General features: G+C 59.3%; 395 protein-coding genes, 6 pseudogenes and 2 riboswitches (2 of these 403 only partly in view). Of the genes and pseudogenes, 243 read left to right on the forward strand and 158 right to left on the reverse strand.

The window, feature by feature from the left end; all coding sequences use genetic code 11:
* The 10 genes from HQN82_RS20550 to HQN82_RS20595 form a co-directional block, all read left to right on the forward strand.
* Positions 1-543, forward strand: the end of a protein-coding gene (locus HQN82_RS20550) for an ABC transporter permease (protein ID WP_173615759.1). Its footprint begins 1,689 nt before the window's first position; the window shows 543 of its 2,232 coding nt (coding positions 1,690-2,232); its start codon lies off the left edge, out of view; its stop codon occupies positions 541-543.
* Positions 540-1,601 (forward strand): ABC transporter ATP-binding protein, encoded by a 1,062-nt coding sequence (locus HQN82_RS20555; protein ID WP_173615760.1) that lies wholly within the window; start codon positions 540-542, stop codon positions 1,599-1,601. Before HQN82_RS20550 ends, HQN82_RS20555 begins: the two co-directional genes overlap by 4 nt.
* A gap of 306 nt (positions 1,602-1,907) precedes the next feature.
* Positions 1,908-2,945: an NAD(P)-dependent alcohol dehydrogenase gene (locus tag HQN82_RS20560; RefSeq protein WP_173615761.1), complete on the forward strand. Its 1,038-nt coding sequence runs from the start codon at positions 1,908-1,910 to the stop codon at positions 2,943-2,945.
* A gap of 374 nt (positions 2,946-3,319) precedes the next feature.
* Positions 3,320-4,204: an AraC family transcriptional regulator gene (locus HQN82_RS20565; protein ID WP_144576926.1), complete on the forward strand. Its 885-nt coding sequence runs from the start codon at positions 3,320-3,322 to the stop codon at positions 4,202-4,204.
* Positions 4,205-4,301: 97 nt separating this feature from the next.
* A complete protein-coding gene (locus HQN82_RS20570; protein WP_004438208.1) occupies positions 4,302-5,213 on the forward strand; it encodes an ABC transporter substrate-binding protein in 912 nt (303 codons plus the stop codon).
* A 71-nt stretch (positions 5,214-5,284) separates the two neighbouring features.
* A complete protein-coding gene (locus HQN82_RS20575; protein ID WP_173615762.1) occupies positions 5,285-6,787 on the forward strand; it encodes a sugar ABC transporter ATP-binding protein in 1,503 nt (500 codons plus the stop codon).
* A complete protein-coding gene (locus HQN82_RS20580) occupies positions 6,777-7,754 on the forward strand; it encodes an ABC transporter permease (RefSeq protein ID WP_065654941.1) in 978 nt (325 codons plus the stop codon). The genes HQN82_RS20575 and HQN82_RS20580 overlap by 11 nt, the downstream gene beginning before the upstream one ends.
* Positions 7,755-7,793: 39 nt before the next feature.
* On the forward strand, positions 7,794-8,525 hold the full coding sequence (locus HQN82_RS20585; protein ID WP_004438213.1) for an SDR family oxidoreductase: 732 nt from the start codon (positions 7,794-7,796) through the stop codon (positions 8,523-8,525).
* An 89-nt stretch (positions 8,526-8,614) separates the two neighbouring features.
* Entirely contained in the window at positions 8,615-10,225 is a 1,611-nt protein-coding gene (locus HQN82_RS20590) for an FGGY-family carbohydrate kinase (protein ID WP_173615763.1), read from the forward strand.
* Between the two features lie 54 nt (positions 10,226-10,279).
* The gene (locus tag HQN82_RS20595) at positions 10,280-11,005 is read left to right on the forward strand and encodes an SDR family oxidoreductase (protein WP_037091203.1); all 726 of its coding nucleotides are present in this window, start codon (positions 10,280-10,282) and stop codon (positions 11,003-11,005) included.
* 104 nt (positions 11,006-11,109) lie between these two features.
* Here HQN82_RS20595 and proP read toward each other — a convergent pair whose 3' ends face one another.
* On the reverse strand, positions 11,110-12,630 hold the full coding sequence (proP, locus tag HQN82_RS20600) for a glycine betaine/L-proline transporter ProP (RefSeq protein WP_037091004.1): 1,521 nt from the start codon (positions 12,628-12,630) through the stop codon (positions 11,110-11,112).
* A 164-nt stretch (positions 12,631-12,794) separates the two neighbouring features.
* On the reverse strand, positions 12,795-13,091 hold the full coding sequence (locus tag HQN82_RS20605) for a PRC-barrel domain-containing protein (RefSeq protein WP_004438228.1): 297 nt from the start codon (positions 13,089-13,091) through the stop codon (positions 12,795-12,797).
* 231 nt (positions 13,092-13,322) lie between these two features.
* On the opposite strand from HQN82_RS20605, the gene HQN82_RS20610 reads away from it, so the two are divergent.
* The 4 genes from HQN82_RS20610 (at position 13,323) to HQN82_RS20625 (ending at position 18,226) form a co-directional block, all read left to right on the forward strand.
* A complete protein-coding gene (locus HQN82_RS20610) occupies positions 13,323-14,162 on the forward strand; it encodes an inositol monophosphatase family protein (RefSeq protein WP_173615764.1) in 840 nt (279 codons plus the stop codon).
* Between the two features lie 48 nt (positions 14,163-14,210).
* Positions 14,211-14,819, forward strand: a complete 609-nt coding sequence (locus tag HQN82_RS20615) for a dual specificity protein phosphatase family protein (protein WP_173615765.1) — start codon at positions 14,211-14,213, stop codon at positions 14,817-14,819.
* Positions 14,813-16,498 (forward strand): metallophosphoesterase family protein, encoded by a 1,686-nt coding sequence (locus HQN82_RS20620; protein WP_173615766.1) that lies wholly within the window; start codon positions 14,813-14,815, stop codon positions 16,496-16,498. Before HQN82_RS20615 ends, HQN82_RS20620 begins: the two co-directional genes overlap by 7 nt.
* Before the next feature lie 81 nt (positions 16,499-16,579).
* Positions 16,580-18,226 (forward strand): Na/Pi cotransporter family protein, encoded by a 1,647-nt coding sequence (locus HQN82_RS20625; protein ID WP_173615767.1) that lies wholly within the window; start codon positions 16,580-16,582, stop codon positions 18,224-18,226.
* Here the strand turns inward: HQN82_RS20625 and HQN82_RS20630 are convergent.
* Positions 18,223-19,209: a LacI family DNA-binding transcriptional regulator gene (locus tag HQN82_RS20630; protein ID WP_173615768.1), complete on the reverse strand. Its 987-nt coding sequence runs from the start codon at positions 19,207-19,209 to the stop codon at positions 18,223-18,225. The genes HQN82_RS20625 and HQN82_RS20630 overlap by 4 nt on opposite strands.
* A gap of 504 nt (positions 19,210-19,713) precedes the next feature.
* On the opposite strand from HQN82_RS20630, the gene HQN82_RS20635 reads away from it, so the two are divergent.
* From HQN82_RS20635 to HQN82_RS20665, 7 genes are all read left to right on the forward strand, one after another.
* Entirely contained in the window at positions 19,714-21,567 is a 1,854-nt protein-coding gene (locus HQN82_RS20635; protein ID WP_004438246.1) for an ABC transporter permease, read from the forward strand.
* A complete protein-coding gene (locus HQN82_RS20640; RefSeq protein ID WP_173615769.1) occupies positions 21,567-22,700 on the forward strand; it encodes an ABC transporter ATP-binding protein in 1,134 nt (377 codons plus the stop codon). The genes HQN82_RS20635 and HQN82_RS20640 overlap by 1 nt, the downstream gene beginning before the upstream one ends.
* 33 nt (positions 22,701-22,733) lie before the next feature.
* Positions 22,734-23,858 (forward strand): ABC transporter substrate-binding protein, encoded by a 1,125-nt coding sequence (locus tag HQN82_RS20645; RefSeq protein WP_173615770.1) that lies wholly within the window; start codon positions 22,734-22,736, stop codon positions 23,856-23,858.
* Positions 23,859-23,881: 23 nt separating this feature from the next.
* Positions 23,882-25,021, forward strand: a complete 1,140-nt coding sequence (locus tag HQN82_RS20650; protein ID WP_173615771.1) for an ABC transporter substrate-binding protein — start codon at positions 23,882-23,884, stop codon at positions 25,019-25,021.
* Positions 25,022-25,107: 86 nt separating this feature from the next.
* Positions 25,108-26,196 carry an ABC transporter substrate-binding protein gene (locus HQN82_RS20655; RefSeq protein WP_173616032.1) on the forward strand — a complete coding sequence of 363 codons (1,089 nt, stop codon included), beginning with the start codon at positions 25,108-25,110 and terminating at the stop codon, positions 26,194-26,196.
* A gap of 62 nt (positions 26,197-26,258) precedes the next feature.
* The gene (locus tag HQN82_RS20660; RefSeq protein WP_173615772.1) at positions 26,259-27,173 is read left to right on the forward strand and encodes an inositol monophosphatase family protein; all 915 of its coding nucleotides are present in this window, start codon (positions 26,259-26,261) and stop codon (positions 27,171-27,173) included.
* A gap of 48 nt (positions 27,174-27,221) precedes the next feature.
* A complete protein-coding gene (locus HQN82_RS20665; protein WP_173615773.1) occupies positions 27,222-27,848 on the forward strand; it encodes a dual specificity protein phosphatase family protein in 627 nt (208 codons plus the stop codon).
* A 116-nt stretch (positions 27,849-27,964) separates the two neighbouring features.
* Here the strand turns inward: HQN82_RS20665 and HQN82_RS20670 are convergent, their stop codons facing one another.
* From HQN82_RS20670 to argE, 6 genes are all read right to left on the reverse strand, one after another.
* The gene (locus HQN82_RS20670) at positions 27,965-29,422 is read right to left on the reverse strand and encodes an NAD-dependent succinate-semialdehyde dehydrogenase (RefSeq protein WP_173615774.1); all 1,458 of its coding nucleotides are present in this window, start codon (positions 29,420-29,422) and stop codon (positions 27,965-27,967) included.
* A 15-nt stretch (positions 29,423-29,437) separates the two neighbouring features.
* On the reverse strand, positions 29,438-30,481 hold the full coding sequence (locus HQN82_RS20675) for a tartrate dehydrogenase (protein ID WP_173615775.1): 1,044 nt from the start codon (positions 30,479-30,481) through the stop codon (positions 29,438-29,440).
* Between the two features lie 13 nt (positions 30,482-30,494).
* Positions 30,495-31,958: an aldehyde dehydrogenase family protein gene (locus HQN82_RS20680; RefSeq protein ID WP_173615776.1), complete on the reverse strand. Its 1,464-nt coding sequence runs from the start codon at positions 31,956-31,958 to the stop codon at positions 30,495-30,497.
* A gap of 192 nt (positions 31,959-32,150) precedes the next feature.
* Positions 32,151-32,507, reverse strand: coding sequence for a cupin domain-containing protein (locus tag HQN82_RS20685; RefSeq protein ID WP_173615777.1), 357 nt, complete (start codon positions 32,505-32,507; stop codon positions 32,151-32,153).
* Positions 32,508-32,537: 30 nt separating this feature from the next.
* Positions 32,538-33,461, reverse strand: a complete 924-nt coding sequence (locus tag HQN82_RS20690; protein ID WP_173615778.1) for a 2-hydroxyacid dehydrogenase — start codon at positions 33,459-33,461, stop codon at positions 32,538-32,540.
* Between the two features lie 21 nt (positions 33,462-33,482).
* Complete coding sequence (gene argE, locus HQN82_RS20695) at positions 33,483-34,607, reverse strand: acetylornithine deacetylase (RefSeq protein WP_173615779.1); 1,125 nt, start codon at positions 34,605-34,607, stop codon at positions 33,483-33,485.
* A gap of 224 nt (positions 34,608-34,831) precedes the next feature.
* Between argE and HQN82_RS20700 the strand changes: the two genes are divergently transcribed.
* The 5 genes from HQN82_RS20700 (at position 34,832) to HQN82_RS20720 (ending at position 39,526) form a co-directional block, all read left to right on the forward strand.
* Entirely contained in the window at positions 34,832-35,710 is an 879-nt protein-coding gene (locus HQN82_RS20700) for a GNAT family N-acetyltransferase (RefSeq protein WP_173615780.1), read from the forward strand.
* A gap of 124 nt (positions 35,711-35,834) precedes the next feature.
* Positions 35,835-36,068: riboswitch (cobalamin riboswitch) on the forward strand.
* 158 nt (positions 36,069-36,226) lie between these two features.
* Positions 36,227-37,258: an ABC transporter substrate-binding protein gene (locus tag HQN82_RS20705; protein WP_173615781.1), complete on the forward strand. Its 1,032-nt coding sequence runs from the start codon at positions 36,227-36,229 to the stop codon at positions 37,256-37,258.
* Entirely contained in the window at positions 37,255-38,283 is a 1,029-nt protein-coding gene (locus HQN82_RS20710) for a FecCD family ABC transporter permease (protein WP_173615782.1), read from the forward strand. Before HQN82_RS20705 ends, HQN82_RS20710 begins: the two co-directional genes overlap by 4 nt.
* On the forward strand, positions 38,280-39,077 hold the full coding sequence (locus HQN82_RS20715; protein WP_173615783.1) for an ABC transporter ATP-binding protein: 798 nt from the start codon (positions 38,280-38,282) through the stop codon (positions 39,075-39,077). The genes HQN82_RS20710 and HQN82_RS20715 overlap by 4 nt, the downstream gene beginning before the upstream one ends.
* Positions 39,074-39,526: a pseudoazurin gene (locus HQN82_RS20720; RefSeq protein WP_173615784.1), complete on the forward strand. Its 453-nt coding sequence runs from the start codon at positions 39,074-39,076 to the stop codon at positions 39,524-39,526. Before HQN82_RS20715 ends, HQN82_RS20720 begins: the two co-directional genes overlap by 4 nt.
* A gap of 143 nt (positions 39,527-39,669) precedes the next feature.
* Here the strand turns inward: HQN82_RS20720 and HQN82_RS20725 are convergent, their stop codons facing one another.
* A complete protein-coding gene (locus tag HQN82_RS20725) occupies positions 39,670-40,494 on the reverse strand; it encodes a class I SAM-dependent methyltransferase (RefSeq protein ID WP_173615785.1) in 825 nt (274 codons plus the stop codon).
* A gap of 113 nt (positions 40,495-40,607) precedes the next feature.
* Here HQN82_RS20725 and HQN82_RS20730 point away from each other — a divergent pair, with 113 nt between their 5' ends.
* The 7 genes and pseudogenes from HQN82_RS20730 to HQN82_RS20760 all read left to right on the forward strand — a co-directional run bounded on the left by HQN82_RS20730 (position 40,608) and on the right by HQN82_RS20760 (position 48,237).
* Positions 40,608-41,741, forward strand: a complete 1,134-nt coding sequence (locus HQN82_RS20730; RefSeq protein ID WP_004438321.1) for an ABC transporter substrate-binding protein — start codon at positions 40,608-40,610, stop codon at positions 41,739-41,741.
* A gap of 98 nt (positions 41,742-41,839) precedes the next feature.
* Positions 41,840-42,979 carry an ABC transporter substrate-binding protein gene (locus tag HQN82_RS20735; RefSeq protein WP_173615786.1) on the forward strand — a complete coding sequence of 380 codons (1,140 nt, stop codon included), beginning with the start codon at positions 41,840-41,842 and terminating at the stop codon, positions 42,977-42,979.
* Positions 42,976-44,043: a FecCD family ABC transporter permease gene (locus tag HQN82_RS20740; protein ID WP_173615787.1), complete on the forward strand. Its 1,068-nt coding sequence runs from the start codon at positions 42,976-42,978 to the stop codon at positions 44,041-44,043. The genes HQN82_RS20735 and HQN82_RS20740 overlap by 4 nt, the downstream gene beginning before the upstream one ends.
* Entirely contained in the window at positions 44,037-44,789 is a 753-nt protein-coding gene (locus HQN82_RS20745; protein WP_173615788.1) for an ABC transporter ATP-binding protein, read from the forward strand. Before HQN82_RS20740 ends, HQN82_RS20745 begins: the two co-directional genes overlap by 7 nt.
* Positions 44,790-44,892: 103 nt before the next feature.
* A pseudogene (locus HQN82_RS20750) lies at positions 44,893-45,075 on the forward strand (hypothetical protein); the annotation flags it as partial.
* Positions 45,076-45,089: 14 nt separating this feature from the next.
* A complete protein-coding gene (locus tag HQN82_RS20755; protein ID WP_173615789.1) occupies positions 45,090-46,937 on the forward strand; it encodes a type I secretion system permease/ATPase in 1,848 nt (615 codons plus the stop codon).
* Positions 46,924-48,237 carry an HlyD family type I secretion periplasmic adaptor subunit gene (locus HQN82_RS20760; RefSeq protein ID WP_173615790.1) on the forward strand — a complete coding sequence of 438 codons (1,314 nt, stop codon included), beginning with the start codon at positions 46,924-46,926 and terminating at the stop codon, positions 48,235-48,237. The genes HQN82_RS20755 and HQN82_RS20760 overlap by 14 nt, the downstream gene beginning before the upstream one ends.
* A gap of 24 nt (positions 48,238-48,261) precedes the next feature.
* Here HQN82_RS20760 and HQN82_RS20765 read toward each other — a convergent pair whose 3' ends face one another.
* Both HQN82_RS20765 and HQN82_RS20770 read right to left on the reverse strand, forming a co-directional pair.
* Positions 48,262-49,182, reverse strand: a complete 921-nt coding sequence (locus HQN82_RS20765) for an SMP-30/gluconolactonase/LRE family protein (protein WP_173615791.1) — start codon at positions 49,180-49,182, stop codon at positions 48,262-48,264.
* Between the two features lie 33 nt (positions 49,183-49,215).
* Positions 49,216-49,929, reverse strand: a complete 714-nt coding sequence (locus HQN82_RS20770; protein ID WP_173615792.1) for a GntR family transcriptional regulator — start codon at positions 49,927-49,929, stop codon at positions 49,216-49,218.
* Positions 49,930-50,032: 103 nt separating this feature from the next.
* On the opposite strand from HQN82_RS20770, the gene HQN82_RS20775 reads away from it, so the two are divergent.
* The 10 genes from HQN82_RS20775 to HQN82_RS20820 are packed head-to-tail and all read left to right on the forward strand — an operon-like array spanning position 50,033 to position 60,938.
* Positions 50,033-51,085: a Gfo/Idh/MocA family protein gene (locus tag HQN82_RS20775; RefSeq protein ID WP_173615793.1), complete on the forward strand. Its 1,053-nt coding sequence runs from the start codon at positions 50,033-50,035 to the stop codon at positions 51,083-51,085.
* Positions 51,078-52,094, forward strand: coding sequence for a Gfo/Idh/MocA family protein (locus HQN82_RS20780; RefSeq protein WP_173615794.1), 1,017 nt, complete (start codon positions 51,078-51,080; stop codon positions 52,092-52,094). The genes HQN82_RS20775 and HQN82_RS20780 overlap by 8 nt, the downstream gene beginning before the upstream one ends.
* Complete coding sequence (locus HQN82_RS20785) at positions 52,091-53,164, forward strand: Gfo/Idh/MocA family protein (protein ID WP_173615795.1); 1,074 nt, start codon at positions 52,091-52,093, stop codon at positions 53,162-53,164. Before HQN82_RS20780 ends, HQN82_RS20785 begins: the two co-directional genes overlap by 4 nt.
* Positions 53,165-53,186: 22 nt before the next feature.
* Positions 53,187-54,458, forward strand: coding sequence for an ABC transporter substrate-binding protein (locus HQN82_RS20790; RefSeq protein WP_173615796.1), 1,272 nt, complete (start codon positions 53,187-53,189; stop codon positions 54,456-54,458).
* Between the two features lie 57 nt (positions 54,459-54,515).
* Positions 54,516-55,484 (forward strand): carbohydrate ABC transporter permease, encoded by a 969-nt coding sequence (locus HQN82_RS20795; protein ID WP_004438359.1) that lies wholly within the window; start codon positions 54,516-54,518, stop codon positions 55,482-55,484.
* Positions 55,477-56,520, forward strand: coding sequence for a carbohydrate ABC transporter permease (locus HQN82_RS20800; protein WP_173615797.1), 1,044 nt, complete (start codon positions 55,477-55,479; stop codon positions 56,518-56,520). The genes HQN82_RS20795 and HQN82_RS20800 overlap by 8 nt, the downstream gene beginning before the upstream one ends.
* 22 nt (positions 56,521-56,542) lie before the next feature.
* On the forward strand, positions 56,543-57,622 hold the full coding sequence (locus HQN82_RS20805; protein ID WP_173615798.1) for an ABC transporter ATP-binding protein: 1,080 nt from the start codon (positions 56,543-56,545) through the stop codon (positions 57,620-57,622).
* Between the two features lie 37 nt (positions 57,623-57,659).
* A complete protein-coding gene (araD, locus tag HQN82_RS20810; protein WP_173615799.1) occupies positions 57,660-59,384 on the forward strand; it encodes an L-arabinonate dehydratase in 1,725 nt (574 codons plus the stop codon).
* An 11-nt stretch (positions 59,385-59,395) separates the two neighbouring features.
* Positions 59,396-60,193: an NAD-dependent epimerase/dehydratase family protein gene (locus tag HQN82_RS20815; RefSeq protein ID WP_173615800.1), complete on the forward strand. Its 798-nt coding sequence runs from the start codon at positions 59,396-59,398 to the stop codon at positions 60,191-60,193.
* 34 nt (positions 60,194-60,227) lie between these two features.
* On the forward strand, positions 60,228-60,938 hold the full coding sequence (locus HQN82_RS20820; RefSeq protein ID WP_003506768.1) for a ribonuclease activity regulator RraA: 711 nt from the start codon (positions 60,228-60,230) through the stop codon (positions 60,936-60,938).
* A 3-nt stretch (positions 60,939-60,941) separates the two neighbouring features.
* On the opposite strand, the gene HQN82_RS20825 is transcribed toward HQN82_RS20820, so the two are convergent.
* Entirely contained in the window at positions 60,942-63,293 is a 2,352-nt protein-coding gene (locus tag HQN82_RS20825) for a helix-turn-helix transcriptional regulator (protein ID WP_173616033.1), read from the reverse strand.
* 135 nt (positions 63,294-63,428) lie between these two features.
* On the opposite strand from HQN82_RS20825, the gene HQN82_RS20830 reads away from it, so the two are divergent.
* From HQN82_RS20830 to HQN82_RS20920, 19 genes are all read left to right on the forward strand, one after another.
* A complete protein-coding gene (locus tag HQN82_RS20830; protein ID WP_173615801.1) occupies positions 63,429-64,457 on the forward strand; it encodes an ABC transporter permease in 1,029 nt (342 codons plus the stop codon).
* Positions 64,457-65,338 (forward strand): ABC transporter permease, encoded by an 882-nt coding sequence (locus tag HQN82_RS20835; protein ID WP_006698626.1) that lies wholly within the window; start codon positions 64,457-64,459, stop codon positions 65,336-65,338. The genes HQN82_RS20830 and HQN82_RS20835 overlap by 1 nt, the downstream gene beginning before the upstream one ends.
* 4 nt (positions 65,339-65,342) lie before the next feature.
* Positions 65,343-66,989: a nickel ABC transporter ATP-binding protein NikE gene (nikE, locus tag HQN82_RS20840; RefSeq protein WP_173615802.1), complete on the forward strand. Its 1,647-nt coding sequence runs from the start codon at positions 65,343-65,345 to the stop codon at positions 66,987-66,989.
* 17 nt (positions 66,990-67,006) lie between these two features.
* Entirely contained in the window at positions 67,007-68,563 is a 1,557-nt protein-coding gene (locus HQN82_RS20845; protein ID WP_173615803.1) for a hydantoinase/oxoprolinase N-terminal domain-containing protein, read from the forward strand.
* Entirely contained in the window at positions 68,556-69,689 is a 1,134-nt protein-coding gene (locus HQN82_RS20850; RefSeq protein WP_173615804.1) for an S-methyl thiohydantoin desulfurase family protein, read from the forward strand. The genes HQN82_RS20845 and HQN82_RS20850 overlap by 8 nt, the downstream gene beginning before the upstream one ends.
* A 42-nt stretch (positions 69,690-69,731) precedes the next feature.
* Positions 69,732-71,327: an ABC transporter substrate-binding protein gene (locus HQN82_RS20855; RefSeq protein ID WP_173615805.1), complete on the forward strand. Its 1,596-nt coding sequence runs from the start codon at positions 69,732-69,734 to the stop codon at positions 71,325-71,327.
* A gap of 116 nt (positions 71,328-71,443) precedes the next feature.
* On the forward strand, positions 71,444-72,520 hold the full coding sequence (locus tag HQN82_RS20860) for an S-methyl thiohydantoin desulfurase family protein (RefSeq protein ID WP_006698622.1): 1,077 nt from the start codon (positions 71,444-71,446) through the stop codon (positions 72,518-72,520).
* The gene (locus HQN82_RS20865) at positions 72,517-74,055 is read left to right on the forward strand and encodes a hydantoinase/oxoprolinase N-terminal domain-containing protein (RefSeq protein WP_173615806.1); all 1,539 of its coding nucleotides are present in this window, start codon (positions 72,517-72,519) and stop codon (positions 74,053-74,055) included. Before HQN82_RS20860 ends, HQN82_RS20865 begins: the two co-directional genes overlap by 4 nt.
* A gap of 44 nt (positions 74,056-74,099) precedes the next feature.
* Positions 74,100-75,044: an isoaspartyl peptidase/L-asparaginase family protein gene (locus HQN82_RS20870; RefSeq protein WP_173615807.1), complete on the forward strand. Its 945-nt coding sequence runs from the start codon at positions 74,100-74,102 to the stop codon at positions 75,042-75,044.
* 104 nt (positions 75,045-75,148) lie between these two features.
* On the forward strand, positions 75,149-76,054 hold the full coding sequence (locus HQN82_RS20875; protein WP_004438405.1) for a LysR family transcriptional regulator: 906 nt from the start codon (positions 75,149-75,151) through the stop codon (positions 76,052-76,054).
* Between the two features lie 179 nt (positions 76,055-76,233).
* Positions 76,234-77,178: an ABC transporter permease gene (locus HQN82_RS20880; RefSeq protein ID WP_173615808.1), complete on the forward strand. Its 945-nt coding sequence runs from the start codon at positions 76,234-76,236 to the stop codon at positions 77,176-77,178.
* Positions 77,175-77,993, forward strand: a complete 819-nt coding sequence (locus tag HQN82_RS20885) for an ABC transporter permease (RefSeq protein WP_173615809.1) — start codon at positions 77,175-77,177, stop codon at positions 77,991-77,993. Before HQN82_RS20880 ends, HQN82_RS20885 begins: the two co-directional genes overlap by 4 nt.
* On the forward strand, positions 77,990-79,624 hold the full coding sequence (locus tag HQN82_RS20890) for an ABC transporter ATP-binding protein (protein WP_173615810.1): 1,635 nt from the start codon (positions 77,990-77,992) through the stop codon (positions 79,622-79,624). Before HQN82_RS20885 ends, HQN82_RS20890 begins: the two co-directional genes overlap by 4 nt.
* Positions 79,625-79,637: 13 nt before the next feature.
* The gene (locus HQN82_RS20895) at positions 79,638-80,480 is read left to right on the forward strand and encodes a serine hydrolase (protein ID WP_173615811.1); all 843 of its coding nucleotides are present in this window, start codon (positions 79,638-79,640) and stop codon (positions 80,478-80,480) included.
* A 29-nt stretch (positions 80,481-80,509) separates the two neighbouring features.
* Positions 80,510-82,054 carry an ABC transporter substrate-binding protein gene (locus HQN82_RS20900; RefSeq protein WP_173615812.1) on the forward strand — a complete coding sequence of 515 codons (1,545 nt, stop codon included), beginning with the start codon at positions 80,510-80,512 and terminating at the stop codon, positions 82,052-82,054.
* 126 nt (positions 82,055-82,180) lie between these two features.
* A complete protein-coding gene (locus HQN82_RS20905; RefSeq protein WP_173615813.1) occupies positions 82,181-83,623 on the forward strand; it encodes a M20 family metallopeptidase in 1,443 nt (480 codons plus the stop codon).
* 504 nt (positions 83,624-84,127) lie between these two features.
* The gene (locus tag HQN82_RS20910; RefSeq protein ID WP_173615814.1) at positions 84,128-85,057 is read left to right on the forward strand and encodes a sugar ABC transporter substrate-binding protein; all 930 of its coding nucleotides are present in this window, start codon (positions 84,128-84,130) and stop codon (positions 85,055-85,057) included.
* A gap of 237 nt (positions 85,058-85,294) precedes the next feature.
* A complete protein-coding gene (locus tag HQN82_RS20915; RefSeq protein WP_173615815.1) occupies positions 85,295-86,836 on the forward strand; it encodes a sugar ABC transporter ATP-binding protein in 1,542 nt (513 codons plus the stop codon).
* A 32-nt stretch (positions 86,837-86,868) separates the two neighbouring features.
* Complete coding sequence (locus tag HQN82_RS20920) at positions 86,869-87,900, forward strand: ABC transporter permease (protein WP_153775231.1); 1,032 nt, start codon at positions 86,869-86,871, stop codon at positions 87,898-87,900.
* 81 nt (positions 87,901-87,981) lie between these two features.
* Here the strand turns inward: HQN82_RS20920 and HQN82_RS20925 are convergent, their stop codons facing one another.
* Positions 87,982-88,737 carry a gamma-glutamyl-gamma-aminobutyrate hydrolase family protein gene (locus HQN82_RS20925; protein WP_173615816.1) on the reverse strand — a complete coding sequence of 252 codons (756 nt, stop codon included), beginning with the start codon at positions 88,735-88,737 and terminating at the stop codon, positions 87,982-87,984.
* 293 nt (positions 88,738-89,030) lie between these two features.
* On the opposite strand from HQN82_RS20925, the gene HQN82_RS20930 reads away from it, so the two are divergent.
* Positions 89,031-90,128 carry a TRAP transporter substrate-binding protein gene (locus HQN82_RS20930; protein ID WP_003510333.1) on the forward strand — a complete coding sequence of 366 codons (1,098 nt, stop codon included), beginning with the start codon at positions 89,031-89,033 and terminating at the stop codon, positions 90,126-90,128.
* A 369-nt stretch (positions 90,129-90,497) separates the two neighbouring features.
* On the opposite strand, the gene HQN82_RS20935 is transcribed toward HQN82_RS20930, so the two are convergent.
* Together HQN82_RS20935 and HQN82_RS20940 are read right to left on the reverse strand one after the other, a co-directional pair.
* Complete coding sequence (locus HQN82_RS20935; RefSeq protein ID WP_173615817.1) at positions 90,498-91,979, reverse strand: TRAP transporter large permease; 1,482 nt, start codon at positions 91,977-91,979, stop codon at positions 90,498-90,500.
* A 31-nt stretch (positions 91,980-92,010) separates the two neighbouring features.
* A complete protein-coding gene (locus HQN82_RS20940) occupies positions 92,011-92,550 on the reverse strand; it encodes a TRAP transporter small permease subunit (RefSeq protein ID WP_004438438.1) in 540 nt (179 codons plus the stop codon).
* Positions 92,551-92,963: 413 nt separating this feature from the next.
* Here HQN82_RS20940 and HQN82_RS20945 point away from each other — a divergent pair, with 413 nt between their 5' ends.
* Positions 92,964-93,188, forward strand: coding sequence for an aa3-type cytochrome c oxidase subunit IV (locus HQN82_RS20945; protein ID WP_004438441.1), 225 nt, complete (start codon positions 92,964-92,966; stop codon positions 93,186-93,188).
* A 66-nt stretch (positions 93,189-93,254) separates the two neighbouring features.
* Positions 93,255-93,788 carry a hypothetical protein gene (locus tag HQN82_RS20950; RefSeq protein WP_173615818.1) on the forward strand — a complete coding sequence of 178 codons (534 nt, stop codon included), beginning with the start codon at positions 93,255-93,257 and terminating at the stop codon, positions 93,786-93,788.
* Between the two features lie 49 nt (positions 93,789-93,837).
* Here the strand turns inward: HQN82_RS20950 and HQN82_RS20955 are convergent, their stop codons facing one another.
* On the reverse strand, positions 93,838-95,091 hold the full coding sequence (locus HQN82_RS20955) for an NAD(P)/FAD-dependent oxidoreductase (protein WP_173615819.1): 1,254 nt from the start codon (positions 95,089-95,091) through the stop codon (positions 93,838-93,840).
* 318 nt (positions 95,092-95,409) lie between these two features.
* On the opposite strand from HQN82_RS20955, the gene HQN82_RS20960 reads away from it, so the two are divergent.
* Positions 95,410-97,146: a methyl-accepting chemotaxis protein gene (locus HQN82_RS20960; protein ID WP_173615820.1), complete on the forward strand. Its 1,737-nt coding sequence runs from the start codon at positions 95,410-95,412 to the stop codon at positions 97,144-97,146.
* Positions 97,147-97,226: 80 nt separating this feature from the next.
* On the opposite strand, the gene HQN82_RS20965 is transcribed toward HQN82_RS20960, so the two are convergent.
* The 8 genes from HQN82_RS20965 to HQN82_RS21000 all read right to left on the reverse strand — a co-directional run bounded on the left by HQN82_RS20965 (position 97,227) and on the right by HQN82_RS21000 (position 106,848).
* On the reverse strand, positions 97,227-98,546 hold the full coding sequence (locus HQN82_RS20965) for an LLM class flavin-dependent oxidoreductase (protein WP_173615821.1): 1,320 nt from the start codon (positions 98,544-98,546) through the stop codon (positions 97,227-97,229).
* Between the two features lie 18 nt (positions 98,547-98,564).
* Positions 98,565-99,911: an MmgE/PrpD family protein gene (locus tag HQN82_RS20970; RefSeq protein ID WP_173616034.1), complete on the reverse strand. Its 1,347-nt coding sequence runs from the start codon at positions 99,909-99,911 to the stop codon at positions 98,565-98,567.
* A 4-nt stretch (positions 99,912-99,915) separates the two neighbouring features.
* On the reverse strand, positions 99,916-100,713 hold the full coding sequence (locus tag HQN82_RS20975) for an amino acid ABC transporter ATP-binding protein (protein WP_004438459.1): 798 nt from the start codon (positions 100,711-100,713) through the stop codon (positions 99,916-99,918).
* A gap of 12 nt (positions 100,714-100,725) precedes the next feature.
* Positions 100,726-101,508, reverse strand: coding sequence for an amino acid ABC transporter permease (locus HQN82_RS20980; protein ID WP_006698607.1), 783 nt, complete (start codon positions 101,506-101,508; stop codon positions 100,726-100,728).
* Positions 101,505-102,248 (reverse strand): amino acid ABC transporter permease, encoded by a 744-nt coding sequence (locus HQN82_RS20985; protein ID WP_173615822.1) that lies wholly within the window; start codon positions 102,246-102,248, stop codon positions 101,505-101,507. Before HQN82_RS20985 ends, HQN82_RS20980 begins: the two co-directional genes overlap by 4 nt.
* Before the next feature lie 187 nt (positions 102,249-102,435).
* Positions 102,436-103,275: a transporter substrate-binding domain-containing protein gene (locus HQN82_RS20990; RefSeq protein ID WP_173615823.1), complete on the reverse strand. Its 840-nt coding sequence runs from the start codon at positions 103,273-103,275 to the stop codon at positions 102,436-102,438.
* Positions 103,276-103,499: 224 nt separating this feature from the next.
* Positions 103,500-105,788, reverse strand: coding sequence for an NADP-dependent malic enzyme (locus HQN82_RS20995; protein WP_034498268.1), 2,289 nt, complete (start codon positions 105,786-105,788; stop codon positions 103,500-103,502).
* A gap of 160 nt (positions 105,789-105,948) precedes the next feature.
* Positions 105,949-106,848, reverse strand: a complete 900-nt coding sequence (locus HQN82_RS21000) for a LysR family transcriptional regulator (RefSeq protein ID WP_173615824.1) — start codon at positions 106,846-106,848, stop codon at positions 105,949-105,951.
* 399 nt (positions 106,849-107,247) lie between these two features.
* On the opposite strand from HQN82_RS21000, the gene HQN82_RS21005 reads away from it, so the two are divergent.
* From HQN82_RS21005 to HQN82_RS21015, 3 genes are read left to right on the forward strand one after another with little or no spacing between them, the layout of a single operon-like run.
* Entirely contained in the window at positions 107,248-109,677 is a 2,430-nt protein-coding gene (locus tag HQN82_RS21005; protein WP_173615825.1) for a glucose/quinate/shikimate family membrane-bound PQQ-dependent dehydrogenase, read from the forward strand.
* Between the two features lie 56 nt (positions 109,678-109,733).
* Complete coding sequence (locus HQN82_RS21010) at positions 109,734-109,958, forward strand: hypothetical protein (RefSeq protein WP_173615826.1); 225 nt, start codon at positions 109,734-109,736, stop codon at positions 109,956-109,958.
* Entirely contained in the window at positions 109,955-111,385 is a 1,431-nt protein-coding gene (locus tag HQN82_RS21015) for a mannose-1-phosphate guanylyltransferase/mannose-6-phosphate isomerase (protein ID WP_173615827.1), read from the forward strand. The genes HQN82_RS21010 and HQN82_RS21015 overlap by 4 nt, the downstream gene beginning before the upstream one ends.
* 58 nt (positions 111,386-111,443) lie before the next feature.
* On the opposite strand, the gene HQN82_RS21020 is transcribed toward HQN82_RS21015, so the two are convergent.
* A complete protein-coding gene (locus HQN82_RS21020) occupies positions 111,444-112,166 on the reverse strand; it encodes a CPBP family intramembrane glutamic endopeptidase (protein WP_173615828.1) in 723 nt (240 codons plus the stop codon).
* Positions 112,167-112,389: 223 nt separating this feature from the next.
* Between HQN82_RS21020 and HQN82_RS21025 the strand changes: the two genes are divergently transcribed.
* The 9 genes from HQN82_RS21025 (at position 112,390) to queE (ending at position 120,640) form a co-directional block, all read left to right on the forward strand.
* Positions 112,390-113,622, forward strand: a complete 1,233-nt coding sequence (locus HQN82_RS21025; protein ID WP_173615829.1) for an ABC transporter substrate-binding protein — start codon at positions 112,390-112,392, stop codon at positions 113,620-113,622.
* Positions 113,623-113,763: 141 nt separating this feature from the next.
* A complete protein-coding gene (locus HQN82_RS21030) occupies positions 113,764-114,666 on the forward strand; it encodes a carbohydrate ABC transporter permease (RefSeq protein WP_004438488.1) in 903 nt (300 codons plus the stop codon).
* A complete protein-coding gene (locus tag HQN82_RS21035) occupies positions 114,659-115,600 on the forward strand; it encodes a carbohydrate ABC transporter permease (protein ID WP_004438490.1) in 942 nt (313 codons plus the stop codon). The genes HQN82_RS21030 and HQN82_RS21035 overlap by 8 nt, the downstream gene beginning before the upstream one ends.
* Positions 115,601-115,605: 5 nt before the next feature.
* Positions 115,606-116,694, forward strand: coding sequence for an ABC transporter ATP-binding protein (locus tag HQN82_RS21040; protein ID WP_044459817.1), 1,089 nt, complete (start codon positions 115,606-115,608; stop codon positions 116,692-116,694).
* A 55-nt stretch (positions 116,695-116,749) separates the two neighbouring features.
* Entirely contained in the window at positions 116,750-117,514 is a 765-nt protein-coding gene (locus tag HQN82_RS21045) for a sugar phosphate isomerase/epimerase family protein (protein ID WP_034498258.1), read from the forward strand.
* A gap of 23 nt (positions 117,515-117,537) precedes the next feature.
* Positions 117,538-118,671 (forward strand): Gfo/Idh/MocA family protein, encoded by a 1,134-nt coding sequence (locus HQN82_RS21050; RefSeq protein WP_173615830.1) that lies wholly within the window; start codon positions 117,538-117,540, stop codon positions 118,669-118,671.
* A gap of 150 nt (positions 118,672-118,821) precedes the next feature.
* Positions 118,822-119,532 (forward strand): 7-cyano-7-deazaguanine synthase QueC, encoded by a 711-nt coding sequence (queC, locus tag HQN82_RS21055; RefSeq protein ID WP_173615831.1) that lies wholly within the window; start codon positions 118,822-118,824, stop codon positions 119,530-119,532.
* On the forward strand, positions 119,532-119,888 hold the full coding sequence (gene queD / locus HQN82_RS21060) for a 6-carboxytetrahydropterin synthase QueD (protein WP_004438504.1): 357 nt from the start codon (positions 119,532-119,534) through the stop codon (positions 119,886-119,888). The genes queC and queD overlap by 1 nt, the downstream gene beginning before the upstream one ends.
* On the forward strand, positions 119,885-120,640 hold the full coding sequence (gene queE / locus HQN82_RS21065) for a 7-carboxy-7-deazaguanine synthase QueE (RefSeq protein WP_173615832.1): 756 nt from the start codon (positions 119,885-119,887) through the stop codon (positions 120,638-120,640). The genes queD and queE overlap by 4 nt, the downstream gene beginning before the upstream one ends.
* Before the next feature lie 194 nt (positions 120,641-120,834).
* Here queE and HQN82_RS21070 read toward each other — a convergent pair whose 3' ends face one another.
* The 6 genes from HQN82_RS21070 to HQN82_RS21095 form a co-directional block, all read right to left on the reverse strand.
* Complete coding sequence (locus HQN82_RS21070; protein ID WP_022563630.1) at positions 120,835-121,884, reverse strand: Gfo/Idh/MocA family protein; 1,050 nt, start codon at positions 121,882-121,884, stop codon at positions 120,835-120,837.
* 18 nt (positions 121,885-121,902) lie between these two features.
* Positions 121,903-122,688, reverse strand: coding sequence for a ThuA domain-containing protein (locus HQN82_RS21075; RefSeq protein WP_004438513.1), 786 nt, complete (start codon positions 122,686-122,688; stop codon positions 121,903-121,905).
* A 55-nt stretch (positions 122,689-122,743) separates the two neighbouring features.
* Positions 122,744-123,772 carry an ABC transporter ATP-binding protein gene (locus HQN82_RS21080; RefSeq protein ID WP_173615833.1) on the reverse strand — a complete coding sequence of 343 codons (1,029 nt, stop codon included), beginning with the start codon at positions 123,770-123,772 and terminating at the stop codon, positions 122,744-122,746.
* Positions 123,773-123,782: 10 nt separating this feature from the next.
* Entirely contained in the window at positions 123,783-124,616 is an 834-nt protein-coding gene (locus HQN82_RS21085; RefSeq protein WP_004438518.1) for a carbohydrate ABC transporter permease, read from the reverse strand.
* Entirely contained in the window at positions 124,613-125,587 is a 975-nt protein-coding gene (locus tag HQN82_RS21090; protein ID WP_004438520.1) for a carbohydrate ABC transporter permease, read from the reverse strand. Before HQN82_RS21090 ends, HQN82_RS21085 begins: the two co-directional genes overlap by 4 nt.
* Before the next feature lie 63 nt (positions 125,588-125,650).
* Entirely contained in the window at positions 125,651-126,916 is a 1,266-nt protein-coding gene (locus tag HQN82_RS21095) for an ABC transporter substrate-binding protein (protein ID WP_004438522.1), read from the reverse strand.
* Between the two features lie 270 nt (positions 126,917-127,186).
* Between HQN82_RS21095 and HQN82_RS21100 the strand changes: the two genes are divergently transcribed.
* From HQN82_RS21100 to HQN82_RS21110, 3 genes are all read left to right on the forward strand, one after another.
* Positions 127,187-128,200 (forward strand): substrate-binding domain-containing protein, encoded by a 1,014-nt coding sequence (locus tag HQN82_RS21100; RefSeq protein ID WP_022563634.1) that lies wholly within the window; start codon positions 127,187-127,189, stop codon positions 128,198-128,200.
* 173 nt (positions 128,201-128,373) lie between these two features.
* A complete protein-coding gene (locus HQN82_RS21105; RefSeq protein ID WP_006698591.1) occupies positions 128,374-128,571 on the forward strand; it encodes a hypothetical protein in 198 nt (65 codons plus the stop codon).
* Between the two features lie 230 nt (positions 128,572-128,801).
* Complete coding sequence (locus HQN82_RS21110; RefSeq protein ID WP_173615834.1) at positions 128,802-128,960, forward strand: hypothetical protein; 159 nt, start codon at positions 128,802-128,804, stop codon at positions 128,958-128,960.
* On the opposite strand, the gene HQN82_RS21115 is transcribed toward HQN82_RS21110, so the two are convergent.
* A complete protein-coding gene (locus HQN82_RS21115; RefSeq protein WP_173615835.1) occupies positions 128,957-129,541 on the reverse strand; it encodes a DNA-3-methyladenine glycosylase in 585 nt (194 codons plus the stop codon). The genes HQN82_RS21110 and HQN82_RS21115 overlap by 4 nt on opposite strands.
* A 90-nt stretch (positions 129,542-129,631) precedes the next feature.
* On the opposite strand from HQN82_RS21115, the gene HQN82_RS21120 reads away from it, so the two are divergent.
* The 4 genes from HQN82_RS21120 to HQN82_RS21135 all read left to right on the forward strand — a co-directional run bounded on the left by HQN82_RS21120 (position 129,632) and on the right by HQN82_RS21135 (position 132,863).
* On the forward strand, positions 129,632-130,030 hold the full coding sequence (locus HQN82_RS21120) for a hypothetical protein (protein WP_173615836.1): 399 nt from the start codon (positions 129,632-129,634) through the stop codon (positions 130,028-130,030).
* Positions 130,027-130,812, forward strand: a complete 786-nt coding sequence (locus HQN82_RS21125) for an SDR family oxidoreductase (RefSeq protein WP_173615837.1) — start codon at positions 130,027-130,029, stop codon at positions 130,810-130,812. Before HQN82_RS21120 ends, HQN82_RS21125 begins: the two co-directional genes overlap by 4 nt.
* A gap of 190 nt (positions 130,813-131,002) precedes the next feature.
* Complete coding sequence (locus tag HQN82_RS21130) at positions 131,003-132,058, forward strand: L,D-transpeptidase family protein (protein WP_035211054.1); 1,056 nt, start codon at positions 131,003-131,005, stop codon at positions 132,056-132,058.
* A 19-nt stretch (positions 132,059-132,077) separates the two neighbouring features.
* The gene (locus HQN82_RS21135; RefSeq protein ID WP_173615838.1) at positions 132,078-132,863 is read left to right on the forward strand and encodes a L,D-transpeptidase; all 786 of its coding nucleotides are present in this window, start codon (positions 132,078-132,080) and stop codon (positions 132,861-132,863) included.
* A gap of 163 nt (positions 132,864-133,026) precedes the next feature.
* Here HQN82_RS21135 and HQN82_RS21140 read toward each other — a convergent pair whose 3' ends face one another.
* The 3 genes from HQN82_RS21140 to HQN82_RS21150 form a co-directional block, all read right to left on the reverse strand.
* Positions 133,027-133,329: a DUF982 domain-containing protein gene (locus HQN82_RS21140; protein ID WP_022563640.1), complete on the reverse strand. Its 303-nt coding sequence runs from the start codon at positions 133,327-133,329 to the stop codon at positions 133,027-133,029.
* 114 nt (positions 133,330-133,443) lie between these two features.
* Positions 133,444-133,611: a hypothetical protein gene (locus tag HQN82_RS21145; RefSeq protein WP_173615839.1), complete on the reverse strand. Its 168-nt coding sequence runs from the start codon at positions 133,609-133,611 to the stop codon at positions 133,444-133,446.
* 176 nt (positions 133,612-133,787) lie between these two features.
* On the reverse strand, positions 133,788-134,315 hold the full coding sequence (locus HQN82_RS21150) for a DUF4142 domain-containing protein (protein WP_173615840.1): 528 nt from the start codon (positions 134,313-134,315) through the stop codon (positions 133,788-133,790).
* 369 nt (positions 134,316-134,684) lie between these two features.
* Here HQN82_RS21150 and HQN82_RS21155 point away from each other — a divergent pair, with 369 nt between their 5' ends.
* The 6 genes from HQN82_RS21155 to HQN82_RS21180 all read left to right on the forward strand — a co-directional run bounded on the left by HQN82_RS21155 (position 134,685) and on the right by HQN82_RS21180 (position 139,060).
* Positions 134,685-134,885 (forward strand): hypothetical protein, encoded by a 201-nt coding sequence (locus HQN82_RS21155; protein WP_173615841.1) that lies wholly within the window; start codon positions 134,685-134,687, stop codon positions 134,883-134,885.
* A gap of 210 nt (positions 134,886-135,095) precedes the next feature.
* Positions 135,096-135,875: an ABC transporter ATP-binding protein gene (locus HQN82_RS21160; protein WP_142186488.1), complete on the forward strand. Its 780-nt coding sequence runs from the start codon at positions 135,096-135,098 to the stop codon at positions 135,873-135,875.
* 23 nt (positions 135,876-135,898) lie between these two features.
* Complete coding sequence (locus HQN82_RS21165) at positions 135,899-136,672, forward strand: transporter substrate-binding domain-containing protein (protein ID WP_173615842.1); 774 nt, start codon at positions 135,899-135,901, stop codon at positions 136,670-136,672.
* A 19-nt stretch (positions 136,673-136,691) separates the two neighbouring features.
* Entirely contained in the window at positions 136,692-137,414 is a 723-nt protein-coding gene (locus HQN82_RS21170) for an ABC transporter permease (protein ID WP_173615843.1), read from the forward strand.
* Positions 137,415-137,426: 12 nt separating this feature from the next.
* Entirely contained in the window at positions 137,427-138,116 is a 690-nt protein-coding gene (locus HQN82_RS21175; protein ID WP_037091118.1) for an ABC transporter permease, read from the forward strand.
* Between the two features lie 17 nt (positions 138,117-138,133).
* Positions 138,134-139,060: a homocysteine S-methyltransferase family protein gene (locus HQN82_RS21180; RefSeq protein ID WP_107340100.1), complete on the forward strand. Its 927-nt coding sequence runs from the start codon at positions 138,134-138,136 to the stop codon at positions 139,058-139,060.
* Positions 139,061-139,271: 211 nt separating this feature from the next.
* Here the strand turns inward: HQN82_RS21180 and aptA are convergent, their stop codons facing one another.
* Positions 139,272-140,606, reverse strand: a complete 1,335-nt coding sequence (gene aptA, locus HQN82_RS21185) for an omega-aminotransferase AptA (RefSeq protein ID WP_173615844.1) — start codon at positions 140,604-140,606, stop codon at positions 139,272-139,274.
* A gap of 146 nt (positions 140,607-140,752) precedes the next feature.
* On the opposite strand from aptA, the gene HQN82_RS21190 reads away from it, so the two are divergent.
* The 5 genes from HQN82_RS21190 to HQN82_RS21205 all read left to right on the forward strand — a co-directional run bounded on the left by HQN82_RS21190 (position 140,753) and on the right by HQN82_RS21205 (position 145,316).
* Positions 140,753-141,301: a cupin domain-containing protein gene (locus tag HQN82_RS21190; protein WP_004438580.1), complete on the forward strand. Its 549-nt coding sequence runs from the start codon at positions 140,753-140,755 to the stop codon at positions 141,299-141,301.
* Between the two features lie 89 nt (positions 141,302-141,390).
* Entirely contained in the window at positions 141,391-141,567 is a 177-nt protein-coding gene (locus HQN82_RS25485) for a hypothetical protein (protein ID WP_210259561.1), read from the forward strand.
* Positions 141,568-141,918: 351 nt separating this feature from the next.
* Positions 141,919-142,599, forward strand: coding sequence for a sugar transferase (locus HQN82_RS21195; RefSeq protein WP_173615845.1), 681 nt, complete (start codon positions 141,919-141,921; stop codon positions 142,597-142,599).
* Between the two features lie 184 nt (positions 142,600-142,783).
* Positions 142,784-144,040 carry a polysaccharide biosynthesis/export family protein gene (locus tag HQN82_RS21200; RefSeq protein WP_173615846.1) on the forward strand — a complete coding sequence of 419 codons (1,257 nt, stop codon included), beginning with the start codon at positions 142,784-142,786 and terminating at the stop codon, positions 144,038-144,040.
* A 7-nt stretch (positions 144,041-144,047) separates the two neighbouring features.
* Entirely contained in the window at positions 144,048-145,316 is a 1,269-nt protein-coding gene (locus HQN82_RS21205) for an O-antigen ligase family protein (RefSeq protein WP_173615847.1), read from the forward strand.
* Here HQN82_RS21205 and HQN82_RS21210 read toward each other — a convergent pair.
* From HQN82_RS21210 to HQN82_RS21230, 5 genes are all read right to left on the reverse strand, one after another.
* Entirely contained in the window at positions 145,313-145,807 is a 495-nt protein-coding gene (locus HQN82_RS21210; RefSeq protein ID WP_004438593.1) for a hypothetical protein, read from the reverse strand. The two genes, HQN82_RS21205 and HQN82_RS21210, sit on opposite strands and share 4 nt — an antisense overlap.
* Positions 145,808-145,892: 85 nt before the next feature.
* Complete coding sequence (locus HQN82_RS21215; RefSeq protein WP_173615848.1) at positions 145,893-147,251, reverse strand: HlyD family type I secretion periplasmic adaptor subunit; 1,359 nt, start codon at positions 147,249-147,251, stop codon at positions 145,893-145,895.
* An 8-nt stretch (positions 147,252-147,259) separates the two neighbouring features.
* Positions 147,260-149,467, reverse strand: coding sequence for a type I secretion system permease/ATPase (locus HQN82_RS21220; protein WP_173615849.1), 2,208 nt, complete (start codon positions 149,465-149,467; stop codon positions 147,260-147,262).
* A gap of 68 nt (positions 149,468-149,535) precedes the next feature.
* Entirely contained in the window at positions 149,536-151,557 is a 2,022-nt protein-coding gene (locus HQN82_RS21225) for a hypothetical protein (RefSeq protein ID WP_173615850.1), read from the reverse strand.
* A 149-nt stretch (positions 151,558-151,706) separates the two neighbouring features.
* A complete protein-coding gene (locus HQN82_RS21230; protein ID WP_006698576.1) occupies positions 151,707-152,672 on the reverse strand; it encodes a hypothetical protein in 966 nt (321 codons plus the stop codon).
* A gap of 912 nt (positions 152,673-153,584) precedes the next feature.
* Between HQN82_RS21230 and HQN82_RS21235 the strand changes: the two genes are divergently transcribed.
* Complete coding sequence (locus HQN82_RS21235) at positions 153,585-154,355, forward strand: response regulator transcription factor (protein ID WP_173616035.1); 771 nt, start codon at positions 153,585-153,587, stop codon at positions 154,353-154,355.
* A 42-nt stretch (positions 154,356-154,397) separates the two neighbouring features.
* Here the strand turns inward: HQN82_RS21235 and HQN82_RS21240 are convergent, their stop codons facing one another.
* A complete protein-coding gene (locus HQN82_RS21240) occupies positions 154,398-154,745 on the reverse strand; it encodes a hypothetical protein (RefSeq protein WP_006698574.1) in 348 nt (115 codons plus the stop codon).
* A 392-nt stretch (positions 154,746-155,137) separates the two neighbouring features.
* On the opposite strand from HQN82_RS21240, the gene HQN82_RS21245 reads away from it, so the two are divergent.
* The 5 genes from HQN82_RS21245 to HQN82_RS21265 are packed head-to-tail and all read left to right on the forward strand — an operon-like array spanning position 155,138 to position 160,567.
* On the forward strand, positions 155,138-156,160 hold the full coding sequence (locus tag HQN82_RS21245; RefSeq protein ID WP_173616036.1) for a UDP-glucuronic acid decarboxylase family protein: 1,023 nt from the start codon (positions 155,138-155,140) through the stop codon (positions 156,158-156,160).
* Position 156,161: 1 nt separating this feature from the next.
* Complete coding sequence (gene galE, locus HQN82_RS21250) at positions 156,162-157,145, forward strand: UDP-glucose 4-epimerase GalE (RefSeq protein ID WP_006698572.1); 984 nt, start codon at positions 156,162-156,164, stop codon at positions 157,143-157,145.
* The gene (locus tag HQN82_RS21255) at positions 157,142-159,073 is read left to right on the forward strand and encodes a glycosyltransferase family 2 protein (RefSeq protein WP_173615851.1); all 1,932 of its coding nucleotides are present in this window, start codon (positions 157,142-157,144) and stop codon (positions 159,071-159,073) included. The genes galE and HQN82_RS21255 overlap by 4 nt, the downstream gene beginning before the upstream one ends.
* 14 nt (positions 159,074-159,087) lie before the next feature.
* Positions 159,088-159,591 (forward strand): DUF995 domain-containing protein, encoded by a 504-nt coding sequence (locus tag HQN82_RS21260; RefSeq protein ID WP_006698570.1) that lies wholly within the window; start codon positions 159,088-159,090, stop codon positions 159,589-159,591.
* Positions 159,592-159,604: 13 nt separating this feature from the next.
* The gene (locus tag HQN82_RS21265; RefSeq protein WP_022563661.1) at positions 159,605-160,567 is read left to right on the forward strand and encodes a glycoside hydrolase family 26 protein; all 963 of its coding nucleotides are present in this window, start codon (positions 159,605-159,607) and stop codon (positions 160,565-160,567) included.
* Between the two features lie 54 nt (positions 160,568-160,621).
* On the opposite strand, the gene HQN82_RS21270 is transcribed toward HQN82_RS21265, so the two are convergent.
* Positions 160,622-161,803: an AGE family epimerase/isomerase gene (locus HQN82_RS21270; protein ID WP_427832746.1), complete on the reverse strand. Its 1,182-nt coding sequence runs from the start codon at positions 161,801-161,803 to the stop codon at positions 160,622-160,624.
* A gap of 337 nt (positions 161,804-162,140) precedes the next feature.
* Between HQN82_RS21270 and bcsN the strand changes: the two genes are divergently transcribed.
* From bcsN to HQN82_RS21295, 5 genes are all read left to right on the forward strand, one after another.
* Complete coding sequence (gene bcsN / locus HQN82_RS21275) at positions 162,141-163,130, forward strand: cellulose biosynthesis protein BcsN (RefSeq protein WP_006698567.1); 990 nt, start codon at positions 162,141-162,143, stop codon at positions 163,128-163,130.
* Between the two features lie 67 nt (positions 163,131-163,197).
* Positions 163,198-165,387 (forward strand): UDP-forming cellulose synthase catalytic subunit, encoded by a 2,190-nt coding sequence (gene bcsA, locus HQN82_RS21280; protein ID WP_004438642.1) that lies wholly within the window; start codon positions 163,198-163,200, stop codon positions 165,385-165,387.
* On the forward strand, positions 165,384-167,873 hold the full coding sequence (locus HQN82_RS21285; RefSeq protein ID WP_173615852.1) for a cellulose biosynthesis cyclic di-GMP-binding regulatory protein BcsB: 2,490 nt from the start codon (positions 165,384-165,386) through the stop codon (positions 167,871-167,873). Before bcsA ends, HQN82_RS21285 begins: the two co-directional genes overlap by 4 nt.
* Positions 167,870-168,925 (forward strand): family 8 glycosyl hydrolase, encoded by a 1,056-nt coding sequence (locus tag HQN82_RS21290; protein ID WP_173615853.1) that lies wholly within the window; start codon positions 167,870-167,872, stop codon positions 168,923-168,925. Before HQN82_RS21285 ends, HQN82_RS21290 begins: the two co-directional genes overlap by 4 nt.
* A complete protein-coding gene (locus HQN82_RS21295; protein WP_173615854.1) occupies positions 168,916-171,243 on the forward strand; it encodes a cellulose synthase in 2,328 nt (775 codons plus the stop codon). Before HQN82_RS21290 ends, HQN82_RS21295 begins: the two co-directional genes overlap by 10 nt.
* Positions 171,244-171,271: 28 nt before the next feature.
* Here HQN82_RS21295 and HQN82_RS21300 read toward each other — a convergent pair whose 3' ends face one another.
* Positions 171,272-172,426 carry an amidohydrolase gene (locus HQN82_RS21300; RefSeq protein WP_107340085.1) on the reverse strand — a complete coding sequence of 385 codons (1,155 nt, stop codon included), beginning with the start codon at positions 172,424-172,426 and terminating at the stop codon, positions 171,272-171,274.
* A gap of 57 nt (positions 172,427-172,483) precedes the next feature.
* The gene (locus tag HQN82_RS21305; RefSeq protein WP_173615855.1) at positions 172,484-174,130 is read right to left on the reverse strand and encodes a GNAT family N-acetyltransferase; all 1,647 of its coding nucleotides are present in this window, start codon (positions 174,128-174,130) and stop codon (positions 172,484-172,486) included.
* A 231-nt stretch (positions 174,131-174,361) separates the two neighbouring features.
* On the opposite strand from HQN82_RS21305, the gene HQN82_RS21310 reads away from it, so the two are divergent.
* Together HQN82_RS21310 and HQN82_RS21315 are read left to right on the forward strand one after the other, a co-directional pair.
* On the forward strand, positions 174,362-175,096 hold the full coding sequence (locus tag HQN82_RS21310; protein ID WP_004438662.1) for an SDR family NAD(P)-dependent oxidoreductase: 735 nt from the start codon (positions 174,362-174,364) through the stop codon (positions 175,094-175,096).
* Positions 175,097-175,132: 36 nt separating this feature from the next.
* A complete protein-coding gene (locus HQN82_RS21315) occupies positions 175,133-176,485 on the forward strand; it encodes an aspartate aminotransferase family protein (RefSeq protein ID WP_173615856.1) in 1,353 nt (450 codons plus the stop codon).
* A gap of 39 nt (positions 176,486-176,524) precedes the next feature.
* Here HQN82_RS21315 and HQN82_RS21320 read toward each other — a convergent pair whose 3' ends face one another.
* Positions 176,525-176,962, reverse strand: a complete 438-nt coding sequence (locus tag HQN82_RS21320; protein WP_173615857.1) for an EamA family transporter — start codon at positions 176,960-176,962, stop codon at positions 176,525-176,527.
* 183 nt (positions 176,963-177,145) lie between these two features.
* On the reverse strand, positions 177,146-178,492 hold the full coding sequence (locus HQN82_RS21325; RefSeq protein WP_173615858.1) for a dicarboxylate/amino acid:cation symporter: 1,347 nt from the start codon (positions 178,490-178,492) through the stop codon (positions 177,146-177,148).
* A 236-nt stretch (positions 178,493-178,728) separates the two neighbouring features.
* On the opposite strand from HQN82_RS21325, the gene HQN82_RS21330 reads away from it, so the two are divergent.
* Both HQN82_RS21330 and HQN82_RS21335 read left to right on the forward strand, forming a co-directional pair.
* Positions 178,729-180,570, forward strand: a complete 1,842-nt coding sequence (locus HQN82_RS21330; protein WP_173615859.1) for a sensor histidine kinase — start codon at positions 178,729-178,731, stop codon at positions 180,568-180,570.
* 1 nt (position 180,571) lies between these two features.
* A complete protein-coding gene (locus tag HQN82_RS21335) occupies positions 180,572-181,936 on the forward strand; it encodes a sigma-54-dependent transcriptional regulator (protein WP_173615860.1) in 1,365 nt (454 codons plus the stop codon).
* A 127-nt stretch (positions 181,937-182,063) separates the two neighbouring features.
* On the opposite strand, the gene HQN82_RS21340 is transcribed toward HQN82_RS21335, so the two are convergent.
* Positions 182,064-182,567 carry a BA14K family protein gene (locus tag HQN82_RS21340; protein WP_006698554.1) on the reverse strand — a complete coding sequence of 168 codons (504 nt, stop codon included), beginning with the start codon at positions 182,565-182,567 and terminating at the stop codon, positions 182,064-182,066.
* 179 nt (positions 182,568-182,746) lie between these two features.
* Here HQN82_RS21340 and HQN82_RS21345 point away from each other — a divergent pair, with 179 nt between their 5' ends.
* A complete protein-coding gene (locus HQN82_RS21345) occupies positions 182,747-183,457 on the forward strand; it encodes a GntR family transcriptional regulator (RefSeq protein WP_173615861.1) in 711 nt (236 codons plus the stop codon).
* A 66-nt stretch (positions 183,458-183,523) separates the two neighbouring features.
* Here the strand turns inward: HQN82_RS21345 and HQN82_RS21350 are convergent, their stop codons facing one another.
* Together HQN82_RS21350 and alr are read right to left on the reverse strand one after the other, a co-directional pair.
* Positions 183,524-184,780 carry a D-amino acid dehydrogenase gene (locus tag HQN82_RS21350; protein ID WP_006698552.1) on the reverse strand — a complete coding sequence of 419 codons (1,257 nt, stop codon included), beginning with the start codon at positions 184,778-184,780 and terminating at the stop codon, positions 183,524-183,526.
* 7 nt (positions 184,781-184,787) lie between these two features.
* On the reverse strand, positions 184,788-185,954 hold the full coding sequence (alr, locus tag HQN82_RS21355; RefSeq protein ID WP_173615862.1) for an alanine racemase: 1,167 nt from the start codon (positions 185,952-185,954) through the stop codon (positions 184,788-184,790).
* Positions 185,955-186,080: 126 nt separating this feature from the next.
* On the opposite strand from alr, the gene HQN82_RS21360 reads away from it, so the two are divergent.
* Positions 186,081-186,539 (forward strand): Lrp/AsnC family transcriptional regulator, encoded by a 459-nt coding sequence (locus HQN82_RS21360; protein WP_004438693.1) that lies wholly within the window; start codon positions 186,081-186,083, stop codon positions 186,537-186,539.
* A 16-nt stretch (positions 186,540-186,555) separates the two neighbouring features.
* Here the strand turns inward: HQN82_RS21360 and thiD are convergent, their stop codons facing one another.
* The 11 genes from thiD to HQN82_RS21415 all read right to left on the reverse strand — a co-directional run bounded on the left by thiD (position 186,556) and on the right by HQN82_RS21415 (position 198,098).
* Complete coding sequence (gene thiD, locus HQN82_RS21365) at positions 186,556-187,353, reverse strand: bifunctional hydroxymethylpyrimidine kinase/phosphomethylpyrimidine kinase (protein ID WP_173615863.1); 798 nt, start codon at positions 187,351-187,353, stop codon at positions 186,556-186,558.
* Positions 187,350-188,012, reverse strand: coding sequence for a thiamine phosphate synthase (gene thiE, locus HQN82_RS21370; RefSeq protein WP_173615864.1), 663 nt, complete (start codon positions 188,010-188,012; stop codon positions 187,350-187,352). The genes thiD and thiE overlap by 4 nt, the downstream gene beginning before the upstream one ends.
* The gene (locus HQN82_RS21375) at positions 187,999-188,739 is read right to left on the reverse strand and encodes a hydroxyethylthiazole kinase (RefSeq protein WP_173615865.1); all 741 of its coding nucleotides are present in this window, start codon (positions 188,737-188,739) and stop codon (positions 187,999-188,001) included. Before HQN82_RS21375 ends, thiE begins: the two co-directional genes overlap by 14 nt.
* Positions 188,736-189,686 (reverse strand): ABC transporter substrate-binding protein, encoded by a 951-nt coding sequence (locus HQN82_RS21380; RefSeq protein WP_064263047.1) that lies wholly within the window; start codon positions 189,684-189,686, stop codon positions 188,736-188,738. Before HQN82_RS21380 ends, HQN82_RS21375 begins: the two co-directional genes overlap by 4 nt.
* A complete protein-coding gene (locus HQN82_RS21385) occupies positions 189,683-190,468 on the reverse strand; it encodes an ABC transporter permease (protein ID WP_173615866.1) in 786 nt (261 codons plus the stop codon). Before HQN82_RS21385 ends, HQN82_RS21380 begins: the two co-directional genes overlap by 4 nt.
* Before the next feature lie 128 nt (positions 190,469-190,596).
* A riboswitch (TPP riboswitch) is annotated at positions 190,597-190,699 on the reverse strand.
* Positions 190,700-190,735: 36 nt separating this feature from the next.
* A complete protein-coding gene (locus HQN82_RS21390; RefSeq protein ID WP_173615867.1) occupies positions 190,736-192,727 on the reverse strand; it encodes an alpha-glucosidase in 1,992 nt (663 codons plus the stop codon).
* 11 nt (positions 192,728-192,738) lie between these two features.
* Positions 192,739-193,596: a carbohydrate ABC transporter permease gene (locus HQN82_RS21395; RefSeq protein WP_173615868.1), complete on the reverse strand. Its 858-nt coding sequence runs from the start codon at positions 193,594-193,596 to the stop codon at positions 192,739-192,741.
* Positions 193,597-193,600: 4 nt separating this feature from the next.
* Positions 193,601-194,512 (reverse strand): carbohydrate ABC transporter permease, encoded by a 912-nt coding sequence (locus HQN82_RS21400; protein WP_173616039.1) that lies wholly within the window; start codon positions 194,510-194,512, stop codon positions 193,601-193,603.
* A 172-nt stretch (positions 194,513-194,684) separates the two neighbouring features.
* Positions 194,685-195,935 carry an ABC transporter substrate-binding protein gene (locus HQN82_RS21405; protein ID WP_173615869.1) on the reverse strand — a complete coding sequence of 417 codons (1,251 nt, stop codon included), beginning with the start codon at positions 195,933-195,935 and terminating at the stop codon, positions 194,685-194,687.
* A gap of 47 nt (positions 195,936-195,982) precedes the next feature.
* Positions 195,983-197,059 carry an ABC transporter ATP-binding protein gene (locus HQN82_RS21410; RefSeq protein ID WP_173615870.1) on the reverse strand — a complete coding sequence of 359 codons (1,077 nt, stop codon included), beginning with the start codon at positions 197,057-197,059 and terminating at the stop codon, positions 195,983-195,985.
* Positions 197,060-197,393: 334 nt separating this feature from the next.
* Positions 197,394-198,098: a GntR family transcriptional regulator gene (locus tag HQN82_RS21415; RefSeq protein ID WP_173615871.1), complete on the reverse strand. Its 705-nt coding sequence runs from the start codon at positions 198,096-198,098 to the stop codon at positions 197,394-197,396.
* Positions 198,099-198,199: 101 nt separating this feature from the next.
* Here HQN82_RS21415 and HQN82_RS21420 point away from each other — a divergent pair, with 101 nt between their 5' ends.
* The 3 genes from HQN82_RS21420 to smoA are packed head-to-tail and all read left to right on the forward strand — an operon-like array spanning position 198,200 to position 200,774.
* A complete protein-coding gene (locus HQN82_RS21420) occupies positions 198,200-199,357 on the forward strand; it encodes an LLM class flavin-dependent oxidoreductase (protein ID WP_173615872.1) in 1,158 nt (385 codons plus the stop codon).
* Positions 199,357-200,250: an aldo/keto reductase gene (locus HQN82_RS21425; RefSeq protein WP_173615873.1), complete on the forward strand. Its 894-nt coding sequence runs from the start codon at positions 199,357-199,359 to the stop codon at positions 200,248-200,250. Before HQN82_RS21420 ends, HQN82_RS21425 begins: the two co-directional genes overlap by 1 nt.
* A complete protein-coding gene (gene smoA / locus HQN82_RS21430) occupies positions 200,250-200,774 on the forward strand; it encodes an NADH-dependent FMN reductase SmoA (RefSeq protein WP_004438731.1) in 525 nt (174 codons plus the stop codon). Before HQN82_RS21425 ends, smoA begins: the two co-directional genes overlap by 1 nt.
* A gap of 69 nt (positions 200,775-200,843) precedes the next feature.
* Here the strand turns inward: smoA and HQN82_RS21435 are convergent, their stop codons facing one another.
* The 5 genes from HQN82_RS21435 to HQN82_RS21455 form a co-directional block, all read right to left on the reverse strand.
* Positions 200,844-203,984 (reverse strand): efflux RND transporter permease subunit, encoded by a 3,141-nt coding sequence (locus HQN82_RS21435; protein ID WP_173615874.1) that lies wholly within the window; start codon positions 203,982-203,984, stop codon positions 200,844-200,846.
* A complete protein-coding gene (locus HQN82_RS21440; RefSeq protein ID WP_173615875.1) occupies positions 203,981-205,279 on the reverse strand; it encodes an efflux RND transporter periplasmic adaptor subunit in 1,299 nt (432 codons plus the stop codon). The genes HQN82_RS21435 and HQN82_RS21440 overlap by 4 nt, the downstream gene beginning before the upstream one ends.
* 283 nt (positions 205,280-205,562) lie before the next feature.
* Complete coding sequence (locus HQN82_RS21445) at positions 205,563-206,759, reverse strand: polysaccharide biosynthesis/export family protein (protein WP_173615876.1); 1,197 nt, start codon at positions 206,757-206,759, stop codon at positions 205,563-205,565.
* Positions 206,760-207,136: 377 nt separating this feature from the next.
* Positions 207,137-208,165: an acyltransferase family protein gene (locus HQN82_RS21450; protein WP_173615877.1), complete on the reverse strand. Its 1,029-nt coding sequence runs from the start codon at positions 208,163-208,165 to the stop codon at positions 207,137-207,139.
* Positions 208,166-208,220: 55 nt separating this feature from the next.
* Positions 208,221-209,345 carry a glycosyltransferase family 4 protein gene (locus HQN82_RS21455; protein ID WP_173615878.1) on the reverse strand — a complete coding sequence of 375 codons (1,125 nt, stop codon included), beginning with the start codon at positions 209,343-209,345 and terminating at the stop codon, positions 208,221-208,223.
* 425 nt (positions 209,346-209,770) lie between these two features.
* Here HQN82_RS21455 and HQN82_RS21460 point away from each other — a divergent pair, with 425 nt between their 5' ends.
* The 5 genes from HQN82_RS21460 to HQN82_RS21480 all read left to right on the forward strand — a co-directional run bounded on the left by HQN82_RS21460 (position 209,771) and on the right by HQN82_RS21480 (position 215,022).
* Positions 209,771-211,297 carry an ABC transporter substrate-binding protein gene (locus tag HQN82_RS21460; RefSeq protein ID WP_173615879.1) on the forward strand — a complete coding sequence of 509 codons (1,527 nt, stop codon included), beginning with the start codon at positions 209,771-209,773 and terminating at the stop codon, positions 211,295-211,297.
* A gap of 106 nt (positions 211,298-211,403) precedes the next feature.
* A complete protein-coding gene (locus HQN82_RS21465; RefSeq protein ID WP_006698531.1) occupies positions 211,404-212,345 on the forward strand; it encodes an ABC transporter permease in 942 nt (313 codons plus the stop codon).
* Complete coding sequence (locus HQN82_RS21470) at positions 212,345-213,220, forward strand: ABC transporter permease (protein ID WP_004438752.1); 876 nt, start codon at positions 212,345-212,347, stop codon at positions 213,218-213,220. The genes HQN82_RS21465 and HQN82_RS21470 overlap by 1 nt, the downstream gene beginning before the upstream one ends.
* A gap of 1 nt (position 213,221) precedes the next feature.
* Positions 213,222-214,445 (forward strand): amidohydrolase/deacetylase family metallohydrolase, encoded by a 1,224-nt coding sequence (locus tag HQN82_RS21475; RefSeq protein ID WP_173615880.1) that lies wholly within the window; start codon positions 213,222-213,224, stop codon positions 214,443-214,445.
* An 82-nt stretch (positions 214,446-214,527) separates the two neighbouring features.
* Positions 214,528-215,022, forward strand: coding sequence for a RidA family protein (locus tag HQN82_RS21480; protein ID WP_173615881.1), 495 nt, complete (start codon positions 214,528-214,530; stop codon positions 215,020-215,022).
* 6 nt (positions 215,023-215,028) lie between these two features.
* On the opposite strand, the gene HQN82_RS21485 is transcribed toward HQN82_RS21480, so the two are convergent.
* Entirely contained in the window at positions 215,029-215,865 is an 837-nt protein-coding gene (locus tag HQN82_RS21485) for an IclR family transcriptional regulator (protein WP_173615882.1), read from the reverse strand.
* Positions 215,866-215,953: 88 nt separating this feature from the next.
* Here HQN82_RS21485 and HQN82_RS21490 point away from each other — a divergent pair, with 88 nt between their 5' ends.
* Positions 215,954-217,150: an aminotransferase class V-fold PLP-dependent enzyme gene (locus HQN82_RS21490; RefSeq protein ID WP_173615883.1), complete on the forward strand. Its 1,197-nt coding sequence runs from the start codon at positions 215,954-215,956 to the stop codon at positions 217,148-217,150.
* A gap of 213 nt (positions 217,151-217,363) precedes the next feature.
* Positions 217,364-219,199: an ABC transporter ATP-binding protein gene (locus HQN82_RS21495; RefSeq protein ID WP_173615884.1), complete on the forward strand. Its 1,836-nt coding sequence runs from the start codon at positions 217,364-217,366 to the stop codon at positions 219,197-219,199.
* A 4-nt stretch (positions 219,200-219,203) separates the two neighbouring features.
* Here the strand turns inward: HQN82_RS21495 and HQN82_RS21500 are convergent, their stop codons facing one another.
* A complete protein-coding gene (locus HQN82_RS21500; RefSeq protein WP_173615885.1) occupies positions 219,204-219,833 on the reverse strand; it encodes a glutathione S-transferase family protein in 630 nt (209 codons plus the stop codon).
* Position 219,834: 1 nt separating this feature from the next.
* Complete coding sequence (locus HQN82_RS21505; protein ID WP_037093306.1) at positions 219,835-220,200, reverse strand: ArsR/SmtB family transcription factor; 366 nt, start codon at positions 220,198-220,200, stop codon at positions 219,835-219,837.
* A gap of 213 nt (positions 220,201-220,413) precedes the next feature.
* Between HQN82_RS21505 and HQN82_RS21510 the strand changes: the two genes are divergently transcribed.
* Genes HQN82_RS21510 through HQN82_RS21525 form a run of 4 tightly spaced genes read left to right on the forward strand, consistent with a single transcriptional unit; the run spans position 220,414 to position 225,280 of the window.
* The gene (locus tag HQN82_RS21510; protein WP_173615886.1) at positions 220,414-221,280 is read left to right on the forward strand and encodes an ABC transporter substrate-binding protein; all 867 of its coding nucleotides are present in this window, start codon (positions 220,414-220,416) and stop codon (positions 221,278-221,280) included.
* Positions 221,277-222,404, forward strand: a complete 1,128-nt coding sequence (locus tag HQN82_RS21515) for an LLM class flavin-dependent oxidoreductase (protein WP_022563695.1) — start codon at positions 221,277-221,279, stop codon at positions 222,402-222,404. The genes HQN82_RS21510 and HQN82_RS21515 overlap by 4 nt, the downstream gene beginning before the upstream one ends.
* A gap of 29 nt (positions 222,405-222,433) precedes the next feature.
* The gene (locus HQN82_RS21520) at positions 222,434-224,266 is read left to right on the forward strand and encodes a TRAP transporter large permease (protein ID WP_173615887.1); all 1,833 of its coding nucleotides are present in this window, start codon (positions 222,434-222,436) and stop codon (positions 224,264-224,266) included.
* 15 nt (positions 224,267-224,281) lie between these two features.
* A complete protein-coding gene (locus HQN82_RS21525) occupies positions 224,282-225,280 on the forward strand; it encodes a TRAP transporter substrate-binding protein (RefSeq protein WP_173615888.1) in 999 nt (332 codons plus the stop codon).
* Positions 225,281-225,334: 54 nt separating this feature from the next.
* Here HQN82_RS21525 and HQN82_RS21530 read toward each other — a convergent pair whose 3' ends face one another.
* Positions 225,335-226,846 carry an aldehyde dehydrogenase (NADP(+)) gene (locus tag HQN82_RS21530; RefSeq protein ID WP_173615889.1) on the reverse strand — a complete coding sequence of 504 codons (1,512 nt, stop codon included), beginning with the start codon at positions 226,844-226,846 and terminating at the stop codon, positions 225,335-225,337.
* 246 nt (positions 226,847-227,092) lie between these two features.
* Between HQN82_RS21530 and HQN82_RS21535 the strand changes: the two genes are divergently transcribed.
* Positions 227,093-227,443 (forward strand): antibiotic resistance protein VanZ, encoded by a 351-nt coding sequence (locus HQN82_RS21535; RefSeq protein WP_234904886.1) that lies wholly within the window; start codon positions 227,093-227,095, stop codon positions 227,441-227,443.
* A 26-nt stretch (positions 227,444-227,469) separates the two neighbouring features.
* Here HQN82_RS21535 and uxuA read toward each other — a convergent pair whose 3' ends face one another.
* The 7 genes from uxuA to HQN82_RS21570 form a co-directional block, all read right to left on the reverse strand.
* Entirely contained in the window at positions 227,470-228,678 is a 1,209-nt protein-coding gene (uxuA, locus tag HQN82_RS21540; protein WP_173615890.1) for a mannonate dehydratase, read from the reverse strand.
* Positions 228,675-229,742 carry an L-idonate 5-dehydrogenase gene (locus HQN82_RS21545; RefSeq protein WP_173616040.1) on the reverse strand — a complete coding sequence of 356 codons (1,068 nt, stop codon included), beginning with the start codon at positions 229,740-229,742 and terminating at the stop codon, positions 228,675-228,677. The genes uxuA and HQN82_RS21545 overlap by 4 nt, the downstream gene beginning before the upstream one ends.
* A gap of 69 nt (positions 229,743-229,811) precedes the next feature.
* Positions 229,812-231,218, reverse strand: a complete 1,407-nt coding sequence (locus HQN82_RS21550; protein WP_112636098.1) for a TRAP transporter large permease — start codon at positions 231,216-231,218, stop codon at positions 229,812-229,814.
* Between the two features lie 4 nt (positions 231,219-231,222).
* On the reverse strand, positions 231,223-231,795 hold the full coding sequence (locus tag HQN82_RS21555) for a TRAP transporter small permease (protein ID WP_035208172.1): 573 nt from the start codon (positions 231,793-231,795) through the stop codon (positions 231,223-231,225).
* Between the two features lie 60 nt (positions 231,796-231,855).
* Positions 231,856-232,830 (reverse strand): sialic acid TRAP transporter substrate-binding protein SiaP, encoded by a 975-nt coding sequence (locus HQN82_RS21560; RefSeq protein ID WP_173615891.1) that lies wholly within the window; start codon positions 232,828-232,830, stop codon positions 231,856-231,858.
* A 62-nt stretch (positions 232,831-232,892) separates the two neighbouring features.
* Positions 232,893-233,609 carry a FadR/GntR family transcriptional regulator gene (locus HQN82_RS21565; RefSeq protein ID WP_004438798.1) on the reverse strand — a complete coding sequence of 239 codons (717 nt, stop codon included), beginning with the start codon at positions 233,607-233,609 and terminating at the stop codon, positions 232,893-232,895.
* Between the two features lie 363 nt (positions 233,610-233,972).
* Positions 233,973-234,659, reverse strand: coding sequence for an HAD family hydrolase (locus tag HQN82_RS21570; RefSeq protein ID WP_173615892.1), 687 nt, complete (start codon positions 234,657-234,659; stop codon positions 233,973-233,975).
* Positions 234,660-235,065: 406 nt separating this feature from the next.
* Here HQN82_RS21570 and minC point away from each other — a divergent pair, with 406 nt between their 5' ends.
* The 3 genes from minC to minE are packed head-to-tail and all read left to right on the forward strand — an operon-like array spanning position 235,066 to position 236,902.
* Positions 235,066-235,794, forward strand: coding sequence for a septum site-determining protein MinC (minC, locus tag HQN82_RS21575; RefSeq protein ID WP_173615893.1), 729 nt, complete (start codon positions 235,066-235,068; stop codon positions 235,792-235,794).
* A gap of 35 nt (positions 235,795-235,829) precedes the next feature.
* A complete protein-coding gene (minD, locus tag HQN82_RS21580; RefSeq protein ID WP_004438810.1) occupies positions 235,830-236,645 on the forward strand; it encodes a septum site-determining protein MinD in 816 nt (271 codons plus the stop codon).
* Positions 236,642-236,902, forward strand: coding sequence for a cell division topological specificity factor MinE (gene minE, locus HQN82_RS21585; protein WP_004438814.1), 261 nt, complete (start codon positions 236,642-236,644; stop codon positions 236,900-236,902). The genes minD and minE overlap by 4 nt, the downstream gene beginning before the upstream one ends.
* A gap of 39 nt (positions 236,903-236,941) precedes the next feature.
* Here the strand turns inward: minE and HQN82_RS21590 are convergent, their stop codons facing one another.
* From HQN82_RS21590 to HQN82_RS21600, 3 genes are all read right to left on the reverse strand, one after another.
* Entirely contained in the window at positions 236,942-237,844 is a 903-nt protein-coding gene (locus tag HQN82_RS21590; protein WP_173615894.1) for an amino acid ABC transporter substrate-binding protein, read from the reverse strand.
* 71 nt (positions 237,845-237,915) lie between these two features.
* On the reverse strand, positions 237,916-238,809 hold the full coding sequence (locus tag HQN82_RS21595; protein WP_006697233.1) for an amino acid ABC transporter substrate-binding protein: 894 nt from the start codon (positions 238,807-238,809) through the stop codon (positions 237,916-237,918).
* Positions 238,810-238,838: 29 nt separating this feature from the next.
* Complete coding sequence (locus tag HQN82_RS21600) at positions 238,839-241,181, reverse strand: sensor domain-containing phosphodiesterase (protein WP_173615895.1); 2,343 nt, start codon at positions 241,179-241,181, stop codon at positions 238,839-238,841.
* Positions 241,182-241,482: 301 nt separating this feature from the next.
* On the opposite strand from HQN82_RS21600, the gene HQN82_RS21605 reads away from it, so the two are divergent.
* On the forward strand, positions 241,483-242,841 hold the full coding sequence (locus HQN82_RS21605) for an amidase (RefSeq protein ID WP_173615896.1): 1,359 nt from the start codon (positions 241,483-241,485) through the stop codon (positions 242,839-242,841).
* A 243-nt stretch (positions 242,842-243,084) separates the two neighbouring features.
* Here HQN82_RS21605 and HQN82_RS21610 read toward each other — a convergent pair whose 3' ends face one another.
* Positions 243,085-244,035, reverse strand: a complete 951-nt coding sequence (locus HQN82_RS21610) for a HEPN domain-containing protein (RefSeq protein ID WP_234904887.1) — start codon at positions 244,033-244,035, stop codon at positions 243,085-243,087.
* The gene (locus HQN82_RS21615) at positions 244,032-244,685 is read right to left on the reverse strand and encodes a hypothetical protein (RefSeq protein ID WP_173615898.1); all 654 of its coding nucleotides are present in this window, start codon (positions 244,683-244,685) and stop codon (positions 244,032-244,034) included. Before HQN82_RS21615 ends, HQN82_RS21610 begins: the two co-directional genes overlap by 4 nt.
* A 117-nt stretch (positions 244,686-244,802) precedes the next feature.
* On the opposite strand from HQN82_RS21615, the gene HQN82_RS21620 reads away from it, so the two are divergent.
* Positions 244,803-245,075: a helix-turn-helix domain-containing protein gene (locus HQN82_RS21620; RefSeq protein ID WP_272955774.1), complete on the forward strand. Its 273-nt coding sequence runs from the start codon at positions 244,803-244,805 to the stop codon at positions 245,073-245,075.
* Between the two features lie 958 nt (positions 245,076-246,033).
* On the opposite strand, the gene HQN82_RS21630 is transcribed toward HQN82_RS21620, so the two are convergent.
* Genes HQN82_RS21630 through HQN82_RS21640 form a run of 3 tightly spaced genes read right to left on the reverse strand, consistent with a single transcriptional unit; the run spans position 246,034 to position 249,044 of the window.
* A complete protein-coding gene (locus tag HQN82_RS21630; protein WP_003506506.1) occupies positions 246,034-246,675 on the reverse strand; it encodes a ThuA domain-containing protein in 642 nt (213 codons plus the stop codon).
* Between the two features lie 17 nt (positions 246,676-246,692).
* Positions 246,693-247,793, reverse strand: a complete 1,101-nt coding sequence (locus tag HQN82_RS21635) for a Gfo/Idh/MocA family protein (protein WP_173615900.1) — start codon at positions 247,791-247,793, stop codon at positions 246,693-246,695.
* A gap of 51 nt (positions 247,794-247,844) precedes the next feature.
* The gene (locus HQN82_RS21640; RefSeq protein ID WP_004438840.1) at positions 247,845-249,044 is read right to left on the reverse strand and encodes an ROK family transcriptional regulator; all 1,200 of its coding nucleotides are present in this window, start codon (positions 249,042-249,044) and stop codon (positions 247,845-247,847) included.
* 196 nt (positions 249,045-249,240) lie between these two features.
* Here HQN82_RS21640 and HQN82_RS21645 point away from each other — a divergent pair, with 196 nt between their 5' ends.
* The 6 genes from HQN82_RS21645 to HQN82_RS21670 all read left to right on the forward strand — a co-directional run bounded on the left by HQN82_RS21645 (position 249,241) and on the right by HQN82_RS21670 (position 255,886).
* Entirely contained in the window at positions 249,241-250,542 is a 1,302-nt protein-coding gene (locus HQN82_RS21645; protein ID WP_173615901.1) for an extracellular solute-binding protein, read from the forward strand.
* Between the two features lie 67 nt (positions 250,543-250,609).
* The gene (locus HQN82_RS21650) at positions 250,610-251,548 is read left to right on the forward strand and encodes a carbohydrate ABC transporter permease (protein ID WP_004438845.1); all 939 of its coding nucleotides are present in this window, start codon (positions 250,610-250,612) and stop codon (positions 251,546-251,548) included.
* Complete coding sequence (locus tag HQN82_RS21655; protein ID WP_022563716.1) at positions 251,541-252,389, forward strand: carbohydrate ABC transporter permease; 849 nt, start codon at positions 251,541-251,543, stop codon at positions 252,387-252,389. The genes HQN82_RS21650 and HQN82_RS21655 overlap by 8 nt, the downstream gene beginning before the upstream one ends.
* A gap of 17 nt (positions 252,390-252,406) precedes the next feature.
* Positions 252,407-253,480 carry an ABC transporter ATP-binding protein gene (locus HQN82_RS21660; RefSeq protein ID WP_173615902.1) on the forward strand — a complete coding sequence of 358 codons (1,074 nt, stop codon included), beginning with the start codon at positions 252,407-252,409 and terminating at the stop codon, positions 253,478-253,480.
* 144 nt (positions 253,481-253,624) lie between these two features.
* Positions 253,625-254,677: a sugar phosphate isomerase/epimerase family protein gene (locus tag HQN82_RS21665; RefSeq protein WP_173615903.1), complete on the forward strand. Its 1,053-nt coding sequence runs from the start codon at positions 253,625-253,627 to the stop codon at positions 254,675-254,677.
* 21 nt (positions 254,678-254,698) lie between these two features.
* Positions 254,699-255,886, forward strand: coding sequence for a Gfo/Idh/MocA family protein (locus HQN82_RS21670; RefSeq protein WP_173615904.1), 1,188 nt, complete (start codon positions 254,699-254,701; stop codon positions 255,884-255,886).
* 88 nt (positions 255,887-255,974) lie between these two features.
* Here the strand turns inward: HQN82_RS21670 and HQN82_RS25555 are convergent, their stop codons facing one another.
* The 4 genes from HQN82_RS25555 to HQN82_RS21685 all read right to left on the reverse strand — a co-directional run bounded on the left by HQN82_RS25555 (position 255,975) and on the right by HQN82_RS21685 (position 259,144).
* Positions 255,975-256,226, reverse strand: a complete 252-nt coding sequence (locus HQN82_RS25555; RefSeq protein ID WP_234904888.1) for a hypothetical protein — start codon at positions 256,224-256,226, stop codon at positions 255,975-255,977.
* 115 nt (positions 256,227-256,341) lie between these two features.
* Complete coding sequence (locus HQN82_RS21675) at positions 256,342-257,613, reverse strand: glycerate kinase type-2 family protein (RefSeq protein ID WP_173615905.1); 1,272 nt, start codon at positions 257,611-257,613, stop codon at positions 256,342-256,344.
* A 4-nt stretch (positions 257,614-257,617) separates the two neighbouring features.
* Positions 257,618-257,971 carry a DUF1304 domain-containing protein gene (locus HQN82_RS21680; protein WP_173616041.1) on the reverse strand — a complete coding sequence of 118 codons (354 nt, stop codon included), beginning with the start codon at positions 257,969-257,971 and terminating at the stop codon, positions 257,618-257,620.
* 234 nt (positions 257,972-258,205) lie between these two features.
* Complete coding sequence (locus HQN82_RS21685) at positions 258,206-259,144, reverse strand: AraC family transcriptional regulator (protein ID WP_173615906.1); 939 nt, start codon at positions 259,142-259,144, stop codon at positions 258,206-258,208.
* Between the two features lie 185 nt (positions 259,145-259,329).
* Between HQN82_RS21685 and HQN82_RS21690 the strand changes: the two are divergent.
* Positions 259,330-260,549, forward strand: a pseudogene (locus HQN82_RS21690) (MFS transporter).
* 66 nt (positions 260,550-260,615) lie between these two features.
* Here HQN82_RS21690 and HQN82_RS21695 read toward each other — a convergent pair.
* The 5 genes from HQN82_RS21695 to ytfQ form a co-directional block, all read right to left on the reverse strand.
* The gene (locus HQN82_RS21695) at positions 260,616-261,350 is read right to left on the reverse strand and encodes a FadR/GntR family transcriptional regulator (RefSeq protein ID WP_173615907.1); all 735 of its coding nucleotides are present in this window, start codon (positions 261,348-261,350) and stop codon (positions 260,616-260,618) included.
* 17 nt (positions 261,351-261,367) lie between these two features.
* Positions 261,368-262,348 carry a galactofuranose ABC transporter, permease protein YjfF gene (gene yjfF / locus HQN82_RS21700; protein ID WP_173615908.1) on the reverse strand — a complete coding sequence of 327 codons (981 nt, stop codon included), beginning with the start codon at positions 262,346-262,348 and terminating at the stop codon, positions 261,368-261,370.
* Positions 262,345-263,385, reverse strand: a complete 1,041-nt coding sequence (locus HQN82_RS21705; RefSeq protein ID WP_173616042.1) for an ABC transporter permease — start codon at positions 263,383-263,385, stop codon at positions 262,345-262,347. Before HQN82_RS21705 ends, yjfF begins: the two co-directional genes overlap by 4 nt.
* Entirely contained in the window at positions 263,385-264,908 is a 1,524-nt protein-coding gene (locus HQN82_RS21710; RefSeq protein ID WP_037093510.1) for a sugar ABC transporter ATP-binding protein, read from the reverse strand. The genes HQN82_RS21705 and HQN82_RS21710 overlap by 1 nt, the downstream gene beginning before the upstream one ends.
* 296 nt (positions 264,909-265,204) lie before the next feature.
* On the reverse strand, positions 265,205-266,164 hold the full coding sequence (gene ytfQ, locus HQN82_RS21715) for a galactofuranose ABC transporter, galactofuranose-binding protein YtfQ (protein WP_004438884.1): 960 nt from the start codon (positions 266,162-266,164) through the stop codon (positions 265,205-265,207).
* Between the two features lie 525 nt (positions 266,165-266,689).
* Between ytfQ and HQN82_RS21720 the strand changes: the two genes are divergently transcribed.
* Positions 266,690-268,501: an IlvD/Edd family dehydratase gene (locus tag HQN82_RS21720; protein ID WP_004438887.1), complete on the forward strand. Its 1,812-nt coding sequence runs from the start codon at positions 266,690-266,692 to the stop codon at positions 268,499-268,501.
* A gap of 179 nt (positions 268,502-268,680) precedes the next feature.
* On the opposite strand, the gene HQN82_RS21725 is transcribed toward HQN82_RS21720, so the two are convergent.
* The 7 genes from HQN82_RS21725 to HQN82_RS21755 form a co-directional block, all read right to left on the reverse strand.
* Complete coding sequence (locus HQN82_RS21725) at positions 268,681-268,869, reverse strand: hypothetical protein (protein WP_003506556.1); 189 nt, start codon at positions 268,867-268,869, stop codon at positions 268,681-268,683.
* Between the two features lie 164 nt (positions 268,870-269,033).
* Positions 269,034-270,152 carry a pyridoxal-phosphate-dependent aminotransferase family protein gene (locus tag HQN82_RS21730; RefSeq protein WP_173615909.1) on the reverse strand — a complete coding sequence of 373 codons (1,119 nt, stop codon included), beginning with the start codon at positions 270,150-270,152 and terminating at the stop codon, positions 269,034-269,036.
* Between the two features lie 9 nt (positions 270,153-270,161).
* On the reverse strand, positions 270,162-270,941 hold the full coding sequence (locus HQN82_RS21735; protein WP_173615910.1) for an ABC transporter ATP-binding protein: 780 nt from the start codon (positions 270,939-270,941) through the stop codon (positions 270,162-270,164).
* Positions 270,938-271,738: an ABC transporter ATP-binding protein gene (locus HQN82_RS21740; protein ID WP_022563725.1), complete on the reverse strand. Its 801-nt coding sequence runs from the start codon at positions 271,736-271,738 to the stop codon at positions 270,938-270,940. Before HQN82_RS21740 ends, HQN82_RS21735 begins: the two co-directional genes overlap by 4 nt.
* The gene (locus tag HQN82_RS21745) at positions 271,735-272,565 is read right to left on the reverse strand and encodes an ABC transporter permease (protein ID WP_173615911.1); all 831 of its coding nucleotides are present in this window, start codon (positions 272,563-272,565) and stop codon (positions 271,735-271,737) included. Before HQN82_RS21745 ends, HQN82_RS21740 begins: the two co-directional genes overlap by 4 nt.
* Positions 272,562-273,551 carry an ABC transporter permease gene (locus HQN82_RS21750; RefSeq protein ID WP_077986375.1) on the reverse strand — a complete coding sequence of 330 codons (990 nt, stop codon included), beginning with the start codon at positions 273,549-273,551 and terminating at the stop codon, positions 272,562-272,564. The genes HQN82_RS21745 and HQN82_RS21750 overlap by 4 nt, the downstream gene beginning before the upstream one ends.
* A 9-nt stretch (positions 273,552-273,560) precedes the next feature.
* Positions 273,561-275,168, reverse strand: coding sequence for an ABC transporter substrate-binding protein (locus HQN82_RS21755; RefSeq protein ID WP_034498136.1), 1,608 nt, complete (start codon positions 275,166-275,168; stop codon positions 273,561-273,563).
* A 375-nt stretch (positions 275,169-275,543) separates the two neighbouring features.
* Here HQN82_RS21755 and HQN82_RS21760 point away from each other — a divergent pair, with 375 nt between their 5' ends.
* Complete coding sequence (locus tag HQN82_RS21760) at positions 275,544-278,243, forward strand: DNA translocase FtsK (RefSeq protein ID WP_173615912.1); 2,700 nt, start codon at positions 275,544-275,546, stop codon at positions 278,241-278,243.
* 92 nt (positions 278,244-278,335) lie between these two features.
* Here the strand turns inward: HQN82_RS21760 and HQN82_RS21765 are convergent, their stop codons facing one another.
* Genes HQN82_RS21765 through HQN82_RS21790 form a run of 6 tightly spaced genes read right to left on the reverse strand, consistent with a single transcriptional unit; the run spans position 278,336 to position 286,476 of the window.
* Entirely contained in the window at positions 278,336-279,385 is a 1,050-nt protein-coding gene (locus tag HQN82_RS21765) for a carbohydrate ABC transporter permease (protein WP_022563731.1), read from the reverse strand.
* A gap of 2 nt (positions 279,386-279,387) precedes the next feature.
* On the reverse strand, positions 279,388-280,383 hold the full coding sequence (locus tag HQN82_RS21770; protein WP_034498130.1) for a carbohydrate ABC transporter permease: 996 nt from the start codon (positions 280,381-280,383) through the stop codon (positions 279,388-279,390).
* Between the two features lies 1 nt (position 280,384).
* Positions 280,385-281,488 carry an ABC transporter ATP-binding protein gene (locus HQN82_RS21775; RefSeq protein ID WP_022563733.1) on the reverse strand — a complete coding sequence of 368 codons (1,104 nt, stop codon included), beginning with the start codon at positions 281,486-281,488 and terminating at the stop codon, positions 280,385-280,387.
* Positions 281,488-282,840 (reverse strand): polygalacturonase PglB, encoded by a 1,353-nt coding sequence (pglB, locus tag HQN82_RS21780; protein WP_048902986.1) that lies wholly within the window; start codon positions 282,838-282,840, stop codon positions 281,488-281,490. The genes HQN82_RS21775 and pglB overlap by 1 nt, the downstream gene beginning before the upstream one ends.
* A 5-nt stretch (positions 282,841-282,845) precedes the next feature.
* Positions 282,846-283,940 carry a beta-galactosidase BglB gene (bglB, locus tag HQN82_RS21785; RefSeq protein WP_173615913.1) on the reverse strand — a complete coding sequence of 365 codons (1,095 nt, stop codon included), beginning with the start codon at positions 283,938-283,940 and terminating at the stop codon, positions 282,846-282,848.
* A gap of 13 nt (positions 283,941-283,953) precedes the next feature.
* Positions 283,954-286,476 (reverse strand): hypothetical protein, encoded by a 2,523-nt coding sequence (locus HQN82_RS21790; protein ID WP_173615914.1) that lies wholly within the window; start codon positions 286,474-286,476, stop codon positions 283,954-283,956.
* 195 nt (positions 286,477-286,671) lie between these two features.
* Between HQN82_RS21790 and HQN82_RS21795 the strand changes: the two genes are divergently transcribed.
* Positions 286,672-287,952, forward strand: coding sequence for an ABC transporter substrate-binding protein (locus tag HQN82_RS21795; protein ID WP_173615915.1), 1,281 nt, complete (start codon positions 286,672-286,674; stop codon positions 287,950-287,952).
* 205 nt (positions 287,953-288,157) lie between these two features.
* A complete protein-coding gene (locus HQN82_RS21800; RefSeq protein ID WP_173615916.1) occupies positions 288,158-290,140 on the forward strand; it encodes a phosphatase PAP2 family protein in 1,983 nt (660 codons plus the stop codon).
* Between the two features lie 56 nt (positions 290,141-290,196).
* On the opposite strand, the gene HQN82_RS21805 is transcribed toward HQN82_RS21800, so the two are convergent.
* The 5 genes from HQN82_RS21805 to HQN82_RS21825 form a co-directional block, all read right to left on the reverse strand.
* A complete protein-coding gene (locus HQN82_RS21805; protein WP_173615917.1) occupies positions 290,197-291,420 on the reverse strand; it encodes an MFS transporter in 1,224 nt (407 codons plus the stop codon).
* The gene (locus HQN82_RS21810; RefSeq protein WP_173615918.1) at positions 291,420-293,849 is read right to left on the reverse strand and encodes a TonB-dependent siderophore receptor; all 2,430 of its coding nucleotides are present in this window, start codon (positions 293,847-293,849) and stop codon (positions 291,420-291,422) included. Before HQN82_RS21810 ends, HQN82_RS21805 begins: the two co-directional genes overlap by 1 nt.
* Before the next feature lie 109 nt (positions 293,850-293,958).
* Positions 293,959-294,927: a FecR family protein gene (locus HQN82_RS21815; protein ID WP_173615919.1), complete on the reverse strand. Its 969-nt coding sequence runs from the start codon at positions 294,925-294,927 to the stop codon at positions 293,959-293,961.
* An 84-nt stretch (positions 294,928-295,011) separates the two neighbouring features.
* On the reverse strand, positions 295,012-295,518 hold the full coding sequence (locus HQN82_RS21820) for a sigma-70 family RNA polymerase sigma factor (protein ID WP_006697272.1): 507 nt from the start codon (positions 295,516-295,518) through the stop codon (positions 295,012-295,014).
* A gap of 194 nt (positions 295,519-295,712) precedes the next feature.
* On the reverse strand, positions 295,713-296,861 hold the full coding sequence (locus HQN82_RS21825; RefSeq protein WP_173616043.1) for an ROK family transcriptional regulator: 1,149 nt from the start codon (positions 296,859-296,861) through the stop codon (positions 295,713-295,715).
* Positions 296,862-297,069: 208 nt separating this feature from the next.
* Here HQN82_RS21825 and HQN82_RS21830 point away from each other — a divergent pair, with 208 nt between their 5' ends.
* A complete protein-coding gene (locus HQN82_RS21830) occupies positions 297,070-297,966 on the forward strand; it encodes a glycerophosphodiester phosphodiesterase family protein (RefSeq protein ID WP_173615920.1) in 897 nt (298 codons plus the stop codon).
* A gap of 131 nt (positions 297,967-298,097) precedes the next feature.
* Here the strand turns inward: HQN82_RS21830 and HQN82_RS21835 are convergent, their stop codons facing one another.
* The gene (locus HQN82_RS21835; RefSeq protein WP_173615921.1) at positions 298,098-298,847 is read right to left on the reverse strand and encodes an SDR family oxidoreductase; all 750 of its coding nucleotides are present in this window, start codon (positions 298,845-298,847) and stop codon (positions 298,098-298,100) included.
* A gap of 95 nt (positions 298,848-298,942) precedes the next feature.
* On the opposite strand from HQN82_RS21835, the gene HQN82_RS21840 reads away from it, so the two are divergent.
* Positions 298,943-299,851, forward strand: coding sequence for an AraC family transcriptional regulator (locus HQN82_RS21840; RefSeq protein WP_173615922.1), 909 nt, complete (start codon positions 298,943-298,945; stop codon positions 299,849-299,851).
* Positions 299,852-299,910: 59 nt separating this feature from the next.
* Here HQN82_RS21840 and HQN82_RS21845 read toward each other — a convergent pair whose 3' ends face one another.
* From HQN82_RS21845 to HQN82_RS21865, 5 genes are all read right to left on the reverse strand, one after another.
* Positions 299,911-300,480 carry a flavin reductase family protein gene (locus HQN82_RS21845; RefSeq protein ID WP_173615923.1) on the reverse strand — a complete coding sequence of 190 codons (570 nt, stop codon included), beginning with the start codon at positions 300,478-300,480 and terminating at the stop codon, positions 299,911-299,913.
* 11 nt (positions 300,481-300,491) lie between these two features.
* On the reverse strand, positions 300,492-300,827 hold the full coding sequence (gene fdxA / locus HQN82_RS21850; RefSeq protein WP_173615924.1) for a ferredoxin FdxA: 336 nt from the start codon (positions 300,825-300,827) through the stop codon (positions 300,492-300,494).
* 103 nt (positions 300,828-300,930) lie between these two features.
* On the reverse strand, positions 300,931-301,530 hold the full coding sequence (locus HQN82_RS21855; RefSeq protein ID WP_173615925.1) for a superoxide dismutase: 600 nt from the start codon (positions 301,528-301,530) through the stop codon (positions 300,931-300,933).
* Between the two features lie 190 nt (positions 301,531-301,720).
* Positions 301,721-306,211, reverse strand: coding sequence for a putative Ig domain-containing protein (locus tag HQN82_RS21860; protein WP_173615926.1), 4,491 nt, complete (start codon positions 306,209-306,211; stop codon positions 301,721-301,723).
* 172 nt (positions 306,212-306,383) lie between these two features.
* Complete coding sequence (locus HQN82_RS21865; protein ID WP_173615927.1) at positions 306,384-306,953, reverse strand: TetR/AcrR family transcriptional regulator; 570 nt, start codon at positions 306,951-306,953, stop codon at positions 306,384-306,386.
* A gap of 47 nt (positions 306,954-307,000) precedes the next feature.
* Between HQN82_RS21865 and HQN82_RS21870 the strand changes: the two genes are divergently transcribed.
* Positions 307,001-307,528, forward strand: a complete 528-nt coding sequence (locus HQN82_RS21870) for a dihydrofolate reductase family protein (protein ID WP_173615928.1) — start codon at positions 307,001-307,003, stop codon at positions 307,526-307,528.
* A 40-nt stretch (positions 307,529-307,568) separates the two neighbouring features.
* On the opposite strand, the gene HQN82_RS21875 is transcribed toward HQN82_RS21870, so the two are convergent.
* Positions 307,569-308,636, reverse strand: coding sequence for a linear amide C-N hydrolase (locus tag HQN82_RS21875; RefSeq protein ID WP_173615929.1), 1,068 nt, complete (start codon positions 308,634-308,636; stop codon positions 307,569-307,571).
* A gap of 140 nt (positions 308,637-308,776) precedes the next feature.
* Between HQN82_RS21875 and HQN82_RS21880 the strand changes: the two genes are divergently transcribed.
* Together HQN82_RS21880 and HQN82_RS21885 are read left to right on the forward strand one after the other, a co-directional pair.
* Positions 308,777-309,577, forward strand: a complete 801-nt coding sequence (locus HQN82_RS21880; protein ID WP_173616044.1) for a hypothetical protein — start codon at positions 308,777-308,779, stop codon at positions 309,575-309,577.
* 193 nt (positions 309,578-309,770) lie between these two features.
* Positions 309,771-310,721 carry a bile acid:sodium symporter family protein gene (locus tag HQN82_RS21885; RefSeq protein ID WP_173615930.1) on the forward strand — a complete coding sequence of 317 codons (951 nt, stop codon included), beginning with the start codon at positions 309,771-309,773 and terminating at the stop codon, positions 310,719-310,721.
* A 49-nt stretch (positions 310,722-310,770) separates the two neighbouring features.
* Here HQN82_RS21885 and HQN82_RS21890 read toward each other — a convergent pair whose 3' ends face one another.
* A complete protein-coding gene (locus tag HQN82_RS21890; RefSeq protein ID WP_173615931.1) occupies positions 310,771-311,826 on the reverse strand; it encodes an aldo/keto reductase in 1,056 nt (351 codons plus the stop codon).
* A gap of 184 nt (positions 311,827-312,010) precedes the next feature.
* On the opposite strand from HQN82_RS21890, the gene HQN82_RS21895 reads away from it, so the two are divergent.
* Complete coding sequence (locus HQN82_RS21895; RefSeq protein WP_173615932.1) at positions 312,011-312,916, forward strand: LysR family transcriptional regulator; 906 nt, start codon at positions 312,011-312,013, stop codon at positions 312,914-312,916.
* An 80-nt stretch (positions 312,917-312,996) separates the two neighbouring features.
* Here HQN82_RS21895 and HQN82_RS21900 read toward each other — a convergent pair whose 3' ends face one another.
* Positions 312,997-313,782 carry a 2-keto-4-pentenoate hydratase gene (locus HQN82_RS21900; protein ID WP_173616045.1) on the reverse strand — a complete coding sequence of 262 codons (786 nt, stop codon included), beginning with the start codon at positions 313,780-313,782 and terminating at the stop codon, positions 312,997-312,999.
* Positions 313,783-313,974: 192 nt separating this feature from the next.
* Between HQN82_RS21900 and HQN82_RS21905 the strand changes: the two genes are divergently transcribed.
* The 3 genes from HQN82_RS21905 to HQN82_RS21915 all read left to right on the forward strand — a co-directional run bounded on the left by HQN82_RS21905 (position 313,975) and on the right by HQN82_RS21915 (position 318,714).
* Positions 313,975-315,168, forward strand: coding sequence for an AGE family epimerase/isomerase (locus HQN82_RS21905; RefSeq protein WP_173615933.1), 1,194 nt, complete (start codon positions 313,975-313,977; stop codon positions 315,166-315,168).
* Between the two features lie 370 nt (positions 315,169-315,538).
* On the forward strand, positions 315,539-317,302 hold the full coding sequence (locus HQN82_RS21910; protein WP_173615934.1) for an ABC transporter ATP-binding protein: 1,764 nt from the start codon (positions 315,539-315,541) through the stop codon (positions 317,300-317,302).
* A gap of 143 nt (positions 317,303-317,445) precedes the next feature.
* Positions 317,446-318,714 (forward strand): glycosyltransferase family 4 protein, encoded by a 1,269-nt coding sequence (locus HQN82_RS21915; protein ID WP_173615935.1) that lies wholly within the window; start codon positions 317,446-317,448, stop codon positions 318,712-318,714.
* Between the two features lie 252 nt (positions 318,715-318,966).
* On the opposite strand, the gene HQN82_RS21920 is transcribed toward HQN82_RS21915, so the two are convergent.
* Positions 318,967-319,926: a polysaccharide pyruvyl transferase family protein gene (locus tag HQN82_RS21920; protein WP_173615936.1), complete on the reverse strand. Its 960-nt coding sequence runs from the start codon at positions 319,924-319,926 to the stop codon at positions 318,967-318,969.
* A gap of 208 nt (positions 319,927-320,134) precedes the next feature.
* Between HQN82_RS21920 and HQN82_RS21925 the strand changes: the two genes are divergently transcribed.
* The 9 genes and pseudogenes from HQN82_RS21925 (at position 320,135) to HQN82_RS21965 (ending at position 329,839) form a co-directional block, all read left to right on the forward strand.
* Positions 320,135-320,647, forward strand: coding sequence for a hypothetical protein (locus HQN82_RS21925; RefSeq protein ID WP_234904889.1), 513 nt, complete (start codon positions 320,135-320,137; stop codon positions 320,645-320,647).
* Between the two features lie 34 nt (positions 320,648-320,681).
* Positions 320,682-320,942: pseudogene (locus HQN82_RS21930) on the forward strand (transposase); the annotation flags it as partial.
* 72 nt (positions 320,943-321,014) lie between these two features.
* Positions 321,015-322,234 (forward strand): IS3 family transposase gene (locus HQN82_RS21935; protein WP_173615937.1). Its coding sequence is split into 2 segments (ribosomal slippage): positions 321,015-321,354 and positions 321,354-322,234, totalling 1,221 coding nucleotides; the frame shifts between segments, so codons are not numbered across the junction.
* Between the two features lie 33 nt (positions 322,235-322,267).
* A pseudogene (locus HQN82_RS21940) lies at positions 322,268-322,785 on the forward strand (IS5 family transposase); the annotation flags it as partial.
* 246 nt (positions 322,786-323,031) lie between these two features.
* Positions 323,032-324,462: a mannose-1-phosphate guanylyltransferase/mannose-6-phosphate isomerase gene (locus HQN82_RS21945; protein ID WP_173615938.1), complete on the forward strand. Its 1,431-nt coding sequence runs from the start codon at positions 323,032-323,034 to the stop codon at positions 324,460-324,462.
* A gap of 368 nt (positions 324,463-324,830) precedes the next feature.
* A complete protein-coding gene (locus tag HQN82_RS21950; RefSeq protein ID WP_173615939.1) occupies positions 324,831-326,102 on the forward strand; it encodes a glycosyltransferase in 1,272 nt (423 codons plus the stop codon).
* A complete protein-coding gene (locus HQN82_RS21955) occupies positions 326,099-327,307 on the forward strand; it encodes a glycosyltransferase (protein ID WP_173615940.1) in 1,209 nt (402 codons plus the stop codon). The genes HQN82_RS21950 and HQN82_RS21955 overlap by 4 nt, the downstream gene beginning before the upstream one ends.
* Before the next feature lie 93 nt (positions 327,308-327,400).
* Positions 327,401-328,381, forward strand: coding sequence for an NAD-dependent epimerase/dehydratase family protein (locus HQN82_RS21960; protein ID WP_234904890.1), 981 nt, complete (start codon positions 327,401-327,403; stop codon positions 328,379-328,381).
* A gap of 153 nt (positions 328,382-328,534) precedes the next feature.
* On the forward strand, positions 328,535-329,839 hold the full coding sequence (locus HQN82_RS21965) for a hypothetical protein (protein WP_173615941.1): 1,305 nt from the start codon (positions 328,535-328,537) through the stop codon (positions 329,837-329,839).
* Between the two features lie 7 nt (positions 329,840-329,846).
* Here the strand turns inward: HQN82_RS21965 and HQN82_RS21970 are convergent, their stop codons facing one another.
* The 5 genes and pseudogenes from HQN82_RS21970 to HQN82_RS21990 all read right to left on the reverse strand — a co-directional run bounded on the left by HQN82_RS21970 (position 329,847) and on the right by HQN82_RS21990 (position 333,112).
* Positions 329,847-330,335 carry a MurR/RpiR family transcriptional regulator gene (locus tag HQN82_RS21970; RefSeq protein ID WP_234904891.1) on the reverse strand — a complete coding sequence of 163 codons (489 nt, stop codon included), beginning with the start codon at positions 330,333-330,335 and terminating at the stop codon, positions 329,847-329,849.
* 129 nt (positions 330,336-330,464) lie between these two features.
* Positions 330,465-330,683 (reverse strand): annotated as a pseudogene (locus tag HQN82_RS21975) (ATP-dependent helicase); the annotation flags it as partial.
* Between the two features lie 76 nt (positions 330,684-330,759).
* A complete protein-coding gene (gene tnpC, locus HQN82_RS21980; protein WP_173615942.1) occupies positions 330,760-332,349 on the reverse strand; it encodes an IS66 family transposase in 1,590 nt (529 codons plus the stop codon).
* A gap of 74 nt (positions 332,350-332,423) precedes the next feature.
* Positions 332,424-332,768: an IS66 family insertion sequence element accessory protein TnpB gene (tnpB, locus tag HQN82_RS21985; RefSeq protein WP_115064650.1), complete on the reverse strand. Its 345-nt coding sequence runs from the start codon at positions 332,766-332,768 to the stop codon at positions 332,424-332,426.
* On the reverse strand, positions 332,765-333,112 hold the full coding sequence (locus HQN82_RS21990; RefSeq protein WP_173615943.1) for a transposase: 348 nt from the start codon (positions 333,110-333,112) through the stop codon (positions 332,765-332,767). The genes tnpB and HQN82_RS21990 overlap by 4 nt, the downstream gene beginning before the upstream one ends.
* Positions 333,113-333,802: 690 nt before the next feature.
* On the opposite strand from HQN82_RS21990, the gene HQN82_RS21995 reads away from it, so the two are divergent.
* Positions 333,803-334,450 (forward strand): hypothetical protein, encoded by a 648-nt coding sequence (locus tag HQN82_RS21995; RefSeq protein ID WP_173615944.1) that lies wholly within the window; start codon positions 333,803-333,805, stop codon positions 334,448-334,450.
* 281 nt (positions 334,451-334,731) lie between these two features.
* On the opposite strand, the gene HQN82_RS22000 is transcribed toward HQN82_RS21995, so the two are convergent.
* On the reverse strand, positions 334,732-336,798 hold the full coding sequence (locus HQN82_RS22000) for an ATP-dependent helicase (protein WP_173615945.1): 2,067 nt from the start codon (positions 336,796-336,798) through the stop codon (positions 334,732-334,734).
* Positions 336,799-337,210: 412 nt separating this feature from the next.
* Between HQN82_RS22000 and HQN82_RS22005 the strand changes: the two genes are divergently transcribed.
* The 7 genes from HQN82_RS22005 to HQN82_RS22035 all read left to right on the forward strand — a co-directional run bounded on the left by HQN82_RS22005 (position 337,211) and on the right by HQN82_RS22035 (position 344,990).
* On the forward strand, positions 337,211-337,948 hold the full coding sequence (locus tag HQN82_RS22005; RefSeq protein WP_173615946.1) for a carboxylesterase family protein: 738 nt from the start codon (positions 337,211-337,213) through the stop codon (positions 337,946-337,948).
* Between the two features lie 198 nt (positions 337,949-338,146).
* Entirely contained in the window at positions 338,147-339,217 is a 1,071-nt protein-coding gene (locus tag HQN82_RS22010) for a LacI family DNA-binding transcriptional regulator (RefSeq protein ID WP_100911468.1), read from the forward strand.
* 5 nt (positions 339,218-339,222) lie between these two features.
* Complete coding sequence (locus HQN82_RS22015) at positions 339,223-340,824, forward strand: FAD-dependent oxidoreductase (RefSeq protein ID WP_173616048.1); 1,602 nt, start codon at positions 339,223-339,225, stop codon at positions 340,822-340,824.
* Positions 340,825-340,873: 49 nt separating this feature from the next.
* On the forward strand, positions 340,874-342,145 hold the full coding sequence (locus tag HQN82_RS22020; RefSeq protein ID WP_173615947.1) for an ABC transporter substrate-binding protein: 1,272 nt from the start codon (positions 340,874-340,876) through the stop codon (positions 342,143-342,145).
* 10 nt (positions 342,146-342,155) lie between these two features.
* A complete protein-coding gene (locus HQN82_RS22025) occupies positions 342,156-343,088 on the forward strand; it encodes a carbohydrate ABC transporter permease (RefSeq protein ID WP_173615948.1) in 933 nt (310 codons plus the stop codon).
* Entirely contained in the window at positions 343,078-343,920 is an 843-nt protein-coding gene (locus HQN82_RS22030) for a carbohydrate ABC transporter permease (RefSeq protein WP_022563790.1), read from the forward strand. The genes HQN82_RS22025 and HQN82_RS22030 overlap by 11 nt, the downstream gene beginning before the upstream one ends.
* Positions 343,921-343,937: 17 nt before the next feature.
* Entirely contained in the window at positions 343,938-344,990 is a 1,053-nt protein-coding gene (locus HQN82_RS22035; RefSeq protein ID WP_022563791.1) for an ABC transporter ATP-binding protein, read from the forward strand.
* Positions 344,991-345,050: 60 nt separating this feature from the next.
* On the opposite strand, the gene HQN82_RS22040 is transcribed toward HQN82_RS22035, so the two are convergent.
* Genes HQN82_RS22040 through HQN82_RS22055 form a run of 4 tightly spaced genes read right to left on the reverse strand, consistent with a single transcriptional unit; the run spans position 345,051 to position 348,541 of the window.
* Positions 345,051-345,788, reverse strand: a complete 738-nt coding sequence (locus HQN82_RS22040; RefSeq protein ID WP_144579166.1) for an ABC transporter ATP-binding protein — start codon at positions 345,786-345,788, stop codon at positions 345,051-345,053.
* Complete coding sequence (locus HQN82_RS22045; protein ID WP_107341516.1) at positions 345,785-346,630, reverse strand: ABC transporter ATP-binding protein; 846 nt, start codon at positions 346,628-346,630, stop codon at positions 345,785-345,787. The genes HQN82_RS22040 and HQN82_RS22045 overlap by 4 nt, the downstream gene beginning before the upstream one ends.
* Positions 346,617-347,516 (reverse strand): ABC transporter permease, encoded by a 900-nt coding sequence (locus tag HQN82_RS22050; RefSeq protein ID WP_022563794.1) that lies wholly within the window; start codon positions 347,514-347,516, stop codon positions 346,617-346,619. Before HQN82_RS22050 ends, HQN82_RS22045 begins: the two co-directional genes overlap by 14 nt.
* Positions 347,513-348,541 carry an ABC transporter permease gene (locus HQN82_RS22055; RefSeq protein WP_022563795.1) on the reverse strand — a complete coding sequence of 343 codons (1,029 nt, stop codon included), beginning with the start codon at positions 348,539-348,541 and terminating at the stop codon, positions 347,513-347,515. The genes HQN82_RS22050 and HQN82_RS22055 overlap by 4 nt, the downstream gene beginning before the upstream one ends.
* A gap of 206 nt (positions 348,542-348,747) precedes the next feature.
* Between HQN82_RS22055 and HQN82_RS22060 the strand changes: the two genes are divergently transcribed.
* The 9 genes and pseudogenes from HQN82_RS22060 to ligD all read left to right on the forward strand — a co-directional run.
* Positions 348,748-349,461 carry a FadR/GntR family transcriptional regulator gene (locus tag HQN82_RS22060; protein WP_004444769.1) on the forward strand — a complete coding sequence of 238 codons (714 nt, stop codon included), beginning with the start codon at positions 348,748-348,750 and terminating at the stop codon, positions 349,459-349,461.
* A gap of 67 nt (positions 349,462-349,528) precedes the next feature.
* The gene (locus HQN82_RS22065; protein ID WP_022563796.1) at positions 349,529-350,509 is read left to right on the forward strand and encodes a mannonate dehydratase; all 981 of its coding nucleotides are present in this window, start codon (positions 349,529-349,531) and stop codon (positions 350,507-350,509) included.
* A 124-nt stretch (positions 350,510-350,633) separates the two neighbouring features.
* Positions 350,634-352,172 carry an ABC transporter substrate-binding protein gene (locus HQN82_RS22070; protein ID WP_234704094.1) on the forward strand — a complete coding sequence of 513 codons (1,539 nt, stop codon included), beginning with the start codon at positions 350,634-350,636 and terminating at the stop codon, positions 352,170-352,172.
* 258 nt (positions 352,173-352,430) lie between these two features.
* Positions 352,431-353,534, forward strand: coding sequence for a hypothetical protein (locus HQN82_RS22075; RefSeq protein WP_048902936.1), 1,104 nt, complete (start codon positions 352,431-352,433; stop codon positions 353,532-353,534).
* Positions 353,535-353,719: 185 nt separating this feature from the next.
* The gene (locus HQN82_RS22080) at positions 353,720-356,059 is read left to right on the forward strand and encodes a bifunctional diguanylate cyclase/phosphodiesterase (protein WP_022563799.1); all 2,340 of its coding nucleotides are present in this window, start codon (positions 353,720-353,722) and stop codon (positions 356,057-356,059) included.
* A gap of 245 nt (positions 356,060-356,304) precedes the next feature.
* Entirely contained in the window at positions 356,305-357,198 is an 894-nt protein-coding gene (locus HQN82_RS22085) for an SDR family oxidoreductase (RefSeq protein ID WP_022563800.1), read from the forward strand.
* Positions 357,199-357,239: 41 nt separating this feature from the next.
* Positions 357,240-357,527, forward strand: coding sequence for a hypothetical protein (locus HQN82_RS22090; protein ID WP_004444758.1), 288 nt, complete (start codon positions 357,240-357,242; stop codon positions 357,525-357,527).
* On the forward strand, positions 357,524-358,351 hold the full coding sequence (gene ku, locus HQN82_RS22095) for a non-homologous end joining protein Ku (protein ID WP_022563801.1): 828 nt from the start codon (positions 357,524-357,526) through the stop codon (positions 358,349-358,351). The genes HQN82_RS22090 and ku (HQN82_RS22095) overlap by 4 nt, the downstream gene beginning before the upstream one ends.
* Before the next feature lie 64 nt (positions 358,352-358,415).
* Positions 358,416-359,345: pseudogene (ligD, locus tag HQN82_RS22100) on the forward strand (non-homologous end-joining DNA ligase); the annotation flags it as partial.
* A 9-nt stretch (positions 359,346-359,354) separates the two neighbouring features.
* On the opposite strand, the gene ku (HQN82_RS22105) reads toward ligD, so the two are convergent.
* From ku (HQN82_RS22105) to HQN82_RS22115, 3 genes are all read right to left on the reverse strand, one after another.
* On the reverse strand, positions 359,355-360,146 hold the full coding sequence (ku, locus tag HQN82_RS22105; protein WP_022563803.1) for a non-homologous end joining protein Ku: 792 nt from the start codon (positions 360,144-360,146) through the stop codon (positions 359,355-359,357).
* A gap of 87 nt (positions 360,147-360,233) precedes the next feature.
* Positions 360,234-361,238, reverse strand: coding sequence for an inorganic phosphate transporter (locus HQN82_RS22110; protein WP_004444749.1), 1,005 nt, complete (start codon positions 361,236-361,238; stop codon positions 360,234-360,236).
* A complete protein-coding gene (locus HQN82_RS22115) occupies positions 361,238-361,882 on the reverse strand; it encodes a DUF47 domain-containing protein (RefSeq protein WP_022563805.1) in 645 nt (214 codons plus the stop codon). The genes HQN82_RS22110 and HQN82_RS22115 overlap by 1 nt, the downstream gene beginning before the upstream one ends.
* Before the next feature lie 113 nt (positions 361,883-361,995).
* On the opposite strand from HQN82_RS22115, the gene HQN82_RS22120 reads away from it, so the two are divergent.
* Entirely contained in the window at positions 361,996-362,538 is a 543-nt protein-coding gene (locus HQN82_RS22120) for an NUDIX hydrolase (protein WP_173615949.1), read from the forward strand.
* A gap of 19 nt (positions 362,539-362,557) precedes the next feature.
* Here HQN82_RS22120 and HQN82_RS22125 read toward each other — a convergent pair whose 3' ends face one another.
* Positions 362,558-363,466, reverse strand: coding sequence for a hydrogen peroxide-inducible genes activator (locus tag HQN82_RS22125; protein ID WP_173615950.1), 909 nt, complete (start codon positions 363,464-363,466; stop codon positions 362,558-362,560).
* 205 nt (positions 363,467-363,671) lie between these two features.
* Between HQN82_RS22125 and katG the strand changes: the two genes are divergently transcribed.
* Positions 363,672-365,843 (forward strand): catalase/peroxidase HPI, encoded by a 2,172-nt coding sequence (gene katG, locus HQN82_RS22130; protein ID WP_022563808.1) that lies wholly within the window; start codon positions 363,672-363,674, stop codon positions 365,841-365,843.
* A gap of 126 nt (positions 365,844-365,969) precedes the next feature.
* On the opposite strand, the gene HQN82_RS22135 is transcribed toward katG, so the two are convergent.
* Positions 365,970-366,146 carry a hypothetical protein gene (locus HQN82_RS22135; protein WP_004444725.1) on the reverse strand — a complete coding sequence of 59 codons (177 nt, stop codon included), beginning with the start codon at positions 366,144-366,146 and terminating at the stop codon, positions 365,970-365,972.
* A gap of 222 nt (positions 366,147-366,368) precedes the next feature.
* On the opposite strand from HQN82_RS22135, the gene HQN82_RS22140 reads away from it, so the two are divergent.
* Positions 366,369-367,262: a helix-turn-helix domain-containing protein gene (locus HQN82_RS22140; RefSeq protein WP_210259562.1), complete on the forward strand. Its 894-nt coding sequence runs from the start codon at positions 366,369-366,371 to the stop codon at positions 367,260-367,262.
* A 132-nt stretch (positions 367,263-367,394) separates the two neighbouring features.
* Here HQN82_RS22140 and HQN82_RS22145 read toward each other — a convergent pair whose 3' ends face one another.
* The gene (locus HQN82_RS22145; RefSeq protein WP_173615952.1) at positions 367,395-369,515 is read right to left on the reverse strand and encodes a TonB-dependent siderophore receptor; all 2,121 of its coding nucleotides are present in this window, start codon (positions 369,513-369,515) and stop codon (positions 367,395-367,397) included.
* 221 nt (positions 369,516-369,736) lie between these two features.
* Here HQN82_RS22145 and HQN82_RS22150 point away from each other — a divergent pair, with 221 nt between their 5' ends.
* From HQN82_RS22150 to HQN82_RS22175, 6 genes are all read left to right on the forward strand, one after another.
* On the forward strand, positions 369,737-370,744 hold the full coding sequence (locus tag HQN82_RS22150; protein ID WP_022563812.1) for an iron-siderophore ABC transporter substrate-binding protein: 1,008 nt from the start codon (positions 369,737-369,739) through the stop codon (positions 370,742-370,744).
* A gap of 2 nt (positions 370,745-370,746) precedes the next feature.
* Complete coding sequence (locus tag HQN82_RS22155; protein ID WP_427832681.1) at positions 370,747-371,784, forward strand: FecCD family ABC transporter permease; 1,038 nt, start codon at positions 370,747-370,749, stop codon at positions 371,782-371,784.
* Positions 371,785-371,786: 2 nt separating this feature from the next.
* Positions 371,787-372,821, forward strand: a complete 1,035-nt coding sequence (locus tag HQN82_RS22160) for a FecCD family ABC transporter permease (RefSeq protein ID WP_022563814.1) — start codon at positions 371,787-371,789, stop codon at positions 372,819-372,821.
* Complete coding sequence (locus HQN82_RS22165; RefSeq protein WP_108081299.1) at positions 372,818-373,642, forward strand: ABC transporter ATP-binding protein; 825 nt, start codon at positions 372,818-372,820, stop codon at positions 373,640-373,642. Before HQN82_RS22160 ends, HQN82_RS22165 begins: the two co-directional genes overlap by 4 nt.
* 61 nt (positions 373,643-373,703) lie before the next feature.
* Positions 373,704-373,985: a type II toxin-antitoxin system RelE/ParE family toxin gene (locus tag HQN82_RS22170; RefSeq protein WP_022563816.1), complete on the forward strand. Its 282-nt coding sequence runs from the start codon at positions 373,704-373,706 to the stop codon at positions 373,983-373,985.
* Positions 373,986-374,040: 55 nt separating this feature from the next.
* Positions 374,041-374,340 (forward strand): HigA family addiction module antitoxin, encoded by a 300-nt coding sequence (locus HQN82_RS22175; protein WP_020009806.1) that lies wholly within the window; start codon positions 374,041-374,043, stop codon positions 374,338-374,340.
* Between the two features lie 25 nt (positions 374,341-374,365).
* Here the strand turns inward: HQN82_RS22175 and HQN82_RS22180 are convergent, their stop codons facing one another.
* Positions 374,366-375,232: a helix-turn-helix transcriptional regulator gene (locus tag HQN82_RS22180; protein WP_173615953.1), complete on the reverse strand. Its 867-nt coding sequence runs from the start codon at positions 375,230-375,232 to the stop codon at positions 374,366-374,368.
* A gap of 133 nt (positions 375,233-375,365) precedes the next feature.
* Here HQN82_RS22180 and HQN82_RS22185 point away from each other — a divergent pair, with 133 nt between their 5' ends.
* The 6 genes from HQN82_RS22185 to HQN82_RS22210 all read left to right on the forward strand — a co-directional run bounded on the left by HQN82_RS22185 (position 375,366) and on the right by HQN82_RS22210 (position 381,336).
* The gene (locus HQN82_RS22185) at positions 375,366-376,580 is read left to right on the forward strand and encodes an amino acid ABC transporter substrate-binding protein (RefSeq protein WP_022563818.1); all 1,215 of its coding nucleotides are present in this window, start codon (positions 375,366-375,368) and stop codon (positions 376,578-376,580) included.
* 70 nt (positions 376,581-376,650) lie between these two features.
* Positions 376,651-377,523: a branched-chain amino acid ABC transporter permease gene (locus tag HQN82_RS22190; RefSeq protein ID WP_045533916.1), complete on the forward strand. Its 873-nt coding sequence runs from the start codon at positions 376,651-376,653 to the stop codon at positions 377,521-377,523.
* On the forward strand, positions 377,520-378,428 hold the full coding sequence (locus HQN82_RS22195) for a branched-chain amino acid ABC transporter permease (RefSeq protein WP_022563820.1): 909 nt from the start codon (positions 377,520-377,522) through the stop codon (positions 378,426-378,428). The genes HQN82_RS22190 and HQN82_RS22195 overlap by 4 nt, the downstream gene beginning before the upstream one ends.
* Positions 378,425-379,153 (forward strand): ABC transporter ATP-binding protein, encoded by a 729-nt coding sequence (locus HQN82_RS22200; RefSeq protein WP_022563821.1) that lies wholly within the window; start codon positions 378,425-378,427, stop codon positions 379,151-379,153. Before HQN82_RS22195 ends, HQN82_RS22200 begins: the two co-directional genes overlap by 4 nt.
* Positions 379,146-379,868 (forward strand): ABC transporter ATP-binding protein, encoded by a 723-nt coding sequence (locus tag HQN82_RS22205; RefSeq protein WP_022563822.1) that lies wholly within the window; start codon positions 379,146-379,148, stop codon positions 379,866-379,868. The genes HQN82_RS22200 and HQN82_RS22205 overlap by 8 nt, the downstream gene beginning before the upstream one ends.
* Positions 379,869-379,884: 16 nt before the next feature.
* Complete coding sequence (locus tag HQN82_RS22210; protein WP_022563823.1) at positions 379,885-381,336, forward strand: aldehyde dehydrogenase; 1,452 nt, start codon at positions 379,885-379,887, stop codon at positions 381,334-381,336.
* A 29-nt stretch (positions 381,337-381,365) separates the two neighbouring features.
* Here HQN82_RS22210 and HQN82_RS22215 read toward each other — a convergent pair whose 3' ends face one another.
* Complete coding sequence (locus HQN82_RS22215) at positions 381,366-382,262, reverse strand: choline sulfate utilization transcriptional regulator (RefSeq protein ID WP_022563824.1); 897 nt, start codon at positions 382,260-382,262, stop codon at positions 381,366-381,368.
* Between the two features lie 94 nt (positions 382,263-382,356).
* On the opposite strand from HQN82_RS22215, the gene choX reads away from it, so the two are divergent.
* Both choX and betC read left to right on the forward strand, forming a co-directional pair.
* On the forward strand, positions 382,357-383,310 hold the full coding sequence (gene choX, locus HQN82_RS22220; RefSeq protein WP_077987551.1) for a choline ABC transporter substrate-binding protein: 954 nt from the start codon (positions 382,357-382,359) through the stop codon (positions 383,308-383,310).
* Positions 383,311-383,324: 14 nt separating this feature from the next.
* Positions 383,325-384,839 (forward strand): choline-sulfatase, encoded by a 1,515-nt coding sequence (gene betC / locus HQN82_RS22225; protein ID WP_173615954.1) that lies wholly within the window; start codon positions 383,325-383,327, stop codon positions 384,837-384,839.
* A gap of 15 nt (positions 384,840-384,854) precedes the next feature.
* Here the strand turns inward: betC and HQN82_RS22230 are convergent, their stop codons facing one another.
* The 6 genes from HQN82_RS22230 to HQN82_RS22255 are packed head-to-tail and all read right to left on the reverse strand — an operon-like array spanning position 384,855 to position 391,355.
* The gene (locus tag HQN82_RS22230) at positions 384,855-385,748 is read right to left on the reverse strand and encodes a carbohydrate kinase family protein (protein WP_173615955.1); all 894 of its coding nucleotides are present in this window, start codon (positions 385,746-385,748) and stop codon (positions 384,855-384,857) included.
* Positions 385,745-386,785, reverse strand: coding sequence for an ABC transporter ATP-binding protein (locus tag HQN82_RS22235; protein ID WP_006697291.1), 1,041 nt, complete (start codon positions 386,783-386,785; stop codon positions 385,745-385,747). The genes HQN82_RS22230 and HQN82_RS22235 overlap by 4 nt, the downstream gene beginning before the upstream one ends.
* Entirely contained in the window at positions 386,785-388,299 is a 1,515-nt protein-coding gene (gene argH, locus HQN82_RS22240) for an argininosuccinate lyase (RefSeq protein WP_022563829.1), read from the reverse strand. Before argH ends, HQN82_RS22235 begins: the two co-directional genes overlap by 1 nt.
* A 4-nt stretch (positions 388,300-388,303) precedes the next feature.
* On the reverse strand, positions 388,304-389,146 hold the full coding sequence (locus HQN82_RS22245; protein WP_006697289.1) for a carbohydrate ABC transporter permease: 843 nt from the start codon (positions 389,144-389,146) through the stop codon (positions 388,304-388,306).
* On the reverse strand, positions 389,143-390,084 hold the full coding sequence (locus HQN82_RS22250) for a carbohydrate ABC transporter permease (RefSeq protein WP_112635942.1): 942 nt from the start codon (positions 390,082-390,084) through the stop codon (positions 389,143-389,145). Before HQN82_RS22250 ends, HQN82_RS22245 begins: the two co-directional genes overlap by 4 nt.
* A gap of 17 nt (positions 390,085-390,101) precedes the next feature.
* The gene (locus tag HQN82_RS22255; protein WP_048902990.1) at positions 390,102-391,355 is read right to left on the reverse strand and encodes a sugar ABC transporter substrate-binding protein; all 1,254 of its coding nucleotides are present in this window, start codon (positions 391,353-391,355) and stop codon (positions 390,102-390,104) included.
* 251 nt (positions 391,356-391,606) lie between these two features.
* On the opposite strand from HQN82_RS22255, the gene HQN82_RS22260 reads away from it, so the two are divergent.
* Genes HQN82_RS22260 through HQN82_RS22270 form a run of 3 tightly spaced genes read left to right on the forward strand, consistent with a single transcriptional unit; the run spans position 391,607 to position 396,163 of the window.
* Positions 391,607-392,833, forward strand: a complete 1,227-nt coding sequence (locus HQN82_RS22260) for an ROK family transcriptional regulator (RefSeq protein WP_173615956.1) — start codon at positions 391,607-391,609, stop codon at positions 392,831-392,833.
* A gap of 19 nt (positions 392,834-392,852) precedes the next feature.
* Positions 392,853-395,255 (forward strand): PIG-L family deacetylase, encoded by a 2,403-nt coding sequence (locus HQN82_RS22265; RefSeq protein WP_173615957.1) that lies wholly within the window; start codon positions 392,853-392,855, stop codon positions 395,253-395,255.
* Complete coding sequence (locus HQN82_RS22270; RefSeq protein ID WP_022563834.1) at positions 395,252-396,163, forward strand: DMT family transporter; 912 nt, start codon at positions 395,252-395,254, stop codon at positions 396,161-396,163. The genes HQN82_RS22265 and HQN82_RS22270 overlap by 4 nt, the downstream gene beginning before the upstream one ends.
* A gap of 10 nt (positions 396,164-396,173) precedes the next feature.
* On the opposite strand, the gene HQN82_RS22275 is transcribed toward HQN82_RS22270, so the two are convergent.
* Both HQN82_RS22275 and HQN82_RS22280 read right to left on the reverse strand, forming a co-directional pair.
* Positions 396,174-396,641 carry a hypothetical protein gene (locus tag HQN82_RS22275; RefSeq protein ID WP_022563835.1) on the reverse strand — a complete coding sequence of 156 codons (468 nt, stop codon included), beginning with the start codon at positions 396,639-396,641 and terminating at the stop codon, positions 396,174-396,176.
* Between the two features lie 77 nt (positions 396,642-396,718).
* On the reverse strand, positions 396,719-397,606 hold the full coding sequence (locus HQN82_RS22280; protein WP_022563836.1) for an AraC family transcriptional regulator: 888 nt from the start codon (positions 397,604-397,606) through the stop codon (positions 396,719-396,721).
* A 198-nt stretch (positions 397,607-397,804) separates the two neighbouring features.
* Here HQN82_RS22280 and melA (HQN82_RS22285) point away from each other — a divergent pair, with 198 nt between their 5' ends.
* From melA (HQN82_RS22285) to HQN82_RS22335, 11 genes are all read left to right on the forward strand, one after another.
* Positions 397,805-399,271 carry an alpha-glucosidase/alpha-galactosidase gene (gene melA, locus HQN82_RS22285; protein ID WP_034497937.1) on the forward strand — a complete coding sequence of 489 codons (1,467 nt, stop codon included), beginning with the start codon at positions 397,805-397,807 and terminating at the stop codon, positions 399,269-399,271.
* A 106-nt stretch (positions 399,272-399,377) separates the two neighbouring features.
* Positions 399,378-401,465, forward strand: a complete 2,088-nt coding sequence (locus tag HQN82_RS22290) for an ABC transporter substrate-binding protein (protein ID WP_022563838.1) — start codon at positions 399,378-399,380, stop codon at positions 401,463-401,465.
* A gap of 141 nt (positions 401,466-401,606) precedes the next feature.
* Positions 401,607-402,614 (forward strand): ABC transporter permease, encoded by a 1,008-nt coding sequence (locus HQN82_RS22295; protein ID WP_108081316.1) that lies wholly within the window; start codon positions 401,607-401,609, stop codon positions 402,612-402,614.
* A gap of 1 nt (position 402,615) precedes the next feature.
* Positions 402,616-403,752: an ABC transporter permease gene (locus HQN82_RS22300; RefSeq protein ID WP_022563840.1), complete on the forward strand. Its 1,137-nt coding sequence runs from the start codon at positions 402,616-402,618 to the stop codon at positions 403,750-403,752.
* A 13-nt stretch (positions 403,753-403,765) separates the two neighbouring features.
* A complete protein-coding gene (locus HQN82_RS22305) occupies positions 403,766-405,430 on the forward strand; it encodes an ABC transporter ATP-binding protein (protein ID WP_022563841.1) in 1,665 nt (554 codons plus the stop codon).
* A gap of 23 nt (positions 405,431-405,453) precedes the next feature.
* Positions 405,454-406,827 (forward strand): alpha-glucosidase/alpha-galactosidase, encoded by a 1,374-nt coding sequence (melA, locus tag HQN82_RS22310; RefSeq protein ID WP_022563842.1) that lies wholly within the window; start codon positions 405,454-405,456, stop codon positions 406,825-406,827.
* Positions 406,828-407,243: 416 nt separating this feature from the next.
* Positions 407,244-408,308, forward strand: coding sequence for an HlyD family secretion protein (locus HQN82_RS22315; RefSeq protein ID WP_022563844.1), 1,065 nt, complete (start codon positions 407,244-407,246; stop codon positions 408,306-408,308).
* 11 nt (positions 408,309-408,319) lie between these two features.
* Positions 408,320-411,088: a ribosome-associated ATPase/putative transporter RbbA gene (rbbA, locus tag HQN82_RS22320; protein WP_173615958.1), complete on the forward strand. Its 2,769-nt coding sequence runs from the start codon at positions 408,320-408,322 to the stop codon at positions 411,086-411,088.
* The gene (locus HQN82_RS22325; RefSeq protein ID WP_022563846.1) at positions 411,085-412,203 is read left to right on the forward strand and encodes an ABC transporter permease; all 1,119 of its coding nucleotides are present in this window, start codon (positions 411,085-411,087) and stop codon (positions 412,201-412,203) included. The genes rbbA and HQN82_RS22325 overlap by 4 nt, the downstream gene beginning before the upstream one ends.
* A 138-nt stretch (positions 412,204-412,341) precedes the next feature.
* On the forward strand, positions 412,342-412,944 hold the full coding sequence (locus HQN82_RS22330) for a hypothetical protein (protein ID WP_022563847.1): 603 nt from the start codon (positions 412,342-412,344) through the stop codon (positions 412,942-412,944).
* 217 nt (positions 412,945-413,161) lie between these two features.
* On the forward strand, positions 413,162-413,308 hold the full coding sequence (locus tag HQN82_RS22335) for a DUF1127 domain-containing protein (protein WP_004444643.1): 147 nt from the start codon (positions 413,162-413,164) through the stop codon (positions 413,306-413,308).
* Positions 413,309-413,805: 497 nt separating this feature from the next.
* Here HQN82_RS22335 and HQN82_RS22340 read toward each other — a convergent pair whose 3' ends face one another.
* Entirely contained in the window at positions 413,806-414,249 is a 444-nt protein-coding gene (locus HQN82_RS22340) for a response regulator (RefSeq protein WP_006700295.1), read from the reverse strand.
* A 479-nt stretch (positions 414,250-414,728) separates the two neighbouring features.
* Here HQN82_RS22340 and ftsZ point away from each other — a divergent pair, with 479 nt between their 5' ends.
* The 3 genes from ftsZ to HQN82_RS22355 all read left to right on the forward strand — a co-directional run bounded on the left by ftsZ (position 414,729) and on the right by HQN82_RS22355 (position 417,706).
* Complete coding sequence (gene ftsZ / locus HQN82_RS22345) at positions 414,729-415,691, forward strand: cell division protein FtsZ (protein ID WP_004444641.1); 963 nt, start codon at positions 414,729-414,731, stop codon at positions 415,689-415,691.
* A 241-nt stretch (positions 415,692-415,932) separates the two neighbouring features.
* Positions 415,933-416,631, forward strand: a complete 699-nt coding sequence (locus HQN82_RS22350; RefSeq protein WP_004444640.1) for a GntR family transcriptional regulator — start codon at positions 415,933-415,935, stop codon at positions 416,629-416,631.
* A 109-nt stretch (positions 416,632-416,740) separates the two neighbouring features.
* Positions 416,741-417,706: a dihydrodipicolinate synthase family protein gene (locus HQN82_RS22355; protein WP_006700297.1), complete on the forward strand. Its 966-nt coding sequence runs from the start codon at positions 416,741-416,743 to the stop codon at positions 417,704-417,706.
* Between the two features lie 286 nt (positions 417,707-417,992).
* Here HQN82_RS22355 and HQN82_RS22360 read toward each other — a convergent pair whose 3' ends face one another.
* A complete protein-coding gene (locus HQN82_RS22360) occupies positions 417,993-419,030 on the reverse strand; it encodes an Ldh family oxidoreductase (protein WP_022563849.1) in 1,038 nt (345 codons plus the stop codon).
* A gap of 444 nt (positions 419,031-419,474) precedes the next feature.
* Here HQN82_RS22360 and HQN82_RS22365 point away from each other — a divergent pair, with 444 nt between their 5' ends.
* The 7 genes from HQN82_RS22365 (at position 419,475) to HQN82_RS22395 (ending at position 426,482) form a co-directional block, all read left to right on the forward strand.
* Complete coding sequence (locus HQN82_RS22365) at positions 419,475-420,281, forward strand: ABC transporter substrate-binding protein (RefSeq protein ID WP_004444630.1); 807 nt, start codon at positions 419,475-419,477, stop codon at positions 420,279-420,281.
* Positions 420,282-420,350: 69 nt separating this feature from the next.
* Positions 420,351-421,016 (forward strand): amino acid ABC transporter permease, encoded by a 666-nt coding sequence (locus tag HQN82_RS22370; protein WP_004444628.1) that lies wholly within the window; start codon positions 420,351-420,353, stop codon positions 421,014-421,016.
* A 12-nt stretch (positions 421,017-421,028) separates the two neighbouring features.
* Positions 421,029-421,682, forward strand: coding sequence for an amino acid ABC transporter permease (locus HQN82_RS22375; protein ID WP_006700301.1), 654 nt, complete (start codon positions 421,029-421,031; stop codon positions 421,680-421,682).
* Entirely contained in the window at positions 421,675-422,397 is a 723-nt protein-coding gene (locus tag HQN82_RS22380; RefSeq protein ID WP_004444624.1) for an amino acid ABC transporter ATP-binding protein, read from the forward strand. The genes HQN82_RS22375 and HQN82_RS22380 overlap by 8 nt, the downstream gene beginning before the upstream one ends.
* The gene (locus tag HQN82_RS22385) at positions 422,397-423,638 is read left to right on the forward strand and encodes an NAD(P)/FAD-dependent oxidoreductase (RefSeq protein ID WP_022563850.1); all 1,242 of its coding nucleotides are present in this window, start codon (positions 422,397-422,399) and stop codon (positions 423,636-423,638) included. The genes HQN82_RS22380 and HQN82_RS22385 overlap by 1 nt, the downstream gene beginning before the upstream one ends.
* A 110-nt stretch (positions 423,639-423,748) precedes the next feature.
* Positions 423,749-425,443, forward strand: a complete 1,695-nt coding sequence (gene lhpI, locus HQN82_RS22390; RefSeq protein ID WP_022563851.1) for a cis-3-hydroxy-L-proline dehydratase — start codon at positions 423,749-423,751, stop codon at positions 425,441-425,443.
* 10 nt (positions 425,444-425,453) lie between these two features.
* Entirely contained in the window at positions 425,454-426,482 is a 1,029-nt protein-coding gene (locus HQN82_RS22395; RefSeq protein WP_006700304.1) for a trans-3-hydroxy-L-proline dehydratase, read from the forward strand.
* A gap of 218 nt (positions 426,483-426,700) precedes the next feature.
* Here HQN82_RS22395 and HQN82_RS22400 read toward each other — a convergent pair whose 3' ends face one another.
* Positions 426,701-427,723 carry a LacI family DNA-binding transcriptional regulator gene (locus tag HQN82_RS22400; RefSeq protein ID WP_045533949.1) on the reverse strand — a complete coding sequence of 341 codons (1,023 nt, stop codon included), beginning with the start codon at positions 427,721-427,723 and terminating at the stop codon, positions 426,701-426,703.
* Between the two features lie 172 nt (positions 427,724-427,895).
* Positions 427,896-428,216, reverse strand: a complete 321-nt coding sequence (locus HQN82_RS22405) for a hypothetical protein (protein WP_022563853.1) — start codon at positions 428,214-428,216, stop codon at positions 427,896-427,898.
* Between the two features lie 295 nt (positions 428,217-428,511).
* Here HQN82_RS22405 and HQN82_RS22410 point away from each other — a divergent pair, with 295 nt between their 5' ends.
* The 7 genes from HQN82_RS22410 (at position 428,512) to HQN82_RS22440 (ending at position 436,336) form a co-directional block, all read left to right on the forward strand.
* Positions 428,512-429,315 carry a transporter substrate-binding domain-containing protein gene (locus HQN82_RS22410; RefSeq protein WP_004444612.1) on the forward strand — a complete coding sequence of 268 codons (804 nt, stop codon included), beginning with the start codon at positions 428,512-428,514 and terminating at the stop codon, positions 429,313-429,315.
* Between the two features lie 66 nt (positions 429,316-429,381).
* Positions 429,382-430,086: an amino acid ABC transporter permease gene (locus HQN82_RS22415; protein ID WP_022563855.1), complete on the forward strand. Its 705-nt coding sequence runs from the start codon at positions 429,382-429,384 to the stop codon at positions 430,084-430,086.
* Complete coding sequence (locus HQN82_RS22420; protein ID WP_003521700.1) at positions 430,083-430,742, forward strand: amino acid ABC transporter permease; 660 nt, start codon at positions 430,083-430,085, stop codon at positions 430,740-430,742. The genes HQN82_RS22415 and HQN82_RS22420 overlap by 4 nt, the downstream gene beginning before the upstream one ends.
* Complete coding sequence (locus tag HQN82_RS22425; RefSeq protein WP_004444596.1) at positions 430,723-431,454, forward strand: amino acid ABC transporter ATP-binding protein; 732 nt, start codon at positions 430,723-430,725, stop codon at positions 431,452-431,454. The genes HQN82_RS22420 and HQN82_RS22425 overlap by 20 nt, the downstream gene beginning before the upstream one ends.
* Before the next feature lie 23 nt (positions 431,455-431,477).
* A complete protein-coding gene (locus HQN82_RS22430) occupies positions 431,478-432,413 on the forward strand; it encodes a 2-hydroxyacid dehydrogenase (protein WP_022563857.1) in 936 nt (311 codons plus the stop codon).
* Between the two features lie 231 nt (positions 432,414-432,644).
* The gene (locus tag HQN82_RS22435) at positions 432,645-434,819 is read left to right on the forward strand and encodes a putative bifunctional diguanylate cyclase/phosphodiesterase (RefSeq protein WP_048902991.1); all 2,175 of its coding nucleotides are present in this window, start codon (positions 432,645-432,647) and stop codon (positions 434,817-434,819) included.
* A gap of 452 nt (positions 434,820-435,271) precedes the next feature.
* Complete coding sequence (locus HQN82_RS22440; RefSeq protein WP_173615959.1) at positions 435,272-436,336, forward strand: porin; 1,065 nt, start codon at positions 435,272-435,274, stop codon at positions 436,334-436,336.
* A gap of 189 nt (positions 436,337-436,525) precedes the next feature.
* Here HQN82_RS22440 and HQN82_RS22445 read toward each other — a convergent pair whose 3' ends face one another.
* Positions 436,526-438,061, reverse strand: a complete 1,536-nt coding sequence (locus tag HQN82_RS22445; RefSeq protein WP_173615960.1) for an amidohydrolase family protein — start codon at positions 438,059-438,061, stop codon at positions 436,526-436,528.
* Between the two features lie 160 nt (positions 438,062-438,221).
* Between HQN82_RS22445 and HQN82_RS22450 the strand changes: the two genes are divergently transcribed.
* The 7 genes from HQN82_RS22450 to HQN82_RS22480 all read left to right on the forward strand — a co-directional run bounded on the left by HQN82_RS22450 (position 438,222) and on the right by HQN82_RS22480 (position 446,631).
* Complete coding sequence (locus HQN82_RS22450) at positions 438,222-439,787, forward strand: ABC transporter substrate-binding protein (protein ID WP_006700310.1); 1,566 nt, start codon at positions 438,222-438,224, stop codon at positions 439,785-439,787.
* A 222-nt stretch (positions 439,788-440,009) separates the two neighbouring features.
* Positions 440,010-440,978 (forward strand): ABC transporter permease, encoded by a 969-nt coding sequence (locus tag HQN82_RS22455; RefSeq protein WP_004444583.1) that lies wholly within the window; start codon positions 440,010-440,012, stop codon positions 440,976-440,978.
* 18 nt (positions 440,979-440,996) lie between these two features.
* Positions 440,997-441,944, forward strand: a complete 948-nt coding sequence (locus HQN82_RS22460) for an ABC transporter permease (RefSeq protein WP_006700311.1) — start codon at positions 440,997-440,999, stop codon at positions 441,942-441,944.
* A 5-nt stretch (positions 441,945-441,949) separates the two neighbouring features.
* Complete coding sequence (locus HQN82_RS22465) at positions 441,950-443,143, forward strand: amidohydrolase family protein (protein ID WP_048902938.1); 1,194 nt, start codon at positions 441,950-441,952, stop codon at positions 443,141-443,143.
* Complete coding sequence (locus tag HQN82_RS22470) at positions 443,143-444,636, forward strand: amidohydrolase family protein (protein ID WP_173615961.1); 1,494 nt, start codon at positions 443,143-443,145, stop codon at positions 444,634-444,636. Before HQN82_RS22465 ends, HQN82_RS22470 begins: the two co-directional genes overlap by 1 nt.
* A complete protein-coding gene (locus HQN82_RS22475) occupies positions 444,629-445,612 on the forward strand; it encodes an ABC transporter ATP-binding protein (RefSeq protein ID WP_004444579.1) in 984 nt (327 codons plus the stop codon). Before HQN82_RS22470 ends, HQN82_RS22475 begins: the two co-directional genes overlap by 8 nt.
* A complete protein-coding gene (locus HQN82_RS22480; RefSeq protein ID WP_077987573.1) occupies positions 445,609-446,631 on the forward strand; it encodes an ABC transporter ATP-binding protein in 1,023 nt (340 codons plus the stop codon). The genes HQN82_RS22475 and HQN82_RS22480 overlap by 4 nt, the downstream gene beginning before the upstream one ends.
* 9 nt (positions 446,632-446,640) lie before the next feature.
* Here the strand turns inward: HQN82_RS22480 and HQN82_RS22485 are convergent, their stop codons facing one another.
* Positions 446,641-447,318, reverse strand: a complete 678-nt coding sequence (locus HQN82_RS22485) for a GntR family transcriptional regulator (protein WP_006700316.1) — start codon at positions 447,316-447,318, stop codon at positions 446,641-446,643.
* Positions 447,319-447,447: 129 nt separating this feature from the next.
* On the opposite strand from HQN82_RS22485, the gene HQN82_RS22490 reads away from it, so the two are divergent.
* The 8 genes from HQN82_RS22490 (at position 447,448) to HQN82_RS22525 (ending at position 457,053) form a co-directional block, all read left to right on the forward strand.
* A complete protein-coding gene (locus tag HQN82_RS22490; RefSeq protein ID WP_077987599.1) occupies positions 447,448-448,077 on the forward strand; it encodes a flavin reductase family protein in 630 nt (209 codons plus the stop codon).
* A gap of 21 nt (positions 448,078-448,098) precedes the next feature.
* Entirely contained in the window at positions 448,099-448,821 is a 723-nt protein-coding gene (locus tag HQN82_RS22495) for an aspartate/glutamate racemase family protein (protein WP_072493768.1), read from the forward strand.
* 99 nt (positions 448,822-448,920) lie between these two features.
* Complete coding sequence (locus HQN82_RS22500; RefSeq protein WP_006700319.1) at positions 448,921-449,844, forward strand: LysR family transcriptional regulator; 924 nt, start codon at positions 448,921-448,923, stop codon at positions 449,842-449,844.
* A 114-nt stretch (positions 449,845-449,958) separates the two neighbouring features.
* Positions 449,959-450,438, forward strand: a complete 480-nt coding sequence (locus HQN82_RS22505; protein WP_077987574.1) for a formate dehydrogenase subunit gamma — start codon at positions 449,959-449,961, stop codon at positions 450,436-450,438.
* The gene (locus HQN82_RS22510) at positions 450,435-451,991 is read left to right on the forward strand and encodes a formate dehydrogenase beta subunit (protein WP_077987575.1); all 1,557 of its coding nucleotides are present in this window, start codon (positions 450,435-450,437) and stop codon (positions 451,989-451,991) included. Before HQN82_RS22505 ends, HQN82_RS22510 begins: the two co-directional genes overlap by 4 nt.
* A gap of 4 nt (positions 451,992-451,995) precedes the next feature.
* Entirely contained in the window at positions 451,996-454,878 is a 2,883-nt protein-coding gene (gene fdhF, locus HQN82_RS22515; RefSeq protein ID WP_077987576.1) for a formate dehydrogenase subunit alpha, read from the forward strand.
* A 62-nt stretch (positions 454,879-454,940) separates the two neighbouring features.
* Complete coding sequence (locus tag HQN82_RS22520; protein ID WP_077987577.1) at positions 454,941-455,285, forward strand: formate dehydrogenase subunit delta; 345 nt, start codon at positions 454,941-454,943, stop codon at positions 455,283-455,285.
* Between the two features lie 115 nt (positions 455,286-455,400).
* Positions 455,401-457,053, forward strand: a complete 1,653-nt coding sequence (locus HQN82_RS22525) for an OFA family MFS transporter (RefSeq protein WP_173615962.1) — start codon at positions 455,401-455,403, stop codon at positions 457,051-457,053.
* A 135-nt stretch (positions 457,054-457,188) separates the two neighbouring features.
* Here the strand turns inward: HQN82_RS22525 and HQN82_RS22530 are convergent, their stop codons facing one another.
* Genes HQN82_RS22530 through HQN82_RS22540 form a run of 3 tightly spaced genes read right to left on the reverse strand, consistent with a single transcriptional unit; the run spans position 457,189 to position 459,776 of the window.
* The gene (locus HQN82_RS22530; protein WP_077987579.1) at positions 457,189-458,085 is read right to left on the reverse strand and encodes a dihydrodipicolinate synthase family protein; all 897 of its coding nucleotides are present in this window, start codon (positions 458,083-458,085) and stop codon (positions 457,189-457,191) included.
* Between the two features lie 31 nt (positions 458,086-458,116).
* Positions 458,117-458,998, reverse strand: a complete 882-nt coding sequence (locus tag HQN82_RS22535) for an SMP-30/gluconolactonase/LRE family protein (RefSeq protein WP_072493745.1) — start codon at positions 458,996-458,998, stop codon at positions 458,117-458,119.
* A gap of 58 nt (positions 458,999-459,056) precedes the next feature.
* The gene (locus HQN82_RS22540; RefSeq protein WP_003521683.1) at positions 459,057-459,776 is read right to left on the reverse strand and encodes a FadR/GntR family transcriptional regulator; all 720 of its coding nucleotides are present in this window, start codon (positions 459,774-459,776) and stop codon (positions 459,057-459,059) included.
* A 301-nt stretch (positions 459,777-460,077) separates the two neighbouring features.
* On the opposite strand from HQN82_RS22540, the gene HQN82_RS22545 reads away from it, so the two are divergent.
* Positions 460,078-461,373, forward strand: partial view of an ABC transporter substrate-binding protein gene (locus HQN82_RS22545; protein WP_077987600.1) — the 5' portion only. Its footprint extends 654 nt past the window's final position; the window shows 1,296 of its 1,950 coding nt (coding positions 1-1,296); its start codon is at positions 460,078-460,080; its stop codon lies off the right edge, out of view.

The raw sequence follows: 461,373 nt of genomic DNA on the forward strand, positions 1-461,373 counted from the left end.
AGCTTTGCCATTCCCGGCACAGTCATCGGCGTCAGCTACATCATGGCCTTCAACCTGCCGCCGGTGGAAATGACCGGCTCGGCGCTGATCCTGATCGCCTGCTTTGTGTTTCGCAACATGCCGGTCGGTGTGCGCGGCGGAATCGCGGCGATGAGCCAACTCGACAAGAGCCTCGACGAAGCCTCGCTGACGCTGCGGGCCAACAGTTTCCGCACCATTCGCAAGGTCATCCTGCCGCTCCTGAGGCCCGCGATCACGGCGGCACTGGTCTATTCCTTCGTGCGCGCCATCACCTCCATCAGCGCCGTCATCTTCCTCGTCAGCGCCGAATACAACATGGCGACGTCCTACATCGTCGGCCTCGTCGAAAACGGCGAATATGGGGTTGCGATTGCCTATTCCTCCATGCTGATCGTGGTGATGATCACCGTCATTGCCGGCTTCCAGTTCCTCGTTGGCGAGCGTCGGCTGCGGCGCGAAAACCGCGTCGCTGGCCTACCATCCGCTTCCCCCGTTCCTCTTGCCCAGGAGAAAACCGCATGATTTCCGTTAAGCCCGGCTCCGTTACCTTCAAGAATGTCCGCAAGACCTTCGGTGCTTTCACCGCCATACCGGACCTATCGCTCACCATCGAACCAGGCACTCTGGTAACCCTGCTCGGCCCATCCGGCTGCGGCAAGACGACGACGTTGCGCATGCTGGCGGGCCTCGAACACCCGACGTCCGGCCGCATTCTCATCGGCGATCAGGATGTCACGATGCTGCCCGCCAACGAGCGCGATGTCTCGATGGTCTTCCAGTCGTATGCGCTGTTTCCGCATATGACGGCGCTCGACAATGTTGCCTATGGCCTGCAATCCTCCGGGCTACGCAAGGCGGAAGCGTGGGAAAAGGCGGAAGAGGGGCTGAAGCTTGTCGGCCTTGCCGGCATGGGGCATCGCCTGCCTGCCGAACTTTCCGGTGGGCAGCAGCAGCGTGTCGCGGTTGCCCGTGCTCTGGTGCTGGAGCCGCAGGTGCTGCTGCTGGACGAACCTCTTTCGAACCTCGATGCCCGCCTTCGCCGCCGCGTCCGCACCGAAATCCGTGAATTGCAGCAAAGACTTGGCTTCACTGCGGTTTACGTGACGCATGATCAGGATGAGGCGCTCGCCGTCTCCGACCGCATCATCGTGATGAAGGATGGAGAGATCGCCCAGTCTGGCGCCCCGCGCGAGCTCTATGAGGCTCCAGCCTCCGCCTTCATTGCCGATTTCATGGGTGAGGCGAATGTCGTGGGCTGCGAAGTGGTAAGGCTGGATGGACCGGACGCAATGGTCCGCGTTGGGGGCATCGATTATCGGCTTTCCGCAGGCAACGCCAGACTGGGGCCGGCGAAGCTTGCGGTCCGCCCGGGCTCGATTTCAATCGGTCAGCCCGGGGGGCAGGGGGTTGCTGGGCGGGTGCTGCACAGCGCCTATCTGGGCGGCCACGTGGAATATGAGGTGGAAACCGAGATCGGCACGCTTTTCATCATCGATCATATGGCGGAAACCGGCCTGCCGCCGGCAAGCGACGTCACACTCGGCTTCAGGAACCGCGGTATCGCTTTGATCCAGGCCTGATCCCCAGGCAAGCCAGATGCGGTTCCGGCCTGCTTCTGCCTGTCGACGCGCGGTCAGCACGCCGCATTCCAGATCGCCGCCGTGCCGGGCGAATAGCTCCGGCAGACGAATCAGTCCTCATGTCCGGCTCGGGAAAGGACACGACATCGCGCCAGTGATGAGAAATTGCAGGCTCCTCGATACAGTTTTTCCTGTGTGAAGAAAAACCGGTTGTTCCGGCGGATTTCTGTTTACTTTTGCCGAGGTTGCGCGCCATCACGCTGACTGAATTCGCTGCCAGGCGTATCGCAAACCACGGAGGATCAGATGAAGGCACTGGTGCTGGAAGAAAAAGGGAAGCTCGCGCTCAGGGACTTTGACATTCCCGGTAAACTCGGACCGAAGGATGTGCGTATCCGCACCCACACGGTCGGCATTTGCGGCTCCGACGTCCATTATTATACACATGGCAAAATCGGACATTTCGTCGTCAACGCCCCGATGGTGCTCGGGCACGAGGCCTCTGGAACGGTGATCGAAACCGGCGCCGAGGTAACGCATCTCAAGGCTGGCGACCGTGTTTGCATGGAGCCGGGTATTCCCGACGCAACGTCGCGCGCGTCGAAGCTCGGCATCTACAATGTGGATCCGGCCGTCCGTTTCTGGGCGACGCCCCCTGTGCATGGTTGCCTGACGCCGGAAGTCATTCATCCCGCTGCTTTCACGTACAAGCTGCCGGACAATGTGTCCTTTGCCGAAGGCGCCATGGTGGAGCCCTTTGCCATCGGCATGCAGGCGGCGCTGCGTGCCCGCATCCAGCCGGGCGATGTCGCCGTGGTAACAGGCGCCGGTCCGATCGGCATGATGGTGGCGCTTGCCGCGCTCGCGGGCGGCTGCGCGAAAGTCATCGTCGCCGATCTTGCCCAGCCCAAGCTCGATATCATCGCCTCTTACGATGGCATCGAGACCGTCAATATCCGCGAGCGCAACCTCGCCGAAGCGATCGCTGAGGCGACGGACGGCTGGGGCTGCGATATCGTCTTTGAATGCTCGGGCGCAGCCCCTGCCATTCTTGGCGTTGCAGCCCTCGCACGACCGGGCGGCGCAATCGTGCTCGTCGGTATGCCGGTCGATCCGGTTCCGGTCGATATTGTCGGCCTTCAGGCCAAGGAACTTCGGGTCGAGACGGTTTTCCGCTACGCCAATGTCTATGATCGCGCCGTGGCGCTCATCGCATCCGGCAAGGTCGATCTGAAGCCGCTGATTTCTGCGACCATTCCCTTTGAAAATAGTATTGCCGGTTTCGACCGTGCGGTGGAAGCGCGGGAAACGGACGTCAAACTGCAGATAGTAATGCCGCAATAAGTGCCAGACATTAGCTCGCTGATGCATAAGCGGCGAAACGTGCGCGGAAAAGTATAAGTAGGGCCTGCCTGTGGCAGGCAGGCCCTACTCCAAAAATTCATCACAGATCGCCTCCTGTTGAGAATTGTTTGGGCGCATCACGGCAAATTGAGCAAAAAAAACAGGCTCTCCGCAACGTTGACTGTCAATCACGTTGAGGCACTATTCAATTTCTGGCAAAAAACAGTCAAAAAAGTATCGGTAATTTCTCCGGCGTGATGTGGATGTTTAGCCGCGGCCCGCCCTATGCTCCTCATCAACGCCTGGGACGAGCCATAAAGAGGAATGGCTTCGCTTCGCAAATGCGGCGGACGTGACTGATGGGAGGAACCATGATGCAGCCCGATCTGGAACTGGTGCACATCCGCAAGGGCGAATCTTTCGCTGCCTGGCGGCATGGCTATCCGTTCCGTACCGTGCGCTGGCATTATCATCCCGAATATGAAATTCATCTGGTCGTCGCGACGTCAGGCACCTTCTATATCGGTGATTTCGTCGGCCGTTTCGGCCCCGGCCAGCTTATCATGACCGGCCCCAATCTCCCCCAGAACTGGATCAGCGAGATCGAGCCGGACGAAATCGTGCCGACACGTTCCCTCGTGATCCAGTTTCCGGAGAGCTTTATCGAAGATGCCTGCGCCTCCATGTCCGAGATGGAAGTGGTGCGCGCGCTTCTGGATCGCAGCCGCCGCGGTATTCTCTTTGACGACGAGACGAGCGATCGGGTCCGCCCGCTGATCCTGCGGCTCATCGAGGCGCAGGGGCTGACGCGTCTGGCGCTTTTCTGGGAAATTCTTGATCTCTTGGTCAATGCGCCGACATCCGAGGTGCTGGCAAGCCTGAGCTACGAGCTTGATCTGACGGGCATTGGCGATAGCGGCATAAACCGCGCCTTGTCGCATCTGCGCGAGCATCTGACCGAACAGGTCGAGGAAATCGATCTGGCCGACATGGTGGGCCAGAGCCCGAGCGCCTTCTCCCGGGCCTTCAAGCGCCATACCGGCACGACGCTGGTGCGCTATCGCAATCAGTTAAGGATCGATCTTGCCTGCCAGATGTTGCTGGCGGATCAGGATGTGAAGGTGGCCGAGGTCTGCTACGATGTTGGCTTTTCCAATCTTTCCAATTTCAACCGGCATTTCCTGAAACTCAAGGGAATGTCACCGTCGAGGTTCCGAACCATTTTTGCGGCCCAGAAGGCAGCTGTTATGGCGGAGTAAACCAGCGACACATCGTCGATTTTTACCAATTCGGGCAGAGGTCTGCCCGGAAACGGGCACTTGTTGCCCCAACTTTCCTAATGGGAGGAAGAGTGAGATGAAAATGAAATCCAAGTTTCTGATGGCGACAGCCGCAATTGCAATGATGGCCGCTCCGGCGCTGGCGCAGGAAAAGCTGAAGATCGGCATGACCTTCCAGGAGCTGAACAACCCCTATTTCGTGTCGATGCAGGAAGCGCTGAAGGAAGCTGCGGCAAGCATCGGCGCTGACGTTGTCGTGACCGATGCCGGCCACGACGTGGCCAAGCAGATTTCCGACGTTGAAGACATGCTCCAGCAGAAGATCGACATTCTGCTTCTCAACCCGACGGATAGCGCCGGCATCGAAGCCGCGGTGCACGCTGCCAAGGCTGCCGGCGCAATCGTCGTTGCAGTTGACGCCAACGCCAATGGCCCGGTCGACACCTTCGTCGGCTCGAAGAACCGTGACGCGGGCTACAAGTCGTGCAAGCATCTCGGTGACGCGCTCGGCGGCAAGGGTGAAGTCGCGATCCTCGACGGTATCCCGGTCGTGCCGATCCTTCAGCGCGTCGAAGGTTGCAAGGCAGCTCTCGCCGAATTCCCCGAGATCAAGCTGGTCGATACACAGAATGGCCGTCAGGACCGCTCCGTCGCTCTGGGCGTCGTTGAAAACATGATCCAGTCGCGTCCGAACCTCGCCGGTATCTTCTCGGTGAATGACGGCGGTGCCATGGGCGCTCTGGCTGCGATCCAGGGTTCCGGCAAGGACATCAAGCTGACCTCGGTCGACGGTGCTCCGGAAGCTGTGAAGGCGATTGCTGAGGGTGGTCCCTTCATCGAAACCACCGCGCAGTTCCCGCGTGACCAGGTTCGCGTTGGCCTTGCCATGGCGCTCGCCCAGAAGTGGGGCGCTCGGGTCGTGCCGAAGGAAGTCCCGATCGACGTTATGGTCGTCGACAGCAAGAACGCCGGCGAGTTCAGCTGGTAAGAACTCCTCCCAAGCCCCGTCCCCATCTCGTATGGGGGCGGGGTTAAATCCCGACCATTGAGGAGGGTGAAATGCTGGAACTGAATGGAATAAGAAAAAGCTTTGGCAAGATCGAAGTCCTGCGTGGCGTCGACCTTGAGGCGCGCGCCGGCGAGGTGCATGCGCTTCTGGGCGAAAACGGCGCCGGCAAATCGACGCTGATGAAAATCCTGTGCGGTATTTTGCAGCCATCCGAGGGAACGATCCGCATTGACGGCAAGGATCGCCGCTTCGCCAATTACGATGAGGCGATTGCCGCCGGTGTCGGCATCGTGTTTCAGGAATTCAGCCTGATCCCTTATCTCAACGCCGTTGAAAACATGTTCCTCGCCCGCGAAATCCGCGGGCCACTGCGCCTTCTGAACAAGGGCGCGATGCGCAAGCGCGCAGCCGAAATCATGGGCCGGCTCGCCGTGGATGTACCGCTCGACGTGCCGGTGCATCGCCTGTCCGTCGCCCAGCAGCAATTTGTCGAAATCGCCAAGGCCTTGTCACTGGATGCCCGCATCCTGATACTGGACGAACCCACCGCCACGTTGACGCCTTCCGAGACGGAGCACCTTTTCAAGGTCATGCGCGAGCTGCGCCGGCAAGGCGTCGCGATCATCTTCATTTCGCACCACCTCGAGGAAATATTCGAGATCTGCGACCGCATCACCGTTCTGCGCGATGGCGAGCTGATCGGCTCTTGCCTGACGTCGGAGGTCGACAATGACCGCCTGGTTGAAATGATGGTCGGCCGGCGCATCGAAGCCAGCTTCCCGCCGAAGCCGCAACTCGATCCTTCTGCCGCAAAGGTGATTGAAGTCGAGGAGCTGCAATTGAGGAAGGGCGGCCCTGTCTCGCGTTTCGCGCTGCGCAAGGGCGAAATCCTTGGTTTTGCCGGGCTCGTTGGCTCAGGCCGCACGGAAACAGTTCTCGCCATGCTCGGCGCGCATTCCGCGACGCGCCGCAAGATCAAGCTCGATGGCGTCGATACGCGTTTTTCCGGCCCCGATGATGCGCTGATGCGAGGCATCGGCCTGCTGCCGGAAAGCCGCAAGGAGGAGGGACTGATCACCAGCTTCTCCATCCTGCAGAACATCTCGCTCAACAATTACGGCAAATACCGCAAGGCGCACTGGTTCCTCGATCTCAAGAAGGAACTGGAGCACACGACAAAGGCCATGGCGCAGGTGCAGGTGAAGGCACAAGGGCCTTACGCCCGCGTCGACACGCTGTCCGGCGGCAACCAGCAGAAGATCGTTATCGCGCGCTGGCTGAACCACGACATGCGCGTGCTGATCTTCGATGAGCCGACACGTGGCATCGATGTCGGAGCGAAGGCAGAAATCTATTCGCTGATGCGCGAATTTGCAGCGAGGGGCCATTCGATCATCATGATCTCCTCGGAACTGCCGGAAGTCATCGGCATGTCCGACAGGGTCTGCGTTTTCCGGTCCGGCGGCATCGTCGCCACGGTCGAGGGAGACGACATCAATTCAGAAACAATAATGACAAACGCCACCACCGGGAGAGTTGAACATGTCGCTTGATGCAAACACCGGCGTTGCCGCGAAAACGGGCGGTTTCAGTCTCAGTGCCATGCTGCGATCGCCGCTCGCCCTGCCGCTGGCGGGTCTTATCGTCGTATCGATCCTCATGGGGCTTGCGAGCGACAATTTCTTCAGCCTCAACAACATCATGAACGTGTTGCGGCAGGTTTCCGTCGTTGGCATTCTGGCCGTCGGCATGACTTTCGTCATTCTGACCGGCGGCATCGACCTGTCGGTCGGGGCGGTCATGGCGCTTATCGGAACGCTGTCCGCTGGCCTGATGGTGAACACCGGCCTCTCGCCTGCAATTGCGCTGCCGGCCGGCCTGTTCATCGGTCTCGGCATCGGCATCTTCAACGGGGCGCTTGTCGCCTGGGGCAAGATGCCCGCCATCATCGTCACGCTCGCCACCATGGGCATGGCGCGTGGCCTTGGCCTTATCTATTCCGGCGGCTATCCCGTCAGCGGTATTCCGAGCTGGATTTCCTGGTTCGGTGTCGGCCGTATCGGTGTGGTTCCAGTCCCTGTCGTCATCATGGTGGCGATCTACGCCATCGCCTGGGTGCTGTTGCAGCGCACCGCTTTCGGCCGTCACGTCTATGCGCTCGGCGGAAACGAACTGGCAGCCCGTCTTTCGGGCGTGAAGACCCAGCGCGTCAAGCTTGCCGTCTATGGCATCTCCGGCGTCACGGCAGCATTTGCCGCACTGATCCTCACCGGCCGCCTGATGAGCGGTCAGCCCAATGCCGGTGTCGGCTTCGAACTCGATGCTATCGCGGCCGTTGTTCTTGGCGGCACGGCCATTGCCGGCGGCAGGGGCCTCATTCTCGGCACGCTCATCGGCGCGGTGCTGCTTGGCATTCTGAATAACGGCCTCAACCTGATGGGCATCAACCCCTATCTGCAGGATGTCATCAAGGGCGGCATCATTCTGCTGGCCATCTATATCGGGCGCGAATGGCGCTGAGCCGGCCCGGAAATATCTTCATAAACGCAGGAGAATTAAATGTCTGAATCGCTGCAAGGCAAGATTGCGGTCATCACCGGCGCCGCATCCGGCATCGGGCTTGCCACCACAGAAGCGCTGTTGGAACAGGGCGCGACCGTGGTCATGGTCGACTGGAACGAGAAAGCCTTGAATGATCTGGTCGCCAAGCTCGGCGACCGCGCCATCCCGCAGGTCACCAATCTGCTCGATGCCGACAGCTGCAACGCGATGATCCCTGAGATCCTCAAGAAGGTCGATCATATCGACATTCTCTATTGCAACGCCGGCACCTATATCGGCGGCGATCTTACCGAGACGACGCCGGAAGCCATCGACAAGATGCTCAATCTCAACGTCAACGCCGTCATGAAGAATGTTCATGCCGTCGTGCCGCACATGTCGGAGCGCAAGACCGGCGATATCATCGTCACCTGCTCGATTGCCGGCCACTTCCCGACCTATTGGGAGCCGGTCTATTCCGGCTCTAAATGGGCGATCACCAGCTTCGTGCAGGGCATGCGCCGCCAGATGATCCCGCACGGCGTGCGCGTTGCGCAGGTCTCCCCCGGCCCGGTCGTTTCTGCACTGCTGGCCGATTGGCCGGAAGAAAACCTCCGCAAGGCCAAGGAATCGGGCAGCCTCATCGATGCAAGCGAAGTGGCCGATGCCGTTGTCTACATGCTGACACGCAAGCGCACCGTCACAATCCGCGACATGCTGGTCTTGCCGACCAACTTCGACCGCGTTTAAAAAATCCCTGGGCGGCGGAAAGACCGGACACGGTCCCGCCGCTCAATCCTTTCCAGCATCGGATGATCCCCCTCCGAGGAGTATCGCAAATGGCTTCCTATCTTGTTGGCGTCGATGTCGGGACCGGCTCGGCGCGGGCCGGTGTTTTCGACGTCTCGGGCAAGCTTCTCGCCACCGCCAAGCGTCCGATCAGCATGCATCGCGAAGATGGCGGCATTGCCGAGCAATCGAGCGCGGAAGTGTGGCAGGCGGTTTGCGACAGCGTCCGGGAGAGCGTCTCACGCGCTGGTATCGATCCTAACGATGTTGTCGGCATCGGTTTCGATGCCACCTGCTCACTCGTCGTTCGCGGGCCGGACGATGAGACCCTGCCGGTTGGCGCTGCCGATCATCCCGAACGCGATATCATCGTCTGGATGGATCACCGTGCCGTTGAACAGGCGGAGCGCATCAATGCCGGAGAACATGCGGTTCTCAAATATGTCGGTGGTCGCATCTCTCCCGAAATGCAGACGCCGAAGCTTTTGTGGCTTCGGGAAAATCGACCGGATGTCTATGCCCGTGCTGAACACTTCTTTGACCTGACGGATTTTCTCACTTGGAAAGCCTCCGGTGCACTTGATCGATCCGCCTGCACGGTCACCTGCAAATGGACCTATCTCGCCCACGAGAACCGCTGGGATTCGGAATATTTCAACGATATTGGCCTTGGCGATCTGGCGGAACAGGGCTTCCGCCGCATCGGTGAAAGCGTCGTCCATCCGGGCACGGCGCTCGGCACCGGTCTGACGGAAGACGCCGCAAAGGCGATGGGGCTGGTCGCAGGCACCGCCGTTGCTGCGGGCCTGATTGATGCCCACGCCGGCGGCGTCGGTACGGTTGCTGCGGGTGGCGATGCTTCGAAATGCCTTGGTTATGTTTTCGGGACCTCGTCCTGTACCATGACGACGACAGCCGAACCCGCTTTCGTGCCTGGCGTCTGGGGACCTTATTATTCGGCCATGGTTCCCGGTGCGTGGCTGAATGAAGGCGGCCAGTCTGCTGCCGGTGCGGCCATCGATTATCTGGTTCAGCTACATCCGGCAGTCCCCGAAGCGAAGGTGCTTGCTGAGAAGGATGGCAAAGCCTTACCGGTCTGGCTTGCCGACCGCGCCCTCGGCCTTGCCGAATCCGCGTCCGCCGCAGCAAAGCTTGCAGAGGATTTTCATGTGGTGCCGGAATTTCTCGGCAACCGCGCACCCTTCGCCGATCCCCATGCCCGCGCGGTCATTGCCGGGTATGGCATGGAAACCGGGGTGGATTCCCTTGTCGGGCTTTATGTGGCCGGGCTTCTCGGCCTTGGTTACGGGCTTCGTCAGATCATCGAAACGCAGGCACGCAACGGCGCGCCGGTGGAAACCATCAGCGTCAGCGGCGGTGCGGGTGCTCACCCGCTTGCACGGCAGTTGCTGGCCGATGCGACCGGACTTCCCGTCGAATTGACCGAATGCGAGGAGCCGGTGCTTCTGGGTTCCGCCATGCTGGGTGCCGTCGCCGCAGGGACTTATCCGAACCTGATGGCCGCGATGCCGGCAATGTCGCGTATTGGCAGCAGTGCAACGCCCGATCCTGGTTTTCAGAGGGTTCACCAAGCGCGTTACGACGCGTTTCTGACGCTGCAAAATGCGGCCCGCGCCATTCGTTCCGCCAGCCATTCCTGAGCGCCGTCAAAATTAGATCATCCGGCCGCGTTGGCCGCAAATAACGAGGATTCCATGCAGTTTTCCGGAAAATCCGTCATCATCACCGGCGCAGGCAAAGGCATCGGCCGCGCCTGCGCGCAGCTGATGGCCGCACGCGGTGCGGAGGTCGTGGCGATCAGCCGCACGCAGTCCGATCTCGACAGCCTCAGAAGCGAAATCGGCGGCCGCTCGATCCGTGCCGATCTTGCCGACGTAGCCGCCACCCGCGCCGCCATGGCCGAAGCCGGCACTTGCGATTTCCTGATCAACAGCGCCGGCATCAACGTGCTGGAAAGTGTGCTTGACATGAGCGATGCAGGCTACGAGGCCGTGCTGGGCATCAATCTGCGCGCAGCCATCATCACCTGCCAGGAATTCGCCCGCGCCCGTGTTGCAAGGGGCGGCGGCGGCGCCATCGTCAACATCACCTCGATTGCAGGGCATCGCGGCTTTCAGGATCACCTGTGTTATGCGGCGTCCAAGGCCGGGCTTGAGGGCGCAACCCGCGTGCTTGCCAAGGAACTTGGCCCGCATGGTATTCGCGTCAATGCCGTCGCGCCCACCATCACACTCACTGAACTGGCTGCGGAAGCATGGAACGATCCGGTCAAAAGCCAGCCTATGATGGTGCGTCATCCGCTCAACCGCTTCGCAGAAGCCGAAGAGGTGGCGCAGAGCATCGCGCTGCTGCTTTCCGATGACAGCAAGATGATTTCCGGCGCCGTATTGCCAGTGGACGGCGGCTTCCTCGCCGTTTGAGCGAAACAACAGCTGCTCTCGGCGCAGGCCGATTGAAACCTGAAAAAATCGATGCGCGGACTGCGATACGCATTGCCCGCGCATTTCATCTATGGCGGATGGAGTCAGTTCAGGTCCGGGTGCCGGCCGACGAGCTGACTGCGTTTCGCCTGCAGAATTTCTTTCTGCTGTTCCAGTTTGAGAAGCTCCTCGTCAATCTCTTCAACGCTTTTTTCGATGTGCAGATATTGCGCCGCGAGAAGCGATTTGGCCTCCTTGCGGCTGGAGGCGTTGGGCGTGTCGCCATAGAGAGGCCGGTTCGCCGTCTCTTTCAGGAAGAAGGTCGTGACAATGCCGAAGACAGCGGCGACCATGAGGTAATAGGCCGGCATATAGATGTTGTCCGTCGCCTCGACCAGCCAGGCCGTGACCGTTGGCGTCAGACCGGCGACGATGATCGAGATGTTGAACGCGATCGCCAGGGCGCTATAGCGTATGCGCGCCGGAAACAGAGCGGGCAAGGTCGAGGCCATGATTCCGATCAGGCAGTTCAGCGCGACGGCAAGAATAAGCAAGCCGAAGAAAATCTGGACCACCTGTCCGCTGGCGATGAGATGAAAAGCCGGCAGCGAGAGAAAAAAGATCGCCGTGCTGCCGACAGCGAGGAAAGGTTTGCGGCCTATCCGGTCGCTCAAAAGCCCGATGGCCGGCTGGACGAACAGCATACCCACCATGACGGCGATGATGATGAGGACGCCGTGATCCTCGCTGTAATTCAGCGTCTTTGACAGGTATGTGGGCATGTAAGTCAGCAGCATGTAGTAGGTGACATTGGTGACGAGAACCATGCCGATGCAGATTGCCAGAGAACGGAGATGTTTGCTGGTGATCTCCGCGATGGGGACCATGGGCCGTTCCTTCAGCGACTGGCGGTCCTCCTCTTCAGCGCGGTGAAGGCGTTCGGTGAAAGCCGGCGTCTCCTCCGCGGCGTGGCGAAGATAAAGGCCGATCAGTCCGAGCGGAGCGGCAAGGAAGAACGGAATGCGCCAGCCCCAGTCAAGAAATTTCGCCTCGCCCATGGCGGTGCTGAGCAGCACCACTAGTCCCGCGCCAAGCACGAAACCGGCAATCGAGCCGAAATCAAGCCAGCTGCCGAGATAACCGCGTTTGCGGTCGGGCGCATATTCCGCCACGAAGATGGCCGCACCGGTATATTCTCCGCCCACGGAAAAGCCCTGAACGAGCTTGCAGAGCAGCAGAAGGATGGGGGCCCAGATGCCGATGGTCGCATAACCCGGAATGAGGCCGATGCAGAAGGTGCTGGCCGCCATGATGATAATGGTGAGAGAGAGGACTTTCTGCCGCCCGAACCTGTCGCCCATCGCCCCGAAGAAAACGCCACCTAGCGGACGAATGAGAAACGGCACCGAAAATGTCGCAAGTGCCGCCACTGTCTGCACGGCGGGGGCAGCCTCCGGAAAGAAGACCTTGCCGACGGCGTAGGCGACAAAGCCGTAAACACCGAAGTCGAACCACTCCATGGCATTTCCGAGTGCGGCTGCCGTCACGGCTTTTTTGACCTTCTCGTCATCGATGACGGTCACGTCGTCAATGCTCAGCGGGCTGGCCTGAATCTGACTGTTCAATTGTTGTCCCCTTGAATGCCTTGCAACCATTTATTGCGCGCCTTGAAAATGCCTGACAGGCGCAAGTGTTCCATTGCCGGCGGAAGCGGTGCGGGGGCGGGGTGTGCCCCAATAAACGAACGCCCGGCAATGGCCGGGCGCTTGTGAAGTCTGGTGGGATGTATTCAGTGACGATGCTCGGGCATGTCCTTCAACTGATCCTTCGTCCATGAGGTCACCGCGTGGACATCGCCGTCCTCATCGCGCATGAAGTCAAGGTCACTGAGCGGAACTGCAACGGGCTTTGCGCCGATGCCGAGAAAGCCGCCGACATCAATGATCGCCGTGCTGCCGGCGCCGACGCCGTGTACGTGGTCAACCTTCCCGACCTTGTGGTCATCAGCGCCATAGACGGTCGCGCCTTCTAGAACCGACGGCGTCAGTTCGGTTTCAACCAGACGTACGTGATTGCTGTGATCCATTTTTTCCTCCTGTCGTGGTTTACAGGAACGAAACTCCCGCGGTGCAAAACCGTTCCATTGGCTCTTGGTCGCAGTCATTGCGCTGCCTTGCGAACTGACCTGCCAGCTACCGGAATGAACATGCCGTTACTTTGTCATTTGATAGTTAAGTTTGACCGAGAAACCCTCTTGAAATCAGTGGACGCGTGTGCAATATGAACACGCGTTCACTCAAAAGAAATGGTTTTGCGCATGGACTCGATGCCCCATCCGGATACATTGGCAGCTCGCGCTGAACTGTGCCGCAGCGTTATTTTATCCGCCGGCGAACTGGTGCTCAAAGGTTTTCAGGGTGAGGCGACACGAAGCTTCTCCATGAAAGGGCCGCAGGATTTTCTGACTGTGACCGATGCGGCTTCCGAGGCGCATATTCGCGGGGCGATCGCGGCTTGTTTCCCAGACGATAGTTTCTTTGGTGAGGAAGGTGGCGGTGAGATCGGCGATCGGGTGTGGGTCGTCGATCCCGTCGACGGCACCGCGAATTTCGCGCGTGGCATCCCGCATTTCTGCATCTCCATTGCTTATGTCGAAAAAGGGCGAACCGAAATCGGCGCGATCTATAATCCTGCGCTTGACGAGCTTTATTTCGCGCGTCGCGGTGAAGGAGCAACGCGCAACGGGCAGCCGATTCAAACCGCGGAAACGACGCGCTTTGATGCGTCATCGATCGAGATGGGCTGGTCGACCCGGGTCGCGAATTCCACATATCTCGATATCGTCAGGAACCTGCTCGATATGGGCAGCAATGTTCGTCGTGCAGGCTCTGGAGCGCTGGCGCTTGCCTATGTGGCCGACGGTCGTTCCGACGCGTATCTCGAATTACATATGAATTCATGGGATTGTCTTGCGGGATTGCTACTCGTCAGCGAAGCTGGCGGCGATGTCTGCCCATTTCTGGAGATTGGCAGTCTTCGGGATGGCGGGCCTGTTCTGGCTGCGGCCCGCGGTGTTGCCGGAGGCGTCAGCCAGGCAGCGAATATACCCCTTGCCGAAAGGACGCCGTCGGACCGGCAGCGCGCCGCCTCGGCCTGATTTCAGGCGAACATCTGTTCGGGGTGTTCGCGCATGTGGAGGAATGAAATGGATGGACCCGTTTATGCCCGCCCGGCAATCAGCCTGATTGCGGAAGGGCTTGGTCCGCACAATGCCGCCCTTTACATAGGCGGCAGCGACGGTGCTGGCGACCGGGAGCTTCTGCGCCGGCACGGCATTACGACCGTCGTTAATTGCGCCGTCAATCTTGATATCAATCTCGTGCAGACGATGGCCGAAGACGGCGACCGGCGGGCTGTGGGTTATGGTGACATCCGCTATTACAAGCTTGGCCTGATCGATGGCGATGGCAGCCCGGACACCATGATGCTGGGCGCTTATTACATTCTCGATGGCGCACTTCGCCAGACCATGCCGAAGCGGGAGACTTATCCTTTTGTCGATGGCGGCAACGTGCTTGTCAACTGTCGCAGCGGCCGCAGCCGTTCCGTCTCGCTGGTGGCGCTTTTCCTGCACAAGCAGCAGCCCGACCTCTATCCGACCCTCGACGATGCGCTGGCCGTGATCCGCACGAAACGGGAATTGCGGCCTGACGAATGGTTCGAGACGCCGAAACCGATGCTTTATGCCGCCGCTCGCCGTGCTTCCGAATGGATCGACTTGGTTGAGGGCAGAAAGATCGCGCAATCATGCTGACACATATGCTGCCTTCCGTTGCCGTCATTGCCGATGCGCATTTTCATGATACTTCAGCGGATTTCGGGTTTCCCGGCATCGAAATCGATGGCGAGCGCATCACTATGCGCAGCTGGTCGGAAACGCGTGAATCCACCCGGGTTTTCAACGAGAGCGCGGATGCATTGCATGCGGCGCTGGAAGAGGTGCGCCAGCGTGGCATTCGCCATGTGGTGCTGCTCGGCGATTACACCGATGACGGCCAGCGGGTGACGACTGAAACGCTGAAGGGCATTCTGGAACGCCATCGCGATACCCATGGCACCGCTTTTTATGCGCTGCCCGGGAACCATGACATTTTCGGCCCTTGCGGCCGAAATCACACCAAGGAATTCCTGACGGAGAACGGCAAAGGCGTCCTGGTTTCCAGCGATGCGCGCCGCACCGGGGAAGGGGTCGTCGTAACCGACCGCATGTACTGCGAAGGTTATCCCGCCGGCCTCGATCCGATGGCGACTTTCGGTTATTTCCGCCAGCCGGATTATCTGCATTGGGAGACGCCCTTTGGTGCGTCCGACGCGCCGGAAGACCGGCTCTACGACGTGCGCTCTCCCGATGGGCGGAATGTCTATCGCTTGATGGACGCCTCCTATCTTGTCGAGCCGGAAGAGGGTCTCTGGCTCCTGATGATCGATGCGAATATTTTCGAGCCTCTCGACGGTGTCTTTCAGCGAGGTGAGGAAGCCGCCTTTACCGACAGCACTTCGGGTGGCTGGAACGCGCTCCTGCGTTGCAAGCCCTTCATCATTGACTGGATTGCCGACGTGCGCCAAAGGGCGGAGCTGCTCGGCAAGACCTTGCTGGGCTTTTCCCATTATCCGGTGCTCGATCCCTTCGACGGAGCAAGCCGTGCCGAAGGTGCCCTGTTCGGTGAAACCAATGTCGTGCGCCGTACGCCACGCAAAGCGGTGGAAGACGCGCTGGTGCGGGCTGGGTTAACCGTCCATTTCAGCGGGCATCTGCATGTCGAGGGCGTGACGCAGGGTGGGAAGGGTGATAGGTCGCTCACCAATATTGCCGTCCCTTCGCTCGTCGCCTTTCCTCCCGGCTTCAAGGTCGTCCATCCATCCCGGCAGGACATCAGCGTGGAAACGGTGGAAATGACCGCTCTGCCGGTCAATGACCGCATTTGCCAGGGTTACGCGCAGGAGACGGTACTGGCAGGTGAAGAGGACGACCCGTCTTTTGCAGCCGGTGATTATGGTGGTTTCCTGCTTGGCCACAAGCGGGCGCTGATCAGGCATCGCTATTTCAGCAAGGAATGGCCGGCAGAGATCGTTGCGGCAATCTCCGACAAAACCGTGCAGGAGGTTCTCCTCCTGCTTGGGCAGGAAGACCACGAACTGTCTTATGGACTTGCGCTGTCATTCGAATTGCCCATGTTCGAGCTGATTGCCGACTGGTATTGCCTGCGACAGGCGGCGGGTCTAGCCCTGCCGCATATCCCGCATGAACGGCTCTGCCTCTATCGGAAACTGGCGCAGCGTTTCGGCCGCGCGCCGGATCGTCACGACGGGTCCGTCAGGAGTTTTATCGAAATCTTCCTTGGAGCGCTCGAGCTTTTTCTTGAGCGTGCAGAAGGCAGCCCGCGCGACATTACGCTTCGGCTCGGGCCGCAGCGTGAACGCGTTGCGGTTTGATCCGACGATTTGCGGAAGGGGCGGTCTATCATGGCTGGGTTGATTGCTGTCCGGCCGCCGGACGGCAGGCGGGGTGTTTGAATGGAATCGGTCGTTGTCGGCATCAACCTGTTCGGCGCCGTGGCTTTGCTGCTTTTCGGGCTTGCGCAGATAAAGGATGGCATGTCACGCGCCTTTGGTGCGAGGCTCCGCATCGGTCTGGCCGCCGGCACGCGCGGCCAGTATCGCTCCTTCTTCGCTGGCCTCGTGGCAACAATCGCCTTGCAGAGTTCCACTGCCACCGCGCTGATGGTCGCCTCTTTCGTCGAGAAGGACCTCATCGCGCCGGCCATGGCGCAAATCGTCCTGCTCGGCGCCAATGTCGGAACTGCGATGACGGCGTGGATTGTCGCTCTCGGGCTTGGCTGGCTGTCGCCGTTGCTCATCCTTGCGGGTGTCATCCTGTCGCGTGGCAAATCGGTGCAGCGGCAGGGAGGCGGGGCGGCGGTGGCCGGTGTCGGTCTCATGCTGCTGTCCCTTCATCTTCTCTCGGCTGCAACTGATCCCATCAGGCAGTCGCCAGCACTGGGTCTCTTTATCGGCATGCTCGGTGATGCCTGGCCTGTGGCGCTGATCTTCTCCGCCGTCCTTGCTGTTCTTGCCTCCTCCAGTCTCGCCATCGTCGTTCTGATCCTGTCGCTTGCCGCCAGCGGCGGCATGGAAACGAGCCTCGTGATCGTTCTGGTGCTCGGCGCCAATCTCGGCGGCGCGGTGCCGCCGGTACTGGCGACGCTGAAAGCCCCGATCGCGGCACGCCGGGTGACGGTGGGAAATCTCGTCGTCAGGGCCATCGGCTGCCTCGCAGCGCTGCCGCTCGCCGGATATGCCGCGGCCCTGCTGGACATGTCACCCTTTTCGCATGCGAATCTAGCGGTGGATGCGCATCTCGCCTTCAATTTCGCTGTTGCCGCCTTCGCGTGGCCGCTCTCGCCAGTGCTTCTGCGAATAACGACGATGCTGCTGCCGGACAGAGAGAGCACCGAAAACAATCACAGCTATCTCGACAGTCACGATCTCGATCAACCGGTTGCGGCGCTTGCCGGCGCAAGCCGCGAGGTGCTGCTGGTCGGCGACCTGATCGAGCTTATGCTGCGGCAGGCGAGTGAGGCCATGCGGGACAGCGATGCGGCAAAGCTCAACGATATCAGCAGCCTGGAGGGCCGGGTCGACCGCCTGCAGCATGAAATCAAGGTTTATGTCTCGAAGGTCGGACAGAATGGCCTGGCCCGCAAGGATCAGCGCCGTGCGATGGATATTGTCGAATATGCCATCAATCTCGAACATATCGGCGATATCATCGAGAAAGGCATCCGTCCGGAGATTGCCAAGAAGATCGACCTGGGCCTCCGCTTTTCCGATGATGGGAAAAGTGAACTTGAGCGTCTTTTTGCCGTCACGCTCGATAATATCCGCATGGCACAGTCCGTTTTCGCCACTCGCAACGCCGATCTTGCCCGTCGGTTGGTGGAAGTGAAGGAAGATGTGCGGCGGCTGGAAAAACAATCGTCGGAAAGCCATCTCCAGCGCCTGCGCGACGGCCGGGTTGACAGCATTCAGACCAGTTCGGTGCATCTGGACATGTTGCGCGATCTCAAACGCATCAACGCCCATCTTGCAGCCGTTGCCCACCCGATCCTCGATGAGAGCGGGCTGCTGATCGAAAGCCGGATCCGGCAGGCGGCGGGTTAGCGTGCGGTAATGCGCTCCACCATGGAAACGGGCACGACCTGGAGCCGCGTTTCCGGCTCGTCGCTGTCAAGCGCGGTCAGGACCTTCTCCGTCAACGCGTCGAAGGACTGGGCAACGGTCGTCAGCTGGTAGCTTTTCCAGCCTGCCTGCGGAATATCGTCGAAGCCGACGATCGAGATGTCTTCCGGCACCCGGCGGCCCATTTCGAGACGCGCGGCGTCCATGAAGCCGAGTGCGAGCAGATCGGTCACGCAGAAGGCGCCATCGATGGACTTGTCCGTCAGCAATTCGCAGCCGGCCTGATAGCCGCTGTCATAGCTGGTCGGACCACCGGACCAAGGCACGACCTCGATACCTTCAACCGTCATGCGCTGGGTGAAGGCACCGGCGCGGCGCAGCTGAGCCGGCGTCTGGCTCCCGCTGGAAACGACCGCGACTTTCCTGCATTTCGCCGCCACAAGCCGCATGGCGGCAAGATCGGCGCCATGGGAATCGTCGCTCAACACCATATTCGTGTCGGTGCGATCAAGACGCTGATTGATGAGAATGAGGCGCACGCCGTTGGCGATGCATTCATCCACGATCGAGGCCGGCGGTTCGCCGGAAAGGACAACGATGGCCTGCGCGCGGAATTCGAAGAGAAGCTCGATCAGCGGCGCAATGTCCTTGCGGGCATCTGCCGCGTTCAGCAACAGGCATTGCAAGCCCCGGCGCAGGAGGCCGATGCTGAGGAGATCGAGCTGTTTTGAAATGAATGGAGAGCTGAGATTGGCACCGACGACCCCGATGAGATTGGAACGGTCGTTGTTGAGGCCCTGCGCCAGACGGTTGACGCGGTAGCCGAGTTCCTGCGCGGCTTTCAGCACCTTGCGCCGGACGGCCTTCGATACGCTGCCGCCGGGTGTGAAGGTACGAGAGACGGCGGAGCGCGAAACCCCGGCCTTTTTCGCCACCTCTTCGGCCGTCACGAACCCTCTTGCCATCCAACTCCCCCGGTTCCGAAATCCTATGCCTGATATCACAGGCTACGGGATGTCGGCTATTCCAATTTCACCCGCACCCCGTCACCCTTGAGAAAAGCTCTCTGGCGTTTCAGGAACTATCCAATCCGTTCCACAGGCGCCGGGACAGGAAAAACAATTCCTGCCCGGCGCCGTTCAAAAATTACAGTTTTGTGACAAAAACACGTTTGAAAACAAATAAATAAGTTAATGATCACGTGTGCATTTTTTCATTGACAAAACGTCTTTTAAGACGGATCATGCATTCCAAGGTAGAGCGAGATATGGAATTTTTATTCCATAGTCGCTTTGCCCGCGATGTTTTCGGGAGGAGCTGGGATCATCGTTGTCAGCGGGTGAAACACCCGCTTCTGAAGCATTGATGCATTGCTGAAGGTTACGCACGCGCCGCCTGTTTTGCGGGTCGCGCGAAGGCAGGTGTTTGCCAGCGCGTGAGGGCAAAGCGTGGCCATATGGGGAGAGAGAATGGCTCTTTTAAGCGAATCGACGAAGGCGGAGGCGCTGGGAAGTCCCCCGACGACCGCGCCTTCGGCATGGCAGGCCTGGCGGTATCGTCTCAAGGTCGCACTCAGGGAGCCGACGACGCTGATCGGCGTTCTGACGGCTCTGCTTTTCACCTATCTGATCGTCGTTCCGATCATTTCGATCATTCTCGATGCCGTCCGCGTCCAGTTCGGCCACGAACGGCGCCTCGGCAAGGATGTCGGCGATCTCACGCTTTATTATCTCGACAGGGCGTTTTTTTCGCCCGTCGCATCGGATCTTTTCTGGCGTCCGCTCTTCAATACGTTGACCGTCGCATTCGGGGCGATTGCGCTTTCGCTCGTCATCGGTACCGTTCTTGCCTGGCTTATCAGTAGAACGGACATGTTCGGCCGCCGCTGGTTCGCCACGGCCTTGATCGTGCCCTATATGCTGCCGGCCTGGACCTTCGCGCTCGCCTGGACGACGTTGTTTAAAAATCGCACCGTTGGCGGCCAGCCCGGCTGGTTCGAGGCGATAGGCCTCACGCCGCCGGACTGGGTGGCTTACGGGCGTTTCCCGATCACCATCATCCTTGCCCTGCATTACACGCCTTTCGTCATCCTGCTGTTCGGCTCGGCGCTTCGCCGCTTCGACTCGCAGCTCGAAGATTCCGCCCGCATTCTCGGTGCCCATCGTTATCAGGTCGCCTTGCAGGTCATCCTGCCGCTGATGCGCCCGGCGTTATTGTCCTCGATGGTGCTGATCTTTGCAAAATGCCTTGGCGAGTTCGGCGTGCCTTATGTTCTCGGGCTGCCCGTGAAGTTCGAGGTTCTCTCCACATCGCTGTTCCGCAGCATTGCGTCGCGCCAGACGGGCGTTGCCGGTGTCGTCGCGGCCTCGATCATGCTCATCGGCATCATCACGCTCATGATCGACGCCCGCCTCGTTCGCGAAGCCCGCCGTTTCGTGACCATTGGTTCGAAAGGCTCGATGAACAGGCAGAGCCGTCTCGGCAAGATGCGGCTTCCGGCGACGGGCTTCGCGGCCGCCATCTTCGTCCTCAGTGTCGGCCTGCCGCTTCTGACCCTGGCGCTCTCGACGGTCATGAAAATGCCGGCCCGCTTCACGTTCGACAACTTCACCCTCGATTACTGGATTGGCAGCAACCTCAATACCGTCGCCTTGCAGACCGGCGTGCTCCTGAGCCCCGACCTATGGGCTGCCGCAAAAAACACGATGATGATCGTCGGGCTTGCCTCGCTCACATCGGGCATTCTTGGCCTGCTCGTTGGTTATGTCGTCATCCGCACGCCGGTGCGTGCCCTGTCAGTCTACCTGCGACAGGTGACGTTCCTGCCCTATCTCGTGCCCGGCATTGCCTTTGCCGCCGCCTATCTGTCGCTCTTTGCCGTTCCGCGTGGGCCGATGCCGGCGCTCTATGGTACGGTGACGATCCTCATCCTGGCGCTGATCGCTGACCAGATGCCCTACGCTTCGCGAGCCGGCATTTCCGCCATGACGCAGCTTGGAAAGGACCCGGAAGAGGCTGCCCAGATCGCCGGTGCAGGCTGGTTCCGCCGCATGATCTCGATCGTCATCCCGATCCAGAAAGGATCGCTGGTGACCGGGGTTCTCCTGCCCTTCATTTCTGGCATCAAGGGTCTCAGCCTCTTCGTGATCCTCGCCGTGCCGAGCACGGATGTTCTGACCACCTATTCGCTGCGGCTGGTCGACTACCACTACACGCAGGCTGCCAACGCCGTGGTGCTGATCATCGCCGCCATTGCCTATTTCGGCACGCTGTTGGCCCAGAAGCTGACCCGCACAAATCTTGCAGAAGGACTTGGAAGCTGATGCCTACCATCAACCTGCGCGGTGCGCAGAAAAACTACAGCGTGAATTCCGCGAATGCGGTTTCCGATCTCGATCTCGAAATCCGCGACGGCGAGTTCATGTGCCTGCTCGGGCCTTCCGGCTGCGGCAAGACCACCACGCTTCGCATGATAGCTGGCCTCGAAAACCTCTCCGGCGGAGAGATCCGCGTCGGCGACCGGGTGATCGATTCCGTGACCGAAGGCATTTTCGTGCCGCCGGAAAAACGTGAAATGGGCCTCGTTTTCCAGAGCTACGCGCTATGGCCGCATCTGACCATCGAGCGCAATACCGATTTTGGCCTGCGCCTGCGCAAGCTGCCAAAGGCCGAGCGTGAAGCCCGTGTCGAGCGCGTCATGCAGGCGCTCGACATCGCCAAATACCGCGACCGCTATCCGTCGCAGCTTTCCGGTGGTCAGCAGCAGCGTGTGGCGCTTGCCCGCATGCTCGCCGTCAATCCGGGCGTTCTGCTTCTCGATGAGCCGCTCTCCAATCTGGATGCCCGGCTGCGGCTTGAAATGCGCGCCGAGCTGAAACGGCTGCACAAGGAATTCAAGACGACCATCGTCTTCGTGACGCATGACCAGTGGGAAGCCATGACACTTGCCACCACCATTGCCGTCATGAACGAAGGCACGCTGCAGCAGATGGGCACGCCGAACGATATCTACGACCGTCCGGCCAATCGTTTCGTCGCCGAATTCGTCGGCAGCCCGCCGATCAACATACTGACTTTCGGCCAGCCCGGGGTGTCGGACATAGCGGACAGGGCGGAAGCCTATTTCGCAACCCGTTATCCGCAACTGCGCGGCATTGCCTCGATCGGCATGCGGCCGGAAGCCATGGGCTATGTGATGAAGCCCGAGGATGTGCCGCAAGGCAGCTTCGCCGGCGAGATGACGGTGACAGGCGTGCTGCCGACCGGCGGCAGCTGGATTCTCGAACTCAGAAGCGAGAACCACACGCTGTTCCTGACCACCCACTCCCTGCCGCGTATCGACAGCGGCGACCGCGTGTTCTTTCACGTGCCGCCCGAAGCCCTTCACGCCTTCGATGCCAGGGGGCAGAGGATCAACGAGGCGGACGCCGTTCTGCGCCACAGCACCTACAACTGAAAACGCCGCCGAGACGGCTGAAGGAGAAGCAGGATGAAGCGGACAACAGCGGGCCTGAGCCGGCTCTTATGCGCAACGGCGATTGCCGCAACGCTTGGCGGCGTGGCGAAAGCGGGAGAGCCTTTCGACCTCAATGCCCTGATAGAGGCGGCAAAAAAGGAAAAACCGATTACCGTCTATGACAGCACGGGAAAGATCGTTGAAATGGCGAAGAACTTCGCCGCGAAATACGGTGTCGGCGCTGAGGGCGCGAAGGTGAAGGCCTCCGCCCAGCTGGAGATGATCATCCGCGAGGCGCGCGCCAACAATATTCAGGGTGACGTCTCGATCATCAGCGATGCGCCGGCCGCGATGGCGCAGCTTATTCCGCTCGGTTTTGTCGAAAGCTGGCTGCCGCCGGATATGGCCGGCAATATTCCGCCGGAATATCAGGACCCGCTGACCGTCGTCACCAGCGCCAATGTCTGGGCTTATAATAGCGAACTCTTCTACAAATGCCCCGTTTCCAATATCTGGGAACTGACCGACCCGAAGTGGAAGGGCAAGGTGGCGATGCAGGATCCGCTCGGCAAGGCATCCTATGTCGACTGGTTCAACCAGATGGCCAGCCACGGCGACGGTGACGTGAAAGCGGCCTATAAGGCGCTTTACGGCAAGGATCTCGAAACTGGGGAAAAGAGCGCGACGGCAGCCTGGGTGAAGGCTCTTGCCGCCAATGCTCCGCTTCTGACCGACGCCGATGCGGCTGCTGCCGAAGCCGTTGGTGCTCCCGGTCAGAAAGAACCTTTCATGGGCCTCATCAGCTCGGCCAAGTTCCGCGACAATGCCGAGAAGGGCACGAAACTCGGCCTCTGCAAAGAGCTGAAACCGTGGGTTGGCTGGCTCTATCCGGGCGTGGGGCTGATCACCAAGGGCACGAACAGCCCGAATGCGGCGAAGCTTTTCATTCACTACATCATGACCGCCGAAGGCATCGCGCCGCAGGCGATCGACGGCAAGATGTCGACCAACAGGGAAGTAAGTCTGCCCGCGGACGAGCCATCGGGTATTGGCGCCGTCCTCGATCACATTCTGCCCTACAGCATGGCGACCAGTCTTGAAGACTGGGATGCGCGTGAAACCTGGCAGGACTTCTGGCGTGTGAACTACAAAAAATAATGGGGGACCAACGGGTGACGATCATGGCTAGGAATAATAATGGCAACAAGCGCAGGCGGCGGGGTACCGCCTCCGCACTTTGCCTCGGCGTCTCGCTGGCACTTAGCGGGGCCGCGCATGCGCAGGAAGCCTTCAATCTCGATGCGCTCATCGCTGCCGCGAAGAAGGAAAAGCCGATTACGGTTTATGCGGTAACCGGTAAGATCGTGGACACCGCGCAGGCGTTTACGGCCAGGTATGGCGTGCAGGCCAGCGGCAAGAAGGTGAACGAGGCGACGCAGGTCGAGTTGATGATCCGCGAACATCGCGCCGGCAATGTCGTCGGCGATGTGAGCGTGGCAACGGATGTCGCCTCCGCCATGGGCGAGCTTCTGCCGGCAGGTATCGCTACCAGCTGGACGCCGCCTGATATCGAAGGCGATATTCCACAGAAGCTGCGGGATCCGCTCGTGGTCGTCTCAGACCCGCATGTCTGGACCTACAACACCGAGAAATACGACACATGCCCGGTCACCAACATCTGGCAGCTGACGGAGCCGCGTTGGAAGGGCAAGCTTGCCATGCTCGATCTGTTCGACAAACCGCTTTATGCCGACTGGTTCAACCAGATCGAAACCCACCACGATGCCGATGTCGCCAAAGCCTACGAGGACCTCTACGGCAAGAAGCTGGAAACGGGCGAAAAAAGCGCAACGGCTGCATGGGTGAAAGCCTTTGCCGAAAATGCGCCGCTCTTGACGGATTCCAGTTCGGTGGCGGACGCTGCCGGTGCTCCGGGACAGACCGATCCCTTCTTCGTCATCACCTCGGTCGCAAAGTATCGTGATAATGAAGCCAAGGGGCTGAAGCTCGGTCTTTGCAGCGGTGTAAAGCCATTTTCCGGATTCCTTTATCCCGGTTTCGGCCTGATTGCCGGGCAAACGAAAAGCCCGAATGCCGCGAAACTCTTCCTGCATTATCTGATGACGGAAGAAGGCATCGCGCCGCAGACCGCTGACGGCAAGCTTTCCGGCAATATGAAAATCGCCCTGCCGGCGGACGAGCCTTCGAGGGTCGCCGAGCATCTCGATGAGCTGATGGCTTTCGACGCCGCAACGGCGGCCGACGATCTCGACAAGCGCGAAGGCTGGCAGGATTTCTGGCGTGTGAATTACAAAAAATAAACGGAAGGCGGGGTGCAAACCCGCCTGTCTTTTCCTTGGGAGGGGAAACGATGCGAAAAAAATTGAAATTAAGGGCTGCCTCGGCCATGGCCGCAGGTGCAATGATTATAGGCGCTTCCGCTCTGGCCGCCGCGGCTGAAGAGCCCTTCGATCTCGATGCCGTCCTTGCGGCGGCAAAGCAGGAGAAGCCGATCAACATCTATGACAGCACCGGCAAGATCGTTGAGATGGCGGATAAATTCAGCGCCAAATACGGGCTGAAGGCGACGGGCGTAAAGGTTTCCGCCAATAGCCAGCTGGAGATGATCATCCGGGAAAGCCAGTCGAACAATGTGCAGGGGGATGTGGTGTTGATTACCGATGCGCCCTCTGCACTTGCCCAGCTTCTGCCGGCGGGTTTTGTGGAAAATTACCTGCCGGGCGACATGACCTCGAAAATTCCGGCGCAGTTTCAAAACCCACTGGCCATTTCCACCAACGCCAACGTCTGGGCGTATAATACCGAAGCCTATGACAAATGCCCCGTGACGAATATCTGGGAACTGACCGAGCCGAAATGGAAAGGCAAGGTCGCCATGGTCGATCCGCTCAGCAAGAGCACCTATACCGACTGGTTCAACCAGCTTGAAGCCCACGGTAATGAAAAGGTAGCGGCGGCCTACAAGGCTCATTTCGGCAGGGAGACGGAGGAAAAGAGTGCCGCAGCTGCGTGGATAAAGGCGCTGGCTGCGAATGGCCCGCTCGCCACCGATGGGGACGACCCGGTTGCGGAAGCGGTCGGCGCGCCCGGCCAGAAGCAGCCCTTCTTCGGCCTGCTGAGTTCAGCCAAATTTCGCGACAATGCCGACAAGGGCTACAAGCTCGGCCTCTGCACCGACCTCGATCCCTGGGTCGGCTGGACCTATATCAAGCTCGGCCTGATGGCCTCCAAGACCAAAAGCCCGAACACGGCCAAGCTCTTTATCCACTATATCCTGACGGAGGAGGGCATCGCCCCGCAGATGAAGGACGGTAAGCTGCCAACCAATACCGACATCAAGATGCCGGATGATGAGCCTTCGGGGCTGATGAAGGTTGCCGACCGGCTGATGGGATACAATTCTGCTACGGGTCTCGATGATTTCGATCGGCGCGAGGCGTGGCAGGATTTCTGGCGCGTCAACTACACGAAGTAATCCCGGCTGGCGCGGTCCTAGCCGCGCCTCCTCCTCCTTTTTTTCGAATGAACGGAATGGATATGCTGATGCAGACCTCATTGAGCGAACGAAATCCTGAAGATGAGGGCGCTTTTTCCCGCTCAGTGCGGTTGATGAAGATCGCCGAAACAGCGGCGCGTGCCGTGCGTGATCCCCTGCTTGCGGCATTCCGATCGGATATGACGGTGGACTACAAGGTCGATCTCCACGATATCGTGACTATCCACGACAAGCGCGCTGAGGCCGCCATTCGCACCATCATTCTCGAACGGGAACCCAACTCGGCCATCATGGGTGAGGAGGGCGGCCAGATCGGTAGCGGTGAGGTGCAATGGTATGTCGACCCCATCGACGGCACGGCAAATTTCGCCCGCGGCCTTGCCTTCTGGTGCGTGTCCATTGCCGCCGTTATCGACGGGAAGGTTGTTGCCGGCGTGGTTTATGACCCTGTCGCGGAGCAGATGTTTTCGGCCGATGTCCAGGCATCTTATGTGAACGGCGAAAGGCTGCGCTCGCGTAGCGTCTCGGACGAGACACGGGCGACGCTCATCACCGGCTATCCCGTCTCGCGCGATTTCCGGCTGGATGGGCGGGAAGCAGCGCTCGCCAATTTCGGTACTCTTACTGAGACCTTTTCTACATTGCGCCGGCCCGGCAGTGCTGCGCTCAGCATTGCTCACGTCGCGGCGGGCTGGACGGATGCGGCCGCTGGTTTCGGCGTCAACGCCTGGGATGTGGCAGCCGCCATCCTCATTCTCAAAAATGCCGGCGGCGCCTATGAACCTCTCACTCTTGGAAAAGTGGCGGAAGGCGCCGCCGAATTCCTTTGCCCGGGTTATATAGCCACGGGTGAGGGGGCCAACTATCCGACATTGCAGCGGGTGGCACGAGCCATATCCGCAAGCCGCAGCGCCAAGACGTCGGTGCAACACGGGCCAACCGCCGCAGAAAACTGAAAAAGCAAAGATATGACGGCTGCCGTACCGGTGCCGGGGAGACATGACATGCCGCAACCGCAACAGACCATAGCCCGAGAGCAGGAGAGCGGCGAACTGCCGAAGCTCAGCCGCATCTATGAACGGCATCCGCTTTATGGTGTCGATCTCTTCATTTCGGGCAAAGAGGGTGCGAGCGACCTCAATCTTCTGCGTCAGAACGGCATTACCACCGTCGTCAATTGCGCCGTCAATTTGGACTTCAATTTCGTGGAACAGTCCGATGTGGTTTCAGATCATGAAGGCAGCGTCTACGGGCCGGGCGAAATCCGATATTACAAGATCGGTCTGATCGACGGGGCCGGAAATCCTGATACCCAGATGGTTGCCGCCCATTATATTCTGCGGGCGGCGCTGGAGCAGATTCTGCCGGAAAAACCATCTTACCCCCGCCGGGAGCGCGGCAATGTACTCATCAATTGCCGGGGCGGTCGTTCCCGCTCTGTCGCCGTCGTCGCGCTCTTCCTCCATCTCACACTGCCGGCGGAGTTTCCGTCCCTGGACGACGCGATAAGCTTCGTTCGTCTGAAACGAGAACTGCCGGAAAATGAGTGGTATAAGGCTCCGAAACCTGTCCTGGCCGAAGCCGCCCGCCGGGCTGCCGGCTGGATCGCGATGATCGACGCGGCCCACTGAAGAAGGCGCTCATTCGGGCCGCGCTTCCCATTCCGCACAGGCATCTCGTTTTTTGTCGATCTGCAAAAAAAGAAGGGTCGCTGGGCGACCCTTTAGTCGGGGATGGGAAAGAAGTATCAGGCAAGTCCGCCGATATGAAACGTCTTTATTTCCAGATATTCTTCGATGCCGACCTGCGCGCCTTCGCGGCCAAGGCCGGATTGCTTGACGCCGCCAAAAGGCGCGACCTCGGTGGAAATCGCGCCGGTGTTGAGGCCCACCATTCCGAATTCCAGCGCTTCACCCACGCGCCAGGCGCGTCTGAGGCTTTCAGTGTAGAAGTAGGCCGCAAGCCCAAACGGGGTGCCGTTGGCGATGGCGATCGCCTCTTCTTCCGTCTCAAAACGGAAGAGGGGAGCGACCGGGCCGAAGGTCTCTTCGCTTGCCAGACGCATGCCGGTCGTTGCGCCGGTCAGCACAATGGGGGCGGTGTATTGCGGACCTTCCGGTAGAGGGCGGGGTCTGGTGATGATCTTCGCGCCTTTGGCCACGGCATCTTCCACATGGGCGCGGATCTTCGCGATGGCCGGCGCATTGATCATCGGGCCGATGGACACACCGGCCTCCGTTCCGGGACCAACGCGCATGGCATCAACGCGATCCGCCAGTTTTTTTGCAAAGGCGTCATAAACGCCTGCCTGAACGAGAATGCGGTTGGCGCAGACGCAGGTCTGCCCGCCATTGCGGAACTTCGAAACGAGCGCGCCTTCCACGGCCAGATCGAGATCGGCATCGTCGAAAACGATGAAGGGCGCGTTGCCGCCCAGTTCCAGCGAGAGGCGCTTTACACTGTCGGCAGCGCCTCGCATCAGGAGTGAGCCAACGCGGGTCGAGCCCGTGAAGGAAATTTTCCGCACCGTCTCATTCGCCATGATTTCGTTGCCGATATCGGTCGGCATGCCCGTCACGATGTTGATGACACCAGCGGGAATACCTGCCCGTTCGGCGAGAACACCGAGCGCCAGTGCCGAATAGGGCGTGAATTCGGAAGGCTTGATGACGACGGTGCAGCCGGCGGCAAGCGCGGGTGCAACCTTGCGTGTGATCATCGCGTTCGGGAAGTTCCACGGGGTGACGATGCCGCAGACGCCGACCGGTTCTTTCAGCACCACGATACGCCGGTCCGGTGTCGGTGAAGGGATGGTGCTGCCGCCAATACGGCGAGCTTCTTCCGCGAACCATTTGACGAAGGATGCGCCATAGCGGATTTCTCCCTTCGCCTCCTCAAGGGGCTTGCCCTGTTCCGTGGTCAGGATCAGCGCGAGATCGTCGATATGCTCGATCATCAGGGCGAACCATTTTTCGAGAAGGGCCGCCCGCTCGGCATGGGTCTTTTTTCTCCAGGGGCCGAAGGCCGCATCGGCGGCCTCGACCGCCGCCCGGGTTTCCCCTCCGCCCATATCCGGTACGCTGCCGATGACTGCTTGCGTTGCCGGGTCGATCACGTCGACCGCCTTGCCCGATGCCGCCGCCTTCCATGCGCCGCCGATCAGGCCGGTCTGGCGAAAGAGATTCCTGTCCTTCAAACCTTGCATCATCTGTCTCCGAAATCAGTCGAGCGCTGCGAGAACAGCAGCCGTTATGGCGTCCGTCTTATCCCTGCCCGGCACCGTGCCAATACCCCGGCCGGTCGTCGTTTCCAGTGCGGCCATAATCCGAGCCGCGGCATCCTTTTCCCCGAGATGCTCGAGCATCATCGCTCCCGACCAGATGGCGGCGATTGGGTTCGCGATGCCGAGATGGGCGATGTCAGGCGCTGAACCGTGCACCGGCTCGAACATGGAGGGCGCGCTGCGGTCGGGATTGATATTGGCGGAGGCGGCAAATCCGAGACCACCCTGAATGGCCGCGCCCAGATCGGTCAGAATATCGCCGAAGAGGTTGGAGGCGACGACGACATCGAGGCTTTCCGGCGCCATCACCATGCGCGCCGCCATGGCGTCGATGTGGTAGCTGGAAACCTCGACACCGGGATATTCGGCGGCAAGCCTGTGCGTTACCTCATCCCAGAACACCATCGAATATTTCTGGGCATTGGACTTGGTGATGGAGGCCAGCTTGCCGCGACGTTTCTGCGCCTGTTCGAAGCCGAAACGCAGGATGCGCTCCACGCCCGTCCGTGTGAAGATCGAGGTTTCCACGGCCACCTCGTCGTCCGTGCCCTGATGCACCCGGCCACCGGCGCCGGAATATTCGCCCTCGGTATTTTCGCGAATGCAGAGGATATCGAATCCGTCGGCTTTCAACGGTCCTTCGACACCGGGAAGCAATCGGTGCGGTCGGATATTGGCATATTGCACGAAGGCCTTGCGGATCGGCAGCAGCAGGCCGTGGAGAGATGCCGAATCCGGAACTTCGGCCGGCCAGCCTACGGCCCCGAGGAGTATGGCGTCAAAACCGCGCAGCGTCTCAATACCGTCCTTGGGCATCATCGCGCCGGTTTCCTGATAGAAGGCGCAGGACCAGGGGAACTCCGTTCCTTCAAGCGCAAAACCGGAGGTTCTGGCGGCGGCGTTGAGGACCTGCCATGCGGCATCAGTGACGCTCTTGCCGATGCCGTCGCCGGGAATGAGTGCGATGCGATGCGTTTTCAAGAAATTTCCCCTGTCACAGTCCAATCAGAACGCTCTTGCTCTTGCGGTTGGCGAGATAGGCTTCCCGTCCGAGATCCTTGCCGATGCCGGAACGTTTGTAGCCGCCGGTAGGCAGAATGTGGTCGCGCGAGCGGCCGTAACGGTTGACCCAGATCGTACCCGCCTGGATGGCGCGGGACAGGCGCATGACGCGTGAGACGTCACGGCTGAAAAGACCCGCCGCCAGACCGTAGGTCGGATGATCGGAAAGCGAAAGAGCCTCTTCTTCCGTGCGGAAGGTCTGCAGCGTCAGTACCGGCCCGAAGATTTCCTCGGTCACGGCGGGGGAGGTCTGGTCGACATTGGCGATCAGTGTCGGCTGGTAGAAATAGCCGGGGCCATCCATAATCGCGCCGCCGGTAAGGCATTCGCCGCCATGGGAGACCGCCGCCTGCACGATACCGTCGATGCGCTTGCGCTGAACCTCGGAGATAATAGGCGAATATTGCGTTGCCTCGTCCCAGGTGGGCCCGGGCTTCACCGTCTTCATGCGGGCGATGATCGCGGCGGAGAGGGCATCTGCCGCACTGTCCTCCACGAGGATGCGTGAGCCGGCCACACAGGCCTGCCCGGCATTGGAGAGAATATTGCCGGCGATGGCCGTCGCCGCCTTTTCGATATCCGCATCGGCGAAGACAATCTGTGGGCTCTTGCCACCAAGTTCCAGCGTCATGGGCTTGATCCCTGTACGGGCGATATTGGCCATGATGGCGGCTCCCGCGGCGGTGGAGCCGGTGAAGCTCACCTTGGAAATCTCGGGATGGCCGGTGATGGCGTTGCCCGTGACGGGACCGTCGCCCAGCACGATGTTGATGAGGCCGGCGGGTAACCCGGCCTTGATCGCCAGCTGCGCCATGAAAATACTGGAGAAGGGCGTCATCTCCGAAGGTTTCAGCACCACGGCATTGCCTGCCGCGAGCGCCGGGCCGAGCTTCCAGCCAGCCATGGAGACCGGAAAATTCCACGGTGTAATCGCACCCACCACGCCATAGGGCTCCGTCATGATCATGCCGAGGCTCGTGTCGTCGGTCGGCACCAGATCGCCGCCTTCCTTGTCGGCGAATTCGGCGAAGAAGCGGATTTGCTCGGCGGTAACGGCGATATCGCCGGCGATCAGTTGGCCCACCGGCCGGGTCGAGGACAGCGCCTCGATCTTTGCCAGCGTCTCGGCCTCCTGCTCTATCAGGTCAGCCCAGCGTTGCAGGACCCGGGTGCGCTCGCGCGGGCGCACGCCGCCCCAATTGCTACTTTTCAGTGCGGCCTTGGCCGTTTGCACCGCTTCATCCACCAGGTCTGCATCCGCCTTCGGGCACCCGGCATATGGGGCCCCGTCCGATGGGCGGTGCATGTCGATACCGTTTTTAGCGGTGACGAGCCGGTTGCCGATGAAGTGGCCGATCGGCAGGGACAGGCTGTCTGGATCGAAGCTGAGTGTCATGGGAAATCCCCTTTGGATATGCCCTCAAAGCTAATTCCTGTCGGCAAGCGAAATCGACCGACTGCAGCCGTGGCAGTGAACGAAAATCCCGTTTTACCGTTGCCAGACAGCGCAATCTTCGGTGCGTGCTGCCTGTGGTCTCTCGCCGGTTCCCGTTATCGCGGGCAACCTGGAAAACCGGCGAGATACGCCTCATCCGTTCACTGTGACGTAGATTTTGCGCACTGTCTCAATGGTCTTCCAGACGCCGACGAAACCAGGTTTCATCACGAAACTGTCGCCCGCCGTATAACGCTGCGGTTCGCCGCCATCAGGGGTGATTTCGATGACGCCGGCCAGAATATGGCAGAACTCGAAGGTCTCACCTTTGATGGAACGGCTTTCACCCGGTGTCGCTTCCCAAATGCCTGTCTTCACGGTTCCGTCGCGAGCTTCGTCAAGCGCCCAGGTCTTGAACGACGGATCGCCTGCAATGAGGCGTCCTGGCAGCGCCTTGGAGGCCTTGGGCTCGAAGTCGGGGTTGGTATCGATGGGCTTGAGAAGCGGCATGGATTTTCCTTTCTGAAACAGGCTTGATGATCAATATCCGCGGCGGCGGTCGACAAGGCCGAGCGGTTGAAGACCGGACTCGTGGCGTTTGATGTTTTCGACAACGGTGCGTGCCGCGGAATGGGGCTGAGTGACGCTGGCGATATGTGGCGTCAGGAGAATCTTAGGATGGGTCCAGAAAGGATGGTCTTCGGGCAACGGCTCCGGGTCCGTAACGTCGATCACTGCACCCAAGAGCCGGCCTTTATCGAGCGCATCGAGGAGCGCGCCGTGATCGAGCTGTCTGCCACGTCCGGCGTGAACAAGTCCCGCGCCATCGGGTAAGAGGCTCAGGCGTTCGGCGTTGAGAAGCCCGGTGGTCTCGTCCGTCAGCGGCAGCAGGCAGATGAGGATGTCGCTGGTGGAGAGGATGGCTTTCAGCCCGTCGTCGCCATGGTGACAGGTGACGCCATCGATCTCTCGCGGCGAACGGCTCCAGCCGGCGAGCGGAAAGCCGAAAGGTCTCAACCGCTCCAGCGCTGCGACGCCCAGCATGCCGAGGCCAAGAACGCCAATCCGGCAGTCTTCTGCCTGCCGTTGCGGCAGCGCCTTCCACAACTGCTGCCGCTGCTGTTTCAGATAGGCGGGGAGATTGCGGTGAAGGGCGAGCACGCCGAGGCAGATATATTCCTGCATCATGCGGATGATCCCCTCATCCACCATGCGTACGACTTTCACCGTCTGCGGGACCGTATCGATGTGAAACTGGTCCACACCGGCCCCGATCGAAAAAAGGATTTCGAGGTTGCGATAACGCGCTATATCCTCCGGCACCGTCCAGGTGATGAGGTAACGGACCGCATCGGGATCGACCTTGGAGGGATCCATTGCGAAGGGCAGATCCGGCAATTTGTCAGCCAGGGCCTGCCGGAAGATTTCGCCGCGTCTGGCGTCGGAGTTAAAGAGAAATGTCATCTGATCCGTGGTCTCGAGTGTTCAAGCCGTGCAGCGCCGGCCGAGCGTTTCCAGCATGGACTGGCAGGCGGAAAGTTCGCCCGCTGTTATGAATTCGTCCGGTTTATGGGCGCGGCCAATATCACCGGGGCCGCAGATGATGGCGTCGATGCCCGCAGCCTGAAAGAGCCCGGCCTCTGTGCCATAGCTGACGGCCGCGAGACCGGGAGTGCCGGTCAGTTCCTCCAAAAGCGAGGCGAGCGGGGCCTCGGCGGGAAGCGACAGCGCCGGATAGGCGCTCATCGGCAGCCATTCGATATCGACACCTGTCGCGGTGAGTGCCTCCACGCTACGTCGTACCGGCTCCAGCAAGGCGATTGGCGAGACACCTGAAATAGCCCTTGCCTCCAGTTCGATGGCGCAATGATCGGGAATGATGTTGATCGCCTGTCCGCCGTTGACGGTACCGATCTGCACGGACGAGTAGGGCGGCTCGAATGTCTTCTCGAAAGGACCCCGGGTCAACGCGTCTGCCGCCTCCACCGCCGTCGCGATGATGCCTGCCATCAGATGAATGGCGTTCACTCCCTGATCGGGCCGTGAAGAATGGCCTGACCTGCCACGGATGCTGACCCGCGCCGCGGCTTTTCCCTTGTGGGCGCGCACGGAACGCAAATTGCTGGGCTCGCCGATAATGGCGCCCGCCGGTGGCGCGCACAGTTCCGGCAGGCGCGCGATGAGATGGGGAACACCGCGGCAACCTGCCTCCTCGTCGTAGGAAAAGGCGATATGCACGGGGCGCTCAAGCGTCATGCGCGAATAGGCAGGCGCTGTGGCGAGGACGGTTGCGAGAAAACCTTTCATGTCGGTCGTCCCGCGTCCGTAAAGCTTGTCGTTTTCCGTTCTCAGCCGGAAAGGATCGGAAGACCATTCCGGTTCTCCGGCGGGTACCACATCCATGTGCCCGGACAGAATGTAACCGGCCCGATCGGCCGGTCCGAAGGTGGCGAAGAGATTGGTGCGGTCTCCCTCCGGCCCCGGAATCACGGATACTCTTGCGCCATGGCTTCCCAAATATTCGGCAATCCATCCGGCAATGTCGCCATTGGCCGTTCCCACCACGGACGGAAAGGCGACGAGACGCTCAAGGATTTCGATTGCGTTCATGGTCGTCCCCGTTGGCCCGTTATGATGGCCGCATTGCTCATTGCAAAAGCTTAGAACGGCCGAAGGCGTTTATCTGCTGAAAAGCGAGGTATTTCGGTAGATTGTTGTGTCCTTCCAGTGCTTTCAGAAAATTCGTGCTGGCATGGCTCGTTATCCTCGGACGTCATGGCTTGGACGCCGGGAACGCTGGTTCCTCGCGCTGGAGGGAGTGAGAGCCGTTTGCGATGGAGCTGCTCAAAGTCGATAGTTTCGAGTTGCGGACCGTGGATATTGCCGATGTCGAGGCAGATCGTCTGCACGCCCTCTCCATGGCGGTCGGATGGCGCTATCACGCCAATGAATGGTGTTTCCTGCGGCAATGCGGTGTCGGTCTCGCTGCGCTGGACGAGATCGACCGTGTTGTCGCGACAGCGATGCTCTTTCCCTATGATCAGGGTTTCGCGACGCTCGGCATGGTCATTGTATCGCCACGTCTGCAGCGGCATGGCGTGGCGCCCTGGCTGGTGCAGCAGCTTCTGGCAAAATACCCGGCAACCGTCTTGCGGCTGAACGCCACGGGCGTGTCACGTCGTCTTTTTGCAGGGCTCGGCTTTTCAGGAGATGCGGAAAAGGTGCAGCTGTTTCGGGGCAGGGTGCGCTCCCCCGTGCAGACACCGGGGCTTGGCAGAAAACAACGGATCGAGCCCCTCTCGGAAGATCATTTGTCGGCGGTCATGACGATTGACCGGGCGGCTTTGGGCGTATCGAGGCGGGGCGTGCTGCAACCTCTTCTGCGCGGCAATACTGGCTATGGCCTTTTCGAGGTCGATCGCCTGGTGGCTTTCGCGCTACGGCGGGCGGCCGGGCGAGGTCACATCGTCGGTCCGGTCGTCGCAGTTGAGGAGAAAGATGCGGTCGCGCTGGTGAGGTGGCATTTTGCCGATCTGGACGATCAGCTCGTCCGTCTGGATGCCGTGCAAGACCAAGGCGTATTGACCGATTTTCTGACGCAATCCGGCCTGGTCGTGATCGAAACTCTTACCACCATGTCGAAACAGGCGCCGCAGCCTGCCGGTTCGGGTCCGGCGAGGATTTTCGCCCTTGCGGGTCCATCGCTGTGCTGAAGCGCAGTTTTGAACCGCCTCAATCGACTGATTATGTGATGGTCCTGTTTCGGGCGTCGCCCGACGCGATGCGTTCCGCTGCGCTGGAAACATGCTTTGATGATTGACGCACTGCCCCTTGACCCTTATGTGAGAAAGCGACGGTTCCTGCAGCCGAAGGGCGAAGGGATTAATAGGGAACACGGTGCGGGTGATGATTATCGCCCAATGCCGTGGCTGCCCCCGCAACTGTAAGCGGATTGCCGCTCATCCTCGTGACGCCGATGGCGTCATGCCACTGCATTCTCCGGAATGCGGGAAGGCAGATGAAAGGCGCAAATCCGCGAGTCAGGAGACCTGCCGTCAAAATATAAACCATCGTTACGGGCGGGGAAGCCCGGAAGAGGAGATTGTAATGTTATTTCATAACATTTGGTTTGCGTCCTGTTACCGTTCTCCGTACAAGACGTTCCGTGGTTGCTGCGCGTTCTGACGCCGCTGCTCTGGAACAAGCGATTTCATTCGATTGGAGAACACATGTTTCATTCTGGACGCCTGCCGGTCCGCGCCGGCTTTCTCGCTGCTGCGCTTGCAGTTCTGCCCGCCGCCACCGCCAATGCTGCGGAAACGGCATATCCTTTGACAATCAAAAGCTGCGGTCACGACATCACCTTCAAGCAGCCGCCCGCCCGCGCCGTCTCAGTCGGCCAGAGCACGACTGAGGTTCTTTATCTGCTCGGGCTGGCCGACAAGGTCGTTGGCACGGCCCTGTGGATCGGCCCGGTCCTTGCGGGCTATGAGGAGGCCAATGCCAGGGTGGAGCGTCTGGCCGACAATGATCCAAGCTTCGAGGCCGTCGTTGGAAAGAGGCCGGACCTCGTCACAACGCAGTTCCAGTGGCAGATCGGCCCCGAGGGCGTTGTCGGTACGCCTGCGCAATTCGCCGAACTCGGCATTCCCGTTTACACCTCGCCGGCAGATTGCGTCGGCAAGGACAATTCCGGGGGCGGCGACGGCGTGCGCAAGACCGGCTTCACAATGGATTTGATCTATCAGGAAATCCGCGACCTCGCGCAGATTTTCAACGTCCAGGATCGCGGCGAAGAAGTGGTCAATGATCTCAAAAAACGGGAAGAGGCTGCCCGCGCAAAGATTGCTTCCGCAAACGGCAAGCTTTCCGCCGTGTTCTGGTTCTCCAGCGCGGAACTGGATATCGACCCCTATGTGGCGGGCCGCAACGGCGCGCCCGGCTACATCATGTCGGCGCTCGGCCTGAAGAATGTGATCGAGAGCGACGAAGAATGGCCAACGGTCGGTTGGGAAACCATCGCCAAGGCCAATCCTTCGGTGATTGTGGCCGGAAAGATGGACCGCCGCCGTTTCCCGGCTGACGACATCGCCGTCAAGCAGAAATTCCTCGCCACCGATCCCGTGGCCAGCATCATGCCAGCTGTCAAGGAAGGTCACGTCTTCGAGATGGATGCCCAGGCGATGAACCCGACCATCCGGACGATCGAAGGCATTGAAACGCTGGCTGAGGCAATTTCGGCTGCCGGTCTCGCCAAGTGAGCGGGTTTTCAATCCATCTCGGCAGAGGAGGGCTGGTTTTTGTCGCGCTCGCCCTGCTGCTCGGCGCGCTGATGGCCGGGGCGGCCATTGGCGAAACCGCCATTCCATTGGATGTGGTGGCGAAAACCATCGCCAACCGGGTGTTTGACGCCGGTTATCCGCTGGAGCCGCTGGATGAGGGAATTGTGTGGAGCTATCGTCTCAGCCGCGCCGTCGTGGCCGCCTGCTGCGGGGCTTCGCTGGCGCTTGCTGGCGCGGTTCTACAATCGCTGCTGCGCAACCCGCTTGCCGACCCCTATATTCTCGGTATTTCCGCGGGCGCCTCCACCGGAGCGGTGGGCGTCGCCCTTCTCGGCTTTGGGGCGGGCTTTCTGACAATGCCGGCGGGGGCACTGATCGGTGCCTTCGTCGCATTCTCGCTTGTCAGTCTTCTGGCGGTGCGTGCAGGGCACGGCAACAGTGCCATCATCCTGGCCGGGGTGGCCGGTTCGCAACTGTTCAATGCCATGACGTCCTTCATCGTCACCAAATCCGCCAATGCCGAACAGGCGCGCGGTATAATGTTCTGGCTGCTGGGGAACCTCTCGGGCGTGCGGTGGCCGGATGTGTGGCTGGCCCTGCCGGTCAGTGTTGCCGGTCTTGCGGTTTGCCTCTGGCACGCCCGGGCGCTTGATGCTTTTGCCTTCGGCGGGCAGGCGGCTGCCTCGCTCGGCATTCCGGTGCGGCGGACCTATGCAGTACTGATCTCGGTTTCGGCGATCATGACGGCGGTGATGGTCTCGCTGGTCGGGTCCATCGGCTTTGTCGGCCTCGTCATTCCCCACGCGGCACGCATCTTCGTCGGCGTCCGCCATGGGCTGCTGCTGCCGGTGACAGCATTGACCGGTGCGGTATTCATGATCATCGCCGATATTCTCTCCCGCATTGTCATTCCCGGGCAGGTGCTGCCCATCGGTGTCATCACCGCGCTTGTCGGCGCGCCCGCCTTCGCCTTCATCCTCGGACAGAAGAGGGGACGTTCGTGAAGCTATCCGCTCATGACCTGAAATTCCGCGCAGGCAATATCGACATCGTACGCGGTGTCTCGCTCGATGTCGGCTCCGGAGAGTTTCTCGGCATAATCGGCCCGAATGGGTCCGGTAAAAGCACGCTGCTCTCCATGCTGGCCGGCATCCGCAAGCCGCGCCAGGGTCACGTTATGCTCGGCGGCGAGCCGCTCGCCTCCCTCGGACGGCGTGAACTCGCCCGCCGGCTGGCTTTTGTGGAGCAGCAGGCCGAAACCACCGAGCGCATCACCGCACGACAGGCGGTGGAATTGGGGCGCACGCCCTATCTCGGTCCACTTTCTGCGTGGTCTGCGCATGACGACGCGATCGTCGAGGCCGCGCTCGATAATGTCGACATGGCCGACAAGGCGGAGCGCAGCTGGCACCACCTTTCCGGTGGTGAGCGCCAGCGACTGCATATCGCCCGCGCATTGGCGCAGGAGCCCAATATTCTGCTGCTGGACGAGCCGACCAATCACCTCGACATCGGCCACCAGATCGGCTTGCTCGATCTGGTGCGCCGGCAGGGATTGACCGTTGTGGCGGCCCTTCATGATCTCAATCACGCCGCCATGTTCTGCGACCGCATCGCCATTATGCATCGCGGTGAGATGATCGCCATCGGCGCGCCGCGCGAAGTCCTGACGCCGGCAACAATAGCGTCCGTCTTCGGAGTGGAATGCGTTGTGACGGTTGATGGAAGCGGCTTTTCGCACATTCGTTTTCTGCCGGCCCACGGACGGGTCGATCATGCAAGAAAGGTCATGGCATGATGAAATTGCTGAGGCTTGCAAGAGTTGCAGGCGTTGCCGTGCTCATGGGGTCGGGTTTATCCGCACATGCCTCGGCAGAAACCTTCGAGGTGAAAATGCTGAACAGGGGCAAGAAGGGCCCAATGGTGTTCGAGCCCGATTTTCTGGAGATCACCGCCGGTGATCGCGTACGCTTCGTGCCGACCCACAAGAGTCACAATGCCGCGACCGTTGAGGGGATGGTTCCTGAAGGTGTGGAAGGTTTCAAAAGCCGGATCAATGATGAATTCGAGACTGGTTTCGACAAGCCGGGTTTCTACGGTATCAAATGTTCACCGCATTATGGCATGGGCATGGTCATGCTGATCAAGGTCGGCGATGCGACCCTGCCGCAGAGCTACCGGACGGTCGACATGCCAGCGCGGGCAAAACCGCGTTTCGAGGAACTTTTCGAGCGCGCGGAAAGATAAGGGGCCGGTCAGGCCGTGCAACAGGGCCGGGAATGATCCGCCCCCAGTCACCGTTGCGCATTGGTCATCAGAAGACAGTCTTCTACGGTCAGCGACTTGACGCTCTGGATCTCACGGTCAGGCCTGAGGACACAGACGGAGCCTCAGGTTTTGCCTGTGATGTCCGGCTTCACCGCGCAGACTGCATAACGATGCTGCAGCCCCCGGAGTATACCTTTCAGCAGGCTGAAATTTTTCGCCTGGGCGCGGTGAATGGCTTGGAGTTCCTGATCGATTGCGACAGGTTCGAAACCCGTCTGTCGCAGAAGCGCTGCAACCTCGCCGGCTCTCGCACCGTTTGAAAAATAGACACGCGACAGGATGCTGGTGAAGGTGTTTTCCGGATCCGCTGGCTTGTGCGGCTGATCCGGTTTGACCAACCCCAAGCCTTCGAGACCTGCCGCAAGTTTCTTTACCAGTTTTTCGCGCCAGCTGGTATTGACGAAATCGCCATCCACAATCAGCAGGCGTCCACCCGGTTTCAGCACTCGGAACCACTCCGCGAAACTTGCCCGTGGATCGACCAGCGTCCAGACCAGATGGCGGGTAATGATAACATCGGCGCTCTCATCCGGCTCCATCGTGTTTTCGGCATCGCCGACGAAGAAACGGATGCTACGCCCACGGCTTTTTGCTTTTTCACGGGCAAGCGCCAGCATCGTTTCGGACCAGTCCATGCCGGTAACCTGAAATCCGAGATCGTCCATGAGGTGAGAGATGACGCCGGTTCCGCTGGCAAGATCGAGCGCGCTGCGCCCCTCACCCGGACCAAGATGTTTCAAGATCAGCGCGTGCCACGCCTCGCGCTCCTCTTCGGAGAAAATTTCATGGCCGGGGGACAGGTCGAAAGTCGCGGCGCGGCCGGACCAGTAGGCTTTGATTTCGTCTCTCAGGCTATCGTTTTTGCCATATTCTATGGTGTCGATCATTGGTCTTCAGCTCATGTGCCGGTCAGTTAAGAATGGCTCTAAAACATAAATGTTGACTAGTACAGTCAGAAAATAATACAGCCGCGCCAGTCAACACTGGAGAGCAATATCCGATGCGCATCTCAGCCAAATCTGCGGCATTTGCCCTTGGCCTTCTCGTATCTGCGGCATGGCCGGCATTGGCCGAAAAGGTTACCGTCAAGGACGTTACCGGCCGGGATGTCGAAGTCAACGTTCCCGTTTCGCACGTCATTCTCGGCGAAGGCCGGCAAATTTACTTCCTGGCGGCGCTCGACAAGGAAAACCCTTTCCAGCACGTGGTCGGCTGGCGTGACGATCTGTCGAAGGCCGATCCGGAAACCTACGACGCCTATCTCGCCAAATACCCCGATATCGCCAAGCTGCCGACTTTCGGCGGCATGAAGGACGGCACCTTCGATGTCGAGCAGGCCGTTGCCCTGAAGCCCGACGTCATTCTGATGAACATCGACGCGAAGACGGCGACCGAAGAGGCAGGTTACATCGAAAAGCTCGCAAAGGTCGGCATTCCGCTGGTCTATGTCGACTTCCGCGAAAAGCCGATGGAAAACACCGAGCCGAGCATGCGTCTGATGGGCAAGCTGATCGGCAAGGAAAAAATCGCGGAAGACTTTATCACGTTCCGGGCGGAATCCATCGCGAAGGTAACGGACACGCTTGAAAAGGCAAATCCGAAGAAACCTGTAGTGTTCATGGAGCGTGCCGGCGGTTACTCCGACGATTGCTGCATGTCTTTCGGCAACGAGAATTTTGGCAAGATGGTGGAGCTGGCGGGCGGCATCAACATGGCCAAGGATATTATTCCGGGCACCTTCGGCACCGTCAATCCTGAGCAGATCATTGCCTCCAACCCGGAGCAGATCATCATCACAGGCGGCAACTGGAACGGTTATGTTCCCGGCGGCAACTGGGTCGGCGTCGGTTACGGCGCGGATGTGAAGGAGGCCCGTCGCAAGCTGGAAAACCTGACCAAACGCCCGGCTTTCACAGGCGTCCAGGCCGTGAAGGATGGCAATGTCCACGCCATCTGGCACCAGTTCTATAACAATCCCTATCAGTTCGTGGCCATTCAGGAAATCGCCAAGTGGCTGCACCCTGATCTCTTCAAGGATCTCGATCCCGAAGCCACGTTCAAGGAACTTCACGCCCGCTTCCTGCCGCTTGACTACAAGCCCGGCTACTTCGTTTCGCTGAAGGACGCGAAATAAGACAGGGACGGTGAAGGAGGAGCGCCGGTCCACTCGATGGATGAAGCCGCAGCCACGCGGCTTCATCGTTTTGTTTTGAACTTGATGAGGACCTTCTCATGCGGCTCAACGCCCTCAGGCATCTTGCGATGCTGGCCTTCTCCCTTCTCACTGTCGCGGCTCATGCGGGGGAGATCACCGATGTCACCGGACGCAAGATCGAGCTGGACCTGCCGGCCAAGCGTGTCATCGTTGGCGAGGCGCGTCAGGTTCACGTCATCGCGGCGCTGAAGGGCGACCGGACGTTCGATACCATTGTTGGCTGGCGTGACGACCTGCTCAAGAAGGACCCGGACAGCTACGCCGCCTACGTCGAGCGTTTCCCCGAGATCGAGAAACTGCCGCGCTTCGGTTACGTGCCGCAGGGGGATTTCAGCCTCGAGTCGGCCATCACGCTTTCGCCTGATGTCATCACACTCAATCTCGAAGCGGAGAAATCAGCCAAGGAAAGCGGTTTCGAAGAAAAAGCCGAAGCTGCCGGTATCAATGTCGTCTATCTCGATTTTCGCATCGATCCCGAAAAGAACAGTGAAGCCTCGGTCGAAATCCTCGGCACGCTCTTCGGCGCCGAAGAGCGTGCGAAGGAGTTCATCGCCTATCGCCGTGCCGAAATCGCGCGTGTGACCGACCGGCTCGCCAGCGTCAAGGACTTGAAGCGCCCTAACGTCTTCATTGAGCGTTCGCCCGGCATTTCTGGTGAAAACAACTGCTGCCGCACTTTTGGCCCGGCCAATTTCGGTGCCATGGTCGATCTCGCCGGTGGTCGCAATATTGCCGATGGCATCATCAAGACGACCTTTGGCGACCTCAATCCCGAACAACTCGTCGTTGCCGATCCCGAGCACGTGATTGCCACAGGTTCGAACTGGGCGGCTGAATCCGACATCAATCAGTTCGTTCCCGTAGGGCGCGGTGCGGATATGGCTCTTTCCCGTGAGCGACTGGCCAACCTGATGAAGCGCACGCCGTTTCCGGAACTGACGGCCGTCAAGCAAGGCAATGTGCACGCCGTCTGGCACCAGTTCTATGGCGCGCCTTACGAGTTTTTCCCGATCCAGCAATTCGCCAAGTGGTTTCACCCGAACCTCTTCTCCGATCTCGATCCGGAAAAGAATTTCGAGGAGTTTCACCGGAAATTCCTTCCCGTCACCTACAAGCCCGGCTATTTCGCCTCGCTCGAAAAAGGTTTGAACCAATGAGTTCGCTGAATGAAAGCGTCGTTGCCGTCAGCGGGCGCGATCAATATCGCGCCCTTGCCGCGCGCAGGATCGTCATCCTCTTCGGGCTTTTCATCGCCCTATGTTTCAGCATGGCCGCAGACATGGCGCTCGGTCCGGCTCGCTACACCCTCTCCGAAGTGCTTGCGACCATCGCCGATCCGGCTGCGGTGGGAAACCAGCTGCGTGTGGTCATCTGGGACATCCGCATGCCGATCGCGCTGATGGCGGTCACCGTCGGCGCGTCGCTTTCGGTGGCGGGCGCTCAGATGCAAACCATCCTGTCGAACCCGCTCGCCAGTCCGTTCACGCTCGGCATTTCGGCCGCCGCAAGCTTCGGTGCGGCGCTGGCGCTCATCGGAGGAGTGGCGATCTTTCCCGGCGCCGTGCACTACATGGTGCCGATCAATGCCTTCATCATGGCAATGGTTGCGGCCCTCTTCATCCATTTCGCGTCGACCCTTCGCGGTGTGACGGTTGAAACGATCGTGCTGCTTGGCATCGCACTTGTCTTCACCTTCAATGCGGCGCTGTCGCTGCTCGAATACCTCGCTTCCGAACAGGCTCTTGCCGCCGTCGTCTTCTGGACCATGGGCAGCCTGACGAAGGCGACCTGGGACAAGGTCTACGTCACCGCCGCCATTCTTCTCGTTACCGTGCCGATGTTCATGCGCAATGCCTGGGCGCTGACGGCGCTCAGGCTTGGCGATGACAAGGCGGCCAGCATGGGCATCAATGTGCGCCGTCTGCGGCTGCAGACGATGCTGACGGTCAGCCTGCTGGCCGCCATTCCGGTTTCTTTCGTCGGCACAATCGGTTTTGTCGGGCTGGTGGGGCCGCACATCGCCCGCATGCTGGTGGGTGAAGATCAGCGCTTCTTCCTGCCGGGCTCGGTGATCTGCGGAGCATTGCTGTTGTCTGCAACCTCGGTCATCAGCAAGATACTCATCCCGGGCGCTGTTCTGCCGATCGGCGTCATCACGGCGCTGGTGGGCGTACCTTTCTTTTTCGCGCTTATTTTCGGTAACAGGAGACGCGCATGGTAGCCCTCGCATTAAAGGATGTTGGCGCGGCCTATGGGCGCACCACGGTTCTCTCCAAGGTGGGCATCGATACGCTCGAAAGCGGTAGCGTGACGGCGGTGATCGGCCCGAATGCCGCCGGCAAGTCGACGCTTTTCAAGCGCATCGCCAGCCTGATCTCCGGTCCCGGGCTGGTCGAACTTTCCGATACCGCCCGTGGAGACCGCGCCATCTGCTACATGCCACAGGACACCGGCGCAAACGCGGTGCTGACGGTCTATGAATCCGTTCTGCTTTCCGCCAAGCAGGGCGGCGGCTGGCGTGTTCAGGATCATGAGTTGCTCGAGATCGACGCCATTCTCAAGGCGCTGAAAATCCATGACCTTGCCTTCCGCGGGCTTGGCGAATTGTCAGGCGGCCAGCGCCAGCTGGTCTCGCTGGCACAGGCGCTTGCCCGCAAGCCGGAGGTGCTGCTGATGGACGAGCCGACTTCCGCACTCGATCTCCACCGGCAGATCGAGGTTCTGGGCTTCGTCACCGAACTCGCGCAGAAGACAGGCATGATCGTTCTGATTGCGCTGCATGATCTCAACCATGCGCTGCGCTATTGCGAGAAGACGATGGTGATCGCACAGGGCGAAATGGTGGTGAGCGGCAGCACGGAAGCGGTGATAACATCCGACATGCTGCGCGAAATCTATCGCATCGATGCACGTATCGAACCCTGCTCGCAGGGCAGGCCAATGGTCATCGTCGACGGGGCAATCTGACGATGGAAGAGCCCGGCTGCAAAAATTGCCGGGTTCCCAGGTAGCTCGGGCCATGGGCCCGCGTCGGCGCACTAATTCTCGATGATGAGGATGGTACGGAAAGCTCGATGTATCCGCCTGGGGCGCAACATCGGTGGACGATTTGTTGTGGTATGATGATAATGGAAATGCCGTTATCCTCTCGGCCATAGACACGTCCGTCTCAGTCACGCTGAACGGCGTCGATGTCAATGTACTCGACGCATCGGACTTCATTTTCGCCAGCGCATCGGCGCTTGCCGCGTAAAGGAAAAACCGGCTGTGGGCTTTCAAAACCAGCAGCAGACACCGCCGCAGTCCTTCACTGCGGCGGTCGTTTCGCCCCTCAAGACTACGTTTTTCGGCCTCACGCTCGTCAGCGGTGTTGTCAACATATTGGCGCTGACGTCGCCGCTTTTCATGTTGCAGATCTATGACCGGGTACTGGCAAGCGGCAGTCTGCCGACCCTGGTCGGGCTCGCGCTTCTTGCTCTCGGGCTTTATGGTTTCCAGTGCCTGCTCGATATCATCCGTGCCCGTGTCCTGATCCGTATCGGCGAAGACTTCGACCTGCGCTACTCCCGCAGAGTGCATGATGCCGTGGTGCGCCTGCCGCTCGTCAACCGCATGCCGGGTGACGGCCTCCAGCCGCTGCGTGATCTCGACAATGTACGCGGCTTTTTATCCGGCACGGGTCCGACTGCCTTTTTCGACCTGCCGTGGATGCCGCTTTATCTCGGCATATGTTTCCTGTTCCATTTCTGGATTGGTGTAACGGCGCTCGGCGGCGCTGTGCTGCTGGTCTCGCTCACAATTTTCACCAATATCTTTTCTCAAAAACCAATCCGCGACACCATGCTGGAAAACATGGTCCGCAACCGGCAGCTGGAGGCCTCCCGCCGCAACGCAGAGGTGGTGCAGGCCATGGGGCTTGGTGGCCGGCTCGGTAAACGCTGGCAAAATTCCAACGAGGCCTACCTCGCTGCCAATCGCAGGGCGGGCGATGTGGCAGGTGGCCTCGGCAATATCGCAAAATCGCTTCGGGTCGTTCTACAATCGGCAATTCTTGCTGTCGGCGCTTGGCTCGTCATTGAGCAGGAAGCCTCCGGCGGCGTGGTGATCGCCAGTTCGATCATGATGGGCCGGGCACTGGCGCCTGTCGATCTCGCCATTTCCAACTGGAGGTCCTTCGCGGCCGCCCGGCAGAGCTGGGCACGGCTGAGAGAGCTTTTTTCGCAAATGCCGGCCGATGCCGCTGCCATGGCCCTGCCGAAGCCAGAGAAGGAGTTACGGGTCGAGAATGTCACCATCGTTCCGCCGGGCGGGAAAAAGCCCATCGTTGCGGGGCTCGGTTTCGTCGTGACAGCCGGAAACGCGCTCGGCATCATCGGTCCGTCAGGTTCGGGCAAATCGACGCTATCGCGCATTCTCACCGGCGCGTGGATGCCCGCCGCCGGCAAGGTGCGGCTTGATGGCGCAAGCCTCGATCAGTGGGACCGGGAAGCGCTTGGCCGCCACATCGGTTATCTGCCGCAGGGTGTGGAACTTTTTGAAGGCACCATCGGCGAGAATATCGCCCGTTTCGCGGATAACCCAGATCCCGAAGACGTCATCGCTGCAGCTAGGGCTGCCGGCGCACATGAGCTGATCCTGCGCTTCGAAAAGGGGTATGACAGCGATATAGGCGAGGCGGGTTCAGCTCTCTCCGCCGGACAGCGCCAGCGCATCGGTCTGGCCCGCGCTCTTTATGGCAATCCCTTTATCGTGGTGCTGGATGAACCCAACGCCAATCTTGACGCGGAAGGCGAGGCGGCAGTGGTCCGGTCGATTACCTCCGTCAAGGCGCGCGGTGGTATTGCCGTTGTCGTCGCCCATCGGCCAAGTGCCATCGGTGCGGTGGATTTCATCCTGATGATGGAAGAGGGTAGGATGAAGGCCTTTGGCCCGCGCGACGAGGTGCTGTCCAAGGTGCTGCGTGTTCCGCAGGGGCAGGGCGGCAAAGGTTTCACCGCATCCGCGCAAACGGTCTCACCGCTGCGCGTCGTGGCCAATACCCAGGCCCGGCCCGCCGGGCTGGAAGACGGCCGTGAAGAGAACAGCCGGCAGGGAGAGACGGATGTCAAAGATTGATCAGCGCAGCAGCGTTTCCCGCTCCATCCGCAAGCATCTCTTTGCGGGACTCGCCGCAAGCATTGCGCTTCTGGCCGGTGTCGGCGGCTGGGCCGCGACGACCCGTCTTGCCGGTGCAGTCGTTGCCTCCGGTCATCTGGTGGTGGATTCGTACACGAAAAAGGTTCAGCATCCGAGCGGCGGTGTCGTCGGTGAAATTCTTGTGAATGAGGGCGAGAGGGTGAAGGCCGGCGATGTGGTCATGCGTCTTGATGCGACGCAGACCCGTGCCAATCTCGCCATCGTGACCAAGCGCCTGGACGAACTGACTGCACGCATGGCGAGACTGGAAGCCGAGCGGGACGATTTGCCTGAACTTGTCTTTCCGCAGGCTCTGGTGGCGCGCATGGATGACCCGAATGTCGCTTCTGCCATGCGCAGCGAAACGAAGCTGTTCGAATTCCGCAAGTCCTATCGCGAGGGCAGGAAAGCGCAGCTGTCCGAGCGCATCACCCAGTTCGAACATGAGATCGAAGGTCTGAAGGCGCAGGAAGTGGCCTATGATAACGGGCTTGCGGTGTTGCAGGCTGAAATTGCCTCGCAGAAATCCCTGCGCGAACAGGGCGTCGTCTCCGTGCAGCGGCTGAACAGCCTGCAGACTCAGGCCGCGACGTTCGGCGGGGAGCGCGGCGAAAAAATCGCCTATCAGGCACAGACTGCGGGGCGCATCACCGAAACCAAGCTGCAGATCCTTCAGATCGATCAGGAATTGCGGACCGAGGTCGGGAGCGAACTGCGCGAAATACAGGCCCAGATGGGCGAATTCGTCGAGCGCAAGGTTGCCGCCGAAGATCAATTGAAACGCATTGATATCGTCGCGCCGCAATCCGGCACTGTGCATGAAATGGCTGTGCATACGGTGGGGGGCGTCGTAACGCCGGCCGATCCGATCATGCTGATCGTACCTGACGGAGATGACCTTGCGCTCGAGGTGCAGATTCTGCCGAAAGATATCGACCAGCTTCAGGTGGGGCAAAAGGCCATGCTGCGCATGACCGCCTTCAACCAGCGTGTCACGCCGGAGCTGGAAGGTCATGTCAGCCGCATTGCGGCGGATATCACGACAGATCAGCGCACCGGGCTCTCCTATTATCTGGCACGGATTTCCGTGCCGGTTACCGAGCGGAAGAAGCTGAACAATGCGCCGCTGGTGCCGGGCATGCCCGCCGAGGCCTTTATCCAGACCAGCGAAAGAACGGCACTGTCCTACATCGCCAAACCGCTGACGGACCAGATCAGCCGCGCCTTCCGGGAGGACTAGGAATTCGAACCCGACCTGAGGGCGTTATCCACCTTCGCCAAAGCGGAAGCCGGCGAACCCCCTCGTTTGCGTCGGGATGGCCCAGACGCCGCCCGAAAATGGCGCTTTCTCAAGCCGGTCTTCGGACATGTTGTGGCGGTGCGATGTCAGGAAAAGGATGCTGAAATCAGGCCCTCCAAAGCAGGGCATCGTGGGGTGCGGTACAGGAGCTGCGATCACGTTCGCCAGCTTGCCATCGGGCGTGAAAATGTTCACCACGCCGGCGGAAACGCCCGCGCTGTAATAGTTGCCGCTGCTATCGAGACAGCCGCCATCGGGTCTTCCTGTTTCTTCGGTCATCCGGGCCACCTGTACGCCCTCATCGAAGCTGCCGTTCAGGCGGTCGAATTTTCGCCGGCGTATCCATTTCTGGACGGAATCGCTTTGCCACATGATCGATCCGTCGGAAGAAAAAGCGAGGCCGTTCGGGCATGTCAGCCCGGTCTGCATGCGCTCGGCGCTTTTTTCGGTGATCCGCCAAAGCTCGCCATGGGGCTCCATGTCCGAAAGCGGCACATTGTGCATTGTTCCCACCCAGAAAGCGCCGTCGGGGCCGATCCGTCCGTCATTCAGCCGGCAGGGGATGCCTTCGGGTGCCGGAATGGAATGGAGGAGACGCGTTTTGCCGCTGTCCGGATCGAGGATGACGATGTCCATGCCACAAGCGACGATGAGTTCGCCGTTCTGGCGAAGGCCGAGACTTGAAACCGTCCTGGGGAACGGCCATTCTTGATAGAGGCCGTGCTCAAGACCTGCGCACCGCACGGTCTTTCCGAGAATATCGCACCAGAAAAGCACCTGTCGCCGCTCGTCCCAGACAGGAGATTCCGCCAGTGTACTCATCGTGTCGCACAGAAGTTTCGTTTGCGACATGGCAAGCGCTTGTCCGGGATTTGCCGTATTCATGATGTTCGAACCGTTGAAAAAGATGCCGCAGAATTACTCGAAATAGTCCTGGTGGTTCTCGAAGACTTGCGAAAGAATGCCGAGGACACGTCTCAGATGTTTGCGCAAGTTATCGGTCGCGCGGACTTCGTCTCCTGCCCTGATTGCGTCATATACCGCCTCATGTTCGGAAAGCAGGCGTGCCATGTGCGCTTCGTCGGTTATGGCGAGTGCGCGCAGTCGATCCAGCCCGGCCTTCTCGCGGATCAACAGGGACTCCAGTCTTTCAAGCCCCGTCGCGGCGGCAAGCGCGCTGTGGAACTGGTCGTCATGAACGCGGAAAGCCTTTCTGTCTCCATTGCGCATTGCTGCCCGCTGGCCGTTCAGGGCGTGTTCGATCTCCTGTTCCGCTTCCGCAGTCAGGCCGATCTGGCACAGCCTGCACACTGCCGCCACCTCAAGTGCCTCGCGGATGAATTGCGCGCTGCGGATGTTCTTTTCCGATAATCTCGAAACATAGGTGCCGCGGCTTGGCAGCGTCACGATCAAACCATCGTCGCGCAGACGGCTCAGCGCCTCCCGCACCGGGGTTCGGCTGGACTTGAACGACTGTCCGATTTCGTTTTCCGAGACTGCCTGACCGGGAAAAAGCTCCCGCGAAAGGATGGCGGATTTCAGCGCGGAATAAATCTGGTCCACGACCGGACGGTTGAGGTCCAGTCGCTCCATTGTCGGCACGGTGCCGCCTGTCACGGGAATTTTCGGCATATACCCTCCAGCGTTCTCGTAACCGGTATACCGGAACACAAGTCTGTTGACAACCGGCATACCGGTATGCAAATAATTGCACATTGGGAAGGAGGCTCCCGAAATGCAAAATATCAAGACCTGCGTCATCGTTGGTGCCGGAATGGTAGCGAAGACGCATGTGCTTGCCTGTGCGGCAAGCCCTGAGAAAATTCGCCTTAAGGGCATCGTGGATGGTGGTTCCGGCCGCGCCAAGGCGCTGGCCGCCGAAGCGTCGAAACATACCGGATATGAAGTGGTCGTTTACTCCTCGGTCGAGGAAGCGGCGCGCGATGCGGATGTCGATTTCGCCATCATCGCGACACCGCCGAATGCTCGCATCGATATCGTTGGGCGGCTCGCGAAAGCCGGCAAGCACATCCTGATGGAAAAGCCTGTCGCCAGAAATACGCAGGAAGCCGACGGTCTCGTCGCCCTGTGTCGTGACGCGGGTGTCACGCTTGGCATCATCTTCCAGCACCGCATGCGGGCTGCATCGCAAAAAGCCCGTGAGCTCGTTGATGGCGGCACGCTCGGAGCGATGGGCCTCTGCGAAATCTCCGTGCCGTGGTGGCGCGCGCAATCCTATTACGACGAACCGGGTCGCGGCACGCTGGCACGCGATGGCGGCGGTGTTCTGATCTCCCAGGCAATTCATACGATCGATCTGGCATTGAGCCTGACGGGGCCGGTGGCCCGTGTTCAGGCCATGGCTGCGACGACGCGGTTCCATCGCATGGAAACCGAAGATTATGTTTCTGCCGGGCTGCGGTTCAAGAACGGTGCTGTCGGCTCGCTCGTTGCAAGTACTGCAAGTTTCCCCGGCGCTGCGGAATCGATCCTGCTGCATTTCGACAATGCCAGCCTTCGGCTCGCTTCGGGTCTGTTGCATCTCGACTGGCGCGATGGCCGGCAGGAGACTTTTGGCGGCGCTGCCGCTGGCACGGGCGGCGGCGCCGACCCCATGGCTTTTACGCATGAATGGCATCAGGGCGTCTTCGATGATTTCGCAGACGCCATCTCTTCAGGACGCCCGCCGGTCGTCACCGGTGAAGCGGCTCTTTTGTCTCACAGATTGATCGACGCGATCATCAACTCGGCCGACACCGGCAAGGAAGTGGAACTGCAGGATGAGTAAAGCAATCAAGTTCGTCGCTCTCGGGATTGAGCACCGGCACATTTTCGGCATGGCCCAGAACCTGCTGGATGCCGGCGCCGAATTTGCCGGCTGGTGGACAGAAGGCGAGCCCGATGTCGTGGAAGGTTTCGTAAAGCGTTTTCCGAATGTTCCGCGCGCCGCTTCGAAGGAAGCCCTGCTTGCGGATGGCACCGTCGATCTCGTCGTTATCGCCGATATTCCCTCCAAGCGCGCCGATCTCGCGATTGCCGCCATGGAAGCCGGCAAGGATGTCATGTCGGACAAGCCGGGCTGCACCACATTCGAACAGCTCGACCGCCTGCGCCAGACGGTGGCAAAGACCAAGCGCATCTGGACCGTGGATTTCTCCGAGCGCTTCGAAGTGCCGAGTGTGACCAAGGCCGCTGAACTCGTTGCCCAGGGCGCCATCGGCCGTGTCATCCAGACTGTCGGCCTCGGCCCGCACCGCCTGAACCGCCAGATCCGCCCGAAATGGTTCTTCGAGCGCGAAGCCTACGGTGGTATCATCACCGACATTGCCAGCCACCAGATCGACCAGTTCATGTTCTTCACGGGTTCGACCGAGGTTGAGATCGTGTCTGCCACCGTCGCCAATTACGCCAACCCAGGCGATCCGGGCCTGCAGGATTTCGGCGAAGTTGTGCTGCGCGGCGACAAGGGCCACGGCTATATTCGCGTCGACTGGTACACGCCGGATGCGCTGCCGACCTGGGGCGATGGCCGCCTGACCATTCTCGGCACCGAGGGCTACATCGAACTGCGCAAATATGTCGATGTCGGCAACACCGAAGGCACGGATCGCCTCGTTCTCGTGAATGGCGACCGTTGCGAATATATCGATGCCTCCGGCGCTGGTCTGCCCTATTTCGCCCGTATCTGCGACGATATCCGCAACCGCACGGAAACGGCGATGACGCAGGAACATGTCTTCAAGGTCTGCGACCTGTCGCTGCAGGCACAGGCCAAGGCTGAGGGGGCCTCGAAATGATTGGTGTTGCCATCATCGGCGCCGGCATCGGCGCCCAGCATCTGAGCGGCTATCGGGCATTGCCCAATCGCTTCGTCGTCAAGGCAATCTGCGATCTCGATCTGGAGCGCGCGCGCTCCGTCGCCGGCGATGATACCTCCATTCATCTCACCACCGATCTCGATGAGGTTCTGGCCGATGAGAGTATCCAGCTGATCGACGTCTGCCTGCCGCCGCACCTGCATTTTCCGGTGACTCTGAAGGCGCACGCGGCGGGCAAGGATGTGGTCTGCGAAAAACCGTTGGTCCGCTCTCTGGAAGAAGCCAATGCGCTGATCGATTCCGTCAAGAAGACCGGTCGCGGCGTGTTTCCCGTGTTCCAGTATCGCTTCGGGCACGCCATGCGGCAGCTGCGCGCGCTGATCGATGCCGGTCTTGCCGGCAAGGCCTTTGTCGCTAGCTCGGAAGTCCATTGGAACCGTGGCGCGAGCTATTACGACATCCCCTGGCGCGGCACCTGGAAGGGTGAGTGCGGCGGTGCAATCCTCGGTCACGCCATCCATGCCCATGATCTTCTCTGCCACGTCCTCGGCCCGGTCGAGGAAGTTTTCGCCATGGCCGATACACGCGTCAACAAGATCGAAACCGAAGATTGTGCAGCACTCAGCTTCCGCATGAAAAGCGGTGCGCTGGCAACCAGCTCGGTGACGCTTGGTGCCGCCGAAGACACGTCGCGCCTGCGTTTCTGCTTTGAGGGCTTCACGGCGGAAAGCGGCACCTTGCCGTATCGTCCGGCGGAAGACACCTGGCGTTTCATTGCCCGCGCCCCGACGACGCAGGATCAGATCGACTCTGTTCTGGCGACCGTAGCGGATGGCGAAAACGGCTTTGCCGGTTTTGTCGAAGCCATTGCCGACGCGCTGGAAGGACGCGGCGGCAAGGAAGTGACGGTTCATGACGGCTTGCAGTCCATCGAACTCGTGACGGCCATTTACCGGTCGGTCCGGGAAGGAAAGCCGGTTCGCCTGTCCGACGCCGCCGAAGGCGATTGGATCAAGGGCTGGGCTCCGAGCGCATACGCCAACGCATAATCATCTAACGGGAGGAAACCAGATGACCAGAAAATACAGCATGGCACTGGCGCTCGCCATTGGCGCGGCGTCCTTTGCCGGTGCCGCGCAGGCGGCCCAGGAAGTGCGCTTCACCTGCGCTTATGACGGTAACGGCTGCGAAATCCTCAAAGATATTCTCGCGCGTTACGAAAAGCAGCATCCCGATGTGAAGATCGTCACCGATGTCGTGCCCTACAAGGCGCTGCTGGAAGGTCTGCCCGTTCAGCTCGCCGGCGGCAGCGGCCCTGATTTCGCAACCGTGACCGATCTTGGCGGCCTCAACCGCTACTATCTCGATCTGACGCCCTATGTGGATGCGAAATATTGGGAAGACAACTTCTCCAACGTGCTGAAATGGTACCGCAGCGGCCCTGACGACAAGGGCATCTACGGCATGCACACGCAGCTGACCATCACCGGCGCCTTCATCAACCGCACCCTGTTCGATCAGGCAAACGTCGCTGTTCCCGGCAAGGATGCAACGCTGGATGACTGGGCAAAGGCCGCCACGGCCGTCGCCAAGGCAACGGGCACACCTTATCCGATGGCGATTGACCGCTCCGGCCACCGCATCGCCGGCCCGGCCATTTCTTACGGCGCGAAGATTTTCGATGCCGACGGCAAGCCGATCCTCGTCGATGAAGGCTTCACGACGTTCGTGAAGAAGTTCGTGGAGTGGAACAAGGACGGCACCATGGCGCGTGACGTCTGGGCCGGGCAGGGCGGCAATACCTACCGTGACGCCGCGCAGGAATTCATCAACGGCCAGCTGGTCTATTATTATTCCGGCAGCTGGCAGACGGCGCGCTTCGACAGCCAGGTGGGCGATGCCTTTGACTGGGAAGTCGTGCCGCAGCCCTGCGGTGGCGCAGCCTGCACCGGCATGCCTGGCGGCACCGGCATCGTCGGTTTCAAGCAGACCAAGAATCCGAAGGTCGTTGCCGACATCCTGAACTTCCTTGCTCAGGACGAGAACTATCTCGACTTCACCGTGCGCACTCGCAACGTTCCGGCCAACAAGTCGGTGGCTGACAAGGGCGTGACCTATACCGGTGCGACGCCTGCGACGCAGAAGGCCATGAATGCATGGCTGGACCAGATCCCCGGTCTCAGCCCGATTGCCTACGCCTACCAGGGCTACAAGAACAACCGCGCCATGTTCAACATCTCAGTCCAGCGCATCACGCAGGCGATCGTCGGTGAAAGCACCGTTGATGAGGCCATGGCCCGTGCGAAGACGGACCTTGAGGAAGCGTTGAAACAGGCGAAGTGATCCATCGCCTTCCGGCGCGATGTATGCCGCGCCGCGCCGGATCGAAGGAGGACCCTCATGTATAAATTTCTTGCGCCCGTCATGGGCATTGTCGAACTGCCTTTTTCCTTCCTGCAGAAGGTCCTTGGCCACAGGCGGATTGCGTGGGTGTTTCTGACGCCCAACCTGATCCTGTTTGCGGTCTTCGCCTTCCTGCCGATCCTGCTGAACATGGCCTATTCCGTGACCGGCAGCGAACACATACTGCTTTCCGAGCGCCCTTCGGTGGGCGGCGAAAACTTTTCGGTCCTTCTTTCCTGTCAGAATTATCTTGATCCCAATTCCTGTGCGCGCGACCTGTTCTGGCGCTCCGTCTGGAACACGCTGTTCTTCGTCGTGCTGCAGGTGGGTTTCATGGTCGGCTTTTCGCTGATCACGGCCATCGTGCTGAACCGCGATATCCGGGCGCGCGGCTTTTTCCGTGCGGTATTCTTCTTCCCGGTTCTGCTGTCGCCCGTCGTGGTCGCGCTGATCTGGAAGTGGATTCTCCAGCGTTTCGGCGTTCTCAATGCGGCGATGGAAGGCTTAGGCCTCGGTTCGGTGGACTGGCTGCTCGAGGCCAATCTTGCCTTTGGCTGGTCCGTTTTCTTGTCGGTCTGGGCGCATATGGGCTTTTACACGCTCATTCTCCTCGCCGGCCTTCAGGCGATCCCGCGCGATGTCTACGAGGCGGCGCAGCTGGACAAGGCAAGCCCATGGCGCATCTTCCGGCGCATTACCCTGCCGCTGCTTGCGCCCACCATGCTCGTCGTTCTTGTCCTGTCGGTCATCAAGGGTGTGCAGACTTTCGATGAAGTCTTTGCCTTTACCGGCGGTGGCCCGGGTTCGGCGACGACCTTCATCATTCAATTCATCTATCAGACCGGCTTTGCCGGGACGCCCCGGAATTTCGGACTTGCGGCCGCCGCTTCGCTGCTGCTCGCCGTGGTGCTCGTGGTGCTGACCGCCCTGCAATTCCGGGCAAACAGGAGCAAGGTCGATGGCTAGGATTGGCGCATTTCTGACCCGTACCCGCGGCCGTAACGGCAAGCTGCATTGGACCGACTGGCTGTCCTACGCCTATCTCGGCGTGGCCGTGCTGATGATGTTCGGTCCTGTCGTTTGGCTGGTGCTCTCGTCGTTCAAGACGGAAGCCGATCTCCAGCGCTTTCCGCCACGGCTGCTGCCCTATAGCCAGGAAACCATGGTGGTGGACGGGCAGCCAAATCCGCTGCCGGCCTATGTCGACAAGGATGGCCGCAAGCTCGGCGTGATCAGGCGTATCGGCCTCGTGGCGCAGGTGGTTGATCCCGCCAAGCCGGCGGAAGTGCTGAAGATGCAGTTCAACGAACTGAAGCCGGCTGAAAAAGTGGCGCTGGCGACGGAAAACTACACCGAGCTTTTCCAGCGCTTCAATTTCCCGCTCTATTTCTGGAACTCGACCTTCATCACGGTGACATCGACCATCATCATGCTGATCGTCAATTCCATGGCGGCCTTCGCGCTCTCGAAATATCAGTTCAAGGGCAGGGGCGCCGTGCTGGCGCTGGTGGTCGGCACGCTGATGATCCCGCAGACCGTCGTGCTTGTGCCGCTGTTCCTCATCACCAGCCAGCTCGGTTTGATCAACAGTCTTTGGGGCGTCATCATTCCCGGTGCCGCGACACCCACGGGCGTCTTCCTGCTGCGGCAATACATGCTGACGATCCCGGACGAGATCCTCGATGCGGCGCGCATGGACAAGGCCAGCGAGTGGAAAATCTACTGGCGCATCATCCTGCCGCTTTCAGCACCGGCGCTCGCGGTTCTCGCGATCCTTGCGATCATGTGGCGCTGGAACGACTTCCTCTGGCCGCTGATCGTGCTGACCCGCAACGACAACTTCACCCTGCAGCTGGCGCTCAACTCCTTCCAGGGCGAGATGACGACGGAATGGAGCAATCTTCTGGCCATGACGGTGCTGACACTCGCCCCGATCGCGCTGGTCTTCATGTTCCTGCAAAAATATATCGCCACCGGCATTGCGTCCACGGGCGGCAAATAATCCTCAGGGAGGAAATACGACAATGGCAAGTATAGAGCTTCGTCAGGTCAAAAAGACATATGGCGCCCTCGATGTGATCAAGGGCGTCGATCTCGATATCAAGCACGGCGAATTCTGCGTGTTCGTCGGCCCATCCGGCTGCGGCAAGTCGACGCTGCTGCGCATGATCTCGGGCCTCGAAGAGTTGAGCGGTGGTGACATCGTCATCGGCGGCGATGTGGTCAATACGGTGCCGGCTGCGGACCGCGGCCTTGCCATGGTATTCCAGTCCTACGCCCTCTACCCGCATATGACGGTCCGCGAAAACCTCTCTTTCGGTCTTGAGAATATAGGCACGCCGAAGAAGGAAATCGCCGAAAAGATCGCCCAAGTCGCCAAGATGCTGCAGATTGATCAGCTTCTCGAGCGTCGCCCCAAGGATCTGTCGGGCGGTCAGCGCCAGCGCGTTGCCATCGGCCGTGCCGTCGTGCGGGAACCTCGCGTGTTCCTCTTCGACGAACCGCTTTCCAACCTCGATGCGGAACTGCGCGTCGATATGCGCGGCGAAATTTCCAGCCTGCACCGTCGTCTTGGTAATACCATGATCTATGTGACACATGATCAGGTGGAGGCCATGACCATGGCTGACAAGATTGCCGTTTTACGCGCTGGCAAACTGGAACAGTTCGGCGTGCCACTCGATCTCTATAATCGCCCGGCCAATATTTTCGTTGCAGGCTTCATCGGCTCGCCGAAGATGAATTTTTTTGCAGGGGAAGTGACTTCGGACGCGACACCTGCGCTTAAAATCGCGACGGGCGAGACTATCCCGCTGCCACAGACCGGCTTTGCCTATAAGCCCGGCCAGAAGGTGACGCTCGGCATCCGCCCGAACCATGTGGAGCCGGGCGAAGGCGGCGCTTTGACGATGTCCGTACGCACCGCAGAACAGCTGGGCGGGGAGTCCTATCTCTACGGTAATCTCGGTGACGGCACCCCGGTGACACTGCATCTTTCTGGCCAGACCTCGACATCGGCGGGCGAAGTCATCCGCCTGTCGGCGCCACTTCAACACGTCCACCTTTTCGACACGACGAGCGGGCTGACGCTCCGGCAGGACTGACAGCCTTAGGCACCACCCGCAACGTAGGACCAATGACATGACCGATAAAAAACTCCGCTCCGACCGCTGGTTCGCACCCGACGACCTGCGCAGCTTCGGCCACCGCTCGCGCATGATGCAGCTGGGTTATGCGGAGGAGGATTTTATCGGCAAACCCGTCATCGGCATCCTCAACACCTGGTCGGAGCTGAACACCTGTCACTCGCACTTTCCGGAGCGGGTGCAGGATGTGAAACGCGGCGTGTTGCAGGCGGGTGGTTTCCCCGTCGAAATGCCGTCGCTTTCCGTCGATGAGAGCTTCACTAAGCCGACATCGATGCTTTATCGCAACATGCTGGCCATGGAGACGGAAGAAATGATCCGCTCGCATCCGCTCGATGGCGTGGTGCTGATGGGCGGTTGCGACAAGACGACGCCGGGCCTTGTCATGGGGGCAATCTCGGCCGGCGTGCCGATGATCTATCTGCCCGCCGGCCCGATGCTGAGCGGAAATTATGCCGGCAAGGTTCTGGGCTCGGGTTCGGACGCCTGGAAATATTGGGATGAGCGCCGCGCAGGCAATGTTACGGACGAGGAGTGGCGTGGCGTGCAGGGCGGCATCGCCCGTTCTGCCGGTGTGTGCATGACGATGGGCACGGCCTCGACCATGACGGCCATTGCCGACGCGCTCGGCATCACCCTGCCGGGTGCCTCCTCCATTCCGGCAGTCGATTCCGAACATCAGCGCATGTCCGCAGCCTGTGGCCGCCGCATTGTCGAGATGCTGTCGGAAGACCTAACACCGAACCGCATCCTTACGGCGGCAGCTTTCCGCAACGCTGCCATCGTCGCCATGGCGACAGGTTGTTCCACCAATGCCGTCGTCCACCTCATCGCCATGGCGCGCCGCGCCGGCGTGCCGATGACGCTGGACGAGCTGGACGAACTTGGCCGCGTTACACCGCTCATCGCCAATGTCCGCCCCTCCGGCAAGGACTATCTGATGCAGGACTTCTTTTACGCCGGTGGCCTGAGGGCGCTGATGAAGCAGCTGGAAAGTCGTCTCGACTGTTCCGTGCTGACCGTGACCGGCCGCAGCATGGGCGAAAACCTCGAGGGTGCAAAAGTCTATAATGACGACGTGATCCGCTCGCTTGACAATCCCGTTTATGCGGAAGGTTCGCTTGCGGTGCTGCGCGGCAATCTCTGCCCTGACGGCGCCGTCATAAAGCCCGCCGCCTGCGATCCCAAACTCCATGTCCATCAGGGTCCGGCGCTGGTGTTTGACAGCTACCCGGAAATGAAAGCCGCCATCGACGATGAAAATCTCGATGTGACGCCCGATCATGTGCTGGTGCTGCGCAATGCCGGTCCGCTCGGCGGCCCCGGCTTCCCGGAATGGGGCATGCTGCCCATTCCAAAGGCGCTGATCAAAAAAGGCCACCGCGATATGCTGCGCATCTCAGACGCCCGCATGTCCGGCACGTCTTATGGTGCGTGTGTGCTGCATGTCGCACCGGAAAGCTTCGTTGGCGGTCCCTTGGCGCTTCTGAAAACCGGCGATATCGTCCGCCTCGATTTGCCGCAGCGACGTCTCGACATGCTGGTCAGCGAAGAGGAAATCGCAGAGCGCAGGCGGGCATGGCAGGCGCCTGCGCCGCGTTATGAACGCGGCTATGGCTATCTCTTTTCGAAACACGTCACGCAGGCCGATCAGGGCTGCGACTTCGACTTCCTGCAGACGGATTTTGGCCGTTCCGCCGGCGAGCCAGATATTTTCTAAGAGGCGCCATCATGTTGAAGCGATTGCTCATCACCGGTGCCGGCGGCAAGCTGGGCAGCATGCTGCGCGGAAGGCTTGGCCATGTTGCCGAAACCATTCGCCTGTCCGACGTCGTTGATCTCGGTTCGCCAGCGCCGCATGAAGAGCTCGTCCGCTGCGCGCTGGAGGATGAGCAGGCAGTTTACGATCTGGTCAAGGATTGCGACGGCATCGTCCATCTCGGCGGAGTTTCCGTAGAAAGGGCGTTTGATCCCATCGAGGCTGCCAATCTGCGTGGTGTCTACAATCTCTACGAGGCGGCGAGGGCGCACGGCAAACCTCGCATCCTGTTCGCGTCCAGCAACCACACGATCGGTTATTACCCGCAAGGGCAGCAACTTAGCCCTGAGACGCCTTTTCTGCCTGATGGCCTCTATGGGGTTTCGAAGATTTTCGGCGAGGCCATGGCAAGCCTCTACCATTCCAAATTCGGACAGGAGACGGCTATCGTGCGTATCGGCTCCTGTGACGAGAAACCCACGAACTGGCGCATGTTGTCGACCTGGCTCAGCTATGGCGACTTCGTCTCTCTGATAGAGGCGACCTTCCGCGTACCAAAACTCGGCTGCCCGGTCATCTGGGGCGTTTCGGCCAATGACGACAGCTGGTGGGACAATTCCCATGTCGATTTTCTCGGCTGGCAGCGGGGCGACAATGCCGCGCGCTACCGGGCTGAAATCGAGCGCGACGTACCGCGCCCCGGCCCCGAGGCAGCAATCGCAAAATATCAGGGCGGCATTTTTATCGATGAGCCCATTCACAGGACTTGAAACACATCCATCCGGCCATTGCGAGGAAACAGACATGAACAATGAAACGCGCGAAAAACTGATGACGATTTCCGTCGCCACGCTGGCGACAGCGCTTTACAAGCGCGGCCTGCGAAACCAGGTCATTCAGGGCGTGCGCCCGCTGGGTTACAAGGGCAAGAACATGGTGGGCCCGGCCTTCACCCTGCGCTACATGCCGGCCCGAGAGGATCGCAACCAGCTCGTTGAATTCCGCAATCCCGCCCATCCGCAGCGCGTTGCCATCGAAACCTGCCCGCCGGGCCACGTGCTTGTCATGGACAGCCGCAAGGATGCCTCTGCCGCCTCGGCCGGCGATATTCTGGTGACGCGTCTGATGGTTCGCGGTGGTGCGGGCATCGTTTCCGATGGCGGTTTCCGGGATGCGGCCACCATTGCCGAGCTGGACATTCCGGCCTACCACACCCGCCCTTCGAGCCCCACCAATCTGACCAAACACGAGGCTATCGAGATCAACGGCCCCATCGGCTGCGGCGATGCACCGGTCTTTCCCGGCGACATCATCGTGGGCGATGCCGATTGCGTCATCGTCATCCCCGCGGGCATTGCCGATGAAGTGGCGACGGAAGCGGTTGAAATGACAGCCTATGAGGATTTCGTGGTGGAGCAGGTCAAGGCCGGCCAGACGATCATCGGTCTTTACCCCTGCACCAAGGAAGAGCACCAGACGGCCTTTGCCGAATGGCGCAAGAAGAATAACCGCTGAACCTCATAACCAGCCCAGTGCTTTCGCGGCGCGGATCGCCTCCGCGCGGCGTTTGCAATCCAGCTTGCGGAACAGGTTGCCAAGGTGAAACTTCACGGTCACTTCCGAGATGTTGAGCGTCTGAGCAATCTTCTTGTTCGACATGCCGCTGGCCAATAGTTGTAGCATCTGTGCTTCCCGTTGAGAAAGGCCGCCATGCAGCGCTCGGGCCTGCGGTGAGTTCACCGAGGCGGCGAAAATAGACAGCGCGGTGCGGACATCGGATGAGGTTTCGATGAAACTGCGGATGCGGCGGTTGTTGAGAAGCGGCGAAAGGAAGACGCGCTCTTCCGACAGCACACCGTTGCAGCCAAGGCGGGTCGCCGATTCAAGCGCAGTCAGTATATGCGCGCGGGCGGCGGCGTTGTCACGGCGCTGGTGCGCGGCATAGCTCTGCCAGATTCTCAGTGCGACCGTCTCGCGATTGGTGACCTTTGGATTGGCGATCATCGCATCGATCTGCCGGGAGAGATAGGCGCGGGGTGTGAACAGATGCACTGCATCGCGCAGCCAGGCCATGACATAGGCGATTTCATCACGACGTGTCAGGCGGGAGAGGTCTTCGTGGGCGCTCTCCACCCAGTTTCGGCCCATGGGCATGCGAACTGCTGAAAGCGTCGCTGCGGCATCTGCCCAACGGTTGGCGTTCTGATAGGCGATAGCCGTTCTGATCTCCATCATCGCATGAAACTGCAACCCCTCCGACAGATGAATCCAGAGTCCGTCCAGAAAACCCGGGCGAACGGTCATCGGAAAATGGTCGATCAGCACCTGCGAGGCGTAATGCAGTGCAAACTGCATCAGACTCGGCCAGATTTCGGCGGCGGCGAAATGATCGAAATCATGTTCGACGAAATGCAGCAGGTCGCGCGGTTTTCCGGCCTCATAGGCAAGGCAGGCTTCCGCCAGTCGCAGCATCCGGAACTCCTGCACGGCATCATGCGGCACCTGTTCCAGCCGTACGCGCGCTTCCTGCGCCGCCCGGCGCGCCAGAAGCACATCGCCGCTCATCAGCCGCAGCACGATCTGGTGCAGATGGATGAAGAATTCGAGCAGAGGCTGTCCGCCCATTTTGCGCAGATAGATGAGCGCGCGGGCGGCGGCCGCCTCTGCCTCGCGGAAATTGCGACGGCGGATTTCGAATTCGAGCAGCGCATTGTAATAGGCCGCCCATTTTCCGTGATCGTCCATGGGGTAATCCGCCATGAACTCGCCAAGCCGCGTTATCACCGCGTCATTGGGCGTCAGGTCCTCGGCGATCATCAGGTTCAGCCGGAAGGTGCGGGCGGCGAAGGAAAACCGCGAGCCGCGGGCTAGCACCTTCAGCGGGTCAAGGTAATCCGAGCCGAGGCTTTTGCCGAGCAGATGGCGCACGCGCTGCAATTCGCCCTGTTTCAGCAAGGCGCGGGTAACCGCGAAAAGGACGGTTTCATTGGAGGTGATCATATCCTGCGAAAACCGCATGATGATTTCGCGAAACCTGTCGACGCTGCTTCGGTAGATCAGTTCCCGCCCATGGGCGCGTTCGAGGATTTGCGCGGCATGGGTCTCGTAACCGCGATCGAGCAGCATCGCCATGGCTGCGAGCGAATGCCCTGCCTTTTCGAAGGCCGAGGCGACCTCCACCACGGCGCTGCCGGCCTGCAGGGTGGCGAGGCGTTCTCTTGCCGCGATCGTTAGGAGCCGTATCAGTGTGTGGTGATTGTCGGGTTTTCCCGTCAGAAAGGGCGGAAGAAGCGTGGCCCAGTCAGCATCTGGGGCGGCGGAAGGGTTTTCGAGCCAGAAGGAAAGCTCGACGGTCTGGGCGGGCGTGAGATGGGGCAGATAGCTTTCGCGCAGATAGTCGGCGCATAACGTGTCATCCGGCAGGCGCGCCAGCGAAAGAAAGGCCGGCCATCCCGCGTAATCCTCGAGCGCCAGCCGTCGTTGCCCGGGCGGAAGGTCGTCCGCCTCATCTGGCCGTAAGGCGAGTTCTTCCGGTCCAATGGTGAGCGAGCCGTGATGCAGGATGTGACGCGCCATGCCGCTGATCCTCTGGTCCGGCCGGCAGGCGATGACGACGAAACGCACCGATTCCAGAATGGGGGCTGGCATGCGTACCGCCCTTGCAAAAACTGGAATGTCCCACAGCAGGTTGCCATTGACCGCGTCATCGCTTTGCGGCTGGTGCGTGCGGCATATCTGGGCTCCGAGTTCCTTTGCCAGCGTCTCGAGCAATACGCTTTTTCCCGCACCCGCCGGTGCGCGCAGAAACACCACGCCTGCGGTTTCGCTGGCGATGCGATTGCAGAGGTGGGTCCGGGGCAGCAGCGTCATGGGAAAGGGATAGGATATCAGTCTCAAAAAACCTATACTCATTCTTCAAAAAACTATACCTTTCAGCGATTGTTCGAATGGCCATGTGGTGAAAACTTGTGCTCAGGCAACCGATGCACAAGGAACGTTCCACCGATGCAGCAACATCCGCTGATCGCGATTTTGAACAGGCTCGGCACTTTCGTGATGGTCATGATTGCCCTGTCCATCATGATTTTTGTGCTCGCCCGCGTGGTGCCCGGAGACCCCGCCCGCATGGCGCTGGGTCCGGCGGCTACGCAGGAGCAGGTGGATGCGCTGCGCGGGCAGATGGGCCTCGACAAGCCGCTCGCCGTTCAATATCTCGATTATATCGGCAACGCGCTGCACGGTGATCTTGGTTTTTCGCTGGTGTCGCAGCGTCCGGTTACGACCGATCTCGCGCAGACCGTTCCCGCCACCGTGGAGCTGGTGCTGGTCTCGGTCATCTTCATGTTCCTCGTCGCCATCCCGCTCGGCGTCATCACGGCGCATTATCGCGACCGGCCGCTGGATCATATCGGTCGCATCCTGTCGCTTACCGGGGTCACGATCCCAAGCTTTCTCTTCGCCATCACGCTGCAATTGCTGGCAGCGCGCTTTCTCTCCGGCTGGCCGATCATCGGCAGGCTCGACCACGCGCTCGGCTGGCAGGGCGGCCCGACCGGCTTCATCCTCGTCGACGGCGTGCTGGCCGGACGTTTCGACGTCGTGCTCGATGCGTTGAAACATCTCGCGCTGCCGGCTTTCGCGCTTTCCATGGCCGGCATCGGCCAGATCACCCGCATCACGCGCTCCTCGATGATCGAGAACCAGCGCAAGGACCATGTGCTGACCCTGCAGAGCTTCGGCGTGCCGGAGCGGGTCATCATCTTCCGTTACCTGCTGAAGCTCTCTTCCATCGCGCCCCTGACGATCATGGGTCTCGAATTCGCGTCGCTGATCGGCAATGCCTTCGTGATCGAGATGGTCTTCGCCTGGGGCGGTTTTGCTTCCTATGGGCTCAACGCCATCCTGCAGAAAGACCTCAACGCCGTGACCGCCGTGGTGCTGGTGGCCGGCCTGTTCTTCATCGTTGCGAACCTGATCGTGGATGTTCTGATCTCGATCATCGACCCGCGCCTGCGCCGCAAGGAGGCTCGCTGATGGCCGATATGAAAATGCTTGAACCCACTGATCGCGGCTTAAGCGCCGGTTACATGATGTGGTATCGCTTCAGCCGCAATCCGGCGGCGGTGATCGGCTCGTTGATCCTTCTCTCGGTGCTGGTACTGGCGGTCTTTGCACCCTGGCTTACGCCCTATCCGAAACATATCGGCGCGGTTGTCGATTTCCGCGCCCGCCACATGCCGCCGGATCTCGAACACTGGTTCGGCACCGACAAGGCCGGGCGCGATATCTTTTCCCGCACCATCTTCGGGCTCCGCGTCTCTCTGCTTCTCGTCATCGGCGTGCTCGGTATTTCGGTTCCCGTCGGCACGGTGCTTGGCCTGATCGCCGGTTATTTCGGCGGCTGGACCGAAAAACTCATCAGCGGCCTGACGAATGTGATGCTGGCCATGCCGCCACTGGTCATGGCACTCGCAGTGTCCAACCTCCTGGAACCGACGCTGACGAACGCCATGATCGCAATCACGCTGCTATGGTGGACCTGGCATGCGCGGCTGATCTATTCGGTGTCGAAGTCCATCGCCTCGGAAGACTATATCGAAGCGGCACGTCTTGCCGGTGCAGGCCCGTTGCACATCCTCTTCCGCGAAATCCTGCCCAATTGCGTTTCGGTCATATCGGTCAAGACGACGCTCGATGCCGCCTTCGTCATCCTGTTCGGTGCGACGCTGAGCTTCCTGGGTTTTGGCGTCAAGCCGCCGACCCCTGATCTTGGATCGATGGTCGCCGACGGGCGCCAGTTCATGCCGGATTTCTGGTGGGAAGTGCTCTGCCCCGGCGCGGCCGTGCTTTACGTGACGCTGGGCTTCAATCTGCTGGGCGACGGCCTGCGCGACATGTTCGACGTGGAAAGCTAAAACCATGACTGAACCGCTTCTCAAGCTCGAAAATCTCAACGTCACCTTCACCAACTATGGCCGCACCCGGCAGGTGCTGCGCGATGTCGCCTTCACGGTTGCCGCCGGCGAACGCGTAGCATTGATCGGCGAAACCGGGTCGGGCAAGTCAGTCACGGCGAAGGCTATCATCGGTACGCTGCCGAAAAACGCCGCGATCACGTCAGGTGCCATCGTCATTGATGGCCGGGATGTGCTGTCCATGCCACGCAGGGAGCGTGAGGCCCTGAAGGGGACCGCGTTTTCACTGATCATGCAGGACCCGCTTTCCTCCTTCAATCCGGTCTTCAAGATCGGCACGCATCTCGATGATGTCATGCGTTTTGCCGACAAGCGCGATGGAATCAACTCGTCCAAGGCCGAGCGTCGCAACCGCATTGCTGCCGTTCTACGCCGGGTGCAGCTTGCCGACACCGAGCGGGTGATGAACGCCTATCCCTCCGAACTTTCGGGCGGCATGCGCCAGCGCGTGCTGATCGGGCTTGCCCTGCTGCACCAGCCGAAGCTCCTGATCGCGGACGAGCCGGGCACGGCGCTTGATGTGACGACGCAGGATGAAATCCTCAATCTCATCAACGAGCTGGTCGCCGAAGAAAACATGGCGCTCTTGATGATCACCCACAATCTCGGCGTCGTGCGCAAGGTGGCGGATCGGGTCGTGGTCATGCATCATGGCGATATCGTAGAGACCGGACCCTGCACGCAAATCCTCCATAGCCCCGCCAAGGATTATACTCGCTCGCTTCTGGATGCCGTGCCGCCGCTTTATGGCCCGCGCGTCACCGATCTGGTGCAGAGCACGCGGCAGCCGATTATCACCATTGAAGGGCTGAACAAGATTTATGGCCGGCGCAATGGCTACCATGCCGTGCGGGATGTGAACCTGACGCTGAAGCAGGGCGAGGTTTTTGGCCTTGCGGGCGAATCCGGTTCCGGCAAGACCTCGGTCGCGCGCATGATCATGGGCCTTTCGCGCCCGACCTCCGGCAATCTTGTCATTGACGCCCCCGCGCCTGCGCGCGGCAAGCGACTGACGCAGATCGTCTATCAAAACCCGGGCACGTCGCTTAATCCGAAACGCACGGTGAAACAGACGCTTGCCTTGCCGCTGAAATCCATCGGCATGGATGGGCAGGCGCGGGAAAACCGCATGCAGGAACTGATGGGGCTGGTGCGGCTGCCGCAATCCTATCTCGGCAAATATCCGCATGAGCTGTCAGGCGGCCAGAAGCAGCGTGTGGCGATTGCCCGGGCGTTGGCGGCCGAGCCGAAAATTCTCATCCTCGATGAGCCGACGGCCGCACTCGATGTGTCCGTGCAGAAGACGGTTATCGACCTTCTGCTGCAGCTGCGCGAGGAGCTTGGCCTGACCTATCTGATGATCTCGCACGACCTGTCGCTGATGCGCAATTTCTGTTCGCGCATCGCCATCATGCTGCGGGGCGAGATTGTCGAAGAGGGCGTGACGTCGGCGGTCTTCGCCGAACCGGCCCATCCCTACACCCGCGCCCTGATCGCGGCCATCCCCGTCGTCACCGACGAGGAAGAACGTCTCAAACCCACGGTGACCGAGGAGGAGCGCATGCGCTTCCTCGTCAAAACGACCGATTGATGAAAGAGGAGCCTGACGTGTATCGCGTTGGAATTGACGTCGGCGGCACGAATACCGATGCCGTTGTGTTGCAGGATAAGACCGTTCTGGCTGGGGTGAAGGCCTCCACGACAGAGGATGTGACGTCAGGTGTCATCGAAGCCCTTGAAAAGGTCATCGAGGCATCGGGCATAGACAGGGCGCGCATCGGTGCGGTGATGATCGGCACCACGCATTTCACCAATGCGGTGATCGAGCGCCGGCATATGGACGAGGTTGCAGCCATCCGGCTCGGCCTGCCGTCCGGTGCCGGCCTGCCGCCCATGGTCGACTGGCCGGATGACCTCCGGGAAATCGTCGGCAACCACGGATATCAAGTGCGCGGCGGTTACGAATTCGACGGTCGCGAAATTTCGCCGCTCGATGAGGACGAGATCGTTCGCATCGCCGCCGATATCCGCGCCAAGGGCCTGAAGGCCGCTGCCGTCACCTGTGTCTTCAGCGGCATCAATGATGCGATGGAGCTGCGGGCGAAAGAAATCCTGCAGGAGCGCTGCCCCGGCCTGCCGGTGGTGATGTCCAAGGATATCGGCCGCCATGGCCTGCTTGCACGCGAAAGTGCGGCAATCATGAATGCCAGCCTGCTGTCGCTTGCCGACCGCACGGTTGCGGCTTTCGGCGAAGCGCTGAAGGCTGCGGGCATCACCTGCCCTTTCTACATCACCCAGAACGACGGTACGCTGATGGCGGCTGACGTGGTGCGCGGTTTCCCCGTGCTCACCTTTGCTTCCGGTCCGACGAACTCCATGCGTGGTGCGGCCTTCCTCACCGGTCTCAGGGATGCCGTCGTCGTGGATGTGGGCGGCACCACGTCGGACGTTGGCTCGCTTTCCCACGGTTTCCCGCGTCAGGCCTCGACCACGGTGGACATTGGCGGCGTGCGCACCAATTTCCGCATGCCTGACGTTTTCTCCATCGGTCTCGGCGGCGGTTCCCTCGTGGTCAATGGCGATCACGGTCTGACAGTCGGACCGAAATCCGTCGGTTACCGCGTCCGCCGCGAGGCGCTGTGCTTTGGTGGCTCGACCCTGACAGCGACCGATATCGCGGTTGCCTCCGGCAAGGCCGATGTTGGCGAGAAAAAGCTGGTCTCCAGCCTTGATAAAAAGCTCGTGGATGCTGCCGTGAGCAAAATCAACGACATGCTGGAGGCCTGCGTGGAGCGCAGCCGCATTTCGTCGTCACCGGTGCCGGTTATCGCCGTTGGCGGCGGATCCATCCTGATGCCGGATCGCATCGGTGATCTTGATGTCATTCGGCCTGAGAATTTCGCGGTGGCCAATGCCGTTGGCGCGGCCATTGCGCAGATCAGCGGTGAGACCGACCGGGTCTTCTCACTCGTCGATGGACGCACGCGCGAGAGCGCACTGGCCGAGGCAGAAGCGGAGGCCCGCGAAAAGGCGGTTGCCGCCGGCGCGATTGCCGCGACGCTCGAAGTGATCGAGCGCGAGGATATGCCGCTGGCTTACCTGCCCGGCAACGCCACCCGCATTCATGTGAAAGTTGTTGGAGAAATGGGAGCCAATCATGGCTGAGACACGCAAGCTGAAATATGACGACGCGGCATTGCGGACGCTGACCCGTGAAGATCTCGACGCGCTGGAAATCGGCGCCGGCATTCTCGGCACGGGCGGCGGCGGCAATCCTTATCTCGGCAAGCTTCTGGCGCTGGAGGCCATGAAGGCCGGCTACGAGATGAAGATCCTCGCAACCGACGCGATTGAGCCGGACGCGCTCTGCATGTCCATCGGCGGTATCGGCGCACCCGTCGTCGGCGTCGAGCGCATTCGCGAAGGTCGCGAAGGCCTGCGCTGCCTGCGGGCGATGGAAGAGCTGATCCGCACGCCAGTTGACGCCATCGTCTGCGAGGAGATAGGGGGTTCCAATTCCATGAACCCGCTGGTGACGGCGGCGCTGGGCGGCCTGCCGATCCTCGACTGCGACGGCATGGGCCGGGCATTCCCGGAAATGCAGATGACCACCTTCTCCATCTATGGCCATAGTTCCACGCCGTCGGTGATGTGCGATCTGCATGGCAATGCCGTCATCTTCAGCCATGCCGTTTCCGAGGTCTGGCACGAGCGCATGGCACGCGCCTGCGTCGTCTCGCAGGGGGGTGGCGCGATGCTGGCGACCGCGCCGATGCAGGCGCACTACGTGCACCAGTATGGCATTCCGAAAACCTACACCAAGGCCATTGCCATCGGTGAGGCGGTGATCCGCGCCCGCAAACAGCAGGAAGACCCTATTGCCGCAGTCTGCGCGCTCGAAGGCGGGCGGCGCATCTTCAACGGCAAGATCACCGATCTGAAGCGCCATCTTCGCGGCGGTTTCGCCGTCGGCGATCTCACGCTTTCCGGCTTTGATGATTGCGCCGGCCAGACGGCAGGCGTCGCCATCCAGAACGAATTCCTGCTGTTTTCCCGTGACGGCAAGGTGGAAGTGACGGTGCCCGATCTGATTGTTCTGCTCGATGTCGACACCGGTTATCCGATCACCACCGAAGTGCTGCGCTACGGCCAGCGCGTGGCCGTCATCGCCATTCCCTGTCACGACCTGCTGCGCAGCGCCCGCGCGCTTGAGGTCGTTGGCCCGGCGGCCTTCGGTTACACGGACATTCCTTTCTCACCGCTGCCCGTTCCGGTCAGCAAGGCTGCCTAACCATAAGCGGGCCAATGACCCGCAATAAAGAGGAGAACAAAAATGAAAATGCCTGTACTTTCTTCCCATCTCGCTGCGCTGGCACTCGGCACGGCGCTCGCGTTGCCGCTTGTTTCTTCCGCAGCCCTTGCGGAAGACAAGGTATCGGTCGCAGTCAATACCATGCAGATATTCAGCTCGCTCGACCCTGCGAAAGTGACTGATTACACCGGCTACATGGCCATCGTGAATATGTATGATGGCCTGACCACGGTGAACGCCAAGGGCGAAATCGTGCCGCATCTGGCGAAATCCTGGGAGATTTCCGAGGACGGCCTGACCTACACCTTCCACCTGCGCGACGATGCGAAGTTCCAGGACGGTACGGCAGTGAAAGCGGCGGATATCGCCTGGTCGATCCAGCGCCTGCTCGGCATCAACAAGGGCCCGTCGAACCTCATCGTCGGCGTGCTGAAGCCTGAAAACGTGACCGCGCCTGACGATGCAACCCTGGTCATGAAGATCGACCGCCAGTTCTCGCCCTTCATGGCGGCGACGCCGCTGATGATGGCGATGAACAAGACGCTGATCGAAGCCAATGCCAAGCCCGAAGACAAATGGGGCGAGGCTTATGTCGGCGAACATTCCGCCGGCTCCGGCCCCTACAAGCTGGTCAGCTACAACCGTTCTGCCGACATGGTCATCGCCCGCAACGCCGATTATTTCCTCGGCTGGACGAAGGGCAAGCCGATCGATGAAGTGCGCTTCGTGCAGACCAGCGACGACGCCACCGTCAAGGCGTTGGCGGAAAAGGGCGAGCTCGGCCTTTCCTCGCACGGGCTTGGCAACGACACCTATGAATCCATCGGCCGGATGAAGGGTTACAAGCTGATCCAGACCCGCACCGCCGGCGGCTTCGTCATCAAGCTCAACACCAAGGTCTATCCGACCGACGACGTCCACGTTCGCCGCGCCATCGCCTATGCGACCGACTACAAGACGATCCAGGAAGTGATCTATCCGGGCTTCGATATGAAGGGACCGCTTTCCGACGCGTTCAAGGACGCGCATAATGCCGATATACAGCCGGGCGTCTACGATCTGGAAAAAGCCAAGGAAGAGCTGGCGAAGTCGAAATATGCGGGCCAGAAGATCACGCTCGTCAACAGCTACGTCGCCTCGCTCGCCTTCGAGGCGGAAGTGGCGCTGCTGTTGCAGTCCAGCCTCGAGCAGATCGGCATCACGCTCGATATCAAGCCCGAGCCGTGGAACCGTATCGTCGAGCTTTCTTCCAAGCCCGAAACAACGCCGGCATCGACGCAGGTGAATATCTCGCCGACCTATCCGTCGCCGGATTCGATGTTCTACAACCAGTACCATTCCAAGGCTTCCGGCACCTGGATGTCGATGGAATGGCTGCAGAACGCGGAAATCGACGGCTTGATTGACAAGGTTCGCGCCACCACTGATGTGAACGAGCAGAACGCTACCTACAAGGAACTGCAGACGAAGATCGTCGATCTGCAGCCTGACGTCTGGGCCGTTGCGCCCAACCGCCGTTATGCGGCGAACAAGTGCCTGCAGGGTTACGAGTTCATCCCCATGCAGAGCTGGGACCTGAACTTCTCCAACTTCCATTGGGACTGCAAGGCGGAGTGATCTTGACCTCATGAAAACCGGCCCCGCCCAGATGGCGGGGTTGGCAGACTTTGAACTTCAAAGGGAAGGAGCATCGCCTGCGGCCGGAAAGGCTGCGGCATGCCCGAGGATGACGCATGATCCAGGAATTTTCGGAAGACGATATCGAACCTCTGGCCACCGGTGCCTGGATTCTGGGAACGGGTGGCGGCGGCAATCCCTATATCTCGACGCTCAATCTGCGGCGTCTCTATGCCGAGGGGCGACGGGTCAAGGTCATGGATCCCATGGCGCTTGCCGATGACGACATGGTCGCCGTCGTCTCCAAGATGGGTGCGCCGCTTGTCGGTCAGGAACGACTGGGTGATCCCGTGCATCTCGCCCGTGCCGTCGAGGTTATGGAGGATTATCTCGGCAAGCCGTTCCGGGCGATCATGAGTGTGGAGATCGGCGGCTCCAACGCGCTCTCGTCTTTCCTCGCCGCCGCCGTTCTCGACCGGCCGGTCGTCAATGCCGACGCCATGGGACGCGCCTATCCCGAAGCGCAGATGACATCTTTCGCCATCGGCAACCTGCCGATGTTTCCGCTGTCGCTGGTCGATGTGCGCGACAATGAGGTGATCGTGACCCGCGCAGCCTCCTGGAAATGGATGGAGCGCATCTCGCGCAAGGTCTGCACCGAAGTCGGTTCCACCGCCGCCACATGCAAGGCCCCCCGCACCGGCAAGGAAGTGAAGGAGTGGGGTATTCATTACACCGTTACCAAGGCGACCGAACTCGGGCGCGCGGTGATGGAAGCCCGTGCACGCCATGACGATCCCGTTCAGGCGGTTCTCGACCACGAGGGCGGCAAGCAGCTGTTCCGCGGCAAGGTGGTGGACGTGGCCCGCGAGACTACAGGTGGTTTCCTGCGTGGCAGCACCACCATTGAAGGCATCGATGCCGACCGTGGCTCGCGCATGGAGCTCGCATTCCAGAATGAGTGGGCCGTTGCCTTCCGCGATGGCCAGCCAGTCGCGATGACGCCGGACCTGCTCTGCCTTCTCGATACGGTTTCCGGTGGCGCCATCGGTACGGAATCGGTGCGTTACGGCCAGCGCGTAACGGTTGTCGCCCTGCCGGCACCAGAGCTTTTGACGACGCCTGCCGGCATCGCCGCCGTCGGTCCGCGCGCCTTCGGTTATGACATTGACTTCAGATCGGTATTCCCATGAAACGCATCGGTATTGACGTTGGCGGCACCAATACGGATGCCGTTCTGATTGATGGAGACACCATTGTCGCCTCCATCAAGGTTCCGACCACGCAGGATGTCCTGTCGGGCGTAAAAGCAGCGCTCGCCCATGTGTCTGGCCATGTCGGCGCGGCGGACCGACCGATAGATGCTGTAATGATCGGCACCACCCATTTCACCAATGCGGTGGTGGAGCGCGCCCGGCTGGAACGGGTTGCAGCCATCCGCATCGCTCTGCCGACCGGTTCTTCGCTGCCGCCCATGTGCGACTGGCCAAAAGATTTGTACGATGCTGTCGATCCGTTGATCTTCATGGTCCATGGTGGCCATGAATATGACGGCAGCCCGCTGGTGCCGATGATTCCCGATGAAATTCGGGAGGCGGCGATGAAAATCCGCGATGCGGGCATCACTTCCATCGCCATTTCGGCAACCTTCTCGCCGCTGACAACTGAATGCGAAGTGCGGGCGGCGGAAATCGTCCGTTCGGTCATTCCCGATGCACGCATCACGCTTTCCCATACGCTTGGCCGCATCGGGCTTCTGGAGCGGGAAAACGTCGCCCTGCTGAACGCGGCACTGCAAACCCTTGGCAAGACCACCGTTCAGGCATTTTCGGATGCGTTGCGCGAAGCAGGTGTGAAGGCGCCATTCTATCTGACCCAGAATGACGGCACGGTGGCGCTCGCGGATGTCGCCGCTGCCAACCCGGTGCACAGCTTCGCTTCCGGCCCGACGAACTCGATGCGGGGTGCTGCCTTCCTCACCGGGCTAACCGATGCCATGGTGGTGGATGTCGGTGGGACGACTTCCGATATCGGCTGCCTTGTCGGCGGTTTTCCGCGCGAGGCGAACAATATCGTCCATATTGGGGGGGTGCGCACGCTCTTCCGCATGCCCGATCTTCTGCCGATTGCGCTCGGCGGCGGCACCATCGTTGATCCTGAGACGGGCAAGATCGGTCCGCGCTCGGTCGGTTATCGCATCCTGACGCAGGCCCGTGTTTTCGGCGGCGAGACGCTCACGACATCGGACATCGCCGTAGCGGCGGGCCTGATCGAGATGGGTGACCGCGACCGTGTCAAATGCCTCGATCCGACTTTCGTGCAGGCCACACTCCAACGCATCCGTGACATGGTGGCCGACAGTTTCGACCAGATGAAGACCTCGGCCGAAGATGTGCCGCTGGTTGCCGTCGGCGGCGGGGCGTTTTTGATTCCCGAGACGGTTCCGGGTGCGTCGGAAGTGCTGCGTGTGGAAAATGCCGGCGTTGCCAATGCGCTGGGCGCGGCGATGGCGCAGGTTTCCGGCGAGGTTGACCAGGTCTTTTCCGGCCTGAGCCGCGAGGAGGCCCTTGCGAAAGCAGAGACCGAGGCGCAGAACGCGGCGATTGCTTCTGGAGCGGAGCGAGCGAGCCTGAAGACGCTTGAGGTGGAAGATATCCCGATTGCCTATCTGCCTGGCGGCGCGCGGCGGGTTCGCGTGCGGGTCATCGGCGATATCGCCTTTCATTGATGGTAAGAGGCCCTGCGGTTGGCGGGGCGACGAGGGGAGAGAACATGACGAAGATCGCACTGGCCATTCACGGTGGTTGCGGCGTTATGCCGGAAGACAGCATGAATTCAGAGGAGTGGACCGCTGCGCGCGATGATCTGGCAGCGGCGCTGCGTGCCGGTTATGGCGTATTGAAGGCTGGCGGAACCGCGCTTGAGGCGGTCGAGGCGGCGGTCGTTGTCATGGAGGACAGCCCGCATTTTAACGCAGGGCATGGTGCCGCACTGAACGAGAACGGCATCCACGAACTCGATGCCTCGATCATGGATGGTGCCACATTGGCAGCGGGCGCGATCAGCGCGTCCCGCGCCATCCGCAATCCGGTGAAAGCCGCCCGCGCACTGATGGCGGATGACCGTGCCGTCTATCTGACGGGGGAGGCGGCCGACCGCTTTGCGGAGGAAAAGGGGCTCGCGACCGAGCCGCAATCCTATTTCACGACTCAAAAGCGCCGTGAAGCACTGGCGGCGATGAAGCGCCATGCCGCCGCTGGCACGGAAGCGACGGAAAACGAGAAACACGGAACCGTGGGTGCGGTGGCGCTCGATGGAGCGGGCCATCTTGCCGCGGCCACCTCGACAGGTGGCTACACCAACAAGCCCGATGGCCGGGTGGGTGACAGCCCGGTGATCGGGGCAGGCACCTATGCACGGGATGGAGCCTGCGCGGTTTCCGGCACCGGCAAGGGCGAATTTTTCATCCGCTACGTCGTCGGTCACGAGATCGCATCCCGCGTCGCCTATCTCGGGCAGGATCTGGAGACTGCTGCTGGCAATCTCGTCCATAAGGATCTGGCGCCCTACGATATTGGCGCGGGTCTTGTGGCTATCGATGCCGAAGGCGGGATTGCAGCGCCGTATAATACCCCCGGCATGTTCCGCGGTTGGGTTACCCCCACGGGTGATGCTTGCGTGGCCACCCATGACACCGTGTATTCGGTGGAACTGTAGGCAGTTGCCGCGTGCGAGATAAAAAACCGGTGACATGAAGCGTTATCGGCGGCAAAACGTCAGAACCGAAACCGGCTTGTCTCTTAATCCATGGTGCTGGCCTCATGAACATCAAGCAGCTCGAAGTTCTTCGCACGCTTCTTTCCACCGGCTCGACCATCGCCACGGCCAAGGCAATGGGGCTTAGCCAATCCGGTATCAGCCGGCTTCTGGCGCAGCTTGAGGCCGACCTGTCTCTGACGCTGTTTGCCCGCGACAAAGGGCGGCTCATTCCGACACCGGAGGCGGTGCTGCTTGCGCGGGATGCGGAAAACGTGCTGCTTGCGGTCGACCGCATGTCCGGTCATGCGGAAGATTTGCGGAATGGTGCGGCCGGTCCGGAAATCGTGCGCATCGGGTTGCCGAGCAGTATGTGGGAAAATTTCGCGCCCGCCATGCTGATCGACTATGTCCGGGATTTTCCCGGCGTTCGCATCGAGACTTTTTTCGAGACGACGACCGCCATCAACAAGCTTGTCGGCGAGCGGGTGATTGATCTCGGTTTCCTGCGGATGGAAGGTGAGATCGGGCCGGGCATCGATGTCGAGCGTGTCGCGACCGGCAAGAGTGTGTGCGTGGTCCGGGAGGATCATCCGCTGGCAGCGCTTGACGAAATTACCGTGAAGGACCTGCGCAACATTCCGCTCATCCTGATCGGCCGCCAGCGGCCAAATCGCATGGCGCTCGATCAGGTGTTCAAAAAGGCTGGCGTCAAACCGATGGTGAAGATCGAGACTCACACCAACAGTTCCGCCTGCGCCTATGTGGCGCACGGGTTGGGGGTAACGATCATCAGCAGTTTTTATGCCAACCTCTATCGGCACCTGCCCGTTGTCGCGAGGCCGTTCGTCCCGCAGGCGACGCAGGAATTCGGTCTTGCCCGCGCCTCCGGCGCGCCGCTCTCCATCGCTGCGCAGGCGCTGAGCGATGCCTTGAAGCGGGAAATCCAGCTCTCGCAAAAGATCGTCTGAAGCGGGATTTTTTGGCGGAAGATGTCCTTGTCCTCATCAGGATGACCGCGCCGTCATTCTGCATAGATGTATGACGTTTATGCATAATATTGCGTGATATTTCTCAATCCGTCATAGTCGCCAGCAACGAAACCGATAGAGGTGGGTTGTCATTACCTGCCATCAATCGTGGGGAACCGATGATAAGATTCATACTGAGCCGTCTTTTGATGGCGCCACCGACGATCGCATTCGTGTCGATCACGGTGTTTGCGCTCATCCGCTTCATTCCGGGCGATCCGGCTGCCCTGATGCTGGGCGACATGGCGCAACCGGAACAGATCGAAGCCATGAGGACCGAGCTCGGCCTCGACAAGTCCATGCCGCAACAGTTCGTCATCTGGGCCGGCAATGTGGTGCAGGGCGATTTCGGTCGCTCCATCGTCAATGACGAGCCGGTGCTGCCGCTGGTCGTCTCGCGCTTTCTCGTCAGCGCCGAGATCGTCGTGGTTGCGGTGCTTCTCGCCAGCCTGATTGCTGTTCCGGCAGGCGTGATCGCGGCCTGGAAACAGAACAGCCTGACTGATCTTGCGCTGGTTGGAACGGCGACGCTGCTTCTGTCCATTCCCACGTTCTGGCTTGGCCTTCTGCTTCTTCTGTTTTTCGGCCTGAAACTCGGCTGGCTGCCGGTGCTCGGATATGTGTCGATCAGCGACAATCTCGTCGGCGGCATGCTTTATCTCGTCCTGCCCGTCATGACGCTGGTAATCCACGAAATGGGTGTTCTGATCCGCATGGCGCGCGCCTCGACGCTGGAGGTTCTGCGGCTGGATTACATCACCCACGCCCGCGCCAAGGGCCTTTCGGAAAGCGCCGTTCTCTGGCGGCACGCCTTCAAGAATGCCTTCGGTCCGACCTGGACAATGATCGGCCTCATCCTTGGTAATCTTCTCGGCGGCATCGCCGTTATCGAAACGGTGTTCACCATTCCGGGCCTCGGACGGTTGATGGTCGACAGTATTTTTGCCCGCGACTATCCGGTCATACAGGGCTGCCTGCTGTTCGTCTCGCTCTCCTATGTTCTGGTCAACCTGTTCGTCGACCTTCTCTATCCCCTCTTCGATCCGCGCGTGGTTGCCGAATGAAAAAGTTCACACTCAACGGGCTTATCGGCGGCTTTCTCATCGCCCTCCTGCTCATTACCGCCGCAACCGGCCTGTTCTGGACACCTTATGATCCAATGAAGCTCGGTTTCGCCTCGCGTCTGGCCAGTCCAAGCGCCAGCCATCTTCTCGGCACCGACGAATTCGGGCGTGATGTTTTGAGCCGCCTGATGGTCGGCGCACGTGCCAGCGTCTGGATCGGTTTCCTGACGGTCAGCTTCGCGACGATCTGCGGCACGCTGATCGGCCTTGTCAGCGGTTATGCGCGGGGCCGGGTGGATGGCGTCATCATGGCCATCAACAATGCGCTTCTCGCCTTTCCCGGCATTCTGCTGGCGCTGGGCCTGCTCGCGGTGTTCGGCGCAAACCAGTATGGCATCATCTTCGCTCTAGGTATCGCTTATACGCCATCCATGGCCCGCGTGGTGCGCGGTGCCGTGCTTTCTCTGCGTGAGCGTGAATTCATCGAGGCGTCGCTGGTGATGGGCAATGGTGAAATCTACACCATGTTCCGCCACATCCTGCCCAATTGCGTCGCGCCGATCACGGTTCTTGCCACCTCCATGTTTGGCTGGGCCATTCTGTCGGAAAGCGCGCTCTCCTTCCTTGGTCTTGGCGTGCCGCCGCCGGCTCCCACCTGGGGCAACATGCTGGCCGCCGGCCGACCCTTCATCCAGCAGGCGGTGTGGCTGGGTCTTTTCCCCGGTCTCTGCATCGCGCTGACGCTGCTCGGTATCAATCTTTTGGGCGATGCCCTCCGCGACAGGCTTGACCCGCGCATGAGAGGTCTCAAATGACTGATAATACACTTCTCACCGTTCGCGGCCTTTCGCTCGAAGTCGCCAGAACCGGCCATCGGGTGGTCAAGGATGTTTCCTTCGATATAGCCGCGGGCGAAATCTTCGGCATCGTCGGTGAAAGCGGTTCGGGTAAAACGCTCGCCACCCGCGCGCTCATCTCGCTTCTGCCACCGGCCATCGCTGTCACCGGCGGATCGATCGTCTACAAGGGGCAGGATGTGATGTCCCTGCCGGTGAAGGCGCTTCGAAATCTGCGCGGCGCAGAGATCGGCGTGGTGTTTCAGGAGCCGATGACCTCCCTCAATCCATCAATGACGATAGGCCGGCAGCTGGAAGAGGGGCTGATCCTTCATACGAAACTGTCGGGAGAAGAGCGCCGCGCGAGAATTCTCGACATGCTGCGCCGGGTCGGCATCCGCGATCCCGAAGGCGCGTTGACGGCCTACCCGCATGAGTTCTCCGGCGGCATGCGCCAGCGCATCATGCTGGCCTCGGTCATGCTGTTGAAACCCGCTTTGCTGATTGCCGACGAGCCGACGACGGCACTTGACGCTGTCATCCAGCGCGATGTCATGGAACTGATGGTGGAGCTGACACGTGCGGAAGGCACCGCCGTTTTGCTCATCAGTCACGATCTGCCGATGGTGGCGCGTTATACCAGCCGCATCGTGGTCATGGAAAAAGGCGCGATTGTCGAGCAGGGCCGTACCGAGGACCTGCTGGACGCGCCGCAGCACCCATATACCAAGAAGCTGCTTTCCTCCCTGCCGTTCCGCGGCGAGCCGCGCCGTATCGACACCTCCAAAGCGCCGATGGTTTCGGCTCGCAATATCGCTGTCGATTATGCCGGCCGCAAATCCCTGCTGAAGAAAGCCAAGCCAAAGCGCGCGCTGCATGGCGTCAGCATCGATATTCATGAGGGTGAGGTCGTGGCGCTGGTTGGCGGCTCCGGCTCCGGCAAGACGACGCTCGGCCGCACCATCGCCGGTCTCGTCAAGGAAAGCGAAGGACACATCCGTTTTCAGGGGCGCGAGCGCAATGAGGATTGGAACGATTACCGCCTGAACTGCCAGATGGTGTTTCAGGATCCCTATTCCTCGCTTGATCCCCGGATGACCATCCAGGCGCTGGTGGAGGAGGCGTTGCGCCTCGTGCCGGGCCTCGATCAGGGCGCCAAGCGCAAGCGGGCGCTGGAAACACTGGAGGAAGTGGGGCTCGGCGCTGACTACGCCTCCCGTTATCCGCACGAGCTTTCCGGCGGCCAGCGCCAGCGCGTGGCGATTGCCCGCGCCATTGCCCGCCGTCCGCGGTTCCTGATTGCCGACGAACCGGTCTCGGCACTCGACGTCACGGTACGGGCGCAGGTGCTCGATCTCTTTTCCGATCTGCAGAAACGTTACGGTTTTTCCTGCCTGTTCATCAGCCATGATCTCGGTGTGGTGGAGCAGGTGGCCGACCGTGTCGTCGTCATGCAGGACGGGCGCATCATCGAAGAGGGTGACCGCGACACGATTTTCGACAGTCCTAGAGAGGCCTATACGCGCCGGCTGCTCTCGGCCATTCCCGCCCTCGACCAGAATGAAAAGGGCGGCGTGACACTGAAATGGCGTCTGGAAGATGAAGTTTAACAGGAAGATGACAATGACAGTGGCTGCCCGACTGAATGCGATCTGTGATGCACAGCCTTTCGTGACGCGCTTCATGGTGCGCAATCTCCTGACCGGTGAAGAAATCGGGCGGGGAGAAAACGAGGAGACGCCATCGGGCAGCACCCGCAAGACGTCGATCATGATGGCCGTGCTCAAGGCCGCCAGCGAAGGGCGGATCGATCTCGACCAGCCCGTCATCTACGAAAAGAGGCTGGCGGAAGAGGTGGCGAGTGGCATGTTCCGCTACATGACCCCGGGTATCGTGATTTCGCTACGCGATGCCGTCGCCGGCATGATGGTGCTGAGCGATAATGTCTGCACCAAGATGGTGCTGGAGAGGCTGACGCTGGAAGAGGTGGACGGCTATTGCAAATCGCTCGGCATGTCCAACACCCATCATCGTTTTCTCATTCCGCCATTGGCTCTGGCGGCGGACCATCCGCTTAAAACCGTCACCACGACGTCGGCCGCGGACCAGGTGTTGCTGTTGCAGACCATTCTCGATGCCCAGTCTTCGCGGCAAGCGCAGGCGAAGCTCGGATGCAGTCCGCAATTGTGCGAATGGGCGATGCAGACGCTGAAGAACCAGATTTTGCGTTATGGAATTCGCTCCCGCCTGCCGTTCGAGGCCGTGGTGGCGAGCAAGAGCGGTCGCGGCAAACGTGGTCGCATGGATGCGGGCATCGTCTACAGAAACGGCGCGCCGTCCTTCATCATCACCACCTATACCGATGAGGTGCCGCAAACCATGCCTGACGGCACGCCGGGATACACCATCGCGCTCGAAACAATCGGCCGGCTGGCGCAGGCGTGCTGGGATGGCTTTCATCAATAACAATCAACGACAACAAAGAGGGTAGAACAATGAAAAAACTTCTTCTCGCAGGCGTTGCCCTGCTCGTGACCGCCAATTTGGCCGCAGCACGCGACATCACCATTGCGCAGAGCTCGGATTTGCGCAGCAACAACCCGGGGGTGAACCGCGACGGCAATACGGATGGGGTCATCCTGCATATCGTCGAGGGTCTCGTCGGCTATAACAATGCCGGTGAGGTGAAGCCGCTTCTCGCAGAAAGCGTCGAGGTCGCCCCTGATGGCCTGACCTATACGTTCAAGCTGCGCAAGGACGTGAAATTCCACAACGGCAAGCCGCTCACCGCAGAGGATGTCGTCTGGAACTGGACGCGTTACCTGAAGCCGGAAACCAAATGGGCCTGCCTCAACGATTTCGTCGAGGGCGGCGCAGCACACGTCACCGGCGTCAAGGCCACGGACGCTTCCACTGTCGAGATCACCCTGGAAAAACCATCCGGCGTTTTCCTGGGCCTCATGTCACGGCCGGAATGCGGTTATACGGGCATGATCTCACCGGAATCGGTTGCCTCCGATGGCAGCTTCGTCAAGCCGATCGGCACGGGGCCCTTTCAGTGGGATGAGTGGAAGAAGGGCGAGTATATCCGTCTCGCCAAGTTTGCCGACTACGTTTCGCCGGCAAATGACGGCAAGCCTGACGGCATGGTCGGCTCCAAGCGGCCGCTGGCCGATGGCGTCAAGTTCATGGTCATCCCCGATGCCTCGACCGTGAAGGCGGGTCTTGAATCCGGCGTGCTCGATACGGCCGAGATTTCTCCCGATCTCATTCCGGAGTTCAAGACCAACGAAAAGATGCAGCTCATCGTTTCCCGCAACAACGGCAAGAACCTGTTCTACATCCAGACCCGTGACAAGGTGCTGAGCAATCCCGGCGTGCGTCGCGCCATGGCGATGGCACTCGATCTTGATGAACTGGTTGCCGCCGCATCCAACGGCACGGGCGAGGCCAACGGTTCGATGGTTTCGCAGGATTCTGTATATTATGGTGAGACCCAGAAGAAGCGTCCGGCCTATGACATCGAGGCCGCCAAGAAGGAGCTTGAGGCGGCCGGTTACAAGGGCGAACCAATCTCGATCATCGCCAACAAGCGTGGCAACGTGCCGAGCTTCCCGGCCGCAGTCATGGCGCAGGCGATGATGCAGCAGGCGGGCCTCAACGTGCAGATCGAGGTGCTGGACTATGCCACCCAGGTGGATCGCCGCCGCTCCGGCAATTATCAGGTGATCTCGCAGTCGGTCGCTCCGCGCCTCGACCCGGCGCTGATGTATGCCTTTTATGTCGGCAACAAGGACAAGAACGCTTCCCTGATGTGGGATGATCCGAAGGCGATCGAACTGATGAAGGCCGCCTATGTTGAGGCCGATCAGACGAAACGCCAGAAGATTTTCGATGAGTTCCATGAGCTGATGCTGAAGGAAATGCCGGGTATCTTCCTCTACGACATGGTCGATGTCTGGGGCGCGACGAAGAAGCTGAAGGGCCAGCCTGTCTGGCAGTCGAACGCTCGCCTCTGGGAGGTCTCGGTCGACAACTGACCCACCCTTGCCCGCGCCGGCGGCTGACCCCGGCGCGGGCTTTCCATTATTAAGCGCGGTAATTTGGCGGTGCCTCTGCCGAAGCGCCTGCGCGTGCCCGAAAAGGGCGAAATGCGAGGAAAAGCCATGAACCGTGATGCCGTGATGTCGATTGCCGCCGAAATCGAGGCGATGAAGCCTGATTTCACCACTTTGAGCGACAGCATCTGGGATTTTGCCGAACTCAAATTTGAAGAACGGCAATCTGCCGGCGTTCTGGCCGCCGCGCTTGAGGAAAATGGCTTCGCGGTTCGGCGTGGTGTGGCGGGCATGGAAACCGCCTTCATCGGCGAATTTGGCAGGGGCAAGCCCGTTATCGCCTTCCTCGGTGAATTCGATGCGCTGGCCGGCATGAGCCAGGTGGCTGATGTGGCGAAGGTGCAGCCGCGAGAGCAGGGCGCCACCGGCCATGGCTGTGGCCATAACCTGCTCGGCGTCGGCTCATTGATGGCCGCTATTGCGCTCGCCCGGCATCTGAAGGCCAATAATATGCCCGGCACCGTCCGTTATTACGGCTGCCCCGGCGAGGAGGGCGGTTCCGGTAAGACCTTCATGGTGCGTGCCGGCCTTTTTGACGATGTCGATGCTGCGCTGACCTGGCACCCGGCACCGTTCAACGGGGTACGCTCGACCAATAATCTGGCCGTGCTGGAATATTTTTACCGTTTCAAGGGTGTTGCGGCCCACGCTTCCAATGCAGCCCATCTCGGCCGCTCGGCGCTCGATGCCGTCGAACTCATGAATGTCGGCGTCAATTTTCTGCGCGAACACATGCCGCAGGATTGCCGGGTACATTATGCAATCACTGACACCGGCGGAAAGGCGGCCAATGTGGTGCAGGCCAAGGCGGAAGTCCTTTATCTGATCCGCGCCCCGGAAATGCGTCAGGCGCTTGATCTCGCCGCGCGGGTGGACAAGGTGGCGCGCGGTGCGGCACTGATGACCGAGACCGAGGTGGAGATCGTCTTTGATACCGCCTCCACCAATCTCCTGCCCAACATCGCGCTGGAAACAGCGATGCATGAAAACATGGTGGCGCTTGGCCCTGTCGCTTTCGATGAAGCGGATATCACTTTTGCCAAACGCATCCAGGACACTTTCACCGACGAGGCGATCAAAAGCAGCATCCGGCTCTACCAGATAAAGGGTGATGTCTTTTCCAACCGTAAGATCGACGGCTCGACGCCTTTGCATCTCGGCTTGCGGGATTTCGAGGGGCATTCGCATTTTCGGGCCGGCTCCACCGATGTCGGTGACGTCAGCTGGGTGACACCGACGGCACAATGCTGGACACCCGCCTGGGCGATCGGGACCAATCCGCATACCTGGCAGGTGGTGGCACAAGGCAAAACTCCTGCCGCCCACAAGGCCATGGTGCATGCCGCCAAAACGCTTGCAGCGACAGGTCTTTCACTGATGACATCGCCGGAACTGCTCGCCAGTGCCAGGAAGGAATGGCAGGAAAAGACGGAAGGCAGCAAATATGTCTGCCCGATTCCCGCCGATGTCATGCCGGGCTCCCACCGGTAAGGCGCTACGCACCACTTTTGCCGCTGCCCCGTGCCGCCGTATTTCCACAGGTGGCATGGAAGATCCCCTGGCTGTTTCGAGCGGAATAAAAGCTAATGCGCCGCCGGCCTTCTCCAAGGAGAGCCGGTGAATGCCGGTTTGGAATAAATCTTCCATCTCAGTCGAGTTCTTCCCGATTTCGAGCCGCAAACCATAATTTCAACGGCTTATGGATCCCGGCCTCCCGGTTGGGAACGAGGCCGGGCGAGCCTCTGCATCTTCCACGGCTATGCGATCCCGAAGGCGCTTTCTCCGCAATTTCCCATCATCACAGCCTTGTGCACCACTCCGCTGCGGGGCTGCGAAGAAAACATTGACGTTCGAACCAAAAATGGAATAAATATATCGAACAGACAGAAAATCGGTTTCATTATTCCGTTTTCTGATGTGAGGAGGTTGCGGCGGGCTTTCGGGTTCGCCTCCGGCTGGGAGAGGCGGCGCCGGACGCCACGGAGGAGAAAAACAATGAAGAAATTTATCATCGGCGCAGCTATGTCTGCGCTTCTCGGCACGGCGGCACATGCGGAAACCGTAGGTGTCTCGATGGCGCTGTTTGACGACAACTTCCTGACCGTGCTGCGCAATGGCATGCAGGATTATTCCAAGGAGCTGAAGGGCGTCACCCTGCAGGTCGAGGATGCGCAGAACGACGTCGCCAAGCAGCAGAGCCAGATCCAGAACTTCATCGCTTCCAAGGTCGACGCAATCATCGTCAACCCTGTGGATACGGATGCGACGGCGGCCATGTCCAAGCTCGCGGCCGACGCCAAGATTCCGCTCGTTTACGTCAACCGCCAGCCGGTGAACGTCGACAGCCTGCCGGACGGACAGGCGTTCGTCGCCTCCGACGAAACGGTGGCTGGTACGCTTGAGGCGAAAGAGGTTTGCCGCCTCCTCGGTGGCAAGGGCAATGCCGTCATCATGATGGGCGAGCTCTCGAACCAGGCGGCGCGCATGCGCACGCAGTCTGCGAAGGATGTTTTGAAAACCGACGAATGCAAAGGCATTTCCGTGGTTGAAGAGCAGACCGCCAACTGGCAGCGCACGCAGGGTTCCGACCTCGTGACCAACTGGCTGTCGAGCGGCATCGAGTTCAACGCCGTCATCGCCAATAACGACGAAATGGCGATCGGCGCCATTCAGTCTCTGAAGGCCGCTGGCAAGGACATGAAGGATTATGTCGTCGCCGGTGTGGACGCCACGCAGGATGCTCTCGCCGCCATGCAGGCGGGCGATCTCGACGCCACGGTCTTCCAGGATGCGGCAGGCCAGGGCAAGGGCGCACTTGATGCCGCGCTGAAGCTCGTCAAGGGCGAGAAGGTCGAGAAGAAGGTTTACATTCCCTTCCAGCTCGTCACGCCTGAAAACGTCAAGGACTACGTGGCCAAGAACTAATGGCCGCCTTCCGGCATCTGCGCCCGTTCAGATTGATATTGGAGGCAGATGCCGGTTCCCGACGGCGCCGAACAAGCTCCGGCGCATGAGCGGATCGTGATTGAATTCCAGTGAATTCAAAGTGTTGCAGCGCCCTGCATATTGTGGTGGACATGGCGCTGTAAGCCTCCCCGGAGGCAAGGTGCGCCATTCGGCGAAGCCTGTTTCCGGTCAATTTTGTCTATTGTGGAGGATGAGATGGTCGTCAGTCCATCGACAATGGCCGCCGTGCGCGCCAGCGGCGCCGTGCCGAATGCGGAATACCTTCTCGCCGTGGAAGGCATACGCAAGGAGTTTCCCGGCGTGGTAGCGCTCGATGATGTGCAGTTCAAGCTAAAGCGTGGCACCGTGCACGCGCTGATGGGCGAGAACGGCGCTGGAAAATCGACTCTGATGAAGATTCTGGCTGGCATCTACCAGCCAGACAGCGGCGAAATTCGCCTGAAAGGCGCCGACATTCGTCTCGATTCCCCGCTTGATGCGTTGGAAAACGGCATTGCCATGATCCATCAGGAATTGAACCTGATGGCTTACATGACGGTCGCGGAAAACATCTGGATCAGACGGGAACCCAAGAACCGGCTGGGCCTTATCGACCATGGCGAGATGTACCGCCGTACCGAAGCCCTGCTGGATCGCCTCGGTATCGATCTCGATCCGGAAACGCGGGTCGGTGAGCTTTCCGTCGCCAGCCGTCAGATGGTCGAGATTGCCAAGGCGGTTTCTTACGATTCCGACGTTCTCATCATGGACGAGCCGACATCCGCGCTGACGGAGCGCGAGGTGGAGCATCTCTTCCGCATCATTCGCGATCTCAGGGAACGCGGTATCGGCATCGTCTACATCACCCACAAGATGAACGAGCTGTTCGAAATCGCCGACGAGTTCTCTGTTTTCCGGGACGGGAAATATATCGGCACGCATGCCTCTACCGATGTAACGCGCGACGACATCATCCGCATGATGGTGGGCCGCGAGATCACGCAGATGTTCCCGAAGGAAGAGGTTCCTATCGGCGACGTTGTCCTGTCAGTCAAAAACCTGACGCTTGATGGCGTGTTCCACGATATTTCCTTCGACGTTCGCGCCGGTGAAATTCTCGGCGTCGCGGGCCTGGTCGGTTCCGGTCGTTCCAATGTTGCAGAGACAGTCTTCGGTGTGACGCCCGCGTCTTCCGGGACGATCAGCATCGATGGCAAACCCGTTTCAGTCACCAGCCCGACGGAAGCCATTCGTCATCGCATGGCGTTCCTGACCGAGGATCGCAAGGACACGGGATGTCTGCTGATCCTGAATATTCTGGAAAATATGCAGATCGCCGTTCTGCAGGACAAATATGTCGCCAATGGTTTCGTGCAGGAAAACGCGTTGTCGGACGCCTGCGAGGAAATGTGCCGCAAGCTGAGGGTGAAAACCCCGCATCTTTACGAGCGCATCGAAAATCTTTCGGGCGGCAACCAGCAGAAAGTGTTGATCGGTCGCTGGATGCTGACCAAGCCGCGCATTCTGATCCTCGATGAGCCGACGCGCGGCATCGATGTGGGCGCCAAGGCAGAAATTCACAAGCTCGTTTGTGAGATGGCGCGCCAGGGCGTCGCCGTCATCATGATTTCCTCCGAAATGCCGGAGGTTCTGGGAATGAGCGACCGCATCATGATCATGCATGAGGGTCGGGTGACCGGCTTCCTTGATAGAAGTGAAGCCACGCAGGTTAAGGTGATGGATCTCGCATCGCGGTGAGGCGCGCCGGGATTTCTCGAGGAGGAACAGATATGAATAGCAACGCCGCCGCCACTCCGGAGCTGGATTCCAAATCCGGACGCAAACCGCACCGGCGCATACCGCCGGAAGCCAATATTTTCTTCATTCTGATCGGCATAGCGCTGATTTACGAGATTCTCGGCTGGATATTCATCGGCCAGAGCTTCCTGATGAACCAGCAGCGACTGACCATCATGATCCTGCAGGTCTCCGTGATCGGCATCATAGCCGTAGGTGTGACGCAGGTCATCATTACCGGCGGCATCGATCTGTCCTCCGGGTCGGTCGTCGGCCTCACGGCGATGTTGTCCGCCAGCATGGCGCAGTCCTCAACCTGGCCGCGGGCCCTTTATCCCGGGCTCACCGACCTGCCGTTCATCATCCCGCTTGCTGTCGGCATTCTCGCCGGCATGTTGGCCGGTTTCATCAATGGGCAGCTCATCGCCCGCACGAAAATCCCGCCCTTCATTGCCACTCTCGGCATGATGGTGACCGCGCGCGGCATTTCCAAGTGGTATACGAAGGGTCAGCCGATCTCCGGCCTGACCGACGGTTTCAATTTCATTGGCACAGGCATCTGGCCAGTCGTGGTGTTCCTTCTCGTGGCAATCATTTTCCACGTCGCGCTGCGTTACACCCGCTATGGCAAGTTCACATATGCCATCGGTGCCAATGAGCAGGCCGCACGTGTATCCGGTATCAATATCGAGGCACATCTGATCAAGGTCTATGCCATTGCCGGAATGCTCGCCGGTCTCGCCGGTGTTGTCACCGCTGCCCGCGCTCAGACCGCGCAGGCCGGCATGGGCGTGATGTATGAACTTGACGCCATCGCCGCGGCCGTCATCGGCGGCACCTCGCTGTCCGGCGGCGCCGGCCGCATCACCGGAACGGTAATCGGTACGATCATTCTCGGCGTCATGACATCGGGCTTCACCTTCCTCCGGGTGGACGCTTACTATCAGGAGATCGTCAAAGGTCTCATCATCGTCGCGGCCGTCGTCGCCGACGTCTACCGGCAGAAGAAACGCGCCAAGCGTTAAATCCTCCTCCCAGACCTTGGGGCAGGCCTTCAGGCTCGCCCCTTTTTTGTGTCCTCCTGCGGCGATGGGATCAGCAGCGGCTCATGCTTTGCTGTTTCGATAGTCGTGAACGGCTTTGCCGAAGGCCTCGAACAGGGCGCGGGAGGGCGCGTCCGTCTCGGCCCAGTATTCCGGATGCCATTGCACCCCGACAGCAAATCCTTTTGCGTCAATGACAGACACCGCCTCGATTGTACCATCGGCGGCCGTCGCCTCCACCTGCAGGCGCGGCGCGGTTTCGGCAATGGCCTGCCTGTGCAGCGAGTTGATCTGGATTTCGCCCGACATGCCGAGATGCTGTGCAATGCAGGAGCCTTCGCGCACATGCACAGGCTGGCGGATGGCAAAGGCGACGTCGCGGTCGTCATGTTCCGGCTTGCGGTGGTCCCATATGCCCGGCTGCTCCTGAATTTCGGACGCCAGCGTTCCGCCCAGCGCCACATTCAGTTCCTGTATTCCTCGGCAGATGGCCAGCATCGGAACGCCGCGCTCGATCGCACGGCGAATGAGCGGCAGGCTGGTGGCGTCGCGGGCCTGGTCGAACGGGCCGTCGCTCTCCCGCGCCTCCTTTCCGTAGAGGGAAGGGTGCACATTGGTGGCGGAGCCGGAGACGAGCAGGCCATCCACCCGGTCGAGAATAGCGTCCACGTCGTTTCCGTCCTCAAAGGCCGGCACGATGAAGGACATGACACCAGCCACTTTCAGGGCGGCGGAAACATACTGGTTCTGCGCGGCGTGCCAGTCGGCTCCGGTAAAATGCCTTATGTCGGCGGGGACGGCAATGATGGGTTTTGGCATGGCGGCTCCGGAACGAATCTTCGAAATATGTGCGACCGCCGGCGAACCAAGTCAAGCATGCCTTTGCCTCCTGCTGATCCGGCATGCGCCTAAAGTATAAGGCGATGCCGAGATATTTCAGTTGAATATAAAATGCGAAGAAAATTCCCGGAAACACCGCGTTTTTCCGCGATTAATTCTTGGTGCGGGTGCTTGTCAGTCGGGCGATAACCGTGCTTACTTCGCTACAATGCCTGAACAGCAACGAGGGGAATTCAAAGCTGCAGGCAGCGTTCATATCTGGGAGGATATAGATGGATCGCCGTTCCTTTATGAAAAAAGGTGCGCTCGCGGGAGCTGCCACTGCAGCCCTTGCCGCACCCGCCATTGCGCAGCAGAATACCAAGATCAACTGGCGCCTGACGTCGTCATTTCCGAAATCGCTTGATACGATCTATGGCGGTGCCGAGGATATTGCGAAGCACGTCGCTGCCGCCACCGACGGCAATTTTACCATCCAGCCCTTTGCCGCCGGAGAAATCGTTCCCGGCTTGCAGGCGGCCGATGCCGTATCGTCAGGCACTGTGGAAATGTGCCATACCTGCTCCTATTATTATGTCGGCAAGGATCCGACCTTCGCGATCGGGACGGCGATACCCTTTGGCCTGAATGCCCGCCTGACCAATTCGTGGTTCTATGAAGGCAACGGCAACAAACTGCTCAATGAATTCTACGCCAAACATAATCTCTACGGCATGATTTCGGGCAATACCGGCGCGCAGATGGGAGGCTGGTTCCGTAAGGAAATCAACACGGTTGACGATTTCAAAGGCGTCAAGATGCGCATTGCCGGCCTTGCCGGCAAAGTGGTTGAAAAGCTTGGTGTCGTGCCGCAGCAGATCGCCGGCGGTGATATCTATCCGGCGCTGGAAAAGGGCACCATCGACGCAGCCGAGTGGGTCGGCCCTTATGACGACCACAAGCTTGGCTTCCAGAAGGTCGCAAAGTACTATTATTATCCGGCCTTCTGGGAAGGCGGCCCGGTCATTCATTCCTTTGTCAATCTGGACAAGTGGAACAGCCTGCCCAAGAACTACCAGACGGCGCTGCAGGACGCCTGCGCCTTCGCCAATACCAGCATGATGGCGAAATACGACGCCAAAAACCCGATTGCCATCAAGCAGCTCGTTTCTGAAGGCGCGGTACTCAGACCCTTCAGCCAGGAAATTCTGGAAGCGTGCTATAAGGCGGCCCTTGAGGTATACGCCAATATTTCGGCTTCCAATCCGGACTTCAAGAAGATTTACGAGGACCAGGTCGCCTTCAAGCGCGAAGGCTATCTGTGGATGCAGCTGGCGGAATACACCTTCGATACTTTCATGATGATCCAGCAGCGTAACGGCAAGCTCTGATTATTCAGTAACGGCGGCGGACCGGGCAAAGGCCTCGGAGATTTCGGTCTCCGGGGTTTTTGTTGTGCGCGTACCCTCATGCATTCGACAACAAAGGATGGTTTATGATCGGGTCCTTCAGAGCACAATCGCAGGATGGGCGACCAGCCGGAGTGCCGGCTGAGATCGGCGCCCCCAGCCCCGGCCATTGGTCTCAATTGTGGACGTGACGCGATGTGGAAAACGCTGAGCGTTGCATTCGTCATCAAGAAGAACCGGACAGGCAGTTCAGTGACTGCCCGGGTCCGTTTCTAAAGAGAATGAACGGAAGGCGGGGGCATACCCCGTCTTCGCAATCACAGGCGTTTCCGCGCCCTTACAGGATGCCTGTCAAGGCCCGATCTTCGGCGGCTCGCCCAGATTTGGCATGCCCGGCATTCCTCCTGGCTGGCCTCCTGGCAAGCCGAAATTGGGCATGGTGTTGCCACCCTGATTACCGAAGGCGGGCACCTCGATCTTGATGGAATTCAGATCGACGTCGGGAGCCTTGTCTATCCAGTAGGTGACGGATTCCGGCCAGAATATCACGATGGCGACGAGGATGAGCTGCATGCCAAGCCAGGGAATGGCGCCCATGTAGATATCCGATGTCTTGACGGTGCGCGGTGCGATGGAACGCAGGTAGAACAATGCAAATCCGAAGGGCGGGTGCATGAAGCTTGTCTGCATGTTGATGCAGATCAGCACGCCGAACCAGATGAGGTCAATGCCGAGCGACTGGGCTATCGGCGCCAGCATTGGAATGACGATGAAGGCGATTTCGAAGAAGTCGAGGAAGAAGGCGAGGAAGAAGATGAAGATGTTGACGAAGATCAGGAAGCCGATAGGACCGCCCGGAATGCCCGACAACATGTGCTCGATCCAAAGCGAACCATCCATGCCTTGGAAAACGAGCGAAAAGCAGGTCGCGCCGACCAGGATGAACACCACCATCGACGTGATGTGCATGGTGGAATGCATTCCCTGCTTGACGAGGTCCCAGCTGAGCCGCCGATGTGCCGCCGCCAGCGCCATCGCGCCGACAACGCCGAGCGCTCCGGCTTCCGTCGGTGTTGCGAGGCCGAGAAAGATGGTGCCGAGCACGAGGAAGATGAGCACGATGGAGGGGATCATGCCCGCCAGCACACGCAACACCAGCGCCCGGTCAAGCTCACCACGTGCCTCCGGCGGCAAAGCCGGAAGATCCTTCGGCCGCACGATCGACATCAGCAGGATGAAGAGCATGAAGATCGCCACCTGCAGGATCGACGGACCGATCGCGCCGAGATACATGTCGCCAACGGATTTACCGAGTTGGTCAGCAAGGACGATCAGCACCAGCGAGGGCGGAATGACCTGTGTGATCGTGCCCGAGGCGGCGATGACGCCGGTGGCAAGTCGTGGATTATAGCCGTATTTCAGCATGATGGGCAGCGAGATGACGCCCATGGTGATGACCGAGGCCGCAACCGTGCCGGTGATCGCGCCCAGGATCGCGCCGACAATGATGACGGCATAGGCAAGTCCGCCCGGGATAGCGCCGAAAAGCTTCCCCGTTCCTTCGAGCAGGTCTTCCGCAAGGCCGCAACGCTCCAGAATGGCGCCCATGAAGGTGAAGAAGGGAATGGCCAGCAGAAGGTCGTTCGAAACGATGCCGAAGATGCGCAGGGGCAGGGCCTGAAGAAAAGCAGGTGAAAAATGCTCGGTGAAGATGCCGATGACGCCAAAAACGAGGCCGACGGTGGCAAGCGAGAAAGCCACCGGAAATCCGTAAAGCATGAAGATAATCATGCCGATGAACATCAGTGGCGGAAGAATACCGTATTCAAACATGGGAATATCCTGAAGGTTCAGATCGGCGCGATCATTGCAGGGGTTTTTCGTACTTCGTATCGAGCGCATAAAGCCCGTTGAGGGCGCCTATGCGCTTGATGAGTTCGGAAAACCCCTGAAGAACCAGAAGGGCAAAACCGGCGAAGATGATGAGTTTCACCGGCCAGCGGATCAGGCCGCCGGCGTTGGAAGACATTTCGCCCTGATTCCAGGACAGGGTGAACATGGGCCAGGACAGCCATGCTAGATAAAGGCAGCCGGGCAGCAGGAACAGCACAATGCCGATAATATCCACCCAGATGCGGCTGCGCGGCGAAATCGCACCATAGATGATGTCGACCCGAACATGCTCGTTCATGCGCAGCGTATAGGAAGCGCCGATCAGCACGATGAAGGCGAACATGTACCACTGGATTTCGAGCCAGCCGTTGGAGCTGTAGTTCAAGGCGTAACGGACCATCGCGTTACCGGCGCTGACGAGGCAGCAGATGAGCACGAGATAACCGGCAACCTTGCCCAGTGCCTCGCTCGCAGAATCTATCAGCGCACTTATTTTTAAAAGCGATTTCATGACTTTCCCCTCTTCCCTTGCCGGGCCCTTTGCGGGTTTATGGCGGAGAGCAAAGCCCGATACCCCTGCAACGGCCACGCCTCCACGCGCGTCCGCACCCATCGGTTCCGGAGTTCCTCCCCACAGAATCCGTGTATGGGCAGGCGGTTCGAAAAGCAACCGAAACCGCACGCGAAGAGCAAGAACGGTGGCCCTTTTCAACTATTAACGAAAGAATGTTGCCGGAAGGCAAGTATTGTCCTTGAGAACCGGTCAGGCGGATGGCGGCGTGACACTTTCGTGCGGAACGCATTGCGCTTTTCGACGACTTCATGTTACCTCTGGCAACGGAGAATCCGGCATGGCCCGTGATCGTCCGCGGGGCAGATTTCCCCGCATGACGGGAGTGGCGGATGGAGCAAAGGGGAAGTGGAATGAGCGAACACCATACAGGTCCGGTCGAACTTGGCGCTGAAATGAACTACGCCGAACACGAAAAGACCTATAACGGTTTTCTGGCCTTGACCAAATACGGAACGATGATGCTGTGCGTGCTGATGCTGGCCATGGTTGCCGGTTTTTTCACGTCCGCGGGCTTCCTTGGCGGTCTCGTTGTCTTTCTCGTTCTGTCGGCGGCCGGGTTCGTTCTGCTGCGCTGATCGAACCGTTTGCGAGCTGTTGCCCTTACGGGTAACGGTTCTGCCGGACAACCGGGAAGGCCGGGCATGAAACGCCTTTTATCCTGTCTGTTTCTGTTTATTGCGGTTGCATGTCCCGTCTCCGCGCGTGATCTCTCTCCTGCCGAGCAGGAGAGGCTGCGTGCCCAGATCGAGCGTTTCACTACCGCCCTGAATGCGCAGGATTTCGAAACGGTCGGCAAGACTGTGCCACCGAAAATCTTCGAGTTCATCGCCAGTGACGCGGGTGTCACCGTGGAGCAGTTGCGGAGCGCCTTGACGGCGCAGATGCAGATGGCGCTCGCGGCGGTCAAGATAACCGAATTCACCATGGACGCGCGGGCGATCAGCCTGACTGAGACGCCGGATGGCACGCCCTATGCGCTCATTCCGACAAAAACCGTGATGGAAACCGGCGGCCAGACCATAGAGGCGAAGTCCCACACGCTGGCGCTGATCGACGGTTCGGACTGGTATTTGCTCCGGGTGAGCGATCAGCAGCAGGTGACCATCCTGCGAAAGGTCTACCCGTCCTTCGCGACGGTGGAGTTCCCTGACGATTCCACGCAGACGGTGAAATAACCGTATTGCTGGCGAGGCCAGGCCCTGGCGTCGCCAGTGCTACCTCATTTCAGGAAAACCGTCCCGGGCGGAAGGGATCGACCGAGATGGACGTTTCGTCGCCGTTTGCCATCTGCGTCACCAGCCGGGCTGTGGCTGCCGACTGGGTCAACCCCAGATGACCGTGGCCGAAGGCGTAGATAACGGAGGGTGTCGTCCGCGCGGTGCCAATGACGGGAAGACAGTCCGGCATGGAGGGGCGGAACCCCATCCATTGCCGTCCGCCTTCCAGTTTGAGGCCGGGAAGGAAACGTTCCGCTTTTTTCAACATGGCTTCCGCGCGGCGGAAGTTCGGCTTCAGGTCCAGCCCGCCGAGTTCGACGGCGCCGCCGACGCGGATGCCAGTCGACAAGGGGGTCACGACGAAGCCGTGGTCGTTGAAATAAAGCTGGCGTGTCAGGTTGAAAGCACCGACAGGCAGGGTCGTGTTGTATCCTCGTTCCGTTTCCAGCGGCACGATGTTGCCAAGCGTCGCCGCAAGTTTTTTGGACCATGCTCCACAGGCGATCACCACTTTGTCGGCGTCGATCTTGTCGCCGTTCTCCAGCGTGACGATCGTACTTTCGCCCACTGCGTCGATGCGCTGAGCTTCGCCTTTGCGAAGGCTGGCTCCTCGTGAGATCACAAGATCAAATATGGCGCGGGTGAAATCATAGGGATCGGAGACCTGCAGGCCATCCGCCGAAAACACCGCATGGCGGAACTGCGGCGCCAGGCCCGGCTGCAGCTCTTCGATTTCGTTGCGGTCAACGCGCTGGAATGCGAAGCCGGCTTTTTCCTTTTCGTCCCAATCCCTACGGGCGGCGTTGAGGCTCGCCTCGCTGTCATAGATATCAAGCGTGCCGGTTTTTGAAATGAAGGGCGAGAGCTCGGGCACGGCAGCGATGTGGGCCATTTCGATGGCCGCCAGCCGGTTGATTTCCGTGAGTGATTTCAGCCCATGAAGGAAATTGCGTTCGGCGCTGGCGCGCCAGAAACGCCAGAGCCATGGGGCGATCTTCGGTGCATAGGCCGGCGGCACGCTGAGCGGTCCGAGCGGATCAAAAAGCCAGCGCGGGGCTTTTTTCATGATACCGGGCGCGGGAATGGGGATGATTTCCGGAAAGGCCAATATGCCGGCATTACCGGAACTCGCACCGCGGGAGATGTCGCCACGCTCAAGAAGCACGACGTCACGCCCGGCATTCTGCAGATAAAGCGCTGCCATGGAACCGATAATGCCGGTGCCGACCACCAGCACGTCGCATTTCAGGGTTTTGGTCATCGGCGCTCCTGCAATACAAATCTCTCAAGCCCGCCATAACAATGAATGCAGAGATTATGAAAGGTCGCATCACGCTGCGACGATAGAAATATCAGCACTGTGGCAAATAAGCGGTTCCGCGGTGGGGGAGGCCGCCATGCACATCAGTGCGTTTTGCCCATCGGCCACGTCACGGGTTAGATAGTTATGGGTCATTATTAATCGCTATTTAACAGTGTCTGGCTAGTTTCGCGTGCAGTCAGGCCTATACATGTTCATCCTTTCTCATTCGGAGGGGCAGTGGGTCTGCGCAGCGGTTAATTTGGGGGTTTTAAAGGCATGTCTCACTTTTCCAAACTCGGTCTGGATGCATCTGCGGTACTTGACGCCCTGAACCGTTCGCAGGCCATCATCGAATTCGATCTGACCGGGAAAATTCTGAAGGCGAACGACAATTTCTGCAAAGCGGTGGGTTATCAGCAGTCCGAAATCATCGGACGGCACCACAGCATGTTTGTCGCTCCCGAAGAGGCTGCCAAAGCGGAATACAAGGCGTTCTGGGCGAAACTCTCGCGCGGCGAATATGATCAGGGTCAATATCGGCGCCGGGCAAAAAACGGCGACGAAATCTGGATCGAAGCTTCCTATAATCCCGTCTTTCGTTTCGGCAAACCTTACAAGATCGTCAAGGTTGCAACCGATATCACCGTGATCAAGCGCAAGAGCATGGAAGATGACGGCAAGCTGGCCGCTCTCTCCCGCGCGCAGGCCATGATCGAATTTACACCAGATGGGAAGATCCTCAGCGCCAACGAGAATTTCCTAGCGGCGGTTGGTTACACGGCGCAGGAAATTGTAGGCAAGCATCATTCGATGTTCTGTGAGCCAGCTTATGCCCAGTCCCAGGAATATCGCGATTTCTGGCAGGAGCTAAGGAGCGGCCGTTTCGCTGCCGGGCAGTTCATGCGGCTCGGCAAGGACGGCAAACGCGTTTTCATCCAGGCATCCTATAATCCGATACTGGATGAGCAGGGCCGTCTCCTGAAGGTGGCGAAGTTTGCCTTCGATGTGACGGACCGCATGTATGCCGTGGAAGAGCTTGGCGCAGCGCTTGAACGGCTCTCCCAATGCAACATCCGCGTCACGCTGGACAAACCGTTCGTGGGTGAATTTGAGAGCCTGCGGCGCGATTTCAACAAGTCCATCGCCGAATTCCAGAAGACGCTGGAGAATGTTCTCGGCCAGACGGGCGATCTCACCCGCAGCAGCCAGGAAGTCAGCGAGGCTTCCGTCAATCTGGCCGAACGTTCGCGCGAGCAGGCCGTAGCGCTCGAAGAAACCTCTGCGGCACTGGAGGAAATCACGGCGACGGTTCGTTCTTCCACGGAAAACATGAAAGAGACGCGCAAGCTGGTTCAGAGTGCACGCACATCCACCGCGGCCTCGACCGAGGTCGTTGAGCGCACGGTCAAAGCCATGCAGCGCATCGAGACAGCATCGCGGGAAATCAGCCAGATCATCGGTGTTATCGATGAGATCGCATTCCAGACCAACCTTCTGGCGCTGAATGCGGGTGTGGAAGCCGCCCGCGCGGGTGAAGCCGGCAAGGGCTTTGCCGTGGTGGCGCAGGAGGTGCGCGAACTTGCACAGCGTTCCGCCGGTGCCGCCAAGGAAATCAAGGCGCTGATCAACAATTCCGGCAGCGAGGTCCTCGAAGGGGTCAGGCTCGTCGGTGAAACGGGCGAAGCGCTGAAGCAGATCGACGCGCTGGTCAGACATATTGACGGCAACGTTGACATGATCGCCAAGGCAGCGGACGAGCAGGCCGTCGGCATCAGTGAGATCAACAAGGCGGTCAACCGGCTGGACCGGATGACGCAGGAAAACGCCGCCATGAGCGCACGCACCACCGTAATCAGCACCACGCTCGCGCAGGGTGCGGATGCATTGGCCCAGCTTGTCAGCCTGTTCAAACTGAACCGCCGCACGGTTCAGCGTGAGGATGGCGCCTCTATACGGTCTGATTTTTCGACAGCCGCTCGGCAAGATCAGGAAGTCGGGCGCGCCGCAGCATGAAGGGAGCCGGCTTTCGCCGGCCCCGCTTATTGCTGATCATCAATTGAGGCGGATGCCTGTGATAGGGCATCTGCGCGCGGTTATCCCCGCAAGGCCGGGCGCGTGATGCCGAGGTGGTCGCGCAATGTGGAGCCCTCGTATTCCCGTCGGAACAGGCCGCGTTCCTGCAAGAGCGGTACCACCTCGCGATTAAACTCCTCCAGACCGCCGGGGAAGAAGGGCGGCATGACGTTGAAGCCATCGGCTGCGCCGTTTTCGAACCATTGCTGCATCCTGTCGGCAACATCGCTCGCCGTTCCCATGACGATATGGTGGCCACGGCCTGCCGCGACGCGCAACGCCAGTTCTCGGATCGTGAGCTTTTCGCGCCGTGCCAGCTCGGTCAGCAACTCGGCGCGGCTGCGCAACTGGTCGGAGATGGGAAGTTCGGGCAGAGGCCCGTCGAGATCATAGTCGGCCAGGCTGTGGCCTATGCGCTCTTCGAGCAGCGGCATCGCGCTCTTGATGTCCGTCCAGCGGTTCAGTTCCTTCAGCTTTTCACCCGCCTCCTCGAAACTCCTGCCGATGATCGGCATGAAGCCGGGCATCACGGCAACGCTGGCCGGGTCGCGGCCGAATTTTTCGACGCGCGCCTTGAGGCTCGTGTAGAAAGCCTGCGCTTCGGAAATCGCCTGCTGGGCGGTGAAGACGATATCGGCGGTGCGTGCGGCGAGATCCTGACCCGGACCGGAGGAACCGGCCTGGATGAGAACCGGATGGCCCTGCGGCGAGCGCGGAATGTTGAGCGGTCCCTTGACGGTGAAATATTTGCCTTCGTGGTTGAGAACATGGACTTTCTCGGGATCGACGTAGCGGCCCGCCTGCTTGTCCTTGATGAAGGCGTCGTCATCCCAGCTGTCCCAAAGGCCGCGAACCACGTTCACATATTCTTCCGCCACCGCATAACGCTCGTCATGCTCCGGGTGGTCCTTGGAGAAATTCGCTGCCGTTCTTGCGTAGGAGGTGGTGACTATATTCCAGGCCGCTCGACCATGACTTAAATGGTCTATGGAGGCGAAGGCGCGAGCCGTGTGATAGGGCTCGCCATAGGTGGTGGAGGCGGTTGCGGCCAGCCCGATCTTCTCCGTCACCATTGCCAGCGCGGCCAGCAGGGTCAACGGCTCGAAACGTGCGATCATCGAAGGATGGGCGTCGACGCCGCTGGTCAGGCCGTCAGCCAGGAAAACCATGTCGAATTTCGCCGCTTCGGCCATTTTCGTTACGCGGGTGAGCAGATCGAGGTTTTCGCTGCCGGCCTCCGCATCGGGGTGACGCCAGCCGGAAACGTGGTGTCCGGCACCCTGCAGGAAAAGGCCGAGATGCATCTGTCTTTTGCGGGTCGTGGTGGTCATGGGAATCATGCCTTCATGTCAGTCGAGTTATATTGGCGATACCAGAAGCATTTCGAGCTTCCTGAGGTCGGCTGCGGTTTTCATGGACCGCACCAAGGCCGGGATACCGGCGAATTTTTCACTGCCGCCGGTCGCGTCGGCAAATTTTTCGGCCGGGTCATCAATGCCGGGAAGCCCGTCGACGCGGCGCGATAGCACCGTACCATCCTTCTTCGTGACATCTATTACCACGAAACGGGTGGTTGGGTCTGGCGACAGGCGGCGAGCGGTCTCGTCATGCCGGCGCGAGACTTTCGCAGAAAGGCCGAGCAGGTCGGCGCGTGCCGGGCGTTCGTCGAAATGGCCGATCCCCAGTGACCCATCCGTCAGCGCCGCAGCGAACACATATTCGGGGCTGAAGCGCGCGTCTATACCGGTTGCGGGCGTGGCAGGGCCGACAAGCGCGGCATCGCCGCCGGGCGGGAAGGTGATGGTGACTGCCTCGATTTCTTCCGGCTGCAGATCATGGGTGCTGCGCAGCGCCAGCGCGCCCACGGCGACGGGGTGTGCCGCGGTACAACACGGGAAGGCCTTGAGAGTCAGGCCCGGCGAGACGATCTGCCAGGGTGCGCCCCAGCCGGAGAGAACACGCTTCGGCTGCTCGGCGCCGAAGGCGAAGGCCGAATAAAAGCCGATGGAATTTTCCATAAAATCCGGCGCGCCCTGAAAGCCGGATCGTGCCAGCCGTGCTGCGGTGAGGCCGGCACGCGTGGCGAGCCCCGCATGGAGCGGCTTGGCGTCATAACCGAATTGCAGGCGAAGCCCGGCCGATTGCGTGGCGGCGAGGCCGAGCGCCACGGCCGTTGTCTGCGGATCGAATTTCAGCAGATGGGCGATCGCCGCCGCGGCACCCATGGGGCCAAGTGTGGCGGTGGCGTGGAAACCATTTTCGTAATGTCTGGTGCCGAGCGACAGGCCAATGCGGGCCATGGTTTCCAGCCCGACGATATAGGCGGCGATGAATGCATCGGCCGTCGAGCCTTCCTCGACCGCAACAGCCAGCAGGGCTGGAACAATGGCGACGGTGGGGTGGCCGCGCACACTGCCATGGACATCGTCGTAATCAAGCACGTGACCGGCATGGCCGTTGATAAGGGCGGCGGTGAAGGCATCCGTACGCAGATCGTGGCCGACGATGCCGGCTGCGCCTTGCGTGCCTGAGGTGAAGGTGTCGATCAGGATTTTCGTGCTCCTGTCGGCAGCGCCGCCCAGCACGCAGGCAAAGAAATCGATCAGTGCCGTGCGGGCAATGGTGACCGCCTCATCATCGTGTAGCGGATCGGAAGCGGCAATGGCTCCGGCAAGACGAAGTGTGAGTTTTTCCTCCGCGACCATGGCATCAGATCCCTTCGCCGTCATTCACGCGCGCGCCCTGTCCGCCGAGACCCTTGACGAAGGCGTTGATGCGCGGATTGGTCGACTTGTAGAATATGTGCTCCGGCGTGCCCTGATCGACGATCAGGCCGTTTTCGGTGAAGACAATTTTGTCGCTGATTTCTTCGGCAAAGCGCATTTCGTGGGTAACGAGAATGCTCGTCATGCCATCGTTGACGAGGTCGCGGATGACGGCGAGCACTTCCCCAACCGTTTCGGGATCGAGTGCCGAGGTGACTTCATCGAACAGCACCAGCTCCGGCCGCATGGCGAGCGCGCGGGCGATCGCCACGCGCTGCTGCTGGCCGCCGGAAAGCTGGCCGGGATAGGCGTCGACCTTCTGGGACAGGCGGACCTTTTCCAGCAATTCGCGGGCATGGCGCTCCGCTTCCGTTTTTGGCGTACCAAGTATCTTGATCGGCGCGATGGTGATGTTTTCCATCACCGTCAGATGCGGGAAGAGGTTGAACTGCTGGAACACGATGCCGATCCGCTTGCGCAGCGCGATGCGCTCGGCCTCGGTCTTCAGCTGGTCTACTCGCGTGCCGCCAACGGTGATCTTGCCCGATTGCGGAATGAGGAGGCCGTTGATGCAGCGCAGGATGGTGGATTTGCCGGAGCCGGAAGGGCCGATGATGGAGACGGCGTCCCCCTTGTTGACGGTGAGATCAATGCCTTTCAGGACCTGGTTGTCACCAAAAGCAAGATGGATTGCTTCGAGTTCAACAAGCGGCTGGGCGTTTTGGGCGATGGATGCGGACATGGCTTGTTCCAATCAGCGGGAAGCGAAGCGCCGCTCGAGGCGCTGCGTGAAACGGGAGACGGGATAGCAGAACAGGAAGAACGCCATCAGAACGGTGAGATAGACCACGACGGTGAAATCGTTGCGCTGCACGGCGGTGCTGGCGTCGGTCGCGGCGTGAAGAAGCTCATGTACGCCGACCAGCGAGGCAAGCGCCGTGCCCATGGTGATCGATGCGTAGAGGTTCATCCACGGCGGCAGGGAGCGTTTTATGCATTGCGGCAGGATGATCCAGCGCAGTGTCTGGTTGCGCGAAAAGCCCAGCCCCTGAGCGGCTTCCCATTGCGCTGTCGGAATGGACTGGATGGCGCCGCGGGTGATTTCGGCGATATGGGCGCTGGCCGGAATGGCAAGGCCCACAACCGCCTTGATCCAGTCCGGAAAAGGAATGTAGTTGCCAAAGGCCACGATCTCGAAGGGGAAGATGTAAGTTGCGGCAAAGATCAGCACCAGATGCGGGGCATTGCGGAAAATCTGCACATAGGTCAGTGCCGGTGCGCGAACCAGACGGTAGGGCGCAAGCTCCATGATGCCGAGAAGAACGCCGATAAATGTGCCGATGGCGATTGCCAGAATGCTTATCAGCACGTTCATGGCAAAACCCTTGGCGAGATAGGGCAGCCATTCCAGCAGCACCTGGCCGAGCGACGGATCGAGGACCAGCCACAGGATGACGGCAACCAGGACGCCCAGCAGCAGAATGGTGCCGAAAGGCGGCTTCTTCACCGCCCGTGTTGGAGAAACCACCGCACTCATTGACCGAACCCCGGAACCGCAAGACGCCGCTCAAGCCAGAGACCGGCCCTTGCGACGATGAAATTGATGACGCTGAAGAAAACGAGGATAACGATCATCAGCTCGACCACATTGTCGCGCTGCGTCCAGATCAGGATGGAAGCATAGGTGATCTCACCCACGGCGATTGCAGAGCCGACCGTGGTGAGCTTCACCAGATTGACGAGATTGTTGATGATGGAGGGCAGCGCTGTGCGGATCGCCAGTGGAAACTCCACATAACGCAGAATCTCGAAGGAGCTGAAACCGATTGCACGCGCTGCCTCGATTGTGGTGCCGGGCACCGCCTCAATGCCGCCGCGCAGCGCTTCGGCATGGAAGGCGGCAATGTGCAGCCCCGTGACCGCAACGACCCAGAAAAACGGTGTCAGCGGATTGTTCTGCGCGCCACCCAGCGCATTGGAAATCAGCATGTTGAGCACGAGGAAACCACACATCAGCTGTACCAGCGTCGGCGTGTTGCGCGTCAGTTCCACATAGGCGCGCACGGGACCGGCGAGCCAGGTCTTCCCGGACGTGAGCATTGCGGCGAAAATGAAGCCGAAGACGAGGCTGAGCGGCAAGGTGACGGCAACGAGGATCAGCGTCATCTTCATGCCGTCGAGCCAGATCTGAACCTCATAGCCGCTGTTCAGAAAATCATAGTTGAGGCCAAGATGCGCGGCCAGTTCTATGAAGCGCGCTGTAAATGAATTCTGCATTGGAAATCCATGCTGTTATTGCGGGTGCCGCCACGCGGGCGGCGCCAGAATGGCCTGCCATTATAAAGCAGAAAAGAACGGCAGGTGAACCGGCCGTTCCTGATGATCATGCGAACCATCTCTATGCCATCGTCCTCGCCACGTTGCGGCGTGACGGGGGATGACAGGAAAGCCCTGCGCCTGACCTTTACTGCGCGGCGGACAGCTTCTTCTGCTGTTCTTCCATATAGCCGATGCTCGGCAGACGGTTTGCCTTGGCGAATTCCAGCATCTTGCCGGAAGCGTGCAAATCCTTGACGATCTTGTCGAGAGCGGCCTGCGTGTCGCTTTCACCCTTGCGCAGCCAGATCACGGAATCCGACGGTATGAGATCTGTGGGGATGAGGATGCCGTAATCCTTCCACTCATCAGCGCGGTCCTGAAGCATCAGGCTCAGCGTGCCGTTGACGTGAACGGACACATCGCAATTGCCACCCTTCAGCGCCAGCAGCGATTCCGGCTGGCTCGGCAGCGCCTTTACCTGCGCGCCATATTGCTCGATCAGCGGCTGAGTGTAGTTGGAACCCTGAGACACGCAGGCGATCTTGCCTTTCAGGTCGGACCAGTCCTTGATGCCAGAGTCTTTTCGACCGATGGCGGCGCCGCCCTGACGGTCATAGGGAGTGGGCACGTAGTCGAGCGTTTTCGCACGTTCTTCGGTGTACTGCATGTTGGCGATAAGAATATCGACCTTCCCCTGCTGCAGGAACTGCACGCGGTTTGGCGGGGTCACGGTCTCAGTCACCAGTTCAACGCCGAGACCTGCGGCGAGCGCCTTGGCGACGTCGATGTTGAGGCCCTTCTGCTCCTGCGTTTTTGGATCGATAAAGCCGAAAGGAGCACCGGAAAGAATGACGCCGACGGTGAGCTTGCCGCGACCCTTGATGCGGTCAAGCGTTGCATCCGCGTGAGCGGTGGTTGCCAACGAGGCGATGACAACGGTTCCGGCGATGAGTTTCGCGGCAAACTTGGGGAGGGAGAAGGCCATGGGTATTTCCTTTTGCTTGTGGCTGGAACCTACATGACGGACTTGCAGAGAGCGAGAATTGGCATTGCGCAAAAAATACTATGAATAGAAACGAGTTCCAATAATGTTGTCGGGCAGAAAAAATATCCTAATAATTTAAAATCGTAGAATCTTGTTCTTTAGGTTTCAGCGGTGTGCGGCTTGTTTCAACCAAGAGGCGAGAAGCAAGCCGCACTGCGTTTCAATTATCGTCCGGCATTATAGGCCGCGATTGCTGCCATGTTGACGATATCGCTGTCCTTGGCCCCCATCGAGGTTATCTGCACCGACTTGTCGAGGCCGACGAGAAGAGGGCCGATGACGGTCGCACCGCCCAATTCCTGCAGCATCTTGGTGGAGATGGAGGCAGAATGGATGGCGGGCATGACCAGCACATTGGCGGGGCCGGAAAGGCGCGCGAAGGGATACTGGCTCTGCATGCGGTGATGGTTCAGCGCCACATCCGCCGACATTTCGCCATCGACCTCGAAATTGACGTTGCGCTTGTCGAGAATTTTCACCGCCTCGCGCACCTTGTCGGAGCGTTCGCCGACCGGCTGGCCGAAGGTAGAATAAGCGAGCATGGCAACGCGCGGCTCGTAACCGAAACGGCGGGCGAGGCCGGCTGCCTCCTCGGCGATATCGGCAAGGTCCTCGGCATTTGGCATGTCGTGCACGGCCGTGTCGGCCACGAAGACGGTGCGGTTGCGCGAGACAACCAGGGACACGCCGATGACGCGATGGCCGGGCTTGGTGTTGATGCAACGGCGGATATCTTCCAGCGCCGTCGAATAATTGCGCGTCACGCCCGTTACCACCGCGTCAGCATCGCCCATCGCCACCATGCAGGCGGCGAAGTGGTTGCGGTCGTTGTGGATCAGGCGCTGCACGTCGCGCAGCAGGAAGCCGCCGCGCTGCAGCCGCGCATAGAGGTAATCGATATAGGCATCGACCCGGCTGGAGAGGCGGGCATTGGTAATTTCGATATTGGCGCGGTCGAGATCGATACCGGCCCGCTCGGCATTTGCCTTGATGATATCGTCACGGCCGAGCAGGATGGCGGTGCCAAGCCCTTGAGCGGTAAACGAAATCGCCGCGCGCATGACCTGTTCTTCTTCCGCTTCGGCAAAGACCACGCGTTTGGGCGAACGACGCACACGCTCGTAAAGGCGTTGCGTGGTCGAGGCCATCGGATCACGGCGGGCCGAAAGCTCGCGGGCATAGGCGTCGAGATCGGGAATTTCGCGCTGGGCGACGCCGGTTTCGATAGCGGCTTTTGCCACGGCGACAGGAATGGCCGAGATCAGGCGCGGATCGAACGGTACCGGAATGATATATTGCGGCCCGAAGCGGGGGCGGTTGCCCTGATAGGCAGCGGCCACGTCGTCGGGCACGTCTTCGCGAGCCAGATCCGCCAGCGCCTGCGCGGCGGCGATCTTCATGGCATCGTTGATCTGGCGGGCACGCACATCGAGTGCGCCGCGGAAGATATAGGGGAAGCCGAGGACGTTGTTGACCTGGTTCGGGTAGTCGGACCGTCCCGTCGCCATGATGGCGTCATCGCGGATGCGGGAGACTTCTTCCGGTGTGATTTCCGGGTCGGGATTGGCCATTGCAAAGATAATCGGCTTCGGCGCCATGGAGCGGATCATTTCTTCGCTGAACGCGCCCTTCTGTGAGAGGCCGAACACCACGTCAGCACCCTTCATGGCTTCCGCCAGCGTGCGATTGTCGGTTTTCACCGCATGCGCGGATTTCCATTGGTTCATGCCCTCGGTGCGGCCCTGATAGATGACGCCCTTGGTATCACAGAGCGTGATGTTTTCCGGGTTGAAACCCATGGCCTTGATGAGGTCCATGCATGCGATTGCGGCCGCACCCGCGCCGTTGCAGACGAGCTTGGTGGTCTTGAAGTCACGTCCGGTCAGTTCGATGGCGTTGATCAGGCCGGCGGCGGCAATAATGGCGGTGCCGTGCTGGTCGTCATGGAATACGGGAATATCCATCAATTCGCGCAGGCGGCTTTCGATGATGAAACATTCCGGTGCCTTGATGTCTTCCAGATTAATGCCGCCGAAAGAGGGGCCGAGGTAACGCACGCAATTGATGAACTCATCGGCGTCTTCGGTATCGACCTCGAGATCGATGGAATCGACATCGGCGAAACGCTTGAAGAGGACCGACTTGCCTTCCATCACCGGCTTCGAGGCCAGCGCGCCGAGATTACCCAGCCCGAGGATCGCGGTGCCGTTGGAGATGACGGCCACCATGTTGCCGCGTGTCGTATAATCGTAAGCGGTCGCCGGATTTTCGGCGATGGCTTTCACCGGCACGGCCACGCCGGGCGAATAGGCGAGTGACAGATCTCGCTGTGTTGCCATCGGCTTCGTCGGGGTGATTTCCAGCTTGCCCGGCCTGCCTTCGGCGTGGAAATCCAGGGCTTCCTGATCCGTAACCGATGTTCTTGTGCTGGCGGGCTTGGTCGTGTCGGACATGGGCTGTGTGTGCTTTCGTGTCTATAACAATGTAAAAATATCCGCCGTTGTTATTGTATTTTTCGCGCGCCTGCCAAGCCTTGAATGTTGTTCAGTGCAGCAAATTTAAGCGGGATGAAATTTGCGGCCGATTCAATCGATTAATTCCGCGTCCCGCTTGTCAACGGCTCAGTCTGTAGGCTCGGCGGGCCATATTCACGAAGGCTTCGACATGCAGGGCAAACGCGCCGCGCCTGACGAGCAGCACGCAGTCGGACCATGCCTCCGCGCTATCGAGTGACACGGCGGCAGTGCCCCTTGCGGAAAGCACCGTGCTTTCCGGCAGGATGGAAATGCCCGCACCGGCCTCCACGAGCGCGAGAATCGTATTGACGTTGGCGATGCGCATCCCGACTTGCGGCGTGCAGCCGGCATCTTCGAAAAGCGAAAGCGCGCTGCTGCTGAGGCCGAGGCCAATCTCGTCAACCGGCAGCAGCAGTTTTTCGTGCAGGATATCGCTGACGGAAACCTGCGGGCGCTTGGCGAGTACGTGACGTTCCGGCAAAGCGACGCAAAGCCTCGAGCGGTCGAACGGCATGGTTCGCAAGGACTGCGGCAGCGTGGGAAGAGGCGCGCGGATGAATGCAACGTCGGTCTCGCGGGTCGTCACCTGCTCGATCAGCTGTTCCATTGTCATGCCGGGCAACAGTTCAAGCGTCACGTCTGGGTGCTCGTCACCATAGAGGGTAATGAGCGCGGGTAGTTTACGCTCGGCCATGACACTGGTGCCGTAACCGATGCGCAGCGTGCCAAGCTGGCCGCGGCGGATCTGCTGTGCCCTTTCCAGCGCACTTTTGGTTCGTGCAAGGATTTCTTCCGCCTCGATGAGCATGGACTGACCGGCCGGGGTAAGTTCCACACCGCGATTGATGCGGTGAAAGAGCTTGAAGCCAAGATTTTCCTCCAGCTGTCGAATGCGCTGGGTGACGGCGGGCTGGGCAATGCCGAGCTGCAGGGCGGCGGCACGAAAGTTTCTCGCCCTTGCCGCTTCCACGAATATCGTGAGTTGACGAATATCCATCCGGAGATTTCTTTGTTTTGTCGGGTGTGATGTGATATAAGCATAGCTTATCGAAATTGCCCAGCTTGCGCATTGTCATCTTGTCGCAGGCGACGTTATACCGCAGCCAGTGTTTCGATCGTCTTTGCCGCTTTGCAGGCTTTGATGGGAGAAACCGGGGAGGATTTGTTCAAGCATCTTGCCCGCCGTCCATGGGGCCGGCGGTTACCTGCAGTGAATGGGTCACGCATGACAGTCACGACGGAAGTCTTCCCCACCATTGTTCCCCGTTCAGCCGCGCCGCCATCGGCGCATCTTCGCCTGGCCATTGCGGCCGCAGGCTGTCCCGGCTTCGCCGGACACTGAACAATCACCGGGCTTCAGCCTTTTGGGGCAGCTCTTCTAACCGGACATTCTTTCATGGATAATCCAGCAACTTCTTTATCGCTCCCGGCCAGATTGTGGCTGTTGGTGCTCGGCGCTGTCATCGTTGCCGCAGGCCTGTTCTTCGCCATTGGCGGTGGCCAGCTTGTGGCCCTCGGCGGCAGCCTCTATTTCGTCACGGCGGGCATCGCGCTCATCGTCTCGGGCCTGCTCATCCTGCTGCGCAAGCCTGCCGGTGCGGTTCTCTTCGGCCTTGTCTTCGTCCTCACCGGCATCTGGGCGGTGTGGGAAGCCGGATTGCATTTCTGGCCGCTCATTTCACGCCTTCTCGCGATGGGCGTCGGTGCCATTGTCGTTGCGCTCTCCTATCCTCTCTTGCGTCGCGCGGCCGGCAAGGCTCCGGCATACGGCGCCTCTTTCGCCATTGCCGCCATTCTCGCCATCGCCACCGGCGCGGGTTTTGCCGGCATGTTCGTGCCGCACCCCACCGTCGCCTTCAATGGTGAACCGGCAGCCCTGACGCCTGTCACACCGGAAACGGAGCAGAAGAACTGGGAACATTACGGCAATACATCCGGCGGCAGCCGCTTTGTCGCTCTCGATGAAATCACGCGCGACAACGTCAAGAACCTCGAAGTCGCATGGACCTACCATACCGGCGACACTCCGATCAGCCCCGGCGCGAACGGTGCGGAAGATCAGGAAACGCCGCTGCAGGTTGGCGACACCGTGTTCCTGTGCACGCCGCATAACAATGTCATCGCTCTTGATGCAGATACCGGCGCAGAAAAGTGGAAGACGGAAATCAACGCGAAATCTTCCGTCTGGATGCGTTGCCGCGGTCTTGCCTATTTCGACGCCAAGGCGCCGCTGAAGCAGCCGACCGCACCGGGCTCGACGCCGGTTACCCCGGCGGTGGTGGCCGAGGGCGCGCTTTGCCAGCGCCGCATTCTGATGAACACCATCAATGCGGAACTGATAGCGCTCGATGCCGACACCGGCGCGTTTTGCCCTGACTTCGGCACCAATGGCCGCGTCGACCTGAAGATCGGTCTCGGCGATGCGCCGGACCCGCAATATGTGTTGACCTCCGCACCTACGCTTGCCGGCACGACTGTCGTTGTCGGCGGCCGTATCGCCGACAACGTTCAGGTCGATATGCCCGGCGGTGTGATGCGCGGTTTCGACGTGGTGACGGGCGCGCTTCGCTGGGCCTTCGACCCCGGCAACCCTGATATTACCGGACTTCCGCCCGAGGGACAGACCTACACGCGTTCCACACCCAACGTCTGGGCGTCCATGTCCTATGATCCGGAGCTGAACACTGTCTTCATGCCGGTCGGCAGCCCTTCGGTGGACTTGTACGGCGCGACGCGCACACCGCTCGACCATAAATATGGTGCTTCGATGCTGGCGCTCGATGCCACCACCGGTCGCGAAAAATGGGTCTACCAGACGGTTCATAACGACCTCTGGGACTTCGATGTGCCGATGCAGCCAAGCTTCGTCGATTTCCCGAAAGCGGATGGAACCACTGTTCCGGCACTGGTTTTCGGCACCAAGGCGGCGCAGATCTATGTTCTCGACCGGGCGACAGGCCAGCCGCTGACCAAGGTTGAAGAAGTTCCGGTCAAACCCGCCAATATTCCCAACGAGCGCTACGCGCCGACACAGCCACGCTCGGTCGGCATGCCGCAGATCGGTGCGCAGACCCTGACGGAAGCGGACATGTGGGGCGCGACCCCGTTTGACCAGCTTCTTTGCCGCATTGCATTCAAGGGCATGCGTTATGAGGGCCTTTATACGGCGCCGGGCACGGACCTCTCCCTGTCGTTCCCGGGCTCGCTCGGCGGCATGAACTGGGGCGGTCTTTCGACGGACCCGACCACGAACACGATCTTCGTCAACGACATGCGCCTCGGTCTCTGGATCCAGATGCAGGAAGCGGCACCGACCAAGGCTGTCGCGAGTGGCGGCGAAAGCGTCAACACCGGCATGGGCGTCGTTCCCATGAAGGGCACGCCCTATGCGGTGAACAAGAACCGTTTCCTGTCGGCTCTCGGTATTCCCTGCCAGGCCCCGCCCTATGGCACGATGACCGCTATCGACATGAAGACCCAGAAGATCAAGTGGCAGGTGCCCGTGGGCACTGTCGAGGATACCGGTCCGCTCGGCATCAAGATGGGCCTTCCGATCCCGATCGGCATGCCCACGCTCGGCGGCACGTTGGCCACGCAGGGCGGTCTCGTCTTCATCGCCGGCACGCAGGATTATTATCTGCGCGCTTTCGATACGGCGACCGGCAAGGAAGTCTGGAAGGCCCGCCTTCCGGTCGGCAGCCAGGGCGGCCCGATGAGCTACAAGTCCCCGAAGACCGGCAAGCAATATATCGTCATCTCAGCTGGCGGCGCACGCCAGTCTCCTGACCGCGGCGACTATGTCATCGCCTATGCATTGCCGGGCTGACGCTTGCGTCATGCCTCACTTGAAGCCGGCCCCGGGAGCAATCCCGGGGTTTTTATTTGCTCTGCATCGATCCGCGCGAAGAAATCAAGCGGAACCTCACCTGTCGCGTGGCGTTAGGAAAGTGTGCCGGGGCAGACGCCCAGCCGTTCACCAAGCTTTCACAAGGGGGATTTATGAGCTTGCGCTTGTCCGCCCATGAACCGATGATGGCGGTATTGGGAAATATGTATATTGTCCGGCGCGCCGGGAAATTTTTTGACGTTGGAAAGGTTTTATTGTGAAGGAACAATCTCGAAAGATCACGCCGGTTCTTCTGGCCGGTGGTGCTGGCTCCAGGCTATGGCCGGTCTCGCGCGATCAGTTGCCCAAGCAGTTTCAGCCGCTGGTCGGCAATCTTTCGACCTATCAGCAGACCCTGCAGCGGGTGGGTGACGAAACGCTTTATTCCGAGCCACTTGTCATCACCAACGAGGATTTCCGTTTTTTTGCCCGCCGTCAGGCGGAGGAGATCGATCTGCCGGCCACCGTGGTGCTTGAGCCCGCCCGCCGTGACAGCGCCGCCGCCATGGCCGCCGCCGCCGTGCTGGCCGAGCGCCGCGAACCCGGATGCCTGGTTCTGGCGCTTGCTGCCGACCATGTGGTGCTCGATGCCGACAAGTTTTCCGATGCCGTGAAACTCGGCGCCAAAGCCGCCGATCAGGGCAATATCGTCGTCTTCGGCCTGGTGCCGACCGAGCCGCGCACCTCCTATGGTTACATCAAGCCGGGCGAGGCGATTGATGGTGAAAAGGATCTGAGCAGGGTCGAGGCCTTCGTGGAGAAGCCTGACATGAAGACGGCGATCTCCTATCTCGAAAAAGGCTATCTCTGGAATTCCGGAAACTTCCTGTTCCGCTCCGACGTGATGATTGCCGAACTGGAGGCCTTTGCGCCGGAAATTCTGGCCGCGGTAACGCAGTCCGTCGAGCAATATGAAAGCGACCTCGGTTTCGTGCGCCTGCATCAGGAAAGCTTCGAAGCCTCCCCCAAGAATTCCATCGACTATGCCGTGATTGAGAAGACCAGGCGCATGGCTGTCGTGCACGGCCATTTTCGCTGGTCGGATATTGGCAGCTGGGACGCGATCTGGGAGATCGCCGACAAACACAGCAATGACAATGCGCTGGAAGGTAACGGCGTCTTCATCGATTCCGAAGGCTGCCTCATCCATTCGACGCAATTGCTGACGACGGTGGTGGGCGCGAAGGACATGGTGGTGGTGGCCACCAAGGATGCGGTTCTCGTGGTGCCGAAGAACCGGGTGCAGGACGTAAAGGGTCTGGTGGAGACGCTGAAGGACGGCGAACATGCGCCACAGACGCAGACCCACAAGCGCGTTTACCGGCCTTGGGGTTACATCGAGCACATGTATGTGGACGAGCGTTATCGGGTTGGTCATATCACCGTCGATCCGGGCCACCGCATCTCGTTCCAGAAGCACTATCACCGCTCGGAACACTGGATCATCGTTAAGGGAACGGCCACCGTGACGATTGGTGACGAGACCCGGCTGCTGACGGAAAACCAGTCGGTCTATATCCCGATCGGCCAGCCGCACCGTCTTGCCAATGAGGGGCAGATCCCGCTCGAACTGGTCGAAATCCAGACAGGAGCCTATATTGGCGAGGACGATGTCATCCGCATCGAGGACGATTACAAGAGGCAATAGGCGTTACCTACGCCAAGAGAATAAGCGAAGCGGACGTCTGCCCGCTTCGCCTTTTGGTTCAGGCCACCAGTGTATTTATACAATGGGCAAAGCCATGAGAGAGAATTGCCGCCTCCAGTCCCCGGCGCCAAAATAGCCATCCGAAGATGAGTCCGGGAACAAAATTCCCGGTCAGCACTGCAAGGACGAGTGCCGGCCGGGGCTGCGCGGCAATGGTAAACAGAAACGGCAGATGACCAGCGGCGAACAGAGCGGCAGCGATCACGATGGCGGTCCACATTATGAACGCTCGAACCTGCCCGCCTCCTGTAGAGCGCCAGAGAATCCACGCGAAAAACGACATCATGCCCCATCGGGTCAATAGCTCTTCGGTGACGCCGCCGTAGAGAAGCCGGGTGGCCAGGGGAATGTCAAATCTGGTCATATTTGCCATGGTTGCTGCATCTGTGACCAAGGGCAGGATCGCCGACGAATAGACGATCATCACAATGGCAACGGCAACACCCGCAGCAAGTGCAGGAGGCACTTGTTTTCGAAGTACCGCACGTGGATCGCCGCCCGTCAGCCAGCTATCGATCAAAGGCGCATGGAGTCCGGTTTTTGCGGCGAGGGCTTGGCCGGTGGCGACCGAGGCGACAGTCAGGACTGCTGGTTGGAGGAGTATCAACAGGCGCATCGCCATTGAAACCCGCTGTCCCGGTATGAGCTGCTCAAACGCGGCGAGTAAGAGCGATGCGACACCGATCAATCCGATGATCAGGAGGATATGCCAACGTTTCATTGTCTCTTGCGCCTGTTTCCTTGCTGCGCAGGGTCTTTAAACCAGTGGCATTGCGTGTGGATTACGGCGCGCAAGCCCCTGTGCGGGTCCGCCTGTCAGGCGAATTTTGCCATCCTTCGAGACGCCGCTGAATGCAGTAACGAGATTCGTATTTTAGGCGGTTGCCTAATCAAAAATCTTCGCATACGTTCCAACTGCAACGTTTCAGTGAGGGAGGAGACTCATGCGAATGCGTGTTATTTCTGCGGCTTTTCTGGCCAGCGTGATGATTCCGGCGGGCATTGCCGGGGCGACTGATCTTGAGGTGACCCATTGGTGGACATCGGGCGGCGAAGCCGCAGCGGTGGCCGAACTGGCCAAGGCTTTCGACGCGACCGGCAATAAATGGGTGGACGGCGCGATTGCCGGTTCGGGCGGCACGGCCCGGCCGATCATGATCAGCCGCATCACCGGCGGCGATCCGATGGGCGCCACCCAGTTCAACCACGGCCGGCAGGCGGAAGAACTCGTGCAGGCCGGCCTGATGCGGGACCTGTCCGACGTTGCCGAAAAGGGTAAGTGGAAAGAGGTCATCAAGCCGGCGAGCCTGCTCGACAGCTGCACCATCGACGGCAAGATCTATTGCGCGCCGGTCAATATCCATTCGTGGCAATGGCTGTGGCTTTCCAACGCAGCCTTCAAGAAGGCGGGCGTCGAAGTTCCGAAGAACTGGACGGAATTTGTTGCGGCAGCGCCTGCGCTGAAAAAGGCCGGTATCCAGCCGCTCGCGCTTGGCGGCCAGGCATGGCAGGCGAACGGCCTGTTCGACACGCTGACGCTTTCGATCGGCGGAAAGGACCTTTATCAGAAGGTCTATGGCGACAAGGATGCCGAAGCGGCGGCAGGTCCTGAAATGGCAAAGATTTTCGCTTCTGCCGTCGAGGCGCGCGACATGGCCAAGGGCACCAATGTTCAGGACTGGAACCAGGCCACCAACATGGTCATCACCGGCAAGGCTGGCGGCCAGATCATGGGCGACTGGGCCCAGGGTGAATTCCAGCTCGCCAACCAGAAAGCCGGCACTGATTATTCCTGCCTTCCTGGCCTTGGCCTGAGTGAATACCTGACCACGGGTGGCGACGCCTTTTATTTCCCCGTTTTGAAGGACGAGGCGAAAACCAAGGCGCAGGATGTTCTTGCCGCGACCATCGTTGATCCGAAAACGCAGGTTGCCTTCAACCTGAAGAAAGGCTCGCTGCCGATCCGCGGCGACGTCGACCTGAATGCAGCCAATGACTGCATGAAAAAGGGTCTGGCAATTCTGGCCAAGGGCAATGCGCTGACCAGCACCGACCAGCTGATTTCCGCCGATACGCAGAAACAGAAGGAAGATCTGATGGCGGAATTCTTCGCGGGCTCGATGTCGGCGGAAGACGGGCAGAAGCGTTTCGCGGACATTATCGGTTCGGCTGACTGATCGTAATCTCTTCGGATCGGGAGCGGTTCGCCGCTCCCCTTCCAACGTCCGGACTAGGCCAGGATAACAGGCAATGGCCGGAGTTTCTCGCGGCGAGCCCCGTGCTTGGCCGTTGACTGTAACGTTACAGGAGGAGGTAACATGGCAGGTCAAGCGCGCTCACGGCGGCCCAACCAGCTTTTCCGCAATCTCAATTCGAAGATTGCCTCCATTCCGATGATACTGACCGCCGTGGTGATCTTTCTTGGCGGCACGGTCTGGACGGTGGTTTATTCCTTCACCAATTCCAAGCTTCTGCCGCGCGCGAACTTCATCGGTTTTGATCAATATGAGCGGCTGTGGGCCGCGCCGCGCTGGATCGTCTCAATCCAGAATCTGGCGATTTACGGCATCCTGTCGCTAATTTTCAGCCTTGTCATCGGCTTCGTGCTGGCGGCGTTGATGGATCAGAAAATACGTTTTGAAAACGCGTTCCGCACCATCTTCCTGTATCCTTTCGCGCTGTCCTTTATCGTTACCGGCCTTGTCTGGCAGTGGCTGCTGAACCCGGAATTCGGCATCCAGTCCGTTGTCCGTTCGCTTGGCTGGGAAAGCTTCACGTTCGACCCGCTCTACAATTCCGAGATCGTTATCTATGGCATTCTGATCGCGGCGCTGTGGCAGGGCACGGGGCTCGTCATGTGCCTCATGCTGGCCGGTCTTCGTGGCATTGATGAAGACATCTGGAAGGCGACGCGCGTTGACGGCATTCCGATGTGGAAGACCTACACCCTCATAATCATCCCGATGATGCGTCCCGTCTTCATCACCACGCTCGTCATCATCGCCAGCGGCATCGTCAAGGTCTACGACCTCGTGGTGGCGCAGACAAGCGGCGGGCCGGGCATCGCGTCCGAGGTCCCGGCAAAATATGTCTATGACTACATGTTCCAGGCGCAGAATCTGGGGCAGGGCTTTGCCGCCTCTACGATGATGCTCCTGACGGTTGCGATCATCATCATTCCATGGGCCTACCTTGAATTCGGAGGCAAGAAACGTGGCTAATCTCAGCACATTGAACACGGTTGTTGCCGCCAACGATGCGGTTTCCAATGAGCTATCCGGCCCGCGCGGCAAGAAGCCAAGGAAAACCTTTTCCCGCCGCAACATCATTCTCTACGGCACATTGTTCGTGGCTGCGGCCTATTACCTGCTGCCGCTATACGTGATGGTCGTTACCTCGCTGAAGGGCATGCCGGAAATCCGGCTCGGCAACATATTCGCGCCGCCGGTGGAGATTACCTTCGAGCCTTGGGTCAAGGCTTGGGCGAATGCCTGTACAGGGCTGAATTGCGACGGGCTTTCGCGGGGCTTCTGGAACTCCGTACGCATCCTCGTGCCGTCGGTCGTCATTTCCATCATCGTCGCCTCCGTCAGTGGCTATGCCATGGCGAACTGGAAGTTCAAGGGATCGGAGTTGTTCTTCTCCATCCTCATCATCGGCGCCTTCATTCCCTATCAAGTGATGATTTATCCGATCGTTATCGTGCTTCGCGAACTGGGCATTTACGGCACACTGAGCGGCCTCGTCATCGTTCACACCATCTTCGGCATGCCGATCCTGACGCTGCTTTTCCGCAACTATTTCGCCTCGCTGCCGGAGGAACTTTTCAAGGCGGCGCGGATCGATGGTGCCAATTTCTGGCAGATTTATTTCCGCATCATGCTGCCCATGTCACTGCCGATCTTCGTGGTGGCGATGATCCTGCAGGTGACCGGCATCTGGAACGACTTCCTGTTCGGCGTGGTGTTCACGCGGCCGGAATATTACCCGATGACGGTGCAGCTCAATAACATCGTCAACTCCGTGCAGGGCGTGAAGGAATACAACGTCAACATGGCCGCAACCCTTTTGACCGGGGCCGTGCCGCTGATCGTCTATTTCCTCTCCGGCAGGCTTTTCGTCCGCGGCATTGCTGCAGGCGCAGTAAAAGGTTGAGCTATATGAACAAAAGCGTTTCCATCCGCGATCTTTCGCTGTCCTTCGGCGCCGTTACCGTGCTGAAAGACCTCAATCTCGATATTTACGACGGCGAATTCCTCGTGCTGCTCGGCTCTTCCGGCTGCGGCAAGTCGACCCTTCTCAACTGCATCGCCGGCCTTCTGGAGCCGACCGACGGACAGATATTCATCAAGGACCGTAACGTTACCTGGGAAGAACCGAAGGATCGTGGCATCGGCATGGTGTTTCAGTCCTATGCGCTCTATCCGCAAATGACGGTGGAAAAGAACCTTTCCTTCGGCCTTCAGGTCGCCAAAGTGCCGAAAGAGGAGATTGATCGCCGGGTCAAAAGGGCAGCCGGCATCTTGCAGATCGAGCCGCTGCTGAAACGCAAGCCGGCCGAACTTTCCGGCGGTCAACGCCAGCGCGTGGCGATCGGCCGGGCACTGGTGCGGGATGTGGATGTCTTTCTGTTCGATGAACCGCTCTCCAACCTCGATGCCAAGCTGCGCTCGGAGCTTCGCGTCGAAATCAAGCGGCTGCACCAGTCGCTGAAGAACACCATGATCTATGTAACGCACGACCAGATCGAGGCGCTGACGCTGGCTGATCGTATCGCAATCATGAAAAGCGGCGTCATCCAGCAGCTGGCTGACCCCGTCACCATCTACAACAAGCCACGGAACCTGTTCGTCGCGGGCTTCATCGGCTCGCCCTCGATGAATTTCCTGCGCGGCGAGCTGATCGAAAAAGACGGCAAGGTGGTCTTCACCACCAATGGCGTGACTTTCGCACTGGACGGTTATCATGCGGAAACGCCGCTTGTCGCCGGTCGCGCGGTGGTTCTGGGCGTTCGCCCCGAACATGTGCGCGTTGATGCCGATATCGTCGGCGGGGAGGTGCACGAGGCGATCGTCGATATCGAGGAGCCGATGGGCGCCGACAATCTGATCTGGCTTAAACATGCCGGGCATACCATGTCCGTGCGCGTTGGCGGCCACAGACGGTTTTCACCCGGCACCAAGGTGCGCCTTGGCCTCGACATGACCATGGCCTCGCTGTTCGACGCGCAAAGCGAGGAACGGCTCTAAAGGGCGCTGACCACTCCCACACATTCCCAAGACCCACATCTCTATGGAGGAGACAATGACAGAACTCGGTTTTCAGCTTTACAGCGCCCGTAATTTTCAACCCTTTTCCGATATTCTGAAGAAGCTTTCAGCGGCGGGTTACAAACACGTGGAAGGTTACGGCGCCATGTATGCTTCGCTGGATGACGCCGGCCTGAAAGGTCTGCGTGCCGAACTGGACGCCAACGGCCTGACCATGCCCACCGGTCATTTCGGTCTCGATCTTCTTGAAGGCGATCCCAAAAAAGCGCTGAATATTGCCAGCGCTCTGGGTGTGGAAGCGATCTATTGCCCTTACCTTATGCCCGACCAGCGCCCTGACGATGCCGCCGGCTGGTTCGCCTTTGGCAAGCGCCTGCAGGAAGCCGGAAAGCCCTTTGTGGATGCCGGGCTGGTCTTTGGTTGGCATAACCACGACTTCGAGTTCAAGGCGCTTGCCGATGGTTCAACGCCGCAGGAGCAGATATTTGCCGGTGGCCCCGACCTGAAATGGGAGGCGGATATCGCCTGGATTATCAGGGGCAATGCCGATCCGCTCGCCTGGATCGAAAGCTACGGCAAGCGCATCACCGCCGTGCACGTGAAGGACATCGCGCCCGCAGGGGAGAATAAGGATGAAGATGGTTGGGCCGATGTCGGCCACGGCACGGTGGACTGGAAAGGTCTCGTCGCGGCGCTGAAGACAAAGTCCGCCACGAAACATTTCGTGGTCGAACACGACAACCCGAAAGACATCGATCGGCTGATTACCCGTTCTATCGCGTCGTTCAAAACCTACTAAGTCTCAGATTTCGGAGTTTCATCATGGCCAGAGATCTTGGCGTCGGCATCATCGGATGCGGCAATATCTCGTCTGCTTATTTTTCGCTGGCACCGCTTTTCAAGGGCATCAAGGTGCTGGCCTGCGCCGACCTCAACCGCAATGCAGCGGAACTGAGAGCGGAAGAATTCGGTGTTGTCGCCCAGTCCATCGAGGAATTGCTCGCCAACCCGGAAATCGACGTGGTGGTGAACCTCACCATCCCCGCCGCGCATTTTCCGGTGTCGAAAGCCATTCTCGAGGCGGGTAAGCACGTCTATTCGGAAAAGCCGCTGGTGCTGTCTCTGGAAGAGGGCGAGGAACTGCGGCGCATCGCCCGCGAGAAGAACCTCTCCGTCGGCTGCGCACCGGACACCTTCCTCGGCGGCGCGCATCAGCTTGCCCGGCAATATATTGATGACGGCAAGGTCGGGCGCATCACGTCCGGCACCTGCCATGTGATGAGCCCCGGCATGGAAATGTGGCACCCCAATCCGGGCTTCTTTTTCCTCAAGGGCGGCGGGCCGATCCTCGATCTCGGTCCGTATTACATCGCCAATCTTATCAACCTCATCGGCCCGGTGAAACGTGTCGGCGCGCTCACTTCGATGGCAAATCCGACCCGCACGGTGACCAGTCAGCCGCTGAACGGCGAGATCATCCCTGTCGAGACCCCGACAAATATCCATGCCCTGCTGGAATTCGTGAATGGTGCGACGATCACGCTTTCGGCGAGCTGGGATGTATGGTCACATCGTCATGCCAATATGGAACTCTATGGCACGGAAGGCTCGATCTACGTGCCGGATCCGAATTTCTTCGGCGGTGTTGTCGAAGCCAGCGGTCGCGACAAGAATATCCAGCCGCTGGAAGGCTGGGCGCACCCCTTCGGCATCGCCAATCAGGAAAGCCCGAACGGTCCGCGTGCAAATTACCGCACGGCCGGTCTTGCCGATATGGCGATTGCCATTCTGGAGGGGCGCGACGCCCGCTGCTCGCTGGATCGGTCCCTGCACGGGATCGACGTGATGACGTCGATCCTGAAGTCCGGCGAAGAGGGCTGTTTCATCGAGATGACGACGACCTGCACGCAGCCGGCCGCGCTCGGCATTGAGGAGGCGCAGGCGTTGCTGCGCTGAGGACGGAAGATCATTCCTTGAAAAGCGGTGAAGGTAACTTTGCCGCTTTTCGTGTTTTCAGCTAGGGCCTTCACAAATTCCCCGCTTTGCTTTAAAGCCGCCCTGTAATCCGGTCGCAGCCCACCCGGTCAAAACAAGGGATCCCAACTTATGAAAACCATCGTCATCTGCTCCGGCGGATTGGACTCCGTTTCGCTTGCGCATAAAATCGCCGCGGAACATGAACTTTTAGCTCTCGTCTCCTTCGATTATGGCCAGCGCCACAGGAAGGAACTGGATTTTGCCGCCGATTGCGCAAGACGGCTCGGCGTGCCGCATCATGTCATCGACATCAGAACCATCGGCGCGCATCTCACCGGTTCCGCACTGACCGACGATGTGGAGGTGCCTGATGGCCACTACGCCGAAGAGACCATGCGCTCCACCGTGGTGCCCAACCGCAATGCCATCATGCTCACCATCGCTTTCGGCCTGGCTGCCGCGCAACAGGCGGATGCGGTGGCGATTGCCGTTCATGGCGGCGATCACTTCATCTACCCGGATTGCCGGCCGGGCTTCATTGACAGCTTCAACGCCATGCAGGCGCATGCGCTTGAAGGCTATGCTGATGTAAAACTTTTTGCGCCCTACGTTACCGTTTCCAAGGCGGCCATCGTGACCGATGGCGCGAAATATGGAACGCCCTTCGGTGAAACATGGTCCTGTTACAAGGGCGGCTTGCGTCACTGCGGCCGCTGCGGCACCTGCGTGGAGCGGCGCGAAGCCTTCCATCTTGCCGGCGTCACCGATCCGACAGACTATGAGGACCCGGATTTCTGGGTGGCCGCGACCCATGCCTTTGCGGCGCAGGAGGTGCGTTGATGTTCCGCATCACCAAGGAATTTCACTTTTCCGCCTCGCACCAGTTGAAAAGCCTGCCGTCGGATCACCAGTGCAATCGGCTGCACGGGCATAATTACATCGTCGAAGTCGAACTGTCAGGCGAAGAGCTGAACGAGCACGGTTTTGTGCGCGACTATCACGAGCTCGCACCGTTGAAGCGCTATATCGACGATCATTTCGATCATCGTCACCTGAATGATGTCCTCGGCCATGACCGGGTCACGGCGGAATGCCTGGCGAAGCATTTCTATGACTGGTGCAAGGATCGTCTGCCTGAAACCAGTGCCATCCGCGTCAGCGAAACCGCCAAGACCTGGGCAGAATACCGGCCATGACGGCGGCCCGACAAAAGAGTGCAGCGAAGGACACCACGATCCGCATCAGTGAAATCTTCGGCCCGACCATTCAGGGCGAAGGTCTGCTGATCGGTCTGCCGACGGTTTTCGTTCGCACTGGCGGCTGCGACTATCGCTGTTCCTGGTGCGATACGCTGCACGCGGTCGATAGCGATTATCGCGACACGTGGAAACCGATGCCGGTTGATGCAATCTGGCAGGAGGTGCGGCGGCTTTCCGGTGGCGTACCGCTGACGGTCTCGCTGTCTGGCGGCAATCCGGCTATCCAGCCGCTTGGCTCGCTGATCACGAAAGGGCACGGTGAAGGCTATCGTTTCGCGCTCGAAACGCAGGGCAGTATCGCCAAAGACTGGTTTGCCGATCTCGACCATCTTGTTCTGAGCCCCAAGCCGCCATCGAGCGGCATGGGAACGGACTGGCAGGCTTTCGAAGACTGTCTTGCCGCTGCCCGCGAGGGGCCGCAGGTGGCCCTGAAGATCGTGGTCTTTGACGATGCGGATTACGCCTATGCCAAAGCGGCATCCGCGCGTTTCCCGCATTTGCCGGTTTACCTCCAGCCCGGCAACCACACCCCGCCGCCGCCGGATGACGACGATGCGCGTGTCGATATCGATGGGGTGATGGACCGGATGTTGTGGCTGGTGGACAAGGTTAGCGAAGATCGCTGGTTTTCCGCCCGCGTGCTGCCGCAGCTGCATGTCCTGTTGTGGGGGAACAAGCGCGGGGTTTGAGGGGAGTTATAAGTTCCCTCCGTCATGCCGGACCTGATCCGGCATCCAGCCAAGGCGCGTCTGCGCCGTGAAAAGAGTTTTTTGCGATCAAAGACTTGATCGCGCTGGACCCCGGATCAAGTCCGGGGTGACGGAGAGCGAGGAGCCCTTCGCAGCAATCCATGCGGCGGCTTGTGCCGCCGCACTTTCGCACATCAAGCCGAAACGGCCAACTCGCGCCTCTCCCGATCCGCAATGATCGACAGATCGAGTACCTTCTGCAGATTGGCAGCGTGGCGGAAGTCGGGATCGGCGACGCCGCCTTCCATCACGGCCTTGGCGAATTTTTCGTAGTTCGTCGGCACGGGATCGACCTCGATCGTCTTCCAGATCGCCTTTTCCACATCCTCGCCGATGCAGGCACGCAGGCTGGAATAGTCGGGCGTGTGAATGACTTCGAGTGCGCCCTTATCGCCGTGGATGCGCAAACGAAGTTCGTTGAGATGGCCTGTCGCCCAGCGGCTGGCATGGATGACGCCCATGGCGCCGTTTTCCAGTTCGGCCGTCATGGTGAAGCTGTCATTTGCGTCCAGATCGTAAGCGCCGATCTTGTTGCCCTCATATTTGTCGAAGGTCTTCAGCCGCGTGAAGATGCGTTGCACATCGCTGCCTGCGCCATAAGAGGCGAAGTCAAGTATGTGGATGCCGACATCACCCAGCACGCCGTTCGAGCCATGCTTGGTGGAAAGCCGCCACAACCACTTGCTCTCCGTCATCCAGTCGCCCCAGGCCTTGGAAACGAGCCAGCTCTGGAGATAGGAGGCTTCCAGATGGCGAACCTTGCCGATCTTGCCGGCCAGCACCATCTCGCGCGCCGCCTGCAAGGGGGCGACGTTGCGATAGGTGAGATTGACCATGGCAACGAGGCCGGCCTTTTCAGCCGCGTCGGCCATTTCGGCAGCATTCGCGTAGTTTTCCGCCAGCGGCTTTTCGCAGAAAACGTGCTTGCCCGCCGCAAGCAGCTTCAGGCTCGTGGGGTGATGAATGGCATCGGGCGTGACATTCGCCGCCGCATCGAATTCGCCCCAGGCAATGGCGTCATCCAGCGAAGTGAAAGAGAGCGGGATGTTGTGGCGCAGCGCAAAGGCCCGTGCCACCACGTCGTCCACATCCACCGCCGCAACCAGTTCGACACCGGGGATCTGAGAGAAATATGTGGCATGGTTGTTGGCCATGCCGCCGGTTCCGAGAATGAGAAGTCTCATGCCAGTATCTCCAAGCCCTTACCTGTAACCTGCTTCGCCTGCCTTATGCAGCTTGGGACCACGTTCCTCGATAGGCTCGAGCGCCTTATCGACGGGAACATTCGGCGCGTCGTGAATACTCTTCAGGGCGCCGACCGGATTATAGGCCCATTTTACAGAATTGCTGATGACCTTCTGCACATTGGCATCGTGATAGGTCGGATAAGTCTCATGGCCGGGGCGGAAATAGAAGATATTGCCGGCACCACGACGCCAGGTGAGACCCGAACGGAAAACCTCACCGCCCTGGAACCAGGAAATGAAGACGGTCTCGAGCGGCTCCGGTACGGAAAACTGCTCGCCATACATCTCCTCGTTTTCCAGCTCGAAATGCTCGGGAAGGCCGGCGGCGATCGGGTGGCGGGGATTGATGGTCCACAGGCGTTCGCGTTCGCCCGCCTCGCGCCATTTCAACGCGCAGGGCGTGCCCATCAGGCGCTTGAACGGCTTGGAGAAGTGGCCGGAATGCAGGACGATGAGGCCCATGCCTTCCCAGACGCGCTTGGCGACGCGCTCCACAATGTCATCCTGAACTGCGCCGTGGTCCTTGTGGCCCCACCAGACGAGAACGTCGGTCTTGTCGAGACGCTCCTGTGAAAGGCCGTGCTCCGGCTCCTGCAGCGTGGCGGTGGTGGCGTTGATCTCGGGATTTTGGTTCAGCGCGTCGGCGATGGTGTTGTGCATGCCGTTTGGATAGATCGAACGCACCGTCTCATTGATGTGTTCGTGAATATTTTCGCCCCATACAACGGTGTTGATGGTCATTCTCATGCTCCTTGGTGAAAGCCGGCTACTTGGGTTGTCCCGGCGGAAGTTGGGTTCAGGCGGCGCCGCGGGCGGGGTTGCGGGCAATTGCCCGGCCCTCGGCTTCAAAACGGTGAATCTGCGCCATATCGGGCACGATGGTGATACGCTCGCCCGCCTTGCGGCCGGTCACGCCCTCTTCACGTACGACAACAGGCTCGCCGGCGCCGATCTCGACATAGATGTAGCTGTCCGATCCGAGCATTTCCGAATGCACGATTTCTCCATTCCACCCGCTGCCGTCGCTGGCGATGGTGATGTGTTCCGGCCGGACACCGATCGTTGTCGCGCCTTCTGATTCCGCATACTTGCCTGCCAGGAAGTTCATCTTCGGCGAGCCGATGAAGCCGGCGACGAAGGTGTTGACGGGACTTTCATAAAGCTCGAGCGGCGTGCCGATCTGCTCGACCCGACCGTCGCGCAGGACGCAGATGCGGTCGGCGAGTGTCATCGCCTCCACCTGATCGTGCGTGACGTAGATCATCGTCGTGTCATGCATCGAGCGATGCAGCTTGGCGATCTCGAGGCGCGTGGCCACGCGTAGCGCCGCATCGAGGTTGGAGAGCGGCTCGTCAAACAGGAAGACCTTCGGATCGCGCACGATGGCGCGGCCGATGGCGACACGCTGGCGCTGGCCGCCAGAAAGCTGCTTCGGCAGGCGCTCCAGATAGGGCGTGAGCTGCAGCATCTCCGCTGCCGCTTCGACGCGCTTCTTGCGCTGTTCTTTGTCTGCGCCCGACAACTTCATGCCGAAAGCCATGTTTTCGAACACGGTCATGTGCGGATATAGCGCATAGGACTGGAAGACCATGGCGACGCCGCGCTTGGCGGGCGGCAGGCGGTTGACCGTCTCACCGTCGAAGGAAAGCGTGCCGCCGGTGATTTCCTCCAGCCCGCAGATGAGGCGCAGAAGCGTGGACTTGCCACAGCCTGAAGGGCCGACAAAAACCATGAATTCGCCGGAGCGGATATCCATGTCGATGCCCTTGATGACATCGAAGGCGCCAAAGGATTTGCGAAGATCGCGCAATTGAATGGTGGTCATGATGTTTCTCCTAGCCTTTGACGCCGCCGGCTGTGAGGCCGGAGATGATGCGTCGCTGGAAGATCAGAACGAGGACGACGAGGGGCGCGGTAACGATGACGGACGCGGCCATGATCGTTCCCCAGGGAATTTCAAACTGCGAGCCGCCCGAAAGCAGCGCGATGGCGACCGGCACCGTGCGCTGCTCGTTCGATGAGGTGAAAGTGAGCGCGAAGAGGAACTCGTTCCATGCCGCGATGAAGGCGAGGAGCCCCGTCGTGACGAGCGCCGGCCACATCAAAGGCATGAACACCTGTGTGATGATGACCCAGGGCGATGCGCCGTCAACGATGGCTGCTTCCTCGATTTCGATCGGCAGGTCGCGCATGAAGGTTGTCAGGACCCAAACCGTGAAGGGCAGTGTGAAGATCATATAAGAAAAGATCAGCGCCAAGGGCGTGTTGAAGATGCCCGCCCAGCGGATCAGTTCAAACAGGCCGGCGAGAACGGCGATCTGCGGGAACATCGAAACCGACAGAATGGTGAGCAGCAGCAACGCGCGGCCCCGGAAGCGGACGCGAGCCAGCGCATAGGATGCGGTGACCGCCAGAAACAGCGACAAGATGACGACGGATGATGCGACCAGCAACGAATTGCCGAGATTGCGCAGGAACGTGCCGTTGCCAATGACGAAACTGTAATTGGTGAGCGAAAATTCGCGCGGCCAGTAATTAACCTGGAACAATGCCGAGCCCGATTTCAGACTGGTCAGTATCGCATAATAAAACGGGAATACCGAAATCACCATGATGACGGCGACCAGCGCATAAAAGGCGGTGGTCTTCAGGATGCTGGGCAAGGTCATCGCTGGGCTCCATCGGTGTTGACACGCCCGAGCCACATATAGATGACCGTGATCGAGGCGATGATGAGGAACAGCATGGTGGAGGCGGCGGCGCCATAGGCGAACTTGTCGAAATCGAACAGATTCTCGCGCGCCAGCACCGACATGGTGCGGGTCTGGGCATTATTCGGCGTCAGGATGTAGATGAGGTCGAAAACGCGCATCGCATCCAGCATACGGAAGATGACGGCGACCATCAGGGCAGGGCGGATCATCGGCAGGGTGACGCGGAAGAACACCTTGACGGGGTGGATGCCATCCACCTTGGCCGCTTCATACATGTCCTTCGGCACCATTTGCAGACCGGCGAGAATGAGCAGCGCCATGAAGGGCGTGGTCTTCCAGATGTCGACGATAAGCACGGCGATCATCGCGGTCTCGGGGTTGGCGGTCCAGGCGATCTTATTGGAAATCAGCCCGAGGTTAAGGAACAGGTCATTCAAGATGCCGAACTGGTCGTTCAGCATCCACGCCCACATTTGCGCGGAGACGATGGTGGGAATGGCCCATGGCACAAGAATGGCAGCGCGCACGAGGCCGCGTCCCTTGAATTCGGCATTCAGCACCAGAGCGACGATGAGGCCGAGCACGGTTTCGAGGCTGACCGAAACGATGGTGAATTTCAGCGTGTTGAGAACCGCCCCCCACCATGCGGGATCGGCAAGAAGGCCTCGATAGATCGTGCGGCCGCTGCTGAGCGTGATCCAGGTGAGATAGTTCTTGAGGCCGACGAATTGTGCTCCCTCCAGATTGGTGAGCGAGGCGTCGGTGAGGCTGAACCACACGGTGCGCACGAGCGGCCAGCCCGCCACCAGCGCCAGCACGAGAAATGTGGGGGCAAGGAACAGCCAGGCGGATTTCAAGCGTTCCGACTGTAGATCGGAACCTGTGCCGGATGCCGTGACCGGTCTTTGAAGGGCGATGTCGTTCATGGGGATATCTCGCGGTTGGGGCGCGGGAGACGATCAGGCGAGACCGTTCCCGCGCGGGCCGGATTACCAGCCGTTGCCTTTGAGATCGGTCAGTTCAACCTCGAGAAGCTCAAGATTTTCAGCGGCCGTGCCGTTGCCGGAGAGCGTGTTGTGGACCGCACCCCAGAACTTGGCCGAAACCTCGTTATATTTCACCTTGGCCGAGGCGGAAGGACGCGGGACGGCGGTCTGGAAGATCGGCTTCCATGTCGGCATGAAGGGCTGCGCGGCCGCAACATCCTTGTCGTCGTAAAGCGAAGCGATCGTCGGCATGTTGGAAAGCTGAACGGCGCGCATCTTCTGGGTTTCCTTGGATGCGATAAACTTCACGAGCTCGATGGCAGCTTCCTGGTTGGCTGAATATTTGGATACGGCGAGATTCCAGCCGCCGAGCGTTGAGGCCGGTGCCTCGCCCTCGGCGCCAGCCGGGAGCGGTGTTACGCCGAACTTGCCTTTGATGGCGCTGTCGTCGCCATTGCCGAGCGCGTAGGCGTAGGGCCAATTGCGCATGAAGACGGAGTTGCCGGTTTGCCAGACGCCGCGCGCTTCCTCTTCCTTGTACGCAAGCACGCCCTGCGGCGCGATGGTGCCCACCCATCCCTTGGCAGTTTCGATGGCGGCAGCAGCCTTTTCATTGTTGACGGAGATATCGCCATTGCTTTCGACGATATGGCCGCCGCCGGCGGAAGCAATCCATTCCAGCGCATTGCAGGTGAGGCCTTCATAGGCGCTGCCCTGGAAGACAAAACCCCAGAGGTCCTTCTGGCCCGCTTCACGCTCCTTGTCCTGGATTTCCTTCGCGGTTTCGCTCAGCTCCTTCCAGGTTTTCGGCGGTTGCTTGCCGTATTTTTCGAGCAGGTCCTTGCGATAGAACAGCGCGGGCGCGTCTGTGAACATCGGCATGGCGACGAGTTTGCCGTCCACGGTTTGCGATGCGACGATGGAGGGGAAATGATCTCCGATGACATCCTTGGTCGCCGCGGTCAGATCCACGAACTGATCGGCAAGCTGCGGCGCCCAGATGACGTCCGTCTGGTAGACATCGACATCCTTGTTACCCGCGGCAAGCCATAGCCGGTACTGGCTGAACTGCTCGCTGGAGGATGACGGCATGGTGACAAGATTGACCTTGTGGCCGGTTTGTTTTTCGAAAGCCGCAATGCGTTCTTTGAAGAATGCGACGTTCTTGCCGGTGGAATTAGCGGCGATGGAAATCTCGGCCGCCTGCGCGGAAACGGCGGCGGAAAGTACGCTGCCACACAGGAACAAAGTCTTCATGGAAATATTCATTGTCAAACTCCTCCGTTGACGCTCCCGATTGTCCTCAAAATTGAAAGCGCTTTTGACTAAATGGAAGCTCGCAAAAGCCGGGCAATCTGTCAATACTCTTTCTAATCGAGCGAAAATCGGGCGTTTTTGCCTGCAAATTTTCACCATTTGCCTTTCAGGATGATGGACTGTAAGGTTTCAGGTGGGAAGAAATTGAAATCGCTTTCAATTTTTGTCGACTTGAAAAATCCGCAGCGGCGACGCATGCAGGGGGCGAATTGGCAAAAAAACATGAAGCTCAAGGAATTCGCAGAAAAGGTCGGCCTGTCGCCCACCACCGTTAGCAGAGCGCTGGGCGGCTACCCCGAAGTGCGTGAGGAAACGCGTCAGCGGGTCATGGAGGCTGCGCTCAAATACGGGTATTTGCCGAATGCCAACGCGGTGCGGCTGGCAACCGGCAGGGCCGGCGCCATCGGTGTCGTTATGGGCCGGTCGGGCGGAGGACATTTCTTTTCGGAATTCATGGGCGGCATGGCCACCCGGCTGGAACGGGAAGAAACTGACATTCTCGTCAGCGTGACAGTCGACAACAATCTCGATGAGGAGCTGGCTATTTTCAGCCGGCTGGCTGCGAGCGGTCGTGTGGATGGCATTATCGTGCACTCACCGCGTCCGGAGGATGAGCGTATCGCGCTGCTCAACCGGCTCGGCGTCCCCTTCATCGTGCACGGGCGCTCAAAGACACCCTTCGAACATGCCTGGCTTGATATCGACAACCATGATGTGACCTATCGTCCGACGATCCATTTTCTCGAGCGCGGCCACCGGCGTATAGCCCTCATCAATGGGCCGGTCGGACGAACCTTCGTACGGGATCGTGAACAGGGTTTCCGCGAGGCGCTGGCTACCCACGGCATTACGCCCGATCCGCGCTTCATGATGAATGAGCACTTCAGCGAAGAGACCGCGTTCCGCTTCGCCCGTTCGCTGCTGGAGCAGACACCGCGCCCGACAGCCTTTGTTGCGGGTGCGATGATGACGGCACAGGGCGTCTACCGTGCTGCGACCCAGATGGGGCTGACAATCGGCAAGGATGTTTCCGTCATCGCCCATGACGATGTGTTTCCTTACCTCACGCCGGAAAGCATGATGCCGCCGCTTTCCACCACCCGCTCGCCCATGCGCATGGCCGGAATAAGGGTGACGGACCTTCTTCTACAAATCATCGGCGGTCGCCCGGTCCGTGAGGTTCAGGAACTGTGGCCTGTGGAGCTGATTTTGCGAGAATCGGTCGGCCCTGTCTGAGCTTTGGGCCATAGCTCACTGATTTCACTCCATTTTGTGAACGCCGATTGAGAACGTTCGCCTTTCGTCATCTATACGACCGCATCATCTCATGTATAATCGGAAGGGTGTCGGGTTCATGGAACAGAGACCCGGACCGGCGCGTTGAGGGACGTGTCGATGGAGGACGATGGATGTTTGAATTTTTAAAACCGCAACAGCAGCCTGTAATCGATGACGTCGAGGCGACCGGCACCTATGCCGATGCGTTGCTCAACGTAACGAGCCCGGAATTGACACGTTCCACGGCCCGCGAACACGGGCATGAAGCCCATTCACGCGATTATTGTGAAAATCGCGACATTTCCCGTAGCGCTCTCGGTTTTGCCTGAGCGATCACGAAATCTTCCTCGAAAAAAACGGAACGGACGGACTGCGCCTGCGTTTCCTTCTCACGACCCGCAGGGCGGCGCAACCTGATCCAGAGGACCTTCCCGGCTTTATGACCGGTGGGCGAACTGGGTGTTGCGCCGTCTGAGTGGCAGCATTGCAACGCAGTGTCGCCATAGATCAAGAGCAGCGACTTCCGTGAGGTCCGCCGCGCTGACATCAGGAGACCGCAATGACGACAATTCCGGTCGAGCCTTATCCGGAGCCGCCGATGCCGGTTCCACCCCAGCCCGACATCCCCCCGATCAGAGAGCCGGAGCCCGACCGATTGCCGGACGAGGTGCCCACACCCAATCCCGACGAAAACGACGAGCCCCCGAAGGTGTTTTAGGCCGGATCGGGTGACTCGAATTTTTTGCTCACAAAAGGTGAGCCCGCGAGTCCGAAACGCCAGGGATAATCGGTCGCTCGGCTGATGCCGATCCGCCTGCCGATGCTGACGGCGGTTGCCGTTTTCGGCAGCTGCAGGAAAAAAGGTGACGCCTCGAGCGCGGCGCCGTCCATTTCTCCCGTGATGGCCATTGCCTGGCAAAGCCTTCCCGGGCCGGAGCATAGGAGTCTGAGTTTGTCAGTTCCCCGTCGCAGTTTCATCATGTCGATACCGGTTCGCGGTTCGATCGCGCGAAGAAGCACGGCGGAACCCGGGGAACAGACGAAGTTGGCGCACCAGTGAATGCCGTACGACCGGTAGACGTAGAGACGTCCAGCCGGCCCAAACATTGCCCCGTTTCGCGGGGTTTTCCCATTGAAGCTGTGGGATGCAGGATCATCTGGATGATAAGCTTCGGCCTCGACGATGATGCCGCCGGTATTGCCGACGCGAAATTCCGCTCCGATGAGCGCGCGGGCCACATCCACTGCGTCGCGAAGGAAAAAACTCTTGTCCATTTCCGGACCAAAGACCTGATTCATCGGAACCCCTTCCACGCTGTGTCGTTCTGAAGTGAGCTTTACTCATTTCCCGCATCGGCCTTGTCGATGAATCCAGCCGGAGGGCATGTCATGCAACTTTCGACGACTTATGTAAAACGCAATGACGGATCTATCTCCGTCGAGTTTGCCGGCTGCGACGGCGATCACGTTTCGGTTCGCCTTGCCGACGGCCTGGAAGGGATCGACGACGCGGAAGCGATTAAACGGGCGAGCGCCGTGATGGTGCAACTCACCGCATTTGGAACGCGCCAGGGTGCCGACGCACCCTCGCAGTTTTCCCGCCTTGGAACGGCTCAGAATGATGGAACGCGCGAGCAGGATGAGCGCGTGCAGGCGAGCGCCCGGACCGGGAGGGACCGTGACGTTCTGGAGGAGGAGCTGGAAGAGGGGTTGGAGGACAGCTTTCCGGCCAGTGATCCCGTCTCGGCGACCGTTACCTCCATCGCCTCGCGAAAAGGGAGGCTATGACATTGACTGTTCGTAAAGTCGCTCTTGTGACCGGGGCCGGTTCAGGTATCGGACGCGCCGCCGCCCTTCATCTCTCCAGCCAGGGTTTTTCGCTCGGGCTGCTCGGGCGCACGCAATCCGAACTGGAGGACGTTGCCGACGACATTACCGCCCGTTCCGGCGCCTCGAAAATTCTCATCGCCGACGTGTCGGATGAGGAGGCCATGCGGAGCGCCGTTGCAGCGCTGGTGGAGGATTTTGGCCGCCTTGACGTCGTGGTGGCCAATGCTGGCGTCAACGGTGTCTGGGCGCCTATCGATGAACTCAAACCTTCGGAGTGGGACGACACGATACGCATCAATCTCCGCGGCACCTATCTCACGGTTCATGCCAGCGTGCCACATCTGAAGGCGGCAGGCGGCGGTTCCATCGTCATTGTCTCCTCGATCAACGGCACCCGCACCTTCACTTCGCCCGGCGCGACCGCCTATTCGGTTACAAAGGCAGGGCAGCTTGCCATGGCCCAGCAACTGGCGCTGGAGCTTGGGCGGCACCGCATCCGTGTCAACGCAGTGTGCCCGGGTGCGATCAAAACGGCAATCGACGAGAATACGAAGATACGCGCACGGGAGAAAACCGAGGTGCCGGTTCGCTTCCCAGCGGGAGATATTCCTGTAACGGGGGGTGTGGCGGGAACGAGCGAGGATGTCGCCGAGCTGATCGGTTTTCTCGCCTCCGATGCGTCCCGCCACGTGACCGGCACACCGGTCTGGATCGATGGCGGCCAGGGGCTTCTCCGCTAGATGCTTCTCCGCTAGATGCTTCTCCGGCGTCATGCCCGGAGACCATCACGGGCTTGTGTCCCTATGATTAACGAAAGGGTAACGTCTGTTCACGAGACTTTGTCCATGGATGAGGTTGCCGTGTTGTGGCCACCTTCGATAGTTAAGCGTCTGCCGGAAAGGCGGGCAAATCAGGCGGGCAGAAATATCCATGGGTATGCAGGCTGTGCTGAACTTCGCGGTGGCGGGGTTACGGCAAAAGTTCAAGACGGGGGCAAGACTGGCTGCGGTCATCGCGATCGGCGGTAGCCTTGCCGCGTGCACCTCAATGGGTCTCGACAGCGTGAAAAAAGACCCGCCGAAGCTGTCGTCCAAGATGATGGCGCAGATGTCAGCCAAAAGCATGCGTCCGGAAAGCCCGGTTCTCGTCCGTATCTTCAAGCAGGAGAGCGAGCTCGAGGTCTGGAAGATCGACAAGACCGGCAATTATGCGTTGCTGAAGACATATCCCATGTGTCGCTGGTCCGGAAAACTCGGGCCGAAGATGAAAACGGGAGACCGTCAGGCGCCGGAGGGTTTTTATCATGTCTCGGCCGGCATGTTGAACCCGAATTCGCAATATTATGTCTCATTCAATCTCGGTTATCCCAACCGGCTGGAATCCGCGCTCGGCTATACCGGCGAGGCGCTGATGGTGCACGGCGCCTGTTCATCGTCCGGCTGCTACGCGATGACAGACGCGCAGGTGGGTGAGATCTATGCCATTGTCGCGCGTGCGCTGCAGGGTGGGCAGGACCGCTTCCAGGTCCAGGCCTATCCCTTCCGCATGACCGCAAGGAACATGGTGGCGCACCGGAACGATCCCAACATGCCCTTCTGGAAGACGCTGAAGGAAGGTTACGATTATTTCGAGGTGACGCGCCGCCAGCCCAAGGTCTCCGTCTGCGGCCGCCGTTATGTCTTCAATAGTGAATTTGCCGAAGGCGAGCCTGCCGATCCACTGGCAGCCTGCCCGCCGGCCGTCAACCAGAATGACCCGCTGGTGGCATCGAGGCTGGCCGAGGAGCAACAAAAACTTGCCGCGGCGATGAGCGAGGGAACTTCCGCCCCCCTCAGCGCGTATGTAGACGGCGGCATGCATCCGAGCTTCCGGGCCATACTGAAATCGAGCGGCGCCAAGGCAATGGCATCGCAGGTTTCCGGCACGAAGTACCCTATAAGCCGCCCCGAGGCGGCGCTGGCAGATCCCTTTGCCAGTGTGAGATGACGTAAATGAGGTTTTTCAATTGAACGAGACGATGACGACCCGGCGGGGTTTCCTGCTTGGAGCAGGCGGTTTGGCACTTGCCGGACTTGCGGGTTGCAACACTACGGCACGTGAAGCCGCGAGGCCGGCCGCTCCCGCGGAAGATCCGATGTATGCGCTGATGTACGGCCCTAAACCGGACGAGCAGTTCCCGCTGCCGGAAATTCCCTATAAGCGCATTCCGCGCCAGTTCCTGCGGCAGATGGTGGCGAACCCTACCGGCGAGCGCCCCGGCGTGATCGTGGTCGATACTGCAAACCATTTCCTTTATCTGACCTATGAAAACGGGCAGGCAATGCGTTACGGCGTGGGGCTCGGCCGCGCAGGCTTCGAGTGGTCGGGCCGCGGCGTCATCCAGTACAAGCGGCAATGGCCGCGCTGGACACCGCCAGACGAAATGATCGCCCGTCAGCCGGAGCTGGAGCCTTATAGCAGCCGCAATGGCGGCATGGAGCCGGGTCTCAAGAATCCGCTCGGTGCGCGTGCACTTTATATCTTCAAGGATGGCAAGGACACGATCTATCGTCTGCACGGCTCGCCCGAATGGTGGACAATTGGCAAATCCGTGTCTTCGGGCTGCGTTCGCCTGCTGAACCAGGACATAGTCGATCTCTACAATCGCGTGCCCGATGGGACGCCGATTGTGGTGACAGCGCTCGGTCCCGCACAGCAGGGTGTGCCGATTGGTCAGGGAGGCGTGCCTGTCGCGCAATATGGCAACGGCGCGGTCGGTGACGGTTTGTCACAGCCGATGCAGACCTACTGACCCAAGAGATGTGGGCCGCCGGCAACGGCGGCCAACCGCGTCGGGCGGTCCGCTGTCGGTATCATTCATGGCGTTGTACCTCGCAGGTAAACGACGCAGCACGCTACCGGTGCCCCGCCGGAACAGCGGGACTTAGCCAGGAAATGTGTTCTGGCACAGGCCTCTAGCCGACTGCGCGGCTCATGGGCAACATTTCATCTAAATGGACCGGACCGGCCATAACCAGAGGCATGCTCGCCTCAAGGCAGGCGGAGATAAATGCTTCCCGTGCCACTTCCGCGGCTTCGAGCCTGGACAGCGCGGCGCGGCATTTTTGCACGGCGCGCTTATAGCGTTCACCACGGCGAAGCGGCCATTCGTTTTCCAGAAAATCCAGGGCGTCGTAAACGCTGAGAAACGATCTCTCAAGGCCGCATTGCATGCGCACCCGAACAGGTGCTCTAAACAAAACTTCCGGGCTGTTCATCTTTACCTCCAATCTTAAACAACCAGATCAAGAAGCCTGAAAAATATTGGGGCGGCGGCGCCCCGGATCAAGATCGGAAACACGAATTTTCGCTGCGCCGATAAGCGTCGGCACCTAGCGTTGTTCTTTATCCTCCCTGTGCGGACAGCGCTTCATCATTTTGTCGATGGCCGCCTTATCACCTGCAAACCGTTCAAACAGTTCTGCCGCCTGCACCAAGCTCAACGCATATACTTCCTGAATCTGTTCGATAGTGTAGTTTCGGGTGTTCGCATCGTTCATTTTTCAGCCGTCCTTCTTGCGATGAACGCGCGGAGGATTATGAAGTTCTGCTGCCGGGATGCGGCCTGAAGAATTTCGCCGGCGCGCCGCCTGATCAACTCGCACGTCTGGGTGCGAGCCTAGCCGTGTCGCGCCAGCTTCTCCAACACACAAAGATCACCAGCAGCCATTTATCGTTAGTTTTTGTCGAGGCCCTGGGCCATTTCCAGATGATGCTGGAGCGCCGGTAGAGTTTTTGCCGCCCACGCCTTCAGCTCCGGATTATCGCCGCCTTCGGCGTAGCGCTTGAAAAGATCAACGGCGTCTTCATGCGCATCGACCTGGTCATCGATATATTCTTCGCTGAATTCGTTGCCGTCGAGTTTTGCGAGGTCGTCTACCTCTTCCTTGTGATCATCTGTCAGAGCGGTGACCGGTGTCCCGTTCACCTTGCCGCCGGATAAGAGGGTTTTCAGTTCCGAACTGGTTTTCACATGCTCGGTGATCATTTGCTGCGCAAAGGCTTTGGTTTCCTCGTTTCCTTTGGTGAGGGCGAGTTTGCTTGATTCAATTTCGAAGATATCGCTTGCCGAGGCCTGCAAGATGAAATCCTCGGTTTTTGGCGCGACGCCGAGTGCGGAATTGACGCCAGTGGATTCCGTCGCGGATTGCGCCAAAGCAGTTCCGGCGACGAGTGCGAACGCGAGGGAAAGAATGGTCTTCATTGTTGAGCCTCCTGATGGTTGAGGCACCACCAACCGTGATGGGCAAGAAATGTTCCTCGGGGCGAAAGAAAAGCCCGCTTGAACGGCTTTGCCGGTTGCAGGAGTTGACGCATCGCCTCGGGATGATGTCCATGCGAGGCGGGCACTCTGTACGGGCCAGAATTCACGGGTCGACTTCGATCCGAATGATGCTATGGTTCATACATTGCCACCAACCGAATTCGTAGGCGGTGGTAACTGAGGGTTACTATGTGCTCCCGCCTGCTTTTTTGCGGAGATGCACATATGTTGTATCCGTCAAATTTCGAATATTGTCTGCTACGACGAATTCTGGTTCGGTGGGCCGCCCGTTTCACATCAGATGAGACGTTGCAGGCCAAACTCGTGGAAAAGACGATACGCAAAACTCTTCAGGATTTTCTGCTGAAGGATGATGGCGCAGCCATCGACCTCGAGTTGCTCGCGACGATGCGCCGGTTGGCGTTATGCGAGTTTGGTGTGAAAGGAGATCAGCAAAATCAGGCGCCGCCGGTTGACGTGGCCGAAGGACGCGGCGCATCCCCGCAATAGCGGTATTTCCGCAGTGATATCTCTCCGATTGCGCCGTAAGGCTGTGCGGAGAACGGTGGCCGGATATCGGCAGTTGATCGCAATTTTCTTTCTTTTCCGTTGGCAGGAATGTTTTTTCCTTTCCGAGATGCAATAGAGCGGTTATTTCCGCGTCAGAAAACGCGCATTTTGCTAGATGTGCGCAGCTATTGACATGACCCGGACCCTTTGATGACGACTGACGTTCCCTGCGCATTGGCGGTTGACGATATCCACAAGAGCTTTGGTTCTCACGAGGTTCTGAAAGGTATTTCGCTCAAGGCGCACAAAGGGGACGTCATTTCCGTCATTGGCTCCTCAGGCTCCGGCAAGAGCACCTTCCTCAGATGCGTCAATTTTCTCGAAGTTCCGGATCGTGGCCGCGTGATCGTGAATGGCGAGGAAGTGGCCGTGAAGTACGGTCGGGACGGCAAGGCCATGCCGCAGAGCTGGCGCCAGGTGGAGCGTTTGCGCACCGGTCTTGGCATGGTCTTTCAGAATTTCAATCTATGGGCCCACCGCACTGTACTTGAGAACATCATAGAAGCCCCGGTGCATGTGATGGGCGTGAAACGTGCGGAAGCCATCGAGAAGGCTGAAGCGCTGCTGCACAAGGTCGGGCTTTACGCGAAGAAGGATGCTTATCCGGCGTTCTTGTCCGGCGGTCAGCAGCAGAGGGCAGCCATAGCCCGCGCGCTCTGCGTGGAGCCGGCGGTGATGTTGTTCGACGAACCCACCTCGGCGCTGGACCCGGAGCTGGTCGGCGAGGTGTTGAAGGTGATCCGTGATCTCGCCGAGGAAGGCCGCACCATGCTTCTGGTGACACATGAGATGCGTTTTGCGCGCGATGTGTCGAGCCATGTCATGTTTCTGCATCAAGGCCGCGTGGAAGAAGAAGGACCGCCGGAACGGGTCTTCGGCAATCCTCTGAGTGCAAGGTGCCGGGAATTCACCGGCGCGCTCGCGAGCTGATTTTTTCGTAACAGGAGATTTAAATGAAATTCTTCGCCTCAATGCTGGCCGGTACGGCTTTCGCACTGTCCGCTCTCTCCGCCAGCGCAGACGTCCGCTTCGGCGTCATGAACGAAAGCTATCCGCCTTTCTTCGCGCAGGACGCCAGCGGCAAGTGGCAGGGCTGGGAAATCGACCTGATGGATGCCGTCTGCGCCGAGATGAAGGAGAAATGCTCCATCGTCGCGCTATCCTGGGACGGTCTCATTCCCGCGCTTGAGAGCAAGAAATTCGATGTGATCTGGTCTTCCATGTCCAACACGCAGGAGCGCCAGAAGGTGATTGGCTTCACCGACAAATATTACAATACCCCGAGCAAGCTGATCGGGGCCAAGGACGGAAAGCCGGGGGCAACGGCTGAAGACGTGAAAGGCAAGACCATCGGTATCCAGGTCGCCACCATTCAGTCTGCCTATTATGCAAAATATTTCAAGGATGTAGCCGACGAAAAAACCTACCAGACGCTGGATGAGGCGTTTCAGGATCTGGCTGCGGGTCGTATCGATTACGTCTTTGGTGACTCACTTGTTCTCGACACTTTTCTGAAAAGCGATGCCGGCAAGGATTGCTGCGCGGATGCCGGCAATGTCGCTGACGACCCGGAAATCCTCGGACTTGGCGTTTCGGGTGGCGTGCGCAAGGACGACACCGAACTGAAGCAGAAGCTGAACGCCGCCATCGCCGCCGTCCGCACCAGCGGCAAATATGATGAGATCACCAGGAAGTACTTCAGCTTCGATATCTACGGCGCGAAGTAAGCCGGGTCGGGTTCGGCAGATGGCAAGTCTGGATACAATGTTGCAACTTCTGTCGCCCTATCCTCCGGGATGGGGTGGCACCCTGTTGACGGGTGCTGCAGCGACGCTTGCCATCTCGGCCGGGGCCTATCTCATCGGCATCGTCATCGGCATGTCGGGCGCCTTGGGCAAGCTTTCGGGCAACCGCGTGCTCGAAACCGTCCTCAATCTCTACACCACGCTCATCCGCTCCGTGCCGGAACTGATCCTGATTGTCGGGCTTTATTATGCCGGAACCGACGGGCTCAATCGCCTGCTGCAGCTGGCCGGATTGCCGGTGCTCGAGGTCAACGGCTTCATAGCAGCAGTGGCGGTTCTGGGCTTCGTGCAGGGCGCCTACATGACCGAAGTGCTGCGCGGGGCGATAATGGCGATCCCCAGCGGCCAGATCGAAGCGGCAAGGGCTTTCGGCATGTCTCCCCTCCTGCGGTTTCGCCGTGTCGTTCTGCCGGCGCTTTTGCCCAATGCCCTGCCGGGGCTTTCCAACCTGTGGCTCGCCGTCACCAAGGACAGTGCGCTTGTCGCCGTTGTGGGGTATCAGGAACTGGCGCTCGCGACCCGGCTCGCCGGTGCAAGTACCAAGCAGTATTTCCTGTTCTTCATGGCTGCGGCCCTGATGTATCTGGCGATCACCCTCGTCTCCAATTTCATCTTCAGGCAGATCGAACGGCACGTGCGCCGTGGTCAGCCCAGTCTGGCGTGAGGGAGATTGGCGATGGATTTTTCCTGGGTCGGGAAATACTGGCCGCTTCTTCTCTCCGGCGCATGGCAGACGATCGCCCTGCTCGTGATCTCCGTCTGCTGCGGTTTCGTTCTCGCCATCGGACTTGCCTTCGCGCAGGTCAGCGGCGGCCGAATGACCCGGATTCTCGCACGTGGTTATTGCACCTTTTTTCGGGGCACGCCGCTGCTGATACAGCTCTGGCTGCTCTATTACGGCGTGGGGTCGCTCTTGCCCATGGTGCCGGGGCTGCGGCAAAGCTTTCTGTGGCCGGTGCTGCGCGAAGGTTTCTTCTTTGCGGCGGTCAGCTTCACGCTGAACTACGCAGCCTATGAAGCCGAAGTTCTTCGTGGTGCGTTGCTGGGAGTGCCGAAAGGCGAACTCGAGGCGGGCAGGGCCTTCGGCATGAGCCGCTTCACGCTGGCGCGCCGCATCTGGCTGCCGCGCGCGATCCGCGCGGCGCTGCCGACGATCGCGGGTGAAGTGGTGATGCAGCTGAAAGCCACGCCGCTTGCGTTCACGGTGACAGTCATGGATCTTTACGCCGTCGCCTACAAGGTGCGGCAGGACACGCTGCTGGTCTACGAGCCGCTTTTCGTCGTTACGATTTTTTATCTCATCCTCACTGCCATCATTGCCCGCTGCTTCGGTTTCATCGAGGCGCAGGTGCCGGTGCGCCGATAGCCTATCAAGGAGTTCTTATGAGCGATATTCGTATTCTGGACGGCGGCATGAGCCGTGAATTGCAGCGGCTGGGCGCTGAGCTGAAGCAGCCCGAGTGGTCGGCACTCGCGCTCATCAACGCCCCGGACATCGTCCGCCAGGTGCATGCGGAATTCATCGAGGCCGGCGCGGATGTGGTGACCACCAATTCCTATGCGCTGGTCCCTTTTCATATCGGCGAAGACCGGTTCAACAAAGAAGGTGCTTCACTGATCGCCCTTTCCGGTCGCCTGGCGCGTGAAGCGGCGGAGGCTTCGAAGCGTAACGTGACCGTGGCCGGCTCGCTTCCTCCGATCTTTGGTTCCTACGAGCCAGAAAATTTCGATCCCTCTCGCGTTCAGGACTATCTGAAGGTGCTGGTCGAAAATCTTCAGCCACATGTGGATGTCTGGCTCGGAGAGACCCTGAGCCTTGTCGCTGAAGGTGAGGCGGTGCGGCAGGCGGTGGCCGAGACGGGCAAGCCTTTCTGGATTTCCTTCACGCTGAACGACGAACCCGCTCAGGTGAACGGTGCGGAGCCGAAGCTGCGTTCCGGCGAGACCGTGCGCTCCGCCGCCGAATGGGCCGCCGGATCAGGTGCCGCAGCGCTGCTCTTCAACTGCAGCAAGCCGGAAGTGATGAGGGCTGCCGTGGAAACCGCATCCGCCGTCTTCAAAGAAAAGGGTGTTGCTCTGGATATTGGCGTCTATGCCAATGCCTTCGAAGGGGAACAGGGCGACTCCGCCGCCAATGAGGGGCTGCACGGCACGAGAGCGGATCTGACGGATGATGTCTATTCCCGCTTCGCCTGCTCCTGGGCAGATGCGGGGGCCACCCTGATCGGCGGCTGTTGCGGTATTGGCGCTGCGCATATCCACACGGTTGCCGATACGCTTCGCCGGCGTGGCGCTGGCAGAACGATCTGAAAAGAGAGCCCCCTTGTCGAAAAGGTGCGTGCCATCGCCAGCCGCCTGGCCAAGCTCAAGCGCCGGTCCCGGCCGCATGGTGATCTGACAAGGCACATATGGGCGTCCCACGAGCGAGGGCGGCCTGCGCTCGGTTCAGGAACTTTCCATGTTACTGGTAGAAAAGTGAAAAAGGCTGCAATTTAGATTGCAGCCTTCTTGATAGATGCAGTTATTCTGCTCTTTTCAGCGCGTCGCCGAGAATGGAAACGATGTCGTCGAAATGGGATTTTTCGGCGATCAGCGGCGGTGAAAGAGCAATGATGTCGCCGGTGACGCGAATGAGCAGGCCACGTTCGAAGCAATCCACAAAGACATCATAGGCACGGGCGCCGATCGCGCCGTCGCGCGGCTGGAGTTCTATGCCGGCGATGAAACCGATGGTGCGGATGTCGATGACGTTGGGCGAGCCCTTGAGCGAATGAATGGCATCGTGCCAGGCGTCTTGCAATTCGGAGGCGCGGGTGAAGAGGCCCTCGTCGCGATAGATGTCCAGCGTTGCGATGCCTGCGGCGCAGGCGACGGGATGGCCAGAATAGGTATAACCATGGAACAGTTCTATCTGGCTTTCGGGGCCATGCATCAAGGCATCATGAACCTTGCGGGTGGTGAAGACCGCGCCCATGGGGATAGCTCCGTTTGTGAGCCCCTTCGCCGTGGTGACGATATCGGGCGTCACGCCGAAGTAATTGCTGGCGAAGGACGAGCCCATGCGTCCGAAACCGGTGATGACCTCATCGAAGATCAGCAGAATGCCGTGCTTGTCGCAGATGGCGCGCAGGCGTTCCAGATAGCCTTTCGGTGGCACGAGGACCCCGGTGGAGCCTGCCACGGGTTCCACGATGCAGGCGGCGATGGTTTCCGCACCGTGCAGGGCGACCAACCGTTCCAGATCGTCCGCAAGCTCGGCGCCGTGCTCTGGCTGGCCCTTGACGAAGCTGTTCTTCGTAAGATCGTGGGTGTGACGCAGATGGTCGGCGGGGATTTGCGGGAAGACGCGGCGGTTGTTGACGAGGCCGCCCACGGAAATGCCGCCGAAACCGACACCGTGATACCCACGTTCGCGGCCGATGAGGCGGCTGCGCGTCCCCTGGCCAATGGCGCGCTGATAGGCGATCGCGATTTTCAGCGCCGTATCGACCGATTCCGATCCCGAACCAGTGTAGAAGACGCGGTCCAGTTTGCCGCCTTCCGGGCCGGGGGCGATTTCCGCCAGCCGTTCGGCAAATTCGAATGCGACCGGGTGACCCATCTGGAATGAAGGTGCGTAATCCATAGTGGAAAGCTGGTGCTTCACTGCGGAGGCAATCTGCTGGCGTCCGTGGCCGGCATTAACGCACCAGAGGCCAGCCGTTCCATCGAGAACCTGACGGCCATCATTGCTGGTGTAATACATGCCTTCGGCGCTCGCCAGCAGACGGGGATTGGCCTTGAACTGCCGGTTGGCGGTAAAAGGCATCCAGTAGCTGTCAAGCGATATGGAATTAGATCGGCTCGGGTTGTCCATCACGGTTCTCCTGTTCATGGCCGACGATTGAAAGCTATTTTCTTCACTGAACAAGCCCTTTTCTCCATGTGGCGAAGTGATTGAAAATACTGTAGGCGTGAAGACGGGTTTTCGATATTTCGAACAACGGCAACGGGGGCGACGGGATGTCGGTGGATATAGGGGGACGTTTGCGCCATCTGCGGCTGCGTCACAATATTTCCCAACGGGAACTGGCAAGGCGTGCTGGTGTCACTAATTCGACGATTTCTCTGATCGAATCGAACACCTCGAACCCCTCCGTGGGCGCGCTGAAACGCATTCTGGATGGCATACCGATAGGGTTGGCCGAATTTTTCGCTTTTGAGCCGGAGACGAGCCGTAAGGCTTTTTACCGGGCGGACGAGCTGGTTGAAATTGGCAAGGGCCCGATCTCGTTTCGCCAAGTGGGCGAGAATGTCTTCGGCCGCAGCCTGCAGATATTGAAAGAGTGCTACCAGCCCGGCGCCGATACCGGCAAGGTGCCCTTGGTCCATGATGGCGAAGAAGGCGGCATTATTCTCTCCGGGCGACTGGAGGTGACGGTGGACGAGGAGAGGCGGGTGCTCGGCCCGGGTGATGCCTATTATTTCGAAAGCCGAAGGCCACATCGCTTCCGCTGCGTCGGACCGGTGGCCTGTGAGGTCATCAGCGCCTGCACACCGCCGACCTTCTGATTCCCCCAAATTAGGGCCTGGAACCACCTCCAGGACAGGCTCGAAGGGCTGCGTTCAAAAAAAGAGGCCGTCAGCTATGCGTTTTTTGCGTGGCTGCCATGACAATAATGCAGTTTCTCGCCACTCTTTTGCCGCCTTTGCCGCCTTTTAGCGATTTTTCTATCGCTTTTTCTTGGCAAGGTGCAGGTGCGGGCAAAAAATTGCCGGCCGATATGTCAAATTTTATATGCATTGCCACAATCTTGCTGCGCCGCAAAAAAATTTAATAGTCTGTTATAAGCCGCGCTGTTCTTAACGTTCCTGTCTCATTTCGCCAAGTTATAAGAAACACATAAGAAAAGGCCATCGCTTGCACAAAAACCAATACATGCGACGGCGTCACCCATGCTCTCAAGACATGGCGTCCAGCACATTTGTTGCTTTTTTATGCAACCGTTAATATTGCCCGGACGTTGATCGGCCGCTCACGCAAGAAATCGCATAGACGGTTACGGGCAAAGTGCCTTACAAAAAATCCATTAGCATCAAATTCCGAACACAGACTTGTTATCTCCTTTAGACGGAAAGACGCGCCTCCGGGCACCGACCAATCGCAAAACATAAATGGAGTTCTCTCTATGAAGTCCGCGACCCAATCGGCTGAACAGACACTCAGCAGCTCCGAAGATTTCGATGTCAGTTTCCCTATCGGGGGCATCGCAAAACGCAGCTTCGATATGACATCGGCTGCTCTTGCGCTGCTCATCTTCAGCCCGATATTCCTTCTGATCGCCGTTCTGGTGAAGTTGTCCGACCCTGGTCCGATCTTTTATGGCCACCGTCGTGTGGGACATAATGGCCGCTATTTCCATTGCCTGAAATTCAGGACGATGGCGATGAATGGCGATGAGATTCTGCGGCAATATCTTGCCGCAAATCCGGAAGCCGCCGAGGAATGGCGGGCTACCCGCAAGCTCAAGAACGATCCGCGTGTTACGGCCGTGGGCGCCGTGCTGCGCAAGCTCTCCCTTGATGAACTGCCGCAGCTCATTAACATCCTTCGTGGTGAAATGAGTGTGGTTGGCCCGCGTCCCGTCGTGGACGAGGAGCTGAGCTACTATGAAAGCGCTGCCGCCTATTATCTCAGCACCCGCCCGGGTCTGACCGGCCTGTGGCAGATCAGCGGCCGTAACGACGTGTCTTACAAGGCCCGCGTTGCCTTCGACACACAATATGTCCAGAACTGGTCGATGCGGCAGGATGTATTCATCATCGTCAAGACCATTCCCGCCGTGTGCCTGTCACGCGGAAGCTACTGAAAACCGATATTGAGTTCGGCTATATCGATCTTCGCTTCGACACGCACCCCGACCGGGATCCCAAGTCCGGTCTTCGGGTGCGTCATTGGTGCTAATCATACCGGCCGCTTCTTGCGGCGCCGCCTTGCCGGTCGCGCGACGGCCTGATCGCTTGTATGGCGATCCGCTAACAGGGAGTTTCCCGATGAACGGCTTTTCCGCCGCCCACCGCCCGTTTGTGGCCCTCGTTCTTGCTGCTACCGTCGCTTTTTCCGCGCCGCTTTCCACAATGGCTGCGGATGGCGCTCAATATAAGCTCGGTACAGCGGACAAGCTGCGTATCCGCGTTGCCGAATGGCAACCGGCCGACGGCAGCATCCGCAACTGGGACGTCATCAACGGCGACTATTCCGTCGGGCCCGCCGGTACGCTGTCCTTGCCCTTCATCGGTCAGCTGGACGTCGCAGGCAAAACGCCTTCCGAGGTGAGCGACCAGATCGGCGCTCAGCTCCAGAGCAAGTTCGCCCTCCGCAACCTGCCTTCGGCCTCCGTGGAGATCGCCCAGTTCCGGCCGATCTTTCTGAGTGGCGATGTGCAGACACCGGGTGAATATCCCTATGCCCCCAACATCACGGTACTGAAGGCCGTCAGTCTTGCAGGCGGCTTGCGGAGGTCCGACGCCGGACAGCGTTTTGCCCGCGACTTCATCAATGCACGTGGAGACGCCGCCGTTTATGATAATCAGCGGGCAAGGCTGCTTGCCCGCCAGGCGCGGTTGATCGCCGAGGTAAAGGGCGATCAGACGATTACAAAGACGCCGGAGATGGAAAAGATCGCCGAGATCGACACGCTTCTCGCCAGCGAAAGCGCGCTGATGAAATCGCGGACCGAGCGTTATACACTTCAGCTCAAGGCGCTGACGGACTTGCACGCGCTTTTGCAGAGCGAAGTCGAATCCCTGAAGAAAAAGTCCGAAACGCAAAACCGGCAGCTTCAACTCGCCAATGAAGACCGCGACCGCGTCAACAGGCTGAACCAGCAAGGCCTTGCCTTGTCGCAGCGGCGCATTTCGGCAGAAGAACGTGCGGCCGAGGTGGAATCCACCCTCCTCGATATCGACACGCAGTCTCTGCGCGCCAAACAGGATATCAACAAGGCAACCCAGGACGAGATCAACCTGCGCAACGACTGGGTGGCGCAGCGCTCCAAGGAGTTGCAGGATACGGAAGCGGAACTCGACAAGCTCAATCTGCAGCTGACCACCAGTCGCGAATTGATGTCGGAGGCACTGGCGCAATCGGCCGAGGCGATCCGCTTCGATCCATCGGGTAAGTCCGCGACGATAAGCTATGTCGTGGTGCGTGAGGAAAACGGCAAGCCGAAGGAGTTGAAGGTCGATGAAAATGCCTTGCTTCAGCCTGGCGACGTCATCAAGGTCTCTTCCGAAATCCTGATGCAGTGAGGTTTCAATGCGGATCGCCAAGTCGGCGCTGATCGATCCCGAACGCAATGAGATTTATGGAATGACGGCCGTTGCGCTGTCATTCTTCGTCTTCGCCTATTCGTCGCGTTTCGGGCAAGTCTCGGTTCTGGCCTATTATGGCATGTGGTTGCCGTTGGTGGCGGTCGACTACCGGCGCGTGCTCGGCAATTATCCACGTTACCTGTGGATTTTCGCCTTCGGCATTCTTACCGTCCTGTCCAGCTTCTGGTCGGAGGCGGTGTCTGTAACCATGCGCGCCTCCATTCAATACCTTACCCATATCGTCTGCGCGCTGGTTGCCATGCGCGTGATTTCAATCCGCACCCTGACGCGGGGCGCTTTGATTGGCATAGGCGTCGTCCTGCTCTATTCGCTGCTGTTCGGCATCTATCTTTTTGACGCGCTTGATGGGACCTACAGCTTCGTCGGTGCTTTCTCATCCAAAAACCAGCTCGGTTTCTATGCGTCGCTGGGCGTCATTTTTGCTGCCTCGTCTGTGCTGGTACTCAAGCAAAGGGGCATCTGGCTGCCGATTGCAGGCGTGACGGGACTCTTGTCGGCCTATAGTCTCATCGCATCCCAATCTGCCACCTCCGCCATCACCACCGCGGCCGTTGTCGCCCTCATCATCGGTTTTATCCCGATCGGGATGCTTTCGCCCGCAAACCGTAAAATGATGTTTTTTGCTCTCGGCGGTCTCGGAGCACTGCTTGCGGTGGCTTCGCTGCAATTCGGTCTGTTAGATGCCATTCTCGGTATCTTCGGCAAGGATTCGACGCTGACCGGCCGAACCTATCTCTGGCAGCAGGGCATAGAGGCTGCAAAGCAGGCTCCTATCCTGGGGGTCGGCTACCAGGGATTCTGGGTCGCGGGTTTTGCCGATGCCGAACGGTTGTGGAACGACTTCTTCATCACCGGCCGCAGCGGCTTCCATTTCCACAATACCTATATCGAGACAGTGGTGGAAAACGGCTTTGTCGGTATGATCCTGTTGGGCATGGTGCTTTACGGCACGCTGCTGGGGCATCTGAGATCGGTGCTGATGCGTCGAAGCGACCCGCAGGGCGTTATCCTTTTTGCGATTTGCGCGCTGTTCGTGGTGCGATCCTTCGTGGAGATTGACATCATCTTCCCCTATCAGATCGGTTCGTTCCTGCTTTATTTCGCGGCCGGAAAACTTTGCCTTCCGGTAAAGGCGGCGCGGAACGGTGAGACTCACCCCGCGATCGGCATGAGGCTGCAGACCAGACCCTAGAGATAATCCGCCGAGACGTGTGGACTGGCGTGAATGAAGCTCCACATGTCCTTACTGACCTCGACAATGTCGGCGATTGATTTTTCGAGCTGGCCGATTTCCTTTTCGTCCATGCGCTCGACCTTGCCGTAGCGCACCTGGCTGTCATCTTCCACCAGACGCATCAGCTGGGTGCTGGCGATATCGCCCTTTTCGTCAAAAGAATAGATGCAGTGATTGTATTTGTTGCGTGTCTTCGCTTCCCTCTTCAGCCGCGCCATGATGGAGAGGACAGTCTTCCGGTCCTTCGCGTCGGTGGAGGGAAGCTTTGCCAGGCGTTCGATGAGATCCATGCGCGCCCGCGTGGTATTGAGGGTGAGGAACACAACGATGGCAGCCTCCTTGTCCACTTTCAAAAGGTGGACGATCAGATAGATCATCAGGCTCTCGGTGTTGGTCCACACATAGTTCAGCCTGCCGACCAGCAGCAATACATCCGACATCGCCGCCATGACGCTTCTCCCGCCCCGACAAAACATCCTCCGATATCATATGCCGACTGTCGCGGAAAAGACAGGGTAGGTTACTGATATTTCTTCATCTTTCCTTGAAAGCACGGGACATGCTGTCAGCGATCGGCTTGGTCAGATATTCGAAGAAAGTACGCTCCGAAGTCTGGATCAATACGTCGGCCGGCATGCCTGGCACGGGGTGGAAATTATGGACCTTGGCGATTTCTTCATCGGGCACCTGCACGCGCACGATATAGACATCCTTGACCTGCAGACCGGCGTTCTCCTCGATGCTGTCGGCGGAAACGTAAAAAACCTTGCCGTTCAGGACCGGCGTGGTGCGGCGGTCGAGCGCTGAAAGACGGATCGCTGCCGTCTGGCCCTCGTGCAGTTGGTCAATCGAGGTTCTGAGCACCTGCGCCTCGAGGATCAGCGGAACATGGGCCGGCAGGATTTCCATGATCGGTTTGCCTGTCGTGATGACGCCGCCGGGCGTGTGATAATAGGCGCGCACGACAGTTCCGTTCACGGGGGAGCGGATGACGGTGCGCTCCAGCACTTCGGCGGCCCCACGGACCTGTTCGCGCACGCTGTCAAGATCGGACTCCGCCGTCTCCAGCGCGTCAAGCGCCGCCTGCTTGTTGGCGTTGACTGCAATGATCGCTTCCTGCTTGAATTTGGCGATTTCCGCTTCGCTCTGGTTCATTTCGCCGCTCAGACGGGCAATGTCCCCCATCGCATCGGCAATGGCGCGCTCCAGCGCCAGCATGTCGGTCTTGCGGATGACGCCATCCTTGGCGAGCCTCTCCTTGGAATCGCGTTCCTGTGTGAGAAGCGCGAGTTGCCGGTCGAAGGACTGCTTCTGCCCGTCATAACCCGCATAACGAAACTCCAGCGACCTGATGTTCTTCTCGATCAGGTTCAACTGCTCTTCGAGCTTGATGAGTTTGCTGTGGAACACGATGTTCTGGCTCTGGATGATGGCGTTGATATCCGGATCGCCGGCTTCCTTCATGACGATGTCGGGCACCTTGAAGCTCTTTGCACCCTGCGCTTCGGCGCGCAGGCGCGTGACGATGGTCTCAAGCCTAAGCCGCCGCAGCTGCAACATGCGTTCGTTGGCGAGCGCCGTCGTCTTGTCGAGTGTGAGCAGCACGTCGCCTGCCTTGACCGTGTCGCCTTCGCTGACCATCATCTCCTTGATGATGCCACCTTCCAGATGCTGCACGACCTTGTTATTGCCGGTGGCGACGAAGCTGCCCTGGGCGATGATGGCGGAGGAGAGCGGCGCGGTGCCAGCCCAGTAGCCGAACCCGCCGAAGGAGGCGAGCAGCACAGCAAGACCGATCGAGCTGTGCAGGCGGATTGAGCGCGGTACCTCGCTGTACCATTCCAGCTGACCCTGTGGTTTGACTTCGGCAATGGCGTTCTTTTTCCTGAACATGACGATCCTCAACCCTCGATCTGCGGGGACTGGCTGGCCTGGCGGCCATTGCCGGAGAGCGCTTTCAGCACGTCCATCCTTTCGCCGAACATGGCGACCGACCCGTCCTTCAGCACCATGATCTTGTCGACGCATTGCAGAAGCGCCGGCCGCTGGGTGATTGTGACAGTGGTGATGCCCTGTCTTTTGGCGTGCAGCAGAGCCTTGGCCAGGGCCTGCTCACCCTGGGTGTCGAGGTTTGAGTTCGGTTCGTCCAGCACCACGAATTTGGGATCGCCGAAGAAGGCCCGAGCAAGTGCGATACGCTGTTTCTGCCCGCCGGAAAGCGGTGCGCCATCGGCGGCGACCACGGTTTCATAACCCTGCGGGAAACCGGCGATCAACTCGTGAACGTCGGCCAGCACTGCGGCCTCATAGATTTGCCTGTCCTCTATATCGTCGCGCATGCGGCAGATATTGGCCTTGATGGTGCCTGGGAACAATTGCACGTCCTGTGGCAGATAACCGATGCTTTCCCCGAACTGCCGCTGGTCCCAGTTGCGCAGGTCCATGAGATCGAGACGGACATTGCCCGATGTAGGCAGGATGGATCCGACCAGCATTTTGCCCAGCGTCGTCTTGCCGGAGCCGGAATTGCCGATGATGGCAAGCGATTCACCCTTTTTCAGCGAAAAAGAGATGCCGTTCAGGATCACTTTCTTCTGCGGCGGCGGTACGAAGAGAATGCGCTCAACATCCAGGCGTCCTTCCGGATTGGGAAGGCGCAGGCGTGGGAAATTGAGCGGTGAGCTGATGAGGAGCTGCTTGATGCGGCCATAGGAGGCGGCCGATTTGTTGAACTGGTGCCAGCCCTCGATCGCTCCTTCAATGGGCGCGAGCGCACGGCCCGAGACGATGGAGGCCGCAATCACCATGCCGCCTGTCAGCTCGCCGGAGAGCGAAAGATGCGCGCCCCAGCCGAGAAGCGCAACCTGTGTGATCATACGCGCGGCCTTGGACACGCCAGAGAACATGATGTTTCGATCCTGTGCGGCCACATGCGATTTCAGCGAGCCCGCCGTTTCGCGGCCCCACATTTTTACCGCTTCGGGGATCATGGCGAGCGCGTTGATGATCTGCGAATTGCGCGACATGGAATCGAGATGGAAATTGGCGCGGCTTAGATAACCCGAGGCTTCGGAGAATTGCCGTGCGGTGAAGCGCTGGTTCAGCCAGGCGATGGTGAACAGCACGGCGCAGCAGACCATGATGATAATACCGAGATGCGGATGGACCAGATAAACCACCACGATGAAGAGCGGCATCAGCGGCGCATCGAGAAAAGCGATAAGGGTTCCCGAGGTGAGGAATGAGCGCAATTGCTGTAAATCCTGCAATATTTGGTAATCCTTGCCGCTGCCATGCAGGGAGGCTCGTGCGGCGGCAGACAGGATGGGAGCGCCGAGCTGGACCTCGAGCTCCACAGCGGTACGCATCAGGATGAAGCGGCGGATGGCATCCATGAAAGCCTGCAGCAGTACCGCTCCGAGAACCGCGACCGTCAGCATCACGAGCGTATCCATCGAGCGGCTCGTCAGCACGCGGTCCGAAATCTGAAACAGATAAAGGGGTATGGCGAGAAGCAGGACGTTGATGGCGACGGTGAACAGCATCACCACAATCATGTTGCGGCGTACCGCGGCGATACCCTTGGCAAGGCTTGCAGCGAAATTGATGGGTTCGCTGCGTTTATGAAAGCCGCTCTGGCTGCTGCCACCGCCGCCGCCACCGCCGCCATTGCCCGTTGGCTCCTTGCCATCGCCGCCACCGCCCGTCGCCGGGCGGCGTTCGTTTTCACGGATCGGACCGTCATTGTTGTCGATAGTCTTGACGAAGGGGAGGTCGGGCGCGCTCTTCAGTTCTGCATTGTCGATCTTGGCTTTGGGGGCAGGTCGCGACGCGGGGTGTGGCTCCTGCTGTGGTGCGGGGTTTCCCGCTGGCATATCCCGCAATGTGCCGGATTGCGGAGTCGTAGGCGAGGGCTGTGGGGCCACCTCCGGAGAGGGCGGGGTTGCCCTAGCGATCTGTTCCGCACCCGACAACTGGCGAAGGTTCTCTACGGCTTCATTGATGGCTGAGATACAGGCGTCCGTCAGCTTGCTGTCTTCCGCGTCCTGATCCAGCGGTAAATCCAGCGAGCGTCCATCCGCAATCGTTCTTCTTGAAATATGATCCATTTTTATCGGTCCCCTCGGTGATCTTGCGGCTTTTGCGGTTACGCAGGCGGAACTACCGCCGGCAAAACCTACGCGGTGACCGCTTGCATGACGTCGGATGAGTGAGCATTGGACCACGACAGGTCGTGCCCGGCATTGATGACGCCGTCGGATTCGTTTTCGATGGTGGCGGGATCGTCGTGAAGAAAGGCGATGACCTCGTTGGCAAGTTGGCCCGGTTGCGCCGGCTGCGACGTATCGTTTTCGATGATGCCGCCCTGTATCAGAATGGCGTCGGAATAAACGCCGCCGGCAACATAGGTGGTGGAACCGAAGCTGTCGTAATCAATGATCTGCGCGAGATTGATGACGGCATTGCTGCCGGTATCGATATGGACGTCGGTATTCTCGTTGTTTTCGAGCACCTTGGCAGCGGCCTGGGTAACGTCGTCGGAATCGCCGAGCACACTCACCTGCTTGATGATGCTGACATCGTAGAGATTGCCGGTGATGTAGAGCACGTTCAGTCCCTGATAGCCGGCAAAATTGCTGTCATGCGCAAGTGCATCCGGCATGTTCGGATCGCGCTCATTGATCGCGGACACCGTCTGCGCCATGTAGTCGGGCATCGTTTCGAAACGGTCGTTGGACCCGACGTTATAGATGGAGGCATCATTCCAAAGGAGATTGTTGCCGGATTGAATAGTGGCGCCTCCCGGTGCATCGGGATTGGCGCGGGCCCAGTCATTGTCGTAAAGCACGGCGATCTGGCTGATGAGGTTCATGTCCAGCACATTGCCGCCAACGATGATGAGGTCGTACTGCATTCCGATGCCGAGGAAATTCGCAATATTGAGTGCGGCATTTCCCCCTGTCAAAAGACTGACGCTCGCACCGGAGGTCGTGATCATCATCGTGTCGTTGTCGCTGACGAACTGGTATTGTTCGATCCAATGCACGAAGGAAACGTCACCCTCCAATACGCTGACGCGCCACGCGGTGGGGAAAATCGGCATTTCGCCGGTTTCAGGGCTCTCCGTAGCCGTATTTTCCGCGCCGGGGAAAACGCTGCGTTCGAAATTGGCGATGTTATAGGCGGCCGTATCGACCTGATCTTCGGAACGGGTGAAAACGGAAGCGATTTCATCCCTGTCGCTATAGACATAGGCTTGGGTGATCGCGTCGATCTGGTGGTAGTCGCCCATCACGGCGGTGACGGAGGTCATGACGGCGGTGTTGACCAATGTGGCGACGTTGGCGACGACATTGGCGCCTGCGGCCACATCGAGACTGTTGCCGGCGGGACTTTCTTCATGCAGCGCAACGTCACTTCGTTCCGGTTCTTCCGGAGGCTTGGCAATGCCGCGATCCGGCATGTAGTCGTCCAGCGCCGGCTTCTCAGCGGCGGCAACGCCATTGATATAAAGACCATTGATGTCGTTGCCGGCCAGGACGAAATCCTGATCTGCGCCGGTCCCGAGTGAGGTAACGTCGTTGTCTCGGGCGTGCTCGATATAATCATGCGCGGTCTTGGCGAGAGCCTGCAGCGCATCATAGCTGTCGGTGCGCTGGAAACCGGAAAAAGGGGTGAAAACGGACGCTTCGTTGTAGAATTCGACTGTACGTTCAGTGACGAAGCTGGTGTCGCGGGCCACGTTGGGGCCGTCCGTCATATTCAGATAATCATCGTCCTGAAGAATATTCACCTGCGCGACATGGGCGACAACCGAGCCTGGGCCGGTATGAATTACCAGCTCACGTTCGTCCTCGAAGGAAAGGCGACCTGGAAAGCGGAAATTCGCAGCGGAAATATCGACCGGTATCGAATTCGCAAACTGCTGCATGTCATGTTCGACCGTGCGTGCGAAATGCGGCGGCAGATAATCGAAGTCGTAATAGCCGGCATGGTACTTGACGCCAGGATCGTAGTCCTGAAGTGCAACGTCATAGTTCTTGTCGAGCAGCCTTGCTGCTTCCTCTTCCGGCAGTTGCTCAGGCCCGGAACGTGCGGGGCCTTCACTATAGTTGTTTCGCAGACGCGCTTCTTCGGCCATCGTGTCGAACAGGCCGATGAAATGCGCGATCATGTCTGAAATCTTGTCGATATGCATTGGAGGTCCCTCCCCGATCATTGCGGCACGTCACAGATGTCGGGCGGCACACGTCTTGAAAGCGGTGCTTCTTTGTCGCCAGGCCTGTCCATGAACCGCAAACTGCACCGGCGGACGCCGGTGCAGCTCTTTTCGTCAAGAGATGGTTGTCAGGAGTGATCCTCACCGACGTCCGAGACACTGGAGTTGCCCCCTGTGACCGTGACGTCAACGGCATTGGAGAGCATGTTGGCGCCCTGCACCAGCTCCAGATGGAAGCCGGAATTTGCAAGGATTGCCGATGCATCGGCCGTGCTGGTGCCCGCTGCGTCGTCGCCGGCCTTGAGATCCCATCCCTTGCCGTCGATGCCTTCTGCGCCATAGGCGTCGCCTGCATTGGCGCTCAGGTGGTTTTCGGCGCCACCGTTCTGCATCTTGATGTCGTAAGCCTCATCCTGATCCGCCAGGTGGTTGGCCTGCACGAGGCTGAAGCCCGTATCGTTGCCGTCACCGTTGAGCGAGTCGTTGAGGATGCTGTCGACATCCAGGGTAAAGGAGAAGTCGTCACCCAGATTGAAGGTGAGGTCTCCGCCGGCGATGCCGAGATTGCCGACATCCTTGACGCCCGTGATGTTGCCGAAGTCGTCATCCGACTTGTAGAAACTGTCCGAGGAGTTGAAGCTGTCGGTGGTTGTCGAGACCTTGGTGGAGGTGTCGTTGTCGGAATAGGAGAACGTCTTGTTGTCCGTATCCGTAATCGTCTTCACGTTGGTGTCGTTGTCGCTGTACGACTTGCTTTCATAGCTCCAGTCGTAATCGGTCTTGATTTCGGTGCTGGTTTCGGTGCTCGTCTTGGTCGTCGTGTCGTTATCGCTGTACGACTTGCTGTCATAGCTCCAGTCATAGTCGTTATCGCGATTGTCACCATTGCCGACTGCAACATCGATCTTGGCATCAACATCCACATTGGTGCTGTTGTCGCTATTGTCGTTGTTGCGGTTTTCACCGTTCGCGGTGCCGACGTTGCTGTCTTCCACCTTGGCGTCATTGGTAGAGGTGTTGGCAAAACCATCGGAAAGCGCGCCGATCTTGGTGATATCGTCGTCGCTGCCAGCGGATTTATGATCATAACCCATTTCGATTTCCTCCGAAAAAGCTCGGAGCAGCTTTCGAAATCCCTCTCATCTCAAATGGGATTTTTTCGCGCTTGCTCCGGATAGCATGAAGATTGATGTTTTGCAGATGGACTCGGTTACGCATCATCTGCGGTTCGGTATTGGCCCGTGGACGGGCTCTTTTTGTTCAGCCCTTGTGCGCTACTCGATAAAACGGCGCACAAATCCGTTCCTCGCTCCAGCAGGGGAGCGCGGTGGCTTTCGTCTTTTCGCTTGCATGTTTTCTTGAAAAGGGTCCGGCGCTCTCAAACACACGTCAAGGCCGGGAGTGTCTTTCCATCAGCCGCCGTTCAGCGACGGTCAGACTGTGCCGCAGAAAAATTGCGCTTCCTAGATATCAATTTGGGCTAAACCTATCGGCGTTCCATCCGGATATATACGTCGCAAGCGGTTGTCTTGGGCATCGTTCGCCGGTTCATTCTCAAAAAAACACCGCTTCGGCAGGGCGGAGCGGCTCTTTCGTGAAACATGGTTTATTTCGGTGGAGAGATGCTCTCATCCCGAAAAGGCACGGGCTTTGGCATGTGCAGCAGGCGAGCTATGTTGAGGGATATCAACTGAAAGTTACATTTCGTTGGAACGCAAAACCAGCACGAAAGCTTTTCCGATATATTTGTTTTTACGCCGGTTCCCGGATCACTGATTCTGATCCGGCTTAACCTATTTTGTATGTCAATTGTAAAAAATAACCCGTTTGGGCCATTTATTTACACAGCTTTTCGTATTAGCGTGTACGAATTAACGGGTGATTAATAATAGTTGACATGACATGAAGCGGAGAGTCGCCCACAGGTTTTCAGGGGGTAGGTCGCCGGGCGAATGAGACTGCGCAACCAAAAGATAGTAATGCGTAAGCGCTTGAGGGAGGCGTCAATGTTCATGGGAACGTCAGATTATGCGGCAAAACAAAAAAACGCCGTTACACATATAAATGGAACTTTATTGATCGTAGCGGATCCGGACCTGTTTTCCGAGTGCCTCATGGAGGCGTTGGGCAAAAAGTTCCCTACATTCTCCGTGGTAAGCGTGACATCGTCGGCAACGATTGATGATGATTACGGCGCCGACGTCCGGCTCGTATTGCCCTATCGCCTGGCGGGTGAGCGGCTTAATAGTGTATTGTCGGCGATCCGTGAAAAACATCCTGAAGCGCCGATCGCGCTCGTCGTGGAGACGATCGACAAAATTGAAGAGCCACTGAAGCGGCTGGTGGGAATGCGCATCATCGATGGTGTGCTGCCGCTCAATCTCCGGCTCGACGTCTTCATGGCGGCGGTCGACCTGCTCATGAAGGGCGGGGAGCATTTCCCGGCGGCCCTTCTCAGCAAGCTTACGCCCTATTCCACCGCAGCCGGTGGTAAAAGCGTGCAGAACAGCGCTGTCATCGCCAACCGTGCCGACGCCCTTGCCGAGAGCAGGAGCGACATGGCGACGCTGACGACGCGTGAGGTGCAAATCCTCGACCTGTTATGCAAGGGTACGCAAAACAAGATCATTGCCGACCGGCTTCATCTGTCCGAGAACACGGTGAAGGTCCACGTTCGCAACATCTACAAGAAGATGAACGTTCGCAACCGCACGGAGGCGGCGTCGCGTTTCTTCAGCAAGGATGAAGGCGCGACGTTCTCCGGCTGGAAGAACTGAGCGTCGAGCTGCCAGAGGCAGCCCGGACGTTACGCAGGAGGCTCAGGGCCTCAGGAAGCAGCGGGACTTTTGCCCAAATCCGCTCGGCGAGCAGATATAGGGAGAAGAGCCCGAATAGGAAGGTCGCGAAACTGCCGGTGTGTCCGAAGCATCTGCAACAAGCGTAACGGCTGCGTTGCCGGTTTTTTGATAGCCATAGGCCGCCTTCGCCGGCGTGACGCGGCTCTTGATCGTAGTCGGGCTGGCCGATGCTGTCGTGAGAACGGCGTCTTCGACGACGGAGCATGAAGCGGTCGCGAAAGTGAAAGTCAAAAGTGCGCCGGCAACGAGCGCAAGACGACATTGACGGACTGTTTTGCCGCCACGGAAATAAGGCATTTCATTCATCATGTGTGTCCCCTGAAATCGACTGTCTGTCGCATCTCGCCGGGCGGTTTTGTTCCCGGTGGACCGAGCCTTACAAAACCAGGATAGCCCCGACTGGTTGAGCGAAGCTTGCGCTAATGCTCAATAAGAAAGGCATAATGGAGGCGTAGTTAAAAAGTATTAAATCAACGGGCTATTTTGAGTAATTTTGTGTAATCAATTGTAATATTTCGATAAATTGAAGTTGACCTGTTTTTGCCTGCGCTTATCATGAAAGTGGAAATTTATCGGATGTGAATATTAAAACCTCAGGAAGAAGAAAAAATAGAGGGATGATATTCGCGTAGCGTCAAATGGAGAGTTTAATTCACTTAGTTGAATCGGCTGTGCTGATTCACCGTGGGGAGGTGTGTGTTATGCGTAATTTCGTTCCCAACGAACACGATAACGGCGTTACCATTTACTCAGATTGGAAACCCGGGCAACGGGTACTCGTTAATGGTGGCGCCGGTTTCCTGGGCTCTCATCTCTGCGAGCGGTTGCTGAGCAGCGGTCACGAGGTGATCTGTCTCGATGATCTTTCGACCGGCCGTACCGCGAATGTGGAGCATTTGCGGAACAATAAGCGGTTTCTGATGGTCGAGCACGATGTGCGCAAACCCTATGACATCGATGTTTCGCTGATCTTCAACTTTGCCTCTCCGGCTTCGCCGCCTGATTATCAGCGCGATCCCGTCGGTACCCTCCTCACCAATGTACTCGGCGCAGTCAATGTGCTGGAAGTCGCGCGCAGATGCGCTGCTACCGTGGTGCAGTCCTCGACCTCGGAAGTCTATGGCGATCCCCACGTCAATCCGCAACCGGAAACCTATTTCGGCAATGTAAATACAATCGGGCCGCGCGCCTGCTACGATGAAGGGAAACGCAGCGCCGAAACGCTGTTTTTCGATTATCACCGCACTTTCGGTGTCGATATCAAGGTCGGACGCATTTTCAACACTTACGGGCCGCGTATGCGCCCTGACGACGGCCGTGTGGTTTCGAACTTCATCGTCCAGGCGCTGAAGGGTGACGACATCACCATTTACGGTGATGGCAGCCAGACCCGTTCTTTCTGCTATGTCGATGACCTGATCGATGGCTTCCTGCGCTTCTCGGCCAAGCCGAAAGACTGCATCGGGCCGATCAATCTCGGTAATCCCGCAGAAATTCCGGTGCGGCAGCTGGCCGACATTGTTATCCGGATGACAGGTTCTCGCTCGCGCATCGTCCATCTGCCTGCCGCGATCGACGATCCGCAGCAGCGACGTCCGGATATTTCGCGGGCAAACGAGCTCCTGAAATGGCAGCCGCGTGTACCGCTCGAAATCGGCCTTGAAAGAACGATCGTCTATTTCGATGCGTTGCTGACGGGCCGGAAAGTGGCGGAGGCCGTATGAGATGCCCCGCACAATCCTCGTCACGGGCGGGGCCGGATTCATAGGCAGCCACATCTGCAAGGCGCTGGCGCAATCCGGCTTCAAGCCCATAGCTTATGACAATCTATCGACCGGTCACGCGGATTCGGTCCGCTGGGGTCCCTTTATCGAAGGCGACATTCTGGATCGTGGTCTCCTGAAAGCCACGCTCCAGGAATTCTCACCAGCCTTCGTCATTCATTGTGCCGCCAACGCTTATGTCGGCGAGTCCGTCGAGGATCCACGCAAATACTACCGCAACAATGTCGGCGGCAGTCTTTCGCTGCTGGACGCCTGTCTTGACCAGAATATCGGCGGACTGGTGTTTTCGTCCAGCTGCGCCACCTATGGCGTGCCGCCGCAACTGCCCATCCGTGAGGAGACGGCGCAGACGCCAGTCAATCCTTACGGCCGCACCAAGCTGATCTTCGAGATGGCGTTAGACGATTATGCCGCGGCCTATGGTCTGCGTTTCGTTGCGCTGCGTTATTTCAATGCCGCCGGGGCGGACCCGGATGGCGAGCTTTGCGAACGTCATGAACCGGAGACGCATCTGATTCCCCGTGCGCTGATGGCCGCTGCTGCAAGGCTGCCGCAACTCGATGTGTTCGGTGCCGATTACGATACCAGTGACGGTACCTGCATTCGCGACTATATCCATGTCAGTGACCTGGCCGATGCCCATGTCGCCGCCGTCAACTATCTTGCCGATGGCGGCGAGACGTTGCGTGTCAATCTCGGCTCCGGTCACGGCACATCGGTCGGTGACATCATTCGGGCAATCCATCGCGTGACGGGGCAGGAAGTCCCTGTTCATTTTGGCGCGCGGCGCGCGGGAGACCCTCCGGCGCTCTTTGCCGATATAGAACGGGCAAGGCAGACGCTCGGCTTTGCGCCCAGGCGCTCCGATATAGACACTATCATCCGCACGGCCGGTCCCGGTTTTGGACTGGAGGTGCTGTCATGACGATGCGCTCCACGCCCTCCGTCGCATCCCCCCGCGCCGCTGCAGGCGTGTTGCGGATGCTGCCGGTTTTCACAGGCTGGAACCGCCTTGCCTACCTGCTTGGCATCGGTGGCTGGCTGGTGACGCTCGCCTATTTCTGGATCTGGTGGCTCGATCGAGATCGCGTCATCGACTGGCCCTACTACTTCGTGGTCACGTTGACGCTGGCGTGGATCACGCTTCTGCCATCCTATTTCATCTTCATATTTCTCAACGCGAGGGTTGTTGACCGGCGGTCGCCTCTGCCGCGGGGCAGGGTGGCGATGGTGGTCACCAAAGCGCCGTCGGAACCTTTCGCGGTAGTGGAAAAGACACTGCTGGCCATGCTGGAGCAGAAGGGTTTGGAGTTCGACGTCTGGCTTGCCGATGAAGCCCCGGATGCGGAAACGTTGAGATGGTGTGGCGCGCACGGCGTTTTCGTTTCCACCCGACAGGGCATTGCCGAGTATCACCGCAAGACCTGGCCGCGGCGCACGCGCTGCAAAGAGGGCAATCTCGCCTATTTTTACGACCGTTTCGGTTACGAGCGTTATGATTTTGTCGCCCAGTTCGATGCGGATCACGTGCCGGAACCCGACTATCTGAGCGAGGTAATCCGTCCCTTTGCCGATCCGAGGATTGGATATGTGTCCGCCCCAAGCATTTGCGACGCCAATGCCAATGAAAGCTGGGCCGCACGCGGCAGGCTTTATGCCGAGGCAAGCCTGCATGGTGCGCTCCAGCTGGGATACAACAATGGCTGGGCGCCGCTTTGCATCGGCTCGCATTACGCCGTGCGCACGAAGGCTCTTCGGGAAGTGGGTGGCCTCGGGCCGGAGCTTGCCGAAGATCATTCCACCACGCTTTTGATGAATGCCGGCGGCTGGCGCGGCGTCCACGCCGTCAATGCTATCGCCCATGGCGACGGGCCGGTGACCTTTGCCGATCTCATCGTGCAGGAATTCCAGTGGTCGCGCAGCCTTATGACCATTCTGCTGCAGTATTCACGGCATTACGTGCCGAAGCTGCCCGCGCGACTGAAGTTCCAGTTCCTGTTTTCGCAACTCTGGTATCTGCTGTTCTCCGGCTTCATGGCTCTGATGTTCGTGCTTCCGGCCGTGGCGCTGGTGAGAGGCCATGTGCTGGTCAACGCATCTTATCCGGCGTTTCTGGCGCATTTCCTTCCGGTTTCGCTGATCATGATCGTGTTTGCTTTCTTCTGGCGGGCCACGGGCGCGTTCCGTCCGCATGACGCGAAGCTTTTCAGCTGGGAGGCCATGGTGTTCCTGTTCCTGCGCTGGCCATGGTCGCTTATGGGTGTGCTGGCGGCCATACGTGACACGATCCGTGGCGATTTCGTCGATTTCCGCATCACACCCAAGGGCACGCAGGCAAAACCGCCGCTGCCGCTGCGGGTAGTCGCACCATACATGGTCCTCGCGGCACTCAGCCTTCTTGCCATGGTTTTTGCGCCGCGCCAAAACGGCGCGGAGGGGTTCTTTATCTTCGCTGCCATCAATGTGGCGATCTATGCGGGCCTGTCGGTTTTTCTGCTCATCCGCCATGCAGTGGAAAACGGTTTGCCGAAGCTGCCGGCCCTGCGCGGTGGAGCGAGTGCTGCCGCCTGTTCCTTGCTGCTGGTGGCCGGAAGTGCCGCGGAACTCAGCTCCCATGCGATCGGTGGGCTGGAAGCTCTCTCGCATGGACAGCCCTATATCAGTTTCACCGAAACACGGTTCACGGTCGCAGGTGCGGGCGCGGAAGGTGCGAGGTCGGTGCGTCTGAAATTGCGCATTGCACTGCCTGGACTGCGCGGGCCGCAGGAAATGCAGGCAGAACCAATCGTTGCGCCGCCGCCAGCGGTGGCAACCGGAGAGATCATGCTGGCCGACAATAGGGTCGGACAATGAAGGAGGAGGCTGTGATGAAAACAACAATAAGCACATGCGGATTCTCCGCTTTCGTACTCTGTCTTGCGGTGGTCGCGCCAAGCGTCGTCCATGCTGCAGGCGGCACGAAGACGCCGAAGCCGCTCAGAACCAGCGAGGTCGTGGAGATGTATTTCGACAAGACCTGGAAATGGGATACGGGCGGCGGGCGCTTCATCGCCGACGGCCGTAAATTCATCGCTGCAACGGAAGAAAAGGGCAAGAAGTCCATCGGTGAAGGCCGCTGGACCGTCGATGCCAATGGCACATTGTGCATGCGCGCCACCTGGAAAGCCGAGGCGGGAAGCGGCAAGGCCAATACCTGCTTCGACCATGGTCGAATCGGCAATGTGCTCTACCAGCGCAAACAGGGCGGGCAATGGTACGTGTTCCGGCACAACCCGCCGCGCCCTGGCGATGAATTCCTCAAGCTCGTCCGCAAGGACGATGTCACGCCGCAGATCGCCGCCTACGACAAGGCGATGACGGCAACAAGGTAAGGAGTAAGGTGTCATGCAGATAACAAGACGAACACTTCTGTTCGCGAGTGGTGCCGCCGCAGCCTTTACCGCCGGAATGTATCCGGTGCTCAAGCTCGACGCGCAAGGGGTCGCCCCCATGACCTCGACGGGCATGAAGACGCTTGCCGACAAAAGACCGACATTGCATGCGGACGGAATACGTTTCGGCGCATATGATCCGCACGGCGATTTCACCGGCCAGTCCGGGGTGGCGACGGAACACCTGTTCTTGCCCTGGGAAGACGTGGATCTCGATAGTCTCGCACTTGCGGATGCCTATGCCCTGGAGCGCAAGCGCAATGTGATGATCACGGTCGAACCCTGGTCGTGGGACGTTAACTGGCGCCTCTCTTCAGACGAGTTGCGCCGCAAGGTTCTGAGTGGCGATTACGATAAGAACATGCAGGCGATCGCCGCACGCATGTCGGCCATGAAGAGCCCGCTGATCCTGCGCTGGGGGCAGGAAATGGAAGACACGACCGGCCGCTTCTCGTGGTCGGGCTGGAACCCGCGTGATTACATCACCGCCTATAAGCGCGTGGTGGATATGACGCGCAAGGCTGTTCCCGGTGTGAAAGTGATGTGGTCACCGAAAGGTCTGGATGGTTTGCGGGCCTATTATCCCGGTGACAATTACGCCGATCTGGTCGGTCTGTCGGTGTTCGGTCTCGAAGATTACGACAAGATCGAATATGGCGCGCCGAAGACCTTCACGGATCTGCTGCGCAAGGGCTACGGACTCGTCGAGACCTTCGACAAGCCGGTCTGGGTCGCCGAACTGGGTTATGAAGGCAGCGATTCCTATGTTCGTCCGTGGATGAACGACGTGACGCTGAAACAGGCGGATTTTCCAAAGCTGGAAGAAGTCGTCTACTTCAATGACAAGGATGTTCATCCCTGGCCGCACAATCTCGGCAGACCTGACTGGCGCGTTGTGCGCCCGGCCAAGGTTTGACCGGAATTAAAACCGGCGAGCGGCGATGCCGCTCGCCCGTTTACGCGACGTTCCTCACCCTGCTGCCAGCACCGCCTCGGCCTCATAGATGGCGCAGACGATGTGATAAAACGTGCTTGCCGGCGCCGGTTCGTCGAGCATGGGCCGGTCCGCCGGCCATTTGTCGAACCACAGGCCCTTGACCGGCGTATCAAGGAAAGGCTGCAGCGCGCCGATGGCGCTCAGACCAGAGGCAAGGTAACGCTGCCGCTCTTCACCATCAGTCACACTGGCAAGCCGCACCGCCGCCTTCAGCCATTCCGTCTGCGGCCATAGTCGCGCAAGCCCGTCACGCACCGAAAAATCGTCGTAAAGGCTCATCACCGCCACCTTGCGGCGCGGGCAGATACCGTGGTCTTCCCCGATCTCGAACAGGCGTTTTGCCTTCCTGATCGCTTCGTCGTTTCCACGCAGGCTGCCCCAGCGCACCAGAAGCCAGGCCCATTCGAACTGGTGGCCCGGCTCCATGATCCGGCCCTTCTCCCCCTTGTAAGGCGTCCAGTCATGGTCGAAGAATTCGCGCAGGCCGCCATTGCCGCCATCGATAAAGCGGGAAAGTGCGAGGCCGGCAATCTCGTCCGCCAGCGCCGACCACGGGCCGTCACGATCCTGTTCTTCCCAAGCCAGCATCGCTTCGAAAAGATGCATATGCGGATTGGAGCAAAGCGGTGTGCGCGGCGGGTTCGCCTCCTCGAAGCCAGCGATGGAGTGTCTGTAGTCGCGCTCGAGAATGGCAAGGATTTCGAGCGCGCGGCTGCGCATCTCATCTTTGCGATCGGGAAGGACCGCAGCTGTCTGCGCTGCGGCGAAAAGCGCAAAAGCCTGGTTGTAGAGATCGAAGGAGGGATCGATCAGCCTGCCGGTCTGGTCCGCCAGATTGCCGTAAAGGCCGTTTTCAAGGCGGTAGACCTTCTCGAACCAGGAAAGCCCACGCAACACTGCGTCTTTCCAGGGTCCATGCCAGCCATGCTGGCCGGCGGCGGCATAACAATAAGCCTGGCGCGGCTGGACGCGGGCGCGGCGGTCATCGGAAAAAACCGGTTTCGCATCCTGACCGAGACGCTCGTAAAAGCCGCCATCCGGCCGGGCTGACCCCGCCTCCCACCACAATGGAAGGGCATCCTCGTCAAGCCATTTGCGTAATGTTCCAATCTCCTCGGCAAGTGTCTGCGCGATACTCGGAAATTGCATGGTCATGCGGTAACTCTCTGTTTTTACAGTTGAATAAATTGAGATCAATAAAAATACGTAACTATGGAGGCAAATAGACCATGTGGCATATTGCGCTGCAACCGCAAAAATTATCGATCTGACGCAAAGCCAACCCGCAGCGGCGTGATTGGTTCCACCTTTTTGCCCTTCGCCAATGGCAGCGAAAAAGCGAACCGCACGCCATAAACTATCAGAAATTACAACGGAAATTTGCGATTGCTTATTCGCAGTCCTCACGTATTTCGTAACAATGGTCTGGTCATTGGTGATTCGGTTTCCTTTTAATCTGGGCGGCGTCGGGGAAAAAAAGGGGCGAAGGGCAGTGAAATTTTCTGCCTATACTTCATTGCTGTTTTCCATTGCGGTTCTTTCTGGCTGCAATACTCCCGCGGGCGTTCGGTCGTTCGGCGGGACGCAGCTTCTGTCACCCTCCGAAGCGCTGATTTTTCCGCCGCCTGGCGGTCCCGAAATCGTTACCGTCGTCAGCCGTACTTATTCCAACGCCGTGGCGCAGCAGGTCATATTGCGTTCCGAGGCTGCTACGCCGGGACAGAATTATCTCAAGGCGGAGTTCTTCGGTCCGCAGCAGGCGGGCGATACAGATTTCGATTCCCTGGCGTTCACCGGTTTCAGGGCTTCCTCCCTCGCACGGGAAATCCGTGCGGAATTTCCCGGTGAAACTATCGCCATGTCGGCAAATTACCTGCAGAACAGTTACGGCGCGTTTTCCTATGCCGCTGGCAAGGGACGTGGTGAGGATACCTGCCTTTATGGTTGGCAGGATATACGTTCCCCCGAAAGCATGCGGCAGGATTTCCGCAATCTGGGGCGCATCAAGGTGCGGCTACGCCTCTGTCAATCCGGCGCAAGCGTCGAGCGGCTTCTGGCGGTGATGTATAATTATACCATCACCGGGACTTATGCCTCGCCAAGCTGGAACCCCTACGGCACGCCGCAGGCGGTGGACAAAAATCTCGGCCGTCCCGGCAATCCGGTCTATCCGATAAAGTCGGAAGAGGTGCCGATGCGCCCCGGCGGCGAGGTGACCGCCAGCGTGCCGGTCCGGCCGGTTCGTCGTGCGGCGGCCACTGCCCCGGTTCAGCCGGAACAACAGCCGCTGCCGCCCGTTGCAGCAGTTAACATTCCTTCGCCGGTATCGGCGGGTGCGTCGGGTCAGCCTGCGGTGACGGCCCCGCGCGCCGCCGGCGGTGGGGCAGTCACAGGCCAACAGCAATCATCGCGCGTACCGCAGGTGTCCATTCCCTCGCCATCGTGCCTTTCGGGTTCGGGGGCGGGCCAGGGATGCAGATGATGGCGGGGACGAGAGCGGAGAATCCGGGCCGAAATTCCGGATGGGGACGAGAACGGAAAGTTTCTGGATGAACAAGGCCATCACAATCATTGTCTGGTTGCTTGTGTCGCTTTGCGTTCTGGCCATCATCACGATGCCGGTCAGCTTGCAGACCCACCTGGTCGCAACGGCAATCTCGCTTATTCTCCTCGCAACGATCAAGGGCTTCAACGGGCAGGGGGTCTGGCGGCTGGTGGCCCTCGGCTTCGGTACAGCCATCGTGCTTCGTTACGTCTACTGGCGCACGACAAGCACGTTGCCGCCCGTCAATCAGCTTGAGAACTTCATTCCCGGTTTTCTGCTCTATCTGGCGGAAATGTATAGCGTGGTGATGCTGGCGCTCAGTCTTGTCATCGTGTCCATGCCGCTGCCGTCGCGCAAGACCAGGCCCGGCTCGCCCACATACCGTCCGACAGTGGATGTCTTCGTGCCCAGTTACAACGAGGATGCGGAGCTTCTGGCCAATACGCTGGCGGCGGCCAAGAACATGGATTATCCGGCAGACCGCTTCACGGTCTGGCTGCTGGACGATGGGGGCTCGGTGCAGAAGCGCAATGCCGCCAATATTGTCGAAGCGCAGGCCGCGCAGCGCCGCCATGAAGAGCTGAAGAAGCTCTGCGAAGACCTCGACGTGCGTTATCTGACGCGCGAGCGCAATGTCCACGCGAAGGCCGGAAATCTCAATAACGGCCTTGCCCACTCGACTGGCGAACTCGTCACGGTCTTCGACGCCGACCACGCGCCCGCGCGCGACTTTCTGCTGGAAACCGTTGGTTATTTCGAAGAAGACCCGCGGCTGTTCCTGGTGCAGACGCCGCATTTCTTCGTCAATCCCGATCCGATCGAGCGCAATCTGCGAACCTTCGAGACGATGCCGAGTGAAAATGAGATGTTTTACGGCATCATCCAGCGCGGCCTCGATAAGTGGAACGGCGCCTTCTTCTGCGGTTCCGCCGCCGTACTGCGGCGCGAGGCCCTGCAGGATACCGAAGGTTTCAGCGGTGTCAGCATCACGGAAGATTGTGAAACGGCGCTCGCACTGCATTCCCGCGGCTGGAACAGCATCTATGTGGACAAGCCCCTGATTGCCGGGCTGCAGCCGGCCACTTTCGCAAGCTTTATCGGTCAGCGCAGCCGCTGGGCGCAGGGTATGATGCAGATCCTGATTTTCCGCCAGCCCCTGTTCAAGCGTGGCCTCACCTTCACACAGCGCCTCTGCTACATGTCCTCGACGCTGTTCTGGCTATTTCCGTTTCCGCGCACGATCTTCCTGTTTGCGCCGTTATTCTATCTTTTCTTCGACCTGCAGATTTTTGTGGCCTCGGGCGGCGAGTTTCTCGCCTATACGGCGGCCTACATGCTCGTGAACCTCATGATGCAGAACTATCTCTACGGCAGTTTCCGCTGGCCGTGGATATCGGAACTCTACGAATATGTGCAGACGGTTCATCTCCTGCCCGCCGTCGTTTCAGTGATCTTCAATCCGGGCAAGCCAACCTTCAAGGTCACGGCGAAGGATGAATCCATCGCTGAGGCGCGACTCTCGGAAATCAGCCGGCCGTTCTTCGTGATTTTCGGATTGCTGGTGGTGGCGATGATCTTTGCCGTCTGGCGTATCTACAGCGAGCCCTACAAGGCGGATGTCACGCTCGTGGTCGGCGGCTGGAACCTCCTGAACCTCATCTTCGCCGGTTGCGCGCTGGGGGTCGTTTCTGAACGCGGCGACAAGTCCGCCTCGCGGCGCATCACCGTGAAGCGGCGCTGCGAGGTCAAGCTTGAGGGCAGCGACACCTGGGTGCCGGCCTCCATCGACAATGTTTCCGTCCACGGTCTGCTCATCAATCTATTTGATAACGCGACCACGGTCGAAAAAGGCGAGACTGCGATCGTCAGGGTCAAACCCCACAGCGAGGGCGTTCCGGAAACGATGCCTCTCAATATTGTTCGGACGGTGAGAGGCGAGGGGTTCATTTCGATCGGCTGCACCTTCTCCCCACAACGGGCCGTCGATCACCGCCTTATCGCCGATCTGATTTTTGCCAATTCCGAGCAATGGAGCGAATTTCAGCGTGTTCGACGCAGGAACCCCGGCCTCATTCGCGGTACGGCGACCTTCCTGGCAATATCGCTCTTCCAAACGCAGCGTGGCCTCTTTTATCTGGCGCGCGCGTTGCGACCGGGTTCCAAGGCCGTCAAACCTGCTGGAGCCGTAAAATGACCGGCCGCGGACCTATCAGGCAGTCGCTGACAGTGATGATCTGGGGTGCAGTCGCGACGAGCGCCATTGCGCAGTCATCCCCCTTCGACATGTCGCCGGAAAGGCCGGCCCAGACCGCCCCAAAGCCCGCGGAGCCGCCTGCCATTTCTCCGGTGGAACCGCGTCGCGAGCCGGAGGTCCCGACGCCGGCGCAGCCACCTGTTCCGCCACCCTCCGCGGCTAAGCCTGCGCCTTCCTCAGACATGACGGCCCAACCGCCGCCGGTTCCCCCAGTGACTGTGCCCGCGCGCCGGGAAAGCATCTCACCCGGTTCCATACGCGCCTCCTCTTCCTCAGCCGATGGCCGCCGCCGCTATATCCTTCCCTATGAAAAGCTCAGCCTTTCGGGCGAGATGGACCGGCGGCAATGGAGTATCTATCTGACGCCAGAGCAGGTGAATGCAGCCGTATCGCTGAATGTCGGTTATCAGAACGCGATCGTTGTTGCTCCGGAAAGCTCGAACTTTCAGGTCAGCGTGAACAATGTCGGGCTTGGTGCAGCGCGTATCGAGGCCCCGGACAGTCAGGGGAATATTTCCCTTAAAATTCCGCCCGGTGTCCTTCAGGTCGGCGCGAATGTCGTGTCGCTCGGGGTGCAGCAGCGCCACAGAACAGATTGCACGATCCAGTCCACTTACGATCTATGGACCGATGTCGATCCGGCAAATACCTTCATAGGCTTTAACGCCGATGTTGCGGGCAGTTTCGCCAACATCGACGACATCCAGGCGACCGGACCGGATGGCAAGGCGACGACGTCGATCGAAATCGTGGCACCGGCGCTCGGCAATCCGGCATTTGCGGATTCTCTCCTGCGTCTTTCGCAGGCGCTGGCGCTCAGAACCCAGATGCCGAACCAGACGGTCCGTTTTGTGACGGCCCCTCCCGTCGAACGGAAAGCGGGAACGCTTTCGGTCCTCGTCGGCACCGCTCGGGAAATCGCCGGCATGGCCGGAACTTTGCCACCTGAAGCATCAGCGGGCGCTTTCGCAGGCTTCGGCAGCGCCGTCGCGGCCGGAGCGTCGCCGCTTCTCGTCACCGGTCCGACCCCCCAGGCGGTGCAAGCGGCGATAGAGACGCTGTTTTCCTCGATCTCGCGAACACCGGGCGCTCAGCGAGCCACTTTTTCGACGCGCAGCTGGCACGCACCCGATGTGCCACTGATCATGTCGGACCGTCGGATCGCGCTTTCGGAACTCGGTATCGAAAGCAGCGAGTTCAGCGGCCGGCGTTTCCGCAATGAATTTTACATCGGCATGCCCGCCGATTTTTATGCGTCGGCCTATGGCGAAGCGTCGCTTCTCCTGGACGCAGCCTATTCCTCGCAGGTGTTGCCCGGCAGCCATGTCGACATCTATGTCAATGACCAGATCGCCTCCACCGTGCCTATCTCCAATAATGGCGGGGGTATTTTCAGACATCTGCCGATCAATGTGACAATGCGGCACTTCAAGCCGGGTCCGAACAAGGTGACTATCGAAGCGGTGTTGATGACGGCGCAGGATCAGGCCTGCGCACCGGGTGCGCCAGCGAGCGCAACGCCCCGTTTTGCATTGTTCGATACATCGGAAATTCATATTCCGGACTATGCGCAGATTGGTCGCAAACCCGATCTCGCTGCTATGGCTGGCGCCGGGCAGCCCTACCGCACTGGAACTACTCCCGTCGCCCTGTCTCTTGATCGTTTTGACACGGACACGATGTCGGCGGCGGCCACGCTCATCAGCCGGCTGGCGAGCGTGGCGGGGCATCCGATCGACATTGAGACCGTCGCGTCGCCATTGGTAATCGGCGACCGGGACGCGTTGTTCGTTGGTACGATCTCACAATTTCCGCAGGCTTTGATCAGCCAGTTCAACCTAGTTCCCTCCAGCCAGATCTCCTGGAAAGTGGGAGCCGGTGTTCAGCAGCCTGCGCAAAACAGTGAAAACCTCTTTAATGACTGGCGTGAACGGGTCGACGGCGGCATCTGGGAAGGACAGGTTTCGTCCTTTGAGGAATGGATGAAGCGCAACTTCGACCTGAGTTCGGATACATTGCGCTTCCTGCCTGCAGCCGAGCAGCCCTATGCGCCGCCTGCCAATGTTTCCTTCATGCTGGCCCAGGGCCTCAGCCCTTCAGGTGAAGGGGTTTGGACGCTTGCAACCGCGCCAAGTTCGGGAGAGCTTTTGGAGGGCATGGCGGCGATGACGCGTGAAAACCGGTGGGGTGGCGTCACGGGGCGTGTCGCCGCTTACGACGCAGGTGCTGAAAAAATCGAGACCGTCGAAGTGGAACGGCCATATCTTTATAGCACGCGGCCATTTTCCTTCTCGAACTTCAGGCTGATTGCGGCAAACTGGCTGTCTTCTAACGTTCTCTCCTATTCATTGGCCTTCATTGGTTTCGTGTCGCTCCTCGGTCTCGCGACGTTTGCCATGCTGCGCATGATGGGGCGACATCGATGAAGAGCGGAATTTCGAAACTGGCCGGTGTTGTCGTCCTTTCCATCATGACGTTGCTGACAGCCGTTTCAGCGGGCCGCACCGCGTCGATCTCGCCGGAGGCATGGTCGGCCTATAAGAGTGCGTTTCTCGATCCCGGTGGCCGCATTATCGATACGGGCAACGGCAATATCAGCCACAGCGAGGGTCAGGGTTATGGCATGTGGCTTGCCGTGTTGTCCGACAGTCTCGCCGATTTCGAGCTGATCTGGAGTTTCACACGCACCGAACTGCTGGTGCGGGATGACGGACTGTCCGCCTGGAAATGGGATCCGCGCAGACGTCCGCATGTGACCGATATCAACAACGCTACGGATGGCGATATCCTGATCGCCTATGCGCTGGCGCTGGCTGCCGGGCAATGGAATCGGCAGGATTACGCCGAGGCATCCACAGCCATGGCATCCGCCATCCTCAAAAAAACCGTGGTTCAGCGCGCAGGGCGTACGTTGCTCCTGCCGGCTGCAACCGGTTTTGGCGAGGGGGACCGGGATGACGGTCCGGTGGTTAATCCGTCGTATCTGATATTCGAGGCCTTCCCGGTTCTCAATCTCGTCGCGCCGTCGCCGCTCTGGAAAGCGGTAGCCGATGACGGGGTGACGCAGATTGGTGCCTTTGCCTTTGGCGAGAGGAAACTACCGGCCGACTGGGTATCGGTGCGGACGCGAGCCCAGCCGGCATCGGGTTTCCCGCCGGAGTTCGGTTACAATGCGGTGCGCATTCCGCTTTATCTCTCGCGGGCGAATTTGGGCTCGCCCGAGCTGCTCAACCGGCTGAAGAACGGCATGACGCTGGAAAGCGGTGCGGCTGGCACTTTCGATCTCAAGAGCGGAGCGGTCAAGGATGTGCTGTCGGACCCCGGCTATCGCATCATTCCGGCGCTTGCGGCCTGTGTCGCAGGCGGGGTCGCCGTTCCGGAAGAACTGAAGAGCTTTCAGCCAACACTTTATTATCCTTCAACATTGCACCTTCTGGCATTGTCGTTTCTGGCAAGGAATAACGGGGAATGCCGATGAACAAGCCTCTATCGACTTCGGCCCTCATCCTGCTTCTAGTCGCGCTTGCAGCATTCCACTGGCGTGACAGCATTCTCGGTCGCGTGTCGGACGTCCACACCTCCGCGGTGGGGGACAATCGCGTAGCGCAGCGGATATCTCCTGCGGCAAATCCGGCGCAAATCAACGCTTTTGTCAAGAATCGCGAGATGGCGCAGTTAGCGCAGTCCTCGACACCGCCGGTAACGGTGCCGGTAACCGAGCCGCGACCGGTGCCACAGACCGGCGCCCAGACCGTGCAAACACAGACAGCGCAGGCGCCTGCCGCGCGCGTGGCGGAGCCGGCGTCGGGTGATATGCCCGAAGTCGATCTCAGTGCATTGCGCTATTTCGCCGCGAGAGGCGATACGCAACGCCTTCAGGCCGAAATCGCGCGACTTCGCACGCTTTATCCAAACTGGACGCCTCCGGCTGATCCGCTAGCAGTTCCGGAAAATGGCGATGCAAAGCTCGATGCCATGTGGCAGCTTTATACCGATGGCCGTTATGCCGAGGTCAGGAAGGCGATTGCCGACCGCCAGCAAGCAGAGCCTGGCTGGCAGCCGCCGGACAACCTGACCGGCATGCTGTCTCTGGCCGAGGCGCGTCAGCGTCTCATCAACGCGTCTGACCTCAAGCAATATGCGACGGTGGTGGATACGGCCGCCAATAATTCCGGTCTGCTGACCTGCAGCGAGGTCGACGTTCTGTGGCGGGTTGCCGATGCCTTTGCCAATACGGACAGGATGGCACGGGCGCGCGACGCCTATCTCTACATTCTCAACAATTGCACTGTCGCAAGTGACAGGCTCGCCACTGTGCAAAAGGCATCCGCGCTGCTGCCGGCGGAAATGATGGGTGAGCTTCTGGCCAAGGAAAAGCCCGGCGCCGATGGACAGCTGGAATTCGAGCCGGTCAAGAACGATCTCGCGCGCCAGTTCGTGGCGAAGGCAGGAGAAAAAGAGGGGATCACCGTCCCCTCTGCCTATCTGATGCGGCTTGAACGGCTTGCCGAAACGGAAAAGCTCGCTAGCGACGCGCTGCTGCTCGGCTGGTACAATATTCGCCAGAAAAATATGGCGGAGGCCGAAAAGTGGTTCCGCAAGGCGCGAGAGGAAGAGGACAGCGCGTCGGCCTCGCAAGGGCTGGCGCTGGCACTGATCGACCGCAACGAGCCGCGTGAAGCCGAGGACGTCATGTACAAGTGGCGCGCGACATCCGACGATGCGCTCGCAACCTATCTTGCCGCCACCGCCAATCTTCTCGCGCTGGAGCCGCCCGTGGTGCTGCCGCCGGATGTACTGCAGCGCATTGCAGCGGAAACCGTCGCGCGCAAGGACGCGGCGACGGCACAACAGTTCGGCTGGTATTCGCTTGCGTTCCGTCAGAGCCAGCTCGCCCTGCAATGGTTCAGCACTGCGCTTGGCTGGAAAGCGGATGATGAGCCGTCTGCCTATGGCGTGGCACTGAGCTATCACGACCTGCGCAACCTCGCTGGCCTGCGGGGCATTCAGCAGCAATGGGCAGGTCGCTCGCAGCGTATTGCCGATGTGGGTACCGCACGCATGGTGGATCAGTCCGGCCAGCCGGTCGTGGCGGTAACCGCGCCGCCTCTCGCCACCGCCCCGCAGCAGACCGCGCCCGTGCCTCAAACGGCGCAGGGAGGGACGGTGACCTATGTTCAACCCGTCGTCCAGGCGCCTGAACCGTCACGCAAGCAGGCGAGACTGTCTTCGCCAGCGCAAAGAGCAAACAACACGGCTTCGCGTCCACGCTCTTGTGCCGCCTATCCTGATCCGCAGCGATTGCCGCCCCAGCAGGCGCTCGATCTCGGCTGGTGCCTGATGGAGACGAACAGACCGGCCGAGGCGCTGAAAGCCTTTGAAGCCGCCATTGCCGGCGGTCAGTCGAGTGTCAAAAGCGATGCGGCCTATGGTCAGAGCCTCGCCTATCTGCGCATGGGGCTGACGGATCATGCTGCGGTCTCGGCGACGAAATCGCGCATGGATCGTCCGCGAGCCACGGAGCTCCAGGTTTCGATCCTTGCCGATCGCGCCGTTTCCGCCTTCCAGTCGAAACGTTATGCCGAAACGCTTCTGCTCCTCGACCAGCGGGCTCGGCTGGCTGACGAGCGTGCTGATCTGATGGTGCTGCGCGGTTACTCCTATCTCGCCATGCGCCGTTATGGGGAAGCCGCCCAGATATTCGAAAGCCTCGCCTCCATCGGTAATCGCGATGGCATCAGGGGGCTCGCGGCAGTGCGCGCCGCCCGGCCGAGCAACGGTCCGCAAGGCGGTTGACAGCGGCCGGCGTGCAGCCGGCCACGGTTTATTTCCCGCCAGTGAGATTGCGAATGAGGCGCATGAAGATGCGCGCACCGATACCGATCAGTGCGTCCGGAAAGTCGTAGTCGGGGTTGTGCAGATTGGGATAGTCCCGCCCCGCGCCGAGAAAGAACATCGCCGACGACGAGACGCCACGGAAACGGCCGAAATCCTCGGAAGCGCGCATGGGCAGACCTTCGGAACCGTGGGAGATTTTCTCGTCGTCCAGCGCCTGCCGGATATGATCGACGGCGTCCGGGGCGTTTTCGCAATGCAGGAAAATATCGTCATACGTGATATCGAGCGCCAGCCCCTCTTCGTCTGCCACCCTTTTTGCGAGCGTCTCCGCGGCGTTGCACAGGTTTTCCATCCGGTCGTCGGTCAGCGTTCTGAGTGTCGCCCAGATTTCCGCGTCAGCCGGGGAAATGCCGAAGGCCGCTTCCCCCATGATCGCGTGGGTGATCGTCACCATCGAAAAATCCGGTGCCGGCGGAAAACCGGAACCGAGATCGCTCAGGGAGGGCATCAGCCTGGCAATCGCCCGCATGGGAGAAATGCCGTGTTCCGGTGAGGAGGCATGTGCCGTCTTGCCCGCTAACGTGATTTTGATGCCGCGCGATGCGCAATTGACCGGCCCTTCCACCACGCTGACATGGCCGAAGGGCAGGCCGGGGAGGTTGTGAAGTGAAAATGAATAGTCCGGTTTTATCTCCGCAAAGCGGGGATCGGCAATAACGGCGGCTGCGCCCGCACCGGTTTCTTCCGCCGGCTGAAAGAGAAGAATGACCCGTCCTGTCTCCGGCCGCTGGCGGGCAAGGCCAAGCGCCAGTGCCGTCAGAATGGTGGAGTGGCCGTCGTGACCGCACAGATGGCCTTTTCCATCGACGCTCGAACGATATTCAACTTCACCCTTTTCGTGGATAGGCAGCGCGTCGATTTCCGAGCGGATCAGAACCGAGGGGCCGCTTCTGCCGCTGTCATAGACAGCCGCCACGCCATGGCCGCCGAGGCCGGCAAGAAGCCGGTCAGGTGGTGCCTGCTCAAGAAAGGCATGGACGCGGCGGGCGGTTTCTTTCTCCTCTCCGGAAATTTCCGGATGGCGATGCAAATCGTGGCGAAGCTCGATGAGATCGAGCATGTCCTTATTTGTCAGAAACATCAAAATTCCCTGCAGGTCGGTCGGCGTTTTGCTGCCGCAACTTACAGATCATTGTCTTCAATGCAAAACCTTTGGCGGGTGCCAGCGCTTGCCCGCCGTCTTCGGTTTGACGGTGAGCGGGATGACATCGGCAGGGAGTGGGATCTTTGTTTTCGTCAGTTCCAGCCGCGCAAGCGCGGCCCGCGCCTTCTCCGCATATTCGAGATGTTGGGCCTCGTCCGAATGATAATGCTGCAATCTTTCAAGGATTTCGGCACCTTCCATCTTTCTTTCGGCGGCGATGAGAGCAACGGCGCATTTGTAGAGCGCTTCGCGGTGGAATGGCGCGCGATTGGTGACCTGGCGGAAGGCCTCGGATGCCTCGTGATAATGCTGTTGCGCCAGCCGTGCCTCACCGATGCGGAGCCAAAGCAGAACCGGGTCCTGGCCGCTGGCGAGAAGCGCCAGGAAGGCGATTTCCGCCTCCCGGAACTCGCCCCGATCAAGAAACAGGTTGGCCAGCCCGAATTGGGCACCGGAATGATCGGGCGCTGCGGCAAGCACCTGGCTGAAGGCGATGCTTGCGGCAGCCTTCCTGCCCGCCTTGTAAAATTTGAGTCCCTGTTCGTAGACAAATCGGATGCTGCGCGGGTGAAGTGTGCCGCCGAGATTATCACCCGAGCGGGTGCGAAACAGCGTGCAGCTCAGCTTCTGCTCCTCCGGCCCGAAAAAATATTTATAGGGCTCGTTGCCACGCAGGAAGTCGTAGGTCTTGAAACCCTGCTCGATTGCCCTCCGGATGCAGTGCCCGTGCAGCACGAGGCCGGGGGAAGGCGTCTTCCAGTTCTCGTCGCGGCCGGTGATGTAGAACATTACAGATTTTTTCCGGCGATCGATGATGTTGGCGAGTGCGCCAAGCGGCTGGTCGCCGAACCACAGCACAGGTACCTCTAGATCACCGCGAATATAGACATCCATCAGCATCTGACGGGTCGCGCCGATCAGGAGCTCGGTGCGTTCCTTGCCCTTGTGCGGCGCCCAGCGGATGCGCCAGAAATCGAAGAGGATGTCCATGTCCCGCTTGATGGTGTCTTTCGTTGCGAAGCTGATGCGATATTCGTCCCCGCCCTCGACCTTTCTCATGAAACGCCTGAGCTTTTGCCGGGTCTGGCTGCTCATGTGGCTTTCAAGATACCCGTCAAACGTGTCCGGCAGGGTCACCACCGGGCAGATGCAATTGTTGATGTTGTAGGGGTTGGTTGGCATATTGTCGCGGAACATGACGAGCGGGCCCTGAAGCGCCCTGATCATGGCATCGCGCCGTTCCGGCGGGCCTGAAAGATAATCGAGTTTCAGCTCGGTCCAGTTCTGTTGCCTTATATAGGCGCAGAAACCGGCGACGGCGTGATCTTCATAGTCCGGCAGGGTGATGAAACCAGTATAATCCGCGGCAGCATTGCCGGCCATGACGATGCTGTCGTGAAAGCGGCCGGTTTTCTTGTCCGGTTCGGTGACGATGCGCAACGGAAAAAACGCCACATAGGGCGAGCCTTCCGAACGTTCCCTCAGAGCCAGAACGAACCAGCGCCTGCGGCGCGGCATGTAATCGCGCAGCCAGCCCCAGGAGAGAAAATGCCGGGCATGGGGATCGGCCATGAACACCGATTCCCAGTTTTCCCGAACCGCCTCGAAGCCGGCGTCGGTGTCAATGATGTCGATGCGCATGTGTCCCCCTCCCAATACAGATCACACATTCGGGAGGTTTCATTTTATGGGCAAATGATCCGCTTCAAATATTCCCTTCGGGTGAAACCCCCGCATCAAATGGGATTAGCCCGCGAGCGGCCTTGCTTCGGCCACCGCGACAAAAAAGCCCTTGTCACCCGGCCGAAGCGCTCTAACATGCGTGTTGAATGCGAGGCCGGCTCAACGATCCGCATGGCACAGGAGTTCTCTATGGCTGTTCCTTACATGCTTCTGACCGGTGCCAGCCGGGGAATTGGGCATGCCACCGTCAAGCTGTTTCAGGAAAAGGGCTGGAGGATCCTGACCGTTTCGCGGCAGCCCTTTTCCGAGGAATGCCGCTGGCCCTCCGCACGCGAGAGTCATATCCAGGCTGATCTGGAAGACCTGTCGCGCGTAGAAGACCTGGCAGATGAGGTGCGTTCACGCCTCCCGGAAGGAAAGCTTGCGGCGCTTGTCAACAATGCCGGAATTTCGCCGAAGGGCGAAGGCGGAAGCCGCCTTGGTGTGATGGATACAACGGCCGATATCTGGACGCGGGTGCTCAATGTCAATCTCGTCTCAACAGCGCTGCTCGCCCGCGCGCTCCTGCCGGAGCTGGAGGCGGCGAAAGGCTCGATCGTCAATGTCACCTCCATCGTCGGTTCGCGGGTTCACCCCTTCGCCGGTGTTGCTTATGCCACGTCGAAGGCGGCACTCGCCGCACTGACGCGCGAACTGGCGCATGAATTTGGTCCGCGGGGCGTTCGAGCCAACGCGATTGCGCCTGGGGAAATCAATACTGCCATTCTGTCTCCGGGTACGGCCGAGCTGGTGGATGCCCAGGTTCCGCTCGGGCGGCTCGGCACCACGGCGGAGGTGGCGCAGACGATCCTTTTTCTCTGCTCGGAACAGTCCAGCTACATCAACGGCGCGGAAATCCACATCAATGGCGGACAGCACGTCTGACGCCTCAGCCAATCAACCGAAACGGAGCCATTATCGATGACCATCCTGCCGAATTCCGTCGAGGCACGCGATATCGCCTATCAGATGCATCCCAATGTCAATCTGCGCAAATTCGAAAAGACCGGTGGCCTGGTGATTGAAAGCGGCGAGGGCATCTATGTCACCGACAGCAGTGGCAAGCGATATATCGAGGCAATGGCGGGACTGTGGTCGGTGGCGCTCGGTTTTGGTGAACAGCGGCTGGTGGAAGCGGCGACAAAGCAGATGCAGAAGCTGCCCTATTACCACACCTTCTCCTACAAGACGCATGGCCCGTCCGTCGATCTCGCCGAACTGCTGATCGAGCTTTCGCCGGTGCCGATGTCGAAAGTTCATTTCACCTCCTCCGGCTCGGAAGCCAACGATCTGGTCGCCAAGATGGTCTGGTATCGTTCGAATGCGCTGGGCAAGAAGGAAAAGAAAAAGATCATAGGCCGCATCAAGGGTTATCATGGCGTGACCATTGCGTCGGCCTCGATCACCGGCTTGCCGCGCAACCATGAGAGTTTCGATCTGCCGCTGGACCGCATGCTGCATACGGCCTGCCCCTCCTATGTGCATTTCGGGAAGGAGGGCGAAAGTGAGGCGGATTTCACCGCGCGTATCCTCGGAGAGTTGGAGGATCTGATCCTTCGCGAAGGTCCCGAAACCATCGCCGCCTTCTGGGGCGAGCCGGTAATGGGCGCCGGTGGCGTTCTTTTGCCGCCGGAGGGCTATTGGGAAGGCGTACAGGCGATCCTGAAGAAATACGACATCCTGCTTGTGGTGGACGAGGTCATCTGCGGTTTTGGCCGCACGGGCAAGATGTTCGCCTGCGAGACCTACGGTATCAAGCCGGACGTGCTTGTGGTCTCAAAGCAGATTTCGTCGTCCTACATGCCGCTTTCGGCGATCATCATGAATGACAATTTCTACCAGCCTATCGCCGATGAGTCCGACCGTATCGGATCGTTCGGCCATGGCTACACCGCCTCCGGTCACCCGGTCGCAACGGCTGTAGGGCTGGAAAACCTGAAGATCATTCAGGAACGCGATCTGGTCGGCAATGTCGCGCGGCTCGAAGGCCGGTTCCTCGATCATCTGAAGGCACTTGCGGATCACCCGCTCATTCACTCCTCGCGCGGTATCGGCCTCATCGGCGCGCTGGAGGTGAAGCCATGGGAAGGCATGAAGCCGGGCGATACGACGTTTGCCCTTGCTGCCGCGATTGAGGAGGAGGGTGTCATAACCCGGCCAATCGGTGAATCCATCTGTTTCTGCCCGCCGCTGATTATTACCGCGGAGCAACTGGACGAGCTGTTTGCTGGTGTGAAGCGCGGTCTCGACAAGGTTGCGGCCGCCCGAGGCTGAAAATTTTGGCAATTGTGCCGGCCGGTTGATCCGGCCGACCTATCCCCGGTAGGCCACAAGTACCGCACCGCAGGAGATCAGCACGACGCCGAGCCAGTTGGGCAACGAAAGCCTTTCGCCCAAAAACAGCACTGCAAAGACGGCGACAAAGACGACACTGAGCTTGTCGATGGGTGCGACACGGGCGGCGTCGCCAATTTTCAGCGCCCGGAAATAGCATATCCAGGATGCGCCGGTTGCCAGACCGGAGAGCACGAGGAAGGCCCAGGTTTTCCCCGAGATGGTGGAAGGCTGCTGCCAGTTGCCGGTGATATAAACCATCAGGCCTGCGGCAGCGAGAATAACGATGGTTCGGATGAAAGTGGCGAAATCGGAATTGACGTTTTCGATTCCGATCTTGGCGAAAATGGCAGTCAGAGCCGCGAATGCGGCCGATAACAGGGCCCAGAACTGCCACGCCAGGAAAATGTTTCTCATATGGGCCACTCCATTCATCGCAACGGTTCTTGTTTGATCTGGCCTACAGCATCGCCCGTCCGATAAAAACTGTTTTCCGAGACCTGCTTGAACGACAAAGGCCGACACATCGAGGTGACGCGCCGGCCTTCATGCGAGGCCTGTCCGGACGAGGCCGGGCAGGCAGGACCTTGGGAGGTCGTATTACTCTGCCGGCTGCACCGAGGCCGGAAGCCGATCCACATCGGCGATGCCGGTGAATTCTTCCTTGCCGCTGAGCACGCGGGCAAGCTGATCCTGGTCCAGTTCGCCTTCCCAGCGGGCGACGACGATGGTGGCGACCGCATTGCCGACGAAGTTGGTGAGCGCGCGGCATTCCGACATGAAGCGGTCGATGCCGAGGATCAGCGCCATGCCGGCGACCGGAACCGAAGGCACGACGGAGAGCGTGGCCGCGAGCGTGATGAAGCCTGCACCGGTAATGCCGGCGGCACCCTTGGAGGAGAGCATGGCGACGAGCAGCAGCAGAATCTGTTCGCCGAAGGAGAGGTGAATGCCGGTCGCCTGCGCGATGAAGAGGGCTGCCAGCGTCATGTAGATGTTGGTGCCGTCAAGATTGAAGGAGTAACCGGTGGGAATGACAAGACCGACGACGGAGCGCTTGCAGCCGGCCTTTTCCATCTTGCTCATCAGGCCCGGCAGGGCGGCTTCGGAAGACGAGGTGCCGAGAACCAGCAGCAGTTCTTCCTTGATGTAGCGGATCAGCGCGACGATAGAGAAGCCGTTATAGCGGCAGACGGCACCGAGGACCACGAACACGAACAGGAAGGACGTGACGTAGAAGGTGCCGATCAGCATCGCAAGATTGGTGACGGACGAGATGCCGTATTTGCCGATGGTGAAGGCCATGGCGCCGAAAGCACCGATCGGGGCAGCCTTCATCAGGATCGCGACCAGCTTGAAAATCGGATACATCAGGGCGTGCATGAAATCGGTGACCGGCTTGCCCTTTTCGCCGACGACGCCGAGCGCGATACCGAAGAGCACCGAGAAGAACAGCACCTGCAGGATATCGCCGCTGGCGAACGCGCCGACGATGGTCGTCGGGATGATGTTCATCAGGAAGCCGGTAATGGTCTGCTCATGGGCCTTGTCGGCGTAGGTAGCGACGGCCTTGGCATCGAGCGTTGCCGGATCGATGTTCATGCCCGCGCCGGGCTGCACGGTGTTGGCGACGATGAGGCCGACGATAAGCGCGAGGGTGGAGAATACGAGGAAGTAGATCATGGCTTTGCCGGCCACGCGGCCAACCTTCTTCATGTCGTTCATGCCGGCAATGCCGGTTGCGACAGTGAGGAAGATGACGGGCGCGATGATCATCTTGACGAGGCGGATGAAGCCGTCGCCGAGCGGCTTCAGTTCTTCACCGAAGGCCGGATAGAAATGGCCGAGTGCGATACCGGCTATGATGGCCACCAGAACCTGAAAATACAGATGCTTGTAGAATGGCAATTTGGCGTGGCCCGCGGCCACGGCTGTCGTATCGATCATGTTTTTTCCTCCTCGGCCTCACCCTGCCTTGATTGGCCTCCCGGGATCGCCGTGTCGTTGACGGCTTCGCGCCGATTGAGGAGACATGTGCAATACGCATGCCAGACTTGATTATTTGCCGTAACTAACTGATTCAAAAAGTTCTTTTTTGGAAGGATAAAAGGCGCGACAGTTAACTGTGCGGAATTCCGGACAAAAACTCTTGCGGTCTGTGTGTAAATCCGCACAATTGGCCCATGAACCAGATAGAAAATTCACTCCATTCCCAGGCGAAGCGACGGGCGCAATGGCTGGCGCTCGCGGGGCTTTGGCTGCTTATCGGGTTTGGCATGCTGCTTGTCGCCGATGAATTTGCCCGCCATCAGGCCCTGCGTGCGGCGGGTTCCGAGGCCTCCACCGATGCGGAACTGAAGATCGCCCTTTTGAATGTTGCACTGGAGCGGCCGCGGGCCATTCCGCTGGTTCTTTCCGGCGATCCCGATCTTGCCGTCGCTCTCGATGGCGGCGGCGCTTCGGCTCTAGATCGGCTCAATCGAAAGCTTGAAGGGCTTATCGAAGGAACCCAGTCCTCTGTCATTTACGTGACCGGGCCGACCGGCCTGACCATCGCGTCGAGCAACTGGCGGCAGGCGGACAGCTTTGTCGGTTCCAACTACGCCTTCCGCGAGTATTTTCAGGCGGCGATGAAGACTGGCATGTCCGAACATTATGCGCTCGGCAATGTCAGTCGCCGGCCAGGTCTCTATATCTCCCGCCGGATCGATGCGGCTGACGGCCGGCCGCTTGGCGTCGTGATTGCCAAGGTCGAGTTCAACCGGCTGGAAGCGGACTGGAATATCGGAGGCAAGCCGGTCTATGTCGTCGACAGAAACGGTGTCGTGCTGATGACGAGCGTGCCGGAGTGGCGCTTCAAGACAGTCGCGGCCATCGACGAGGCGCGACGAAACACCATTTCCGAAAGCCTGCAATTCGGCAATGAGGCGCTGGCGACGCTGCCTTTCCGAACGGCTCGATCACTGGGCGACGGTGTTCCGCTCATCCACGTTGATGAGCCGGCGCGCGAACGCGGCGATTATCTTCGCCTGGAAATGCCGGTGCCGACGACATCCTGGACCCTGCATTATCTTCAGCCCGTCGCACCCGCTCTGAATGCCGCCATCCGCGAGGGCAGGGCGGTGGCGCTGGCGACGCTCATGCCGCTGATTGCGCTTTCGGCGCTGTGGCTTTGGCGCAGGCACAAGGCGCTGAAGGAAAAGGACGAAGAACAAAGGGCCCGCGCCGAGCTTGAACTGAAGGTACAGGAGAGAACCCGCGATCTGACGAAGACGCGCGATCATCTTCAGGCGGAAATCGCCCTGCACGAAAAGACCACCGGGGAGTTGCGCAATGTCCAGCATGAGCTGGTGCAGGCCAACCGCCTTTCCATTCTTGGGCAGGTGGCGGCTGGCGTGGCGCATGAGATAAACCAGCCAGTGGCGACAATCCGCGCCTTTGCCGATAATGCAACCAATCTGCTGAAGCGTGAACGTCTGGCTGAAGCCAGTGAAAATCTTGAGGACATTGCCGCCCTTACCGAGCGTATCGGCACGATTACCAGCGATCTGAAGATACTCGCGCGCAAGGGCCGAACCGGCGCTGAACCTGTCAGTGTTCGAACCGTCATCGAAGGTGCGGTGCTGCTGCTGCGCAGCCGTTTTTCCGGTCAGATGGACGCGCTGGATATTGTCTTGCCCGATCAGGATATGAAAGTGCTCGGCAGCCGCATCCGGCTGGAGCAAATCCTCATCAATCTTCTGCAAAACGCGCTGGAAGCGACTGAAGCGATTGATACGGCCCGGGTGGAGGTGCGTGTACGCGAAGAAGGCGACGCGGTTGTAATCTCGGTTGGCGACAATGGCGGGGGCATTCCGGAAGCCATCCGTGCCCAGCTTTTTTCACCCTTCAATACCTCCAAGGAAGGCGGTCTCGGCCTTGGCCTTGTCATCTCAAACGACATCGCTTCGGACTATGGCGGGCGCATTGAGGTGGCGAGTGGTGATGCAGGCACGTGTTTTTCCGTATATCTGAAGCGAGCATGACATGACGGTGGATGGTACTATATTTCTGGTCGATGACGACTCGCAGCTGCGCAAGGCGATGGTGCAGACGCTGGAGCTAGACGGGCTGCCGGTCACTTCCTTTTCCCGAGCCGAGCAGGCGCTTGCAGCTTTGAGTGAAGATTTCGACGGCGTCGTTATCACTGACGTGCGCATGCCCGGCATGACCGGGCTGGAATTTTTCGACCATGTCCGCAAGATCGATGCGGATCTGCCTGTCATCCTCATTACCGGCCATGGCGATGTACCCATGGCCGTCGATGCGCTCCACAACGGTGCCTATGACTTCATAGCCAAGCCGTTTCCCGCCGAACGGATGGTGGAGAGCGCCCGCAGAGCCCTCGAAAAACGCCGCCTCGTGCTGGAAAATCGCGCGCTTCGCCGGGCAGCCGGGCAGGCGGAGGACGACCTGCCGCTGATCGGGCAAACACCCGCCATGGAGCGCTTGCGCACGACGCTCAGGCATATTGCCGATACGGATGTCGATGTGCTGGTGGCCGGCGAAACGGGCAGCGGCAAGGAAGTGGTGGCAACGGCCCTTCATCGTTGGAGCAAGAAGCGCGCCAAGGGCAATTTCGTGGCGCTGAATTGTGGTGCGCTACCGGAAACGGTGATCGAGAGCGAGCTTTTCGGCCATGAGCCGGGAGCATTTACCGGGGCACAGAAAAAACGTGTCGGCCGCATCGAACATTCAAGTGGTGGCACGTTGTTCCTGGACGAGATCGAAAGCATGCCGCTTGCCGTGCAGGTCAAAATGCTGCGTGTGCTGGAAATGCGCGAGGTCTCGCCGCTTGGTTCAAACGAGGAGCGACCTGTCGATATCCGCGTGGTTGCGGCGGCCAAGGTTGACCTCGGCGATCCGGCCGAACGTGGCGCGTTTCGTGAGGACCTTTATTACCGGCTGAATGTCGTCACATTGTCGATACCGCCGCTTCGCGAACGCAGGGCGGATATTCCACTCCTGTTTTCCCACTTCGTCACCAAGGCAGCCAACCGCTTCAACATGCCGGTGCCGCAGATCGGCGCCACGGTTTCCCGTCGTCTCAACGATCATGATTGGCCTGGCAATGTCCGGGAACTCGGGCATTTTGCCGAGAGGGTAGTTCTGGGGCTTGAGACGGAATTGGCGGCCACATCTGTTCTGCAGTCGGAAATCCCGGCTTCCGGCACCTTGCCGGAGCGTATGGACGAGATCGAGGCGCGCATCATCCGCGAGACACTGGAGCAATCCAATGGCGACGTCGCGGAAACCATCGCCACGCTCGGTATCGCCCGCAAGACCTTTTACGACAAACTGCAACGCCACGGTATCAACCGGGCGGACTATGTGAAGAGCGGCGCGGCCTGAAACTGCGCAGAGGACGACTTATGGCGACAGCGCGAAGTCGTCCTGCTCCGACCCCCATTGAAAAGCCGCAGACTTTTCCGTCTGCGGCCTGGCAATAATCGGCAGCAATTGCGGCAAGGGCCGTCGTTCAGCCTGCTACGCAGAAATGACGCTGACCGTCATAATCCGTGTAGGTGCCGGTGCGGGAATTGAAGCTGCGGTAACGCTGCGAGCAATAATCGTACCAGGCGTTGGTCCACGGCTCGATGGTGCGATAGGTCTGGCGCTGACTATAGACTGGGCGGCTGTCGTAAACCGGCTGCGCGCGATAGACCGGCGCCGGGCGGTAAACCGGCTGCGGTGCTGGCCGGTAGTAACGATAGTCCGGCTCTTCATAGACATAGCTCGGCTCATAGGCCTGATAACGGCGCGGTGCCGGGTCGATATAGACCCGTTCCTCCTCCACCGGTGCCGGGCGGGAAAGGGCGGAACCAACGGCAACACCGGCGGCAAGGCCAAGCACACCTCCCAGAAGCGCCGCGTCGCGGCGGTCGTGGCGGTCCCAGTCGCCGGCGGATGCGCTGTTGAAGGGAGCGATGGTTGCGGCGGCGACGGCGATAGCCATAGCGGTTTTGGCTGCAAAGGACGACATGGTGTTTTTCCATCCAGGTGGCAGGGTGCTGCCAGTTGCAAATTCGATGGTTAAGGAAATACAGCCCGCCTGCTGAACGGTCGCTGAATGAATTGTGGCAGACCGGCTGTCGCCCACAATTCCCGTTTGCCTGCGTCCCACGCTTCGCGCTAAAACTCGGGAGCAAACAGGACGCGCCCATGAGCCTTGCCCACATAACCGTATCTCCCGATTCATCGCATGAGGATCGTGCCCAGGCCATTCGAGACACTTTGCGCGACGCCATTGTCGATCGCCGGCTGGCGCCGGGAACGAAATTGTCGGAATCGGAAGTGGGAACGTTGTTCGATGTCAGCCGCACGGTCGTGCGCGCGGCGCTGCAGATGCTTGCCTATGAGGGCCTCGTGAAGGCCGAGCGCAATCGGGGCGCTTTCGTTTCCAATCCGACGCCCGACGAGGCGCGGCAGGTATTTGCGTCCCGCCGGCTGATCGAGCCCGGCGTCGTTGACGCGGCAATCGAAAAAATCACGCCTGCGGCGGTAAAGAAGCTGCGGGAGCATCTGTTGGAGGAGAGCAGGCATCAGCAGGAACGCGGGCCGAGCGCACGGCGGGCCGAAATCAAGGCCTCGGGTGATTTTCACCTGGTGCTGGCGTCAATTGCCGGCAATGCCATCCTGGAAAAATTCATGGATGAACTGGTTGCGCGCTCATCGCTGGTCATCGCGCTCTATGGGCGCTCCGGCGTATCGAGCTGCGGTCATAACGAACATGCCGATCTTCTGGATGCGCTGGAGGCGAAGGATGCGGCAAGGGCCCGGGCGCTGATGCTGCAACATCTTAATCATATAGAGGCCGATCTCGACCTCCGTACCAAGGAAGGTCTAGCCCTCAGGGACGCTCTGGCGCTTTAGGATATCGGTGTATCGGCCCTCACACGCCGTGCGAGGGCGATATCAGCGGAAACCGGAGCGTGCCGGTCATGCCGCGTAGCGGCTGATTGCCAGATCGTGGGTGTCGATCTCGGGCGTCGCACCGCTGATCATGTCCGCAAGGACGCGGGCGGAGCCACAGGACATGGTCCAGCCGAGCGTGCCGTGGCCGGTGTTAAGGTAAAGGTTGCTGTAGCGGGTAGCGCCGATAACAGGCGTACCATCCGGCGTCATCGGGCGCAGGCCACACCAGAATTTTGCCTGCGACTGATCGCCCGCGCCACCGAACAGGTCTTCCACCGAATGGGCGAGCGTTGCCTGCCGCGCTGCGGGCAAGTCCTTGCTGAAGCCGGCGATTTCCGCCATTCCTCCAGCACGGATGCGCGAACCGAGCCGGGTGATCGCGACCTTGAACGTTTCATCCATCACCGTGGAGACGGGTGCCCGCTCCTCTTTCACAATCGGCACCGTGATGGAATAACCCTTCACCGGATAGACCGGCAGGGTCAGACCGAGCTGACGCAGGAACTGCGGAGAGTAGCTGCCAAGCGCGGCGACAAAAATATCCGCTTCCACAAGCCCGCGGGTGGTCTCCACCGCCTTGACGCGTCCTGCCTCAACGATGGGGCGCATGATCCCCGTGTCGTACAGGAAGGTAACGCCCGCTTCTTCCGCCATGCGGGCGAGCTCGGTGGTGAACATGTAGCAGTCACCGGTCTCGTCGCCAGGCAGGCGCAGCCCGCCGACGATCTTTTCCTTCGATGGCGAGAGGCCGGGTTCCACGGCGGCGCAGCCGTCTCGGTCGAGAATTTCGAAAGGCACGCCGCCCGCCGTCAGCACGTCCACGTCCTTGCCGATGGCGTCAAACTGCTTTTGTGTGCGGAATACCTCCAGCGTGCCCTGCATGCGCTGGTCATACTGGATGCCTGTCTCTTCCCGCAGTGCCATCAGGCAGTCGCGGCTATATTCCGCGACGCGCACCATGCGGCTCTTGTTGATGGCATAACGCGCCGAGGTGCAGTTGCGCAGCATCTGGCTCATCCAGCGCCAGGCCGCCGGATCGACCGTCGGGCGAATGATCAGCGGTGCATGTTTCATGAACAGCCATTTCATGGCCTTGACCGGAATGCCCGGCGCGGCCCAGGGCGAAGAATAGCCGGGGGAAACCTCACCCGCATTGGCAAAGCTGGTCTCGAGCGCTGCAGCCGGCTGCCGGTCGATCACCGTCACCTTGTGCCCGGCTTTGGCCAGATACCAGGCGGATGTCACGCCGACGACGCCGGCTCCGAGGATAGTGACGTTCATGATCGTCTCACTTGTGATTGACTGATGTTGATACAAAGGCCGGGGTTTCGTCCGGCTGAATATAGGTACGGCGATAACGACGGCCGAGGCCGGTCAGGATTTCGTAGGCGATCGTGCCCGCATCGTCCGCGATGTCTTCAAGCGTTTGCTCGGGGCCGATCATCTGCACGAAACTTCCTTGGGTCAATGTTCCCTCGGGCAGGGCGGATATGTCCAGAATGATGCTGTCCATCGAAAGGCGCCCCGCAATCGGCAGGCGCACACCATCATACCATGCCGCGCCGCGATTGCTGAGCGAGCGCGGCAGGCCGTCCGCATAACCGGCGGCGATGGTCGCCAGACGCGTGGAGCCGGACGCTTCGAAGGAACCGCCGTAACCAACCAGCGCACCGGCGGAAACGGTGCGGGTCTGGATGACGGCGAGATCGAGGCGAACGACCGGCTTCATCGGGTTCGGGCGGTCGACAGAGGGTGCGCCGCCGTAAAGCGCGATGCCGGGGCGCAGCAGGTGGTTGTGGTACTCACGACCTAGAAAAATACCTCCGGAGTTGGAAAAACAGACCGGGACATCAGGAAACGCAATCGTGGCCTGCCGCATCGCCGACAGCTGTGCCGCATTGCAGGCGTGGTCCGGTTCGTCGGCGCAGGCGAGGTGGCTCATGACGAAGGCGATGTCGATACCATCGAACAGTTGCGGCTGGGAGGTGAGGGTTTCCAACTCTTCGGGGGAAAGGCCGAGGCGGCACATCCCGGTATCGATCTGCACGGCGGCTGCAAGTTTCCTGCCGAGCGTCTTGGCATGGACCGCCCATTGGGCGATCTGCTCCAGCGAATTGAGAACCGGTGTGATCGCCATGGCGGCGCAGGAGGTCTCATTGCCGGGTTGAAGGCCGTTGAGGACGAAGATCCGCGCCTGGGCGGGAAGACGCAGCCGGAGCGCCAGCGCCTCGTCAATATGAGCGACGAAGAAATGACGACACCCCGCATCGAACAGGGTTTGCGAGACCATATCCGCACCGAGGCCATATGCATCGGCCTTGACGACCGCCGCCGCTTGGGATGCGGGCGCCATCGCCGCAAGTGCCAGATAATTGTCGCGCAATGCGCCGAGATCGATGGTCAGATGGCCGCTTGCACCACCCGCTGCCTGCTGGCGGCTGATCTGCATGTCCATGGTCGTTCACCCTCATTTTATCCTATGAGAGTATTGCAACGATTATCGAATTTCTTGGCAATTATTCGAAGGAAATGCGATAGAATTGGCAATCGCGCAATTTTCTTTTGCTGATTGGAATTTTCTATGTCTTCACTCGATGCGACCGACCGCCATATCATACGGCTGCTTCGGCTCAACGCCCGCATCAGCAACGCAAAGCTTGCTGCAGAGGTCGGGCTTTCGCCATCCGCGTGCTTGCGTCGCGTCGATATTCTCGAACGGGAAGGGATCATCCGCGGTTACACGGCGCTTACCAGCGGCCTCGCCGGCGGTGAGGTGATTTCGGTCATCGTGCAGATCACGCTCGACCGGCAGACGGAGGATTTTCTCAACCGTTTCGAAAATGCGGTGCGGCGATATCCGGAAATCCGCGAATGTTATCTCATGACCGGCGGTTCGGATTATTTCCTGCGTTGCGAGGCAGAAAGTGCGGGGGATTTCGAGCGCATTCACAAGGAGATACTCTCGAAGCTGCCGGGGGTCTCGCGTATTCATTCGAGTTTCGCGATCCGGAATGTGCTGGCGACGCCGAAGGCGAGGTAGCATCGAGTGTGGGGCTTCACCCCCACCACCGATAAAAATGATGCACCGGCCCCCGCCCATGTCCAACGGCAAGGCTCCGCCCAGCATCAAGCGCCCCATTCAAATAATCCTTCGCCAGCTCCACGGCCTCCAGCAACTCGCTTCCCCTCGCAAGATGAGCCGTGATCGCCGCCGCCAGCGTGCAGCCGGTGCCGTGATCGTTCTTCGTCTCTACGCGTGCAGCGGAAAGCGCCTGCATGGTGCCATCTGCAAACAGATAATCCGTGCTCTCAGGCCCCGCACCATGTCCGCCCTTGATGAGCACCGCTTTCGCGCCCGCTTTCAGGATCGCCGCGGCCTGATGATTGATGTCCGTTTCCGTCTCCGCTATCGGCGTGCCGGTCAAAAGCGCCGCTTCCGGCAGGTTCGGCGTAACGACGGTCGCGATTGGCAGAAGCTCGCGCCGCAATGTCTCGATGGCGTCCTCTTGCAGCAAACGGTCGCCTGACGTCGCCACCATGACTGGATCCAGCACCACGGGCTGCGATTGCCGCCGGAGCCGTTCCGCTATGGCTGCAATGGTTTCGATACGGGAAACCATGCCGATCTTCACCGCATTGACGGTGAGATCGGAAAACACCGCATCCATCTGCGCGATGATGGTGGTCACCGAAATATCCTCGACCGCAGTTACGCCTCTGGTGTTCTGTGCGGTGATGGCGGTGATGACGCTGGCGCCATAGGCGCCGAGCGCAGAGAATGTCTTGAGGTCGGCCTGTATGCCCGCACCGCCGCCGCTGTCGGATCCGGCAATGGTCAACGCAATTGATGTCATGGCTGTCTCGCTTTCAGGGTGGCATCGATTGCGGAACGGAACTCCTTGGTCGCGCTGGCAATATCTGCCGCGCGGAAGATGGCGGAAATCACCGCGACTCCATCCGCACCGGCGGCAATGACAGGGGGGACGCGGGAAAGATCGATGCCGGCGATGGCGCCCACCGGCATGTCCGGCCGCCATTCCCTCAGCAGGCCGCGGAGTGTCGAAAATCCATCGATACCCACAGGCTTATCCGGGTTGACCTTTGAAACAGTGTCGAACACACCGCCGATGCAGGCGTAATCGGCGGGCATGGAGGCTGCCCGCTCGGCATCGGCGCGGTTCTTGACCGTGAGGCCGATGATCGCCTTTTCGCCAAGAATGCGCCGAGCGGTTCTGGCGTCCATATCGTCGGCGCCAAGATGCACTCCATCTGCGCCCGAGGCGAGCGCAACATCCACCCGGTCATTGATGACAAGCGGCACGCCGGTGCCGGCGATGGCCTCGTGGATGGCGCGGGCGTTTTCGATCATCTCCCGTGTCGAGCCGTGCTTGTCGCGATATTGCAGGATGGTCGCGCCATTAAGTGCAGCCGCCAGAGCAAGCTCGGAGAGAGGCGCAACATCGCCGAGGCTCGCATCCACAAGCGCGTTGAGGCGGTAATCAACCTTGTTCATTCTCGATCCTCGCATGATTGATGATATCCTCGCCGGTAATCGCCGAAAGCGCGTCCAGGAATGCCGGTTCGAACGTGCCGGGACCTCTGGCACAGGACGCGGCCAGTTCGGCGGAGACGCCGGTGACGGCAAGGGCGGACGCCGCCGCTGCCAAAGCATCCTGTTCCACCGCCATGAAAGCAGCGATGACGCCCCCCGAGAGGCAGCCCGTACCCGTTACCTTAGCCATCCAGGGATGACCGTTTACGATCCTGACGCGTCGCGTCGCGTCGCTCAGGTGATCGACCGGCCCGGTTTCGATCCTGATTGCATCTGGCACCTCGCCGATCAGTCTCATTTCTGTACGGTTGCCACGCACGATCGCGGGAGAGAGAGTGATCAGCTCACGCGCGAAGGCCAGCCGGGATGGAGAATAGTCACAATGCACGGGGTCGACGATCCAGGGCTTGCCTGAGGCGTTGGCGATCTCCACTGCCAGCAGGATAACCTTGCGCCGTTCCGCATCCAGCGTGCCGAGATTGATGGTCAGCGCATCCGCCTTGGTAACGAAGCTTTCGATTTCCTCCAGCGACGTGCTCATGGAGGGAATGCCGCCAACAACGGTAATCCCGTCGGCGGTGAATTTTTGCACCACGGTATTCATAAGGCAATGTACGCGCGGACGCGCCTGCCTGACTTTTTCAAGGATTTCGGCGGCCTGCGTGGTCGTGGGGAAGGGGATGGTCATGGCTGCTGTAGCTCCACGGCGATTTCGTCCGCCGCCGGCGCCTGCTTGATGAGCTGCATTTCCTGCATGAAGGCGCCAAAACGCGCATAGCGGGCGCGGTCGAGTGCGGCAGGGCGCTTGGCAAAACGCGGCAATGTGTCGAAGAAAGCCTGCTTGTTCAGTGCGTCATCGAGATTGGGATAGGCCTTGATGAAAAGCTGCCAGGATTCCTGCGGGTGATTGGTGATGAAAATAGCGGCCTGTTCCACGGCGGAGAGGAAACGCGGCAGGCGGCTGTCTGTTGCGAGATCGCGATGGGTGACGAAGATCAGCTCGTCATAGGCCGGAACACCATGTTCCTCGGGAAAGAAGGATCGGCCTTCGTGGCCCTCGAGCTTCATCTGCGTCAGTTCAAAATTGCGGAAACCGCCGAGGGTGGCGTCCACCTTGCCGGCGATGAGCGATGGCGACAGGGAGAAATTAACGTTGATGAGTTCCACATCGTCTTTCGTCAGACCGTCCTTTTCCAGCATGCGCTTCAGCATGGCATCCTCGAAGCCGGATACGGAAAAACCGACTTTCCTGCCCTTCAGGTCCTTCAGGCTTTTGATCGGTCCGTCAGCCAGCACGGTGACGGTGTTTAGCGGCGTTTCGACCAGTGTGCCGAAACGGACGAGCGGCAGGCCGGCATCGTGGTCGAGATAGAGGTTGGGCTGGTAGTGCACGCCGATATCGGCCTGTTTTGCCGAAACGAGGCGCGGAACGGCGGAAGGATCTGCCGGCGGAACAAGTTCAACTTCAAGACCCGCATCCGCAAAAAGGCCCCGCTCTTTCGCAATGACCATCGGCGCATGGTCGGGATTCACGAACCATTCCAGCAATACCGTAAGCCTGTCGGCCGCCTGTGACTGAACCGGGGCAAATATGCTTGCCGCCGCGACGACGAAAGAAAGAAGAGTTCGCTTCATGATGCTGAAAGTCTCCGTAAATACCCGAAAGGAATGGTGTGTTCTGTTTCCCTGGCCCAGGGCGCCAGATGGGCGGTGGCGCGATCCACCGCCAGTCGCAGCAGCACCGCCATGATGGCGAGTATCGCCATGGCGGCGAACATCGTGTCGGTCTGCATGCGGGCGTTTGACTGGATCATCACGAATCCAAGCCCTGCCGATGCGCCAACCCATTCGCCAATGACAGCGCCCAGCGGTGCGAGGGGTGCGGCCACCCGCAGCCCGGAGATAAGCGAAGGCAGTGCCAGTGGCACGCGCAGCCGGGTGAGAACCTGCCAGTGGCTTGCCTGCGTCAGCGAGGCGGCATCGAGAATGGCGCGATCCGTCCGGTTGAGGCCATCGGTGAAGGAGGAGGCCACGGGAAAGAAGATGATGATCGCTGTCATCACCGCTTTCGAGGCCATGCCGAAGCCGAACCAGAGGACGAGGATGGGCGCCAGCACGAAAACCGGGAAGGCCTGCAAAACCAGAACCATCGGCCAGACGAGGAGACCGAGACGGGGGATTGCCGCGATGGAGAAAGCCACGAGAATACCGACCAGGACGCCGGCCGTCAGTCCAACGGCCATTTCGAGAAATGTAACCATGGCCTGCCCCAACAGGAAACCGGGCTGGCGCAGGAAGGCCGCGGCGACATCGGCCGGCGCCGGCAGGATATAACGGGGTGGCGAGAACAGCCATGTGCCTGCCTGCCAGAGAACAAGCAGGAGACCGACACCGTTCAACGCATGGGCGGCGCGCATGAGCCGAACCTCAGACGCAGACGCACCGGGTGCGACGGACAAAAACTTTCAGCATCATCATTCGGTCTCCACACGTGACAATCGCGGAGATCAGGACAAAGCGGAGAAGAGAAAGGGCAGCGCCTCAAAGGCGCGACAGTTTCCGTTCCTACGCCGGCATGATCCGGATCAGGTTCAAGGGTCCGGCTCAACGCCATCTCAGCACCGTCTGGTGCTCCCCTCGGAATGGGTCGGAAACTGTCGTTTTTTTAGCTGGCTGTCAACGGCTCAGATGGTGCGGAGCTGTTCAAACAGGGTGACGTTGCCACTATCGGCGCGGTAGAAAACCGCGGGCCGGCCGAGTGGTGCTTCCACGGTAACCTCGTTTCCACCGCGATGATGCACGCCGCTCCACAGATGTACCCACTGGCCATCGCCCGGAAGATAGAGGGTGCGTTGCGTTTCTCCCGCTTTCCAGACAGGGGCCACCAGCATGTCGGGGCCATAGAGATAGCTGTCCTGAATGGCGTAAGTCTGCCGGTCATTCTCGTAATGCAGGAAAAGCGGGCGTTGTACCGGAAGCCCCGTTCTGGCCGCTACGGCGGACAGCGATTTCAGATAGGGGGCAAGCGCGACATAGACTGTCGTCATGCGGGCGAAATGGGCAAGAACCTCTTCATCCTGATCGATCTGCAGATTGTCACGCGGGCGATTGCCTTCATGGGTGCGCATCACAGGGGTAAACGCCGCCATTTCGGTCCAGCGCATGATGAGTTCCGCGGTGCGGACATTGCCGAACAGGCTGGTGTAACCGCCGATGTCGGAATGGTGATAGGCATTACCCATGAGGCCGGATGAAAGCGCGCCGCAAATGACGGTGATAAGTCCATCATGACGGGAGAAGTCGACCGACTGGTCACCGCCCCAGATGAGGGGGCAATGGGCCTGCACTCCGGTGAAGCCTGCGCGCATGAAGAACAGCGTTTCGCCGGTCTTGTCGCGACTTTCGACGGCTTTTGCATTGACCTCGGCCCACAGGGTGGGCCATGCATTGTGCATCAGCTTTGCGTCGACACCGTTGAAGAGCGTTATATCGATCGGCAGATATTCGCCGAAATCAGCCATCCACCCGGAAAGGCCGAAATCCAGCATGTTCTTGCCGATGATTTCTTCGGCAAACCAGTCGGCGGCCGCCGGGTTGGTGAAATCGACCACGCCGCAATCGAATTCGCCGAAATCCACCAGCGCCGTTTTGCCCTCGGCGTCGGTGGCGAAATAACCGGCTGCTTCAGCAACCGGGAACAGCGGGCCGTCAACGCAGAGATAGGGGTTCACGTACCCCAGAAAACGGATACCCTGATCGGCAAGCTCGGCGATCTTCTGGCGCAGATGCGGATAACGGGTTTCGTTCGCCTGCCAGTCCCAGAACAGGCGAGCGCCGAAGGATGTCTGGCGAAGCCCCACCCAGTCCTCACACCACAGGCCCGACACCTGCGTTCCGGCTGCGCGGATTTTCTCCAGCCGCGCAAACGAATTGACGCCATCTTTTAATCCAATGATCGCGCCATTATAGATCCATTCCGGCAATTGCGGCTGCCGTCCAAACCGTAGGGACAGCGCGGAGACGATGTCGGTGAAACTGTCGCCGGCGAAAAATTCGATCTTCTCAGGGATGGCCCAGATTTCGATCTCGTGGAAATCGCCATTGCGGAAATCGAAGACCGAATAGGCGCTCGTTTCCACATGCAGCGCGTATCTACGCGACGAGAGATAGGTCGGCTGCGGATAGTTGGTGTTGTAATAATCACCGCCTGCCTTGCCGTTGACGTCAGACTTGAAGGTGATTTCGGTGGTCTTGTCTCGGCCAACGCCGGGCTCGGAGGTCCAGAGTGGGAAGCGCCTTCCGCGCATGTCGAAATAGGACATCTGCTCGCCGCCGCCCCAGACATGCTCGTCCGTTTCCGCAAAGACGCGCAGCCAGAGACGGTTTATGGTCTTGTCCAGCGCCGTCAGCAGGATGGCATTCCCTTCGAGTGTCAGGCGAAGGCGAGGGGCCTGTCCCGGTGCGGAGGAAAGCGTGACGCTGTCGCCGCTCATCTCGGCGTGGCGCAAGGCGGTTCGTTCGATGACGTAGTCTTCGATATCGAAATTGCCGCGATACATATCCATCCGCTCCTTGCCGAAACCGGCGAATAAGGCCGGCTCGTCGGGCGAATGGGAAAGGATGGTGCGGTTGCCGATCGCAAGCGTAAATCCATCGTGGGTCTTTTCGAAATGCATGACTTAACCTTTTAGCCCTTGAGACCGCCGGCGGTGAGGCCAGAGACAACCCGTTCCTGGAAGATGACGATGAGGATCGCGACCGGCACGATGCCGACCACCAACGCTGCCGAAATGACCGGCCAGGGGAAAGCGAACTCTCCCTGATAAAGCTGGATGCCAACGGGCAGGGTGCGCAGCGCAGGGTTGGAGTTGAAGGAGAGCGCCAGCAGGAATTCGTCCCAGGCATTCACGAAGGCGAGAATACCGGCGGTGAAAACACCAGGCGCGCAAAGCGGCACGACGACCTTGAACAGCGCCCCGATGCGGGTGCAGCCATCGATCATGGCGGCGTTTTCGAGATCGCGCGGAATACTTTCGAAGAAGGAGACCAGCATCAAGGTGCAGACCGGCAGCGACAGCACCGTGTAGGGCAGGATCAGCGCCGTCCAGCTGTTGAGCAGATTGAGCGCCCGCATGATTTCGAACAGCGGCACAAGCAGCGTCACCAGCGGAAAGGTGGAAACGGCGATGATGAGCGACAGGATAAGCGCCCGGTATTTAAGGTTCAGCCGCGCCAGCGCGTAAGCCGCCAACACCGAAATCAGGATGGTCAGTGCCGTGGAAAGCAGCGCCACCATGAAGCTGTTGAACAGGAAGAGGTGCAGCGGCTGATCCGAAAAGGCCTGCATGTAGTTCGCAAGTGTCGGCGCGTGCGGAAACCAGGTGATCGGCTTGACAGTCAGCTCCGCCTCGGTTTTCAGCGAGGTGAAGAGGATCCAGATAGCCGGGAAAAGGCCGTTTACCAGAAGAATGGAGGACGCGATGAAGCGCAGCGGCTTGCCAGAAAAGAAGGAGGACAGACCGGAGGAGGTGGCAACGGTGCTCATGGGATCAGTCCTTCGTCCTGATGATACGGAGGTAAACGGCGGTGACGCACATGGAAAGCGCAAACATCATGACCGCTAAGGCCGAACCGTAACCGAGATCGAGGAAGGAGACGGTGTTCTGGTGGATATACATGGCAAGCGTCGTGGTGGATGTGCCGGGGCCGCCGCCGGTCATCATGTATGGAATATCAAAGGTCTGTAGCGCCGTGATCGTGCGGAAGATGAGGGCGACGATAATCGATGGCTTCAGAAGCGGCAGGGTGATTTCGAAGAACTGCCTGATCCTGCCAGCGCCATCCACATCCGCTGCCTCGTAAAGCGAGCGCGGGATGGTCTGCAACCCGGCGAGGATCATGAGCGCCATGAAGGAAGAGGTCTTCCAGATGATCGTCAGGCAGATGGCGGCAAAGGCCCAGTTCGGTGAGTTGAACCAGATGATGCCTTCGAAGCCCATCCGGTTCAGCACGTCATTGACCACGCCATATTCATAATGGAAGAACCACGCGAAGATGAGACCTGCAAAGGAGAGCGGCAGCGCCCAGGGGATGAGAAGGGAAAGCCGCATTGGCCACTGCATGGAGAAAGGCAGATTGGCGAGCAATGCGAGGCCAAGGCCCATGAATAGTGCGCCGGGCACGGTGATCAGCGTTATCAGCACCGTATTCCAGGTCGTTTCCCAGAAAATCGGATCGTCGAACATCGCCGTGTAGTTTTCAAAGCCGATGAATTCCGCCGGCAGGCCCGAGGTCAGCGACAGGCTGAAGAAGCTCGTATAAACGAGCCGCGCCACCGGATAAACGATGATGAGCGAAAGCAGGATCGCCGCTGGCGCGAGCAGCAGCACGGCCAGCGACCGGTCGCCGAGATCGAGCCACCGCGTCCAGCGCGGCTGCGGTTTCTCGTCCACCCGAACCATGGTTCTTTCCGGCATTGTCACGTCTGCCACTCCCGCAACTGGATTCACGTCATCGTCTCCCGGTCGGACCGGTTTATGTCCGGCCCGTTTCGCGCCCTTGAGGCGCCTTTCATCCTGTCAGTCGAAACGGCCGGAAGGGGCGCGGTGCACACGCCGCCTTCCGGCCCGAAGCTTATCGCAGAACGCGCCGCAGACGGCTTTCCATCTGCTTTGCGCCATCCTCCGGCGTCATGACGCCGGCGAGCACACCGTTGACCGTGGTGCGAATGGTCTCGCTGACCTCGTTGTAGCGCGGCGTCACCGGACGGGCCTTTGCTGTTTCGACGACCGGCAGGGCATCCGCGAACCACGGGATTGCCTTGGTCACGTCGGCATCCTTGTAGAGAGCGGCGTAGGTGGGCAGGAGCGCTGCGTTGATGGCCATGAACTTCGATACATCCTGACTGGAGAGATATTCGACAAGCTTCTTGGCTTCATCCTGCTGCTTGGAATAGGCTGACACGCCGAATTCCCAGCCGCCGAGGCAGGTCGTCTGCTCACCACCTTTGACGGCGGGAAGGCGGGCGACGCCGACCTTGTCGTTCACCTGCGATTCCTTGCCCTGGAAATGGGTCCAGGCATAGGACCAGTTGACGGCAAAGAGGACCTTGCCGGCCTGGAATTCCTTGCGGGTGTCGTCGGTCGCCACCTCCGAAATGTTCTTCTTGGAAATGCCTTCGTCGACAAAACTCTTCCAGAGCTTCAGCGAATCCACCGCCGCCTTGTTGTCGAAGTTCAGCTTGCCGTTTTCAACCAGCGACTTGCCTTCGCTCCAGTAGGGCAGGAGGAAGGTGCAGACCGCGCCTTCGATCGCCTTGCCCTGGAAGGACAGGCCCTGAAGCTCCGGGTTCTTTTCGCTTTCCATGACCTTCTTGGACGCTTCCTTCAGCTCGTCCCAGGTGGTTGGCGGCTTGATGCCGTATTTATCCAGCAGGTCCTTGCGGTAATAGAGGAACATGGAGTCGGCGAAGGCTGGCAACGCCACGATCTTGCCATCCACCGTATTGGCTTCGGCATAGGTCGGCAGATAGGCGGACATGTCCTTGCCGGCAAAATCGCTGGTCCAGCCGGCTGTTGCAAATTGCGCGGGACGGATGACGTCGAGCATCAATACGTCGAGGCTCGAATCCTTGGCCGACATCACGGTGTTGAGATATTGCGCCTGCATTTCCGAGGTGTTGCCGCCGGTCTCGATGACCACCTTCACGCCCGGCGTCTTCGCCTCATATTGATCGAGCGCCTTGCGCCAGACATCCGGCTGATGCTGGCTGGAAACGAAGATCTTCAGCTCGGCATCGGCAAAGGCCTGACCTGAAAAAGCGAGCACGGTTGCGCAGAGCGCAGCACCGATCAGGGCTTTGCCCCGGATAGTTTTGAATGTCATGTGTTCCTCCCGTTATTAATCCTTGGCCGTGGCATTTTGCCCGGCAATCAGTGGATCGAGCGCTCCGTTGTTGCGTCGAAAAGATGGACCTTGGACGGATCGACGCCGATCCGCAGTTCCTCATTCGGCGTCGGCCGAAGCTGCGGCGGCATCCGTGCGGTCAGCACCGCATCACCAAGGCTGAAATGGACGAGCGTGTCCGAGCCCAGCGGTTCCACAACCTGCACCTTCACGGCAAGCTGGCTGCCGAAGCCTTCGGCGGGGCCGAAATGTTCCGGGCGGATGCCAACGATGACGTCGCGTCCTTCCAGCCCCGTTTCGCGTGATGGCCGGATAGCCGCCATCGGCAGGGAATTGCCGTCGGAAAATGTCAGCCGGTCACCATTGACCCTGGCGCGGGCAAAATTCATCGCGGGCGCACCGACGAAACCGCCGACGAACACGCTTTCCGGGCGGTTATAAACCTCATCCGGCGTGCCGACCTGTTCGATATCGCCGCCGCGCAGGATGACGATGCGGTCCGCCAGCGTCATCGCCTCCACCTGGTCATGGGTGACATAGATGATGGTGGTGCCGAGCTGCTGGTGCAGGCGCTTGATTTCCGTGCGTACCTGTCCGCGGAGTTTAGCGTCGAGGTTGGACAGCGGCTCATCGAACAGAAATACCTGCGGGCGGCGCACGATGGCGCGCCCCATGGCAACACGCTGGCGCTGGCCGCCGGAAAGCTGTCCAGGCCGCCGATCGAGAAGATGCTCGATGCCTAGCATCTTTGCCGCCTCATCGATGCTGGCATTGGCCTGCGAGGCGCTGACGCCACGCACCTTCAGGCTGAAGCCCATGTTTTCGCGCACCGTCTTGTGCGGATAAAGCGCATAGTCCTGAAACACCATGGCGATGTCGCGCTCGCGCGGCGGCAGCCGGTTGACGACACGGTCGCCGATCTTCACCTCGCCGCCTGTAATGCTCTCCAGCCCTGCGACCATGCGCAACGTCGTTGATTTGCCGCAGCCGGAAGGGCCGACAAATACGACGAATTCGCCATCGTTGATTTCAAGGTCGATGCCCTTGACGATGCGAAGCGCACCGTAACTCTTGTCCAGCTTGCGCAGGCTGACTGAAGCCATATTTTCCTCCTCACGACCGGCACGCCCGAAATTTCAATGGACGCAATAGCCGGTATCAACCTTCAAGTTCCCCGTATCGCATCTTCGAAAATCGAGCCCGATTGTCTGGCGATAACGTGGGGTGGCAAAACGCCTGTCTCCCTGAGGTCGTGATATTACCTTTCACAAAAAGGAAATCAATAGTGTATCAATTTTATTTCTGACAGAAATCAAAAACTACTAAGTCATTGATTTGAAGAAATATAACCGCAAAATCGCCCGCTGGCGGGCAGTGGTTGGCTTGCCTGCCGTCAAATTCCGTCACTTCTGTAGATCACGCGAATTTTGCGCAGTCTCAACGTATGCGAGAAACGTAGCGCGCGACGGTATGGTCAAACCAGGTCCAGGAAACTTCCGCCACCGCACCATCCTGCGCCTGGCTGAGACGCAGGACGCGGGGCACGGATGCGCCTGCTTTCTGGCCGAACGCTTCGGGCGTCCATTCGGGCACGTCGCCGAGATCGATGCGATCCTCCGCCTTCGATATCCAGAGGTTGAGGCGAGTGCGGTAATAGAGGTAGAGAGATTCCGACATATTTTCGATGGTGATCGTGTCAACGTAGGAACCATCAAGCCAGATTTCCTCGATGGCGGCCGGTTTGCCGGCGATGCGCCGCAGACGACGAATCCTGTGTCCTTCGGAGGAGGTGCCAAAAGCGGGCAGATCGGCGGGCTTCGCTAGCCGGGCCACATCCAGAACCTCCGCTGTCGGCAGGCCGCCGCCCTCGATCAGTTCAAGCCGGAAGAAAGCGTAGACGCTTTGCGGATCGCTGACCGCGCGGATGTAGTTGCCGGAGCCCTGTACGCGCTCCAGAAGACCGCGCTCCTGCAATTCGGCGAGCGCCTTGCGTAGCGTACCGACAGCGATGCCGAGATCGGCGGCCATATCGCGCTCCGGTGCAAGCTTCTCGCCGTCGATCAGCCGCCCTGCCGACACCTCGCGCACCAGCATTTCGGCGATCTGCAGATACATGGGCAAGCTGCCGCCAGTGTGTCTCATATGCCGTTTCCTCCACCCGAAACAAAAATTGATACATCATTGATTTACATATTTCTTGATGTTATGCAAGAAAAACGAGAGCGGCCCTGAGGAGGAATTGCATGACCGTCGTACCCGTTACATCCGCTGATCTCGATGCTGCCGAGGTCTCCTGGTTTTCCGCTTTGTGTTCGGATGATTACGCCTATCTCGGCGTGCCGGATGGAAGCCTGCGTTCCAGCTTCGAACATTGCTCGGATATCGTCAAAAAAGCCGAGGAACTTGGTTTCCGCAACATTCTCTGCCCTTCGTCCTATCAGGTCGGACAGGATACGCTGAGCTTTGTCGCCGGCTGTGCGCCGATCAGTGACCGCATCAATTTCCTTGCCGCTATCCGCTGTGGCGAAATGCAGCCGATCATGCTGGCGCGTACGATCGCCACGCTCGACCACATGCTGAAAGGCCGCCTGACCCTCAATGTCATCAGTTCCGACTTTCCGGGCGAAGTCGCCGACAGCGCCTTTCGTTACAAGCGCAGCCACGAGGTCGTCGAGATTTTGCGGCAGGCCTGGACCCGCGACACCATCGACCACGACGGCGAAATCTATCAGTTCAAGGGCGTATCGACCGAGCCGGCGAGACCTTACCAGCAGAATGGCGGCCCGCTTCTTTATTTCGGCGGCTATTCTCCAGATGCACTTGAGCTCTGTGGCGCACAATGTGACGTCTATCTTATGTGGCCGGAGACGAAAGACCAGCTGGCGGACCGCATGCGCGCCGCCAACGAGCGTGCCGCCGCCCATGGCCGCACGCTTGATTACGGCCTGCGCGTCCATATGGTGGTGCGCGATACCGAAAAGGAAGCCCGTGAATATGCCGAACATCTGGTCTCCAAGCTCGATGATGAATACGGCCAGCTGATCCGCAACCGCGCCCATGACAGCGGTTCACTCGGCGTGTCGCATCAGGCACGTGCCCGTGAACTCGCTGACAAGTTCGGTTATGTCGAACCCAATCTGTGGACCGGCATCGGCCGGGCGCGTTCCGGCTGCGGTGCAGCACTTGTCGGCTCAACCGATCAGGTTCTTTCGGCGCTGGAGGATTACCAGAAGATGGGCATCCGCGCCTTCATCCTGTCCGGTTATCCGCATCTCGACGAAGCCGAACATTTCGGCACCAAGGTGTTGCCGCAGATGAAAACCTGCTCCCTGCCGCATGCCTATGGCCGGGTGCCTTCTGAAACGCCAGCGACGCCGCTCGGCAACGGGGAACGCCACTGATGGAACGTATCGCTCTTTCTGACACACTCGAACTCAGCCGCATCGTTTACGGCATGTGGCGCATTGGCGACGATGCAGACACCTCGCCGGCGCATGTACAGGCGAAGATCGAGGCCTGCCTCGCGCAGGGCATCACAACCATGGATCAGGCCGATATCTATGGGGGATACACGGCAGAAGCCATTCTTGGCGCCGGATTGAAAGCCGCGCCAGGACTGCGCGACAAAATCGAAATCGTCACCAAATGCGGCATCGTCGCCCCGGCCGGCCGCCATACTGCCGCCCGCGTCAAGCATTACGACACGACCGCGGTCCACATCAACGCTTCGGTGGAAGCGTCGCTGCGCGACATGGGAACGGATCACGTCGATCTGCTGCTCATTCACCGCCCCGACCCGCTGATCGACGCGGAAGAAACCGGCAAGGCACTTGATGCCTTGGTGGCGTCGGGCAAGGTCAAGGCGGTTGGCGTCTCCAATTTCCGCCCGTTCGATTTTTCGCTGCTGCAATCGGCCATGAGCAACCGGCTGGTGACGAACCAGATCGAAATGAGCCTGCTTGCCACCGATTCCTTCACGAATGGCGATCTCGCCTACCTGCAGGAAAAGCGCATTTCGCCCATGGCCTGGTCGCCGCTCGGTGGCGGTTCGCTGTTCTCCGGCGCGCATGGCGGCACCATGGCTGCCCTGCAGCGCATCGGCAAGGAACAGGGCGTCGACGCGACGGCCGTCGCGATCGCCTGGCTGCTGCGCCATCCGGCAAAGATAGTGCCCGTGCTTGGCACCAACAATCTCGAACGCATCAAAACCGCTGCCGATGCGCTTCGCGTGACGATGGACCGCCAGACATGGTTTGAACTCTACACCCTTGCGATTGGAAAAGAGGTGGCGTGATGACAGTTGCAGAGGCAATCAAGATGCCCAATGAACATGTATTCGTTCCCGGCGGCGAAAACAGCCGCAGCTTTCGCAATGCGCTCGGCGCTTTCACCACCGGTGTTACGGTGGTAACAGCCACGACCCCGGAAGGCCCGATCGGCATGACGGTCAACAGCTTCGCATCCGTCTCGCTCGATCCGCCGCTGGTGCTGTGGTCACCTGCGAAAAGCTCGTCGCGTTATCAGGCCTTCAGCGGCGCGACCCATTTCGCTATTCATGTGCTGAGCGCCGATCAGGACGTGCTGAGCGCCCGCTTCACCCGCAACGGCCGTGCTTTCGATGATCTTGACTGGGAATTGAACGATGAGGGCGTACCGGTCATCCCCGGAACGCTGGCCCGTTTCGAATGCCGGCAGGCGGCGGCCCACGATGCGGGCGACCACACCATCATTGTCGGTGAAGTGCTGCGCGCCGCCCATCGAGATGGCGATCCGCTGTGCTTTTCGGGCGGAGCCTTCGGGCGGTTTGCCCGGCAGTAGTATGCTCCGGGCGGACTTTCATGATCTTCGACAGATATTCGAGTCACCGATGCGGCTCGAAAATCTTTGTCAAGCGGCAACAGAGTCTGGTTCGCCTGTTGTTTGCGGCGTTTGCGGCTCGGCGTGTTTTTCCGTCGCTTTTTTGCGGGAAAATAGCCCTGTGAGGAAGCGGCCGAAGCGGTCCATTTCCACGAAGATGACAGGCGTGATGAACAATGTCAGCAATTGCGAGACGATGAGACCACCGACCACCGCGATGCCGAGCGGTTGGCGCAGTTCTGAGCTGGCGCCCGAGCCGAGCGCGATGGGAAGAGCGCCAAGCAATGCGCAGAATGTCGTCATCATAATCGGGCGGAACCGGCGCACGCAGGCTTCGTGAATGGCGGTTGCGGGTGGTTCCGCTTTTTCTCGCATCAGCTCCACCGCCACGTCGATCATCATTATCGCGTTTTTCTTGACGATGCCGATAAGCATCAATAGCCCGATCAGGGCGATGATGGAGAAATCCATGCCCATGACCTTCAGCGCCACAAGGGCGCCGAAGGCCGCTGCCGGCAGACCGGAAAGAATGGTCAGCGGGTGGATGAAGCTCTCATAGAGAACGCCGAGAACGACATAGATGGTGAGCACCGCCGCCAGAATGAGGATTCCGGTGTTCCCCTGGCTCTGCTGGAAGATTGCCGCCGTGCCGCCATAGCTGGTGAAGACATCCTGCGGCAGACCTATCGTGGTCTTGAGCTGGTCGATCCGACTTGTGGCGTCGGAGAGTGCCACACCATCCGGCAGGTTGAAGGAGATGGTGGTGGAGACGAGCTGGCCCGTCTGATTGATGGTAACAGGCGCCTGCGTCCGGGTGAGAGCAGCGAAGTTGGAAAGTGGCACCAGTACGCCCGTTTTGGCCGAAAGAATATTGATGTCGCTCAGGAAATCGTCATTCCACGGCTTCGAGCTGTCGAACTCGACAATGACGTCGTAGCTGTCGCCGGTCGACTGGATCTGTGCGGCGGTGTACCCGCCGAAGGACATTTCCAGTGTCTTGCGCAGCTGATCATTGGTAATCCCGAAGGCAGCGGCTTTTTCCGAATCGACCGAAATCGTGGCGGCGATGGCGCCGTTTTGGGCATCCGATGTTACTGACGTGAAGGTATGGTCGCGGCGCATCGCCTCCATCAGCTTGTTCGACCATTCATTGGTGATATCAGCGTTCAAGCCCTGCACCACGAGTTGATATTGGCTGGCGGAGCTGCGCCCGCCGAAACGCAGGCTCTGCTGCGGGTTGATATAGGTGCGAATGCCCGCGACTTTCGAGCTGGCCTGGCCCAGTTCCGTCAGAACCTGGCTCAGAGGTGCACGCTCCTCCTTGGGCTTCAGTTCGACAAACATCGAGCCGTTGTTCAGCGGATTGCGCGAATTGCCGCCAACGATGGATGTAACGTGGACAACGGCCGGATTCTTGCGGATCTGATCGGCAACCTGCGCCTGGAGATCGCGCATCGCCGTGTAGGAAATATCCTCGCGCGCCTGCGTCGAAACCGAAAGACGGCCGATGTCTTCCTGGGGGAAGAAGCTGGAGGGCAGCACTTCGAATAGATAAAGAGATGCCGCGACCGAGGCGAGAAATGACGCCAAAACAATACGGCGATGGGAAAGGCACCAGCTCACGGCGTTTCCATAGGCACGAAGCGTCCGCTCGAAGCCGGCATCGAACCAACGGATGATCGCCGGTGGCCGGGAGGAGTGGCCGGAAAGGCGCGAGGCGAGCATTGGCGTGACCGTCAGCGATACCAGAGCCGAGGCCATGATGGCGAGCGTGACGACCATGCCGAATTCATTAAAGAGCCTGCCGATCACCCCTCCCATCAACAGAATGGGGATGAAGACGGCGACAAGCGAAATCGACATGGAGAGGATGGTGCTGCTGACCTCCGCAGCACCCTGCAGCGCGGCTTCCCGCATCGGCAGCCCCTCTTCGTGCAGGCGCAATATGTTTTCCAGCATGACGATGGCATCATCCACCACAAGACCTACTGACAGGGTGAGCCCAAGCAGGGAGATATTGTCGATGCTGTAACCCAGCACATACATCGCGCCGAAAGCCGTGATCAGCGACAACGGCACGGCAAGACCCGGAATGACGGTTGCCGTCAGATGCCCGGTGAAGAGGTAGATTACTGCCACCACCAGCCCGATGGTCAGGAACAGGGTAAACTGAACGTCGGAAATCGCGTCCTTGATCGCGGTCGAGGCGTCGTTCATCACGTTGATGTTGACGGAAGGTGGCAATTGCTGGTGAAGCGCCGGCAGCTTGGCCTTGATGGCGTCCACGACATCGACGGTGTTGGCATCCGGTTGCCGCTGCACGGCGAGAACGATGGCCTGTTCGCCGTCGAACCAGCTGCCCGCATTGGTGTTGTCAATGCTGTCGGTGACGTTGGCGATATCACCGAGGTGAATGGGTGCACCGTTGTTCGTCGATACGACCAGCGAACGGAAGGCGGCTGCGTTCGTGCGCTGGGTATCGGCCTCGATCGTCAGGCGCTGATTATCGTTCTGCAGTGCGCCGACGGGAACCTGATTGTTCGCCTGGGCAATGGCGGTGGTGACCGTATCGACGCCGAGGCCTCTTGCCTGAAGCTGCGCCGGATCCAGCCCAATGCGCACGGCATAGGTCTGCGCCCCGTAGATACTCACCTGCGCCACGCCGGAAATGGTGGAAAGCAGCGGGGAGATAATGTTCTCGGCGATTTCATCGACCTTGCTGGTGGGCATTTCCTTGCTGTTGACCGCAAGCAAGAGTACCGGGGCATCGGCCGGGTTCGTTTTGCGATAGCTGGGCGTCGTCGTCATATTGCTCGGCAACTGCCGTTGCGCGCGGGAAATTGCGGCCTGCACGTCGGCAGCGGCCGCGTCGATATCGCGGTTGAGATCGAACTGAAGCACGATCGAGCTGTTGCCAAGCGTATTGGTGGCGCTGATCTCGCTGACGCCGGGAATTGTCTCGAACTGCTTGACCAGTGGCGTGGTGACCGAGGTGGCCATGGTTTGCGGGGAGGCGCCGGAGAGTGATGACGACACGTTGATCGTCGGAAAATCCACCTTTGGCAAGGCCGCGACCGGGAGCAAACGGAAACCGGCAAGGCCTGCCAGAACGAGGCCGATGGCGAGAAGCGTGGTGGCGACGGGCCTGTTGATGCAAAAATTCGGGATCATTGGCGGCCAGCCTTTTCCTGCGGAATAGTGGCGGCCAGATTGCCTGCCGTCCCGCCCTTGTCGGAAAATTGCTCGATCACGAGCTGGCCGTCGGCGAGTTCCGACTGGCCCTCGACGATGATATGCTCTCCGCCATTAAGGCCGTTCGCAATGGCGGTGAGGTCGCCGTTCGAACGCGCGACCTCCACGGGCGTCATGTGGGCATGATGATCGCTGTCGACCGTGTAGACAAAATTGCCTTTCGGTCCGGGTCGCACAGCGACCGTCGGTACGACGACCATTTCGTCTTCGGAAACGAAATGCGCGGTGACATTGACGGACTGACCAGGCCACAAAAGGCCGCGGTCGTTCTTGAACTCCGCCTTTGCCAGCACTGTGCCGGAGGTCTGGTCCACAGCGTTGTCGTAAAAACGCAGTACGCCGCGCATCGCCTCGCCGCCGGTCGCCGCAGGGTCGACATCAACTGCCGTGTCTTTTGCTACGCCTTCGCGCAATTGCGGCAGATAGCGTTGAGAGAGCCGGAAACTGACCGAGATGGGGTCGTATTTCGTGATCGTCACGATATTCACGCCTGCACTGAGGTAAGCCCCCGGGCTGACGCTTATATCACCCAGTCTCCCATCGAAGGGAGCACGGATTTCCATATGTTCCAACGCCACCTGATCGGACGCAAGTGTTGCGCGGTCGGCATCGATTTTGGCACTGGCGCTGTCCCGCGCCGCCCTGGCCTGATCCAGCACCTGCTGTGACTCGGCGCTCTGCTTGACGAGGTTGGCGGCACGCTGAAAAGCGGCTTCAGTCTGTTCAAGTGTCGCCTGGTCGGCGGCGATATTCGCCTTGTCCTTGTCAACCGCCGCACGGGCAATTCGATCGTCCATCTTGAGGATCAGATCGCCCGCCTTGACGTGCTGGCCGTCCTTTGCCTCGATTTCGGTGACGAGGCCAGCCTGGAGCGGCGCGATATTGGTGATATCGGCTGCTACCGCCCACCCTGTTGCCGCCGCGTCCATTGGCAGCTTCGCCTTACTGACCGAAATTGTGCTGACGGTCGGTGGTCCGCCATTGCGCCGCCCGCCGCCCTGCCGTTGCCCCTGTTGTGCGCCTGGCTGGCCATTGCGGGAGGATTGCGGTTTTGCATTTGCAGTCGTTTCTGCGGTTGCGGTCTCCGCCTGCGGTGGAGTGCTGGCAAATTGTTTCAGATAGGGAATTTGATCGAGCGGCAGGCGGTCCTTGAAATACCACGCGCCGGCGGCTGCGATGGCAAGAACGCTGAGGGCGGTCCAGAAACGTTTCATCTGACGGTTCCGCGTAATGAAGGCGATACATGTTTCCCGACATGTGCGGCAAGCCTTGGGAGCAGCTTTCCTCCACAAGACACCCAATACGCTGCGAAATCACCTTAAACTTTTGTAATGGCAGTAACCGTGTGCGAGGGCCGTTTGCCCTGCCGTACAGGGGCTGAAGCGGATCGCGCTCGCATGCAACCCCGCCATTGCGTATATTCTTCGCGCCGGTTGTTACGGGAAAAGGCCGCCTCGTTTCCGGGGCGGCCTTTTGCGCGATGCGATACGCCGGAGGTCAGAAAGCCCGGATGGCGTTGCGGGTGGCCAGCACATCTTCAGCAACATTGCCTGTGGTGGCGGGCACGGAGCCGACGAGATCCAGGAACTTGTAGAGTTCGGTAGCCTGCGAGTTCGTGACATAGATGATGTCGCGATCCTGCATCGGGAATTTCGTGCTGGCAAAGAAGGTCGAGGGATCGCGCAGATTGGCACGGAAAATGACCGGAACGTCCTGGCCAGCGAATTTGGACGTGTTTATGCCAAGCTTCACGAGAAGATCGCGCTTGACGATGCGGTATACATAGACTTGGGCGGGATCTGCACGGGAGTCGAGCAATCCGCCCGCCTTGCCAAGGGCGTCCGAGAGCTTGAGATCGGCGTCCTCGAACTCGAAACGGCCGTTGAGGCCGGAAGCGCCGAAGGCGAGATAAGTGCGGCGCTCCCGCTCCACCATGATGGTGTCGCCCGGCACCACATAGATGTTTTCCGAAGGCGTGCTGACAAGGTGATTATAGTTGACGCGGGCCGTTTTTCCGCGCCGAATGAGCGTGACATAGGACTCTATGTTGGGGGCACTCAGGCCTTTCGCGTAAGAGATGACGTCAAGAACGCGATCACCCGCTTCCGACAGCTGCACCTTTGTCGGCTCCTTGACGTCGCCCAGAACCGAGGCCTGTGCGGAGCGGCTGGAAATCTTGGTGATCAGAACCTGCGGCTCGATGGCGCGATTTGCCAGACGCTCCTCGATTTCGCTCTGCACATCCTCGACATTGCGGCCGGTTGCGCGAATCTTGCCGGCATAGGGAACGCTGATATTGCCTTCCCGGTCTACCGTCTGGTTGGGCAGGCTGATGAAGTTACCCGGTCGACTGCCCGCATCGTTTGGAATGAACAGGCCGCCCGCCTGGCTTTCGAAAATCGCAACCTGGACTACGTCGCCGACACCCATCGGCAATGCCGGGACGCCGCCCTTGCCACCACCGAAGCTGCCGAGCAAGGTGGTCGTGGTGGTATCACCGACATAGTTAAGGACGGTGCTGTTGATGTCGATAAGCGCATAATCCACGCCTGCGGTTTTTTTCTTGTCCTTTGATCCGAATTTCACGGAGGCGTTGGATTCGATTGTAGCTGCGTCGGGGCCAGATGCCGCTGTGACAGTGCAGCCTGCCAGAGCCGCAGAGGCGAGCAGAATCGAAACATTCAATAAACGCATTTTTTCCTCAAAATGAATATCGTCCGAAATCAGGAAAAACGGACACGTATCGGTTCTTAAAAATAATCACTTCGTAAATAACGCCGGCACAGAAAATCTCAGCCGGTTTGCATTACCTTAATTGATGTGTCCGTCTCGGAGCGCGTCTATTTAGATAACGATTCAATATTTGACTGGTCGGCATAATTACTTTGATCGCTGTATTCTGCTAGTGCAGTTTTGTCACTATATGTGATTTTTTTCGGTAGGTCAGGGATTCTTACAAGCGGCTGTTTTTAAAGGGCATTTTCATTTTTTTGATATAGTGCTTTCTCAAAGAAACAATTTTAGCAGATTATGAAGTCACTTTCATCACCGGACTCGGGAGTTTACTTTCATTATCGCGGGGACATCTGTTGCTCTGTAGAGCTGGTGGTACGTCGCTGATGTGCAGAGGCGGGCAGAGCCACCCATTCATGTATGCCGAAACGTATTGCGGCCGTCTGAACGAGCGCAGGCAACGCAACGCCCACAATCGTTATGATTGCTGTCAAGCTTGGTATGTCAGTTACGTGGAGTAACTTGGTCGCGACGGCCCGGCCGAAACCGATAGCAATGATATGCATTACGTAAATTCCGACGGATAATTGGCCGATTGTCTTGAGTGTTGATGCAATTGCGTTTTCGCGAATAACCAGCGCCTGCGAAATAGCAACAGTCATCACTATTCCGAGGATAGCCGACAGGAATGGAAGCCGTTCAGGAACCTCAATTTTCCAGGAGAAATAGGTGGCAATCAAAAAGGCTGCCAAGATCCCCATGAACGAGCGCGTCGTGTATCGCATCTGCTGGAAGTCGTATTGTTTAGCGGCGATGCCGAATGTGAAATAGAGAAACCCATAGGCAACGTCCAATTGGACCCACTGGTTCTGGATATAAAACAAACCGAACAGGATGAGTGCGAATGCCACCCGGAGGAAGACGGGCACCCAACTCAATAAATAGGAGGCAAGGTGGCAGAAAAAGAGCGAGTAAAGAAACCAGAAGGGACTTATTGGGCTCCACAGGATTTCCAGGACTCTGTTTAGATCGATGATCGTGTTTGTAAGGCCCAATCGCCCCATCATCACCATCAGACTTCCATGGAGAACTGACCAGAAGAAATAGGGGTAGACGATATTTTTTCCAAGCTTGCCAAAAAAGCGCCCTGGGGCGTTAGCCTGTCCGGAGAAGAATAATCCCGACAAGAAGAAAAAAAACGGCATATGGAAGGTGTAGATAGCATAGTCGCAAAAACCCATAAGGCTGAAGTGCGGCGGCGCTCCGGAGCCGTTTAGACCTCTCTCCGCATGGCCAAAAACAACGAGAATGATACAAAGACCTTTGGCGACATCATAAATATTATCTCGCGGCTTTTTTGGTTTCATTTATGCGCTCGATAGAGGTTCCCGGGGGTGGATGTTTGTTGAGGGAGTGCCTTAGTCATGCCCGTTCAGCGAGCGCGAAATTGACGGTGTCGGCAAATTCCCTCAGGAAACGTTCGCGGGAGAAACGGGCGGCATTGTCGATGCAGGCGGTCTTGTCGAAGCGGTCGGAATTGTCGACGAACTCCTGCACCGCGCCGCAGATCGCTTCAGGCGTCTGTTCGCGGAAATAAAGGCCCGTGGGCTGGTTGGATCCGCCGAGCGGGATGACGGTTTCCAGCACGCCGCCCTTGCCGTAAGCGATCACTGGTGTGCCCAGAGCCTGGGATTCGACGGGCACGATGCCGAAGTCGTCTTCCGCCGCAAAGATGAATGCCTTGGCTTCCGCCATGTATCTGTGAAGCTCCTCATTGCCGACAAACCCGAGGATTTCGATATTGGGAGTTGCGATATCGCGAATGCGCTTCATGTCCGGGCCGTCTCCGATGACAACGAGGCGCCTGTCGGGCATTTTGGCGAAGGCTTCGACGATCAGATGCACTTTTTTGTAGGGCACCAGCCGTGATGCCGTGACAAAATAGTCGCCCTTGCGGTCAGAGGGAGAGAGGTGGGAGGTATCCACCGGGGGATAGATCACCGTGGAATCCCGCCCGTAACACTTGCGCACCCGGTTGCGGATGAATTTGGAGTTGACCGTCATCAGGTCGACACCGTTGGCGGTGCGGATGTCCCACATGCGGATATAATGAAGGATGGCGCGCGCGACCCATGAGGCGAAGCCGTGTGTCAGCCGCGTTTCCTTGAGGTATTGATGCTGAAGATCCCACGCATAACGGATAGGGCTGTGGATATAGGAAACGTGAAACTGACCCGGCCCGGTGATGACGCCTTTGGCGACCGCATAGCTTGAGGAAATAACGAGATCATAACCGCTCAGATCGAATTGCTCGATGGCGAGCGGCATCAACGGCAGGTAAGAGCGATATTTCTTCCGGGCGAAGGGCAGCTTCTGGATGAAGGAGGTATTGACCGGGCGGCCGCCGAGAAAGCCGCGATCACGCTCGCTCATGAAATCGACGAGGCAGAAAAGATCTGCCTGAGGATAGATTTCGAGAAGGTTGTGAAGGACCTTTTCAGCCCCACCCCTATCGGTGAGCCAGTCGTGGACGATCGCCGTCTTCATAGTTTCCTCAATAATATCAACGTAATAAAAATTTGTAATCCGACCTGGAAATGAGCCGGCAGTATCGAATATCAATCTTGTCTTCACCCACAAAAGCGCGGCTGCGAAGACGAAACAATGCAAAAATAATATGGACGCAAGGTTATGTCTGTCGGAATCCTGTCCTGCTCCGTCTCTTGAATAGCATCTTGTTCGCAGATGCGAAATATCCCGCTTCCTAATTTCCTGACATCTGTGCCGACCCAGCATCCGCCGTGGCTGCCGAAAGCGCCCGGGGCGGGCAGTTTGTAACCAAATACCTCCCCTCGTTCCGGTAATTAGTCCTCCTCGCTTCAAGGTTATTGACAAGGCGTGGCAGCAAGATATTCTGTTATAAAGATGCATATAACATAATAATGGAACACAGAAGAGCTGGGAGCTTGACCATGAGACGTAAAATTGCATTTCTCGCCACCGCCGCTTTGTTGCTTGCACCTGGTGTGATGATGGCCCAGGAAAAGGGCGGCGTGATCAATGTCGCCACCATCGGCGAGCCGCCGACACTGGACCCCATGGCGTCTACCGCCGATCTCGTCGGCATCGTCACACAGCACATTTTCGAAACGCTCTATACTTTCGACAAGGGCTGGAGGGTGACGCCGCTGCTGGCGGAAAGCCAGCCCGAGATCAGCGCAGATGGCAAAACCTACACGATCAAGCTCAGACAGGGCATCAAGTTCCACGACGGCAGCGACATGACGTCTGAAGATGTCGTCGCCTCGCTCGGACGCTGGATGAAGATCGCCTCGCGCGGCAAGCAGGCAGCCGGCTTCATCGAGAATATTTCCGCACCCGACGCCGGTACGGTGGCTATCACCCTCAAGCAGCCCTATGCCCCGCTCACCTCGCTGCTCGCGTTCAACAATTCCGCGGCGATCATCCTGCCGGCCGAAAAGCAGGCGGAGCCGATGGCCGAATTCATCGGCACCGGTCCCTATATGCTGAAGGAACGCAAGGCCGACCAGTATATCCAGCTCGTGCGCTTCGATGGCTACAAGTCCCACGGCGGCGAAAGCGACGGTTACGGAGGTGCGCGCCACCAATATCTCGATGAAATCCGCTTCGTTCCGGTGCCTGATCCGAATACCCGCGTCGAAGCCGCCGTTTCGGGCCAATACGACTATGTCGATTCCATTCCTGTGGAATCCTTCGACAAGGTGAAGTCGTCGTCCGCCTCGCAGCCGTTGATGCTGAAGCCCTTCGGCTATCCGGTCTTCGTCTTCAACACCAAGGAGGGGCTGTCCTCAAAGCTTGAGGTTCGCAAGGCGGTGACGGAAGCGCTGAACATGGAAGACATGCTCGCGGCGGCTTTTGGCAGCACGGATTTCTACGCGCTCGACGGCGCTTATTATCCCGACAACTTCTCCTGGCATTCAGAAGAAGGTGTCGAGGGCAACTATAATGTCGGCAATCCGGAAGCCGCCGCCGAAAAGCTGAAGGCCGCCGGTTACAGTGGTGAGCCGCTGCGCATCCTTACCAGCCGCCAGTATGAGTTCCATTACAAGATGGCGCAGGTTGCTGCAGAATATCTGAAACTGGCCGGTTTCAAGGTGGATATGCAGGTGGTGGACTGGGCGACGCTGACACAGCGCCGCGCTGACCCGAAGCTCTGGGATATTTATATCAGCCACAGCCCGTTCCTGCCGGAACCGGCGCTGATGGGCGCGCTTTCCACGAGCTCGCCGGGCTGGTGGGATACGCCGGCACGCAAGGCTGCAGTTGATGCCTTCACTGCCGAAGTCGATCCGGATAAACGCGTCGCTCTCTGGGCCGATGTGCAGAAGACGATCTATGCCGAGCTGCCGCTTCTCAAGATCGGTGACTTCAATGCCGTGGCGGCGAAGTCCAACAAGCTGGAAGGCGTCGATCCTGCTCCGTGGCCGTATTTCTGGAATGCCTCGGTCACAAAATAAGGCCAGGACGGCAATCGGGTGCCGGGCTGCCGGCACCCTTCAGCAGCTTCGCTTCAACTATCGCGCATAAGTGGTCCGCCACTTTTGCGGTCGGGAGCCCTTATTCGTGATACGGTATATCTTCCAGAGACTTGCGGGAATGATCGTGGTGATGTTCCTCGTCGTCACCATCGTTTTCGTCATCCTGCGCGTCACGCCCGGAGACCCGGCCGCCGTGATGCTGGGGCCGGATGCCTCGGCACAGGACATTGCGGAACTGCGCACCCGCCTCGGCCTCGATCAGTCGCTTGGGGTGCAATATGTCTACTATATCGGCCAATTGCTGAAGGGCGATCTCGGCCAGTCGATCTTTCTTAATATGCCTGTCGGATCAGCCCTGCTGGATCGGGCCGAACCCACCTTTTTCCTGACAATCTTTTCATTGCTGATCGCCAGCGTCATCGCTCTCCCGATCGGCATCTATGCCGCTTACCGGCGCGGTTCGTTCGTGGACCAGGCCGCAACGACGGTCGCGATGCTGGCGGCGAGCATTCCGAGCTTCTGGCTCGGCCTCATCCTCATGCAGGTCTTCGCCGTCAGGCTCGATATGTTCCCGGTATCGGGTTATGGCGGGCCGGGGTCGAGTTTCGTCGAGCGCATGTATCATCTGACGTTGCCGGCCATCGCGCTCGGCCTCGTGTCCTCCGCCCTCATTCTGCGCTTCACCCGCGCCTCTATGCTGGATGTCCTCGGTGACGACTATGTCCGCACTGCGCGTGCCAAGGGCGTCAAGGAGCGTCGGGTGGTGATGAAACATGCGCTGAAGAATGCGCTTATACCCATCCTCACCGTGCTTGGCCTCACCGCCGCCGTGCTGATTTCGGGTGCGGTGGTAACGGAGACGGTCTTTGGCTTGCCGGGGGTCGGAAATCTCGTCGTCTCGGCGGTGCTCCGGCGTGATTATCCGGTCATCCAGGGCGCGCTTCTCGTTATCGCCGGGCTCTACGTGCTCATCAATTTTGCAATCGACATGCTTTACCTGCTGGTCGATCCAAGGGTTCGCTACTGATGGCCGATATCGTTTCCACCGTTCCCCCGGCACGCAACCCGACTGTCCTGTTCATTCGGCGTCTCCTGAAGCGCAAGACAGTCGCCGCCGGCCTGCTCGTGCTGCTCGTCTTCGTGCTCCTTGCGGTTTTCGCGCCGATGATAGCGCCGTACTCGCCCTCAAAACTGTCGATCGTGAACCGCCTGAAGCCGCCGAGCGAACTCTATTGGTTCGGCACCGATGAGTTTGGTCGCGACGTCTTTTCCCGCACCATATACGCCGGAAGACTGTCGCTTCTGGTCGGGGCCGCCGTGGTGGCGCTTTCGGCGCTGATCGGCATCACGCTCGGCCTGCTTGCCGGTTTCTTCCAGAAACTGGATACACCGATCGCGCGGCTGATCGATGCGATGATGGCGTTTCCGGATATTCTGCTGGCGATTGCGCTGGTGGCGGCTCTCGGCCCGTCGCTGACGACTGTCATCATCGCGCTCGCCGTGGTTTATTCGCCGCGCCTTGCCCGCATCGTGCGCGCCTCGACGCTGGTAATCCGCGAATTGCCTTATGTGGAGGCGGCGAAGGCGCTCGGCATTTCCACCTTCCACATCATGACGCGGCATGTCCTGCGCAATCTGGTCTCGCCGATCCTCGTGCAATGCACCTTTCTTTTTGCCAGCGCCATGCTGGCGGAGGCCGGCCTGTCGTTTCTGGGACTTGGTGTCAGCCCCGAAATTCCAACGTGGGGAACCATGATTTCCGCCGGCCGCCAATATATCGGACAGGCCGACTGGATGACCTATTTCCCCGGCTTTGCCATCATTCTTTCCGTGCTGTCGCTGCAAATGGTCGGCGACGGGCTGCGGGACATGCTCGACCCAAGACTGCGAAGGGATTTGTAATATGACATCCGGTGAACAGGCCAAAACGCCTCTTCAATCACCCATTCTTCTTTCCAATGTCAAACCGGTCGGTTTCGGCAAAGGCGCATCACAGGCCTCGACCGATATTCTGATCGGCGGCGACGGCAAGATTGCCGCGGTAGGCTCTGCCCTGCAGGTGCCTGCGGATGCGCAGCGTATCGACGCCAAAGGTGCCTTCATTTCGCCCGGCTGGGTCGATCTGCACGTGCATATCTGGCACGGCGGCACCGACATCTCCATCCGCCCCTCCGAATGCGGGGCCGAGCGCGGCGTAACCACGCTTGTGGATGCCGGTTCGGCGGGCGAGGCGAATTTCCACGGTTTCAGGGAATATATCATCGAACCCTCAAGGGAGCGCATCAAGGCCTTCCTCAACCTCGGCTCCATCGGCCTCGTTGCCTGCAACCGGGTGCCTGAACTGCGCGACATCAAGGATATCGATCTCGACCGTATCCTCGAATGTTACGCGGAAAACAGCGAGCATATAGTCGGCCTGAAGGTGCGGGCGAGCCATGTCATCACCGGCTCCTGGGGTGTGACGCCGGTCAAGCTCGGCAAGAAGATCGCCAAGATCCTGAAAGTGCCCATGATGGTACATGTGGGCGAACCGCCGGCCCTTTACGACGAGGTTCTGGAAATTCTCGGCCCCGGCGATGTCGTGACCCACTGCTTCAACGGCAAGTCGGGCTCCAGCATCATGGAAGACGAGGACCTGTTCAGCCTGGCCGAACGCTGCGCGGGCGAAGGCATCCGGCTGGATATCGGCCATGGCGGCGCATCCTTCTCCTTCAAGGTTGCGGAAGCCGCGATTGAACGTGGGTTGCTTCCGTTCTCCATCTCTACGGATTTGCATGGCCATTCGATGAATTTCCCGGTCTGGGATCTGGCAACCACCATGTCGAAGCTGCTCTCCGTCAACATGCCCTTCGAAAACGTGGTTGAAGCCGTGACCCGTAACCCCGCCTCCATCATCCGCCTCGATATGGAAAACCGTCTCGAGGTCGGTCAGCGCGCAGATTTCACTGTTTTTGATCTTGTCGATGCCGATCTGGAAGCGACCGATTCCAACGGCGACGTGTCGCGCCTGAAGCGCCTGTTCGAGCCGCGGTATGCGGTTATCGGCGCGGAAGCCATCGCGGCCAGCCGTTACATTCCAAGGGCGCGCAAGCTGGTGCGCCACAGCCATGGTTATTCCTGGCGCTGACCCCGACTGATAGGGCGGAGGTCCTTCCTCCGCCTTTCGCAGCCATTACGGGAAACCGCTCCCGGCATTATGAGGAATTCGCGTGAAACAGTCTCCGCTCGACGCAGAAGGGCACGTCTCGCCCTATGACCGGCTCGCCGCGCTAGGCATCTCCCTGCCACCGCCGCCGCCGCCGATTGCCAATTTCGTCACGCACGTGGTGGAAGGCAACATGCTTTATCTTTCGGGCCAAGGACCGCGGGAAGAAAACGGCCACCTCTATGCCGGCAAGGTGGGCGCGGAAATCGGGCTGGAAGAGGCCTATAATCATGCGCGTCTCACCGGCATCAACCTGCTTGCCGTCATGCACGAGGCGCTGGGCGATCTGTCACGGGTGAAGAAGGTGGTGAAGCTGCTTGGCATGGTCAATGCCGTCAGCGATTTCCGCGATCACCCGAGCGTCATCAATGGCTGTTCCGATCTCTTCATCGATGTGTTTGGCGATGCGGGACAACATGCCCGCTCCGCCGTGGGCTTCGGCTCACTGCCGGGCAATATAACCGTCGAAATCGAAGCCATCGTCGCGCTCAAGGGTTGAGGCCGTTTAATGGTTGCGCCAGCCCATCAGCTTTTCGATCCGTTCCGCCGAGACCCTGACCTGCTCGGTGTAGTGGTTCTCGTCCGCCAGCACCTTCTGCTCGGGCAGCACGATGGAAATCGTCGCAACGCATTCGCCCCTGTTGTCGCAAATCGGCGAAGCGATGCATGCCACGGCGTAATCGGACTCTGCGACCTGGATCGACAGCCTGTCATGGAAGGCCGCCGCCGCAGACTGGGACAGCGTTTCCGGGTTGATTTCCGCGCGTCCGGTCGGCGAGGAACGGGCGCAGCGACGGAAAAGTTCGAGACGTTCCGCTTCCGGCAGATGCCCGACGAGCAGACGTCCGGACGCCGTCCAGTTCAAGGGAACGCGGGTGCCGACGCGGGACGCGACCTGAAAATGGCTCGGTCCATCCGCCATGGCCAATACCAGCATATGGTCGCCATCGCGGCCGCAAAGCTGCACCGTCTCGCCCGCATGGCGGCAGAGATCGTGCATTTCGTGGGTGGCGACCCCCATGAAATCCAGCGAGCGGGCATAGGCAAGGCCATAATGGTAAAGCCGCGCGCCGAGCCAGATATTGCCATCGGCATTGCGCGCCAGCATGTTCTTTTCGACGAGATCGTCGATGATCACATAGACGGTGGAAAGCGGCGCCTTGATCGCCTTGGCAATGGCGTAAGCGCCGGCCGGCGATCCGGTTTCGTAAAGGTAATCAATAACCTGAAGCGCACGGTCGATGCCGCTGACGCGCGAGCGCTTGGCCGCCTTCGCGTCCGGATTTTCCTGCGTGGGAGACACGGCGGTTGAAGGCATTTCGTCCAGTCTATGGGCGTCCAATTTTGGCTCCTCATCAATTTTGAGAAGCTATTACATTATTATGGCATATATGTCGATGCCCATCGCATCGCAAAGACAGGAGAAAGACATGACCGAGGATATCAGAAGCAGGATCGGCCTTCGCCCGGTCATTAACGTCTCGGGCACCATGACCTCGCTCGGCGCTTCCATCGTCGTTCCGGAAGCGGTTGAAGCCATGGCGGCCATCCTGCCGCAATTTGTCGAGATCAACGATCTGCAGCGCAAGGCAAGTGCGATCATTGCAAGGCTGACGGGCGGCGAGGCCGGTTTTATCACGGCGTCCTGCTCCTCCGGCATCAGCCTTGCTGTCGCGGGCGCGATCACCGGCAATAATCTTCTCGCCATCGAAAAGCTGCCCGATGTTGCGCCTGAGAAGAACGAGGTTCTGGTGCAGATGGGGCATGTGGTGAGTTATGGCGCACCGGTTGATCAGGCCATCCGCCTCGGCGGCGGCAAGGTGGTGCTGGTCGGGCAGGCAACATCGACCCACCGTTTCCATATGGAAAACGCCATCACCGAAAAGACGGCGGCCGCTGTCTATGTCGTCTCGCATCATGTGGTGGATTACGGTCTGCTCCATCTTTCAGAATTCGTCGAGATCGCACACGCCAAGGGTGTCCCTGTCATTGTCGATGCCGCTTCCGAATACGACCTGAAGCTGTTTTTGGCCACGGGTGCGGATGTCGTGCTCTATTCCGGCCACAAGTTCCTCGGCGGCCCCACCTCAGGCATCGTTGCCGGCAAGAAGGAACTGGTGCGCAATGCCTTCCTTCAAAACATGGGCATCGGCCGCGGCATGAAGGTCGGCAAGGAAAGCATTTACGGCGTCATGGCGGCGCTGGAAGCTTGGGAAAAGCGCGACCATGCGGGCATTCGCGAGCGAGAAACCGGTTATCTCAACCTCTGGAAAAAGACGCTGGACGGGCGCCCCGGCGTGACGGCGCTGATCGAGCCCGACCCAACCAACAATCCGCTCGACCGGCTGCGCGTTATCATCGATGCCGAAGAAGCCCATATCACGGCATGGGACCTGACGACTGCGCTGGCCAGAGGTAATCCGCCGATCATTACCCGTGATCACGAGGTGGAGCATCGTTATTTCTATCTCGACCCCTGCAACCTGCATCCCGGCCAGGAGACCATCGTTGCGTCCCGTCTGGCGGAAGAGCTGGACAAGGCGCGTGCCTCCAACGAGGTGATCGCCACGCCGTTCGAAGACCGCAGCCGCCACCGTTTCGACGGCATGCTGCGCTGGCCGGACTAATAACGACTGCATATGGACCGAGCGGGTGCCGCGAGTTTCTTCTCCCCGAGGGGGAGAAGTCTGCGGCAGCGGGATGAGGGGGCAAGGTCGGCGGTATGCGGCAACGTCGCCCCCTCATCCGCCCCTTCGGGCCACCTTCTTCCCGAACGGGGAGAAGAAACAGGCCGTGACGCCGTGCCTGAATTCAGACGAGAAGAAAAGAAGGGAACGATCATGACCATGTCGCAGGCAGTACCGCTTGGTGCCAAAGATGCTGTGCTTTCCGTCCGCAACCTCACCACGTCGTTTCACGTGGATGGCGGCTGGAAACCGGTGGTGCGTGATATTTCCTTTGATGTCGGGCCAAGCGAGACGGTTGCGATCGTCGGTGAAAGCGGATCGGGCAAAAGCGTCACATCGCTTTCCATCATGCGGCTGCTGGATCGGGAAAGCAGCAGGGTGCAGGGTGAAATCCTGCTCGGAGGTCGCAATCTGCTCTCCCTTTCCGAAGACGCCATGCGGCGGGTGCGAGGCAATGAAGTCGCCATGATATTTCAGGAGCCGATGACCAGCCTCAATCCGCTCTTCACCATTGGTGACCAGATTTCCGAGGCTCTTCTGTGCCACCAGCCCATGTCGAAAGCGGAAGCGCGGGCGGAGACGATCCGCCTGCTCGAAAAAGTCCGCATACCCTCCGCCGCTTCGCGTTTCGATGAATATCCACATCGGTTTTCCGGCGGCATGCGCCAGCGCGTGATGATCGCGATGGCGCTTGCCTCCAAACCGAAGCTGCTGATCGCGGATGAGCCGACGACGGCGCTTGACGTCACCATTCAGGGCCAGATCCTCGATCTCATCAAGGCGCTTCAGGAAGAGGAGGGCACCTCCGTCCTGTTCATCACACATGACATGGGCGTGGTGGCGGAGATCGCCGATCGCACGGTCGTCATGTATCGCGGCGAGCAGGTGGAAGTCGGCGCGACCGCGGATATTTTCCATCGCGGTAAACATCCCTACACGCGCGCACTCTTGTCCGCGGTTCCGGTTCTCGGTTCCATGACGGGCGAGGAAAGGCCGCTGCGGTTTCCAATTGTCAACACCACCACGGGAGAAACGCAGGAACCGGCGCGCCCGGCCGATACCGTTGACGCAAGCGCTCAGCCGGTGCTGAAGGTGGAAGGGCTGACCAAGCGTTTCGACATTCACTCCGGCCTGCTGGGAAGGCTCAGCGGTCGCGTTCACGCTGTGGAGAATGTGTCCTTTGATTTGAGAGCTGGGGAAACATTGTCGCTGGTTGGCGAAAGCGGTTGCGGCAAGTCGACCACCGGTCGCGCCATCATGCGGCTGATCGAGCCGGATGCCGGCTCGGTGATGGTCAATGGCCAGAATATTCTCGCCCTCGACAAGTCAGGCATGCGAGAGATGCGCAAGACGGTGCAGATGATCTTTCAGGATCCCTTTGCCTCACTCAATCCGCGCATGACGGTGGGTGCGGCGATTGCCGAACCGTTTCTGGAACACCGCATGGGCAGCGCCCGCGAAGCGAAGGATGTGGTGGCCGACATGCTGGAAAAGGTCGGCCTCTCGCCCGATATGGCGGCGCGTTACCCGCACGAATTTTCCGGCGGCCAGCGGCAGCGCATCTGCATTGCCCGCGCGCTGGCGCTGCAGCCGAAGGTCATCGTCGCTGATGAAAGCGTTTCGGCGCTGGATGTTTCCATTAAGGCGCAGGTCATCAACCTGATGCTGGATCTGCAGCAGAGCCTCGATCTCGCCTTTCTCTTCATCAGCCATGACATGGCGGTGGTGGAGCGCGTCAGCCACCGGGTGGCGGTGATGTATCTCGGCGAGATCGTCGAAATCGGCCCGCGTGCGGCTGTCTTCGACAACCCGCAGCATGACTATACCCGCAAGCTGATGGCGGCCGTGCCGGTGCCGGACCCGGACCGCAGAAACACGCGTCGCGGTGCCGCCAATGACGAGTTGAAAAGTCCTATCCGCTCAGTCGATTATTCCGTGAAGCCGCGGGAATATCGCGAAGTCTCACCCGGCCATCTTGTCGCCAGCTGAGCGATCAAAGCCCCGGAACGTCAGATGTCACAAATGGTACGCGATAACCGCGCTGGAAGGTTTCGCGCTGTCCAAGCTGGCGATACCAGCGGTTTACTGCGGGAAAATCAGCGAGATCGATTTTATGACGGGCGAAACGCGAAACCCATGGCCAGATGGCAATATCGGCTATTGAAAAATCGCCGGCGACGAACCCGCGCTCTGTCAAGCGGTCGTTCAGCGTCCGGTAGAGGCGTTCGGTATCCGAGGCGAAACGGGTTTCGGCGAAGGGTGCCTTTCCTGTATTGTACGTCAGGAAATAATGGGCATAACCGAGTGTCGGGCCGAAGTTGGCGGCCTGCCACATCAGCCACTCGGTGACTGTCAGCCGTGCCGCGGCAGAGACGGGCATGAGCCGTCCGGCTTTTTCCGCGAGATAGATCAGGATTGCGTTGGACTCTGTTAAAACGGTTCCATTATCGCGATCGACGATTGCAGGGATTTTGGAGCCGGGGTTGATGCGATTGTACTCGGCCGAGAACTGCTCGCCTTTTTCGATCTCTATGGCATGGCTGACATAGGGCAGGCCAAGTTCTTCCAGCGCAATCGAGATTTTTAGGCCGTTTGGCGTGATCCAGGTGTAAAGGTCGATCATCCTAGTCGAACATTGCCTCATCCAGCGGTAAGGCGCGCCTGCCTTTCTTGCCGGTCACATCGGAAAGATCAGTATAGAGGCCGCGTAATGTCAGAACCAACTGGACAATACGCGGATCGGTAACACGATAGATCACCGCCTTGCCTTCCCGCGTGCCTTCGATGACCCCCGCATCGCGCAGTTCGGCCAGCTGCTGCGAAAGCGTCGGCTGCTGGATGCCGAGTTCATATTCGAGCGCGGAAACGGAGGCTTCCGTTTCCATGAGGTAACAGACGATGGCCAGACGGTTGGCATTGGCCACAAGCTTCAGGAGCTCGCTTGCTTCAACGACGCTGCGGCAGATGAGATTGGAAACCGGTTTGGTCACGACTGAAGAGGCTCACTTTTCAAACTATAAAAAAGTAAATTGTGCGGCGATAAATTTCAATGGTTTGATAAATATCATGCCAGCTCAATCAGACATTTTTTAAAATCTACAGGATTAGTAGATTTCTCTTTCGCTTTCCGCCCGGGCATCGCCAAATCGTTTCTCGAAAACACTCTATAAAAAAGTAGATTGATTGTGAAATGAGGTGTCGACATGAAAATCGGGGTCCATCCCAACAATCTGCATTTGCGGCTCGCCCGGCTCTGGCCCGGTTCTTTCGAGGCATTCGAGCCTGAATTCGTGCCCTATAGAGAAGGGCGCGATACCGCGGCGCTTCTGGAAAAGCGTGAAATACATTTTGGCGGCACCGGGTCGACACCGCCCATCGAGGCGGATGCGCGCGGGCTTTCGGCGGTCTATATTGCCGCCTCCGCACCGCGGCCGGCCAATGGCGCGATCCTCGTGCGGCGCGACAGCCCGATCCGTTCCGCCGCCGATCTCTTGGGAAAACGCATATCCCTTATTGACGGATCGTTTCATACCTATCTTCTGGCGCGCAGCCTGGAAGGAGCGGGGCTTGGCCTCTCGGATGTCAACCGAATAGAAAGCGGCGACAGTGACAGCCTGAGGGACCTCGTGGAAGCTCGCGTCGATGCCTGGGTGACGATGTCGCCGCGGCTGGAAAAGGCTCTGACCCATGAAGAAATCAGTCTTTTGGTTCGCTGCGGCTCCACCATTCCCAACCGTTCGCTGTTCTGGACGCTGGATCGTCACGCTCTTGCGCCTGAAACGAGGCAGGCGATTGCGGCTGAACTGGACCGCGTCGGCCGCGGCGTTATGGCTAATGTAGAACAGGCGGCTGCACTGCTCGCCGCCGAACCTGGCAGCGAAGGCGACGCTTCGTCCTGGGCAAGGGTATTGCGCTCTCGCGATCTTTCAGTCGTGCCCGCCACTCAAAATATTCTTGCCGAACAGCAGGAGGAGGCCGATACGCTTTACAGGCACGGCCATTTTTCCTTACCGGTTCACACCGGACAGAGCATGGTTCAGCAGGCAGCCAGCGCGGGAGGCGACAGATGAATGTTTTCTGGTACATGTGCGCCCCCGACGGCGCCTATCCCTGGCAGCCGGAAGGCTCCCGCAGGGTCGATCTCGGTTATTACAAGCAACTGGCGCTCGCTTACGACCAGCTCGGTTATACCGGGGCGCTGTTTGCCACCGGCGCGCATGACGTCTGGGTTCTGGCGGGTGCGCTTCTTTCCTATACCGAGCGGCTGAAGCTGCTGGTCGCCATTCATCCGGGCCTGATCGCGCCAACGCTGCTTGGCAAGATGGCGGCAACGCTTCAGGAGTTTTCGCGCGGGCGCCTGCTTATCAATGTCGTCTCGGGCGATGCGAAGATGCTCGGCGCCTACGGCATGACCATGCCGCATGACGAGCGCTACGAGATGGCGGATGAATATCTGCAAATCTGGCACCGGCTTTTCGCCGGCGAGACGGTGGATTTCAACGGGCATTATTTCCAGACGCAGGGCGCAAAGCTTGCTCTGCCGGTGGGGCAGGGCATCGAGCCGCCGCCGCTGTGGTTTGGCGGCTCTTCGGACAAGGCCATCGACGTTGCGGCCAAACATGTCGAGACCTATCTCTCATGGGGCGAAACGCCTGATCAGATTGGCGCGAAGGTCGATCTCGTCAAGGCGCGGGCGGAAAAGCTCGGTCGAGAACTGGAATACGGTATTCGCCTTTATGTTATCGTGCGCGATACGGATGAAGAGGCCTGGGCTGCCGCCGCCGATCTCTACCGGCGCATGGATGAGGCAGCGATTGCCGCCAACCAGCGTTTCGTCGGCAAGACCGATTCCGTCGGCCAGCAGCGCATGACGGCGATGCATGGCGGCCAGAAGCCGGAGAACCTGCGCGATCTTGAAATAGCGCCAAATCTCTGGGCCGGCATCGGTCTCGTTCGTCCAGGTCCGGGAACAGCTATCGTCGGCTCGCCCGATACTGTCATCCGCACGTTGGAGGCCTATAAGAAGGCGGGCGTGAACACCTTTATCCTTTCCGGCATGCCATTGCTGGAAGAAGCCTTCCGTTTCGGGGAAAAGGTGCTTCCGCGTCTTGACGTATCGCGTGAGGTTTCGGCGGCAAAACAATTCACGTGGTCGACATTGTTCGACCGTGACCTCTCGGCCAAGGCCTCATGAGCATGGCTTCGGGAGTGGAGAAGACAGACATGATGGCAAGTCCCGCAACGACATCGGCACAAGGCCGCATCGGTCCGCAGCGTGTGGCAGGGCGGCTGCTGGCCATTCTGGACAAGGTACTTGGCGCGGTCGCGGCAGCAATCCTTGCCACGCTGCTCGTGGTGGTCCTGGTCAATGTGACCCTGCGTTATCTGTTTCACACCGGCTTCATCGGCGCGGAAGATCTGGGCATCTGGCTTAATGTCGCGATGATCGCTGTCGGCGCGCCTCTCAGTCTCAAAAGCGCGCTTGCGATGCGGCTTGATGTTTTTGTGCGCTTCCTGCCGGAACGTTTCCATGCTGGCACGGAAGTCCTGGCCGATGCTTTCTCGTTCGTTGCCGCGCTCATACTCGCCTTCGGCGGGGTAGAAATTGCGGCAATGCTGGGCGGGACGTCCCCGACGCTTGGCCTGCCGGAATGGGTGCGTTTCGGATTTCTTGGTGCGGGTGGCGCACTGATCTTTGTTTATCTCGCGCTTCAGCGCGTCAGTGAAGGCAAGGCGTTTGCTGTTCTGCTCTCCGTCGTCATTGCTGTTGTTTCCTATGTGGGCCTGCCGGAAATTTTCGTCGATACGACACTGCCGCCGAGCCTGTTTCTGGCGCTGACGGCAGCCGTGGGGCTGGTTCTGGCCGCGCCGCTTGCCCATGCCTTCCTCGCCGCCGCCTATGTGGCGATTGCCTTCGGCAGTACTTTGCCGGAGCCGGCCATCGTTTCCTCCACGGTCACAGGCATGTCGAAATTCCTGCTGCTCGCCATCCCCTTCTTCCTGCTGGCGGGAAGTCTGCTGACGGAATCGGGCGTCGCCAACCAGCTTGTCCGTTTTGCTGCCTCCATGGTCGGCCACCGACGGGCGGGGCTGGCCCAGACGACGCTTCTGACCAGCGTGCTGTTTTCGGGCGCCTCCGGTTCTTCAGTCGCCAATGCCGCCTTCGGCGCCTCCACCTTCCAGCCGGAACTCGTCAAGCATGGTTATCCACCCGCGCAGGCGGGTGCGATCATCGCCGCCACGTCCGTGCTGGACAACGTCATTCCGCCCTCCATCGCATTTCTCATCCTCGCAACGGCCACCAACCTTTCGGTCGGGTCGCTGCTGGTCGGCGGCTTCTTCGCGGGCGGGTTGATGGCGATCTGTCTGGCGGTGGCGATCCATTTCAGCGTGCGCAGCGTTGATACCCTGCCTCGCGCGACGGGCTCCGAGCGGTGGCGCTCGGCCGTGGCCGCGATACCTGCCTTCGGTCTTGGCGTCATCGTGGTGGTCGGCATCCGCATTGGCGTCGTCACGACCACGGAAGCTGCAGCGCTTGCAGCGCTTTACACGCTGCTTCTCGGCTTCGGATACCGGCTGGGCGCGGGCCGCATTTTTGCAACCTTCCGCCAATCGGCGGGTGAAGCGGCTGCGATCGGCCTTCTGATCGGCACGGCTGGCCCCTTCGCCTTTCTCCTGGCGGTCGATAATGTCTCCGGTCTTGTCACCGACTTCGTGACATTGCTCGGTGGCAGCAAGATCGCGGTGCTTCTGCTGTCCAACCTCATTCTGCTCGTGGTCGGTCTTGTGCTTGATATCGGTGCTGCCATCCTGCTGTTCGGGCCGATCCTTCTGCCCGCTGCCGTGGCAGCCGGTATCGATCCCATCCATTTCGGTGTCATCCTCGTGGTCAATCTCATGATCCACGGCCTGACACCGCCGCTCGGCATGCTGATCTTTGTGGTGAGCGGCGTCACCCGTATTCCGGCGACAGCTCTTTTCCGGGCCGTCGTTCCCTATCTCCTCTCCCTTCTCGTTTCCCTCGCCATTCTGTGTGTCTGGGCCATTTTCTTCTAATCCGGGGCTTTATTCATGACTATTATCGACCGTCGCCACCTCCTCAAACTCTCCGCTCTCGGCGCGGCAACGCTCGCCGCACCGGCCTTCGTGCGCACGGCTAATGCCAGAACCCGCAGCCTCACCGTTGCGTCGCTTTTCGCTGACGACAAGCCGGAGACGAAAATCTGGGTGAAGATCAGTGAGCTGGTGGAAGCGAAGCTGCCCGGTCGCTTCCGTTTCAACATCGTCAAGAGCGGTGCGCTGGGCGGCGAAAAGGAAGTGGCGGAGAATATTCGGCTGGGATCGGTTCAGGCCAGTCTTTCAACCGTGTCCTCGCTTTCAGGCTGGGTGCCGGAATTGCAGATCCTCGATCTGCCCTTCCTGTTCCGCGATGGGGAACACGTGCGCAAGGTGGTAACCGGCGAGACTGGTAACGATTTGAAGACAAAGCTCGCCGCCCAGCAATTCATCGCTGCCGATTTCATCAATTACGGCGCGCGCCATCTGCTGACCAAGGAACCGGTAACACGCCCCGAGCAGCTGGAAGGCAAGAAGATCCGCGTCATCCAGAGCCCGCTGCACACCAAGCTCTGGAGCGCCTTCGGCACCACGCCGGTCGGTATTCCGATCACCGAGACCTATAATGCGCTGGCCACAGGCGTGGCCGATGCCATGGATCTTACCAAGTCCGCCTATGCCGGCTTCAAGCTATACGAGGTCGTGCCTTATCTGACGGAAACCGGCCATATCTGGGCTTCAGGCGTCGTTTATTATGGCGCAACCTTCTGGAACCAGCTGGATGACGAAGAAAAGAAGGTGCTGTTAGAGGCTTCCAGCGAAGGCGCGAAGTACTTCAACCAGCTGATCGTTGAAGATGAAACGAAGTCCGTTGAGCTTGCGCTGTCCAAGGGTGGCAAGGTGCTGCAGCCGGAAGCGCTGGATGAATGGCGCAAGGGCGCCCAGGGCGTCTGGCAGGATTTTGCCGGCATCGTTGGGGGTATCGAGAAGATACAGGCCGTGCAGTCTGCCTGAGACTACGGGTCAGACGAAGAACAGGGGAGGCGTGTGAGCGCCTCCCCTTTTTTATTAGCGAATGTCTTCCGGCAGAACGTCCGAGGGAATGTTCTGATAGGAAACCGGGCGCATGAAACGGCGGATCGACATGGTGCCGACAGAGGTTGCGCCGAAGTTCGTGGAGGCCGGGTAGGGGCCACCGTGAACCATGGCTTCGGAAACTTCCACGCCGGTCGGGAAACCGTTGGCGAGAACGCGGCCGGCCTTGCGTTCCAGGATCGGCAGCAGCTTGCGACCAAGTTCGGCGTCGCCTGCATCGAGATGCATGGTTGCCGTCAGCTGGCCTTCGAAGCTCTTGGCAACCTCAAGCATTTCTTCGATGCTATCAACAGTCACGATCAGGCCGAGCGGTCCGAAGACTTCTTCTGAGAGCGCATGGTTGGCAACCCAGTCCTTGCCCGAAACGCGGAACAGGTAAGGCGTTGCATTGCGCAGGTTGCAGGTGGTGGTCAGAACGTCGCGCACGCCGTTGCCGGCAGCGATACGGTCGCGGCCATCACGATAGGCAGCGGCGATACCGTCAGTCAGCATGACCTGCGGGCCAACTTCGGAAAGAGCGGCACGTGCGGTTTCAGCAACCGCATCCGCCTGCTCGGAGAGGATGACGGCGATGCCGGGGTTGGTGCAGAACTGGCCCGCACCCATGGTCAGCGAACCCGCCCAGCCCTTGGCAATGGCTTCGCCGCGGTTGGCAACGGCTTCCGGCAGCAGGAACATCGGGTTGACCGAACCCAGTTCGCCGAAGAAGGGGATCGGCTCGGGGCGCTGGGCGCAGAGATCGAACAGTGCGCGGCCGCCGGCGAGCGAACCGGTGAAACCGACCGCCTTGATGCGCGGATGCTGCACGAGCGCGGAACCGACATCGCGACGGCCGCCCTGGATCAGCGAGAAGACGCCGGGATGCAGATTGTGCTTCTTGACGGCGGCAAGAACCGCTTCGGCAACGATTTCACCGGTGCCGGGATGGGCGGAGTGACCCTTGACGACAACAGGGCAACCTGCAGCCAAAGCCGCAGCGGTGTCACCACCGGCCGTGGAGAAGGCGAGCGGGAAGTTCGACGCGCCGAAAACGGCGACAGGGCCGATCGGACGCTGCATCAGGCGGATATCCGGGCGCGGCAGCGGCTGGCGATCCGGCAGCGCTTCGTCATGGCGGCGGTCGAGATAGTCACCCTTGCGGATGTGCGAGGCGAACAGGCGAAGCTGGCCTACGGTGCGGCCGCGTTCGCCCTGCAAACGTCCTGCGGGCAGGCCGGTCTCGGACGAGCCGATTTCGGTGATGGCGTCAGCGCGAGCTTCGATCTCATCGGCAATGGTGTCGAGGAATGCGGCGCGCTCTTCGCGGGTGGTGTAACCGTAGCTCCAGAAGGCTTCTTCAGCTGCCTCACAGGCGGCATTCACCAGATCGACGGTGCCGACCGAAAAATCGAAAGCTTCGCCATGTGCAGGCTCGCTGCGGAATTTTGCTTCCGTTGCGACCCATTCTCCTGCAACCAGATGTTTGCCGTGCGGCTTGAAACTCATTGTGCTCTTCCCTGAAAACTGATCCTGTGTGGAAAACCCACCCGACACCGTGACGTTGCACCGAAAGGCGACAGCGCAAGCGCCATCAGCCGCGATCCTCGCCCGGTTGCCTTCTGCCTTAGCCCGTGTAGGGCCTGAGCGAAAGCCGGTTTTTCAACTATCTGACCAAAAAGTGTGATTAATTGGGCGAAGCGTGAAAAAGACCTGCTTCCGTTTACGCACACGACGCTCTAATGTGACGCCATGATGACAAACAGATTTCCGAAATATGTTGCCTGGTCGCTTCTTCTGCTGATTGTAATCGTGACTGTCAGCCCCATTGGGCTGAGGCCCCACACATTGACGACGGTTGGCATCGACCGCGCAGGTGCCTTCGCCCTCTGTTCGGCCGCCTTCGTGCTCGCCTATCCGCGTTACTGGCTTGCCATCATCGTCGCGGGCATCGTTGCGGCTTTTGGCATCGAGGCGCTGCAATTCCTGTCGCCGACACGCCATCCGCATCTGACCGACGCAGCCGTGAAGGCCGCTGGTGCCGTTGCCGGCGGATCGGCCGCCTATTCCTACCTCATGTTTCGGGCGAAGATGGCCGCAGGCTGACACATCCCCTGCGGTCAGATTTCCGATTAGCCATTGCCATTCGCGAGACCGAAGTGGCTGTGTGACAGCGTACGCTCGATGCCGCGCAGCTCAGCCAACCCCTTCAATCGCCCGATGGCGGGGTAACCGGGCTGGGCGCCGCGCGTGAGGTCGTCGAGAATTTCCTGCCCGTGATCCGGCCGCATCGGAATGGTGTGGTCTTCACGGCCCTCCGCTCGCCGACGGGCTTCTTCGGTGATGAGGGCGGCAATGACGGCGACCATGTCGGTTCCGCCTTCCAGATGTTCGTCCTCGAAGAAGGAGCAGGGCACGGTGTCCGTGTCGCGCGTCACGTTGCGCAGGTGCACGAAATGGATTCGATCTGCAAAACGGCTGGCGATAAAGGGCAGGTCGTTATCCGCACGCGCACCGAGAGATCCGGTGCAGAGCGTGACGCCGTTGGCGCGGCTGTCGACCTGCGACAGCATATGGGCGTAATCCGCCTCCGTTGAGAGAATACGCGGCAGGCCGAGAAGCGGCCAGGGCGGATCATCGCCATGGGCGCAGATGTTGATGCCGACGTCTTCGGCAACCGGCGTCACCTCGGAGAGAAAGTCGATCAGGTTCTGCTGCAGCCTTTCGCGATTAACGCCATGGTAGGAACGCAGCTTTTCGATGAGTTCCGGCAGGGTATAACCATCCGCCGAGCCGGGCAGGCCAGCACCGATATTGCGCGATAGCGCGACGATTTTTGTGTCGGGCATCTCGGTGAACCGCTTTGCCGCATCCTCCAGCAACCAGTCAGGATAATCCCGCGTCGCGTCCGGGCGCTTGAGAATGTGAATATCAAAGGCAGCGAAATCGGTGAGGTCGAAGCGCATCGCTTTCGCGCCGTGTTTCGTTTCCCAGCGCAGGTCAGTGCGGGTCCAGTCCAGCACGGGCATGAAGTTGTAACAGACAGTGCGGATGCCTGACGCCGAGAGGCAGCGCAGCGTTTCCTGCCAGTTGGCGATATGGGTTTTCCAGTCGCCCGTCTGGGTCTTGATGGCCTCGGAGACGGGCACGCTTTCCACCACGTCCCAATAAAGCCCGCCGGCTTTGATGGCCTCATGCCGCCTGGTTATTTCGTCCACCGGCCAGACATCGCCGGTGGCGATGTGGTGCAACGCGCTGACAATGCCTTCCGCACCCGCCTGAGCCGCATCCTGAACCGTGACCTTGTCAACCGGGCCGAACCAGCGCCATGTATGTCTCATCTTTCGTCCTCAAAAATTCCGTCTGCGGAAAAAGTCAGTTGCACCTTGCAGGCGGCCGAGCGGTCTCCGGCCTGCTCGAATGCGGCCTTCGCCTCATCAAGCGGGAAGCTGTGGGAAATGATCGGCCGCACATCGATCTTGCGCGTTGAGATCAGCCCGGCGGCGATGGCGAATTCATCATGAAAGCGCTGCGAACCGCGCCAGAGGATTTCTTTGCCCACCAACGCATTGAGCGGAATGGTAATGTCACCGGTTACGCCCACCTGCACGATGATGCCGCGCGGGCGCACGCAGGCAAAGGCGGTGCGGAGCGCGGGGCCAGCCGCGGAGCAATCGAAAATGACGTCGAAATAACCCTTGTCATCCTGGTAGGGCAAAAGCGCCTCGGCGTCCTTTGCGACATTGATCGTGCGGTCCGCACCCATGGCTGGTGCGCGTTCCAGCGCCGCATCGGTCAGATCGGTTGCGACGATGATACCTGCGCCCGCATGGCGGGCGGCGGCGATGGTCAAGAGGCCGATTGGGCCGGCTCCCGTCACCAGCACCTTAGCGCCGGTGAGATCGCCCGCCTGGGCGACGGCATGCAGACAGACTGCAAGCGGCTCGGTGCAGGCCGCTTCAGCAGCTGAGGTATCGGCTGGAAATGGCGCGCATTGTTTTGCCGGAACCACCAGCCGGTCGCGAAACATGCCCTGTTCGTGCGGCAGGCGCATGGCGCTGCCCATGAAGCGCATGTCGAGGCAATGGATCGGCTGGCCCTTCAGGCAGAACTGGCAATGGCTGCAGGGTTGCGAGGGATTAACGGCGACGAGCTGGCCGATGGCGAGCTCGCTGACGCCTTTCCCCAGCGCCCGCACATGGCCGGATGCCTCATGCCCGGAGATGATCGGTTCGCGCACCCTGACCGGGCCAAAACCGCCATCTTGATAATAATGGAGATCGGAGCCGCAGATGCCACCCGCTGCCATGGCGAGCAGCACCTCGCCGGGTCCCGGCTCAGCGAGATTCTCTGTTTCGACGCGAATGTCCTTCTCGCCGTATAGACGTGCCACGCGGGTCTGCATGACCATGCCCTCATGTCTTGATATGGAATGATGACCCCGCGCGGCGAACCGCGCGGGCAGGGTGCCTCTTCAGCGGATCAGGCCCATTTCGGTCGGCAGCCACAGGGTGATTGCCGGAACGAACGTGATCAACAGCAGCGCCACGAATAGCGGCACCAGCCAGGGCAGGATGGCCATGGTCGTGCGTTCGACGGAGAGTTTCGCCACGCGCGAGAGCACGAACAGCACCATGCCGAGCGGCGGATGCAGCAGACCGATCATCAGGTTGAGCGTGATGATGAGGCCGAAATGCACCGGATCGATATGAAACTGCAGCACGAGCGGCAGAAGGATCGGCACGAGGATGGTGATGGCCGCAATCGTATCGAGGAAGCAGCCCACGAACAGCATCAGCAGATTGACCAGCACAAGGAAAATCCACTTGCTGTCCGTGATCGTCAGGATCGCCGCCGACAGGAGCTGCGCTGCCTGGCTGACCGTCAGAAGCCATGCGAAAACCGAGGCCGCCGCGACGATGAAGAGCACCGATGCGGTGGTTTCGATCGTGTCGAAGGTCGATTTCGCCAGCGTCTTGAAGGTCATCGTGCGATAGCGGACGAGGCCGAGGAACAGTGACCACAGAACGGCCGCGACGGCTGCTTCCGTCGGTGTGAACCAGCCCATGGTCATGCCGCCGATCAGGATCACGGGCGTCATCAGCGCCATCACGGCGGAGAAATCGAAATACCAGTCGCAGGCGAGCAGGATGACCAGCACGATCAGGATCGACAGGTTGAGGGAAAGACCGAGCGCCGTGAGGATATAGATGCCGAGCGGCACCATCATCACCACGAAGACTTCGATCGATGCGCCGAAGATCGTTCTGAGGCTGAACGGTGTATCGGAGCCCCAGCCTTTGATATAGGCAAAGACGGCGACCGTTATCATCATCAGAAGCGTCATGACGACGCCGGGAATGATGCCGGCCATGAACAATGCTCCGATGGAGACATTGGCCATCATGCCGTAGATGACGAAGGGCAGCGATGGCGGGAAGATCGGGCCGAGCGTTGCGGAGGCGGCGGTGACGCCGACGGCCGCTTCGACCGGATAACCGTGGTCCTTCATGGCTTTGATCTCGATGGTGCCGATACCGGCCGCATCGGCAAGTGCCGTGCCCGACATGCCGGAAAAGATCACCGAACCGATGATGTTGACCTGGGCGAGACCACCCTTCATCCAGCCGACGAGCGCGACGGCGAAGGAATAGATACGTCCCGTCACGCCTGCCGTATTCATCAAGTTGCCGGCTAGGATGAAGAAGGGAACGGCGAGAAGCGGGAAGCTTTCCACACCTGCGATCAGGCGCTGCGCCGCGATGATGTCGGGCGCGACGTTGTAAAACACGATGTAGAGCAGCGACGCCGAAGCCATGGAGATGGCGACAGGCAGGCCGATCACCATCAGGAGAAGAAAGGAGCCGATGAGAAGCAGCATGTGATCAATCCCCCGCGCTCTGGAATTCTTCGGGCCGCTCCAGAACGGAATAACCGCGCTGCATATTGGCGATGAAGACCTGTACCGACCGGAAGAACATCAGAACGAAAGCGGCCAGAACCGTATAAAAGACGATGCTGCGCGGCAGGGCGACGGTGACCATCTCCTCATCCGCGACGATTTCCATGTAGCGCCACATCAGCCAAGAGGTGTAGGCGAAGAACAGGATCCGCAGCACATCGACGAGGATCGACATGGCGCGGGCCACCTGCGGCGGCACGTAGTGATAAAGCACATCCACCTGGATGTGGCGCGACATGCGCACGCACATGACCGAACCTAAAAAGACGACGCCGATCAGGCAGTTGACGGCGATTTCTTCCGTCCAGGCATAGCTGTCATTGAGCACGTAGCGGGTGAAGAATTGGAGGAACACGCAACCTGTCATCAGCCAGAAGAGGCCAAGCGTGACCCAGTCTTCGAATGAATAAACCTTGAGATCGACCTCCGGCGGCGCCTCGTCGAACGTATGGGCGAGTTCCTCAGGCGTGACCTGAGTATGAATTTCCTGCGACATTGAGATATCCCGTCTGGAGAGAAAGGGCGGTGCGGCGAGAGGGCCGCACCGGATCTTGCTTCACTTGACGGCGCGAATGGCTTCCCAGTCGGCCTTGTCGTAACCGAAATCCTCGAACTTCACTTTTTCGAGGACGTTCTTCTCGAAGTCGGCCTTGTCGACTTCGGCGACGGTCAGGCCGCGCTTCTTGAAGTCTTCAACGAGGCTTTTCTCGCGGCCTTCGATGGTCTTGGTGGTGCGCTCGGCGGCCTGCTGCATGACTTCGGTGAAGATTTTTTTGTCTTCATCTGAGAGCTTGGACCACAGGTTCTTCGAGATCACCGTGTTGAGGTGGTCGACGATATGGCCTGTCAGGACGATGTTCTTCTGCACTTCGAAGAATTTCTTTGCCTCGATGGTTGTCAGCGGGTTTTCCTGCGCATCGACGGTGCCATTCTGGAGCGCCAGATAGACTTCCGCGAAGGCAATCGGCGTGGTGTTCGCGCCGCAGGCGCGTGGCATGGCGAGATAGGCGGGAACATCAGGCACGCGCATTTTCAGCCCCGCCATGTCGGCGCAGGCGGCAATCGGCTTGTTCGATGTCGTGTGGCGCGTGCCGTAATAGCTGACGGCGGCGATGTGGTTGCCGGTTTTGTCTTCATAACCTTTGGCGAGCCGCTTGAAAATGTCGCTCTTGGTATAGGCGATCAGATGGCTCGGATCGCGGAAGATATAGGGGAAGTAGGTGACGCCGATCGGCTTGTAGTCACGCGCCGCGAAGCTCGAGCCGGAAATGATGATATCAACGGTGCCGATCTTCAGGCCCTGATTGATATCCGCTTCCTTGCCGAGCTGTGAGGCCGGAAAGACATCGATCTTGTAGCGGCCATCGGTTCGCTTGGCGATCTCTTCCGCGGCCCAGACCGAATCCGTATGGAACGGCTCTGAGGTTTCGTAGACATGTGCCCATTTCAGTGCGGTCTGCGCCTGCGCCGCAAGCGCCGAGAGCAGGATGGCCGCTGTTGCGCCCATCAAAGTCGACAATCTGATTTTCATTCTTAACTCCTCCCGAATTAAAGCCAGATTTCCGTTTTTCCCGTCGCCGGTTGCGGCGGCGGTTATTCTTCTCCGAGCGTTTCCTCCCCGAAACTTTCGGAAAATCTCTTCTGCGACAGCGTCAGATGCTGCCGCATCGCCTCCCGGGCACCTTCCGGATCGTTGGCGGCTATGGCGTCGCGGATGACCCGGTGTTCTTGCACGGCGAGGTTCCAGGTGTGCGGACCTTCGAAATAGCTGGCGAGCTTTTCGAAAAAGGGTGACAGGCTGCGCTCGTCATAGATCAGGCCGGTAAAGCGGTTGAGCGCCGAGTTGCCGATGATGTCGGCGATGGCGGTGTGAAAGGCCCGGTCGAGATTGAGCGCCTGCGGTGAATTGTCGAGTGCGCCGGCCATGCGCTCGATGATGTCATCAAGTTTGACGATGCATTCCGGCGTGGCGAGCCGTGCGGCTTCCTCCGCGATAGCGCTTTCGATGATGCAACGCGCCTGCAGGATTTCGAAAGGCCCATGCGCATCCGGCACTGTTGGCTTTTCTTTCCCCTGTTTGCCGGTTGCGTTTACATAGACGCCCGAACCCATGCGAATATGGATATGGCCTTCCACTTCAAGAACGATAAGCGCTTCCCGCACCGTGGGGCGCGATACGCCGAAGCGTTCCGCAAGGTCGCGTTCCGCCGGCAGGCGCTGACCGTCGGTCAGTTCCCCGCTTTCGATGAGCAAGCGAATTTGTTCCGCAACCAGCCGGTAAAGGCGGCGCGGCTCAAGAGCCACAAACATGATGTCCTCCCAGCGCGAAAGTCTCCCTCAATCGCGCAAGCGGTAAGATTGTCTTACCAATTTCATTAGGGCGCATTTGGGCGACGCTGTCAATTAGACGTTAATGAAAAATATACGGAGGTCGTCAGGAGGCTCAGCGGGGCGGTATTGTCACGCTCCCCGGGGCTCTGGCTCCCGGGGTTCTGCCATTTCCTAGTTCTGGCCGCGAGCTGGCCGGGCAGCCGGATTCCTTGGGTGGAGAACGACGGCAAAGTCGCAAACTTTGCCTCTCTCAATGTTTTGGATGACCTCGGGGCGCGATGGCTTGCCAGCTCGCGACATCGGCTGGCGAGCGATCGCTTCTTTCCCTTTGCGGGCGGCTTTTCAGCCTCTGCCCGTCGCCAGCTTCAAGCCGCCTCTACCGCCGATAATTACATTCACCTCACCATAGCCGCCAATGGAAAGGTGTGGCGTTTCGATAGGATGCGAATGGGTGGCGTTGATGACCACCACTGACGCCCCCATGTTTTCCCCCGCCTGGATGCCGGCGGGGGCGTCCTCGAAGACAATGCAGTCCTGCGGTGATACGCCGAGCTTTTCGGCCGCTTTTCGATAGCCTTCAGGATCGGGTTTGCCGTTCACCACGTCTTCCGAACAGATCATGACAGGCGGCGGTGCAATGCCCGCCGCTGCGAGCCGGCGTTCAGCCAGTTCGCGTACGGCCGACGTCACGATAGCCCACTTGCCCGCCGGCAGCGACTGTAGGAAAGCGCCGGCGCCCGGTATTTGAACAATGCCATCCACATCATCCATCTCTGCACGAAGGATCATTTCGGCCTGCTCATCCACGTCGAGACCCGGAATGGCCTCACGGCGGATAACTTCCGAGGCTCGCATGCCGTGAATGCGCTGCAGGAAGGCATTCGGCTCGATGCCGTTCGCCACTGCCCACTCCCGCCATACGCGCTCGACGACGGCGATCGAATTGACGAGTGTGCCATCCATGTCGAACAGGAAGGCCGCAAACTCTTGCGAAAAAATCTGGTTTTGCGGCGGGACTTTGCTGTGCATCTCATTCTTCCGTTGAACTGTCGGCCTCGCCTGTCTCTACAGTATTGTCAGGCATAACGGAATCGTTTTTCAGCCACCAAGGTCCGATGGTCATCTGCCGCGGGTGGGGGATGTTGTCCCGGAATCGGACGCAGTCAGACACACGCGAGTCGAGGTCGTCGGCAGCCAAGGCGACGGCGAACAGAGCCACACCGGGAGTCAGCCTGCAGCAAGGATTCGCTGTTATCCTTTGCCTTCACATGCCAGGGAATGTCACAGATTCAAGGGGATAGCAGATGTTCTTGAAGATTCTGCATGAGAGTTTCGAAACCGGAATTTTCTTAACGATTTCCCTCTCTTGAGGGTGGCGTTAACCATTTGTTAACCATATTCGAGGTACCTAATTGTCAACGATTTGTTTACCAAGATGACCAAAGTGCTAACAGACCAGCGTTCCATCCGCATCAAAGGCCGCTCCTTCCTCGCAGTCGTCCTGTCCCCCGAAGCTCCGGTCGATCAATGGCTGGAAAGGCTCGATGATCTCGCGGCGCGTTCGGCGGGCTTCTTCCTGTCGCGGCCGGTGGTCCTCGATGTTTCGGAACTGTCGCTCGACAAGGCGGGTCTGAAGGAACTGCTGGCGGCGCTCAGGGAGCGCAATGTCGGCATCATGGGCATCGAGGGCGTTCGTCCCTCGATGATCGAGCCGGGCATGCCCCCATCGCTGAAGGGCGGGAAGCCGGCTTCCGATGTCGAGGTCGAGCCGGTCGCCGTGGCTGCCGAATTGCCGGAAGAGAAGCCCCGTACATCGGGCGAGATCCGCGCCGTCGTGCAGTCGCTCGTCATCAACGAGCCCGTGCGCTCCGGCCAGTCGATCATGTTTCCCGAAGGTGACGTGACAGTCATCGGCTCGGTCGCCTCGGGGGCGGAGATCATCGCTGGCGGTTCGATCCATGTTTATGGCGCGCTGCGCGGGCGGGCCATGGCCGGTTCGCTCGGCAATGTCTCTGCGCGCATCTTCTGCCGCAAGCTGGAGGCCGAGCTTCTGGCAATCGACGGCGTCTACAAGGTGGCTGAGGACATTGACGACAAGCTGCGCGGGCAACCCGTTCAGCTCTGGCTGGAAGACGATACGATCAAGGCCGCGAAACTCGGCTAATAACAGATAAACACGCACGAACAGGAGAGAGCCATATGGGGAAGGTAGTCGTTGTAACTTCCGGCAAGGGCGGGGTTGGTAAGACCACTTCGACCGCAGCGCTTGGCGCCGCATTGGCGCAGAATAAAGAGAAGGTCGTGGTCGTCGATTTCGATGTCGGCCTGCGCAACCTCGATCTCGTCATGGGTGCTGAACGCCGCGTGGTCTACGATCTCGTCAACGTTATTCAGGGCGATGCCAAGCTGACGCAGGCGCTGATCCGCGACAAGCGCCTGGAGACGCTGTTCCTGCTGCCCGCCTCGCAGACGCGGGACAAGGACAATCTGACGCCGGAAGGTGTGGAATGGGTCATCAACGAGTTGAAGAAGCACTTCGACTGGGTGATCTGCGACAGCCCCGCCGGAATCGAGCGCGGCGCGACGCTGGCCATGCGCCATGCGGATGTGGCTGTGGTCGTTACCAATCCTGAAGTCTCCTCGGTGCGCGACAGCGACCGCATCATCGGCCTGCTCGATTCAAAGACGCTGAAGGCCGAGCGCGGCGAGCGCATGGAAAAACACCTTCTCATTACCCGCTATGATTCTGCGCGTGCGGAGCGGGGTGATATGCTCAAGGTCGACGATGTTCTCGAAATCCTGTCGATCCCGTTGATTGGCATCATTCCCGAGAGTTCGGATGTGCTGCGCGCCTCCAACGTCGGTGCGCCGGTCACGCTCGCAGATGCCCGTTGCGCGCCGGCCATGGCCTATTTCGACGCTGCCCGCCGCCTTTCGGGGGAAGATATTCCGGTGGTCATTCCGGGCGAAAAGCGTGGCATCTTCTCCAAGATCTTCGCAAGGAGGGCCGCATGAGTCTCTTCAATCTTTTCCGCAAACAGAAGTCGGCACCGCTTGCGCGTGAGCGCCTGCAAGTGCTGCTCGCCCATGAGCGGGCCTCATCGGGCTCTGATCTCGTCGCCATCCTGCGGGAAGAAATTCTCGGCGTCATTGCCAAGCATGTACAGATCGACGGCGACCGTGTGCACGTGAAGATGGATCGCGACGAACATTTCTCGATTCTCGAGATCGACGTCGAAATTCCGCTCGGCGCAGATCTCCGCGCCGCGTGACATAGGCATGAAAGACGCCGCCCCAACCGGGCGGCGTTTTTACTGCGCGGTCGTATCCACGGGGTTTCGAAACGCGTCAGCGAGATCGTCCGGAAGCGGGCGCTGAAGGTTCATCCCGTTCGGCGGGATCGGAGCGTTGAACCATTTCTCGTAGATTTTCTCGATTTCACCGCTCGCATAGATTTCACCCAAGGCCTCGTTGACGGCATCTCTGAAACCGGTATCGCCGTGGCGAAGCATCAGGCCGTAGGGTTGGGGTGGCGCAAGATATTCATTTGAAATTGCGTAATCCTCAGGCCTGCCTGTTTCGGCGACGAAGGATCGCAGAAGAATATCGTCCATGACGAAAGCCGAAGCACGGTTTTCCGTCACCATCTCGAAACCGCCTTCGGTGCTGTCGTTTTGCAGCACGGCGATGTTCAGCCCTAGTTTGCGATTGAGCACGTTCAACTGGCCGATATTGATGGTTCCCGTCGTTACCACCACCGTACGCCCGGCGAGATCCGCGACGGTATTCAGGCCGCTCGATTTCAGCGCCACGTATCGCGTACCGGTGATGAAGTGGCTGTAGGAGAACCATACGGCCTTGCGCCGTTCTTCCGTGTTCGTGCTCGCCACACATTCCATGTCGATCGTGCCGTCATTGAGAAGCGTGATCCGATTGCTGGGCGTGCGTTTGACGAAGTCGACCTTCAGTCCCGGCAGATCCAGTTTTTCCCTGATGGAATCCACCACCTTGAGGCAAAGCTCGATGCTGTAGCCGATCGGCTCCGGGCCGGTGCCGAGATACGAGAAGGGGATATTGCGATCGGCATAACCCAGCCGGATGACACCGGTTCTAGCAATGGTCTCGAGTGTCGGCGGCTGCACTTCCTGCCCGGCCGCATAAGTGGATAAAAGGCTAAAACTTCCTAATGCAAGCCATAATGTCGATCTCTGCATCGCGCATCTCCAGCTAAAGTATCTGTCGAAACGTGTTTTCATGAAAATGGAGGCGGGGCGGTGGGAGCACCTTAATCCCGATATTCTTTCGGTTGTTCGTAGGCCTGTCTCAGAGCTGCTGCCATCGGCAGGTTCAGGTTCATGCCGTTTGGCGGAATGGGTCTGGTGAACCATTTTTCATAGAGATCATGAATGGCGGGGCCAGTGAAAATCCGTTTCAGACTGTCGTTGACGACCGCCTTGAAGGCCGGGTCGTCGCGACGGAAAACCAGCCCATAGGGTTCGGGTGCGCTCAGCGTCTCCTCGGAAAGCGCATAAAGATCCGGATTCTCAGATGTCGCCGCCAGCGCCGCCAGCAGGATACCATCCATCACGAAAGCCGAAGCCTTGCCGGAAACGACGAGGGCGAAGGCTTCCTCGTTGGTTTTCGTCGGCATGACGGAGATATTGAGGTTCTTCTCACGGTTCACGGCATTGAGCTGCTCAATATTGACGGTTCCGGAGGCGGATGTGACTGACCTGCCTGCCAGATCGGCGAGGCTTTTCAGATTGTCCTGCTTGCGCGAGAGAAACTGTGTTGCCGTCATGAAATTCGGATAGGAAAAGTCCACGATCCTGCGACGGTCGCTATTATTGGTCGTGGCGGCGCATTCGATATCGATCTGACCGCCGCGGACAAGGATGAAGCGGGTGGCGGGCGTGGCCTTGACATATTCGACGTCGAGCTTGTCGAGTTTCAGGGACTTGCGAATGTCCTCGCTGATCGTCCTGCAGAGATCGGTTGAGAAACCGGTCACTTCTCCGTTCGGCAGCTGATAGGAAAAGGGAGGTTCAGCCTCACGATAGCCGATGCGGATTTTTGCGGTCCTGGCGATCTGCTGAAGCGTGTCGCCTTCACCGGCAGCCTGCAGCGGGGTGAGGGGGGCAAAGCATGTGAGGAAAAGGCAATAGACTGCAATACGCATTTATGTCCTCTTGGCCGGCGGCCGGTTTCTCAAATCGCTTTTTGTGAAGGGCAATAGGTGTCCTGTGTCGGTCGTCCGGCATCGTGGCCCGTCTGCGCGGCTCGATCGGCGATTTCGGTTTTTCCCACTTGGACGATGACCGCACGGTTTTTTAGAACCTGCGCAAGCGGTGCAGGCTCGGCGAAATAATAGCCCTGGGCCTCGTCGCATCCGGAAAGTTTGAGCACTTCGACCTGCTCCATGTTTTCCACCCCCTCGGCGGTCACCTTCAGCCCGATCTGTTCGGCCATGTCGATGACGGTGTTGACGATAGCCGAACACATGGGATTGGTCGGAAGGCCGGAAACGAATTCGCGGTCGATCTTGATCTTGTCGAAAGCGACGTGGGTGAGCGTGCTGAGCCCCGCATAACCGGTGCCGAAATCATCAAGCGCGAGGCGGACGCCTCTTTCCTTCAGCATTTTTAGAACGCGCGTGCTGCTGTCGCGCTCAAGCATAGCCGTTTCCGTCACTTCCAGCTCAAGCCGTTCGGCCGGGAATCCGGATGCTTCAAGCGCCCGGTCCACAATGGGGACGATATCGTCATTGCAAAGTTGAACGGCGGATAGATTGACGGCAAGTCTGATATCCTTCGGCCAGGTCATTGCATCCATGCAGGCCTGCGCCAAAACCCACTCGCCCAAGGGCCTGATGAAGTTGTTCTCTTCCGCAAGCGCGATGAAGCGGTCCGGAGAGATCAGGCCAAGCTTGCTGTGGCGCCAGCGGGCAAGCGCTTCATAGGCGACGATGCGGCCGCTCTGCAGATTGACTACGGGTTGGTAATGCAGCTCGAACTCATGGTTTTCGAGGGCGGATTTCATGTCTATTTCCAGCGCGTGCTTGTGCTGCGCAGCCATGTCCATGCCTGGCTCATAGAAGACGAAATAGCCGCAACCCATGGATTTCGCCCGGTAAAGGCCGAGATCGGCATGTTGCAGCAGCTGTGTGGCCGATGTGCCGTGACCTGGCGCACAGGCGATGCCGATGCTGGTATCGATGCTGATGTCGCTGCCTTCGAGCGCGAAACTGCGCGACACGGCATGCACCACCCGCGCTGCCAGCATCGCCGCATCGCTCTCAAAGTCGCCGCTTGTCGACTGTATGATCGCGAATTCATCGCCGCCCAGGCGGCTCACCATGTCGTTTTCTCCGAGGACGGAGGAGATCCGCGAAGCGACAGCCACCAGCAGGGCGTCGCCGGCCGCGTGCCCGAGCGTGTCGTTCACGGCCTTGAAACGGTCGAGGTCCAGCAGCATGACATTGAACAGCTGGCCGGACGCTGAGAGATGCTCAAGGCGGTTTTCCAGCGTCTTCATCAGCAGCACCCGGTTCGGAAGCCCGGTCAGTGCATCGTGATGGGCCATGTGCTCCATTTGCTGCGCCATGTCGCGTATCTGCCGCAGGCGTCCGCGTTCCAGAACGGCTTCGCGCAGCGTCTCGATGGCGGTTGCCATGTCGCCGATTTCATCCCGTCGGTCCTGAAAGGGGGTTGCGACATCGGTTTCCTCGCGGGCGATCCGCAGGGTCGCCTGCACCAGCGCCGGTACGGGTTTCAGGAAATGCCGCGCGATGACCGTTACCAGAACACCTGTCACGGTCAGCACCACGATCAGCGCGATGAGCGAATTGTAGATCAGTTTGCGCTGCGCACCATAAAGCGCATCCGAACCACCGATGCTGACGGCGACCGCGCCGATCGGCTTTTTCGTCTCCGTACTGATGATCGGCAGCAGGCCGATATAGTGGCTGGAGTCGCCTATGGTTGCAAACCCCGTCGCGAAGCGCGCCGCCACGGCATCTCTGGCGAAGATCGGGTCGGTAGCGAGCGGTTTTTCATCATCGTCTGTGGCGTTGTCGAAGGCGGCTGCGATCTGCCTGAAACCGGAATCGGCGTCATCATAGCGGAATAGCCAGACGGCATTTTTCGTCTGGGCGCCTATGAGCGCGAGAACATCGCTTGGATTGAAGCCCGTAACGAGAATGGATTCATCGTCGCCGATAGGCTTGTCGGTCAAAATGCCGTTGACCTGGCCATCGGTATCAGCCGTGACGCTGACATAGGTGTAGATGCTTCGAAGGGTGGCGCTGGCAATCTGGGAGTTGACGCGGGCCTGATTGAGCCACTGTTCGCTGGCGGCGGCAACGAACATGTACCAGCCGACAAGCGCGCCGATGCTGTAGGCGAAGATCACCCCACCCAGGAAAATCAGGGTTATCTTGCTGGCGAGCGAGCGCCGCCGCGACGACCGGCCCTTTTCCGGCGGCGTCGTTGAGCGAAGCATGTGGCCGGGCTCTACCTGTCTATCCATCCCCCGATAGGCAGTCTCTTCCATTCGCGATAGTCCCCCGCGATGTCGCGTTATGATTGTTTTATGGAATTTTTATAGGGCATGCACTTCAATGGTGTCTGCTAAATAATTCAACAAAGTTTAGATGCGATTAAGAATTAATCCGTCTTTTTACAGTCGCTGCTTATATAAGCGGTCTGTCTTTGCACTTCAGGTTGAGAAATAGACGCTGGCAGCAAGTTCCAGTGACGGCAACGGCCGTCCGGGAAAATCCCGCGACCGGCCTTGCCAAGCCTTGCATAAACGGCATGTTGGGCATCATACGCCGATTTTAGGGAATTTCGTCATGGCTCACAGGGGCAAGAACATCGCGCAGCTTTCCGCTCTCATCCAGGGTGGCCACCTTGATCCGCGCGCCCTGGTGGAAGAGACAGTCGATGCGATCCGTCAGGAGGCCGATCAGGCCATTTTCATAGGGCTGACGGCGGAGCGGGCCGCCGCCGAAGCGGAGGCCGCATCGACACGCGTTCGCGAAGGCCGTTCCCGCGGGCTTCTTGACGGCATTCCCTTGGGCTGGAAGGATCTTTTTGATCTGGAGGGAACGGTGACCACGGCCGGGTCGACCGTGCTTGCGGATGATGAGCCTGCGTCGCGGGACGCTGATGTGGTGACCGCGCTGAAACAGGCTGGCATGATCTGCATCGGCCGAACGAATATGAGCGAGTTTGCATTTTCCGGTCTTGGCATCAATCCGCATTACGGCACGCCGCGTAATCCCCTTTCCACGGATGGACACCGTCTGCCTGGCGGTTCCTCCTCCGGTGCGGGCGTGGCCGTGGCGGCCGGTCTGGTGCCGGTGGCGATCGGCACGGATACGGGCGGATCGGTCCGCATCCCCGCCGCTTTCAATGGCGTGGTAGGCTACAAGGCCAGTCGCGGCCGTTATTCGATGCGCGGCGTATATCCATTGGCGAAGAGTCTCGATTCGCTCGGGCCCCTCACCCGCACGGTTCAGGATGCGGTCTGGGTGGATGCCGCCATGCGGGGTAGGACTGCCGCCGATGTGCAGCGCGTGCCACTTTCCAGCCTCTCGCTTGTTGTGCCCGAGACCGTATTTTTCGACGGAATCGAGGACGAAGTCGCGGCCGCTTTCGAGCAGGCGGTGGACCGTCTTGTCCGCGCCGGTGCCTCGGTGCGAGGACAGGCATTCCCGATTTTTTCGGAACTGTTCGAGCTTATCAAGGAAAAGGGTGCGCTGGTGACCGCGGAGGCCTTTGCCCTGCACAAAACACGGCTGGAAGGTGCTGATGCCGCGCGCATGGACCCGCGCGTTGTCGCACGAACGAAGCTGGGGGCCAATATTTCTATGCCGGATTACATAGCCATTATCGATGCGCGGCAACGCATGACTGCGGCGTTTTCGGGAATGATCGGAAAAGGCGAACTGCTGCTGTCGCCGACATTGCCGCATGTTGCGGCCAGGGTCGCGCCGCTTCTCCAAAGTGACGATGCCTTTTTCGCGATGAATGCAAAAACCCTGCGCAACACGCAGATCGGTAACTTCCTCGATCTCTGCGGTGTTTCGATCCCGTGTGGAGCGGGCGACGCAGGCATGCCGGTTGGCTTGCTGCTTTCAGGGCTGGACGGCACGGATGACCATGTGCTGGGCGCGGCGATGGCGGCGGAAGAAATCGTTCGGGTTTGAGGGGTTCATTTCCGGCTTGTTGATAACGTAGAACCTGTCCTTCGTCGTCCTCGGGCAGGTTTTGACCGTGACAGATATTTGCTGACTATAGAGACTTAATCCCCTGAGGTGCCCTAAGTTCTATCCAGTTTGAGTTCGCTCCAGCGGCTTTGGGTTGCTGTAATCGAGGCGGTAGCGGCTGGTTGCGGTGCGGAGCCTCTCCGGCTGCGCAACACCGCATCACATCACGTCGCGGCCCAGTCTTTACGTTCTCGCGCTGTTGAAAGCATCAAGGTGCGCCGAGCAGATTGCAGCGACAGTTTTCCTCAGAACCTCCACACGCTCAGACAGCCAGGCCAGTTCTTCATCGCTGATTTCATAGCCGCGCGAATAGCGGGCCTCCACATAGGCCCGTTCAAGGCGGGTAAAGCATCGCTTTGCAAAACGGCTATCGCTGGGCCAGACCGTAGTCAGCAGGGGTGCGACCCGTTCGGCGTGAGCACGCAGAAATGTCAGCCGGTGGGTTTTGGGGCTATAATGTGCCAGAACCTGCAGGATGCAATGATAAAGCCGTTCAACGGTTTGATGCAGATCGAACGCAGCTTCCCTGCAATAGCCGCGCCCGATCGCCTCCTTCGCTAACTCGAAGCGATGCGAGGCGCTTGGAAACCAATGGTCGAAAACGCCACGCATCTCGGTTTTGGCGACTTTGGGGTCCAGCGCCCTGGGCGTGACGAGCGGAAAGCCCGGCATCTCGTAGAGCATGATGCCGTCGCGGACAATGTCCACGAAGTAGGGGCGGTCGTGCGCGAGATGGTCATTGAGGTCCATAATAGAATGAACGATGAAGTTCACCGGCGTAGCCAGGCGTCCGGTGACCGTCAGTTCTCGTAGGAGGCCTTCTGCAGCATTGTTCCAGAAGCGGGGCGCGGCAAAGTTTTTGGTGTTGACGACCACTAGGAGGTAATATTCATAGCGACAATCGCCCCTGAAGTCTCCCGTCGGCGTTTCCTGTGCGCAGGGGCCGAAGAGAACAAGTTTAAGAATACGGCCACCCTTGTTTTTTGCCGATAGTTTTCCCTTCTGGGCATTAACGAATTCGTCGAAGAGGATTCGTGCGATCCGTTGCAGTTCCCAGCGCCTTTGATCGGGAAGGTGACCGATCCTGTCGCGCAACGTCTCATATTGAACCCCGCAGACACCGGGGAAGTTCACAGTGCGCCATCTTTGGCGAAGGATTCTTCTAAACGCCTGATGTCGTTGAGCGCAGAGCGTATATGAGGCCATGGAAACTCGGAGCCGTCCTCCCAGATATTGCCTTCGTTCAGCACGGCGTCGAGCTTGGCTGCCACACCCGAAAGTGTTGTGGCAGATGTGGTGGCCATGGCATGGAGCAGGCTTTCTGCCCAGGCACCAGCCTCCCGCTCAGCCTGCACTGCGGCTGAATATCCGATTTCCCGGTCGGCCCTGTCCCACCGCAACTGATGAGCCGCGAACTCGGCTTCAGCTTTGGCGCAGGCTGCAGCCTGCTGAGGCGCGAGACGGAACACATCATGGATTGCCTCGCGGGAATAGGCCGCCAACGGTTCTCCATCGGACAGCTGGATCGTAGCGAAAGGAAAACCAACGATCTCTGCAAGCTGCCGTTCGAGGCTCTGCTGCTGGGAACGAAGGCGCTCCGTGAGCTTGTGGGCACCCCGCCACTGGTGCCACAGGGGCACGACCGGATCGAAGGGCGCATCTCCCTTGATTTCGTTGCGGGCGAAGGCGTCGGAATTCAATACGCCGACTGCAATGGCGCTACCCGCCAGCAACTTCCTGCGGGTGACGCAAGGCAAAGTCGTGCTATTGTCAGAATCAGCCATGATCTGAGCTCCATACAGCTTGGGTCTGGTCAGGCCGAGTGAGATGGAGCAAGCATCTCGCTCGGCTGCGGGCGTTGCTGCACGCAATGTCTGTTAATTTAACAATGATTTGTCAAAATGTCAAAACTGGATCAACATTTGCCTTCGAGTAAAATTTCTGCCGCGCAATGTAGGGGAGCGAGAGCCATGTTGGGCCTGAGCCAAAGTCAGCTAGCCGACGCAGCGAAGGTATCCCGGCCCACCGTCGTTGATTTTGAACGTGGTATCCGTCTACCCCACGCCAATAACCTTCAAGCGATCCGCACAGCACTAGAAGCTGCTGGAATAGAGTTCATCCCGGAGAACGGTAGTGGGCCGGGCGTACGACTGGCGAAGAAGACCACGCTTTGATGAGTCTGGATTGCAGTCCGTCACAGTATAGATCTTGGCCCGACCAAGGTCCCGGACTCCAGGTTTTCCTTTTTCCGCCATATCTACACCCCTTGCGACGACGGCTAAATATCTTTTGCAAAACGGTAATTTGCTGCCCTGACTGGCTGTGAATGACAGCCCTACGCCGATGCACAGAAAAACTGCGGCAAGACCAATTCTTGAAAGGCTTTTTTGCCCGAAAGAAACCGCCCCCTTAAGGCCGCTCCGCTTTCCGCTGTGGCACATCCCGCGCCAGCCTTGACCGGACGGCTCCGTACCGGCACGCCACGTTGCCAAACGATGGAGAAGTCAAACATGACGCGTGTCGCCCTTTATGCCCGCAATTCCTCCGACACCAGCGTGACGCTTCGATCGAAGACCAGTTGCGCCGGTGTCGCGAACCTGCCGCCCGCGAAGGCTGGACTGTCGTGAAGACCTAGTCCGACCGCGCCATCTCCCGCGCATCTCTCATCCGCTTAGGCATCTAGTGGTTGGCATCGCGCCTGTCCGACCTGCTCACGAAACTGGAGGTCAGACAGGAGAGTCTTGCCACGCGTCTTTCCGATATCCCTGAGGCGTTCCCGATCTTCATCCGGGCATCGCGGGAACCTACCGACGCAGGATCGAGCGTTTGACCGAGACGCTGTCCCATCCCGATCAGGCACTCGAGGCTGCCGAACGCATCCGCGAGCTCATCGACCGCATCGCCGTGGCCTAAGCCGATAAGGGGGCGACGATTCCATCATCCTGCAAGGTGAGCGTGGCACTGTCTCGACTGGATCGACCCTACCGGCAAACCCGGCTACAAGCCAAAACCGGACAACGTATGATCCCGTTTGTCGGTCTCGGTAGGTGGTCGGGCCTGTCCCGAGGATTTGCTGCCGATCCTCGGCGCGAGGCCGAGGATGACGTTGCGAGGGAGAGGCTCCCGATAACCTCAACGCGCCGCCCAATTGGCGCCGCGGCGAAACATGGTCTTCATCTGCGGCACGGAAAATTCCTTGGCCTGGTGGCCGAGCGCCGAATAAAACACGCGGCCCTTGCCGTATTTGCGTTTCCACACCACCGGCATCACCACGCCGTCGATCCACCAGGCGTGGTCACCGGTGAATTTCGTCGTCGCCAGAACCTCGTTGGAGGGGTCGACATGCATGTAATATTGCTCTGACGTGTAAGGAAAATCGGAAATTCCCTCCATCAGTGGATCGTCAGGGCGGGTGATGTTGACCGTGTAGTCAATGATATTTCCGGGATGGGCGACCCATTGCCCGCCGATCATGAACTGGTATTCCACGCATTCGCGAAAACTGTCACCCGCGCCACCATGAAAGCCGGCGATGCCGACGCCGTTTTCAACAGCCGCCGTCAGGTTCTTGATTTCTTCCTTCTCGATCTTCGACATGGTGACAATAGGCACAACAAGGCTGAGATCATGCACCGACGGATCGGCGAAAGCCTCGGTGCTGTGCTCGACATAGACCTTGAAACCGTCCTCCTCCAGAATGTCCTTGACGATGGTGGCGCATTCCTGCGGCTCGTGGCCGCTCCAGCCGCCCCAGACGATGAGTGCTTCGCGCATTTATTTCCTCCTCGGGATTATTTGCCGAGCTGGCCGTCGACCAGCGATGTTTCAAGCGGAGCAGGACGTTCCGCCTTGGTGGTGATGGAAACGGTCGTTCCGCTATCTGACGCCGTCTGGAAGGCTTCCATGACCTCCAGCACGTGGAGGGCAAGATCGCCATTGGCGCGGTGCGGACGGTTCTCGCGGATGGCGTAGGCCATGTCGGCGACGCCAATCGAACGGTAATTTCCGTCTGCATAGGGCGAAGACAGGGTCTGCGGCTCGAACTGTCCGCCCTTCTTCAACAATTGCACCTCGCCGCCGAAATGGTTGGGGTCGGGGACGATCAGCGTACCTTCCGTGCCGTAGAGTTCCAGCGGCACATGTTTGTGGCCGGCGACATCGAAGCTCATACCCACCTGCACAACGGCGCCGTTCTCGAAGGCCAGCACGCCGGACACATGGGTGGCGACATGGACGGGGATTTTTTCGCCGTTCTTTGGCTCACTTGTAATGAGGCGTTCGTTGCGGGGGGCAATGGCAAAACCCGCCACCCTGGCGACCGGGCCAAACAGGTTGACGAGATCGGTAATGTAATACGGTCCCATATCCAGCATCGGTCCGCCGCCGACCTCATAATAAAAGGCGGGGTTGGGGTGCCAGCGCTCGTGGCCGGGGCACATGAAGGTGGCGGTGCCGCCCACGGGCTGGCCAAGCACACCCTCGTCGATCAACCGGCGCGCTGTCTGGTGCCCGCCGCCGAGGAAGGTGTCCGGAGCCGAGCCGATGCGCAGGCTCTTTGCCTTTGCCGCGTCCGCGAGGCGTTTGCCTTCGGCGAAATTGATGCCGAGTGGCTTTTCGGAATAGGCGTGCTTACCCGCCTCAAGCGCTCGCAGCCCCACTTCCACATGCGCCTTGGGGATCGTCAGGTTGACGATGATCTCCACCGAGGGATCGGCGAGAAGTGCGTCGATGCTTCTCGCCTGGAGGCCGAATTCGTCGGCGCGGGCCTTTGCCGCCTGCTCGTTCATATCCGCAAGACCGCGAATGTCGAGAATGGGAAACGAAGCCATGGCCTTGAGATAGGCGCTGGAAATGTTGCCGCAGCCGATGATGCCGATGCCGACTTTGTTCATATAATCCTCCCGTAAATCAGAAATGCCTTGGCCTGTGCTCACCCCTGCGGGTTAGAGCGCTGGCCCGGTCGTGTTCCATGGCGATTCGTAAAGTTCGTAAAGCGCAACGGCCGCGGCCCCCTGCGCCCACAATTCGTCGCTCGCAACATCAAAAACCAGTTCCGCCACACCGGCCAGAGATGGCGGCACTGCGGCATTGTAGCTGTTGCGAATGCTGGCGATGAAAGGTTCACCAAGTTCGAGGCTGGAGCCGGTAATGATGACCCGCGGCGGTGCAAACAGCGTGACAATATTGGCTAGTGTCAGGCCGAGGGCGGCACCGGCGCGCAAGGCGGCCGTGATGAGATCGTGGTCTTCAGCCGCAATCAGCGCATGGGCATGCTGCATGCCGCGGCCGAGCCGGATCGCTTCGGCAAAACGTCCGTCGGCCGGGCGGGAGCCCAAAATTGCGTTTTCGCCGGCCTGGCTCGCCAGCCGCACCGTGCCTTCATTGGCAAGGCCGATCACGAGGTCACCCAGATTGTGGCTGAGACCGCCCGCGCCACGGAAGAGCTGGTTCTGGTGCAGCACGCCAAGGCCGAGCGTCTGTTCTAGCGAAATCAGCACCATGTCTTCGAGATCGCGCGCATGGCCGAACCAGTGATGGGCAAGCGTGATCGCGTGGGCGTCACTTTCGATAATGGTCGGCGAATTCAGCCGTGCCGTCATTTCCTCAGCGAAATTAACATTCACTTCCCGCAAAATCGGGCTGCTTCGAATCTTGCCGGTGCGATGTTCGATGACGCCGGGCAGGCCGAGGCAGACCATGTCCACATCCTCAAGCGATAGACCGGCATCGACGACGCAACGTCTTACGCCGTCCTCCACCAGATCGGCGATGACGCCGATGGGCTGGCGGTCTACCCGGATCGGCAAGGCAAGGGTGGAGAGTACATTGCCGCAAAAATCGGTGACGACAAAGACCATGCGGTTCGCGGCAATCTTGGCGCCCACAACGCGGGCGGCATCCGGGTTCAGCTCCAGCATCACACGCGGCCTGCCGCGCCCACCTTCGGTGCGGATATCGCCCAGGTGCCGGGTCAGGATGAGCCCGTCATCCAAAAGTGAGGCGGTAATGGCGGAAACGGTCGTGGTGGAGAGCTGGGTGCGTTCGCTGATCTCAACGCGGGAAATGGGCCCATGTCGGCGGATACTGTCCAGCACGCTCAGCCTGTTGATCGCGCGCATTAGTTCGGGGTCTGCGGTCTTCATGGGGTCCTGCTGCGATCAATGCCGGTTCGAGAACCGATTTACGTCGGGTTGCGGATTAAATAACGGCGTAGGGGAGGGGTGTGTCAAGCCGTTCGCGCAAAAAATCGGCATAGTGCCTTGACATTGGGCGAGGGCTAATGTGAATTAATCCGCATTGGGGAATAAATGAGGAAATCCCCGAGGGAGGATCACCATCATGACGATTTGGCACGCAGGCGCAAGCCTGAGCGGCAGGCTGACAGGCTTTGCCGCAACAACAAGCATTGCTCTCATGCTCGGCGCAGCAAGCGCCTCGGCCGCGACGGTCGTTAAATGGATGCATGTTGAGCTGGACCCGAAATCCGTGGCTGTCTGGGAAGAAATTGCCAAGGAATACGAGGCCAAGCACCCCGATGTGGATGTTCAGCTGCAGTTCCTCGAAAACGAAGCCTTCAAGGCAAAATTGCCGACCTTGCTGCAATCGAACGATGTTCCGGACTTCTTCTATAGCTGGGGTGGTGGCGTTCTTGAGGAACAGTCCAAAACCGGTGCGCTGAAGGATCTGACCGAGGTTTTCGACGCCGATGGCGGCAAGCTGCGCCAGGCCTATAACGCATCCGCGATTGACGGCCTGTCTTTCGACGGCAAGGTCTGGGCCGTACCTTATCGTGTCAGCCTCGTCAGCTTCTTCTATAACAAGGAGCTTTTCGCCAAGGCCGGTGTGAAGGCCGAAGACATCAAGACCTGGGCTGACTTCAGCGCGACGGTGAAGAAGATTAAAGACGCCGGCATCGTGCCGATTGCAGGTGGCGGCGGTGAGAAATGGCCGATCCACTTTTACTGGAGCTATCTCGTGATGCGCAATGGCGGCCAGGCCGTGTTTGACGCAGCCCGCAAGGGTGAAGGCGAAGGATTTATGGATCCGGCGATTATCAAGGCGGGTGAGCAACTGGCCGAGTTCGGCAAGCTCGAACCCTTCCAGCCCGGTTATCTCGGCGCTACCTGGCCGCAGGCTCTTGGCGTCTTCGGGGATGGCAAGGCAGCGATCATTCTCGGCTTCGACAATACCGAAGCGAACCAGCGCAAGAATGCCGGCGACGGCAAGGGGTTGGCCCCTGAAAATATCGGTCGCTTCGCTTTCCCAGTTGTCGAAGGCGGCGCAGGCAAGGCTACAGACACTCTGGGCGGCCTGAACGGCTGGGCGCTTACCAAGAACGCCTCCAAGGAGGCTGTCGATTTCGCCACCTTCCTCACCAGCAAGGAAAGCGAAGAGAAAATGGCGACCGCCGGTATGATCCTGCCGGTTGCCACAGGGGCTGCCGGTGCGGTGCAGAACCCGCTGCTGGCGGATTCCGCCAAGCAGCTTGCTGCTTCCACCTGGCACCAGAACTTCTTCGACCAGACGCTCGGCGCTGCCGTCGGTCGTGTCGTCAACGATATCTCGGTTGAGATCGTTTCCGGCCAGATGACTGCCGAAGAGGGTGCCCAGCAGATTCAGGACGCATTCGAACTGCGCTGATCTGGTTTCCATGGCGGCGCCGCTAATGTGCGGCGCTGCTTATCTGCCTCCATGAAAGCGGATAGAGATGACGGATATTTCCATGACTTCTGCGTCCATACCGGCGCGCGGCGCGGCAAAGGCCAGGCGCAAGCAAAGTTCGGTCGCGCATGACCGGGCATTGACCCTTCTGGTCTTCCTGCCGCCCGCACTTTTGCTCTTTACCCTGTTTGTCATCCTGCCCATGGGAGAGGCGGCGTGGTACAGTCTTTACCGCTGGAACGGCTACGGCACGCCGACCGATTTTGTCGGCCTGAAGAATTTCCAGGTGCTGTTCGGCAATGCCGCATTCTCGCAGGCTCTGATCAATAACGGCCTCATCATTCTCATTTCGATCCTGATCCAGATTCCGCTGGCCATCTGGCTCGCCATGATGCTGGCGCACCGCATTCCCGGTGTCGTCGCCTTCCGGCTGGTATTCTTCCTGCCTTACGTTCTTGCTGACGTTGCGGCGGGTCTGATCTGGCGTTTCGTTTATGATGGCGATTATGGCCTGTTTGCCGCCATTTCCAATTTCTTCGGTTTCGCCAATCCCTATGTGCTGGCTGACAAGGACGTGGCGATCTATGCCGTGCTCGGCGTCATCGTCTGGAAATATTTCGGTTTCCACATGATGCTGTTCATCGCCGGCCTTCAATCCGTCGACAAGAACGTGTTGGAAGCGGCCGAAATCGACGGCGCGTCCGGCTGGCAGAAATTCCGTTACGTTACGCTGCCGATGCTGGGCTCCACCGTGCGCCTTTCCGTCTTCTTCGCGGTCATCGGCTCATTGCAGCTGTTCGACATGATCATGCCGCTGACCGGCGGCGGCCCGTCCAACTCCACGCAGACCATGGTCACGTTCCTCTACACCTACGGGGTCATGCGCATGCAGGTCGGGCTTGGCAGTGCGGTTGGCGTCGTTCTCTTCGTCATCTGCGTGACGCTCGCCTTCGGTTACAAAAGGATTTTCATGCGCCATGACTGACACATCCACTTCCGTCCGCATGCCGCTGCAAACCAAGCTTTATCTCTATATTTCATTGAGCCTGATTGCAGCCATCGTGCTCATCCCGCTTCTCACGACGGCGCTCGGTGGCTTCAAGACGCTGGGAGACCTGCGCGTTAACCCGTTCGGAATTCCCGCCGAATGGCAATGGGCCAATTACGGCGATATCCTGCTTGGCAAACGCTACTGGCTGCAGATTTTCAATTCGCTCGTCATCGCACTGCTGACGGTGTTCCTGACGCTGACAGTTTCGGCCATGGCGGCCTTCACTTTCGCGCATGTGAAGTTCTTTGGCTCGTCTTTCCTGCTCAACTATTTCCTGCTGGGTCTGATGTTTCCCGCGGCCACCGCCATCCTGCCGCTTTTCATCCGCATTCGCGATCTTGGCCTGCTCGATACCTATTGGGGCGTGGTGCTGCCGCAGGTGGCCTTTGGCCTTGGCATGAGCATTCTCCTGTTCCGAAATTACTTCCGTAATCTGCCCGACGAGCTGTTTCAGGCGGCCTTTGTGGATGGCTGCGGCTATCTGCGCTTCTTCTGGCATATTTCCGTGCCGCTCTCACGGCCGATCGTCGCGACCGTTGGCATCGTTTCCTTCGTCGGCAGCTGGAACAGCTACATCCTGCCGCTCATCATGCTGAATTCCGAATCGAAATATCCCTGGCCGCTCGGCATCATGGTCTATCGCGGCGAGTTCGGCACGGAGTGGCAGCTCGTTCTCGCCTTCATCACGCTGACGATCCTGCCGACCGTCATCGTCTTCTTCCTCGCACAGAAACACATCATCGCGGGCCTGACGGCCGGTGCCGTCAAATCGTGACGTGAAAGGAGCAAAAAATGGCTTCCGTCGAACTTAAAGAGATCCGCAAGTCGTATGCCGCGCTCGATGTCATTCACGGCATATCGCTCGATATTGCTGATGGGGAGTTCATCGCGCTGGTCGGGCCTTCGGGCTGCGGAAAGTCCACGCTTTTGCGCATGATCGCCGGGCTGGAGGAAATCACCGATGGTGATATTCTCATCGGCGACAAGGTGGTCAACGGCATGACCCCACGCGAGCGCAACATCGCCATGGTGTTTCAGTCCTACGCGCTTTATCCGCATATGACGGTGGCTGAAAACATGGGCTTCAATCTGAAGCTTGCCGGCCAGCCGAAAAACGTCATCGAGGAGCGCGTGGCGGAAGCCGCCCGCATGCTCGATCTCGGCAAGCTGCTGGACCGTAAACCCTCGCAGCTTTCCGGCGGCCAGCGCCAGCGTGTCGCCATGGGCCGCGCTGTCGTTCGCAACCCCGCTGTCTTCCTGTTCGATGAGCCGCTTTCCAACCTCGATGCCAAGCTGCGTGTGCAGATGCGCAGCGAAATCAAGGCGCTGCACCAGAAGGTCGGCACGACCTCCATCTATGTCACCCATGACCAGATCGAGGCGATGACGCTGGCGGACCGGGTGGTGGTGCTCAATCACGGCCGCATCGAGCAGCAGGGTACTCCGCTTGAGCTTTATAAGACACCCGCCAATCTCTTCGTCGCCGCCTTCATCGGTTCGCCTGCGATGAACCTCATCGAAGGCGTAGTCGATGGGGAAGGCGACCAGCCCGCCGCGCGACTGAAGGACGGAACCGCGATCCGTATTGCCGCTTCGCGCAAGGTCAAGCGCGGCCAGCCGGTGACGATCGGGCTTCGTCCTGAACATATTGGTTCTGCGATTGGCGGAGATATTTCGCTTACCGGCAGAACGGTGCTGGTGGAGCCAACCGGCGCGCAGACCCATGTGGTCTTCGAATTGGCGGGCGATCAAGTCACGGCAGTGGTGGATGGTGAGCAACCGGTGAAGGTCAATACGCCCTTTGCCGCCACCGTGCACCATGAGCGCGTGCACGTCTTCGACAGGGCGAGCGGACTGGCGCTTTAAGTGTCCAGATGTTCTTGATGAAATGCTGAAATTCTCTTGCCCCTTCGCTTTTGGGGCTTGTCTGAAAATCACGAGCGGTTAGCTTGGCGATTGGGAACAAAGCGGGGTTACCGCGCAACTGTATCGATGCAGGAGGAGATTTTTATGAGAACGATCAAGGGACCGGGTCTTTTTCTCGGTCAGTTCGCCGGTGATGCGGCCCCCTTCAACAGCTGGGACAGCATTACCAAATGGGCGGCGGAAAAGGGCTATGCCGGCGTGCAGGTGCCGACCTGGAGCGGGCAGCTGATCGATCTCAAGAAAGCGGCGGAGTCGAAGGACTATTGCGACGAATTCGCCGGTGTCGCGCGCCAGAACGGTGTGGAAGTGACCGAGCTTTCCACGCACTTGCAGGGCCAGCTTGTTGCGGTTCATCCAGCCTATGACGAGGCTTTTGACGGTTTTGCCGCACCGGAAGTGCGTGGCAACCCGAAAGCGCGTCAGCAATGGGCGGTGGAGCAGGTGAAGTTTGCACTGAAAGCCTCCAGAAATCTCGGCATCAAGGCGCATGCGACCTTTTCCGGCGCGCTGGCCTGGCCTTTTGTCTACCCGTGGCCGCAACGCCCGGCCGGTCTTGTAGAAACAGCCTTTGACGAACTTGCCAAACGCTGGACGCCGATCCTCGATTATGCCGATGAGCAGGGCGTCGATGTCTGCTACGAAATCCATCCCGGTGAAGATCTGCATGATGGCGTCACATTCGAGATGTTCCTGGAACGGGTGAAGAACCACTCCCGCGCCAACATGCTCTACGACCCCTCGCATTACGTGCTGCAATGCCTCGATTATCTCGACAATATCGACATCTACAAAGACCGTATCAAGATGTTCCACGTCAAGGATGCGGAGTTCAACCCCACCGGACGGCAGGGCGTTTATGGTGGGTATCAGGGCTGGGTGGAACGTGCTGGACGCTTCCGCTCGCTGGGTGATGGGCAGGTGGATTTCGGTGCGATTTTCTCGAAAATGGCCGCCAATGATTTCGACGGCTGGGCCGTGGTTGAGTGGGAATGTGCGCTGAAACACCCTGAAGATGGTGCCCGCGAAGGGGCTGAATTCGTCAAGGCGCATATCATCCGTGTTACGGAAAAAGCCTTTGACGATTTCGCATCTGGTGGCACCGACGATGCGGCCAACCGCCGTATGCTTGGGCTTTGAGAGCATTGCAGAGGAAACATTATGGCTATTGAAGGAAAGACAACCGACAAGGCGAACAAGCGGATTCGCCTCGGCATGGTGGGCGGTGGTTCTGGTGCCTTTATCGGTGGTGTTCACCGCATGGCGGCGCGGCTCGACAACCGTTTCGATCTGGTGGCAGGAGCCCTGTCTTCGACCCCGGAAAAATCCCTCGCCTCCGGCCGCGAGCTGGGGCTCAATCCCGAGCGTTGCTACGGCTCGTTCGAGGAGATGGCCGAAAAGGAAGCGCTGCGCGAGGATGGCATAGAGGCGGTGGCGATCGTCACGCCCAACCACGTGCATTATCCGGCGGCGAAGGCGTTTCTGGAGCGTGGCATCCATGTCATCTGCGACAAGCCGCTGACCTCCAATCTGGAAGACGCGAAGAAGCTGAAAGACGTGGCCGACAAGGCCGATGCGCTGTTCATTCTGACGCATAATTACACCGGCTATCCGATGGTGCGGCATGCACGGGAACTGGTGGAATCGGGCGCTCTCGGCACGATCCGTCTGGTGCAGATGGAATATCCGCAGGACTGGCTGGCGGAACCCATCGAGCAGACGGGTGCCAAACAGGCTGTCTGGCGCACCGACCCGGCCCAATCCGGTGCGGGTGGTTCCACAGGCGATATCGGCACGCATGCCTATAATCTCGGCTGCTTCATTTCCGGTCTGGAAGTCGACGAACTGGCGGCAGATGTGCATACCTTTGTCGAAGGCCGCCGTCTGGACGATAACGCGCATGTGATGCTGCGTTTCAAGCCGAAGGGTGGCAAGCAGGCGGCAAAGGGGCTGCTCTGGTGCAGCCAGGTTGCGGTCGGCCACGAAAACGGGCTGAAAGTTCGTGTGTATGGTGACAAGGCTGGCATAGAATGGACGCAGGCCGATCCGAACTATCTCTGGTTCACGAAGCTTGGCGAGCCGAGGCAGTTGATCACCCGCGGCGGCGCGGGGGCAGGGGCTGCCGCAGCACGCGTCACCCGCATCCCTTCCGGCCACCCGGAAGGTTATCTCGAAGCCTTCGCAACGATCTATACCGAGGCGGCGCATGCCATCGAAGCCCGCCGCACCGGCTCGGCGCTCGACAAGGCCGTGATTTACCCGACCGTCGATGATGGCGTAAAGGGCGTCGCCTTTGTTACGGCCTGCATCGAGTCCGGCAAGAAGAACGGTGTCTGGGTGAAGCTCTGAGGCGAGGTTGCAGCGTATTTCTTCTCCCCGCCCCGGGGAGAAGAAAAAAGCTGATGCGCCAGCCCCTTCGTGGGCGGGGGCACAAGACTTAGTGATAAGCGCTGGACGATATCGACTCCACGCGTTGCGTCACGGGGCAGCCGTCCTGGATTTTGGTCCAGGAGGAAACGTTGAGTTTCATCTCGCAGCGGGCAAGATAGGACCCGCCATCGACTCTGATGCAGGACGTCTGGCCGAGCTGAAACATGACACCGCGATTTCGGCATTTGCAATTATGGGCATCCGCCAAAGCTGGGATAAGGGCAATGGCCAAGCCAAGTACGAGCACTCCAGGACGCATGGCTGAGGCTCCAAAAGATATCCCGCCAGATTACTCCTGTCCGAGTGTATAGTCAAAACGTGCTCCTCTAGGAGCACGTGCCGGAAGCTCAGTAGTCTCTGCCAATGCTCCGCTATCAGCCGATCAAAATCGCCCTGATATCATTGACATTCGTGAGCGTTGGACCGGTCACGACAAGATCTCCTGCCGCCCTGAAAGCGGTATAGCTGTCGTGGCTCACGAGCGACTGGCGCGGATCGACACCGGCTGCGCGCATACGGGCAAGTGTGTCCGGCGTCACCACGGCGCCCGCGGCATCCTCCACTCCGTCTATGCCGTCGCTATCGCCGGCAATGGCCCATATGCCGTCAGCACCTTTGAGCGTCAGCGCAAGGCTCAGCAGGAATTCCGTGTTGCGGCCGCCCTTGCCGGCCGGCCCCTTGCCGATCGTGACCGTGGTCTCGCCGCCGGAAAGCAAAACGGCCGGGCCTCTGAGTGGCAGGCCCTTGCGGCGGGCGGAAATCGCGATACCGGCCATGACGGCGCCGACATCCCTGGATTCACCCTCCAGCGAATCCCCGAGGATGAGCGGTGTTAAGCCAAGCTTCACCGCCTCATCCGCAGCCGCCTGCAAGGCGAGCGAGGGTGCGGCGATGAGCCGGATATCTTCCGCGATATCGCCCGCCTTCGGGGTTTCCTCGCCTTTTTCCAGCACTTTGCGCACATTTTCGGGAAGATCGAGCGCATAACGGGAAACGATTTCCCGCACGGTCGCAATATCGCTCGGATCGGCGACTGTCGGGCCCGAGGCGATTTCCGAGGGATCGTCGCCCGGCACGTCGGAGATCAGCAGCGAAACGACCCTGGCCGGTTTGGCGGCCAGCGCCAGTCGCCCACCCTTGATGCGGGAGAGGTGCTTGCGCACGGCGTTCATTTCGGAAATCGTAGCGCCGCTGGCAAGCAAAGCGCGGTTGACCGCCATCTTGTCCGCAAGCGTCATTCCCTCGGCGGGTGAGACCATCAGCGCCGAACCACCGCCGGAAATCAGCGCGATGACCATGTCGTCTGCAGTCAACCCTTCAACGGCGGCGAGAATGCGTTTTGCTGCTTCGGCGCTCCTGCCGTCCGGCACCGGATGCGAGGCTTCGATGATTTCAATGCGCCCGGTCGGGACGGCATGGCCGTAACGCGTCACTACCACGCCGGAAAGATCGACATTTGGCCATGCCGCTTCAATCGCTGCGGCCATTGCAGCGGAAGCCTTGCCTGCGCCAACCACTACACACCGCCCTCTAGGCGGGGAGGGCAGGTGTTGTTGCAACACCTTAGCCGGATCGGCACTGGCGACTGCGGCCATGAAGATGCGGTTGAGAGCGTCTCTTGCGGACGTATCGTTCCATGCGGTCATTTGTTCATATTCCAATCCAGAGGAAGCCGAGTGCAAACAATGCCGGCAATGCCTGAATGAACAGGATTTTGATATTGGCTGTCACGGCGCCGAAAATACCGGCCAGCAGCACACAGGTCAGGAAGAAGACTTTGAAGTTCAGCCCGTCGTCACCATGCGTGAGCCCGTAGATCAGCCCCGCTGCGAGAAAACCATTATAAAGCCCCTGATTGGCGGCCAGCACTTTCGTCTGCCGGGCAAAATCCGCGGAAAGACCGAAGGCCTTGCGACCGGCAGGCTTCTCCCAAAGCAGCATTTCCAGAATGACGATGTAAATCTGGATTGCCGCGATCACGGCAATCAGAATGCTGGCGATCATCATCGGTTCCTCCAAACCCTGATGCCCGTCGCCAGGTCTGTCCAGGGTAACAGGTGGCAAGCGGGTAATTCCGTTTTAACGGTGCAACAGATAGCCGCAAGGCCAGAATCCTCTCTTCCCGTACAAACTGGTGAAGAGCGCCGCCCGCCGCCATGATGAAGATGCGGTGGAGCGGATAAAGGTCATTTCCCGAATTTCCACTAAGTCTGCGGTTTCCGCCGAGTGGGGCGTGTCTTAAGCCGCATCCTCCAGCCCTGCTGCATCTCTCCTGCGGAACTGGCTGGGCGGTGCGCCGATCACCCGTTTGAAGGCGCGGCTGAAAGACGCCTCGGAATCGTAACCAAGCTTTTCGGCCGCCTGCGTCACCCGCATGCCCTCTCGCAGCCACAGCCGCGCCTGATGCATGCGGACCCGAACCACATAACGCGCGGGGCTTTCTCCTACCACGCGGGTGAAACGTTCCGCGAAACTTGAGCGGGATGCGCCCATCAGGGAGGCAAGCTCTTCAACGCTCCAGTCCTTTTCGGGATTGAGGTGAACGGCGGCGAGCACGCGGCCGAGTTCGGGATTGCGCACGGCGGCAAGCCAGCCGCTGGAATCGCCGCAGCCATATTCCACCCAAGTACGGATCAGCGTTGCAGTCAACACATCGGCCAGCCGCGCCAGAATGCCGCCCGCGCCGACGCGGTTCAGCTCGACCTCCCGCGTCATGGCTTCCAGAAGATGCGGAATGGCCGGATCGCTTTTCGCCAGATCGCTGGTCAACATCACATCAGGCATCAGCTGCAGCAGCGGATGCAGGTTATCCATGTTGAAACGCATCGAAGCGGTGAACGCCACGGTATCGCCACCCGCACTCGCGCACTCCATGTCGAAAATGCCCTGACACACTTCCTTTTTGCCGAACCGGTCGAAGGGGGAAGGGGTCACTTTTTCACCGCTCGCCAGCACATGTGCATGCCCGCGCGGTAGAAGCACGGCGTCGCCACATGTCAGGGTCAGCCATTCACCCGAGGGTTTTTGCAATTTCGCGTGCCCCACGCCTATAAAATGAAACCGCGCCGCTTCCTGTTCGGGAAAAGCCGTCGCCCAGGGGGTGGCCATGCGGCAGCGGCCATATTCCACACCGTCAAGCCTAAGGCCACGCAACATTTCCGTCAGGGCATCGTTCATGGTATCTCGCATATTCGGACGATTGGTTAAGGAATACGGATTTTCTAGCATGGAAACGCCGAGATGTCACGCATAGCCTGCCTGCATCGATTTGCAGCCGTCGAAGCGGGGCTCCCAACCGGCTTCCTTGCCTTGCCCTTTCCGTTTCACGACGCGTTCCCGGGAATGCGCATCAGGAGATTTTCATGAATAGCCGGACCATAAACGAACTCGAATATACGCCGCGCAGACAGGAGCCGGATGCGAAATGGGCCGCTGTGGTTTCACTTTCGCTCGGCGTCTTCGGATTGGTAACGGCGGAATTCCTGCCCGTCAGCCTCCTGACGCCGCTATCGGCCGATCTCTCCATTAGCTCCGGCATTGCCGGGCAATCCATAACCGTCACGGCACTTGTCGCTGCGGTTGCAGGTCCGGGTGTCGTCATCGGCACACGCGGCATTGACCGGCGCTGGACCCTGCTGGGGCTGACCACGCTGCTGATCATCTCCAGCACGCTGGCCGCCCTCGCCAATGGGCTTTTCATGCTCTTTGCCTCGCGCGTCTTGCTGGGCATCGGTCTTGGCGGCTTCTGGGCCATGTCGGCGGCGCTGGCGTTGCGGCTCGTGCCTATTGAAAAAAATTGCCTCGCGCCATGGCCATCATCCTTACCGGGGTCTCCGTCGCAACCGTGTGTGCGGCACCGGTGGGCGCGTGGATTGGCGCGACCCTCGGCTGGCGATCGGCTTTCGTTGTTGCCGGCGTGCTCGGCGTCATTGCACTCGCCGTGCAATTGCTCACCGTGCCTTCGCTGCCGCCGGCCGGTGCCCCCGGCCTTTCCACCATGTTCCGGCTGCTTCAGCGAACGCAGGTCCGGATCGGTCTTTTGACGACGCTATTAATCGTTGCGGGCCACTTTGCCGGCTTCACCTATGTCCGACCGTTCCTGGAAGACGTGCCGCAGCTTGGCGTGGAGGCGATTTCGCTTGTTCTGCTGATTTACGGTATCGGCGGTTTCTTCGGCAATCTTTTCGGTGGTTTCCTTGCCGAAAAGAACACGGCCTGGGCGGTGACCTTCGCCGCGACGCTGATCGCCGCATCGGCTTCCATCCTGGTGATCGCCGGCGCATCTCCCGTTGTTGCGGGCCTTGCCATCGCCTCCTGGGGTTTTGCCTTCGGCGCATTGCCCGTCAGCGTGCAGAGTTTCATCACGCGTGTTGCCTCGGATGAGGCCGAGAGCGCGGGTGCGCTGCTGCTTACGACATTCCAGATTGCTATTTCCAGCGGTGCGGTTCTTGGCGGCCTGCTGATCGATCTCCAGGGCGCAACCATGGTGTTCGTCTTCGTGGCCATCGCAGCCCTTCTCGGCGCCTCGCTGATGGCGTCGCGGCGCGGCGTGGTACCGCAGGTAGAGGCATCGCAGGGCTGAGGACCTGGCGAGAGGAATGGGCCTGCATTCTTGTGGGCCCGCCTTCACTACGACCGGTTTCGGGTTTCAAATCGTCTTGATCGCCTTCTGCGTCCGGTCCTTACCCACTTCGATCACATGCCGCATGGCCTTCACCGCCGCATCCGCGTCCCGCGCCGCGATGGCGTGGACAATGCGAAGGTGGTTGGATGCGATCTCGGCGATGGTGCCGGGCGAGGCGGCCGGTGACGAAAGCTGGAATGAGATGGCAAGCGCCGCCTCGATCAGCCCGCTTGCCGAACGCATGAAGGGATTGCCGGACATATGCGCGACGGCAAGATGGAACTCGAGATCCACTTTGGCGATGCTCTCCGGCGTATGCTGCGGATTGTCGAATTTTGCGGCGATGACGTAAAGCGAGACAATGTCTTCATTGGAGGCCTGGAGAGCTGCTGCCGCCGCCGCCGCTGGCTCCAGCGCCAGCCGAATTTCAGCCAGGTGCTTCACAAATTCCTGGTCGATGCCAGCTTCGCAGCGCCAGCCCAGCACATCTGGATCAAAGAAATTCCAGCTCGAACGGTCGAGCACCCGGGTACCCACCTTCGCCTTGGGTTCCACCAGCCGCTTGGCCGCCAGCGTCTTCATGGTTTCGCGCAGCACCGTGCGCGAGACGCCGAAACGCATGGAGAGCTCGGCATCGTTGGGCAGCAGAGAGCCTTCGGCGATCCTGCCCGAGACGATGGCGCTGCCGAGTTCGGAAACCACATGCGAGTGGCTGTTCCGGCGTTTTCGCCCGCTAATCGTCGTTTCGAGCAGCCCCAAGCAAGCCTCCGTTTGCGTTATGCCGGATGCGGTCCGGCCAGTCTCCTGTTTGAATACCAGATGATTGCGCGCTGCAACACGATGAACACGAAAAGCAGCACGCCGATGACGATTTTCGTCCACCAGGAGGACAGGGTTCCATCAAAAACGATGTACGTCTGGATCAGGCCCTGGATCAAAAGCCCGACAAAGGTTCCCGCAACCAATCCCGTGCCGCCGGTCAGAAGTGTACCGCCAATGACGACGGCGGCGATCGCGTCCAGCTCCACGCCCACCGTCGCCAGCGAGTAACCTGACGAGGTGTAAAGCGTATAAACGATGCCAGCGAGGCCGGAGAGAAAGCCGGAAAGTGCATAGATGCCAATGGTGGTGGTCCCGATCGGCACGCCCATCAGCTCGGCAGATTGCGGATTGCCGCCCAGCGCATAGACATTGGCACCGAAGCGAGTGCGGCTTGCGATCAGCATGCCGGCAACGAAGACGAGAAGCATGAGCATGGCGAGCGCCGTCAGCCTGCCGCCGCCTGGAAAGCGGAAATAAAAGCCCTGTATCGCATCGATGAAAGGATGTGAGATCGGCACCGACTGGGTGGAGATCAGATAGGCAGCCCCGCGCGCCAGGAACATGCCCGCGAGTGTCACCACAAAAGGCGGGATGGAGAGAAAGCGGATCATCGCGCCCATGAGGCAGCCAAACAGCGTGGAAATCAAAAGCACGATGGCGAAGGCAAGCAGCGGATGGATGTTATAGGTGCCGACCAGGACGGCCACAAAGACGCTGGTGAAGGCAATGACCGAACCAATCGAGAGATCGATGCCGCCTGACAGGATGACGAAAGTCATGCCGACGGCGGCTATGCCGAGAAAGGCGTTGTCGGTAAGAAGATTTCCGATCACCCGCGTCGAAAAGATCGCCGGATATTGCATCACGCAAAGAAGATAGGCGACGACGAAAATCGTCAGCGTGGTGAGGAAGGGCAGGTTGCGGCTGTGGATCATCGCGCGGTTCCTTCCTTGGTCATACCGTTGGTGGCGGTTTTGGCGTGCTGCTTTGGCGCTTTCACGAAACCGAGGACGGCCATGATCGCCGGAGATTGCAGCGTCAGCACCACCATGATGATGCCGGCCTTTATGATGAGGTTGAATTCCGGCGGAAAGCCCGAGACGAGGATGCCGGTATTGATGGTCTGGATGATGAGCGCGCCGATCAGCGATGCGGTGATGGAGAAGCGGCCACCATTTAGTGAAGTGCCCCCGATGACCACCGCCAATATGGCGTCCAATTCCAGCCAAAGGCCGGCATTGTTGGCATCCGCACCACGAATATCCGCCGTCACGATCATGCCGGCGATCGCCGCGCAAAGACCGGAAACGGCATAGACGAAGAAAAGCAGAAAGCGCGCCCTTACACCGGCAAGAGCCGCTGCGCGGCGATTGATGCCGGTCGCTTCGATCAGGAAACCGAGTGCGCTCTTGCGAACGAGAAAGCCTATCAGGAGCCCGGCCGTTATCCAGATGATGACGGGCAGGGGCACACCGGCAAATGCGCCGGAGCCGATCGCGGAAAAGCTGTCATTGTTGAACGTGAGGATGACGCCCTCGGTGATGAGCTGCGCGATGCCGCGCCCTGCCACCATGAGGATCAGCGTGGCGATGATGGGCTGTATGTCGAGAAGGGCAACCAGCACGCCGTTCCAGAGGCCACAGACAATTCCCACGCCAAGCGAAATGGCGATGACGGAGGGAATGGAATGTCCATTGCTGATGAGCGTGGCGGCGACGGCGCCGCAGATGGCGATGACAGCACCAATGGAAAGATCGATGCCCTTGGTCGCGATGACCAGCGTCATGCCGATGGTGAGCAGCGCCACGGGGGCGGCGCGCACAAGAATATCTACCAGACTGCCATAGAGCCTGCCATTTTGAAACGACACATTGAGGAAGCCGGGCGAAATGATTGTAATCGCTGCGAGAATGATGAAGAGCGCAGCAAGCTGCGGTGCAAGTCTTCTAAGACGCCGATTGACTGCCGCCATCATGCCGCCTCCGTTCTGGCCGCATCTGCGATCGCACGCATGATATTGTCGGCCGTCACTTCGCCGCCTTTCAGCTCGCTGACATGCCGGCGGTCGGAAAGCACGACGACACGATGCGCCACGGCGGTGAGTTCTTCCAGTTCGGAGGATATGACGACGAGCGACATGCCCTCGCTGCAGAGTTTTTCGATCATTTTGAGAATTTCCGCGTGGGCGCCGATATCGATGCCGCGTGTCGGCTCGTCGAGGATCAGAAGCCGGGGATGGGTGGCGAGCCAGCGGGCCAGAATGGCCTTCTGCTGGTTGCCGCCGGACAGGAACTTGATCGGCCGGTCGGGGTCGGCCGGGCGGATATCGAGGGATTTGATGAAACCTTCCGCCAGCTCCGCCTTTTGCCGGCGCGACAGCGGCCGCGCCCATCCCTGCCGGGCCTGAAGGGCCAGCGCGATGTTGTCGGTCACGGAGAAATCACCAATGATGCCGTCTGTCTTGCGTTCTTCGGGACAGAAACCGAAACCGGCCGCAATCGCCGCCTCGGGAGAAGAGATCGTCACCGCCTGCCCGTCGATCGTTGCTTTGCCCGTGTCAGGGCGGTCTATGCCGAAGAGCAGGAATGCCGTTTCGGTCCGGCCGGAGCCGAGAAGCCCTGCCACGCCGACGATTTCCCCGGGGCGTATCCCGAGATCGAATGGAGAGACGCTGCCGCGTTTGCCATAACCTTCGAAGCGAATGCTTGGCTCGCCTTCGGCGATTGTTTCTTCGGTCGCCTGATGGTCATGGGTAATCTGTTGAAGTTCCCGGCCGAGCATCATCGATATCAACTCGGAACGCGGCAGGCTGCCGATTTCGCGTGTGCCGACAAGCCGGCCGTTGCGCAGCACCGTCACCCGGTCGGCGATATCGTAGACCTGATTGAGGAAATGAGTGATGATTACGATACCGATACCGCGCGCCCGCAGCTTTTTCAGTACGCCGAACAGCATTTCAACCTCATGAGCGTCGAGGCTGGCGGTCGGTTCGTCCAGCACCAGCACCTTGCCGGAAAGATCGACGGCGCGGGCGATGGCAATGATCTGACGGATGGCGACGGAATAGCTGGAGAGAAGGGCGTTGACGTCGATGGAGAGCCCGTACTGGGCAAGCAGTGCCTGCGAATTCTTTTGCATAGTGCTGCGGTCGATCAGCCCGAAGCGCCGCGGCTGGCGGCCAAGGTAGAGGTTCTCCGCAACGGTGAGGTTTTCGAGAAGGTTGACCTCCTGATAGACGGTGCCAATGCCAAGGGCCTGCGCCTCACCCACATTGGCGGGCGAGATTTCGCTGCCTTCCAGAAAGACTGATCCGCTGCCGCGGCTGTAGACGCCCGTCAGGATTTTGATCAGCGTCGATTTTCCCGCGCCGTTTTCGCCGAGCAGCGCATGGATTTCGCCGTGCCCAAGCGCAAAGTCGACGCCATCCAGCGCCGTGATCCCTAGAAAGGATTTGCCGATGGCGCGTGCTTCCAGAAGTGGGGCCGTTTCGGACATGAGCAGTTTCCGTATTCCAATGGGTTTTGGTAGAGCAATCGGCAGGGAGCGGCGTATTTCTTCTCCCCGCCGGGGAAAAGGTGGGCCGAAGCGTCGGATGAGGGGCAAGCTCTCCTGATATCTCTAGGCTTGCCCCCTCATCCCGCTGCCGCGGACTTCTCCCCGGACGGGGAGAAGAAACAAGTGGCATGCGCCCGCTCCATACGAGATCATTCTGCAGACTGGATCGGAGAGGTTTCGCTCTCCTCAACAGAAAGAGACGGCGCAATCCACGCGCCGTCTCCGCAAAGACTGGCTTAGTAACCCAGGCCCTTCTTGGCTTCGTAGACCTTCATCGGGTCGTCAGATGCCGTGTAGAGCTTGGATTCGGTCTGAATCCACTTTGCCGGAGCCTTCTTGTCTTTCAGATAGGCTTCGAGCGCGTCGAAGGCCGGGCCCGCCATGTCGGGCGTCAGTTCCACGGTGGCGTTGGCTTCGCCGGCTGCCATGGCCTTGAAGATGTCAGGCACGGCGTCGATCGACACGACCTTGATGTCGGTTCCGGGCTTGAGACCGGCTTCCTTGATCGCCTGGATCGCGCCAACGGCCATGTCGTCATTGTGGGCATAGACGGCACAGATGTCCTTGCCGCCGCCTTCGGCCTTGATGAAGCTTTCCATCACTTCCTTACCCTTGGTGCGGGTAAAGTCGCCCGTCTGCGAGCGGACGATCTTGATATTGGCGTGCGAAGCAATGGCTTGCTCGAAGCCCTTCTTGCGGTTGATGGCGGGCGAGGAGCCGGTCGTCCCCTGCAATTCCACCACCTTGCAATCCTTGGAACCGACGTCCTTCACCAGCCAGTCACCGGCAACCTTGCCTTCGTGGACCTGGTCCGAGGTAACTGCGGTCAGGTAAAGATCATCGGGAGCCTCGATCTGGCGATCAAGCAGGATGACAGGAATTTTTTCTTCCTTGGCTTCCTTTAGCACCGCATCCCATCCAGTTGCGACGACCGGCGCGATAAGGATCGCGTCGACGCCCTGCGCGATGAAGCCGCGAACGGCCTTGATCTGGTTTTCCTGCTTCTGCTGTGCGTCGGCGAACTTAAGCGTGACGCCGCGCTTCTCGGCCTGCTGTTTGGTAACGGTGGTTTCAGCCGCGCGCCAGCCGGATTCCGAACCGATCTGCGAGAAGCCGACGGTAAGCGATTTGGCGGAAACACTTGATGCAAGGCACAGCGAAACGGCGACAGTAACTGTCGCGAGAGCTTTTCTCATCTTAATCCTCCCAGAGATGATGTCAGCGTGACATAATCACTATGAGCATATAGTAATACTCTTGAAAAGCGATTTTTTAGCCTTTCTGCAATTTGGCCTCCGTGAGCTGCGGTGAATTTTCGCCATAAAATACGATGAATCAATGGGTTGACCGAAAGAAAGCCTCGTTCTTCCGCTTGCAGAACCGGCTCGACGTGGCCTCGGAGGCGACTTGACAGAAGACGACTATCTCTAATAGTAATACAAATAAAGGGACTTTATAAAAGGCGGAGCGGGGAGCCGAAGAGCTAGCCGCATTCCCGCAAGGCATGGGAGGGAGAGGCCGTTGCGCGACACCGGTATCACCATAAATACCGAAAAATATTCGGCTAAATCCGAAGAACGGCTTGAGGTCACTCGTCTGGCGCTGCTCTGTCGGTTATGCGTGTTCTCCGAAAGCTGATTCCATTTTCCTTGCGCACAACATAAGCTTGTCGCATTTCGTAATATTTTACCGTTGGCCACTTCCGGCTGGAGACCTGCATCATGACTACATCCGACAAACTGCCTGCAACACAAGGCAAGCTTCGCTCGCGCGCCTGGTTCGACAACCCCGCAAATGCGGATATGACCGCGCTTTATCTCGAGCGTTACATGAACTTCGGTCTCAGCCAGGCCGAGCTTCAGTCCGACCGCCCGATCATCGGCATCGCACAGACCGGTTCGGACCTTTCTCCTTGCAACCGTCACCATCTGGAACTGGCAAACCGCCTGCGCGAAGGTATCCGTGAAGCTGGCGGCATCGCCATCGAATTTCCGGTTCACCCGATCCAGGAAACCGGCAAGCGGCCGACCGCAGGTCTCGATCGCAACCTCGCCTATCTCGGCCTCGTGGAAGTGCTTTATGGCTATCCGCTCGACGGCGTCGTTCTGACCATCGGCTGCGACAAGACCACGCCCGCCTGTCTCATGGCGGCGGCCACCGTCAACATTCCGGCCATCGCCCTTTCCGTTGGCCCGATGCTGAACGGCTGGTTCCGCGGTGAGCGCACCGGCTCCGGCACCATCGTCTGGAAGGCGCGCGAACTGCTGGCGAAGGGTGAGATCGATTATCAGGGCTTCGTCAAGCTTGTCGCTTCCTCGGCTCCGTCGACCGGCTATTGCAACACCATGGGCACGGCGACGACCATGAACTCGCTTGCCGAAGCGCTGGGCATGCAGCTTCCCGGCTCCGCCGCCATCCCGGCGCCTTATCGCGACCGCCAGGAAGTCTCCTACCTCACCGGTCTGCGCATCGTCGAAATGGTCAAGGAAGACCTGAAGCCATCGGACATCATGACAAAGGATGCGTTCATCAACGCCATCCGCGTCAACTCGGCGATTGGCGGCTCCACCAACGCACCGATCCACCTGAACGGCCTTGCACGTCACGTTGGCGTCGAGCTGACAGTGGATGACTGGCAGACCTATGGTGAAGACGTACCGTTGCTCGTTAACCTGCAGCCGGCCGGTGAGTATCTCGGCGAGGATTATTACCATGCCGGTGGCGTTCCTGCTGTCGTCAACCAGCTGATGACCCAGGGGCTGATCATGGAAGATGCCATGACGGTCAACGGCAAGACAATCGGCGAAAACTGCCGTGGCGCGATCATCGAGGACGAAAAGGTCATTCGCCCCTATGAACAGCCGCTCAAGGAGCGCGCCGGCTTCCGCGTTCTGCGCGGTAACCTGTTCTCCTCCGCCATCATGAAGACGAGTGTGATTTCGGAAGAGTTCCGCAACCGTTACCTTTCCAACCCGAACGATCCCGAAGCTTTTGAAGGACGTGCCGTGGTGTTCGACGGTCCGGAAGACTATCATCACCGCATCGATGATCCGTCGCTGAAGATCGACGCCAACACCATCCTGTTCATGCGCGGTGCCGGCCCGATCGGTTATCCCGGCGCGGCAGAAGTCGTGAACATGCGCGCTCCGGATTATCTGCTGAAGGAAGGCGTCAACTCGCTGCCCTGCATCGGCGATGGCCGTCAGTCAGGCACTTCGGGCAGCCCGTCCATCCTCAATGCTTCCCCTGAAGCAGCAGCAGGTGGCGGCCTTGCCGTTCTGCAGACAGGCGACCGCGTCCGCATCGATGTGGGCCGCGGCAAGGCGGATATCCTGATTTCAGGAGAAGAGCTTGCCAAGCGTTATGAAGCGCTGACGGCTCAGGGCGGTTACAAGTTCCCTGACCACCAGACGCCATGGCAGGAAATCCAGCGCGGCATCGTCAGCCAGATGGAAACCGGCGCGGTCCTGGAACCTGCCGTGAAGTATCAGCGCATCGCCCAGACCAAGGGCCTGCCGCGCGACAACCACTAACAGCCATCACAAGACTATGCGGCCCCGAGGACAACCTCGGGGCCGCTTTCGTTTCTTTTAACGGTAAACTAGAAATATTGAGGTCTATGGACCGACCAACGCTATCATGCGCCCCGCGCCCCCCATCATGAGGCCACGGAGGGTCAATGTGTCGATGGCTTGGAGCGTGCGGCAGACGCTCAGATCACCGGGTAAAGCGACCAGAAAAACAGTTCATATTCCTGATCGCGATCGTCATCATGCGATTCGTCGTCGGGTCTGCGCGGTGTTTTGTCCTGAAACTCGGTCTCCACCCGCTCATTGACGACGGGCATCCTTCGGCCGATGCCAAAGAGGTCAAAGGAGAGCATGTTGAACCCTGCTACCATGGCCGTTTCCCTTCTTCACGCGAGTTAACGTAGCGTTAAGTTTCGCGCGTTGCCATGATTTCGTCAAGATTGGCGGAGGAATTTGTCTACCATTTTTAACAACAATGTCGTGAGCGGCGTTCCATCGCGAGCGGATTTTGCGCAATGAATGTTCTTCGACACCGTTAAACGCCATCCGCAGGTGCGTCTAAATAGGTTTTTTCTGCGGCTTCCAGCGCGAAATCGGTATTTGCAGCGTGGCCGAGGCTTTTCAGGGCGCCGGAGAAGGCCAGGATATTGGCTTTCACGGCATCCCGATGCGCTCTCCGACCGGTGTGATTAAGCCTGATCAACCGTTCCGCGCCGGGGCCGACGCCACCGGAAATGTCCGCGCCTTGCTTCTGGGACACAGCCGCGAAGAATGCCCTGGCTTCGAGGGTATCAGGCAGGATCGCCGTGGAGACGAGGGCGGAAGCGTGCGCCTCTTCCACCCAGGTTGGAATGCCAAGCGCCCTGAGGCCGTTTCGGGTGGCCGTCGCTGCCGTTTTGTGGCGTAGATTGGCGGATGCCAGCCCTTCTGACTCGATCCTGTCGAGGGCGGCCTCCAGCGCGTAAAACTCCAGCGGGGCGGGCGTTCCGGGCAGTGCGCCGCGACCGGCATCGAGCCAGAGTTTTTTCTGGTCCATAAGCGAGAGCATGGAGTTGTCAGGAGCGCCGTCATGCGAAAGAAGCGCCCAGGCCCTTTCGCTGACGGAAATGGCGGAAATGCCGGCCGGGCCGGCCAGCGCCTTTTGCGGGCCGATGACGGCGATATCGATACCTAAACGGTCGACGTCGAAAGCATGTCCGCCAATGGACGCGACGGCATCCACAAGGTTCACGATGCTCCGTTCCCGGGCGAGCGCGGCGATGGCGGGCAGCGGGTTGAGGATGCCGCTTGCCGATTCCGCGTGGACGATGGCGAGAAGGTCGAAATCCGGCCCTTCGTCCAGCGCCCGTTCCACTTCCTCCAGGGTGACCGGCCTTGCCGGGCTGGCGGTCAGATTGCGCACGGTCGCGCCGCCCTTTTCCAGCCAGCCGCCAAACCACGTACCATAAGGGCTGGTGACAATGTTGAGCGCTTTCAGGCCCGGTCGCGCAAGGCTGGTGGCTGCGGCTTCGAGCGCCAGCACGGCTTCCGCCTGTATCAGCAGCACGTCGTTGCTTGTGCTCATCAGCGCGGCCAGCCGGTCGGCAAGGGCAGCATAACGCTCGGCAGGAAAAGCGGGTGGGTCGAGCAGCAATGCATAATCCGGAGCGGGCATGTCTTTTCCTTACGTGGTGATGGTCAGGCGCGGTGCGGCGTCGATCAGGGTTCTGGCGGTCGAGGATTGCGGCGCCGAGACGATATTTCCTGTCGGGCCGATTTCAACGATCCTTCCTGCTTCCATGATGGCGACGCGGTGGCAGACGGCGCGAATGACCGCGAGATCATGGGAGACGAAAATACAGGAAACAGCCGTCTCTCGCTGTATTTCCACCAGCAGTTCAAGGATTTGCCGGCGAACCGAAACATCGAGCGCGGAGACGGCTTCGTCCAGGATGAGAAGCGACGGCTTGAGCCCAATCGCCCGTGCGATCGAGACGCGCTGCCTTTGGCCGCCGGAAAGCTCGAAGACCGAGCGGCCGGCATAGCTGGCGGGCAGGCCAACGCGGTCGAGAAGGCGGCGGACTTCCGCCGCACGCTCGCGTCTTGCGACCGTGCGATGAATGCGCAACGGTTCGCCGATGGCATCTTCGACGCTGGCGCGTGGATTGAAAGCGCCATGAGTGTCTTGAAACACCATCTGCATGTGCTGGCGGGCGGCGCGAAGCTTGCCGCCGTCCAGTGTCAGCCAATTGTGGCCCCTGAAAAGGATCGTGCCTTCGTCGGCCGGGATCAATCGCATGAGAATGCGCGCAAGCGTGGATTTTCCGCAGCCGGAGGGACCGGCAAGTCCCAGCGTCTCACCGGGCCGAAGCGAAAAAGAGATGTCGGAAAGCGCCGCCACCCTTCTTGCGCCGGTGCGGTAGGTCTTGGACAAGCCGTCGACGGTGAGCAGGGCATCGTTCATGACGCGGCCTCGCTGACCAGCGGCGGCGTGGACAGATCGAGGTAATCGGCAAGCAGCGCACGCGTATAGTCATGGACGGGTGCGGACAGCACCCGCCTCGTCGGGCCATGTTCCACCAGCAATCCCGCGCGCAGAACGGCAATCTCGTCGGCAAGGCTGGATGCAAGGCCGATATCATGGGTGATGAAGACCAGCGTCTTGTTTTCCTGCCGCACCAGATCGTCGAGCAGCGTGGCGATGGCGGCCTGGCTAACCGTATCGAGCGCGCTCGTGGCTTCATCGGCAATCAGGATTGAAGGACTGGCTGCAATGGCGGCGGCAATCGTCACGCGTTGCCTCTGGCCGCCGGAGAGCTGGTGCGGATAGGCCCGGATGAGGTGGGAAGGGTGCGGCAGCCGAACCCGCTCCAGAAGATCGCGGGCAAGATCGCGCGCTTGCCGCCATGAGAGGCCTAGATGCCGGACAGCCCCTTCCGCCACCTGTTCGCCGATGGCGAGAACCGGATTCAGCGTTGCGCCGGTGTCCTGAAAGATCGTGCCGATATCCCGCCCTGGCAGCGGCCTGCCGTGGAACAGGCTGTCGCGACTCCACGAAATATCACCGGAAACCTTCGCATGTCCGGGAAGAAGCCCCGCAATCGCCTTGCCGAGCGTCGATTTCCCCGAGCCGCTTTCGCCGATGATCGCCAGCCTCTGGCCTTGCCGGATCGTCAGCGAGACATTCTGCAACGCCGGCGCATCTCTTGCCGCATACCAAACGCTGAGGTCGTCGATCCGGCACAGTGCATTTCCGCTCATGGCGCTCGCCTCCCTGTCGCCATCGCCTTGTTGATGCCTTCACCGAGAAGATGAACGCCGAGAACCATAACCAGAAGGCCGATGCCGGGAATGACCGACAGAAACGCGGCCGAGCGAAGGACATTGCGTCCTTCTGCGATCATCGAACCCCAGGTAACGATATTGGGATCGCCGAGCCCGAGGAAGGATAGGGCGGCTTCGGTCAAAATGGCCGCGGCGACGATGATGGCGGCAAGCGCCATGACCGGCGGCAGGGCATTTGGCAGGATCTGCCTGAATGCGATCTCAAGCGGGTGCATGCCGATGGCGCGGGCGGACTGAACATAGTCGCGCTCGCGGATGCTCAAGACCTGCGCCCGCATCAACCGCGCCGGATCCGCCCATGCGCCAAGCGCAATGGCGAGTATGACAATCGGCATGGAGGGCCCGATTGTACTGACGAAGGCGAGCGCTAGCAGGAAGTTCGGGACGATCTGGAAGGCGTCGGTGACGCGCATCAATGCTTCGTCCACAACGCCGCCGGCAAATCCGGCAATGGTGCCGATGACGGTGCCGATAATCAGCGCGGCTGTGGCGGCGCCTATGCCGACGAGCAGGGAGGCCTGCGCACCATGGGCGACCTCGGCCAGCACGTTGCGGCCCAGCCGATCGGTGCCGAGCGGTAGGGCCGCATCCGTAAAAGGTGTAATCAGCGGTTCGCCAACGATAGCCAGCGGGTCACCTGGAAAGACGGCGGGTGCGGCAAGCGCCGTCAGGGAAAGCAGCACCAGTATGACGGTTCCCGTCATGCCTTCGAAACTGCGCAGGAGCCGGAAAGCGAAACTCATGCGCCTTGTTCCCCGCTGCCAATGCGCGGATCGAGCACGGAATGGACAATGTCGACGGAGAGGTTGACCAGGATGACAAAAACCGCGCTCGTCAGGATGATGCCCATCAACAACGGGGCGTCTCGGCCAGTGACGGCCTCCTGCGCCAGCCGACCAAAACCGGGAATGGCAAAAACGCTTTCGATGACCACGCTGCCGCCCAGCATGGTGGCCGCCTGCAGGCCAAGCACGGTGACAAGCGGCAGGGCGGCGTTGCGGGCGACGTGGCGCAGCACGATCCGTCGTTTTGAAAGCCCCTTGGACTGGGCAAAGAGCACGAAATCCAGCGGCCAGATCGCCGCCATGGCGGTGCGCATCACGCGCAGGAAAAGCGCCAGATAGATCAGCCCGAGACTGGCGACCGGCAGTACGAGATGGCGGCCGATATCCATCGCCCTCGCCATGCCGTGCTTGCCCGAAGCGATGGTTTCGATGCCGGAGGTAGGCAGCCATCTGAATTTCACCGCGAAGACGATGGCGAGCACGAGCCCAAGCCAGAAGCCGGGCGTGGCGTAAAGCGCGAGTGAGAGTGTGGAAAGCGCGCGGTCTGTCGCCCCGTCCGGACGCGCGCCCGCCACGATGCCGAGTGCTGTGCCGAGGATGAAGGCAAGCGTTGTCGCACTGCCCATCAGAAGAAGCGTGTTCGGCAGCCTTTCCAGGATCAGCCCCAGCACAGGCCGGTCGAAGGCAAGCGACCAGCCGAGATCAAGCCGCAGCACCGAACTCGCATAGAGCCAGAAACGGGCCAGCACGGAGCCGTTCAGACCATATTGTTCACGCAGCGCATCGCGCAGCCCGGCATCGCCGCCGCCGATGGAAACGAGATAGGCGTCGACCGCGTCACCCGATGCGTTTTCGAGCAGCAGGAAGGTGAAGACGAGCACGATCAGCAGCACCGGAATGGCGGTGAATGCCCTTCGCCGCAGCAATTTCGCCGCACGTCTCACGGCGTTGCCTCAGGTATCCACCGCCGTATCCGCCCAGTTGGACACCGCCCACCGAGGATTACTGGCGACATGTTTGACCGTATCGCGCGCCACAGTGATGAAACCCCACTCGGCGACGTTGATCAGCGGCAGATCGGCCGCGACCTGTTTCTGGAAGTCCTTGTAAAGCGCCGTGCGCGCGGCGGCATCCACTGTTATCGCCGCCTTGTCGATCAATTCGTCCAGCGTCTTGTTCTCGTAGCCGCCCTGATTGGAGAAGCCGACGCCGGCCGGAATGCCGGAACGGACGAGAATCGTGGTCGATATTGCGGGATCACCGCGGAACACCGGCGGCGCGATGGCGAGATCGAAGGCGTGGTCGGTGTAAACGGCCTTCTGGTGCGCCGCGGCGTCATTGTTCACCAGTTCTGCATCAATCCCGATTTCCTGAAGCGCCTGCCGCAGATAAGAACCGAACTGGCGGGTCTCATTGAAGTAGGGCGCGGGCAGAAGCTTCAGCGAAAAACGTGTTCCATTCGCACCACGCGGATAACCCGCCTCATCCAGGAGAGCGTTGGCCTTGGCGACGTCGAAATCATAGGTCTCAACGTCATTCGTGTAAAATTCCGGCGCATTCTTCGGTACGGGGCCGGTCGATGCAGTGGCGTAACCGAGAAAGACCTTGTCGATGACGAATTTCCTGTCGATGGCGTGCGCGATCGCCTTTCTGACCTTGAGATCCGCCAGTTCCTTGCGGCGATGGTTGATTTCCACCACCAGCTGATAGGTCAGTGCCTCATAGCCATCCGCAATAACCTTTATGCCGGGCTCCTTGGCGATGCGGGCGAGATCGGCTAGCGGCACGGCTGAAAACGCGGCAAGCTGGATTTCTTCGGCCTCCAGCGCAGAGGCCGCGCCGGCCCGATCGGGAAGGACGCGATAGATGATTTCCTCGAGCTGCGGCTGACCTTTGCCCCAATAGTTCGGGTTCCGCGTCAGGCGGTAATATTCGCCAGGTTTATATTCGGAAAAGACAAAAGGCCCAGTGCCCACCGGTTTGGTATTGGCCGGATTTGTGGCGATGTCGGTACCTTCATAGAGGTGTTTCGGCACGACGCTGGTAACCACCGGCAGCGCATTGCGGATGAGCTGGAACGGCGTGGGTTTGGAAAAGCGGAAAATCGCCGTGTGGTCATCAGGCGTTTCCACCGTCTGGAGATTGGCAAAGACCAGCCGCCCGAGATTTTGCAGCGGTTTCCAGACGGAAAGCGCCGAAAACGCAACGTCCGCCGAGGTGAATGGCTTGCCGTCATGCCATGTCACACCCTCGCGCAGCTTGAAGGTGGCGCTGAGCCCGTCATCGGCTCCCTGCCATTCCGTCGCAAGTCGTGGCTCCAGCCCATCGGTGCCGTTGAAGGAGGCCTCGGCCAGGGGCTCGACGATCTTGCTGGCGATGTAAAACACGCCGTTGGAGGCAACGATGGCCGGATTGAGGTTTTTCGGTTCCGAATCGGCGGCGACGATCAGTCGCCCGCCGGATTTCTCCTGTGCGACGGTAATTCCCGCCAATCCCGTGGTTGCGGCCAGCGCGAGCGAGGTCTTGAGAAGCGAGCGGCGGGAAAGCTGGACAGGCGACATGAATTTCACTCCGGAATGAGGGCGAGGCGGGCTTTTCCGCTTGGCCCGCGGCGCGCCGATCTTAAGGCTGCAACCTCGGCAGTGTCCACGTTAATTCGCGCCCTTTACAGCAATGATTTTACGTTGCGGAGAGCTTTGCGGAAACAATATGCCCCGTCTCGGAAAATTCGGTTCTCCAGTCCGCCATCAGCGGCGAATTCGCGGCGGAAAACTCGACATAACCGAATGAAACCAAGCGTTTGATATGTGTTTTGCGAGGCAGCGGATGGCGCTGCGAACCTGTCGAGCGTTTGAAAATCCGTCGGTACGACCCCGTTTGGAAAGGGGTAATTAACCTTTATTTTTTATTTCAAGGAGACCGAAATATGTACGTTTATGATGAGTGTGCACGCTGCCATGAGCTTCTCCCGATCCAGATTTCAGAATTCGTCCAATAGCGTAGGGGAGGGGAGCGAAAACGCCCGTCATGCCGGTGTCCAGACGCCTGCGGGGCAGCGGACGATCGTGACAGCTGCAGGTGCAGCGCCGCGGCAGAACGCTGACGTGATCGCAGCCGATGCCATCGAAGGCCGTGCCGAGATGCCCGGCTGGCAGAATGCCTTCGTGCTTGGCCCGAATGTCCGCTTTACCCGCACGCCGGAGAGCGTCTTTAACCGGCGTATGCCGGTGGAGACGCCGAATATCCCGGACGAGGAGGCGCCCGCTGCCTCCGTACCGGCTGCCGCAGAGCCCGAGACGGCGGTTCGCCAGGATGCGCCGGCACCCCAGCCCGCCGCGAAGCCGGCCGAGCAACGCATGGCGCCGCCGCGCATGCCGTTTCTGCCGCAGCCGCCCGACGCCCGCGGTGCTCGCGCCTTGACTTACAAATTGCGGCTGGAGCTTGCCCGTAAACAGGCGGAAGAGGCTGCCGCAGCCGTGCGGGATCCATCTTCATCGACGTCTGCCGCGCCCGATGCGGAACCCGCAGCGCCGCAGACGATTGAGCCGCAACCTGCCGCGCAGCCGGAAGCTGAGACGCAGACTTCCATTCCCGCCTTTGCCGCCCATCTGCCGGATGAGCTGTTCTGGGAAGTGATGACGCTTGATCTGCCCGGCGATGCGGCTGAAGCTCTTACCGCCGAGGTGCGGAGCGCATTTTCCGTTTCCGCGCCCGCAGCTCCGGCGCCTGTAAACACCGTTCTGACAGCGCCTTCATCCGCAGTGGCTGTCGCTCCCGTCTCGCCCGCAGCCGCCCCGGTTGTCCTTTCGACCGAGCCACCTGTCGTCACCGTACCCGGTGGCTCCGCCATCCGGCTCTATCGGGAAATTGGCGTACGGCAGGCATTCATTCCAGCCGCCGGCGTGGCTCCCGAACAGGAGTTCGCGTCGCAGCCGATAGCGGAAGCTGCCATGGCTGTCGCGCCGCAGCAGCTTGCAGAGCAGATTCAGCCGGTCGAAAGGATCGTTGCCGAGCCGCGTTTTACGCCGCGAGCGCCTATCCCGTCTTCTCAGCCCATGTTCCGTGAAGCACCTGTCTTCGCCGATGGGGAATATGAGTATCCTTCGATTGACCTCCTGCAGGAAGCCCGCGTCCAGCAGACCACGACCATGACACCGGAAGCCCTGGAACAGAGCGCCGGTCTACTCGAAAGCGTGCTGGAGGATTTCGGCATCAAGGGTGAGATCATCGATGTCCGTCCTGGTCCTGTCGTCACGCTCTATGAATTCGAGCCCGCCCCTGGCGTCAAGTCCTCGCGTGTCATCGGTCTCTCTGACGATATCGCGCGCTCCATGTCGGCGCTCTCGGCTCGCGTTGCGGTCGTGCCCGGCCGCAATGTCATCGGCATCGAGCTGCCGAACCCGGTGCGCGAGACGGTTTACCTGCGCGAACTGATCGAGGCGCAGGATTACGCCGAGACACGCCAGAAGCTTGCCCTTTGCCTCGGCAAGACCATCGGCGGCGAACCGGTTATCGCCGAACTTGCGAAGATGCCGCACCTTCTGGTCGCTGGTACCACCGGTTCGGGCAAGTCCGTCGCCATCAACACCATGATCCTGTCGCTGCTCTACCGCCTGAAGCCGGAAGAATGCCGCCTGATCATGGTCGACCCGAAGATGCTCGAGCTCTCGGTCTATGACGGTATTCCGCATCTCCTGACGCCTGTCGTCACCGATCCGAAAAAGGCGGTGATGGCGTTGAAGTGGGCGGTGCGCGAAATGGAAGACCGCTACCGGAAGATGTCGCGTCTCGGCGTGCGCAATATTGATGGCTACAATGCAAGGGCCGCTGCTGCCCGTGCCAAGGGCGAGACGGTGTTCTGCAATGTGCAGACAGGCTTCGATCGCGCCACTGGCGAAGCGGTCTATGAGCAGGAGGAAATGGACCTGACGGCGATGCCCTATATCGTTGTCATCGTCGATGAAATGGCCGACCTGATGATGGTCGCCGGCAAGGAGATCGAAGGTGCGATCCAGCGTCTGGCGCAGATGGCGCGCGCCGCCGGCATCCATCTCATCATGGCAACCCAGCGTCCCTCGGTCGATGTCATCACGGGCACAATCAAGGCCAATTTCCCGACCCGCATCTCCTTCCAGGTGACGTCGAAGATCGACAGCCGCACCATTCTTGGTGAGCAGGGGGCGGAGCATCTGCTCGGCCAGGGCGACATGCTGCATATGATGGGCGGTGGCCGCATTGCCCGCGTTCACGGCCCCTTCGTGTCCGACGAGGAAGTTGAAAAGGTCGTGGCACATCTGAAGACGCAGGGTCGTCCGGAATATCTGGGCACGGTCACTGAAGATGCCGAGGAAGCGGAAGAAGAGGCGGAAGAGGATACGGCTGTCTTCGACAAGACCTCGATGGGCGACGACGACAGCGATGACCTCTATGAAAAGGCCGTCAAAATCGTGATGCGCGACAAGAAGTGCTCGACCTCCTATATCCAGCGCCGCCTTTCGGTGGGCTATAACCGCGCCGCCTCGCTGGTGGAGCGAATGGAGCAGGAAGGCATCGTCGGACCTGCCAACCATGTCGGCAAGCGCGCCATCATCGCCGGCGAGCGCGACCCTTACGATGCGATGGGCTCCGACGACTGATCATCGCGTCACCAAATGAACGAAGGGAGATGTTGCAAACAACATCTCCCTTTTTCTTTGTGTGGCGTTCGTTGCGAATGTCTGCGAAGCCGCTATTTCATTCCCGTTCCGGCGATGCCTGTCGTGATGTAGCGCTGCAGGAACAGGAACACGACCGTGACGGGTGCCAGGCTGAGGAAGGTCATGGCGAGGATATAGTGCCATTGCACAGAGAACTCGCCCTGAAAGGCGTTCAACCCCACCTGCAGCGTGAAATTCTCACGGCTGCTGAGAACGATCAGCGGCCAGAGGAAGTCGTTCCAGCGCCACAAAACCGAGAATATGGCGAGAACCGCGAGCGCCGGGGCCGTCAGCGGCAGGATGATGCGCCAGAAGATGCGGAATTCGCTGGCGGCGTCCACGCGCGCCGCCTCGATCAGTTCGTCGGGGATGGTCAGCATATATTGCCGGAGCAGGAAGACGCCTGTCGGCGTTGCGACGGTGGGAATGATGACGCCCCAGAGATTATCGACGAGGCCGACACCGACGATGACGAGATAGGCCGGCACCATGACGACGGTGAGCGGGATCATCAGAGTGGAGATGATCAGCACGAAGATCGCCTTTTCGCCACGGAAACGGTATTTGGAGAGCGCAAAGGCTGCCATGGCGTTGACGATCAGCGTCAGGACCGTTGCGACGACGGTGACGAAGACCGAGTTCTTGAGGAAGGTCAGGAAGCTGAACTGTGTCAGGGGATCGGTGAAATTCTCCGTCGCGATGGTGAGCTTCTGAACCGGCGTTATTTCCCGTGTATCGACACTGATTGGCGGGCCCGGATTGGCTGGGTCCACCATCTGAGCTTTGAGGCCGATGCGGCGGACCATGGCCATCTCACGCTCTGCGCCGTCGATGGTGGCCTTCCACAGGCTGAGCGGCCTGTCGTAGCCCTGAACCTCCACTTGCACGGCAGCGCGCGGCAGGAGGCTTGGCGGAAACCGCGTGATTTCAGCCTCCGGTTTCAGCGACGACATGGCGGCCCAGACAACCGGGATGAGGACAGCGAGTGTGCCGCCGATGAGCCAGACCCAGGAGAGGATATCGGTGAGGCCGATCCGGCCGGGACGGCGGGTGCGCGTGAGGAAAGAGACGGCATTGGACATGGTCAGGACTCCATCTTTTTGCCAAGGCGCAGCTGCACGAGCGTCAGTGCGAGAAGCACAAGGCCCATCAGCACCGACGCGGCGGAGGCAAGGCCAAACAGCCTGAGATCGCTGCCGAAGGCCATTTGATAGATATATTGCACCACGAATGTATTGGCCGTGCCTGGCCCGCCGCCATTCGTCAAAACCCAGGCTTCATCAAATATCTGCACCGAGCGGATCATCAACAGGATGAGCACGACGAGCAGGTTGGGGCCGAGAAGTGGCAGGGTGATGCGCAAAAGCGTGCGCCGGGGCGAGGCGGCATCGATGGCGGCGGCTTCGTAGAGATCCTTCGGGATGGCCTGAAGGCCGGCGAGCAGGATCAGCGTATAAAAGCCCATGTGGAACCAGACCGAAACGACCACCACGAAAAAGCGCGACCAGCCGACATCAAGCAGGAAGATTTCCGGCGGCACGCCCAGCATCTGGAAGAAGGCGTTGAGCAGGCCGTTGCGGTCCAGAAACCATTTCCAGATGAGGCCGATGACGACGGGCGACAGCAGGACGGGATAAAAGAACATGGCGCGGAAGAAACCGCGCGCGGCTATCGCCCTGTTGAGGATGAGGGCGGTTATGAGCGCGACCAGCAACGTGGCGATGACATTGAAACCGACAAACCACAGCGTGTTCCAGATTGCCGTCCAGAACAGCGATTCCCGGCAGCTTCCCGGGTCCATATAGCTCTGGCAATCCAGCAGCTTGCCGAAATTCTCCAAACCGACAAAGGGGCGGTCGGTGATCAAAAGTTCGGTGCCGCCGGTGAAGGCATAACCGACGGCAATCGCAATCGGCAGGAAGGTGAAGATGCCAAAAAGAACGAGGTTCGGCATCAGGAAGATATAGGGCATGCGCCTTTTGCCGATCAGCCGCTCGATGAAGTTGAGCGGCACCTCGGCAATCGCCATAACGGCGTCAAGCGCGCGGTCGGACAGTCTCGCAAGGGTCGGATTGGCCATGCTACCCTCTCCCTTCGCCCGTTAGGCGCGGCAGCGCCAGTTCGGTGGCGGGATCAAAGACATGAACCTTCTCCCGTGCTGGCATGACCTTCAGCACCGCGCCGGAGGCTGGCGCGAAATGGCCGGCCTGATGCACGATGATCTGGTCCTTCTCACCCTTGATATTGCCGTAGAGATAGGTCTCGGTGCCGAGGCTTTCGTGGTATTGCACCTCGAAGGGCAGGCCGGCATCCGCGATGGTGAAATGCGAGGGTCGGATGCCCGCCAGAACCGCCTGTCCGGGGCTGACGGTTGCCGGATCGACGAGGCAGGGGAGCGACACGCCATAGCCGGCATCGATGGAAATGGTGCCGTCGTCGCGCTTGATGATGGTGCCCTTCAGCATGTTCATGCGCGGGGAACCGAGGAAACCGGCAACGAAGAGGTTGCGCGGATTATCGAAAAGCTCAAGCGGGCTGCCCACCTGTTCGATGCGCCCGGCGCGCAGCACCACGATCTTGTCGGCCATGGTCATGGCTTCCACCTGATCGTGGGTGACATAGATCATCGTTGTCTTGATATCGCGGTGCAGCCGGGTGATTTCTGCGCGCGTCTGCACGCGCAGTGCCGCATCGAGGTTCGACAGCGGCTCGTCGAACAGGAAGATGTCAGGTTCGCGCACGATGGCGCGGCCGATGGCGACGCGCTGGCGCTGGCCGCCGGAAAGCTGTTTCGGCTTGCGGTCGAGATAGGGCTCGATGGCAAGCATCCGCGCCGCCTCGTTGATGCGGTTTTCGATTTCCGACCGCTTGAAGCGCAGGTTTTCCAGGCCGAAGGCGAGGTTCTTGCGCACGCTCATATGCGGATAAAGCGCGTAGGACTGGAAGACCATGGCGATCTTGCGTTCTGCCGGCGACAGTGCGCTGACATCGCGATTTCCGATGGCGATGCTGCCTGATGTGACGTCCTCAAGACCGGCGATGATGCGCAGCAGCGTCGATTTTCCGCAACCCGACGGGCCGACGAAAACGACGAATTCGCCGTTTTCGATCTGGAGATCGATATCATGCAGGACGTGAACGGCGCCGAACGCCTTGTTGAGGTTTTCGAGTTTCAGACTTCCCATCACCTGCTCCCTTCAACCGAGCTCGCCGTCGCGACGATCTCCTGGCTGTTCCAACCCTCGGGCAAGGGCATTGCTCTTTTGATGGCGACATCATCAGCCGAAAAACCGTGAGCGCCCTTAAGGTAGATCGCGGGCATGCCGCCTGGATAATCCTCCATACCGACGATCCGGCCCTCAGCATCCTGCGTCCAGGCATTGGCGCGGCCGGCCGCATCGGCGCTTGGCGCTATATCGGCATTGGTGGGACGCAGGTCATATTGCAGGCCGGTGCCGAGCTTGCCGGGCTCCTGCGCCAGCGTGATGCGCGCAAGCCTGACATTGTGAATGCCGGCTGCCGAGGTGGAGACGAGGTTGATCGCTCCCTCCATCGAACCGCTCAAATCTTCGATAACAAGATTGTCCACCCTGCCTGCCTGCCGTTCGGGGCGGCGGTCAACGACAGTGACTGTCACTGCTTCGCCAGAACCCCAGAAACCACCCGGCGTTTCATGGCACTCGGCCTCGATGCGTGAAAAGCGGATGTTGCGCATGGCGCCGCCATCACGGGAGAAAAGACCCATGCCGCGATTTGACTGCACCACCTTGCAGTCTTCGAACACCACATTAGTGAAATCGCCGAAGGATTCGGTGCCGAGCTTCAGCGCGCAGCTCATGCTGGAAACGGTGCAGCGGCGAACCGCGATATTGGCGCACACGCCCACTGCCTTGCCATCCGGCCCGGCACTGGTCTTGAGACAGATGCCGTCATCCGCAGTCGAGATGAAGCAATCCTCGATCAGCGCGCGGCGGCAGGCATCCAGCACGATGCCATCCGTATTGGGCAGGCGGCGGTCGTTTTCGATGCGCAGATTGCGGAAATGAAGGTCCTCGCAATTGACCATATGCAGCGTCCACATGGGGGAGCCACTGACGTGCAGGTTTTCGAGGCGCACATTACGGCAGGCTTCCAGCACCATCACGCGCGGGCGCTTTTTCGCCGGGATATAGGTTCCCATGGCCGTGTCATCGCCAATGATGAAGTTTTCACCGCCGGCCTCGATACGGCCCGGACCCGTGACGGCGATGTCGTGCGCGCCCTTGGCGATAATCATGCCGCGATCGGAGTCTTCGGCAATCACCGAAACCCGGGTCAGGGCATAAGCGTCGTAATCGGAAACGGGGGCGAGTACCGCGTCTGCTGCAAGGTGCAGTTCCACGCCGCTTTTGAGCTGGAGACCGGCGCTGACATGTCGTCCGGCCGAAAGAGATACGCGCCCGCCACCTGCTGATGATACGGCGTCGATAGCCTGCTGGACGGTCGCCGTGGCATCGAGGCCACTGGCCGCAACTGTGATGTCCTGACTGATGTTCATGATGCTCACGATGTCTTTGGCCTTTTCAGAAAAACGTCGATCAGAAGCAGCATCGTCAGTGCCTGCCCGTAGGGCGTGGGCAGGTTGGGGATGCGGCGGTAAAAATCGAGATCGTGGCCCATTGGCGTGCCGTCGGAGACGCCGTGAACGACGCCTTCCTCATCGATATTGCCGAGCACCGCCTTCAGCGCGCGTTCCGCATGCGGACGGTTCTCTTCATCGAGAATGCCGGCCTCGATGCCGCGCAGAATGCCATAGGCGATGCCGGCCGTCGCCGATGTCTCGACTGGTGAGGTCGGGTCATCGAGCAGCGTATGAAACATGCCGTCTTCACGCTGATATTTTCTCAGCGACCGCACCTGGCTTGAAAGCACATTGGCGAGGAAACGTTTGTCCTTCTGAGCAAGTGTCGGTACCAGTTCAAAGAGTTCGGGAATGGCGACGGTGATCCATGAATTGCCGCGTGCCCAAAACGCGTCCGCGAAATTGTGGCGACCGTTGAAGGTCCAGCCGTGATACCAGAGCCCGGTGACGGGGTCGGAGAGATAGCGCGCATGGATCATGAACTGGTAGACGGCCTCGTCGATCCAGTCCTGCCGTTTGCAGACAACGCCCGCGCGGGCGAGAAACAGACAGGCCATGAACAGCGTGTCGTCCCAGAGCTCCCCCTCATTCAGCCGTTCCTTGACGACATGCTGGAAGCCGCCATCTTCGGTTTTGGGCAATTCATGCACAAGCCAGTCGGCCCAGTCTTCCACCAGCGCGCGGAAATCCGGCCGGTCGACATGTTCTGTCAGGATGACGAGCGGCAGCATCGGCGCGGAACTGTTGATCTGGCGCGGCGGCAGGCCACGGTCGATCTGCCAGCCGTACCATGTCACGAGGTCATCCAGTGCCTTCTGGTCGTTGGCCGCGAGTGCCCGGCGCAGGAAACCATAAAGGCCGACACCCACTTCCCAATCCCATTCATCGAACTGGATCTTGCCATCGGAACTGCCGCTGACCAGACCTTCCTGAATGCCTTTGAGGCGGCTGAAGGCGGCGGCGACATTATCGATCGTTGTCCTGAGAGTGTCTTGTTCCATGCTTGGCTGGTTCATCTGTCAATTCCGCTTAGGAGTAGATGGGTTTTGCAGCGCTGCCCGATGCGGGGTCGGCGCTGTCGAAGGTGATTTTCGGTTGCGGCTGGTCATGGTCGAAGGCCATGGCCTGTCCGCCGATAGTGAAGGCGCCGTCCCAGCTGAGAGTGAATTCCGGCCCGCCGGGTGGCGTGACTGCGAGCAGCCGGCTATCGGCATCGAAGGTGACCCGTGTGGCGAGAATTTTCGCGCGGAAGCCGGCGAAGGCTTGCGCGTCGCCGCAGCCGATAACGCCGATCCAGCCGGCGCGGCGGCCGGGCGATCTAATCTCGCGGTTGGCGGTGGCACCAGAGGTGACGGGTTCAAGTCCGTTCGTCGCGTAAAGGGCCGCGAAGCCGCGGCCGGAACGGGTGATGAGCCAGTTGTCTTCCATCATGACCTCCTCCAGCCCGTCGCGGCCGAGATAGGCGTGGGTCCAGTCGTTGCGGTGATCTTCGGTATCGAAGATCAGCATCGCCAGATCGCGGTGCTGCGCTACGCGCGGCAGGATGCCGCTTCCCGCCCAATAGGAGGGACGCTGGCTGCCCCAGGGATCGTCCTCACCGGGATGATTGACCCACAGTCGCGCCATCGGGTGGCCGGCAAGCTTGATGTCCATGACGTGCTGCTGGTGACCCCTGCGGCCGGTCTTGTGATCGACAACGGTGGAAAGCTGGCCGGCCTCGTTCTTGAACAGCACGAGTTTGCCGGGCTCCAGCCCCTGCGCGTAGCGCGCCTCGACCATGCGGCCGTTTTCCAGCTGGGAGAGGGCGGCAAGATGCGCCGGCGGCAGGTAATCTCCGCAGCAGAACATTGGTAGCGAGGCGACGCCGTTGTTGAGCCAGCCTTTGCCAAAGGCGACCTCAGCAAAGGGCGCCAGTTCCGTCAGCGGCCCGGCGCGCAGTTCCTTGTCATAAGCCCGCCCTTGCGAACCGGAGGGGACACCGCCCAGTGTATGCAGCGCGATCATCTCGAAAATGAGATCGATCTGGTGGCGCGCGCGGGCGGCAAGCTCCGGCTCCGCCCAATGTTCGATGGCGAGAAGACCGATGAAATCGACGGGGTAATAGGCGGCCGAATTCCACTCGGCCAACCCATGCGCCTCGACGCTGTCGAACCAGCGCGCCAGCCGCTCAGCTGCCAGCGCGGCCTGCTGGCGCCCGCTACGGCCGGACGCGGTGAAGGTGGCGTCCGGCAGATAATCGCCGGCCAGCAACTGGCTGGTGTGGAAGCAAAGTACGTGGTTTTCACTCCAGAACCACATGACGTCATTGCCCGGCTCGTCCACCCAGTAACGATAACCAAGGATCGAAGCATCGATCCGTGCCCGCATATCTGCAGGCAACCGGGCCCCATGAGCACGCACCAGCCACAGCAGCGGGATCATGATGAAATCCGAGCAGTCTTCGCGCCTGTCGATGGAGTGCAGCGTTGCATCGATGATGCCGCCGATCGTCTCGATGTCATCGCTGCCGGTGGCGACCATGGCAAGCGCGCGGCCGATGCGCCAGGCGCCGAAACGGGCGCTGAAGGAAAGCGCCGCCTTCTTCCGTTCATTGATGTCGTTAGAGGATGCTTCCGGCGCGATATCACGCATGAAGGCGGCGTCGATGACGCGGGTGACAGTGCCGGAACCCGATCCGAGGGTGATCCTGACGCCGTGATACCCGTCGGCAATGCCTATTGTTTCGGGGATCGTCAGTGAGGATTGCCCGGCTTTCAGCACCGTATCCACTTCCGCAAGCGCGGCGCGCTCATGGCCATGGCTTTTGACGGCGATGTGCACCGGCAGATCGCTTGCCGGCGCTGCGCCAAAGACGAGTTCGAGGGCGCTGCCAGAAAACACGTCGCGGGCAGGGTGCACGTCACGTACCAGCGCGGCCAGGCGCTTCGTCTCTTCCCGGTCGAGCGGCACCGGCAACACGACGGTGAGCGGCGCGGGATCAATAACCTCAAGTTCAAAGAACCAGATGATGTCTCGCTCCGCCAGATCCTCGCAGAGAAGCAGGACCTCGTTGTCGCCGGCCGCCAGATCGAGCGCGATGTCACGGCTGCTTTCGACATTGCGGATAAAGGGTTCGAAACGGACCTGCTCGACGCCGCCTACCCAGATGCGCACGCCGCCACAGGTTCGCAGCCGGAACTGCGCTTTCCGTGCAGTCTCGCTGCGAAACGTGCCCTTCAGCCAGCGCTGCACGTGGGTCGGAACATGCCAGAAGCCGGTGAATTCGACGCGGCGATTGGAGCCGGGCAGGTTGAGGTGGGAGACTGGCCAGCTGGTATCGGGGGCTATGTGGCGGCCAACCATGGTCTGCTGGAAGGCCTTGCGGCAGGGAAGGTCGCCGACATCGACAAAACCGTTGATGAAACGGTAGTTGACCCGATCTTCCGCCGGTGCCGGCGTGCCCGGAAACGATGTTTCCACGAGATCGGAGACGATCCAGGCGGTTACCGTCTCCCCGTCCGTGACGGTGTATGTGGGCTCCGACGTGTTCGCCGTAAATGGTCCATCCGGCATAATGGATCGCCTCCCGTCGATCGGTAATGAAATTATTTTCACAAAACTGTTTTTGCCTCTCGGCGTCGATTTGTGCAATTTCGCCAGAACAAACAGCTTGACGTTTATTCTGTCAAGCCGCAAAACATCACAAATCGAAGTAAGCAGAGGAGCTTTTATTCGATTTATGAAAATCTTTTCATTGGGAGGATGAGCATGATGAAATTGTTTTCGGGTGTCAGCGCCCTGGTATTTGCCTCTGTGGCCGGTCTTTCGGCCGCGCAGGCCGAGACCCGCACGATCACATTTCTTTTTACCGATGACGATCAGGGTTATGTGCAGCGCATGGCAGCGCTCAGCAAGGAGTTCGAGACGGCCAATCCCGGCGTGAAGATCAATTTCGTATCGTCGGGTTATGATGCCGTTTCCAAGCAGCTGCCAGTGCAGCTGGCGGTGGGCGAGGGCCCCGATATTGCCAAGATCACCGACTGGCAGCTCGCGCCCTATTATCTCGACATGCGGCCTTACATGAGGGATGCGGACGCCTTCGCGAAACTGCATGGTGCAAGCCTCGACCAGCTTCGCCTGCCCAATGTCAACGATCCGAAGTCGATCAATGGCTACATGGCGTCGCAGACGCTGAACCTGCCCTTCGTCAACAAGACGCTGTTCGAGCAGGCCGGCGAACCCTTGCCCGGCCCGACCGCCAAATTCAGCGAGATCGTCGAGGCATCCGCCCGTGTCGCCAAGGCGACGGGCGTGCAGATCCCCTTCACCATGGACCGGTCCGGCCACCGTTTCTCAGGCGGCGCCTTCTCTTACGGCTCGACTTATGTGAAGGACGGCAAGTTCAGCTTCCCTGACGATGCGGCAAAAAAATACATCGCCGACCTCTTTTCATGGACGCAAAACGGCAGCTTCCCCAAGGAAATGTGGGGTGCGGCCGGCGGCTCGCAGTACAAGAACATGGGTGACGAGTTCGTCAACGGTAACGTCGTGACGTATCTTGCCGGCAACTGGATGGTCAATCCGTTCCAGAACAAGATCGGCGACACCTTTGAATGGACCGCGATCAATGCTCCCTGCGGCGATGCGGGATGCTACGCGATGCCTGGTGGCACCGCGATCGTTGGCTTCAAGCGCACCAAATACCCTGAAGATGTGGCCCATTTCATCGAGTTCCTCGGCTCCGAAAAGGTTCAGCGGGAAATCGCTGAAAACTACGTCATCCTGACGGGCGCGGAGATTGCCGATCCGCAATACAAGCTGAAGAGCGAAAACGCCAAGGCAGCGATGCAGGTCTTCCTCGACAACAAAAAGAACGTGCCGCAGGCCGCGCGTGATTTCGAACGCGCCAAGGGTGGCAGCGCCATGTATCAACAGATCGTGCAGCGCATGAGCCAGCTTATCGTCGGTGAGTTGACGCTCGATCAGACCTACAAGGTTCTGGAAGATGACATCGCCAAGATCAATGAGGCTGTCGCGGTCAAGAAATAAGAGCGCCGCTTCGAGATAAAAAGTCGATCTGCCCGGGGCGACGCGTCGGGCAAATCGCGCCTTCATCTGCCGGCCGCTCTTTCACATGCGATCTATCTTAATCAGCATGCCGAAAAAAAACTGCCATACGCCCGGCGTAAAGCTGACGGCGCGCCGAGGCTTTGCGCGCTCCCCTTTCGTCACGCGTCAAATCACAGGATTCATCATGCCCAAATTGAAGATGTCGTCCATTCCCTCCGCACGCTCGGCACTGCTTGCCTCCGTTGCATTGCTGGTGCTCGTTTCGAGCGCCGAAGCATTCGATAGCAAGGCACCGGCTGGTCAGGGCTATGCCATCGCCGTGACGGAGCCGACTGCGGCCTACCCGCTGCCGCTTGCCGATAATTATCGCAACCAGACGGGCAAGAATGAGAAGGGCGAGGATGTCCGTGCCTATGACGACCATGACAATCCCGTCATCAAAATCCTCTCAGGCTTCAACCGGATCTGGACGCTTGGCGATGAGAAATGGGCCGCTGGTGGCGCCAACGGCGATGGTCCGACGGATTTTAGCCGTGCGAAGGCCGTTAATCCCGCGATCTGGCAGGAAAACATGCGCTATGTGCTGTCTGTGACCGGGGAAAACCGAACGACCGCCGCCGCTTTCAATGCCTACATGAATGATCGGCGCTCGCAGAGCTACAGCGTGATCAACGGCATGGGACCGCTTGCCGATTGGTATCGTGAGGGGTCGGGTGCGACCACCACGATCAACCATACACTTGCAGACTTCGATCCGAACGAGGTGATTACCCGCAAGGAGGAGGACAAGGGTACGGAAGCCGGAACGGCCGAATCCGAGTTAAAGAGCGTCGTGGCCTTGATGAAGGCGATCCGCGGACCGGAAGCCACGACATCGCCCGCGAAATACTTTTATTCCTCGCCGCGCCCGTGGCGGATGAACGATAAGGGTGAGGTCGTCGACAAGGGGACCGAGACCATCGGCGATCGTACCTTCGAAGGCTACGAATCCAGTGCCGGCATTGTTGTCCCGGCGCTGAAATATGCGCGCGAAAATCGCGGCCGCGGCAAGGATGGCGGCTTTCCAAGCGGCCACACCAACGCCGCCTATCTTGCTGCGATTGCCTATGCTTATGCCGTGCCGGAGCGATTTTCCGAGTTGCTGACGGCAGCTTCGCAACTGGGCGAAAGCCGCATCGTTGCCGGCATGCATTCCCCGGTCGATGTGATCGGGGGCCGCATAACGGCAACCGCAATCGCCGCTGCCGTCTTGCAGGATCCGAAGAACGTAGAGATCAAGAAGGCAGCCCATGACGACCTGCAGGCCTATTTCGTAAAACGCCTGCCGCAGGGCCAGTCTCTTATCCAGTTCGCCCATAGCGCGGGTCTGGAAAGCGACCCCTATGCCGATGCGGCGAAAAACCAGGCCGATTATCGCCGGCGCATGACCTATTCCTTCAGCCGCAACATGGCTGGGGTCGATGCACCCATGGTGGTGCCGAAGGGCGCCGAGGTTCTGCTCGAAACACGCCTGCCTTATCTTAATGCCGCACAACGTCGCGCCGTGCTGTTTTCCACCGGCATCGAGGCGGGTTATCCGCTGCTCGATGACAGCAACGGCTGGGGACGCATTAATCTGGTGGCCGCTGCCGGTGGTTATGGTGCCTTTGACGGCGATGTCGAAGTGACGATGGACGCTGCGGCCGGTGGCTTCAATGCGGCAGACCGCTGGACGAATGATATTGCCGGGGCAGGGCGGCTCGTCAAATCCGGCAGTGGGGCGCTGACGCTCAGCGGCAACAATAGCTATGGCGGCGGCACGATTGTCAGGGATGGAACCTTGGTTGCGTCTTCCGCCGATGCGCTTGGAACCGGTGGCGTGCTGGTCGCTGGCGGCACGCTCTCGCTTGCGGCGGGCAAGGATGTCGCCATCGGCGGTGATTATACGCAATCCGGCGGCACGCTGGCGCTTGATCCGCAAAAGATTGCTCTGCGCGTCAAAGGCAATGTGGTGCTAGACGGCGCGACGCTGAAGCTCGCTTTCGAAGGCGGCGCGTCGGCCGCCGGCACGCGGCTCGACGTCATCTCCGCCAACGGCCTGACCGGGACATTCGCCACGATAGATGCGGGCAACGTGAAGGTGCGGCCGGTCTATACCGGTTCGGCACTGTCGGTGGTGGTCGAATAGGCCGATGCAAGAGGCCTGCCGGGCGCGGCTTAAGCCGCCGCGCCCGGGGCTTCGGTTCAAGAGTTCTGCCGTCGCATCAGCAGGAAGATGACCGGTGCGGCGAGCACCGAAACGATGGCGGCAATGATGAAGGAGGCTTGATAGCCGAATTTTTCGGCAATCGCGCCTGCGCCCAGCCCGCCAATCATGCCGACAACGCCATCCATGCACTGGAACAGGGTGAAATCGACCCCGGCCTGCCGGGGGTCGGACCAGCCCATGAAGCAGGCGTAAAGCGCGACGAAGCCGATGGACATGATGCCCGACGAGCTAGCCACCGCAACCGCCATGACGACCCATTGCGAAATATCGCGATGAACGCTGAAATAGGCGAAAAGGCACAACAGCGCAGTCTGCACGAAGATGGCGATGAGCAGGATTCGTGACGCCCCGTAGAGGCGTACCAGCGTTCCGCCGAGCAGCGCGCCGGCGAAACCGACGATCATGCTGCCCACGCCATTCAGTGCGCCGATGGTGGCGAGATCGAAACCGTAATCGACCAGGAACGGGCCGAGCATTGCCAGACCCCATTTCTGCGCCGCGACATAAACGGCCGCTACGAGAAGGCCGGTGCGGACTTCCCGACGCTTGAGCGCGTTTTTGATCGATGGCAGGTGGTCCCGTGTTTGCGGGACCGTTCTTGCCGCCGGGCCGAGCAGGAAGGGGAGCGCGAGCAGGATGACCAGCCCGGCCATGACCAGCGTGGCGCTCGTCCAGCCGGCGCAGTCCACCAGCACCAGAAACAGGCCGGCGCCGATGGCGGAGCCGAGATAGGAGCCGCCTACCTGTGCGGCGTTGCCCCATCCATGATGCTCTTCCGCCAGCGTTTCGACCGCATAGCCGTCGCAGGCGATGTCGACTGTCGCCGTCACCAGCGCGATTACCGACAGGATGGCGATTGCGACGGAAACCGGCGACGGGCCGGTGAAAGCAAGAACAGCGAGGCCGCAGGCGCAGGCGGCGATGCCCGTGCCGACGATCACCCGCGACCGGTTCCTGCCAACGGGCGGCAGCCGGTAACGCTCCACATGCGGCGACCAGAGGAATTTCAGCGCCCAGGGCAGAACGACGAGATAAAGAAGGCCGATCTGGTCCAGCGGCAGTCCGGCGGTTCTGAGCACCGCCGGCAGGCCGAGAAAGGTCAGCCCGCCAATCACGCTCTGGCCGACATAAAGCCCGCCGACCGCCACGAAGACGGCGGCCGGCGACGGCTTGGTTGTGGCAGGGTTCTGCTGCAGCATCAGAAGCGATACCGGATGCTGCCGACGACCTTGCGGCCTTCGTCATAATAGCAGAAGCCTGTGGTGCAGACCTGTTTCACCTCGTCGAGAAGGTTGGTGGCGTTGATCTGCAATTTCACGCCTTCCAGCGAGGGCAGGGCCTTGCCGAGATCGTAGCGCAGCGAGGCGTCGACGAAGGTGCGGGCCTCATTGACAAGAATGGGGGTGTGCTGGTTGTCGCCGAAGCTCGATCCGACGTAACGAACGCCCGCGCCGATGCCGAGGCCTTCGAGCGCACCGCTCTGGAACTCGTAATCGGCCCACAGCGAGAAGGTGTGATAGGGCGAGGAATTGAGCTGCTTGCCCACCGTTTCCGACGTCAGTTTGGTAATTTCAACGTCGTTATAGGAATAGGAGCCGATGAGGCTCCAGCCATTGTCGAGCGAGGCCGTGGCTTCGAGTTCCACGCCGCGCGAGCGCAGGTCGAGCTGGCGCAGCAGGTTGATGCCGGACGAGGTCTCATAGACCGTCGCATTGTCCTGATCGAGATTGAAGAACGCGGCGCTCAGCAGGGCGTTATATTGCGGCAGGGCATATTTCACGCCGAGCTCATATTGCTTGCCGAGCGTCGGCTGCGCCTGTCCCGTTACCGTTCCCGTGGTGATGATGACGCCCGGATTGGCGACGAAGGAGGTGCCGTAGCTGATATAGGGCATCACGCCGCTGTCAAAGACATAACCGAGGCTGGCGCGGCCGGTCGTCTTGGTTTCATCGCCATCATAGATGGGAGCCGCTGCGTCTCCGACGGTCTGGGCCTGATATTCGGTGTCCAGCCAGTCGTGACGAATGCCGGCCGTCAGGCGCCAGCGGTCGATTTCGACCTGATCCTGCGCATAGATGCCGAGCGTGTTCATCCTCTGCTTCAGTATCAGCGACACATCAGGCACATAGGTGAAGGTGTCGGTGAAGGGGCTGGCGCCGCTGCCCTGTTTTGAGGTGTAGGACATGTGGCTGAAGTCGATACCGGTCAGCAGCGTATGTTTCGCCGGGCCTGTGGCGAATTCTGTCTTCAAGTAATTGTCGGCGGAGACGCCTTCATTGTCCTCGATGGTGATGCCGGGATAGTTGGCGAAGACCCATTGCTGGTCGGCCGAAAGGGCCGAATAACGCGCCTTGCTGTAGAAGGTGACGTTGTCGTTGATTTCATGCTCGAACTCATAGCCGACACGCCATTGTTTCTGCTCGAAATCATTAAAACGGGAATCGCCGCCATAAACCGGCGTCGCGCCGATCGACTTGCCGTCGCTGCCGTAATTGTTGATGTATCCCCAGGTGCCGCCGGTGGTGCTGTCCATATATTCGCCGAGCAACGTCAGCTTGGTGCCGGCATCCGGCTGGAAGGTGAAGGCCGGCGCGATGAACAGCCGGTCGTCCTTGATGGCGCTGATCTCGTTGCGGCCGTCGCGGGCCACCCCGGTCAGGCGGTAAAGCATGGTCTTCTCGTCATCGACGGCGCCGGAAAGATCGAAAGCGCCCTGCACGCGGCCGAAGGAGCCATATTGCAGCTCCACCTCGCGCAGCGTCTCTTCGGTCGGGCGTTTCGAGATGATATCGACAATGCCGCCGGAGCTGCTTGCACCATAGATGGAGGCGGCGGGACCGCGCAGGATGGAAACAGCTTCCACGCCATAGGGCTCGAGCCGGGCACTGCCGTTCTGGCTGCTGACCTGCCGCAGGCCGTCGCGGAAGATGCCGGTGGTGCTGAGATCGGTGCCGCGCACCTTGAAGGCGTCGAAACGCGGCTCCGCGCCATATTGGCCGATGCGCGCGCCGGGCGTGTAGTTCAGCGCTTCCGAGAGGTTCTGCGGCTTCAGGTCGTCAAGCTGCTTGCGGCTGACGGTGGTGATCGACTGGGCGGTTTCGGCAACCGGCGTATCGGTCTTGGTGGCGGTGCGGCCGGATTTGCCGACATAGCCATCGCTCTCGATGATGCCCCTGGCGCCTTCAAGGCCGGTGCCCTGTACGGTGATCGGCGCAAGCAGGGTGCTGCCGGCGGCAGCCGAACCGCCGCTTTCGGCGGTCTGGCTGGCGGGATCGAAAATGCGGACGGTATTGCCGCCGGCCAATGCATAGTTCAGTCCCGATCCGGCCAGAAGCCCGCTGACTGCCGCCGATACGCTGAGCGTGCCCTTGACGCCGACCGTGCTGCGACCCCTGGTGATCGCGGAGGGGTAGACCATGCGCAGATTGGCCTGGCGGCCGAAGCTGAGAATGGCGTTTTCCAGCGGCCCTGCGGGAATGGAGACGGTGAAGGTGGCGGGTGCGCCGCTTGCGGCGGGCGGTGTCTGCGCGCTGGCGGTCGTGGCGCCCGGACCAGCCGAGACGATGCCCCCGATAATCGCCGTCGTCGTCAGCCAGAACCAGCCGCGTGCCTGCTTACCCAAATTCATGTCATTCCCTCTCACTCGTGATCTCATGCCCCCCGCTGAAACGGGTCCTGATTGCCTAGAGTGAAAAGGCGGACCGACTCCTGACGTCGGATCTGCAAAAAAAGCTATTTTATAGCGAGCGGACGAAAACCAGCATTCCGGAAAGCCGCGATACCGAAACGGGAAGGCTCTCTTCGAAAATGGTGAGGGCCTGATCTGTGTCCTTGAGATCGAAGATGCCGGAGACGTGCTGCCTCGCCGCCGCCTCATCGAGGATGACGATGCGGCCCCGGCGATATTGCGAGAGAATATCGAGGACCTCGCGTAGCGGCTGGCCGGAGAAGACGAGCTTGCCTTCGCGCCAGGCCATGCTTTTGGCGACATCCTTGCGGGCGCGCATCAGCCGGCCGTCGCCGCCAAGGGTCACGGCCTCTCCGGGCGTGAGTACGGCGATCTCGGCGCCTGTGGTCACCTCCACCCGGCCTTCCTCCACCTGCACCTCCTGCGGCAGCGCGCCATTGCCGGTGCGCACCGAATAATGGGTACCGAGCGCTTTTGCCGTCAGCGCTCCATCCTCGACGATGAAGGGCCGCTCCGGGTTTTTGGCGACATCGAAATAGGCTTCGCCGCGAAGAAGGGTGATGCGCCGTTCCTTTTGGGAATAATGAACCGAAATCGCGGTATCGGTGTTCAGGCTGATGCGGCTGCCGTCTTCGAGCGAAAGCAGGCGTGTTTCGCCGATTTCGGTGTAAAAATCCGCCTGCCAGCGGTCCTTCAATCCGCTTTTCTCCGCAACCAGCGCTGCAAGCCCGATGAGGCAGAGACCGGCAACACCCGCCAGCATTGCCCGGCGAGGTCCGCGCCGCTTTCGCTGTTCAACCGGCGCAAGCTCTATATCGCCAAGCTCGCCCCAGAGGCTCTGCATGTCCTCATAGGCGCTGGCATGGGCGGCATCGGCCCGCAGCCAGACATGAAACGCCTCGCGCTCCGCCTCCGTCGCATCTGCCGATTGCATGCGCGCCACCCAAAGCGCGGCCTCTTCGGCCAGACCGTCATCGGTCAAGCCTTTATCCTTCAGACCGTCCGGGCGCTTGTTCATGTCCTGATCTGCCGTTCGTTGCGTGCTGAGATGTGTCCCCTTTCCCTTATAGAGTGAAAAAGGATGCGAACACCTGATGACGGTCTACATTTTTATTTGCGCGCGGACCTGACGGCAGTGCAGCAGCGCCTTGATGATGTGTTTTTCCACCATATTGCGGGAAATGCCGAGACGGGCGGCGATTTCGCCGTTGGAGTGGCCATGCAGGCGGCTGAGCACGAAGACCTGCTGGCAACGCTTGGGCAGGGCCTCGATGGCCCGTGCCATTAAAATAAGGTGCTGCCGCCCGGCGACGATCCGCTCCTGCCCCGGCTCTTCGCAGGCAACGGCAAAACCCGCTTCGTAGGGTGCGAATAATGGCCGTTCTCGCGACTGGCGAATGGCTGTCAGGCGGGCGACGGACCGGGCGATCTGGAAGAGATAGGCCTGTGGATTGTCGATCAGCGTGGCATGAGAAACCTCCAGCGCCCGCAGCACGGTTTCCTGCATGGCGTCGGCAGCGTCTTCCCGGTTCTGCAGGCGCCGGCGGAAAAACCGCATCAGGCGGCTTTCCTCGTCGGCATCGAGAACCTGTAACAGAGCTTTGCTCATCAATCGACCCGGTGGCGTACTGGCTTGACGCATGAAGCAACAGGATATGCTGCGTCATGTCATAAACATGATCGTTGCAATCATATTTATCGCCCTCGGATGCAAGCTGCCAACCAGTAAAAAACCGGGGGCGAAATCAGGCTCACGTTTCCGTTATGATTGTTGCGGGATTACATCAGGCCGCTTGGGCTGAGTTACAGGAAATAGCGCACCCTGAGCGGCAGCAGCGCCGCACCGAGAGCCGAGGGATCGCCCTTAGCCTCGCCGAGAACCAGCTTCGCCTCCTTCGGGCCGACACCGTAACGATGTTCGCGCCGGGAGGGCATGTGCGCGCGTTCGATCATCATCTGCCCCAGCGCGCGTGGCAATTGTCCGCCAAAGACGATGGCCTGCGGATCAAGGACCGCGATCAGGCTTGCGATCAGCCGGTCCACCTGCGGCATCGTCTCGGTGAGCCACTCCTCGACGCCCGGCCATGCGGGGTCGAACTGCTGATAAAGCGGTTCGATCGAGTGAATGTCGACACCGTTTTTCTGCAGGGTGGCGATCAGATATTGCAGGGCCGGCCGTTTGGGCGCTTCATCCGGGCTGTATATGCCGCTGAATTCGCCGGCATTGCCATGGAAGCCGTGGAACGGTTGCCCGCCGAGGATCAAGCCGCCCCCGAAGCCGTAATTGAAGGACAGATAGGCGAAGGTCTGACACCAGGAGCCGACACCCCGAAGGCTTTCGCCGATCGCGCCCGTGGTGGCGTTGTTCTCCAGCCAGACAGGCAGTTGGAACTGTTTCTCAAGGATAGGCTTCAGGTCCATCAGCGACCAGTCGCGAAGAGGTTCAGGCGCGTTGAAGGCGCGGTCCTCCGACACGAAAAAGCCGGACATGGAAAAACCGAGACCAAGCAGTCGCTCGCGCGGAACGCCATGTTCCGCCAGCAGCCGTTCGAGCGCCAACGACAAGGCCGCGAGCGTCTCTTCCCGGTCCTCCGGAAGCATCTTCAGCTTTTCCTCGACGATCACATCGCAACGGAAATCGGCGATGCAGATCACCAGGGAGTCGGTGTTGATGGAAATGCCAAGAGAGTAAGCCGCTTCCGGCACGAGTTCGATGGTCGGGCTCGGCTGGCCGCGTGTGCCCTTGATCGGTGCGCCGGTACGCAGAAGCCCACGCTCCAGCAGGCCCTCGATCAGGCGGTGCACGGATTGCTGGGTCAGGTTCGTGTGGCCGGTGATCAACGCGCGGGCAATGGGCCCCTGGCGGCGCACGATATGCAGAATGAGACGCTCGTTTTCGCTGGCAAGCGGCTGGCGGTCGAAACTCTGGGGCTGGGTCTGATCCATGGTCATCGCTCTGGATAATGGCTGTGCGGGGGCGGCTGCAATGCGGACCACCGTGGCTGACATAACTTTTCATGGATCCTGTTATAAATATTACACTATGAGTGTATTACATCCAGACGGTCAACAGCCAGTTCGCAGGAGCCGCCTCGGCCGTAGGCGTGGAAAAGTATGACCCCGGCCAGCGCCGGTAAACACAACGTCTGAAAGTGAAATAATGCATCAAACCCTAGCCGCCTCCCGAAATTCCCCCAGCCCCTGCAATGTCCTCGCGCTCTGCTCGCGCGACAACCCGGCCATCCTAACCATTGCTCATCGCGGCTTCTGGAGAGTCACCGCCGAAAATTCGCTGGCTTCCGTCCGAGCCGCGGTTTCGGCAGGGATAGAGATGATCGAGATCGATACGCAGGCGACGGCCGATGGCCGGCTGGTCGTCATTCATGACGGCACACTCGACCGCACGACGACTGGGAAGGGCACCGTGAGCGCGCTGCCGTTCGAGGTCGTCCGCGCCGCGAAGCTGAAGGACGGCGCGGGCGGCGATGCAGCCGGCGTGACGGACGAATGCGTTCCGACGCTGGAAGAACTGCTGGAAGAGGCGCGTGGCAGGATCACCGTCAATATCGATACAAAATTCGCCCGCGATCTGCCGCAGGTGATGGAAACCGTGCTGCGGCTCGGTATTCAAGATCAGGTGCTGGTGAAGACCGATATCGACCCGGAAGCTGCCCGCTTCGAGGTGCTGGATGCGCACTGGTTCGGCAAGATCCCACATATGCCGATGTTCCCGGTGCGCAAGGGCAAGTTTGCGGAGGATTTGCGCCGTATCGAGGCGTTGTGTGCGCCCATGATCGAGGTGAAATTCACCGATATAGCCGATCTCGCTGAAGGTCGTGCCGAGATGGAGCGCCAGAACATCCGTCTCTGGATCAACACGCTCGACGTCGCCCATTGCCTTGATTTCAACGACACGCGCGCGCTGGCGGACCCTGAAGCCGTGTGGGGCGCTCTCGCCAGGGCCGGCGTCGGAGCGATCCAGACGGATGAGGTCAAAGCTTTTACCGGCTGGCTAAAGACGGCCCCTGGCGCAACCGGCAGCGCATGGCCAACATGAGCATGCGTCTCGAGCGCCGTCGCCATCATTCTGGTAAAGACGATGACAGATGTTCTGAAACATCTGCCATCCCGATTTTATCCGTTGGAAGGCCGGAACCGAGCAATGTCCTGTAAAGCCGCAATCGGTCGTCAGTTCATTCGGGACAGCGCAACTGCATCACGACCAGCGGGAAAACGAAGCTGGCCGGATACGTCATGGATGGCGCCCCATATCGCTTCGGCAACATCGTCTTCGCTGGTCGTCATGGCCGGTTTGGCGAAGCCTTCAAGGATTGGTCCTGCAAAATCCATGTAGTCTTTCGGCAGCAGTTGCTCCAGCGGAAGGATGGCGTTTGTCGTGAAGCGGGTGGTCGGGGCATAGCCCGGTTCCACCAGCTTCACCCGGATGTTGAAATGACCCAGTTCATGCGCGAGCGAGCCGGAGAAGCCCTGGATTGCCTGCTTGCTGGCAGTGTAGGCGGCGGCGAGCGGGAAAGAGGCGAGCGTGGCGCTGGATGTTACGTTGATGATGGTGCCGGATCTGCGCTTTCGCATCTGCGGGATTATGGCCTGCGTCATCGCCATCACACCGAAACTGTTGGTCTCGAAGATCGTGCGGATTGCCGATATGGGTGTCGCTTCGAAAGCGCCGACCATACCGATGCCGGCATTGTTCACCAGCACATCGACCGGACCTGCCGCATCGATCAGCGCCGCGATGCTTTGTTCGTCCGTCACATCCAGCGGCAGGACGCGCAACCGGTCGGTGTTGCCAACGAGGCGATCGGGATCCGGACGCCGCATGGTCGCAATGACATTCCAGCCACGTGATAGGAAGAACTCGGCGGTTGCCTTGCCGTAGCCCGACGAAGTGCCGGTGACGAGGATCGTTTTGGTCATCATAGTCTCCTTTGTTCGATACGGCCGGAGATAGACGATGTGCTCTGGATGATATATGCTCGTAACACCATAATTTATTATTGATCGTCCAGATAATGGATCCTCTCAGCGATATTATCGATCTTTTGCGGCCGGGCGCCGCCGTTTCGAAGCCAATTTCCGGACGAGGCCGATGGGGCGCGCGTTATCGCGCCTATGACGCCCCGGGCTTTGCCGTCGTGCTGGTCGGTGCGGCATGGCTTATGATCGATGGCCGGGAACCTCTGCGGCTGGCGCGTGGCGATTTCCTGCTTTTGCCGTCCACGCCCGCCTTCTCGCTTTGCAGCGATACCGACGTCGACTGCATTCCGGTCGAGCCGCTAGATCAGGCGGTGCGGCATGGGGAACAGCATGGGGAACCCGATTTTGTTGCGCTGGGAGGAAGTTTCACGTTCGAGCGGATCAACTCGGCGCTGCTGCTTTCGTTGATGCCCGAGTTGATCCATGTACCTGCGGGAGAGGGTGGAGCATCCCGGCTGGCGCGTCTGATCGAGTTGCTGGCGGAGGAGTGCACGGGCGAGGATGTGGGCAAGGATTTGATCATACGGCGCATGCTGGAGGTTTTGCTGGTTGAAGTGCTACGTCGGCCGAACGCTGGTAACGAAGCCATTCCTGCAGGACTGGTGAAGGGGATGCGCTTGCCGGGGCTTGCCCGCGCATTGTCTTCCATGCACGCCGATATACGCGCGAGTTGGACCGTGGCCGAACTGGCTCGCATCGCCGGCATGTCGCGTTCGGCCTTCGCAGCACGATTTAATGAAATGCTCGGCTGCGCGCCGATTGAGTATCTGGCTCGCTGGCGGATGGCGCTGGCCAGGGACGCGCTGATACGCGGAGTAAAGTCCCTCGATGATATCGCGGAGGAGATTGGCTATGAATCCGCCAGTGCATTCAGCACCGCTTTCCGCAAAAGAACGGGTATGGCTCCGGGCAGCTTTGCGCGGGCGAATAACGACAGGCACTGACGGTGCGGATTTCTCCACTCAGGTTGCTTACGGTGGCGGCATGATCATGTTCGAAAGACCTAGACGGAATGACTTCGATCCGTGCCGGTATAGGCACGTTCGCTCCAGAGCAGGACTTTGCGTGAGGGATCCAGGATCGATTCGGTAATGGCGCCAACGAACAGTATGTGGTCGGCGGCATCAACGGAGCCGACGAGCTCGCAATCAAGGGAGAGTGACGCCCCGGCAAGCCGAGGGCTTCCTGACGGCCAGAAATCCCACTGGCCGGTCGAAAACCGATCCGGCAGGTTTCCCTTCCCCGCGAAAACGTCGGCGATCTCTTCCTGGCCCCTGGACAGCGCGGCGACGGAAAACCGCCGGCTTGCGGCTATGAGGTCGGCCATACGGCTGCTGGCGTCGATGGAGATCATCAGAAGCGGTGGCTCCGCGCTGAGCGGCATGTAGGAGGTGATCGTGCGTCCGATCCGCTCACCTCCATGGGCGGATGAGGCCACCGCGACGGTGAAGGCGAGGGCGCCCATCGCGTCCTTGGACTCACGTGGTGAGACTGCCGGCGTAGCGGAGGCTTTCAGCGGAAGATGCGCGTGATTGACCGCACCGCCATCGATGAGCCTGAGGTTATGAGACATGCGACGCCGGGCTAACCGCCCGCTCCCGGTTTTTTCGAAAAAATGGAAAACTTGGCCGCCGCGCCATTCATGATATCGGCATTGTCTGGCGGCGCTCTCTTTTGATGCACGCGCGGCCAGATGCCGGAATAGTGGCGGTTGAGGTCGAGCCAGACGTGCAGTCCCGGCTCCGTATCTGGCCTGATCGCTGCGGCGGGGCACTCTCTCTCGCAAATGCCACAGTCGATACATTGATCGGGATGGATGACGAGCATGTTCTCGCCTTCATAAAAACATTCGACCGGGCAGACGTCCACACAGTCCATATATTTGCAGGCGATGCAGTTTTCGGTGACGACATAGGGCATCTGGGTGCTCGAACGGAATGGCAGCCGGATGGCGGCTGTCCGGCTGCGCCTGAGCCGACGGGCCGCACGAGGTAGCGGCGCCGGCCAGATTGGTTCAATCAGATCATAGACGACCGGCGACCGCCTGCCAGTTCACCAGATTATCGAGGAAGTTCTCGATATAGGCCGGGCGCTTGTTGCGGAAATCGATGTAATAGCTGTGTTCCCACACATCGCAGCCAAGAAGCGCCTTCTGTCCGGAGCACAGTGGATTGACCCCGTTTTCAGTGCGGGTAATTTTCAGAGAACCATCGGTATCAACCACCAGCCACGCCCAGCCGGAGCCGAACTGGGAAGCGCCGGCAAGGGCGAAATTCTGCTTGAACAATGCTACCGAGCCGAAGGACTGTGTCAGCGCCTCTTCCAGCACCTTGGGCATCGCATGATGCTCAGGCCCCATGATTTCCCAGAAGAGAGTGTGGTTCCAGTGCTGGGAGGCGTTGTTGAATATGCCGGATTGTGCCACCGCACCCTTCCCATAGGTGCCTCGGACGATCTCTTCGAGGTTCCTGTTTTCCCACTCGGTCCCTGATATCGCCTTATTGAGATTGTCGACATAGGCTTTGTGATGAAGATCATGATGGAACTTCAGCGTCTCCTCGGACATCCCCGAGGGGGCGAGCGCATCATGGGCATAGGGCAGGTCGGGAAGCTGGAAAGCCATGGGGTATTCCTTTGTCAACTGTTCGCTCAAGAGCATGAAAGAGCCTTGCGAAAACAAGGTGACCGTACTTCTAGGACCTCAATCGCGGTTGAGGTCAAGCGGTTTTTTGACGCCATGCCAACGGCGTGCCGCCGTGCTGGTCACCCAGGCCAGCCAACGGGACGGCGCTTCAGTTTGCTTGCCTTTGCGCCTAGAATTTCTTGCTGACGCCGAGTTTCGCCCCTGCTGATGTTTCCCCATCGCCCTCTATGTTGAAAAGGAGTGCTGCATCAAGCGACCAGTTTTCTGCCGTCTCCATGGAAACACCCGTCGCGAGGGAGCCAAATGCGCCAGATCCGTCAAGACTTGAGACACCGACAGTACCCCCGAATCTTGGTATGACGATCGAGCCGTTCTCAAGCGCAATCTGACGGGCCACCTCCGCGCCGAGGCTGACGCGGAGCTGTTCTTCGCGGAAACCTTCCAAGTCTATCCTGTCGCCGGCATCACTCCCGACGGCGTAATCGTCAACTGTCTCGGAAAAATAGACGCCACGAAGTTTCGGCGTGAAAGTCGTAACGTCATCAATATCCCATCGACCGGAAATCGACGTGTCGAACAGCCAGCGTGTGGTATCGAACGACCCGTCCCAGAAGGGCGTATCGATGTCATTGGCGGACCCTCCATAAAGAAGGCTGCTGTTCCAGAAAATTCCCTTCGCGATTTCGAGCGATGCGTTCGGGCCTAGGAGCCAGCCGTTTCCGGTGAGTTCATTGTCACCGTCGGTGGGGTCTGTCATTCGATCGAAGTGAAACGAGAAGCCCAGCAGAGCTTTGTCGGAAAGCAGATAGTCCACGCCAGCCGAGACCATGGTGAAACTGCCCCATTTGCTGCCCGATTCATCACGATTATGAACGAGAAACGTACCGTCCAGCCAGATGTTGAAGGCTGGCAGTTCGGTCTCCGTCACTCCATCGGACCTTTCGCGGGCAGCTTCAATCTGGGCGAGGCTGGTGGAAAAGCCGAGGACCATCCCTTCACCGGACGGTGTTGCGCGAGAGGTCACGGCCTCCGTTGCACTGGCCATCTGCAGGCGTTCCAGAAGGCCTGGAACCTTGATGGTTGAAGCAAGAAGATTCTGTCTTGTGCTGACGAAACCGTGCACGAGGCGGTCTATCTCTCGTTCGACCGCATCCTCGTTATATGTCTTGATATCGTACGTGATTGTCGCCTCGTTTGACACTCCTGTTGCGGTTTTCAAACGGAAGCCGACCTTGGCAAAGCCCTTAAATGCGGGGTTTGGTACGAACTTCAAATAAAGACCGGTAGGTTGTGTTCCGCCCGCCTGCGCGAACTCGCCATTCACGATAGACGCCTGCCCAGCACCTTGTGGGCTTACAAATGTCAAGTCGGCACCAACAAAGGGTCCGCCTTTCGCGTCCTTAGTGAGATTCACATTGTTTGGAGCGCCGCTTTCCACTTTAATCAGTTGATTTTCAACTGTTATCGCACGCGGCTTCACCTTTAGCGTATAGCCAGCCGAAAGCGTGCGTCCGCGCGCATCCCGTACCTGGATGGTGAAGGTGTAATCGCCTTCGGTCTCGGTTTCGAGCGGCCCCGTCAGTTCGCCGGTCGACACGTTGAGAACCATGCCGCGCGGCAATGTACCGCCCGAAACACTATAGATTAGCGGGGAGCTTCCGCCGAAGGCCGTTATCGACTGGCTGTAGGCTTCTCCCGCCATCGCATCTTCCAGCGCGCCGCCGGCGGGCGAGAGGGAAAGCGCGCCTGGCGGCGGTGTGACCGTCACTGTAATCGTTGCAGTGGAACTACCAGCGGCGTTGCTCGCCGTGTAGGTGATGCTGTCGGAACCGGAGTAGCCGCTTGTGGGGCTGTAGGTGAGAGTGGTTCCGGCCACCGTTGCCGTGCCATGTGACGGGCCAGCGACGAGGACAAGCGTGTCGGCCCGGCCTCCGGAAAGGTTTAGCGGGACAGAGTTGCCGGTACTGTCTGCAGCCACGGTTACTGCGCTGTCGGTTGCGACCGGGGCCTGCGCCAGCACGGCGATGTTGTAAATCGCCGACGCTACTACGTCATCTGCGTCTCGCACCGTGACACTGAAGCTTGCGACGCCCTCCGCCGTCGGCACGCCAGCGATTTCGCCCGTTGTTGCATTCAAGCTCAAGCCGCTCGGAAGCGTGCCGCCGACTGCGTACTGATAGGGTGCGCGTCCACCTGAAACCGAGATGATGGCACTGTAAGGTACTGCAGTAAAAGCATCGGTCAGTCGTCCGGGAGCGGGCGAAAAAACCAGCGTGGTTGCAGTCACATTGATATTGACCGTCGCTGGTGCCGATTGACCGCTGACGTTGGTCGCAGTGTAGGTAAAGCGGTCGTGGCCGGTATAGCCCGGCGCCGGCGTGTAGCTGATCGTGGTTCCAGTTGCGGTCGCCGTTCCATGCGCCGGTGCAGTCGCAACACTAACCGTGGTCGCTGCGCCGCCCGTTATGTCAAGGGGAAGAACGTTGTTGGACGAATCCGGCAGGATCGTGACCGAAACATCGTTTGCAATGGGCGCCGCTGGGTTGACCGTGAAACTACGCGTGACCTGCGTTGCGGCGAGGTAGTCGTCGTTACCTGGCTGATCCGCGTTGATCGTGCAGGTTCCGGTCGATACAAATGCCAAGATGCCGGTCGTTGTAACCGTGCAGACAGCTGTGGTGCTGGATGTGAAGACAGGCGTCAGGCCGGAATCGCTTGTCGCTGTCAGAGTGGGCGTTGTACCGAATGTCTGCGTGCCGGGATTGGTGAACGTTATCGTCTGGGCTGCACGCGGCGTAACGTTGTTTGATGGCGCCGAGGGAGAGCCGGGCCCCACACTGTTTTCGGCTGTCACCGTAAACGTGTAGCTTTGGCCGTTTGTGAGGCCGTTAACAATGATTGGACTGCTTTGTCCCGTTACGGGCATGACGTCCGCAGGGCTTGCGGTCACTATGTACGACGAAATAGAGGTGCCGCCGCTTTTCTGCGGAGGCTGAAACGATACCGATGCCTGCGTATCGCCAGCGGTCGCAGAGATGCCTGTCGGGGCATCGGGAACGGTGGGGGCGACGTTGATGGAATAGGCCCGGCTACCTGTTTCGCCATTTGCATCCGTTGCGGTAATGGTGAAGGCCGTATTCTCTGCTGCTAACGGCGTACCGGAGAGCACGCCAGCGGACGACAGTGTCAAGCCATACGGGAGAGTCCCCGCGGTTACCGACAGGACTAGGGGGGTAGCGCCACCCGAGGCCGTCAGTGCCTGGCTGTAGGCGGTATCGTAGGTTGCCGCGGGGAGACTGGTCGGATTGATTTCGATGACGGGAGCGGCGATTGCCAGCGTATAGGATTGCGAGCCTGTCCCGCCCGTGGAATCCGTTGCGGTCACTGTAAATGGGAAATTGCCGCTTCGGGTAGGGGTGCCGCTGAGTTCACCGTTGGTTGTCAGTGAGAGACCGGGCGGAAGCGAACCAGCCGATACCGCAAAAGTGTGCGGCGCGGTGCCACCACCCGCGGAGAGGGTAATCGGCCCATAGGACTGCTGATAAACAGGGTTTAAAATGGTGACCGGTGTAATTCTTACCGGGTCATAGGTCACGCTGTTGTCTGAACTTGTGGAGGCTTCGTTTGGAAGACCCGCCGGCGTCATCACGCTTCCGGCCGGAATTGCTGCAGTGACGGTTCCGGCGCGGCTCATTCCAGTTACCGCAACCCGGTAACTTGGGCCTGAGCCTGTGATTGCGACATTGGTCGCTCCTGCGGTGCCGGAAAGCTGAATGTCGGCTGCGGAAAAACCGACGATCGGCTTATCAAAAACAACATCAAACAGGATTGGAGACCGGGAGGTCGGATCTGCCTGAGTGGCGGCCTGATTGATCGTCACCGTTGGATTAGTGTCCACCGTATGGCTTGGGCCGGAGGCTGTACCCGTGCTGCAACCGCCGCCGCCTGAATAGGATGCGTTTACCTGATAGGTGCCAGACGCAAGGGTTGTGGTGCGAAATGTGGCGGACGACGCCGGGCTGACCGGCCCTGTCGGCGACAGGCCGAGATTTGCAGATTGCGAACCAATGGAAATGTTGACGCTGCCTGAAGGTGATTGACCGGCGTTGCAACCCATCGAGGAGACCGTCGCGGTCACGGCGACTTCTTGTCCGGGTATTGAAGGATTTGGCGACGATGTCACCGAAATGACGACGGGTCCACCTTGGGCCGCGTGGACCACCACCGTGTTGCTCGTCATGGTCACGCTGCCGTTGCCGCCAATTCGCGTACCGGTGAAAGTCGCAAAATCCGAGAATTGTCCCGACATGACATCGAAGGAATCGACAGAGTAGGTTGCGGTGCATGTCAATTTGTTCGGGTACTCGAGACCACCGCCAAGGGCTGGACAGGTCACACTTGCGCCCTTGATAGAGGTTGAGGTGGGATTAATACCCGTAATAGTGTAAGAGCCGGGGTCGATTACATAATCAAAACGGACCACGTCCCCTTCGGCATTGAACGTCGCTGGAGAAGCCGAAACCGATACAGACTGGGCCAGGGTTACCGTCGCCGAAACAGTGAGAAGCGCCAGAGCAAGCGAAGCCGCCGTCAGGATCCCGTGAAAACTAGACGCCGCACCACGGGCAACGCCACTCCACCAACTACGCCCGCTGCCCATATGCCCCCCAGCATTAGAATGTGCGAATATGCGAGACTTTGCTAGAGATGATTGGAGGTGGGAGTCAACCTCTGCTTGAATAAATCACAGGTGCTTCTTGTTATTTGCGGATAGCGTGTCGTTTTTGCCCCATCTGAAGGCGAAAAGTCGCTGCAACGATGAGGATTTCTGTTCACCGCCCAGCCCGTTCCACCATGTCCACCCAGTCCTGAAGCGCTCCTCGAATTGCCGAATCCGCATCTTCACCGCGGGTGAACGCCCACCACGTGTGCGCGCCCTGCCAGACGGCCGCCATCTGCCAGCCGAGGCTCGCCGCGGCTTTTTCATCTTTCGAGACCCGACGCCCCAGCGATTGTGCGAGAATCTTGCCCCAGAGGGCACCTTTCGCCCTGAGTTTCGGATTGCGGATATCTTCTCTAAGCAGCAGTAGCCCGTCACAGGCGTTCTGTTCCGCAGCGTCACCCGGCATAAGCCGCATCAGCAGGGATATCGCGCCCTGCGGCGTCAACGGCTCCTCGTCGTCCGCTGTCCGCGTCTGCGCCAGCAGGTTGTCCCATGCGCGCATCAGCACAGACTCCACTAGGTCTTCGCGGTTGCCGTAGCGCTGTACCAGCGTAGCGGCAGAGAGGCCACTGGCTTTGGCGGCGGCAGCAAAGGTCAGGCCGTCAGGCCCTGTCTGCAACATCAGCGGCAGCAGGGCGTCAAGCACCTCTTCATCGGAAACAAGCTTGTGTCTTGGCATGAGGATATTTATAAACGTATATTCATTTATAAATCAAGGAGGATGAAATGGCGGTCATTCGCGGATATATTGCTACCAGTCTGGACGGCTTGATCGTAGCGGGAGACGGGTCTCTTGACTGGCTCTACAAGTATGACGACATGAACCTCGGCGAGCATGATTATCGCCTGTTCCTGAAGGGGATAAGGACCGTGGTCATGGGGCGGGCGACCTATGATTTCATCGCCGGGGAGCAAGGTCCGTGGACCTATGACGGCCACCGTGTCATCGTCGTCACGTCGCGGCCGATCGAGCAGCCGAAAGGCGCGCTGGAAGTGCGCGCCGACCTGAATTCGCTGATCGAGGAATTGCGTGCGCTCGATGACGGCGATGTCTGGATGCTGGGCGGGGGCCGGCTGCAGATGGCCTTCATGGAGCGCGGCGCGCTGGATGAGATCGAAATATATGTGATCCCGGAAATACTCGGCTCCGGCCAGCCTCTCTTTCCTCTGACCGGGTACCGGGCAAGCCCGACGCTGATAAATGCAACAGCAATCGACAAGGGCTGTGTGAGATTGCATTACCGCTTTTCATGACGCTCCGGCGAACATGGAACCGCAGCGGCCAGGATGAGACTCAAAGCCCCAGAAATTTGAAAGGTTGAGTCTCCTTCAGGCTGTCATTCGCCATGCCGGAATAGATATGGATCTGATTGGGGCCGAGGTCGAGTTTCTTCACGGTACCCGTCTCCTTGGAAAGATCGAGCTTCGTCAGGTCAATCCAGAAAATATTCGGTGTCAGCGCGGATTCGAAGAAATACAGCTTGCGCTTGTGATCGATCACCGTGCGCCAGCGGGTGGAGGATATGTTGGGCTGGTCCGGGGTCGTAATGCCGTAAGGAACGGAGACGTTGCGGATTACACTGAACACGCTTGCGATGGCTTCGACCGGGTTTTCGCTTTTGGGTATTGCGTTTGCGTAAAAGGATGCGCGGGCGAAACGGTCGGACGCGCGGTTCGTGCCCGGCAGCATGACGGTGCCGCCAATCTGCTTCCAGTATTCGTTCAATGCCAGCTGATGGTCGAAAGTCGGCGAATTGGTCATCACCTGATACTGGCGGCCGTGATGGATGACCTGCTTGCCATCGATATATTCAACGATCGCGCTGTCGCCGCTCCCATCGGAGAGCGATAGATGCAGTGTCGCCAGACGCTCTTCGCCGGGGACATTATCAGTCACGATTGTGAACGGGTTTTTCTCGAGCGCACGCACCGCTTCCTCCACGGTCGCAAAATTGTCGAGCACATATTGCGCCCATGCTGCGATGGACAAGCCCGGAGATTTCCCGTCATAGACGGGATAACTCGACTCAACGAGCCAGAGAACGTTGGCCGCCAGGCCCGCCTCGTTCACGCCGTCCGTTGTGGAAATGTCATAACCCGATGCGATCACGCTGCCATATTTCGAGGTCCATTTTATGGAGTTCGGACCGGCCTCACCGGAACGGTCCATGCCGCGGGGGAAAACCCAGATATTCGTCCCCACATCCGTTTTCCAGTCCATCGAACGGGCCGTCATCACCTGATCATTTTCGCCCAAATAAACGAAACGCGTGCAGGCTTCAGCAACTGACGTGGTGAGCGTGGTGATGGAAAACATGGCGGCGGTGAAGGCAGAGAAAAGCGGCAGGGTCTTCGGGCGCATTCAAACGTCTCCGGTGCTTTCGGTACAAGATACAGCGTATGATAGAAGATCGGACTTGTTGGCGGGAGTCAAATAGGTTTAGCTACGGGCAATTAGTTGGGGAGAAGGCATTGCTAAAATTACCGGTTTTTGCGGTCTTTATGGCCTTTTCCGCAACTGCGGCCTCAGGCGCGGATGAGGTTCGTGCCGCGCCCGCAACGGTTGATGGAGCCGATTGGGCGTTTCAGGCCACGGGTTATCTATGGGCCACTGGTTTGAACGGCAATATCTCGCCGTTCCGGCGGGCGCCGACGCTTCATGTCGAAAAATCCTTCTCCGACGTGATGGACGATCTCAACTTCGGCGGGTTTCTTAACGTCTGGGGCCGTTATGACCGCTTCGTCCTTTCCGGCGACATCATGTATGTCGATACTACGGACAGCAAGGCGGCCGGGCCGCTGCCAGCACTGCAGATTCCCGGTTTACCAACCTTGCCGGCCGGCGCTGCAATCGATGCAGATGTCGACACGCAGGAATTCATGGCGACGCTGCAGGCCGGGTACCGCATCGTTGACGCAGATGGATTTTCGCTGGACGCGCTGGCCGGGGCTCGCTTCTGGCATATTTCCAATGAGGTGGCGGTGACCGCCAGTCATCCCTTGATCGGCAGCGTGTCCGCCACCCACAAGGAAAGTTTTGGCTGGATTGATCCCGTCATCGGCGCGCGTGCTTTTTTTGGCTTGACGGATAAGCTGTCCGTTCAGGCGCAGGTGGATATCGGCGGCTTTGGCGCGGGATCGGATCTCACCTGGTCAGCGCTCGCGACGGTGAACTACATCTTTACCGACTCATTGTCCGTCTCGGCAGGCTACAAGGTGCTTGATGTCGATTATTCAGACGACGGTTATGTTTTTGATTCCCGATTGAGCGGGCCTGTACTCGGTGTCACCTACAGGTTCTGATCACCTTTTCGGATTCCATCGATCATCTGCGCGGCGGGGCACAGGTTTCTCGCACCGCGCTAATCCGGATTTTCGCGAGACAGCTGTGGGGCAGCCGTGAGTTTGAGGAGGAGTACGACGCCGCCTGGTTTGGCCTTGACACGAACTCCTTGGAGGATAGACGGGCTGTGCTGTTCTTTATGGGAGTTTAGACATGAAAACGCTGGCAGCCGTTTCGGCTTTTGTGGGCAAGACTTTTGCCATCTGGGTCATCCTGTTTGCCGTCCTCGGCTTTTTCTTTCCGGATACGTTCAAGCAGATCGCGCCGTGGATCGTCACGCTACTGTCAATCATCATGTTCGGCATGGGTCTCACACTTTCGGTCGATGACTTCAGGGAGGTCGTGAAAAGGCCGTTCGATGTGACGATCGGCGTGCTCGGTCAGTTTCTCATCATGCCGCTTCTGGCGGTGCTGCTCACCCGCATCATTCCCATGCCGCCGGAAGTCGCGGCGGGCGTCATTCTGGTCGGTTGCTGCCCGGGCGGCACGTCTTCCAATGTTATGACTTATCTCTCCAAGGGCGATGTCGCACTGTCCGTTGCCTGCACTTCGGTCACCACGCTCGCGGCGCCGCTGGTGACGCCATTCCTCGTCTGGCTGTTCGCAAGCCAGTTCCTGCCCGTCGACGGTTGGGCGATGTTCCTCAGCATTGTCAAAGTCGTTCTGGTTCCGCTGGCTCTGGGTGCCGTCCTGCAAAAGCTGCTGCCCGGCCTCGTCAAGACCGCCGTACCGGCGTTGCCGCTCGTCAGCGTCATTGGCATCGTCCTCATCGTTTCGGCGGTGGTGGGAGGATCAAAGGCGTCCATCGCCCAGTCTGGATTGATGATTTTTGCCGTCGTGGTTCTGCACAATGGCCTTGGCTATCTGCTCGGTTACCTCGCGGCAAAGGCAACAGGCCTGTCGCTTGCCAAGCGCAAGGCCATTGCGATTGAGGTCGGAATGCAGAATTCCGGGCTTGGTGCGGCACTTGCCACGGCCTATTTCTCGCCTCTCGCTGCCGTTCCGAGTGCCATTTTCAGCGTCTGGCACAATATATCCGGCGCAATCCTGGCGAACTGGTTTTCGGGCCGGGTGGACGCAGGCTCCGCCAACAAAGCCGCCTAAAAGCTCCGCATTTGTCAGCCGCCCGTCGTTCAGGCGGCCTGACCCTGCCTTAGAACGGCATAGTCTGACGTGCTACGGCCGGTGGATTAAGTCGGGCAAAGCCTTCCTGGCGCTGATACGGGAAATGCGGGTAGGGCGCTGTCGTCTCGCTGGCTTTATCCAGTGTCGCTAGCTGTGCGGATGTCAGTTCCCATCCCACGGCATCGAGATTGTGGCGAAGCTGTTCCTCGTTGCGCGCGCCGATGATGACCGTGGAAACAGTCGGGCGTCTGAGCAACCAGTTCAGGGCGACCTGCGGTACGGTCCGGCCTGTCTCCGTCGCAACGGCGTCGAGCGCATCGATCACGCGGTAGAGATGTTCGTCATCCACCGGCGGGCCGAAACCGGCGGTTTCATGCAGGCGGCTACCCTCAGGCAGCGGCGTGCCGCGGCGGATTTTTCCGGTCAGCCGTCCCCAGCCAAGCGGGCTCCAGACCATGGCGCCAAGACCCTGATCCGCGCCGAGCGGCATCAGATCCCACTCGTAATCCCGGCCGATCAGGGAGTAGTAGACCTGGTTGACCACATAACGCGGCCAGCCATATCGATCCGCGGCCGCCAGCGATTTCATGATCTGCCAGCCTGAAAAATTCGAGACGCCGGTATATCGCACCTTGCCCGAGCGGACGAGTGTATCGAGCGTCGACAGCACTTCCTCAACCGGTGTAAAGGCATCGAAGGCATGGAGTTGCAGGATGTCGATATAGTCGGTCTTAAGGCGGCGCAGGGCGTCATCCACCGCGCGCAGCAGCCGGAAGCGGGACGATCCGGCGTCGTTTGGTCCGTCACCCATCGGCAGGCTGGTTTTGGTTGAGATGAGAACGCTGTCGCGCCTCCCCTTGATGGCTTCGCCGAGCACTTCCTCCGATGCGCCATTGGAATAGACATCGGCGGTATCGAACAGGTTCACGCCTGCTTCCAGACAGATATCGATCAGGCGTCGGGCTTCTGCCGCATCTGAATTGCCCCAGTTGCTGAAGAGCGGGCCGGAGCCGCCGAAGGTTCCGGTGCCGAAACTCAAGACCGGCACGTTCAGACCGGATTTGCCAAGCTGGCGATATTCCATGGGTCGTTCCTTTGTTGTTCCAAAATGGTCGTAGGCGGCACGTCGCGGCGTGGCCTACTGCTCGTCCATTCGTGATCTGACGGGTGAAGACTGCGCTGTGTTGCAATCGCTATCTTAAGATAGACGCCTGCTCTTCAATGAAATAGAATGCCGAAACTATTATCACTTGTGAGATGAAGTCATCATGGCGCGACTGGAGATCAACCGGGCAGGGGAGATGGAGATCTTCGTACGGGTCGTTGAGCTTGGTGGTTTTTCCCGCGCGGCGGCTGCGGCTAGCATGACGCCTTCCGCCGTGAGCAAGCTGATCGCGCGGTTGGAAAGCCGCCTTGGCGCACGCCTGCTCAACCGTTCCACCCGTCAGCTTCAGATCACCCCCGAGGGCTGCGCCTTCTATGAGCGGGCCACCCGTATCCTTGCCGATCTTGAAGAGGCCGAACGCGCTGCCGGGGAAGGTGAACGGCCTCTCGGCCGCGTGCGGATAAACACCAGCGCATCCTATGCAGCGCATATTCTTGCACCCATCCTGCCACGGTTTCTGGCGCTCCATCCAGGCATCACGCTTGATATCGTCCAGACGGATCTGGTGGTTGACCTGCTTGCGGAACGCACGGATGTGGCCGTGCGCGCGGGACCACTGAAAAGCTCAACGCTTGTCGCCCGCAAGCTCGGTGAGACGAGAATGATCATCGCGGCCTCCCGCGATTATCTGGAGCGTCATGGTATTCCACAGACAATAGCCGATCTCGAAGATCACAACCGCCTTGGATTCGGCTACGCCCGATCAATCGACGGCTGGCCGTTGCGGGACGGCGGAAAGACCGTCGTTATTCCGGCCACGGGACGCGTGCAGGTGAGCGATGGCGAAGGCCTTCGCCGTCTTGCGCTTGCCGGTGTGGGTCTGGTTCGCCTTGCGGCTTTTACCGTGCGGGACGATATCGCCGCCGGCCGTCTGATCCCGGTCCTCGATCATCTCGATACGGGTGAGACGGAGATGTTTCATGCCGTTTATGTCGGCCAAAGGGGACCGCTTCCGGCACGTATTCGGGCCCTGCTCGATTTTCTCGGCGAGTATGGGCGGGTGAAGTGACGTTCCACGTGCCATAAAAGGCGTGAGTTGGATTAAGGCCTCAGGCTGCCGGAAAACGGTAGCAGCCTGAGGAGCGAAGGCTATCGTTTCGGACCTGAGAGTGTGAAAGCACCAGCCGATTCCAGCCTTACGCGCGTGTCGCCAGCAAGTCCGGTTGGTATCGCACCGCAAAGGCTACCCGTCGTCACGACATTGCCAGCCTTCAGCATGTCGCCGGTGTTGAATGCCGAATTGGCGAAGGCGACAAGCGGCGCAAGCGGATCACCATTCGGATGCTTGACCTTGGCATCGAACAGCGACACCGTTCCCTCTGTAACGGTGAGCTGCAGCAGGTTCTCGCCGTTCCCGGTAAAGACCTCCACGATGCCTTCGTCCAGTTCCGGGCCGATGACGAAGCCGTGGTTGGCGAGCCGATCCGCCAGAAAGAGCGGAAACGGCACCTGGTTTTTATCCACCAGCCTGTAGCGGAGAAGTTCAGCGCCAAGATGAACCTTGTCGATAAATCCCATCAGATCGGCCCTTGTCATCCGCCCAGCGGTTGAAGCAGGGATGTCGGCGGAAAGCGTGAAGCAAATCTCGACTTCGACACCTTCGGTGCCATCTTCAGGAAAAGAAGCGAGATTGGCGTCGTCAACCCTAAAACAATTGAAAATCGGCGCCCCAACAGCCTCACCATCCGGCCGGATCGCCAGTTTCCAGCCGGCGACCGGCTTTGCCCAGTGTTCAGCAAAAGCCCGCTGAACCGCCATGGCCTCTGAAAGGGTGCCGGGAACGAGACTCTCCGCTTCAAGCTCTGCCAGAGGAATCCTCGCGCCTTCATGAACTGCTTCTGCGAAGTGCCGTGCTAGTTCTTCGATTAACGTCATTGTCTGATATGTCCCTTCGGTCTGCGTCGCTAATGGTGGCACGATCTGTAGCTGTTCGCCAGCAGTTCGCGCAGATGACCGCGCTTGGACTGAGGGATAGTGATCTGCTGCAAAACGACGGTTTTTAGCCTTTGTTTTCAGTCTTTCTTGTCGTATGGGTGCCACGGATACACCCGAAGAGAGAGTTACCGCATGACCGTGCAATTTCCGAGTATCGCGCAGACACTTGCCGAGGAGATCGGAACATTACGCAAATGGCTGGATGAGGACGCCCTGCCATTATGGTGGGAGGCGGGGTCAGCCCAGCCGGATGGCGGCTTTTACGAGCGTCTCGGTCAGGATGCGAAACCGGTTTTTTCCGATGACCGCCGCGCCCGCGTCCAGCCGCGCCAGGCTTATTGTTATGCCGCCGCCGGCCAGCATGGCTGGCACGGACCCTGGAAAGACGCCGTGTTGCACGGGCTTTCCTGGTTCGAGAAGGTCTATCGCCTTGAAAACGGTCTTTACGGCAATCTGGCCGACCAGACCGGAAAACTGATCGACCCCTCCTTCGATCTCTACAACCAGGCTTTTGCGCTTTTCGCCGCAGCGCAGACAGCTGCGATCCTTCCCGAGCGGAGGAATGAGATGCGCAGCCGCGCGCTCGAAATCCTTGCCATTCTCGAGCGCGACTACAGACACCCCATCGCTGGCTTCGAGGAGGCGAACCCGCCGCGCGCACCGCTTTGCTCCAATCCGCATATGCATCTTTTCGAAGCGATGCTGGCCTGGGAAGAACAGGATCGTGACGGCCCGTGGTCGGCGCTGGCGGACGAGATTGCCGGCCTCGCACTTTCTCGCTTCATCGATGGCGGCAATGGCGGCCTGCGCGAATTCTTCGACCATGACTGGACACCTTACGAGGGGGAGAAGGGCCGGATCATGGAGCCGGGCCACCAGTTCGAATGGGCCTGGCTTCTGGTGCGCTGGGGCAGCCTGCGTGGAAACGAAGAAGCGATCAGGAAGGCAAAGCGCCTGTTCGAGATCGGGGAACAGCACGGTATCTGCCCGCGCCGCAAGGTTGCGGTGATGAGCCTTTACGACGATTTTTCGATGCGTGACGGGCTTGCGCGACTATGGCCGCAGACGGAATGGCTGAAGGCGGCGGTGCGGCTTGCCAGTGTGACTGATGGTGAGGAGCGGCAGCGTTACCTTGCCTGTGGTCTGAGCGCCATCGGCGCGCTGCAGCCTTTCCTCGACACGCCGGTCAAGGGCCTGTGGTTCGACAAATGGCCGGCGGACCGGCCGATGCTCGACGAACCGGCGCCGGCAAGCACGTTTTATCACATCGTCTGCGCCATCTATGAGGCCGAGGCGGTGCTGAACGAAATTAAATCGCCAATATAGAGAAAATGACTGGAAGCGGATGATTTTATTTCGGGTTTACAGTGTCTTATGTCTGTTGTTCGGCTTCGTCCATGCTCGATAAGCGGCTTGCATGCGCAGCCTCAATGCGAGCAGGTACAGGCGCTCCGGGTGATGTGTCGATGGTTGACACTCTTCATTGCTGGTACTATTTCCATCGCGAGAAAGAGGCGTTGACGTACATTATTGCGCTTTCGAAATTTCGATGAGGCGATATTGGGCGGCGACACAAGGTGCTGCATCGACTGTTATAGTCGAAATCAATCGTGAATGGTTTCGCTGCTGCGTAAGATGATGAAGTCGTCGTCAACTTATCAAGTCGGGTACTTTCGGTTTAAATAAGGAAATCTCCGTGATCATATCTTTTCTCTCGCCGAACGACAATAAACTGTTGCATCGGCTTTTCAGGGAAAATTTTAAGAAACATGCCAGATGGTACATCGTTTCAATCGCTGCCATGCTTGTTGTCGCTCTTACGACGTCGCTTAGCGCGTGGATCATGCGCGATATTGTTAATAGCGTATATCTAAAACGCGGTTTCGACGTTGTTTTGGAAATCGCATTCGCTGTTGCCGCGATTTTCATTATTAAAGGCTTGGCAACGTTTGTACAAAGTTATTATCTCAGTAAAGCTGGCAATAGCATTGTCTCTGAGCAACAGCGCAAGATTTACGATCGACTTTTGAAGCAAGGAGTGTCCTTTTTTCAGAATATGCCGTCGTCAGAGTTGCTTGTCCGCGTAACCTATAATGCGCAAGCTGCTCGAAACGTAATCGACACAATTGTTACATCTTTCGTACGCGATCTTTTTTCTCTTCTTGGTTTGATTGTCGTGATGTTTGCTCAGAATTTTCTTCTGAGCGCGATATCGATGATCGTTGGGCCGGCGGCTATCTTTGGCGTGCGAATGGTCCTGAAGCGTGTTCGCAAGATCATGGAAGCTGAATTGGCATCGATCGGCGAGATTATTAACGTCGTTCAGGAGACGAGCGTAGGCGTTCGCGTCATCAAGGCGTTTTCTCTTGAGAAGTTGATGCAAAAGCGCATGAACAAAGCCGTCTCGGATGTAGAGCAACGGTCAAACGGCATCGCGAAGCTTGAAGCTGCGACAAGCCCGATAATGGAGACACTATCCGGTATTGCGATTGCCGTTGTGATTGCAGTGTCAGGCTATACCGTGCTTGAAAAGGGAGGGTCGCCTGGCGACCTGATGTCTTTCATCACAGCCCTTCTATTGGCCTATGAGCCTGCGAAACGCCTCGCCCGCATGCGTGTTACGATCGAAGGTGGAATGATCGGCGTTCGCATGATGTTTGAAGTTTTGGATGCTCCGCTCACGCTGACCGAGAAGAAAGACCCTGTGGCTCTTCCCAAAACAAGCGGCGATGTCGAGCTGAAGAATGTAAGTTTCGAATATATTTCAGGCCAGCCTGTTTTGAGCGACGTTGACGTTGTCTTCGAGGGAGGCAAGATGACTGCGTTGGTCGGCCCTTCCGGCAGCGGCAAATCTACCATCATTAATCTTATCATGCGTCTTTACGATCCGCAGACCGGCGCCATCGTCGTGAACGGAGTAGATTTGCGCGACGTTTCCTTCGCGAGCCTGCGTGAACATATGTCCTATGTCGGGCAGGAGACTTTCCTATTCTCAGGAACAATTCGACACAATATTTCGGTCGGCCGTGATGATGCGAGTGAAGAAGAGATTATTGCCGCTGCCAAGGCCGCAAATGCTCATGATTTTATCATGAGCATGCCCGGAGGATATGACACGGTTCTCGGCGAGAACGGTTCCGGATTGTCCGGCGGCCAGAGGCAGCGTGTGGCCATAGCGCGTGCGATGCTCCGTGATGCTGACATCCTGATACTTGATGAGGCGACGAGCGCGCTGGATTCGGAATCTGAGGCTCTGGTGCGCGACGCGCTTGAGCGCCTGACCCAAAACAAGACATCCATCGTTATTGCTCACAGACTGTCCACGATCAATCGTGCGGACAAGATCGTCGTCATGGACAAGGGCCAGATTGTCGAACAGGGTAGTCGGCGTGAACTGCTTGCCAATGAGGGACTGTATAAACGCCTCCACAGCATCCAGTTTGAAACCGATGTCGCCTAGCCATTAGTCAGCAAAGCTAACTGGAAAAATGCGCGAGAGTCTGCTCTCGTGCCTTTCCCGGTTGGTTTGCCGCATTCGGGTTGCATGGTAGCCGGCCGATTTTGATAACGTCGTTGGTTTGCGAGAATTGTGAGTAACGCAGTATGGCTGATGTGTTTTTTGATCTTTCAGAGTTGTTTTTGAACTCAAAGATTAAATTTAAATATTATGGCATTGCGCGAACTGTTATGGAGGTCGCGTACGAATTAAGTCTCATTGATAAAAATATTCGCTATGTGATCTATTCTCCTCTTCATCGCCGGTTTTTTGAGGTGTTTCCTCGTGTTGGAGAGCAATCGTCCACGGGCGTGCTTGATCCCAATATTCCCGATTCCGCAACGCCTTTGCGCTTACGTCAAAATAATTATAACAAGAACAATTTCCTGAAAGGCTGGGCTTACAAGCTTGCGCACAAGTGGGCTGATTTTATTAACGCCAAACGATGGGCGACCATTGGAGCCGGCGCGGTAAAAGAGATTGATCTTCAGGGGCAGATATTGGTTGCTCTCGGTAGACCCAAGATCATCTCCGATTATCTTTTAGCGCTTCAAAATGAGAGAGTTCAGCTGAAATTTGTGCCGCTTCTTCATGATATGATTCCTTTGCACAATTTCAGCCACCGCAACCAGTTTTCATTTCCGAAGAATTTTCTTCATGACAACCGTGTTGTGATGAGTGCTGCTTCACTCATATTGACGAATTCTGAATTCACGGCGTCGGAAGTTCGGCACTTTTCGCAAAGAGGTACCTTGCCACCGGCTGAAAAAGTTATCGCAGTTCCGCTCTGCCATGAACTGCGATCAACCTCCGAGCCTGTCGAGAAGACTACATCTCTGTCCCGGTATCTATTGTGCGTCGGTGCGTATAACGGACGGAAGAACCTTGAATGCGTGGTGGAGGCCATGCTGAATCTGCATGAAAGCGGATTGAATGGCCCGGATTTGATTCTGGCCGGCGCGCGTCGTAAACGCGTGGAAAAATTTATCAAAGAGGAACGCTTTGCCCCCTTGCAGGGAAAAATTCACTTTATCTTCGATCCAAATCAAGCGGAGCTGGAGCGTCTTTATCGAAACGCTTTTGCATTAGTTTTACCCAGCAGAATGGAAGGTTGGGGATTGCCAGTCAGTGAAGCACTTTGGTGTGGTGTTCCGGCAATGGCGGCCGATGTACCAGCATTGCGTGAAGCGGGCGGTGACCTGGGCTTGTATTTCGATCCGGATCGGCCCACCGAATTGGCCGAGATAATCAAGGACCTATGGACGGACCCTGAAAAATACCACGCTTTGACCGCGAAGATCGCTCAGCAGAAACCTAACATGCGGAAATGGCGTGATGTCGCAATTGAAATACTTCAGGCGGCCCGTACCGTATGAGATGTTCGAATGTTTTTAGTGGGTGAAGAATAGCGCCACACCAACGGGTGTGTCGGAAGCTGTTTTGATATAGTTATTTTCGCTAATGTCGACAAACTCCCTCTTCGCTCGCTCGCGTGGCTGTCGTCGAGTCACTGCGACGCTTAGCAAAGAGGAAGACCCGCCGGAGGGATGCCGAAACGCGCCGGCCGGAAGGGCCTTCTTACTTCAGGCTGGGGACAGAAGGCCTCTGCAAATCCTGGGTCAATCTAACTACAAGGCGAGTAGATCTGGCCAGATCGTTTTGGCAAGTCGAGCTCCTGCCGTTCTGGGGTTTTCCTTCATATGATAAATAGGTGTCTCGAGGTCTCTGGCTATGCCCAAGGCTTTTTCATCGTTTACACCGGCCGTTATTGTGGTAATGCCCAAGGCGTCAGCTATCAGAATGCCGTGGGTTCGATTTGAAATGAAGATGTCATTGGCACGGTAGGCGTCAATCAAGCTGTCCAGCGATGTACCCCCATCGACAATATCGATGTTACCCCCAAACTTGCTGAATAGATACTCAGCAATCATCGCCTCATTCGAGGCTGGGTGCGATAGATGTCGACACTGGACGACATAGTTTAAAGTCAGTGCTTCCGGAGCAAAATGATTTACGGTTGCGAGAAACTCATAGTACCACTCTAAGCTGTATTCCCCAAAATTGTGGAAGTTAAATCCTATTCTACGGATGTCCGATACGGGAGCGTTTTTGCTGTATTTGTCCAAAATGAAGGTTGCGAGCTTATCGTTTTCGATGCCTGGCGTAATTCCAAGCTCACGACAGAGTTTTTGGGACTGAGAGTCTCTAACCGTTAATAGATCTAGATGTTTCGTAAATTCGATGAATTGCTCGGAATTCTTGAGAGCAACATCGCTGTCCACATGAACACATCTCGCCTCAATAGATCCAAACGTCATTTTTATGCGAGTCGCAATTTTTATCAGACAGTCGAGTTGCTCCACTGACCATATGAAGCTGCCGCCACATATTATGACTTTGAAGTTGGCATAGTGCTGCTCCACTGCCTGTTGGAAAGAAACAAACTCCGCTCCATCAAGGAAAGGCATTGGAGAAAAACCAATCTGCATAACAGGTTGATAAATCTTTGAAAAAGCCAATGCTAAATAATCATCCCCTCGGTTTCCAACTCCGAACGCCCCTATAAACGCAATTTTTTGATTTTCCATATTCTATTTCAGTCCATGTTATTTTTCGTCCTATATCGAGCGAAAAAATGAGGGGTACCACCTCTTAAATATCCCCCCTGATTAATTGCCTTTCTGGCGTTCGCGGGAGAAATTTGGTTGTGTCAGAAGTTTGAATATCTCCTAGGTCCTGTTGACGAAGTTCTCGATCATCGGGACGTTCCATCCGTTATGGGTTTGGAGGGATACGTTGCCAACGCCTCTGGAAGTTTTCGATAAGTATCGATCTGCGCTTTTGACAAAGCCGTTGTCGGCGGTTTGGCGTGGCCATGGCTCGGCAATTTTCTTGGAGTTTGGCCGCTTATCACCCCAAGTGAGACGCGACGGTACTCCCGGAAATTCACAGGGCGACTTCACAGTCATGATCGAGTGGAGTTGGCGGATTGAGAATGAAAACTCGATTGTGTGCGGAAGTTGGAGCGACGAAGACGGTTGGGAAGAGACTTTTCGGTCGCTTATCGGTCGTGACGTTCGAAATGTATCGTTATTCGGACGACTTCCAGAGCTCTCGATTGAATTTGCAGGCGGGCTTTATATAGCTTCGTTTATGACCGCAGACGGCCAGCCTGGCTGGACCATATTTGACCGTTGCCCTGAGCATCAGAAATCCGCCTGGATTGAGGTTCGCGATGGCGAGATTTGGGAGACTTTGGACGCGAAAAGCTCATCAGCTGCAATTGACCCCGATTCCAAAATCGCTTGAAGCGTGATTCAACACTACCTTTTAGGAGGCGGTTTTGGAACGAGGCGATTTGAGTGATGCAGAATGGCGGATAGTTGAACCGCTGCTGCCGAGAGAGCGGGGCCGCAAGTCTCGCCTATCGCATGACAACCGCCGCTTTTTGAACGGGATGCTTCACGTCCTGCGCGTTGGCTGTCCATGGCGCGATATGCATGAGCGATACGGTAAATGGAATTCGATTTATGTTCGTTTCCGCCGATGGGCTGAACAAGGCATATGGGACGCTCTGTTAGAGACGCTGGTCGAGTTGGGGCTGACCGTGTAGTGGCCCCATAAATATCTGGACGCGATCTCCCACTTGTTAAGTGTGAGGAGTAATGTGCCCATTATGACTAGTCACATCCCTAAGATAGAAGTGTTGTCGGGCCCAGAGCGCCGCCGTCGCTGGTCGACAGCGGAGAAGCTGGCGATAGTCCAGGAGACCTATGAGCCTGACGTCACGGTCAGCATCGTTGCTCGACGGCATGGCATTCAGCCGAACCAGTTGTTCGCCTGGCGTAAATTGGCGGCGCAAGGTGCGCTGACGGCGACGGCATCGCAGGAAGAGGTCGTGCCGGCATCCGAATACAGAGCGCTTCAGAACCAGGTGAAAGAGCTGCAGCGCCTACTCGGCAAAAAGACGATGGAAGGCGAAATCCTCAAAGAAGCGCTTGAAATAGCATCAGGGTCAAAAAAACACCTGTTGCGCTCGCTCTCGTTGCCGAAGGACGGTTCACGATGACGGCGGTGTGCGAGACCCTTGGTATCGCCCGATCCAACATTGCGGAACGTGTGAAGCAACGTCCTTCCAGAGCCCGAGGGCGGCCGCCGCTGGCTGATCAGGAATTGATGGATGAGATCAAGACGATCATCGATGACATGCCGACCTACGGATATCGCCGGGTCCATGCGATCCTGCGCCGTAAAGCCCGCAGCGAAAACCGTCCATGGCCAAATGCCAAACGCGTCTACCGGGTGATGAAGGTTCACGGCATGCTTCTTCAGCGCCATACGGGTGCAATCGACACCCGTCGCCACGATGGCCGCGTCGCCGTCGAGCAATCCAATCTGCGTTGGTGTTCAGACGGGTTTGAAATCGGCTGTGACAACAAGGAGAAGGTCCGCGTTGCCTTCGCTCTCGATTGCTGTGATCGCGAGGCAATTGCCCATGTCGCGACCACCGAGGGCATCAAAAGCGAGGACGTCCAGGACCTTGTCATCACGGCTGTTGAGAACCGCTTTGGTCTCATCAATACCCTTCCAAAGCCAATCGAATGGCTGACGGACAACGGCTCCTGCTTCATCGCAAAGGACACCAGGTCGCTACTTATCGACATCGGCATGGAGCCGTGTTCGACGCCCGTCCGAAGCCCCCAATCCAACGGAATGGCCGAAGCCTTCGTCAAAACCTTCAAGCGCGATTACGTCTCGGTGAATCCCTTGCCGGACGCCATAACCGTTATCGCGCAACTCCCCTCATGGTTCGAACACTACAACACCCTTCACCCGCACAAGGCATTGGGGTATTGCTCGCCTCGTGAGTTCTTAAACCGTCAAACAGAAACCTGATCCTGTCCGGTTTTTAAGGGGCAACTCCAGACCGACGACTGGCAGCATATGATCGACAGTACAACGGTTCGCGGCCATTCGCAGGCAGCGGGCGCTAAAGGGGGACTTATAAGGAGGCTTTTGGTCGATCACGCGGTGGCTTTACGACGAAAATCCACGCCCGTGCAGACGGTCAAGGACGCCCTCTCGGCTTCATCCTGACCGGCGGAGAGGCTTCTGATTACAGTGCCGTTCCTGATTTACTGGCAATACCGGTCGGTAAACCGAGGTTGTTTCTTGCCGACAAAGGATATGACGGCAATTTCCTGCGCGAGGAATTGCTGACCCATGGGATCAGGCCGGTCATTCCGCCGAAGGCCAACCGGACGAACCCGCCTGCCTGCGACTTCCGAGCCTACAAGAATCGAAACCATATCGAACGGATGTTCAACCGTCTCAAGCAGTTCCGCCGCGTGGCGACCCGATACGACAAAACCCGCAAATCCTTCTCAGCATTCCTCGCTCTGGCCGCCGCGAAGATATGGTTGCCATACTTTGTCAACAGGACCTAGATTTTAAGCCTCTTGTCTCACAGAACCGAAAAAGGAGGCTTTGATATTGGGGGCGATGAGATTGCAACCCGGTGTGGTTGCAGTGGGAGCTTGGACGCAAAGATCTCCGCGTCATCAGTTTAGGGCGTTGTCAACTTCCAATGTGGGCCCATTGTGGGTCCATTGTGGACAGGTTGTTCTAACATTTGAAGCGTGGCTCCTTGTTCTATAAAGAGGAGCGAATTGAGATTTCCGAAAGGTATAGTAATGACAGCAATGGTTCGAAAGATCACGCCGGTTCTTCTGGCCGGTGGTGCTGGCTCCCGACTTTGGCCCGTCTCGCGCGATCAGTTGCCCAAGCAGTTTCAGCCGCTGGTCGGCAATCTTTCGACCTATCAGCAGACCCTGCAGCGGGTGGGTGACGAAACGCTTTATTCCGAGCCACTTGTCATCACCAACGAGGATTTCCGTTTTTTTGCCCGCCGTCAGGCGGAGGAGATCGATCTGCCGGCCACCGTGGTGCTTGAGCCCGCCCGCCGCGACAGCGCCGCCGCCATGGCCGCCGCCGCCGTGCTGGCCGAGCGCCGCGAACCCGGATGCCTGGTTCTGGCGCTTGCTGCCGACCATGTGGTGCTCGATGCCGACAAGTTTTCCGATGCCGTGAAACTCGGCGCCAAAGCTGCCGATCAGGGCAATATCGTCGTCTTCGGCCTGGTGCCGACGGAGCCGCGCACCTCCTATGGTTACATCAAGCCGGGCGAGGCGATCGATGGTGAAAAGGATCTGAGCAAGGTCGAGGCCTTCGTGGAGAAGCCTGACATGAAGACGGCGATCTCCTATCTCGAAAAAGGCTATCTCTGGAATTCCGGAAACTTCCTGTTCCGCTCCGACGTGATGATTGCCGAACTGGAGGCCTTTGCGCCGGAAATTCTGGCCGCGGTAACGCAGTCCGTCGAGCAATATGAAAGCGACCTCGGTTTCGTGCGTCTGCATCAGGAAAGCTTCGAAGCCTCGCCCAAGAATTCCATCGACTATGCCGTGATTGAGAAGACCAGGCGCATGGCTGTCGTGCACGGCCATTTCCGCTGGTCGGATATCGGCAGCTGGGACGCGATCTGGGAGATCGCCGACAAACACAGCAATGACAATGCGCTGGAAGGCAACGGCGTCTTCATCGATTCCGAAGGCTGCCTCATCCATTCGACGCAGTTGCTGACGACGGTGGTGGGCGCGAAGGACATGGTGGTGGTGGCCACCAAGGATGCGGTTCTGGTGGTGCCGAAGAACCGGGTGCAGGACGTGAAGGGTCTGGTGGAGACGCTGAAGGACAGCGAACATGCGCCACAGACGCAGACCCACAAGCGCGTTTACCGGCCTTGGGGTTACATCGAGCACATGTATGTGGACGAGCGTTATCGGGTCGGTCACATTACCGTCGATCCGGGCCACCGCATCTCGTTCCAGAAGCACTACCACCGCTCGGAACACTGGATCATCGTCAAGGGAACGGCCACCGTGACGATTGGTGACGAGACCCGGCTGCTGACGGAAAACCAGTCGGTCTATATCCCGATCGGCCAGCCGCACCGTCTTGCCAATGAGGGGCAGATCCCGCTCGAACTGGTCGAAATCCAGACCGGAGCCTATATCGGCGAGGATGATCTCGTCCGCATCGAGGATGACTACAAGAGAAGTTGACCTTGAACCTTCAGGCCGCAGCTCTTCGGTCGCCTCCAGCGCATCTAGCTCGCGACGGCGTCGATTCCGGTCGCGAAGGCAGCTATGTGCTTAGACAAGACTGCGACAACAAACTTATCGCTTGACGTCCTGCCGATGACTGGGCATTCCCGTAACCTATTCGGGCTCCTCGGAGCTTGGCATGGGGAGCCAAGTTTTTTACTCAATGTACGATTGTCTTAGTCACATAAACGAAAATGCCTTGGGGCGGGCCAGTATTTCCAGGCTTTGTCGGGCTGTGGAAATTATTCGGCAATGATTTTATAGCCTATCGATACTGTTACAAGTTGTGATAGACGTCACCGGATCGAGAGAGCGAGCAGAGGTTAATGACGAATAGAAAACGCATATTCCTGGTCGATCACATGTGTGTTCTTCCCTTCGGCCATAACCTTAATGCGCTGGTGCTTTTCAAGGCAGCCATGGAGCCCTTTTATGATGAGGCTATATGTCTGGCAACACAACACCTTCCTGATTACGCGGAACAATCTTCGCTCGTTGAAAGAGTATTGTATTTCCCTTATTCGGGGATCACGCAAAAACCTCCAGTAAAAAAGCCGGCAGGTGGCGGCTCCTCGAGTAAAGCAAAGACGCGTGGTGGCTCCAGCCTGGGAATGCGGGTTCGATTCCTGCTAAATGCGGTCTCTGAGAGATATCTCGGCTTTGAATATACAAAAAGGCGGACGCTGAAGGACTGGCGGTCGATCTTTCGCAAATATAAAATAACAAAGGACGACGTTATTTTTTTCCCGAGTGCCGAGCACTACGGGGTCGTTTCGCTTTTGGAGTATATGAAGGAGTTTCGCGACGACGAGCGACCCGGCATAGGCATCCGGTTAATCGGCGTTACGGAGGGTACGACGTATAGCGGCGGACTCGGGCGTGCGACATTCTTTGATGCTATTCGCAGGGCTCAGGCTGATGGTATGTCCATTTCGCTCTCTGCCGAGACTATTACTTATGCTGAATTTACCTCAAAGATTCTGGGCAGTCACGTCGAATATCTTCCTTACCCCTTTGCGTTGCCGCTGCAGCCCATAAAATGGGGCGCGGTTAAAAATATATCCTCCCCCGGCCAGGGAAGGGCGGATAAGGGCTTTTTGAGGTTGTATTCTATAATAAGAGGCATCATAAAGCTGCAGGGCGAAGGTAAATATACATTCGAAGTTCAGAATATGCGCGATAGCGATAAGTATTTTCGGGCAAGATATTCGGATATGCTTCGGTCTGTGGATGTGCTTGATTTGCACCCTGCGAGAATGGCGCAGGTGGAAATCGATGAAATGTATTCGAGAGCCGATATAATTATCATGCCTTATGATTCCGATACCTATGCTCTGCGTGGTTCTGCTGTTTATCAGGAGGGAATGGCGATCGGTCGCCTATTTGTGTGCAGCGCCGGTCTGGGAATGTCTGATCTCGTAAAACGCTACGGTAACGGATTTCTGGCTGACAGCGATCGAGAGTTCTCGGAGAAAGTGGTTCAGTTGGCCCAGCTCGACGAGGATACGGTTCGCACAATGGTTGCCGATGCGCGTTCCCTGTACGAAAAGGACTTCGACGCAGGGCTGAACGCTACTATTCGTGGGCTGGCAAGATGAAGAAAAATATAGCTTTTATAGATCATCCATTCCACCGTAAAACACGCTCAAGCGATTTTTTTGTCGATATTCTTCGGAAAGACTTCGAAGTCGATCTTTATTATGCGGAAACGGATAGCCGCGATCTGATCAAATCGATTGCTGACAAGGCATATGACTTAGTGGTCTGCTGGCAGACCGAATTTTGCGCACCTTATTTTTTGATGAGAGGGATACGCGTCGTATGTCTTCCAATGTATGACGGGGTGGCGAACGCTCCCGATATATATTGGATAGGGATGAAGCAGGCTCGGTTTATCAGCTTTTCCAAGGCGCTACATCTTAGGCTTACGTCGCTTGGGATCGAGAGTTTTTACTTCCAGTATTATAATGTGAAACACGTTCCTGTGCCGCAGGCTAAATTTGAGGAAGGGCTCCGCTTGTTCTTCTGGCAGAGACGGCCGGAACAGGGCCTGACCTATGCTTTTGCGCAAGAGCTTTCCTCGCGACTGCAGTCGCGCGAAAAAGCGTTGGCGGACCTTGATTCAACGCTGCATGTTCACAATGCGCCGGATACGGAGCAGGCGGATGATTGGGAGCCAGTCGGTTGCGATAGCGTTTCCTACTTCACCGACGACGCCCAGAGTTACAAGGAAGCGCTGGCCCGCTCCAACGTCTATATCTGCCCTCGTTTCAGCGAGGGGATTGGTCTGTCAATGATCGAAGCTCTGGCGCGGGGAATGCTCGTGGTCGCGCATAATGAGCCAACGGCGAACGAATATATCATAGATGGTGTGAACGGCGTTCTCCTGAACTATGACGATATTATTCGGAAAAATGCAGCCGGTAAGGCGCTAATTGAGGTGAATGCCGCAAAAGTCGCGCACAATGCGAGAGAGAACTACCTGAAAGGCGTAGAGCGCTGGAACTCCAGCGTGAATGACATTCGGTTTCTCGTCAAAAGTACGCCAAGGCCCGATTTGAGGGAGAAAGAAACCGCTCTCGCCGACAAATACCTGTATGCGGTGAAATTTGCCTCGAGAAGGTTCTCCAAGTTCATCAGGCAGCTAAAGAAATTGCGCCGGAGAGGGATGACGGGAGCGGAGGCGTCAACGCTTTCTTTCGGGGATCTCGCCAAGGAATCTTTGCGTCGGGGAATGCTGACGGGGGTTCTCGTTCGACTTGCTGAGCGAAAAAAACGACGTAGAAGGCGGCGGGGCAGGTAAAGCCGAATCGCTTGACTTTTGGTGGTTTTAATAACAAGGACACTCAGGAATCGATGCTGGGTGTAGTCAAACAAGCATAAAGCAGAGGTAGATATGGCAAGTGCAATGAAGACAGCTCTGGTTTGCGGAGCGGGTGGCTTTATAGGGAGCCACCTGGTGAAGCGGCTGAAGCGTGAGGGATTTTGGGTCAGAGGCGTGGATCTGAAATTCCCGGACTTTACCGAAACCGAGGCCGACGATTTTGTAGTTGGGGATCTTCGGAACCAAGACCTCTGCGGTTCAATTGTTGATAGGCGTTTCGATGAAGTTTATCAGCTCGCTGCCGATATGGGTGGCGCAGGTTATATTTTTACCGGCGAACATGATGCCGACATCATGCATAACTCGGCGACAATTAACCTTAACATTGCCGATGTAGCCAGAAAGCGGAACATCAAAAAAATCTTCTATTCGTCGTCTGCCTGTATGTATCCCGCATATAATCAGGAAGACCCGGATAATCCGAATTGTAGCGAAGAATCGGCTTACCCCGCTGCTCCCGATTCGGAGTATGGCTGGGAAAAGCTTTTCTCCGAGCGCTTGTATCTAGCATACAACCGCAACTTCGGCATGGCGAACCGCGTAGCGCGCTACCATAATATTTTCGGCCCTGAGGGCACGTGGCAGGGCGGAAAGGAAAAGGCTCCCGCCGCAGTATGTCGGAAAGTAGCGCTTGCCGCCAATAACGGTGAAATTGAAATCTGGGGTGATGGCAATCAAACCCGCTCGTTCCTTTACATTGACGAGTGTGTTGAAGGTACCGTCAGACTGACCCGCTCTCCCTCGTTTGAAGGCCCGGTCAATATCGGCTCTGACGAAATGGTGACGATCAATCAGCTGGTCGACATCGTTTCTGATATCGCAGGTAAGAAGCTGCACAAAAATCACATTGCAGGTCCGACCGGCGTGCGTGGAAGAAATTCCGACAATCGCCTGATTCAAGAGAAACTCGGATGGCGTCCTACTGCCGGGCTGACCGCTGGTCTTGAGAAGACTTACGCCTGGATCGAGCAGCAGATTCGCAAGAACAGCTAAAGTCGGCGTAGCACCGCTTGATAGCGATTTTGGCCTCCCCCTACAGGGGAGGTCGTTATTGTGAAGTTCGCCAATCGCATTCGATAAGATGAGGTTGAGCTCAATTTCAACGAAATAGTCAGCTTTTCATTGCCAAAATCGGGGGAGGACGTCTTGCGTTTTGATCGAACGGATTCTGGTTTCGAGAGATGTAGTGAAGTCAAAACGGGCGGGATTGTCGACTGTTTCTTTTCTTTTGCTTTTTGGAGTGGAAAATACTGGTCTGCACATCGGCAGCATGAAATTTTCGATCCGGATAAATGGCCGACTGACACGTCGAGTTACGTTAGTGATATAATTTTGTCCTGCTGGGAGGAGGACGAGGGCGGATTAACTCAGATTGAATCCTGGAAAGTGGGGTCGGGAAATGATCCCCGCGTGCTGGTGTTCGATGGAGATTTGATCATCCTCTATCGAGGTTCCCTGAAGACGGAGAGGGAATACTATCTCTATAGTGTTTCTCGAAGTGAGCTGAAGCCTGTTGATATTACCACTCCGTTCTTCAACTATGGAAAGAACTGGGCTCCCTATTGCAATGGGACGCATATAGGCGTCGTCCATGGCTTCGATCCCCTTGTTACCCTGAATATAGATCCCAAAACGGCTCAAGGAAATGTTGCCTATTACAAAGACATTCCGTGGAATGCGAAGGCTAGGCATGATGGATTCGCCGTGCAGCGAGGCGGCTCCAATGCGCTGAAATTTGGAGAGCATACGGTAGGATTCGGCCATTCGACGATAGCGCCATATCAACACTATCCGTTTTTTTGGTCGTTAAATGGGGCCAACGAATTGAGCGTTTCTCAAGATGAGAGCTTTTTGCCGCTTGTTCGAAGAGGATATGGCATTATTGATCCGACTTCCTTGTTTAAGGGACCCGATAACAATCTTTATCTTTCGATTTGCGGCTCTGAAAGGGATTGGTTTTACGCACAAAAATTTATTGAGATAATAGTTCCCGTAAACATTCTCGATAATTCGCATCATGCGCCAACCGCACAAGTTGAGATGCATGGCGGTGGCGAGGTTACAGTCAAGAGGATGTTTGCTTGCGACCTGCAGTCTGCTGTCGAAACCACCATCGTTCCCTATGGTGGTCGGGAAGCGAAACAACAGAAGGGTTATATTTGCGTTGGTCCTTACCTGCCACTTGAGACGGGTACATATGAGGTCAAAATAAGATATAAGAGCACGTCAAGCCCTGATGTCGTGTGCGGGCAGGCAGATTTTTGCCGTTGTATTCCCAATCATGCCGAGCAACTCGTGAGTACCGCGATTATGGGAACGGATGATGTCATATCCGTTGTAAAATATAGCGTGCATGCGGAAATGGCGAATGGGGATGCTTTTGAAACGCGTGTTTTCATTGATTCACCCCCCTCATTTACTCTCTATGACATAGAGATAGTTAAGGTCTGAATTTTAATCACACGCGCTTATGCGGCCTGATCGACGTCCTCAGCTCCACCAGCCGCTCCAGCGTCTCAAGGCTCCGCTCAGGGGAGGCGGCGGAGAGGGCAAGGGTCATGGTTTCCATGGCGATGAAGGTGGGGGCGTGGAGCGCCACGCCTTCGTTTTTGGCGCGGGGCAGGAAGAGGCTGGCGTTGGCGGTTTTTTTCAGCACGCTGTCTTCCTGGCCGAGCAGCATGATGATCGGGATGTCGAGGCGGCTCGCCTTGGCTATGGCGGTCTGGGCTTCGCGGTGGGCGCGGCCGTGCAGGAGCATGATGAGGACGTGGCCGTTTTCAAGCTCGAGCAACTGCTCTGCAAGCGCGATGCCGGTGGCGTTGAACGCATAGGAATGGACGCCCGAGCGCTGGAATAGCCTTGCGGCATAGGTGGCGATGATGCCGAAGGCGCCGATGCCGAGCACGCCGATGCCGCGCGCTTGGGAGAGGAGCGACACCTCGTCCATCGGCTCCACCAGCTATGCCAATGCCGTAGGGGAGCCCTTCACTGTCAGCCTCACGGCTAGCGTGAAGTTCTAACAACGGCGTCGACCGGAAAATAATCGCGAATGAGAGCATGGTGAACGCCCCGCTATTTATTTCCACATGGCCCGCATCCGCGCGCCCACATCGATGCGGATCTGCTGCGCGCTGTGCTGGGAAGCGGCAGCCGACACCAGTGGCCAGGTTGCCGTTTCGAAGAATTGCAGCAATGTCGACGGTATGCGGGTTCTTGCGGCGTAAACATGCTGGTCGCCCTGCTGGTTCTGCCTGCCGGTGAAAAATCGTTGCGGCGTGATCAGCAACAGGCTGTCCAGTCCATCGCCAGTCTTTGGCGGCGGAATTTCGGCAAGGGCAAGCGGTGGTTCGTAAGCGGCAAGCTGAGACCGTTCAGCGCGTGTAATTCCAGGGCATGAGTGCATCGAGATCGCTGCTGGGCCAACCATTGGCTATGCGCTCGAGTGTTTGGGTGAGCCAGGCCTGCGGATCGACATTGTTCATTTTCGCTGTTTGAAGGAGCGTGGCGATTGTTGCCCAAGTCCTTCCACCGCCATCGCTGCCGGCGAAGAGGCTATTCTTTCTGGTAATTGTCTGGGGCCGGATTGCACGCTCGACTATGTTGTTATCGAGCTCGATGCGGCCGTCGGTGAGAAAGCGCTCGAAGATGGAGCGACGCGAGGTGGCATAGCGGATCGCCTCGGCCAGCTTCGACTTGCCAGAGATCCGCGGTAGGGTCTTCTGCCAGAGGGCGAAGATCTCCGTGACAACCGCAGCAGATGTCGCCTGGCGCGCGGCGACACGGGCGTCAGGGCTTTGCCCGCGAGCCGTTTCTTCCACCTGCCAGAGCTTCGCCATCAGTTCCACCGTCTCGGTGGCGATCTTGGAGCTGTCTGAGGCGTGGAGCTCGTAGAACTTGCGCCTGCTATGGGACCAGCAGTAGGCCAGCATCACGCCGTCATTGCCTCCGTCAGATCTGGCAAGCTTGTTATAGGCACCATGTCCGTCAACCTGCAGAATACCGCGATAGCCATTCAGATGCCGGGCGACCCGATCGCCAGCACGGCTATCTTCGAAGCGATAGGCAACCATCGGCGGGCTACTGCCACCGAAGGGTCTGTCATCGCGGGCATAAGCCCAAAGCCAGGCCGTCTTGGCCGATCCGGATCCGGGCGCGAGTGTGGGCAACGTCGTCTCGTCAGCGAAGATACGCTCAGCCTTCTTGATCTCGGCGAGGATGTAGTCGGCCAGGATATCAAGTTCAAAGCCGAGCTTACCCATCCATTGAGCCATCAGCTTCCGGTCAAGCTCGACCTTGTCGCGGGCATAGATTGCCTCCTGCCGATAGAGCGGAAGGCCATCGGCATACTTCGAGACGGCGATTTGGGCGAGAAGCGCTTCCGTCGGAATGCCCGCCTCGATAATGTGCGCGGGTGCGGCGGCCTGAATGACGCCGTCTTCATTTTTGAAGGCATACTTCGGTCGGCGTGTGACGATGACGCGGAACTTCGCCGGCACGACGTCAAGTCGCTCCGAGACGTCTTCCCCGATCAGCACCTTCTGTTTGCCGACGTGTTCGGGCAGTTCATCCGGCTCGATCACCACTTCGACCCGCTCCAGATGAGGAGCAAAGCCCTTGCGCGGTCTCGGCGGACGCTTTTCGGTATGGGCGGCACCCTTGTTGACCTGGGCTCGGATCGCAGCGATGCCGGTCTCGATTTCCTCGAAGACAAAGGCCTGCTGCTCATCATCGATGCCTGCAGAGCCGAGCTTTTCTGATCGCCGGCCAAAGCGGGCACGATCAAAGGCTTTCAGGATCTGGGTCAGTCGTTCGATGCGTTCATCAGCATCGGCGTTTCTGGCTTTCAGGTCTGCGACCTCGCTCTCAAGAGCATCGGTGCGCGCTGCCTTCTCGGCCATGGCAAGGACCATAGCTTTCAGGGTCTCTATATCATCCGGGAGCTGCAGATCGGGCGGCGTCATGACGTCTACTAGAGCATATTTTGCTCCGGTTTTCCTGCCCTTTTCAGGCGGTTGATTCACTTTGCCGCAGGCATTTACCCAACAATCTCCGGCGGCTTCACCGCCACCGAACGCACCCGTTTCCAGTCCATGCCGTCAACGAGCGCCATGAGTTGGGTATGGTTGAGCTGGACTCGGTTGTGGCCTATCCGCGGCCAGCAAAACTGCGCCTTCTCCAGCCGCTTGGCGTAAAGGCAAACCCCGGATCCATCCCACCAGACGATCTTGATCCGGTCGGCCCGTTTGGCCCGGAAGACATAAAGCGAGCCGTTGAACGGATCACTGCCAGCATCCCGCACCAGCGACAGCAGGCTGTCCGGCCCTTTGCGGAAGTCGATGGGATGGCTGGCCAGGAAGACCTTTACACCTGCGGGGATCATGCTGAGCGAACCGCTCGGATGACACGCTGCAGATGCGCTTCTTCAACATGCCGGCCGACCCGCACGACGATACCGTCAATGTCGATTTCGACGACGGGGTCGGGGTCAGGTGCGACGCTCTGCGGATCAACTGGTGCTGCTAGTCCAGACTCATCACTGCCCAACAGTTCTCTACGCCAGCGGTAGAGTTGAGACGGCAAGATACCGATCTGCCGCGCCACTGCCGACATGTTCACACCGGGCTGACAGGCCTGCTCAACCGCTGTGGTCTTGAATTCGTCGGACCAGAACCGCCGCAACTGTCGCGGCGACCCGTCAAGGCGATCGGGCACCGCCTCGATCATTCGCATCAACCCAAGGCTAGCCGCAGGTCTAGACATAGATCCTCACATTCAAAGAACTCGTATGCCCGAAATACCTTACTCAGCAGCAGACCAGCCAGATGGGGTCTCCTTGCCGCTTACGGTGGTTCTGCGGCTGTCGCAATCATATCGAAAATATTGCCGACTTTCTTCGGTCTGATGCCGGACGCATCTGCTGCAACCGGAAGCCGGCGACCCGGTCACGCGGGTTCTGCGCGAAGCACACCACAATCAATCATTTGATTGCCGATCTTTTCAGATCGCGACTACCCAACAAGTCGGATAACGACAATTACTGCTGAATGCGGTTGATCCTTGTTTATTTGCTCTGAGGTCTTGCGAGCCTAACGCCCACTCCCTTCGCCCCGGTTTCTTCTATGAACTCGATGCCGGAAGCTTCGAAAGTAGCGCGCACGGCATTGATTGTGGAGGATTTTAAGGTCTCTCCTCGTTCCAAACGCGCCACCGTATCAGGAGATATTTGGGCCTCTTTCGCCAAATCTCTTGTTCCCCATCCCAAAGCTGCGCGAGCCATTTTACATTGAATAGAGTTCATTTCGTAACGACGATACGATTTCTGTTGAATTAGGCGGGCGCTTTCGATATCGTATCAATGATACGAAAAGCGCGTTTTAAGAACTGACCATAATCAAGCTGAAGGGAGCTCGGATCATGAGTGATTCTGAGAATAGCAGAACTTTGCCTATGGTAACACGACGTAGAGTGCTTTCCACGTCCGCAGCATTGCTGGCGTTGCAAGCTAGCGCGCTTGATGAAGCAATGGGAGCGGAAACTCCGCTTGACGCAGAGGCGGATTATCAGGTGATGGATCTTTGGCGGGAATGGCTGACAGCACATTACGAAACTCAGCGGCTTTCTAAGCTGCAACAAGGCATTGAAAGCAGGATGGTGGCTGCTGTTGGATTCCCGCAGGTCAAAATCGCATTGCCGGGGAGGGCGGTGGCGGTTTTTGCTTCCAGTCAGGAGGAAATTGAACAGATATATGGCGACGCTCCCGAGCTTCAGGTTATCAAAGCCCAGGCGATAGCTGCCCTTCGGGAGCGACAGGAAGCTTGGGATCGTTTGGACACGGCTTGGGGATACAGTCGCGCCCAGAAAGCCGAGATAAGGTCCGACCGCCTTGAAATGAAGCTGGCGAAAGCCCTGTGGGCGCAACCTGCAATATCGATTGCCGGAGCTGTTGCAAAACTGCATTCCATTCTCGTCACCGGAGAGCAGCAGGGCATGCCTGATGAATTCCCATGGCCGGAACTTCGTATCGTTCTTGACAACCTGTCAAAAGATGTGCCGCTTGCATGATGTTGACAAGCGAAATGATTTTTATACTGGCTTTCTGCTTTTCCTTTTTGGAACAGGCGGTTGAGAAAAACCTCAGGTGCTTCCCTGCACAAAGCTGGGTCTGACCGAATCCTTAAGGCTGTGATGCTCTCAATATCGGAACTTACTTTATGCCCAAGCGGGCAAGCCAGAAGTCCTGACCGAGCGGAAAATATCCGTCAAACGTAAAAACTTGGTGGCATTCGTTGCACTCACGGTTTGCCACCGAAACTACTGATGTATGGCGCTATATCCATCACCGACTATTTCCACATCGCGCGCATCCGCGCACCAACATCAATTCGGATCTGCTGCGCGCTGCGTTCGGAAGCGGCAGCCGATACCAGTGGCCAGCTCATCGTTTCGAAAAATTGCAACAGCGTCGCCGGTATGAAACGTGTCCTGGCGGCGTAAACATGCCGGTCGCCCTGCTGACTCTGCCCGCCGGTGAAGAAGCGTTGCGGCGTGATCAGCGACAGGCTGTCCTTGGCGCGGGTCATGGCGACATAGAGCAGCCGGCGTTCCTCCTCCAGTTCCTGGGTGGTGCCGACGCCGAGGTCGGAGGGGATGCAGCCGTCGACCACATTGAGGATGAAGACGGAGCGCCACTCCTGGCCTTTTGCCGAATGGATGGTGGAGAGGCTGAGATAATCCTCGTCGAGCAGCGGCACGCCGGCCTGATCGCTGGTGGCATCGGGCGGATCGAGCGTCAGTTCGGTCAGGAAGCGTTCGCGTGAAGGGTACCCTCCAGCGATCTGCTCGAGCTGCAGCAGATCAGCCTTGCGGGTGTCCGCATCCTCATGCAGGCGTTCGAGATGCGGCTCGTACCACTGCCGAGCCTGCCCGATCTGGCCCGGCCAGTCATTCGGCGCCTGCCGCAGGCCCACAAGCATTTGTGTGAAGGCTGTCCAGTCATCGCCGGTTTTCGGCGGCGGCGGAATTTCGGCGAGGGCAAGCAGCGGCTCTGGGTCTGTCGCAATCGCATCGAGAATATTGCCAGCCTTCTTCGGTCCGATGCCTGGCAGCATCTGCAGCAGCCGGAAACCGGCGACGCGGTCGCGCGGGTTCTGGGCGAAACGCAGCACGGCCATCATGTCCTTCACATGGGCGCTGTCCAGGAATTTCAGGCCGCCGAATTTGACGAACGGGATGTTGCGGCGGGTCAGTTCCACCTCGAGCGGGCCGCTATGGCTGGAGGTACGGAACAGCACGGCCTGCTGTTTCAGCGTCATGCCGGTTTCGCGATTGGCGAGGATCTGGTCGATTATGAAGTTCGCCTGCTCGGTTTCATCCTTCACCGTTACGAGCCTTGGGCGCTCAAGCGATACCCGCTCGGTCCAGAGGTTCTTGGTGAAGCGCTCGCGCGCGAGATCGATGACCCCGTTGGCGGCTGCAAGGATCGGCTGCGTCGAGCGATAGTTGCGATCCAGCGTGATGATATCGGCCGCCGGGCTGAAGGAAGCCGGGAAATCGAGGATGTTGCGAACGGTCGCTGCGCGGAAAGAATAAATCGACTGCGCGTCGTCACCCACCACGGTCAACCCGCGACCACCGGGCTTCAGCGCCATCAGCACCGATGCCTGCAACCGGTTGGTATCTTGATATTCATCGACCATCACATGGTCGAAGCGGTTGCCTATATCGTCAGCCAGAACGGGGTCGCTGACCATCTGGGCCCAGTAGAGCAGAAGATCGTCGTAATCGAGCACGTTCTGGACCTGCTTGGCCTCGACATAGGCCGCGAACAGTTCCCTGAGTTCGCTTTCCCAGTTGGCAACCCAGGGATAGTGCTGGCGCAAGATGTCCTTGAGCGGCGTCTGGGAATTTACGGCGCGCGAATAGATCGCAAGACAGGTGCCCTTTGTCGGAAAGCGGCTTTCGGTTTTGGAAAACCCCAGCTCGTGCCGGGCAAGGTTCATCAGGTCGGCGCTGTCTTCGCGGTCGTGGATGGTGAAATCGATGTTGAGGCCGATCTGCTCGGCATAGATGCGCAACAGCCGTGCACCAATGCCGTGAAACGTGCCGGACCACGCCAATGCATCTGTCATGATTGCCGAATTTGCCCCGAGGACCTGCTTGCATATCCGTTCGACACGGCGCGCCATCTCGGAAGCTGCGCGCCGTGAGAACGTCATCAGCAGGATGCGGCGGGGATCGGCGCCATTCACGATCAGATGCGCAACACGGTGAGCCAGCGTGTTGGTCTTTCCCGAGCCGGCGCCGGCGATGATCAGAAGCGGACCGGCGACATGTCCATCCACCAGTCCAACACCATGTTCCACGGCCTTGCGTTGCTGCTCGTTCAGTTTTTCCAGATAGGCAACCGCCATCCTGCACTAATCCTCAATATTTGCCCCAGGCGAAGTTGCCTGCCCGAAAACGGCGGGCGACTGAGCCTGCGCCGCCATTTCGCCTTCGTGCCGCAATGATTAGCAAAGACTCAAACAGCAAGCCAGAACAAATGCTGAACGCAAAAGCCTTGCTGCGCAAGTCCGGTTGGCGCCATCACCTGACAGCTCGATTTCCGAAGTCTCTGCCGCGAATGTTGCCTCAGGAGCGGAAGCGGATATGCTGTCGTCGCATCGCCGGAAATCGGATGAGGCAGTTGTCTCATTGGTTTGAAATGATGAGATATTTCATGTGTTCCGAGGCGCTTTTTCTGCTTTTTCCGGGAGCGTTGAACCCGATCGGGTTTAACGGTCATTACCCCGGAAGAGCCTTATTCACTGGGAGGAAAAAATCATGAGACGACTTAAATTCTGCCTGATCGCTCTGGCCGCAATCCCTGCCTCGACATTTGCACAGGCCGAACAGAAAGCGATGAAATCTGATGTCACCATCGCTTCTGACCTCAACTACCTGCTTTACAAGCCCAAGGATTACGCCGGCTCGAACAAGACCCATCCTCTTGTCGTCTGGCTGCATGGCGGCGATCAGGGCGGCAGCGACGTCGAAAAGCTACGGTCGAGCGGCTTGCCGAAAATGATAGAGGACGGACGTGACTTTCCCTTCCTGGTGTTTTCACCCCAAAATCCGAGCGAGGAACTACTTTACCCGATCGAGCGTGTCGCCAGTGTTCTTGAGGCGGTGGTGGCCAACCACCGGGTGGACCGGGAGCGCATCTATCTGATCGGCTATAGCCGGGGAGGGTTCGGCGCATGGTCCATGGCAGAGCAGTTTCCTCAAACTTTCGCCGCGGTGGTTCCGATTGCCGGCGGCGGCATTCGGCACTACCTCAATCGAACGAACGAGAAGGCGGCTTTCTGGGCCTTTCATGGCGCAGATGACGAGGTGATCCCGCTGTCCGATACAGTGGTGCTCGTGCAACGTCTTAAGGAGCTGAAGCGCAATGTTCGGCTCACCGTGCTTGAGGACACTGACCATCAGGCAGTCGAGGGAAAGGTGCTGAACGACGAGGCGATGTGGACTTGGTTGCTTGAGCAGAAGCTTGCGGGCGAAAAAGCACCCTCGAATCCGTAAATTCGGGCCGACCGCTGTTTTTTACAGCTGACATTGCCGTTTCTGCCGCGTTTTGCCATTGCAGCGCAGGCTTGCGATAATCTGCGACCCTTTCAGCGAATGTACTTTATCGCTTGACTCCCTACGCGGAGATGGTGCTAATACGCATTAGCTGCTAATACGTATTAGCAGGGAACGGATGCCGGAGGAGGGCATGGCGTGTCCAGTCACAGACGTCTCACGCAGAACGATATCGCCAAGCTTGCCGGTGTCAGCCAGGCAACGGTGTCGCTTGTTCTGAACGGCGCGCCGGCAGCGGTCGCGCGCATCCCGGACGAAACCCGGGAAAGGGTGCAGGCCGTCATTCGCCAGACCGGTTATGTGGCCGATCCGATTGCGCGGCGCATGGCCAAGGGGCTGAACCGGATCCTCGGCGTTTTCACCTACGAGCCAGCATTCCCCAGTGCTCAGGCTGACTTCTTCACGCCCTTCCTGCTGGGTATCGAAGAAGAGGCGCAGCAGCAGGCTTATGATCTTCTGCTGCTGACGAGCGCCGGTGTCGGCGATAACCGCAAGATTTTCTCGGAAGGCAACAGGCTTCGGATTGCGGACGGCTGTCTGGTTCTCGGCCGCGAGTTCGATCGCAAGGAACTCGCCCGGCTGGTTTCGGAAGACTATCCCTTCGTCGCGATCGGCCGGCGTGAAGATGCCGGCGGGCCGGTTCCCTATGTCGGCGGCGACTACGCTGCGGGCACGCGTCAGCTCGTCGAAGACGCCATCGCGCTGGGACACACCAGGCTTGCCTATATCGGCCCGCATGGTCCGGCAGAATCGATTGCCGATCGCTGGCAAGGTTTCAGCGCGGCGCTCGCAGATGCGGCCACGATTGCCCTGCATATCAAGGCGGTCAACCGCCCGGCCGAGAAAATACTTGATGCCATCATTGAGAGCGGGGCCACAGTCGCCTTCTTCATAGAATTGGCCGATGCCGTGCGCGTCGAGGCGCTGGCGCGGGCGAGGGGGCTTGTCGTGCCGGACGCATTTTCGATGATCGTGCTTGGCAGCCATATCAGGGCCGCACGCAGTCCCGTGCGTTTCACCTCCTATGAAATTCCGCGCGAGGAGATGGGGCGGCAGGCAACCGCCATGCTGGTCAACCGCATCGAGACCGGCAGCGCCGGTGGGCAGATCCTTCTCAAATGTGAACCCGTCAAGGGAGAGACGTTGGGGCCGGCCCCGACCGGCTCGGCAAACAAGTCCTCAGTCAACAAAACGGATGTGACGTCGTGAAAGACATGAAAGCAGATATTCTCGTGGTCGGTGGCGGCCTTGGCGGCGTAGCGGCGGCACTGGCGGCCGCACGAGCGGGCAAACGCGTGATCATGACCGAAGAATACGACTGGATCGGCGGCCAATTGACCAGTCAGGCCGTTCCCTCTGACGAGCATACATGGGTTGAACAGTTCGGCATCACCCGGTCCTACCGGGCGCTGCGCCACGGTGTGCGGCAATATTATCGAGACCATTATCCGCTGACGGAAGGCGCGCGCGCGTGGGGCGACCTTAATCCGGGCGGCGGATGGGTGAGCCGGATCTGCGCCGAGCCGCGTGTCAGCCTCGCGGTCATGGAAAGCATGCTGATGCCCTATATTGGCGCAGGTCGCCTGACGATACTCAAGCCTTGGCGTCCCGTCGGGGCCGATGTGGACGGCGACTTGGTTCGCTCCGTGACCCTCCGCCATCGCGACAGCGGCGCAGAAATCGTCATATCCGCCGATTACGTACTCGACGCCACCGAACTTGGCGATCTGCTGCCGATGACCGGCACGGAATATGCCAAGGGTTTTGAGGCGCAGTCGGACACGGAAGAACCGAGCGCGCCAGAGCACGCTCAACCGGACAATGTGCAGGCTGTCTCAATCTGCTTTGCCATTGACCACGTCGATGGCGACCAGACGATCGACAAGCCTGAGAACTACGACTATTGGCGCTCTTACCAGCCGCATTTCTGGGGTGGTCCGCTCCTCGGCTTCACTGCGCCGCATCCGCGCACGCTGGAGCATACCACCCGCTCCTTCACGCCAAATCCCGATGATAATCCGCTGCTGGTCGATGCCGACCAGCGCAAGGGCGGCGGTGATGAGAATCTCTGGATTTTCCGGCGCATCGCGGCACGGAAAAACTTTGCGCCCGGCTTCTACCAATCGGATATCTGCCTCGTGAATTGGCCGATGATCGATTACATGGATGGCACGATCATCGATGTGGCCGAGGAAGAAAAGGCGCGCCACCTGAAGGCGGCGGCAGATCTTTCTTATTCGGTCTTTTACTGGCTGCAGACGGAAGCACCGCGCCTTGATGGCGGGCAGGGGTTCCGCGGGCTTCGGCTGCGTGGCGATATCACCGGCACCGACCATGGGCTTGCCATGGCGCCCTACATTCGCGAAAGCCGCCGTATCAAGCCGGTGACGCGCATCGTCGAGCAGGACCTTTCCTACACGGTTCGCGGCGAAAGAGGGGCAGTCCGCTATCGCGACAGCATCGGTATCGGCATGTACCGCATCGACCTGCATCCATCGACAGGCGGCGACAACTACATCGACGTGCCATCCTGCCCGTTTGAAATTCCGCTCGGTGCGCTGATCCCGCAGCGGGTGAGAAACCTGATCCCGGCCGGCAAGAACATCGGCACGACGCATATTACCAATGGTTGCTACCGCCTGCATCCGGTCGAATGGAACATCGGCGAAGTGGCCGGGATGCTTGCGGCGCACTGCCTGGAAAATGGCCTCACGCCGCATCAGGTGCAGGAAGACGATGACCGTCTGGAAGCCTTCCAGACGCAGCTGACCCGTCAGGGCATCGAAATACGCTGGCCTGATATCGCGGCCTATTAGGACGGCGGTTTGCCGTCTGATCGAACCCATCTTTGGAGGAGGACCGGGAATGAACAATCATTTTAAACTGAAATCCACGGCCTGTGCGCTTGCCCTGATTGGCTCGTTTGCGTTTGCGGGCGGAGCAACTGCGCAGGATGCGGTTAATCTGCGCATGACGATCTGGAGCGCCAACGAGGCGCATCTCAAGCTCTTCAACGAGATCGCAGCCGGTTTCAAGAAGGATCATCCAAATGTCAGCGTGACTTATGAGTCCCTGCCTTTCGATACCTACACGACTGCACTCACCACACAGATCGCGGGCGGCAACGCACCTGACATGGCCTGGATTTTCGAGACGTCGGCTTATGATTTCGTCAAGTCCGGGGCGCTCTACCCGCTGACGGACACACTGAAGGCTGCGCCGGGATATAATCTTGAGGAGGTGGGTGCCGGCGCCACGGAACGCTGGTCGCAGGACGGTACGCTTTACGCCTATCCGTTTTCGACCTCGCCCTTCGCCGTCTTCGTCAATAATGATCTCATCAAGGCTGCCGGTGCCAAGACCCCTGCCGACATGATCGCTGCCGGCGAATGGACGTGGGACAACGCCATCGCAACCGCGTCGGCTGTCGCCAAGACCGGAAAGGGCGGGCTCGTCGTCCGCGATTTCAATTACCAGAGCTGGCAATATCTCACTTCCGTCTGGAATGGCTGGGGGGCTTCACCCTGGAGCGCTGACGGCGCCACCTGCACCATGGCGGAAAAGCCGATGGCGGACGCCATTTCGTTCATCCACGACGCCATCTTCGACAAGAAGGCCATTCCGGACCCCGGCGAGACGGTCGATTTCTTCGCTGGCAATGCGGCGATGACGATTACGCAGATCAGCCGCGCCTCGCTTCTGCCGAAGGACAAGCCATTTGGCTGGGACCTCGTGCCTCTTCCGAAGGGCCCTGCCGGCGATTATGCGCTGATCGGCCAGGCGGGTATAGGCGTCATGCAATCAGGCAAGAATGCCGAGACCGCTGCGCAATTCGTGGCTTACATGACCAATCCGGAAAATTCCGCCAAACTCAGCCAGTTCTTCCCTTCAGCGCGGAAGTCTTTGCTGAATGCGCAGGTGCTGAAAAAGACGAACCCGCTGCTCAGCGAGGAGCAGATTGAAAAGGTTGTCATCTCCGGCATCTCGACCGGCAAGGTCATGCCCGGCCATACCGGTTTTGCCCAGATCCAGCAGATCGTGCGTTCGAACCTCGACGCCGTCTGGCGGCCGCAGGCCGATGTGGCCGGTGCGCTTCAAAAAATCTGCGGCCAGATCGGGCCGCTCTTGAAGCGCTGAGGAGAAAACCATGGCTGTCGCGCAGGATATTGCCCGAACTCAGGAGCGTCCGGCCCCGGCGTTCTGGACCATCACGCGGCGCGACAGCCTTGCGGGCTTCTTGTTCATCGCACCGCAGCTGATCGGCATCGTCATCTTCGTTCTGATCCCGCTCGGGCTGGTGTTCTGGTATTCGCTGCATGAATGGAATGTGCTCGCCAACACCTTCACCTATACGGGTGCGCAGAACTACCGGATGTTGGTCGAGGACAGCAATCTTCGCGACGTCCTTGGCGCGACGGCGATTTTTTCGGCCGGGCTCGTCGTGTTCAACCTGTCACTGGCGTTGCTTCTGGCCGTATTGCTGAACCAGAAACTGGCTGGCATCGCGATATTCAGGACGCTGTTCTTCTCGCCGGTCGTCGTCTCGCTGGTTGCCTGGACGATCGTCTGGGGGTTCCTGTTGCAGAAAAATGGCGGCATCAACGGCATGTTGCTGATGGCCGGCATCGAAGGCCCCAACTGGCTGCGCGAGGAAACGACCGCGATGATTTCAGTCATCGTCGTGCAGGTCTTCAAGAATGTCGGGCTTAACATGATCCTGTTTCTGGCAGCACTTCAGGGTGTGCCGAAAGAACTCTACGAGGCGGCCCGCATCGACGGTGCGCCCGCCTTCAAGCAGTTTCGTCGCATTACCCTGCCGCTGATCAGTCCGACGATCCTGTTAACCTCGATCATTACGATTGTTGGCTCGCTGCAGGTTTTTGCGCAGATCGCCGTTCTGACCCAGGGAGGGCCGGGTCTCTCGACCACGGTGCTGGTCTATTATCTCTATCAGCAGGCCTTCCAGTTTCATTTCTTTGGCTACGGCTCGACGCTGTCCATCCTGCTGTTTGTGATCGTCGCCGTGCTGACCTTCGCCCAGTGGCAGATGCGCAAGAGGATCGTCTTTTATGAAAGCTGACCTTTCCCCACGCATGCAGGTCGCTCTTTACGGGTTGTTGTGCGTGCTCCTGATCCCGTTCGTCTTTCCGACATGGTGGATGGTGACGTCATCGATCAAGCCGATCAGTGATATCTTCGCTTTCCCGCCGCAATTCTTCCCGCAAAACCAGGACTGGACGAGCTATTCCAAGGTCTTCGAGTTGCAGCCTTTCGTGCGGCAATACTGGAATTCTGCCTATATCGCAGCTGTCGTGACGGCAGGAACGATGATCGTATCGTCCATGGCAGGCTATGCTTTTGCGCGGATCCGGTTTCCGGGCGCAAATCTCATTTTCATGGTCGTGCTGCTTGGCCTGCTCATTCCGTCGGAAGTCACGATCGTGCCGCTGTTTCAGATGTTTCTGAAGGCGGGCATGGTCAACACACACTGGCCGCTCATTCTTGTGCCGATCTTCGGTGCACCCAGTGTTTTTGCCACTTTCGTCATGCGGCAGTTCTTCGTGACGCTGCCCGCCGAGCTCGAAGAGGCGGCGCGTGTCGATGGTCTCGGGCGCTTCAAGATATTCCGCAAGATCGCGCTGCCGTTGGCAAAACCGGCGCTGGCCTCGGTCGCGATCTTCACCTTCCTGCACTCCTGGAACCTGTTCCTTGAGCCCATCGTCTTTCTCTCCAGCGCAGAGATGTTCACGCTGCCGCAGGCGCTGACCCAATATACCGACGCCTATGGCGGACCGATGTGGAATATCCAGCTTGCCGCAGCGACGCTGACGGCGCTGCCCGTGCTCATCGTCTTCGTGATTGCCCAGAAGCAGTTCGTCGAAGGCCTCGCCCATACCGGCCTCAAGGGCTGAAGAACCGGATTTAATCGATGGCTAATGTAACCCTGTCCGACATCCGCAAAAGCTATGGCGCGGTAAAAACCATTCACGGCGTCGATCTCGATATCAGGGATGGCGAATTTGTCGTCCTCGTCGGACCCTCCGGCTGCGGCAAGTCGACCCTGCTGCGGATGGTCGCCGGTCTCGAAACGATCACGGGTGGCGAACTCAAGATCGGCGAGCGGATCGTCAACGATCTCGATCCCAAGGACCGCGACATCGCCATGGTGTTCCAGTCATACGCTCTTTATCCGCATATGACGGTCGCAACCAATATGGGCTTTTCGCTGGAGCATCGCGGCTCAAGCAAACAGGAAATTGCCGAGAAGGTGAACTGGGCGGCGGAGATCCTCGGTCTTACCGCATTGCTCGACCGTTATCCTCGCCAGCTCTCCGGCGGGCAGCGGCAGCGCGTTGCAATGGGTCGCGCCATCGTTCGCAATCCGCAGGTGTTCCTGTTCGACGAACCCCTCTCAAACCTTGATGCCAAACTGCGCGTCGTCATGCGTGGCGAGATCAAGGCTTTGCACCAGAAACTCAGGACCACCACGATCTATGTGACGCATGACCAGGTGGAGGCGATGACGATGGCTGACAGGGTCGTCGTGCTGAACGGCGGCCGTGTCGAGCAGGTTGGCACGCCGCTCGAACTTTACGACCGTCCGGCAAACCAGTTCGTTGCCGGCTTCATAGGCTCACCTTCCATGAATTTTCTGCCCGGCGTGATATCGCAAGCCGGTTTTGAAACTGGCGGTGTGGTCTTGCCATTGCCGGCCGCTGCCGCCGCTCTTGCGCGAAAAGGGGCGACTTATGGCATCCGACCGGAGCACCTCGCCCTTGATCCCTCGGGCGTACCGGCCGAGATCCTGCTCGTCGAACCGCTGGGATCGGAAACGCAGGTCACCATGACACTGGGTGGTTCGCGGGTGCTCGGCGTTTTTCGCGAACGCATAGGCCAGGCGGTCGGCGAGGAGATAAGGATATCCCCGTCTTTGGACGGCATTCATCTGTTTTCGGACGAGAACGGCAATCGGCTGAACTGAGCCCCGGCGGGCGTCCAGAAAGGTCCGGCCGCGCTTCAGCCATCTCCGCGACCGATCATCTCAAAGAAAGCTGCTTTCGAACAGCTCGCCTGAATAGGCGGCATGGGTAACGCCTGCTTCAAGGTCGGCCTTGGTCAGTTCATCCACAAAAACGCCGTTCTGCATCACCAGCACGCGGTCGCACATATGGGCGATGACAGCCAGATCATGGCTGACGAGAACAAAGGTCAGATCGCGTTCTTCGCGCTGGTCGGCAAGAAGGTTGAGGATTTCGGCCTGGATGGAAACGTCGAGCGCGGATGTCGGCTCGTCGAGCAGCAGGATCGGTGGTTCGAGGATCAGCGCGCGGGCGATTGCCACGCGCTGGCGCTGACCGCCGGAAAGTTCATGCGGGAACCGCTCGGCAAAATGCGCAGGCAGGCCAACCTGTTGCAGGGCGGCGGGAACCTTCGACCAGCCGTCGCCAAGCCCCATGGCGCGGATGGGCTCGGCCAGTGCCCGGCCGATGCGGTGGCGAGGATGCAGTGAACCGTAGGGATCCTGAAACACCATCTGGGCCAGTTTCAGTTCGTCGCGGCTGCGGGTCTTGCCGACCGGTTTGCCATTGAAGCTTATCGAGCCGGTCCAGCCGGCCTCCAGACCTGCCAGCGAGCGCAGCAAGGTCGATTTGCCGCAGCCGCTTTCGCCGACAATTCCGAGGGTTTCGCCTTTGTTGACCGTAAGGCTGACGCCGCGTACGACGTGGTTACGTTTTTCCTTGGCGCCGTAGACGACGTCGAGCTTGTCTACCGTGATCATCGCATCACCTCCGCATCGATTGCCTGACGATCCAACACCTTGAGGCGCCTGACCGGATTGCGGGGATCGGGCATGGCCGCAATCAGGCCGCGCGTATAGGGATGCCGCGCATCTTCAAGCTTCGTCAGCGTTTCCACGACGCGCCCGCCATACATGACCAGCACGCGTTCGCAGAAGGCCGCCACCATGCGGATGTCGTGGCTGATGAGGATCAGGCCGGAATTGTTCTCGCGCACCATCTCGTCCAGAAGCAGAAGCACATCCTTGCGCACGCTGACATCGAGGGCCGAGGTCGGTTCGTCGGCGATGACAAGCTTCGGCTTGGCGAGCAGCATCATGGCGATCATCACCCGCTGCCCCATGCCACCCGATATCTGGTGTGGATAAAGCGCCATGACGCGGTCGGGATCGTTGATGCGTACGCGCAGCAGCATGTCGCGCGCCGCAGCCCTTGCCGCCTGGCCGGTAAGCGCCAGATGCAGTTCGGCGGCTTCCGCCACCTGTTTGCCGATGGGTAGCACCGGGTTCAGCGAATAACGCGGGTCCTGCATGATCAGCGCCATCTCGCTGCCACGGATCGCGCCCATCTGCCGTTCGGTTTTTGTGAGCAGCGGTTCGCCGAGAAAATCCATTTTCTCCGCCGTCACTGTCGCGCTCTTTGGCAAAAGGCGCATGGCGGCCCGGCCGGTGGTGGATTTGCCGGAACCGGATTCACCGACGATACCGACCCTTTCGCGGCCGACGTCGAAATTGACGTTGGAAACGGCGGAAATGGCATTGCGCCCAAAACGGACATTGAGGTCGCGTACCGAGAGTATGGGAGTGCTGTCAGGAACGGGCATGACGCGGATCCAGAAGGTCGCGCAGCGTATCGCCGGCGATGTTGAAGGCAAGGCTCGTCAGCAGGATGGCAATGCCGGGCATGACGGCGACCCACCAGTAATCGAGCATGAATTTGCGGCCGCTGGAGATCATCGCACCCCATTCAGGCAGCGGCGGCTGCGCCCCAAGGCCGAGAAAGCCGAGCGAAGCAGCCGTCAGAATGATGCCCGCCATGTTCAGCGTGAGGCGAACGATGACCGAGGGGATGCACATCGGCGCGATATAGAGAAACAGGATGCGCAGCGGCGAGGCGCCGTAGAGGCGGGCGGCGGCCACATAATCGGTGTTTCGCACCACCAGTGCTTCCGCGCGGGCGAGACGCGCAATCGGTGGCCACGCCGTCAGCGAGATCGCGATGATCGCTGTTCCGAGACCGGCTCCCATCGCTGCCGCAAAGGCAAGTGCGAGCACGAGCGAGGGGAAGGAGAGGACGATATCGGTCGCGCGCATCAAGATGGCATCGGTGCGCCCGCCGAAGAAACCGGCCATGACGCCAATCGCAAGGCCGATCGGACCAACGATGACCGAGACCGACAGGACGGTCTGGATGGTGATGCGGGTGCCGTAGACGAGCCGGCTGAAAATGTCGCGGCCGAATTCGTCGGTTCCGGCCAGATGCGCCCAGCTGGGAGGCTGGAGCGCGTTTTCGAGCGCCTGGCGGGTAGGATCGTAAGGCGCAATGAGCGGAGCGAAAATGGCGACCAGTACCAGAACCGCCAGAATGGCGAAGCCGAACATCCCAAGTGGCTCGTCTGCGAGCTTCCTAAGTGTCCGCACAGTTGTTGTCGACAGGCGCGACAGGGCGCCGGGGCGATCAACGGTATTGTTTTGCGCGATATCGGTCATCGTGCGGCCTCCCGTGTGCGGGGATCAAGCGTGGTGTAGGCCAGATCGGCGAGGAAGTTGAGCAACATGAATATGAAGCCGATGACGATCGTGGCGGCGAGGATCGCATTCATGTCGCCGATGAGCAGCGCATTGGTCATATATTGGCCGATGCCCGGCCAGGAAAAGACGATCTCGGTCACCACGGCGCCTTCCAGCAGATTGCCGTAGGAAATTGCCAGTACAGTTATGAGCTGCACGGCGATATTGGGCAGTACATGGCGTGTTATCGTGCGTGCGGGACTGACACCTTTTGCCCGCGCCGCGATCACATAGTCCTGGCTCAGCTGTTCGAGGGTGAAAGCCCTCGTCATGCGGGTGATATAGGCCATGGCCATATAGGCAAGGATTACGGCCGGCAGGATGATGTGTCCGAGCGCGTTCCAGAAGATTTCCGTCTCGCCCGCAAGCAGGCTGTCGACCAGCATCAGGCCGGTTCTGGGTTCCACCAGACCCTCGTAGAACACATCCACCCGGCCGGGCCCTCCGACCAGATTGAGACTGGCATAAAAAATGACGAGCCCGACAATGCCGAACCAGAAAACAGGTATCGAATGTCCAACCAGCGCAAAGACACGCGCGAACTTGTCGATGAACGTATCGCGAAACAGGGCTGCGGCAAGACCGAGGGGAACGCCGATGATCGTCGAGATGATGATCGCCAGCGTCGCAAGTTCGAAGGTTGCGGGGAAGGCCTGCGCCAGATCGCGCGTCACGGGATTGCCCGTCAGGATCGCGATACCGAAATCCCCATGCAGCAGACCACGCAAGTAAATGAAGAACTGCTGATAAAGTGGCAGATCAAGGCCAAGCCGCGCCCTCATGGCCTCATAGGCCTTTGGATCGGCAAGCTCGCCGACGATTGCTCCGACCGGATCGGTCGGCATCACACGGCCTATGATGAAGGTGATGCAGAGCAGGATGAAGAGGCTGACGATCAGTTGCAGAAAACGATGCCCAAGCCCGCGCAGTGAAATCTCCGTCATTGCTGGCCACACTTCCTTGAGAGAAATCCGTCAGGGGCCGGCCCTTTGCCCGCTGCTCGCCGCAGACGCGCAATTCTCTTTTGTAAAAACTCTTGATGGTACTTCATCCCAACCCCTCCCTGAGTTAACATGAAAACATATGACGTGCCGCCACGTCATCATATGAGTAACGAAGGGATTCGTATTCTGCAAGAGGGAAGACTGGCATGATTGGCGACAAAGCGAGGCCGCGGGAGAGGCGGGCGCAACAGATCATCGATAATCTCAGCGCAGAAATTCGCAGTGGAAAACTAAAAAATGGCGACCAGCTTCCCACGGAGCCGCAATTGGAGCGCGCTTATGGCGTGAGCCGGACGGTGGTCCGCGAAGCGATTGCCGATTTGCGTTCTGCCGGTTACGTCGTCCCTATCCAGGGCAAGGGGGTTTTTGTCAGTAGCGACAGTGAATGGGCCGGCGTGAAACTGACGCAGTCTGAAGTTGGCACCATTGCCGAGACGCTGGAAATGCTGGAGTTCCGCCTGGCAACGGAAGGGGAGGCGGCGGCGATCGCAGCCTATCGCCGGACGGCCCAGCAGGAAGCGGCAATCTCGGCGGCGCACCGGAAAATGGCCCGTGCCATCGACGCGGGCGAATCGACTGTCGATGCGGATTACGAATTCCATTCGGCCATCGCGACCGCAACCAATAACCGCTTCTATCTGGAGGCATTGCGCCAGTTCGGTTCACGCTCGATACCGCGTGGGCAGTTCCCAACGCTGCCTGAAACCGGCGACGCGAATTATCTTCGCAAAGTCCAGGCCGAGCACGAGGCAATCCTGCGCGCCATCGTCGAGCAGGATCCCGATGCGGCCCGAAAAGCCATGCGTGAACACATGCTGGCAAGTCAGCGGCGATACAGGCTGCTCTCGGAGGCGCAATAGCATCTCGACACTCATCTTATTTCATGCGATGTCATATGATGACTCGCATGGAGAGAGGAGAGAATCGATGTATGTCGGCACCCAGGTTGCTGCGCGCGATGACGAGGATTACAAGGTCTGGGCGCAGCTCGGCGTCAAAAACATCAGCGCGGATCCGCCCGGAGCACCCGCGAGCTGGACTTTCGAGGATTTCGAGCGCCACCGTGACAAGGTCGAAAGCTTTGGCCTTGTCCTCGATATGGTGCAACTGCCGTTGCCGTCCCGGCCCATCGAGCAGGCGTCATATCCCGATATCCTGCTTGCCGGCCCGGATCGCGACCGGCAGATCGATGCCGTCTGCACGATGATCGAAAACATCGCGAGGGCTGGAATTCCTGCCGCGAAATACAATCTCAACCTCATTGGCATTCCGCGCACGGAGATGGAGCGCGGCCGTGGCGGTTCGCTCAACGAGGCATGGCGCTGGGACAAGGCGGACCATGATGCCGCACCGGGCCTCGCCGGCGTTCTGTCCGAAGACGAGAACTGGGAACGCATCGACTACTTCCTCGAACGCGTCGTGCCGGTTGCTGAAAGCAATAGGGTGCGTCTCGCCTGCCACCCCCATGATCCCTATACACCGCCAGGCTACAGGGGAGTCACCCGTGTGCTCGGAACGGTCGATGGGCTGAAGAAGTTCGTGCAGATGCGCGAGAGCCCCTATCACGGCCTGAATTTCTGCCAGGGGTCAATCGGCGAGATGCTTGATGATCCGCGCGAGGAGATCGACGACATCATCCGCTGGTTCGGCAGCCGCGACAAGATTTTCAACGTCCACTTCCGCAACATCAGCGGCGGGAAATTGTCCTTCATGGAGACTTTCCCCGATGAGGGGGACATGGACATGGTGCGCTCGCTGAAACTCTATCACGAACTCGGTTATCGCTACATGATCATGCCGGACCATGTGCCGACGATTGCCGGACGCGATCCCGTCGGCGTCGCTTTCGCCTTCTGCTACGGCTACATCGCAGCCTTGATCGAAGCACTTGATAACAAGCATCTTTGACCGTTTTGGCCCGCGCCGCCCCGCTGCGTCGCGGCTTTTCCCGAACATCAATTACCGATCTGTAGGAGGAGCAGGTATGAAAAAAACATTGATCCGTCTCGCATTCACCACCGTTCTTGGCGCTATGCTCGTGCAGGGATCGCCCGTCGCGGCCAAAACCCCCAACGACCAGCTGGTTATCGGCACGTCGCTGGCCCAGGTGCTGTCACTCGACCCCCATCAGGCCACCGAAGCAAAAGCCAACGAAATCATGGCCAATCTTTATGATCGCCTGATCTCGGTGGACGGTTCCGGCAAGGTTTCGCCGCAGCTCGCCGAGCGCTGGGAAACGGATGAGAAAGGCATCACCTTTCATCTTCGCGAGGCGAATTTCGCCTCCGGTAACCCGGTGACCTCGGCCGATGTGGTTTATTCGCTCAGCCGCCTTCTGAAGATGAACCAGGCGGCCGCAGCGAACCTCAAGCGCGTGGGCTACAATGCCGACAACATCGACAAGCTGGTAAGTGCTCCGGATGAAAAAACGGTTCGCGTCGATCTTTCGGGTGAAACGACTTCGGAATTGCTGCTCTATCGCCTCGCCATGGTCATTGCCAGCGTGGTCGACAGCAAGGAACTGAAGTCCCACGAGGTCAATGATGACTGGGGGAATGCATGGCTGAGAACAAATTCGGCCGGCTCCGGCCCTTTCACCCTCAACCGCTGGTCGCCGAATGAGATCATCATTCTGGAGGCGAATAAGGACTATGTGGCCGGAAGCCCCAAAATGCGCCGCGTCATCGTGCGGCATGTGCCGGAAAGCCAGGTTGAGCGCCTGATGCTGGAGCGCGGCGATATCGACATCGCCAGCGCGCTGACGGCTGCGGATCTCGCGACCTTCAACAACAAGGACGGTTTCCAGATCCAGCGTGTGCCGACGGGCGGTTTTTACGTCCTGTCCATGAACGCCGGCAAGGAGCCCCTGTCCAACCCCAAGGTCCGCGAAGCGATCGCCTACGGCATCGACTACAAGGGCATGGAAAAAACCATCATGGGTCCCTACGGCCGGGCGCGCACGGTGCCCGTGCCGGAAAACTTCGAATATGCCATTCCGAGCCCGGATTGGAAGCTCGACGTGGAGAAGGCAAAAGCGCTCCTCAAGGAGGCCGGCTACGAGAACGGTTTCACGCTCAATCTGAAGACGATCGCGCAGACGCCGCGCATCGACCTCGCCACTGCCATTCAGGCCACGCTCAGCCAGATTGGTATCAAGGTCAATATCCAGCAGGGTAACGGCTCGGACGTGATTGCCGCGCACCGCGCGCGGGATTTTGATCTGCTCATCCCGCAGACCGGAGCCTACATGCCGAATGTTCTGGGCTCGATGGAACAGTTCTCCAGCAACCCGGACAACTCGCTTGCCGCCAACAACGCCGGCAATTTTGTCTGGCGCTCGGCCTGGGATATTCCGGAACTGACCGCGCTCACGGCAAAGGCGTCACTCGAGCCTGATGCCAAGAAGCGCGGGGAAATCTACACCCAGATGCAGGAAATGTTCGTCGCGCAGAAGCCGGCGGTGCTGCCGATGTTCGAGAGATTCGAGCCGATCGTGCTGAATGCACGCGTCAAGGATTATGTGGGCCACCCCAGCCAGACGACCCGGCTTGAAAAGGTCACGAAGGACTGACGGCAAAGCATAGTTTGCGAAACAGGTGACGGGCGGTTTTACCGCCCGTTTTTATGCGTGACTGGGCCCATGCGCCAGAGTCTTCTCCCGCACATTGACCAGGAATACAGCGCCTATACGGGAGTCGCGCACCATCCCGTAATTTCAGGGGGTTTTCTCAAGGACTTCATCGGTTTAGACCGTGCGGTAACTTTTCCTTCCGTCGGGCGAGAGTCGCGAACTCCGCTCACCTACCTCCCGAAGAATGCGTTGACGACTATGAACCTTGCACAGATAAAACTTCCGTCTCGGCCACTCAGCCTCAAACGTGGCGTCATTTCGGTGCCGGCAGCCTATTATTTCTCCGTTCCCGTGCTTCTCGTAATCACGATTGTCATGCTGGTAGCCGAAGGCCCGGGCGTCGTGCGTGACTACAAGATCAGCCAGGATCCGCTGGAGATTGAAAACGGCGATATCAGCGGCAGCTGCAAGACACGCAAGGCGATCTTCACGACCTGCAAGGCCGATCTTTCCTACGACCATGCGGGCGTGAGCTACAAGAAGGATGTCGAGGTCATGTTCGTTGATCTCCATTCCGGCGATTACGAAACCGGGCTGGTCATCTCCGCGAAGAACCCGGAACTCGCAACGATTTCGCTGGGTCTGGACATGCTCTGGAACCGCATCATCACACTCGGCGTGTTCGTCTTTCTGCTTGGTTTCGGCAGTCTCGCCATGCTGTTCACACTTGTCCGCATGCTGCGGGTCCGCCTGCAGCTACGCAACCCGGCGCCCTTGACCGTTATTCCGGTGGCGCTGACGGCCGTTGCCGAAAAACGCAGCCGTCTTTTCGTGACCTATGCCGATACGGTCAGAGACGATAAAACCAAGCGGCAATCCTTCACGCATCTGGAACGGGGTCGCATTCCAGTTGTCATCGGCAATACCGGCAAACAGGATGTGGCGCTTGCAGTCCTGCATGGTAACGGCGCCTTGCCTGTTCTGCTTGACGATCAGCTGGAGCGGATCGACCTGACGGAACAGGAGCGAGCGGAAGCTCTCGCATCGCTCGCCCCGATGGTCGCGCACGAGACACAGGAGGCTGCCGCCGCCCAGGCCGCGTCGATGAACAAGGGGCCCGGTCTCCTGCGCAGGCTCGGGACTTTCGTCGCCATCCTCGCCGTCATCATCGTGGCGGTGATGGGCTACTGGCTGTGGTATGTCACAAGCGCTCCGTCGCAATTCAATTCCCCCGGCATGGACATCAACAACATGCTGCCGGCGGCACTCAACGAGTGGGGCTGCGCCCGCCTGCAAGAACGCTTCTCTGACGGCCGGGCTCCGTTTGGCTGCGCCGCCGCGGATTATCAAAGCTGGAAATAAAGGGTTTTCCTTTGTGCAGTCGGGTCGGTTTGCCAAAAGCGTTACAGCCTGGCACACCGGCCCGGACTCTACTCAGGATTCTTGTTGAGAAGAGGCAGATATCAATAGTTGCATTAGAGATTTATAAATAAACCACTTTCATAGTGCCATCGTGAGCGGTTCTTCAGAGGCTGGGAGAGTGCATCATGTTCACGGTGCTGGAATGCGTTGCCGTCCAACACGATCGGGAGATCGTGCTTCTTGCGGCATTGATCTGTCTGCTTGGAATGCTCGCCTTTTTTCACCTCTTGTTGCGCGCTGAGGAAAGTCCTTCCGACCGAAAGCCCTATTGGGTCCTGGTTGCCGCCTTTGCGGCGGGGCTCAGCGTCTGGGCCACTCATTTCGTGGCCATGCTCGCCTATAAGGGCACTGTTCCCATCGGTTTCGATTTTTCCTTCACCGCTCTCTCGGCCGTTCTTGCCGTACTCGGCTTCTGGCTGGCGCTCAATGCCCGCACGCAGGCAATCTACGGCCCGGTGATTTCTGCCACCCTGCTGACGCTGTCCGTTGCCGTCATGCATTTCGTCGGAATGGCGGGAATAGATGTCGCCGCCACGGTCAGCTACGATTGGGGGGCTGTTTTTGGCGGTTTTGCCGTCGCCTGGGCGTTTTTTCTGCTGTCCTCCTGGCTGTTTCACCGCCTCGGCGCCTGGGAGCGCATCGTTTTTCCCGCCGCCGCGTCGATCCTTGCAATCTGCGCACTGCATTTCACTGCCGTGTCGGCCACCGTTCTCTCTCCCGATCCCTCCATTTCCGGACCAGACCCCGACAATCTCGGCCGGCTGATCATGATCGGCGCGGTTTCCGGCGTGACATTCCTGATCCTTTCCGCAACTGCAACCGCGGCGCTCGTGGACCGGTATCTCGTCGACCTCAAGGGTCTCGTCGACGCGACACTGGACGGCCTTGCGGTCGTGCGCGATGGCCGCATCGTCGAGCTGAACACGCGTTTCGCAGGCCTGCTGGGACGCGATGAAACGTCGCTGGTCGGAAAGAATCCCGATGAACTTTTTCGGGCCACGGATGGGCAACCCGTCTATGTGCCCCGTAATGCGCCCGTAGAGGCCATACGTGAGCGCGCCGACCGCGCGCAGGTGTTCGAACTCGCAGTGCGCACCATCGAATACCGAGGTCGTCCCTGCGAGGTCATGGCCATTCGAGACCTGACGGAGAAGCGTGAGGCGCAGCGGGAGATCGAATATCTTGCCCGCCACGATGTGCTGACCGGCCTTTCCAATCGCACCATGTTCCAGACGCGGCTGCGCCAGCAGATCGAACATTGCGGCGAGGGCGACGAATTTGCGCTGCTCGCGCTCGATCTCGACCGCTTCAAGGCGGTCAACGATATATTCGGCCACGCCGAAGGCGACAGGGTTCTCAAGAAAGTCGCGGCGATTCTCGATGAATGCGCGAGATCTGGCGATGTGGTCGCCCGGCTCGGTGGTGATGAGTTCGTCATTCTGACCGCGCGGCATACCAAGGCGGAAGAAGCGCGCCTGCTTGCCGAGACGATCCTCGCCATGTTCGCCCTGAAAATGAATGCCGCCAATGATCCGACCGCCGTCGGTGTCAGCATCGGTATTGCCGTCTTTCCACGCGACGGAAAAGACGACGAAAGCATCCTGCATGCCGCCGATCTCGCGCTTTATCGGGCCAAGATGGGCGGCCGTGGCATATTGGCCTTTTATGACCCACTGATGGATCAGGAGGCGCGCGAGCGTCGCCAGCTCGAGACGGATCTGAGGCTGGCAATCAATCGTGATGAGCTCGTGCTGAATTACCAGCCGGTCCTTTCCGTCGAATGCGGTGAGGTCGTCGGTTATGAGGCGCTGGTGCGCTGGCAGCATCCCACAAGAGGCGTGGTGCCTCCGGACGTGTTCATCCCGATCGCCGAGGAAAGTGGTATCATCATCTCGCTCGGCGAATGGGTGCTGCGCGAGGCCTGCCGTCAGGCGAACACCTGGGCGCCGCATCTGAAAATCGCGGTCAATGTGTCGCCGCTGCAATTTTCCCTGGCCAATCTGGGCCATGTCGTCTGCACCATCCTGATGCAGACCGGCCTTTCGCCCAACCGGCTGGAACTGGAGATCACCGAAGCTGCCCTGCTGAAAGACCGAAAGGCGACGCTGACAATTCTGACCCAGCTCAAAGCGCTTGGCGTTGCCATTGTCATGGATGATTTCGGTACGGGTTATTCTTCGCTCAGCAACCTGCAGAGCTTCCCTTTCGACAAGATCAAGATCGACCGCAGCTTCATTGCCGCCATGAGCGATGACGACAATGCCCGTGCCATCGTGCGCGCGGTTATTGGCCTTGGCCGCAGCCTCGATCTGCCGGTAACGGCGGAAGGAATCGAAACCGATGCGCAATATCGCATGGTCGTCGATGAAGGATGCGCGCAGGCTCAGGGCTATCTCTTTGGCAAGCCGGATGTGGCGCCGGCACAGGCCGCGGGTACAACCACGCGGAAGAAATATACTGTTTGAGGAAGGCGCGGCAGCGCGTGGGGCGCGCTGCCGGCCATCTCCATGTCGGCCTCCACGCTCGGCCATTCATCCTCCCAGCCTGATTTCATGGAACGAGAGCCTGCGCAGATCGTTAGGATTGCGTGTGGCGCGCCGTGTTGTCGCTGCCACTTCCGGCGCCGGACAACCGCCCGGACAAAGCTGTCGGATCAGCTTTTCCCGGGCCGCGCGCGACGAATGGACACCTTTTATTGGGAGAGCCCGCAATGACAGACCGCCTCGAGCCCCAGGATCCGCGCAGCCAGTATCCGCGCCCGCCTTTTTCAACGCCGGAGCAGGAGATGCCGGGTCTCGTGACCAACATGACGCCCCTGCCGGATCATGGGGAGAAGAGCTACAGGGGCTCGGGAAAACTTGCCGGTCGCAAGGCGCTGATAACGGGCGGCGATTCCGGCATCGGCCGTGCGGTGGCAATCGCTTTCGCACGAGAAGGAGCGGATGTCGCGATCTCCTATCTTCCTGAAGAGGAATCCGACGCCGAGGAGGTGGTCGCGCTCATCGAGGCGGAAGGCCGTCTGGCGGTGGCGTTACCCGGCGACATTACCGATGAAGCGTGGTGTCGCGAACTGGTCGAAAAAGCGGCTGGCGATCTCAACGGCTTGGATATTCTGGTAATCAATGCCGCAAGACAGCAATATCGCGAGAATATCGAGGAGCTGTCGACCGAAGATTTCGACCGCACGATGAAGACCAATCTTTATGCTCTTCACTGGATTGCGCAGGCCGCCGTTCCGCATCTCAAGCCAGGCGCTTCCGTTATAACCACGGCCTCGATACAGGCCTACGAGCCTTCCGCAATCCTGCTGGATTATGCGACCACAAAAGCGGGCATCGTTGCCTACACCAAAGCGCTCGCGAAGCAGCTGATAGACAAGGGTGTGCGCGCCAACGCTGTCGCACCGGGCCCGTTCTGGACGGCGCTGCAACCGAGCGGCGGCCAGCCCCCCGAAAAGGTGCGCAATTTTGGCAAGGATAGCGATTTTGGCCGCCCCGGCCAGCCGGTGGAGCTTGCGCCGGTCTATGTCCTGCTCGCATCGCAGGACGGCAGTTTTATCAATGGCGAGGTTTACGGCGTGACCGGCGGCAAGGGTATTGCCTGAGGCAATGACTTTGGCGTCAGCTGGCTGGTCGAGGAGCAGACATGAAAAGGCACGAACGACGTTCACAAACGGACGCAAAACCCTTCGATGTACGCGACCGGCTGATATTGGCCCTTTACGCGCAGCTGAAGGCGGAGAGGCAGACGAGAGAGGCCATGGAATGGGTCATTCGCAATGGCGGCCTTTCCCCTGAAGTGCTGGAGGCCATGGCCTCCGACCCTGTCCCGGTTCTTGCGGAAGCGGACGTTCCTGCCATCGAGCGCATTCTTGCCGCAGACCGGAATGGCGGCCGCTCGTCGCGTAACGACAATCACGGGCGGGCGTCATGACCAGGAGGGCAAGCTGGAAAGGCCATTTGGTCTTTGGTGATTTGAATTGTGAAATCGGTCTTTATTCCGCGCTCACCTCGTCGGAGAAAATCTCGTTCAACATCGTCAACCGCAAGACGGGGCACCGCGTGGAGCGGCAATATGTGGATAGTGATACCGGCGAGGCGGTCGAACGGGACGAGCAGGTCAAGGGCTACGAACGCGATAATGGCGATTACATCGTCATCGAGGGTGACGAAATCTCAAAGCTGATGCCGGAAAATGACAAGGTCATCCGTATCCGGCATTTCCTCCAGTGCGACGACATAGACAAGCTTTATTTCGACAGGTCCTATTATCTAGCGCCCACACAGGAAGGTGGCGAGGAGGCGCTGACGCTTCTCGCCAGAGCGATGGAAGACGAAAATGTTGCTGCCCTCGGAGAGGCCGTGCTGTTCCGGCGTAACCGCGTGGTCCTCATCCGGCCGAGCGGCAGGGCGCTCGTCGCAACCACGCTGAACTTTGGTTACGAGGTTCGGGCAGAGAACACCGTCTTCAAATCCATCCCGGACATCGAGTTCGATGACGAAATGCTGGAACTTGCCGGTCATATCATCGAAACGCGGGCCGGCACCTTCGATCCCTCCGATTATAGCGACCGTTACAACGATGCCCTTGCGGAGCTGGTGAAAGCCAAGATTGAAGGCCGGGAAATCCGCAAGCGGGCGCCGCAGAAACATGACAATGTGATTGATCTCAAGGAGGCGCTTCGTCGCAGCGCAAGGGAAGACGCTGGAAAAAAAGCAAAGCCGTCAGGCCGCAAGACGTCGCGGAAAGCGAGCTGATCCATGGATTGCAGACCGATAACGCCAAAGGCAGCTTCGATAAGACCCTGAGCCCAAAAGGACGAAGGATAAGCCTGCTCAAGAAATTGAACGCGAGGAGAAGGCCGTGAACGACACCAGGCCGCCGCAGTCTGCCATCCAGTTCACTCACCCGGAGCGCCTCTACTGGCCGGATGACGGCGTGACGAAGGAAGGTCTTGCCGATTATTATGCCCAGGTCTGGAAGCAGATGGCGCCCTTCGTGGTCAACAGGCCGCTGGCGCTGCTGCGCTGCCCGGAGGGTATAGAAGGGCAGCGGTTTTTCCAGAAACACGCCTGGCGCGGCATCAACAAGGCCATCGAACAGATCAGGGATCCCAAGGACAAGGCCGGCGAACCACTAATCCGCATCACCGATTTTGACGGCATGATGGCGCTCGTGCAGTCGGCCGCCCTTGAAATCCACCCGTGGGGAGCGACCACCGCAAGCTGGGAAAAGCCGGATATGATCACCATGGATATCGATCCCGCCGAGGATGTTTCCTGGGAGGATGTGATAGAAGCGGCGCTCGAACTGAAGCGGCGTTTTGAAGCGGCGGGTCTGGCAGCTTTCGTCAAGACATCAGGCGGCAAGGGGCTTCATGTAGTTGCCCCGCTGAAGCCGCAGGCGGGCTGGACGGCAGTCAAGGCATTTGCCAAAGCCATGGCCGCAGAGATGTCGAAGGCCGAGCCGGACAGGTATCTCTCGGTCGCAACCAAGGCAAAACGCAAAGGCCGGATTTTCATCGACTATCTGCGCAACGGTCGCGGCAATACCGCGGTGGCGCCTTATTCGACCCGGGCGCGGCCGGGTGCGGCGGTCTCCGCCCCCCTCGAATGGTCCGAACTCACGGCCGATATCGGTCCTGCCCACTTCACGGTCAACAATATCGGGCCACGTCTTTCCGCACTGAAGAATGATCCCTGGGAGGGCTTTTTTGCCGCCGCGGAGGTTTTGCCGAAAAAGGCGCGCTAAGACCGCGTCTCAGCGCTTCTTTTCGGCCGCGATGCTTTTCTTCAAAGCGTCCATGATGTTGATGACGCTGCCGCCGGTTCGGGCCTTGGTGCCGGCCTTCTTGTTCGAGGCGGGCGCTTCATTGCCTTTGCTCTTGAGCAGCGACTTGATCTTTTTCTGGATCGGGTCCTGAACCAACGTCGGTTTCCACTCCGTCATCTGGCTGGAAATGCGTTTTTCCATGGCCTGCAGTAGCGGCTTTTCAAGTTTCATCTTCGGGTCGAGAGCGTCGATGCTTTCGCGCACCTCCTCGCCGTAGTGCAATGTCCACAGGATGATGCCCTTACCGGAAGGTTCCAGCAGCACGGCCCGTTCCCGCCGGTAGAGCACAAGCCGGGCAATGCCGAAAACGCCGTTTGCCGTCATGGCCTCGCGAATGACGCTGAAGGCTTCGGCGCCTATCTTGTCTTCCGGGCGAAGAAAGTGCGGTCGGTCGTACCAGATCCAGTCTATGGAGCCTTTTGGCACGAAGGTCTTGATATCGATGGTGCGGGTACTTTCGAGCGCTACGGCATCGATCTCGTCATCCTCGAGCAGCACATAATCGTCCTCGCCACGGGGAAAACCCTTCACCTGGTCTTTCGCCGCAACGGGGCGATGGGTGACGCTGTCGACATAACGGCTTTCGACGCGATTGCCGGTCTTGCGATTGAGAACGTGGAAGCGGTATTTGTTGCCTTCTGTCGTTGCAGGTGTCAGCGATACGGAGGCCGTCACCAGCGAGAGCTTCAGATAACCCTTCCAGAAAACCTGACGTGCCATTTCCCGCGATCCGCTTGCCCGTTGATCTCCCGGATCAAACCGCCACGGTGTGGTTTTTGTTCCGGGAGGGGCCGATGGGGCAGGGAGTCAGCCGAACAGCGACGTCAGCCAGTAAACGGAAGCGGAAATCAGTGCCGCGGCCGGCATGGTCACGATCCAGGCGATGACGATGTTGCCGGCCAGTCCCCAACGCACCGCGGAGACGCGCCGTGCGGCCCCGACGCCGACGATGGCACCGGTGATGGTATGCGTGGTGGAGACCGGGATGCCGAGCCACGTGGCGCCGAACAGTGTCAATGCGCCGCCGGTTTCAGCGCAGAAACCTTGCATCGGGTTGAGCCGCGTGATCTTTGAACCCATCGTATGCACGATGCGCCAGCCGCCGAACAAGGTGCCGAGCGCCATGGCAGACTGGCAGGAAATCACCACCCAGAAAGGCACGTAGAAACTCTCCCCGAGATGTCCCTGGCTGAACAGCAGCACGGCGATGATGCCCATGGTCTTCTGCGCGTCATTGCCGCCATGGCCCAGCGAATATAGCGAGGCGGAGATGAACTGCATGACGCGGAAGGTGCGATCGACTGCAAAGGGCGTCTGCCGCACGAAAAGCCACGATACCGCAAGCACCAGAAGCAGCGCGAGGAAAAAGCCGATAGCCGGTGACATGAAGATTGCGCCGACTGTCTTCAGCAGCCCCGACCAGACGATGGAATTGAAGCCGACCTTTGCCAGACCTGCGCCAACGAGGCCGCCGATCAAGGCGTGCGACGAACTGGAGGGGATGCCGAAAATCCAGGTGACGATGTTCCAGACGATCGCGCCGATCAGCGCCGCGAAAATCACCTGCGGAGATACGATGGCCGGATCGATGATACCGGTCCCGAGCGTTTCCGCCACATGCAGGCCGAAGAAGAGGAAGGCTATGAAATTGAAGAAGGCCGCCCACGCAACGGCATATTGCGGCCGCAGCACCCGGGTGGAAACGATCGTGGCAATGGAATTTGCGGCGTCGTGAAGACCGTTCAGAAAATCGAAGAACAGTGCAATGGCGATGAGGCCGACAAGCAGCGGCAGTGCAAGTGCGACATCCATCAGACGTTCTCGATAACGATGCCGCTGATCTCGTTGGCCACATCCTCGAAGCGGTCAACCACCTTTTCGAGTTCGCCGTAGATCTCGCTGCCGATCATATAGGCCATGGCATTGCCGGCGGCGCCATGGCGGCGGAACAGGTCTTTCAGTCCCTGGTCGTGCAGGTCGTCGGAGCGCCCCTCGACGCGGGTGATCTCTTCGGCGATCGATGACAGGCGCTGGGCATTGGTGCCGACCTTTTCGAGAAGCGGAATGGCCTCTGCGATCAGGCTAGCCGCGCGCACGATCTCATGGCCCATCTCCTTCATCAGCGGGTCGAATTCGCTCTGCTCGAAGAGACGGATGGTTTTGACCGTTTTGTGCATCATGTCGATGGCGTCATCCATGGACTGGATAAGGTCCTTGATATCGCCGCGGTCGAAAGGCGTAATGAAACTGCGTCGCACCGCAAGCAACACGTCGCGGGTGATGTCGTCCGCCTGATGTTCGAGGGCAACGATGAGATCGCAGTTCTTTTCGACATCGACGCCGCTCAACAGGCTGTCCAGGGCTTCGGCCGCTTTGATGACGGTTTCGGAATGTTTGCTGAACAGGTCGAAGAAACGATCCTCGCGCGGCATCAGTTTGCGGAAAAAGCTCATCATGCGAATTGGCCCTCAGTGGCGCTTTTAATGTTGTGGGGGGTAATTGTCATAAAACTGTCATAAATGCACGCGGGGCATTGATGCAACCCGGAAAATCAGCACTATCAACGGATATGAAATCGACGAAAAAAAGCCGGAAATCCCGCCCGGCCCGCCCCCTGACATTGCTTCAGCAGCTTGCTGCGGTTCCCGAAAAGCTCTTCACAGGCGCTTTCCGGCACCAATATGCTGCGCTGTGCTTTAGATATGGCGGGGGCGATGACAATGTCGAAATCCTGCTCGTTACCTCACGCACCAGCGGTCGCTGGATCATTCCGCGCGGCTGGCCGATGAAGCGCAAGAAGCCCCATGAGGCCGCGGCAATTGAGGCTTGGGAGGAGGCCGGTGTTCGTGGCCGGGTCAGAAAGGAAGCGGTCGGCCGCTATACCTATCTCAAGATGCTCGATGATGGCGAAGTCGTGCCCTGCGTCGTGGACGTGTTTCAGATCGAGGTGACGGGCGCGGAAACCAAATTCAAGGAGCGTGGCGAGCGCCTGGTGGAATGGGTTCGCCCGGACGAGGCCGCAAGAAGGGTCAGGGATATCGAGCTGAAATCGCTGCTGGTCGATTTCAGGCCAAAGGGCAAACGGAAGGGCCCGCAAGGCCGAAGTGCATGAAGACCTGAGATCGTAGCCATCAGGATGTGAGGCCGAGCTTCTGAAGACCACAGTCTCGGACGATCTCCGAAATATGAGCGAACTGCGCCGAAAGCGGGTTACTCTTCCGCCACACGATACCAATGGTGCGGGACGGTCGCGGTTCCGCCAGACGGAAGACCGAGACCGTGGACTGCCTTGTCTCCATGTCGACGGCCATTTGTGGAATGAGTGTGACGCCGATGCCGGCGCCGACCATTTGCACCAGCGTGGATAGTGAGCTGCCCTCCATCAGCACGCGGGGCGGCGCATTCGTGGTGCTGCAGAAGGATAGCGCCTGATTGCGGAAACAGTGGCCTTCCTCCAGAAGCAGCAGGCGCATTTCGCCCAGCTTGTCGGCGCTCGGCACCGGCATGCCTGCATCCTCCATCGGCCGCACCAGGATGAATTCCTCGGAAAACAGCGGGATTTCCTCCAGCGACGGTTCCGAGACGGGGAGGGCGACGATGGCCATGTCCAGCCGGGCCTCCAGAAGGTCCTCGATCAGTTTTTGCGTCACCGCCTCGCGCGGGCGTGCTTCCAGTCCGGGATAATGCCGGGTGAGCGTCTTGATGACCTGCGGCAGGAGATAGGGGGCAACGGTCGGAATGACGCCGATGCGCAGGCGGCCGCTGAGCGGCCCGTGCCGAGCCCGCGCCAGATCCTGCAGCTCATCGACCGATTGAAGGATCGCGCGGGTGCGCTCGGCAAACTCCTCGCCAAGAGCGGTCAACCTGATCTGCCGGTTGCCTCTTTCGACCAGCGGTGCGCCGATCAGTTCTTCCAGTTCACGGATCTGGAGCGAAAGGGCGGGCTGCGAAATGGCGCAGGCCTCGGCAGCACGCCCGAAATGGCCGATCTTGGCCAGAGCGTCAAAATAGCGGAGATGTTTCATGGAGAGCGCAATCATAAGCTCAGCATATCGCACCCTTTAGAATATACAATTGGAAATTATGGAACCCGCCTGCTAGTCATCATCATGACAGAAAGAGGCTGTAGCTGTGAAAGGCCGTCGGTGTCGCTGCGGTTGGCAGTAACCCGTTGCGAACGCTGATTCATACCGCTGCCCGTGTCGAACTTATTTTGTTTAATTGCTAAACCCATCGGAGGGCGAAATGGACGCAACTTCAAAACCGGCTGGCAAATGTCCCGTCATGCACGGAGGCAATACGGCTTCCGGCAAATCGGTGACCGACTGGTGGCCGAACGCGCTGAACCTCGATATTCTTCACCAGCACGACACCAAGACCAATCCGCTTGGCACCTCCTTCAACTATCGCGAAGCGCTGAAGACGCTTGATGTCGAGGCCCTCAAGGCCGATCTTCGGGCCCTGATGACCGACAGCCAGGACTGGTGGCCGGCTGACTGGGGCAGCTATGTGGGTATGATGGCCCGTGTCACCTGGCATGCCGCCGGCTCTTATCGCGTAACGGACGGCCGCGGCGGCGCCAACACCGGCAACCAGCGTTTTGCGCCGCTGAATTCCTGGCCTGATAACGTCAACACCGACAAGGGCCGCCGCCTGCTGTGGCCAATCAAGAAGAAGTACGGCAACAAGATTTCCTGGGCAGACCTGATCGCGCTCGCCGGCACCATTGCCTACGACGTTGCAGGCCTGAAGACCTTCGGCTTCGCCTTCGGCCGTGAAGACATATGGGCTCCGGAAAAGGACACCTATTGGGGTGATGAAAAGGAATGGCTGGCGCCGAGCGACGGTCGTTACGGCGACGTGACAAAGCCGGAAACGCTGGAAAACCCGCTTGCCGCCGTGCAGATGGGTCTCATATACGTCAATCCCGAAGGCGTGAACGGCAAGTCCGATCCGCTGGCGACGGCCGCGCAGATGCGCGAGACCTTCGCGCGCATGGGCATGAACGACGAGGAAACCGTGGCGCTCACCGCCGGCGGCCACACGATCGGCAAGTCGCACGGCAATGGCAGCGCGGCCAATCTCAGCCCTGATCCCGAAGCCGCAGGCCCGGAATATCAGGGCCTCGGCTGGATCAACACCAAGGGCCGCGGCATCGGTCGTGATACGGTCGTCTCGGGTATTGAAGGCGCGTGGACGAGCCATCCGACCAAGTGGGACAATGGCTTCTTCGACATGCTGTTCAAGCATGAGTGGACGTTGACGCACAGCCCCGCCGGTGCATCGCAATGGGCGCCGATCACCATTGCCGAAGAAGACAAGCCTGTTGACGTCGAGGATGCCTCGATCCGCACCATCCCGATGATGACCGATGCCGACATGGCACTGAAGGTCGATCCGATCTACCGTGAGATTTCGCTGAAGTTCAAGGATGATCAGGATCATTTCTCAGAAGTCTTCGCCCGCGCCTGGTTCAAGCTGACGCACCGTGACATGGGGCCGAAATCCCGGTATTTCGGACCGGACGTTCCCGCAGAAGACCTGATCTGGCAGGACCCGGTGCCTGAAGGCTCCACGAGCTACAATGTGGCTGCCGTACAGGCCAAGATCGCCGCTTCGGGTCTTCCGGTCGCAGATCTGGTTGCGACCGCCTGGGACAGTGCCCGCACCTTCCGCGGTTCGGACAAGCGCGGCGGCGCCAATGGTGCACGTATCCGTCTTGCCCCGCAGAAGGATTGGGAAGGCAACGAGCCCGCCCGTCTTTCCCATGTGCTTTCGGTTCTCGAGCCGATTGCCCGTGAAACCGGTGCGAGCATCGCGGATGTCATCGTTCTGGCCGGCAATTACGGCGTGGAACAGGCCGCGAAAGCGGCTGGCTTCGATATCGCCGTGCCGTTTGCACCGGGCCGCGGCGACGCTTCCGCCGAGCAGACGGATGCTGACAGCTTCGCTCCGCTAGAGCCGCTGGCGGATGGTTTCCGCAACTGGATCAAGAAGGACTATGTTGTCAGCCCCGAAGAACTGCTGCTGGACCGCGCCCAGCTTCTCGGCCTGACTGCGCCGGAACTGACAGTGCTGATCGGCGGCCTGCGCGTCATCGGCGCCAATTATGGCGGTGCGGCACATGGCGTGTTCACTGACAAGCCCGGCGCCCTGACGACCGACTTCTTCACGACGCTGACGGATATGGCCTATTCCTGGGTCCCGACCGGCAACAATCTCTATGAGATTCGTGACCGCAGGACTGGCGTGGCACGATACTCCGCCACTCGTGTCGATCTCGTGATCGGCTCGAACTCGATCCTGCGTGCCTATGCGGAAGTCTACGCACAGGACGACAACAGGGAAAAATTCGTCCGCGACTTCATCGCCGCCTGGACGAAGGTGATGAACGCGGACCGTTTCGATCTTCTGTAACGAGCCTGTTTGCCACTAAGAAGCGCCTCCCTGAGTGATCGGGGAGGCGCTTTTGTTTTCGACTTCTCGTAGATCGGCTTGGCGCCCTCACACGCGTTGCGCAAATGTGGTGGACGCGGCGGCGGCTCACCGACGGTCGGAAGACGGCACCGGACGCTCCGGGGATGATTTCTCCGCCCCTTGCGACGGGGTTCTGCCGCTCTTTTCATTCTCGTGGGCATCCGGTCCGGCGACGATGACGCCGCGGCCCTGTTCCTCGCGCTTCTTCTCTGCGAAGTCGCCGGGTTCCTTGTTGCGGTCCATGAATAATCTCCCTCGTTTGGTTCCTGTCAGGAATTCAACGGTCGTCCCGGGCAGAGGTTCCAGCCATTTGGGGGGAGAATGTTTCTATTCATAATGATCTTTGCTATTAACATGAATAGATAAGTCATGTTATGGCGGCGTGCAGGGTGATCGCCACGACTGCCCTGTGCCACGTTTGTTTCCACGCCTCGGCCTCGGCTCGACAACCGGACGGTAATTGCATTGGGTTTCTGGCATTCCATGACCTGGTACACGGAAGGGATCAGCGTCACCGCGCCGGTCAAGTGGCGCCAGTTCGACGGGCTGGTCAGCGCTTTCTGGGAGGCGGAGAGCCAAGTGGGGGCGAAAGGGTATTATCTCGCCGCCGATCCGCGCATCATGATTTTCTTCAACGACGTCTCGTCACGGATCCGCATATCAAATCGCGACGGCGAGCTTTCGCAGCATTCGCGGCCGATGACGCGGGCGGTTTACGTGCCGGCAGGCGTGCCCATGTGGACGGGCAGCAACGCCACGCATCGTTTTTCCCATCTCAACCTGCATATTCACAAGGACCGGCTCCTGCGCTTCCTGTCCCCGGCGGTCGGCGGTTCGGCGGCCATGACCGCGTTACGCCGTCCGGTCGAGATACAGGATATCGGCGGAGTGGAAACCTTGGCGCGCCTGATGGTGGATGAACTGGCCGAGCCGCAGAAACATCCGCTTTATGCCGAAAGCCTCGTCGGCAGTATTGTTGCCGGCTTGCTGGATATTCCCGAACCAACGCCCGAGCAGGCCAATGGCAGGCTGACGCAGGCGCAAATGAACCGGTTACTCGCCCGCGTGGAAAAGCGCGGTGATGACCGCATGACGGTCGCCGAGATGGCCGATATTGTCGGGCTATCGGAAAGCTGGTTCGCCACGGTGTTTCGCCAGACAACCGGCAAAACACCTCTGCAATGGCAACTTGAGCGGCGTATCGATGCCGCACAGAAACTTCTGCTGGAAGGCGATCTGACGGTGGCCGATATTGCTGCCCAGCTCGGTTTTTCGGATCAGGCTCATCTCACCAAGGCTTTCCGTCGGTCAGTGGGTAACACACCTGCTGCCTGGCGACGTCTGCACAGGCTGCTTTGAAAAGGCGGGATTTGCGTCCTGATGCGTAGGCCGTGGTGGGCGACCGCCTGTTTGAATCTCGGGCAAGCCAGAGCATGACATCGTGCATCTGGAAATATTCACAATATATTGAAATATTGTGGATATCTTACATCACCATGTCTTGCGCAGGGTAACCGAAAACGCCCTGCCTGGATTGTAGAAGTCTGCTCCGAACCCGCCATAAGAAACGTGTTTTTCGTTGAAAAGGTTGGAGACATTGACATCCAGCGAGGCGGTTTCCTGGATCTTGTAGCTGAATGCCGCATCCACGGTCACACTGCTTCCGGTTTCGACCTTGTTGGCGTTGTCGAAATAATAGGCGCCGGTATAGCGGCCGCCGAGACCGAACGTCATCTCACCGAAATGGTCGTTGCCCGCAAGCGTATAGTTGACCCATAGTGAGGCCTGATGTTCGGGCACAAACTGCGGCCTGTTGCCGACATTGCCGCCAGTGCCGTTTTCGGTGATTTCCGCATCGAGATAGGAATAGGCTGCCGTCAGGCTGAGACTGTCTGTGACCTCAGCCTTGGCCTCGAGGTCAAGACCACGCACACGCACCTCGCCGATCGTTGTGGGCAGGCTGGTGATCGGGCTTGTGACGGTGATGTTGTTCTTTTTTAGATCGTAGATCGAGGCAGTGAAAAGAGCCGGGAAAGCGTCCGGCCGGTACTTCACGCCGAGTTCGATCTGTTCGCCGCGCTCCGGCTCGACGGTGAGACCGGACGCGGGCACTACCGATTCAGCATAGCTGATATAGGGCGCGATCTCGTTGGTTATCTTGTAGGACACACCAATGCGCTTCGTGAGTTCGCTGATGTCGCCGCTCGCCGTCGTGCGGTTCAGCCGGTTTGTCTGGTCGGTGTCGATCCAGTCGTTTCTAAGGCCGGCGCTGATGGTGAGCCTGTCGAAGAAGGTCAGGTCCTGCTGCAGATAGAGCGCTCTTGTCTTCTGGTCCGTCAGGGAGTCCGCATAGAGCGGCACGGAAGAGGGCGCGCCGGTATAGATCGGGTTCATCCAGTTGATGCTCGGTGCAGCGCCAAAGTAGCTTTTGCTGCCGGAGGTGTAGTCATTGTAGAAAACACCGACCAGGCTTCGGCTTTCGACGTTGTCGAACCGCGTGTCATATTGCAGGCGCGTGTCGATCAGGAAGTTTTCGGTCTCGGTGTCGTTGCCGAAATAAGAACGATTGGCGATGGTCGAACCGTTGGTCGGCGTCGACGATATATAGGCATAACCGAAGTCCGTATTCGCCTTGCTGTAGCGGGCGTTGGAACTCAGGGTCAGGCCGGATCCGAAATCGTGATCGAACATCACGCTCAGCGAGTTGCGGTTCGTGCCGCGATAGTTGTAGTCGGGTTCTCCGAAGAAGCGGCTCCGGTCGAAATGCGAGCCGACGGGATGGCCGCCGCCACCGGGAACGCCATCCTTGTTAAGGTGGTCGTAAACGACAGTCAGGCTGGTGGCGTCGGTCGGACGCCAGGTAAGACCGCCCATGAAGAATTTCTCGTCGTCGCGGGAATAGTCATATTCCGCATCAGCGTTGCGAAGCTTGCCGGTCAGACGATAGGACAGAGTGTCGTCCCCGGTGATGTTGTCGCCGAAATCGAAGCCGGTCTCGGCGCGGCCATAAGAACCGCCGGTCACATAGGCTTCGCCGAAGCGCGCATGTTTCGGCACTTTTGTGGAGTAATTTACCGAACCGCCGGGGTCCGAAACGCCGAAGGTGGTAGAATTGCCGCCCTTTATCACTTCGACGCGCTCATAGGCATAGGTTTCTTCGCGCAGCGCGCCGAAGGGGCGGCCGAGCGTCAAGCCGTCGCGGTACATGTAAGCGTCGAAACCGCGAATCTTGAAATAGTCGAAACGGTCGTCGGAGCCGTAAAAATCCGTGGTGACGCCGGCGGTGTATTGCAGTGCTTCTTCTACCGTCTGCACGCCGCGCTGCTGCATTTCCTTGGCGGTGATGACAGAGACAGAGGCAGGTGTGTCGAGAATATCGGTCGCCATCTTGCTGCCGCTCGTCGTGCGGGTGGCGACGATCGATTTCTGATCATTGTCACCGCTGTCGATGGTGATGGTCTCCAGAACCGTGCTGCCGCCCGCGTTGGCAGCCTCCTGCGCCACGAGAAGGCCGGGCATGGATGCGGCAAGCGCCGTGCAGGTCAGCAGGGCCGCTTTCCCGTGGAGACGTCGCGCGGTTTTGCGGTTTCTGCCTTGGATTTCGATATTCATTGGTAGGTTCCAGAAATCAATGCCCCGATCGCCGTTTTCACGGACCACTCTCGATGCGCCCAATAACTTGAGAATGTTTGTCCGGTATTGTAGATTTTTGCGGTTTTGTACAAAACCCCGGAAATTTCACCGCTGTTGCGGAACGATTTCCTCACCGGACTTGACGGGGGCAATTGAAGCTGAGAATTCAAGTCCACTTTTGAACTTCGAAAGCCTCGCTCATGCCCCGCCTGTTTTGTGGTCTTCTACCGGTCTTCGTGTTTTTTCTGTCCGTGATCGCACAGAATACAGCTGTGGCGGAGGAGACGGCACCCTATCCCGTCACCATCAAACATGCTTTCGGCACGACGACGATTGCGAAGAAGCCCGAGCGGGTCGCCACTGTCGCCTGGGCCAACCATGAGGTGCCGCTGGCGCTCGGCATCGTGCCCGTCGGCTTTGCCGCCGCCAACTTCGGCGATGATGACGGTGACGGGCTGCTGCCCTGGGTGGCGAAGCGGCTATCTGAGCTCGACGCGCCAAAGCCTGTGCTGTTCGACGAGGGTGACGGCATCGATTTCGAGGCTGTGGCGGCAACGCAGCCGGATGTCATCCTCGCGGCCTATTCCGGCCTCAGCCAGTCGGATTACGACACGCTCAGCCAGATCGCGCCGGTGGTCGCTTATCCTGTCTCGCCATGGGCGACGGACTGGCGCGACATGATCCGGCTGAATAGCGCCGGTCTTGGAATGGCCGCAGAAGGGGAGGCGCTCATCAGGCGCATCGAGGGTGAAATAGCCGAGGTCGTTGCCGGCCACCCGCAACTGAAGGGCAAGTCGGCCATGTTTGTCACCCATCTCGACGCCACAAATCTCAGCGTTGTCAATTTCTATACGGCCAATGATACCAGAGTGAAGTTCTTCAAAGATCTTGGCCTTGCGTCCCCCAAAAGCGTCGCGGAGGCAACGAGGCCTGGGCAATTCGCTGCCGGTATCAGCGCCGAGCGCGTCGATGCCTTCGACGATGTCGATATCATCGTGACCTATGGTAGCGAGCCGCTGCTGAATGCCATGCGCGCTGATCCGCTTCTCGCCCGGATGCCCGCCGTCTCAAACGATGCTGTCGTTATGCTGGGGCGCGATCCGCTCGGCACGGCTTCTAATCCAACGCCTCTGTCGATTTCATGGGTGTTGAAGGACTATGCCGATCTTCTGGCAAGGGCCGCCGGTAAGTCCGGGAAATCACAGTGACAATGTCCGGATCTGGCAAAGCGGCTGCCGTGCTTTTGGCCGGGCGCTCGAACCGCGTGCGGATGGCGTGGCTTGGCGCGGTGCTGGCGCTTCTCGGGCTGCTATGTGCGTTGTCGGTTGCCATCGGCACGCGTGAGGTCTCATTTGCGGATATTCTTGGTGGGGTGAGCGGCCGTGTCGAAACGGTTGCAGAAGCGACGGTTGCTGTGCGCCTGCCGCGCACCGTGCTTGCGCTTATAGCCGGTGCCGCGCTGGGGCTGGCCGGCGCGATCATGCAGGGGGTCACGCGCAATCCGCTTGCTGACCCCGGTATTCTCGGCGTGAACATGGGGGCGTCGCTTGCCGTTGTCATCGGCATCGTCTGGTTCGGCATCGCTTCGGCTCAGGCCTTCATCGTCACGGCAATTGCCGGGGCGGGGGCATCCGCGATCTTCGTTTATGTTGTCGGTTCGCTCGGGCGAGGCGGGGCCACGCCGCTGAAACTCGCACTTGCGGGTGCCGCCACCTCCGTCGCCTTCTCGTCGCTCGTCATCGCCGTGGTGTTGCCGCGCAGCGATATCGCCGGCGGCGTCCGCGCCTGGCAGGTCGGTGGTGTCGGCGGGGCGACCTTCGAACGTATCGAGACCGTATTGCCCTTTCTGGCTGCCGGTTTCGTCGTAAGCCTGCTTTCGGCGCGGAAGTTGAATTCACTGGCGCTTGGCGACGAGCTGGCCGCCGGCCTTGGAGAAAACGTTGCCGTCGCCAGAGCCATGGCATCCTTCGGTGCCATTCTTCTGTGCGGCGCTGCCACCGCCATTTGCGGCCCGATCGGTTTTGTCGGTCTGGTGGTGCCTCACCTCTGCCGCTCGCTGGTCGGGGTGGACAATCGCTGGCTCCTCCCGTTTTCTGCACTTGGAGGCGCCTGCCTGCTGCTGGCCGCCGATATTGTCGGCCGCATCGTCGCGCGGCCCTCCGAACTCGATGTCGGTATCGTCACGGCGCTGGTCGGCGCACCCTTTTTCATCTGGATCGTCAGACGGCAGAGAGTGGGTGAGCTGTGAGCATGTTCCCGTCACTCGTCGAAACGCTGGGTTTCAACCGCCATCTTCGGCAGGGCCGGCGCCGTCTCGTCATCTTTTGTCTGCTGACGCTTCTCATCGCGGCTTTTGCGCTCACGCTGACGCTCGGCCAATCATTCACCCCGCCCGGTCAGGTGATCCGCGTGCTGCTTGGCGAGGACATCGCTGGCGTCAGCTTTACCGTCGGACAATTGCGCCTGCCGCGCGCGCTGCTGTCGGTGCTGGCGGGGCTGAGCTTCGGGCTTGGCGGCGTTGCCTTTCAGATCATGTTACGCAACCCGCTTGCCAGCCCCGACATTATCGGCATCAGCTCCGGCGCCAGCGCCGCCGCCGTCTTTTCCATCGTCGTATTGCAGATGAACGGACCGCTGGTTTCGGTTGTCGCCGTCGTCGCCGGCCTTGGCATCGCCCTGCTGGTCTATCTCCTCTCCTTCCGCAACGGCGTGGCCGGAACGCGCCTGATCCTTGTCGGCATCGGCGTTTCCGCCATGCTGGAAAGCTTCATCGCCTATATTCTCTCCGTCGCGCCGGCCTGGACATTGCAGGAGGCGATGCGCTGGCTGACCGGCAGCGTCAATGGCGCCAAACTTGCCCAGACACTGCCGCTTGCCATCGCGCTGGTTTTCTTCGGCGGCCTGCTTCTCAGCCGTGCACGGGATCTCGAGACGCTCAGGCTCGGTGATGATGCCGCCGCAGCACTCGGCGTTCGGGTGGGAGCGACACGCATCATCGTCATCGTCGCAGCCGTTGGCATGATCGCCTTTGCTACGGCCGTCTCGGGGCCGATCGCCTTCGTTGCGTTCCTGTCCGGACCAATTGCAGCGCGTATCGTTGGCAGCAATGGATCGCTGCTCCTTCCCGCCGCACTGGTCGGGGCGGTGCTGGTGCTGGCGGGTGACTATTGCGGCCAGTTCCTGCTGCCCGGCCGTTACCCGGTCGGCGTCGTGACCGGTGCGCTCGGTGCACCCTATCTGATTTATCTGATCGTGCGGGTCAACCGCAGCGGAGGCTCGTTATGACCGGCCACTCTCTTTCCCTAAGCGGCCTCTCGGCCGGCTATGGCGACAGCCTCATCATAGAAGAGCTGGACCTCGCCGTCCCGCGCGGGAAGATCACCGTCATCGTCGGCGCCAATGCCTGCGGCAAGTCCACTCTGCTACGCAGCATGTCGCGGCTCATCACACCGCGCGCTGGTCAGGTCCTGCTTGACGGCAAGTCGATCCATCGTCTGCCTTCCCGGGAACTGGCTCAGCGGATGGGTCTCCTGCCGCAATCGCCGATAGCGCCGGAGGGCATCGTGGTTGCCGATCTCGTCAGCCGTGGCCGGCACCCGCATCACGGCTTGTTCGCCCGCTGGTCGCGGCAGGACGACGAGGCCGTCGCCGCAGCCCTTGTTGCCACCGATACGGTGGAACTGGCCGAGCGGCCGGTGGACGAGCTTTCCGGCGGCCAGCGGCAACGCGTCTGGATCGCCATGGCGCTTGCCCAGCAGACCGACATATTGCTCTTGGATGAACCGACCACCTTCCTCGATATCAGCCATCAGGTCGAGGTGCTGGACCTTCTGACCGACCTCAACCACGTCCGCGAAACCACCATCGTCATGGTGCTGCACGATCTCAATCTCGCCGCCCGTTATGCCGATCATCTCGTCGCCATGAGGGACGGGAAGCTGCATGTCTTCGGCACGCCGGAGGACGTATTGACAGAGGAGAATGTCCGCCACGTCTTCGGCATCGAAAGTCGGGTCATCGAAGATCCGACCTCGGGCAAGCCGATGATGCTGCCGATCGGGCGGCATCGAACGGTGGCGGGGGCGGCAAAAGCCGTATCTCTTTAAGATACGGTTCTGTTGACTTCTGTGCGTATCTGTTTATGATACCAACATCACGAGGCCAGCAATGATCCGTTCTTTCAAAAACAAGCTGACCGCCTCAATTGACGACGGATCTGTGAAGAAGGGCTTTCCCGCCGATCTGGTACGCCGCGCCCAGCAGCTGCTCACGATCCTGGATGCGGCGACCACGGTAGAAGACCTTCGCTCACCGCCCGGCAATCGTTTGGAAAAGCTGTCCGGCGATCGTGAGGGCCAATATTCGATCCGGCTCAACAAGCAGTGGCGCATCTGCTTCGTCTGGACGCAAGCAGGGCCGGAAAGCGTGGAAATAACAGACTATCACTAGTCTGGAATTCTCGTGGAGAGGCTCATGAAAAATCGGCCAAGGAGGGCCAGCGAGCATGACAATCAGTAAATCGCCACCGATCCATCCGGGCGAAATCCTGCGGGAACTCTATCTTGAGCCGCTCGGGATGTCGGCTTACGCTCTTGCAAGGCACCTCAATATTCCGCGCACCCGCATAGAACGGATTGCGGGAGAGAAACTTGGTATCACCGCCGACACCGCCTTGCGCCTTGCAAAGTTTTTCAAGACCACACCGGAATATTGGCTGAACTTGCAGAACGCCTTTGACATTAAGGCGGCGGCTGTGAGGCTGGAAGCGGACCTTGCCAATATCAAGGAACTGGAAGCGGCCTAATTCTCAGCCGCCCGTCAGGTCAAGGTCAGGCCGCATAAGACGGCGGCGGCACGTTCTGCATGCGCGTAGCCGTTCTCCTGAAACGGCCGGGAGACGTGCCCTCGTTGCGGGTGAAGAAGCGATTGAAATAACCGGGGTCCTGAAACCCCAGTCGAAACGCGATTTCAGCAACTTGCAGCGAAGAGTTCAGAAGAAGGTCGCGCGCATCTGACATGAGTTCCCGGTGGATATAGGCCTGTGGCGAAAGCCCCGTGGCCTTGCGGACCGCAAATCCCAGTCGCTCGCGGGTAACGCCGAGATGGTGGGCATAATCTTCCACGGCCCATTGATCGTGCTTGTGCTGGCTCACCAGAAGGACGAAACGTTCGGTGAGGCCGCCCGGGGTGGAGACGGCGGCAGCAACATCGGCGATGGCGTGCTGACAGACCCGGACAAGGGTGACGCAGAGCAGGCTGGCGATGATCGTGTCGGAACCGGTCGCTGCGCGGACATTTTCGCTCGCGATTGTCTGGAGATAAGCCTCCAGTTCCTTTTGGCCCTGTTCTTCGGGTGTCTGTACCAGAATACGCTGCAGTATCGCGCGTACGGCGTTTGCGCTCGTGCCCGTCGGCATCGCGTGAGCCAGCCCGATTTCGGTGGTCGTCAACAGCGATCCGCGGCTTCCAGCGCTCAGTCTCACGCGGCCGGCCGGGCCTATGGGCAGCCAGATGAGTCCCGGCGAAGGGACATCCAGTCTCTTATCGCCCTGCGTGATCTCCGCTTCCCCGACAGAAAGCAAAAGCAGGTGGGCGCTGTCTGCTTCCAGCCGGAATTCCGATACACGCAGCGAGGAGGCGAAGGTACGTGCCGTGATCTCCACGCGATTGGCGGCAAACTGGCTGTGCAGCGGCATTCAACCTCCAAAAGTGCAATAATGCACTACACTAGTGCATTTTATATGCGACTGTCATTGCTAAACTTCGATCAGCGCGCGGGGGAGTCTTGAGGAGAAGGGCTACCCGATCGAGCGCTTTGGGAGGAACATCATGAACAATTTGAAGCGCAGAACACTGTTCTGCCTGCTCTCCGGTGCTGCCCTGTCTGCAGTGTCTTTCAGTCATGCCACTGCGCAGGACCGCACTTCCGTAAAGATTGGCTATGCCGTGTCAAAAAGCGGCGCCAATGCCACCGGCGCGGGTATCACGACCATTCCGAACTACAAATTATGGGTGAAGGAGGTCAACGATGCCGGCGGCCTCACTTTGCCCGATGGCAAGCGCTTGCCAGTTGACGTGGTCGAATATGACGACCGTTCCTCGGCCGAGGACGCGGTGCGGTTCACCGAGCGGCTGGCCAGCCAGGACAAGGTGGATTTTATCCTGCCGCCCTGGGGCACGGGATTTAATCTGGCGGTTGCGCCGCTCTATGACCGTTTCGGTTATCCGCAGCTCGCGGTCACCGGCGTCACCGATAAGGCGCCCGATTTCGCCGCGCGCTGGAAGAAGAGCTTCTGGATGCTGGGCGGGGGGCACGACTATGCCAATGCACTGGCCGATGTTTTGAAAGCCGCCCGCGAAGCAGGCCAGATCAATGACAAGGTGGCAGTGATATCTGTCGCGGACGGTTTCGGCATCGATCTCATCAAGGCCGCGCGACCCGCGCTGAAGGAAGCAGGTTTTACGCTTGCTTATGACAAGACCTATCCGGTCGGCACCTCGGATTTTGCCGCGCTTGTGAACGAGGCCGCGGCAAGCGGTGCGGACAGTTTCATCGCCTTCTCCTACCCGCCGGACAGTTTCGCGGTAACGAAGCAGGCGCAGACTGCACGATATAATCCGAAGGTGTTCTACGTCGGTGTCGGCGGTGCTTTCCCGATTTTCCCGAAGGTTTCCGATGGCAAGCAGGAAGGTGTCATCAGCATCGGCGGCGTCGATGGAAGCAGCGACAGGATCGAGGATTATTTCAAGCGTCACGAAGCCTTCATCGGCACCAAGCCGGACAGCTGGGCAAGCGCCATCACCTATGCGAGCCTCGAAATGCTGGCCCAGTCAATCCAGCGTGTCGGGCTCGACAGGGCAGCGGTGGCGGGCGAGCTTTCGACGGGAAGCTTCGACACCGTTATCGGCCCGGTCAAACTTGAAGACAACCAGCTTCGTCAGCTGTGGTGGGCGGGGCAATGGCAGGGCGAGCGTTTCGTCGCGATTGCGCCTGCGGAACGTCCAGGTGCGGCCAAGCCCCTTGTCCCGAAGCCGCAATGGTAAGCCCTTTCCGGCCGGGACCTGTGAACCCGGCCGGAAGGCTTCGGCCATGTTCCAGACTGGAGACATTTCCTTGTTCTTATCCACCCTCATCTTCGGCTTGATGCTGGGAGGGACCTATGCGCTGATCGCGCTTGGACTTTCGCTGCAATATGGCATCGCCCGCATCATGAACCTCGCTTATGGCGAAGTGCTGATCGCGGCTGCCTTCATCACCTTCGTTCTGTTTTCCGGTTACGGGCTTTCGCCGCTCTGGTCGCTTTTCATCATCGTACCGCTCGGTTACGGCCTTTCTTTCGCGATCTACCGCGTCATGATGCGGCCGCTGGTGCGCCGTTCGGGCGGCTCTGGCCGTCTGGAAGTCGATTCCATTCTGGCAACCTTCGGACTGCTCTTCGTTATCCAGGGCATCATGCTCGTGGCGTTCGGCGGCAATTACCATTCCTATTCCTATCTCGCCGATGGAGTCGATATATTCGGCACGACGGTGGCAATGAACCGGCTTCTGTCTTTCGGCTTGTCCGTCCTGATTGGCGGTGGGCTTTATCTGGCGCTCACCCACAGCCGCTGGGGTCTTAACCTGCGGGCAGTGGCGCTGTCGCCCCGTTCCGCGCCGCTGGTCGGCATCGATGTGAACCGTGTGGCTTCCCTTGGCTTTGCTCTCGGTGGCGCACTCGCCGTGGCGGGCGGGGTGATGATCTCGATGTACCAGACCTTCTCCGCTTCCTATGGCGTGGTCTTCACCATGAAGGCGCTTGTCGTCGTCATCATGGGCGGTGTCGGCAATCTGCTCGGCGCGCTGGTCGCCGGGCTGCTGCTCGGTCTCGTGGAAACCTTTGTGCTGGTTTATGTCGATCCCGGCCTCACACTTGCCGCCACCTACCTGCTCTTTCTCATGGTCCTGCTTTGGCGTCCGGAAGGCATCTTCGCAAGGAGGGGCAAATGATTCCGCTTCTGATCGGCCTCGCCTCAGCCGCGCTGCTGGCGCTTTCCCCCTTCTTCTTCGATGCCTATGGTGTCGGCGTCATCATCGGCCTTCTCGGTTATGCCACGCTTGCTTCCGCCTGGGCCATGTTCTCCGGTCCGACCCGCTATATATCGCTCGCCACCGTCGCCTTTTTCGGTGTCGGGGCCTATACGGTCGCGGTGCTGAGCGAGGTCTTGCCCTGGCCGCTCGTCCTCCTGTGCTCCGCCCTTGTCGGCGCGGCGCTTGCCTTCGTCGTCGGGCTTTCCACGCTGCGCGTTGCCGGCATTTATTTCGTGATCTTTTCTTTCGGCCTTGCCGAACTCATCCGACAGCTCATCACATGGTATGAAGTGAATGTGACCGGAACGCTCGGGCGCTATATCTTCCTGCCGCTGGAGCCGCAGCATGTCCTCTGGCAATTGCTGGCGCTGGCCGCCGTTACTCTTGTCCTGTCGACGCTCATCGACCGCAGCAAGCTCGGCCTGGCGCTGAAGGCAATCGGCGATGATGAGGTGGTGGCCGCCCACGCAGGAATTAATCTTGCCCGCACCAAGCTGGCGCTCTTCGTGCTTTCCGCCACGATCATCACGCTGGTCGGCGCCATTCAGGCCCCGCGCTGGGTCTATATCGAGCCGGCCATCGTGTTTAATCCGCAGGTATCGTTCCTCACCGTCATCATGGCCCTGCTTGGCGGAGCCACGCGCCGCTGGGGACCCATTCTCGGTGCAGTGCCGCTTTTCCTGCTGTTCGAATGGCTGGGCGCGAACTTCCCCAACCATTTTTCCATCATCCTCGGCGCTCTCTTCATCCTCATCGTCTTCGTGCTGCCGGATGGCGTGCTGGCGGCGCTGGAGAAGTTGCGCAAAAAGGAGAAAGCCGCATGAGCGCCGTTCTCGAAATCACCAATATCCGCAAGACCTTCGGCGGGCTGAAGGCGGTGGATGGCCTTGGTCTCACCATCGAGGCCGGCGAGGTCGTCGGGCTGCTCGGGCCGAACGGCTCCGGCAAGACGACGCTAATGAATCTGATCTCCGGAGCGCTGAAGCCGACCGAAGGGTCGATCCGGCTGAAAGGGCAGGAGATTGCCGGCCGGCGGCCGGATGCGATTGCGCGCGCCGGCGTGGCGCGCACCTTCCAGCTCGTGCTGCTTTTGCCGTCGCTTTCCCTGCTCGAAAACGTTGCCGTATCGGCCATGTTCGGCCCGCAGCGGTTGTCCCGCCCAGCGGCGGAGAAGGTCGCGCGCGCCTGCCTCGAAAGAATAGGCCTTGCCGGGCGGGAAACCATGCCGGCCGGCGACCTCACCTACATCGATCAGAAACGCCTTGAACTGGCGCGTGCGCTGGCTGGCGAGCCGAAGCTTCTGTTGTTGGATGAATGGCTCGCCGGCCTCAACCCCACCGAACTTCAGGAAGGAATAGCGCTGATCCGGCGGCTGGCATCGCAGGGAACGACGATCCTGCTGGTGGAACATATCATGGCCGCCGTGCGCGCGCTTTGCCCGCGCTCCGTGGTCATGGCCGCCGGCTGCAAGATCGCCGACGGGCCGACGGCAGCGGTGCTTGACGATCCGCAGGTCATTTCCGCCTATCTGGGAGCGGCACATGCTTGAAATAGATGCACTGACAATCCGCTATGGCAAACATCTCGCGGTTGACGGCATATCGCTCAATGTTGCCAAGGGCGAAACCGTGGTGCTGCTCGGCGCCAATGGTGCGGGCAAGTCGTCACTGCTGAAAGCGGTCGGCGGCATGGTTGTGCCGGCGTCCGGCGAAGTGCGCGTCGACGGTGCGTCGCTTGCCGCTGTCCCTCCTCATGGGATCGTGGACCGCGGCGTGGCGCTGGTGCCAGAAGGACGCGGAATTTTCCCGGCGCTGACGGTGGAGGATAATCTTCGCCTCGGCGCTAATCCCCGCCATGCCCGTTCAGCAGAGAAAGTGACACGGGAGCATATTTTCTCGCTGTTTCCGCGTCTCGCCGAACGCCGGCAGCAGCTTGCTGGCACCATGTCCGGCGGCGAACAGCAGATGGTCGCCATCGGGCGGGCGCTGATGTCGGCACCGGATTATCTCTTGCTGGACGAGCCGAGTCTGGGTCTTGCGCCCATCGTCACGCAGGAACTTTTTGCCGCCCTGGCCGAGATCAAGAAAAGCGGCCTTTCCATTCTGCTCGTGGAGCAGAATGTGCGCGAAAGCCTGGCGCTGGCCGACCGGGGTTATTTGCTGGAAGCGGGGCGTATCGTCGGGGCAGGTTCAGCTGAGGCCCTCTCCGCCGATGCCGCCGTGCAACGGGCGTTTCTCGGCGGCACCACCGCCGCCATTGTCTGAATTCAGGAGGAAGACCATGCAGACTGTCAATCTTTTCATCGGTGGCGACCATTGCCCGGCCGCGAGCGGAAAGCGCTTCGAGCGTCACAATCCGATCACCGGCGACGTTGCGACCAGCGCGGCGGCGGCAACGGTGGAGGACGCTACCCGTGCGGCCGATGCTGCCGCTGCCGCCTTTCCCGTCTGGTCGGCCACATCGCCCGGCGAGCGCCGCCGCCTGCTGCTGGCGGCGGCTCAGGCGCTACTCGCCGCCGGGCCTGACATTACCCAGGCGATGAAGGAAGAAATCGGCGCGACCGATGCCTGGGCTGGTTTCAATGTAAAGCTCGCAAGCGATATGCTGGTGGAGGCCGCAAGCCTGACCACCCAGATCAAGGGCGAGATCATTCCCTCCAACCGTCCCGGCACCATGGCGATGGCGCTGCGCCAGCCGGCAGGCGTTGTGCTGTCCATCGCCCCTTGGAATGCTCCCGTCATTCTCGGCGTACGTTCCATCGCCACGCCGCTCGCCTGCGGCAATACGGTGGTGATGAAAACCTCGGAACTTTGCCCGCGCACCCATGCGCTGATCATCGAGGCGGTGGCATCGGCAGGTCTGCCGAAGGGCGTGCTCAACGCCGTCTCCAATGCGCCGGAAGATGCGGCAAAGATCGTCGATACGCTGATCGCGCACCCCGCCGTCAGACGGGTGAATTTCACCGGCTCGACCCGCGTTGGCCGTGTGATTGCCGAAACGGCCGGCCGTTACCTGAAGCCCGCTCTGCTGGAGCTGGGCGGCAAGGCGCCGTTCATCGTGCTTGACGATGCCGATATCGATGCGGCGGTCGCGGCTGCCGCTTTCGGCGCCTACATGAACCAGGGCCAGATCTGCATGTCGACAGAGCGCATCATCGTGCTTGACAGCGTTGCCGATACATTCGTTCAGGCCTTCGCCAAAAAAGCGTCCAGCCTCACGGCCGGAGACCCACGCGAGGGCAAAACACCGCTTGGCTCGCTGGTCAGCGCCGAAGCGACGTCACGCATAAGGGCGCTGGTGGACGACGCCGTGTCCAAAGGCGCAAAGCTGGTCGCGGGCGGTGGCGGCACCGGCACCATGCTTGATGCGATCGCCATTGATGGCGTCACTCCCGCCATGCGGCTTTATTCCGAGGAAAGTTTCGGTCCGGTTGTTTCCATCATCAGGGCCGGCAGCGTCGATGAGGCGGTAAGCATCGCCAATGAAACAGAGTTTGGTCTTTCCGCCGCGATTTTCGGCAGGGACCAGGCGCGGGCGCTTGCCATTGCCGCGCGGATCGAAAGCGGCATATGCCACATCAACGGGCCGACTGTTCACGATGAGGCGCAGATGCCCTTCGGCGGGGTCAAGGCTTCCGGTTACGGCCGCTTCGGCGGCACGGCGGGCATTGCGGAATTCACCGAATTACGCTGGGTCACGCTCCAGGACGGGCCGCTGCATTATCCGATCTGAACCGGACGCCGGGGGTGGCTGCGGCGGCCTCACCGCCGCTCGTCAATCAGCCAGCCGGTGAGTTTTCTCACCGCGCTGTCGCTGCTTTTCGGCCGCATCAACCAGTAGCCGCGCCCAGGTGCATCGAGGCTAGGGCCTGCCGTGACCAGTACGCCAGCCTCGAGCAGTGGATCGACGAGCCCGGCCCAGCCGAGCGCAAAGCCCTGTTCTCCGATGGTCGCCTGAACCACCATGGTGTAATTGTTGAAGCTGATGTCGCCGCCGTCGTTTTCGGGGCCTCTCTGAACGCCGAAATGCTTGAAATAGGAAGGCCAGTCGAACCAGTGCGCTGATGATGTATTTTCGAGGTGGATGAGTTTCCGCCGCGAAAAATCAGCAACGCCTGCGGGCGCCGGCGTTGCTGCCAGAAACGCAGGTGAACAGACCGGCGTGACTTTTTCCGAAAGCAGCAGTAAGGCCCCGTCACCCGCCTCCTGCCGGGTGCCGAAAATGATCATCACGTCGCTGTCATGCTTGCCCTGACCCAACGGGTCCTGCGTGGCAACGATCTGGATGTTGATGTCAGGGTTGAGCGCTCGAAATCCGTGCATCCGCGGGATGAGCCATAATGACGAAAAGGCATAGTCCGTATGCAGGCGGATGGTCTGGCGTTCCTCCGTCCGCCGAAGCTGCTGCGCGAGCAGATCAATGGCATCGACATTGCGGGAGACGATTTCGAACAGCCTTTGTCCTTCTGCCGTCAGATCGATGCCGCGATGTTTGCGGCGGATGAGCGCCACCCCAAGCTCCTCTTCGAGCCTGCGCATCTGATAGCTGACGGCAGGCTGGGTGAGCCGCAGGGAGCCCGCCGCCGCGGTCAGGCTGCCCTGGCGGGCAACCTCGGTAAAGATGCGCATCCATCCGAGATCGAGCTGCCGGTCTGACATTAAATTTCCTTATATCACTTATCGAAAAATAACTGCTTCACAGGCAAAAACAATGTGGTGTTCAATAAACTGGACTAATACAAGGGGAGCCGCAATGAAAACCGTTTCTCATCTGCACCGCATCGCGACCGGCCTGTTCCTGTCCGTGGCGGCCTTCTCCACCCCGCTTCAGGCGGCCGATGACGCGTCCTGCAAGCTGGTACGTCTAAGCGATCCCGGCTGGACGGATATTACCGCAACCAATGGCGTCGCCTCGGTACTGCTCGATGCATTGGGTTATGAAGCCGACGTCAAGACGCTTTCCGTGCCCATCGGCTATCAGGCGATGAAGAACGGCGAAATTGACGTTTTCCTCGGGAACTGGATGCCGGCGCAGAAATCCTTCGTAGATGACCTCAATTCGGCGAAAGCTGCCGAGGTCTTGACGAAGAATCTCGAGAGCGCCAAGTTCACGCTGGCGGTGCCGTCCTATATGGCGGAGAAGGGCGTGAAGGATTTCGCCGATCTCGCCAAACATGCCGATGAATTCGAGAGCAAGATTTACGGCATCGAGCCCGGCGCACCCGCCAACCAGAATATCCAGAAGATCATAGACGCCAATGATTTCGGCCTTAAAGGCTGGCAGCTCGTCGAATCCGGTGAGCAGGCCATGCTGGCGCAGGTGGAACGGGCGGGCCGGGATAAGAAGGCCGTGGTTTTCCTTGCCTGGGCGCCGCATCCGATGAACGAGAAGATCGATATCACCTATCTCTCCGGCGGTGACGCCTATTTCGGCCCGAATTTCGGCGGCGCAGAGGTTTATACGCTTGCCCGCACCGGCTGGCCGGAAAAATGCCCCAACGCGGCGGCGCTCTTCAAAAACCTGAAGTTCGATATCGGCATGGAAAATACCCTCATGGGTTCGATTCTCGGCGGAGAGGATTCCAAAGCCGCGGCAGCGGCCTGGGTGAAGGCCAACCCCAAAGCGCTGGATGGCTGGCTGCAGGGCGTTACCACGCTGGATGGAAAACCGGGTGCGGATGCCGTTAAGGGCAAGCTTGGTCTCTGAGCCGGAAAGTGGAAATGCCGCGTCCCAATATCCTCATTCTGATGGTCGACCAGTTCAACGGGACGTTGTTTCCCGATGGACCGGCCGATTTTCTCCATGCGCCGCATCTGAAAGCCTTGGCGGAGCGGTCTGTACGCTTCGCCAATACCTATACGGCCAGCCCGCTGTGTGCGCCGGCCCGTGCTTCCCTGATGTCCGGGCAATTGCCAAGCCGGACACGGGTTTACGACAATGCCGCCGAGTTCGCCTCCGACATTCCGACCTATGCGCACCATCTGCGGGCAGCCGGTTATTACACCGGTCTCTCAGGCAAGATGCATTTCGTCGGGCCTGACCAGCTGCACGGCTTCGAAGAGCGTCTGACGACCGACATCTATCCCGCGGATTTTGGCTGGACGCCCGATTATACCAAGCCGGGCGAGCGGATCGACTGGTGGTATCACAATCTGGGTTCGGTGACGGGTGCAGGGGTTGCCGAAATCACCAACCAGATGGAGTATGACGACGAGGTAGCCTACCACGCCACTCGCAAGCTCTATGACCTGTCTCGTCGGCTCGATGACCGGCCGTGGTGTCTGACCGTCAGCTTCACCCATCCGCACGATCCCTATGTGGCGCGGCGGAAATTCTGGGATCTCTATGAGGATTGCCCGGCACTCGATCCGCAGTCGGAGGCCATTGCTTTCGATCAGCAGGACCCGCATTCGAAACGGTTGCTGGAAGCCTGTGACCACAATGCCTTCGATATTTCGCCGGAGCAGATACGCCGGGCGCGCCGCGGTTACTTCGCCAACGTCTCCTATATCGACGAGAAGATCGGCGAAATCCTTGGCGTCCTGAAGGCGACGCGGATGGAGGAGGACACCATCGTCCTCTTCCTTTCAGACCATGGCGATATGTTGGGTGAGCGCGGCCTGTGGTTCAAGATGTGCTTCTTCGAGGGCTCGGCCCGCGTACCGTTGATGATCGCCGCGCCAGGCTGGCAGCCGGCATTGATCGATACGCCGGCTTCGACACTGGATGTGACGCCGACGCTGTGCGGTCTGGCGGGGCTTGATATCACCTCGCTTAAACGCTGGACCGACGGCGAGGATCTGGCGCCGTTGGCTGCTGGCACCGGCGGGCGCGGCCCGGTGCCGATGGAATATGCGGCCGAAGGCTCGATCTCGCCGCTCGTCGCCATCAGGGACGGCCGATACAAATTGTCTGTCTGTGAGGCCGATCCGCCGCTGCTTTACGATCTGGACGCCGATCCCGAAGAGCACACCAATCTCGCCGGCGATCCCGCTTTCAGCGACGTGCTCTCGTCGCTTTCCGCCGAAATTGGCCGGCGGTGGCAGTTGCCGGTGTTCGACGCCGCCGTTCGCGAAAGTCAGGCGCGGCGCTGGGTGGTCTACAAGGCGCTGCGCAACGGCGCCTATTACCCGTGGGACTACCAACCCTTGCAGAAGGCTTCGGAACGCTACATGCGTAACCACATGGACCTCAACGTTCTGGAAGAAAACCAGCGTTTTCCGCGCGGCGAGTGAGGTGGGCAAGGTGCCTCAAGCGGTGGTCGACACCCTCGGTGCGCCGCCCGCCGCCTGCACGGCAAGACTGCCCGCGGCAACCCCGGCTGTGAGGCATTGCTGTTCGTCCCTGCCTTGAAGCCAGGCATCAAGAAAACCGGCATTAAAGGCGTCGCCGGCGCCGGTCGTATCGATCACGGGTACTTCCTGGGCTGCCAGATGCTGCAAGCCCCTTCGACAAGATATCCACGCGCCCTGCGCACCGCCTTTCAGCGCCACGACGGGAAAGGCCTCTGACAGGGCGTGGATGGCTCTTTCCGGGTCAGAATGCCCCGTGATTGCTTCCGCCTCTTCGAGATTGGGCAAAAACACGTCGACACCGGCACAGGCCTTGAGCAGCCCCTTATCGTAGATCAGCGAAGCATCCCAGCTTGGATCGAGCGATACTGACAATCCGCTTGCCTTGGCGCGTGAAACCAGATCGGGCATCTCATGCAGCGTGGCGAATTCGGCGATGTGCAGATGCCGGGCGTTATCCCACGCGAAGGCGGCATCGAGCGTCGAGGGACGGGCGGCACCGGCGCGGCGCGTCAAAAATGCCCGGTCCTGGCCAACCACCGTCGCCACCGTCACCTGCGGTCCGGCATCTGCTGCATGTTCCAGAAACCGCAGGTCGACGCCGCTTTGCGCCATTTTCTCACCGATGTCGCGCGAAAACGTATCGGTACCAAGCCTTGCGAGCAGAGCAACCGGGCGTCCGACGTGGGCAAAATGGGCGGCGGCAATGAAGGCTCCGCCGCCGGGGGCGATTTCCATGTCTCGGGCAAACAGTTCCCGGCCGAGCACTGGCAGTTCATTAAGACCGGTGAAAATGAGGTCACAATAGATCCGGCCGATGCTGATGACGGCAGTTTTTTCCGTTGTCATCATGCGCGGCCCAGAAGCTTTTCCGTCTTGGCGTCGAAAAGATAAAGCGAACCTCGCGCCGCCTGGCATTGCAGCCTGCCGCCGACGGCCGGAATGGTTTTGCTTCTCGCCGTGGCGATTACCGAACTGGTGTCGGTGTCCAGATGAACAAGCGTCTCCGGCCCGAGCGGCTCGACTGCCGTTACCGTTCCTTCCAGGGTAAACGTCCCCTGAGCGGACCCAGACTCGCCAACAAGCAGATCATGCGGCCGGACGCCGATCAGAAGCTCACCCGTGGCGGACGGCGCGACGCTGTCGCCGGCTCTGGTTCCGCGCAGCAGGTTCATCGAGGGGCTGCCGATGAAGCGTGCGGTAAAGATGTCGACGGGTGTTTCATAAAGTTCCGTTGGCGTGCCGACCTGCAGGATGTGGCCGTCCTTCATGACGACGATCCTGTCGGCCATGGTCATGGCTTCCACCTGATCGTGGGTGACATAAACGGTTGTCGTCTTAAGACGCTGATGCAAGCGCTTGATTTCAATACGCATCTGTGCGCGCAGCTGGGCGTCTAGGTTAGACAGTGGCTCATCGAACAGGAAGGCGGCGGGATCGCGCACCATGGCGCGGCCGATGGCGACACGCTGCCGCTGGCCGCCTGACAGGGCCGCCGGCCGCCGGTCGAGCAGGGCCTCCAGACCGAGCACCCGGCCGGCCTCCTCGATGCGGCGGTTCTTTTCCTCGCGGTCAAGCTTCGAGGTGTAGAGGCCAAAGCCGATGTTCTGGCGAACCGTCATGTGCGGATAGATCGCATAGTTCTGGAAGACCATCGCGATGTTGCGCTGTTTCGGTTCCTTCTCATTGACGATGTCGCCGCCGATCTTCAGCGCTCCGTCGGAGATTTCTTCCAGCCCGGCGATCATTCTGAGGGTAGTTGATTTGCCGCAGCCGGACGGGCCGACAAAAACGACGAACTCGCCGTCTTCAATGGCAAGATCGATGCCCTTGACCGCCTCGACCTTGCCATAGCGCTTCACCAGTTTATTGAGTTCGATTGTCGCCATCATCGGGCTCCCGTCAGGGCGGTGAATTTCTCTGTGAGTTCCGCGGCCTTTGCCGCTTCGTGATCGGCGGATCGCCGTGCTTCCGCCTCGAATGCAGCAAGCCTGTTGCGATAGGTGGCAATCGCCTCCCGCATCGGTTCGAGGGCAGGGCCGCCGAAACGGCTGCGTACGGCAACGAAGTGCTCGGGCGAAACGATCTGCCTGAATTTTTCCTCATCGATCCCGGTTTGCCGCCCTGTCAGCTCATGGAACGCCTTGAGGAACGGCTGGTAACCGTCGTTCGGCAGATCGCCTTTCAGCGCGACGACGCTCTTGGCAACAGTCGCGGCAATCTCATGGGCCTGGCGGAAAGACAGGTCTTCGATGCGGACAAGCGAATCCGCCAGTTCCGTGATGGTGATACACGACCGGCGGATGTTTTGGTCGACCCTTTCGGGATCGATGCTGATCTGGCCAACGAGGCTGGCAAGAAGATCGAGAACCCGGCCGGCAGAGGCGAAGGCCTCATAACCCATGCCCTGCGTTTCGCCCTCACTGTCATTCATGTCGGTGAAGGGCGTATTATGCATCACATCCAGCACCGTGCGCGCCCGCCCGAATGTCTGGCTGGCGAGGTGGCGCAGATGTTCAATTGGCACCGGGTTTCGCTTCTGCGGCATGATCGAGGAAATCTGCACCAGCGCATTCGGCACGTAGATCTGGCCAACCTCGAAACTCGTCCAGAACTGGAAATCCTGGATGAGCCGTCCGAGATGCAGGAACATGAGCTCGATCGCGCCATAGGTCGCGGTCGTGTAATCCACGGCGGCGATGCAGGAATAGGAATTGCGTAAGGGTGCAGCAAAGCCCAGCAATTCGGCGACCCGCGCCCGATCGATGGGAAAGCCCGAGGTGGTGATGGCGGCAGCGCCCATCGGCGAAAGATCGACGATGCGGCGCGCCTCCGCAAAACGTTCGATATCCCGGATCAGCACCTCGATCGCTGCCGAAAGGTAGTGGCCGAAGGTGGTGGGCTGGGCCGGCTGCCCATGGGTGTAAGCCACGATCAGCGTGGCTTGATTGCGTTCGGCGGCATCGATCAGCGCTTTCAGCAGGACACGCGCCTTGACGGTGAGCGTGTCGATCTTGTCCTTGAGGCCGATCTTGAACAGCGTGTGATCGATATCGTTGCGCGAACGGGCCGTGTGCAGGCGGCCGGCGACATCGACGCCGATGCGGGCTTTCAGCTCTTTCTCGATCAGGAAGAAGAAATCCTCGACTTCGCCGGTATAAACAAGCTCCGCGGGTTCTATGGTTTTGTCGATGTCTTCGAGTGCGCCGGCGATCTTGGCCGCCGTATCGGCATCGAGAATACCGGTCTCGCGCAGCATGACAAGGTGGGCGCGGTCTATGCGGCGGAACCCATCTACGTGGTGGTTCTTGGCGCCGTCGAAAAGCGGGCGCAGCACGGTTTCCTTGTAGACAGGGTCGGGAAACTTGCTGGTATCCGACTGGCGCGGGTTGATATCGGCCATGATGTTATCCTTTCAGGCCCGCCAGCATCACACCGCGAACGATGTAGCGTTGCAGGACGATGAAGACGATGAGGGTGGGGATGGTCGCAATGGCTGCGCCCGTCATGATCATTTCCCACTGGATCTGCTGTTCTACGGCAAAGCTCGAAAGGCCGACCGGCAGGGTGTAGAGCTCCTTGCTTGTCGTGACGATCAACGGCCAGAAGAATGCTGTCCAGTTCCCTAGGAAGGTGAAGATCGCGAGCGCGGAGAGCGCGGGCGTCACCAGCGGCAGGGCGACTTTCCACCAGATCTGGAATTCGTTCAGCCCGTCGACGCGCGCGGCCTCGATGAAGTCGTTCGGAACCGTCTCGAAGAACTGCTTCATCAGGAAGGTGCCGAAGGCCGTCATCATGCCCGGGAACATGATGCCCCAGTAGCTGTCGAGCCAGCCCAACTGGCTGGACATCAGATACCAGGGAATGACGAGCATTTCGGTCGGGATCATCAGCGTCGACAGGATGGCGAGGAAGATGAAATAGCGGCCGCGAAACTCGAACTTCGCCAGCGTGTACCCGACCAGACTGTCAAAGAAGCAGTTGGAGACGGTAACGATGACCGCAACCAGCATGGAGTTGAAGAACCAGCGCAGGAAACGGCCGTCGGCCATGACCGTGATATAGTTGGCAAGCGTCGGTGCCGCGGGAATGAGCCTGAGATCATAGACCTGGTCCGCCGTCTTGAACGAGGTCGAGAACATGAATAGTAGCGGCGAAACCATGATCAGGCCGCCGATGAACAGCAACGTCCAGGCGAGAATGCGACCGGGGCGGATACGGGCGTGGGAAAGTGGCTTTGCTTCGCTCATTTCTTTTCCCTCAGGACCCAGAGCTGGATCAGCGATACGACGAGAAGAATGGTAAACAGGACGACCGTCTGCGCTGCCGCATAACCCATGGCATAGGAATTGAACGCCGTCTGATAGATCATCAGCACCAGCGGTTTCGTTGAGCCGAGCGGTCCGCCCGGATCATTGGTCGTCATGTTGTAGACCTGGTCGAAGATGCGCAGGAAACCGATGGACGAGAAGACCACGAGGAAGACCGTGGTGGGTTTCAGAAGCGGAAGCGTGATCTTGCGCAGGATCGCCCATTCGCCCAGCCCGTCGATGCGGGCGGCTTCGTAAAATGTCGTTGGAATGGCGCGCAGCCCGGCCATGAAGATGATGATCTGGAAGCCAAGGCCTGCCCAGATGGCTGTCACCATGATCGAATAAAGCGCCTGGTCCGTAGAGCGGATGAAGGGTTGCTGCGGAATGCCGAGAAGTGCGAAGACGTCGTTGATGATGCCGATGGGCGGCGGTTGATAGAACCAGCGCCAGACCCAGGCCATCGCGGCCGCCGTCGTCAGATAGGGCAGGAAATAAAGCGCGCGGATGAAACCGTGCAGGATGCGTACGCGGTCGAGATAAAAGGCGATGACGAAGGCGAGCACGAGGCTGATCGGCGTGCCGACGATGAGATACGTAAAGGTGTTCTTGAACACCTTCCAGAATTGCGGGTCCTTGAAGAGCTTGACGTAATTGGTGACGCCAATGAACTTTGCCGGCCTCAGCAGGTCCCAGTTGGTGAAGGACAGATAGAAGGCCTGAAGCGTCGGGTAAAAACGGATGATGCTGTAAAACAGGATAGGGATCGCCAGAAAGCTCCATATCCATAAGAGCCGTTTCGTGCGCATGGAAAGACGGTCCCCAAAGGAGCCGCCGGGGCGGCCGGATACCGCCCCCTGTTGATCTGTCGCTGTCATGGTTGGACCTGCGGTTTTCAGGGTTTCGCCGCGTCGATGATTTCCTGCTCGGCCTCGGCGGCCTGCTTGATGGAATCTTCAACCGACTGGCCCTCGAGCAGGACCCGGTTGGTCATGTCAATGGCGTTCTGGCGCTGGGCGGCCTCATCCATGAACAGTGTCGTGTGGGCATATTCCAGACCCTTCAGGAACGGCGCGTAGATCGGATCCTTGAGGTTTTCTTCGGTCAGCGCTGCGGAGCGTCGCGCCGGCAGTTCGCCCACTGTCTTCAGCCAGATCGCCATGGCTTCCGGTGAAGAGATATAGGCGAGGAACTTCTTGGACGCCTCAAGCTCTTCACCCGTTGTCTTGGCGCTGATGCCGTTGGCGAAATAGCTCGCATAGTTGGAGCGGATATTCTTGTCATTGGTCGGAAGTTCGGTCACGCCCCACTCGAAATCCTTGATGGTGCGGAACGAGCCCAGCCGGAAAGTGCCGTCGATGGTCATGCCCGCCTTGCCCGCGCGGAAGGCGGCCTGGCCTTCATCCATGAAACCCGCCTGACCGATCTTTTTTTCAAGCTGCAGACTGGTGTAGAATTTCAGAGCCTGGATGCCGGGCTCGCTATTATATGCGACCTTCTGGTCGTTGTTGGTATAGGGCTCGCCACCATATTGGCGGATGAGCACCTCACGCCACCACTGGTGATCCTGTCCGCCCATATCGAGCGTGGAACCGGCGACGGTGAGATTGCCGGCGGCATCGTGCTTGGCGATCTTTTGCGCGGCGGCGACGAATTCATCGAGCGTCTTCGGCGGATTTGCGGGATCGAGACCCGCCTCGGTAAAGAGCTTCTTGTTGTAGAACAGTGCAAGCGAACGAACCGCGGTCGGCAGGCCGTAATAGTCCTCGCCGCGTTTCATAGCGCTGACGATCGGGAAAAATTCGCTTTCGATCTTGTCATGCGGGAAAGCGTCTGTTGGCAGTGGCTGCAAAATCCCGCCCGCCGCGAACTTGTCGAGCCAGCCGTAAAACAGCTGCATCACGTCCGGGCCCTTGCCGGACATATTGGCGGCAATCACGCGCGTCTGGTAATCGGCATAAGGGAAGGTTACCTGCTTTACGGTGATGTCGGGATTGGCCTTCTGGAACTGTGCGATCAGCTCGTCCATGGCCTTCACGCGGGTGTCGAAGACATATTGCCAATATTCGATTTCAACCGCCTGCGCGGCGTTGAATGCAAATGTGCTGAAACCGGCAACCAAGCCGGCGAACAGAGTTGCTCTGCGCATGTAAGCCTCCTTTTCCTCCGCCCGGTCTTCCGGATGCGGAGCCATCGTTCCCTTTTCCGCGCTTTCGCGCGCGCTCATCGATCTGCCGGTGGCGGAGTTTCCTCTTCCGCCGGGGCAAGCCTGACCCCCGGTCGCTCTTACGGTTCTCTGAAGGCAGGCATTTGTCAATAAGATAATTTACTTGAATTATTATATTGCGCTTATCGTCGGTTCGACGCTATTAATTTTCTAACAGACGGGAAGTTGAAGAGATGACGGTGCACACGGTGGACGCTTATCCCGTAGCAATCGGAAAAAACCCTGAGCGGAGCCGCGAACATAACAGGCGAGTCGTCCTCGATATTGTCCGGCGGCACGGCTCCCTCGGCCGCGCCGAGATCGCCAAGATCACGCATCTGACGCCGCAGGCGGTCGCCAATATCGTCGATGAACTCATGGGCGAGGAGTTGCTGAAGGAGCTCGGCCGTCGTCGCTCCGGTCGCGGCCAGCCGCCGATCCAGTTTTCGGTCAACCCGGATGGCGGGGCGACGATCGGCGTGGAAATCGCCGCCGACCATATGGTCACCGTCGGTCTTGATCTCGCCGGCGTTCTTCGCACGCAGCGCATCACGCCGCTCTCGGACACGACACCGGAAGCCATATTCAAGACCTTTGCCGCCGAGCATGACGCCGTTGCCAAAAATCTAGGCTGCAGGCTGCTCGGCACCGGGGTCGTCATGCCCGGTCCCTTCGAGATCGATGGCATGACTTCGGTGGGACCGACGACGCTTTCCGGCTGGGGCGGCATTGATGCCCGGCAGATGCTGGGCGAAGCCTGCGGCCAGCCGGTCGTGGTTGAAAACGATGCCACGGCCGCAGCAGTCGGGGAACGGCTGTTTGGTGCTGGTCTGGCGATCCCGAATTTCTGCATGATCTATTTCGGCGTCGGTATCGGCCTCGGCATCATCCAGGATGGCGCGCCCTATCGCGGTGCGTTCGGGAATGCCGGCGAAATCGGCCATGTGACTGTTTCGCCGAGGGGAAGGCCTTGTCCTTCCTGCGGGCAGAGAGGGTGCCTGGAGGCTTATGCCTCAGTCTATGTACTGAAGGAAAAGCTTGTATGCGCCGGTGTTGCGGATACGGAACTTGATGATCTGGAGGCCCTGTTCAAGGCAGGCCATCCCGTGGTGAGGGAATGGATCGACGAAGCTGCGGCGCATCTGGCGCCTATGGTGGCGATGCTCGAGAATATTCTCGATCCGCAGACAGTCATTCTCGGCGGCGCTCTGCCTGAGCTCATCATCAGTGAAATCATTGCACGGATGGGGCCTTTGCCGACCTCGGTCGCAAGTCGCAGGCAGCGGGAACTTCCGCGTGTCATCCATGGTAAGTCCGGGCAGTTGACTGCTGCCCTCGGCGCTGCCGCCTTGCCGCTTTTCGATATCGTCACGCCAAAACTTGAGACATCCATGGGAGCCGCAGCGCAGGCACCCGGCTGAATATTGGAGGAGACCGCCCATGCTTACCCCCCGGGAGCGCATCAAACGGCAAATGGCCGATCCGTGGCTCATACGCCTGCATCGCAGGCTGAGCGCGCTGAAGTCCACGGTGACCGTCATGCATACCGGCGCACATCCGGACGACGAGCAGAACGGGTTGCTTGCCTATTTCCGCATGGAGCTTGGCATGCGTACCATCATCGCCTGCTCGACACGTGGCGAGGGCGGTCAGAATGCGCTGGGGCCGGAAAGGCTTGGCGCGCTCGGCGTCATCCGCTCGCGGGAGCTGGAGGAGGCGGCCCGCGTCATCGATGCGGATATCAGCTGGCTCGGCCATGGGCCGGCGGATCTCATTCATGACTTCGGGTTCTCCAAGGATGGCGACCAGACCTTTGGCCGCTGGGGGCAGCAGCGCATCATTGAGCGGCTGGTGCGCGCCTATCGCAAGGAGCGGCCGGATATCGTCATCCCGACCTTTCTCGATGTGCCGGGACAACATGGGCACCACCGCGCCATGACGCGTGCGGCAAAGAGCGCCATCGCGCTGGCGGCGGACCCTGCGGCCTGTCCTGAACATCTTGCAGAGGGGCTGAAGCCGTGGCAGGTGGCGAAATATTACCTTCCCGCGTGGTCGGGCGGTGGTGACACCTATGATGACGAAGTGCCGCCGCCCGAGACGACCGTAACGGTAAACGCTCGCGGCAGGGAGCAGGCGACTGGCGCGCAATATGACCGGATCGGCGAATGGTCGCGTTATTATCACGCTTCTCAGGGAATGGGATATTGGCCAAAGCTGGCGCAGGAGGTCTGGCCGCTGCATCTCGAACTCGCCAGTGATGCAAGGGGCCAAGAACACTCGATCCTCGACGGGCTGCCGTCTTCGTTGTCAGACCTTGCGGTGTTCCCGGGCCTGGATGCCGAATTGGCAAAGGCGCTGGTCAAGGCGGAACAGGCGATAAGCGAAGCGATATCAGCCTTTCCCGACAGGCAGCGGATCACGGCGTCACTTCTTGCGGCGGCAGCGCTTTTGCAGACGGTGGACGAATCCGCCACTGCGGATTTCAGGGAACTGCACGGACATCGGATCAGGCGCAAACGGGCGCAGGTCGATGCCGCCATCCTGACGGCGCTTGATGTTTTCGAGCGGGCCTACGCCGCGCCGGCGGAGATCGTACCAGGTGGAACGTCGGTTCTTTCCGTGGAGCTTTCAGATAAGGCGGCTCACATTGATGGCGAGGTCACCCTGGTCCTGCCATCAGGTGTATCGTCATCCATCCAGTCACTTGGCGAGAGGCGGGTCTTTACGCTTGTCGCGGATCAGGATGCACCTGTTTCCGGGCTGTATCAGCCTGACTGGAAAGCCATGGGCGGCAATGGCCATGCCTCAGTGCGGCTTTCCGCAACGGTTGAAGGCAGAACGGTTTCGGCCGCCTTCGACCTTGAGGAACCGTTTTTCGTGACGCCGGCGCAGTCGCTGACCATTGCGCCGGACGCTCTTCTGGTTCCGCTTGGACAGGGGCAGGAGGCGCATGTCTTTCAGGCGCATATAAAGGGCACCGATGCGTCGCTGTCGTTCAGGAATACGGGCGGCTGGAACCTGCGCGAGAACGGCGGCGACTGGATTGCCGAACGTAACGGCGAGGCCCGGGTGGGCCTTGCCCAGATCGAGGCGCTTGTCGGTGCGCAACCCGCTTTTCAGATAACGCCGATCGCCTATCCGCACATCGGTCGGGCAAGGTTTCTGGCGCCGTCCGTTCTGAAAATCCTCTCGCTGGACCTGAAGCTGCCCGAGAAGGCGCGGATCGGCTATGTCGGTGGTGGTGCTGACAGGGTGGGTCTTTGGCTGTCGCGAATGGGACTCGATGTCACCGACCTCGACGCTCAGGCGCTTGGCGGGGACCTGTCATCCTTTACGACGATCGTTATTGGCATCTTCGCCTTCGGCATCCGCAGGGATCTCGCTGCCGAGACGGAGAAACTTCACCGCTTCGTCGAAAACGGCGGTCATCTGGTCACGCTCTATCACCGGCCGACTGACGGATGGAATCCGGAAACGACACCAGTTCGGCATCTTGAGATCGGCAAGCCTTCCCTGCGCTGGCGTGTGACCGATCCGCAGGCGGAGGTAACGGTGCTCTTGCCCGACCATCCGCTGCTTGCCGGGCCCAACAGGATTGATGCCGCCGACTGGGGGGGCTGGGACAAGGAGCGCGGGCTTTATTTCGCCTCGCGCTGGGATGATGTCTACGAGCCATTGCTCGCCATGCATGATGTCGATGAGCAGCCGCTGAAGGGTGCGCTGGTTTCGGGCGTCATCGGCAAGGGTAGGCATACTCATACCAGCCTCGTGCTGCATCACCAGATGGACAAGCTTGTGCCTGGCGCTTTCCGCCTCATGGCCAATCTTGTGCAACCGGCGTGAATGGCGACGATCAAAGCGAAGAACAGCAAGGCCCTCGCGAAACGGACACCCGCGCGGGCATAGGCTGGCTGTTGCTGGACATGACCCTTGTTGCGGGCGGTATGACCGCGCTCGTCAAGGCACAAGGCGTCACCTATCCCGCCTTCCAGCTCGTCTTTATCAGGGCGATGATTGGCCTGATGTTCATCCTGCCACTGATCTGGCGGCACCGGGGAGAAATGGCGCGCATCCAATATCCCTGGCGTAATATTTTCCGCATCTGCTGCAATGCCATTGCACTCACCAGCAATTTCATCGCCATCACCCTGTTGCCGCTTGCGACCGTCAATGCCGTTGGTTTTTCCCGGCCATTGGTGACGATGGCGATGGCTGTCGCCCTTCTTGGCGAAAGCGTGAGCCGCTTTCGCTGGGCGGGAGCCTGTCTTGCATTTGTCGGCGTTCTGGTCGTCATTGGGCCGGGCGGCGCGGAATTTGGCGTGGGCGTGATTGTTGTGCTGATATCGGTGGTGTTCGGTGCGCTTGCGGTTATCCAGACACGAGCGCTGCGGCGGGAGAACACCACTGTCATGATGGTGTTCTACACGGTGGGCCTCGCCGTCATCACCGCCATTCCGGCAATCTGGACATGGAAGCCGGTTGCGTCATTTGACTGGGTTCCGTTGCTCGGCATCGGATTGCTGGCGCAGATGGGACAGTATTGCTTCCTGCGGGCCTATCGTATCGCGGATGCAAGCGTCCTTGCGCCGGTCAGCTATCTGTCGATCCTGTTTGTGACTGCGGTCGGATATTTTCTGTTCGACGAAGTGCCTGAAGCCCGCGTTGTGTTCGGCATCGTCATCATTCTCGTGTCGCTGCAATCGACTGCGCTTGCGGAATATCTCTTGAAAAGGCTGCGCCGCAAAAGATGACGGGCAGGTTCTATCGCGATTGTGCAAGGATCCGAAGCCTAATCCAGCTCAGCGCCGCAAGTTTCAAACGGTCGTAAAACGAACGGGCAAAACGCACATAGCGCATGATCCAGGCGAGCCAGCCATAGGTGAGAAGCTTTTCCCGGCCGGCATGATAGATGCGTTCGACAATCAGGAAGGTCGAAAGATGGGCAATGATCGTCAGAACCACCCCCGACTTGAAAGCCCCATGGGCGAAGAGGACGAGGCCTATGATCTTCATCGGTTCCGCAATCGCGAAAGGAACGGCGAGACAGAGTAGAATGGCAAGGCGCGGCAGCTGCGCTATCCGGCTTTCCAGCCGCTGGATGATTTTCAGGTTCGACAGGGCCCTGATGACCGGCCGGTAGAGCGGACGGAAAATGCCGTCGAGGACCATGGCGAAAACGATGATCGCCCTGAGCGGAAAGAGGAGAATCGTCCGGATTTTGCTGTTCACCTCTGCCAGCCTCCAAAGAAGGTGTAACGCCTATTCTTAATCGCCTGAAACATGTCAAAACCAAGTCCTGTTTCGCGTCAGCCCTGCCTCACACTGGCATACATGCCGGTGGTGCGGAATTCGCTCGGATTGGTGCCGTAAAGCCTGCGGAACACCTTCGAGAAATAGTTCGGATCCTCGAAACCGCATAGCACCGAGACTTCCTTGATTGGAATGTTGGCTGCGGTCGTCAATAGCTTCGCTGCCCGTCTCAGGCGTCTTTGCAAGACGAATTCCGCCGGCGGCAGGCCTTCGCTTGCGGTGAAGATTCGGGAAAAATGCGCGCGGCTGAGACCCGCCACGGCGGCAAGGTCGCTGACGGAAAGTCGGTCGCCAAGGTGGCTGTCTATATAGCTCAGCACCTGCTGCATCGTGCGATATTCGCCGCCAAAGGAAGGATGCGAGCCGAAGACATCGTCATAAAGCGTCATCGCCGCCTCATAGGCGACAGCCGACGCCGCCCCCGGTGTCTCGGCACCGTTGACGAGACGTGAGCAGCATCCTGCGAGATGATCCACCGTTTCAGGCTGCAGCTTGAGGATCGGGCCGGTGACGGAAAGAATGTTGCGGTGGATGCGGAGCGCTTCCTCGCCATTCATTGAGATCCAGAAGAACTCCCACTCCTTGCCATCTTCCAGCCAATAGCGGTGATTGTGAGGGATGAGCAGCAGCAGGGTTTCGCCGGGCCTCACCAGGTAATGGCGGTTCTCATAGCGCAGGTTGCCCTGACCGCCGATGCAATATTGCAGGACGGTAAAGGGCGTCTGTCCGCGTTTGCGACCATCCCAATCATAATTGCCGCCACGGCGGATTTCATAACCGCTGCTGGTAGGCATGGTGTGCAGCGTCTGGCGGCCGCGCGGCAGCGAGACGGTTCGCATGCCGGGTCCCTGATCGATCAAATCCTGCAGCACAAAATTACCCATGAAAGCATAATCCTTCTCTGGTCCTCGCCGGTATTATACGCATAATCCCGATCCGAGGAGACAGCCAGCAGGATATTGTTGCTGAAAAATTGGAGAGGAAGGCCGGTTTTCCGGGATTCTCACGGGTATTTTTCTGCAATGCCATTTCACGATCCGTCGGCCCGTTTCACCCGTTCGATTTGCAACAGAGGTGGCGTTATGAGTTTCAAAATCGCTATTATTGGCGCTGGCAGCGTCGGTTTCACGAAAAAACTGTTCACCGATCTCCTGTGTGTGCCGGAGTTTCGCGATATTGAAGTCGCGCTCACGGATATCAGCCAGCACAATCTCGATATGATCAGGGCAATCCTTGACAAGATCGTTGAGGCAAATGGTTTCCCCGTGAAGGTGACCGCCCATACCGACCGCCGCCGGGCGCTGGAGGGCGCGAAATACATCATCAGCTGCGTGCGGGTCGGCGGGCTCGAAGCCTATGCGGACGATATCCGCATTCCGCTGAAATACGGCATCGACCAGTGCGTAGGCGATACAATCTGCGCCGGCGGCATTCTCTACGGTCAGCGCAACATTCCCGTCATTCTCGATTTCTGCAAGGATATCCGCGAGGTTGCGGCACCCGGCGCAAAGTTCCTGAACTATGCCAACCCCATGGCCATGAATACCTGGGCAGCCATCGAATATGGCAAGGTGGACACGGTCGGTCTCTGCCATGGCGTTCAGCACGGGGCGGAACAGATTGCCGAAATCCTCGGTGCGAAATCCCCGGCAGAACTCGATTACATCTGCTCCGGCATCAACCACCAGACATGGTTCATCGATCTGCGGCTCAATGGCGGCAAGATCGGTAAGGAGGAGCTGGTTGCCGCGTTTGAGGCGCATCCGGTCTTCTCGCAGCAGGAGAAGCTTCGCATCGACGTGCTGAAGCGCTTCGGCGTCTATTCGACCGAAAGCAACGGCCATCTCTCCGAATATCTGCCATGGTATCGTAAGCGGCCAGAGGAAATCGCCCGCTGGATCGACATGTCCGACTGGATTCACGGGGAAACCGGCGGTTATCTCCGCCACTCCACCGAAACGCGCAACTGGTTCGAAACGGAATTCCCGCAGTTTCTCGCCTCGGCCGACAAGCCGATTGATCCGGCCAAGCGCTCCAACGAACATGCAAGCCATATTCTTGAGGCGCTGGAGACCGGGCGTGTCTATCGCGGCCACTTCAACGTCAAGAACAATGGCGTCATTAGCAATCTGCCGGCGGACGCCATCATCGAATCGCCCGGTTTTGTCGACCGTTTCGGCATCAACATGGTTTCCGGCATCACGTTGCCGGAAGCCTGCGCGGCCACCTGCATGGCGTCCATCAACGTGCAGCGCATGTCGGTCCATGCGGCAGTCACTGGCGATATCGATCTTTTGAAACTCGCCGTGCTGCATGATCCGCTGGTCGGCGCCGTCGCCACGCCGGAGGAGGTCTGGCAGATGGTTGACGAGATGGTTGTCGCTCAGGCGCGCTGGCTGCCACAATATGCCGATGCCGTTCCGGCGGCGAAGGAGCGACTTGCGAAGTCCAGCGTCAAGACCCGTGACTGGGCGGGTGCCGCGCGCCGCAACGTGCGTTCCATCGAGGAATTGCGGGCCGAGAAATCGGCGCTGAAAAAGGCCGTTTGAAGGAAAAGACATGGGAAAAGGCCGGCGGCGGAAGGGAGTTCGCCGTCCGGTCTCAACGATCAGAGAGGGTCGGCGGTCGAAGAGCTGCCATTTGGGAGGAATGACGATGTTACTTCAACGCAGGATTGGTATCATCTCGGCACTGGGGTTCGGTGTTTCGATGATCGCACTCAATGCGAATGCCTTCGAGACCACGACGCCGCCCGAGCCGCCGCAATTTCCGGCCGAAGGCAAGATCAACTATGTGGCGCGCGACTCGATCCTCGAATTCAAGGCGCTGCCAAGCTACAGCGAACCCGGCTGGATTACCGAGAAATTCGAAAAGACCGGCAAGCTGCCGCCGCTGAAAGAGCGCCTGCCCGAGGAGCCGCTAGTCTACAAAACAGGCAATATGCCCGACGGCATGGGCGTCTACGGCGATACGATGCGCCATGTGGTCGGCGGCAGGCCGGAGGGCTGGAACTATATTGCCGGCCAGAGCCAGGGCTGGGGCGGCATTGATATCGCCCTTTCCGAGTGCCTGACGCGCACCGCGCCACTGTTCCAGGTAGATGCCAAGGATACCGAGCCGCTGCCCAATCTGGCGAAAAGCTGGGAGTGGTCGGAAGATGGCCACAAGCTGACGATGCATCTCGTCAAGGGTGCGAAATGGTCGGATGGCGAGCCCTTCAACGCCGATGACGTGATGTTCTACTGGGAAGACGCCGTCATCGATCCCAATGTCTCACCGCTTGGAGGTGGTGCATCGCCTGAGGCTTTCGGTGAAGGAACGACGCTGAAGAAGATCGATGACTATACCGTCGAATGGACCTTCAAGGCGGCGTTCCCCAAGCAATATCTCTACACCATGGCCTATCCGAGCTTCTGCCCCGGGCCGTCGCATATTCTGAAACCCCAGCATCCGAAATATTCCAAGAACACCTATAACCAGTTCAAAAACGCGTTCCCGCCTGAGTATATGAACATGCCGGTCATGGGCGCATGGGTTCCGGTTTCTTATCGGCCGGATGATCTCATCGTGCTGCGGCGCAACCCCTATTACTGGAAAGTGGACGAGAAAGGCCAGCAGTTGCCCTATCTCAATGAAGTCCATTACAAGCTCTCCACCTGGGCGGACCGTGACGTGCAGGCCGTGGCGGGATCGGGCGATTTCTCCAATCTCGAGCAGCCGGAGAATTTCGTCGCCTCGCTGAAACGCGCCGCTGACCCCAATGCGCCAGCCCGCCTTGCCTTTGGACCGCGCCTTATCGGGTACAATCTGCAGATGAATTTTTCCGCCAATGGCTGGGGCAATCCGGATGAGCGCGGACAGGCCATTCGTGAGCTGAACCGTAACGAGGTGTTCCGCCAGGCCGTCACCTCCGCTCTTGATCGCAAGGCGATCGGTGACTCGCTGGTGAAGGGGCCTTTCACGGCGATCTATCCGGGTGGCATTTCGTCCGGGACAAGCTTCTATGATCGTGCTTCGACGGTCTATTACCCCTTCAACCTCGAGGCTGCCAAGGCGGCGCTGGCTTCGATTGGCCTGAAAGACACTGACGGCGACGGTTTCCTGAATTTCCCCAAGGAAACGCTTGGCGGCCGTAATGTCGAGATTACCCTTCTCGTCAACAACGGTTACGCGACAGACAAGAGCCTTGCGGAAGGTCTCGTCGGCCAGATGGCGAAACTTGGGCTTCGCGTCGTCATCAATAGCCTCGATTCAAACCAGCGTGACGCCGCCCATTATGGCGGGCAGTTTGACTGGCTGGTGCGGCGCAATTCCACCGAGCTTTCATCCGTGGTGCAGAATACCGAGCAACTGGCGCCTGTCGGGCCGCGCACCAGCTGGAACCATCGTGCACCCGAAGGCAAGGAACTGGACCTGATGCCGTTCGAGAAGGACATGGCCGACATTGTGCGCAAGTTCATATCTTCGCAGGACAATGCCGAGCGGGCCGAGCTGATGAAGCAGTACCAGAAGGTCTACACGCAGAACCTCTACACGATTGGCCTCACCGAATATCCCGGTGCGCTCATCGTCAACAAGCGGTTCTCCAATGTGCCGCAGGGTACGCCGATCTTCATGTTTAACTGGGCCGAAGACGCCATCATCCGCGAACGCCTGTGGGTCGCGGCCGACAAGCAGGGCAAATATGAACTTTTCCCTGAGCAGCTTCCCGGCAAGCCGGGCGAGGGCGGGCCGATCAACTGAAGCTTCCGGTAAAGGTGCGTAACGCCATTATGTCCGGAAGTACGAAACCTGAAGAACTCCTCCCGGAGCACACCCGGTACCGGTCGCGCGTGAAGCGCGGCCGGCAACACACGGCCAATCCAAACCGAGGAAGACCGTTCGATGCTGAGATTTCTGACGATACGCGTGGCATCCGCCATTCCGGTGCTGTTGATCCTGAGCGTGGTGACCTTCGCCATCATTCAGGCACCGCCCGGCGATTACGCCGACTACATCCGCTCGCAGCTGATGAACCAGGGCGGAGCGTCCTTCGAGCAGGCGGAAGCGCAGGCGCAGGCATACCGTATCGAACACGGACTCGATAAGCCGCTCGTTATTCAATATTTCAACTGGATCGGCGGCATCCTCACCCGCGGCGATTTCGGCTACAGCTTTTATTACAACAAGCCGGTCGCCGATGTGGTTGGCGAACGCCTGCCGCGCACTATCGTGCTGGCGCTGGTCTGCCACATCTTCGCATCGGTACTTGGCATCGCCTTCGGCATATGGGCCGCCACACGGCAATATTCCTGGGTCGACAACCTGCTCTCCACCATTGCCTTCCTCGGCATGACGATCCCGCGCTTCCTGATGGCGCTGATCCTCGTCTACCTCATGGTATTTCATTTCGATGTGTCGGAGATCGGCAGTTTCTTTTCACCGCAATATGGCGGTGCGCCGTGGTCATGGGCGAAATTCGTCGATCTGGTCAGCCACGTCTGGCCGGTCGTCGCTATCGCCGTCTTCGGGGGGCTGGCCTACAATATGCGGGTGATGCGCGGCAATCTGCTCGATACGCTGAATGCGCAATATATCGAGACGGCGCGTGCCAAGGGCCTTTCGGAAGGCGCCGTCATCATGCGCCATGCGGTGCCGAATGCCGTGCACCCGCTCGTCATGTATCAGGGCGTGGTGCTGCCCTACATGCTGAGCGGCGAGATCGAGACCGCGATCATCTTCGCGTTGCCGACCGTCGGCCCGGCCATCGTCGGCTCCATGGCGGTGGGGGACGTCTATGTCACCGCGACCTTCATGATGGTGCTGGCCGCCACGCTGATCGTCGGCAATATCATCGCCGATATGCTGCTCGCCATGCTCGACCCGCGCGTCCGCGAATTCGGGAGGGCCTGAGATGATGGCGTTTGACGAGATGAAAACCGAAACGGCCGCCGCGGCAAAACCCGACCGCTCCGCCAATGGCAACGAGACCTATCTGGCGCTTGTCTGGCGGCGTCTCAGACGATCCTTCACGGGTATGGTCGGGCTGGTACTAGTGGTGCTGCTGATCCTCATCTCCATTTTTGCGGACTTCTTCGCGCCGATGAACCCGCTCGAAACCCATGGCAGCTTTTCGCCGCCGCAGGTGGTCCGGTTCACCGACAAGGACGGCAATTTCAGCCTGGCGCCACGGGTCTATGCCATTGCGGAGACGGAAGAGCTCGATCCGGTCACCTTCCAGCCGATCGTCGGCCCGGATTACGACAATCCCGTCTATCTCGGCTTCTTCGTGAAGGGCGCGGAATACAAACTTCTGGGTCTCATTCCGATGAGCCGGCATTTCTTCGGCTCTACCGATGGCCAGCCCGTGCATTTCCTAGGAACCGATAAATTCGGACGCGACGTGCTGTCGCGCGCCATCTACGGCTCGCGCATCTCGCTTGCCATTGCACTCAGTGTTGTCGCCATCGTTACCGTCATCGGCACCAGCGTCGGGCTGATTTCCGGCTATTTCGGCGGACCGCTGGATGCCTGGGTGCAGCGTTTCGTGGAGGTGGTGCTCGCCTTCCCGCAATTGCCTCTCTATCTCGCGCTGACTTCTCTTATTCCCGTCACCGCACCAACAACCGTGTTCCTCGTCTTTGTGGTCGGCGTCATGTCGGCGCTGGGCTGGGCGCAGATGTCGCGGGAGGTGCGCGGCAAGACGCTGGCACTGGCGCGGATCGATTATGTCCGGGCAGCGATCGCTGTCGGCGCCACGGACAGGCGCATCATCTTCCAGCACATCCTGCCGAATGTGATGAGCCATGTGATTGTGGCCGTGACCTTGCATATTCCAAGCGTCGTGCTGCTCGAATCCTTCCTCGGTTTCCTCGGCTTTGCGGTGAAGCCGCCGCTGATCTCCTGGGGGCTGATGCTGCAGGACACCGCGACCTATTCGGTCATCGGTTCCTATCCCTGGATTCTTGCACCGGTTGGTTTCGTGCTGGTCACCGTCTTTGCCTTCAACGCGCTGGGCGACGGCCTGCGCGATGCCGTCGATCCCTATTGAGAGGAGCGCGCCAATGGTAGCTGCACAAAACACCTACGCCCCCGCCATCCGCTTCGACGCCGATGATCGTCAGGATAACGCCATCATCGATGCCCGCAATATTGCCGTCACTTTCAAGGTGGAACACGGAATGGTGGAGGCAGTGAAGGACATTTCCTTCCAGCTTTACCGGGGTGAGACCATTGCCATCGTCGGCGAATCCGGTTCGGGAAAATCGGTCACCGCCCGCACCGTCATGGGCTTGTTGACCAAGCGCGCCACAGTCGCGAAATCGGCAGTCGTCCGGTTCAACGGCGACGACATCCTGAAATTCTCGTCGCGCCAGCGCCGGGCGCTGCGCGGCAATCGCATCTCGATGATCTTTCAGGAACCGATGAGTTCGCTGAACCCGATCTATACGATCGGCAGCCAGATTGTAGAGGCAATCCGCGTCCACTCGAAATTGAGCAAGAAGCAGGCAGAGGCGAGGGCGCTCGATCTGCTGCGTCAGGTGCAGATACCGGAGCCGGAAGCGCGGCTCAAACAATACCCGCACCAGCTTTCCGGCGGCCAGCGCCAACGCGTTATGATCGCCATGGCGCTCTCCAATGATCCTGACGTGCTGATTGCCGACGAACCAACGACCGCGCTGGATGTGACGGTGCAGGCGCAGATACTCAACCTCATCCGGGATCTCCAGAAGAAGCGCGGCATGGCCGTGGTCCTCATCACCCATGACCTGACGATCGTGAAGCAGTTCTCCGATTACGTCTATGTCATGCAGCACGGCGAGATGCGTGAGCACAATACCACGGAGAAGCTGTTTGCAGCGCCTCAGCATCCCTACACGAAAAGGCTGCTTGCTTCCGAACCTCGGGGCACGGCAAAGCCGCTGCCGGAGAACTCCGGCGTCCTCCTGACGGCAAGCGGCGTGCGCGTTTCCTTCATGATGCGATATGGCGGCCTGTTCAAACCAGAACTCAAGGAGCTGATAGCGGTCGACAGTCTCGGCTTGACGCTCAGGCGGCACGAGACACTGGGGCTCGTGGGTGAATCCGGCTCCGGAAAGACGACCTTCGGCCAGTCCCTGCTCCGGTTGAACGACCCTGTGGGCGGCGAGGTGGTTTTTGACGGTCAGAGGGTCGATGGCCGTTCCCGGGCTGAAATGCGGCCTCTGCGGTCGCGTATGCAGATCGTCTTTCAGGATCCCTTTGCCTCGCTAAACCCGCGCATGACCATTGGCCAGATCATCGAGGAAGGTCTCATCATCAACGGTCTTGGAAAGACAAAGGCCGAGAGGCTGGACCGGGTGCGCGACGCGCTGGAGGCGGCGGGTATGCCTGGCAACATCCTCTCGCGTTTCCCGCATGAGTTCTCCGGCGGCCAAAGACAGCGCATCGCGATTGCGCGTGCCGTCGCGCTGGAGCCGGAATTCATCCTGCTCGATGAGCCGACCTCCGCACTCGATCTTTCCGTGCAGGCGCAGATCATCGATCTCCTGCGCAAGCTGCAGGATGAGCGTGGCTTGAGCTACCTGTTCATCTCCCACGACCTGAAAGTGGTCCGCGCCCTCTGCCACCGCGTCATCGTCATGCAGCGCGGCCGGATTGTCGAAGAGGGGCCTGTCGAGGACGTGCTCAGTCAGCCAAAAACTGAATATACACAGCGGCTTGTGCGAGCCGCCTTCGAAATCGCTTGAATTCCCAATTGCCGGAGGTAGACATGTCAAGAGATCCCAAGATTGCATTCATCGGCGCAGGTTCCACGGTGTTCATGAAGAACATCATCGGTGACGTGCTGCAGCGTCCGGCCCTTTCCGGCGCCACAATCGCGCTGATGGATATCAACCGTGAAAGGCTGGAAGAAAGCGCCATCGTCGTCAACAAGCTGATTTCGACGCTCGGAGCAAAGGCGAAGGCCGAGACCTATACCGACCAGAAAAAGGCGCTTTCCGGCGCGGATTTTGTTGTCGTGGCGTTCCAGATCGGCGGATACGAGCCGTGCACGGTCACTGATTTCGAAGTGCCGCGTAAGTACGGGCTGCGCCAGACCATTGCTGACACACTTGGCGTCGGCGGCATCATGCGCGGCTTGCGCACAGTGCCTCACCTCTGGAAGATTTGCGAGGACATGCTGGCCGTCTGCCCGAATGCCATTATGTTGCAATATGTGAACCCCATGGCGATAAACACCTGGGCGATTGCCGAAAAATACCCGACGATCCGGCAGGTGGGTCTTTGCCATTCCGTGCAGGGCACGGCGATGGAACTCGCCCATGATCTCGATATTCCCTATGAGGAAATCCGCTACCGTTCGGCCGGTATCAACCATATGGCGTTTTTCCTGGAATTCGAGCATCGCCAGCCCGATGGCAGCTACAGGAGCCTCTACCCCGATCTCGTGCGCGCCTATCGCGAAGGCCGCGCGCCAAAACCCGGCTGGAACCCACGCTGCCCCAACAAGGTGCGGTACGAGATGCTGACGAGGCTCGGTTATTTCGTCACCGAAAGCTCCGAGCATTTCGCGGAATACACGCCCTATTTCATCAAGGAGGGTCGCGAAGACCTGATCGAGAAATTCGGCATTCCGCTCGACGAATATCCAAAGCGCTGCATCGAACAGATCGAGCGCTGGAAGGGCCAGGCGGCCGCCTATCGCTCGGCCGAAAAAATCGAGGTCAAGCAGTCGAAGGAATATGCCTCCTCGATCATCAATTCGGTCTGGACCGGCGAGCCCTCCGTCATCTACGGCAACCAGCGCAATAATGGATGCATCACCTCGCTGCCATCGGATTGCGCGGCGGAAGTGCCCTGCCTGGTCGATCATAACGGCGTGCAGCCCACCTTCATCGGCGAGTTGCCACCGCAGCTCACCGCGCTGATGCGCACCAACATCAATGTTCAGGAGCTGACCGTGCGGGCGTTGATGAGCGAAAACCGCGATCACATCTTTCACGCTGCCATGATGGACCCGCATACTGCGGCGGAACTCGATCTCGATCAGATTTGGTCGCTGGTGGACGATCTGCTGCTGGCCCATAGTGACTGGCTGCCGGAATGGACGCAGGCGGAGGTGAAACGGGCGCGGGCTGTGTAAACATCATCGCCCTCAATAACGGATCGGAGGTGTGCAGCGAGCCCACATCATCCTTTCGCAAGCGCTATAGAAGACCCTACTCTGTCATCCTCGGGACAAGCTCGAGGATGACGTCCGATTGTCGACGGGATGGCGCGGCATCGGTATGATCGCTTGGTACTGTCGGTGTTCTCAAAGGTGAGCCGGTTAACTGCCGGCGAACGGGGGGCGCCTTGATGACGCTCTCCATTAAATCCTTTCGCCGCTTGACTTGTGTCAAGGTTGCAGGCCGCTCTCTGGCGTAGACAGTCCCGGAAACCGGTTATTCCGCTTTCAGTGCGGGAAATACCAGGTACGAATTATGAACGTGATGGTGGCTGGCTTCTTCGGTTTTATCGTACTACGGTTGAAACCTGAAGGGTTCATGGGGAAGACGGATGTCTAAAAAGGGCTTGCTCATTGGTCTGGCGGTTGTGGTTCTGGCCGTGGCCGGCTATTTCGCCTGGTCGAAGCTGACGGCCGAGGGCCTGCCTTCGGGATTCGTGGCCAGTAACGGTCGCATCGAGGCCGTCGAGATCGATATCTCCACCAAGACCGCCGGCCGCCTTCGGGATATTATGGTCCGTGAGGGTGATTTCGTGAAGGCCGGACAGGTTCTGGCGCAGATGGATACGGCCCAGCTGGAGGCGAGGAAACGCCAGGCGGAAGCACAGCTTCGCCGTGCGAAAATAGCAATCGACACGGCCCACAGTCTTGTCGCCCAGCGTGAAGCGGAAAAGACGTCGGCGCTTGCGGTGGTGGAACAGCGAAAGGCCCAGCTCGATTCCGCCTCCAAGACCAATGCACGCTCGAAACAATTGCTGACGGGCAATGCGGTCTCGCAGCAGATCGTCGATGACAGCGAGGCCGCCGAGCAGTCCGCCCGCGCAACGCTCGCCTCTGCGCAGGCCTCGCTTGCGGCTTCCGACGCCGCGATCAACGCCGCCAAGGCGCAGATCGTCGACGCCGAAGCGGCGGTAGACGCCGCACAGGCTGACATCGAGAGCATCGAGACTGACATAGCCGATGCGACGCTGAAATCGCCCCGCGACGGTCGCGTGCAATATCGCATCGCCCAGCCCGGAGAAGTGCTGTCCGCCGGTGGAAGGGTTCTGAACCTCGTCGATCTCGGCGACGTCTATATGACGTTTTTCCTGCCGACGGCCGAGGCTGGCCGCACGTCGATGGGGTCTGATGTTCGACTGATACTGGATGCCGCCCCCCAATACACCATTCCGGCAAAAGTGTCCTTCGTCGCGGATGTCGCGCAGTTCACGCCGAAAACGGTGGAGACCGAAGAGGAACGCCAGAAGCTGACATTCCGGGTAAGGGCGCAAATCCCCCAGGCACTTCTGCAGAAATATATTCAATATGTGAAAACAGGGCTGCCCGGCATGGCCTATGTCCGGCTTGATCCGGAGGCCGCCTGGCCGGAGAATCTCGAACGCAATCTCGTCAAGTGAGGGTGGCCGCTATGGTCGCGCCTCCAGAAACGAATGACAGAAACGCACCCGTTGCGCGATTGACCGATGTGCGGTTGACCTTCGGAAGCACGGTTGCGCTGGACGACATATCGGTCGAGATACCCGCCGGGCTGATGATAGGGCTCATCGGGCCTGACGGCGTCGGCAAATCGAGCCTGTTGTCGCTGGTCTCGGGCGCGCGCGCCATCCAGAAGGGCAAGGTAGAGGTTCTGGGTGGCGAGATGTCCGATCCGCGCCACCGTGAGGATACCTGCCCGCGTATCGCCTATATGCCGCAGGGCCTTGGCAAGAACCTCTATCCCACCCTGTCAGTCTTTGAAAACATCGACTTTTTCGGGCGGCTGTTCGGACAGGACGGAAGGGAACGGCAGGCGCGTATCGCCGAATTGCTCAAGAGTACCGGCCTCGAACCTTTTGCCGATCGTCCCGCGATGAAGCTCTCCGGCGGCATGAAACAGAAGCTGGGGCTCTGCTGCGCGCTCATCCACGACCCGGACCTGCTGATCCTGGACGAGCCGACGACAGGCGTTGATCCTTTGTCGCGGCGGCAGTTCTGGGAACTGATCGACTCTATCCGTGCCGGGCGTCCGGGCATGAGCGTCATCGTCGCAACGGCCTATATGGAGGAGGCCGCTGGTTTTGACTGGCTGGTTGCCATGGATGGCGGCAAGATTCTTGCCACCGGCTCGCCCGCCGAACTTCTCGACCGCACCGCGGCACCCAATCTCGACGCCGCCTTCATCGCGCTTCTTCCCGAAGAAAAGCGCAAGGATTACCACGAAGTCCATATCGCGCCACGAAAGCCGACCGCTGAAGGTGATTATGCCATCGAGGCATCGCACCTTAGCATGCGTTTCGGCGATTTCACCGCCGTCGACAATGTCAGCTTCAAGATTCCGCGCGGCGAGATTTTTGGCTTTCTCGGCTCCAATGGCTGCGGAAAATCCACCACCATGAAGATGCTGACGGGGCTTCTGGCCGCCAGCGAAGGAGAGGCGAAGCTCTTCGGACACAAGGTGGATGCGAGCGACATGGCGATCCGCCACCGCGTCGGTTACATGAGCCAGGCCTTCTCGCTCTATTCCGAACTGACGGTGCGGCAGAACCTTGATCTGCACGCCCGCCTGTTCAAGCTGCCGGAAGAGGCAATTCAACCGCGTATCGCCGAAATGGCGGAGCGTTTCGATCTTGGCGCGGTCATGGACACGCTGCCGGACGACCTGCCGCTTGGCATCCGGCAGAGGCTGTCGCTGGCGGTGGCGATGATCCACTCGCCCGATATTCTCATCCTCGATGAGCCGACCTCTGGTGTCGACCCGGTGGCGCGTGACGGCTTCTGGCAAATCCTCGCCGATCTCTCGCGCAACGATAATGTCACCATCTTCATCTCCACCCATTTCATGAACGAGGCGGAGCGCTGCGACCGGATTTCGCTGATGCATGCCGGCAAGGTGTTGATCAGCGATACGCCCGATGCGATCACCAGAAGCCGTAATGCCGCAACACTTGAAGAGGCTTTCGTCGCCTATCTGGAAGATGCTTCCGGGGTTACGAGGGACGCGCATGCGACAGCATCTGTGGCAGCAGCGGACGTGCAGGTGACGCAACATGCGGCGCCCACCCGCAAGAGATTTTTCGATTTCAGGCGCATGTTCAGCTATACGCGCCGCGAGGCACTGGAACTGCAGCGCGATCCCATTCGCGGCACGCTGGCCGTGCTCGGCAGCGTCATCCTGATGTTCGTCATCGGATACGGCATCAATCTCGATGTCGAGGACCTGACTTTCGCGGTGCTGGATCGCGACGATTCCACCATCAGCCGCGATTACGTGCTCGACATTGCCGGCTCCCGTTATTTCATCGAGAAGGAACCTATCCGGGACTATGCCGATATGGACCGGCGCATGCGTGATGGCGAACTGAGCCTTGCCATAGAAATTCCTCCTGGCTTTGGCCGCGATGTCTTGCGCGGCAAGACTGTGGAGGTAGGGGCCTGGATAGACGGCGCCATGCCGCAGCGGGCGGAGACCGTTCGCGGTTACGTGCAGGGCATGCATCAGACATGGCTGGCGCGGAAGGCCGCCGAGATTTACGGCAGCGCGGCCACGCAAAGCAGCTTCAGCATCGAAACGCGCTATCGTTACAATCCCGACGTCAAGAGCCTTGTCGCCATCGTGCCGGCGGTCATTCCGCTGCTTCTCATGCTCATCCCCGCAATGCTGGCGGCCCTCAGCGTCGTCAGGGAAAAAGAGCTCGGTTCGATCGTCAATCTATACGTGACGCCGACCACGCGGCTGGAATTCCTGATCGGCAAGCAGCTTCCCTATGTCGCCCTTGGCATGCTCAATTTCATGCTTCTGACGGCATTTGCGGTCTTCATCTTTCAGGTGCCGTTCACCGGAAGTTATCTCGCTTATGCGACGGGCGCGCTGCTCTATGTCATCATCGCCACATCCATCGGCCTCCTGATGTCTTCCTTCATGAAGAGCCAGATTGCGGCAATCTTCGGCACGGCTCTTCTGACGCTCATTCCGGCGACGCAATATTCGGGCATGATCGATCCCGTCTCGTCGCTGCAAGGGGCGGGCGCCTTTATCGGCAACGTCTATCCTGCCACCTATTTCATGACCATTTCACGCGGAACTTTCTCCAAGGGCCTGGATTTCGCCGGACTTTCTGGCTCGTTTCTACCGCTTCTCATCGCCATTCCACTGCTCCTCATTGTCGGCGCTGCACTTTTGAGAAAGCAGGCGTCATGAGGCTTTTTTCGTCCAACATCTTCCAGCTCGGCATCAAGGAACTGCGCGGTCTCGCGCGAGACGGAATGCTGATGCTGCTTATCGTCTATGCCTTCACGCTGCAGATCTATACCGGTTCCAGCGCGCTGCCGGAGACGCTGAACAACGCGGCCATCGCAATTGTCGATGAGGATCAGTCGCCGCTTTCCAGCCGCATCAGCACGGCGTTTTATCCGCCCTATTTCTCCCCGCCGAAGCAGATTTCCATCGCTGAAATGGACAAGCGCATGGATGCGGGCCTCGATACCTTCGCGCTCAACATTCCCCCGGATTTCCAGCGCCGGCTGATGGCCGGACAGCAGCCGGCCATCCAGCTCAATATCGACGCCACCCGCATGAGCCAGGCTTTCAGCGGTGGCGGTTACGTGCAGAGCATCGTGACGAGCGAAATACAGGAGTATGTCGACCGCTATCGCGGCGCGACCTCGGTGCCGGTGGACCTCACGCTACGTTCCCGCTTCAATCCGGAACTGGACAAGTCCTGGTTCGGCTCGATCAACAACATCATCACCGCCATTACCATGCTATCCATCGTGCTGACGGGCGCGGCGCTCATTCGCGAGCGAGAACACGGAACGGTCGAGCATCTGCTGGTCATGCCAGTGACGCCGCTGGAAATCATGCTCAGCAAGGTGTGGTCCATGGGGCTGGTCGTGCTGGTGGCCTCTGCATTTTCGCTGTTCGTGGTGGTGAGGGGCCTGCTTGCCATTCCCATCGAAGGCTCGCTTTCTCTTTTCCTGCTCGGAACGGCATTGCAACTCTTCGCCATGACTTCCATGGGAATTTTTCTCGCAACAGTCGCCGGGTCCATGCCGCAATTCGGCATGTTGCTGATCCTGTTTTTGTTGCCGTTGCAGGTGCTGTCCGGCGCCATGACGCCTCGCGAAAGCATGCCTGATATCATCCAGTACATCATGCTTCTTGCGCCAAATACCCATTTCATCATCCTGGCGCAATCGGTGCTTTTCAGAGGGGCGGGGCTGGATGTGGTCTGGCCGCAACTGCTGGCGCTGCTGGCCATCGGCTCGGCTCTTTTCGTTTTTGCGCTTCGCCGGTTCAGGCGTTTCTTGCACTGACAGCATCGGGATCATGCGCATGTTTCAGCCGATTCCACGCAAGTTGAATTAATTGTGTTCGGTAACGGTATGTTCGCCTTCCGCGATTATGCCTATGAGGACGGCTGGGTAAAGCGGGCTTTGTTCAGGAGTAGCACGATGAGTATTGCAGCACGTCTGGCGACGGCAGCCATGGTCGCACTGGCTGCCACGTCATCTTTCGCGTCGGAGGATATGACCTCTGAGACGAGTGAGGCGATATTCGGCTTCGCTGGCGCCATGACAAAAGAAGACATGCTGAAAAGCGCGGCGCTTATTCCCGTGGACTATGAAAGAAACGCTGTCATCGGCGGCGGCTATCAGTTCTATCCTTACCGTATCGGCAATATAAAACTGGGCGGTGAGGTCGGCATGGCCGTCAGGTTCGGCAAGGGCTTCACCGGCGAGGTGTGGGCGGGCCCGGTCGCGCGTTATGAACAGATCAGGCTTGGAGAGCGACTGTTCATCACCCCAAGTTTTACAGCAGGGCTCAGCCTTGTTACGGATGCGCAGCCCGGCCGCGAGCGCGAACAGGAAATCAAGGACGACGGCAACGCCAATGTCCTTTTTTATCTGGGGCCGGAAATCAACGTGTCTTTCAGCGAGGGTTCCTCGACGGAATTCTTCTGGCGCCTCCACCACCGTTCCGGTGGCGGCAAAACACTTGGCAACATGAAGGGCGCCACAAACGCCAACGTGTTCGGAGTCCGCTACAAGTTCTGAGCCGCCGCGACTTTATAAGGTCCTGTGAACTGTCTGAATTTCAGCCAGGTTTCTGTTTCAATGCAAACCGGCGCCGGCAACCCTTGCGTCTGATGCATGGGTGGATTGCCTTATTCTGTCTGTTAAATCCCCAATGGAAAGCGCATATAGAGGTCATCGAAGGACGCCGGAACGAAAACGTTACTGACGTCACCTAAACCTCAGAAAGGGTAATGTCATGAACGTAGCACGCAGCTTCAACAATTGGCGCAAATATCGTCAGACCATCACCGAACTCGGCCGCATGAGCACCCGTGAACTGCACGATCTCGGTATCGATCGCAGCCAGATCACCAGTGTCGCTCGCGCCGCTGTAGGCAAGTAAATAGGGCGATACCGCCTCATTCTGAATGCTTCAACGCCCGCATTGCGGGCGTTTTTGTTTTGGTTTGACAATGAAGGCACTTCATTTGGGGTGTCTGACAGCGAGGCGGCGCTCTCACCGGATGCGCCGCATTCTTCTCGATTGCTGTCGAGGTTCCGTGCAGGTTGGGAAATCGGTAAAGGCCCGGTCCGCGATAAGCGGGTGGGTGCCCGGTATCTTCCTTCGTGACGGACGCCATGCGCTCAGCGCATATCTGTGCTGCAACCTTGTGCCTGTCAAATGCGCAGGGAAATGGTATGTTCCTCTCATCGAAACGGATGTACCTCCTCCCACATCCTTTTCGTAAAGCGGGTGATCCTACTCCTCCTCCCAAAGGATTGCCCCGGGGACAGCGGTTTTCCTCCTCCCATATCGCTGTTCATCTTTTCAGAAAGCCTGCCGCACCTCCTCCCGCGGCAGGCTTTTTTGTTTTTGGCCGTTTTCCTTGTTGGTATATCTCAGTCGAATGCCATCATGCCGATGGGCGTCACGGCACGGGTGCCTGCGCGTCTGGCGAGTGCATAAGTGAGGCATTGTTCGACTGCATCTTGCGGAACGGGCTTGGCGATGACGCCAGCGCCGATGCCGAGATTGACCACGACCTCCGGGTTTGCGGTCATGAAGATGACCACCACACCGTGCTCTTCGGAAAGCCGTCGCCCGATTTCCGGCCCGGTTTGTCCATCGGCAAGATTGACGTCGACAAATGCAATATCGGCGCGGCGGCCAAGTGCCACGGCATCATCCAGCTTGTTGGCGATACCGATGACGTCTGCCTCTTCATCCGCCTGAAGAATGGAATCCTCTATGTCCATGGCGATGAGGAACTCGTCTTCCACGATCAGTACCCGCGGCTGCTCCATGCGGAAGCCGGGTTCACTCTGCAAAACGTCTGCCAACATATGCCTGCCTCCATTGAGTACGCTACCAAGCACCGAACTGAAAAAATACGCCGCGGTTTGGGGTCGTCTGGTGCTTCGACAATATCTGGAGCGTCGGGACTGTTTGATCTCATCACCCGCCGCCTCAGCACGGTCGGCAAGCAAACACCCGGCGGGCCAACTCGTTCCAAAGTGAGATAAACATAGTGAATGGAGTGTAAACAACGTGCCTTTTGGGCTATCACCTCTTGATAGCGAAGCAGTTGATTCGGTTTGGTTTTCATCCGGGGGAAGGGTGGAGGAACGTCGCCGTAGCGCATCTTTCGCCGCTGGAGCACCAGTCTTTTGGCCGCAATCGGTCCTTAAGGCTTACATGGAAATTCAAGACGTTACGGCCTCCTTCGCGCGCCAGGAAGGAAGAGCGGGAACGCCACCGATCAATCGCGTGCCGCGGTCAAAACCGGCGCGGGACCTTATGAATTTGGAAAGAGAATTAGACGATGACACAGTCTCCGCGCGCCACCATTGCCCGCAACACTCCCAACATCGCCGTCGTCGGAGTTGGTGGCGGTGGCGGAAACGCGATCAACAACATGATTGCCGAGGGTATCGGCGGCGTCGATTTCATCGCGGCCAATACGGATGCGCAGGCGCTGAAGAAGACCAATGCGCCACGGCTCGTGCAGCTCAGCTCAGAACTGACGGGCGGGCTTGGAGCGGGTGCTGATCCCGAGGTTGGCCGACAGGCTGCGATCGATTCCCTCGATGAGATCATGGATCACCTGAGCGGCTATGATATGTGTTTCATCACCGCCGGCATGGGCGGCGGCACCGGGACGGGTGCGGCACCCGTTATTGCCGAAGCCTGCCGTGCAAAGAACATTCTCACAGTTGGTGTCGTCACGCTTCCTTTCAGCTTTGAGGGCGTGCGCCGCATGCGGGCTGCTGAGTACGGTTTCGCCAATCTGCTCAACACGGCCGATACCGTCATCGTCATTCCCAACCAGAACCTGCTGCGCATTGCCGATGCCGGCACCACCTTCGAAAATGCGCTCAAAACCGCCGACAAGGTGCTGTCGCTCGGCGTGCGCTGCATCACCGATCTCATTTTGCGTGAAGGTCTGGTCAATCTCGATTTCGCCGATGTGCGATACGTCATGAAGAATGGCGGCCGGGCGCTCATGGGCACCGCACAGGCCAAGGGCGAAAAGCGTGCTTCGGAAGCAGCGGCAGCGGCCATTGCCAATCCGCTGCTCGGCGAGCCCTCGCTGAAGGAAGCACGTGGCGCGCTGGTCTCCATTTCCGGCGGCAACGACCTGACGCTTTACGAGATTGATGAAGCGATGACGCTGGTACGTGAGGCTGTCAGCGAGGAAACCGATGTGGTGATGGGCGCTTCGTTCGACCCAACGCTGGACGGCGCTTTCAAGATTTCCGTCGTGGCCACCGGCCTGCGGAACTGATCTCGGACTAAGGCCTCGCGTCGTCGCTGGAAGCCGCTATCCGCCGCTTCGGCCGTGAAAGCGCGATGAAGACGTCTGCGCCACAAACCGAACGATCGAAAGCCGTCGCGGGCAATTTTCGCGACGGCTTTTTGTTGTTTTTGAACAATTATTCCGTCATGCAAGCCAGCGACCCGGTGACACGTCGTTGATAACGAAAAAATATAATAGTACTCTTTATGTCGACAAGAAGGATTTGATTATGACGGATATAATTGCTTCTGCCGAGCGCAAGCGCGGCTCCGGTGTGAAGATGGTCTACGATCTGCTGCGCGACGAGATTCTTGATCTCGTCCTGCCACCCGGCAGTCCCATCGATGAAGTGCAGCTTGCCGAACGGTTCAAGATGTCGCGAACGCCGATCCGTGAGGCGCTGGTACGGCTTTCGGGCGAGGGGCTGATCGATACGCTGCCGAACCGCTCCACCATGGTGTCGAACATCGATTTCCTCAACATGCACACCTATTTCGATGCGCTGGTCTTGATGTACCGGGTAACGACCCAGCTTGCCGCGCAATATCACCGCCCGGAAGATCTGGCTGGCATTCGCGCCCATAATGCGGAATTCGCCGTTGCGGTGGAGGAGCAGGATGCGCTGGCGATGATTTCCACCAACGCCGCCCTTCATCTTTCCATCGCGGAGGCCGGACGTAACCCCTATTTCACCAGCCTGTTCAAGCGGCTGCTGGACGAGGGGCGGCGCATTCTCAGGCTTTATTACCAGTCCTATGACGATCGTCTGCCGAAGCGCTTTGTCGATGATCATGAAGAGATGATCGAGGCGATTGCCGCACGCGATATCGCTCTTTCCGAAAGACTGGCGCGGGAGCACGCTGAACAGATCGTCCGGCAGGTGCAGAAACTGCTGGTGCGAAACGAACGGCTGGAAATAAATCTGTAGCTTGTCGATTTCTTGTCGACAAATAAAATACAAGATAGTAATGTCCCTCTCGAAAGGGTGGCGCGGACGTGCGTCCATTCCCGAAAAACATGTCCCTTAGGAGCTAGTAATGACGGCCAGCATTTTTTCCGGCGTGATTCCCGCCTTGATGACCCCCTGCAAGGATGATCGCACCCCCGATTTCGATGCGCTTGTTCGCAAGGGCAAGGAACTGATCGCCGATGGCATGTCCGCCGTGGTCTATTGCGGCTCTATGGGCGACTGGCCGCTCCTGACGGACGAGCAGCGCATGGAAGGCGTGGAGCGTCTGGTGAAGGCCGGTGTTCCGGTCATCGTCGGCACCGGAGCGGTCAACACGGCGTCTGCCGTTGCCCATGCCGCCCACGCCCAGAAGGTTGGCGCCAAGGGCCTGATGGTCATTCCCCGCGTTCTGTCGCGCGGTTCGGTCATCGCCGCCCAGAAGGCTCACTTCAAGGCAATCCTCTCGGCTGCACCGGAAATCCCTGCCGTCATCTATAACAGCCCCTATTATGGTTTTGCGACCCGCGCCGATCTCTTCTTCGCGCTGCGCGCCGAGCACAAGAACCTCGTTGGTTTCAAGGAATTCGGCGGCCCGGCGGATATGCGTTATGCGGCTGAAAACATCACCAGCCGTGACGATGAAGTCACGCTGATGATCGGTGTCGACACCGCTGTCTTCCACGGCTTCGTCAATTGCGGCGCAACCGGCGCCATCACCGGCATAGGCAACGTGCTGCCGAAGGAAGTCATCCACCTCTGCAAGCTGTCGCAGGCTGCCGCCAAGGGTGACGCCGATGCCCGCGCACGCGCCTTGGAACTGGAACAGGCACTGGCCGTTCTTTCGTCCTTCGACGAGGGCCCGGATCTGGTTCTCTATTTCAAGCACATGATGGTGCTGAAGGGCGACAAGGAATACACGCTGCACTTCAACGAAACAGATGCACTGACGGACAGCCAGCGGGGTTATGTCGAAGCACAGTTCAAGCTGTTCAACAGCTGGTACGCTGACTGGAGCAAGCTTCCCGGCGCAGTGCAGGCCTGCAAGGCTGCCTGAGATATTGCTGCTGTGAAAAAAAGGCCCGCAACTGCGGGCCTTTTTTGCATGCGATGAGGTTTGATGTCTCTCCTCCGTCATGCCGGACTAGATCCGGCATCCAGCCAGGGCGCGTCTGCGCCGTGAAAGGTCTCTTCCGCGATCAAGGACTTGATCGCGCTGGACCCAGGATCTAGTCCGGGCTGACAGGGCGGGGATGCTATGCAGTCGCAAAAAAACGCTGAGTGACGTTGTCGTTATGAAGGCCCGCAATTGCGGGCCTTTTTTCATTTCCCCATCCAAATGGTCAGGAAACCACGTCCAGCCCCTTTTCCAGCAGCCGGTCGAGCCCGGCCATTTCGGCGGCGGTAAGCGTGATGCCTTCGCTTTCGGATTTGGCGCGGGCAGTGAAGCGGCGGCCCGACGGCAGGCGGGCGCCCTGGCCGATAATGGCGTCGAACAGCACTTCCGCGCGCTGGAAGGGGTCGCCGGGGCGGCCCTTGGCAAAGGCTTCAGGTGAAAAAGCGACGATCAATTCGCCATGGGTGGGGGCAAGCGTGGTGGTGCCGAGAAATTCGAGCGCTTCGGGGCTGGTGAGATCGCCGATCATGATGCCGGCGAGAAGCTCGATCATGGTGCCGATGGCCGATCCCTTGTGGCCGCCAAATGGCAGCATGGAACCGGCAAGGGCAGCCTCCGGGTCGGTCGTCGGCTTGCCGTCGGCGTCCAGAGCCCAGCCGTCCGGCAGGGGCTTTCCGGCCCGCCGGTGTAGTTCGATTTCACCGCGGGCCGCAACCGACGTCGCGAAATCGAAGACATAAGGGGAGGTGCCCTTGCGCGGCCAGCCGAAGGCGAAGGGGTTGGTGCCAAGCAGAGGCTTGGTTCCGCCGGTGGGCGCGACGGTGGAATAGCTCGGGCACATGACCAGCCCGGCGAGACCGTTTTCGGTCAGCCCTTCGACTTCCGGCCAGAGCGCCGAGAAATGCGTGCAGTCATTGATGACGAGTGCTGCGATGCCCGAGCGTCTCGCCCGCTCCACCAGAACCGGCAGACCGAGTTCGAAGGCGGGGTTGGCAAAGCCGCCGTGGGCATTGACCTTGACGACGGCCGTGCCGTCGTCTTCGGCCACTTCAGGTATCGCATCCGGATTCACCTTGCCGGCCTTGACGGTGCGGAGCGCGCCTTCGATACGGTAAATGCCGTGCGATTTGCAGGCATCGCGCTCACCGGCGGTGATGACGCGTGCCAATGCTCCCGACTGCACCTTATTGAGGCCCGCCTTGCTGAAAATCGCCTCGACCCGCGTCGAAAGCTCTTCAATGGTCAAGGTGGTGGTGTCGCTCATCATTATCCTCCGATGTCGGGCTCGCACATTTTGAATACATAAAGTATACAAAGGTGTGAGTATTGCAACGTGTCTTTTCGATGAAGCTCAGCCACAGCAGAAGGCCACCGTCTCAAACACGAAGATACCTTAAGCCCTCATTCCTGTGCTTGTCACAGGACTGCAGTCGAGGCGCGTCCGCGCATCGGAAAGCCTCTTTCAGCCCAGAGATTTGGGCTGGCTAGATTCCTGTGACAAGCAACGGCATGAAGGAGGCTGAATGTTTCGCCCACCTTGTCCGCTCCCCCGCGCCGGCTCGCGTAATCATCCGCGACACCTCATCAGTTCGCAGATGCAAAAAATTCTTTTTGTATACTCATTGTATTTTTCTATTGATTTCTCAGCCCCACAGGGAAATAGTGACCGCGCCTTCAAGGGCAGACCAATTCTGGGAGCAAATCAAGAATGAAAAAATCGGTCATTTTCGCCGGCCTGTTGGCCGCCACTTCCGCTATCACCCCGGCCAAGGCTGACAAGCTTGACGACATCATCTCGTCTGGCACGCTGCGTTGCGCGGTTGTGCTCGACTTCCCGCCCATGGGCGCGCGCGATGACGCCAACAATCCTATCGGTTTCGACGTCGATTATTGCAACGACCTCGCCAAGGCGCTCGGCGTCACGGCTGAAATCGTCGAGACGCCGTTCCCCGAGCGTATTCCTGCACTGATGTCCGGCCGCGTCGACGTCGGTGTCGCTTCGACCTCCGATACGCTGGAGCGCGCCAAAACGGTTGGCATGACCGTGCCTTACTTTGCCTTCGAAATGGCCGTTACCGCCAACGACAAGTCCGGCGTCAAGTCCTTCGAGGACATGAAGGGCAAGACGGTCGGTGCAACCGCCGGCACGTTTGAAGCCATTGCGCTTGAAAAGTCGGTCAAGGAGTGGGGCGTCGGCGAATTCCGTCCTTACCAGACCCAGGCTGATGTGTTCCTTGCCCTGAGCCAGGGGCAGATCGATGCCACCGTTTCCACGTCGACCGTTGCGCAGTCCAACGTCAAGAGCGGCAAGTTCGCCGGTATCTCGGTGGTCGGCAAGGCGCCTTACGACATCGATTACGTCGCGCTCTTCACCAACCGGGATGAATACGGCTTCATCAACTACCTGAACCTCTTCATCAATCAGCAGGTTCGCACCGGCCGCTACGCCGAGCTCTACAAAAAATGGGTTGGCGGGGAAGTGCCTTCGCTCACCGTCAACGGCGTTTATCGCTGATCAGGACTTTTCGGAAACGGCGCGGTCGAATGATCGCGCCGTCGATCGTTTCTGAAAGGTGAGACGGTTATGTTCAACTACACATTTCACTGGAATCAGGCGCTGAAGGCTTTGCCGCAGCTTCTGGACGGTGCGGTGGTGACGCTGCAGATCGCTATCCTGTCGATGGTCATCGGTGTCTCCTGCGCCATCGTGCTCACGTTGTTCCGGCTTTCGGGCAACCGTATCCTCGGCGCCTTCGCCTCGGTCTGGGTGGAAATAGCCCGCAATACGCCTGCGCTGTTCCAGATCTACATGGCCCATTTCGGGCTCGGCAATTTCGGCATTCATCTGAGCCCCTATACCGCGCTTCTGGTTGGCATCGCCTTCAATAATGCCGGTTATCTCGCGGAAAATTTCCGTGGCGCGCTGAAGGCCATTCCGGATACGCAGACGCGTTCGGGCCGCTCGCTCGGCATGACCTCGATGCAGACCTTCAGGCTGATCATCCTGCCGCAGATGCTGCGGGTTGCCTTCCTGCCTGCCACCAACCAGATGGTCTGGGCAATTCTCATGACCTCGCTCGGCGTCACGGTCGGCATGAACACGGATCTCGCCGGTGTCACGCAGGCCTTGAACGCCCGTTCGTTCCGCACCTTCGAATTTTTCGCGCTCGCCGCGGTCATCTATTACGTGATCGCCAAGATCGTCACGCTCGCCGCCAGATTGCTGGCCGCGCGTCTGTTCCGTTACTGAGAGAGGTGAGCCATGTTTGAAACCGCTCTCACCTGGAGTGATCTCGCCTTCCTGGCCAAGGGTGCCGGCATGACACTTGCCGTCACCGCCGTCGCCGTCACGGCAGGCACCATCATGGGGATCATCTTCGGCGTTCTCCGCTTCCAGCTCGGGCCTTACTGGGCCCTGCCGCTCACCTTCGTTCTGGATGTCTTCCGTTCCGTGCCGCTGCTTATCCAGCTGGTTCTCGGCAATGCCTTCCAGTCGATCGCAAAGCTCGGCTGGCCACCCTTTACGACCTCCTGCGTGGTTCTGTCGCTTTATACCGCGGCCTATTGCACGGAAATCGTGCGTGGCGGCATCGAAGCGGTGCCCTCGAACACCCGCCGCGCCTGCCGGTCGCTCGGTATGACCTGGTCGCAGGACATGAGGTACATCGTTCTGCCGCTTGCCACGCGCGTGTCGCTGCCTGCCTGGATCGGCCTGACGCTGGGTGTCATGAAGGATTCAGCGCTCGTCCTTTGGCTCGGGCTCATTGAGCTTCTGCGTGCCTCGCAGATTCTCGTGACCCGCCTGCAGGAACCGCTGACCATCCTGATGATCTGCGGCGCCATCTACTTCCTTATCAGCTTCCCCATCGCCCGTTTTGGCGGGTATCTCGAAAGACGGTGGTCCCCCAATGATTGAGATCGAAAACGTCCGCAAATCCTTCGGCCCGCTGGAGGTTCTGAAAGGGATCAACCTCACCGTCAACAAGGGCGAGGTCGTCACCATCATCGGCGGCTCCGGTTCCGGCAAGTCGACGCTGCTCACCTGCATCAACGGCCTCGAGCCGATCGACAGCGGCAAGATCGTCATCGATGGCACCGAGGTGCATGCAAAGTCGACCGATCTCAACAAGCTGCGCCGCAAGGTCGGAATCGTCTTCCAGCAATGGAACGCCTTTCCGCATCTGACGGTGCTTGAAAACGTCATGCTGGCGCCGCGCAAGGTGCTCGGTATTTCGAAAGAGAAGGCCGAAGAAATTGCGGTCAAGCAATTGACCCACGTCGGCCTTGCCGAAAAGCTGAAGGTCTATCCGAACCGCATGTCAGGCGGCCAGCAGCAGCGTATGGCGATCGCCCGCGCGCTCGCCATGTCGCCGGAATACATGCTGTTCGATGAAGTTACCTCGGCGCTTGATCCGATGCTGGTCGGCGAGGTGCTCGACACGTTGAAGATGCTCGCGGATGAGGGCATGACGATGATCTGCGTCACGCACGAAATGGCTTTCGCCCGTGACGTCTCGAACCGCGTGGCCTTCTTCCATCAGGGCGTGATGGCCGAGATCGGCACGCCAGATCAGTTGTTCGGCGCACCACAGCATCCCGAGACGCAGAAGTTCCTGGCGAGCGTTCGGTAATGCCTGCAAATGATGTCATCGTCATCGGGGCCGGCGTTGTCGGCCTCTCGGCGGCAATCGCGGCGCAGGGCCGCGGTCTTTCGGTCACGGTGATCGACCGTGAGGGACCGGCGGCGGGCGCTTCTGCCGGCAATGCCGGCGCCTTCGCCTTCACCGATATCCTGCCGCTCGCGTCGCCCGGCATTCTCTGGAAGGCGCCGAAGTGGCTGCTCGATCCGCTTGGGCCGCTCAGCGTGCCGCCGGCCTATGCGCTGAAGATCGCGCCTTGGATGTTCCGGTTCTGGCGGGCCTGCGCCGCCTCGAAGGTGGAGCACTCAACTGCAGCGCAGACGGCACTGATGGACCTTTCCAGGGCCGAACTGGAGCCGTTCCTCAAAAGGACCGACACCATTGCCATGCTACGCAAGGAAGGAAACCTCCAGGTCTATGAAAGCGATGCGGAATTCGAAGCGTCACTCGGGGGCTGGAAGGCGCGTGAGCGCCACGGTATCGAGTTCCGGCATCTGAACGCAGAGCAGATGGCCGAGATACAGCCCGGCATCGCACCGCGCTTCATCTGCGGCACGTTCACGCCTGGCTGGTATTCCATTGCCGATCCCAGGCTTTACACGCTGGCGCTGGCCGACCATTTTCGCACCATGGGCGGGCGTATCGAATGCCTCGATATCGCCTCGCTCCGGCCGTTGGAGGATGGGGTCGAGGTGGTTAGCCATGACGGCCGCACGCGCAAGGCAGGCCGGGTGGTACTGGCGGCAGGCGCCTTTTCGCACCGCATTGCCCGTTCGCTCGGGGAAAAAATTCCGCTGGAAACGGAACGGGGCTATAATACAACCCTGCCTTCAGGCGCATTCGATCTGCGGACGCAGGTGACCTTCGGCGGCCATGGTTTCGTCGTTACCCGGCTTTCCTCCGGCATCCGCGTCGGCGGTGCGGTCGAGTTGGGCGGGCTGGAGCTTCCGGCCAATTTTGCCCGATCCGAAGCGCTGCTGGCCAAGGCGAAAGCCTTCCTGCCGGGCCTGAAAACCGAAGGCGGCAAGCAGTGGATGGGCTTTCGCCCCTCGCTGCCGGACAGCCTGCCGGCCATTGGGCATGCGCGACACACGGCGCGGGTGGTCTACGCCTTTGGCCACGGACATCTGGGACTGACGCAATCTGCGGGTACGGCGCGCATCGTCGCCGACATTCTGACGGGGCAAAAACCCGCCATCGACACAAGCGCTTTTTCGCCGCAACGTTTCTAGAGGATTTCGGCTTTTCCCCGAAACGCAAAAATTCTCTAGCACTTTTTCACGCATTTACCGGGGCGCAAAGCGCGACGCGCTTTACTGGAAATGCCTTAGGGAGATTTTCGATGTCTTCTGCCGTTCCGCAAGCCCGCAGCATTCTTACCGGTGCGGCCGAAGGCCCCCTGATCGCCACGACGGAAGCGCTGAGTTTCTGGGGCGGTGTCGATCCCGCCACCGGCAGGGTGATCGACGTGCATCACCCGCTGCACGGCGTCAGTCTAACCGGCGGCGTGCTCTTCATGCCGACCAGCCGGGGCTCGTGCACCGGGTCTGGCGTTCTGCTCGACCTTATTCTAACGGGCCGGGCGCCATCCGCTCTCGTTTTCTGCGAGGCGGAGGATGTGCTGACCTTGGGCGCACTTGTCGCGGCGGAAATGTTCGAGCGGGCGCTGCCGGTCGTCCGTCTCGACCCCGAAAGTTTTGCCCGCTTTTCCCGCGCGACCCATGTTCGCATCGATGAAAACAGCATCGAGGCCGATGGCCTTTCGCTTGCCATAGCGCATCCCGCGACTGCCCGTCTCGATCTGACGGGTGACGACCGCGCTATGCTGGAAGGGCGCGACGGCATCGCCGTGCGCCAGGCCATGCGCATCATCGTCGCCATGGCAGCCCAGCAGGGCGCTTCCGCGCTCGTTAATGTCACACAGGGCCATATTGACGGCTGCATCTATGCCAGCCCCGCCAATCTCACTTTCGCGGAAAAAATGGCTGAGATGGGTGGCAAGGTCCGGGTGCCGACGACCATGAACGCCATCTCGGTGGACAAGGCTAACTGGCGGGCACAGGGCGTGCCGGATGATTTCGGCGATCCGGCGGCGAGACTGGCGGATGCTTATGTGCGCATGGGCTGTCGGCCCACCTTCACCTGTTCGCCTTACCTGCTCGACAGCGCGCCGGGCGCGGGTGAATCGATTGCCTGGGCGGAATCGAACGCGGTGATTTTTGCCAATACGGTGCTTGGTGCACGCACTGCCAAACATCCCGATTTCCTCGATCTATGTATCGCGATGACGGGCAGGGCGCCGCTTTCGGGTGTTTACCTGGAGGAAAATCGCCGGCCGCAGCGCATCGTGGACGTGATGCTGCCGCAAGGGATAGACGATGCGTTCTGGCCGCTCGTCGGTTATCTCGCCGGCAAGGCTGCCCCCGATTGCATACCGCTGCTGCGCGGACTTGGGGCTGCGAAACCCTCGCGGGATGATTTGAAAGCGCTCTGCGCTGCCTTCGGCACCACCTCCGCAGCGCCCATGCTGCATATAGAGGGCATTACGCCGGAAGCCGGTATCGCGCCTCTGGAAACGGCCGACACGGTCGGCATTTCGCTTGCCGATATGGCGGCCGGGTGGTCGCTGCTGAACGAGGGACCGGAGGAGGTGCAACTGGTCGCCATCGGTAGTCCCCACGCGTCGCTGGAGGAGTGCCGCGCCCTTGCGGCCGTTTTCAACGGTCGCAAGCGCCATGCGGATGTCGCCGTCATCGTCACAGCCGGCCAGCAGGTCATCGATGCAGCTGCCCACGACGGCACGTTGAAAAGCCTGAAGGATAGCGGTGTACAGGTACTGCCTGACCTCTGCTGGTGTTCTATTTCCGAGCCGGTCTTCCCGACGAAGACGCGCGCCTTGATGACCAATTCCGGCAAATACGCCCATTACGGACCCGGCCTCAGCGGCCGCGCGGTGCGCTTCGGCAGCCTTGCCGATTGCGTCGAGAGCGCGTTGACCGGCCGTGCCGCTTCCCGTCTTCCCGCCTGGCTTTCCTGAGGAGAATTCAATGCGCAGTATTAAGACCGTTCATGTCATTTCCGCCCATGCGGAAGGCGAGGTGGGGGATGTGATTGTCGGTGGCGTCAAGCCGCCACCAGGCGAAACGATCTGGGAACAGAGCCGTTTCATCGCCCGTGATGAGACGCTGCGCAACTTCGTGCTGAATGAGCCGCGCGGCGGCGTATTCCGCCACGTCAATCTGCTGGTGCCGCCGAAACATCCTGATGCGGATGCCGCCTTCATCATCATGGAGCCGGAGGATACGCCGCCCATGTCCGGCTCTAACTCCATCTGCGTGTCCACCGTCCTTCTCGATGGCGGTATCGTGCCGATGCAGGAGCCGGAAACCCATATGCTGCTGGAAGCTCCCGGCGGGCTGGTGAAGGTGCGGGCCGAATGCCGCAACGGCAAGGCCGAGCGTATTTTCGTGCAGAACCTGCCAAGCTTCGCCGCGAAGCTTGATGCCGAACTCGAGGTCGAAGGCCTTGGAAAGCTCAAAGTGGATACGGCCTACGGCGGCGACAGTTTCGTCATCGTCGATGCCGAAGCAATGGGCTTCAGCCTGAAACCGGAAGAGGCGCACGAGATTGCCCGCCTCGGCGTGCGCATCACCAACGCCGCCAACAAGGCTCTGGGTTTCGATCATCCCGAAAACCCGGACTGGCGGCATTTTTCCTTCTGCCTGTTCGCCGGCAAGGTGGAACGCACGGCCGAAGGCCTGCGGGCAGGGGCGGCCGTCGCCATCCAGCCGGGCAAGGTGGACCGCTCCCCCACCGGCACGGCGCTTTCGGCCCGTATGGCCGTGCTGCATGCACGCGGCGAAATGAAGGAAGGGGAAACGCTGACGGCGGTGTCGCTGATCGGCTCGACCTTCACAGGCCGTATCCTCGGGACCACAACAGTCGGCGACCGCCCGGCCATCCTGCCGGAAATATCCGGCCGCGGCTGGATCACCGGAATACACCAGCACATGCTCGATCCGTCGGATCCATGGCCGGAAGGGTATCGGCTGACGGATACCTGGGGTGCGAGGTAAATAAGGGCGTACAGGTCACTCAGATGGCATATTGAGATATGTCGCGGCGCTGCGGCATTTTTCTTCTCCCCGCGGGGGAGAAGGTGGCCCGAAGGGTCGGATGAGGGGGCTACGTTAGCGATATTCGGAGAGCTTGCCCCTCATCCCGCAGCCGCGGACATCTCCCCGGCGGGGAGAAGAAAGAAGCGGTACACGCTCGTTCCAACGAGGCTAAAGCTTCACCGGCCCAACCGCTTCGTCGTCTCCCGCACGATAAGCTGGAAGCCGACATCCACCCGCGCACCCTCGGGAACAGCGGCATCCTTTTCTGCCTCCAATATCGAAAGCAGCAACTCGCCCGCTTTGCGGCCGATCATCTGTGCGTCGACCCGTATCGTTGAAATCGCCGGATAGCATTGTCTGCCAATATCAAAATCACCGAAGCCGAGAATGGAAATCTGGTCTGGTACATGAATGCCGCGGCGATGACATTCCATCAGCGCACCGACAGCGGAAATATCCGACACGGCGAAGATGGCTTCGACATCGGGCGCCTTGGCCAACAGGGAGCCCAGCGTTTTCGCGCCGTGATCGTATGAGACCGGCGCGCTGCCCTCGCGGATGATGAGATCATCGGCGATGCCGGCTTCGCGCAGCGCCGCCCCGAAACCGAGCAGGCGGCTTTCGCCGCGCCAGTCCTTAACGTCGCCATCGGCTCGGGAGCCAAGTGCGCCTATGCGCGTGAATCCAAGCGATATCAGGTGTTTGGCGGCGGTTCTTCCCACTTCGTAATTGGAAAAGCCGACCGCATGGTCGATCGGATGTTCGGGTACGTCCCAGATTTCAACGATCGGGATACCGGCGCGCATCAACACTTCGCTTGCCATCTTGGTATGAACCGTGCCGGCGACGACAATCGCGTCGGGACGGCGCTCCATCATGGTGCGGATGACGCGCTCTTCTTCCTGCAGGTCGTACATGGTGTAACCGATCAGCAATTGGTAATCGGCGGCGCGTAGCGCATTGGCGAGGCCTTGAGCGCTGTCGGCGAAGTTTGAGTTGGTGAGAGTCGGCAGGATGGCGGTGATGAAATTGGTGCGGCGAGAAGAAAGCGAACCGGCGATTCGGTCAGGCACATAACCAAGCTTCTCAATGGCCTTCATCACCCTCTGGCGCGTCTCCTCGGACACCAGAGCGGGATCGGCCAGCACCCGCGAGACGGTCATCTTGGAGACGCCCGCAAGTTTTGAGACGTCGCTCATGGTTGCTTTTTTTGACGTGACTAACGCTGCGGCCAAAGGCGTGCGCTCCACCAAAGCATGTCTCCCCAGTTACAATCCGGCTGAATGAAGACCGGTTCACGACAAGACATACACGAAGATACCAAGGGAAAGCACGCCGTATGATTGCAGATCAATGCGACGTGCACCGGATTTATGCGACGCGGCTATAGACCAGATGGTAGAAACGCCCGTCACACATGCTCATCATCTCATCCGTCAGTACCCGGCCTTCCAGCCGGACCGGAGACACCAGCGCTTCCTCCACGGCCTCCATCGAGGGGTAGTCGATTTCCTGCACCATGATGATCTGGGCCGCGTCCGGGTCCGTGCGCTCCGTACGCATCACTCGCACCGCCTGCGCATTCGGCATGCGCTTCCAGACAGGCAGTAATTTTTCCTCAACGATGCGAAAAAACTCCTCCTCCCGGCCGGGGTGAATCCTGCCTTCGAAAATTGCCGAGCGTGTGTACATGTTTCCTCCCGAAATGAATGCCGACCGAAACAGTTCTGTAGATCGGACTTGCAATGATACCGATAACATGCATTATTGATCCTGCCAAGAACGTGAAGCGGCGTCGAAGAGAGGAAAATCGGTAATCATCCTAACTGATTGAATTTAATAAAAAATTCATCTGGTTTTGTGTTTTCACAGTTTCTTGGGAGGAGTTTTTAGTCAAGCGCCTAGAAATGTTATCGAGAACATTTTTCGGTTTGCGAAGGCCGCTGTTCTGCATTGGGCAGCTACTATTTGGGTTGGAGGAGAAACCATGAGCATATCCAGATTTCTGAAAAACATGACCGTTGCCGTCGGTGTTGCCGCAGCTTCGCTTGCGGCTACAACGTCCGCCCATGCCGTCTCGCTCAGCGAGATCACGGCGCGCGGCAAGGTCAAGATCGGTGTTCTCACGGGCGCGCCGCCGATGGGCATGGTGGATGAGAAGGGCAACCCTTCCGGTTATGACGTCGATGTCGCCAATCTCATCGGTTCCTACCTGTCGCTGCCGGTGGAGCTGGTGCCGCTGACGCCTCCAGCGCGTATTCCGGCCCTTCAGACCGGCAAGGTCGATTTCCTCGTCGCGACGCTTGCGCCGACCGGCGAACGCGCCAAGACTGTGATGTTCACGCAGCCATACAGCGCCTTCAACATGGATATCATCTCCGGCAAGGACCAGAAATTCGAAAATCTCGACAGCCTCAAGGGCAAGCGCGTGTCGGTCAACCGCGGTTCCTCGCAGGAAACCGCGCTGCGCAAGGCCAATGTCGAAGGTCTCGAAATCGTCGTTTACGAAGACGATTCCACCAGCGCCCAGGCTTTGCTCGCGGGTCAGGTGGATGCCGTCGCCCTGCCGTCCACGGTTGGTGAAGCAATCATCAAGCAGCGCCCGGAAGCCGGTCTCCAGGTCGGGTTCACCTTCTTCCAGCAGGGCAATTCCATGGCGACCAAGCTTGAGGATTTCGAGCTGCGCCAGTGGCTGAACACCTCCATTTACCTGATGAAGATGTCCGGCGATCTCGACCGCATCTCGGTGAAATGGACCGGTCGCCCGCTGCCGCAATTGCCAAGCTTCTGATTGAGCCTTTCAACGCGCCCGCCGGGAATACGTTCGGCGGGCCGGGAAATGTCAACGGAGTGACGCATGTCCTATACATTCCAATTCGGCGCGCTCGCCCAATATCAGAATGAAATTCTGAACGGTATATGGCTGACGATCAAACTGTCGGTCTTCTCCATCGTGCTTGGTTGCGCTTTCGGCATTCTTCTCGCCTCATTGCGCTCCATCAATGGTGGCATCGTCCGCATCATCGTGGATGCTTATGTCGAAGTCATCCGCAACACGCCGTTCCTGGTGCAGCTGTTCATCGTCTATTTCGGCTTGCCGGGTCTCGGCTTCAGGGTAGGGGCGGATACGGCGGCGCTGATCGGCATGACGATCAATCTTGCCGCCTATTCGACGGAGATCATCCGCGCCGGCATCGAGGCGGTGCACAAGTCGCAGATCGAGGCGGGTGAGGCTCTGGGCTTCACCAAGTACCAGATTTATCGTCACGTCATTATCGTGCCCGCCATTGCCAAGGTCTATCCATCGCTCTGCAGCCAGTTCGTGCTGATGATGCTGGCATCGAGCATATGCTCGGCCATCTCCACCCATGAGCTTGCCGCCGCTGCAGCCTTCGTGGAATCGCAGACCTATCGCTCCTTCGAGGTCTACATCGTCGTCACGCTCATCTATCTGGCGCTGGCGCTCAGCCTGCGGCTCATCCTTGCCCTTGTCGGCATGTGGCTGTTCGGTCGCCGCGTGGCCCGCAAGACGATGACCGCTTTGCCGGAGGTGCAGTCATGACCCTTAGAACTTTCGGCTGGAACGAATTCGGCTTCCTGCTGACAGCCCTGCAATGGACCGTGCTTCTGACGATCATTGCGCTAATCGGCGGCGGTATCGTTGGCTTCTTCGTGGCGCTCGCCCGCACCTCGAATTTCAAGGCGCTGCGCATTGCCGCCGGCACCTACATTCAGGTGATCCAGGGCATTCCGGTGCTGATGATCCTGTTCCTGTCCTATTATGGCCTCAGCCTTGCCGGGCTGGAACTGCCGCCGCTTTTTGCCGCCGGCGCGTCGATGACCATCTATACGTCAGGTTATCTCGCGGAAATCTGGCGCGGCTGCATCCAGGCGGTGCCGAAGCAGCAATGGGAAGCGTCGGAATCGCTCGCTCTCACCCGCGCCCAGCAATATCGCTACGTCATCCTGCCGCAGGCGATCCGAATTTCGCTACCGCCGACCGTCGGTTTTGCCGTCCAGGTCGTCAAGAACACGTCCATCGCATCGATCATCGGTTTCGTCGAACTGGCGAGAGCGGGGCAGCTCATCAACAATGCCACGTTCCAGCCGTTCCGCGTCTTCGTGGCGGTGGCCGTACTTTATTTCATCGTCTGCTACCCGTTATCCCAGCTGTCGCGTTGGCTGGAAAGGAGGCTTCATGCCGGAAGTAATCGTTGAAAACGTTCACAAGAGCTTTGGCGCTCTGGAAGTCCTCAAAGGCGTGTCGCTGACGGTCGGCCGTGGTGAAGTGTTCGCCCTCATCGGCCGCTCGGGCTCGGGCAAGAGCACGCTGCTGCGCTGCATGAACGGGCTGGAAAAGATCAATTCCGGGCGCATCGAAATCGCCGGTCATGCGATTGGCGAAGATGCCAAGGCCCTGCGGAAGCTGCGCACCGATGTCGGCATCGTGTTCCAGAGCTATAATCTGTTCCCGCACCTGACGGTGGGTGAAAACATCATGCTTGCGCCGCGCATCGTCAAGGACGTGGCAAAATCGGAAACCAAGGATATCGCCCGTGAGGTTCTGCAGCTCGTCGGTCTTTCGGAGAAATTCGATTCCTATCCGGACCAGCTGTCCGGCGGCCAGCAGCAGCGTGTGGCGATTGCGCGCTCGCTTGCCATGCGGCCGAAGGTAATGCTGTTCGACGAGGTGACGTCTGCGCTCGATCCGGAACTCACCGAAGAAGTGCTGACTGTCATGGAAAACCTCGCCAGAGACGGCATGACCATGATCCTCGTGACGCATGAGATGGCCTTTGCGCGGCGCGTGGCGACCGAAACGATCTTCATGCACAAGGGCAAGATCTGGGAGCAGGGTCGCTCGTCCGAACTCTTCGCCAATCCGCAAACGCCGGAACTCCGGCAATTCGTCAAGGCCGATGTGAAGTAGTTCACCGGCACAAAGGAAAATCCATGACCACTGAAATCGTGCAGCTGTGCCCGCTCATCCCGGCACTGGAGGAAGAACTTGCGCAGCGCTTCACCGTGCATCGCCTGTTCGAAGTGTCAGACAGGGCCGCTTTCCTTGCTGAAAAAGGCGGCGCGATCCGCGGCGTCGTCACCGGCGGTCATATCGGCCTGCCGGCGGATATTGGTGCAGCGTTACCAAAACTTGAAATCGTTGCCATCAACGGCGTCGGCTTCGACAAGGTCGATCTGGCTGAAGCGAAGCGGCGCGGCTTTCGTGTTTCCAATACGCCTGACGTGTTGACGGCCGATGTCGCGGATCTTGCTCTGGGCCTTATTCTGGCGCAGGCACGCAGGCTGCCGCAGGCAGACCAATATGTCCGCACCGGGCAATGGCTGAAGGGCGACATGGGCCTTTCCACCCGCGTGGCCGGTCGTCGCTATGGCATATTCGGTTTCGGCCGCATCGGTCAGGCGATTGCCAGGAGGCTCGAAGGTTTCGATGCGCATATCTCCTACACCGCGAGAAATCGTCGCGATGTCGCCTATGATTATTATGACAGCATCGAAGCTCTGGCCGCTAATTGTGACGTGCTGATCATCGCCGCAGCGGCCACCGCCGAAACGCGTCACATCGTCAGTGCCGAGGTTCTGAACGCGCTTGGCCCGCAGGGTGTGCTTGTCAACGTGGCTCGCGGCTCGTTGGTGGATGAGAAGGCGCTCATTGAGGCACTTTCGAATAGCGTGATCGCAGGTGCTGCGCTTGATGTCTTCGAGGATGAACCGCGTGTGCCGGATGCGCTGTTTGCTTTCGAAACCGTCACGCTCGCCCCACATATCGGGAGCGGCACGCATCAGACGCGACGGGCCATGGCAGACCTTGTTCTTGCCAATCTCGATGCGCATTTTGCCGGCAGGGAGCTGCCGACGCCGGTGGTGTGACGGGGCCTTGCTGGATGCCAGCATTCTGGCGGCGCGGCTTCTATCCGCGCCGTTTTCCCTGAGACAGGCGCTATTTCATCGCCGCAAGCGTACAGACGGCCACCGGCCACCCTATCTCCGCCCCTCGTTCATATTTATATAATATGTATAATCCTACTATTCTGCTCTCTTATAAAGTGATGAGGCGGATACGTGCGTTCCAAGGGCCCGAAGACACCCGTGCAGAACCGGATATCGCGAAAAAAGCGCGAAACAGGGCCATCTGCCTCTACCTCAACAGATGAAAATAGTAATCCCTCCGACCGGCATGTGTTGTTGGAAGCGATGATCGACCACGTGCCGGATTTTATCTATGCCAAGGATCTGGAAGGTCGTTTCCTGTTTGCGAACCGCGCAATCGTCAAGGAAAATGGTTTTGACACGGTGGAGGAGCTGATTGGCCTCACCGATTACGATATTCACGGCGAAGCAGCACGGCGGGCGGGCATTCCCGACACCGAGGCACGGGTGATGCGCACGGGAGAACCGGATCTCGGTTACGAAGAGCGGGCCATGCGTGGCGATATCGACCGCTGGCTGATGATGTCGCGCGTGCCGCTGCGGGACAAGTCCGGCAACATCATCGGGGTGGTCGGCGCTTCTAGGGACATAACCCAGAAAAAGGCTTCCGAAAGGTTGCTGCAGACGCAGGCGCGCATTCTCGAAATGATTGTCGCGGCGGCGCGTATCGAGGATTTCCTAGAGGAATTCGTCAAGGCGATTGAAAATCTCGCTACGGGGCTTGCCTGTGCCGTACGGGTGTTCGACGCCGCTACGGGTGAACCTTCGGTTTATGCATCGCCGGCACTCGCTCCGCATGCGGGGCTGACGGCGCTGATTTCCTCGGTCAGCGATCCTGACAGCCTTATTTCCCCTGCCGATACCACGGCCTTCAGCTTCGATATCCCCGCCAGCGACGGCAAGGCGCACGGTTTTGTCTGGTGCATGCTCGCGGCCCGCCAGCCAGATCCGGCACTGGTGGAATTTATCGGTGCGGCTGCACGCATGGCGGGGCTCGCGATCGACCGCAAACGTGCTGCCGAACATATCGCCTTTCTGGCCGATCACGACATGCTGACCCAGCTCCCCAATCGCCGTTTTCTCGATACACGGCTGCCGGAAGTTCTGGCGGCCGCGGCAAAAGCCAGGCGGACGATCGCCGTCTGCTTTCTCGACCTCGACAATTTCAAGCAGATCAACGACACGCTGGGCCACAGCGTCGGCGATGCGCTGCTTTCGAAGACGGCCGCGCGCATTGCAGGGAGCCTTGGTCGAAACGATCTCGTGTTGCGGGTGGGCGGGGATGAGTTCGTCGTCATTCTGGAGAAACAACGGGACGGTTTCGAAACCCGGCTTCAGGGCATCCAGGCTGCGGTCTCACAGCCGCTGCGCATCGGCAGTTATGATATCAAGGCGACATCCAGCATCGGCGTGGCATTCTTTCCGGAACATGGGGAAACCACGGCGGAGATCGTCGCCGCTGCCGATCTTGCCATGTATCAGGCGAAACATAATGGTCGGGACGGTATCGCCACCTTCTCGCCCCGCATGGCAGACGACCTGAGAAAGAAGGTCACGCGTATCGAGGAATTGCGCAGGGCCGTGGAACGGGATGAATTCATCCTGCATTTCCAGCCGCAGGTCGATCTACTTACCGGCGGAATCAGTGGGGTGGAGGCGCTGGTGCGCTGGCAGCACCCGGCGGAGGGACTGCTTGGGCCTGCGGAATTCATCGGCCTTGCGGAAGAAACCGGCCTCATCGTGGAGCTTGGGGAGAGCATTCTGAAAAAAGCGTGCCGTCAGGCGCGAGACTGGATGGCTGCTGGATTGTCGCCTCTCAAAATGGCAGTCAATATCTCCCCCCGGCAGTTCCAGGCCGGTTTGGCGGACCAGATCAGTTCGGTGCTGAAGGAAACCGGCCTTGCACCTTCGCTGCTGGAAATCGAGATTACCGAGACGCTCATCATTCAGGATGTCGACACGTCAGTGCGCATCATGCGCGCCATCAAGCAGATGGGCGTCAGCCTGGCACTGGATGACTTCGGCATCGGCTATTCCTGTCTTGGCATGCTCAAGACATTCCCTCTCTCATGCATGAAGATCGACCGCTCGTTCCTCACGCATCTGCCGGCAAAAACCAAAGACAGCGCCATTGTTTCGATCATGATCCAGCTTGCCGGTTCACTGGGCATCGATGTCATTGCCGAAGGCGTGGAAACGGCCGAGCAGGCTGACTTTCTGCGCGCTGCCGGTTGTCCCTACGGGCAAGGTTACTATTTCGGCCGCCCCGTGGCGGCTGGCGAGATCGAGGGCATGCTGAAGGCGATGCCCACATTTGCAACCGGTTCTTCCAGCCAACCGCTGTAATCGCCGATCCACCGCCCGCTGCGTCATCCGAACGGAATTGAAGCACCCCGCGCGAGTTTCGGGTCGGGTATCGCCGCCTTGCGCACTCACTGCACCAGCCTCGGCTATTGTCACATCACCGTTGTTATTCAAGGTGAGCTGTTGGGCTCCTGCCGCAGCAATATTGTTACTACTCTCGTCATATTAGAATATTATCGTAAATTAAATATCCAATAAATCTTATTTTCCCAATGTACATAAGCGTATTTTTATATTTTAAACTTTATATTTGTTGTAATTTTACTACGCAGTGTGATTGCGTCATCGTGTTGTATTTTAAATCCGGAGATTTGAATTGCGACTCCCCCGCGATTTCTGTCATTTGCTGATCAGCGCAGGGAAGCGGGCGGCAGGGAAAAGACCAGCCCACAAATTTGCGCATTCGTTGAAAAATTTTTGACTGGAGATTACAAATGAACATCAAGAGCCTTTTGATCGGCTCCGCTGCGGCTCTCGCAGCAGTATCCGGCGCACAGGCCGCTGACGCCATCGTCGCCGCTGAGCCCGAGCCCATGGAATATGTTCGCGTCTGCGATGCTTTTGGCACCGGCTTCTTTTACATCCCCGGCACCGAAACCTGCCTGAAGTTCGACGGTTACGTTCGTTTCCAGACGGACTTCGGTCGCAACCAGTCCGGTACATCTGACTGGGACTCTTTCACCCGCGCCCAGTTCAACATTGACACCCGCACCGACACCGAACTCGGCGCCCTGCGTGGCTACATCGGTCTGCGCGGTCAGGCCGACAACGATACTGACCGCAACTTCGTTCTTGATCAGGCTTTCATCGAACTCAGCGGCCTGAAAGTCGGTTTCTACTACAACTGGTGGGACGACGGTCTCTCCGGTGAGTATGACCAGCTCAGCTCCAACCGCACCCGTCTGAACGCTATCCGTTACACCTACGACGCCGGCTCATTCTACGTCGGTGCCGCTGTTGAAGAGCTCGAAGGTTCGCGTAAGGGCACTTCCGAACTCGGCGTTACGACGGGCGGCAAGTTCCAGACCAGCACGAACGATGTTGGCATCAGCGCCATCATCGGCGCAAAGATCGGCGGCGTTAAGGCCAACCTGCTTGGCGGTTACGACACGAACCAGGAAAACGGTGCAATCCGTGCGATCATCACGGCTGACATCGGTCCGGGCACGCTCGGCATCTCCGGTGCTTGGGCTTCCGGCGCCAACTACTACTACGAAGAGTCCGAGTGGACTGTTGCTGCTGAATACGCCATCAAGGCAACTGACAAGCTGACCATCACCCCTGGCTTCCAGTATTTCGGCACGATCGACATCGGCGCTAACAACGACTTCGTTGGCAGCCGCGATGCGTGGCGCGCTGGCGTCGCTGCTGGTTACAAGATCACCTCTGGTCTCTCCACCAAGGTTGCGGTCACCTATCAGGATGTGGATGGCAAGAAGGGCGTAAACGGTGGTGGCGACAGCTGGACCGGTTTCGTTCGTCTCGAGCGTTCGTTCTAACAGAGCCTGACAAACAGCATAACCGGGTTAGACAACTCAGATCCACCCCGTTTCTTCAACGGGTGAGTGCTAGCTCCAGTCAAAGTTCCTGACATGATGTCAGGTTTGCTCCCCGGCCCTCTCCTGGCCGGGGAGTCTTTGTCGTGATCTTGGCAAGAAGTGCCAGGGGACCTTGCCGACCCCAGTCGATTAGTGATCCCGAGTCGATTTGTGATCCTGAACAGGCCCTTGGTCGGCGGCGCGGAATCTCGCATCCGCCGGCGGACGGGGAGGGAGCACGGGTTCGTCGAACGTGCGCAGCAGGCAGCCCCAGCCCGGATCGTGCATGTGTGCTTTCAGACCCGCCCGTTCTGCCAGTGCCATAGCTTCCTGTTGGCCGAAGGAAATGGCGGCGTCTACATCTGATGTCAGTACCCGGCCATTTTCCATCAGCAATTTACCGTCCACGAAGACGGTATCGACATCGCTGCCAAGAACCTGATGGACCAGACGGTGGACCGGCATCCACATGGGCATGAGATGCGGCTTCCGCATGTCGATGATGACGACGTCAGCCTTCTTGCCGCTCTCGAGCGAACCGATCTCGTCCTCCATGCCGATAGCGTGCGCGGCATCGATCGTGATCATCTCTAAGATCTTGCCCGGCGGAAGCAGGTAGCGGTCGTGATTGTGCAGGAGATGTTGCGTAAATTGCGCGAGGCGCGCCGTCTGCAACATGTCGAAATGGCGGCTTGGAGCTGCGCCATCGGTGGTGATGGCGACACGAATCCCTTTTGACATCATTTCCATGATGGGAGTTGCGCGGCCCGGCGGCGCATGGGTCACGCGTGTGCCGGTCTCGGCCAGTATGTCTATTTCGTCGTGGGAGATACCCCAGCAATGCTGAAGGTGAATGTCAGGGCCAAGCAGGGCATTTTCCTTGTCCTGAAACGCCATGCGGATTTGCCCGGCAAAGGCGTCGGAATGAAGCCTGACACCGGTCTTGCGCGCCATCTCGCGTATCCGGCGGGCCTGCATTCTGTCACCCTCTGTCAGTTTCACTGCCTGGTCCGGCGTAGATGCATTGGAGGGTTCGACCGACGGTGCGATGGTGAAAGGCGTCAGGAAAACGCTGATGCGGCCATCGGCGCTGCCGTGCAATGCTTCGATCACCGCTTCGCTGCCATCCATCATCTCGTCGAAGCTAACGTCGCGACGTTCCGGTAGACCGCTCTCCCACCGTGTGACCGGATGAGGCCATGGGAGGCCTGACGGCCCGACGCAGATGATTTCGCGAAGGCCGAGTTCGCTATAGGCGCGAGCGTGGTTGGTGGCGAAGACGGGGTCATCCGCGCGTGGCATCGAAGTGATGATGCTGGCCCCGGTCGTCACCCCGGCGCGCAGCCGTTCAACGCCGGAAATCAGCCCGTCGGCATACCAGTAGTCGCGGGTGACGTAGTGGTAATAGGTCGGCGTGATGATTTTCATCCACATCGCATTGGTGTCCGCTGCGATGCTGCGAAGAAGGGCGTGGCCCGCGTGGCCATGGGCATCGATCAGGCCAGGAATGAGAAGCTTTCCCCTGCAGTCGATAACCACCTTATCACTGTGGCGGGGGTCAAGTTCATCCACAGTGCCGATGTCGACAATCCTGTCGCCTTCTATCGCCAGTGCCCCGTTCTCAATAATACGCCGCTCCTTGTCGACCGTAACGATCGTTCCGTGCCGCAGCAGAAAGCCTGTCATATTCTCTCCTCTCTCGCTTAAACTCGTATTCAAAAACTTGCGATTTTGAGTACGATAATTGTCAACAATATTATTGACAATAAGCCTCGGCGAAACAATACTCCTTCTGCCTGACCGGACCCGTGCCGGTTTCCAACGATCAATAAAAAGGGGGGATCAAATGTCCCGTATCAGAAGTTTTGTCCTGGCGGCCATGGCTGCTGCCGCCATTGCCGTTCCCGCCAGCGCGGAGACCCTTCGCTGGGGTGGTCGCGCCGATCTCTATTCGCTCGATCCCTATTCGGTTCCGTCCACATCCAACCTCGCTTTTCTCAATCATATCTACGAGGGTCTCGTCCGCTACGGACCGGACTTCCAGATCGAGCCGGCACTCGCCACCGAGTGGAAGCTGATTGATGGAAAGACCTGGCGCTTTACCCTTCGCAAGGGCGTGAAATTTCATGACGGTGCAGACTTCACCGCCGATGATGTCGTCGCATCCTTCACGCGCGCGTCGGACGCGACGTCGCCGCTGCGGGGCAATATCCCGATTTACGCTGGCGTCAAAAAAGTTGACGACTACACGGTGGACCTCGATGTCAACGCGCCGACTTCTCTCTTTCTGAACGACATAACCAATATCTTCATTTTTAACGCCAAGTGGTTGAAAGATAACAATAGCGAGAAGCCTACCGACTTCGCGTCGAAGGTCGATGGCTACACCACCATGCACACCAATGGCACAGGCCCGTTCAAGCTCGAAAGCCGCGTTCCCGACAGCAAGACTGTTCTCGTTGCCAATGAAGGCTGGTGGGACCAGAAGAAGCACAATCTCGACCGCATCGAATTCGTGCCGATCGCATCTGCGGCAACACGCGTCGCGGCACTGCTGTCAGGTGAAATCGACCTGATCGACTCCGCCCCGATCCAGGATTTGCCGCGTCTGGAATCCTCGCCCAATATCACGGTCAAGAAGCGCACCGAGCTTCGCACGCTTTTCATTGGCTTCAACCGCCGCGAAAAACTGGAAAACGGCCAGCCGAACCCCTTTAATGATCTGCGCGTTCGTCAGGCCTTCGAAGCCTCCATCGATCGTGACCTGATCAACAAAAAAGTCATGCGTGGTCTTGCAAGACCGTCCGGCTCGCTGATCGCACCTGAGATCGCTGGTTATGCCAAATCGCTGGACACGTTCGAGCCGGCCGATCCGGCCAAGGCGCAGAAGCTGCTTGCCGATGCGGGCATGAAGAACCTTGCCTTCACCTATACCTGCATGAATGACGAGAGCGTCAACGAAGAGGATATCTGCTCGGGCGTTGCCAACATGTTGAAGCGCGGCGGTTTCCAGCCGACCATCGATATTGCGCCACGTTCCGTGCAGTCACCCAAGCGCAATGGCGGCAAGGCTGACGTCTTTAACCTCAGCTGGGCAAACGAGCCGACTCTTGACGCCTTCTCGATGCTGTCGCAGATCCTCTCGACCCGCAAGGGCGCGATGGGCGTCTCCAACTATGGCGGCTGGTCCAATCCCGAGATCGACAAGCTCGTTGCGCAGGCGGCGCAGGAGCAGGACAATACGAAGCGTCTGGCGCTCGAAGAAGCTGCCCTGAAAATCGCCAAGGACGAGACCATGCTCGTTCCCCTGCATCAGCAGCCGATTGCGTGGGCTATGCTGGCCAAGGTCAAAAGCGTCGACTTCCGCGCTGACAACAAGCCACGCCATTGGCTGACCCAGCTCGACAAATAAGACAGACAGCAAGCGAGGCGCCGGTCACTGGACCGAGCGCCTTGCCTGTTTCAGCAAACATTCGAGTACGTGTGGAACCGAATGAAGCTGCGTCAAAAATTGTCGACAAAGTTGCATCGTGTTCGTGGTTCTTGCAGCCCGCGCAACCTTTGCCCCATCTCTGGAAGAGAATGATCGAACCTGAAAGCCTGCGCGGCTCAGGCTCGCGTCCGAGAGGTAACAATGCTGGTATTCATCATCAAGCGTTTGGGAAATGCCGTGCTGGTCATGCTTTCCGTTGCGCTTATCGCCTTTCTCATCTTTCGGCTGGCGGGTGATCCCGTCGAGCTGATGGTCGGCGAACAGACGTCGCAGGAGGATCGCGCAGCGCTCCGTGAGCGGCTCGGCCTCAATGACAGCCTGCCGACCCAATATCTGCGGTTCGTCAAAGACGCGGCGGAGGGCAATTTCGGCGTTTCCTACCGCAACGGCCAGCAGGTGCTGCCGCTGATCGCGGAAAGGTTCCCCGCGACCCTTGAGCTGGTGCTGGTTGCCACCGTGATCTCTCTGGTCGTCGGCCTGCCTCTGGGTGTTCTGACGGCGATCCGGCGCGGGAAGTGGTACACGGAAGGTCTGCAGTTCCTGTCGATCGTCGGGGTTTCCCTGCCAAGCTTCGTTGTCGGCATTCTTCTCATTCTTGTCTTTTCCGTTTCCCTCGGCTGGGCACCGGCCTTTGGCCGTGGCGATGTCGTTCAGCTCGGCTGGTGGTCAACCGGGCTTTTGACCTCGTCCGGGCGTGCTGCGCTCATTCTTCCGGCTATCGCGCTTTCGCTTTATCAGATCACCCTCGTCATGCGTCTGGTGCGGGCTGAAATGCTTGAAGTTCTGCGGTCCGATTTCGTGAAGTTCGCACGGGCACGTGGCATTCCGCGCTGGCGGATCTACTTCCGTCATGCGCTGCGCAACTGTCTGATGCCGGTGGTGACACTGACGACGATGAATGTGGGTTCCCTCATCGCCTTCGCGCTCATCACGGAAACGGTGTTTCAGTGGCCGGGCATGGGCATGCTGTTCATCCAGGCGGTTACCTTCCTCGATATCCCCGTCATGGCGGCCTATCTCTGCATCATCTCCTTCATCTTCGTTGTCCTCAACACGTTCGTCGATATCGCCTATGCGGTCATCGATCCGCGTCTGCGCACCGCGCGCTGACCGAAGGGAGCCAGTTTCATGACAGACCTTTCGCAAACGGAAAAACCCGCCCGCCGGTCACTTTTCAGCCGCATGCGCGATAGCGATCTCTACTGGTCGTTCAGCCGCAGTAAATCGGCCAAGATCAGCGCGCTCATCCTGACAATCCTCATCCTCGCGGCTGTCTTCGCGCCGTGGATTGCGCCCCAGAATCCCTATGACGGTGCATCGCTGGACATGTGGAAGGCCGAGCTTCCGCCGATCTGGCAGGAGGGCGGCGAATGGCCGTTTCTGCTTGGAACAGATACGCAGGGACGCGACATGCTCTCGGCCATTCTCTACGGCACACGCATCTCCATCGTCATCGGTGTCGCCTCCGTGCTGCTTTCGCTCGTCATCGGCATGACGGCAGGTCTGGTGGCGGGGTACTTCGGCGGTTTTGCCGATGGCCTCCTGATGCGCATCGGTGACATCACGCTCTCGATCCCGACCATTCTGGTTGCCATCCTCGTATCGACAGTCGTGCGGCAAATGCTGCCCGACAATCTGCGTGAGGTCGGCGCATCCGCCGTGCTCATTCTCGCCATCGCGCTCTCCGCCTGGGTGCAATATGCCCGCACGGTGCGCGCCCAGGCCATCGTTGAAACCGGCAAGGACTATGTTCAGGCCGCAAAGCTGATCGGCGTGCCCGCCCGCCGCATCATGGCGGCGCATATCCTGCCCAATACGTTAACGCCGATCATGGTTGCCGCCACGCTGAATTTCGGCATGGCGATCCTGACGGAAGCGACGCTGTCCTTCCTTGGCATTGGCATGCCACCAAGCCAGCCGTCGCTCGGCACGCTGATCCGTATCGGCAACCAGTTCCTGTTCTCCGGCTCCTGGTGGATCGTGCTGTTCCCTGTCTTCCAACTCTGCCTGCTCGTCGTCACCGTCAACCTTCTGGGTGACTGGCTGCGCGATGCGCTCAATCCGAAACTGAGGTGAGCTCCATGCACGATCTTCTTCTGCGCAACGTACGGCCCATGGCGGGCGAAGCCTGCGATATTTTGATCAGGAACGGCAAGATTTCAGGTTTCGGAACATTTGACGCCGAACCCGGCATGCCGGTTGAGGATGGCAAGGGAGCAATTGCCGTTCCCGGCCTTATCGATGCCCATACGCATCTGGACAAGACGACGTGGGGCATGCCCTGGCACGTCAACAACCGTGCTGCCATCCTGCGCGAGCGGATCGATTTCGAGCGGGAAAACCGCGTTCAGATCGGCATCGATCCGCATCGCCAGTCCATGCGCCATGCGATCGGCCTTGCGGCCAATGGCGGCACCCATATTCGCAGCCATGTCGATATCGACCCCACCCATGGCCTGAAACTGGTAGAGGGCATATGGGAAACCCGTGAGAAGCTTGATGGCATCATCGACATCGAGGTCGTCGCCTTCCCGCAATCCGGCGTCATGGTCATGCCCGGCACGCTGGAGCTTCTCGATGAGGCGTTGAAGCAAGGCTGCGAGGTGCTTGGCGGCATCGATCCCTGCGGAATTGACCGCGATCCGAAGGGCCAGCTGGACATTCTTTTTCAACTGGCGACAAAACACGGCGTGCCGATCGATATTCATCTGCACGAAGCCGCCGACCTCGGCGCCTTCACGATGGAGCTCATCTTCGAGCGCATCCGGGCAAACGGCATGCAGGGCAACGTTGCCATCAGCCACGCCTTTGCCCTTGGCATGAACGACTATCTGCGCGTTGGCAGGCTGATCGACGAGATTGCGCGGCTTGATGTCGCCATCCTGACCACGGGTGCGCCATCGGCAAGCGTGCCGTCGATCATGCGCCTCAAGGAGGCGGGTGTGCGCGTTGGCGGCGGCTGTGATGGCATCCGCGACACATGGGGTCCGTGGGGACAGCCGGACATGCTGGATCGCGCCAAGATTATTGGCATGAAAAACGGTCTGCGTTCGGATATCGAGCTTGCGCATGTGCTCCATGTCGTTTCCAGGGGTGGCGCCGATGTCATGGGTCTTGAGGATTACGGCATGGAGATCGGCTGTGCTGCCGACTTCACGCTGCTGACCGGCGAAACGCTGGCGCATGCTGTTGTTGATATCGCGCCGCGGCCGCTGGTCGTCAAAGGCGGCCGGGTTACGGCGAGAGATGGCAAAGCCATTGTGGAGGCGCCGTGATGAGCGACGTTCTCAATGCGTTGCAACTTGGCGAAAGGCCGCAAGGGCGGACGTTGCTCACAGCCAGCTGGGTTGTCGGGCACAAGGACGGATCGCACCGCCTTCTGAAAAACGGCGAGGTTGTCTTCGAAAACGGCGAAATCGTCTTTGTCGGGCATGGATTTCCCGGAGAGGTCGCCCGGCGTATCGATTTTGGCAATGCGCTCGTCAGCCCCGGCCTGATCGATCTCGATGCGCTTTCCGATCTCGATACGACGATCCTCGGCATTGATCATCATCCGGGCTGGGCGAAGGGTCGTGTCTGGCCGCGCTCCTATGTCGAGGCTGGTCCTTACGAAATGTATTCCCCGGAAGAGCTTGCCTTCCAGAAGCGTTTCGCCTTCGGGCAGTTGCTCCTCAATGGCATCACCACGGCAGCCCCCATCGCATCGCTGTTCTATCGCGAATGGGGGGAGAGCGTGGCGGAATTCGAGGCGGCCGCCGATGCCGCCGGAGAACTTGGTTTGCGCGTTTATCTCAGCCCCGCCTTCCGTTCAGGCGGCATGGTGCTGGAAGAACCGGGCCGCATGGTGCCTGTTTTTGATGAGGAGCGTGGTTTTCAGGGCCTCGCCGACGCAATCGCCTTCATCGAAAAGCAGAGTGGAAGGCACGGCGATCTGGTGCGCGGCATACTCGCGCCGGACCGCGTGGAAACCTCCACCCTGGCGCTCATTGAGCGCACCGACGCAGCGGCCCGCGAACTCGGCTGCAAGTTCCGTCTCCATATGGCGCAGGGCGTCATGGAGGTCGATACGGTTCGCAAGCTTCACGGCTCGACCGCACCGGTGTGGCTCGCCAAGGCCGGGCTGCTCAGCGAAAGGCTTATCGCCCCGCACGCCACTAATGCGACGGAAGAAGATCTGGCGCTTTATGCGGAAAACGGCGTCTCCATCGTCCACTGTCCGCTGGTTTCGAGCCGTGGCGGCAGCACGCTCTCATCCTTCTCCTCCTGCCGCAAACGCGGCATCAATATCGCGATGGGAACGGATACGGCCCCGGCCGACATGCTGATGAATTTGCTCCTAGGACTGATCACCTGCCGCATCAATGACGGTGCTCCGGACCAGATCCGCTGTGCCGATCTCTTCGATGCGGCCACACTTGGCGGCGCGCGGGCTCTTGGACGATCTGACCTTGGCCATCTTTCCCCGGGCGCAAGGGCAGACATTGCTGTCTTCGACCTCGACGATACCGTCATGGCGCCGAGCATCGATCCGATCACCACGCTGGTGACCGGTGGTTCGGGCAAGGTCACGTGGGCCGTTTTTGTCGACGGCCGTCTTTCCATGCGTGAAAGGCAGGTCGCCCGTATCGACATGCGGCGTGCCCGTGAACAGGCGCAGGCGCAGTTCGATCGCCTGATTGCAAAATATCCCGAACGGAGCTGGGCAAATCCGCCCGTCTACGAAATCTTCCCTCCGAGCTATCCGGTGGAGGTCGCCCAGCATGGTTGACATGAACCAATCGGTTATTGATGTCCGCAATCTCAAGGTCGAGTTTCCGGGGCGTCGAGGCACCGTTACCGCGCTTTCCGATATCAGCCTTTCGATTCGGCCCGGTGAAATTCTTGGTGTTGTCGGTGAATCCGGCGCCGGCAAATCCATGACGGGTCTTGCCATACAGGGCCTGCTCGAGAAACCCGGCCACATTGCCGATGGTGAAATCTGGCTCGGGTCGCGCCGTATCGATCAACTGGATGACCGGGCGATGGAAAGCATTCGCGGTCGTGAGATCGGTGCGATCTTTCAGGACCCGCTGACCTCGCTCAATCCGCTCTTCACGGTCGGTGCGCAGCTTGTCGAGACGATCCGCCAGCACCTGCCGCTGTCGAAAGCGGATGCACGCGCACGGGCCGTTCAACTGTTGAAGGATGTCGGCATTCCATCACCTGCGGATCGTGTCGATCATTATCCGCACCAGTTTTCTGGCGGCATGCGCCAGCGTGTCGTCATTGCGCTGGCGCTCGCCGCCTCTCCGAAACTCATCATTGCCGATGAGCCGACGACGGCGCTCGATGTCTCGATCCAGGCGCAGATCATTTCCCTGCTGCGGCGGCTGTGCAAGGAAAAGCAGACGGCGGTCATGCTTGTCACCCACGATATGGGCGTCATTGCCGAGGCTGCCGACCGTGTGGCGGTGCTTTATGCCGGCCGGCTGATCGAGGTGGGCCCGGTCGAGCAGGTGCTGCACGAACCGCGCCACCCCTATACGCAGGGCCTGATGGCCTCCATCCCGTCACTTGGCGCACGGGTGGAGCGGCTGAACCAGATCGACGGCGCGATGCCGCGTCTCGATGCGATCCCGCCCGGATGCGCGTTTAATCCACGCTGTGGATTCGCCGGGCCGCGCTGTCGGCGGGAAAGGCCTGAACTCGAAACCGTCGGCAACGGCGCCAGTGCGTGCTGGCTGAATGCAGGAGGCACAGCATGACACAATCCGCATCTCAAAAGGCCCCACAGAACAAGCCGGCCTTGACGGTGAAGGGCCTGACGAAAACCTTCGACGTTTCGGCCCCGCTGCTCAATCGCATCATCGAGCGCAAACCACGGCAGTTCGTGCAGGCCGTCAACGATATCGACTTTTCCGTTCCGGCCGGCGGCTGTCTCAGTATCGTCGGTGAAAGCGGTTGTGGCAAATCGACTGTTGCCCGCCTGGTAACGGGACTTTTTCGGCCAAGTGCCGGCGAGTTTCGTTTCGCGGCAGGCGGCAAGGGTAAACCGCTGTCGGCACAGATGATCTTTCAGGATCCCTATGCCTCGCTCAATCCGCGCTGGCGGGTGAAGAACATCATCGCCGAACCGATCCGCGAACTGAAGCTACGCGCGACCAAGGCTGAAACGATGGAGCGGGTGGAGGAGCTTCTCAAAACCGTGGGCCTTTCAGCCTCCGATGGCGAAAAGTTTCCGCATGAATTTTCCGGCGGTCAACGCCAGCGCATCTCCATTGCCCGTGCATTGGCAAGCGAACCGGAATTCCTCGTCTGCGATGAGCCGACATCGGCGCTCGACGTTTCGGTGCAGGCGCAGGTGCTGAACCTCATGCGCCGCCTGCAGGATGAACTCGGCCTCACCTATCTCTTCATCAGCCACGACATGAGCGTTGTTCGTCACATGTCAGACCGTATCGCGGTGATGTATCTCGGCCGGATTGTGGAGGAGGGGGATACGGAAGAGCTTTTCGCCAATCCGCGCCATCCCTATACACGGCTGCTTCTCCAGACGATCCCTAATATCAAGGCGCCGCAGCGGGACCGGGAGATTGTTGCCGGTGAAGTGCCAAGCCCTCTGAAGCCGCCTTCGGGTTGCGCGTTTCACCCGCGTTGTCCGCTCGCAACGGCGCAATGTTCGGCAGAAGTGCCTAAGGTGAAGAGCCTTGCCAACGGCACGCGGGTTGCCTGTCATCTGGTCGAAGATGACACGCAATGGGCGGGCGAGCGACATCGCGCCTGAGCGGAAAAATCAGCCGAGCGCGGCGCGCAGGTCGTGGGAAAGGTCGCGGATTTCGCTGAGATCGAGCTCCGCTTCCACATGCTCGAGGTGGTGGGTCATCAGGTGGATGGCCCGCGACGGATCATTGTTGGCGATCGCATCGACGATTTCCGCATGTTCGTCCGGGCCGCAGTTGAAGCGATCCGTGTTACGGTAAACGGCTGTTATCAGCGACGAGCGGGAAATGAGGTCGCGCATGGTGGTAAAGAGAAAATCAGAACCGAGCGTTTCCGCAAGCAGAAGGTGGAACCCGCCGGAAAGCTTGATGATGTCGGTCGTGACGTTTTTGGCATTGGCCACGCGCTCTTTGGCCACGTGGTCGCGTAGCTTTTTGAGATCGGTCTTGGTGGCGGATTTGCAAAGTCTTTCGACAACGCATTGCTCGACGGTACGGCGCACGAAGAAGACGTCGCGGGCTTCCTCGACCGACGGTTTGGAGACGAAAGCACCGCGATTGGGAACGATGGTCACCAGTCCGTCACGTTCGAGAACGGACAAGGCTTGGCGGATTCTGGCACGGCTGACGCCAAAGATTGTCGCCAGTTGCTCTTCTTTCAGCTGCACACCCGGACGCAGCCGGCGTTCGGCGATCGAAAGCCATACTTTCTCGACAATCTGCTGCGTGGACGGGCCGGCCTGCTCGCTCATTCGACATACTCCCCAATCGTCCTAGAGAAGCGTGATGTGAATGAAAAAGTCAACCGTATCAACGGGATTTTGGTTGCAACATTGTCAACAATATGAGAGATAATTGTAGACTAAATTAGGATGCCGATCATGGAATTCGATTTCAGCGCGCTTGAGCCCCAGAGCCGCTACCGCCTTCTGACGAATTTTATCGGTCCGCGGCCGATCGCACTCGTGACGACCCGCTCGGAAGCTGGCCATAACAATGCAGCGCCGATGAGCTTCTTCAACGTCTTTTCGCATGATCCGCCCATCGTGGTCCTCGGCATTCAGCCGAAGGTGAGCGGCGAGGAAAAGGATACGATGGTGAATATCCGCCGCACTGGCGAGTTCGTGGTCAATATGGTCGATATGTCGCTTTCGGAGCAGATGCTGATCTGCGGTCTCGGCTTCGACAATGAAGTTGACGAGATGTCGATGGCCAAGCTTACGGCCATGCCCTGCAGCAAGATCGACGTGAGTTATGCGGCGCAATCGCCCTGCGCCTTCGAGTGCCAGGTGGACCGACTGATCGATTACCCCCGCCGCACGCTGGTGCTGGGCGAAGTGGTTCATATGCATGTCCATAACGAATGCCTCGATGAGGAGGGACGTTATGTCGATGCCGATCGCTACCAGCCGATCGCCCGGCTTCACGCCGACAACTACATTACCTCGGACCGCCAGTTTGTTTTGAAGGCGCCACCAATCACCGATTTCACCGCGCCTGACGGCAAGTGACAGCTCATCAGGATGCGTGCGATGCATATTCGTTTGATCAATCCCAATTCCACCGCCTCCATGACCGCGCAGGCTCTCGATAGCGCGCTAAGGGTCAAGCAGAAGGAGACCCACGTCTCCGCGGCAAATCCTGACGATACCCCCGTCAGCATCGAAGGGCAGGCGGATGAGGCCATGGCCGTTCCCGGGCTGCTCGCGGAAATCCGCAAGGGCGAGGCGCTGGGCGTGGATGCCTATGTGATCGCCTGTTTCGATGATCCCGGACTTCACGCCGCACGCGAAGTGGCGCGTGGACCCGTCATCGGCATCTGCCAGGCCGCCGTGCAGGTGGCGATGACGATCAGCCGCCGCTTCTCGATCATCACGACGCTGCCGCGTTCCATCGCGATCATCGAAGATCTGGTGGAGGATTACGGCGCGCAACGGCATTGCCGGAAGGTCCGGGCAATCAACCTGCCGGTTCTTGGTCTTGAGGAGGATCCAGAGGTTGCGGAAGCGCTGCTTCGGCGCGAAATCGAGGCCGCCAAGCGGGAGGATGCGGCAGAAGCGATCATTCTCGGCTGCGCGGGCATGTCCTCGCTCTGCGACCGGCTGCGCGACGCCACAGGTGTTCCGGTCATCGATGGTGTGACGGCAGCGATCAAGCTTGCCGAAGCTCTCGTTGGCGCCGGTTACAATACCTCGAAGGTCAATGCTTACGACTATCCGCGGGTGAAGGGGCCGGCCCTCGTCGCCTGCGCCTAGTCTGCAGGAAAATGCCCGCGGCCATTTGCGAGCGCTTGCGCCACGTTCTAGTGTTCTCCCGCGCACACCGGTCAAGCGGGCGCGCCGCGGGGGGAGCGTATGATCGACAAGCTGGAATTTTTCATTGCATTGGCGCGGGCTGAACATTTCGGCCGGGCGGCGGAGGAATGTGGTGTCTCCCAGCCCAGCCTGTCGGCGGCAATCCGGCAGTTGGAGGATCAGTTGGGCGTCGTTCTCGTGGTGCGTTCAGCGCGGTATCAGGGGCTGACGCCGGAAGGCCAGCGTGTGCTGGAATGGGCGCGTCGTATCGTTGGCGATACACGCACCATGCGTGAGGAAATGCGCGCGGCCCGTAGGGGCCTGGCCGGACATATACGTCTGGCCGTCATTCCGACCGCGCTTGCCATGGTGCCGCGATTGACCGAATCCTTCCAGGCGCGCCATCCCGATGTGACTTTTTCCGTCACGTCCCGCACCTCGCTGCAGGTTTTGAGCCAGATTGAAAACCTCGAGATCGACGCGGGAATCAGTTACCTCGACAATGAGCCGCTCGGACGCGTGACCACCGTGCCGCTCTATTCCGAGCGTTATCACCTCATCGCGGCTGCCGGAACGCCACTTGCCGATCAGGAAAGCGTTACCTGGCAACAGGTTTCCAGTCTTAGGCTTTGTCTATTAACTCCGGACATGCAGAACAGGCGCATCATCAACCGGCACATGGCCGAGGCTGGCGTGGAGGCCAAGCCAACTCTCGAATCCAACTCGATGATCGTGCTTTTTTCTCATATCCGCACCGGACAATGGGCTTCAATAATGCCGCGTAACCTCGCGGAATCGTTTGGTTTTCCTAAGCAGATCAGGATAATCCCGATTACTGATCCGGACCCCGAACACCTCGTGGGCCTGATTGCCACCCACCGGGAACCACACACTCCCCTTGTCTCCGCGCTGCTTCACGAGGCTCGCCAAAGGGCCGCCGAAAAGGCATTTGATAGGAATTTCCTATCAAATGACGGAAACTGATTATTGACCTGATCCCGCCGATCTCGACATTCTTGCAAGCACTGCAGGGCGGCGAAAGGATTGACTATATCCCGCTCGTTATCCCTGCCCCTGTCGGTTTGGGAGGACTGGCTTATGAATATTCGAGCGGTTGCCGTAGATGAGGCGGCGCGTGTTTCCGCCATCATTGATGAATTTCTCCATCTGGAGGGGCCTTTGCTGCCCATCCTGCATGCAATGCAGGAAGAATTCGGCTATATCCCGGAAAGCGCCAAGCAGATCATCGCATCCGCGCTGAACATATCGCGCGCCGAGGTTCATGGCGTCGTCACCTTCTACCCCGATTTCCGTGATCATCCGCATGGTCGCCATGTCTTAAAGCTCTGTCGCGCCGAGGCTTGCCAGTCGATGGGTGGCGAGCCTCTTGCGGAAACCATCAAGTCCCGCCTCGGCCTCGACTGGCACGAAACCGCGCCTGACGGTTCCGTCACGCTTGAGCCGGTCTTCTGTCTCGGGCTCTGCGCTCAGGCACCGGCGCTGATGCTGGATGGCGAAGTCCATGCCCGTCTTGATGAGGACTGTCTTGGCGACATTCTGACGGAGGCGCGCCGATGAGTGTCACCGTTTTTGTTCCCGCCGATTCCGCCGCTCTTGCCGTTGGCGCAAACCGTGTTGCCGATGCCATCGCCCGCGAGGCCGCTGGCCGTAACCTTGAGGTCGAGATTGTCCGCAACGGCTCGCGTGGCATGCTCTGGCTGGAAGTGCTGGTCGAAGTGCGCACCGAGCATGGCCGTATCGCCTACGGCCCCGTCAAGGCAAGCGACGTCGCCTCGCTTTTTGACGCGGATTTTCTGACTGGTGGCGACCATCGCCTCTGTCTCGGGCTGACAAAGGACATTCCGTTCCTGAAGAGCCAGACGCGTCTGACATTTGCCCGATGTGGCGTCACCGATCCATTGTCGCTGGAGGATTACCGCACCTATCAGGGCATGAAGGGTCTTGAAAAAGCTGTGGCGATGGCCCCGCTGGATATCGTTGCGGAGGTGACCCGGAGCGGCCTGCGCGGACGCGGCGGCGCTGGTTTCCCCACCGGCATCAAATGGAAGACCGTTGCCGATGCGGTGGCGGACCAGAAATACATCGTCTGTAATGCGGATGAGGGCGACAGCGGTACTTTCGCCGACCGGATGATCATGGAAGGCGACCCCTTCGTGCTGATCGAAGGCATGGCGATTGCCGGCCTCGCCGTCGGCGCGTCCAAGGGCTTCATCTATACCCGCTCGGAATATCCCTACGCCATCAGGGTCATGGAAAAGGCGATCGAGATCGCAAGGCGTGAGGGTATTCTTGGGTCCTCCGTCCTCGGGTCAGGCCGTGCGTTCGATATGGAAGTGCGCATGGGCGCCGGCGCCTATGTCTGCGGCGAGGAGACCTCACTCCTGAACAGCCTTGAAGGCAAACGCGGCACGGTGCGCGCCAAGCCGCCGCTACCCGCCCTGCAGGGCCTGTTCGGTAAGCCGACGGTCGTCAACAATGTGATTTCGCTCGCTTCCATTCCGGTCATCATGGATCGTGGCGCGGCGTTTTATCGCGATTTCGGTGTCGGCCGTTCGCACGGCACCATCCCGATCCAGCTTGCTGGCAACCTCAAGCATGGCGGGCTTTACGAAACCGCCTTCGGTTTGACGCTCGGGCAACTGGTGAACGATATCGGTGGCGGTACGATCACCGGCCGTCCCGTCAAGGCGGTGCAGGTGGGAGGTCCGCTCGGCGCATATTTCCCGGTGTCGCTGTTCGACACGGTCTTTGACTACGAAGCGTTTACGGCGGCTGGTGGCCTGATAGGCCATGCGGGCATCGTGGTGTTCGATGATACGGCAGACATGCTGCATCAGGCCCGGTTTGCGCTGGAGTTCTGCGCCGTCGAAAGTTGCGGCAAGTGCACACCCTGTCGCATCGGCTCGACACGCGGTGTCGAGACGGTGGACAAGATCGCGCTCGGAATCGAGCGGGAGAAAAACACGGCGTTGCTGGAAGACCTCTGCGAAACCATGAAATTCGGCTCGCTCTGTGCGCTCGGCGGTTTCACGCCCTATCCCGTCATGAGCGCGCTCCGGCATTTCCCTGCTGATTTTGCCCCCACCCCACGTGTTGAAGCGGCGGAGTAAGACCATGGCCCTTGTAACTGAATTCGACTACGGCACCCCCAAGTCCAACGCTACGGACATGGTAACGCTTACGATCGACGGTCGCCAGGTGACTGTTCCCGCTGGAACCTCGATCATGCGCGCCTCGCGCGAAGCGGGCATCGATGTGCCGAAGCTCTGTGCCACCGACATGGTGGATGCCTTTGGCTCGTGTCGGCTCTGTCTGATTGAGGTGGAGGGCCGCAATGGCACCCCTGCCTCCTGCACCACGCCTGTTGCCGCCGGTCTCGTCGTGCATACGCAGACAGAGCGGCTGAAGCAGATCCGCAAGGGCGTGATGGAGCTTTACATCTCCGATCACCCGCTCGACTGCTTGACCTGCGCCGCCAATGGCGATTGCGAGTTGCAGGATATGGCGGGCGCGGTGGGCCTTCGCGATGTGCGTTATGGTTACGAGGGCGACAATCACGTCAAGGCCCGCACCGGGGAGGGCGATCTTAATGCCCGCTGGATGCCGAAGGACGAAAGCAATCCCTATTTCACCTATGATCCGTCCAAATGCATCGTCTGTTCCCGTTGCGTGCGCGCCTGCGAGGAAGTGCAGGGCACCTTCGCGCTCACGATCGAAGGCCGCGGTTTTGAAAGCAGGGTATCGCCCGGCGCGCACGAGGCATTCCTCGATTCCGACTGCGTGTCCTGCGGCGCCTGCGTGCAGGCCTGTCCGACCGCGACGCTCACCGAAAAATCGGTGATCGAGATTGGCCAGCCGGAACATTCGATGGTGACCACCTGCGCCTATTGCGGCGTCGGTTGCTCCTTCAAGGCGGAAATGCGTGGTGAAGAGCTGGTGCGCATGGTGCCGTGGAAGGATGGACAGGCAAACCGTGGCCATTCCTGCGTCAAGGGCCGCTTCGCTTACGGATATGCGACCCACAGAGATCGTATCCTCAACCCGATGATTCGCGAAAAGATCAGCGATCCGTGGCGGGAAGTCACCTGGGAGGAAGCCTTCTCCCACGTTGCGTCCGAGTTCCGGCGTATCCAGGGCACCTATGGGAAAGAGTCCATTGGCGGCATCACCTCGTCCCGCTGCACGAATGAGGAAACATTCCTCGTCCAGAAACTCATTCGCGCCGGTTTCGGCAACAATAACGTTGATACCTGCGCCCGCGTCTGCCATTCGCCCACGGGTTATGGTCTTGGCCAGGCCTTCGGCACATCTGCCGGCACGCAGAATTTCGACAGCGTGGAGCATTCCGATGTCGTGCTTGTCATCGGCGCCAATCCGACCGACGGCCATCCCGTTTTCGGTTCGCGGCTGAAGAAGCGGCTACGTCAGGGCGCAAAGCTGATCGTCATCGATCCGCGCCGTATCGATCTTGTCCGCACGCCACATGTGGAGGCCGCTTTCCACCTGCCGCTGCTGCCGGGAACCAACGTTGCGGTGCTGACGGCGCTTGCCCATGTGATCGTCACGGAAGGTTTGTTCAATGAGGCCTTCATTCGCGAGCGTTGCGACTGGTCGGAGTTCGAGGATTGGGCCGCCTTCGTTGCCGAGCCGCGCCACAGCCCGGAAGAGACGGAGCGTTTCACCGGTGTTCCCGCGGAAGACTTGCGCGGCGCGGCCCGGCTTTATGCCAAGGGCGGCAATGGCGCGATCTATTATGGTCTGGGTGTCACAGAACACAGCCAGGGTTCAACGACCGTCATGGCGATTGCCAATCTTGCCATGGCGACCGGCAACATCGGCCGTCCCGGGGTGGGCGTCAATCCGCTGCGCGGTCAGAACAATGTGCAGGGATCCTGCGATATGGGGTCTTTCCCGCACGAACTGCCTGGCTATCGCCATATCTCCGATGATGCGACACGCGATGTGTTCGAGAAACTCTGGGGCGTGAAGCTTAACAACGAACCGGGGCTTCGCATTCCCAACATGCTCGACGCTGCCGTTGATGGCAGTTTCAAGGGCATCTATATTCAGGGCGAGGACATTCTCCAGTCGGACCCCGATACCAAGCACGTTTCCGCCGGCCTTGCCGCCATGGAATGTGTCGTGGTGCACGATCTCTTCCTGAACGAGACGGCGAATTACGCGCATGTGTTCCTGCCGGGTTCCACCTTCCTCGAAAAGGACGGCACCTTTACCAATGCCGAGCGCCGCATCAACCGCGTGCGCAAGGTCATGTCGCCGAAGAACGGTTATGCCGACTGGGAGGTAACCCAGAAGCTGGCGCAGGCCATGGGTCTTTCGTGGAACTACACCCATCCTTCAGAGATCATGGATGAAATCGCGGCGACAACGCCGAGCTTTGCCAGCGTTTCCTACGCCTATCTCGAAGAGAAGGGCTCGGTGCAGTGGCCCTGTAATGAGAAGTTCCCAGAGGGTTCGCCGATCATGCATGTCGACGGCTTCGTGCGCGGCAAGGGCAAGTTCATCCGCACGGAATATGTGGCGACGGATGAGCGCACCGGTCCGCGTTTCCCGCTGCTGCTCACCACCGGCCGCATCCTGTCGCAATACAATGTCGGGGCGCAGACACGGCGCACCGAAAACGTCGTCTGGCACGAGGAGGATCGTCTGGAAATCCATCCCCATGACGCCGAACAGCGCGGCGTCAAGGATGGCGACTGGATCAAGCTTGCGAGCCGCTCGGGCGATACGACGCTGCGAGCGCTGATTACGGATCGTGTGGCGCCGGGCGTGGTCTATACGACCTTCCACCATCCCGGCACGCAGGCGAACGTCATCACGACAGACTTTTCCGACTGGGCGACCAACTGCCCGGAATACAAGGTGACGGCGGTTCAGGTCTCTCCCTCCAACGGGCCGACGGAATGGCAGGAAGAATATGATGCGCTTTCGCGTCAGTCCCGCCGCATCGCCGGCAAGCTGGAAGCTGCGGAATAATCGGGGCCGGGCTTGTCCCGGCCTTTTCATCATGGGACGTGAACTGGCGCGGGGAGTAGATCATGTTACTCAATCACACGGACGAAAAACTGGTGAGGATGGCGAACCAGATTGCGACGTTTTTTCTGTCGCAGCCGGAAGATATCCGTATCGATGGTGTTGCCACCCATATCAACAAGTTCTGGGAACCGCGCATGCGGCGGCGCTTCTTTGAGATGGTGGACGCCGGTCTCGGTGATTTTCTGCCACTCGTGATTGCCGCATCCAGAGAGATCAGAAGGCCAGACGCGCCAGCGGCCGATGCCGTAGGGCTCGGCGAAGACGCAAAGGGCGCACCGGGCGGCAAGGGACCGATTGCGGGAGAATCCCTTTCGGAACCGAGCGTGCCCGAAACAACGCGCGTCTGACGCGTGCGGAAATGAATGAAGCTTGCCGCCGCATGGGAGGACGTTCGGCGGCATCGCTATTCGCCTGGCGGGGCGAATGAAAAATGTCCAGACATTCACGAGGGAGGTAGTGTCAATGGCAGTAGCAGGCGCAACGGCGGGAGAGGCGGCGCAAGCCGGGTTTTTGGACCGCGAACGAATAATCGCAAGACCGGGTTTCAATCGCTGGCTGGTGCCGCCGGCAGCGCTTGCCATTCATTTGTGCATAGGCATGGCCTATGGCTTTAGCGTATTTTGGCTGCCGCTGTCGAAAGCGTTGCCAGCGACGGATCCGAGCTGCTCCAGCCTCACGCTGGTCGCCGCACTGTTTACCACCGAATGCAACTGGCGTGTGGCTGATCTTGGATGGATCTATACGCTTTTCTTCGTGCTTCTCGGCTGCTCGGCGGCTATCTGGGGCGGCTGGCTGGAACGGGTGGGACCGCGCAAGGCGGGCTTCGTTTCCGCTTGCTGCTGGTGCGGCGGCATTCTGGTGGCGGCCGTTGGCGTCATGACCCATCAACTCTGGCTGATGTGGCTGGGAGCGGGTGTCATCGGTGGCGTCGGGCTTGGCCTTGGCTACATCTCGCCGGTGTCCACCCTGATCAAATGGTTCCCGGATCGTCGAGGCATGGCCACGGGCATGGCCATCATGGGTTTCGGCGGTGGCGCGATGATCGGCGCGCCACTCGCTAACCTGCTGATGAATACCTTCAAGACTGAAACCTCTGTCGGCGTCTGGCAGACCTTCGTCGTAATGGCGTTGATATACTTCGTCTTCATGATGGCCGGCGCCTTCGGATATCGCATTCCGCCTGCAGGCTGGCGCCCGGAAGGATGGACGGCACCGGCGGCCAAAAGCGCGATGATCACCACGCGACACGTCCATCTGCGCGACGCGCATAAGACGAAACAGTTCTGGCTGATCTGGGCGGTGCTCTGCCTGAATGTTTCGGCCGGCATCGGTGTCATCGGCATGGCCTCTCCGATGCTGCAGGAAATTTTTGCGGGTTCTCTGATCGGCCTTCCCGGTGTCGGTTTTGCTGATCTCGATGCCGGCCAGAAGGCGCAGATTGCGGCGATTGCTGCCGGCTTCACCGGCCTTCTTTCGCTCTTTAACATTGGCGGCCGCTTTTTCTGGGCCTCCATGTCAGACAAGATCGGCCGCAAGAACACTTATTTCTGCTTCTTCATTCTCGGCATCATTCTTTACGCGCTGGCGCCGACGCTCGCGATGATGGGCAACAAGGCGCTTTTCGTTCTCGCCTTCGGTATCATCCTGTCCATGTATGGCGGCGGTTTCGCCACCATCCCGGCCTATCTTGCGGACATCTTCGGCACGCAGTTCGTCGGCGCAATCCACGGCCGTCTCCTGACGGCATGGGCGACTGCCGGCATCGCCGGTCCCGTGGTCGTCAATTACATCCGCGAGGCGCAGATCGCGGCGGGCGTGGCACCCGGACCCGCACTCTACACAAGCACCATGTATATTCTGGCAGGCATGCTGGCGATCGGCCTCGTGGCCAACGCCTTCGTGCGGCCGCTCTCGGACAAGTGGTTCATGTCGGATTCGGAGGTGGCGGCGCTTCAGGCGAAGACCGCGGCCGCGAATGCCGGGCCGACAGGCTCCTTCGGGATCGGTCGCGGTGGACTGGACGCCAAGGCCGCTCTTGCCTGGGCTGCGGTTGGTATTCCGCTTCTCTGGGGCGTGTGGGTCACGGTAAAAAGCAGTCTGGCGCTATTCGGCTAGGCGTTCCGCCAAAAACTCATGTGCCGGCTCTTGGCCGGCACATGATCGAGCAAGGCGAGGCGGCGCGGTTCGGATCACGTCAGATGAACCGCGCCCCGTTATTTGCGTAATTCGCAGCTGGACGGTGCGGCGCCATCAAGACCAGCTGGCAAGCAGTCCCTCAAGGGTCGCACGGTCCTCTTTATCCAGACGCGCCAGTCCCGGTGCGCGCACCGGGCCAACTTTGAACCCGAGTATGTCCATGGCTTCCTTCACAACGGTCACATTGGCGCCGTTGCGATATTGTGTGCGCAGCCGCTCGAACAATTCGATCTTTTTAACAATCTTCCGTGCAGCCGTAAAATCGCCTGAGGTCAGTGCCTCATGAACCTGCAGCGAAAATTGCGGCGCCACGTTAACGAGGCCGGAGGTGAAGCCGCGCGCACCAACCGCCGCGAAGGCAGCCGCCCAGCTTTCAGCCAGTCCGCAGACATATAGAGCGCCGTCCGGATCGGAAGCGGCAATCGCGCGGGACAGAAGCATGATGTCGGTCGTCGCGAACTTGATGCCGGCGACATTCGGGTGGCTCGCAAGCCGTACCATGTCATCGACCGAAAAGCCGTCCGCCCGGACATAAGCGACCAGCGGCAGTTCGCTGCCTTCAGCGAGGCCGGTAAAGTAGTCGATTTGCGATTGCGGGGCCGCGAAAGGATCGACTGGCTGATGCGACATGACGGCGGATGCGCCCATTTCTTTTGCCTGACGCGCCAAGGAGAGCGCTTCGCGCTGAGAGCGTCCAATAGCCGCCGTGACCGGGGCTTTCCCGCCGACACCTTCTATCGCGGCCTCATAGACCTTCAGAATTTCTGCAGGCGTCAAGGCGTAGAATTCGCCGGTATTGCCTGCCGCGACGATATTATGGATTCCAGCCGTTGCAACGCGTGCGTAAACCTCGGCAGTAACACCGGTCTCCACTTCGCCGCTTGCATCGTAAGCCGTTACCGGAACGCCGGAGATGCCCTTCAGGGCCTGGCGAAAATCGAATGTCGTCATCAACTGTGTTCCTTAAGATCAAAAGTCATCTTCAGATGGAGAATTTGTGAACGGGCGTGCCGGCGACCGGGGCATCGAATGCAACAACCGTACCTGCTGTGGTTATTCCGTCCGTCTCGGTGACGAGACTTGTAAGGTAGATCGTCTTGAGGTCGGGACCGCCGAAACAGGGCATGGTCGGCCCCTTGAACGGCAGCCTGTAGACCTCGAACAATTCGCCGTCCGGTGAAAAGCGGTTGAGACGTCCCGCCTGAACGCCGGCGCTCCAGTAACAGCCTTCGCAATCGGTCGCCGCACCGTCCGGCCTGCCTTCATCCGGCGCGAAATCGTGCAGACGTTCGGCCGGGCCGATCCTGCCGGTCGCAGCGTCGAAATCGAACGCCTGAAGCATGAGGCCGCTGCTGTCGGAATGGTACATGCGTCTGCCGTCCGGGCTCCAGGCAAGTCCGTTCGAAGTGAACATGTCGCCATCGATGATGCGTTCGATGCCACCATCCGGGGCAACGCGATAGAGGCGTGCATTGCCCGTCTGTATCGCGGCCTCATCGCGGGTCCCCACCCAGAAATGGCCGTCCGGGCCGACTTTTCCGTCGTTCAGGCGGCTGTCGGGCCGCCCGCCGTCCGGATCGCACAGAAGATCGAGCTTGCCGCTCGCGGGATTAAGAAGATGCACGCCGGTCCTGAGGCCTGCCACTATCAAGCCATTGTCGCAAAGGCCGAGACAGCCGACCTGGGCGGGCATGTCGTATCTGTCGAGTTTTCCGCCGGGATGCAGGCGGAAAATGGCGGGCGCGAGAATATCGACGAACCAGAGATCGCCGGTTCGCTCGTCCCAGGCAGGCGATTCGCCGACCTTCAACGGGGTATCGATCAAGGAACGGAGCTTCGGTTCTATGATATGCGGCTGGCTCACTGGTTCCTCTCTCTCATCCGCCCATTATGATTCTATTTTCGACAGTGCAGGATGCGGCCTAACTGCCAACGCCCTGAAACATGCGGGCGCGCGCCTTCAATATGTGGTCTTTCATCGCGTCATGCGCAGCCTGCTCCCGTCGCGCAAAAATCGCTTCCACGATTGCCGTGTGCTCGTTCTGGACTTCGCGCACATGCTGCGGCGTCCGCTTGAGGCTGAGGCTGCGTGTCACCGACTGGCCGATTGCGAAATGCGGCTTGAACCAGATCCGCACCGTGATGTGGAACTGGTTGTGGCTCGCCTTCGCGATGGCTTCGTGCAGGGCGAAATCTTCCTCAGCACCGAGATCGTTGCGCTCGAGACATTGTTCCAGCGCGGCAATCGCCTGCTCGATCCGCACCCTGTCAGCGGCCTGCCAGTTGCGCGCCGCAAGCTCAGCCGCGGAAGCCTCCAATCCGGCCCTGAACTCAAAAAAACGCTGCACGTCGGCCAGCGAGCCGACCGGCACCTGTTGCAACACGGAAGAATCCGGCTGCTGGCGTACATAGGAGCCGGATCCCTTTTGCGAAACGATAAGCTCGTCGTTCCGAAGCCGCTCCAGCGCCTCCCGCACGACCGGCCGCGATGCACCGAACAGCGACGCCAGATTCTGTTCCGATGGCAGCCGCTCGTTCACAGGAAACCGCCCGTCCGAAATCATGCCGACGATTTTTTCGTAGATGATGTCGCTCAGCCGAGTTTCGCCTCGAGCGGCGGCAGATGCAGTGTGATTGTCCATCAGCAGCCCTTTCGTTGCAAATCGCTGAAGTTAATGGGTTTCCTGCATTTTAATCGCAACAGAAATACCGGAGTTTTGATGCGCGAGGGGGCTGTCCTGCCGATTTTTTCTTCAAGCCTGATCCTGAAAGCCGGCCTACAGATAAAAAAGATGTAAAAATCTGTCAATACTTGTAATCATCTGAAAACGCCCATATGGTCTGCCCCTGCCGATGGAGGATCGGCTTGCTGGCTGGCCGGGAGGGCCGTCGCGGTTCGGTGAAAGCCGTCTCGCTGCCGGTGATTTTTTGGGAGGATTGTCGATGCGCGATGGCGAAGCATTTTCACTGGGCGTAACGCGCCGAACCTTTATGGCGGGTGTTGGCGGCGTGGCCGCACTTTCCGTCATGGGAGCCTCGGCGCGGGCTGCTGCCGGCAAGCAGGCGCCGGAACTGGAGGCGCTGGTAAAGGACGGCAAATTGCCGCCCTTGGCCGAACGCTTGCCGAAAAATCCGATGGTGGTGACGCCGCACGAGAAAATCGGTACCTATGGCGGCACATTGCGCCGTGGCCTGCGCGGTTCGTCGGACCATAACGGCATCCTGCGCATGGTCGGCAATCAGGGCCTTGTTCGCTGGAACATGGATTTCACCGAGGTTCTGCCGAACCTTGCGGTGAAATGGGAGGTCAACGACGATGCCTCGCAATTCACCTTCCATTTGCTGGAGGGCGCAAAATGGTCGGACGGCCACCCCTTCACCGCCGATGACGTGGTGTTCGCCATCGAGGACTGCATCAAGAACAAGGAGCTTTACAGCGCCACGCCGGCGCAGCTCTCCGTGGCCGGCAAGGCGGTCGATGTCGAAAAAGTCAACGATTTCACGGTAAAGTTCAAATTCGCCGCGCCGAATGCGCTTTATCTCGAAAACCTCGCCACGCCGCTCGGCCAGCATCCGACGCTGTTTCCCAAACACTATTGCAGCAAGTTCCTGCCGAAATACAACATGGCGCTCGATGCTGATGTGAAGGCGGCGGGCGTCTCCAGCTGGACCGAACTGTTCCGCGCCAAATGCGGGGATATCGAAATTCCCTCCCGCTGGTCGAATGTCGACAAGCCGACGCTTGATCCATGGGTGGTGAAGGAGCCTTACTCCGGCGGTGCGACACGGGTGGTCATGACCCGCAACCCATACTTCTGGCAGGTCGATACCGAAGGTAACCAGTTACCCTATATCGACGAAATCAATTTCGGCATTTCGCAGGATGTCGAATCGCTGATGCTGAACGTCATTTCCGGCAAGATCGACATTCAAGAGCGCCATATCAGCGTTCTCGCCAACAAGCCGACCCTGTCGCAGAACATGAAAAAGGGTGACTACCGCCTGCTGACTTTGGTGCCGTCTGCCGCGCAGCAGTGCCAGATTTACCTGAACATCACCCACAAAGACCCGGCAATGCGCAAGATGTTTGCAGACAAGTCTTTCCGTCAGGCATTGTCCATTGCGCTCAACCGGCAGGAAATCATCGACATCGTTTATTTCGGCCAAAGCGAAGGGTATCAGGCCGGGCCACGCCCGACACATCCCTGGTACAATGAAAAGCTCGCGCGGCAATTCACC

The sequence above is a fragment of the Agrobacterium pusense genome (assembly GCF_013285525.1).
In the GTDB taxonomy this organism is placed as follows: domain Bacteria; phylum Pseudomonadota; class Alphaproteobacteria; order Rhizobiales; family Rhizobiaceae; genus Agrobacterium; species Agrobacterium pusense.

Bases quoted from the DNA above. Each gene is read 5' to 3' on its own strand.
- HQN82_RS20555 (WP_173615760.1), top strand. From the start codon at position 540: ATGATTTCCGTTAAGCCCGGCTCCGTTACCTTCAAGAATGTCCGCAAG.
- HQN82_RS20560 (WP_173615761.1), top strand. From the start codon at position 1,908: ATGAAGGCACTGGTGCTGGAAGAAAAAGGGAAGCTCGCGCTCAGGGAC.
- HQN82_RS20565 (WP_144576926.1), top strand. From the start codon at position 3,320: ATGCAGCCCGATCTGGAACTGGTGCACATCCGCAAGGGCGAATCTTTC.
- HQN82_RS20570 (WP_004438208.1), top strand. From the start codon at position 4,302: ATGAAAATGAAATCCAAGTTTCTGATGGCGACAGCCGCAATTGCAATG.
- HQN82_RS20575 (WP_173615762.1), top strand. From the start codon at position 5,285: ATGCTGGAACTGAATGGAATAAGAAAAAGCTTTGGCAAGATCGAAGTC.
- HQN82_RS20580 (WP_065654941.1), top strand. From the start codon at position 6,777: ATGTCGCTTGATGCAAACACCGGCGTTGCCGCGAAAACGGGCGGTTTC.
- HQN82_RS20585 (WP_004438213.1), top strand. From the start codon at position 7,794: ATGTCTGAATCGCTGCAAGGCAAGATTGCGGTCATCACCGGCGCCGCA.
- HQN82_RS20590 (WP_173615763.1), top strand. From the start codon at position 8,615: ATGGCTTCCTATCTTGTTGGCGTCGATGTCGGGACCGGCTCGGCGCGG.
- HQN82_RS20595 (WP_037091203.1), top strand. From the start codon at position 10,280: ATGCAGTTTTCCGGAAAATCCGTCATCATCACCGGCGCAGGCAAAGGC.
- HQN82_RS20605 (WP_004438228.1), bottom strand. From the start codon at position 13,091: ATGGATCACAGCAATCACGTACGTCTGGTTGAAACCGAACTGACGCCG.
- HQN82_RS20610 (WP_173615764.1), top strand. From the start codon at position 13,323: ATGGACTCGATGCCCCATCCGGATACATTGGCAGCTCGCGCTGAACTG.
- HQN82_RS20615 (WP_173615765.1), top strand. From the start codon at position 14,211: ATGGATGGACCCGTTTATGCCCGCCCGGCAATCAGCCTGATTGCGGAA.
- HQN82_RS20620 (WP_173615766.1), top strand. From the start codon at position 14,813: ATGCTGACACATATGCTGCCTTCCGTTGCCGTCATTGCCGATGCGCAT.
- HQN82_RS20625 (WP_173615767.1), top strand. From the start codon at position 16,580: ATGGAATCGGTCGTTGTCGGCATCAACCTGTTCGGCGCCGTGGCTTTG.
- HQN82_RS20630 (WP_173615768.1), bottom strand. From the start codon at position 19,209: ATGGCAAGAGGGTTCGTGACGGCCGAAGAGGTGGCGAAAAAGGCCGGG.
- HQN82_RS20635 (WP_004438246.1), top strand. From the start codon at position 19,714: ATGGCTCTTTTAAGCGAATCGACGAAGGCGGAGGCGCTGGGAAGTCCC.
- HQN82_RS20640 (WP_173615769.1), top strand. From the start codon at position 21,567: ATGCCTACCATCAACCTGCGCGGTGCGCAGAAAAACTACAGCGTGAAT.
- HQN82_RS20645 (WP_173615770.1), top strand. From the start codon at position 22,734: ATGAAGCGGACAACAGCGGGCCTGAGCCGGCTCTTATGCGCAACGGCG.
- HQN82_RS20650 (WP_173615771.1), top strand. From the start codon at position 23,882: ATGGCTAGGAATAATAATGGCAACAAGCGCAGGCGGCGGGGTACCGCC.
- HQN82_RS20655 (WP_173616032.1), top strand. From the start codon at position 25,108: ATGGCCGCAGGTGCAATGATTATAGGCGCTTCCGCTCTGGCCGCCGCG.
- HQN82_RS20660 (WP_173615772.1), top strand. From the start codon at position 26,259: ATGCTGATGCAGACCTCATTGAGCGAACGAAATCCTGAAGATGAGGGC.
- HQN82_RS20665 (WP_173615773.1), top strand. From the start codon at position 27,222: ATGCCGCAACCGCAACAGACCATAGCCCGAGAGCAGGAGAGCGGCGAA.
- HQN82_RS20670 (WP_173615774.1), bottom strand. From the start codon at position 29,422: ATGCAAGGTTTGAAGGACAGGAATCTCTTTCGCCAGACCGGCCTGATC.
- HQN82_RS20680 (WP_173615776.1), bottom strand. From the start codon at position 31,958: ATGACACTCAGCTTCGATCCAGACAGCCTGTCCCTGCCGATCGGCCAC.
- HQN82_RS20685 (WP_173615777.1), bottom strand. From the start codon at position 32,507: ATGCCGCTTCTCAAGCCCATCGATACCAACCCCGACTTCGAGCCCAAG.
- HQN82_RS20690 (WP_173615778.1), bottom strand. From the start codon at position 33,461: ATGACATTTCTCTTTAACTCCGACGCCAGACGCGGCGAAATCTTCCGG.
- argE (WP_173615779.1), bottom strand. From the start codon at position 34,607: ATGAACGCAATCGAAATCCTTGAGCGTCTCGTCGCCTTTCCGTCCGTG.
- HQN82_RS20700 (WP_173615780.1), top strand. From the start codon at position 34,832: ATGGAGCTGCTCAAAGTCGATAGTTTCGAGTTGCGGACCGTGGATATT.
- HQN82_RS20705 (WP_173615781.1), top strand. From the start codon at position 36,227: ATGTTTCATTCTGGACGCCTGCCGGTCCGCGCCGGCTTTCTCGCTGCT.
- HQN82_RS20720 (WP_173615784.1), top strand. From the start codon at position 39,074: ATGATGAAATTGCTGAGGCTTGCAAGAGTTGCAGGCGTTGCCGTGCTC.
- HQN82_RS20725 (WP_173615785.1), bottom strand. From the start codon at position 40,494: ATGATCGACACCATAGAATATGGCAAAAACGATAGCCTGAGAGACGAA.
- HQN82_RS20730 (WP_004438321.1), top strand. From the start codon at position 40,608: ATGCGCATCTCAGCCAAATCTGCGGCATTTGCCCTTGGCCTTCTCGTA.
- HQN82_RS20735 (WP_173615786.1), top strand. From the start codon at position 41,840: ATGCGGCTCAACGCCCTCAGGCATCTTGCGATGCTGGCCTTCTCCCTT.
- HQN82_RS20740 (WP_173615787.1), top strand. From the start codon at position 42,976: ATGAGTTCGCTGAATGAAAGCGTCGTTGCCGTCAGCGGGCGCGATCAA.
- HQN82_RS20745 (WP_173615788.1), top strand. From the start codon at position 44,037: ATGGTAGCCCTCGCATTAAAGGATGTTGGCGCGGCCTATGGGCGCACC.
- HQN82_RS20760 (WP_173615790.1), top strand. From the start codon at position 46,924: ATGTCAAAGATTGATCAGCGCAGCAGCGTTTCCCGCTCCATCCGCAAG.
- HQN82_RS20765 (WP_173615791.1), bottom strand. From the start codon at position 49,182: ATGAATACGGCAAATCCCGGACAAGCGCTTGCCATGTCGCAAACGAAA.
- HQN82_RS20770 (WP_173615792.1), bottom strand. From the start codon at position 49,929: ATGCCGAAAATTCCCGTGACAGGCGGCACCGTGCCGACAATGGAGCGA.
- HQN82_RS20775 (WP_173615793.1), top strand. From the start codon at position 50,033: ATGCAAAATATCAAGACCTGCGTCATCGTTGGTGCCGGAATGGTAGCG.
- HQN82_RS20780 (WP_173615794.1), top strand. From the start codon at position 51,078: ATGAGTAAAGCAATCAAGTTCGTCGCTCTCGGGATTGAGCACCGGCAC.
- HQN82_RS20785 (WP_173615795.1), top strand. From the start codon at position 52,091: ATGATTGGTGTTGCCATCATCGGCGCCGGCATCGGCGCCCAGCATCTG.
- HQN82_RS20790 (WP_173615796.1), top strand. From the start codon at position 53,187: ATGACCAGAAAATACAGCATGGCACTGGCGCTCGCCATTGGCGCGGCG.
- HQN82_RS20795 (WP_004438359.1), top strand. From the start codon at position 54,516: ATGTATAAATTTCTTGCGCCCGTCATGGGCATTGTCGAACTGCCTTTT.
- HQN82_RS20800 (WP_173615797.1), top strand. From the start codon at position 55,477: ATGGCTAGGATTGGCGCATTTCTGACCCGTACCCGCGGCCGTAACGGC.
- HQN82_RS20805 (WP_173615798.1), top strand. From the start codon at position 56,543: ATGGCAAGTATAGAGCTTCGTCAGGTCAAAAAGACATATGGCGCCCTC.
- araD (WP_173615799.1), top strand. From the start codon at position 57,660: ATGACCGATAAAAAACTCCGCTCCGACCGCTGGTTCGCACCCGACGAC.
- HQN82_RS20815 (WP_173615800.1), top strand. From the start codon at position 59,396: ATGTTGAAGCGATTGCTCATCACCGGTGCCGGCGGCAAGCTGGGCAGC.
- HQN82_RS20820 (WP_003506768.1), top strand. From the start codon at position 60,228: ATGAACAATGAAACGCGCGAAAAACTGATGACGATTTCCGTCGCCACG.
- HQN82_RS20825 (WP_173616033.1), bottom strand. From the start codon at position 63,293: ATGACGCTGCTGCCCCGGACCCACCTCTGCAATCGCATCGCCAGCGAA.
- HQN82_RS20830 (WP_173615801.1), top strand. From the start codon at position 63,429: ATGCAGCAACATCCGCTGATCGCGATTTTGAACAGGCTCGGCACTTTC.
- HQN82_RS20835 (WP_006698626.1), top strand. From the start codon at position 64,457: ATGGCCGATATGAAAATGCTTGAACCCACTGATCGCGGCTTAAGCGCC.
- nikE (WP_173615802.1), top strand. From the start codon at position 65,343: ATGACTGAACCGCTTCTCAAGCTCGAAAATCTCAACGTCACCTTCACC.
- HQN82_RS20850 (WP_173615804.1), top strand. From the start codon at position 68,556: ATGGCTGAGACACGCAAGCTGAAATATGACGACGCGGCATTGCGGACG.
- HQN82_RS20855 (WP_173615805.1), top strand. From the start codon at position 69,732: ATGAAAATGCCTGTACTTTCTTCCCATCTCGCTGCGCTGGCACTCGGC.
- HQN82_RS20860 (WP_006698622.1), top strand. From the start codon at position 71,444: ATGATCCAGGAATTTTCGGAAGACGATATCGAACCTCTGGCCACCGGT.
- HQN82_RS20865 (WP_173615806.1), top strand. From the start codon at position 72,517: ATGAAACGCATCGGTATTGACGTTGGCGGCACCAATACGGATGCCGTT.
- HQN82_RS20870 (WP_173615807.1), top strand. From the start codon at position 74,100: ATGACGAAGATCGCACTGGCCATTCACGGTGGTTGCGGCGTTATGCCG.
- HQN82_RS20875 (WP_004438405.1), top strand. From the start codon at position 75,149: ATGAACATCAAGCAGCTCGAAGTTCTTCGCACGCTTCTTTCCACCGGC.
- HQN82_RS20880 (WP_173615808.1), top strand. From the start codon at position 76,234: ATGATAAGATTCATACTGAGCCGTCTTTTGATGGCGCCACCGACGATC.
- HQN82_RS20885 (WP_173615809.1), top strand. From the start codon at position 77,175: ATGAAAAAGTTCACACTCAACGGGCTTATCGGCGGCTTTCTCATCGCC.
- HQN82_RS20890 (WP_173615810.1), top strand. From the start codon at position 77,990: ATGACTGATAATACACTTCTCACCGTTCGCGGCCTTTCGCTCGAAGTC.
- HQN82_RS20895 (WP_173615811.1), top strand. From the start codon at position 79,638: ATGACAGTGGCTGCCCGACTGAATGCGATCTGTGATGCACAGCCTTTC.
- HQN82_RS20900 (WP_173615812.1), top strand. From the start codon at position 80,510: ATGAAAAAACTTCTTCTCGCAGGCGTTGCCCTGCTCGTGACCGCCAAT.
- HQN82_RS20905 (WP_173615813.1), top strand. From the start codon at position 82,181: ATGAACCGTGATGCCGTGATGTCGATTGCCGCCGAAATCGAGGCGATG.
- HQN82_RS20910 (WP_173615814.1), top strand. From the start codon at position 84,128: ATGAAGAAATTTATCATCGGCGCAGCTATGTCTGCGCTTCTCGGCACG.
- HQN82_RS20915 (WP_173615815.1), top strand. From the start codon at position 85,295: ATGGTCGTCAGTCCATCGACAATGGCCGCCGTGCGCGCCAGCGGCGCC.
- HQN82_RS20920 (WP_153775231.1), top strand. From the start codon at position 86,869: ATGAATAGCAACGCCGCCGCCACTCCGGAGCTGGATTCCAAATCCGGA.
- HQN82_RS20925 (WP_173615816.1), bottom strand. From the start codon at position 88,737: ATGCCAAAACCCATCATTGCCGTCCCCGCCGACATAAGGCATTTTACC.
- HQN82_RS20930 (WP_003510333.1), top strand. From the start codon at position 89,031: ATGGATCGCCGTTCCTTTATGAAAAAAGGTGCGCTCGCGGGAGCTGCC.
- HQN82_RS20935 (WP_173615817.1), bottom strand. From the start codon at position 91,979: ATGTTTGAATACGGTATTCTTCCGCCACTGATGTTCATCGGCATGATT.
- HQN82_RS20940 (WP_004438438.1), bottom strand. From the start codon at position 92,550: ATGAAATCGCTTTTAAAAATAAGTGCGCTGATAGATTCTGCGAGCGAG.
- HQN82_RS20945 (WP_004438441.1), top strand. From the start codon at position 92,964: ATGAGCGAACACCATACAGGTCCGGTCGAACTTGGCGCTGAAATGAAC.
- HQN82_RS20950 (WP_173615818.1), top strand. From the start codon at position 93,255: ATGAAACGCCTTTTATCCTGTCTGTTTCTGTTTATTGCGGTTGCATGT.
- HQN82_RS20955 (WP_173615819.1), bottom strand. From the start codon at position 95,091: ATGACCAAAACCCTGAAATGCGACGTGCTGGTGGTCGGCACCGGCATT.
- HQN82_RS20960 (WP_173615820.1), top strand. From the start codon at position 95,410: ATGTCTCACTTTTCCAAACTCGGTCTGGATGCATCTGCGGTACTTGAC.
- HQN82_RS20965 (WP_173615821.1), bottom strand. From the start codon at position 98,546: ATGATTCCCATGACCACCACGACCCGCAAAAGACAGATGCATCTCGGC.
- HQN82_RS20970 (WP_173616034.1), bottom strand. From the start codon at position 99,911: ATGGTCGCGGAGGAAAAACTCACACTTCGTCTTGCCGGAGCCATTGCC.
- HQN82_RS20975 (WP_004438459.1), bottom strand. From the start codon at position 100,713: ATGTCCGCATCCATCGCCCAAAACGCCCAGCCGCTTGTTGAACTCGAA.
- HQN82_RS20980 (WP_006698607.1), bottom strand. From the start codon at position 101,508: ATGAGTGCGGTGGTTTCTCCAACACGGGCGGTGAAGAAGCCGCCTTTC.
- HQN82_RS20985 (WP_173615822.1), bottom strand. From the start codon at position 102,248: ATGCAGAATTCATTTACAGCGCGCTTCATAGAACTGGCCGCGCATCTT.
- HQN82_RS20990 (WP_173615823.1), bottom strand. From the start codon at position 103,275: ATGGCCTTCTCCCTCCCCAAGTTTGCCGCGAAACTCATCGCCGGAACC.
- HQN82_RS20995 (WP_034498268.1), bottom strand. From the start codon at position 105,788: ATGTCCGACACGACCAAGCCCGCCAGCACAAGAACATCGGTTACGGAT.
- HQN82_RS21000 (WP_173615824.1), bottom strand. From the start codon at position 106,848: ATGGATATTCGTCAACTCACGATATTCGTGGAAGCGGCAAGGGCGAGA.
- HQN82_RS21005 (WP_173615825.1), top strand. From the start codon at position 107,248: ATGGATAATCCAGCAACTTCTTTATCGCTCCCGGCCAGATTGTGGCTG.
- HQN82_RS21020 (WP_173615828.1), bottom strand. From the start codon at position 112,166: ATGAAACGTTGGCATATCCTCCTGATCATCGGATTGATCGGTGTCGCA.
- HQN82_RS21025 (WP_173615829.1), top strand. From the start codon at position 112,390: ATGCGAATGCGTGTTATTTCTGCGGCTTTTCTGGCCAGCGTGATGATT.
- HQN82_RS21030 (WP_004438488.1), top strand. From the start codon at position 113,764: ATGGCAGGTCAAGCGCGCTCACGGCGGCCCAACCAGCTTTTCCGCAAT.
- HQN82_RS21040 (WP_044459817.1), top strand. From the start codon at position 115,606: ATGAACAAAAGCGTTTCCATCCGCGATCTTTCGCTGTCCTTCGGCGCC.
- HQN82_RS21045 (WP_034498258.1), top strand. From the start codon at position 116,750: ATGACAGAACTCGGTTTTCAGCTTTACAGCGCCCGTAATTTTCAACCC.
- HQN82_RS21050 (WP_173615830.1), top strand. From the start codon at position 117,538: ATGGCCAGAGATCTTGGCGTCGGCATCATCGGATGCGGCAATATCTCG.
- queC (WP_173615831.1), top strand. From the start codon at position 118,822: ATGAAAACCATCGTCATCTGCTCCGGCGGATTGGACTCCGTTTCGCTT.
- queD (WP_004438504.1), top strand. From the start codon at position 119,532: ATGTTCCGCATCACCAAGGAATTTCACTTTTCCGCCTCGCACCAGTTG.
- queE (WP_173615832.1), top strand. From the start codon at position 119,885: ATGACGGCGGCCCGACAAAAGAGTGCAGCGAAGGACACCACGATCCGC.
- HQN82_RS21070 (WP_022563630.1), bottom strand. From the start codon at position 121,884: ATGAGACTTCTCATTCTCGGAACCGGCGGCATGGCCAACAACCATGCC.
- HQN82_RS21075 (WP_004438513.1), bottom strand. From the start codon at position 122,688: ATGACCATCAACACCGTTGTATGGGGCGAAAATATTCACGAACACATC.
- HQN82_RS21080 (WP_173615833.1), bottom strand. From the start codon at position 123,772: ATGACCACCATTCAATTGCGCGATCTTCGCAAATCCTTTGGCGCCTTC.
- HQN82_RS21085 (WP_004438518.1), bottom strand. From the start codon at position 124,616: ATGACCTTGCCCAGCATCCTGAAGACCACCGCCTTTTATGCGCTGGTC.
- HQN82_RS21090 (WP_004438520.1), bottom strand. From the start codon at position 125,587: ATGAACGACATCGCCCTTCAAAGACCGGTCACGGCATCCGGCACAGGT.
- HQN82_RS21095 (WP_004438522.1), bottom strand. From the start codon at position 126,916: ATGAATATTTCCATGAAGACTTTGTTCCTGTGTGGCAGCGTACTTTCC.
- HQN82_RS21100 (WP_022563634.1), top strand. From the start codon at position 127,187: ATGAAGCTCAAGGAATTCGCAGAAAAGGTCGGCCTGTCGCCCACCACC.
- HQN82_RS21105 (WP_006698591.1), top strand. From the start codon at position 128,374: ATGTTTGAATTTTTAAAACCGCAACAGCAGCCTGTAATCGATGACGTC.
- HQN82_RS21110 (WP_173615834.1), top strand. From the start codon at position 128,802: ATGACGACAATTCCGGTCGAGCCTTATCCGGAGCCGCCGATGCCGGTT.
- HQN82_RS21115 (WP_173615835.1), bottom strand. From the start codon at position 129,541: ATGAATCAGGTCTTTGGTCCGGAAATGGACAAGAGTTTTTTCCTTCGC.
- HQN82_RS21120 (WP_173615836.1), top strand. From the start codon at position 129,632: ATGCAACTTTCGACGACTTATGTAAAACGCAATGACGGATCTATCTCC.
- HQN82_RS21125 (WP_173615837.1), top strand. From the start codon at position 130,027: ATGACATTGACTGTTCGTAAAGTCGCTCTTGTGACCGGGGCCGGTTCA.
- HQN82_RS21130 (WP_035211054.1), top strand. From the start codon at position 131,003: ATGGGTATGCAGGCTGTGCTGAACTTCGCGGTGGCGGGGTTACGGCAA.
- HQN82_RS21140 (WP_022563640.1), bottom strand. From the start codon at position 133,329: ATGAACAGCCCGGAAGTTTTGTTTAGAGCACCTGTTCGGGTGCGCATG.
- HQN82_RS21145 (WP_173615839.1), bottom strand. From the start codon at position 133,611: ATGAACGATGCGAACACCCGAAACTACACTATCGAACAGATTCAGGAA.
- HQN82_RS21150 (WP_173615840.1), bottom strand. From the start codon at position 134,315: ATGAAGACCATTCTTTCCCTCGCGTTCGCACTCGTCGCCGGAACTGCT.
- HQN82_RS21160 (WP_142186488.1), top strand. From the start codon at position 135,096: ATGACGACTGACGTTCCCTGCGCATTGGCGGTTGACGATATCCACAAG.
- HQN82_RS21165 (WP_173615842.1), top strand. From the start codon at position 135,899: ATGAAATTCTTCGCCTCAATGCTGGCCGGTACGGCTTTCGCACTGTCC.
- HQN82_RS21170 (WP_173615843.1), top strand. From the start codon at position 136,692: ATGGCAAGTCTGGATACAATGTTGCAACTTCTGTCGCCCTATCCTCCG.
- HQN82_RS21175 (WP_037091118.1), top strand. From the start codon at position 137,427: ATGGATTTTTCCTGGGTCGGGAAATACTGGCCGCTTCTTCTCTCCGGC.
- HQN82_RS21180 (WP_107340100.1), top strand. From the start codon at position 138,134: ATGAGCGATATTCGTATTCTGGACGGCGGCATGAGCCGTGAATTGCAG.
- aptA (WP_173615844.1), bottom strand. From the start codon at position 140,606: ATGGACAACCCGAGCCGATCTAATTCCATATCGCTTGACAGCTACTGG.
- HQN82_RS21190 (WP_004438580.1), top strand. From the start codon at position 140,753: ATGTCGGTGGATATAGGGGGACGTTTGCGCCATCTGCGGCTGCGTCAC.
- HQN82_RS21195 (WP_173615845.1), top strand. From the start codon at position 141,919: ATGAAGTCCGCGACCCAATCGGCTGAACAGACACTCAGCAGCTCCGAA.
- HQN82_RS21200 (WP_173615846.1), top strand. From the start codon at position 142,784: ATGAACGGCTTTTCCGCCGCCCACCGCCCGTTTGTGGCCCTCGTTCTT.
- HQN82_RS21205 (WP_173615847.1), top strand. From the start codon at position 144,048: ATGCGGATCGCCAAGTCGGCGCTGATCGATCCCGAACGCAATGAGATT.
- HQN82_RS21210 (WP_004438593.1), bottom strand. From the start codon at position 145,807: ATGGCGGCGATGTCGGATGTATTGCTGCTGGTCGGCAGGCTGAACTAT.
- HQN82_RS21215 (WP_173615848.1), bottom strand. From the start codon at position 147,251: ATGTTCAGGAAAAAGAACGCCATTGCCGAAGTCAAACCACAGGGTCAG.
- HQN82_RS21220 (WP_173615849.1), bottom strand. From the start codon at position 149,467: ATGGATCATATTTCAAGAAGAACGATTGCGGATGGACGCTCGCTGGAT.
- HQN82_RS21225 (WP_173615850.1), bottom strand. From the start codon at position 151,557: ATGCATATCGACAAGATTTCAGACATGATCGCGCATTTCATCGGCCTG.
- HQN82_RS21230 (WP_006698576.1), bottom strand. From the start codon at position 152,672: ATGGGTTATGATCATAAATCCGCTGGCAGCGACGACGATATCACCAAG.
- HQN82_RS21235 (WP_173616035.1), top strand. From the start codon at position 153,585: ATGTTCATGGGAACGTCAGATTATGCGGCAAAACAAAAAAACGCCGTT.
- HQN82_RS21240 (WP_006698574.1), bottom strand. From the start codon at position 154,745: ATGATGAATGAAATGCCTTATTTCCGTGGCGGCAAAACAGTCCGTCAA.
- HQN82_RS21245 (WP_173616036.1), top strand. From the start codon at position 155,138: ATGCGTAATTTCGTTCCCAACGAACACGATAACGGCGTTACCATTTAC.
- galE (WP_006698572.1), top strand. From the start codon at position 156,162: ATGCCCCGCACAATCCTCGTCACGGGCGGGGCCGGATTCATAGGCAGC.
- HQN82_RS21255 (WP_173615851.1), top strand. From the start codon at position 157,142: ATGACGATGCGCTCCACGCCCTCCGTCGCATCCCCCCGCGCCGCTGCA.
- HQN82_RS21260 (WP_006698570.1), top strand. From the start codon at position 159,088: ATGAAAACAACAATAAGCACATGCGGATTCTCCGCTTTCGTACTCTGT.
- HQN82_RS21265 (WP_022563661.1), top strand. From the start codon at position 159,605: ATGCAGATAACAAGACGAACACTTCTGTTCGCGAGTGGTGCCGCCGCA.
- HQN82_RS21270 (WP_427832746.1), bottom strand. From the start codon at position 161,803: ATGACCATGCAATTTCCGAGTATCGCGCAGACACTTGCCGAGGAGATT.
- bcsA (WP_004438642.1), top strand. From the start codon at position 163,198: ATGAACAAGGCCATCACAATCATTGTCTGGTTGCTTGTGTCGCTTTGC.
- HQN82_RS21285 (WP_173615852.1), top strand. From the start codon at position 165,384: ATGACCGGCCGCGGACCTATCAGGCAGTCGCTGACAGTGATGATCTGG.
- HQN82_RS21290 (WP_173615853.1), top strand. From the start codon at position 167,870: ATGAAGAGCGGAATTTCGAAACTGGCCGGTGTTGTCGTCCTTTCCATC.
- HQN82_RS21295 (WP_173615854.1), top strand. From the start codon at position 168,916: ATGCCGATGAACAAGCCTCTATCGACTTCGGCCCTCATCCTGCTTCTA.
- HQN82_RS21300 (WP_107340085.1), bottom strand. From the start codon at position 172,426: ATGTTTCTGACAAATAAGGACATGCTCGATCTCATCGAGCTTCGCCAC.
- HQN82_RS21305 (WP_173615855.1), bottom strand. From the start codon at position 174,130: ATGCGCATCGACATCATTGACACCGACGCCGGCTTCGAGGCGGTTCGG.
- HQN82_RS21310 (WP_004438662.1), top strand. From the start codon at position 174,362: ATGGCTGTTCCTTACATGCTTCTGACCGGTGCCAGCCGGGGAATTGGG.
- HQN82_RS21315 (WP_173615856.1), top strand. From the start codon at position 175,133: ATGACCATCCTGCCGAATTCCGTCGAGGCACGCGATATCGCCTATCAG.
- HQN82_RS21320 (WP_173615857.1), bottom strand. From the start codon at position 176,962: ATGAGAAACATTTTCCTGGCGTGGCAGTTCTGGGCCCTGTTATCGGCC.
- HQN82_RS21325 (WP_173615858.1), bottom strand. From the start codon at position 178,492: ATGATCGATACGACAGCCGTGGCCGCGGGCCACGCCAAATTGCCATTC.
- HQN82_RS21330 (WP_173615859.1), top strand. From the start codon at position 178,729: ATGAACCAGATAGAAAATTCACTCCATTCCCAGGCGAAGCGACGGGCG.
- HQN82_RS21335 (WP_173615860.1), top strand. From the start codon at position 180,572: ATGACGGTGGATGGTACTATATTTCTGGTCGATGACGACTCGCAGCTG.
- HQN82_RS21340 (WP_006698554.1), bottom strand. From the start codon at position 182,567: ATGTCGTCCTTTGCAGCCAAAACCGCTATGGCTATCGCCGTCGCCGCC.
- HQN82_RS21345 (WP_173615861.1), top strand. From the start codon at position 182,747: ATGAGCCTTGCCCACATAACCGTATCTCCCGATTCATCGCATGAGGAT.
- HQN82_RS21350 (WP_006698552.1), bottom strand. From the start codon at position 184,780: ATGAACGTCACTATCCTCGGAGCCGGCGTCGTCGGCGTGACATCCGCC.
- alr (WP_173615862.1), bottom strand. From the start codon at position 185,954: ATGGACATGCAGATCAGCCGCCAGCAGGCAGCGGGTGGTGCAAGCGGC.
- HQN82_RS21360 (WP_004438693.1), top strand. From the start codon at position 186,081: ATGTCTTCACTCGATGCGACCGACCGCCATATCATACGGCTGCTTCGG.
- thiD (WP_173615863.1), bottom strand. From the start codon at position 187,353: ATGACATCAATTGCGTTGACCATTGCCGGATCCGACAGCGGCGGCGGT.
- thiE (WP_173615864.1), bottom strand. From the start codon at position 188,012: ATGAACAAGGTTGATTACCGCCTCAACGCGCTTGTGGATGCGAGCCTC.
- HQN82_RS21375 (WP_173615865.1), bottom strand. From the start codon at position 188,739: ATGACCATCCCCTTCCCCACGACCACGCAGGCCGCCGAAATCCTTGAA.
- HQN82_RS21380 (WP_064263047.1), bottom strand. From the start codon at position 189,686: ATGAAGCGAACTCTTCTTTCTTTCGTCGTCGCGGCGGCAAGCATATTT.
- HQN82_RS21385 (WP_173615866.1), bottom strand. From the start codon at position 190,468: ATGCGCGCCGCCCATGCGTTGAACGGTGTCGGTCTCCTGCTTGTTCTC.
- HQN82_RS21390 (WP_173615867.1), bottom strand. From the start codon at position 192,727: ATGCATTTCGAAAAGACCCACGATGGATTTACGCTTGCGATCGGCAAC.
- HQN82_RS21395 (WP_173615868.1), bottom strand. From the start codon at position 193,596: ATGAGCACCGTTGCCACCTCCTCCGGTCTGTCCTCCTTCTTTTCTGGC.
- HQN82_RS21400 (WP_173616039.1), bottom strand. From the start codon at position 194,512: ATGGTTCGGGTGGACGAGAAACCGCAGCCGCGCTGGACGCGGTGGCTC.
- HQN82_RS21405 (WP_173615869.1), bottom strand. From the start codon at position 195,935: ATGACATTCAAAACTATCCGGGGCAAAGCCCTGATCGGTGCTGCGCTC.
- HQN82_RS21410 (WP_173615870.1), bottom strand. From the start codon at position 197,059: ATGGCTTCAGTCAGCCTGCGCAAGCTGGACAAGAGTTACGGTGCGCTT.
- HQN82_RS21415 (WP_173615871.1), bottom strand. From the start codon at position 198,098: ATGAGACACACTGGCGGCAGCTTGCCCATGTATCTGCAGATCGCCGAA.
- HQN82_RS21420 (WP_173615872.1), top strand. From the start codon at position 198,200: ATGACCGTCGTACCCGTTACATCCGCTGATCTCGATGCTGCCGAGGTC.
- HQN82_RS21425 (WP_173615873.1), top strand. From the start codon at position 199,357: ATGGAACGTATCGCTCTTTCTGACACACTCGAACTCAGCCGCATCGTT.
- smoA (WP_004438731.1), top strand. From the start codon at position 200,250: ATGACAGTTGCAGAGGCAATCAAGATGCCCAATGAACATGTATTCGTT.
- HQN82_RS21435 (WP_173615874.1), bottom strand. From the start codon at position 203,984: ATGATCCCGAATTTTTGCATCAACAGGCCCGTCGCCACCACGCTTCTC.
- HQN82_RS21440 (WP_173615875.1), bottom strand. From the start codon at position 205,279: ATGAAACGTTTCTGGACCGCCCTCAGCGTTCTTGCCATCGCAGCCGCC.
- HQN82_RS21445 (WP_173615876.1), bottom strand. From the start codon at position 206,759: ATGCGTTTATTGAATGTTTCGATTCTGCTCGCCTCTGCGGCTCTGGCA.
- HQN82_RS21450 (WP_173615877.1), bottom strand. From the start codon at position 208,165: ATGAAACCAAAAAAGCCGCGAGATAATATTTATGATGTCGCCAAAGGT.
- HQN82_RS21455 (WP_173615878.1), bottom strand. From the start codon at position 209,345: ATGAAGACGGCGATCGTCCACGACTGGCTCACCGATAGGGGTGGGGCT.
- HQN82_RS21460 (WP_173615879.1), top strand. From the start codon at position 209,771: ATGAGACGTAAAATTGCATTTCTCGCCACCGCCGCTTTGTTGCTTGCA.
- HQN82_RS21470 (WP_004438752.1), top strand. From the start codon at position 212,345: ATGGCCGATATCGTTTCCACCGTTCCCCCGGCACGCAACCCGACTGTC.
- HQN82_RS21475 (WP_173615880.1), top strand. From the start codon at position 213,222: ATGACATCCGGTGAACAGGCCAAAACGCCTCTTCAATCACCCATTCTT.
- HQN82_RS21490 (WP_173615883.1), top strand. From the start codon at position 215,954: ATGACCGAGGATATCAGAAGCAGGATCGGCCTTCGCCCGGTCATTAAC.
- HQN82_RS21495 (WP_173615884.1), top strand. From the start codon at position 217,364: ATGACCATGTCGCAGGCAGTACCGCTTGGTGCCAAAGATGCTGTGCTT.
- HQN82_RS21500 (WP_173615885.1), bottom strand. From the start codon at position 219,833: ATGATCGACCTTTACACCTGGATCACGCCAAACGGCCTAAAAATCTCG.
- HQN82_RS21510 (WP_173615886.1), top strand. From the start codon at position 220,414: ATGAAAATCGGGGTCCATCCCAACAATCTGCATTTGCGGCTCGCCCGG.
- HQN82_RS21515 (WP_022563695.1), top strand. From the start codon at position 221,277: ATGAATGTTTTCTGGTACATGTGCGCCCCCGACGGCGCCTATCCCTGG.
- HQN82_RS21520 (WP_173615887.1), top strand. From the start codon at position 222,434: ATGATGGCAAGTCCCGCAACGACATCGGCACAAGGCCGCATCGGTCCG.
- HQN82_RS21525 (WP_173615888.1), top strand. From the start codon at position 224,282: ATGACTATTATCGACCGTCGCCACCTCCTCAAACTCTCCGCTCTCGGC.
- HQN82_RS21530 (WP_173615889.1), bottom strand. From the start codon at position 226,846: ATGAGTTTCAAGCCGCACGGCAAACATCTGGTTGCAGGAGAATGGGTC.
- HQN82_RS21535 (WP_234904886.1), top strand. From the start codon at position 227,093: ATGACAAACAGATTTCCGAAATATGTTGCCTGGTCGCTTCTTCTGCTG.
- uxuA (WP_173615890.1), bottom strand. From the start codon at position 228,678: ATGAGACATACATGGCGCTGGTTCGGCCCGGTTGACAAGGTCACGGTT.
- HQN82_RS21545 (WP_173616040.1), bottom strand. From the start codon at position 229,742: ATGCAGACCCGCGTGGCACGTCTATACGGCGAGAAGGACATTCGCGTC.
- HQN82_RS21550 (WP_112636098.1), bottom strand. From the start codon at position 231,218: ATGCTGCTTCTCATCGGCTCCTTTCTTCTCCTGATGGTGATCGGCCTG.
- HQN82_RS21555 (WP_035208172.1), bottom strand. From the start codon at position 231,795: ATGTCGCAGGAAATTCATACTCAGGTCACGCCTGAGGAACTCGCCCAT.
- HQN82_RS21560 (WP_173615891.1), bottom strand. From the start codon at position 232,830: ATGAAAATCAGATTGTCGACTTTGATGGGCGCAACAGCGGCCATCCTG.
- HQN82_RS21565 (WP_004438798.1), bottom strand. From the start codon at position 233,609: ATGTTTGTGGCTCTTGAGCCGCGCCGCCTTTACCGGCTGGTTGCGGAA.
- HQN82_RS21570 (WP_173615892.1), bottom strand. From the start codon at position 234,659: ATGCACAGCAAAGTCCCGCCGCAAAACCAGATTTTTTCGCAAGAGTTT.
- minC (WP_173615893.1), top strand. From the start codon at position 235,066: ATGACCAAAGTGCTAACAGACCAGCGTTCCATCCGCATCAAAGGCCGC.
- minD (WP_004438810.1), top strand. From the start codon at position 235,830: ATGGGGAAGGTAGTCGTTGTAACTTCCGGCAAGGGCGGGGTTGGTAAG.
- minE (WP_004438814.1), top strand. From the start codon at position 236,642: ATGAGTCTCTTCAATCTTTTCCGCAAACAGAAGTCGGCACCGCTTGCG.
- HQN82_RS21590 (WP_173615894.1), bottom strand. From the start codon at position 237,844: ATGCAGAGATCGACATTATGGCTTGCATTAGGAAGTTTTAGCCTTTTA.
- HQN82_RS21595 (WP_006697233.1), bottom strand. From the start codon at position 238,809: ATGCGTATTGCAGTCTATTGCCTTTTCCTCACATGCTTTGCCCCCCTC.
- HQN82_RS21600 (WP_173615895.1), bottom strand. From the start codon at position 241,181: ATGGAAGAGACTGCCTATCGGGGGATGGATAGACAGGTAGAGCCCGGC.
- HQN82_RS21605 (WP_173615896.1), top strand. From the start codon at position 241,483: ATGGCTCACAGGGGCAAGAACATCGCGCAGCTTTCCGCTCTCATCCAG.
- HQN82_RS21615 (WP_173615898.1), bottom strand. From the start codon at position 244,685: ATGGCTGATTCTGACAATAGCACGACTTTGCCTTGCGTCACCCGCAGG.
- HQN82_RS21620 (WP_272955774.1), top strand. From the start codon at position 244,803: ATGTCAAAACTGGATCAACATTTGCCTTCGAGTAAAATTTCTGCCGCG.
- HQN82_RS21630 (WP_003506506.1), bottom strand. From the start codon at position 246,675: ATGCGCGAAGCACTCATCGTCTGGGGCGGCTGGAGCGGCCACGAGCCG.
- HQN82_RS21635 (WP_173615900.1), bottom strand. From the start codon at position 247,793: ATGAACAAAGTCGGCATCGGCATCATCGGCTGCGGCAACATTTCCAGC.
- HQN82_RS21640 (WP_004438840.1), bottom strand. From the start codon at position 249,044: ATGAAGACCGCAGACCCCGAACTAATGCGCGCGATCAACAGGCTGAGC.
- HQN82_RS21645 (WP_173615901.1), top strand. From the start codon at position 249,241: ATGACGATTTGGCACGCAGGCGCAAGCCTGAGCGGCAGGCTGACAGGC.
- HQN82_RS21650 (WP_004438845.1), top strand. From the start codon at position 250,610: ATGACGGATATTTCCATGACTTCTGCGTCCATACCGGCGCGCGGCGCG.
- HQN82_RS21655 (WP_022563716.1), top strand. From the start codon at position 251,541: ATGACTGACACATCCACTTCCGTCCGCATGCCGCTGCAAACCAAGCTT.
- HQN82_RS21660 (WP_173615902.1), top strand. From the start codon at position 252,407: ATGGCTTCCGTCGAACTTAAAGAGATCCGCAAGTCGTATGCCGCGCTC.
- HQN82_RS21665 (WP_173615903.1), top strand. From the start codon at position 253,625: ATGAGAACGATCAAGGGACCGGGTCTTTTTCTCGGTCAGTTCGCCGGT.
- HQN82_RS21670 (WP_173615904.1), top strand. From the start codon at position 254,699: ATGGCTATTGAAGGAAAGACAACCGACAAGGCGAACAAGCGGATTCGC.
- HQN82_RS25555 (WP_234904888.1), bottom strand. From the start codon at position 256,226: ATGCGTCCTGGAGTGCTCGTACTTGGCTTGGCCATTGCCCTTATCCCA.
- HQN82_RS21675 (WP_173615905.1), bottom strand. From the start codon at position 257,613: ATGACCGCATGGAACGATACGTCCGCAAGAGACGCTCTCAACCGCATC.
- HQN82_RS21680 (WP_173616041.1), bottom strand. From the start codon at position 257,971: ATGATCGCCAGCATTCTGATTGCCGTGATCGCGGCAATCCAGATTTAC.
- HQN82_RS21685 (WP_173615906.1), bottom strand. From the start codon at position 259,144: ATGAACGATGCCCTGACGGAAATGTTGCGTGGCCTTAGGCTTGACGGT.
- yjfF (WP_173615908.1), bottom strand. From the start codon at position 262,348: ATGATCCACAGCCGCAACCTGCCCTTCCTCACCACGCTGACGATTTTC.
- HQN82_RS21705 (WP_173616042.1), bottom strand. From the start codon at position 263,385: ATGGCGGCAGTCAATCGGCGTCTTAGAAGACTTGCACCGCAGCTTGCT.
- HQN82_RS21710 (WP_037093510.1), bottom strand. From the start codon at position 264,908: ATGTCCGAAACGGCCCCACTTCTGGAAGCACGCGCCATCGGCAAATCC.
- ytfQ (WP_004438884.1), bottom strand. From the start codon at position 266,164: ATGAGAAAAGCTCTCGCGACAGTTACTGTCGCCGTTTCGCTGTGCCTT.
- HQN82_RS21720 (WP_004438887.1), top strand. From the start codon at position 266,690: ATGACTACATCCGACAAACTGCCTGCAACACAAGGCAAGCTTCGCTCG.
- HQN82_RS21725 (WP_003506556.1), bottom strand. From the start codon at position 268,869: ATGGTAGCAGGGTTCAACATGCTCTCCTTTGACCTCTTTGGCATCGGC.
- HQN82_RS21730 (WP_173615909.1), bottom strand. From the start codon at position 270,152: ATGCCCGCTCCGGATTATGCATTGCTGCTCGACCCACCCGCTTTTCCT.
- HQN82_RS21735 (WP_173615910.1), bottom strand. From the start codon at position 270,941: ATGAACGATGCCCTGCTCACCGTCGACGGCTTGTCCAAGACCTACCGC.
- HQN82_RS21740 (WP_022563725.1), bottom strand. From the start codon at position 271,738: ATGAGCGGAAATGCACTGTGCCGGATCGACGACCTCAGCGTTTGGTAT.
- HQN82_RS21745 (WP_173615911.1), bottom strand. From the start codon at position 272,565: ATGAGTTTCGCTTTCCGGCTCCTGCGCAGTTTCGAAGGCATGACGGGA.
- HQN82_RS21755 (WP_034498136.1), bottom strand. From the start codon at position 275,168: ATGTCGCCTGTCCAGCTTTCCCGCCGCTCGCTTCTCAAGACCTCGCTC.
- HQN82_RS21760 (WP_173615912.1), top strand. From the start codon at position 275,544: ATGATGAGTGTGCACGCTGCCATGAGCTTCTCCCGATCCAGATTTCAG.
- HQN82_RS21765 (WP_022563731.1), bottom strand. From the start codon at position 279,385: ATGTCCAATGCCGTCTCTTTCCTCACGCGCACCCGCCGTCCCGGCCGG.
- HQN82_RS21770 (WP_034498130.1), bottom strand. From the start codon at position 280,383: ATGGCCAATCCGACCCTTGCGAGACTGTCCGACCGCGCGCTTGACGCC.
- HQN82_RS21775 (WP_022563733.1), bottom strand. From the start codon at position 281,488: ATGGGAAGTCTGAAACTCGAAAACCTCAACAAGGCGTTCGGCGCCGTT.
- pglB (WP_048902986.1), bottom strand. From the start codon at position 282,840: ATGAACATCAGTCAGGACATCACAGTTGCGGCCAGTGGCCTCGATGCC.
- bglB (WP_173615913.1), bottom strand. From the start codon at position 283,940: ATGAACCAGCCAAGCATGGAACAAGACACTCTCAGGACAACGATCGAT.
- HQN82_RS21790 (WP_173615914.1), bottom strand. From the start codon at position 286,476: ATGCCGGATGGACCATTTACGGCGAACACGTCGGAGCCCACATACACC.
- HQN82_RS21795 (WP_173615915.1), top strand. From the start codon at position 286,672: ATGATGAAATTGTTTTCGGGTGTCAGCGCCCTGGTATTTGCCTCTGTG.
- HQN82_RS21800 (WP_173615916.1), top strand. From the start codon at position 288,158: ATGCCCAAATTGAAGATGTCGTCCATTCCCTCCGCACGCTCGGCACTG.
- HQN82_RS21805 (WP_173615917.1), bottom strand. From the start codon at position 291,420: ATGCTGCAGCAGAACCCTGCCACAACCAAGCCGTCGCCGGCCGCCGTC.
- HQN82_RS21810 (WP_173615918.1), bottom strand. From the start codon at position 293,849: ATGAATTTGGGTAAGCAGGCACGCGGCTGGTTCTGGCTGACGACGACG.
- HQN82_RS21815 (WP_173615919.1), bottom strand. From the start codon at position 294,927: ATGAACAAGCGCCCGGACGGTCTGAAGGATAAAGGCTTGACCGATGAC.
- HQN82_RS21820 (WP_006697272.1), bottom strand. From the start codon at position 295,518: ATGAGCAAAGCTCTGTTACAGGTTCTCGATGCCGACGAGGAAAGCCGC.
- HQN82_RS21825 (WP_173616043.1), bottom strand. From the start codon at position 296,861: ATGACCATGGATCAGACCCAGCCCCAGAGTTTCGACCGCCAGCCGCTT.
- HQN82_RS21830 (WP_173615920.1), top strand. From the start codon at position 297,070: ATGCATCAAACCCTAGCCGCCTCCCGAAATTCCCCCAGCCCCTGCAAT.
- HQN82_RS21835 (WP_173615921.1), bottom strand. From the start codon at position 298,847: ATGACCAAAACGATCCTCGTCACCGGCACTTCGTCGGGCTACGGCAAG.
- HQN82_RS21840 (WP_173615922.1), top strand. From the start codon at position 298,943: ATGGATCCTCTCAGCGATATTATCGATCTTTTGCGGCCGGGCGCCGCC.
- HQN82_RS21845 (WP_173615923.1), bottom strand. From the start codon at position 300,480: ATGTCTCATAACCTCAGGCTCATCGATGGCGGTGCGGTCAATCACGCG.
- fdxA (WP_173615924.1), bottom strand. From the start codon at position 300,827: ATGCCCTATGTCGTCACCGAAAACTGCATCGCCTGCAAATATATGGAC.
- HQN82_RS21855 (WP_173615925.1), bottom strand. From the start codon at position 301,530: ATGGCTTTCCAGCTTCCCGACCTGCCCTATGCCCATGATGCGCTCGCC.
- HQN82_RS21860 (WP_173615926.1), bottom strand. From the start codon at position 306,211: ATGGGCAGCGGGCGTAGTTGGTGGAGTGGCGTTGCCCGTGGTGCGGCG.
- HQN82_RS21865 (WP_173615927.1), bottom strand. From the start codon at position 306,953: ATGCCAAGACACAAGCTTGTTTCCGATGAAGAGGTGCTTGACGCCCTG.
- HQN82_RS21870 (WP_173615928.1), top strand. From the start codon at position 307,001: ATGGCGGTCATTCGCGGATATATTGCTACCAGTCTGGACGGCTTGATC.
- HQN82_RS21875 (WP_173615929.1), bottom strand. From the start codon at position 308,636: ATGCGCCCGAAGACCCTGCCGCTTTTCTCTGCCTTCACCGCCGCCATG.
- HQN82_RS21880 (WP_173616044.1), top strand. From the start codon at position 308,777: ATGGCCTTTTCCGCAACTGCGGCCTCAGGCGCGGATGAGGTTCGTGCC.
- HQN82_RS21885 (WP_173615930.1), top strand. From the start codon at position 309,771: ATGAAAACGCTGGCAGCCGTTTCGGCTTTTGTGGGCAAGACTTTTGCC.
- HQN82_RS21890 (WP_173615931.1), bottom strand. From the start codon at position 311,826: ATGGAATATCGCCAGCTTGGCAAATCCGGTCTGAACGTGCCGGTCTTG.
- HQN82_RS21895 (WP_173615932.1), top strand. From the start codon at position 312,011: ATGGCGCGACTGGAGATCAACCGGGCAGGGGAGATGGAGATCTTCGTA.
- HQN82_RS21900 (WP_173616045.1), bottom strand. From the start codon at position 313,782: ATGACGTTAATCGAAGAACTAGCACGGCACTTCGCAGAAGCAGTTCAT.
- HQN82_RS21905 (WP_173615933.1), top strand. From the start codon at position 313,975: ATGACCGTGCAATTTCCGAGTATCGCGCAGACACTTGCCGAGGAGATC.
- HQN82_RS21915 (WP_173615935.1), top strand. From the start codon at position 317,446: ATGGCTGATGTGTTTTTTGATCTTTCAGAGTTGTTTTTGAACTCAAAG.
- HQN82_RS21920 (WP_173615936.1), bottom strand. From the start codon at position 319,926: ATGGAAAATCAAAAAATTGCGTTTATAGGGGCGTTCGGAGTTGGAAAC.
- HQN82_RS21945 (WP_173615938.1), top strand. From the start codon at position 323,032: ATGACAGCAATGGTTCGAAAGATCACGCCGGTTCTTCTGGCCGGTGGT.
- HQN82_RS21950 (WP_173615939.1), top strand. From the start codon at position 324,831: ATGACGAATAGAAAACGCATATTCCTGGTCGATCACATGTGTGTTCTT.
- HQN82_RS21955 (WP_173615940.1), top strand. From the start codon at position 326,099: ATGAAGAAAAATATAGCTTTTATAGATCATCCATTCCACCGTAAAACA.
- HQN82_RS21960 (WP_234904890.1), top strand. From the start codon at position 327,401: ATGGCAAGTGCAATGAAGACAGCTCTGGTTTGCGGAGCGGGTGGCTTT.
- HQN82_RS21970 (WP_234904891.1), bottom strand. From the start codon at position 330,335: ATGGACGAGGTGTCGCTCCTCTCCCAAGCGCGCGGCATCGGCGTGCTC.
- tnpC (WP_173615942.1), bottom strand. From the start codon at position 332,349: ATGACGCCGCCCGATCTGCAGCTCCCGGATGATATAGAGACCCTGAAA.
- tnpB (WP_115064650.1), bottom strand. From the start codon at position 332,768: ATGATCCCCGCAGGTGTAAAGGTCTTCCTGGCCAGCCATCCCATCGAC.
- HQN82_RS21990 (WP_173615943.1), bottom strand. From the start codon at position 333,112: ATGATCGAGGCGGTGCCCGATCGCCTTGACGGGTCGCCGCGACAGTTG.
- HQN82_RS21995 (WP_173615944.1), top strand. From the start codon at position 333,803: ATGAGTGATTCTGAGAATAGCAGAACTTTGCCTATGGTAACACGACGT.
- HQN82_RS22000 (WP_173615945.1), bottom strand. From the start codon at position 336,798: ATGGCGGTTGCCTATCTGGAAAAACTGAACGAGCAGCAACGCAAGGCC.
- HQN82_RS22005 (WP_173615946.1), top strand. From the start codon at position 337,211: ATGAGACGACTTAAATTCTGCCTGATCGCTCTGGCCGCAATCCCTGCC.
- HQN82_RS22015 (WP_173616048.1), top strand. From the start codon at position 339,223: ATGAAAGCAGATATTCTCGTGGTCGGTGGCGGCCTTGGCGGCGTAGCG.
- HQN82_RS22020 (WP_173615947.1), top strand. From the start codon at position 340,874: ATGAACAATCATTTTAAACTGAAATCCACGGCCTGTGCGCTTGCCCTG.
- HQN82_RS22025 (WP_173615948.1), top strand. From the start codon at position 342,156: ATGGCTGTCGCGCAGGATATTGCCCGAACTCAGGAGCGTCCGGCCCCG.
- HQN82_RS22030 (WP_022563790.1), top strand. From the start codon at position 343,078: ATGAAAGCTGACCTTTCCCCACGCATGCAGGTCGCTCTTTACGGGTTG.
- HQN82_RS22035 (WP_022563791.1), top strand. From the start codon at position 343,938: ATGGCTAATGTAACCCTGTCCGACATCCGCAAAAGCTATGGCGCGGTA.
- HQN82_RS22040 (WP_144579166.1), bottom strand. From the start codon at position 345,788: ATGATCACGGTAGACAAGCTCGACGTCGTCTACGGCGCCAAGGAAAAA.
- HQN82_RS22045 (WP_107341516.1), bottom strand. From the start codon at position 346,630: ATGCCCGTTCCTGACAGCACTCCCATACTCTCGGTACGCGACCTCAAT.
- HQN82_RS22050 (WP_022563794.1), bottom strand. From the start codon at position 347,516: ATGACCGATATCGCGCAAAACAATACCGTTGATCGCCCCGGCGCCCTG.
- HQN82_RS22055 (WP_022563795.1), bottom strand. From the start codon at position 348,541: ATGACGGAGATTTCACTGCGCGGGCTTGGGCATCGTTTTCTGCAACTG.
- HQN82_RS22060 (WP_004444769.1), top strand. From the start codon at position 348,748: ATGATTGGCGACAAAGCGAGGCCGCGGGAGAGGCGGGCGCAACAGATC.
- HQN82_RS22065 (WP_022563796.1), top strand. From the start codon at position 349,529: ATGTATGTCGGCACCCAGGTTGCTGCGCGCGATGACGAGGATTACAAG.
- HQN82_RS22070 (WP_234704094.1), top strand. From the start codon at position 350,634: ATGCTCGTGCAGGGATCGCCCGTCGCGGCCAAAACCCCCAACGACCAG.
- HQN82_RS22075 (WP_048902936.1), top strand. From the start codon at position 352,431: ATGAACCTTGCACAGATAAAACTTCCGTCTCGGCCACTCAGCCTCAAA.
- HQN82_RS22080 (WP_022563799.1), top strand. From the start codon at position 353,720: ATGTTCACGGTGCTGGAATGCGTTGCCGTCCAACACGATCGGGAGATC.
- HQN82_RS22085 (WP_022563800.1), top strand. From the start codon at position 356,305: ATGACAGACCGCCTCGAGCCCCAGGATCCGCGCAGCCAGTATCCGCGC.
- HQN82_RS22090 (WP_004444758.1), top strand. From the start codon at position 357,240: ATGAAAAGGCACGAACGACGTTCACAAACGGACGCAAAACCCTTCGAT.
- ku (WP_022563801.1), top strand. From the start codon at position 357,524: ATGACCAGGAGGGCAAGCTGGAAAGGCCATTTGGTCTTTGGTGATTTG.
- ku (WP_022563803.1), bottom strand. From the start codon at position 360,146: ATGGCACGTCAGGTTTTCTGGAAGGGTTATCTGAAGCTCTCGCTGGTG.
- HQN82_RS22110 (WP_004444749.1), bottom strand. From the start codon at position 361,238: ATGGATGTCGCACTTGCACTGCCGCTGCTTGTCGGCCTCATCGCCATT.
- HQN82_RS22115 (WP_022563805.1), bottom strand. From the start codon at position 361,882: ATGATGAGCTTTTTCCGCAAACTGATGCCGCGCGAGGATCGTTTCTTC.
- HQN82_RS22120 (WP_173615949.1), top strand. From the start codon at position 361,996: ATGAAATCGACGAAAAAAAGCCGGAAATCCCGCCCGGCCCGCCCCCTG.
- HQN82_RS22125 (WP_173615950.1), bottom strand. From the start codon at position 363,466: ATGATTGCGCTCTCCATGAAACATCTCCGCTATTTTGACGCTCTGGCC.
- katG (WP_022563808.1), top strand. From the start codon at position 363,672: ATGGACGCAACTTCAAAACCGGCTGGCAAATGTCCCGTCATGCACGGA.
- HQN82_RS22135 (WP_004444725.1), bottom strand. From the start codon at position 366,146: ATGGACCGCAACAAGGAACCCGGCGACTTCGCAGAGAAGAAGCGCGAG.
- HQN82_RS22145 (WP_173615952.1), bottom strand. From the start codon at position 369,515: ATGAATATCGAAATCCAAGGCAGAAACCGCAAAACCGCGCGACGTCTC.
- HQN82_RS22150 (WP_022563812.1), top strand. From the start codon at position 369,737: ATGCCCCGCCTGTTTTGTGGTCTTCTACCGGTCTTCGTGTTTTTTCTG.
- HQN82_RS22155 (WP_427832681.1), top strand. From the start codon at position 370,747: ATGTCCGGATCTGGCAAAGCGGCTGCCGTGCTTTTGGCCGGGCGCTCG.
- HQN82_RS22160 (WP_022563814.1), top strand. From the start codon at position 371,787: ATGTTCCCGTCACTCGTCGAAACGCTGGGTTTCAACCGCCATCTTCGG.
- HQN82_RS22165 (WP_108081299.1), top strand. From the start codon at position 372,818: ATGACCGGCCACTCTCTTTCCCTAAGCGGCCTCTCGGCCGGCTATGGC.
- HQN82_RS22170 (WP_022563816.1), top strand. From the start codon at position 373,704: ATGATCCGTTCTTTCAAAAACAAGCTGACCGCCTCAATTGACGACGGA.
- HQN82_RS22175 (WP_020009806.1), top strand. From the start codon at position 374,041: ATGACAATCAGTAAATCGCCACCGATCCATCCGGGCGAAATCCTGCGG.
- HQN82_RS22180 (WP_173615953.1), bottom strand. From the start codon at position 375,232: ATGCCGCTGCACAGCCAGTTTGCCGCCAATCGCGTGGAGATCACGGCA.
- HQN82_RS22185 (WP_022563818.1), top strand. From the start codon at position 375,366: ATGAACAATTTGAAGCGCAGAACACTGTTCTGCCTGCTCTCCGGTGCT.
- HQN82_RS22195 (WP_022563820.1), top strand. From the start codon at position 377,520: ATGATTCCGCTTCTGATCGGCCTCGCCTCAGCCGCGCTGCTGGCGCTT.
- HQN82_RS22200 (WP_022563821.1), top strand. From the start codon at position 378,425: ATGAGCGCCGTTCTCGAAATCACCAATATCCGCAAGACCTTCGGCGGG.
- HQN82_RS22205 (WP_022563822.1), top strand. From the start codon at position 379,146: ATGCTTGAAATAGATGCACTGACAATCCGCTATGGCAAACATCTCGCG.
- HQN82_RS22210 (WP_022563823.1), top strand. From the start codon at position 379,885: ATGCAGACTGTCAATCTTTTCATCGGTGGCGACCATTGCCCGGCCGCG.
- HQN82_RS22215 (WP_022563824.1), bottom strand. From the start codon at position 382,262: ATGTCAGACCGGCAGCTCGATCTCGGATGGATGCGCATCTTTACCGAG.
- choX (WP_077987551.1), top strand. From the start codon at position 382,357: ATGAAAACCGTTTCTCATCTGCACCGCATCGCGACCGGCCTGTTCCTG.
- betC (WP_173615954.1), top strand. From the start codon at position 383,325: ATGCCGCGTCCCAATATCCTCATTCTGATGGTCGACCAGTTCAACGGG.
- HQN82_RS22230 (WP_173615955.1), bottom strand. From the start codon at position 385,748: ATGATGACAACGGAAAAAACTGCCGTCATCAGCATCGGCCGGATCTAT.
- HQN82_RS22235 (WP_006697291.1), bottom strand. From the start codon at position 386,785: ATGGCGACAATCGAACTCAATAAACTGGTGAAGCGCTATGGCAAGGTC.
- argH (WP_022563829.1), bottom strand. From the start codon at position 388,299: ATGGCCGATATCAACCCGCGCCAGTCGGATACCAGCAAGTTTCCCGAC.
- HQN82_RS22245 (WP_006697289.1), bottom strand. From the start codon at position 389,146: ATGAGCGAAGCAAAGCCACTTTCCCACGCCCGTATCCGCCCCGGTCGC.
- HQN82_RS22250 (WP_112635942.1), bottom strand. From the start codon at position 390,084: ATGACAGCGACAGATCAACAGGGGGCGGTATCCGGCCGCCCCGGCGGC.
- HQN82_RS22255 (WP_048902990.1), bottom strand. From the start codon at position 391,355: ATGCGCAGAGCAACTCTGTTCGCCGGCTTGGTTGCCGGTTTCAGCACA.
- HQN82_RS22260 (WP_173615956.1), top strand. From the start codon at position 391,607: ATGACGGTGCACACGGTGGACGCTTATCCCGTAGCAATCGGAAAAAAC.
- HQN82_RS22265 (WP_173615957.1), top strand. From the start codon at position 392,853: ATGCTTACCCCCCGGGAGCGCATCAAACGGCAAATGGCCGATCCGTGG.
- HQN82_RS22280 (WP_022563836.1), bottom strand. From the start codon at position 397,606: ATGGGTAATTTTGTGCTGCAGGATTTGATCGATCAGGGACCCGGCATG.
- melA (WP_034497937.1), top strand. From the start codon at position 397,805: ATGAGTTTCAAAATCGCTATTATTGGCGCTGGCAGCGTCGGTTTCACG.
- HQN82_RS22290 (WP_022563838.1), top strand. From the start codon at position 399,378: ATGTTACTTCAACGCAGGATTGGTATCATCTCGGCACTGGGGTTCGGT.
- HQN82_RS22295 (WP_108081316.1), top strand. From the start codon at position 401,607: ATGCTGAGATTTCTGACGATACGCGTGGCATCCGCCATTCCGGTGCTG.
- HQN82_RS22300 (WP_022563840.1), top strand. From the start codon at position 402,616: ATGATGGCGTTTGACGAGATGAAAACCGAAACGGCCGCCGCGGCAAAA.
- HQN82_RS22305 (WP_022563841.1), top strand. From the start codon at position 403,766: ATGGTAGCTGCACAAAACACCTACGCCCCCGCCATCCGCTTCGACGCC.
- melA (WP_022563842.1), top strand. From the start codon at position 405,454: ATGTCAAGAGATCCCAAGATTGCATTCATCGGCGCAGGTTCCACGGTG.
- HQN82_RS22315 (WP_022563844.1), top strand. From the start codon at position 407,244: ATGTCTAAAAAGGGCTTGCTCATTGGTCTGGCGGTTGTGGTTCTGGCC.
- rbbA (WP_173615958.1), top strand. From the start codon at position 408,320: ATGGTCGCGCCTCCAGAAACGAATGACAGAAACGCACCCGTTGCGCGA.
- HQN82_RS22325 (WP_022563846.1), top strand. From the start codon at position 411,085: ATGAGGCTTTTTTCGTCCAACATCTTCCAGCTCGGCATCAAGGAACTG.
- HQN82_RS22330 (WP_022563847.1), top strand. From the start codon at position 412,342: ATGAGTATTGCAGCACGTCTGGCGACGGCAGCCATGGTCGCACTGGCT.
- HQN82_RS22335 (WP_004444643.1), top strand. From the start codon at position 413,162: ATGAACGTAGCACGCAGCTTCAACAATTGGCGCAAATATCGTCAGACC.
- HQN82_RS22340 (WP_006700295.1), bottom strand. From the start codon at position 414,249: ATGTTGGCAGACGTTTTGCAGAGTGAACCCGGCTTCCGCATGGAGCAG.
- ftsZ (WP_004444641.1), top strand. From the start codon at position 414,729: ATGACACAGTCTCCGCGCGCCACCATTGCCCGCAACACTCCCAACATC.
- HQN82_RS22350 (WP_004444640.1), top strand. From the start codon at position 415,933: ATGACGGATATAATTGCTTCTGCCGAGCGCAAGCGCGGCTCCGGTGTG.
- HQN82_RS22355 (WP_006700297.1), top strand. From the start codon at position 416,741: ATGACGGCCAGCATTTTTTCCGGCGTGATTCCCGCCTTGATGACCCCC.
- HQN82_RS22360 (WP_022563849.1), bottom strand. From the start codon at position 419,030: ATGAGCGACACCACCACCTTGACCATTGAAGAGCTTTCGACGCGGGTC.
- HQN82_RS22365 (WP_004444630.1), top strand. From the start codon at position 419,475: ATGAAAAAATCGGTCATTTTCGCCGGCCTGTTGGCCGCCACTTCCGCT.
- HQN82_RS22370 (WP_004444628.1), top strand. From the start codon at position 420,351: ATGTTCAACTACACATTTCACTGGAATCAGGCGCTGAAGGCTTTGCCG.
- HQN82_RS22375 (WP_006700301.1), top strand. From the start codon at position 421,029: ATGTTTGAAACCGCTCTCACCTGGAGTGATCTCGCCTTCCTGGCCAAG.
- HQN82_RS22380 (WP_004444624.1), top strand. From the start codon at position 421,675: ATGATTGAGATCGAAAACGTCCGCAAATCCTTCGGCCCGCTGGAGGTT.
- HQN82_RS22385 (WP_022563850.1), top strand. From the start codon at position 422,397: ATGCCTGCAAATGATGTCATCGTCATCGGGGCCGGCGTTGTCGGCCTC.
- lhpI (WP_022563851.1), top strand. From the start codon at position 423,749: ATGTCTTCTGCCGTTCCGCAAGCCCGCAGCATTCTTACCGGTGCGGCC.
- HQN82_RS22395 (WP_006700304.1), top strand. From the start codon at position 425,454: ATGCGCAGTATTAAGACCGTTCATGTCATTTCCGCCCATGCGGAAGGC.
- HQN82_RS22400 (WP_045533949.1), bottom strand. From the start codon at position 427,723: ATGAGCGACGTCTCAAAACTTGCGGGCGTCTCCAAGATGACCGTCTCG.
- HQN82_RS22405 (WP_022563853.1), bottom strand. From the start codon at position 428,216: ATGTACACACGCTCGGCAATTTTCGAAGGCAGGATTCACCCCGGCCGG.
- HQN82_RS22410 (WP_004444612.1), top strand. From the start codon at position 428,512: ATGAGCATATCCAGATTTCTGAAAAACATGACCGTTGCCGTCGGTGTT.
- HQN82_RS22415 (WP_022563855.1), top strand. From the start codon at position 429,382: ATGTCCTATACATTCCAATTCGGCGCGCTCGCCCAATATCAGAATGAA.
- HQN82_RS22420 (WP_003521700.1), top strand. From the start codon at position 430,083: ATGACCCTTAGAACTTTCGGCTGGAACGAATTCGGCTTCCTGCTGACA.
- HQN82_RS22425 (WP_004444596.1), top strand. From the start codon at position 430,723: ATGCCGGAAGTAATCGTTGAAAACGTTCACAAGAGCTTTGGCGCTCTG.
- HQN82_RS22430 (WP_022563857.1), top strand. From the start codon at position 431,478: ATGACCACTGAAATCGTGCAGCTGTGCCCGCTCATCCCGGCACTGGAG.
- HQN82_RS22440 (WP_173615959.1), top strand. From the start codon at position 435,272: ATGAACATCAAGAGCCTTTTGATCGGCTCCGCTGCGGCTCTCGCAGCA.
- HQN82_RS22445 (WP_173615960.1), bottom strand. From the start codon at position 438,061: ATGACAGGCTTTCTGCTGCGGCACGGAACGATCGTTACGGTCGACAAG.
- HQN82_RS22450 (WP_006700310.1), top strand. From the start codon at position 438,222: ATGTCCCGTATCAGAAGTTTTGTCCTGGCGGCCATGGCTGCTGCCGCC.
- HQN82_RS22455 (WP_004444583.1), top strand. From the start codon at position 440,010: ATGCTGGTATTCATCATCAAGCGTTTGGGAAATGCCGTGCTGGTCATG.
- HQN82_RS22460 (WP_006700311.1), top strand. From the start codon at position 440,997: ATGACAGACCTTTCGCAAACGGAAAAACCCGCCCGCCGGTCACTTTTC.
- HQN82_RS22465 (WP_048902938.1), top strand. From the start codon at position 441,950: ATGCACGATCTTCTTCTGCGCAACGTACGGCCCATGGCGGGCGAAGCC.
- HQN82_RS22470 (WP_173615961.1), top strand. From the start codon at position 443,143: ATGAGCGACGTTCTCAATGCGTTGCAACTTGGCGAAAGGCCGCAAGGG.
- HQN82_RS22475 (WP_004444579.1), top strand. From the start codon at position 444,629: ATGGTTGACATGAACCAATCGGTTATTGATGTCCGCAATCTCAAGGTC.
- HQN82_RS22480 (WP_077987573.1), top strand. From the start codon at position 445,609: ATGACACAATCCGCATCTCAAAAGGCCCCACAGAACAAGCCGGCCTTG.
- HQN82_RS22485 (WP_006700316.1), bottom strand. From the start codon at position 447,318: ATGAGCGAGCAGGCCGGCCCGTCCACGCAGCAGATTGTCGAGAAAGTA.
- HQN82_RS22490 (WP_077987599.1), top strand. From the start codon at position 447,448: ATGGAATTCGATTTCAGCGCGCTTGAGCCCCAGAGCCGCTACCGCCTT.
- HQN82_RS22495 (WP_072493768.1), top strand. From the start codon at position 448,099: ATGCATATTCGTTTGATCAATCCCAATTCCACCGCCTCCATGACCGCG.
- HQN82_RS22500 (WP_006700319.1), top strand. From the start codon at position 448,921: ATGATCGACAAGCTGGAATTTTTCATTGCATTGGCGCGGGCTGAACAT.
- HQN82_RS22505 (WP_077987574.1), top strand. From the start codon at position 449,959: ATGAATATTCGAGCGGTTGCCGTAGATGAGGCGGCGCGTGTTTCCGCC.
- HQN82_RS22510 (WP_077987575.1), top strand. From the start codon at position 450,435: ATGAGTGTCACCGTTTTTGTTCCCGCCGATTCCGCCGCTCTTGCCGTT.
- fdhF (WP_077987576.1), top strand. From the start codon at position 451,996: ATGGCCCTTGTAACTGAATTCGACTACGGCACCCCCAAGTCCAACGCT.
- HQN82_RS22520 (WP_077987577.1), top strand. From the start codon at position 454,941: ATGTTACTCAATCACACGGACGAAAAACTGGTGAGGATGGCGAACCAG.
- HQN82_RS22525 (WP_173615962.1), top strand. From the start codon at position 455,401: ATGGCAGTAGCAGGCGCAACGGCGGGAGAGGCGGCGCAAGCCGGGTTT.
- HQN82_RS22530 (WP_077987579.1), bottom strand. From the start codon at position 458,085: ATGACGACATTCGATTTTCGCCAGGCCCTGAAGGGCATCTCCGGCGTT.
- HQN82_RS22540 (WP_003521683.1), bottom strand. From the start codon at position 459,776: ATGGACAATCACACTGCATCTGCCGCCGCTCGAGGCGAAACTCGGCTG.